Annotated in this window: 391 protein-coding genes, 3 tRNA genes, 6 pseudogenes and 1 riboswitch; of the genes and pseudogenes, 235 read left to right on the top strand and 165 right to left on the bottom strand. The window is 73.4% G+C overall.

The genetic code is table 11. The features are described 5' to 3' along the window. Window positions 1-2: 2 nt before the first annotated feature. Window positions 3-812, bottom strand: coding sequence for a phytanoyl-CoA dioxygenase family protein (locus Q2K16_RS16225; RefSeq protein ID WP_302738388.1), 810 nt, complete (start codon window positions 810-812; stop codon window positions 3-5). 154 nt (window positions 813-966) lie between these two features. Between Q2K16_RS16225 and Q2K16_RS16220 the strand changes: the two genes are divergently transcribed. Next, the gene (locus tag Q2K16_RS16220; RefSeq protein ID WP_302738387.1) at window positions 967-1,461 is read left to right on the top strand and encodes a GyrI-like domain-containing protein; all 495 of its coding nucleotides are present in this window, start codon (window positions 967-969) and stop codon (window positions 1,459-1,461) included. Between the two features lie 85 nt (window positions 1,462-1,546). On the opposite strand, the gene Q2K16_RS16215 is transcribed toward Q2K16_RS16220, so the two are convergent. Further along, window positions 1,547-2,650 (bottom strand): hypothetical protein, encoded by a 1,104-nt coding sequence (locus Q2K16_RS16215; RefSeq protein WP_302738386.1) that lies wholly within the window; start codon window positions 2,648-2,650, stop codon window positions 1,547-1,549. 144 nt (window positions 2,651-2,794) lie between these two features. Here Q2K16_RS16215 and Q2K16_RS16210 point away from each other — a divergent pair, with 144 nt between their 5' ends. From Q2K16_RS16210 to Q2K16_RS16200, 3 genes are all read left to right on the top strand, one after another. Further along, window positions 2,795-3,400, top strand: coding sequence for a class I SAM-dependent methyltransferase (locus tag Q2K16_RS16210; protein ID WP_302738384.1), 606 nt, complete (start codon window positions 2,795-2,797; stop codon window positions 3,398-3,400). A 41-nt stretch (window positions 3,401-3,441) separates the two neighbouring features. After that, window positions 3,442-5,121 (top strand): ABC-F family ATP-binding cassette domain-containing protein, encoded by a 1,680-nt coding sequence (locus Q2K16_RS16205; protein WP_302738382.1) that lies wholly within the window; start codon window positions 3,442-3,444, stop codon window positions 5,119-5,121. Between the two features lie 85 nt (window positions 5,122-5,206). After that, window positions 5,207-6,169, top strand: a complete 963-nt coding sequence (locus Q2K16_RS16200; protein WP_302738380.1) for an aldo/keto reductase — start codon at window positions 5,207-5,209, stop codon at window positions 6,167-6,169. A gap of 70 nt (window positions 6,170-6,239) precedes the next feature. Here Q2K16_RS16200 and Q2K16_RS16195 read toward each other — a convergent pair whose 3' ends face one another. Next, entirely contained in the window at window positions 6,240-6,785 is a 546-nt protein-coding gene (locus Q2K16_RS16195; protein ID WP_302738379.1) for a hypothetical protein, read from the bottom strand. 75 nt (window positions 6,786-6,860) lie between these two features. Next, entirely contained in the window at window positions 6,861-12,683 is a 5,823-nt protein-coding gene (locus Q2K16_RS16190; RefSeq protein ID WP_302738378.1) for a ThuA domain-containing protein, read from the bottom strand. Window positions 12,684-13,020: 337 nt separating this feature from the next. Further along, window positions 13,021-13,130: riboswitch (TPP riboswitch) on the top strand. Between the two features lie 18 nt (window positions 13,131-13,148). Between Q2K16_RS16190 and thiE the strand changes: the two genes are divergently transcribed. From thiE to thiC, 7 genes are read left to right on the top strand one after another with little or no spacing between them, the layout of a single operon-like run. Beyond that, on the top strand, window positions 13,149-13,751 hold the full coding sequence (thiE, locus tag Q2K16_RS16185; protein WP_489671921.1) for a thiamine phosphate synthase: 603 nt from the start codon (window positions 13,149-13,151) through the stop codon (window positions 13,749-13,751). After that, entirely contained in the window at window positions 13,745-14,815 is a 1,071-nt protein-coding gene (gene thiO, locus Q2K16_RS16180) for a glycine oxidase ThiO (RefSeq protein WP_302738376.1), read from the top strand. The genes thiE and thiO overlap by 7 nt, the downstream gene beginning before the upstream one ends. Before the next feature lie 10 nt (window positions 14,816-14,825). Next, window positions 14,826-15,026, top strand: coding sequence for a sulfur carrier protein ThiS (thiS, locus tag Q2K16_RS16175; protein WP_302738375.1), 201 nt, complete (start codon window positions 14,826-14,828; stop codon window positions 15,024-15,026). A gap of 5 nt (window positions 15,027-15,031) precedes the next feature. Then, window positions 15,032-15,802, top strand: a complete 771-nt coding sequence (locus Q2K16_RS16170; RefSeq protein WP_302738374.1) for a thiazole synthase — start codon at window positions 15,032-15,034, stop codon at window positions 15,800-15,802. Further along, window positions 15,799-16,446 (top strand): thiamine phosphate synthase, encoded by a 648-nt coding sequence (locus Q2K16_RS16165; RefSeq protein WP_302738372.1) that lies wholly within the window; start codon window positions 15,799-15,801, stop codon window positions 16,444-16,446. Before Q2K16_RS16170 ends, Q2K16_RS16165 begins: the two co-directional genes overlap by 4 nt. Continuing rightward, a complete protein-coding gene (gene thiD / locus Q2K16_RS16160; RefSeq protein WP_302738370.1) occupies window positions 16,443-17,231 on the top strand; it encodes a bifunctional hydroxymethylpyrimidine kinase/phosphomethylpyrimidine kinase in 789 nt (262 codons plus the stop codon). The genes Q2K16_RS16165 and thiD overlap by 4 nt, the downstream gene beginning before the upstream one ends. A gap of 17 nt (window positions 17,232-17,248) precedes the next feature. Next, window positions 17,249-18,841, top strand: a complete 1,593-nt coding sequence (gene thiC / locus Q2K16_RS16155; protein WP_302738368.1) for a phosphomethylpyrimidine synthase ThiC — start codon at window positions 17,249-17,251, stop codon at window positions 18,839-18,841. A 112-nt stretch (window positions 18,842-18,953) separates the two neighbouring features. Here the strand turns inward: thiC and Q2K16_RS16150 are convergent, their stop codons facing one another. The 4 genes from Q2K16_RS16150 to Q2K16_RS16135 all read right to left on the bottom strand — a co-directional run bounded on the left by Q2K16_RS16150 (window position 18,954) and on the right by Q2K16_RS16135 (window position 23,102). Further along, window positions 18,954-20,972 carry a hypothetical protein gene (locus tag Q2K16_RS16150; protein ID WP_302738366.1) on the bottom strand — a complete coding sequence of 673 codons (2,019 nt, stop codon included), beginning with the start codon at window positions 20,970-20,972 and terminating at the stop codon, window positions 18,954-18,956. 86 nt (window positions 20,973-21,058) lie between these two features. Beyond that, on the bottom strand, window positions 21,059-21,367 hold the full coding sequence (locus Q2K16_RS16145; RefSeq protein WP_088647303.1) for a cupin domain-containing protein: 309 nt from the start codon (window positions 21,365-21,367) through the stop codon (window positions 21,059-21,061). Next, window positions 21,364-22,314 (bottom strand): LLM class F420-dependent oxidoreductase, encoded by a 951-nt coding sequence (locus Q2K16_RS16140; RefSeq protein WP_302746506.1) that lies wholly within the window; start codon window positions 22,312-22,314, stop codon window positions 21,364-21,366. Before Q2K16_RS16140 ends, Q2K16_RS16145 begins: the two co-directional genes overlap by 4 nt. A 2-nt stretch (window positions 22,315-22,316) precedes the next feature. Then, window positions 22,317-23,102: an ABC transporter ATP-binding protein gene (locus Q2K16_RS16135; RefSeq protein WP_302738362.1), complete on the bottom strand. Its 786-nt coding sequence runs from the start codon at window positions 23,100-23,102 to the stop codon at window positions 22,317-22,319. A 260-nt stretch (window positions 23,103-23,362) separates the two neighbouring features. Here Q2K16_RS16135 and Q2K16_RS16130 point away from each other — a divergent pair, with 260 nt between their 5' ends. Next, window positions 23,363-24,394: an ABC transporter substrate-binding protein gene (locus tag Q2K16_RS16130; RefSeq protein ID WP_302738361.1), complete on the top strand. Its 1,032-nt coding sequence runs from the start codon at window positions 23,363-23,365 to the stop codon at window positions 24,392-24,394. Window positions 24,395-24,494: 100 nt separating this feature from the next. After that, entirely contained in the window at window positions 24,495-25,370 is an 876-nt protein-coding gene (locus Q2K16_RS16125; RefSeq protein WP_489671775.1) for an ABC transporter permease, read from the top strand. A 72-nt stretch (window positions 25,371-25,442) separates the two neighbouring features. Here Q2K16_RS16125 and Q2K16_RS16120 read toward each other — a convergent pair whose 3' ends face one another. Beyond that, entirely contained in the window at window positions 25,443-26,624 is a 1,182-nt protein-coding gene (locus tag Q2K16_RS16120; protein WP_302738360.1) for an ABC transporter substrate-binding protein, read from the bottom strand. Between the two features lie 279 nt (window positions 26,625-26,903). On the opposite strand from Q2K16_RS16120, the gene Q2K16_RS16115 reads away from it, so the two are divergent. The 5 genes from Q2K16_RS16115 to Q2K16_RS16095 all read left to right on the top strand — a co-directional run bounded on the left by Q2K16_RS16115 (window position 26,904) and on the right by Q2K16_RS16095 (window position 31,805). Beyond that, window positions 26,904-27,065, top strand: a complete 162-nt coding sequence (locus tag Q2K16_RS16115; protein WP_302738359.1) for a hypothetical protein — start codon at window positions 26,904-26,906, stop codon at window positions 27,063-27,065. After that, window positions 27,062-30,343, top strand: coding sequence for a sensor histidine kinase (locus Q2K16_RS16110; RefSeq protein WP_302738357.1), 3,282 nt, complete (start codon window positions 27,062-27,064; stop codon window positions 30,341-30,343). Before Q2K16_RS16115 ends, Q2K16_RS16110 begins: the two co-directional genes overlap by 4 nt. Next, the gene (locus Q2K16_RS16105; RefSeq protein WP_030329975.1) at window positions 30,340-30,747 is read left to right on the top strand and encodes a roadblock/LC7 domain-containing protein; all 408 of its coding nucleotides are present in this window, start codon (window positions 30,340-30,342) and stop codon (window positions 30,745-30,747) included. The genes Q2K16_RS16110 and Q2K16_RS16105 overlap by 4 nt, the downstream gene beginning before the upstream one ends. Before the next feature lie 91 nt (window positions 30,748-30,838). After that, complete coding sequence (locus tag Q2K16_RS16100) at window positions 30,839-31,201, top strand: DUF742 domain-containing protein (RefSeq protein ID WP_088647420.1); 363 nt, start codon at window positions 30,839-30,841, stop codon at window positions 31,199-31,201. Next, the gene (locus Q2K16_RS16095) at window positions 31,182-31,805 is read left to right on the top strand and encodes a GTP-binding protein (protein WP_302738348.1); all 624 of its coding nucleotides are present in this window, start codon (window positions 31,182-31,184) and stop codon (window positions 31,803-31,805) included. The genes Q2K16_RS16100 and Q2K16_RS16095 overlap by 20 nt, the downstream gene beginning before the upstream one ends. 56 nt (window positions 31,806-31,861) lie before the next feature. On the opposite strand, the gene Q2K16_RS16090 is transcribed toward Q2K16_RS16095, so the two are convergent. From Q2K16_RS16090 to Q2K16_RS16070, 5 genes are read right to left on the bottom strand one after another with little or no spacing between them, the layout of a single operon-like run. Then, window positions 31,862-32,950: a uroporphyrinogen-III synthase gene (locus Q2K16_RS16090; protein ID WP_302738346.1), complete on the bottom strand. Its 1,089-nt coding sequence runs from the start codon at window positions 32,948-32,950 to the stop codon at window positions 31,862-31,864. Next, entirely contained in the window at window positions 32,950-33,297 is a 348-nt protein-coding gene (gene nirD, locus Q2K16_RS16085) for a nitrite reductase small subunit NirD (RefSeq protein WP_302738344.1), read from the bottom strand. Before nirD ends, Q2K16_RS16090 begins: the two co-directional genes overlap by 1 nt. Further along, window positions 33,294-35,861, bottom strand: coding sequence for a nitrite reductase large subunit NirB (gene nirB, locus Q2K16_RS16080; RefSeq protein ID WP_302738342.1), 2,568 nt, complete (start codon window positions 35,859-35,861; stop codon window positions 33,294-33,296). Before nirB ends, nirD begins: the two co-directional genes overlap by 4 nt. A gap of 29 nt (window positions 35,862-35,890) precedes the next feature. Beyond that, window positions 35,891-37,324 carry an FAD-dependent oxidoreductase gene (locus Q2K16_RS16075; protein WP_302738340.1) on the bottom strand — a complete coding sequence of 478 codons (1,434 nt, stop codon included), beginning with the start codon at window positions 37,322-37,324 and terminating at the stop codon, window positions 35,891-35,893. Beyond that, entirely contained in the window at window positions 37,321-39,468 is a 2,148-nt protein-coding gene (locus Q2K16_RS16070) for a molybdopterin oxidoreductase family protein (protein WP_302738339.1), read from the bottom strand. The genes Q2K16_RS16075 and Q2K16_RS16070 overlap by 4 nt, the downstream gene beginning before the upstream one ends. Before the next feature lie 150 nt (window positions 39,469-39,618). On the opposite strand from Q2K16_RS16070, the gene Q2K16_RS16065 reads away from it, so the two are divergent. From Q2K16_RS16065 to glmM, 7 genes are all read left to right on the top strand, one after another. Further along, window positions 39,619-40,317 carry a class I SAM-dependent methyltransferase gene (locus tag Q2K16_RS16065; protein WP_302738338.1) on the top strand — a complete coding sequence of 233 codons (699 nt, stop codon included), beginning with the start codon at window positions 39,619-39,621 and terminating at the stop codon, window positions 40,315-40,317. 83 nt (window positions 40,318-40,400) lie between these two features. After that, window positions 40,401-40,658 (top strand): DUF6364 family protein, encoded by a 258-nt coding sequence (locus tag Q2K16_RS16060; protein ID WP_091241872.1) that lies wholly within the window; start codon window positions 40,401-40,403, stop codon window positions 40,656-40,658. Next, window positions 40,636-40,941 (top strand): type II toxin-antitoxin system PemK/MazF family toxin, encoded by a 306-nt coding sequence (locus Q2K16_RS16055; protein WP_302738333.1) that lies wholly within the window; start codon window positions 40,636-40,638, stop codon window positions 40,939-40,941. The genes Q2K16_RS16060 and Q2K16_RS16055 overlap by 23 nt, the downstream gene beginning before the upstream one ends. 120 nt (window positions 40,942-41,061) lie before the next feature. Continuing rightward, window positions 41,062-42,504 carry an MFS transporter gene (locus Q2K16_RS16050; RefSeq protein WP_302738331.1) on the top strand — a complete coding sequence of 481 codons (1,443 nt, stop codon included), beginning with the start codon at window positions 41,062-41,064 and terminating at the stop codon, window positions 42,502-42,504. Window positions 42,505-42,715: 211 nt separating this feature from the next. Next, complete coding sequence (gene rplM, locus Q2K16_RS16045; protein ID WP_088647410.1) at window positions 42,716-43,159, top strand: 50S ribosomal protein L13; 444 nt, start codon at window positions 42,716-42,718, stop codon at window positions 43,157-43,159. 20 nt (window positions 43,160-43,179) lie between these two features. After that, window positions 43,180-43,644, top strand: coding sequence for a 30S ribosomal protein S9 (gene rpsI, locus Q2K16_RS16040; protein WP_302738327.1), 465 nt, complete (start codon window positions 43,180-43,182; stop codon window positions 43,642-43,644). A 117-nt stretch (window positions 43,645-43,761) separates the two neighbouring features. Further along, on the top strand, window positions 43,762-45,117 hold the full coding sequence (glmM, locus tag Q2K16_RS16035; protein WP_302738325.1) for a phosphoglucosamine mutase: 1,356 nt from the start codon (window positions 43,762-43,764) through the stop codon (window positions 45,115-45,117). 34 nt (window positions 45,118-45,151) lie between these two features. On the opposite strand, the gene Q2K16_RS16030 is transcribed toward glmM, so the two are convergent. Further along, window positions 45,152-46,348, bottom strand: a complete 1,197-nt coding sequence (locus Q2K16_RS16030; protein WP_302738323.1) for a pyridoxal phosphate-dependent aminotransferase — start codon at window positions 46,346-46,348, stop codon at window positions 45,152-45,154. A 150-nt stretch (window positions 46,349-46,498) separates the two neighbouring features. Further along, window positions 46,499-47,485 (bottom strand): hypothetical protein, encoded by a 987-nt coding sequence (locus Q2K16_RS16025; protein WP_302738322.1) that lies wholly within the window; start codon window positions 47,483-47,485, stop codon window positions 46,499-46,501. A 230-nt stretch (window positions 47,486-47,715) separates the two neighbouring features. Between Q2K16_RS16025 and glmS the strand changes: the two genes are divergently transcribed. Continuing rightward, window positions 47,716-49,629, top strand: coding sequence for a glutamine--fructose-6-phosphate transaminase (isomerizing) (gene glmS, locus Q2K16_RS16020; RefSeq protein ID WP_302738320.1), 1,914 nt, complete (start codon window positions 47,716-47,718; stop codon window positions 49,627-49,629). Between the two features lie 8 nt (window positions 49,630-49,637). Here glmS and Q2K16_RS16015 read toward each other — a convergent pair whose 3' ends face one another. Together Q2K16_RS16015 and Q2K16_RS16010 are read right to left on the bottom strand one after the other, a co-directional pair. Beyond that, the gene (locus Q2K16_RS16015) at window positions 49,638-51,287 is read right to left on the bottom strand and encodes an alpha/beta hydrolase (RefSeq protein WP_302738318.1); all 1,650 of its coding nucleotides are present in this window, start codon (window positions 51,285-51,287) and stop codon (window positions 49,638-49,640) included. Continuing rightward, window positions 51,284-51,580 carry a hypothetical protein gene (locus Q2K16_RS16010; protein WP_302738317.1) on the bottom strand — a complete coding sequence of 99 codons (297 nt, stop codon included), beginning with the start codon at window positions 51,578-51,580 and terminating at the stop codon, window positions 51,284-51,286. Before Q2K16_RS16010 ends, Q2K16_RS16015 begins: the two co-directional genes overlap by 4 nt. 252 nt (window positions 51,581-51,832) lie before the next feature. On the opposite strand from Q2K16_RS16010, the gene Q2K16_RS16005 reads away from it, so the two are divergent. From Q2K16_RS16005 to ung, 5 genes are read left to right on the top strand one after another with little or no spacing between them, the layout of a single operon-like run. Further along, window positions 51,833-53,302 (top strand): NAD(P)H-hydrate dehydratase, encoded by a 1,470-nt coding sequence (locus tag Q2K16_RS16005; RefSeq protein ID WP_302738316.1) that lies wholly within the window; start codon window positions 51,833-51,835, stop codon window positions 53,300-53,302. 60 nt (window positions 53,303-53,362) lie between these two features. Then, a complete protein-coding gene (gene alr, locus Q2K16_RS16000; protein ID WP_302738314.1) occupies window positions 53,363-54,481 on the top strand; it encodes an alanine racemase in 1,119 nt (372 codons plus the stop codon). Continuing rightward, window positions 54,478-55,575 (top strand): alpha/beta fold hydrolase, encoded by a 1,098-nt coding sequence (locus Q2K16_RS15995; RefSeq protein WP_302738313.1) that lies wholly within the window; start codon window positions 54,478-54,480, stop codon window positions 55,573-55,575. The genes alr and Q2K16_RS15995 overlap by 4 nt, the downstream gene beginning before the upstream one ends. After that, complete coding sequence (gene tsaE / locus Q2K16_RS15990; RefSeq protein WP_302738311.1) at window positions 55,572-56,054, top strand: tRNA (adenosine(37)-N6)-threonylcarbamoyltransferase complex ATPase subunit type 1 TsaE; 483 nt, start codon at window positions 55,572-55,574, stop codon at window positions 56,052-56,054. The genes Q2K16_RS15995 and tsaE overlap by 4 nt, the downstream gene beginning before the upstream one ends. Window positions 56,055-56,110: 56 nt before the next feature. Then, the gene (gene ung / locus Q2K16_RS15985) at window positions 56,111-56,812 is read left to right on the top strand and encodes a uracil-DNA glycosylase (RefSeq protein ID WP_302738310.1); all 702 of its coding nucleotides are present in this window, start codon (window positions 56,111-56,113) and stop codon (window positions 56,810-56,812) included. Window positions 56,813-56,953: 141 nt separating this feature from the next. Here ung and Q2K16_RS15980 read toward each other — a convergent pair whose 3' ends face one another. Continuing rightward, window positions 56,954-57,694 carry a helix-turn-helix domain-containing protein gene (locus Q2K16_RS15980; RefSeq protein WP_302738309.1) on the bottom strand — a complete coding sequence of 247 codons (741 nt, stop codon included), beginning with the start codon at window positions 57,692-57,694 and terminating at the stop codon, window positions 56,954-56,956. Window positions 57,695-58,199: 505 nt separating this feature from the next. Between Q2K16_RS15980 and tsaB the strand changes: the two genes are divergently transcribed. The 4 genes from tsaB to Q2K16_RS15960 are packed head-to-tail and all read left to right on the top strand — an operon-like array spanning window position 58,200 to window position 60,696. After that, window positions 58,200-58,916, top strand: coding sequence for a tRNA (adenosine(37)-N6)-threonylcarbamoyltransferase complex dimerization subunit type 1 TsaB (tsaB, locus tag Q2K16_RS15975; protein WP_302738308.1), 717 nt, complete (start codon window positions 58,200-58,202; stop codon window positions 58,914-58,916). Window positions 58,917-58,918: 2 nt separating this feature from the next. Then, window positions 58,919-59,389: a ribosomal protein S18-alanine N-acetyltransferase gene (rimI, locus tag Q2K16_RS15970; RefSeq protein ID WP_302746504.1), complete on the top strand. Its 471-nt coding sequence runs from the start codon at window positions 58,919-58,921 to the stop codon at window positions 59,387-59,389. Next, window positions 59,382-60,428, top strand: coding sequence for a tRNA (adenosine(37)-N6)-threonylcarbamoyltransferase complex transferase subunit TsaD (gene tsaD, locus Q2K16_RS15965; protein ID WP_302738307.1), 1,047 nt, complete (start codon window positions 59,382-59,384; stop codon window positions 60,426-60,428). The genes rimI and tsaD overlap by 8 nt, the downstream gene beginning before the upstream one ends. Window positions 60,429-60,441: 13 nt before the next feature. Further along, window positions 60,442-60,696, top strand: coding sequence for a hypothetical protein (locus tag Q2K16_RS15960; RefSeq protein ID WP_302738306.1), 255 nt, complete (start codon window positions 60,442-60,444; stop codon window positions 60,694-60,696). 93 nt (window positions 60,697-60,789) lie between these two features. Here the strand turns inward: Q2K16_RS15960 and Q2K16_RS15955 are convergent, their stop codons facing one another. The 7 genes from Q2K16_RS15955 to Q2K16_RS15925 form a co-directional block, all read right to left on the bottom strand. Further along, entirely contained in the window at window positions 60,790-61,530 is a 741-nt protein-coding gene (locus Q2K16_RS15955; RefSeq protein ID WP_302738305.1) for a DUF4142 domain-containing protein, read from the bottom strand. 132 nt (window positions 61,531-61,662) lie between these two features. After that, on the bottom strand, window positions 61,663-62,844 hold the full coding sequence (locus Q2K16_RS15950) for an ROK family protein (RefSeq protein WP_302738303.1): 1,182 nt from the start codon (window positions 62,842-62,844) through the stop codon (window positions 61,663-61,665). A gap of 40 nt (window positions 62,845-62,884) precedes the next feature. Beyond that, a complete protein-coding gene (locus Q2K16_RS15945; protein WP_302738301.1) occupies window positions 62,885-64,144 on the bottom strand; it encodes a sugar ABC transporter permease in 1,260 nt (419 codons plus the stop codon). Beyond that, window positions 64,141-64,965: an ATP-binding cassette domain-containing protein gene (locus tag Q2K16_RS15940; protein WP_302738299.1), complete on the bottom strand. Its 825-nt coding sequence runs from the start codon at window positions 64,963-64,965 to the stop codon at window positions 64,141-64,143. Before Q2K16_RS15940 ends, Q2K16_RS15945 begins: the two co-directional genes overlap by 4 nt. Before the next feature lie 118 nt (window positions 64,966-65,083). Continuing rightward, entirely contained in the window at window positions 65,084-66,184 is a 1,101-nt protein-coding gene (locus Q2K16_RS15935) for a sugar ABC transporter substrate-binding protein (RefSeq protein WP_302738297.1), read from the bottom strand. A gap of 209 nt (window positions 66,185-66,393) precedes the next feature. After that, a complete protein-coding gene (gene ybaK / locus Q2K16_RS15930; RefSeq protein WP_302738295.1) occupies window positions 66,394-66,873 on the bottom strand; it encodes a Cys-tRNA(Pro) deacylase in 480 nt (159 codons plus the stop codon). Window positions 66,874-66,883: 10 nt separating this feature from the next. Continuing rightward, window positions 66,884-68,209 carry a THUMP-like domain-containing protein gene (locus Q2K16_RS15925; protein WP_302738293.1) on the bottom strand — a complete coding sequence of 442 codons (1,326 nt, stop codon included), beginning with the start codon at window positions 68,207-68,209 and terminating at the stop codon, window positions 66,884-66,886. A gap of 343 nt (window positions 68,210-68,552) precedes the next feature. On the opposite strand from Q2K16_RS15925, the gene groES reads away from it, so the two are divergent. From groES to Q2K16_RS15905, 4 genes are all read left to right on the top strand, one after another. Then, entirely contained in the window at window positions 68,553-68,867 is a 315-nt protein-coding gene (gene groES / locus Q2K16_RS15920) for a co-chaperone GroES (protein WP_084261531.1), read from the top strand. A 72-nt stretch (window positions 68,868-68,939) separates the two neighbouring features. After that, entirely contained in the window at window positions 68,940-70,586 is a 1,647-nt protein-coding gene (groL, locus tag Q2K16_RS15915) for a chaperonin GroEL (protein WP_302738287.1), read from the top strand. 129 nt (window positions 70,587-70,715) lie between these two features. Then, entirely contained in the window at window positions 70,716-72,392 is a 1,677-nt protein-coding gene (locus Q2K16_RS15910) for a molybdopterin-dependent oxidoreductase (RefSeq protein WP_302746332.1), read from the top strand. A gap of 180 nt (window positions 72,393-72,572) precedes the next feature. Beyond that, entirely contained in the window at window positions 72,573-74,021 is a 1,449-nt protein-coding gene (locus Q2K16_RS15905) for a non-reducing end alpha-L-arabinofuranosidase family hydrolase (RefSeq protein WP_302746331.1), read from the top strand. A gap of 243 nt (window positions 74,022-74,264) precedes the next feature. Here Q2K16_RS15905 and Q2K16_RS15900 read toward each other — a convergent pair whose 3' ends face one another. Continuing rightward, window positions 74,265-74,648: a WhiB family transcriptional regulator gene (locus Q2K16_RS15900; protein WP_088645816.1), complete on the bottom strand. Its 384-nt coding sequence runs from the start codon at window positions 74,646-74,648 to the stop codon at window positions 74,265-74,267. A 257-nt stretch (window positions 74,649-74,905) separates the two neighbouring features. On the opposite strand from Q2K16_RS15900, the gene Q2K16_RS15895 reads away from it, so the two are divergent. Then, window positions 74,906-75,724, top strand: coding sequence for a helix-turn-helix transcriptional regulator (locus Q2K16_RS15895; RefSeq protein ID WP_302746330.1), 819 nt, complete (start codon window positions 74,906-74,908; stop codon window positions 75,722-75,724). 12 nt (window positions 75,725-75,736) lie between these two features. Here the strand turns inward: Q2K16_RS15895 and Q2K16_RS15890 are convergent, their stop codons facing one another. After that, window positions 75,737-76,147 (bottom strand): DUF5319 domain-containing protein, encoded by a 411-nt coding sequence (locus tag Q2K16_RS15890; protein ID WP_145921692.1) that lies wholly within the window; start codon window positions 76,145-76,147, stop codon window positions 75,737-75,739. A gap of 195 nt (window positions 76,148-76,342) precedes the next feature. Here Q2K16_RS15890 and guaB point away from each other — a divergent pair, with 195 nt between their 5' ends. From guaB to Q2K16_RS15875, 3 genes are all read left to right on the top strand, one after another. After that, on the top strand, window positions 76,343-77,905 hold the full coding sequence (gene guaB / locus Q2K16_RS15885; RefSeq protein ID WP_088645784.1) for an IMP dehydrogenase: 1,563 nt from the start codon (window positions 76,343-76,345) through the stop codon (window positions 77,903-77,905). A 30-nt stretch (window positions 77,906-77,935) separates the two neighbouring features. Next, window positions 77,936-79,054, top strand: a complete 1,119-nt coding sequence (locus tag Q2K16_RS15880; protein WP_302746329.1) for a GuaB3 family IMP dehydrogenase-related protein — start codon at window positions 77,936-77,938, stop codon at window positions 79,052-79,054. Window positions 79,055-79,202: 148 nt separating this feature from the next. Next, complete coding sequence (locus Q2K16_RS15875; protein ID WP_302746328.1) at window positions 79,203-80,654, top strand: M1 family metallopeptidase; 1,452 nt, start codon at window positions 79,203-79,205, stop codon at window positions 80,652-80,654. A gap of 16 nt (window positions 80,655-80,670) precedes the next feature. Here Q2K16_RS15875 and Q2K16_RS15870 read toward each other — a convergent pair whose 3' ends face one another. Then, window positions 80,671-81,789 carry an LCP family protein gene (locus Q2K16_RS15870; protein ID WP_302746327.1) on the bottom strand — a complete coding sequence of 373 codons (1,119 nt, stop codon included), beginning with the start codon at window positions 81,787-81,789 and terminating at the stop codon, window positions 80,671-80,673. 123 nt (window positions 81,790-81,912) lie between these two features. Between Q2K16_RS15870 and Q2K16_RS15865 the strand changes: the two genes are divergently transcribed. Then, on the top strand, window positions 81,913-83,622 hold the full coding sequence (locus Q2K16_RS15865; protein ID WP_302746326.1) for an FAD-dependent oxidoreductase: 1,710 nt from the start codon (window positions 81,913-81,915) through the stop codon (window positions 83,620-83,622). A gap of 67 nt (window positions 83,623-83,689) precedes the next feature. Next, window positions 83,690-85,246 (top strand): glutamine-hydrolyzing GMP synthase, encoded by a 1,557-nt coding sequence (gene guaA, locus Q2K16_RS15860; RefSeq protein ID WP_088645789.1) that lies wholly within the window; start codon window positions 83,690-83,692, stop codon window positions 85,244-85,246. Window positions 85,247-85,253: 7 nt separating this feature from the next. Here guaA and Q2K16_RS15855 read toward each other — a convergent pair whose 3' ends face one another. Continuing rightward, window positions 85,254-85,655: a PspC domain-containing protein gene (locus tag Q2K16_RS15855; RefSeq protein ID WP_302746325.1), complete on the bottom strand. Its 402-nt coding sequence runs from the start codon at window positions 85,653-85,655 to the stop codon at window positions 85,254-85,256. Between the two features lie 144 nt (window positions 85,656-85,799). Here Q2K16_RS15855 and Q2K16_RS15850 point away from each other — a divergent pair, with 144 nt between their 5' ends. The 3 genes from Q2K16_RS15850 (at window position 85,800) to Q2K16_RS15840 (ending at window position 89,143) form a co-directional block, all read left to right on the top strand. Continuing rightward, a complete protein-coding gene (locus Q2K16_RS15850) occupies window positions 85,800-86,750 on the top strand; it encodes an NUDIX hydrolase (protein ID WP_145921685.1) in 951 nt (316 codons plus the stop codon). A gap of 121 nt (window positions 86,751-86,871) precedes the next feature. After that, window positions 86,872-87,846, top strand: a complete 975-nt coding sequence (locus tag Q2K16_RS15845; RefSeq protein ID WP_302746324.1) for an NUDIX hydrolase — start codon at window positions 86,872-86,874, stop codon at window positions 87,844-87,846. Window positions 87,847-88,213: 367 nt separating this feature from the next. Beyond that, window positions 88,214-89,143 carry a CDP-alcohol phosphatidyltransferase family protein gene (locus Q2K16_RS15840; protein WP_302746323.1) on the top strand — a complete coding sequence of 310 codons (930 nt, stop codon included), beginning with the start codon at window positions 88,214-88,216 and terminating at the stop codon, window positions 89,141-89,143. Between the two features lie 61 nt (window positions 89,144-89,204). Here the strand turns inward: Q2K16_RS15840 and Q2K16_RS15835 are convergent, their stop codons facing one another. From Q2K16_RS15835 to Q2K16_RS15825, 3 genes and pseudogenes are all read right to left on the bottom strand, one after another. Continuing rightward, window positions 89,205-90,452, bottom strand: coding sequence for a phosphatidylserine decarboxylase (locus Q2K16_RS15835; protein WP_302746322.1), 1,248 nt, complete (start codon window positions 90,450-90,452; stop codon window positions 89,205-89,207). A 515-nt stretch (window positions 90,453-90,967) separates the two neighbouring features. Beyond that, window positions 90,968-91,154, bottom strand: a pseudogene (locus tag Q2K16_RS15830) (hypothetical protein); the annotation flags it as partial. Then, window positions 91,151-92,728: a PspC domain-containing protein gene (locus tag Q2K16_RS15825; protein WP_302746321.1), complete on the bottom strand. Its 1,578-nt coding sequence runs from the start codon at window positions 92,726-92,728 to the stop codon at window positions 91,151-91,153. The pseudogene Q2K16_RS15830 and the gene Q2K16_RS15825, both read right to left, overlap by 4 nt. A gap of 168 nt (window positions 92,729-92,896) precedes the next feature. On the opposite strand from Q2K16_RS15825, the gene Q2K16_RS15820 reads away from it, so the two are divergent. The 8 genes from Q2K16_RS15820 (at window position 92,897) to Q2K16_RS15785 (ending at window position 102,735) form a co-directional block, all read left to right on the top strand. After that, window positions 92,897-94,165, top strand: a complete 1,269-nt coding sequence (locus Q2K16_RS15820; protein ID WP_302746320.1) for an ATP-binding protein — start codon at window positions 92,897-92,899, stop codon at window positions 94,163-94,165. Window position 94,166: 1 nt separating this feature from the next. Beyond that, window positions 94,167-94,853 (top strand): response regulator, encoded by a 687-nt coding sequence (locus tag Q2K16_RS15815; protein ID WP_302746319.1) that lies wholly within the window; start codon window positions 94,167-94,169, stop codon window positions 94,851-94,853. A 168-nt stretch (window positions 94,854-95,021) separates the two neighbouring features. Beyond that, on the top strand, window positions 95,022-96,215 hold the full coding sequence (locus Q2K16_RS15810; RefSeq protein ID WP_302746318.1) for a thioester domain-containing protein: 1,194 nt from the start codon (window positions 95,022-95,024) through the stop codon (window positions 96,213-96,215). Between the two features lie 689 nt (window positions 96,216-96,904). Beyond that, on the top strand, window positions 96,905-98,545 hold the full coding sequence (locus tag Q2K16_RS15805; RefSeq protein ID WP_145921677.1) for a peptide ABC transporter substrate-binding protein: 1,641 nt from the start codon (window positions 96,905-96,907) through the stop codon (window positions 98,543-98,545). Window positions 98,546-98,700: 155 nt separating this feature from the next. After that, a complete protein-coding gene (locus Q2K16_RS15800) occupies window positions 98,701-99,627 on the top strand; it encodes an ABC transporter permease (RefSeq protein ID WP_088645799.1) in 927 nt (308 codons plus the stop codon). Between the two features lie 75 nt (window positions 99,628-99,702). Further along, on the top strand, window positions 99,703-100,674 hold the full coding sequence (locus Q2K16_RS15795; RefSeq protein WP_302746317.1) for an ABC transporter permease: 972 nt from the start codon (window positions 99,703-99,705) through the stop codon (window positions 100,672-100,674). A gap of 26 nt (window positions 100,675-100,700) precedes the next feature. Then, on the top strand, window positions 100,701-101,729 hold the full coding sequence (locus Q2K16_RS15790; protein WP_204925028.1) for an ABC transporter ATP-binding protein: 1,029 nt from the start codon (window positions 100,701-100,703) through the stop codon (window positions 101,727-101,729). Further along, window positions 101,722-102,735: an ABC transporter ATP-binding protein gene (locus Q2K16_RS15785; protein ID WP_302746316.1), complete on the top strand. Its 1,014-nt coding sequence runs from the start codon at window positions 101,722-101,724 to the stop codon at window positions 102,733-102,735. The genes Q2K16_RS15790 and Q2K16_RS15785 overlap by 8 nt, the downstream gene beginning before the upstream one ends. An 83-nt stretch (window positions 102,736-102,818) precedes the next feature. Here Q2K16_RS15785 and Q2K16_RS15780 read toward each other — a convergent pair whose 3' ends face one another. Both Q2K16_RS15780 and Q2K16_RS15775 read right to left on the bottom strand, forming a co-directional pair. Further along, a complete protein-coding gene (locus Q2K16_RS15780) occupies window positions 102,819-103,172 on the bottom strand; it encodes a chorismate mutase (protein ID WP_302746315.1) in 354 nt (117 codons plus the stop codon). 264 nt (window positions 103,173-103,436) lie between these two features. Further along, the gene (locus Q2K16_RS15775) at window positions 103,437-105,287 is read right to left on the bottom strand and encodes a bifunctional metallophosphatase/5'-nucleotidase (RefSeq protein WP_302746314.1); all 1,851 of its coding nucleotides are present in this window, start codon (window positions 105,285-105,287) and stop codon (window positions 103,437-103,439) included. Between the two features lie 213 nt (window positions 105,288-105,500). Between Q2K16_RS15775 and pcrA the strand changes: the two genes are divergently transcribed. Next, the gene (pcrA, locus tag Q2K16_RS15770) at window positions 105,501-107,939 is read left to right on the top strand and encodes a DNA helicase PcrA (RefSeq protein WP_302746313.1); all 2,439 of its coding nucleotides are present in this window, start codon (window positions 105,501-105,503) and stop codon (window positions 107,937-107,939) included. Window positions 107,940-107,996: 57 nt separating this feature from the next. Here pcrA and Q2K16_RS15765 read toward each other — a convergent pair whose 3' ends face one another. Together Q2K16_RS15765 and Q2K16_RS15760 are read right to left on the bottom strand one after the other, a co-directional pair. Then, window positions 107,997-108,761: a M23 family metallopeptidase gene (locus Q2K16_RS15765; RefSeq protein ID WP_489671920.1), complete on the bottom strand. Its 765-nt coding sequence runs from the start codon at window positions 108,759-108,761 to the stop codon at window positions 107,997-107,999. A gap of 343 nt (window positions 108,762-109,104) precedes the next feature. Further along, complete coding sequence (locus Q2K16_RS15760; RefSeq protein ID WP_302746312.1) at window positions 109,105-109,821, bottom strand: M23 family metallopeptidase; 717 nt, start codon at window positions 109,819-109,821, stop codon at window positions 109,105-109,107. 385 nt (window positions 109,822-110,206) lie between these two features. On the opposite strand from Q2K16_RS15760, the gene icmB reads away from it, so the two are divergent. The 3 genes from icmB (at window position 110,207) to sucD (ending at window position 113,193) form a co-directional block, all read left to right on the top strand. Further along, the gene (gene icmB, locus Q2K16_RS15755) at window positions 110,207-110,611 is read left to right on the top strand and encodes a coenzyme B12-dependent isobutyryl CoA mutase small subunit (RefSeq protein ID WP_302746311.1); all 405 of its coding nucleotides are present in this window, start codon (window positions 110,207-110,209) and stop codon (window positions 110,609-110,611) included. Between the two features lie 513 nt (window positions 110,612-111,124). After that, window positions 111,125-112,303: an ADP-forming succinate--CoA ligase subunit beta gene (gene sucC, locus Q2K16_RS15750; RefSeq protein ID WP_145921670.1), complete on the top strand. Its 1,179-nt coding sequence runs from the start codon at window positions 111,125-111,127 to the stop codon at window positions 112,301-112,303. A gap of 2 nt (window positions 112,304-112,305) precedes the next feature. Further along, window positions 112,306-113,193 (top strand): succinate--CoA ligase subunit alpha, encoded by an 888-nt coding sequence (sucD, locus tag Q2K16_RS15745; protein ID WP_302746310.1) that lies wholly within the window; start codon window positions 112,306-112,308, stop codon window positions 113,191-113,193. A 70-nt stretch (window positions 113,194-113,263) separates the two neighbouring features. Here sucD and Q2K16_RS15740 read toward each other — a convergent pair whose 3' ends face one another. Next, a complete protein-coding gene (locus Q2K16_RS15740; RefSeq protein ID WP_302746309.1) occupies window positions 113,264-113,521 on the bottom strand; it encodes a hypothetical protein in 258 nt (85 codons plus the stop codon). A gap of 156 nt (window positions 113,522-113,677) precedes the next feature. On the opposite strand from Q2K16_RS15740, the pseudogene Q2K16_RS15735 reads away from it, so the two are divergent. Beyond that, a pseudogene (locus Q2K16_RS15735) lies at window positions 113,678-114,952 on the top strand (cell division protein PerM); the annotation flags it as partial. 314 nt (window positions 114,953-115,266) lie between these two features. Here the strand turns inward: Q2K16_RS15735 and Q2K16_RS15730 are convergent. Both Q2K16_RS15730 and Q2K16_RS15725 read right to left on the bottom strand, forming a co-directional pair. Beyond that, window positions 115,267-115,866 carry a DUF4190 domain-containing protein gene (locus Q2K16_RS15730; protein WP_302746308.1) on the bottom strand — a complete coding sequence of 200 codons (600 nt, stop codon included), beginning with the start codon at window positions 115,864-115,866 and terminating at the stop codon, window positions 115,267-115,269. 26 nt (window positions 115,867-115,892) lie between these two features. Continuing rightward, the gene (locus Q2K16_RS15725) at window positions 115,893-116,240 is read right to left on the bottom strand and encodes a CD225/dispanin family protein (protein WP_302746307.1); all 348 of its coding nucleotides are present in this window, start codon (window positions 116,238-116,240) and stop codon (window positions 115,893-115,895) included. A 138-nt stretch (window positions 116,241-116,378) separates the two neighbouring features. Between Q2K16_RS15725 and purN the strand changes: the two genes are divergently transcribed. Both purN and purH read left to right on the top strand, forming a co-directional pair. Next, window positions 116,379-116,999: a phosphoribosylglycinamide formyltransferase gene (gene purN / locus Q2K16_RS15720; protein WP_302746306.1), complete on the top strand. Its 621-nt coding sequence runs from the start codon at window positions 116,379-116,381 to the stop codon at window positions 116,997-116,999. Next, a complete protein-coding gene (gene purH / locus Q2K16_RS15715) occupies window positions 116,996-118,567 on the top strand; it encodes a bifunctional phosphoribosylaminoimidazolecarboxamide formyltransferase/IMP cyclohydrolase (RefSeq protein WP_302746305.1) in 1,572 nt (523 codons plus the stop codon). Before purN ends, purH begins: the two co-directional genes overlap by 4 nt. A 39-nt stretch (window positions 118,568-118,606) precedes the next feature. Here the strand turns inward: purH and Q2K16_RS15710 are convergent, their stop codons facing one another. From Q2K16_RS15710 to Q2K16_RS15690, 5 genes are all read right to left on the bottom strand, one after another. Further along, window positions 118,607-119,653 carry an ABC transporter ATP-binding protein gene (locus Q2K16_RS15710; protein ID WP_302746304.1) on the bottom strand — a complete coding sequence of 349 codons (1,047 nt, stop codon included), beginning with the start codon at window positions 119,651-119,653 and terminating at the stop codon, window positions 118,607-118,609. Further along, window positions 119,637-120,674 carry an ABC transporter ATP-binding protein gene (locus Q2K16_RS15705; protein ID WP_302746303.1) on the bottom strand — a complete coding sequence of 346 codons (1,038 nt, stop codon included), beginning with the start codon at window positions 120,672-120,674 and terminating at the stop codon, window positions 119,637-119,639. Before Q2K16_RS15705 ends, Q2K16_RS15710 begins: the two co-directional genes overlap by 17 nt. Before the next feature lie 5 nt (window positions 120,675-120,679). After that, window positions 120,680-121,636: an ABC transporter permease gene (locus tag Q2K16_RS15700; RefSeq protein WP_302746302.1), complete on the bottom strand. Its 957-nt coding sequence runs from the start codon at window positions 121,634-121,636 to the stop codon at window positions 120,680-120,682. An 18-nt stretch (window positions 121,637-121,654) separates the two neighbouring features. Continuing rightward, on the bottom strand, window positions 121,655-122,593 hold the full coding sequence (locus tag Q2K16_RS15695) for an ABC transporter permease (RefSeq protein ID WP_302746301.1): 939 nt from the start codon (window positions 122,591-122,593) through the stop codon (window positions 121,655-121,657). A gap of 151 nt (window positions 122,594-122,744) precedes the next feature. Then, window positions 122,745-124,349: a peptide ABC transporter substrate-binding protein gene (locus Q2K16_RS15690; RefSeq protein WP_302746300.1), complete on the bottom strand. Its 1,605-nt coding sequence runs from the start codon at window positions 124,347-124,349 to the stop codon at window positions 122,745-122,747. A gap of 413 nt (window positions 124,350-124,762) precedes the next feature. Between Q2K16_RS15690 and Q2K16_RS15685 the strand changes: the two genes are divergently transcribed. From Q2K16_RS15685 to Q2K16_RS15675, 3 genes are all read left to right on the top strand, one after another. After that, window positions 124,763-125,623, top strand: coding sequence for a bifunctional methylenetetrahydrofolate dehydrogenase/methenyltetrahydrofolate cyclohydrolase (locus Q2K16_RS15685; RefSeq protein ID WP_302746299.1), 861 nt, complete (start codon window positions 124,763-124,765; stop codon window positions 125,621-125,623). Between the two features lie 226 nt (window positions 125,624-125,849). Continuing rightward, window positions 125,850-126,800, top strand: coding sequence for a malate dehydrogenase (locus Q2K16_RS15680; RefSeq protein ID WP_302746298.1), 951 nt, complete (start codon window positions 125,850-125,852; stop codon window positions 126,798-126,800). Between the two features lie 320 nt (window positions 126,801-127,120). Then, window positions 127,121-128,338: an NADP-dependent isocitrate dehydrogenase gene (locus Q2K16_RS15675; protein ID WP_302746297.1), complete on the top strand. Its 1,218-nt coding sequence runs from the start codon at window positions 127,121-127,123 to the stop codon at window positions 128,336-128,338. Window positions 128,339-128,640: 302 nt separating this feature from the next. Here the strand turns inward: Q2K16_RS15675 and galT are convergent, their stop codons facing one another. From galT to Q2K16_RS15655, 4 genes are all read right to left on the bottom strand, one after another. Next, the gene (gene galT / locus Q2K16_RS15670; RefSeq protein ID WP_302746296.1) at window positions 128,641-129,717 is read right to left on the bottom strand and encodes a galactose-1-phosphate uridylyltransferase; all 1,077 of its coding nucleotides are present in this window, start codon (window positions 129,715-129,717) and stop codon (window positions 128,641-128,643) included. Beyond that, window positions 129,714-130,520: a DeoR/GlpR family DNA-binding transcription regulator gene (locus Q2K16_RS15665; RefSeq protein WP_302746295.1), complete on the bottom strand. Its 807-nt coding sequence runs from the start codon at window positions 130,518-130,520 to the stop codon at window positions 129,714-129,716. Before Q2K16_RS15665 ends, galT begins: the two co-directional genes overlap by 4 nt. 105 nt (window positions 130,521-130,625) lie before the next feature. Beyond that, on the bottom strand, window positions 130,626-132,155 hold the full coding sequence (cysC, locus tag Q2K16_RS15660) for an adenylyl-sulfate kinase (RefSeq protein WP_302746294.1): 1,530 nt from the start codon (window positions 132,153-132,155) through the stop codon (window positions 130,626-130,628). A 127-nt stretch (window positions 132,156-132,282) separates the two neighbouring features. Then, entirely contained in the window at window positions 132,283-132,867 is a 585-nt protein-coding gene (locus Q2K16_RS15655) for a DM13 domain-containing protein (RefSeq protein WP_302746293.1), read from the bottom strand. Between the two features lie 174 nt (window positions 132,868-133,041). On the opposite strand from Q2K16_RS15655, the gene Q2K16_RS15650 reads away from it, so the two are divergent. From Q2K16_RS15650 to Q2K16_RS15620, 7 genes are all read left to right on the top strand, one after another. Then, window positions 133,042-133,968: a polyphosphate polymerase domain-containing protein gene (locus Q2K16_RS15650; protein WP_302746292.1), complete on the top strand. Its 927-nt coding sequence runs from the start codon at window positions 133,042-133,044 to the stop codon at window positions 133,966-133,968. A gap of 6 nt (window positions 133,969-133,974) precedes the next feature. Next, on the top strand, window positions 133,975-134,652 hold the full coding sequence (locus Q2K16_RS15645) for a DUF4956 domain-containing protein (RefSeq protein ID WP_302746291.1): 678 nt from the start codon (window positions 133,975-133,977) through the stop codon (window positions 134,650-134,652). Continuing rightward, window positions 134,652-136,433 (top strand): CotH kinase family protein, encoded by a 1,782-nt coding sequence (locus Q2K16_RS15640; RefSeq protein ID WP_302746290.1) that lies wholly within the window; start codon window positions 134,652-134,654, stop codon window positions 136,431-136,433. Before Q2K16_RS15645 ends, Q2K16_RS15640 begins: the two co-directional genes overlap by 1 nt. Before the next feature lie 168 nt (window positions 136,434-136,601). Further along, a complete protein-coding gene (locus Q2K16_RS15635; protein ID WP_422756600.1) occupies window positions 136,602-137,459 on the top strand; it encodes an ABC transporter ATP-binding protein in 858 nt (285 codons plus the stop codon). Then, on the top strand, window positions 137,452-138,333 hold the full coding sequence (locus tag Q2K16_RS15630) for an ABC transporter permease (protein ID WP_302746289.1): 882 nt from the start codon (window positions 137,452-137,454) through the stop codon (window positions 138,331-138,333). The genes Q2K16_RS15635 and Q2K16_RS15630 overlap by 8 nt, the downstream gene beginning before the upstream one ends. After that, on the top strand, window positions 138,330-139,280 hold the full coding sequence (locus tag Q2K16_RS15625) for an ABC transporter ATP-binding protein (RefSeq protein ID WP_302746288.1): 951 nt from the start codon (window positions 138,330-138,332) through the stop codon (window positions 139,278-139,280). The genes Q2K16_RS15630 and Q2K16_RS15625 overlap by 4 nt, the downstream gene beginning before the upstream one ends. Then, the gene (locus Q2K16_RS15620) at window positions 139,280-139,990 is read left to right on the top strand and encodes an ABC transporter permease (protein WP_302746287.1); all 711 of its coding nucleotides are present in this window, start codon (window positions 139,280-139,282) and stop codon (window positions 139,988-139,990) included. Before Q2K16_RS15625 ends, Q2K16_RS15620 begins: the two co-directional genes overlap by 1 nt. 120 nt (window positions 139,991-140,110) lie before the next feature. Here the strand turns inward: Q2K16_RS15620 and valS are convergent, their stop codons facing one another. From valS to Q2K16_RS15580, 8 genes are all read right to left on the bottom strand, one after another. After that, on the bottom strand, window positions 140,111-142,726 hold the full coding sequence (gene valS, locus Q2K16_RS15615) for a valine--tRNA ligase (RefSeq protein ID WP_302746286.1): 2,616 nt from the start codon (window positions 142,724-142,726) through the stop codon (window positions 140,111-140,113). Between the two features lie 119 nt (window positions 142,727-142,845). Beyond that, on the bottom strand, window positions 142,846-144,420 hold the full coding sequence (locus tag Q2K16_RS15610) for a chymotrypsin family serine protease (RefSeq protein WP_302746285.1): 1,575 nt from the start codon (window positions 144,418-144,420) through the stop codon (window positions 142,846-142,848). 140 nt (window positions 144,421-144,560) lie between these two features. Next, complete coding sequence (locus Q2K16_RS15605; RefSeq protein ID WP_302746284.1) at window positions 144,561-146,492, bottom strand: ABC transporter ATP-binding protein; 1,932 nt, start codon at window positions 146,490-146,492, stop codon at window positions 144,561-144,563. Next, entirely contained in the window at window positions 146,489-148,294 is a 1,806-nt protein-coding gene (locus Q2K16_RS15600; protein WP_302746283.1) for an ABC transporter ATP-binding protein, read from the bottom strand. The genes Q2K16_RS15605 and Q2K16_RS15600 overlap by 4 nt, the downstream gene beginning before the upstream one ends. Window positions 148,295-148,331: 37 nt before the next feature. Further along, window positions 148,332-148,844 (bottom strand): methylated-DNA--[protein]-cysteine S-methyltransferase, encoded by a 513-nt coding sequence (locus Q2K16_RS15595; RefSeq protein ID WP_302746282.1) that lies wholly within the window; start codon window positions 148,842-148,844, stop codon window positions 148,332-148,334. Continuing rightward, a complete protein-coding gene (locus Q2K16_RS33250; RefSeq protein ID WP_302746502.1) occupies window positions 148,841-150,430 on the bottom strand; it encodes a DNA-3-methyladenine glycosylase 2 family protein in 1,590 nt (529 codons plus the stop codon). The genes Q2K16_RS15595 and Q2K16_RS33250 overlap by 4 nt, the downstream gene beginning before the upstream one ends. A 113-nt stretch (window positions 150,431-150,543) precedes the next feature. After that, on the bottom strand, window positions 150,544-151,140 hold the full coding sequence (locus Q2K16_RS15585; RefSeq protein WP_302746281.1) for a hypothetical protein: 597 nt from the start codon (window positions 151,138-151,140) through the stop codon (window positions 150,544-150,546). Next, window positions 151,137-151,646 carry a SigE family RNA polymerase sigma factor gene (locus tag Q2K16_RS15580; RefSeq protein ID WP_302746280.1) on the bottom strand — a complete coding sequence of 170 codons (510 nt, stop codon included), beginning with the start codon at window positions 151,644-151,646 and terminating at the stop codon, window positions 151,137-151,139. The genes Q2K16_RS15585 and Q2K16_RS15580 overlap by 4 nt, the downstream gene beginning before the upstream one ends. Before the next feature lie 142 nt (window positions 151,647-151,788). Between Q2K16_RS15580 and Q2K16_RS15575 the strand changes: the two genes are divergently transcribed. The 3 genes from Q2K16_RS15575 (at window position 151,789) to ychF (ending at window position 154,203) form a co-directional block, all read left to right on the top strand. Beyond that, on the top strand, window positions 151,789-152,250 hold the full coding sequence (locus Q2K16_RS15575; RefSeq protein ID WP_489671890.1) for a hypothetical protein: 462 nt from the start codon (window positions 151,789-151,791) through the stop codon (window positions 152,248-152,250). Between the two features lie 74 nt (window positions 152,251-152,324). Continuing rightward, window positions 152,325-153,059: a Type 1 glutamine amidotransferase-like domain-containing protein gene (locus Q2K16_RS15570; protein ID WP_302746279.1), complete on the top strand. Its 735-nt coding sequence runs from the start codon at window positions 152,325-152,327 to the stop codon at window positions 153,057-153,059. Between the two features lie 58 nt (window positions 153,060-153,117). Beyond that, complete coding sequence (gene ychF, locus Q2K16_RS15565) at window positions 153,118-154,203, top strand: redox-regulated ATPase YchF (protein ID WP_302746278.1); 1,086 nt, start codon at window positions 153,118-153,120, stop codon at window positions 154,201-154,203. A gap of 104 nt (window positions 154,204-154,307) precedes the next feature. On the opposite strand, the gene Q2K16_RS15560 is transcribed toward ychF, so the two are convergent. Next, window positions 154,308-154,889 (bottom strand): Uma2 family endonuclease, encoded by a 582-nt coding sequence (locus tag Q2K16_RS15560; protein WP_302746277.1) that lies wholly within the window; start codon window positions 154,887-154,889, stop codon window positions 154,308-154,310. Window positions 154,890-155,081: 192 nt separating this feature from the next. Here Q2K16_RS15560 and Q2K16_RS15555 point away from each other — a divergent pair, with 192 nt between their 5' ends. Continuing rightward, the gene (locus Q2K16_RS15555; protein WP_302746276.1) at window positions 155,082-155,351 is read left to right on the top strand and encodes a hypothetical protein; all 270 of its coding nucleotides are present in this window, start codon (window positions 155,082-155,084) and stop codon (window positions 155,349-155,351) included. Here Q2K16_RS15555 and Q2K16_RS15550 read toward each other — a convergent pair. After that, window positions 155,339-155,701, bottom strand: coding sequence for a PH domain-containing protein (locus Q2K16_RS15550; RefSeq protein ID WP_302746275.1), 363 nt, complete (start codon window positions 155,699-155,701; stop codon window positions 155,339-155,341). The genes Q2K16_RS15555 and Q2K16_RS15550 overlap by 13 nt on opposite strands. Before the next feature lie 111 nt (window positions 155,702-155,812). Here Q2K16_RS15550 and Q2K16_RS15545 point away from each other — a divergent pair, with 111 nt between their 5' ends. Then, a complete protein-coding gene (locus Q2K16_RS15545; protein ID WP_302746274.1) occupies window positions 155,813-157,054 on the top strand; it encodes a DUF4190 domain-containing protein in 1,242 nt (413 codons plus the stop codon). A gap of 171 nt (window positions 157,055-157,225) precedes the next feature. Here Q2K16_RS15545 and Q2K16_RS15540 read toward each other — a convergent pair whose 3' ends face one another. Next, the gene (locus tag Q2K16_RS15540) at window positions 157,226-157,534 is read right to left on the bottom strand and encodes a 4a-hydroxytetrahydrobiopterin dehydratase (protein ID WP_088647517.1); all 309 of its coding nucleotides are present in this window, start codon (window positions 157,532-157,534) and stop codon (window positions 157,226-157,228) included. A gap of 182 nt (window positions 157,535-157,716) precedes the next feature. On the opposite strand from Q2K16_RS15540, the gene Q2K16_RS15535 reads away from it, so the two are divergent. Further along, window positions 157,717-158,157, top strand: a complete 441-nt coding sequence (locus tag Q2K16_RS15535) for a (deoxy)nucleoside triphosphate pyrophosphohydrolase (RefSeq protein WP_302746273.1) — start codon at window positions 157,717-157,719, stop codon at window positions 158,155-158,157. Between the two features lie 172 nt (window positions 158,158-158,329). Here Q2K16_RS15535 and Q2K16_RS15530 read toward each other — a convergent pair whose 3' ends face one another. From Q2K16_RS15530 to Q2K16_RS15510, 5 genes are all read right to left on the bottom strand, one after another. Then, window positions 158,330-159,397, bottom strand: coding sequence for a succinate dehydrogenase/fumarate reductase iron-sulfur subunit (locus Q2K16_RS15530; RefSeq protein ID WP_302746272.1), 1,068 nt, complete (start codon window positions 159,395-159,397; stop codon window positions 158,330-158,332). Next, a complete protein-coding gene (locus Q2K16_RS15525) occupies window positions 159,397-161,328 on the bottom strand; it encodes a fumarate reductase/succinate dehydrogenase flavoprotein subunit (protein WP_302746271.1) in 1,932 nt (643 codons plus the stop codon). The genes Q2K16_RS15530 and Q2K16_RS15525 overlap by 1 nt, the downstream gene beginning before the upstream one ends. A gap of 13 nt (window positions 161,329-161,341) precedes the next feature. Next, the gene (locus tag Q2K16_RS15520; RefSeq protein WP_302746270.1) at window positions 161,342-162,148 is read right to left on the bottom strand and encodes a hypothetical protein; all 807 of its coding nucleotides are present in this window, start codon (window positions 162,146-162,148) and stop codon (window positions 161,342-161,344) included. 284 nt (window positions 162,149-162,432) lie between these two features. Continuing rightward, window positions 162,433-163,875: a TldD/PmbA family protein gene (locus Q2K16_RS15515; RefSeq protein ID WP_302746269.1), complete on the bottom strand. Its 1,443-nt coding sequence runs from the start codon at window positions 163,873-163,875 to the stop codon at window positions 162,433-162,435. Next, window positions 163,872-165,308: a TldD/PmbA family protein gene (locus Q2K16_RS15510; protein WP_302746268.1), complete on the bottom strand. Its 1,437-nt coding sequence runs from the start codon at window positions 165,306-165,308 to the stop codon at window positions 163,872-163,874. The genes Q2K16_RS15515 and Q2K16_RS15510 overlap by 4 nt, the downstream gene beginning before the upstream one ends. Before the next feature lie 394 nt (window positions 165,309-165,702). Between Q2K16_RS15510 and Q2K16_RS15505 the strand changes: the two genes are divergently transcribed. The 7 genes from Q2K16_RS15505 (at window position 165,703) to Q2K16_RS15475 (ending at window position 172,374) form a co-directional block, all read left to right on the top strand. After that, window positions 165,703-166,716, top strand: coding sequence for an ABC transporter ATP-binding protein (locus Q2K16_RS15505; RefSeq protein WP_302746500.1), 1,014 nt, complete (start codon window positions 165,703-165,705; stop codon window positions 166,714-166,716). Next, window positions 166,713-167,831 (top strand): ABC transporter ATP-binding protein, encoded by a 1,119-nt coding sequence (locus tag Q2K16_RS15500; protein ID WP_489671889.1) that lies wholly within the window; start codon window positions 166,713-166,715, stop codon window positions 167,829-167,831. The genes Q2K16_RS15505 and Q2K16_RS15500 overlap by 4 nt, the downstream gene beginning before the upstream one ends. After that, window positions 167,828-168,838, top strand: a complete 1,011-nt coding sequence (locus Q2K16_RS15495; protein ID WP_302746266.1) for an ABC transporter permease — start codon at window positions 167,828-167,830, stop codon at window positions 168,836-168,838. Before Q2K16_RS15500 ends, Q2K16_RS15495 begins: the two co-directional genes overlap by 4 nt. A gap of 11 nt (window positions 168,839-168,849) precedes the next feature. Beyond that, a complete protein-coding gene (locus tag Q2K16_RS15490) occupies window positions 168,850-169,836 on the top strand; it encodes an ABC transporter permease (protein ID WP_302746265.1) in 987 nt (328 codons plus the stop codon). Between the two features lie 119 nt (window positions 169,837-169,955). Then, window positions 169,956-171,698, top strand: coding sequence for an ABC transporter substrate-binding protein (locus tag Q2K16_RS15485; RefSeq protein WP_302746264.1), 1,743 nt, complete (start codon window positions 169,956-169,958; stop codon window positions 171,696-171,698). Window positions 171,699-171,835: 137 nt separating this feature from the next. Beyond that, window positions 171,836-172,105, top strand: a complete 270-nt coding sequence (locus tag Q2K16_RS15480) for a type II toxin-antitoxin system prevent-host-death family antitoxin (RefSeq protein ID WP_302746263.1) — start codon at window positions 171,836-171,838, stop codon at window positions 172,103-172,105. Next, window positions 172,102-172,374, top strand: a complete 273-nt coding sequence (locus tag Q2K16_RS15475; protein ID WP_302746262.1) for a type II toxin-antitoxin system RelE family toxin — start codon at window positions 172,102-172,104, stop codon at window positions 172,372-172,374. Before Q2K16_RS15480 ends, Q2K16_RS15475 begins: the two co-directional genes overlap by 4 nt. 8 nt (window positions 172,375-172,382) lie before the next feature. Here Q2K16_RS15475 and Q2K16_RS15470 read toward each other — a convergent pair. The 3 genes and pseudogenes from Q2K16_RS15470 to Q2K16_RS15460 all read right to left on the bottom strand — a co-directional run. Then, a pseudogene (locus Q2K16_RS15470) lies at window positions 172,383-172,493 on the bottom strand (DNA-binding protein); the annotation flags it as partial. Between the two features lie 267 nt (window positions 172,494-172,760). Continuing rightward, window positions 172,761-173,201 carry a DUF5980 family protein gene (locus tag Q2K16_RS15465; protein ID WP_302746261.1) on the bottom strand — a complete coding sequence of 147 codons (441 nt, stop codon included), beginning with the start codon at window positions 173,199-173,201 and terminating at the stop codon, window positions 172,761-172,763. A 199-nt stretch (window positions 173,202-173,400) separates the two neighbouring features. Next, the gene (locus Q2K16_RS15460) at window positions 173,401-175,545 is read right to left on the bottom strand and encodes a S9 family peptidase (protein WP_302746260.1); all 2,145 of its coding nucleotides are present in this window, start codon (window positions 175,543-175,545) and stop codon (window positions 173,401-173,403) included. 86 nt (window positions 175,546-175,631) lie between these two features. Here Q2K16_RS15460 and mshB point away from each other — a divergent pair, with 86 nt between their 5' ends. The 3 genes from mshB (at window position 175,632) to Q2K16_RS15445 (ending at window position 177,628) form a co-directional block, all read left to right on the top strand. Further along, entirely contained in the window at window positions 175,632-176,621 is a 990-nt protein-coding gene (mshB, locus tag Q2K16_RS15455; protein ID WP_302746259.1) for an N-acetyl-1-D-myo-inositol-2-amino-2-deoxy-alpha-D-glucopyranoside deacetylase, read from the top strand. Between the two features lie 17 nt (window positions 176,622-176,638). Continuing rightward, window positions 176,639-177,082 carry a hypothetical protein gene (locus tag Q2K16_RS15450; protein WP_302746499.1) on the top strand — a complete coding sequence of 148 codons (444 nt, stop codon included), beginning with the start codon at window positions 176,639-176,641 and terminating at the stop codon, window positions 177,080-177,082. Between the two features lie 81 nt (window positions 177,083-177,163). Continuing rightward, a complete protein-coding gene (locus Q2K16_RS15445) occupies window positions 177,164-177,628 on the top strand; it encodes a hypothetical protein (protein WP_302746258.1) in 465 nt (154 codons plus the stop codon). 80 nt (window positions 177,629-177,708) lie between these two features. Here the strand turns inward: Q2K16_RS15445 and Q2K16_RS15440 are convergent, their stop codons facing one another. After that, window positions 177,709-178,734, bottom strand: coding sequence for a GNAT family N-acetyltransferase (locus Q2K16_RS15440; RefSeq protein ID WP_302746257.1), 1,026 nt, complete (start codon window positions 178,732-178,734; stop codon window positions 177,709-177,711). Window positions 178,735-178,813: 79 nt separating this feature from the next. Between Q2K16_RS15440 and fdxA the strand changes: the two genes are divergently transcribed. From fdxA to Q2K16_RS15415, 5 genes are all read left to right on the top strand, one after another. After that, window positions 178,814-179,140: a ferredoxin gene (gene fdxA, locus Q2K16_RS15435; RefSeq protein ID WP_007072862.1), complete on the top strand. Its 327-nt coding sequence runs from the start codon at window positions 178,814-178,816 to the stop codon at window positions 179,138-179,140. Window positions 179,141-179,226: 86 nt separating this feature from the next. Next, window positions 179,227-180,354, top strand: a complete 1,128-nt coding sequence (gene dapC, locus Q2K16_RS15430; protein WP_302746256.1) for a succinyldiaminopimelate transaminase — start codon at window positions 179,227-179,229, stop codon at window positions 180,352-180,354. 10 nt (window positions 180,355-180,364) lie between these two features. Beyond that, window positions 180,365-181,369, top strand: a complete 1,005-nt coding sequence (locus Q2K16_RS15425; RefSeq protein WP_302746255.1) for a prephenate dehydrogenase — start codon at window positions 180,365-180,367, stop codon at window positions 181,367-181,369. A gap of 47 nt (window positions 181,370-181,416) precedes the next feature. After that, window positions 181,417-182,055: an SIMPL domain-containing protein gene (locus Q2K16_RS15420; protein ID WP_302746254.1), complete on the top strand. Its 639-nt coding sequence runs from the start codon at window positions 181,417-181,419 to the stop codon at window positions 182,053-182,055. Continuing rightward, window positions 182,055-182,696, top strand: a complete 642-nt coding sequence (locus tag Q2K16_RS15415) for a nucleoside/nucleotide kinase family protein (protein ID WP_302746253.1) — start codon at window positions 182,055-182,057, stop codon at window positions 182,694-182,696. The genes Q2K16_RS15420 and Q2K16_RS15415 overlap by 1 nt, the downstream gene beginning before the upstream one ends. On the opposite strand, the gene Q2K16_RS15410 is transcribed toward Q2K16_RS15415, so the two are convergent. Beyond that, complete coding sequence (locus Q2K16_RS15410) at window positions 182,679-185,249, bottom strand: hypothetical protein (protein WP_302746252.1); 2,571 nt, start codon at window positions 185,247-185,249, stop codon at window positions 182,679-182,681. The genes Q2K16_RS15415 and Q2K16_RS15410 overlap by 18 nt on opposite strands. 91 nt (window positions 185,250-185,340) lie before the next feature. Then, on the bottom strand, window positions 185,341-185,898 hold the full coding sequence (locus Q2K16_RS15405) for a sugar O-acetyltransferase (RefSeq protein WP_302746251.1): 558 nt from the start codon (window positions 185,896-185,898) through the stop codon (window positions 185,341-185,343). Window positions 185,899-186,101: 203 nt separating this feature from the next. Here Q2K16_RS15405 and Q2K16_RS15400 point away from each other — a divergent pair, with 203 nt between their 5' ends. Further along, window positions 186,102-189,443, top strand: coding sequence for a S8 family serine peptidase (locus tag Q2K16_RS15400; protein ID WP_302746250.1), 3,342 nt, complete (start codon window positions 186,102-186,104; stop codon window positions 189,441-189,443). A 74-nt stretch (window positions 189,444-189,517) separates the two neighbouring features. Here the strand turns inward: Q2K16_RS15400 and dapD are convergent, their stop codons facing one another. Then, a complete protein-coding gene (gene dapD, locus Q2K16_RS15395; RefSeq protein ID WP_302746249.1) occupies window positions 189,518-190,474 on the bottom strand; it encodes a 2,3,4,5-tetrahydropyridine-2,6-dicarboxylate N-succinyltransferase in 957 nt (318 codons plus the stop codon). Between the two features lie 81 nt (window positions 190,475-190,555). On the opposite strand from dapD, the gene dapE reads away from it, so the two are divergent. Then, the gene (gene dapE / locus Q2K16_RS15390) at window positions 190,556-191,629 is read left to right on the top strand and encodes a succinyl-diaminopimelate desuccinylase (RefSeq protein ID WP_302746248.1); all 1,074 of its coding nucleotides are present in this window, start codon (window positions 190,556-190,558) and stop codon (window positions 191,627-191,629) included. Between the two features lie 316 nt (window positions 191,630-191,945). On the opposite strand, the gene Q2K16_RS15385 is transcribed toward dapE, so the two are convergent. Next, window positions 191,946-192,113, bottom strand: coding sequence for a hypothetical protein (locus Q2K16_RS15385; RefSeq protein ID WP_302746247.1), 168 nt, complete (start codon window positions 192,111-192,113; stop codon window positions 191,946-191,948). 155 nt (window positions 192,114-192,268) lie between these two features. On the opposite strand from Q2K16_RS15385, the pseudogene Q2K16_RS15380 reads away from it, so the two are divergent. The 7 genes and pseudogenes from Q2K16_RS15380 to Q2K16_RS15350 all read left to right on the top strand — a co-directional run. Then, window positions 192,269-193,090 (top strand): annotated as a pseudogene (locus Q2K16_RS15380) (LOG family protein); the annotation flags it as partial. Between the two features lie 130 nt (window positions 193,091-193,220). Next, a complete protein-coding gene (locus Q2K16_RS15375; RefSeq protein WP_302746246.1) occupies window positions 193,221-193,766 on the top strand; it encodes an LOG family protein in 546 nt (181 codons plus the stop codon). Window positions 193,767-193,852: 86 nt separating this feature from the next. After that, complete coding sequence (locus tag Q2K16_RS15370) at window positions 193,853-197,545, top strand: ATP-dependent helicase (protein WP_489671888.1); 3,693 nt, start codon at window positions 193,853-193,855, stop codon at window positions 197,543-197,545. Continuing rightward, window positions 197,542-201,054, top strand: a complete 3,513-nt coding sequence (locus Q2K16_RS15365) for an ATP-dependent helicase (RefSeq protein ID WP_302746244.1) — start codon at window positions 197,542-197,544, stop codon at window positions 201,052-201,054. Before Q2K16_RS15370 ends, Q2K16_RS15365 begins: the two co-directional genes overlap by 4 nt. 199 nt (window positions 201,055-201,253) lie before the next feature. Next, window positions 201,254-201,457 carry a transcription antiterminator/RNA stability regulator CspE gene (gene cspE, locus Q2K16_RS15360; RefSeq protein WP_007464836.1) on the top strand — a complete coding sequence of 68 codons (204 nt, stop codon included), beginning with the start codon at window positions 201,254-201,256 and terminating at the stop codon, window positions 201,455-201,457. A gap of 225 nt (window positions 201,458-201,682) precedes the next feature. Continuing rightward, window positions 201,683-203,053 carry a DEAD/DEAH box helicase gene (locus Q2K16_RS15355; protein WP_302746243.1) on the top strand — a complete coding sequence of 457 codons (1,371 nt, stop codon included), beginning with the start codon at window positions 201,683-201,685 and terminating at the stop codon, window positions 203,051-203,053. A 481-nt stretch (window positions 203,054-203,534) separates the two neighbouring features. Next, the gene (locus tag Q2K16_RS15350) at window positions 203,535-203,735 is read left to right on the top strand and encodes a hypothetical protein (protein WP_302746242.1); all 201 of its coding nucleotides are present in this window, start codon (window positions 203,535-203,537) and stop codon (window positions 203,733-203,735) included. A gap of 93 nt (window positions 203,736-203,828) precedes the next feature. Here Q2K16_RS15350 and Q2K16_RS15345 read toward each other — a convergent pair whose 3' ends face one another. The 4 genes from Q2K16_RS15345 to Q2K16_RS15330 are packed head-to-tail and all read right to left on the bottom strand — an operon-like array spanning window position 203,829 to window position 207,030. Further along, entirely contained in the window at window positions 203,829-204,311 is a 483-nt protein-coding gene (locus Q2K16_RS15345; RefSeq protein ID WP_302746241.1) for an RrF2 family transcriptional regulator, read from the bottom strand. 1 nt (window position 204,312) lies between these two features. Beyond that, window positions 204,313-205,197, bottom strand: coding sequence for an ABC transporter permease (locus tag Q2K16_RS15340; RefSeq protein ID WP_302746240.1), 885 nt, complete (start codon window positions 205,195-205,197; stop codon window positions 204,313-204,315). Further along, the gene (locus Q2K16_RS15335) at window positions 205,187-205,966 is read right to left on the bottom strand and encodes an ABC transporter ATP-binding protein (RefSeq protein ID WP_302746239.1); all 780 of its coding nucleotides are present in this window, start codon (window positions 205,964-205,966) and stop codon (window positions 205,187-205,189) included. The genes Q2K16_RS15340 and Q2K16_RS15335 overlap by 11 nt, the downstream gene beginning before the upstream one ends. Further along, window positions 205,963-207,030, bottom strand: coding sequence for an ABC transporter substrate-binding protein (locus Q2K16_RS15330; RefSeq protein WP_368052569.1), 1,068 nt, complete (start codon window positions 207,028-207,030; stop codon window positions 205,963-205,965). Before Q2K16_RS15330 ends, Q2K16_RS15335 begins: the two co-directional genes overlap by 4 nt. Window positions 207,031-207,218: 188 nt before the next feature. Here Q2K16_RS15330 and Q2K16_RS15325 point away from each other — a divergent pair, with 188 nt between their 5' ends. Genes Q2K16_RS15325 through nudC form a run of 4 tightly spaced genes read left to right on the top strand, consistent with a single transcriptional unit; the run spans window position 207,219 to window position 211,938 of the window. Next, window positions 207,219-208,304 carry an LLM class flavin-dependent oxidoreductase gene (locus tag Q2K16_RS15325; protein WP_302746236.1) on the top strand — a complete coding sequence of 362 codons (1,086 nt, stop codon included), beginning with the start codon at window positions 207,219-207,221 and terminating at the stop codon, window positions 208,302-208,304. 54 nt (window positions 208,305-208,358) lie between these two features. Beyond that, window positions 208,359-209,669, top strand: coding sequence for a M16 family metallopeptidase (locus Q2K16_RS15320; protein ID WP_302746234.1), 1,311 nt, complete (start codon window positions 208,359-208,361; stop codon window positions 209,667-209,669). Continuing rightward, entirely contained in the window at window positions 209,666-210,994 is a 1,329-nt protein-coding gene (locus Q2K16_RS15315; RefSeq protein WP_302746233.1) for a M16 family metallopeptidase, read from the top strand. Before Q2K16_RS15320 ends, Q2K16_RS15315 begins: the two co-directional genes overlap by 4 nt. Then, window positions 210,991-211,938, top strand: a complete 948-nt coding sequence (gene nudC, locus Q2K16_RS15310; protein WP_302746232.1) for an NAD(+) diphosphatase — start codon at window positions 210,991-210,993, stop codon at window positions 211,936-211,938. Before Q2K16_RS15315 ends, nudC begins: the two co-directional genes overlap by 4 nt. Window positions 211,939-212,157: 219 nt before the next feature. Here the strand turns inward: nudC and Q2K16_RS15305 are convergent, their stop codons facing one another. After that, on the bottom strand, window positions 212,158-212,376 hold the full coding sequence (locus tag Q2K16_RS15305) for a DUF397 domain-containing protein (RefSeq protein ID WP_302746231.1): 219 nt from the start codon (window positions 212,374-212,376) through the stop codon (window positions 212,158-212,160). A gap of 73 nt (window positions 212,377-212,449) precedes the next feature. After that, complete coding sequence (locus tag Q2K16_RS15300; RefSeq protein WP_302746498.1) at window positions 212,450-213,424, bottom strand: helix-turn-helix domain-containing protein; 975 nt, start codon at window positions 213,422-213,424, stop codon at window positions 212,450-212,452. A gap of 230 nt (window positions 213,425-213,654) precedes the next feature. On the opposite strand from Q2K16_RS15300, the gene Q2K16_RS15295 reads away from it, so the two are divergent. Then, on the top strand, window positions 213,655-214,941 hold the full coding sequence (locus Q2K16_RS15295; RefSeq protein WP_368052552.1) for an MFS transporter: 1,287 nt from the start codon (window positions 213,655-213,657) through the stop codon (window positions 214,939-214,941). Between the two features lie 64 nt (window positions 214,942-215,005). On the opposite strand, the gene Q2K16_RS15290 is transcribed toward Q2K16_RS15295, so the two are convergent. Beyond that, a complete protein-coding gene (locus Q2K16_RS15290; protein ID WP_145921586.1) occupies window positions 215,006-215,248 on the bottom strand; it encodes a mycoredoxin in 243 nt (80 codons plus the stop codon). Window positions 215,249-215,337: 89 nt separating this feature from the next. On the opposite strand from Q2K16_RS15290, the gene Q2K16_RS15285 reads away from it, so the two are divergent. The 3 genes from Q2K16_RS15285 (at window position 215,338) to Q2K16_RS15275 (ending at window position 218,397) form a co-directional block, all read left to right on the top strand. Further along, window positions 215,338-217,518: an ATP-dependent DNA helicase UvrD2 gene (locus tag Q2K16_RS15285; RefSeq protein WP_302746227.1), complete on the top strand. Its 2,181-nt coding sequence runs from the start codon at window positions 215,338-215,340 to the stop codon at window positions 217,516-217,518. A gap of 124 nt (window positions 217,519-217,642) precedes the next feature. After that, window positions 217,643-217,900, top strand: coding sequence for a hypothetical protein (locus Q2K16_RS15280; RefSeq protein ID WP_302746225.1), 258 nt, complete (start codon window positions 217,643-217,645; stop codon window positions 217,898-217,900). 131 nt (window positions 217,901-218,031) lie between these two features. Then, window positions 218,032-218,397: a WhiB family transcriptional regulator gene (locus Q2K16_RS15275; protein WP_145921584.1), complete on the top strand. Its 366-nt coding sequence runs from the start codon at window positions 218,032-218,034 to the stop codon at window positions 218,395-218,397. A gap of 310 nt (window positions 218,398-218,707) precedes the next feature. Here Q2K16_RS15275 and Q2K16_RS15270 read toward each other — a convergent pair whose 3' ends face one another. The 3 genes from Q2K16_RS15270 to Q2K16_RS15260 all read right to left on the bottom strand — a co-directional run bounded on the left by Q2K16_RS15270 (window position 218,708) and on the right by Q2K16_RS15260 (window position 221,789). Then, on the bottom strand, window positions 218,708-220,039 hold the full coding sequence (locus Q2K16_RS15270; protein ID WP_302746223.1) for an ABC1 kinase family protein: 1,332 nt from the start codon (window positions 220,037-220,039) through the stop codon (window positions 218,708-218,710). Between the two features lie 201 nt (window positions 220,040-220,240). Further along, window positions 220,241-221,353 carry a ThiF family adenylyltransferase gene (locus tag Q2K16_RS15265; protein ID WP_302746221.1) on the bottom strand — a complete coding sequence of 371 codons (1,113 nt, stop codon included), beginning with the start codon at window positions 221,351-221,353 and terminating at the stop codon, window positions 220,241-220,243. 268 nt (window positions 221,354-221,621) lie between these two features. Next, complete coding sequence (locus tag Q2K16_RS15260; RefSeq protein ID WP_007464795.1) at window positions 221,622-221,789, bottom strand: DUF5679 domain-containing protein; 168 nt, start codon at window positions 221,787-221,789, stop codon at window positions 221,622-221,624. Between the two features lie 510 nt (window positions 221,790-222,299). Between Q2K16_RS15260 and Q2K16_RS15255 the strand changes: the two genes are divergently transcribed. Further along, on the top strand, window positions 222,300-222,830 hold the full coding sequence (locus tag Q2K16_RS15255; RefSeq protein WP_088644234.1) for a M48 metallopeptidase family protein: 531 nt from the start codon (window positions 222,300-222,302) through the stop codon (window positions 222,828-222,830). Between the two features lie 136 nt (window positions 222,831-222,966). After that, window positions 222,967-223,566 (top strand): hypothetical protein, encoded by a 600-nt coding sequence (locus tag Q2K16_RS15250; protein ID WP_302746214.1) that lies wholly within the window; start codon window positions 222,967-222,969, stop codon window positions 223,564-223,566. A gap of 120 nt (window positions 223,567-223,686) precedes the next feature. Here the strand turns inward: Q2K16_RS15250 and Q2K16_RS15245 are convergent, their stop codons facing one another. Continuing rightward, window positions 223,687-224,985, bottom strand: a complete 1,299-nt coding sequence (locus tag Q2K16_RS15245; protein WP_302746213.1) for a zinc-dependent metalloprotease — start codon at window positions 224,983-224,985, stop codon at window positions 223,687-223,689. Window positions 224,986-225,098: 113 nt separating this feature from the next. Here Q2K16_RS15245 and Q2K16_RS15240 point away from each other — a divergent pair, with 113 nt between their 5' ends. The 7 genes from Q2K16_RS15240 to Q2K16_RS15210 all read left to right on the top strand — a co-directional run bounded on the left by Q2K16_RS15240 (window position 225,099) and on the right by Q2K16_RS15210 (window position 231,636). Further along, window positions 225,099-226,112, top strand: coding sequence for a YlbL family protein (locus Q2K16_RS15240; protein ID WP_302746212.1), 1,014 nt, complete (start codon window positions 225,099-225,101; stop codon window positions 226,110-226,112). A gap of 129 nt (window positions 226,113-226,241) precedes the next feature. Continuing rightward, window positions 226,242-229,235: a UPF0182 family membrane protein gene (locus Q2K16_RS15235; protein WP_302746210.1), complete on the top strand. Its 2,994-nt coding sequence runs from the start codon at window positions 226,242-226,244 to the stop codon at window positions 229,233-229,235. A 145-nt stretch (window positions 229,236-229,380) separates the two neighbouring features. Then, entirely contained in the window at window positions 229,381-229,890 is a 510-nt protein-coding gene (locus tag Q2K16_RS15230; protein WP_145921578.1) for a SigE family RNA polymerase sigma factor, read from the top strand. Beyond that, window positions 229,880-230,824 carry a hypothetical protein gene (locus Q2K16_RS15225; RefSeq protein ID WP_302746209.1) on the top strand — a complete coding sequence of 315 codons (945 nt, stop codon included), beginning with the start codon at window positions 229,880-229,882 and terminating at the stop codon, window positions 230,822-230,824. The genes Q2K16_RS15230 and Q2K16_RS15225 overlap by 11 nt, the downstream gene beginning before the upstream one ends. Window positions 230,825-230,880: 56 nt before the next feature. After that, window positions 230,881-230,954 (top strand) — tRNA-Met (locus Q2K16_RS15220). A gap of 219 nt (window positions 230,955-231,173) precedes the next feature. Next, a tRNA-Met gene (locus tag Q2K16_RS15215) sits at window positions 231,174-231,247 on the top strand. Window positions 231,248-231,366: 119 nt separating this feature from the next. Continuing rightward, window positions 231,367-231,636 carry a hypothetical protein gene (locus Q2K16_RS15210; protein WP_302746208.1) on the top strand — a complete coding sequence of 90 codons (270 nt, stop codon included), beginning with the start codon at window positions 231,367-231,369 and terminating at the stop codon, window positions 231,634-231,636. Window positions 231,637-231,664: 28 nt separating this feature from the next. Here Q2K16_RS15210 and Q2K16_RS15205 read toward each other — a convergent pair whose 3' ends face one another. Beyond that, window positions 231,665-232,996, bottom strand: a complete 1,332-nt coding sequence (locus tag Q2K16_RS15205; protein WP_302746206.1) for an ABC transporter substrate-binding protein — start codon at window positions 232,994-232,996, stop codon at window positions 231,665-231,667. 132 nt (window positions 232,997-233,128) lie between these two features. Between Q2K16_RS15205 and Q2K16_RS15200 the strand changes: the two genes are divergently transcribed. Further along, window positions 233,129-233,962 carry a phosphoribosylaminoimidazolesuccinocarboxamide synthase gene (locus Q2K16_RS15200; RefSeq protein WP_302746204.1) on the top strand — a complete coding sequence of 278 codons (834 nt, stop codon included), beginning with the start codon at window positions 233,129-233,131 and terminating at the stop codon, window positions 233,960-233,962. A 45-nt stretch (window positions 233,963-234,007) separates the two neighbouring features. Here Q2K16_RS15200 and Q2K16_RS15195 read toward each other — a convergent pair whose 3' ends face one another. Continuing rightward, the gene (locus Q2K16_RS15195) at window positions 234,008-236,020 is read right to left on the bottom strand and encodes a WXG100 family type VII secretion target (protein WP_302746202.1); all 2,013 of its coding nucleotides are present in this window, start codon (window positions 236,018-236,020) and stop codon (window positions 234,008-234,010) included. A 15-nt stretch (window positions 236,021-236,035) separates the two neighbouring features. Further along, window positions 236,036-237,082, bottom strand: a complete 1,047-nt coding sequence (locus Q2K16_RS15190; protein ID WP_302746201.1) for a WXG100 family type VII secretion target — start codon at window positions 237,080-237,082, stop codon at window positions 236,036-236,038. 248 nt (window positions 237,083-237,330) lie between these two features. Here Q2K16_RS15190 and Q2K16_RS15185 point away from each other — a divergent pair, with 248 nt between their 5' ends. The 11 genes from Q2K16_RS15185 to Q2K16_RS15135 all read left to right on the top strand — a co-directional run bounded on the left by Q2K16_RS15185 (window position 237,331) and on the right by Q2K16_RS15135 (window position 252,164). Continuing rightward, window positions 237,331-237,690, top strand: coding sequence for a WXG100 family type VII secretion target (locus Q2K16_RS15185; RefSeq protein WP_228544714.1), 360 nt, complete (start codon window positions 237,331-237,333; stop codon window positions 237,688-237,690). A gap of 80 nt (window positions 237,691-237,770) precedes the next feature. Next, the gene (locus Q2K16_RS15180) at window positions 237,771-238,061 is read left to right on the top strand and encodes a WXG100 family type VII secretion target (protein WP_302746198.1); all 291 of its coding nucleotides are present in this window, start codon (window positions 237,771-237,773) and stop codon (window positions 238,059-238,061) included. Window positions 238,062-238,171: 110 nt separating this feature from the next. Beyond that, a complete protein-coding gene (locus Q2K16_RS15175) occupies window positions 238,172-238,573 on the top strand; it encodes a YbaB/EbfC family nucleoid-associated protein (RefSeq protein WP_088644221.1) in 402 nt (133 codons plus the stop codon). Then, the gene (locus Q2K16_RS15170; protein WP_302746196.1) at window positions 238,566-238,937 is read left to right on the top strand and encodes a hypothetical protein; all 372 of its coding nucleotides are present in this window, start codon (window positions 238,566-238,568) and stop codon (window positions 238,935-238,937) included. The genes Q2K16_RS15175 and Q2K16_RS15170 overlap by 8 nt, the downstream gene beginning before the upstream one ends. A 48-nt stretch (window positions 238,938-238,985) precedes the next feature. Continuing rightward, complete coding sequence (locus Q2K16_RS15165; protein ID WP_302746195.1) at window positions 238,986-249,149, top strand: glycosyltransferase; 10,164 nt, start codon at window positions 238,986-238,988, stop codon at window positions 249,147-249,149. 59 nt (window positions 249,150-249,208) lie between these two features. Then, window positions 249,209-249,568: a hypothetical protein gene (locus Q2K16_RS15160; RefSeq protein ID WP_302746194.1), complete on the top strand. Its 360-nt coding sequence runs from the start codon at window positions 249,209-249,211 to the stop codon at window positions 249,566-249,568. A 12-nt stretch (window positions 249,569-249,580) separates the two neighbouring features. Next, window positions 249,581-249,949, top strand: a complete 369-nt coding sequence (locus tag Q2K16_RS15155) for a hypothetical protein (protein WP_302746192.1) — start codon at window positions 249,581-249,583, stop codon at window positions 249,947-249,949. 52 nt (window positions 249,950-250,001) lie between these two features. Further along, on the top strand, window positions 250,002-250,559 hold the full coding sequence (locus Q2K16_RS15150) for a hypothetical protein (protein ID WP_489671887.1): 558 nt from the start codon (window positions 250,002-250,004) through the stop codon (window positions 250,557-250,559). Between the two features lie 64 nt (window positions 250,560-250,623). Then, window positions 250,624-251,286 carry a hypothetical protein gene (locus tag Q2K16_RS15145; RefSeq protein WP_302746190.1) on the top strand — a complete coding sequence of 221 codons (663 nt, stop codon included), beginning with the start codon at window positions 250,624-250,626 and terminating at the stop codon, window positions 251,284-251,286. Window positions 251,287-251,388: 102 nt separating this feature from the next. Beyond that, window positions 251,389-251,619: a hypothetical protein gene (locus Q2K16_RS15140; protein WP_302746189.1), complete on the top strand. Its 231-nt coding sequence runs from the start codon at window positions 251,389-251,391 to the stop codon at window positions 251,617-251,619. Further along, window positions 251,616-252,164 carry a hypothetical protein gene (locus Q2K16_RS15135; protein WP_302746187.1) on the top strand — a complete coding sequence of 183 codons (549 nt, stop codon included), beginning with the start codon at window positions 251,616-251,618 and terminating at the stop codon, window positions 252,162-252,164. Before Q2K16_RS15140 ends, Q2K16_RS15135 begins: the two co-directional genes overlap by 4 nt. A gap of 20 nt (window positions 252,165-252,184) precedes the next feature. Here Q2K16_RS15135 and Q2K16_RS15130 read toward each other — a convergent pair whose 3' ends face one another. Beyond that, window positions 252,185-252,655, bottom strand: a complete 471-nt coding sequence (locus Q2K16_RS15130; protein ID WP_302746185.1) for a hypothetical protein — start codon at window positions 252,653-252,655, stop codon at window positions 252,185-252,187. Window positions 252,656-252,783: 128 nt separating this feature from the next. On the opposite strand from Q2K16_RS15130, the gene Q2K16_RS15125 reads away from it, so the two are divergent. From Q2K16_RS15125 to Q2K16_RS15115, 3 genes are all read left to right on the top strand, one after another. Next, window positions 252,784-253,743, top strand: coding sequence for an SseB family protein (locus Q2K16_RS15125; protein ID WP_302746183.1), 960 nt, complete (start codon window positions 252,784-252,786; stop codon window positions 253,741-253,743). Next, window positions 253,740-254,720 (top strand): SMI1/KNR4 family protein, encoded by a 981-nt coding sequence (locus Q2K16_RS15120; RefSeq protein WP_302746182.1) that lies wholly within the window; start codon window positions 253,740-253,742, stop codon window positions 254,718-254,720. The genes Q2K16_RS15125 and Q2K16_RS15120 overlap by 4 nt, the downstream gene beginning before the upstream one ends. A gap of 151 nt (window positions 254,721-254,871) precedes the next feature. Further along, entirely contained in the window at window positions 254,872-256,101 is a 1,230-nt protein-coding gene (locus Q2K16_RS15115; RefSeq protein WP_302746180.1) for a S8 family serine peptidase, read from the top strand. A 36-nt stretch (window positions 256,102-256,137) separates the two neighbouring features. Here Q2K16_RS15115 and eccB read toward each other — a convergent pair whose 3' ends face one another. After that, window positions 256,138-257,532 (bottom strand): type VII secretion protein EccB, encoded by a 1,395-nt coding sequence (gene eccB / locus Q2K16_RS15110; protein ID WP_302746177.1) that lies wholly within the window; start codon window positions 257,530-257,532, stop codon window positions 256,138-256,140. A gap of 7 nt (window positions 257,533-257,539) precedes the next feature. Beyond that, window positions 257,540-258,949: a type VII secretion integral membrane protein EccD gene (gene eccD / locus Q2K16_RS15105; RefSeq protein ID WP_302746175.1), complete on the bottom strand. Its 1,410-nt coding sequence runs from the start codon at window positions 258,947-258,949 to the stop codon at window positions 257,540-257,542. A 184-nt stretch (window positions 258,950-259,133) separates the two neighbouring features. Here eccD and eccCa point away from each other — a divergent pair, with 184 nt between their 5' ends. Both eccCa and Q2K16_RS15095 read left to right on the top strand, forming a co-directional pair. Then, window positions 259,134-263,084: a type VII secretion protein EccCa gene (gene eccCa / locus Q2K16_RS15100; protein ID WP_302746496.1), complete on the top strand. Its 3,951-nt coding sequence runs from the start codon at window positions 259,134-259,136 to the stop codon at window positions 263,082-263,084. Window positions 263,085-263,236: 152 nt separating this feature from the next. Next, a complete protein-coding gene (locus Q2K16_RS15095; RefSeq protein WP_302746173.1) occupies window positions 263,237-263,995 on the top strand; it encodes a hypothetical protein in 759 nt (252 codons plus the stop codon). On the opposite strand, the gene Q2K16_RS15090 is transcribed toward Q2K16_RS15095, so the two are convergent. From Q2K16_RS15090 to glpK, 8 genes are all read right to left on the bottom strand, one after another. After that, a complete protein-coding gene (locus Q2K16_RS15090; protein WP_302746172.1) occupies window positions 263,946-265,109 on the bottom strand; it encodes a hypothetical protein in 1,164 nt (387 codons plus the stop codon). The genes Q2K16_RS15095 and Q2K16_RS15090 overlap by 50 nt on opposite strands. After that, a complete protein-coding gene (locus Q2K16_RS15085; protein ID WP_302746171.1) occupies window positions 265,106-266,341 on the bottom strand; it encodes a type VII secretion protein EccE in 1,236 nt (411 codons plus the stop codon). Before Q2K16_RS15085 ends, Q2K16_RS15090 begins: the two co-directional genes overlap by 4 nt. A 109-nt stretch (window positions 266,342-266,450) precedes the next feature. After that, window positions 266,451-267,449 carry a glycoside hydrolase family 26 protein gene (locus Q2K16_RS15080; RefSeq protein WP_302746170.1) on the bottom strand — a complete coding sequence of 333 codons (999 nt, stop codon included), beginning with the start codon at window positions 267,447-267,449 and terminating at the stop codon, window positions 266,451-266,453. Further along, complete coding sequence (locus Q2K16_RS15075) at window positions 267,446-269,125, bottom strand: glycosyltransferase family 2 protein (RefSeq protein WP_302746168.1); 1,680 nt, start codon at window positions 269,123-269,125, stop codon at window positions 267,446-267,448. The genes Q2K16_RS15080 and Q2K16_RS15075 overlap by 4 nt, the downstream gene beginning before the upstream one ends. Window positions 269,126-269,496: 371 nt before the next feature. Beyond that, complete coding sequence (locus tag Q2K16_RS15070) at window positions 269,497-271,062, bottom strand: glycosyltransferase family 39 protein (protein ID WP_302746166.1); 1,566 nt, start codon at window positions 271,060-271,062, stop codon at window positions 269,497-269,499. A gap of 5 nt (window positions 271,063-271,067) precedes the next feature. Next, entirely contained in the window at window positions 271,068-272,735 is a 1,668-nt protein-coding gene (locus tag Q2K16_RS15065) for a right-handed parallel beta-helix repeat-containing protein (protein ID WP_302746164.1), read from the bottom strand. A gap of 98 nt (window positions 272,736-272,833) precedes the next feature. Next, window positions 272,834-274,576: a hypothetical protein gene (locus Q2K16_RS15060; RefSeq protein ID WP_302746163.1), complete on the bottom strand. Its 1,743-nt coding sequence runs from the start codon at window positions 274,574-274,576 to the stop codon at window positions 272,834-272,836. A 70-nt stretch (window positions 274,577-274,646) separates the two neighbouring features. Continuing rightward, window positions 274,647-276,131: a glycerol kinase GlpK gene (gene glpK, locus Q2K16_RS15055; RefSeq protein WP_302746161.1), complete on the bottom strand. Its 1,485-nt coding sequence runs from the start codon at window positions 276,129-276,131 to the stop codon at window positions 274,647-274,649. 63 nt (window positions 276,132-276,194) lie between these two features. Between glpK and Q2K16_RS15050 the strand changes: the two genes are divergently transcribed. Further along, window positions 276,195-277,133, top strand: a complete 939-nt coding sequence (locus tag Q2K16_RS15050; protein ID WP_088647675.1) for a ribose-phosphate diphosphokinase — start codon at window positions 276,195-276,197, stop codon at window positions 277,131-277,133. A gap of 40 nt (window positions 277,134-277,173) precedes the next feature. Here the strand turns inward: Q2K16_RS15050 and Q2K16_RS15045 are convergent, their stop codons facing one another. Continuing rightward, on the bottom strand, window positions 277,174-277,608 hold the full coding sequence (locus Q2K16_RS15045) for an ATP-binding protein (RefSeq protein ID WP_088647676.1): 435 nt from the start codon (window positions 277,606-277,608) through the stop codon (window positions 277,174-277,176). 121 nt (window positions 277,609-277,729) lie between these two features. On the opposite strand from Q2K16_RS15045, the gene macS reads away from it, so the two are divergent. Next, window positions 277,730-278,860 carry a MacS family sensor histidine kinase gene (gene macS / locus Q2K16_RS15040; RefSeq protein WP_302746157.1) on the top strand — a complete coding sequence of 377 codons (1,131 nt, stop codon included), beginning with the start codon at window positions 277,730-277,732 and terminating at the stop codon, window positions 278,858-278,860. Next, window positions 278,857-279,525 carry a response regulator gene (locus tag Q2K16_RS15035; protein WP_302746156.1) on the top strand — a complete coding sequence of 223 codons (669 nt, stop codon included), beginning with the start codon at window positions 278,857-278,859 and terminating at the stop codon, window positions 279,523-279,525. The genes macS and Q2K16_RS15035 overlap by 4 nt, the downstream gene beginning before the upstream one ends. Window positions 279,526-279,527: 2 nt before the next feature. Here the strand turns inward: Q2K16_RS15035 and Q2K16_RS15030 are convergent, their stop codons facing one another. From Q2K16_RS15030 to Q2K16_RS15020, 3 genes are all read right to left on the bottom strand, one after another. After that, window positions 279,528-280,100: a DUF5709 domain-containing protein gene (locus tag Q2K16_RS15030; RefSeq protein ID WP_145921547.1), complete on the bottom strand. Its 573-nt coding sequence runs from the start codon at window positions 280,098-280,100 to the stop codon at window positions 279,528-279,530. A gap of 73 nt (window positions 280,101-280,173) precedes the next feature. Continuing rightward, a complete protein-coding gene (locus tag Q2K16_RS15025) occupies window positions 280,174-280,953 on the bottom strand; it encodes an ATP-binding protein (RefSeq protein WP_302746155.1) in 780 nt (259 codons plus the stop codon). Further along, on the bottom strand, window positions 280,950-281,096 hold the full coding sequence (locus Q2K16_RS15020) for a hypothetical protein (protein ID WP_302746154.1): 147 nt from the start codon (window positions 281,094-281,096) through the stop codon (window positions 280,950-280,952). Before Q2K16_RS15020 ends, Q2K16_RS15025 begins: the two co-directional genes overlap by 4 nt. A gap of 252 nt (window positions 281,097-281,348) precedes the next feature. On the opposite strand from Q2K16_RS15020, the gene Q2K16_RS15015 reads away from it, so the two are divergent. Further along, on the top strand, window positions 281,349-282,665 hold the full coding sequence (locus Q2K16_RS15015) for a glycosyltransferase (protein ID WP_302746152.1): 1,317 nt from the start codon (window positions 281,349-281,351) through the stop codon (window positions 282,663-282,665). Between the two features lie 106 nt (window positions 282,666-282,771). Here Q2K16_RS15015 and Q2K16_RS15010 read toward each other — a convergent pair whose 3' ends face one another. From Q2K16_RS15010 to aroA, 4 genes are all read right to left on the bottom strand, one after another. After that, window positions 282,772-283,626: a hypothetical protein gene (locus Q2K16_RS15010; RefSeq protein ID WP_302746495.1), complete on the bottom strand. Its 855-nt coding sequence runs from the start codon at window positions 283,624-283,626 to the stop codon at window positions 282,772-282,774. Window positions 283,627-283,685: 59 nt separating this feature from the next. Next, complete coding sequence (gene hisN / locus Q2K16_RS15005; protein WP_302746151.1) at window positions 283,686-284,504, bottom strand: histidinol-phosphatase; 819 nt, start codon at window positions 284,502-284,504, stop codon at window positions 283,686-283,688. A gap of 117 nt (window positions 284,505-284,621) precedes the next feature. Beyond that, entirely contained in the window at window positions 284,622-285,554 is a 933-nt protein-coding gene (gene rsgA / locus Q2K16_RS15000) for a ribosome small subunit-dependent GTPase A (RefSeq protein WP_302746150.1), read from the bottom strand. 165 nt (window positions 285,555-285,719) lie between these two features. Beyond that, a complete protein-coding gene (gene aroA, locus Q2K16_RS14995; RefSeq protein WP_302746149.1) occupies window positions 285,720-287,021 on the bottom strand; it encodes a 3-phosphoshikimate 1-carboxyvinyltransferase in 1,302 nt (433 codons plus the stop codon). 102 nt (window positions 287,022-287,123) lie between these two features. Here aroA and Q2K16_RS14990 point away from each other — a divergent pair, with 102 nt between their 5' ends. The 5 genes from Q2K16_RS14990 (at window position 287,124) to rsrA (ending at window position 290,430) form a co-directional block, all read left to right on the top strand. Next, window positions 287,124-287,822: an SOS response-associated peptidase gene (locus Q2K16_RS14990; RefSeq protein WP_302746148.1), complete on the top strand. Its 699-nt coding sequence runs from the start codon at window positions 287,124-287,126 to the stop codon at window positions 287,820-287,822. A gap of 200 nt (window positions 287,823-288,022) precedes the next feature. Next, window positions 288,023-288,415, top strand: a complete 393-nt coding sequence (locus Q2K16_RS14985; RefSeq protein ID WP_145921540.1) for a WhiB family transcriptional regulator — start codon at window positions 288,023-288,025, stop codon at window positions 288,413-288,415. 32 nt (window positions 288,416-288,447) lie between these two features. After that, on the top strand, window positions 288,448-289,059 hold the full coding sequence (locus Q2K16_RS14980) for an alpha/beta hydrolase family protein (protein ID WP_302746146.1): 612 nt from the start codon (window positions 288,448-288,450) through the stop codon (window positions 289,057-289,059). A gap of 260 nt (window positions 289,060-289,319) precedes the next feature. Further along, on the top strand, window positions 289,320-290,141 hold the full coding sequence (locus tag Q2K16_RS14975) for a sigma-70 family RNA polymerase sigma factor (protein WP_302746145.1): 822 nt from the start codon (window positions 289,320-289,322) through the stop codon (window positions 290,139-290,141). A gap of 1 nt (window position 290,142) precedes the next feature. Continuing rightward, window positions 290,143-290,430: a mycothiol system anti-sigma-R factor gene (rsrA, locus tag Q2K16_RS14970; RefSeq protein ID WP_204926830.1), complete on the top strand. Its 288-nt coding sequence runs from the start codon at window positions 290,143-290,145 to the stop codon at window positions 290,428-290,430. Between the two features lie 129 nt (window positions 290,431-290,559). Here the strand turns inward: rsrA and Q2K16_RS33245 are convergent, their stop codons facing one another. Beyond that, on the bottom strand, window positions 290,560-290,634 hold the full coding sequence (locus Q2K16_RS33245) for a 50S ribosomal protein bL37 (RefSeq protein WP_369700219.1): 75 nt from the start codon (window positions 290,632-290,634) through the stop codon (window positions 290,560-290,562). A gap of 235 nt (window positions 290,635-290,869) precedes the next feature. Between Q2K16_RS33245 and Q2K16_RS14960 the strand changes: the two genes are divergently transcribed. Further along, on the top strand, window positions 290,870-291,085 hold the full coding sequence (locus tag Q2K16_RS14960; protein WP_302746139.1) for a biotin/lipoyl-binding carrier protein: 216 nt from the start codon (window positions 290,870-290,872) through the stop codon (window positions 291,083-291,085). Next, entirely contained in the window at window positions 291,085-291,630 is a 546-nt protein-coding gene (locus Q2K16_RS14955; protein ID WP_302746494.1) for a GNAT family N-acetyltransferase, read from the top strand. The genes Q2K16_RS14960 and Q2K16_RS14955 overlap by 1 nt, the downstream gene beginning before the upstream one ends. A 7-nt stretch (window positions 291,631-291,637) precedes the next feature. On the opposite strand, the gene Q2K16_RS14950 is transcribed toward Q2K16_RS14955, so the two are convergent. After that, a complete protein-coding gene (locus Q2K16_RS14950) occupies window positions 291,638-292,219 on the bottom strand; it encodes a TetR/AcrR family transcriptional regulator (RefSeq protein ID WP_302746138.1) in 582 nt (193 codons plus the stop codon). A 116-nt stretch (window positions 292,220-292,335) separates the two neighbouring features. Here Q2K16_RS14950 and Q2K16_RS14945 point away from each other — a divergent pair, with 116 nt between their 5' ends. Beyond that, window positions 292,336-293,925: an MDR family MFS transporter gene (locus Q2K16_RS14945; protein ID WP_302746136.1), complete on the top strand. Its 1,590-nt coding sequence runs from the start codon at window positions 292,336-292,338 to the stop codon at window positions 293,923-293,925. A gap of 148 nt (window positions 293,926-294,073) precedes the next feature. Here the strand turns inward: Q2K16_RS14945 and Q2K16_RS14940 are convergent, their stop codons facing one another. Next, on the bottom strand, window positions 294,074-295,912 hold the full coding sequence (locus tag Q2K16_RS14940; RefSeq protein ID WP_302746134.1) for a tetratricopeptide repeat protein: 1,839 nt from the start codon (window positions 295,910-295,912) through the stop codon (window positions 294,074-294,076). Window positions 295,913-296,100: 188 nt separating this feature from the next. Here Q2K16_RS14940 and Q2K16_RS14935 point away from each other — a divergent pair, with 188 nt between their 5' ends. The 5 genes from Q2K16_RS14935 to Q2K16_RS14915 all read left to right on the top strand — a co-directional run bounded on the left by Q2K16_RS14935 (window position 296,101) and on the right by Q2K16_RS14915 (window position 303,153). After that, on the top strand, window positions 296,101-297,132 hold the full coding sequence (locus tag Q2K16_RS14935) for an SIS domain-containing protein (protein WP_302746493.1): 1,032 nt from the start codon (window positions 296,101-296,103) through the stop codon (window positions 297,130-297,132). A 52-nt stretch (window positions 297,133-297,184) separates the two neighbouring features. Next, complete coding sequence (locus Q2K16_RS14930; protein ID WP_302746133.1) at window positions 297,185-298,708, top strand: sensor histidine kinase; 1,524 nt, start codon at window positions 297,185-297,187, stop codon at window positions 298,706-298,708. Between the two features lie 262 nt (window positions 298,709-298,970). Further along, complete coding sequence (locus tag Q2K16_RS14925; protein WP_302746132.1) at window positions 298,971-300,623, top strand: glycosyltransferase family 2 protein; 1,653 nt, start codon at window positions 298,971-298,973, stop codon at window positions 300,621-300,623. After that, window positions 300,620-301,618 (top strand): glycoside hydrolase family 26 protein, encoded by a 999-nt coding sequence (locus tag Q2K16_RS14920; RefSeq protein ID WP_302746131.1) that lies wholly within the window; start codon window positions 300,620-300,622, stop codon window positions 301,616-301,618. The genes Q2K16_RS14925 and Q2K16_RS14920 overlap by 4 nt, the downstream gene beginning before the upstream one ends. Then, on the top strand, window positions 301,615-303,153 hold the full coding sequence (locus tag Q2K16_RS14915) for a glycosyltransferase family 39 protein (protein WP_302746130.1): 1,539 nt from the start codon (window positions 301,615-301,617) through the stop codon (window positions 303,151-303,153). Before Q2K16_RS14920 ends, Q2K16_RS14915 begins: the two co-directional genes overlap by 4 nt. A gap of 14 nt (window positions 303,154-303,167) precedes the next feature. On the opposite strand, the gene Q2K16_RS14910 is transcribed toward Q2K16_RS14915, so the two are convergent. After that, window positions 303,168-304,847: a glycosyltransferase family 39 protein gene (locus Q2K16_RS14910; protein ID WP_302746129.1), complete on the bottom strand. Its 1,680-nt coding sequence runs from the start codon at window positions 304,845-304,847 to the stop codon at window positions 303,168-303,170. Between the two features lie 492 nt (window positions 304,848-305,339). On the opposite strand from Q2K16_RS14910, the gene Q2K16_RS14905 reads away from it, so the two are divergent. From Q2K16_RS14905 to Q2K16_RS14890, 4 genes are read left to right on the top strand one after another with little or no spacing between them, the layout of a single operon-like run. Beyond that, window positions 305,340-307,061: a nitrite/sulfite reductase gene (locus Q2K16_RS14905; protein ID WP_302746127.1), complete on the top strand. Its 1,722-nt coding sequence runs from the start codon at window positions 305,340-305,342 to the stop codon at window positions 307,059-307,061. Continuing rightward, on the top strand, window positions 307,058-307,216 hold the full coding sequence (locus Q2K16_RS14900) for an IS1 family transposase (RefSeq protein WP_141723017.1): 159 nt from the start codon (window positions 307,058-307,060) through the stop codon (window positions 307,214-307,216). The genes Q2K16_RS14905 and Q2K16_RS14900 overlap by 4 nt, the downstream gene beginning before the upstream one ends. After that, window positions 307,213-307,977, top strand: coding sequence for a phosphoadenylyl-sulfate reductase (locus Q2K16_RS14895; RefSeq protein ID WP_088646003.1), 765 nt, complete (start codon window positions 307,213-307,215; stop codon window positions 307,975-307,977). Before Q2K16_RS14900 ends, Q2K16_RS14895 begins: the two co-directional genes overlap by 4 nt. Beyond that, the gene (locus tag Q2K16_RS14890) at window positions 307,959-308,783 is read left to right on the top strand and encodes a sirohydrochlorin chelatase (protein WP_489671886.1); all 825 of its coding nucleotides are present in this window, start codon (window positions 307,959-307,961) and stop codon (window positions 308,781-308,783) included. Before Q2K16_RS14895 ends, Q2K16_RS14890 begins: the two co-directional genes overlap by 19 nt. 108 nt (window positions 308,784-308,891) lie before the next feature. Here the strand turns inward: Q2K16_RS14890 and Q2K16_RS14885 are convergent, their stop codons facing one another. Together Q2K16_RS14885 and Q2K16_RS14880 are read right to left on the bottom strand one after the other, a co-directional pair. Beyond that, complete coding sequence (locus tag Q2K16_RS14885; protein WP_067311984.1) at window positions 308,892-309,149, bottom strand: WhiB family transcriptional regulator; 258 nt, start codon at window positions 309,147-309,149, stop codon at window positions 308,892-308,894. 444 nt (window positions 309,150-309,593) lie between these two features. Then, a complete protein-coding gene (locus Q2K16_RS14880; protein WP_302746122.1) occupies window positions 309,594-310,544 on the bottom strand; it encodes a diacylglycerol/lipid kinase family protein in 951 nt (316 codons plus the stop codon). Window positions 310,545-310,586: 42 nt separating this feature from the next. On the opposite strand from Q2K16_RS14880, the gene Q2K16_RS14875 reads away from it, so the two are divergent. After that, window positions 310,587-310,976 (top strand): hypothetical protein, encoded by a 390-nt coding sequence (locus Q2K16_RS14875; protein ID WP_302746120.1) that lies wholly within the window; start codon window positions 310,587-310,589, stop codon window positions 310,974-310,976. A 43-nt stretch (window positions 310,977-311,019) separates the two neighbouring features. On the opposite strand, the gene Q2K16_RS14870 is transcribed toward Q2K16_RS14875, so the two are convergent. The 3 genes from Q2K16_RS14870 to sodN are packed head-to-tail and all read right to left on the bottom strand — an operon-like array spanning window position 311,020 to window position 312,385. Then, window positions 311,020-311,427, bottom strand: a complete 408-nt coding sequence (locus Q2K16_RS14870; protein WP_145921526.1) for an ATP-binding protein — start codon at window positions 311,425-311,427, stop codon at window positions 311,020-311,022. After that, a complete protein-coding gene (locus tag Q2K16_RS14865) occupies window positions 311,424-311,984 on the bottom strand; it encodes a GNAT family N-acetyltransferase (protein ID WP_302746119.1) in 561 nt (186 codons plus the stop codon). Before Q2K16_RS14865 ends, Q2K16_RS14870 begins: the two co-directional genes overlap by 4 nt. Continuing rightward, window positions 311,981-312,385, bottom strand: a complete 405-nt coding sequence (gene sodN, locus Q2K16_RS14860; protein ID WP_088645999.1) for a superoxide dismutase, Ni — start codon at window positions 312,383-312,385, stop codon at window positions 311,981-311,983. Before sodN ends, Q2K16_RS14865 begins: the two co-directional genes overlap by 4 nt. 84 nt (window positions 312,386-312,469) lie before the next feature. Between sodN and Q2K16_RS14855 the strand changes: the two genes are divergently transcribed. The 3 genes from Q2K16_RS14855 (at window position 312,470) to Q2K16_RS14845 (ending at window position 315,212) form a co-directional block, all read left to right on the top strand. Beyond that, a complete protein-coding gene (locus Q2K16_RS14855) occupies window positions 312,470-312,820 on the top strand; it encodes a S24/S26 family peptidase (protein WP_302746118.1) in 351 nt (116 codons plus the stop codon). 140 nt (window positions 312,821-312,960) lie between these two features. Beyond that, window positions 312,961-314,139: an NAD(P)-dependent malic enzyme gene (locus Q2K16_RS14850; protein ID WP_302746117.1), complete on the top strand. Its 1,179-nt coding sequence runs from the start codon at window positions 312,961-312,963 to the stop codon at window positions 314,137-314,139. 110 nt (window positions 314,140-314,249) lie between these two features. Further along, the gene (locus Q2K16_RS14845) at window positions 314,250-315,212 is read left to right on the top strand and encodes a zinc-binding dehydrogenase (protein ID WP_302746116.1); all 963 of its coding nucleotides are present in this window, start codon (window positions 314,250-314,252) and stop codon (window positions 315,210-315,212) included. A 12-nt stretch (window positions 315,213-315,224) separates the two neighbouring features. Here Q2K16_RS14845 and Q2K16_RS14840 read toward each other — a convergent pair whose 3' ends face one another. The 4 genes from Q2K16_RS14840 to pta all read right to left on the bottom strand — a co-directional run bounded on the left by Q2K16_RS14840 (window position 315,225) and on the right by pta (window position 320,422). Further along, on the bottom strand, window positions 315,225-316,202 hold the full coding sequence (locus tag Q2K16_RS14840) for an alpha/beta hydrolase family protein (protein WP_302746115.1): 978 nt from the start codon (window positions 316,200-316,202) through the stop codon (window positions 315,225-315,227). A gap of 39 nt (window positions 316,203-316,241) precedes the next feature. Then, the gene (locus tag Q2K16_RS14835; protein WP_302746114.1) at window positions 316,242-317,141 is read right to left on the bottom strand and encodes an alpha/beta hydrolase family protein; all 900 of its coding nucleotides are present in this window, start codon (window positions 317,139-317,141) and stop codon (window positions 316,242-316,244) included. A gap of 87 nt (window positions 317,142-317,228) precedes the next feature. Continuing rightward, window positions 317,229-318,350: an acetate/propionate family kinase gene (locus Q2K16_RS14830; protein WP_302746113.1), complete on the bottom strand. Its 1,122-nt coding sequence runs from the start codon at window positions 318,348-318,350 to the stop codon at window positions 317,229-317,231. After that, window positions 318,347-320,422, bottom strand: a complete 2,076-nt coding sequence (pta, locus tag Q2K16_RS14825; RefSeq protein WP_302746111.1) for a phosphate acetyltransferase — start codon at window positions 320,420-320,422, stop codon at window positions 318,347-318,349. The genes Q2K16_RS14830 and pta overlap by 4 nt, the downstream gene beginning before the upstream one ends. Window positions 320,423-320,671: 249 nt before the next feature. Between pta and Q2K16_RS14820 the strand changes: the two genes are divergently transcribed. Both Q2K16_RS14820 and Q2K16_RS14815 read left to right on the top strand, forming a co-directional pair. Beyond that, window positions 320,672-321,274 (top strand): hypothetical protein, encoded by a 603-nt coding sequence (locus Q2K16_RS14820; RefSeq protein ID WP_302746110.1) that lies wholly within the window; start codon window positions 320,672-320,674, stop codon window positions 321,272-321,274. Then, window positions 321,267-323,474, top strand: coding sequence for a bifunctional polysaccharide deacetylase/glycosyltransferase family 2 protein (locus tag Q2K16_RS14815; protein ID WP_302746108.1), 2,208 nt, complete (start codon window positions 321,267-321,269; stop codon window positions 323,472-323,474). Before Q2K16_RS14820 ends, Q2K16_RS14815 begins: the two co-directional genes overlap by 8 nt. Before the next feature lie 23 nt (window positions 323,475-323,497). Here Q2K16_RS14815 and Q2K16_RS14810 read toward each other — a convergent pair whose 3' ends face one another. From Q2K16_RS14810 to Q2K16_RS14790, 5 genes are all read right to left on the bottom strand, one after another. Continuing rightward, complete coding sequence (locus tag Q2K16_RS14810) at window positions 323,498-323,677, bottom strand: DUF6104 family protein (RefSeq protein WP_088645992.1); 180 nt, start codon at window positions 323,675-323,677, stop codon at window positions 323,498-323,500. Between the two features lie 78 nt (window positions 323,678-323,755). Next, window positions 323,756-327,565, bottom strand: coding sequence for a multifunctional oxoglutarate decarboxylase/oxoglutarate dehydrogenase thiamine pyrophosphate-binding subunit/dihydrolipoyllysine-residue succinyltransferase subunit (locus tag Q2K16_RS14805; RefSeq protein WP_302746105.1), 3,810 nt, complete (start codon window positions 327,563-327,565; stop codon window positions 323,756-323,758). A gap of 310 nt (window positions 327,566-327,875) precedes the next feature. Further along, window positions 327,876-328,700 carry a DUF2705 family protein gene (locus tag Q2K16_RS14800; RefSeq protein WP_302746104.1) on the bottom strand — a complete coding sequence of 275 codons (825 nt, stop codon included), beginning with the start codon at window positions 328,698-328,700 and terminating at the stop codon, window positions 327,876-327,878. Next, window positions 328,697-329,629, bottom strand: a complete 933-nt coding sequence (locus tag Q2K16_RS14795; RefSeq protein ID WP_302746102.1) for an ABC transporter ATP-binding protein — start codon at window positions 329,627-329,629, stop codon at window positions 328,697-328,699. Before Q2K16_RS14795 ends, Q2K16_RS14800 begins: the two co-directional genes overlap by 4 nt. 152 nt (window positions 329,630-329,781) lie before the next feature. After that, complete coding sequence (locus Q2K16_RS14790; RefSeq protein WP_302746100.1) at window positions 329,782-330,447, bottom strand: hypothetical protein; 666 nt, start codon at window positions 330,445-330,447, stop codon at window positions 329,782-329,784. A 198-nt stretch (window positions 330,448-330,645) separates the two neighbouring features. Here Q2K16_RS14790 and Q2K16_RS14785 point away from each other — a divergent pair, with 198 nt between their 5' ends. The 8 genes from Q2K16_RS14785 to Q2K16_RS14750 all read left to right on the top strand — a co-directional run bounded on the left by Q2K16_RS14785 (window position 330,646) and on the right by Q2K16_RS14750 (window position 339,352). Beyond that, a complete protein-coding gene (locus Q2K16_RS14785; protein WP_302746098.1) occupies window positions 330,646-331,425 on the top strand; it encodes a GNAT family N-acetyltransferase in 780 nt (259 codons plus the stop codon). Further along, the gene (locus Q2K16_RS14780; protein WP_302746096.1) at window positions 331,422-332,282 is read left to right on the top strand and encodes a lysophospholipid acyltransferase family protein; all 861 of its coding nucleotides are present in this window, start codon (window positions 331,422-331,424) and stop codon (window positions 332,280-332,282) included. The genes Q2K16_RS14785 and Q2K16_RS14780 overlap by 4 nt, the downstream gene beginning before the upstream one ends. 224 nt (window positions 332,283-332,506) lie before the next feature. Then, window positions 332,507-333,337, top strand: coding sequence for a DUF4097 family beta strand repeat-containing protein (locus Q2K16_RS14775; RefSeq protein ID WP_302746094.1), 831 nt, complete (start codon window positions 332,507-332,509; stop codon window positions 333,335-333,337). After that, on the top strand, window positions 333,334-333,951 hold the full coding sequence (locus tag Q2K16_RS14770) for a PadR family transcriptional regulator (protein ID WP_302746092.1): 618 nt from the start codon (window positions 333,334-333,336) through the stop codon (window positions 333,949-333,951). The genes Q2K16_RS14775 and Q2K16_RS14770 overlap by 4 nt, the downstream gene beginning before the upstream one ends. An 88-nt stretch (window positions 333,952-334,039) precedes the next feature. Beyond that, complete coding sequence (locus Q2K16_RS14765; protein ID WP_088646020.1) at window positions 334,040-334,741, top strand: response regulator transcription factor; 702 nt, start codon at window positions 334,040-334,042, stop codon at window positions 334,739-334,741. Next, window positions 334,738-336,288 carry a sensor histidine kinase gene (locus Q2K16_RS14760; protein ID WP_302746089.1) on the top strand — a complete coding sequence of 517 codons (1,551 nt, stop codon included), beginning with the start codon at window positions 334,738-334,740 and terminating at the stop codon, window positions 336,286-336,288. Before Q2K16_RS14765 ends, Q2K16_RS14760 begins: the two co-directional genes overlap by 4 nt. Before the next feature lie 85 nt (window positions 336,289-336,373). Further along, on the top strand, window positions 336,374-337,999 hold the full coding sequence (locus tag Q2K16_RS14755) for a S1C family serine protease (protein ID WP_302746087.1): 1,626 nt from the start codon (window positions 336,374-336,376) through the stop codon (window positions 337,997-337,999). Between the two features lie 243 nt (window positions 338,000-338,242). Continuing rightward, the gene (locus Q2K16_RS14750) at window positions 338,243-339,352 is read left to right on the top strand and encodes a glycosyltransferase family 4 protein (RefSeq protein ID WP_489671919.1); all 1,110 of its coding nucleotides are present in this window, start codon (window positions 338,243-338,245) and stop codon (window positions 339,350-339,352) included. Between the two features lie 15 nt (window positions 339,353-339,367). On the opposite strand, the gene Q2K16_RS14745 is transcribed toward Q2K16_RS14750, so the two are convergent. Further along, entirely contained in the window at window positions 339,368-341,086 is a 1,719-nt protein-coding gene (locus Q2K16_RS14745; RefSeq protein WP_302746086.1) for a serine/threonine-protein kinase, read from the bottom strand. A 193-nt stretch (window positions 341,087-341,279) separates the two neighbouring features. Here Q2K16_RS14745 and Q2K16_RS14740 point away from each other — a divergent pair, with 193 nt between their 5' ends. The 6 genes from Q2K16_RS14740 to Q2K16_RS14715 all read left to right on the top strand — a co-directional run bounded on the left by Q2K16_RS14740 (window position 341,280) and on the right by Q2K16_RS14715 (window position 349,785). After that, window positions 341,280-342,110 (top strand): patatin-like phospholipase family protein, encoded by an 831-nt coding sequence (locus Q2K16_RS14740; RefSeq protein ID WP_302746084.1) that lies wholly within the window; start codon window positions 341,280-341,282, stop codon window positions 342,108-342,110. After that, window positions 342,110-343,129 carry a 1-acyl-sn-glycerol-3-phosphate acyltransferase gene (locus Q2K16_RS14735; RefSeq protein WP_302746082.1) on the top strand — a complete coding sequence of 340 codons (1,020 nt, stop codon included), beginning with the start codon at window positions 342,110-342,112 and terminating at the stop codon, window positions 343,127-343,129. Before Q2K16_RS14740 ends, Q2K16_RS14735 begins: the two co-directional genes overlap by 1 nt. A 52-nt stretch (window positions 343,130-343,181) precedes the next feature. Next, window positions 343,182-343,502, top strand: coding sequence for a divalent-cation tolerance protein CutA (cutA, locus tag Q2K16_RS14730; RefSeq protein ID WP_302746080.1), 321 nt, complete (start codon window positions 343,182-343,184; stop codon window positions 343,500-343,502). A gap of 48 nt (window positions 343,503-343,550) precedes the next feature. Beyond that, window positions 343,551-347,324: an SCO7613 C-terminal domain-containing membrane protein gene (locus tag Q2K16_RS14725; protein WP_302746078.1), complete on the top strand. Its 3,774-nt coding sequence runs from the start codon at window positions 343,551-343,553 to the stop codon at window positions 347,322-347,324. A 113-nt stretch (window positions 347,325-347,437) separates the two neighbouring features. Next, window positions 347,438-348,589: an FHA domain-containing protein gene (locus Q2K16_RS14720; protein ID WP_302746077.1), complete on the top strand. Its 1,152-nt coding sequence runs from the start codon at window positions 347,438-347,440 to the stop codon at window positions 348,587-348,589. Between the two features lie 143 nt (window positions 348,590-348,732). Continuing rightward, entirely contained in the window at window positions 348,733-349,785 is a 1,053-nt protein-coding gene (locus tag Q2K16_RS14715; RefSeq protein WP_302746076.1) for a fatty acid desaturase family protein, read from the top strand. Window positions 349,786-349,850: 65 nt separating this feature from the next. Here Q2K16_RS14715 and rocD read toward each other — a convergent pair whose 3' ends face one another. From rocD to Q2K16_RS14700, 3 genes are all read right to left on the bottom strand, one after another. Further along, window positions 349,851-351,065, bottom strand: a complete 1,215-nt coding sequence (gene rocD, locus Q2K16_RS14710; protein WP_302746075.1) for an ornithine--oxo-acid transaminase — start codon at window positions 351,063-351,065, stop codon at window positions 349,851-349,853. Beyond that, complete coding sequence (ddaH, locus tag Q2K16_RS14705) at window positions 351,062-351,877, bottom strand: dimethylargininase (protein WP_302746490.1); 816 nt, start codon at window positions 351,875-351,877, stop codon at window positions 351,062-351,064. The genes rocD and ddaH overlap by 4 nt, the downstream gene beginning before the upstream one ends. A gap of 354 nt (window positions 351,878-352,231) precedes the next feature. Next, the gene (locus Q2K16_RS14700; RefSeq protein ID WP_302746074.1) at window positions 352,232-352,996 is read right to left on the bottom strand and encodes a UbiA prenyltransferase family protein; all 765 of its coding nucleotides are present in this window, start codon (window positions 352,994-352,996) and stop codon (window positions 352,232-352,234) included. Window positions 352,997-353,155: 159 nt separating this feature from the next. Between Q2K16_RS14700 and Q2K16_RS14695 the strand changes: the two genes are divergently transcribed. Next, the gene (locus Q2K16_RS14695; RefSeq protein ID WP_302746072.1) at window positions 353,156-353,962 is read left to right on the top strand and encodes an Fpg/Nei family DNA glycosylase; all 807 of its coding nucleotides are present in this window, start codon (window positions 353,156-353,158) and stop codon (window positions 353,960-353,962) included. A 16-nt stretch (window positions 353,963-353,978) separates the two neighbouring features. On the opposite strand, the gene Q2K16_RS14690 is transcribed toward Q2K16_RS14695, so the two are convergent. The 5 genes from Q2K16_RS14690 to Q2K16_RS14675 form a co-directional block, all read right to left on the bottom strand. Next, complete coding sequence (locus Q2K16_RS14690) at window positions 353,979-354,845, bottom strand: aminoglycoside phosphotransferase family protein (RefSeq protein ID WP_302746071.1); 867 nt, start codon at window positions 354,843-354,845, stop codon at window positions 353,979-353,981. 77 nt (window positions 354,846-354,922) lie between these two features. Next, entirely contained in the window at window positions 354,923-355,123 is a 201-nt protein-coding gene (locus Q2K16_RS33025; RefSeq protein WP_368052568.1) for a DUF559 domain-containing protein, read from the bottom strand. 6 nt (window positions 355,124-355,129) lie between these two features. Further along, entirely contained in the window at window positions 355,130-355,879 is a 750-nt protein-coding gene (locus Q2K16_RS14685) for a hypothetical protein (protein ID WP_368052551.1), read from the bottom strand. Window positions 355,880-356,021: 142 nt separating this feature from the next. Next, entirely contained in the window at window positions 356,022-357,392 is a 1,371-nt protein-coding gene (locus Q2K16_RS14680; protein ID WP_302746070.1) for an FAD-dependent oxidoreductase, read from the bottom strand. 102 nt (window positions 357,393-357,494) lie between these two features. After that, window positions 357,495-358,634, bottom strand: coding sequence for a carboxylate-amine ligase (locus Q2K16_RS14675; RefSeq protein ID WP_302746069.1), 1,140 nt, complete (start codon window positions 358,632-358,634; stop codon window positions 357,495-357,497). 203 nt (window positions 358,635-358,837) lie between these two features. On the opposite strand from Q2K16_RS14675, the gene lysX reads away from it, so the two are divergent. From lysX to Q2K16_RS14640, 7 genes are all read left to right on the top strand, one after another. Continuing rightward, entirely contained in the window at window positions 358,838-362,200 is a 3,363-nt protein-coding gene (gene lysX / locus Q2K16_RS14670; RefSeq protein ID WP_302746067.1) for a bifunctional lysylphosphatidylglycerol synthetase/lysine--tRNA ligase LysX, read from the top strand. Further along, a complete protein-coding gene (locus tag Q2K16_RS14665) occupies window positions 362,197-362,916 on the top strand; it encodes a DUF998 domain-containing protein (RefSeq protein WP_302746065.1) in 720 nt (239 codons plus the stop codon). Before lysX ends, Q2K16_RS14665 begins: the two co-directional genes overlap by 4 nt. Continuing rightward, window positions 362,913-363,743 carry an alpha/beta fold hydrolase gene (locus Q2K16_RS14660; RefSeq protein WP_302746064.1) on the top strand — a complete coding sequence of 277 codons (831 nt, stop codon included), beginning with the start codon at window positions 362,913-362,915 and terminating at the stop codon, window positions 363,741-363,743. Before Q2K16_RS14665 ends, Q2K16_RS14660 begins: the two co-directional genes overlap by 4 nt. Window positions 363,744-363,753: 10 nt before the next feature. Then, window positions 363,754-364,065, top strand: a complete 312-nt coding sequence (locus tag Q2K16_RS14655) for a DUF6412 domain-containing protein (protein ID WP_302746062.1) — start codon at window positions 363,754-363,756, stop codon at window positions 364,063-364,065. 125 nt (window positions 364,066-364,190) lie between these two features. Then, a complete protein-coding gene (locus tag Q2K16_RS14650; RefSeq protein WP_302746061.1) occupies window positions 364,191-364,922 on the top strand; it encodes a YidC/Oxa1 family membrane protein insertase in 732 nt (243 codons plus the stop codon). A 76-nt stretch (window positions 364,923-364,998) separates the two neighbouring features. Next, on the top strand, window positions 364,999-366,435 hold the full coding sequence (locus Q2K16_RS14645) for a carbohydrate-binding protein (protein WP_302746059.1): 1,437 nt from the start codon (window positions 364,999-365,001) through the stop codon (window positions 366,433-366,435). 222 nt (window positions 366,436-366,657) lie between these two features. Beyond that, entirely contained in the window at window positions 366,658-368,220 is a 1,563-nt protein-coding gene (locus Q2K16_RS14640; protein ID WP_302746057.1) for a cellulose binding domain-containing protein, read from the top strand. Between the two features lie 119 nt (window positions 368,221-368,339). On the opposite strand, the gene Q2K16_RS14635 is transcribed toward Q2K16_RS14640, so the two are convergent. Together Q2K16_RS14635 and Q2K16_RS14630 are read right to left on the bottom strand one after the other, a co-directional pair. After that, window positions 368,340-369,011: a DedA family protein gene (locus Q2K16_RS14635; protein WP_302746056.1), complete on the bottom strand. Its 672-nt coding sequence runs from the start codon at window positions 369,009-369,011 to the stop codon at window positions 368,340-368,342. A 171-nt stretch (window positions 369,012-369,182) separates the two neighbouring features. Beyond that, window positions 369,183-369,797, bottom strand: a complete 615-nt coding sequence (locus Q2K16_RS14630) for a DUF1349 domain-containing protein (RefSeq protein ID WP_302746055.1) — start codon at window positions 369,795-369,797, stop codon at window positions 369,183-369,185. Window positions 369,798-369,904: 107 nt separating this feature from the next. Here Q2K16_RS14630 and Q2K16_RS14625 point away from each other — a divergent pair, with 107 nt between their 5' ends. Together Q2K16_RS14625 and fabG are read left to right on the top strand one after the other, a co-directional pair. Next, window positions 369,905-371,557, top strand: a complete 1,653-nt coding sequence (locus Q2K16_RS14625) for an alpha-amylase family protein (RefSeq protein WP_302746053.1) — start codon at window positions 369,905-369,907, stop codon at window positions 371,555-371,557. Window positions 371,558-371,654: 97 nt separating this feature from the next. Next, window positions 371,655-372,413, top strand: coding sequence for a 3-oxoacyl-ACP reductase FabG (fabG, locus tag Q2K16_RS14620; protein ID WP_302746052.1), 759 nt, complete (start codon window positions 371,655-371,657; stop codon window positions 372,411-372,413). On the opposite strand, the pseudogene Q2K16_RS14615 reads toward fabG, so the two are convergent. Then, window positions 372,386-372,866, bottom strand: a pseudogene (locus Q2K16_RS14615) (hypothetical protein). The gene fabG and the pseudogene Q2K16_RS14615 overlap by 28 nt on opposite strands. Beyond that, window positions 372,859-373,254 (bottom strand): hypothetical protein, encoded by a 396-nt coding sequence (locus Q2K16_RS14610; RefSeq protein WP_489671918.1) that lies wholly within the window; start codon window positions 373,252-373,254, stop codon window positions 372,859-372,861. The pseudogene Q2K16_RS14615 and the gene Q2K16_RS14610 overlap by 8 nt, the downstream one beginning before the upstream one ends. A 212-nt stretch (window positions 373,255-373,466) precedes the next feature. Here Q2K16_RS14610 and Q2K16_RS14605 point away from each other — a divergent pair, with 212 nt between their 5' ends. Both Q2K16_RS14605 and erm read left to right on the top strand, forming a co-directional pair. Then, window positions 373,467-374,372, top strand: coding sequence for a Gfo/Idh/MocA family protein (locus Q2K16_RS14605; RefSeq protein ID WP_302746489.1), 906 nt, complete (start codon window positions 373,467-373,469; stop codon window positions 374,370-374,372). Window positions 374,373-374,953: 581 nt separating this feature from the next. Continuing rightward, window positions 374,954-375,769, top strand: coding sequence for an ErmE/ErmH/ErmO/ErmR family 23S rRNA (adenine(2058)-N(6))-methyltransferase (gene erm / locus Q2K16_RS14600; RefSeq protein ID WP_302746050.1), 816 nt, complete (start codon window positions 374,954-374,956; stop codon window positions 375,767-375,769). 29 nt (window positions 375,770-375,798) lie between these two features. Here erm and Q2K16_RS14595 read toward each other — a convergent pair whose 3' ends face one another. After that, a complete protein-coding gene (locus Q2K16_RS14595; RefSeq protein WP_302746048.1) occupies window positions 375,799-375,990 on the bottom strand; it encodes a DUF2795 domain-containing protein in 192 nt (63 codons plus the stop codon). A 90-nt stretch (window positions 375,991-376,080) separates the two neighbouring features. On the opposite strand from Q2K16_RS14595, the gene Q2K16_RS14590 reads away from it, so the two are divergent. After that, entirely contained in the window at window positions 376,081-377,337 is a 1,257-nt protein-coding gene (locus Q2K16_RS14590; RefSeq protein WP_302746046.1) for an erythromycin esterase family protein, read from the top strand. A 120-nt stretch (window positions 377,338-377,457) separates the two neighbouring features. On the opposite strand, the gene Q2K16_RS14585 is transcribed toward Q2K16_RS14590, so the two are convergent. From Q2K16_RS14585 to Q2K16_RS14575, 3 genes are all read right to left on the bottom strand, one after another. Then, window positions 377,458-379,644 carry an MMPL family transporter gene (locus tag Q2K16_RS14585; protein ID WP_302746044.1) on the bottom strand — a complete coding sequence of 729 codons (2,187 nt, stop codon included), beginning with the start codon at window positions 379,642-379,644 and terminating at the stop codon, window positions 377,458-377,460. Window positions 379,645-379,657: 13 nt separating this feature from the next. Beyond that, the gene (locus Q2K16_RS14580) at window positions 379,658-380,245 is read right to left on the bottom strand and encodes a TetR/AcrR family transcriptional regulator (protein WP_302746042.1); all 588 of its coding nucleotides are present in this window, start codon (window positions 380,243-380,245) and stop codon (window positions 379,658-379,660) included. A gap of 104 nt (window positions 380,246-380,349) precedes the next feature. Further along, window positions 380,350-380,682, bottom strand: coding sequence for a winged helix-turn-helix transcriptional regulator (locus Q2K16_RS14575; protein ID WP_302746488.1), 333 nt, complete (start codon window positions 380,680-380,682; stop codon window positions 380,350-380,352). A 424-nt stretch (window positions 380,683-381,106) separates the two neighbouring features. On the opposite strand from Q2K16_RS14575, the gene ligD reads away from it, so the two are divergent. Beyond that, on the top strand, window positions 381,107-382,066 hold the full coding sequence (gene ligD / locus Q2K16_RS14570; RefSeq protein ID WP_302746041.1) for a non-homologous end-joining DNA ligase: 960 nt from the start codon (window positions 381,107-381,109) through the stop codon (window positions 382,064-382,066). Window positions 382,067-382,308: 242 nt separating this feature from the next. On the opposite strand, the gene Q2K16_RS14565 is transcribed toward ligD, so the two are convergent. The 4 genes from Q2K16_RS14565 to Q2K16_RS14550 form a co-directional block, all read right to left on the bottom strand. Next, window positions 382,309-382,380, bottom strand: a tRNA-Arg gene (locus Q2K16_RS14565). A gap of 200 nt (window positions 382,381-382,580) precedes the next feature. Continuing rightward, a complete protein-coding gene (locus Q2K16_RS14560; RefSeq protein ID WP_302746040.1) occupies window positions 382,581-383,291 on the bottom strand; it encodes a winged helix-turn-helix domain-containing protein in 711 nt (236 codons plus the stop codon). Between the two features lie 185 nt (window positions 383,292-383,476). Next, the gene (locus Q2K16_RS14555; RefSeq protein ID WP_302746038.1) at window positions 383,477-384,142 is read right to left on the bottom strand and encodes a DUF305 domain-containing protein; all 666 of its coding nucleotides are present in this window, start codon (window positions 384,140-384,142) and stop codon (window positions 383,477-383,479) included. Window positions 384,143-384,152: 10 nt separating this feature from the next. Continuing rightward, entirely contained in the window at window positions 384,153-384,971 is an 819-nt protein-coding gene (locus Q2K16_RS14550; RefSeq protein ID WP_302746036.1) for a thioredoxin-like domain-containing protein, read from the bottom strand. 98 nt (window positions 384,972-385,069) lie between these two features. On the opposite strand from Q2K16_RS14550, the gene argS reads away from it, so the two are divergent. From argS to Q2K16_RS14515, 7 genes are all read left to right on the top strand, one after another. Then, window positions 385,070-386,734, top strand: coding sequence for an arginine--tRNA ligase (gene argS / locus Q2K16_RS14545; protein WP_302746035.1), 1,665 nt, complete (start codon window positions 385,070-385,072; stop codon window positions 386,732-386,734). 59 nt (window positions 386,735-386,793) lie between these two features. After that, window positions 386,794-388,179 carry a diaminopimelate decarboxylase gene (gene lysA / locus Q2K16_RS14540; protein WP_302746034.1) on the top strand — a complete coding sequence of 462 codons (1,386 nt, stop codon included), beginning with the start codon at window positions 386,794-386,796 and terminating at the stop codon, window positions 388,177-388,179. An 8-nt stretch (window positions 388,180-388,187) separates the two neighbouring features. Beyond that, window positions 388,188-389,501 carry a homoserine dehydrogenase gene (locus Q2K16_RS14535; protein WP_302746487.1) on the top strand — a complete coding sequence of 438 codons (1,314 nt, stop codon included), beginning with the start codon at window positions 388,188-388,190 and terminating at the stop codon, window positions 389,499-389,501. A gap of 114 nt (window positions 389,502-389,615) precedes the next feature. Next, entirely contained in the window at window positions 389,616-390,665 is a 1,050-nt protein-coding gene (thrC, locus tag Q2K16_RS14530) for a threonine synthase (protein ID WP_282267728.1), read from the top strand. Window positions 390,666-390,812: 147 nt separating this feature from the next. Beyond that, entirely contained in the window at window positions 390,813-394,085 is a 3,273-nt protein-coding gene (locus Q2K16_RS14525; protein ID WP_302746033.1) for an efflux RND transporter permease subunit, read from the top strand. A gap of 207 nt (window positions 394,086-394,292) precedes the next feature. Continuing rightward, complete coding sequence (locus Q2K16_RS14520; protein ID WP_302746486.1) at window positions 394,293-395,138, top strand: polysaccharide deacetylase family protein; 846 nt, start codon at window positions 394,293-394,295, stop codon at window positions 395,136-395,138. An 11-nt stretch (window positions 395,139-395,149) separates the two neighbouring features. After that, on the top strand, window positions 395,150-396,394 hold the full coding sequence (locus Q2K16_RS14515) for an MFS transporter (protein ID WP_302746031.1): 1,245 nt from the start codon (window positions 395,150-395,152) through the stop codon (window positions 396,392-396,394). Between the two features lie 43 nt (window positions 396,395-396,437). Here Q2K16_RS14515 and Q2K16_RS14510 read toward each other — a convergent pair whose 3' ends face one another. Next, window positions 396,438-396,956, bottom strand: a complete 519-nt coding sequence (locus tag Q2K16_RS14510; protein WP_302746029.1) for a hypothetical protein — start codon at window positions 396,954-396,956, stop codon at window positions 396,438-396,440. Window positions 396,957-397,064: 108 nt separating this feature from the next. On the opposite strand from Q2K16_RS14510, the gene thrB reads away from it, so the two are divergent. The 4 genes from thrB to prfA all read left to right on the top strand — a co-directional run bounded on the left by thrB (window position 397,065) and on the right by prfA (window position 402,280). Beyond that, the gene (gene thrB, locus Q2K16_RS14505) at window positions 397,065-398,009 is read left to right on the top strand and encodes a homoserine kinase (RefSeq protein WP_302746028.1); all 945 of its coding nucleotides are present in this window, start codon (window positions 397,065-397,067) and stop codon (window positions 398,007-398,009) included. A 294-nt stretch (window positions 398,010-398,303) separates the two neighbouring features. Beyond that, window positions 398,304-400,343: a transcription termination factor Rho gene (rho, locus tag Q2K16_RS14500; RefSeq protein ID WP_302746027.1), complete on the top strand. Its 2,040-nt coding sequence runs from the start codon at window positions 398,304-398,306 to the stop codon at window positions 400,341-400,343. 503 nt (window positions 400,344-400,846) lie between these two features. After that, a complete protein-coding gene (rpmE, locus tag Q2K16_RS14495; protein ID WP_088642795.1) occupies window positions 400,847-401,071 on the top strand; it encodes a 50S ribosomal protein L31 in 225 nt (74 codons plus the stop codon). A 120-nt stretch (window positions 401,072-401,191) separates the two neighbouring features. Beyond that, window positions 401,192-402,280: a peptide chain release factor 1 gene (prfA, locus tag Q2K16_RS14490; protein ID WP_302746024.1), complete on the top strand. Its 1,089-nt coding sequence runs from the start codon at window positions 401,192-401,194 to the stop codon at window positions 402,278-402,280. Window positions 402,281-402,381: 101 nt separating this feature from the next. Here prfA and Q2K16_RS14485 read toward each other — a convergent pair whose 3' ends face one another. Beyond that, complete coding sequence (locus Q2K16_RS14485; protein ID WP_302746022.1) at window positions 402,382-403,926, bottom strand: GGDEF domain-containing protein; 1,545 nt, start codon at window positions 403,924-403,926, stop codon at window positions 402,382-402,384. A gap of 75 nt (window positions 403,927-404,001) precedes the next feature. Between Q2K16_RS14485 and prmC the strand changes: the two genes are divergently transcribed. The 4 genes from prmC to Q2K16_RS14465 all read left to right on the top strand — a co-directional run bounded on the left by prmC (window position 404,002) and on the right by Q2K16_RS14465 (window position 408,494). Continuing rightward, window positions 404,002-404,949: a peptide chain release factor N(5)-glutamine methyltransferase gene (gene prmC, locus Q2K16_RS14480; RefSeq protein WP_302746020.1), complete on the top strand. Its 948-nt coding sequence runs from the start codon at window positions 404,002-404,004 to the stop codon at window positions 404,947-404,949. Then, on the top strand, window positions 404,949-405,596 hold the full coding sequence (locus Q2K16_RS14475) for an L-threonylcarbamoyladenylate synthase (RefSeq protein ID WP_302746485.1): 648 nt from the start codon (window positions 404,949-404,951) through the stop codon (window positions 405,594-405,596). Before prmC ends, Q2K16_RS14475 begins: the two co-directional genes overlap by 1 nt. Further along, window positions 405,597-406,208 (top strand): arsenate reductase/protein-tyrosine-phosphatase family protein, encoded by a 612-nt coding sequence (locus Q2K16_RS14470; protein ID WP_302746018.1) that lies wholly within the window; start codon window positions 405,597-405,599, stop codon window positions 406,206-406,208. A gap of 168 nt (window positions 406,209-406,376) precedes the next feature. Continuing rightward, the gene (locus Q2K16_RS14465; protein ID WP_302746011.1) at window positions 406,377-408,494 is read left to right on the top strand and encodes a transglycosylase domain-containing protein; all 2,118 of its coding nucleotides are present in this window, start codon (window positions 406,377-406,379) and stop codon (window positions 408,492-408,494) included. Window positions 408,495-408,521: 27 nt separating this feature from the next. On the opposite strand, the gene Q2K16_RS14460 is transcribed toward Q2K16_RS14465, so the two are convergent. Next, window positions 408,522-409,979, bottom strand: coding sequence for an SDR family oxidoreductase (locus Q2K16_RS14460; RefSeq protein WP_302746009.1), 1,458 nt, complete (start codon window positions 409,977-409,979; stop codon window positions 408,522-408,524). Window positions 409,980-410,102: 123 nt separating this feature from the next. Between Q2K16_RS14460 and Q2K16_RS14455 the strand changes: the two genes are divergently transcribed. The 12 genes from Q2K16_RS14455 to Q2K16_RS14400 all read left to right on the top strand — a co-directional run bounded on the left by Q2K16_RS14455 (window position 410,103) and on the right by Q2K16_RS14400 (window position 420,047). Further along, window positions 410,103-410,534: a hypothetical protein gene (locus tag Q2K16_RS14455; RefSeq protein WP_302746007.1), complete on the top strand. Its 432-nt coding sequence runs from the start codon at window positions 410,103-410,105 to the stop codon at window positions 410,532-410,534. A 173-nt stretch (window positions 410,535-410,707) separates the two neighbouring features. After that, on the top strand, window positions 410,708-410,944 hold the full coding sequence (locus tag Q2K16_RS14450) for an AtpZ/AtpI family protein (protein WP_302746006.1): 237 nt from the start codon (window positions 410,708-410,710) through the stop codon (window positions 410,942-410,944). Between the two features lie 11 nt (window positions 410,945-410,955). Beyond that, window positions 410,956-411,753: a F0F1 ATP synthase subunit A gene (gene atpB, locus Q2K16_RS14445; RefSeq protein ID WP_302746004.1), complete on the top strand. Its 798-nt coding sequence runs from the start codon at window positions 410,956-410,958 to the stop codon at window positions 411,751-411,753. A gap of 132 nt (window positions 411,754-411,885) precedes the next feature. Next, a complete protein-coding gene (locus Q2K16_RS14440; protein ID WP_067312849.1) occupies window positions 411,886-412,119 on the top strand; it encodes an ATP synthase subunit c family protein in 234 nt (77 codons plus the stop codon). 29 nt (window positions 412,120-412,148) lie between these two features. After that, window positions 412,149-412,688, top strand: a complete 540-nt coding sequence (locus Q2K16_RS14435) for a F0F1 ATP synthase subunit B (RefSeq protein ID WP_088642785.1) — start codon at window positions 412,149-412,151, stop codon at window positions 412,686-412,688. After that, window positions 412,688-413,509, top strand: coding sequence for a F0F1 ATP synthase subunit delta (locus tag Q2K16_RS14430; RefSeq protein ID WP_302746003.1), 822 nt, complete (start codon window positions 412,688-412,690; stop codon window positions 413,507-413,509). The genes Q2K16_RS14435 and Q2K16_RS14430 overlap by 1 nt, the downstream gene beginning before the upstream one ends. Before the next feature lie 87 nt (window positions 413,510-413,596). Beyond that, a complete protein-coding gene (gene atpA / locus Q2K16_RS14425; protein WP_302746002.1) occupies window positions 413,597-415,240 on the top strand; it encodes a F0F1 ATP synthase subunit alpha in 1,644 nt (547 codons plus the stop codon). A 9-nt stretch (window positions 415,241-415,249) separates the two neighbouring features. Then, a complete protein-coding gene (locus tag Q2K16_RS14420) occupies window positions 415,250-416,179 on the top strand; it encodes a F0F1 ATP synthase subunit gamma (RefSeq protein WP_088642782.1) in 930 nt (309 codons plus the stop codon). Then, complete coding sequence (atpD, locus tag Q2K16_RS14415; protein WP_302746000.1) at window positions 416,179-417,636, top strand: F0F1 ATP synthase subunit beta; 1,458 nt, start codon at window positions 416,179-416,181, stop codon at window positions 417,634-417,636. The genes Q2K16_RS14420 and atpD overlap by 1 nt, the downstream gene beginning before the upstream one ends. Window positions 417,637-417,849: 213 nt before the next feature. Beyond that, complete coding sequence (locus Q2K16_RS14410; protein WP_302745999.1) at window positions 417,850-419,163, top strand: LCP family protein; 1,314 nt, start codon at window positions 417,850-417,852, stop codon at window positions 419,161-419,163. A gap of 137 nt (window positions 419,164-419,300) precedes the next feature. Continuing rightward, window positions 419,301-419,579, top strand: coding sequence for a F0F1 ATP synthase subunit epsilon (locus Q2K16_RS14405; RefSeq protein WP_067312863.1), 279 nt, complete (start codon window positions 419,301-419,303; stop codon window positions 419,577-419,579). A gap of 12 nt (window positions 419,580-419,591) precedes the next feature. Next, entirely contained in the window at window positions 419,592-420,047 is a 456-nt protein-coding gene (locus tag Q2K16_RS14400; RefSeq protein ID WP_302745997.1) for a DUF2550 domain-containing protein, read from the top strand. A 36-nt stretch (window positions 420,048-420,083) separates the two neighbouring features. On the opposite strand, the gene Q2K16_RS14395 is transcribed toward Q2K16_RS14400, so the two are convergent. Together Q2K16_RS14395 and Q2K16_RS14390 are read right to left on the bottom strand one after the other, a co-directional pair. Further along, entirely contained in the window at window positions 420,084-420,509 is a 426-nt protein-coding gene (locus Q2K16_RS14395) for a VOC family protein (RefSeq protein ID WP_302745996.1), read from the bottom strand. Continuing rightward, window positions 420,485-421,057: a cob(I)yrinic acid a,c-diamide adenosyltransferase gene (locus tag Q2K16_RS14390; RefSeq protein WP_145921453.1), complete on the bottom strand. Its 573-nt coding sequence runs from the start codon at window positions 421,055-421,057 to the stop codon at window positions 420,485-420,487. Before Q2K16_RS14390 ends, Q2K16_RS14395 begins: the two co-directional genes overlap by 25 nt. Here Q2K16_RS14390 and murA point away from each other — a divergent pair. Beyond that, window positions 421,056-422,495 carry a UDP-N-acetylglucosamine 1-carboxyvinyltransferase gene (gene murA / locus Q2K16_RS14385; protein WP_302745994.1) on the top strand — a complete coding sequence of 480 codons (1,440 nt, stop codon included), beginning with the start codon at window positions 421,056-421,058 and terminating at the stop codon, window positions 422,493-422,495. The genes Q2K16_RS14390 and murA overlap by 2 nt on opposite strands. 108 nt (window positions 422,496-422,603) lie before the next feature. Next, window positions 422,604-423,452: a 3-hydroxyacyl-CoA dehydrogenase family protein gene (locus tag Q2K16_RS14380; protein WP_302745993.1), complete on the top strand. Its 849-nt coding sequence runs from the start codon at window positions 422,604-422,606 to the stop codon at window positions 423,450-423,452. A gap of 102 nt (window positions 423,453-423,554) precedes the next feature. Here the strand turns inward: Q2K16_RS14380 and Q2K16_RS14375 are convergent, their stop codons facing one another. From Q2K16_RS14375 to Q2K16_RS14365, 3 genes are all read right to left on the bottom strand, one after another. After that, complete coding sequence (locus Q2K16_RS14375) at window positions 423,555-424,400, bottom strand: ABC transporter permease (RefSeq protein WP_302745991.1); 846 nt, start codon at window positions 424,398-424,400, stop codon at window positions 423,555-423,557. Next, the gene (locus tag Q2K16_RS14370; protein ID WP_302745989.1) at window positions 424,400-425,302 is read right to left on the bottom strand and encodes an ABC transporter ATP-binding protein; all 903 of its coding nucleotides are present in this window, start codon (window positions 425,300-425,302) and stop codon (window positions 424,400-424,402) included. The genes Q2K16_RS14375 and Q2K16_RS14370 overlap by 1 nt, the downstream gene beginning before the upstream one ends. Before the next feature lie 174 nt (window positions 425,303-425,476). Further along, complete coding sequence (locus Q2K16_RS14365) at window positions 425,477-425,773, bottom strand: DUF1540 domain-containing protein (RefSeq protein ID WP_302745987.1); 297 nt, start codon at window positions 425,771-425,773, stop codon at window positions 425,477-425,479. A 569-nt stretch (window positions 425,774-426,342) separates the two neighbouring features. Between Q2K16_RS14365 and Q2K16_RS14360 the strand changes: the two genes are divergently transcribed. After that, complete coding sequence (locus Q2K16_RS14360) at window positions 426,343-426,939, top strand: hypothetical protein (RefSeq protein WP_302745986.1); 597 nt, start codon at window positions 426,343-426,345, stop codon at window positions 426,937-426,939. A gap of 63 nt (window positions 426,940-427,002) precedes the next feature. On the opposite strand, the gene Q2K16_RS14355 is transcribed toward Q2K16_RS14360, so the two are convergent. Continuing rightward, on the bottom strand, window positions 427,003-427,620 hold the full coding sequence (locus Q2K16_RS14355; RefSeq protein WP_302746484.1) for a DUF4126 domain-containing protein: 618 nt from the start codon (window positions 427,618-427,620) through the stop codon (window positions 427,003-427,005). A gap of 71 nt (window positions 427,621-427,691) precedes the next feature. On the opposite strand from Q2K16_RS14355, the gene nucS reads away from it, so the two are divergent. Then, a complete protein-coding gene (gene nucS / locus Q2K16_RS14350; protein WP_145921447.1) occupies window positions 427,692-428,351 on the top strand; it encodes an endonuclease NucS in 660 nt (219 codons plus the stop codon). Between the two features lie 32 nt (window positions 428,352-428,383). On the opposite strand, the gene Q2K16_RS14345 is transcribed toward nucS, so the two are convergent. Then, entirely contained in the window at window positions 428,384-429,883 is a 1,500-nt protein-coding gene (locus Q2K16_RS14345) for an aldehyde dehydrogenase family protein (protein WP_302745985.1), read from the bottom strand. A 191-nt stretch (window positions 429,884-430,074) separates the two neighbouring features. Between Q2K16_RS14345 and Q2K16_RS14340 the strand changes: the two genes are divergently transcribed. From Q2K16_RS14340 to Q2K16_RS14325, 4 genes are all read left to right on the top strand, one after another. Then, window positions 430,075-430,542: an FHA domain-containing protein gene (locus Q2K16_RS14340; protein ID WP_302745983.1), complete on the top strand. Its 468-nt coding sequence runs from the start codon at window positions 430,075-430,077 to the stop codon at window positions 430,540-430,542. Between the two features lie 97 nt (window positions 430,543-430,639). After that, on the top strand, window positions 430,640-432,415 hold the full coding sequence (locus tag Q2K16_RS14335) for a 3-hydroxyacyl-CoA dehydrogenase family protein (RefSeq protein ID WP_302745981.1): 1,776 nt from the start codon (window positions 430,640-430,642) through the stop codon (window positions 432,413-432,415). 58 nt (window positions 432,416-432,473) lie between these two features. Next, a complete protein-coding gene (locus Q2K16_RS14330) occupies window positions 432,474-432,800 on the top strand; it encodes a hypothetical protein (protein WP_302745980.1) in 327 nt (108 codons plus the stop codon). A 94-nt stretch (window positions 432,801-432,894) separates the two neighbouring features. After that, window positions 432,895-433,695, top strand: coding sequence for an alpha/beta hydrolase (locus Q2K16_RS14325; RefSeq protein ID WP_302745978.1), 801 nt, complete (start codon window positions 432,895-432,897; stop codon window positions 433,693-433,695). 18 nt (window positions 433,696-433,713) lie between these two features. Here Q2K16_RS14325 and Q2K16_RS14320 read toward each other — a convergent pair whose 3' ends face one another. From Q2K16_RS14320 to mce, 4 genes are all read right to left on the bottom strand, one after another. After that, window positions 433,714-434,814, bottom strand: a complete 1,101-nt coding sequence (locus Q2K16_RS14320; RefSeq protein WP_302746483.1) for an AI-2E family transporter — start codon at window positions 434,812-434,814, stop codon at window positions 433,714-433,716. A 370-nt stretch (window positions 434,815-435,184) separates the two neighbouring features. Further along, window positions 435,185-437,392, bottom strand: a complete 2,208-nt coding sequence (locus Q2K16_RS14315; protein ID WP_302745976.1) for a coiled-coil domain-containing protein — start codon at window positions 437,390-437,392, stop codon at window positions 435,185-435,187. Window positions 437,393-437,569: 177 nt separating this feature from the next. Then, entirely contained in the window at window positions 437,570-438,835 is a 1,266-nt protein-coding gene (locus tag Q2K16_RS14310; RefSeq protein WP_088642764.1) for a DivIVA domain-containing protein, read from the bottom strand. 324 nt (window positions 438,836-439,159) lie between these two features. Further along, on the bottom strand, window positions 439,160-439,636 hold the full coding sequence (gene mce, locus Q2K16_RS14305) for a methylmalonyl-CoA epimerase (protein WP_302745973.1): 477 nt from the start codon (window positions 439,634-439,636) through the stop codon (window positions 439,160-439,162). A 64-nt stretch (window positions 439,637-439,700) separates the two neighbouring features. On the opposite strand from mce, the gene Q2K16_RS14300 reads away from it, so the two are divergent. The 6 genes and pseudogenes from Q2K16_RS14300 to Q2K16_RS14275 all read left to right on the top strand — a co-directional run. Further along, window positions 439,701-440,894 (top strand): acetyl-CoA C-acetyltransferase, encoded by a 1,194-nt coding sequence (locus tag Q2K16_RS14300; protein WP_302745972.1) that lies wholly within the window; start codon window positions 439,701-439,703, stop codon window positions 440,892-440,894. Between the two features lie 259 nt (window positions 440,895-441,153). Next, window positions 441,154-442,089: a methylmalonyl Co-A mutase-associated GTPase MeaB gene (meaB, locus tag Q2K16_RS14295; protein ID WP_302746482.1), complete on the top strand. Its 936-nt coding sequence runs from the start codon at window positions 441,154-441,156 to the stop codon at window positions 442,087-442,089. 160 nt (window positions 442,090-442,249) lie between these two features. Next, window positions 442,250-442,507 (top strand): hypothetical protein, encoded by a 258-nt coding sequence (locus Q2K16_RS14290; protein WP_302745970.1) that lies wholly within the window; start codon window positions 442,250-442,252, stop codon window positions 442,505-442,507. 562 nt (window positions 442,508-443,069) lie between these two features. Then, complete coding sequence (gene icmA / locus Q2K16_RS14285; protein ID WP_302745968.1) at window positions 443,070-444,758, top strand: coenzyme B12-dependent isobutyryl-CoA mutase large subunit; 1,689 nt, start codon at window positions 443,070-443,072, stop codon at window positions 444,756-444,758. Window positions 444,759-444,963: 205 nt separating this feature from the next. Beyond that, complete coding sequence (locus tag Q2K16_RS14280; protein WP_302745966.1) at window positions 444,964-445,887, top strand: tetratricopeptide repeat protein; 924 nt, start codon at window positions 444,964-444,966, stop codon at window positions 445,885-445,887. A gap of 64 nt (window positions 445,888-445,951) precedes the next feature. Then, a pseudogene (locus Q2K16_RS14275) lies at window positions 445,952-446,953 on the top strand (arginase family protein); the annotation flags it as partial. Between the two features lie 106 nt (window positions 446,954-447,059). Here Q2K16_RS14275 and Q2K16_RS14270 read toward each other — a convergent pair. Continuing rightward, window positions 447,060-449,021 carry a penicillin-binding transpeptidase domain-containing protein gene (locus tag Q2K16_RS14270; protein WP_302745964.1) on the bottom strand — a complete coding sequence of 654 codons (1,962 nt, stop codon included), beginning with the start codon at window positions 449,019-449,021 and terminating at the stop codon, window positions 447,060-447,062. 296 nt (window positions 449,022-449,317) lie between these two features. Here Q2K16_RS14270 and Q2K16_RS14265 point away from each other — a divergent pair, with 296 nt between their 5' ends. Next, window positions 449,318-454,384, top strand: a complete 5,067-nt coding sequence (locus Q2K16_RS14265; RefSeq protein WP_302745962.1) for an NAD-glutamate dehydrogenase — start codon at window positions 449,318-449,320, stop codon at window positions 454,382-454,384. Window positions 454,385-454,456: 72 nt separating this feature from the next. Here Q2K16_RS14265 and Q2K16_RS14260 read toward each other — a convergent pair whose 3' ends face one another. Next, complete coding sequence (locus Q2K16_RS14260; protein WP_302745961.1) at window positions 454,457-455,194, bottom strand: class F sortase; 738 nt, start codon at window positions 455,192-455,194, stop codon at window positions 454,457-454,459. Further along, complete coding sequence (locus Q2K16_RS14255; protein ID WP_302745959.1) at window positions 455,181-456,278, bottom strand: putative sodium/potassium/calcium exchanger; 1,098 nt, start codon at window positions 456,276-456,278, stop codon at window positions 455,181-455,183. Before Q2K16_RS14255 ends, Q2K16_RS14260 begins: the two co-directional genes overlap by 14 nt. Window positions 456,279-456,824: 546 nt before the next feature. On the opposite strand from Q2K16_RS14255, the gene Q2K16_RS14250 reads away from it, so the two are divergent. Then, entirely contained in the window at window positions 456,825-458,639 is a 1,815-nt protein-coding gene (locus Q2K16_RS14250; RefSeq protein ID WP_302745957.1) for a glycoside hydrolase family 6 protein, read from the top strand. Window positions 458,640-458,768: 129 nt separating this feature from the next. Here the strand turns inward: Q2K16_RS14250 and Q2K16_RS14245 are convergent, their stop codons facing one another. The 3 genes from Q2K16_RS14245 to Q2K16_RS14235 all read right to left on the bottom strand — a co-directional run bounded on the left by Q2K16_RS14245 (window position 458,769) and on the right by Q2K16_RS14235 (window position 460,947). Then, window positions 458,769-459,143 (bottom strand): hypothetical protein, encoded by a 375-nt coding sequence (locus Q2K16_RS14245; protein ID WP_302745955.1) that lies wholly within the window; start codon window positions 459,141-459,143, stop codon window positions 458,769-458,771. Window positions 459,144-459,376: 233 nt separating this feature from the next. Then, complete coding sequence (locus Q2K16_RS33240; protein ID WP_302745953.1) at window positions 459,377-460,327, bottom strand: hypothetical protein; 951 nt, start codon at window positions 460,325-460,327, stop codon at window positions 459,377-459,379. A 29-nt stretch (window positions 460,328-460,356) separates the two neighbouring features. Continuing rightward, window positions 460,357-460,947, bottom strand: a complete 591-nt coding sequence (locus tag Q2K16_RS14235; protein WP_302745951.1) for a hypothetical protein — start codon at window positions 460,945-460,947, stop codon at window positions 460,357-460,359. Window positions 460,948-461,373 lie beyond the last annotated feature (426 nt).

The raw sequence follows: 461,373 nt of genomic DNA, 5'->3' as shown, positions 1-461,373 counted from the left end.
CCTCACCGGTGTTCCCGCCTCCCCCGTAGAGCAGGGTCGGGCGTGTCGTGCCCCAGTCCCCGGCGGATCGCGATCTCCACGGGCGAGTACGCACCGTCGGGCCGTTCCAGCTCGTACGGTGCCGCAGGCATCAGCGGCGGCTGGGCCATGAACCGCGGCCGGGTGCCGTGGTGCGGCTGCGCCGCGTGCACCAGGAACGGATGGCAGAGGAAGACGTCACCAGGGGACCCGGTGGCCAGGGCGACCGGCCGGTGGTCCGACGCCGCCACCAGCTCGGGCGCGAGGTCGAGCCCGCTCGCCCCGTCCTCCCCGTACCTGTCCAGCACCTTCGGCACGTCGAGGTGGGAGCCGACCCTGATCCGGGTCGGCGCGTCCTCGTCACCGACCTCGCTGAACAGGAACAGCATCAGCAGTGCCCGACCCCGGGAGCGGACGTTCGTGAAGTACCAGCTCGCGCCCTCCGGCAGATAGCTGCCCTCGATGTGCCAGCCCGCGTCGTCCGGCTCGTCCCGGTGTGGGAAGCGCAACGGGAAGGTACCCAGTGAGTAGCGCGGCTCCCAGCGTCCCGCGCCGACGAGCAGGTCGTACGCGTGATGGAGGAACGGGGAGTTGGGCGCGGCGGCGAACGGCCCCTGCGCCATGCCGGGCACCCAGTGCACGGGCTGCGTCCAGGTGGCCGGGTCGTCCGGGTCGCAGCCGGTCTCCCGCCACAGCAGCCGGGCGCAGTCGGCGGCCACGCGCGGCGCGACGGCGCCCGCCACCTTCACGAAGCCGTCGTGAAGGAACCGGGATACCAGTGTCGTGTCGTCCATGCGCCCATCGTGTGGTGGCGCCGGGCCCGGTCGCCCGACACTTTCCGCTCCGCTTCTGTCGGGTGTGCCGCATCGACACCGGCCACGATACGAAGGGCCGGGTCGCCCGGCAGCACGGCTCAGGTTCCGCCCCACCGCCGAAGGGAACGAACGCATGGAGACCCGCCTCGTCGGCCGTCCCGCATTCCGGCTCGTGGGGCACGCCACCCGGGTTCCCCTGATCCACCGATGCGTCAACCCGTACATCCAGCGGCACGTCGCGGCGTTGCCGGCGGAGGAGCACCTGCGTCTGAAGGCGCTCGGCGACGCCGAGCCGGGTGGCCTGCTCGCGGTCTGCGACGACCTCGACGCGGACTACGACGAGGGCAGCGAGCTGACGTACCTGCACGGGGTCGCCGTGTCCCGGAGCACGCCGGTCCCGGCCGACCTGGACGTCATCGAGGTCCCGGCGGGCCGTTGGGTGGTCATCCGGGTGGTGGGGCCGCATCCGCAGATGCTGCAGCGGACCTGGGCCACTGCCGCAACGGGGTGGTTTCCCTTCAACCCGTGGCGTCTGCGGCCGGGCCCGGAGATCGTCGCGGTGCCCGCTGCGGCGGGCGACCTCGGCGGTACGGTCCGCGAACTCTGGCTGCCCGTCGAGCCGGCGTAGCGACCGGTGCCGGCGCCGGTGCTGGGGGCCGTCGCAGCACGACGCAGGGCCCGGCCGCTCCGGCCGGGCCCTGCGTCGACGGCGGTCAGTCGCCTGGCAGTTCGTCGGTGTCCGGGTCGTCGCCGCGCGGGGAGGCGGTGGGCGTCCTGCTCGTCCCGGCGGACGGGGTGGCCCCGGTGCCGGTGGGCTTCGCGGTGGGCTGGTCCACGCTGACGCCGGCCGCGCGACGGGCCAGCACCCCCTTGTCGAGGTGCAGCTCGATCAGGTCGTAGATGATCTCGCGGACGGCGCGGTCACCGGCCGGGACGGCACCGGCGTCGTCCCGGGTGACCAGGCAGTAGGCGACGTAGTGGCCGCGTACCTGCCAGGCGACGCGGGCGGCGGCGGTGGCGACCGACTCGGTGTCGTCCCCGGCAGGCATGCCCCGGAACCGGCCGCGCCGGTCGTCGAGCAGCGGCCTGATCCGGTCCCGGACGCGTTGCGCGGTGGCCAGGTCGGTCAGGTTGAACAGGCCGGCGGTGAGCAGGTGGTCGCCGTCGGGGGAACGCAGGGTGGCCCGGACCACCTGGCTGCACCCGAGGGTGACCAGCAGGTCGGCGATCTCACCGGTGGCGGCCACGGCGCAGTTCGCGCCGGCCTGGGTCTTGAGCACCTGGTACTCGTGCCGGTCGCCGCCGACGACCAGGGTCTTGTCGGGGAAGACCTCCTTGGCGGTCAACGGCTGCCGGTCGACGTCCCGGGAGTCCAGCGGGCCGGCGGCGGCCTGTTCGGTCGGGGCGGCGCTCGCCGACGCCGTCGGCGCGGCCCCGTTCTGCGCCGGGTCGTCGGTGGCGGTGCGGTCGATGAGCAGCAGGGCCCCACCGATGCCGCCGAGGCCGAGCAGCATCAGCACCGCCGCCCCGCCGACGGCGATCTGCCAGAGCCGGCCGCCGCGAGCGTCACCGGAGCGGCGGGACCGGGACCGCTGTGGCGTGGGCGTCGGGGCGGGCATCTGGACGGCGGAGCGGATCGGGACGGGACCGGTCTCCGGCGGCACCGGCCGGGCGGTCCGGGGCAGGGAGGGGACCGGGAAGCGGGACGGGGAGGGCCCGGCCGGCGCGGCCGGTCCGGGTTGCACCAGCGGCAGGTCCGCCCCGGGGCGCGGGTTCTCCTCAAACGCGTCCTCAGCGGACTCGTACCGATATACCATGTCGCCCAGAGTAGGGTTCATTGCCCCTTTAGAGGATAAAATCCGGAAATTCCGCGCGTGGCGCGTCGGATGCCCCGGACCGTCCACCCCGGTGCACCGACCGCCGACGACGGGACCGGTACGGGCCGGTGGAAGAATGCCCCGGTGACCGGCGACCACTACTTCACCCCGGAGCCCAGCGCCCCGGCCCACCCCCGCGAGGTCGAGTTCCACGTCGCCGGGCGCGACTACACGCTCGCCTCCGCCAGCGGGGTCTTCTCCGCCGCCCGGCTCGACCCCGGCACCGCCGTACTGCTGCGCAAGGCCGAGCTGCCGACCGCCGGCACCGGCGGTCACCTGCTCGACATCGGCTCCGGGTTCGGGCCGATCAGCTGCGTGCTGGCCGACCTCGCGCCGACCGCCACCGTGTGGGCGGTCGACGTCAACGCGCGGGCCCGCGAGCTGACCGCCGCGAACGCCGCCCGGATCGACGCCGCCGACCGGGTGCACGCCGTCGCCCCGGACGAGGTGCCGGCCGAGGTCGCCTTCACCCAGGTCTGGTCCAACCCGCCGATCCACATCGGCAAACCCGAACTGCACGCCCTGCTGCGCCGCTGGCTGCCCCGGCTCGCCCCCGACGGCGTCGGCTGGCTGGTGGTGGCCCGGCACCTCGGCGGCGACTCGCTGCACCGCTGGCTGGTCGACGAGGGCTTCGCGGTGACCCGGCAGGCCAGCCAGAAGGGCTACCGGGTGCTGCGGGTCACCCGGTAATCGAGTGTCGCCCGGCCCCACGCCTCGGGCAGGATGCCGGCGTGGGATACGTGGACGTGGCAGCGGTCGGGCACCTCCTCCCGGACGGCCGGGAGCTCTTCGCCGACGTGTCGTTCCGGGTCGGCGAGGGCGCCAAGGTCGCCCTGGTCGGGCCGAACGGCGCCGGCAAGACGACGCTGCTGCGGATGGTCGCCGGTGACCTGCCGGTGCGCACCGGCGCAATCGCCCGCTCCGGTGGGCTCGGCGTGATGCGGCAGTTCATCGGCATGATCGGCGACGAGTCGACGCTTGCCGACCTGGCCCTGTCGCTGGCCCCACCGACGCTGCGCGCGGCCGGCCACCGGCTCGCCGACACCGAACGGGCCATGCGGGAGGCCGAGCTGCGCGGCAAGTACAGCACCGCTGCCGGCAAGGCCCAACTGGCGTACGCCGACGCGCTGGCCGCCTGGGGCGAGGCCGGCGGGTACGACGCCGAGGTGCTCTTCGACACCGTCACCACCACCGTGCTCGACCTGCCCTGGGACGCCTCCCGGGACCGGCCGGTACGCACCCTGTCGGGCGGGCAGCAGAAGCGCTTCGCCCTGGAGCTGCTGCTGCGCGGCCCCGACGAGGTGCTGCTGCTCGACGAGCCGGACAACTTCCTCGACGTGCCTGGCAAACGCTGGCTGGAGCAGCGGCTGCGCGAGTCGGCCAAGTCGGTGCTGTACGTCTCGCACGACCGGGAACTGCTCGCGCACACCGCCGACCGGGTGGTCGCCGTGGAAGGGGGCGGCGCCTGGGTGCACCCGGGAGGCTTCGCGAGCTGGCACGACGCCCGCACGGCCCGGCACGCCCGCCTCGACGAGCTGCGCCGCCGCTGGGACGAGGAGCACCAGAAGCTGCGTGAGCTGATGCTGATGTACAAGCAGAAGGCCGCGTACAACGACGGGCTCGCCTCCCGCTACCAGGCGGCGCAGACCCGGCTGCGCAAGTTCGAGGAGGCCGGGCCGCCGCCCGTACCGCCGAAGGACCAGGACATCCGGATGCGGCTGGCCGGCGGGCGGACCGGCAAGCGCGCGGTGATCTGCGAGCAGCTGGAGCTGGACGGCCTGACCTACCCCTTCGACCTGGAGCTGTGGTATGGCGACCGGGTGGCGGTGCTCGGGGCCAACGGCACCGGCAAGTCGCACTTCCTGCGTCTGCTGGCCCGGGGCGGCACCGACCCCGACCCGGCCAACGGCCCGGTGGACGGGGCCGCCGCGCTGGCCCCGGTGGCGCACGCCGGGGTGGTCCGGCTGGGTGCCCGGGTGCGGCCGGGGCACTTCTCGCAGACCCACGACCGGCCGGAGCTGACGGCGAAGACCCTGGTCGAGGTGCTGTGGCGCGGCGACGCGCACCGGGACGGCATGGACCGGCACGCGGCGATGGCGGCGCTGAGCCGCTACGAGCTGGCCGGCCAGGGCGACCAGCGGTTCGGCACCCTCTCCGGCGGCCAGCAGGCCCGGTTCCTGGTGCTGCTGCTGGAACTGTCCGGGGCCACCCTGCTGCTGCTCGACGAGCCGACCGACAACCTCGACCTGGCCTCGGCGGAGGCGTTGGAGGCGGGACTGGCCGCGTTCGCCGGGACGGTGGTGGCGGTCACCCACGACCGCTGGTTCACCCGCTCCTTCGACAGGTTCGTGCTGTTCCGGGGCGACGGCGACGTGGTGGAGACCCCGGAGCCGGTCTGGGACGTGGGCTGAGCCATCCGCGCGGCCGTGAGGTGCCGACCACGCCCCGTCACCGGGCGTGGTCGTCGCCGGTCGGGGCCGGTCCGGGCGGCATAGGGTGGATCTCGTGACTGAGATGACCTACCGCCGGCTGGGCGACTCCGGGCTCGTGGTGTCCGTGGTCGGCGTCGGCTGCAACAACTTCGGCCGCAAGCTCGACATCGACGGCACCCGGGCGGTGGTCGACGCCGCGCTCGACGCCGGGATCACCTTCTTCGACACCGCCGACATCTACGGCGAGCCGCCGGGCGGCTCGGAGGAACTGCTCGGGCAGGCCCTCAAGGGGCGGCGCGACGACGTGGTGCTGGCCACCAAGTTCGGCATGTCGATGGGTGGGCGCAACGGCCGAGACTTCGGGGTACGCGGGTCCCGGCGGTACGTGGTGCGGGCCGTCGAGGCGTCGCTGCGCCGGCTCGGCACCGACCACATCGACCTGTACCAGCTGCACGAGCCCGACCCGGACACCCCGGTCGACGAGACGCTCGCCGCGCTGGACGACCTGGTCCGCGCCGGCAAGGTGCGGTACCTGGGCAACTCCAACTTCTCCGGCTGGCAGATCGCCGACGCCGACTGGACGGCGAAGACCCGGGGGCTGACCCGGTTCGTCAGCGCGCAGAACCACTACAACCTGCTCCACCGGGACGCCGAGGTCGAGATCGTCCCGGCCTGCGAGCGGTTCGGCCTGGGGCTGCTGCCGTTCTTCCCGCTGGCCAACGGGCTGCTCACCGGCAAGTACCGGCGGGACAGCGCCCCGCCCGCCGGCAGCCGCCTCGCCGGTGGCGGCCGGTACGCCGAGCGGCTCGCCGCCGCCCGCTGGGACACCATCGAGGCGCTGGAGGCGTACGCGACGCAGCGGGGGCTGACGCTGCTCCAGGTGGCCATCGGCGGGCTGGCCGCCCGCCCGGCGGTGGCCTCGGTCATCGCCGGCGCGACCACCGCCGAGCAGGTCCGAGCGAACGCCGCCGCCGGCGGTTGGCAGCCCACCGACGACGACCTCGACGCGCTGGACGCCCTGCTCTGAGCACACCGGGCCGGACGCGGTCGGGCCCGGACACCGCCGTGGTGTCCGGGCCCGACCGGCGACGCGGCCGTCAGCCGCCGAGGCCGGCCGCTTCCCCGGGCCCGGGGTGGGTCCGGCGCCGCCACCACAGCAGCGTCGACCCGGCGACGACCACCACCGCGAGGCCACCTGCCAACCACCGCCACCAGCCGGCTCCGGTCTCCTGCGCCCCGGCCGCCGGGCGTTCGACGGCGACCGGCGACGGCGACTGGGCCACCCGGGCCTGCACCTGGGCGGTAGCCGTGCTCCGGTACGGCGCGGGGGCGCTGACCGTCACCCGCCAGTCGCCGGGGGACAGCAGCGGGCCGCTGCTGTAGAAGCCCTGCCCCTCCCCGGACGGCTCGATCTGCACCGGCCCGGCCGTCCGGCCACCCTCGCCCTCGGCGGTCAGGGTGAGCCGTACCGGCTGGTCCAGCCGGTGCCCGTCGGCGTACACGGCCATCACGGTGACCCCGCCGGCACCGTCACCGGCCACCGTCAGCTTGACCTTCCCGCCGTGCGCCGCCGCCGGACCCGCCGGCAGGGCCACCAGGGCCGCCACGACCAGCGCGGCGGCGAGGGCTCTGAAGGTACGCATCGACGTCTCCCTTCCGATGTGGAGGGGCCGCCCCCACCGCCGGTGTCGACGGTGGGAGCGGCCCCGTGGTGCTCCTTACAGCGAACCGCCCGCGGCGATCCGGGTGGGGTCGGCACCGAGCCGGCCGGCCCCGTCGACCGACCTGTTGTCGTTCGCCTTGACGCCGGCCTTGGTGGCCGCGCCGCCAAGCCGGACGATCATGGCGTCGGCGTCACGGACCAGCACGTCCCGCACGTCGGTGTCGGTCACCACCGCGGTGTCGGTGGCCAACGCCTTGAAGGCGGTCAACTGCTGCACCGCCCGCTTGTCGTTGCCCGCCGCCTCGGACTCCCGCACCGCGGCCAGCTTGTTGGACAGCTGACGGTGCGCCTTGGTGGTGAGTCGTCCGGTCGCCTTGAACCGGTCCAGCAGGTTCTGCATGTCCCGGAACGAGGTGGTGACGAAGAACCGGACCGTCGAGGTGGTGGAGTTACCCGCCTTGTCGGTCGCGGTCACCGTCAGCTCGTGCAGGCCGAGCGGCAGCTCGTACAGCGCCTGGAGGGTGCCGCTGGCGTACGCCCGACCGTCCAGCACGCCGGAGGTCGTCTTGATGCCGGAGGTCGGGTCGACCGCCTGCCACGAGATCCGGACGTCCTGGCTGTCACCGTAGAGCTGGCCGTCGGCGATGCCGGAGACCAGCAGCGTCGGCTTGGTGCCGTCGATCTTCACGACCGCCGACTTCAGCGCCTCGACGTTGCCGGCGGCGTCGGTGGCCCGGTACAGCAGCTCGTGCGTGCCGTCCCCGGTCACCTCGACCGGCGTGGTGTACGCCGTCCAGGCGCCACCGTCGAGCGACCACTCCAGCTTCTTCACCCCGGAACCGGCGTCGGTGGAGGTGATCACCACCGGGACGGTGCCGTCGTGCCAGCCGTCGGCGTTGGCCGGGGCGAACGACGCCGAGCTGACCGGCGCGGTGGCGTCGATCTTCACGGCGACCTTCTTCGTCGCCTCCACGTTGCCGGCCGCGTCGGTCGAGCGGAACCGCACCTCGTGGGTGCCGTCCCCGGTGACCTGCACCGGCTCGGTGTACGCCGTCCACGTGGTGGCGCCGTCGAGCTGGTACTCGGTGCTCGCCACCCCGCTACCGCCGGCCTCGTCGGCAGCCGCCAGCGTCACCGTGACCGGGCCGGTGTACCAGCCCTCGGCCGGGGTGCCGGAGACGGTGGCCGTGGTCACCGGGGCGGTCGTGTCGGCCGCCTTGGTGGAGAGCCGGAAGTAGTCGAACGAGGCCGTCTTCGAGGTGGCCGCGTTCGCGCCGAGGGTGAACAGACCGACCTTCGGGGTGGCCCCGACGGCGGTGTTCGTCAACGTCTCGAACGTCGTCCACTCCTGCCCGTCGGCCGAGTACGACGCGGTGAAGGTGTCACCGGCGCGGGCGAGCCGCAGGTACCACACCGCCGAGGTCAGGTTGGAGACCTGCGGCTGCGGGTTCTGCGTCACCCCGGCGACCTCGCCACGGAACTCGATCCGCCGCGACGGCGTCTGCCCGGCCTGGTTGTCCACGATGAAGTCGAACTTGACGTAGTTGTCGTCGTCGGCGTGGACGATCAGACCGGCCTGCTGGTACTGCTCGGCCAGCGCGCTGCCGTCGACCTTCGTCTCCAGGGTCCAGTCACCGCTCGGCGCGGTCTGGAGGATGAAGTTCGTCGGCCCGGTGTTGCTGGTGCCGTAGATGTCACCCTTCGGCACGTCGATCTTCAGTGCGCCGTCGGCCACCCGGTAGGCGGTCGGGTCCTCCCGGAGCACCGCGTTCCACCGGCACTTGTCCAGCGTGGTGCCGGTGAACTCGTCCGACGGGTCGACCGGGCCGGCCGGAGCGTCCGGCGAGACCACGAACGAGTCGAACAGCGCGTCCACCACCGGGGCGGTGGTGGCACCGTTGAGGGCGAACAGACCGATCCGCGGGTTGGTGATGCCGGCGAGCGCGGCGGACCGACCGACCGGGGTGAACGTCGTCCCGTCACCGGAGAACGCCGCGGTCAGGTTGGTGCCGTCGCTGATCAGCCGCAGCCAGACGGTGTCACCGGCCGGTGCGGCGGTGGCGTCCGCCCCCTCGTTGCGGGGCGAACCGGCGGTCTCCCGGATGAACTCCACCCGGCGGGAACCGCTGTAGAGCAGGTCGACCTTGGCGTAGTTGTCGTCGTCGCCGTAGATCAGCAGGCCGGCCTGCTGGTAGTTGGCGGTGACGGGCAGGGTGACCTTGGTGGTGGCCTGCCAGGCCCCGCTGGGTGCGGGCTGGAGCACCAGGTTGGTCGCGCCGTTGGTGGCGCCGTACAGGTCACCGGAGGCGGTGGGCAGCCGCAGCGACCCGCCGGAGACCGAGTAGAGCTGGTTCTCCCGGACCACCGTCCAGCGGTCCTTGTCGAGGGCGTTGCCGGTGAACTCGTCCGAACGCGCCCCGAGGCAGGAGTTGTTCGGCGCGTCCACCTTGACCGGGACGGTCGCGTAGGACTTCGCGCCCCGGCTGTCCGTCACCGTCAGGGTGGCGGTGAAGGTGCCCGGGGTGGTGTAGGTGTGGCTGGCGTTCAGGGTCGTCGCCGTCCCGCCGTCACCGAAGTCCCAGGCGTACGTCAGCGGGGTGTCACCCTCGGTGTCGGTGGCCGTGCCGGTGAAGGCGACGGTGACCGGCGCGGTGCCGGTCGCCGGGGTGGCGGTGGCCGTCACCTGCGGCGGCGCGTTGTCGGTCACGCCCCGACCGATGAAGTCCATCCAGTTGACGTTGAACAGCGAACCGGTGCCACCGGCCGGGTCCTTGGCGACGAAGTACAGCGCGCCCTCCGCACCGGCCGTCACCGGCGCGGTCACGTCGACGAACTGCTGCCAGCCGCCCGTGCCGGGCACGGTGGCCGTGGCCACGACCGGACCGTCGACGGCACCGGCGTGCACGTCGATCCGGCCGCCCTGGACCTCGGAGGCCACCCGGAACCGGATCTGCTCGACCCCGGTCAGGTTGGCCGGGACGAGCGACCACCAGTCGCCGTCCTCGATGAAGCCGATGTTCTGGCCGCCACCGGCGGTGTCGCTGGTGGTCTCCTTCTGCACGCCCGGGTCACCGCCGCCGGTGCTGCCCGGGGCCCGCCCGGTGGCCGTGTAGTACTCGGCCTGCTTGCGCTTGGGCTGAAGGATCTCGATCGCCCGGCCGGTCAGCGGGCCGGCGCCGCCGGTGCCGCCGTCGTCGGTGTAGGTGGCCTCGAAGACCGCGAAGACGTTGGCCTCCGCGCCGTGCCCGGACGCCAGCGAGGTCTGCACGGTGCCGGTGCAGCCGGTGTGCTGCTCCAGCGGGTGGGCGTGTTCGTCGTGGCCGAGCAGCACCTGCAGCTGCACCCGGTCACAGTCGACGGTGCCGTCCTCCGGGTCGGTCACCTTGATCGTGTACTTGACCTGGTCGCCCCAGTCGAAGAAACCGCCGCTGGGCGGGAACTCGATGGTCACCGTCGGGGCGGTGTTGCCGACCGTCACCGGCACGTTCGCCACGGCGGTACGGCCCTTGGGGTTGGTGACGGTGAGCTGGGCGGTGTAGTCGCCGGCCGCAGCGTAGGTGTGGGTGGGGTTCGCCTCGGTGGAGGTCTGCCCGTCACCGAACTTCCACGCGTAGGTCAGCGTGCCGCCGTCCGGGTCACGGGACCCGGCGCTGGAGAACGTCACGGTCAGCGGCGCGGCCCCGGAGGTGGGGTCGGCGCTGGCCTCGGCGATCGGTGCCCGGTCACCGGCGGTGTAGTCGATCCGGTAGATCCCGGAGTCGTCGTTGTTGCCGCCGAAGCCGGTGCCCCACTCGATCATGTAGAGCGCGCCGTCCGGACCGAACTCGAAGTCCATCGGGCGGATCATCGACATGCCGGTGAGCAACTGGTTGATGTCGATCAGCGTCTTGCCGTCCGCGCTGACCTGCATCGTGTACATCTTCGACTGGTTCCACTCGCCGAGCAGCGCCTTGCCGTCGTAGTACGCCGGCCACTTGCGGCTGGACGTGCTGTCGGCGTCGTACCGGTAGACCGGGCCGCCCATCGGCGCGCCGCCGCCACCGATCTCGGGGAAGCGCGGGTCGCCCGCGTAGCCGTAGTCCACGGTCGCCGGGATGGCCGGCGGCAGGTTGGTCAGGCCGGTGTTGTTGGGCGAGTCGTTGACCGGCGCGGCGCAGTCGAACTTCGCCCCGCTCGGCCCGGACGGGAAGGTGTAGTCGTTGTACGCCTTGTTGTTGCCCGTGCAGTACGGCCAGCCGTAGTTGCCGGCCGTGGCGACGATGTTCCACTCCACCAGGCCCTCGGGACCACGGTTCGGGTTCGCCGCCGAGGCGTCCGGCCCGTAGTCGGCGACGTAGAGGGTGTCGGTCTTCTGGTCGACGCCGATCCGGAACGGGTTACGGAAGCCCATGCCGAAGATCTCGGGACGGGTCTTCGCGGTGCCCGGGGCGAACAGGTTGCCCGCCGGGACGGTGTAGGTGCCGTCGTCCTCCGGGTGGATCCGGATCACCTTGCCGCGCAGGTCGTTGGTGTTGCCGGCGCTGCGCTGCGCGTCGTAGTCCTGCCGGCCGGCCCGCTCGTCGATCGGGGTGAAGGCGTTCGACTCGAACGGGTTGGTGTTGTCGCCGGTGGCGAGGTACAGGTTGCCCTTCGAGTCGAAGGTCATGCTGCCGCCGGCGTGGCAGCAGGTGTTGCGCTGGGTGTCGACCTGGAGCACGACCTTCTCGGTGGCCTTGTCGATGGTGTCACCGTTGACGGTGAACCGGGACAGGTAGTTGCGCGGGGCACCACCGGCCGGTGCGTAGTACAGGTAGATCCATTTGTTGGTGGTGAAGTCCGGGTCGAGACGCAGGCCGAGCAGGCCGTCCTCGTTGCCGGTGAACACGTCGAGCCGGGTCGCGGTGACCGTGTTGCCGGTGTCCGGCTTCACGATCTGCACCCGGCCGTCGCGCTCGGCGTAGAACACCCGGCCGTCGGGAGCGATGTCCAGCTCCATCGGGTTGTTGGTGTTGCTGTCGAGGGTGACCTTCTCGAAGTTCGAGGTCTTGGTGGCGCCGCAGTCGGCGTTCTCGACCCCGGCCGCGGTGCGGATGCCGCCGAGCAGGTGGCTGAGGAACTCCGGCTCGGTGTACGACGCCTGGGTGTGGCCGCCACCGGTGTACCAGGACCGACCGCCGTCGTAGTCCTGGCACCAGGCGGTGGGGTGGTCGGCACCCATCGCGCCGGCGCCGGGGCTGTAGGACTTCTCGTCCAGGCTGGCCAGCACGTGCACCTTGGAGCGCGGGTTGGTGCGGAAGTTGTACCACTCGTCGAACCGGGACCAGCGGTCCGGCAGGTCGGCGGTCGACGGGTGCGCGTGGTCCTCGACCTTGACGGTGGCCTGCTGGTTGGCCGGGTGGCCGGAGAAGTACGCGCCGACCAGGTTGCCGTACCAGGCCCAGTCGTACTCGGTGTCGGAGGCGGCGTGCACGCCGGCGTAGCCGCCGCCGGCCTTGATGTAGCGCTCGAACGCGGCCTGCTGGGTGCTGTCGAGGACGTCACCGGTGGTGGAGAGCCAGATCACCGCCTGGTACTTGGCCAGGTTGGTGTCGTTGAAGGCGGCCCCGTCCTCGGTGGTGTCGACGGTGAAGCCGTTCTCGGTGCCGAGCTTCTGGATCGCGGCGATGCCGGCCGGGATGGCGTCGTGCCGGAATCCGGCGGTCTTGGAGAAGACCAGGACCGAGAACGGTTCGGCGGCGGCTGCCGCCGCCGGTGCCGGTGCGGCCTGTGGCCGGGCCGCCGCGGCGGGAGCGGCCTGGGCGGCGGTGCCGCCGATCAGGCCGCTGGCGAGTAGGGAGAGGGCCAGTAGACCGGCACCCAGTGGGCCGCGACGTGCGCGGCGATGGCGGGATGGAGACACTCCATGCTCCTTTTGTCCGCGTTGGACAGTGGTGGGGGCATGGGGACGACTCGCCGCAGACCGTCCCCGGTCGGATCGGTGTGGGCCCGCCGAGGTCCGCACCGGTGGCGATCAGGTGCGGGCCACGCCGAGGCTCCGCACCGGAATAATGTCGATCGGTTGAACAAATTAGCGCCGCTGGATTGGTTTCCGGCAAGGCATGAGCATGTAACGATTCGGTATCGGCGACTCGCTTTTCCGGCTTATGCGGATACAAGCCCAAAATAGTAGCCATCGACGATACTGGATCAATCTGACACCCCTTGGCGGATCAGCGGATCTGTCGTACGGTCACAGGCACGTGACCCACGGGAGCCCGGTGCACCGGGCTGAGAGGGGGGCTGAGAGCCCCCGACCGTCGAACCTGATCCGGGTAATGCCGGCGCAGGGAGGAGAGTTGCCGTGCCGTACCTCGGCCGACTGCATATGATCACCGACACCCGCCCCGCGTGCGACCCGCTCGCCGTCCTGCGGGCCGCCCTCCCGGTGGCCCGCGACGAGTTGGTCGTCCAGGTCCGGGTGACCGACGACACCACCGACCGGCAGGCGTACGACCTGGCCCGACGGGTACGCGAGCAGTGTGCGCCGTACGGGGCGACCTGCCTGGTCAACGACCGGCTGCACGTCGCCCTCGCGGTGGACGCCCACGGCGGCCACGTCGGCGCGGACGACCTGCCCGTCGCGGCGGCCCGTCGGGTCCTCGGCCCCGACGCCGTGCTCGGCGCGACCGCCCGGGAACCGGTCGCCGCCGCACGGGCGGTCGCCGCCGGGGCCAGCTACCTGGGCGTCGGCCCCTGCCACCCGACCGCCACCAAGACCGGCCTGCCCGACCCGATCGGCCCCGCCGGGGTCCGCGCCGTCGTCGCGGCGGTCGACGTGCCGGTGATCGCCATCGGCGGGGTGACCGTCGCCACGGTGCCGGCGCTGCGGGTCGCCGGGGCGTACGGGGTGGCGGTGGTCGGGGCGCTGTCCACCGCCGCCGACCCGGGCCGGGCCACCGCCGAACTGATCGCGGCGCTGACGTGCTGACCCGGCCCGACGTCGCCATCGTGGGCGCGGGGCCGGTCGGGTTGGCGATCGCCTGGCGCTGCGCCGCCCGGGGCCTGCGGGTGGCCGTGCACGACCCGGCCCCCGGCTCCGGCGCGTCCCGGGTCGCCGCCGGGATGCTCGCCCCCGTCGCCGAGGCGTACTTCGGGGAACGGGAACTGACCGGGCTGCTCACTGAGTCCGCCGCCCGCTGGCCTGGCTTCGCCGCCGAGCTGACCGAAGCCACCGCAACGGAGTTCGGGTACCGCACCGACGGCACCCTCGTCGTCGGGCTGACCGGGGACGACCTGGCCGAGGCGCGTCGACTCTGGTCGTACCAGCAGGGGTTGGGGCTGCCGATCAGCGCGCTGCGGCCGTCGCAGCTGCGGGAGCACGAGCCGGCGCTGACCCCCCGGCTGCGCGGCGGCGCGGTCGCCCCCGGCGACCACCAGGTCGACCCGCGCCGACTGGTCGACGCGCTGCGGGTCGCCGCCGGCCGGGCCGGCGCGACCCTGCTGCCCGGCGCGGTGACCCGACTGGCCGAGCTGGACGCGCCTGTCGTCGTGGTCGCCGCCGGCTGCGGCGCCGCCGCGCTGACCGGGCTGCCGGTCCGCCCGGTCAAGGGCCAGGTGCTGCGGCTACGCGCGCCCGACCACCGCCCGCCCGGCTTCCGTCACGTCATCCGGGGGTACGCCGACGGCGAGTCGGTCTACCTGGTCCCCCGCGACGACGGCGAGGTGGTGCTCGGGGCGACCGTCGAGGAGCGCACCGACACCGAGGTGACCACCGGGGCGGTGCTGCGCCTGCTCCGCGCCGCCGTCGACCTCGTCCCCGAACTCGCCGAGTACGCGCTGACCGAGGCGAGCGCCGGACTGCGCCCCGGCACCCCGGACAACGCGCCGATCCTCGGCCCGCTGCCCGACCGGCCCGGCGTGCTCGCCGCCACCGGTCACCACCGGCACGGCATCGTGCTCACCCCGGTCACCGCCGACCTGATCACCGACCTGATCGTCACCGGTCAGCCGGACCCGCTGCTCACCCCCTTCACCGCCGACCGTTTCCACTGAGGAGGAAGACGTGCGACTTGTCGTCAACGGCGTCGGACGCGAGCTGGCCGGCGGCACGACCGTCGCGGACCTGGTCGCCACGGTCACCGGTCAACGGCGCGGCCTCGCCGTCGCGGTCAACGGCGAGGTGGTCCCCCGGGGCGGCTGGCCGGCGACCGTGCTGCGCGACGGCGACCGGGTCGAGGTGCTCAGCGCCGCCCAGGGCGGGTGACCCGGATGCCCCTCACCATCGCCGGACAGACCCTCACCTCGCGGCTCGTCCTCGGCACCGGCGGCGCGGCCAACCTGCACGTGTTGGAACAGGCGATCCGGGCCTCCGGCACCGGACTGGTCACGCTCGCCCTGCGCCGGGTCGACACCACCCCCGGCACCGCCGGTGGCCTGCTCGACCTGCTCGACCGGTGCGCGGTGCGGCTGCTGCCCAACACCGCCGGCTGCTACACGGCCGCCGAGGCGGTGAAGGTGGCCCGGCTGGCCCGGGAGGCGTTCGACACCGACTGGGTCAAGCTGGAGGTGATCGGCGACGAACGCACCCTGCTCCCGGACGGGGTGGAGCTGCTGCGGGCAGCCGAGGAACTCGTCGCCGACGGGTTCGTCGTGCTGCCGTACACCTCGGACGACCCGGTGCTGGCCCGCCGGCTGGCCGACGTCGGCTGCGCGGCGGTGATGCCGGCCGGTGCGCCGATCGGTTCCGGACTGGGGATCACCAACCCGCACCACATCCGGCTGATCCGGCAGAGCGTCGACGTGCCGGTGATCCTCGACGCGGGGATCGGCACCGCCTCCGACGCGGCGCTCGCCATGGAACTGGGCTGCGACGGGGTGCTGCTGGCCAGCGCCGTCACCCGGGCCGCCGACCCGACGGCGATGGCCACCGCCATGCGGTACGGCGTACGGGCCGGGCGGCTCGCGTACACCGCCGGGCGCATTCCCCGGCGCTTCCACGCCCTCGCCTCCACCCCCGACGACGGAAGACCCGACCTGTGACCCGCCCCGCCGTCCCGCGCGGGGTGGTGCTGCTGACCGACCGGCTGGTGGCACGCGGTGACCTCGTCGACGTCGTCGCGGGGGCGGCACGCGGTGGCGTGCGGTGGGTGGTGCTGCGGGAGAAGGACCTGCCCCGCGCCGGGCGGGCCGCGCTCGCCGTCGACCTGCGGGCCGTCCTGGCCGAGGTCGACGGCACCCTGATCGTCGCCGGCCCCGACCCGCTCGACGGGCACGCCGTACACCTGCCCGCCGCCGGGCCGTACCCGCCGCCCGCCGTCGGGTTGGTCGGCAGGTCCTGCCACGACGCGGCGGAACTGGCCCGACTCACCACCGAGGACTACGTGACGCTCTCGCCGGTCTGGCCCACCCGCAGCAAACCCGGCTACGGCCCACCCCTGTGCCCGGACGGGCTGCGCCGGCTGGTGCGGCTCAGCCCGGTCCCCGTGCTCGCGCTCGGCGGCATCGGGACGCCGGAGCAGGTGACGGCGTGTGTGGACGCGGGCGCGGCCGGGGTGGCGGTGCTCGGCGCGATCATGCGCGCCGCCGACCCGACCGAGGTCGCGGCGACCCTCACCGGCGTCTTCGCCCCCCGCCCGGCGGGCCGCCCCCCGATCAGCGACGCGTGGCCCGAGGAGGGGACGTGACACCGACGACCGTGCTCACCATCGCCGGTTCCGACTCCGGCGGCGGTGCCGGCATCCAGGCCGACCTGAAGGTCTTCGCCGCCCTCGGCGCGTACGGGACGAGTGTGTTGACCGCCGTCACCGCGCAGAACACCCGGGGGGTGGACGCCGTGCTGCCGCTGCCCCCGCGCACCGTCACCGAACAGCTCGACAGCGTGCTCGGCGACTTCGCGGTCCGGGCGGTGAAGACCGGCATGCTCGGCACCCCGGCGATCGCCGACGCCGTGGCCGAGGCGGCGGAGGCGGGCCGGCTGCCGCACCTCGTCGTCGACCCGGTGCTCGTCGCCACCAGCGGACACCGGCTCGGGGTGGTGGCGGCGGTCGAGCGGCTGCTGCCGTATGCCCGGGTGGCGACGCCGAACTGCGCGGAGGCCGCCGCCCTCACCGGTGGCCCGGTGACCACGGTCGGGGAGATGGCCGCGGCGGCGCAGGCCCTGACGGCCGGCGGCCCGGAGTTCGTGGTGGTCACCGGCGGCGACGTCGACGCGGCCGGCGAGTCGGTGGACGTGCTGGCCGGCGGCGGGACGACCACCCTGCTCCGCGCCCCCCGGGTGGACACCCGGCACAGCCACGGCACCGGCTGCTCGTTCTCGGCGGCGATCGCCGTCCGGCTGGCCGCCGGCGACCCGGTGCCGGTCGCGGTCGCCACCGCCAAGGAGTACGTCACCCGCGCGCTGACCGGCGCGCGGGACTGGGAACTGGGCGCGGGCCGCGGCCCGCTGGACCACTTCGGCTGGTCCCGATGACCAACAGGGAGGCTGTCATGCAGGCACGTCGCAAGGTCTACGTCGAGGGGTCCCGGCCGGACGTCCGGGTGCCGTTCGCCGAGGTGGAGCTGACCGGGGACAATCCACCGCTACGCCGCTACGACACCTCCGGCCCCGGCTCGGACCCGGAGGTGGGGCTGCCGCCGCTGCGCGGGCCGTGGATCGCCGAGCGGGGCGACGTCGCGCCGAGCCGGGGCGCGGGCACCCCGCTGGCCGGCGTCGACGCCAAGCGACCCACCCAGCTCCGGTACGCCCGCGCCGGGGTGGTCACCCCGGAGATGGAGTTCGTGGCGATCCGGGAGGGGCTGCCGCCGGAGCTGGTCCGCGACGAGATCGCCGCCGGTCGGGCGGTGCTGCCGCTCAACGTCAACCACCCCGAGTGCGAGCCGGCGATCATCGGCAGGGCGTTCCTGGTGAAGGTCAACGCCAACATCGGCACCTCGGCGGTGACCTCGTCGGTGGCCGAGGAGGTGGAGAAGCTGACCTGGGCCACCCGGTGGGGCGCGGACACCGTGATGGACCTGTCGACAGGCAAGCGCATCCACGAGACCCGGGAGGCGATCGTCCGCAACTCGCCGGTGCCGATCGGCACCGTGCCGATCTACCAGGCGCTGGAGAAGGTGGGCGGCGACCCGGTCAAGCTGAGCTGGGAGGTGTTCCGGGAGACCGTCATCGAGCAGGCCGAGCAGGGCGTGGACTACATGACGGTGCACGCGGGCGTGCTGCTGCCGTACGTGCCGCTGGCCGTCGACCGGGTCACCGGGATCGTCTCCCGGGGCGGTTCGATCATGGCCGCCTGGTGCCTGGCGCACCACGAGGAGAACTTCCTCTACACCAACTTCCGGGAACTGTGCGCGATCCTCGCCCGCTACGACGTGACGTTCTCCCTCGGTGACGGGCTGCGCCCCGGCTCGATCGCCGACGCCAACGACGAGGCCCAGTTCGCCGAGCTGCGCACCCTCGGCGAGTTGACGCAGGTCGCCTGGGAACACGACGTGCAGGTGATGATCGAGGGGCCCGGCCACGTGCCGATGCACAAGATCAAAGAGAACGTGGACCTCCAGCAGGAGTGGTGCCACGAAGCGCCGTTCTACACCCTCGGCCCGCTGACCACCGACATCGCCCCCGCGTACGACCACATCACCTCGGCGATCGGGGCCGCGATGATCGGCATGTACGGCACCGCGATGCTGTGTTACGTCACCCCGAAGGAACACCTCGGACTGCCCGACCGGGACGACGTGAAGGCGGGCGTGATCGCGTACAAGATCGCGGCGCACGCGGCCGACCTGGCCAAGGGGCACCCCGGCGCGCAGGCCTGGGACGACGCGCTGTCCAAGGCGCGGTTCGAGTTCCGCTGGGAAGACCAGTTCAACCTGTCGCTGGACCCGGAGACCGCGCGTTCCTACCACGACGCGACCCTCCCGGCGGAGCCGGCGAAGACCGCCCACTTCTGTTCCATGTGCGGCCCGAAGTTCTGCTCCATGAAGATCACCCAGGAATTGAAGGAGTACGCCGCCCAGGGCATGCAGACCAAGTCGGCTGAGTTCCGCTCCACCGGCAACCGCGTGTACCTCCCCCTCGCCTGAACCGGCCCGCCTCGGTGATCAAGAGGTACGCGTCAGGTTTTGCCGGGTGGGGTGACGCGAACCTCTTGATCGCCGGTGCAGACCGGGGGTGGGAGAGTGATCCGGGGAGGGGTTAGTCGCGGTGGTGGCGGCCGCTGGTGCGCAGTGAGCGGCGGCCGCTGTCCCGGTCCGGTTCGTTGTCGGCCAGGGGCTTGCCCAGGCCGGTGACCCAGTCGACGTACTCCTCGTCGTCCGGCGTCGCCGACTTCGGGTAGGCCTCGTCCGCCGGGGCGTCCTGCGGGGAACGGTTACGCCGGAACAGTCCCCGTCGGCCCTTGGCCTTCCCGGTCCGCTCCGGCGCGCTGCCGTCGCCCGGGGCGGGATCGGCCTGGTCAGGATCGGGGGACGAACCGGCCACCGGTGCGGTGCCGTGGGGCTCCTCCGGCTCCCAGCGGAGACTGACCGGCTGCGGGGCGTCCGGCTGCCCGGCGTCGCCCGGTTCGGGAAACGGCAGGGCTCCTCCACCGGTCGCGGCGGACCGGGCACGGCTGGCCCACTTCGCCCGGGGCTTGGGCGTGGCGACGGGCCCGTCCCCGGGGGCCGGACCGGTGCCTGCCTCCTGCTCCACTCCGACCTCGTTGCCGGGCTGCTCGGGCGGTGCCGCCTTCCGCTGTCCGGCACGGCTTCGCGGCGACCCGGCCCGGCCCGATCCGGCTTCGGCGGGCGACGTCGCACCCGGCTCGGCCCCGGCCGGCTTGTCCGGGTCCGCCGTCGCGTCCGGGCCGGTCGGGGGCGGTCCGGTCGGGCCCGGAACAGGATCGATCGGGGCAGAGCCGGTCGAGGTCGGACCGGTGGGGGTCGAGCCGGCCCAGGGACCAGTCAGAACCGGCTCGACCCGGGTCGAGCCGGGCTGAGCGGGCCCGGTCGGGGACGGGGTGGTGCGGGGGGCGTGCCGGTCGGCGACAGTGGCGGCGGGGTCAGGCCAGTCCCAGTGGGCCGGGTGACGACCGGTGCCCGGTACGTCGGGCGACGGCCACCCCGGACCCGTGTCGGCCTCCGCTCCGGCGGCCGTCCGGGAGAGGGCGGCGTCCGGCTGGTCGGGGTGGAGAGAGCCGGCGGCGGCGCTCAGGTCCACGGTGTCCTGCTCGTCCGCGCCGGTGCCGGCCGGGTCGGCGCAGGCCAGGGTACCCCGGTCCGGGCCGGAGCCGGCCGCGGCGGTGCGGGCCGGGTCGGGTACGGCCGGCAGCGGGGCGAGGATGTCGGTCGGCTCGATCGCCGTTCCGCCGTCGCGGCGGGCGGTGCGGGCGGGCAGCAGCGGCCAGCGCGCCAGGGTGGCGGCGACCGAGCCGAGCGCGCCGGTGACGACCGCGATCACCGCGCCGTAGTACGGGGCGAGCTGGTACCGGTCCACCTGGTCACCCGGCCCGGCGGTCAGGTAGGCGAAGGCGAGCAGCACCGGCCCGGCCACCCCGGCGGCTCCCCCGATCAGCGGGGGGTGTCCCCGTCGCCGGGCCAGCCCGCCGGTCACCGCGCCGGCCACCAGCGCGATCACGGGCAGCAGCAGCATCGCCAGCCGCTGTGCCCCGTCCGGGCCGAGCCAGGAGGGTTCCAGCACTCCCAGGCGTACGGTGCGCAGCGGTTCGCTGGACAGCACCGCCGGTGCGACCGACAGGAGCGCGACCAGCCAGACCGTCCCGCCCAGCAGGGCGACGTTCCAGCCCAGCGGGGGGCGCAGCAGGACGGCCGAGGCGGCGCCCGCGCCGACCACCGCCCCGGCGACCGCGCAGATGCCGACCGCCCAGACCGGATCGACGGCGTTCAGGTCGGCGGCCCGCGCGGGCTGCATGCAGAGCGGGGCGACGACCAGCGCGCCGAGCGCGGCGACGCCGGAGATCGCGAGCTGGACGGGGGTGCCCTCGGGCAGCCCTTCGCGCCGGGCGAGCCGGCCGGTGAGGACCGCGCCGACCACGGCGGCGGTCACCGCGAACCAGCCGACCCAGGCGAGCTGGGCCGGCCAGCGGTTGACGTCGGTGAAGTCGCCGGTGAGTCGGACGATGCCGAAGCCGTACGCGATGCCGAGTTGGCCGGCCCCGGCCAACATGCTCACCCCGAGTGCGGTGAGCAGCAGTTTGCCCCACGTCCGAAAGGCCATGTGGCGCACGTTACGGCCAGGTGCCCCCGATCGCCACTGCGGCGCGGCGCGGTCGTGACCACCTGTTACCCAAGCTCTACCAGCGACTACTTCAGCTCGACCAGGCGGGCCAGGTAGGTCGTGTCCCCGACGTTGGTGAGCATGTGGACGGCGCCCGGGTCCCGGTAGACCACCCCGCCGGCGGGTTCGTCGGCGTCGATCCGGGTACCGTCGATCGTCTGCACCACGTTCTTCGCGCCCTCGATCGCCACCACCAGGTACGGGTGGTCGTGCCGGTGCAGCGGTTGACGCTCGCCCGGGGCCAGCCGGATGTGCCAGACCCGCACCCGGTCGTTCTCGAAGACGATCTCCTGGCCGACCGGGCCGAGTTCGAGGTCGTGCGTCACGTCGGTCATCGGGTTCCGTCCAGTTGGGGGAGCACCTCGGCGGCGATGAGCTCCAGGTGGTCGAGGTCGTCGAGTTCGATCAGCCGCAGGTGGACCCGGGTCGCGCCGATCGCGGCGAACTCGCCGATCCGGTCGACCAGTTGGGCGGGGGAGCCGACCACCGGGTCCTCCGGCGGCAGGGCGCTCTTGACGTGCAGCGGCGCGGCCCGGCGGCGGGCTTCGGCGTCGGTACGCCCGACCGCCACCACGATCCCTGCGGAGAGCACCAGCGGGGCCCGACCCGACTCGGCCCGGCCGGCCCGGTCGCAGGCTTCCCGTACCCGGTCGTACGCCTCGGCGGTCTCCTCGACCGACTTGAACGGCATGTTGAACTCGTCGGCGTACCGGGCGGCGAGGTCGGGGGTGCGCTTCGGTCCCCGACCGCCGACGATCACCGGCGGGCCGGGCTGCTGGACCGGCCGGGGCAGGGCCGGGGCGTCGACGAGCCGGTAGTGCTCGCCGGCCCAGCTGTACGTCTCGCCGACCGGGGTGCGCCACAGCCCGGTGACGATCTCCAACTGCTCGGCGAGCCTGTCGAAGCGTTCGCTGACGCCGGGGAAGGGGATGCCGTACGCGGTGTGTTCCCGCTCGTACCAGCCGGCGCCGATGCCCAGCTCGACCCGTCCGCCGCTCATCTGGTCGACCTGGGCGACCATCACGGCCAGCGGGCCGGGCAGCCGGAAGGTGGCCGAGGTGACCAGGGTGCCGAGCCGGATGCGGGAGGTTTCGCGGGCGAGCGCGGCCAGGGTCAGCCAGGCGTCGGTGGGGCCGGGCAGCCCGGGTTCGTCGCCCATCGCCCGGTAGTGGTCGGCCCGGAGGAACCCGTCGAAGCCGCCGGCCTCGCAGAGCTGGGCGAACCGGAGCTGGTCGTCGTAACTGGCGCCCCGGTGCGGTTCGGTGAACACGGCCACCCGCATGGTCATCGTCCCTCCACCCCGGCCGCCGCCGGCAGGTCCCGTTCCATCAGCAGTTCGTGCAGGTCGGCGCTGACCCGGGCGACGTCGGCCAGGTGCGCGTTGCGGCCGAGGGTACGGGGCCTGGGGATGTCCACGTCGACGATCTTGCGGATGCGCCCGGGGCGGGGGCTGAGCACGACCACCCGGTCGGCCAGCAGCACCGCCTCGTCGATGGAGTGGGTGACGAAGACGACTGTCGCGCCGGTCTCCATGTGCACCCGTTGCAGTTCCCCGGAGAGTTCCTCGCGGGTGAGCGCGTCCAGGGCGGAGAAGGGTTCGTCCATCAGCATCACCCGGGGCTCGCCGATCAGCGACCGGCACAGCGACACCCGCTGCTGCATGCCGCCGGAGAGTTCGTGCGGCAGGCGCTTCTCGAAGCCGGCCAGACCGGAGAGTTCCAGCAGCTGGCGGGCGCGGTCGCGGTGCTTGGCGCGGCTCCAGCCGAAGATCTCGGCCGGCAGCAGCACGTTGTCGAGCACGCTGCGCCAGGGGAGCAGGGCCGGCTTCTGGAAGAGCATCGCGACGTCCCGGCGGGGCCTGGTGATCCGGCTCCCGGCCACGGTGATCTCACCGCCGCTGACCGGCAGCAGTCCGGCGATCATCCGGAGCAGGGTCGACTTGCCACAACCGGAGCGGCCGAGCACGGCGAGGAACTCGCCCTCGGCCACGTCGAGGTTGATCCCGCGCAACGCCTCGACCCGCCCGGAACGGCCGTCGAACGTACGCGACACATCGGACAGTCGGATCATCGCCGTCGGTCTCCCCTGATTCGGCGGTCAGGAATCCGACAAGGATATCCCCAGCGTGTCGGCCGCTCACTGTCCGGGGTGGAACGGAGTTGTTTCCGTTCCGCAACCCGATCCGCCTGGTGTGGTGACGGTAAGTGTCTCGTACTCTGTGCCAGCGAAGAGTCCCTTCACGACGGCGGCTCGGTGCCCCCTCACGCCGTGCCGCCGACCGACAACCCCCTCCGGGTACACCGCCCGGTCGGAAAGGACATGGTGCACAGATGACAAGGCTGACCCGCACGGTCGCCGCGGCCACCCTGGCCACCGCCCTCGCTCTGGTCTCCGCCTGCAGTGGCGGGTCCGACTCGGCGGACGCTGCAAAGACCGGCGACGGCTCATCGCTGGAGAAGGTGACCTATCTCACCTCGTTCGGCAATTTCGGTCGTGACTCCTACGCCTGGGTGGCGAAGGACAAGGGCTTCTTCAAGGAGGCCGGCTTCGACGTGGAGGTCAAGGCCGGTCAGGGCACCGGCGCGGTCATCCAGACCATCGTCGGCGGCCAGGCCGACTTCGGCCCGATCGACCTGACCGGTGGCCTGCTCCAGGTCGGCAACGGGCAGGCGAAGGACTTCGTGGCGGTGGCCGCGATCCAGCAGCGCACCATGGCCGCCATCGTCTCGGTCGAGGGCAAGAACATCGCCACGCCGAAGGACCTGGAGGGCAAGAAGCTCGCGGACACCCCCGGCTCCGTCGTGCGCAACCTCTTCCCGACCTACGCCCGGATGGCCGGGGTGGACTACAACAAGGTCACCTGGGTCAACGGCGACGCGCAGACCCTGATGGGCACGCTGGCCTCCGGCCAGGTGGACGGCATCGGCCAGTTCGTCGTCGGCCAGCCGACCGTCGAGGCGGTCACCAAGAAGAAGCCCGTCGTGCTGCCGTACAGCAACGTGATGCAGGACCTCTACGGCAACGCGCTGATCACCTCCAGCAAGATCGCCAAGGAGAACCCGGAGAAGGTGAAGAAGTTCACCGCCGCGCTGCTCAAGGGCCTGGAGTACGCTCTGGCCAACCCGCAGGAGGCGGCCGACATCCTGAAGAAGAACGTGAACACCACCAACCCGGCCGCCGCCGCTGCCGAGTTGCAGCTGATGGCCGGCTACGTCCGCTCCAGCAACTCAGGCACCGCCATCGGCACCCTGGACAGCGACCGGGTCGCCAAGAGCATCGCCATCCTCCAGGGCGCCGGCGCGCTCAAGTCGAACATCACCCCGGACCAGATCATCAACTTCGACCTCGTACCGAAGGCCTGACCGACACCGACGGTGCCACGGGGGTGCGACCCAGCGGGACGACCGGTGGGCGCACCCCCGTCGTGTGCCGGCCAGCGTGCCGGCAGGAGAGGAGGACCCTGTGACGGAGTCGATCCGGACCCGTCCCGTACCCGGTTCGGTCGGACCGCCGACCGCGCCGAGCGCCGTGCCGACCGTTCCCCCGACGCCCGGCCGGTCACCCTGGTCCCGGATGCGCCCCGCGACGGTCGGCCTGCCGCTGCTCGGCCTGGTGGTCACGGTGGCCGTCTGGTGGGCGGTCACCTCCGGGCTGCACCTGGTGCATCCGGCGTCCCTGCCGCCGCCGCAGGCGGTCGGGAACTCACTGACCGCGTCGGCGGACGTGCTCTTCCCGGCGCTGGGCACGACCACCCTGATGACCCTGCTCGGCTTCCTGCTGTCGGCGGTCGCCGGGGTGCTGATCGGGATGGCGCTGGCCGCCTCCCGGCGGGTCGAGCGGATGTTCGCCCCGCTGCTGGTGGCGATCAACGCGGTCCCGAAGATCGCGCTGGGGCCGCTGCTGGTGGTCTCGGTCGGCTGGGGGACCAAGCCGATCCTGACCATGGTGTTCCTGCTCTGCTTCTTCCCGATCGTGCTCTCTACCGCCACCGGTCTGACCACCACCCCGGCCGACCTGGCCGAGCTGGCCCGGTCGCTGAACGCCTCCTGGTGGCAGTCGTTCCGCAAGGTCCGGTTCCCGGCCGCGCTGCCGCAGATCTTCGTCGGGCTGAAGGTGGCGATGCCGCTGGCCGCGATCGGCGCGGTGATCGGGGAGTTCTACTCCGACAAGCCGGGGCTGGGCTACCAGATCCTCCAGTACAACGGCGCGGGCGACACGGCGACCGCGTGGGCGGCGATCGTGCTGATCGCCGCCATGAGCATCCTGCTCTACTCGGCGTTGTCCCTGGTGGAGCGGCTGGCCCTGCCCTGGGTCCGGGCCACCACCTCGGCCCGCTGACCCGTCCGGACGACCCCCGACGCCACTGACGGGCCGACCCCACCCGGGGACCGGCCCGTCAGCGCGCGGTGGTCAGCCCGCCAGCCGCCACCGGCCACCGCGCGCGACCAGCGTGGTCAACGCCTGCGGCATCAGGCCGGAGTGGTTGTCCGGGGTCATCCGGATCGGCCCGGACAGGCCGTCGAGCTGGGACGTCTCCAGCACGTCGCGCAGACCGTCCCGGTCGACCTTGCCGTCGGGGCCACCGGAACGCAGCGCCGAGTCGGCGATCAGCTGCACGGCGTCGGCGGCGAACGACGACAGTCCGTTGTAGCCGCCGAACCGGGCGGTGTAGTCCTGGAACCACTGCCGGCGGGCGGCCTTGGCCGGGGTGGTGGCGATGACGTCGTCGATCACCATGGTCTGCGTGAAGATCAGCGTGGCCCGTTCGGTGGCCCGGCCGGACCCGCCCAGGAACAGGTCACCCGCCGCGGCGGCGTCGAGGAAGAGCGATCCGCCGTAGCCGGACTGGTCGGCGGCGGTGGCGGCGAGGGTGGCCTGCTCCGGCGGGGTCCAGATGATCAGGGCGGCGGGGTCGCGGTTGGTCAGCCGGCGCACCGGCGCGGCCAGTTCGGTGTCGGTGGTGCGGACCGCCTCGGCGCGTACCCGCTTGATGGTGGTCTTGCCGAACTCGGCGTCCAGCGCGGCCAGGCCCTCGCGCCCGTAGTCGTCGTCGCTGTGCAGGACGCCGACCTCGGTGATCCCGCGCCGCCGCAGTTCGGCGGTGAGCGCGGCGGCGCTGTCGGCCGCGTTCGGCGCGAGCTTGAACACGTACCGGCGTTCGGGGACCGGGTTGGCGACCGCACCGGACGGGGCGAGCGCGATGGTCGGGATCTTCCGCTCGTTGATGGTACGCACGGCATCGACGGCGCACTGGTTGCAGCCGCCCATGATGATGGCGTTGACCGTGGCGTCGTTGCTGAAGTCGCCGATGTTGCGCAGCGACTCGGCGGCGTCGGAGCGGTTGTCCTTGACCACCAGCTTGATCTTCCGCTCGCCCAGGGCGCCGGACGAGTTCAACTGGTCGACCTTCAGTTCCAGGGCGCGCTGGTACGCCTTGCCGACCGGTGCGGCGGCACCGGAGAGTTCGAGGTCGGCGGCGATGGTGATCGGGCTGCTGTCCTTCTCTGCCGCGCCGAACGAGCAGCCGGTGAGCGTGGCGGCCAGCACGGCCGATGCGAGCGCCACGATGGTCGCGGAGCGGATGGGGCTCAACTCAGTCCTCCAGGTGCGGCGCGGGCGAGGCCCGGTCACCGCCGCTAGTCCGTCCTCAGTGGAGAAACGGGATTGTGTGCCGTACGGTGTGCGCGAAAGCCTGCAAAACCTTGCCAATGCGGGGGCGTGCGGTCAAGCGCGATGCTGACGGCGGTTTCGGGACGCGAATCTCACATTGTGGGGACATCAGATATTTACCCATGCTCACTCATCAGAGGCGAACGAACACTCTGGAGTGACATGCCCTGTTCAGGGGTGGCCTGCTCAGCAGGGAAAATGGTGACCAGCGCACTGGTCGACCGATTCCTGTCCGAACGCCGCTTCCCAAACAGGATCTTCTCTGATGAAATCGCGGCCGTGCCGCGCATGGCGCTGTCCGTCGCACCAGGCGCGGGTCGGCGGGTCAGGCGTGTGGAAGATACGACGGAGGCGATGTCGTGAGCACCGGACCGACGACCCTGCCCGAGCCAGGCGAAAACGCCGGACCCGACCGGGAGCGCCGACTGCCCCGGTTGCGGGATGCGCGGATTCGTTCCAAGCTCGCCCTCATTCTGGTCGTACCGGTCGCCGCAGTCATCGCGTTGGCAACAATCCGACTCGTCTCCACTACCGAGGGTGCTGTCGACGCGACCCAGATCCGATCGCTGACGGCGCTGTCCATCGACGTCTCCGCGCTGACGCAGGACCTGCACAAGGAACGGATGGCAGCCGCCGCCTACCTGGCGAACCCGCAGCTGCGCCCCGACGACTACAACCTGCGGGTGCGGGCCACCGGCGAGCGGATCAACGCGTACCGGGCCGAGCGGGCCGACCTCGGCGAGGTCCCGTCCTCCGTGCGGGACCGGCTCAAGGTGATCGACGACCACCTGCGGACGCTCGACGCGACCCGGCAGGAGGTGCTCGACCGCCGGCAGATGCCGGTCGCCGAGGCCACCCTGCGGTACGGCGTGATCCTCACCGACCTGGTCTCGTACGGCGACACCCTGGCCCAGTTGCCCGGCCAGCAGAGCCTCGCGGACGCCCGCCGCGCGGTGGCCGCGTTCAGCCGGGCCAAGTCGGCAGTCGCCGAGGAAGAGGCGGTCGCCTACACCGCGCTGGTCGGCGGACGCCTCGACGAGGAGCAGTTCTCCTCCTTCGTGGCGACCCTGACCAGCCAGCAGGAGGCGCTGCTCGGCTTCTCCCTGGCCGCCGACCCCACCCAGCGCGCGCTGGTCGACAGCGCGGTCTCCGGTGACGCCGTCGGCCTCGCCGACCGGGTCGCCGCCGACATCACCCGCTCGGTCGGTCAGCGCAGCCCGGTCAGCGCCGGTGACGCCAGCGCCGCGATCGGCGCGGTCAACGACCTGATGCGGTGGACCGAGATCCAGCTCCAGGACACCCTGCTCGCCCGCTCCGAGCAGGCCCGCAGCGACGTCATCCAGCAGGCCGTCATCGAAACGGTGCTGGTGCTGCTCACCCTCATCGTGGCGATCACCCTCGCGGTGGTGCTGGCCCGCTCGCTCAACCACTCGCTGCGCCGGCTGCGGGAGGGCGCGCTGTCGGTGGCGAACCACGACCTGCCGGACGCGGTCAAGCGGCTGCAGAACATGGGCAGCGTCGGTGACGGCGGTGTCGAGGAGATCGTCCGCCAGGTGCGGGACCCGATCCGGTTGACCAACCGGGACGAGGTCGGCCAGGTGGCCCTGGCGTTCAACGTCGTCCACCGGGAGGCCGTCCGGGTCGCCGCCGAGCAGGCGGCCCTGCGGACCAGCGTCTCGGCGATGTTCCTCAACCTGGCCCGGCGCAGTCAGACCCTGGTCGACCGGATGATCGGCGAACTGGACGCGATCGAGCGCGGCGAGGAGGACCCGAAGCGGCTCGCCCAGCTCTTCGAGTTGGACCACCTCGCCACCCGGATGCGCCGCAACGACGAGAACCTGCTGGTCCTGGCCGGCGCCGACTCGGCCGTGCCGCGCCGCGACGACGCGCTGCTGGTCGACGTGCTGCGCGCCGCCCAGTCCGAGGTCGAGCTCTACAACCGGATCGAGTTCGGCACCGTCGACACCGACATCTCGGTCGCCGCCCACGCGGTCAACGACGTGGTACGGCTCGTCGCCGAGCTGCTGGACAACGCCACCCGCTTCTCGCCGCCCACCACCACCGTGGTCGCCGACGGCAGGCGCATCCGCGACTACGTGCTGATCCAGATCGAGGACCGGGGGCTCGGCCTCACCGACGAGCAGCTCGACTCGCTCAACCGCCGGCTCGCCGCCCCGCCGACGGTGGACGTGGCCGCCTTCCGGCTGATGGGTCTCGCCGTGGTCAGCCGGCTCGCCAGCCGGTACGGCATCAGGGTGGAGCTGCGCCGCAACGTCGAGGGCGGCACCGTCGCCCAGGTGACGCTGCCCAACGCCACCGTGGTGCTCCCCGCCCACCGGGGCCGGGACCAGGCGATCAGCCGCCCCCGCCAGCCGCTGGCGGTCGAGCAGCCGCCCGCCCCCGCCGGTATCGGTGGCGCCCTCAACGGGTCCCGCAGCGCGGCGGCGACCCTGACCGACCAGTGGCGCAACACCCCGCCGGCCCCGGCCCCCTGGCAGCCGCCGGTGGACGCCCGGGACACCGCCCCCGCCGTGCAGTTCGGCGGGCCGGTCTCCGCCCCGCCGTTCGCGCCGGTCCCCACCCCCGCGACCGCCGACTCCGGGTTCAACGCCTTCTCGGCCGGCAGCCCCACGATGGCGAACCCGACCATCGACCCGCTGCCGCGCCGGGCCGCGCCGGGCGAGACCGCCCCGGTCCTGCCGACCGGCCCGGTCGCCGGTGCCGCACCGCACGCGACGGAGTCGTACGGCGCGGGGGCCATGCCGTTCGCCGGGGCACCGGCGGCGACCCCGTACGCCGGCGTACCGGCCGCCACCCCGTACGCGGGCGCACCGGCGGCGACCCCGTTCGCGCCGGCCGCTGCCGCGTCGTTCGCCCCGGCCGCCCCACCGGCCGCGTACGCGGCCCCCGCCGCGCAGCCGTACACCGCGCCGGCCACCTCGTACACCCCCCCGGCCCCGGCCCCGTCGACGCCGGTGGTGGCCCGCCCGGACCGGCCGGCCGACTCGCCGATCTTCCGGGAGATGGAGGCGGTGTGGTTCCGGTCCCACGGTGACGACGCCACCGCGATCTTCACCCGGCCCCGGTTCGACGAGGAGCCGCCGGCCGCGCCGGCCCGCCCGAACGGCGCGACCACGCCGGCACGCCCGCCGCTGCCCACCCGGGTGCCTACCGCACCGACCGCCGCCGGCACGCCGACCGTGACGCCCGCCGCCCCGGCGGCCCCGCCCGCCCCGGCCCCGGCCGCCCCGGCGGCGCCCGCCGCGACCGGTCCCGTACCGCCGGCCGCCACCGCGTCGCCGACGTACGGCACGCCCCCGCCGGTCGCCCCCGAGGCACCGGCGACCCCGCCGGCCACCGATCCCGACGCGTGGCGGACGGCGGCCGACGAGGGCTGGACCCGGGCCAGCCAGGCGGCCGAACCGGCCAACGCCGGCACCACCCGGTCCGGCCTGCCCAAGCGGGTGCCCCAGGCGCAGCTCGTGCCCGGCGGAATCGAGCCGAAGGGTGGCCGGGACCGCAGCCGCCGCACCCCCGACGAAGTACGCGGCCTGCTCTCGGCCTACCACCGCGGCGTCCAGCGCGGTCGCACGGCGGGCGCGGACCTCAACAGCACCTCGACCAAGGAGACGAACCGATGAACAGGCCAGCTGCCATGCAGGACATGGGTTGGCTGCTCACCAACTTCGCCGACAGCGTGGCGGGTATCGCCCACGTGGTGGCGGTGTCCGCGGACGGGCTGCTGCTCGCCTCCTCGCGGGACCTGCCCGCCGACCGGGCCGACCAGCTCGCGGCGATCACCTCCGGCGTGGTGAGTCTGACCGAGGGTGCCGCCCGGATGTTCAGCGCTGGCGGGGTGCTGCAGACAGTGATCGAGATGGACAGCGGCTACCTGTTCCTGATGTCGATCAGTGACGGCTCGTCGATGGCGGTGCTCGCCGCTCGCAGCTGTGACGTGGGTCAGGTCGGTTACGAGATGGCGCTGCTGGTCGAGCGGGTGGGCGCGGCGTTGGTGCCGCTGCCCCGGGACGCCGTGCGCTCGTAGCCACGGCGGTGGGTGGGCCGGGCGCGACCGCGTCCGGCCCGAGTGACGAAGCATCCGGGCCCGGACCCGGGCGGGAGGAGGTGATCGAGGGATGGACCCCCGGCGGGACCCACGTGGAGCGTTGGTACGTCCGTACGCGGTCACCCGGGGCCGCACCGAACCGAGCCGGGACATCGCGCTGGAGGCGGTGCTCAGCTCCAACGCGACCCAGGTGGCCGAGTCCCGCTTCGCCGGACACGACAAGTACCGAATCGCCACCGTCTGCGAGGGACGGGCGCAGTCGCTGGCGGAGATCGCCGCATACACCCGGATGCCGTTGGGCGTCGCCCGGGTGCTGATCGCCGACCTGGTCGCCGACGGTCTGCTCACGCTACACACTGCCGCTCCCGCCGAGGGGTTCGAGGAGCGAATGGAAATCCTTGGAAGGGTGCTAAGTGGACTTCGCAGGCTATGACCCCGCCGGGTCGCGCCAGAGCCGGGGAATCGTCTCCGCGAAGATCGTGGTCGCGGGTGGCTTCGGCGTGGGCAAGACGACCCTGGTCGGGGCGATCTCCGAGATCACTCCGCTGACCACCGAGGCGCTGATGACCGCCGCCGGTGTCGGCATCGACGACCCGTCGAAGGTGCCCGGCAAGGAGACCACCACGGTCGCCATGGACTTCGGCCGGATCACCATGGCGCAGGACCTGATCCTGTACCTGTTCGGCACCCCCGGCCAGACCCGGTTCTGGTTCATGTGGGACGAGATCATCAGGGGTGCGGTGGGTGCCGCCGTCCTGGTGGACACCCGCCGGATCACCGACGCCTTCGCCCCGCTGGACTACTTCGAGAACCGCAACCTGCCGTACGTGGTGGCGCTGAACCGGTTCGACGGCGCGGACATGTACGAGCCGGAGGAGGTCCGGGAGGCGTTGGCCATCTCGGCGGACGTGCCGCTGGTGATGTGCGACGCCCGGGACCGCGAGTCGGTCAAGCGGGTGCTGGTGACGGTGGTGGAGCACGCCATGATCCGGCTCCAGGCCGAGCACGGCCGGGGTTTCCCCACCCCGGTGGGCTGAGCCACCCCTGACGACCCGGCCCGCCCCGCCGCGTGACGGTGGGGCGGGCCACCGGGTCACTCCACCCGGAGCCGGTAGCCGCGCTTGACCACGGTCTGCACCACCCGGGGCGCGCGCAGTCCCACCCGCAGCCGGGCCACCGCCATCTCCACGGCGTGCTCGTCGGCCCCCCGGGGCAGCGTACGCAGCAGTTCGGTCCGGGACAGCACCCGACCGGGCCGGGTGGCCAGTGCCCGCAGCACCGCCATCGGGGCGGGGGCCAGCGGGCGCAGTTCCCCGTCGATGACTGCGGCATGCCCGCGCAGGGTCAGCAGGTGCCCGGCCGCCTTCACGGTGACGGTACGGCGGGGCAGTTCGTCCACGATGGTCCGGACCAGTGCGCCGAGCCGGGCGCGGCTGGGCGCACTGACCGGCACCCCCCGCCGGACCAGGGGTTCGGCGGTCACCGCGCCGACACAGCTGACCAGCACGTCCCCGCGCAGCGCGGCAAGCACCGTCTCGGTCCGGTCCCCGGCGGCCCGGAGCAGCGCCTCCGCCGCCGGGGCGGAGGTGAAGGTGACGGCGTCGACCAGCCGGCCGGCGACCAGGTCGATCAGCCTGTGCAGCGGGGCCGGGTCGGTCGGTGGGGCCCACCGGTAGACGGGCACCTCGATCACGGTGGCACCGGCGGCCTCCAGCGCCTCGGTGCACTCCGGCTGCCGGTCGCCGTGCAGTTGCATGGCGATCACCTGCCCGGCCACCCCGCGCCGGCACAGGTGCTCCACCACCTCCTCGCAGCTCTCCGAGGACGGTGACCACTGGTCGTGCAGGCCGGCGGCGCGGATCGCGCCCCGCGCCTTGGGGCCCCGAGCCACCACGTAGGCCCGGGACAGCACGTTCTTCAACGGCTCGGCCAACCCCCAGCCCTCGGCCGCCTCCAGCCAGCCGCGCATGCCGATGCCGGTGTTGGCCATCAGCACGTCCGGCGGCCGGTCCAGGCAGGCCCGGGTGGCGTCCCGCAGGTCGGTGTCGTCGGCCAGCGGCACGATCCGCAGGGCCGGGGCGAGTACCACCCGGGCACCGCGCCGTTCCAGCAACGCGGCCAGTTCGTCGCGTCGCCGGTCGGCGGTCACCCCGATGGTGAAGCCGGCCAGTTCGTCCCGCATCACTCCTCCTGTCGCAGCCGCACCTCGACCAGGCCGTCCCGGCAGCGGACGTCGTACCGGGGCAGGGTCACCCCGGGCAGGTCCAGGCAGAGCCCGGTTCGCAGGTCGTACACCTGCTTGTGCAGGGGGGAGGCGACGGTGGGCGCCCCGCCCCGGCTGCCGACGATGCCCCGCGACATCACGTATGCGCCGCTGAGCGGGTCGAGGTTGTCCACCGCGAACAGTTCGTCGTCGAGCCGGAAGATCGCCACCTGGACGCCGTCGACGAGGGCGGCGACGCCCCGTTCGGCCTCCAGCCGGTCCAGCGGGCAGACCGGGGTCCAGTCGACGGTGACGGTGCCGCTCATCGCCGCACCTCCGGCAGGCCCAGGGCGACCGGTTGCCGGCGTCGGACGGGTGCCTCCTCGGGTGACGTGCCGCCGTCAGGTGGCGCGGTCCCGGCGGGACGGCTGTCCCGCGTCGGCACCGGCTGGCCGCGTTCCACGGCGAAGGTGATCGACGGGTCCGGCACGTCGGGGGCGTTGACGAACGAGGTGAACCGACGCAGCCGGTCAGGGTCGTCGAGCACGTCCCGCCACTCGTCGGAGTAGGACGTGACGTGCCTGGCCATCGCCGCGTCGAGTTCGGCGCAGAGCCCGAGCGAGTCGTCGACGATCACCGAGCGCAGGTGTTCCAGGCCGCCGTCCATCGCCTCGATCCAGGCGGCGGTGCGTTGCAGCCGGTCGGCGGTGCGGACGTAGAACATCAGGAACCTGTCGATCAGCGTGATCAGTTCCTCGGTGGTCAGGTCGGTGGCGAACAGGTCGGCGTGCCGGGGCCGGAAGCCGCCGTTGCCGCCGAGGTAGAGGTTCCAGCCGGTGTCGGTGGCGATGATGCCGAAGTCCTTGCTGCGCGCCTCGGCGCACTCCCGGGCGCAGCCGGAGACGGCGGACTTGAGCTTGTGCGGGGCCCGCAGCCCCCGGTAGCGCAGTTCCAGCGCGACGGCCAGGCCGACCGAGTCCTGCACCCCGTACCGGCACCAGGTCTCGCCGACGCAGGACTTCACCGTGCGCAGCGCCTTGCCGTACGCGTGGCCGGACTCGAAGCCGGCGTCGACCAGCCGCCGCCAGATCTGCGGCAGCTGCTCGACCCGCGCGCCGAACAGGTCGATCCGCTGCCCACCGGTGATCTTGGTGTAGAGCTGGAAGTCGCGGGCCACCTCACCGATCACGATCAACTTGTCCGGGGTGATCTCGCCGCCCGGGATCCGCGGCACCACCGAGTAGCTGCCGTCGCGTTGCAGGTTGGCCAGGAAGTGGTCGTTGGTGTCCTGCAACGACGCCTGCTCGCCGTCGAGCACGTGCCCGGTGCCCAGCGAGGCGAGGATCGAGGCCACCACCGGCTTGCAGACGTCGCACCCCCGGCCCCGGCCGTGCTCGGCGACGAGCTGCGAGAACGTCCGGATGCCGCGCACCCGGACGATGTCGAACAACTCCTGCCGGCTGGCGTCGAAGTGTTCGCAGAGGGCGGTCGACTGCTGCACCCCGGCCGCGTCGAGCAGCGACTTGAGCATCGGTACGCAGGAACCGCAGCTCGTCCCGGCCCGGGTGCACGCCTTCAACGCCGGCACGTCGGTGGCCCCACCGGCGATCGCCGCGTCGATGTCGTCGCGGGTCACCGCGTTGCAGGAGCAGACCTGCGCGGCCCCGGGCAGCGCCGCCGCGCCGGCCCCCGCCCCACCGGCCGGGGCGAGCAGCGCCAGCGGGGGAGCGGGCAGCGGCCCGCCGACGCTGGCCCGCAGTGTCGGGTAGGCGGTCGCGTCCCCGACCAGCACCCCGCCGAGCAGCGTCCGCGCGTCGTCGGAGAGGACCAGCTTCGCGTACGAGCGGGTGGCCGGGTCGGTGAACGTGACGTCCAGGCAGCCCGGGGTGGTGCCGTGGGCATCACCGAACGAGGCCACGTCGACGCCGAGCAGCTTGAGCTTGGTGGCGCTGTCCGCGCCGGGGAAGGTGGCCGCGCCGCCGAGCAGCCGGTCGGCCACCACCTCGGCCATCGCGTACCCGGGGGCGATCAGGCCGTGACAGGTGCCGTCCACGGCGGCGCACTCGCCGACCGCCCAGATCCGCTCGTCGTCGCTGCGGCAGGTCACGTCGACCAGCACCCCGCCGCGGGGGCCCAGCGGCAGACCGGCGGCGCGGGCCAGCTCGTCGCGGGGCCGGATGCCGGCGGCCACCACGACCAGGTCGGCGTCGACGGTGCCGCCGTCGGAGAGGTCCAGCGCGGCGACCGTGCCGTCCGGGCCGGGCCGCAGCGCGGTGGTGCCCACCCCGAGGTGGGTGGTGACGCCCAGCTCCTCGACGTAGCGGCGCAGCATCGCCCCGCCCGCCTCGTCGACCTGCACCGGCATCAACCGGGGTGCGAACTCGACCACGTGGGTCCGCAGCCCCAGCAGCCGCAGCGCGTTGGCGGCCTCCAGCCCGAGCAGGCCACCGCCGATCACCGCACCGGTCGACCGGCCCCGGGCGTGCACCCGGATCGCCGCCAGGTCGTCGAGGGTGCGGTAGACGAAGACACCGGGCAGGTCGGTGCCGGTCACCGGCGGGACGAACGGGTACGACCCGGTGGCCAGCACCAGCGCGTCGTACGGGTGCTCCCCGGCCGCGGTGGTCACCACCCGCCGGTCCCGGTCGAGGCCGGTGACCGGCTCGCCGAGACGCAACTCCACCCCGTCGTCGGGGGTGTGCAGGTTCAGTTCCTCGGCGCTGACCCCGTCGAAGAACGCGGACAGCCGCACCCGGTCGTACGCCGGGCGGGACTCCTCGGCGAGCACCGTCACCTGCCAGCGCCGGTCGTGGTCGCGGGCACGCAGCGCCTCGACGAACCGCTGCCCGACCATGCCGTTGCCGACGACGACCAAACGTCCACCGGTCATCGGGTCACCTCCTCGTGGTGTCATCACGGTCATCGGGGCGTCCGCGCCGAGTCCGCCTCGGACAGCCAGTCGACGATGCCGCCGACAGCCTGCCGGCAGCCACCGCAGCCGGTTCCGGCCCGGGTCGCGGCGATCACCTCGTCGACCGTCCGGGCGCCGGCCTGCCAGCAGCGGACCAGGGTGCCCTTGTCGACGTCGTTGCACTGGCAGACGGTCGCCGCGTCCGGCATCAGCGCCGGGGAGGCGACCGGGGCGGCGGGAGCGCCGAGCGACCGGCCGAGCAGCAGTGCCCGCCGGTCGGTGGGGACCGGGGCGCCCCGGTCGAAGAGCTGCACCACCGTGCCGACCGACGGGTTGTCGCCGAGCAGGATCGCCCCGGTGAGCCGGTCGTGGTGGATGCGCAGCCGGGCGTACGTCCCCCGGGTCGGGTCGCTGAAGGTCAGCTCCTCGCCGGGGCCACCTGCCGGGTCGCCCATCGCGGCCAGGTCGATCCCGGCGGCCTTGAGTCGGGTCACCACCGGCCGGGGCCGGTAGCGGGCGGCGGGGTCCTCTCCGGTGAGCAGCCGGGCCACCACCCGGGCCTGCGCCCAGGCGGGTGCGACCAGCCCGGCCGGGCCCTCGCCGGGCGGGCGGGCGCAGTCGCCGATCGCCGAGATCGCCTCGTCGTCGGTGCGCAGCCGGTCGTCGACCAGCACCCCCCGGTCGACGGTCAGCCCGGCGGCGGCGGCCAGCTCGGTGTCGGGGCGGACCCCGCAGGAGAGCACCAGCAGGTCGGCGTCCAGGGCGGTGCCGTCGGCCAGGTCGAGCCGGACCCCGTCGGGGTCGGCGGCCAGCCCGGTCGCCGGGACGCCCAGCCGGGTGGCGACGCCGAGCCCGGCCAGCGTGCCGGCGAGCACCGCGCCGGCGGCCGGGTCGAGCTGCCGTTCCATCAGGTACGGGTGGGGGTGGACCACTGTCGTCGAGAGCCCCCGGGCGGCGAGGCCACGGGCCGCCTCCAGGCCGAGCAGCCCACCGCCGAGCACCAGCGCGGTGCGCGCCGACCGGGCGGTGGCGAGGATGCGGCGGCAGTCGGCCAGGGTGCGGAAGACGGCCACCCGGGGTGGCAGGGCGGCCGGGTCGAGGCCGGCCAGCGGGGGCACCACCGCCCGGCTGCCGGTGGCGAGGACCAGGTGGTCGTAGTCGAGGTCGCCGTCGGGGGTGCGCACCGTGCGGGCCGCCCGGTCGATCGCGGTGACCGTTGTGCCGGTCCGCACGTCGGTGCCCTGCCCGGCGACCTCAGCCAGCTCCACGTCGGGTTCGTCGACCTTGCCGGCGAGCAGCGTGGACAGCATGATCCGGTTGTACGCCCGGTGCGGTTCCGACCCGAGCACGGTGACCTTGCGGTCCCCGTTGCGCGCGTGCAGGTCGGTGGCGAGCCGGGCGCCTGCCATGCCGTACCCGACGATCACGATGTGGCCTGTCATGCGCGCTCCACCCGGACCGCGCAGATCTTGAACTCGGGCATCCCGGAGACCGGGTCGAGGGCGTCGTTGGTGACCGAGTTGGCGCGGGCCGCCCCGGGCCAGTGGAACGGGGCGAAGACGGTGTCCGGCCGGATGGTCGGGCTGAGCCGGGCCGGTGCCCGCAGCTCACCCCGGCGGGAGGCGACCCGTACCTCGTCGCCGTCGCCGATCCCGAGCCGGGCGGCCAGGTCGGGGTGCAGCTCGACGAAGCCGTGCGGGGCGGCCCGGCGCAGCGCGTCGACCCGCCGGGTCTGCGTGCCGGACTGGTACTGGGCGAGCACCCGTCCGGTGGTGAAGTGCAGCGGGTAGTCGGCGCAGACCGGCTCGGCCGCCGGCCGGTGCCGGACGGCGTGGAAACGGGCCCGGCCGGTCGGGGTGGGGAAGGAGTCGGCGAAGAGCCGGGGGGAGTCCGGTCCGTCCGGGTCGGGGCACGGCCAGAAGACCCCGTCGGCGGATTCGATCCGTTCCCAGCTGACCCCGGCGTAGTCGGCGACGCCACCGGCGGAGGCCCGGCGCAGCTCGGCGAAGACGACCCTCGGATCGGTGGGGAAGCGGTCCGCCGCCGGTTGCACCGGGCCGGTCGGCCCTGGTTCGTCGGGGGCGTCGAGGCGGGCCGCGAGGTCGGCGAGGACGGTCAGGTCGGTGCGGACGCCGGGAGGCGGCCGGCGCAGCGCGCGGCGGCGCAGCACCCGACCCTCCAGATTGGTCATCGTGCCGTCCTCCTCGGCCCACTGGGCCACCGGGAGCACCACGTCGGCCAGCTCGGCCGTCTCGGAGCGCAGGAAGTCGGCCACCACCAGCAGGTCCAGCCCGCGCAGCCGGGACTCGACCCGGGCGGCCCGGGGGGCGGAGACCACCGGGTTGGAGCCGAAGACCAGCAGCGCGCGGGGGCCGTCGGGGGTGCCGAGCGCGTCGAGCAGCTGGTAGGCGGGCACCCCGGGACCGGGCAGGTCGGCCGGGTCGACGCCCCAGACGCCGGCGACGTGGGCGCGGGCGGCCGGATCGTCGATCTTGCGGTAGCCGGGGAGCTGGTCGGCCTTCTGGCCGTGCTCGCGTCCACCCTGGCCGTTGCCCTGGCCGGTGAGGCAGCCGTACCCGGAGTGCGGGCGGCCGGGCAGGCCGAGGGCGAGGGCGAGGTTGACGTAGGCGCTGACCGTGTCGACGCCCTTGGCGTGCTGCTCGGCGCCCCGGGCGGTCAGGATGATCGCCGAACCTGCGGTGCCGAGCGCGCGGGCGGTCGCCTCCAGGTCGGCCACCGGCACCCCGGAGAGCCGTTCCACCTCGGCCGGCCAGTACTCGGCGACGGTACGGCGTACCGCGTCGAAGCCCTCGGTGCGGGCGGCGACGTACTCCCGGTCGATCAGTCCCTCGGTGAGCGCGACGTGCAGCAGCGCGTTGGCGACCGCGAGGTCGGTGCCGGGCAGCGGTTGCAGGTGCAGGTCGGCCTGGCGGGCGGTGGCGGTGAGCCGGGGGTCGACGACGATCAGCCGGCCGCCCCGGGCCCGCTGGTCGGTCAGGTGGCGCATCAGCGGCGGCATGGTCTCGGCCGGGTTCGCCCCGACCAGCAGCAGGGTGTCGGTCCGGCCCAGGTCGGTCAGCGGGAACGGCAGCCCCCGGTCGACGCCGAAGGCGCGCAGCCCGGCGGCCGCGGCGGAGGACATGCACCACCTGCCGTTGTAGTCGATGTGCCGGGTCCGCAGCGCCACCCGGGCGAACTTGCCGAGGGCGTACGCCTTCTCGTTGGTGAGCCCGCCGCCGCCGAAGACGGCGACCGCGTCCCGGCCGTGCGTGCGTTGGACGGTGCGCAGCCCGTCGACGATCCGCGCCAGCGCGGCCTCCCAGCTCGCCGGACGCAGCGTGCCGGACGGGTCGCGGACCAGCGGGGTGGTCAACCGGTCGGGGTGGTCGAGCAGGTCGGCGGCGGTCCAGCCCTTCTGGCACAGCCCGCCCCGGTTGGTGGGGAACTGTCGGGGCTGGACCTCGATCCGGCCGTCGTCGGCGTCCCGCAGGACCATGCCGCACTGGAGCGCGCAGTACGGGCAGTGCGTCTCCGCCTCCCGGGGCGGGGGCCCCGTTCGTGTCGCGGCGCGTGCACCGTCTGTCATGTCCGCAAAGCGTGCCGCCGGGCGGTTTCCGGCTGGGGTCCCTTCTGTTTCGGTCCTGTCAAGAGCGGTTCACACCGCACGGGGGTACCGGACCGGACGGTAGGGTCTATGATGTGGGACAAGAATCTTAATATGTGAGAGAGGTGGATCGTGGACGTGACGGCGGCCTTCGATGCGGTGGCGGGCTCCTACGATCAGGCCCGCCGCCGGCTCGTGCCCTGCTTCGACGACTTCTACGGCACCGCCGTCGAGGTGGCCGCCCCGCCGCTGCGGGCCGCGCTCGCCGCCGGCCGGACCCCCGAGGTGCTCGACCTGGGCGCCGGCACCGGGCTGCTCTCGCTGCTGCTCACCGCGGCGCTGCCCGGGGTGCGGGTGACCCTGGTCGACGGGGCCGCGCGGATGCTCGCGGTGGCCGCCGACGGGCTGACCGCCCGGGGGGTGGCGCACCGCACGGTCGTGGCCGACCTGGCCGATCCGCTGCCCGCCGGCCGGTACGACGCGGTGGTCTCCGCGCTGGCCGTGCACCACCTCGACGACGACGGCAAGCGGGCCCTCTACCGGCGGGCCGCCGACGCGCTCGTCCCCGGCGGGGTCCTGGTCAACGCCGAGCAGGTCGCCGGCCCCACCGCGACGCTGGACCGCCGGTACGACGACGTCTGGCTGGCGCAGACCGCCGCACGCGGGTCGGACGCCGACGAGATCGCCGCCGCCCGGGAGCGGATGCGGCACGACCGCCCGGCGTCGGTGGCGGACCAGTGCCGGTGGCTGGCCGACGCCGGCCTGGTCGACGTGGACTGCTTCTACAAGGCGTGGCGGTTCGCCGTCTTCGGCGGACGCCGCCCGGCCTGACCCGGCCGGCGGCCTGCCCCGTGGGCGGTCCGCCGGGGTGGGCGGGGATGACCGGCGGTCATACCGGGGGTAGGATCTGCGGCATGACTGCCAAGGTGACCCTCTCGTTCTCGGACGAGACGATCGAGGAGGCCCGCCGGTTCGCCAAGCGGGAGGGGCTGTCCCTCTCCGCCTGGATGGACCAGGCCGCCCGGGAGAAGGCCCTGCGGGAGGTGTTCACCGCGCACGCCGAGGCGGTCGGTCGGGCCGGGCTCGACCTGGAATCCGCCGCCCTCGCCGACGCCCGCGAGGTGGGGATGGTCGCCGACGTGCTGTTCGGTGGTCGCCCACGTGCTGCGTAGGGGAGAGGTCTGGCGCATCGAGGGCGCGCGGGAGCGGCTCGGCCTGGTGATCAGCTCCGACGTCTACAACTCCACCGACGTACCGATCGTGATCGTCGCCGAGGTGGTCGAGACCGCGCTGCTGCGCGACTCCCCGCTCGCCGTGCCGATGGGCGGCAACGTGGTCATGCCCGACCGGCTGTCCGCGCCGATGAAGAAGTGGTTCACCGAGTGCGTGGACGTCGCCGACACCGAGACCATGCAGCGGGTGACCCGCGCGCTGCGCATCCTCCAGGAACTCTGACCGCCTCACGGCAGGTCGCCGCGCGACGTGCGATTCCCGTTTCCGGAACGACCCAACGGGGCCACCACCGGGAAACCGGCTCTGCCTAACATCTCCTCATATCGATGAGGAGGAATCGTCGTGAGCTCGCTCGCCAGCAGCAGCAACTCCGCCGTCGACCCGCCGGCCGCCACCGACGCACCGCCGGAGACCGGCCCGTCGCCCGCCGTCGACCCGTCGCCCGCCCGGGGCGGCGGACGCCGGCACCGGCTCGACGACTGGCGTCCCGAGGACCCCACCTTCTGGCGGACGACCGGAGCGTCCGTCGCCCGCCGTAACCTCTGGGTGTCGATCTTCGCCGAGCACGTCGGCTTCTCGGTGTGGAGCCTCTGGTCGGTCACCGTGCTCTTCCTCGGCCCGGCGTACGGCATCGACCCGGCGGGCAAGTTCCTGCTCACCGCCGTACCGGCCGCGCTGGGGGCGGTGCTGCGGCTGCCGTACACCCTGGCCGTGGCCCGCTTCGGCGGGCGGAACTGGACCATCGTCAGCGCGCTGCTGCTGCTCGTGCCGGCGGTGCCGATGACGGTGCTGCTGGAGCCGGGGGTGTCCTACACCACGCTGATGGTGCTGGCCTGCCTGACCGGGGTCGGCGGGGGCAACTTCGCCTCGTCGATGGCGAACATCAACCTGTTCTTCCCCGACCGGCTCAAGGGTCGCGCGCTCGGGCTCAACGCCGGCGGCGGCAACCTCGGCGTACCGGCGGTGCAACTGGTCGGGCTGGCGGTGCTGGCCACCGCCGGGGCCGCGTACCCCCGGCTGGTGCCGGCGGTCTACCTGCCGCTGATCGTGCTGGCCGCGCTCGCCGCCGCCCGCTGGCTGGACAACATTCCCGACGCCCACAACGAGCCCGGCGCGCTGCGCGAGGCCGCCCGCGACCGGCACACCTGGGTGATGTCCCTGCTGTACGTGGGCACCTTCGGCTCGTTCATCGGCTTCGGTTTCGCCTTCGGTCAGGTGCTCCAGCTCCAGTTCGCCGAGCGTTTCCCCACCCCGGTCGACGCGGCCTGGCTGACCTTCCTCGGACCGTTGATCGGTTCGCTGATCCGCCCGGTCGGCGGGCAGCTCGCCGACCGGCTCGGCGGGGCCCGGGTGACCTTCTGGAACTTCGTCGCCATGGCCGTCGGCGCGAGCCTGGTGCTCTACGCCGCCCGGGAACGCTCGTTCCCGCTCTACCTGGCCGGGTTCCTGTCGCTGTTCGTCTTCTCCGGCATCGGCAACGGGTCCACGTACAAGATGATCCCGGCGATCTTCCGGGCCCGCGCCACGGCCGAGGCGGAGCTGACCGGCGACCCCGCCGCCGCGCAGCGCCGGGCCCGGCGGCTCTCCGGGGCCCTGATCGGCATCGCCGGGGCGGTCGGCGCCTCGGGCGGGGTGCTGGTGAACGTGGCCTTCCGGCAGTCCTTCCTCGCCTCCGGCAACGCCGACGCCGCCTATCTGGCCTTCATCGGGTGGTACGCGCTCTGCTTCGTGGTGACCTGGACGGTGTACCTGCGGCCCGGCCCGGGTAGGCTCACCGGGGTGTGACCCTGGTCATGCGACGAAATCGCAGGCCACGCCGGTCGACCCCCCGTTTTGACCAGCCGACGGGGCGGCGGGTATCGTTGCCTGCTGTTGTACGACATCCAGAGGCGTGCCGCTCAGGTACGCTTGGTCGTTCGTGCGCGCTGGTCCGGCCGGGAAGCCTCTGGTCACCTCGGCGCGCGACCCCAGACCGACGACGAGACAAGGTAGACCTGTGCGTACGTACAGCCCGAAGCCGGGTGAGATCGAGCGTCAGTGGCACGTTATCGACGCCTCTGATGTCGTGCTGGGCCGCCTGGCCACCCACGCCGCCACGCTGCTGCGCGGCAAGCACAAGCCGACTTTCGCGCCGCACGTCGACACGGGCGACTTCGTCGTCATCGTGAACGCGGGCAAGGTGGCGCTGACCGGCAACAAGCGGCAGACCAAGGTCGCCTATCGGCACTCCGGTTACCCGGGCGGCCTCAAGCAGGTCGGCTACGAGGAGCTGCTGACCAAGCGGCCCGAGCGGGCGATCGAGCTGGCCGTGAAGGGCATGCTCCCGCACAACAAGCTGGGCCGTCAGCTGATCAAGAAGCTGAAGGTCTACGCCGGTGCCGAGCACCCGCACCTGGCGCAGCAGCCGGTGCCGTTCGAGATCAAGCAGATCGCGCAGTGAGCGAGGGCGAAGGAAACAGCATGACCGACATCACCGAGACCGAGGTTGCCCCCGAGGCCACCGAGGCCCCCGCGCCCGTCGCCCGCGCGCCGCGTGGTGACCGACCGATCCAGACCGTCGGCCGCCGCAAGGAGGCCATCGTCCGGGTCCGCATCGTCCCCGGCAGCGGCAAGATCACCTGCAACGGCCGGGAGCTTGAGGCCTACTTCCCGAGCAAGGTGCACCAGCAGCTCATCAAGGACCCGCTGGTGACCGCCGAGAAGGCCGAGGCGTTCGACGTCATCGCCAACCTGCGGGGCGGCGGCACCACCGGCCAGGCCGGTGCGCTGCGGCTGGCCATCGCCCGCGCGCTGATCGTCAGCGAGCCGGACGACCGCCCGGCCCTGAAGAAGGCCGGCTTCCTCACCCGGGACGCCCGGGTCAAGGAGAGCAAGAAGTACGGTCTCAAGAAGGCCCGTAAGGCGCCTCAGTACTCGAAGCGCTGATCACCGACAGCGCGTTGTACTTCTGACGGACGGCCGGGTCCGCCTCCCCCCACCGGGGAGGTGGCCCGGCCGTTCCGCTTTCTCCACTCATCGCAGTCGCACCGGAGGTTGGCGGGTATGGGTCGGTTGTTCGGCACGGACGGCGTACGCGGGCGGGCGAACGTCGACCTCACCCCGGAACTGGCGCTCGCGGTGGCAGTTGCCGCCGCGCACACTCTTGCCGAGTCGGACCGCAGCCACCCGCCACTGGCCGTCGTCGGCCGGGACACCCGGGCCAGCGGCGAGATGCTGGAGGCCGCAGTGGTCGCCGGCCTCACCAGCGCCGGGGCCAGCGTCGTCCGGGTCGGCGTGCTGCCCACCCCCGCCGTGGCGTTCCTGACCGCCGAGGCCAAGGCCGACCTGGGCGTGATGCTCTCCGCCTCGCACAACCCGATGCCGGACAACGGGATCAAACTCTTCGCCGCGGGCGGGCACAAGCTGCCCGACGAGATCGAGCTGCGGATCGAGGCGGCCGTCGAGGCCAACGCCACCACCGCCTGGGACCGGCCGGTCGGTGCCGGCGTCGGCCGGGTGCACGACCTGCTCGACGGCGCCGACCACTACGTGCAGCACCTCGTGGGCACCGTGCCGCACCGCCTCGACGGGATCAAGGTGGTGGTCGACTGCGCCAACGGCGCCGCCGCCGAGGTCGCCCCGGTCGCGTACCGGGAGGCGGGCGCCGAGGTCATCGCGATCCACGCCGAGCCGGACGGTCTCAACATCAACGACGAGTGCGGCTCCAACCACCTCGACGGCCTGCGGGCCGCCGTGGTCGAGCACGGCGCACACCTGGGCCTCGCCCACGACGGCGACGCCGACCGCTGCGTCGCGGTCGACGCCCACGGCGAGGAGGTCGACGGCGACGAGCTGATGGCGATCCTCGCGCTGGCCCTGCGCGACGCCGGCGAGCTGACCCGGGACACCCTGGTCGCCACCGTGATGAGCAACCTCGGCCTGCGGCTGGCCATGTCCGCGCAGGGCATCCGGCTGGTCGAGACCAAGGTCGGCGACCGGTACGTGCTGGAGGAGCTGCGCGCCTCCGGCCTCGCCCTCGGCGGCGAGCAGAGCGGTCACCTCGTCATGCCCGCGCACGCCACCACCGGCGACGGGGTGCTCACCGGCCTGCACCTGATGGCCCGGATGGCCGCCACCGGCCGCTCCCTGGCCGAGCTGGCCTCGGTGGTGACCAAGCTGCCGCAGGTGCTGATCAACGTGCCGGTCGGCGACCGTACCGTCGGTGCCACCGCGCCCGCCGTCGCGGCCGAGGTCGAACGGGCCGAGGCCGAGCTGGGGGAGACCGGTCGGGTGCTGCTGCGCCCGTCGGGCACCGAACCGCTGGTCCGGGTGATGGTCGAGGCCGGCACCGAGGAGACCGCCCGGTCGGTGGCCGAACGGATCGCCGAGCAGGTCCGCACCGCCAGCCCCGCCGGCTGACCGACCCCGGTCCGCCGTCCGCCGGCCCCGCCGGTCAGCGCGCGGTGGCCAGGGCGCGTAGCCGGTCGACCGCCTCGGTCAGCACCTCGGGGCGCTTGCAGAAGGCGAACCGGACCAGCCGGCGGCCGGCCTCGGCGTCGTCGTAGAAGACCTGGGTGGGCACCGCCACCACGCCGCAGCGTTCCGGCAGGGAACGGCAGAACTCCAACCCGTCCCGCCCGCCGAGGCCGGTGATGTCGGCGGTGACGAAGTACGTCCCCTCCGGGGTGAGCACCGTGAAACCGGCGTCGGTCAGGCCACCGATCAGCAGGTCCCGCTGCCGTTGGAGGCTGTCGCGGAAGCCGGTGTAGTAGTCGTCGGGCAGGGCCAGCGCCACGGCGACCGCCGGTTGCAGCGGCGCGGCGTTGACGTAGGTGAGGAACTGCTTGACCCGCAGCACCGCTGAGACCAGCGGGGCGGGCCCGCTGACCCAGCCCACCTTCCAGCCGGTGCAGGAGAAGGTCTTGCCGGCCGACGAGATGCGCAGGGTGCGTTCCCACATGCCCGGCAGGGTGGCCAGCGGCAGGTGCGTGCCGGCGGCGTCGGTGAAGACGAGGTGCTCGTACACCTCGTCGGTGACCGCGTACACGTCGTGTTCCCGGCAGAGGTCGGCGACCAGGGTCAGCTCCGGTGCGGTGAAGACCTTCCCGGTCGGGTTGTGCGGCGAGTTCAGCAGCACCAGCCGGGTACGCGGCCCGAACGCGGCCCGCAGCTCGTCCGGATCGAAGGCGTACCGGCCGTCGTCGCCCGGGCGCAGCGTCACCGGCCGCCGTACCGCCCCGGCCAGGGCGACCGACGCCGCGTACGAGTCGTAGTACGGCTCGAAGCAGATCACCTCGTCACCCGGCTCGCAGAGCGCGAGGATGCTGGCGGCGATCGCCTCGGTCGCCCCGGCGGTGACGATCACCTCGCCGTCCGGGTCGTACGTCAGGCCGTGGAAGCGGAGCTGGTGCTCGGCGACGGCCCGGCGCAGCACGGGCACCCCCGGGCCGGGCGGGTACTGGTTGTGCCCGGAGCGCAGTGCCTCGGCGGCGGCGGCCAGCATCTCCGGTGGCCCGTCGGTGTCCGGGAAGCCCTGGCCCAGGTTGACCGCACCGGTCCGGACGGCGAGCGCGGACATCTCCGCGAAGACGGTCGTCCCGAACGGACGCATCCGGGCCACCAGCGGGTCGACATCGGTAGGCGTCGTCACGCCCGTCAGCCTACGGCCCGCGACCGCTCCTGCCACCAGGGCTCGGCACCGCCTTACCGCCCCTGATCCGGCTGGCCGCCCCTGATCCGGCTGGCTGCATCGAGCCGGCGTCTTCCACCGATCCGGCCTGCCGGCGCTGGCCCGGCATGGTCAGCGGATCGGGTTGGCGTGGCACTGCACCCGCCAGTCGTCCGGACCTGCCACGTCGGTGACCCGGGGCCGGTTGCCGACGGTGGTGGCGCACCGGAACCCGCCCGGGTTGCCGTCGGAGCGGGCGGCGCTGACCAGCACCCGGTTCGGATCGTCGGTACGTAGCTCCATCCGCCAGGGCAGCCGTACCCTCTCCTGCTGGATGAAGTAGCCGTCGCCGTCGTAGAACTGGAGGTCCACCGGGCCGGTGCCGGTCACCTCGTACGTCACCGGGTACCGGCCGGGGCCGTCGGCCGGTCGGGTGGCGGGTGCGGACGGTTGGAAGGGCTGCGGCGGGCTCCAGCTCGGCTCGGGTTCGTCGTCGTAGTAGCCCCGGCCGTAGGGGTCCTCGGTCGCCGCGTCCGGCCCGGTCCCGCCCAGCAGGATGCCCCCACCGCAGAAGCAGGCGCAGCCGACGAGGACGAGCACCACGACCACGGCGACCACGATGCCCACCACCGCACCGGCGCCGGTGGAGGTCCGTCCGCCCGGCGGCGGGTACCCGGGGTGGGCGAACGGCGGTGGATAACCCGGCGGCGGCCAGCCGTGACCGGGCGGCCCACCGGGCCAGCCGGCGGCGGGCGGCCCGTCGGGGATTCCGGGCGGTCCGCCGGGCCAGGCGGCACCGGGGGCCGGACCGGGCCGGTCGCTACCGGGCCAGCCGGGGTAGGTGGTGCCGGCGGGGTCGGTGGTCGGGTCGGGTGCCGACCCGTGGGCCCAGGGGCCGGGGGCCGCCCAGGGCTGCGGGACCGCGAGCGGGTCCGGGGGTGCCCACGCGGACGGACCCGGGGTGCCGGTGGGCCAGGGGGCCGGGCTGCCGGAGGCCGGAGGCGTCGGGTCGCCGACGGCAGGAGCGGGATCGCCGACCGCAGGGGTGGAACCGCCGGTTGCCGGAGCGGGGTCGCCGGGTGAGGGCGCGGGATCGCCGGGGGGTGGCGTGTCGGACATGACTGCTCCGGGGACGGAAGGGGAGGAAAGGGGTGTGCGGGCCGTCCCAGGGACGTTCCAGGGTCGCCGAGAGACTGTCGTACCGACGGGCCGGCCGCAACCCCGTACGGCCGCACGGGTGGGACGGTCGTCCGGTTGCCACCCGTCACCGCCCGATCGCTCAAATTCGGTGATCGTTTGCCCGGCTTCTGCGCACACGAGGTGAGCGAAACTGGGTTAGGCTGCGAACCATGTGTGGAATCGTGGGTTACGCCGGCGCGCGCCCGGCGCTCGGCATCGTGCTCGACGGATTGCGGCGGCTGGAATACCGGGGGTACGACTCGGCCGGGGTCGCGATCGTCTGCGACGACGAGCTGCTCACCGAGAAGAAGGCCGGCAAGCTGGCCAACCTGGAGAAGGTCCTCTCCGAGCGGGCCGCCACCAACCCCGACGACTGCGCCGCCAGCCCGGTCGGCATCGGCGACGGGACCACCGGCATCGGCCACACCCGGTGGGCCACCCACGGCGGCCCGACCGACCGTAACGCCCACCCGCACCTGGCCCCCGACGGCCGGGTCGCCGTGATCCACAACGGCATCATCGAGAACTTCGCCAAGCTCCGCGCCGAGCTGGAGGACGACGGCGTCCAGTTCACCAGCGACACCGACACCGAGTGCGCCGCCCACCTGCTCTCCCACGCGCTCGCCGAGCTGCGGGCGGCCGGTGGCACCGACGGCCCGCAGCTGCTCGCCGCCGCGATGCGGGTGGTGTGCCGCCGGTTGGAGGGCGCGTTCACCCTGCTCGCCGTTGACGCCGCCATCCCGGGCGCGGTGGTCGGCGCCCGGCGCAACTCGCCGCTGGTGGTGGGTCGGGGCGACGGGGAGAACTACCTGGCCAGTGACGTCGCGGCGTTCATCGAGCACACCCGCGAGGCGGTCGAGCTGGGGCAGGACCAGATCGTCCTGATCACCGCCGACAGCATCGAGATCACCGACTTCGACGGCCAGCCGGCCACCGGCAAGGACTTCCACATCGACTGGGACTCCTCGGCCGCCGAGAAGGGTGGTTACGACTGGTTCATGCTCAAGGAGATCGAGGAGCAGCCGCAGGCCATCGCGGACACCCTGCTCGGCCGGCTCACCGAGACCGGGGAGATCGCCCTCGACGAGGTCCGCCTCAGCGACCAGGATCTGCGCGACGTTGACAAGATCTTCATCGTGGCCTGCGGCACGGCGTACCACTCCGGCATGGTCGCCAAGTACGCCATCGAGCACTGGACCCGCATCCCCTGCGAGGTGGAACTGGCCAGCGAGTTCCGCTACCGCGACCCGGTGCTCGACCGGTCCACCCTGATCGTGGTGATCTCGCAGTCCGGCGAGACGATGGACACCCTGATGGCGTTGCGGCACGCCAAGGAGCAGAAGGCCCGGGTGCTGGCCATCTGCAACACCAACGGCTCCACCATTCCGCGCGAGTCCGACGCGGTGCTCTACACCCACGGCGGCCCGGAGATCGCCGTCGCCTCGACCAAGGCGTTCCTCACCCAACTGGTCGCCTGCTACCTGATCGGCCTGCACCTGGCCCAGGTACGCGGGATCAAGTTCGCCGACGAGGTCGGCGCGGTGGTGGCCCAGCTCCAGGAGATGCCGGGCAAGCTGCGGGAACTGCTGGGCCGCATCGAGCCGGTGCGGGAGCTGGCCCGGGAGCTGAAGTCGGAGCCGACGGTGCTGTTCATCGGTCGGCACGTCGGCTACCCGGTGGCCCTGGAGGGTGCCCTCAAGCTCAAGGAACTGGCGTACATGCACGCCGAGGGGTTCGCCGCCGGTGAGCTGAAGCACGGCCCGATCGCCCTCATCGACAAGGGCACCCCGGTGATCTGCGTGGTGCCGTCGCCGGTCGGCCGGGGGATGCTGCACGACAAGGTCGTCTCCAACATCCAGGAGGTCCGGGCCCGGGGCGCCCGGACCATCGTGGTCGCCGAGGAGGGCGACGAGGCGGTGGTCCGCTACGCCGACCACCTGATCTACGTGCCGCGTACGCCGACCCTGCTCGCGCCGCTGGTCACCACCGTGCCGTTGCAGGTGTTCGCGGCCGAGATCGCCGCCGCCCGGGGGCACGACGTGGACCAGCCGCGCAACCTGGCGAAGTCGGTCACCGTCGAGTAGGACGTCGTTCACCGGCCGAGCACGATCCGGGCCATCCCGTCCAGGGCTGGGTTGTCGGGCTCCCAGTAGCCGGTGTGGCCGCCCCGGCCGCTGGGGAAGGTCCGGCCGCCGAAGCCCGGATCGCTCGGGTCGTGCCCGAACCACAGCCGGTGGTCGTCCGGGCGGAGCAGCGAGGCGGCGCTGGCCAGCGGCGAGGTGGCCAGCACCGCCCGCCCGGCCAGGTCGCGGGGCGGCTCGACCAACCGGATCACGTCGTCGCCGGCGGTGCTCGACCAGACCTGCCCCGGTGGCAGGCCGAGCGCCCCGGCCCGGTCCACCCCCACCCCCGGTGACCCGACGAAGGCCAACGCGTCGGCGGCCAACCCGTGGTCGCGGGCGGCGCTGCCCACCACCAGCGAGCCGTAGCTGTGCCCCAGCACGGTCTGCCGGGCCGCCGGCCCCTCGTGGGTGGCGCGCAGCCCCTCCTGGAAGCGGTGCAGGCCGGGCCCGGCGTCCCGGGCCTGGGCCGGTGAGGACGCCTCGGCCAGGAAGTCGGGGGCGTCGTAGTCCAGCCAGAGCACCGCCGCCGTCTCCTCACCGGGGGCGAGAGCGGTGCACCGGTCCTGCACCCGGGCGGCCCGGCCCAACTCGCCTGGGACGTCGGCGAGGTCGCTCGTCATCCCCGGCACGTAGGTCAGCACCCGGTGGGCCCGGTCCGGGTTGCCCAGCGCGACGATCGCCCGGCCGTCGCCGCGCGGATCGAGCCCGAGCAGGTACGGGCGGGGTCCCGTCGTCCCGGCGAGCCGCCCGGCGAGCCCGTCCAGGGCGGCCAGCGCCCGGTCGATCCGGCGCAGTCCGGAGCGCCCGCCCGACCCGCTGGCCGACAACGCCCGGCGTTCGGCCAGGAGGGCCTCCCGGTGCCCGGCCAGCAGCAGCCGGTTCGCCTGGTCCCGGGCTGCCGCTGGCACCCCGTCACGCGGTCCGATCCGGGCCGGTTCGTGCAGCACCAGCCAGCGCCGCTGGGCCGGGGTGAGGCCGTCCCACCAGGCGCGGACCGCAGCCGGGGTGGCATCGCCGGCCGGCCGGCCCGGTGGTGGCCGCTCCACCCAGCCGGTGCGGGCCGCCCCGGTCAACTCGGCCAGCCGGCCGGCGGCCTCCCGGTCGGCCACGTCGGCCAGCGTCAGCGCCTCCCGCAGCGCCGCCGCCACCTGGGCCACCGCCGCCGGCGACCCCACCCCGCCGCCGTTCCCGGCACCGCCCGCCGGGGCGGGGCGCGCACCCGTCCCGGCCGGTAGCACACCCGACTCGGGGCCGCGCCAGGTCGGGGGGACCGCCCGCAGTCCACCGTGCCTGTCGACCGCCACGCCGGTACGGTCGGCCAGCGCCACCGCCTCGGCGAGCCGGGCCTTGGCCACCCGCAGCCGACCGGCGAACTCGGCGAGCACCTGATCGATCTCGACCAGCGCCGGCAGGATGGTGCCCAACTCCGCGCGTAGCCCGTCGAGCCGGCCACCGGCCCTGCTGGCCGCCCCGCCCGACCAGCCCGTCCGCAGCATCGCCGCCCGCTCGGCCAGCCCGGACCGCCGTCGCGCGACAGACGCGTCCAGCCCGCGCCAGGTCACCCCCGCCGCCGCCCAGTCGCCGGGGGAGGCGGCCCAGAGCTGGGCGTACCCGATCATCGGGGTCGACCGGCCAGCCGCCCGGCGGCCCGGTCGTCGGCCGCCGCGTACGCCTCGGCGGCGGCCCGCAGCGCGGTACCGGTCTCGGCGACCCGTACGCCGAGCACCCCGTGCCAGGCGTGCACCGCCGACTCCAGCCCGGCGAGCGCGGACCCGGCCCGCCAACCCGGCGCGGACAACACCAACCCGGGGTGACCTGCCAGCCCCCGGGCCAGCGCGTACGCCTCGTCGGCCAGCCCGCCGGCCGCCGCCCGCAGCACCGGCAGGTCGACCCGCACCGGCTCGTCAGTCATCGTCTCTCTCCCGCCCCTCGCCCGGCTCGCCGCCGTGACCGTGCCGCCGACGCTAGGTGGCCGGCCGGCACTCCGGCGGGCCCTGTGGACGACGGGCGGCGGTCGTACCCTCGGGTTGTCCACAGGTCTTGCCGGCTGCGCCGCCGGTGGCTAATCTGCCGTCCCCGCCGCCGGTAGGGTGATCCCGACCACGGTGGACGCGCCCGACCGGGACGGCTGGGACGGCCGGTCGGCGGCGAAGGCGGGGGTGGCATGAGATCGGTGTGGCGGGTGTCGGACGTACGCGCGGCGGAGGTCGGCCTGATGGCCACCGTGCCCCCCGGGACGCTCATGCAGCGGGCGGCGGCCGGGCTGGCCCGGCGCTGCGCCCTGCTGCTCGCCGAGCGGGGCGGGGTGTACGGCGCACGGGTGCTGCTGCTGGTCGGCACCGGCGACAACGGCGGCGACGCGCTGTACGCCGGTGAGCGGCTGGCCCGCCGGGGCGCCCAGGTCGCCGTGCTGCCTACCGCCCCCGGGCGGGCGCACGCCGACGGTCTGGCGGCGCTGCGGGCCGCCGGGGGACGGCTGGTCGACGCCCCGCCCGCCACGGTCGACCTGGTGCTCGACGGGATCGTCGGGATCGGCGGCACCGGCGGGTTGCGGGACGCCGCCGACGAACTCGTCGCCGGCCTGTCCGGGCTGCGGGGCCGCGACGGCGGCCGGGCCACCGTCGTCGCGGTGGACGTGCCCAGCGGGGTGGCGGTGGACACCGGGGACGTGCCGACGGACGGGTCGGGCCGGCCCCGCGCCGTGCGGGCCGACGTGACGGTGGCGTTCGGCGCGCTCAAGCCGGCCCTGGTGGTCGGCCCGGCGGCCCCGCTGGCCGGGCAGGTCGAACTGGTCGACATCGGGCTCGGGTCGTGGCTGCGCGGCACTCCCCTGCTGCGGGTCACCGAGTGGTCGGATGTGTGCGACTGGTGGCCCCGCACCGGCGCGTCCTCGGAGAAGTACCGCCGGGGCGTGGTCGGGGTGGCCACCGGGTCGCGGACCTACCCGGGGGCGGCGGTGCTCTCGGTGGGTGGCGCGCTGGCCGGCCCCACCGGGCTGGTCCGGTACGCCGGTGGCGCCCGCGACGAGGTGGTCCGGCAGCACCCGTCGGTGATCGCCACCGACCGGGTCGCCGGGGCGGGCCGGGTGCAGGCCTGGGTCTGCGGCTCCGGCCTGGGCACCGACGAGCAGGCTGGCGCGGAACTGCGCGCGGTGCTGGCCGCGCCGGTGCCTGTGGTGCTCGACGCGGACGCGCTGACCCTGCTGGTGGACGGCTCGCTCGCCGGTCGGCTGCGGGACCGGGACGCCCCGATCGTGGTCACCCCGCACGACCGGGAGTTCACCCGGCTGTGCGGCGAGGAACCGGGGGCCGACCGGGTCGCCGCCGCGCTGCGGCTGGCCGCCTGGATGAACGCGACGGTGCTGCTCAAGGGGGACCGTACGGTGGTCGGCACGCCGGACGGCCGGGCGTACGTCAACCCGACCGGCAGCCCCGCGCTGGCCACCGGGGGCACCGGGGACGTGCTGGCCGGGTTGCTCGGTTCGCTGCTCGCCGCCGGGCTGGCCCCGGAACGGGCGGCGGTCGTCGCGGCGTACCTGCACGGGCTGGCCGGGCGGGAGGCGGCCCGGAGCGGCCCGGTGACCGCGCCGGACGTGGTGGTCGCACTGCGTACGGTGGCGGCCCCGCTGCTCTGACCGGCGGTCCGGGTCGGCGTCCACCGACCCGGTGATCACCGACGCCAGTAGGCTGGGCGTATGTGGCAGGCCGAGGTGCGCGTCGATCTGGATGCGATCCGTCAGAACGTGGCCCGGCTCCGGTCGGGCACCAGCGCCGAGTTGATGGCCGTGGTGAAGGGCGACGGGTACGGCCACGGCATGGTCCCGTCGGCGCGGGCCGCCCTCGACGCGGGGGCGGACTGGCTGGGGGTGTGCACCCTCGACGAGGCGTTGACGCTGCGCCGGGCCGGGATCACCGTGCCGGTGCTGGCGTGGCTGCTCGACCCGGGGCTGCCCCTGCACGAGGGGGTGGCGGCCGGGGTGGACCTGGCCGCCGCGAGCCTGTCCCAGCTCGACGAGATGGTCGCGGCGGGGCGGGCCGCCGACCGGCCGGCCCGGCTGCACCTCAAGATCGACACCGGGCTGTCCCGGGGTGGCGCCACCGTCGCCGACTGGCCGGCCCTGCTGGAGGCTGCCGCGAAGGCCCAGGCCGACGGCCTGGTCGAGGTGGTCGGCGTGTGGAGCCACTTCGTGTACGCGGACTCGCCCGGCCACCCCACCACCGACCGGCAGTTGGCCGTCTTCCACGAGGGGCTGGCCATGGTCGAGCGGGCCGGGCTGCGCCCGCGCTACCGGCACCTGGCCAACTCGGCGGCCACCCTGACCCGGCCCGACACCCACTTCGACCTGGTCCGGCCCGGGATCGCCGTCTACGGGCTGTCGCCGATCGCCGGGCAGCAGTTCGGGCTGCGCCGGGCGATGACCGCGCGGGCCCGGGTGATGCTCGCCAAGCGGGTCCCCGCCGGCACCGGCGTGTCGTACGGGCACACCTACACCACGACCGAGGAGGCGAACCTGGCCGTGGTGCCGCTGGGCTACGCCGACGGGGTGCCCCGGCACGCCTCGAACGTCGGCCCGGTGCAGCTCGGCGGGAAGCGGCGGACCATCTCCGGCCGGGTCTGCATGGACCAGTTCGTGCTCGACTGCGGCGCGGACGAGGTGGCCGCCGGGGACGTGGCGACCCTGTTCGGCAGCGGCGACGACGGGATGCCCACCGCCGACGACTGGGCCGAGGCGGTCGGCACGATCAACTACGAGATCGTCACCCGGTTCGGCGGGGTCCGGGTGCCCCGGGTCTACGACGGGGCGCGCCCGTGAGCGCGGTCAGCCGGTTCCGGGTGCCCCGGCCGCGGAGTGCCGTGGGGCGGGTCGCCGGTGTGGTCGGGGCCGCGGTGGGGGTTGCCGCCGCCGGGCTGGCCGCCGGGGTGGCCACCGAACGGGCCCTGGTCCGCCGGCTCAAGGCCGACCCCGCCGACCCGTACGCCGGGGAGGATTTCGGCGAGCAGCGCCACGACGAGGCGTACCGGCTGGAGCTGCCGGACGGCACCGACATCCACGTCGAGGTGGTCGAGCCGACCCGGCCGGTGCCGGGGCGTCCGACGGTGGTGCTGGTGCACGGCTTCTGCCTGGACATGGGGACGTTCCACTTCCAGCGCAAGCTGCTCGCCGAGCGGGGCGACTACCGGATCGTCGCGTACGACCAGCCGGGGCACGGCCGGTCGGGACGGCTGGAGACCGGCGAGTACGACCTCGCCGCGCTCGGGCACACCCTGCGCGGGGTGATCGACCGCACCGCACCGGAGGGGCCGTTGGTGCTGGTCGGGCACTCGATGGGCGGGATGACCATCATGGCGTTCGCCGAGGCGTACCCGGAGTTGTTCGGTGACCGGGTGGTCGGCACGGTGCTGATGGCCACGTCGGGCGGGTTGCTGGCGGAGACGAAGCTGGTCGCGCCGGCCCTGCTCGGCCGGGTCGGCTCGCCTGTGCTGTTCATGATGAGCAACGCCACCCGGTACGGCGGGCTCGTGATCGACCGGGCCCGCAGGTCCACGTCCAACGTGGCCTGGCTGCTGACCCGCCGCTACGGCTTCGGCACGCCGAAACCGAGCCCGGCCCTGGTGTCGTACGTGGAGCGGATGAACTCCCGTACGTCTGCCGACACGGTGACCCGCTACCTGCGCACCCTGGCCACCCACTCCCGGTTTCCGGCGTTGGCCGCGCTGAGCGGCACACCGGTGCTGGTGGTGGTGGGCGACAAGGACATGATCACGCCGGTGGTCCACTCGGACGAGATCGTCCGCCGGCTGCCGCACGCCGAGTACCTCAAGATCCAGGACAGTGGGCACGTGGTGATGCTGGAACACGCCGACGAGGTCAACGCCGCGTTGGAACGCTTCCTGGAGGCGTTGTGACCGTGCGCGTCACGTTACCCACGGTCGAGGACACGCACGCCTTCGGCCGTCGGCTCGCCGGGGTGCTGCGCGCCGGTGACCTGCTGCTGCTCACCGGCCCGCTGGGGGCCGGCAAGACCGCCCTCACCCAGGGACTCGGTGCCGGCCTGGGGGTACGCGGCGACATCACCTCGCCGACCTTCGTGATCGCCCGGGTGCACCGGCCCGACCCGGTGCACGGCGGCACGGTGGCCCTGGTGCACGCCGACGCCTACCGGTTGGGTGACGCCGTCGACCCGCGTGCCGAGATCGACGACCTGGACCTGGACGCCTCGGTGGACGACTCGGTGACCGTGGTCGAGTGGGGCGAGGGGCTGGTCGAGCAGCTCGTCGACGCCCACCTGCGGGTACGCATCGACCGGCGCGACGACGACACCCGGTTGGTCGAGTTGGAGCCGGTGGGCGGGGACTGGGCGCGACGCCTGACCGCCCTGCGCTGAGGCTTGTCGTACCCGCTGCCTAGAGTGCCGGGGACTTCGTTTGTGAAAGGTTGCCGATGCCCGACGACACCCCCACCCTCGACCTGCTGGCGCTGTTGCCGGAGGCGTGGCGTGCCGTGCTCACCCCGCACCTGGACCCGGCCCGGACGGCGGCGCTGGCCGAGTTCGTCGCCCGCGAGTACGCCACCCAGACCGTCTTCCCGCCGTTGGAGGACCTCTTCTCCGCCTACCGGTTGTGCGGCCCGGAGCAGTGCCGGGTGCTGATCCTCGGACAGGACCCGTACCACAAGGCGGGGCAGGCGCACGGGCTGAGCTTCAGCGTGCGCGAGGGGGTGTCCGTGCCGCCGTCGCTGCGCAACGTCTTCAAGGAGTTGAGCGAGGACCTCGGTGTGCCCAAGCCGCGCAGCGGCAACCTGGACGGGTGGGCGGCGCAGGGTGTGCTGCTGCTCAACGCGGTGCTCACCGTCCGGCAGGCCAGCCCCGGTTCGCACGGCAACAAGGGGTGGGAGGAGTTCACCGACGCGACCATCCGCGCCCTGGACGCCCGGGACGAGCCGGTGGTCTTCCTGCTCTGGGGCGGCTACGCCCGCAAGAAGGCGGCCCTGGTCACCAACCCCCGGCACGTGGTGCTGGAGGCCGGTCACCCGAGCCCGATGAACCCGCGTGGGTTCCTCGGCAGCCGCCCGTTCAGCGCCACCAACAAGGCCCTCGCCGACGTCGGTCTGCCCCCGATCGACTGGGAGCGCTCGGCCGGCTGACCCGGCGGTCACCGTCCGCACCGCGCGCCGCCGGCTGACGTCGGCGGTGCGCGGTGGCCGCGTTCGGCGGCAGCGCGTGGTGGTGCGCCGCATCGTGGAGTGGTGGGGCGAGCACGGCGCTCGACATCGTCGGCGCGGTGCTCACGGCCCGGTCCGAGCGGCCGGGCCGACGTCCGGGGTACGGCCGTCGGCGGCGCGTTGCCGGTGCCGGCGCAGCAGCGCGGCGGCCCGCGGGTCGGTCAGCTCCACGGCGACCAGCGGGACTACCCGGTAGCTGCGCTCCCCGTGTCGCACCTCGATCGCCTCCGGGAACTCGTCGCACATCTGCGCGCGGATCTCGCCGTACCGGGTCGTCCAGTGGTGCTCGCCCGGCTCCTCCGGTTCCAGGTACAGGCCACCGAACTCACCCCACCTGGCGTTCCAGCGCTGCCCGTAGGCGGCGGTCAGCCAGGCGGTGAACCGGGCGGAGTCGCGCCACCGGACGGCGATCTCGACCGCGTCGGCCGGTACGGGCGCACCCTGGAGCAGCGCGGCGGTGCTGCCGGTCAGCAGGTGGGGCAGGTCGCCCAGCCGGTCGAGCAGCCGGTCCAGCCCCAGCTCGTCGATCCGGTCGGCGGGCGACCGTCCGACCAACACGTCCATCTCGGCGTCGAGGTGGCTGTCGAGCTGCTCGGCGGCGACGGCGAGTTGCCGACCTAGGGCGGCGAAGAGGCGCTCGACCAGGTCGAGGCTCGGCACCCGTTCACCGCGCTCGACCCGAGCCACCGCGCTCTGACTCGCGTCCGCCCGATCCGCCAGTTGCTGCTGGGTGAGCCGCTGCGCACCACGTTCCCGGCGGAGCAGCGCGGCGATCTCCGTGGCGAGTCGACTACTCTCCGACATCTCCAGATGATGATGTGCCGGCGGTGAGCGGTATGCCTGTGAGTCATAAATATGACTCACAGGCATACCGCGCTACGTCGGATACCACTCCCACCCCGGCCGGCTCCCCACCCGGCTGTCCGCCGGTGAGACCGAGGACTACGGAACGCCTGTCGAAGACCAGGAGCCGAGGCAGCACCGACAGCCGGACGAACAGGGGTGGGGGAGGGCGCAGTCGGGACCAAGGCAGGGGGCAGGGGACAGACCGAGAGTGACGCATGGACCTGGGACGGAACCGAGGGACTGTTCCGAGGCCGAAGCGTGGGGCCGGGACAGGGGGCGATTCCGAGGGCGAGGAGCGGGAAGAGCGCGGGCTCGGGTAGTGGGCGAGGGACGGGGCGAGAGCGCGGGCGGGTGTCGAGGGCGAGGGGTAGCGGGCGAGGGGCGAGAGCGCGGGCGGGGGTAGCGGGCGAGGAGCGGGCGGGGCGTGACCGGGGGGCGCGGTCGACGGCTAGGCTGGCTTACCGTGCTCGTACTGGTGGTGGACTCCTCGACCCCCGCGGTCACCGCGGCGCTGGCCGAGGTCACGGCGGACGGCGTCGCGCTGCGGGCGTACCGGTGCACGGTCGATGCCCGGGCCCACGGTGAACTGCTCGCCCCCCAGGTCGGGGCGGTGCTCGCCGACGTCGACGCCCGGCCGGCCGACCTCGGCGCGATCGTCGCCGGGCTCGGCCCCGGCCCCTTCACCGGTCTGCGGGTCGGGCTGGTCACCGCCGCCGCCATGGGCCAGGTGCTGGGCATCCCCACGTACGGCGTCTGCTCCCTCGACGGCATCGGCCTCCCCGGCCCGGCCCCGACCGGCACCGCGACCGCCGGCACCACGGCGGCGGGGGAGCAGCGGGTGCTGGTCGCCGCCGACGCCCGGCGCAAAGAGGTCTACTGGGCGGTCTACGACGGCGGCGGCCGACGGATCGTCGGGCCGGAGGTGGACGCCCCGGCGGTCGCCGCCGCCCGCGCCCGGGAACTGGCCGTCACCGAGGCGGTAGGTGACGGTGCCCACCGGTACGCCGACGTGCTCGGCCTGCCGCTGCGCGCCGAACCCCGCTACCCGGACGCCGCCACCCTGGTCACCCTGGCCGCCGCCCGGGTCCGTGCGGGTGCCCCCGGTGAGACGCTCACCCCGCTGTACCTGCGGCGACCGGACGCGGTCGCGGCGACCAGCCGTAAGTCGGTGCTGCCGTGACGGTGCGCGTCGACCGGTTCCGCTGGTGGCACGTCGCCGAGGTGCTGCCGATCGAGGCGGACCTGTTCGGTGCCGAACAGTGGTCGCCGGCGATGTTCTGGAACGAACTGGCCAGCGGCCACCACTACCGGGTCGCCCTGGACTCCGACGGGTCGCTGCTGGGCTACGCGGGCCTGGCCGTCGACCCGGGCGGCGAGTCGTGGGTGCAGAACATCGCGGTCCGCCGGGACGCCCAGCGGCGCGGGATCGGCCGGGCGCTGCTGGAGGACCTGCTCGCCGAGACCGCCCGGCGCGGGGTCGGCAGCGTCCTGCTGGAGGTGGCCGTCGACAACGCCCCCGCCCAGCGGCTCTACGCGGGGTACGGGTTCGAGCCGGTCGGCGTACGGCGGGGCTACTACCAACCGAGCAACACCGACGCGCTGGTCATGCGGCGCGACGCGGAACCGGGCGCGGACGGGACGGACCATGGCTGACGAACCGCTGATCCTCGGGATCGAGACCTCGTGCGACGAGACCGGGGTGGGCATCGTGCGCGGGCACACCCTGCTCGCCGACGCGCTGGCCTCCAGCGTGGACGAGCACGCCCGGTTCGGCGGGGTGGTGCCCGAGGTGGCCAGCCGGGCGCACCTGGAGGCCATCGTGCCGACCATGGACCGGGCGCTGCGCGCGGCGGGGGTGACCCTCGCCGACATCGACGCGATCGCGGTCACCTCCGGTCCCGGCCTGGCCGGGGCGCTGCTGGTCGGGGTGGCCGCCGCGAAGGGCTACGCGCTGGCCGCCGAGAAGCCCGTGTACGGGGTGAACCACCTGGCCGCCCACGTCGCGGTGGACACCCTGGAGCACGGTCCGCTGCCCGCTCCGGCGATCGCCATGCTGGTCTCCGGTGGACACTCCTCACTGCTGCGGGTCGACGACCTGGCCCGGGGGGTGACCCCGCTGGGCGCGACCATCGACGACGCGGCAGGTGAGGCGTTCGACAAGGTGGCCCGGCTGCTCGGCCTGCCGTTCCCGGGTGGCCCCCACATCGACCGGGAGGCGCGGGCCGGTGATCCGGCGTCGATCGCCTTCCCGCGTGGCCTGACCGCCGCCAAGGATCTCGTCGCCCACCGTTACGACTTCTCCTTCTCCGGGCTGAAGACGGCGGTGGCCCGCTGGGTGGAGGGGCGGCGGCGGGCCGGCGAGCCGGTGCCGGTGGCCGACGTGGCGGCGGCCTTCCAGGAGGCGGTCTGTGACGTGCTCACCGGGAAGGCGTTGGCCGCCTGCCGGGAACACGGGATCGACACCCTGGTCATCGGCGGGGGAGTGGCGGCGAACTCGCGGCTGCGGGCGATGGCCGAGCAGCGGGCGCAGCGGCACGGCATCCGGGTCCGGACGCCCCGCCCGGGGCTGTGCACCGACAACGGGGCGATGGTCGCCGCGCTCGGGGCGCACCTGGTGGCCGCCGGGGTACGCCCGAGCCGGCTGGACCTGCCCGCCGACTCGGCGTTGCCACTGACCACGGTCAGCGTGTGAGGGGAGGGTCGACGTGATCGTACGGATGTGGGAGGCACGGGCCGAGGCGTACGGCTTCGCCGACCTGATCACCTGGGTGTGCGAGACGGCGCTGCCGGAGTTCGAGCACGATCCGTCGCACCTGTCCAGCGAGGTCTTCTCCTCCACCGACCACCGGGTGGTGGTCGTCTCGAAGTGGCGCAGCAGCCCCCGGTCGCTGCCCGAGCCGCCGGCCACCCTGCTCGCCCGCCCCCCGCACTCCTGGGACTTCACCCAGGTCGACCGCTGACGGTCGTCGCCCGACCGCACCGGAGGGGCCGGACAGCCCGACGGCCCGCCGGCGGCGGTGCCGCCGGCGGGCCGTCGGGTCAGCTGCGCGGGGTCAACTGCGGCGCGTGATCCGCCAGGTGGCGTAGCCGCCCGCGCCGAGGGCCAGCAGGAAGACCGCCCAGACCACTGTGGTGCTGACCCCGACCGACGGGCCGGAATTGGCCCCGGCCTGGGCGGCGGCGACCAGCGAGTCGTTCTGCGCGGCCGGGATGGCGGCCGGCGGCATCTGCTGCCAGCGGACCAGCCCGGTGCTCTCCAGCATGGCCATGTGGTCGTTGACGAACTTGTTGGCCTCGTCGGCGAGCTTGCGCACCGTGTTGTCCCGGGTGCTGGCCCGGACCGCGCCGATCACCGGAAAGATCTTGCCGTGCGCCACCCGGAGCCGGGTCACGAAGATCTGGTCGAACTGGGCACCCGAGGCGTTCTGCATCTCGGTCAGCCACCCCTTCTGTTCGGGGGTGGGATCGCTCGGCAGCGTCGTGCCCAGCTTGTTGGCGGCCTGCACCACCAACTCGTCGAGGATGCCGTGCTGACGGGCGATCTCCGCGCCGACCTCCCGCACCCGCGCGGACTGCCCCTTCTCGGCGGCCATCGTGCCGGCCGGCATCTCCCACAGGCCGGCCAACCGGACGCCGTTGAGCAGCGTCATGTCAGCGGCGTTCAACTGGACGCCGGGTGCGGCGACCGCCATGCCGGGTAGCACGACCAGTCCGGCCAGGAAGGTGACGACCAGCACCGCCACCCGGTGGGTCCGGTGCCCTCGCCGACGACGTACGGAATCCAGCGGTGCCATGCTGCGGTGCCTCCTCGATCCGGGCCGACCTGTCCTGTCGGGCAGCGACCCGCCGGCTGCCCGTCCGTCCACTGGTACGGACCGTCGGGCCGATCAGTTCACCGGGCGGCGCACGAGTCGGGAGGTGTCCGTTCAGGCGGCGTCGAGCGGGTCGGCGAGGAGCCGTTCGAAGGCCAGCTCGGCCGCGCCGATCAGCGCCGCGTCGTCGCCGAGTTTCGGGGTACGCAGCCGGACGTGTTCCAGGCAGGCGGGCAGGCCGGTCTCGTTGAGCCGGCTGCGGACCTGGGCGGCGGCGGCCAGGTAGAGGTCCCGCATGGTGCCGCCGAAGATGACCATCTCCGGGTTGAAGATGTTGACCAGGTTGGCCACCCCGAAACCGAGCCAGTCCCCGGCGTGCCGGACGGCGGTCTGGGCGCGTGCGTCACCCCGGTCGGCGGCGTCGAACACGGCCAGCAGCGCGTCGCGGCCCCGGGCGTCGGACCGGCCGGCGGCCCGCAGCAGCCCGTACTCGCCGATCTGGGTCTCCCAGCAGCCCCGGGAACCGCACTCGCAGGGGGTGCCGTCGCGCACCACCACCATGTGTCCGACCTCGCCGCCGTACCCGCCGTGACCGGTCAGCCGGCGGCCACCGGCGATGATGCCGGCCCCGACGCCGACGTCCCCGTACAGGTAGATGACGTTGTCGCAGCCGGCGGCGACGCCCCGGGCGTGTTCGGCGAACGCGGCGACGTCGGCCACGTTGCCGACCGTGACCGGCAGCTCGACGCCCAGTTCGACGGCGAGGGCGGCCCCGATCGGCTCGTCCACCCAGCCGGTGGTGGGGCCGAGCCGGACCAGCCCGTCGGCCTTGCGGACCATGCCGCAGACCGCGACGCCGGCGCCGACGCAGATCGACCCCGGCGGCACCCGTTCCTGCATCTGCTTGAGGGCGCCGGCCAGCATCGGGACGGTCTCCCCGGCGTCCAGGTCCCGTGGCCGGTCCAGATCCCGGCGGTCGAGCACCTCGCCGCCGAGCCCGACCCGCGCCGCCCGCAGCCGGTCCACCTCGATCGAGTACGCGTACGCGTAGACCCGGGCCGACTCGGGCCGGACGACAAGTGACGGTCGTCCGGCCCGGCCGGTCTCCTTCGGTGTCCCCTCGCTGACCAGTCCGGCCCCGGCCAGGTCGGCGGTGAGCGCGCCGATGGTGCTGCGGTTGAGCCCGAGGGCGGTGGTGAGTTCCGCGCGGGAGGTGGCGCCGTGCACGTGGACGTGCCGGAGCAGCGCCCCGAGGTTCTGCCGCCGGATCTCGTCCTGGCTCGGTCCTACCCGCATCGTCGCTGGCACCCCATGTCCCGCCGCTGGCGTACGCGGATCAGCGCGTTCCGGAGGCGGCGGCGCGGCGGCGCGACAGCGCGTCCACGCTGGCCGCGAGGAGCAGCACCACGCCGGTGACGACGTACTTCACCCCGGCGCTGTAGCCCATCAGGCCCATGCCGTTGTCGATGACGGCGACCACCGCGCCACCGAGCACGGCGTCGAGGACCCGGCCCTTGCCGCCGAAGAGGCTGGTGCCGCCGATCACCGCCGCGCCGACGGCGTAGAGCAGCACGTTGCTGCCGCCGGTGTTCGGGTCCACCGAGTTGGCCCGGCTGGCCGCGACGATGCCGCCGACCGCCGCCATGGACGAGCAGATCACGAAGACCGAGATCCGGATCCGGTCGACGTTGATGCCGGCCCGGCGGGCGGCCTCCTTGTTGCCGCCGACGGCGTAGACGTGCCGGCCGTAGCTGGTGCGCTGGAGCACGAAGGTCCAGACGATCAGCAGCACCGCGATGACCGGCACCACGATCGGCACGCCCTTGAGCGAGTTGACCAGGACGTTGCGGCTGCGCTCCTGGTTGAGGATGTAGACCGCGATGCCGAGGATCAGGGTCAGGCCGCCGATGCGGGCGAGCACCACCGCCATCGGGTCGGTGGTCAGGCCCCGGGACAGCCGCTTGCGGTGCCGCAGCAGTTGCACGGCCGCGTACCCGCCGATGGCGAGGGCGGCCAGCGCCCAGCCGACGGCCGGGGGCAGGTTGCGGTTGGCGATCGCCACCAGCACCTCGTCGTTGACCGAGATGTTGGCGCCACCGCTGATCAGCATCAGCACGATGCCCTGGAAGGCGAGGAAGCCGGCCAGGGTGACCACGAACGACGGGATACCGATCTTGGCGACCAGGAAGCCGAGCACCGTGCCGATGACCACGCCGGTGAGGATCGCCGCGAGCACGGCCACGTACCAGGGGTAGCCGGCCTTGGTGGCGACGTTGGCCAGGATGGCCGCGCAGACCCCGCTGGCGAAGCCGGCGGAGAGGTCGATCTCGCCGAGCAGCAGGACGAAGACCAGCCCCATGGCGATCAGGGTGACCGCCGCGCCCTGGGTGAACAGGTTGGCGAAGTTGCCGGCGGTGAGGAACGACGGCCGCATGATCGAGAAGACCGTGCAGAGCACGATCAGTCCGAGTACGGCGGGCAGCGCGCCGATGTCGCCGCCGCGTACCCGGCCCCAGTAGCCGCGGAGGTGGCTGCCGACGGTCGGCGGCGGCGTGACCGCCGCCGGGCCTTCCTTGCGCACGGCGGTGGTGGTCATCGAACGCCTCCTGGAGTGGTGTCGGCGGGTCCCGCGCCGGTGCCGTTGCCGGCGGTGACCGGCTCGCCGGTGAGACCGAGGTTGCCGGAACGGCCGGCGGTGATCAACTCGACGACCTGCGAGTGGGTGATGTCGGTGGTCTTCACCTGGGCGACCATCTGGCCGAGGTAGAGCGCGGCGATCCGGTCGGAGACCGCGAAGACGTCGTTCATGTTGTGCGAGATCAGCACCACGGCCAGCCCGTTGTCGGCCAGCCGGCGGACCAGTTCGAGGACCTGGGCGGTCTGTGCCACGCCCAGCGCGGCGGTCGGCTCGTCGAGGATGACCAGCCTGCTGTTCCAGAGCACCGCCTTGGCGATGGCGACGGTCTGCCGCTGCCCGCCGGAGAGGCTGGAGACGTGCTGGCGCAGCGACTTCACCGTCCGCACGGAGAGCCCGGCGAGGGTCTCCGCCGCCATCTGTTCCATGGTCGGCTCGTCGAGCACCAGCCCGCTGTGCTTCTCCCGGCCGAGGAACATGTTCTGCACGATGTCGAGGTTGTCGCAGAGCGCGAGGTCCTGGTAGACGACCTCGATGCCGAGCGTGGCGGCGTCCCGGGGGCTGTTGATGGTCACCGGTCGGCCGTCGAAGAGGAACTCGCCGGCGTCGGCCGGGTAGATGCCGCTGATGCACTTGACCAGGGTGGACTTGCCGGCGCCGTTGTCGCCGACCAGTGCGGTCACCTCTCCGGCGTGGGCGGCGAGGGCGACGTCGCGCAGGACCTGGACGGGACCGAAGCTCTTGTCGATCCCGCGCAGTTCCAGCAGGGGGGTCGCGGACACGGGGGTCTCCTTCGGACGGAGGGAAGATCTCGGAGCCCGTCCGGCGGCGAGCGCCGCCCGGCACGAGGTTCCGTGCCGGGCGGCGTCGCGTCGACGGGGTACGACGCTCGTCGTACGGTCAGCTGATGCCGTTGGCGGTGCAGAGCGCGGCGTACGCGCCGGTGCAGAGCTTCGCCTTGTCGACGTAGCCGTCGGCCACGACGTCCTTGACGGTGGCCTTGTCGATCGCCTTCGGCTCCAGCAGCACGGACGGGACGTCCCGGCCGCTCTCCGGGTCCTTGACCGTCTGCCCGGTCTCCTTGCGCTCGCCCTTGGCCACGGCGATGGCCAGCTCGGCGGCCGCGTCGGCCTCCTTCTTGACGGCCTTGTAGACGGTCATGCACTGGTCACCGGCGAGGATGTTCTGCAGGCCGGTCACGTCGGCGTCCTGGCCGGTCACCGGGACCTTGCCGTTGAGCTTGTTCTTCTTCAGCACCGAGATGGCCGCGTTGCCGAGGCCGTCGTTGGCGGAGAGCACACCGTCGATCTTGCCGCCGGTCTGGGTGAGCATCTGCTCGAAGATCGTGGCGGCCTGCGCCGGGTCCCAGTCCGGCACCGACTGGTCCGGGCCCTTGGTGTATTCCTTCGACTCGAACTTCGGCTTGAGCACCGAGTCGTAGCCGTTCTTGAACAGGGTGGCGTTGTTGTCGGTCGGCGAGCCGTTGAGGTAGGCGACAGTCGGGTTCTTGACGCCCTTCTCGGTCAGGCACTTGGCCAGGCCCTCGCCCTGGAGCTTGCCGACGGCCTCGTTGTCGAAGCTGACGTAGTACTGCGCGGAGCCGCCCAGGGTGAGCCGGTCGTAGTCGATCGTGGCGACGCCCTGCGACTTCGCCTTGTCCAGCACGGCCTTGCCGGTGCCGGAGTCCAGGTTGACGATCATCAGGGTGGTGACCCCGCTGGTGATCATCTGGTCGGCGATGGTCTGGAAGGCGTTCTTGTCGTTCTGGGCGTTCTGGATGTCCGACTCGACACCGGCGGCGTCGAAGGCGGCCTTGAGGAACCTGCGGTCGGCGGTCTCCCAGCGGGCGGAGGACTTGCTGTCCGGCAGGATGACGCCGATCTTCGGCTTCTTGGCGGTGTCGCCGCCGGCGTCGTTGCTGCTGGAGTCGTCGCCGCAGGCGGCCATGCTGCCGGTGGCCAGCAGGCCCACGGCGGCGAAGGTGAGGAAGCCCTTGCGCATCTGCACGGGTCCTTTCGAGGGTGGGGGAGGAGTGGTCGGTGTTTTGTTGTGTCCGGCAACGTATTCCCGCCCGTGAGTCGGGCGCAAGACTGCCGAGGTCAGAAGTTTGTTGGCGGCGGTAACAATTCAGCAACGCGGTTGTCACCCCTGGGACACCCGCCCCGTAATCACGCTGCGTGTCCGGTCTGCGACGGGCTTCCGGCGTCGGGTCAGCCGGCGGCGATCCGTGCGGTGCCGGCGTCGGTGAGGGCCACCAGGTCCGCCGGGGCGAGCTGGAGCTGCAACCCCCGCCGGCCGGCCGACACGTAGACGGTGTCGTGGTCCAGCGCGGAGACGTCGACCACCGTCGGCAACCGTCGCCGCTGGCCCAACGGGCTGATCCCGCCCCGCACGTAACCGGTGCTCCGCTCGGCGGCGGCCCGGTCGGCCAGCGCGGCCCGCTTGCCACCCAGCGCCGAGGCCAGCGCCTTGAGGCTCAGCTCGCCGGTGACCGGGACGACCGCCACCGCCAGCGCCCCGTCCACCTCGGCGACGAGCGTCTTGAACACCCGCTCCGGCGGCACGCCGAGCGCCGCCGCGACCAGCGCGCCGTAGTTCGGCGCGTCCGGCGCGACGTCGTACGGGTGGGTGCGGTGGGCGATCCTCCGCTTGGTCAGCAGTGCCGTCGCCGCAGTGGCCTGTCCCGCCATGCCGGTCACGCTAGCCCGGCGGGCCCCCGTCCGCGACCGGTCGCCCGACCAGCACCGTCGGTGCCCCGGCCACCCGGGTCAGCACCAGGCTGGCCGGATTCTCCCCGGCCAGTCGCAGGTCCCGGCGCAGCTGCTCGGGCGACAGCGCCGAGCCCCGCTTGAGGATCTCCACCCGGCCGACCCGGCGCTCCCGCAGCAGCGCGCGCAGCCGCTTCAGCGAGAACGGCAGCACGTCGACGATCTCCAGGCACCGCCCGAACGGGGTGGGGCGCGGGGCGTCCGCGTAGAGGTAGGCGATGCTCGGGTCGGCAAGCGTCGCGTCGAGGGTGTCGGCCAGTTCGGCGACCAGGTGCGCCCGGACGACCGCCGGGTCCGGGTCGTACAGGTAGCGCCGTACCGGTCCGACGCCCGCCTCGACGTCACCCGTGCCGGTCAGTTGGTGGCTCTGCTCCGGTGTGTCACCGGGGACGGTCGGCCGGTGGCCGTCGGTCGCCCCGGCACCGGGACCGGTGGGCCGGTCCCCGGGGGTTGCCGGGCCGCCCGCCGGGCGCTGCCGGTGCGCGCTCGGCGGGACGCCCCTCAGGACGGTCGCCCGGCGGGGCACCCCGGCGAGCGGGCCGCCCCAGAGGGCCGCCTCGACCAGGTCACCGTCGACACTCACCCACTCCGCCTCGGCGTCGGCCGGGATCCGGGCGTGGTCGACGCCCGGGGCCACCTTCACCACCGTGTGCGGCACCCGTGCGGCCAGCCCGGTGACGAAGTCCCACGGCGGCGAGTAGGCGTCCGGGTCGAAGATCCGCCGTCCGGTGCCGGCCCGCCGTCGGGCCGGATCGCAGAACACCGCGTCGACCCGGGTCACGTCGAACGCCGTCGCGTCGCCGCACTCCACGGTGAACATCCCGGCCAGCCCGGCGGCCTCGGCGTTCGCGGCGGCCAGCGCGGCGGTGACCGGGTCGGCCTCCACCCCGTACACCCGGATGCCGGCGCGGGCGGCGGCGAGCGCGTCGGCGCCGAGACCGCAGCCCAGGTCGGCGAGGGTGCGCACCCCGGCGGCGGCGAGCCGGGCGGCCCGCCGGTCGGCGACCGGCCGGCGGGTGGCCTGCTCCAGGCCGGGGCGGGTGAGGAACATCCCGGCCGCCTCCGGGCCGAACTTGCCGACCGCCCGGCGGCGCAGCTCGGCCTGGGTCAGCGCGGCGGCGGCCAGCCCGGCCGGCACCCCGCGCGAGCGCAGCGCCGCCGCCGCGACCAGCGGGTCGCCGCCGGCCACCCCGGCCGCCGCGGCGAGCACGGCCGACCCCTCGGCGGTACGCAGCGCGGCGAACTGGTCGAGATTCACCCGCCCATTGTCCGGTCCGCCCGGGCGATCGGCTCAGGTGGGCCGATGTTGCCGTGTCCGAGCGGCGTGGTCACCGCAACATCGCCACCCCTGAGTTGACCATGGCCCGCGTCGGGCGACACGGAGGGCGGCAGATTGGCACTCTCCTTGACGGAGTGCTAGCCGAGGAATAACCTGCGATTAGCACTCTCACCCCGAGGGTGCCAGCGTCCGGGCCATCCGGTCCGGGTGCTGAACGCCAGGCGGACCGGCACCCGCGACGACGGCCCCGCCCGGTGGCATGTGGCAGATTGACGCTGGTCGGACTCTCGGCCGGCAACGAAACCAAGTACCCCAGGAGGGTATGCCCGTGACTACCGCGACCAAGGTTGCGATCAAGCCGCTCGAGGACCGGATCGTGGTCCAGGCGAACGAGGCTGAGACCACCACGGCGTCGGGCATCGTGATCCCCGACACCGCCAAGGAGAAGCCGCAGGAGGGCACCGTCCTCGCCGTCGGCCCCGGCCGGATCGACGACAAGGGCAACCGCGTGCCGCTCGACGTCAAGGTCGGCGACACCGTCCTCTACTCGAAGTACGGCGGCACCGAGATCAAGTACGCCGGCGAGGAGTACCTGGTGCTCTCCGCCCGCGACGTTCTCGCGGTCATCGAGAAGTAACCAACCGATTCCCGTGTCGTCGCCCCGGTCCGGCTCGCCGGGCCGGGGCGACGACGCTTCGAAGGGACATTCATGGCGAAGATCCTGAGCTTCTCGGACGACGCCCGGCACCTGCTGGAGCACGGTGTCAACGCCCTCGCGGACGCGGTCAAGGTCACCCTCGGCCCGCGCGGGCGCAACGTCGTCCTGGACAAGAAATTCGGTGCGCCGACGATCACCAACGATGGTGTGACCATCGCCAAGGAGATCGAGCTCACCAACCCGTACGAGAACCTCGGCGCGCAGCTGGTCAAGGAGGTGGCGACGAAGACCAACGACGTCGCCGGCGACGGGACCACCACCGCGACCGTGCTGGCCCAGGCGATGGTCCGCGAGGGTCTGCGCAACGTGGCCGCCGGGGCGAACCCGACCGGCCTCAAGCGGGGCGTCGACGCGGCGGCCACCAAGGTCTCCGAGGCGCTGCTCGGCCGGGCCGTCGAGGTGGCCGACAAGAAGTCGATCGCGCACGTCGCGACGATCTCGGCGCAGGACGCCACCATCGGTGAGCTGATCGCCGAGGCGATGGAGCGGGTCGGCCGCGACGGTGTGATCACCGTCGAGGAGGGCTCCACCCTCACCACCGAGCTGGAGGTGACCGAGGGTCTCCAGTTCGACAAGGGCTTCATCTCGCCGAACTTCGTCACCGATTCGGAGTCGCAGGAGTCGGTGCTGGAGGACCCGTACATCCTCATCACCACCCAGAAGATCTCGGCGATCGAGGAGCTGCTGCCGCTGCTGGAGAAGGTCCTCCAGAACAGCAAGCCGCTGCTGATCGTCGCCGAGGACGTCGAGGGCCAGGCGCTGTCCACCCTGGTGGTCAACGCGATCCGCAAGACCATCAAGGTCTGCGCGGTCAAGGCCCCCGGTTTCGGTGACCGCCGCAAGGCGATGCTCCAGGACATGGCGATCCTGACCGGCGCCGAGCTGGTCGCCCCGGAGCTGGGCTACCGGCTCGACCAGGTCGGCCTGGAGGCGCTCGGCACCGCCCGGCGTGTCGTGGTCGACAAGGAGAACACCACGGTCGTCGACGGCGGTGGCAAGTCCGCCGAGGTCGCCGACCGGGTCGCCCAGATCCGCAAGGAGATCGAGGCGTCCGACTCCGACTGGGACCGGGAGAAGCTGGCCGAGCGGCTGGCGAAGCTCTCCGGCGGCATCGCGGTCATCAAGGCGGGCGCGGCCACCGAGGTCGAGATGAAGGAGCGCAAGCACCGCATCGAGGACGCGATCGCCGCCACCAAGGCCGCGGTCGAGGAGGGGACGGTTCCCGGCGGCGGTGCTGCGCTGGCCCAGATCCGCTCGGTGCTCGACGACGACCTCGGCCTGACCGGTGACGAGAAGGTAGGTGTCTCGATCGTGCGCAAGGCGCTGGTCGAGCCGCTGCGCTGGATCGCCCAGAACGCCGGCCACGACGGCTACGTGGTGGTGGAGAAGGTCGCCGGCCAGGACTGGGGCCAGGGCCTCGATGCCGCCCAGGGCGAGTACGTCGACCTGGTGAAGTCCGGCATCATCGACCCGGTGAAGGTGACCCGCAACGCGGTCACCAACGCCGCGTCGATCGCCGGTCTCCTGCTGACCACCGAGAGCCTGGTGGTCGAGAAGCCGGAGCAGCCGGAGCCGGCCGCCGCCGGTGGGCACGGCCACGGTCACGGTCACGGCCACCAGCACGGCCCGGGTTTCTGACCCGGTAGTACGCCAGCTCAGGGCGCACCGTCGATCGTCGGCGGTGCGCCCTGACGCGTACGGTGACCGCTGCTTACGGAACGGTGACGTGGATGGCGGCCGGCCCGCTCGATCGACGACACTGGCCGGATGAGCACCACCCCCCGTGGCTTCGCCGCGCTGGCCGGGGTCACCGCCGCCGTGGTGGCCATCGGTGTCGCCGAGCCGGTCGCCGTCCTCACCGGTCCCCGCTCCGCCCCGCTGATCGCGGTCGGCGGGGTGGTGGTCGACACGGTCCCCGAGCCGCTCAAGCAGTTCGCCATCGACGTCTTCGGCAGGTACGACAAGATCGCCCTGCTGGTCGGTACGGCGGTGCTGTTGGCGGCGTTCGCCGCCGGGATCGGTGTGCTCGCCGCGCGCCGGCTCGCCGTCGGGCTGGTGGGCATCGCGGCGTTCACCGGCCTCGGTGTCGCCGCCGCGCTCACCCGCGCCGGCGCGGATGCCGCCGACGCGCTCCCCGCCCTGGTCGGCGGGGTGCTGGGCGGGCTGGTGCTCGGGGCCTTCGTGGCCGGTCCCTGGCAGCTCGACCCCTGGCCCTGGCAGCCGCCCACCCCGCTGTCCGCCACCCCGCCGGCCAGCGGGTCCTCTGCGGCAGGTGGTGCGCCGGCGGGCGGATCGGCGGCGGGCGGCGGGCCGGGTGTGCCGGCGGGTCCGGACGACGGGCCGCCGGCCGGGTGGGAGCCGTTGGAGTCGACCGACCCGGAGTCCCGGCGGCGGTTCCTGCGCGGTGCGGGCCTGCTCGCGGGCGCGGCGACCGTGGTGGGGCTGGGCGGGCACTGGCTCGCCGGGCGGCGGGGGGTCTCGGCGGCCCGGCAGGCGGTCGCGTTGCCCACCCCGTCGGCGGTGGCGCCGACGGTGCCGGCCGGCGCGGACCTGTCCCTGGCCCAGCTCGCCCCCTACACCACGCCGAACGGCGGCTTCTACCGGATCGACACGGCGTTGGTGGTGCCGCAGGTCGACCCGGAGACCTGGCGGTTGCGCATCCACGGTCGGGTGCGCAACCCGATCGAACTGACCTTCGCCGAGCTGCTCGCCCGCCCGATGGTCGAGCGGTACGTCACCCTGGCCTGCGTCTCGAACGAGGTGGGCGGTGACCTGATCGGCAACGCCCGCTGGCTGGGCGTGCCGATCCGGGAACTGCTCGACGAGGCGGGGCCGGAGGAGGGGGCCGACCAGGTGGTCGGCCGGTCGGTCGACGGCTGGACCTGCGGCACCCCGACGGCGGCGCTGCGCGACGGGCGGGACGCCCTGCTGGCGGTGGGGATGAACGGCGAGCCGCTACCCGTCGAGCACGGGTTCCCGGTGCGGATGGTGGTGCCGGGCCTCTACGGGTACGTGTCGGCCTGCAAGTGGGTGACCGAGCTGGAGCTGACCAGTTTCGCCGACTTCGACGCGTACTGGGTGCCGCGCGGGTGGTCGGCGCAGGGGCCGGTGAAGACGCAGTCGCGGATCGACACCCCGCGCGCGCGTAACCGGCTCACCGCGGGGGAGGTGACGGTGGCGGGGGTGGCCTGGGCGCAGCACCGGGGGATCAGCCGGGTCGAGGTACGCGTCGACGGTGGCGCGTGGCAGGAGGCGACCCTCGCCCCGACGGTGTCGGTGGACACCTGGGTGCAGTGGTCGTGGCGGTGGCCGGCGACCCCGGGTGAGCACACCCTCCAGGTGCGGGCGACCGACCGGGACGGCGAGACGCAGACCCCGTTGACGGCCCCGGTGGCCCCGGACGGGGCGACCGGCTGGCACAGCGTCACAGTCACCGTGCGCTAATTTCCGGCAACTGCAAGTCATCAAGAGTGATCAATGTCCGGATAGCCGAAAATTCCACGGTGATATCGAGGGTTGAGGCTGTGGGAGCGCTCCCGTAACATACCTGACGCGACTGTTAACGTTAACCTAACAACGGCCACCACCAATGTGCAGGTCGCCATCCCGTCAGGAGGGTGCTTTATGTCCAGATCCAGATCGGCCAATGTTGGCTTGATCTCGGCCGGTGTCGCGTTGCTGGCGTCGGCGTCGGTGGTCACCGCGCTGCCGGCCGGCGCGGCGGCGGCGGGCTGCTCGGTGAACTACACGGTGTCCTCGGAGTGGGGCGGCGGCTTCGGTGCCAACGTCGCCATCACCAACCTGGGCGATGCGCTGAGCAGTTGGACGCTGACCTGGTCCTTCGGTTCCGGGCAGTCGGTGACGCAGGCGTGGAACGCCACCGTGACGCAGAGCGGTTCGGCGGTGACCGCCAAGAATGTGAGCTACAACGGCGCGATCCCGACCAACGGCTCGGTGTCGTTCGGCTTCAACGGGGCCTGGACGTCCAGCAACCCCGTCCCGACGAGCTTCGCGCTCAACGGGGTGGCCTGCAACGGCGGCACGACGCCTACCAACCCGCCCACCACGCCGCCGACGACCGCGCCCCCCACCACCCCGCCCCCCACGACGCCTCCGCCGACGACGCCTCCGCCGACCACCCCGCCGCCGACCGGCAACTGCTCCCTGCCGACGTCCTACCGCTGGTCGTCGACCGGCCCGCTGGCGCAGCCGAAGGCCGGCTGGGCGTCACTGAAGGACTTCACCATCGCCCCTTACCAGGGCAAGCAGTTGGTGTACGCCACCACCCACAGCAGCAGCGCCACCGGCGGCTGGGGTTCGATGAACTTCGGCCTGGTCGACAACCTCAACCAGCTCGGCTCGGCCCCCCAGAACACCATGAGCCAGAGCACCGTCGCGCCGTCGCTGTTCTACTTCGCGCCGAAGAACATCTGGGTTCTCGCCCACCAGTGGGGTCCGACGTCGTTCTCGTACCGCACGTCGACCAACCCGGCCAACGCCAACGGCTGGTCGGCCCCGCAGCCCCTGTCGACTGCGTCGATCACCGGCTCCGGCACCGGCGTGATCGACCAGACGATCATCGGCGACGACCAGAACATGTACCTGTTCTTCGCCGGCGACAACGGCAAGATCTACCGCCAGATCATGCCGATCGGGAACTTCCCCGGCAGCTTCGGCTCCAGCTACACGACCATCATGAGCGACACCTCGGAGAACATCTTCGAGGCGCCGCAGGTATACAAGGTGGCGGGTCGCAACCAGTACCTGATGATCATCGAGGCCAGGACCAGCTCCTGGGAGCGCTACTTCCGCTCGTTCACGGCGACCAGCCTGGGCGGCACCTGGACGCCGAACGCGACGACCTACAACAACCCGTTCGCGGGCAAGGCCAACAGCGGTGCCACCTGGACCAACGACATCAGCCACGGCGAGCTGCTGCGCACCAGCGCGGATCAGACGAACACGATCGACCCGTGCAACCTGCAGCTGTTGTACCAGGGCCGCGCCACGAACTCGGGCGGTGACTACGGCCTCCTGCCGTACCGGCCGGGTCTGCTGACCCTGCAGCGCTGATGGCGTGACGCAGGTGCGACCCCGCTGTTCCTGACTTCCGCGACCGGCGGCGAACGCTGTACCGGGTGGGCCGCACGACGGCTCGGAGCAGGATCGGGTGGAACTGAAGGGGCGGGTCCGGCTGTGCCGGGCCCGCCCCGCTTTGCGTACGTGTCGGCCCCGCGTCGCACCATGGGCCGGGGAAACGACGAGGCCGCGCCCCGAGATTCGGAGTGCGGCCTCGTCGAAGGTGTGGTGGGTCGGTCAGGCGATCTTGCGCTGGGCCGGTACGGCGGTCTTGTGCGACGCGCCGAGCCGGGCCTCCATGCGGGCGATGTCCACCCGGGTCTGCCGGCGGTCGGCCAGGTCCTCCCAGCCGAGGGCGAGCAGCCGCAGCCGCTCGGACTCGCTGAGGCCGCCCCAGACGCCGTACGGCTCCCGCACGGACAGGGCGTGCGCCGCGCACTCGGCCCGCACCGGGCAGGCCTGGCAGACGGACTTGGCGCCGGACTCCCGGCGCAGCCGGGACGAACCGCGCTCGCCGTCCGGGTGGAAGAACTGCGCGCTGTCCCGGCCCCGACAGGCGCCGAGACGCTGCCAGTCCCACAGGTCGACGATGGGTCCGGGCAGTCTACGTACGTTCGACATCAGCACCCCTCCTCCCGCGCGGCACCGCGGAGATCCTCGTTGAACCGGCGTCCGGGCTGTGGTCCGCGCTGGCGTACCCCGTTTCCGGCGTGGAGCCTCGGTACCCGAACCCTCGCCGACTCACACGTGTTGAGATCGAAAACCCGAAGCCTCCTGCGGCATATGACCCAAATGTCGGAAAAGTTCAGAGGATTGCCCGGAACCTCCTCCCCGGTGGACCCCGTCATGGTCTGCTCGTGTCCGGAGAGGAGACCACCGTGCGTACCGTTCTCGTATGCGTTCGGACACCGATCGCCGCGCAGCAGTTGACCAATGCGGCGGCGCGACTCGGCCTGGCCGCGGTCGTCCGGACAGCCGTCTCCGACCCCGAGGTGATGCTGCGGCTCGCCGAGCGCCCGGTCGACGTGGTGCTGGCCGACACGGCGCTCACCCGGCCGGACAGCGCCGGCTTCGTCCGCCGGGTGCTGGCCCGCGCGCCGCAGGCCGCGGTGCTGCTGCTCGGCACCGAGGAGTCGGAGGCGGCGGCGGCCACCATCAGCGCCGGGGCGCGGGGCCTGATCCAGGGCGCCGACCACGACCTGACCAGCGCCGTGGCGAAGGCCCTGCTGCTGCTGTCCGCACCCGGCCGGTCGGCCCGGCACCGGGTCACCGACCCCGCCCGGGACACCGCCGCGGTCGGCGCGCCCCCGCGACCCGGTCGCCCGCCCGCGCCGGGCTGGTCGCCGCCGCCTGCCGACGGTGCGCCCGGCGCGCCGTCGGTGGTGCCCGTGCAGCGCGGCGACGACGAGGTCGACGGGGAGCCGGAGGGCACAGCGGTCGAGCCGGCCCCGGCCGCCGGGTTGCCGCGCCCGACCTCCGGCGCGCGCGCCGGCCGGACCTCGGCCGGGCTGACCGAACGCGAACTCCAGGTGCTGCTCGGCATGGCCGAGGGCAAGAGCAACGCGGAGATCGGGCGGGAGTTGTTCGTCTCGGAGGACACCGTCAAGACGCACGCTCGGCGGCTGTTCCGCAAGCTCGGCGCGCGGGACCGGGCGCACGCGGTGGCCGCCGGCTTCCGCGCCGGCCTGGTCGCCTGAGCGTTCCCGGGGTCAGTCGTCCGGGTCGGTGTCGTCGCCTGCGGACTCGGTGAGCGTGTCGTGCACCCCGTCGGCGTAGCCCCGGGCGTAGTCCCAGGTGACGTAGTGGTCCGGGTCGGGATCGTAGGCCGGCTCGTGCACCCGGGGCCGGCCCGAGCTGAGCAGGTGCCGCAGGTTGCCCCGGAGCAGGTCCCAGTCGAAGTAGTGCGGCTCGCGACAGTCCTCGCACTCGATGACCAGCCCGCGTACCCCGATCGGGGACAGCAGGGCTTGGTAGATCTCCAGGTCGGCGAGGTCTTCCAGCACGTCCTGCCGCTCGACCTCGGTCAGCGGGTCGAGCGGGGCGTCGTCGCCCGGATCGTCCAGCCCCGCAGCCGGATCGGCCGGGTCGCCGTTGAACGGGTCGATGGGCTCGTCGTGCACCCCCTCACCGTAGACCCAACCCTCGCCGCACGCGCCCCCCGGCGGTCGCTGTGGCGTCGCCGACCCCGACCGGTCGCCGGCGAGGGCCGCCCTGCTCAGTGGGTACGATGAGACGACTCGCCGTCACCCCGGCGTGCGCCGGTGCCGCGCGCGCCGCCTCGCTGAATCCCGTCCGAGCAGCTCAGGGGAGCAATCGTGGAGAATTCGCCCAGCACCGATCTTCCGGCCGGCGTCGACAGCGGCGAGTGGGGCGGCCACCTGCCGGAGCTGCCGGCCGGGTCGGCGCGGGTGGTGCCGCTCGGTCTGACCTTCGACGACGTGCTGCTCCAGCCCGGCGAGTCGGACGTGGTGCCCAGCCGGGTGAACACCCGCACCCGGCTCACCCGCAACGTCGAGCTGTCCATCCCGCTGCTGTCCAGCGCGATGGACACCGTCACCGAGGCCCGGATGGCGATCGCGATGGCCCGCCAGGGCGGCATCGGCGTGCTGCACCGCAACCTCTCCCTGGAGGACCAGGCGCTCCAGGTCGACCTGGTCAAGCGCTCCGAGTCCGGCATGATCACCAATCCGGTGACGGCCAGCCCCGAGGACACCCTGCGTGAGGTCGACGAGCTGTGCGGCCGTTACCGCATCTCCGGCGTCCCGGTGGTCGACGGCGAGGGCCAGCTCGTGGGCATCGTCACCAACCGGGACATGCGGTTCGTCTCCGACCCGGCCACCCCGGTCCACGCGATCATGACCCGGACGCCGCTGGTCACCGCCCCGGTGGGGGTGAGCAAGGACGACGCGCTCACGCTGCTGCGTCAGCACAAGGTCGAGAAGCTGCCGATCGTGGACGACTCGGGGCGGCTGCGCGGGCTGATCACCGTCAAGGACTTCACCAAGAGCGAGCAGTACCCGGACGCCACCAAGGACGACGCGGGCCGGCTGCGGGTCGCCGCCGCCATCGGGGTCGGCGAGGACGCCTACAAGCGGGCCCGGACCCTGGTCGACGCGGGTGTCGACGTGCTGATCGTGGACACCGCGCACGGTCACCAGCGGGCCGTGCTGGACATGGTCCGCCGGCTCAAGGCCGACGTCACGATCGACATCGTGGGCGGCAACGTGGCCACCTACGCCGGGGCGAAGGCCCTGGTCGACGCCGGCGCCGACGGCGTCAAGGTGGGCGTCGGCCCGGGTGCCATCTGCACCACCCGGATCGTCGCCGGGGTCGGGGTGCCGCAGGTGACCGCGATCATGGAGGCGGCCCGTGCGGCCCGTCCGGCCGGCGTCCCGGTGATCGGCGACGGCGGCATCCAGTACTCCGGCGACATCGCCAAGGCCCTGGTGGCAGGTGCCGACACGGTGATGCTCGGCAGCCTGCTGGCCGGCTGCGAGGAGAGCCCCGGCGAGTTGATCTTCGTCAACGGCAAGCAGTTCAAGGCGTACCGGGGGATGGGGTCGCTGGGCGCGATGCAGTCCCGGGGCCAGGCCAAGTCGTACAGCAAGGACCGCTACTTCCAGCAGGACGTGCTCAGCGACGACAAGCTGGTGCCGGAGGGCGTGGAGGGCCAGGTGCCCTACCGGGGGCCGCTGTCCCGGGTCGCCCACCAGCTGGTCGGCGGGCTGCGGCTGGCGATGGGGTACGCCGGCGCGGAGAACATCCCCGACCTGCACCACCGTGGCCAGCTCATCCGGATCACGGCGGCCGGGCTCAAGGAGAGCCACCCGCACGACATCCAGATGACCGTCGAGGCCCCCAACTACCACACCCGCTGACCCACCACCCCAAACCACCTGGAGTCCCTCATGCGTGACGTGGTCGAGATCGGGCTGGGCAAGACCGCGCAGCGCGGCTACCACCTGGACGACATCGCCATCGTGCCCAGCCGGCGGACCAGGGACGTCGACGACGTCTCCACCGGCTGGCAGCTCGATGCCTACCAGTTCGACATCCCCTGCGTCGGTCACCCGTCGGACGCCACCATGAGCCCCGCCTCGGCGGTCCGGCTCGGGCAGCTCGGCGGGCTGGGCGTACTCAACGTCGAGGGCCTCTGGACCCGCTACGAGAACCCGACCAAGGTGCTGGAGGAGCTGGCCGGGCTGGGCGAGGACGCCCGCGCGACCAAGCGGCTCCAGGAGGTCTACGCCGAGCCGATCCGCCCCGACCTGATCGCCGAGCGGGTCCGCGAGCTGCGGGCCGGCGGCAGCACGGTGGCCGTGCGGGTGTCCCCGCAGCACACCCTCGCGCTGGCCCCGGTGATCCTGGACGCGGGCGTCGACATCCTGGTCATCCAGGGCACCATCGTCTCGGCCGAGCACGTCTCGACCACCGACGAGCCGTTGAACCTCAAGGAGTTCATCGCCGACCTCGACCTGCCGGTGGTCGTCGGCGGCTGCACCGACTACAAGACGGCGCTGCACCTGATGCGTACCGGTGCCGCCGGGGTGATCGTCGGCATCGGCGGCGACGACTGGTCGACAAGCGAGTCGGTGCTCGGCATCCGGGTGCCGATGGCCACCGCGATCGCCGACGCCGCCGCGGCCCGCCGCGACTACCTCGACGAGACCGGTGGACGCTACGTGCACCTCATCGCCGACGGCGACATCCAGACCTCCGGCGACATCGCCAAGGCGCTCGGCTGCGGCGCGGACGCGGTGATGCTCGGCGAGCCGCTGTCGCTGTGCGAGGAGGCCCCGGCCGGCGGTGCCTGGTGGCACTCGGCGGCCAGCCACCCGTCGCTGCCGCGCGGGGCGTTCGAGGTGGCCGGCGAGCCGCTCGGGGAGATGGAGCGGCTGCTGTTCGGCCCCGCCGACGAGCCCGACGGCCAGCTCAACCTGTTCGGTGGGCTGCGTCGCGCGATGGCCAAGTGCGGCTACCGCGACCTGAAGGAGTTTCAGCGGGTCGGGCTGGTCCTCGACCGCTGACCCGGGTCCGCTGCGGCCGGCCGGCTCCACTACGGGGCCGACCGGCCGTACCGTCGCCCCGCTCGTCGTACAGCGTTACAGGCCCGCGGGGCCGGCCGGCTCGGTAGGCTGCGCGGACGGCGGCGGCGAACGGGGGACGAAGGTGGCCATGAGCCGGAACCGGCGAGGGCTCGCGCTGCTCGTCACCGTGGCGCTCGCCCTGGCCGGCTGCACCGCCGACCCGGACCCCCGGCGGGAACCCCGGTCGACCCCGACGCCCGGGGCGACCCCGGGCGTGACCCCAGGCCCGGCCGGCGTCGGCGACCCGTACTTCCCGACCGCCGGCAACAGCGGGTACGACGTCGAGCGGTACACCCTCAAGGTCCGCTACGACCCGGCCAGCGACGAGCTGCGCGGCGACGCCACCATCCGGGCCACCGCCGAGGCCGACCTGCCGCTGTTCCACCTCGACCTGGCCGGGCTGACGGTGCGCCGGGTGACCGTGGACGGCAGGCCCGCCCGGCACGCCCGCGAGGGCACGGAGCTGGTGGTCACCCCGGCCGCGCCGGTGCGCGCCGGCGCGACCTTCACCGTCCGGGTCGGGTACGACGGCCGGCCGGAGCCGCTGCGCAACGAGACGATCGGCGAGGGCGGCTGGCTGCACACCGCCGACGGCGCGGTCGCGCTCGGCCAACCCGAGTCGGCGAGCACCTGGTTCCCGGTCAACGACCACCCCTCCGACAAGGCCGCCTACGACTTCGAGATCACTGTGCCGAAGGGACTGGTCGCGGTCGCCAACGGGGTGCCGGAGGGGCAGCGCCCGGCGGCCGGCGGCTTCACCACGTGGCGCTGGTCGGAGGCCGCCCCGATGGCCAGTTACCTGAGCACGGTGGTGATCGGGAAGTACCGCACCACCACCGGCGAGCACCAGGGCCGACCGGTGTTCAGCGCGGTCGCCGACAGCCTGCCCCGGGGGGCCGCCGACGAGTCGATCGCCCGCACCGTGACGGTCGCCGACTACCTGGAGAGCGTCTTCGGGCCGTACCCGTTCGCGGCGTACGGCGGGGTGGTGGTCGACGAGCCCCGGATCAGGTACGCGTTGGAGACGCAGAGCCGGCCGGTCTACTCGGCCAACTTCTTCCGGGCCGGTGAGAACACCGGGGTGGTCGCGCACGAGCTGGCCCACCAGTGGTTCGGCGACAGCGTGTCGGTGGCCCGCTGGGCGGACATCTGGCTCAACGAGGGGCTGGCCACGTACGCCGAGTGGCTCTGGGCCGAGCACGAGGGCCGGGACACCGCACAGGCCACCTTCGACCAGCAGTACGCCGCCTCCGACGACGGGGTGTGGCGGGTGCCGCCGGCCGCGCCCGGGGTGGGGAACCTGTTCAGCGAGTCGGTCTACCAGCGGGGCGCGATGGCGGTGCACGCGCTGCGGGTGACCGTCGGCGACGACGCGTTCTTCCGCCTGCTGAAGACCTGGGCGACGGAGAAGCGCAACGGCAACGCCACCACCGCCGAGTTCGTGGCGACCGCCGAGCGGGTCTGCGGGCAGCAGCTCGACGACCTCTTCACCGCCTGGCTGTACGGCACCGAGCGTCCCGCCCCGCCCACCCGCCGCTGAGCGCGTCCCCCGGCGGTCAGTTCTTCACCCGCAGCTCGGGGTGGGCGTCCAGGTACTTCTCGGCGTCACCGGCCTTGAGCGCGGGCAGGAAGCCCTTGCCGACGCCGGTGAGTTGCTCGCCCCGGTAGCTGCTGCCCTTGCCCACCCCGTCACCGGGCAGCCCGACCAGGGTGATCCGGTCGGCGCTCAGCCCACCGAGGGCGTACGCCAGATCGACGATGCGGGGGCCGCCCGCGTAGACCAGGGTGTCGCCGAGCGCCGACACCACCTGCTCCACCCGGTCGGGCTGGCGGGCCAGGTTCTCGTTGAGGATCTTGGCGGCCAGCGCCCGGAGGAGCTGCTGCTGGTGGCGCTGCCGGGCGTAGTCGCCGCCGGCGATGTAACGCTGCCGGGCGTAGTCCAGCGCCTGCCAGCCATTGAGGTGCCGCTCGCCCTTCTCGTAGACCATCTGCGGACCGGTGTATCCGCCGCCGCCCGGGGCCGGCTCACGGTACTTGCCGTCCGGCCGCCGGTGCAGCGAGGGGACCCGCTGGTCGACGTAGAGGTCGACCCCGCCGAGGGTGTCGACCAGCCGGTCGAAGCCGTTGAAGGTGACCACCGCGCCGGCGTCGAAACGCAGCCCGGTGTATCCGCCGACCGTGCTGCGCAGCAGCTCGTACCCCTGGGCGGCGCTGGGGTTCTTGGGTTTGCCGGGCACCCGGCTGCCGTAGCTCATCGCGTGGGTGAGCTTCGTCCGGCCGCCCTGGTAGCCCGACTTCGGGAACTTCGGGATGTCGACCACCAGGTCGCGGGGGAGCGAGAAGAGGTACGCGCGGTCCAGCCCGGCCGGCACGTGCAGGATCAGCACCGCGTCGCCGTGCGGTTCCCAGCCGGGCACGCTGACCCGGGTGTCCACCCCGACCAGGAGCAGGTTGAGCGGGCCGGTGATCGAGGCCCCGGGTGGTGGGGTCGGGCTGGGGGTGGGGCTCGGCGTCGGGCCGGCGGTTGTGGCGGCCGGCCCGGCCGTACGCCGTGGCTCGTCGTCGCGCACCACCCGGGTGACCACCAGGGCGGCCACCCCCACCAGGACGACCACGGCCAGGGCGGCCAGTCCCCACACCCAGCGTGGTCGTCCCGTTCCGGTTTCCTGAGTCATCGCTCGCCACCCCCGTCTGCACAACGCTCCGACCGGCCCTGCGGGTTGCGGTCGGCGACGGTCAGCATGATCGCGCGAAATCCGGCACTGGCGCGATGGCTACCCGCCGGTAATGATGCGGTCATGCGGTACGACGTGCTCGTCATCGGGTCCGGCTTCGGCGGCAGCGTCACCGCGCTGCGGCTGGCCGAGAAGGGCTACACCGTCGGCGTGCTGGAGGCGGGCCGGCGGTTCGCCGACGACGAGTTCCCGCAGACCTCCTGGCGGCTGCGCCGGTTCCTCTGGGCCCCCCACCTGGGCTGTTACGGGCTGCAACGGATCACCCTGCTCCGCCCGGCAGCCCGTGGTGCCGCAAGCGGCGTGCTGGTGCTCTCCGGTGCCGGCGTCGGCGGCGGCTCCCTGGTCTACGCGAACACCCTCTACCAGCCACCGGACGCCTTCTACACCGATCCGCAGTGGCGCGACGTCACGGACTGGCGGGCCGAACTCGCCCCGCACTACGACCAGGCCGGACGGATGCTCGGGGTCACCCCGTACCCCCGGCGCACGGGCGCGGACCGGGCGATGCGGGCGGTGGCCGAGCGGATGGGGGTCGGGCACACCTTCGGGCCGACCCCGGTGGGGGTGCACCTCGGCCGCCCGGGGCAACGGGTGGCGGACCCGTACTTCGGCGGGGCGGGGCCGGAACGCACCGGCTGCACGCACTGCGGGTCGTGCATGACCGGCTGCCGGCACGGCGCCAAGAACACCCTGGTCAAGAACTACCTGTGGCTTGCCGAACGGCTCGGCGCGCGGGTCCACCCGCTGACCACGGTCACCGCCGTGCGGCCGGCCGACGGCGGGGGGTACCTGGTGCACGCCGTGCGTACCGGGGCGTGGCTGCGGCGGCGTCGCCAGGTCTTCCACGCCGACCAGGTGGTCTTCGCGGCCGGCGCGCTCGGCACCCAGCGACTGCTGCACGCGATGCGGCAGACCGGCGCGCTGCCCCACCTGTCGGACCGCCTCGGCACGTTGACCCGGACCAACTCGGAGGCGATCCTCGGCGCGTCGGTCGGCCGCCGGCAGGCTCGGCAGCGGGGGCTGGACTTCACCGACGGGGTGGCGATCACCAGCTCGTTCCATCCCGACCCGCAGACCCACGTCGAGCCGGTCCGCTACGGCCGGGGTGCGAACGCGATGGGGCTGCTCCAGTCGTTGCTCGTCGACGGCGGTCCGCGCCGGGTGCGGCGCTGGCTTGGCGCGATCGTGCGGCAGCCCCGGCTGGCCGCCCGGATGCTTTCGGTGCGGCACTGGTCCGAGCGGACGGTGATCGCGCTGGTGATGCAGTCGGCGGACAACTCGCTGACCACCCGCTGGCAGCGGGGACCGCTGGGCCGGCGGCGGCTGGTCTCCGGCCCCGGGCACGGTGCGCCCAATCCGACCTGGATTCCGGCCGGCAACCGGGCGATCCGGCTGCTCGCCGAGGAGATCGGCGGCACCCCGGGCGGGGCGTTGACCGAACCGTTCGACATCCCGATGACCGCGCACCTGCTCGGCGGGGCGGTGATCGGCGGCACCCCGGCCGACGGGGTGATCGACCCCTGGCACCGGGTGTACGGCCACCCGGGGCTGCACGTGGTCGACGGGGCGGCGGTCTCGGCGAACCTCGGGGTGAACCCGTCGCTGACGATCACCGCGCAGGCGGAGCGGGCGATGTCGTACTGGCCGAACCGGGGGGAGGCGGACCCCCGGCCGCCGCTCGGGTCGGCGTACACCCGGGTGGCGGCGGTGCCCCCGCGGCACCCGGCGGTCCCGGCGGACGCCCCCGGCGCGCTGCGGACCGACAGGCGCTGACCGGGCGCGGCACGCCCGAGGCGGCCGGTGCCCGGGGCGGGTGTGACTGTCGGTAGGCTTTGCCCACATGAGCACGCCTCGCCCCGTCCTCGTGGTGGACTTCGGAGCCCAGTACGCCCAGCTCATCGCGCGCCGGGTGCGCGAGGCGAAGGTCTATTCGGAGATCGTCCCGCACTCCATGCCGGTCGCCGAGATGCTGGCGAAGGACCCGGCCGCGATCATCCTGTCCGGCGGTCCGTCCAGCGTCTACGCCCCGGACGCCCCGCAGATCGACGCCGGGCTGTTCGACGCGGGCGTGCCGGTCTTCGGCATCTGCTACGGCTTCCAGGCGATGGCCCAGGCGCTCGGCGGCACGGTCGCCCGGACCGGCAACCGGGAGTACGGCGGCACCCCGCTGCGTCCCCGGCTGCTCGATCCGGGGGTGCTGCTGCGGGACCTGCCGGCGGACCTGCCGGTCTGGATGAGCCACGGCGACGCGGTGACCGAGGCCCCCGCCGGGTTCACGGTGACCGCCGAGTCGGCCGGTGCCCCGGTCGCCGCCTTCGAGGACCTGGCCGGCCGGCGGGCCGGTGTGCAGTTCCACCCCGAGGTGGGGCACACCGCGCAGGGGCAGGAGATGCTCCGCCGCTTCCTCTACGACATCGCCGGCATCGAGCCCACCTGGACGCCGCAGAACATCATCGACGAGCAGGTGGCCCGCATCCGGGCGCAGGTCGGCGACAAGGAGGTCATCTGCGGCCTGAGCGGCGGGGTCGACTCGGCGGTCGCCGCCGCACTGGTGCACCGGGCGGTCGGTGACCAGCTCACCTGCGTCTTCGTCGACCACGGCCTGCTGCGGGCCGGCGAGGCCGAGCAGGTGGAGAAGGACTACGTGGCGGCCACCGGCATCACGCTGAAGGTGGTCGACGCGGCCGACCGGTTCCTCGGCGCGCTGGCCGGGGTGACCGACCCGGAGCAGAAGCGCAAGATCATCGGCCGGGAGTTCATCCGGGTCTTCGAGGCCGCCGCCCGGGAGATCGCCGCGCACGGCGACGTCGAGTTCCTGGTGCAGGGCACCCTCTACCCGGACGTGGTGGAGTCCGGCGGCGGCACCGGCACCGCCAACATCAAGAGCCACCACAACGTCGGCGGGCTGCCCGAGGATCTGAAGTTCGCCCTGGTCGAGCCGCTGCGCACGCTGTTCAAGGACGAGGTGCGGGCGCTCGGGCTCCAGTTGGGGCTGCCCGAGGCGATGGTCTGGCGGCACCCGTTCCCGGGGCCGGGGCTGGCCATCCGGATCATCGGCGCGGTCGACCGGGAGCGGTTGGCGCTGCTGCGCCAGGCCGACCTGATCGCCCGGGAGGAGCTGACGGCCGCCGGCCTGGACCGGGGCGTCTGGCAGTTCCCGGTGGTGCTGCTGGCCGACGTGCGCAGTGTCGGCGTGCAGGGTGACGGGCGCAGCTACGGGCATCCCGTGGTGCTGCGCCCGGTCTCCAGCGAGGACGCGATGACCGCCGACTGGTCCCGGCTGCCCTACGAGGTGGTGGCCCGGATCTCCACCCGGATCACCAACGAGGTCGCCGAGGTCAACCGGGTGGTCCTGGACGTGACCAGCAAGCCGCCGGGCACCATCGAGTGGGAGTGAGCCGGGCTCAGCCGGCCGTCGGCGGGGTGGCTGGCGGCTGAGCCTGCGGCGTCGGTCCGCCGGCCTGCGGTCCGGTCGCCGGCCCGCCCGGCTGCGGCCAGGCGGCCGGGTCCGTCTGCGGCGACCAGGTCGGCTGCCCGGCCGGCCGGGGCTGTGCCATCGGGTCCGCCGGGTGCGGCCAGGCCGGCGCGCCGGACGGCTCCTCGGGCATCAGGAACCACATGACCGGGTACGCCAGGGCGGCGACACCGCCGGTGACCAGGGTCGCCACCGCGAACAGCACCCGGACGAGGGTGGGGTCGACGGCGAAGTAGCGACCGAGGCCGCTGGCGACGCCGGCCACCATCCGGTCGGTGGTCGGCCTGCGGAGTTGCTTGTACGGGGCGTGGGGGGTGCTCGTCGAGGTCATGTCTCCACGGTCCGCGCCGGCCGCCCCGTCGACCTCGGTGACCGCCCGGAGTCATACCCTGATCGATCCCTGAGGAGCCAGCCCTGAGTCAGGAATCCGACTCTTTTCCGCGTCGGTAACGCGACCCGGGGAGAATTTGGCTCCGTGACCACCTTGCTGGAGCCGCTCCGCAGGATCGCGGCATATGCAGTCTGTGCAGATTCAGTCGGCCGAGTGTTGCTGGTCCGCGCATCGGAGCGCTCCGGCACCCCCGGCGTATGGTCCCTGCCCGGTGGGGCGGTCGACCACGGCGAGGACCCGAACCACACAGTCGTCCGGGAGACGGCCGCCGAGACGGGCCTCTCGGTCGCCGTCGCCGGCCTGGCCGACGTCCTGGCCGACATGCGCGCCCTGCCCGAGCGGGGCATCACCATCCACACCGACCGCCTGATCTACCAGGTGTCGGTACGCGGCGGCACCCTCACCGACCGGGTGGACCGCTCCACCGACCTGGCCCGTTGGTACACCCTCGACGAGGCGCGGGAGCTGCCGCTGCGGGCCTTCACCGCCCGCGCGCTCGGGCTGCCGGCGTCCTCGGCCGACGTGGTCCCCGACGAGGCCCCCGAGTTCCCCTCCTTCTACGCCGTGCCCGGCCCGGACGGGCTGCACCGGGCGCAGCGGTTCGCCGCGTACGCGGTGGCCACCGACCCGGACGGCCGGGTGCTGCTGACCCGGGTCTCCGACGGCTACCCGGGTGCCGGCTGCTGGCACCTGCCCGGCGGCGGCACCGACTACGGCGAGCAGCCGGGCGCGGCGCTGATCCGGGAACTGGTCGAGGAGACCGGGCAGACCGGCCGGCTGGTCGAGCTGCTCGGGGTGGCCAGCCACCGCGACGCCGCCTCGCTCGGCCCGGAGGGCTACCCGATCGACTGGCACGGCGTGCGCGCCTTCTACCGGGTGATGGTCGACCAGCCCGCCCCGCCGACCGTCACCGACGTGGGCGGCTCCACCTGCGAGGCCCGCTGGTTCGCCCGGGACGAGCTGGGTGCCCTGCCCACCGACCGGCTCACCGAGGTCACCGCCGAGGCCGTCCAGGCCGCCCGGCTCACCGCCTGACCGGCCCGGCCCGCCGGCCCGTCGGTGCGACCACCGGCGGCCGGTACGACGGCACCCGCCCCGCCCGGACGACCGCTAGCCTCATGATCGACGGCGGATCGCGCGGGCGGGGGAGGGTGACGTGCAGGAGCGACGACGGATCGCGGCGTACGGCTGGTGTGCGGACGAGGCCGGCCGGGTGCTGCTGGTACCCGGGCGGAGCGCAGCCGGCGACACCACAGGCGACCCGGCGTCCGATCCGGCGGCGGGGTTCTGGCGGCTGCCCGGGGGCGTCGTGCGGCACGCGGAGCATCCGGCCGACACCGTGGTCCGCGAGTGCGCCGGGCGGACCGGATTGGCCGTGGCGGTCGCCGGGCTACGCGCCGCCGTCGCCGACCTGACCGCTGCGGACCCGGCGGACCCGGCGGGGCCGGTGCACACCGACCGGTTGGTGTTCGACGTCACGATCCCGGGCGGCCGGCCGGTGGCCACGGCGGCGCCACCGCCGGGGGCCTGCGGCGGGGACGGCCCCGGTGAGCTGGCCTGGTGCACCCCGCAGGAGGGGGCGACGCTGCCGCTGGTGCCGTTCACCGCCGAGCTGCTCGGCCTGCCCGTCCCGCCGCCTCCCGTCGGCCCGCCCCCAGGAGTGCCGGTCGAGCCGGCGCTGGTGGAGTCGGCCGACCGGCGGCAGCGGTTCGCCGCGTACGGGCTGGTCACCGATCCCGACGGGCGGGTGCTGCTCACGATGATCGCGCCCGGCTATCCGGGTGCCGGACTCTGGCACCTGCCGGGCGGGGGGACCGATCACGGTGAGCAACCGGTCGACGGTCTGTTACGGGAACTGGTGGAGGAATCGGGTCAGCGGGGTCGGGTGGACCGGCTGATGCTGGCCGACAATCTGCATAATCCGGGCGCAGTGGGCCCCGAGGGTCGGCCGTTGGACTGGCACGGCGTACGGGTGATCTACCGGGTGCTTGTCGACGAGCCGACCGAGCCGGTGGTGACCGAACAGGCCGGCGGATCGACCGCTGGCGCTGCCTGGTTCACGTCTTCCCAGCTTGGCGGCCTGGAAATGACGGACGTCGCGGCGTTGGCGACCGGGCGGGCGGTCGGCTGACGGACGCTCGCCGAGCCGATCTGGTGGTGCTCCGGTAAAGTCGGCCCTGCGGTTGGCGAAGAAAACGGGCGAGGAAGCCCGAAAAACGGACCCAGAAGTCCGAGATGGGAACAAGACAGCGGTTTGCGCGGTTAACGAGGATATAAGTACCGCCGGCAGCTATCGCCAACCACCACGCCGCTGTGCAATGGTGTACTCCGCTTGAACGGCTGCCGGGCCAAGAGCGGTCCGGCACGAGACAGCCGGACACCCGCCCGCACGGGCGGCCAGCCGATCCGGTGATGGAGGAAACGTGCCGAGAGCCCCATGGCGCCGGCGTCGTACGACTGACAGTCCGCGCCCCGCAGGGCGTCGCTGGGCGGGCCGGTTGCGCCGCAGCAGCACATTCGCCCGCCAGGTACTGCTGGTCCGGGTGGGTCGCCGGGACGGTGACCAGCTCAACGGCACCGATCTGGTCCTTCCCGAGCACCGCGTCGACCGCCAGCGTCGCCGGTACGGCTTCGACCGTCGCGGTATCACCCTCGACCGCGCCGAGATCGGGGCGGTCGTCCCGGTCAGCCCGGCCGTGGGCCCCACCGCCGGAGTCGACGAGTCGCCCGCGATGGCGATCCCGCTGCTCCCCGGCGCGCGTACCCCCGCCCGGCGGATGAAGTTCGCGCTGGTCAACGCCTGCACCCTGGCCAGCCTGGTGCTCGGCATCAACGCCATCTTCGTCGCCATGGACGGCCAGCCCCGGATCGCGGCCCTGCTGCTGATCGCCTGCGTCGTGTTCGACGGCCTCGACGGCGCGCTGGCCCGGAAGTTCGGCGTGGCCAGCCCGTTCGGCGCCCAGATGGACTCGCTTGCCGACATGTGCTCCTTCGGCCTGGCCGCCCCGGTGGTGGTCTACGCCTCACTGGCCGGATCGGCACCCACCGCCGCCGCGGCGGTCGCCGCAGCCCTGGTCGCGTCGTGTGCCGCGATCCGGCTCGCCCGGTTCAACGTCTCGCCCAAGGACGGCAGGTTCTTCTGCGGCGTACCCACCACGATGGCGGCGGCCGTGCTCGCGCTCGGCGTGGCGATCGGGCTACCGCTGCCGGCGACCGTACAGATCGGCGGGGTGGCGCTGCTCGCCTTCGCGATGGTCTCCAGCTTCCCGTACGCCAAGCTGGCCCGGCTGGTCAAGCTGCCGCCGTGGCTGTGGCTGGCCCCGGCCGTCGGCGCGCTTGTCGACATCCGGCTCACCTTCGCCCTCGTGGTGGTGGGCTACCTGGTCAGCGGTCCGCTGCTCTGGCTGCACCAGCGCCGTACCGCCTGAGCCGTCCGCAGCTACCCGACAGGGGCGCCGCGACCGCGGCGCCCCTGTTCGCGTCGTCGACTCAGCTCCAGCGGGCGATGACCGAGGAACCGCCGACCACCTTGTCGCCGGGCCCGACCAGCGGCGTGGCGGCGTCGGCCGGCAGGTACACGTCGGTACGGGAGCCGAAGCGGATCAGCCCGAACCGCTCCCCCCGGGCCAGCAGCGCCCCCACCGGAGCCCGCTGCACGATCCGCCGGGCGATCAACCCGGTCCGCTGCGCCACCACCACCGTGCCGTGTGCGGTGTCCAGCACCGTGTAGGCGGCGACGTTGTGCTCCGCGTCCGGCTTCATCGCGTTGACGAAGCCGCCGTCGGCGACGAAGTAGTCGACCACCTTGCCGGCCACCGGCGAACGGTTGACGTGCACGTCCAGCACCGACAGGAAGACCGCGATCCGCAACCACTCGCCGTCGCCGAACCGCTCGTCGTGCAGCCGTTGCACCGACAGCACCTGCCCGTCGGCGGCGGCGACCACCGCGGACGGGTCCTCCGGCACGTCCCGCTGCGGGTCCCGGAAGAACGCGGCCACCGGGGCGGCGGCGAGCGCCGGCACCAGCCACAGCTTCGACTTCGGCCGGACGACCCGGGCGACGGCGGCCAGGCCGAGCGCGATACCTGCCGCGGCGACCCCGTTCGAGTCGATGTGCATGCCCCGGGTCAGCGGCACGCTCGACGGCCGGTACGCCGGGGCGAGCCGGTCGGCCGACGCGGCGCTGGCCGGGGTGAACCGCAGGTGGTGCACCCGTACCGGCGGGGAGTTGCGCAGCACCAGGTCGGTACGCACGCCGTGCAGCACGCCGTGCCGGTCCAGCTCGGCGGCGGCCCCCTCGGTACGGAACACCGGCGCGGCGACGCTGAGCACCGCGCCGTCGGCCAGATACTTGGTGAGGCCGTCGATGGCGTCGCGGGTCTGCTCACCGGTGCCGGTGAACGGCTCGGCGGCGATGACCAGTTCGGCGGCGTCCGCCTCGGCCAGGGAGTCGACCACCCGTACCCGGTCGGCGACCCAGCGGCCCTGGGCCGTCACGTGGTCGCGCAGCGTGGCGGCGTCGGTCGTCGGGTCCGGCACGACGGTCAGCGTGTCGCCCGGCAGCAGCGCGTCGATCGCTGCGGCGAGGACCGCGGCGCCCGGGGCCGCACCCACCAGCAGGGCGGCCTTCGGGTCGTTACGTCGGGCGAGTTCGGCGACGAGGGTACGGGCGGCACGCTCGCCGATGCGGACCGGACCGGACGGACCGGAGGGGCGCACGGCGGGGGACTGGGTCATGTCGGACGGGCTCCTGACGGGGTAGACGGACGTCGCGGCGGGGCCGCCTCGGGTGCCCGGACGAGGCGCACCCGGGTCGGTGCCGGACCGCCCGGCGCGCGGCCACCGGCGGAGCCCGGCCGACGGAGGCGGGATCTCCCCGGCCAGCATACGAGCCGGCGGAGGCCGCCCGCACCGGCGCGGTCAGCTCGGCGGTCGTGGTGGGGTGCCGGGCGGACCGGTGACCGGGTCGTCGCTCGGCCACCGCAGCGTGTCCCCGTCGCCGATCCGGGCCGGCCCGTCCTGCCCGGGTCGGTGGTCCACCGCGCCCGGCCGTCCCGGCTCGTCCGTCGGGTCGCCGAGGTGCAGTTCGGCGGTGTCCCGCCAGCCGACCCGTTCGTCGGACCCGGCCACGGGGCCGCCCAGCGGGCTGCCCGTCGGGCCGCCCACCTGCCGACCCGGGTCGGCCGTCGTCGGGCCGGCCGGGGCCGGCATGGGGGTCGCGGCGCTGCCGGCGGCCACGGACCCGGTGTCGGTGGTCCGCGCCGACCGTACCGCGCCGACCAGGCCGAGCAGCCCGATCAGCACCAGCGCGCCGGCCAGGAACCAGCCGACCGCCGGCAGGGCCAACCCGAGGATCTGGGCCAGCAGCCACCACAGGGCGAGGCCGACGAAGAGCAGCCCGAAGACGAACGACACCAGGTCGGTGCGGTGGGCCTTCACCGGGTCACCTCCAGGTTGCCGGCGTTGACCTGGACGGTGAGCCGCAGCGTGCCGCCGCCGGCACCGTCCGGGCCCAGGTCGGTGACCTGCCGTGCCTGTCCCTCGAATCCGCCGCTACGTCGCCCGAACACGGTCGCCTCCCCGGCCTTGACGTTGGTCACCACGGTGACGTCCACGTTCGGCGGGACCACGATGGTGGCCTCCCCGAAGTTGACCACCACGGTGAGGTCGGTGTCCCGCTTGTCGAAGTCCACCGCGCGCAGGTCCAGGGTGGTGTCGCCGAAGCTGTTCTCATAGCGGTCGGCCAGCTCCCGGTAACTGGTCGGTGCCCAGGTGACCGCCCCGTCGACGCCCCGGACCCGGTCGTAGGACTCGGCGACGGTGGCGACGGCGAGCGCGGCGGCGGCGACCAGACCGAGGGCGATCAGCCAGCGGGCCCGTCCGAACCAGGTGCCCACCAGCAGGCCGAGCCCGATGGTGGCGAGCACCGCCGCGAAGTAGCCGGCCGCGCCGATCGGGAAGACGTCCAGCAGGTCCAGGATGGCCACCACGCCGAGGGCCAGGAAGATCAGTGAGAAGGTGGCGGCACCCAGCGCCGAGCGTTCCTTCGGCTTCTTCGGCGGCCTGACCCGGGGCGCGGGCGGGGGCGGCGGGCCCCCCTGGGCGTACGGGCCGTGCGGGGCGAACGGCGGCCGGTAGCCCGTACCTGGTGACGGCGGGACCACGGCCGGTGCGGCGGCCGGCCGACCGGGCACCGGTGGGCGGGGCGGCCAGCCCGGCGCCTCCGCCCGGGTCGCGGTGATCTCCATCGGCCGGGCCGCCGGCCAGGGCGGCGGCGCAGCGGTCGCCCCCTGCGCCGGCCAGCCCACCGCCCCGCTCGCCCGGGGAGCCGCCGGGGCACCGGCCGGGAACGGCACGGCGGGCGCGGGCGGGGTGGACGGGGCGGGCGCCGGGTAACCGACCGGAGGCACCGGCCCGGGCGGCCCGGCCGGTGCGGGTGCCGGACCGGCGGCGGCGAAGCCGGACCGGCTGTCCCGGTTGAGCAGCAGCGCGCCACCGATCAGGATCGCCGTGCCCAGCAGCACCGCCCGGAACGCGTCGGTGACGATGTAGCCGAAGCTGACCGCGACCAGGATGGTCAGCATGATCACGGTGATCGGGGACATGCTCGACCGGCCCCGCCCGAGCATCGACTCCAGCGGGGAGGCGCTGTCGCCCTCGCCCGGGATGATCAACCAGCCGGCGACGTAGACCAGGATGCCCACCCCGCCGAAGAACCCGAGCACGGCGAGCAGCACCCGCCACAGCACCGGGTCGGTGTTGGTGGCCCGGCCGATCGCCGCGCAGACCCCGGCGAGGTAACGGCCGTCGCGGGGCCGGACCAGGCCGTACCGGGAGGTGAAGCTGGCCCCGCCGGACGGCGGGGGGTAGCCACCGGGCGGTGGTGGCGTGTCGTCGCCCCCCGTGGGCGACGCGGACGCCGTGGGGTCCGGCCCGGCGGCGGGACCGGGCGGTGGCGTACCACCCGATGCGGCCACCGGAGGGTACGGCGGCAGGGCGGGGTCCTCGGTCATGACTCGATCCTGCGCCGTCGTCGGGCCGGGTTGCCTCCGGAACCGACCCTGACCCCACCCTGAGATCCCGGCGGGCGGATGTCGGGGGCGTCCCCGTGGTCGGCGGCGTCCCGGGCGTGTGACGATCGGAGCGGCACCGTACCGCCAGGTGCCCGTCCACCACCCACCGTGACCAGGGAGCCTCCGATCAGCGTCGTGACCCCGCCGCCACCCCGCCTCTACCGGGCGCCCGAGCACCGGTTGGCCGCCGGGGTGGCCGCCGGCATCGCCGACCACCTCGGCATCTCGGTGCTGCGGGTCCGCGTCGCGTTCATGGTGCTGCTCGGGCTCAGTGGCCTGGGCCTGCTGCTGTACGCGGCGTTCTGGGCGGTGGTGCCGCTGCGACCGGGCGACACCGCCACGCCGCCCCGGCGCGACCCCGGGCAGTTGCTGCCGTTCGTGGCGATCGGCCTCGGTGTGTTGCTGGTCCAGGTGATGCTCTTCGACTCGGTCGGCGCGGCGGGCACCGCCGGCTGGCTGGTGGCGATCATCGCGGTCGGCGCCGGGGTGATCTGGCACCAGTCCGCGCCGGAACGTCGCCGGCAGTGGAGCGGGTCGATGCCGGTGCCGTGGCTCGGCGCGGTGGTGGAGGAGACCGACCGGCGGGCCCTCGTGCTCCGCTTCGCCGGTGGCGCGGTGCTGGTGGCCGTCGGCATCATCGGCGTGGCGGCGGTCTACTCCCCGGTGCAGAACGTCGACGCGGTGGTCAACGGCGTGATCTTCGCGCTGGTCGGGTTGGTCGGCGTCGGGGTGGTCGCCGCGCCGGTGCTGTGGCGGACGTGGAACCAGCTCCGCTCGGAACGGGAGGGGCGCATCCGCGAGCAGGAGCGCGCCGAGTTGGCCGCCATGGTGCACGACCAGGTGCTGCACACCCTCGCCCTGATCCAGCGCAACGCCAGCGACGTCAAGACGGTGCAGCGCCTCGCCCGGGGCCAGGAGCGGTCGTTGCGCAACTGGCTCTACAAGCCGACCGCCTCGCCGACCGAGCGGTTCGCGGCGGCGCTGGAACAGGCCGCCGCCGAGGTGGAGGACACCTTCGCGATCACCGTCGAGGCGGTGGTGGTGGGCGACCGGGAGACCGACGAACGGGTGGGCGCGCTGGTGGCGGCGGCCCGGGAGGCGCTGGTCAACGCGGCCCGGCACGCCGGGGTGCAGACGGTGTCGCTCTATGCCGAGGTCGAGCCGGAGCAGGTCAGCGTCTTCGTCCGGGACCGGGGCAAGGGCTTCGACCCGGATACGGTGGAGGATCACCGGCACGGGGTCCGAGGGTCGATCATCGGGCGGATGAAGCGGCACGGTGGCCGGGCGGAGATCCGTTCCGAGCCCGGGGAGGGGACGGAGGTCCGGTTGATGCTGCCGATCAACGGCACCGGCTCCACGGCGGAAAGGGACAGCTGAGATGGCGGAACAGTCGATGGAACCGGGAACGGGCACGCCGGACCGGGCGCAACGGTTGAAGGTCTTCCTGGTCGACGACCACGCCATGTTCCGGGCCGGGGTCCGGGCCGAACTGGGGGCGCACGTCGAGGTGGTGGGGGAGGCGAGCACGGTGGCCGAGGCGGTCGCCCGGATCGCCGCCACCGGGCCGGACGTAGTGCTGCTCGACGTCCACATGCCCGACGGCGGTGGGCGGGCGGTGCTGGACGCGATGCGCCGCAGCCACCCGCAGGTGAAGTTCCTCGCGCTGAGCGTGTCCGACGCCGCCGAGGACGTGATCGGGCTGATCCGGGCGGGCGCCCGGGGCTACGTGACCAAGACCATCTCACCGGACGAGCTGACCGACGCGATCCGCCGGGTGGCCGACGGGGACGCCGTGTTCAGCCCCCGGCTGGCCGGGTTCGTGCTGGACGCCTTCGCGGCCCGGCCGGACGCCCCGGTCGCCGACCCCGAGCTGGACCAGCTCACCAACCGCGAGCGCGAGGTGCTGCGCCTGCTCGCCCGGGGGTACGCGTACAAGGAGATCGCCAAGGAGCTGTTCATCTCGATCAAGACGGTCGAGACGCACGTGTCGAACGTGCTGCGCAAGCTCCAGATGTCCAACCGGTACGAGTTGTCCCGCTGGGCGGCGGACCGACGACTCGTCTGACACCTCCCATTCCGGGAGCATCGCCCCAGGGCTGACAAGAGATCAATTCGTGTCGCATAATGCCCCGTCGCCTTCGCGCGTGCGGGTGGTGTCACGACCCCGCCCGGGGGCGACGCACACCGGCCCGCCGGGAGCGGGCCAACCCCTGGGGAGAGGTGCACGGAACTGATGTTCGGAGAACGAGGACGACGCTGGGCGGGTATCGCCACGGCGCTCGTCACCGGTGGCGCGCTGGTGCTCGCCGTGGCCGGTCCGGCCGCCGCCGAGCCGGCGACGAAGGGCGTGGCGCGGGCGGTGCCGGGCACCAGCGTCACGCTGAAGCTGGACGGTCGGGCGCAGAAGACCTCGGCGCTGGCCCTGGAGCTGAAGGACGGCACCGTGCCGGTCTTCTGCATCGACTTCCACACCCCGGTGGCCCGCAACGGCGAGTACGCCGAGGGCAGCTGGGACGAGTCGGAGGTGAAGAACCTCGGCCGGGTGCAGTGGGTGCTCACCCACGGCTACCCCAACGCCGACCGGGCGAAGCTGCTCGCCGCGGCCGGGGCGAGCCTGCCCGCCGGGCTGCCCGACTCCCGGCGCGACACGCTGCTCTACTTCGGCACCCAGACGGCCGTCTGGCACTTCAGCGACGGCATCACCCTGGGTGACTGGGAGCGGGGGCTGACCGCCGCCGCCGAGTACGACGTGATCCGCCGGGTGCACGACTACCTGGTGCGTAACGCCACCGACCAGCCGGAGCCGAAGGCCGAGCTGAGCCTGGACCCGGCCTCGGCCACCGCGACCACCGGCGGGCGGGCCGGGCCGTTCACCGTGCACGGGCCGGCCGGGGAGATCGCGCTGAAGGTCGAGGGCGGCAGCGCCGTCGACGCCGAGGGGGGTCCGGTCGGTACGACCACCAACGGCGGCCGGTTCTGGCTGACCGCCACCGCCGCCGGCCGGGTCACGGTGACCGTCTCCGCCCCGGACTCGGTCTCCTTCGGCCGGGTCTTCCTCTTCTCCGGCGGCAAGAACGCCAAGCAGAAGCTGATCCTGGGTGGCAGCACCGGCACCTCGGTCACCGCCGACGCGGCGGCGACCTTCGCCGCCGCCCCGGCCTCGCCGTCGCCGTCGGCCTCGCCGTCCGGGTCGCCGACGCCGTCCCCGTCGCCCTCGGCGGAGTCCCCGTCGCCGTCGACCCCGGCGGAGTCCTCGTCGCCGCCGGCCAGCCCGGCGCCGTCGACCTCGCCGGCCAGCAACGGTGGTGGGCTGCCGCTGACCGGGTCGCCGATCGCGCTGGCGGCCCTGGCCGGGATGGCCCTGCTCGCGTTCGGCGCGGTGGCCGTGCTGCTGGTCCGCCGTCGCCGGATCCGCTTCACCGTCTGAGGTAAGGACATTTCCGGCCCCGGCACCGCTACGGTGCCGGGGCCGGCCCGTCTCCGCCGGGGTGACCCGGGCCGGCGGGGCGGCCCCGGCGCCGTGGTGGTGGCGTCCGGACGACCCGGCGCGGACCTGCGCCGGTGTCGTCGGCCGGCCGGGCGGGACTTGCCTCCGCCCGGCGGAAGTCGCCATCATCCGGATGGTCGAGATCGGCCAACTCTCGGTGGACGTCGAACCGCCTCGACCGGACCGCGGGAAAGCTCACACTTGCTACCCGTCGGTCACTACCTGGCGGAGCAGACTTGCTGTCTTTCCTGCTCAGAGCGGTACGACCAGGGCATCTCATGATCTTTTCTCAAGTATCGGCAACATGGCGGGCAACTAACGGCTTGATAACGGCACCTTCACGTAATGGGCCGGTGGGTGTCACAGTGGCAGCACCTCACCCCTGACGTGAGGCACCCGTGTGTCCCGACCGACCACGTCACCGCTGCCCATGGCGCGGATCGTGGTCGTCGAGCCTGCCCGGGGGCCGAGTGCGGGAGTGCGGTGGCCCGGCGGATCGGTCCCCCTGGGGTGTCCCGATTTCTCTGCGGTAACCGGTGATCCGCAACACAGGATCGCCGTGCGGTGTCACCCCCCAACGTGCGTGAAACCCACGACGGAACCAGGTTAGAAAGAGGAGGCCCCTCGGAATGAGAGTCTCGAAGCGGGCGAGCGGCGCCATCGCGATGGGTGCGGCGTTCGCGCTCATCGCGTCCGGCTGCTCCAGCGGCAACGACGACGAAGGCGGTAGCGCCAGCAGCTCGGACGGTGCCATCGTCGTCGACGGCACCGAGCCGGAGAACCCCCTGGTTCCGGCGAACACCACCGAGACCGGTGGCGGCAAGATCATCGACTGGCTCTGGACCGGCCTGGTCGAGTACCCGAACAACGGTGGCGCGCCGCAGAACGCGCTGGCCGAGTCGATCGAGACCAGCGACTCCAAGGTCTACAAGATCAAGATCAAGCAGAACACGAAGTTCCACGACGGCACCGTCGTCAAGGCCAAGAACTTCGTGGACGCCTGGAACTGGGGCGCGTACTCGCCGAACGGCGCGCAGAACGCCAGCTTCTTCGCCGACATCGCCGGCTTCGCCGACGTCAACACCTCCGACCCGGACGGCGACGGCCCGAAGAAGGCTCCCGAGCCCAAGGCCAAGGAGATGTCCGGCCTCAAGGTCGTCGACGACTGGAACTTCGAGGTCACGCTCGCCGCGCCGACCGCCGTGTTCCCGACCAAGCTCGGCTACAGCACCTTCATGCCGCTGCCGGACGCGTTCTTCTCGCAGGGCGCCGAGGCCTTCGGCAAGAAGCCGATCGGTAACGGCCCGGTCAGCTTCGTCTCGTGGGAGAACAACGTCGCGATCAAGCTGACGCGGTTCGACGACTACAACCTGCGCGACAAGATGAAGATCAAGGACGTCACCGTCAAGATCTACCAGGACGACACGGCGGCCTACAACGACCTGGTCTCCAACAACCTGGACTTCCAGCAGCAGGTTCCGGTCTCCTCGCTGGCCGGCGACAAGTGGAAGGCCGACCTGGCCGACCGGGCGATCCCGTCGACCACGCCGTCCACCGGCATCATCGCGTTCCCGATCTACGACAAGCGCTTCCAGAACGCCAAGCTGCGCAAGGCGATCTCGCTGTCGATCAACCGGCAGGAGATCACCGACAAGATCTTCTTCGGTAACCGCAAGCCGGCCGACAGCTGGGCCAACCCGCTGACCCCGGGTGCCAAGCCGGGCAACTGCACCGCGTGCGCCTTCGACGTGGCCCAGGCCAAGACCCTGCTGACCGAGGCCGGTGGCTTCACCGGGCAGCTGAAGATGTACTACAACGCCGACGCCAGCCACAAGGACTGGATGGAGGCCGTCGCCCAGCAGATCAAGACCAACCTGGGTATCGACGCGGTCGCCGTCGGTGTGCCGACCTTCGCGGTCTTCCGGCAGAACATCAACGCCCACAAGATGGACGGCGCCTACCGCGCCGGTTGGCAGCAGGACTACCCGGACGTCGAGAACTGGGTCAACCCGCTCTACGTGACCGGTGGTTCCTCGAACGACGGTCTCTACAGCAACCCCGAGGTGGACGCCCTGGCCAAGCAGGCCAGCTCCGCCCCGAGCCTGGAGGCCTCGCACGAGCTGTTCGCCAAGGCGGTCGAGAAGATCGACCAGGACGTTCCGTCGATGCCGATCTACTTCGGTGGCCAGCAGTCCGGTCACTCCGAGAAGATCAAGAAGATGGAGCTGACCAACGTCGGCGAGCTCGACATCACCTCCGTCGAGCTCTGATCCGAACGGTCTGACCCCGGGTCGGGCTCGCCTACCGGTGAGCCCGACCCGGGGCCGTTCCGCGAGTGGGTGCACCCCACCCCTCGCCACGTTGTCGCCACCCGTGTCGGCCGCACCCCCGCCCCCGGCACACCCCTTGTCAGGAGGACCACCCCATGGGCCGTTATCTGGTGAGACGGCTGCTCCAACTCGTCCCGGTGTTCATCGGGACGACGCTGATGATCTACCTGCTGGTGTGGAAGGTCCCCGGGGACCCGTTCGCCGGCAAGTGCGGTGACCGTGGCTGCCCGGACAACTACCGGGCCATGATGACCGAGAAGTTCCAGCTGGATCAGCCCTGGTTCGTGCAGTACGCCACCTACATGAAGAACCTCCTGCAAGGCGACTTCGGGACCACCTGGTCGGGGCGCGACGTCGGCGAGATCATCTCCACCGCCTACCCGAACACCCTCAAGCTGGCCCTGGTGGCCCTGATCATCGAGGGTGTCATCGGCCTCACCGCCGGTGTGCTCACCGGCCTGCGCCGCAACGGCTTCCTGGACAACCTGGTCCTCGTCTCCACGCTCTTCCTGATCGCGCTGCCGGTCTTCGTGGTCGGCTTCGTGCTCCAGTGGTTCTTCGGGGTGAAGCTGGGCATCGTCAAGCCGACCGTCTCCAACGAGATGCGGATCTCCGAACTACTCCTACCGGGCTTCGTGCTGGGCAGCGCGTCGATGGCGTACATCGCCCGGGTGTCGCGCACCAGCATCGCGGAGAACCGGCGGGCCGACTACGTGCGTACCGCGATCGCCAAGGGGCTGCCGATGCGCCGGGTGGTCGGCATCCACCTGCTGCGCAACTCGCTGATCCCGGTGGTGACCCTGCTCGGCACCGACCTCGGCGCCCTGATGGGCGGCGCGATCATCACCGAGGGCATCTTCGGCATCAACGGCATCGGCCGCACCGTGCTGCGGGCGATCGTCACCAAGGAGAGCGCTACCGTTGTCTCCATCGTGGTCGTGCTGGTGCTCGTCTACCTGGTGATGAATCTGCTGGTGGACCTTCTCTACGCCGCGTTGGACCCGAGGATCCGCTATGAGTGAGCGCAGCAGCGAACGAACCGTCATTGCAGTGTGCGCGGGCAACCAGGCCGGCGCCGAGCGCAGCGAGGTGCAGGCATGAGCGACCCGAGTGCCGCTTCGATCGTGAGCACGCCCCGTCCCGAGCAGTTGACCGAGGCAAGCTCTCCGGCCACCGCCGGACCCGCCGGCAAGAAGGAGAAGCCGCGCAGCCTGCTCGGTGACGCCTGGCTCGACCTGCGTCGCAAGCCGCTGTTCTGGATCTCCGCCGCCTTCATCGTGCTCTTCGTGGTGATGTCGGCCTTCCCGTCGCTGTTCACCTCCGGCGACCCGGACAACGGCGTGCTGGCCCTCAGCCGGGTCGAGCCGTCGTCGGACGCCTGGTTCGGCTACGACGTGCAGGGCCGCGACGTCTACGCCCGGGTCATCTACGGCGCCAACGCCTCCATCGTGGTCTCGCTGCTCTCCACGATCGGCACCCTGCTGATCGGTGGGACGGTCGGCATCATCGCGGGCTACAAGGGCGGCTGGATCGACGGCCTGCTCTCCCGGATCACCGACATCTTCTTCGGTCTGCCGTTCGTGCTCGGCGCGATCGTCATCCTCACCACGTTCAACGGCGCCGGCTCCAACAACGGCGAGTGGGAGATCAAGTTCCTGGTGATCGGCTCGCTGGTGCTGCTGAGCTGGCCGGTGGTGATGCGGCTGATGCGTTCCTCGGTGCTCGCCACCAAGGAGGCCGACTACATCGTGGCGGCCCGCGCGATGGGTGCCAGCACCGGCCGGATCATCTTCAAGCACCTGCTGCCGAACTGCCTGGCACCGCTGCTGGTCTACGGGACGATCATGATCGGCTCCTTCATCGGCGCCGAGGCCACCCTCTCCTTCCTGGGTATCGGCCTGCAGAGCCCGGTGGTCTCCTGGGGCATCATGATCAATGAAGCGCAGAACTACCTCCGGGTCTCGCCCTTCCTGCTCTTCTTCCCCTCCGCGTTCCTCGTCACCGCCGTGCTGAGCTTCGTCATGCTCGGCGAGGCGGTCCGCGAGGCCCTCGACCCGAAGCTCCGATAGGGGAGACTGAGTTGTCCGACATTCTCGTGTCCGAGCAGTCCGCGCCCGGCGCCGACGGATCCGGCCGCCCCTCCGGTCGGCTGCTCGAGGTCGACGACCTGCGGGTGGAGTTCCGCACCCGGGACGGCGTCGCCAAGGTCATCAACGGAGTCACGTACCACGTCGACGCGGGGGAGACCCTCGCCGTGCTCGGCGAGTCCGGCTCCGGTAAGAGCGTCACCGCGCAGACCATCATGGGCATCCTGGACATGCCACCCGGCTTCGTCACCGGGGGCCAGGTCCGCTTCCACGGCAAGGACATGCTCACCATGTCCGCCGAGGAACGTCGCCGCATCCGTGGCGAGGGCATCGCGATGATCTTCCAGGACTCGCTCTCCGCCCTGAACCCGGTCTTCACCGTCGGGTTCCAGATCGCCGAGCAGTTCCGGGTCCGGCGCGGGATGAGCCGTTCCGACGCCAAGAAGCGCGCGATCGAGATGCTCGACCAGGTCAAGATCCCGAACGCCAAGGGCCGGTTCAGCAACTTCCCGCACCAGTTCTCCGGCGGCATGCGGCAGCGCGCGATGATCGCGATGTCGCTGGCGCTCGACCCCGAGGTGCTGATCGCCGACGAGCCGACCACCGCGCTGGACGTGACCGTGCAGGCCCAGATCATGGACCTGCTCGGCGAACTCCAGCGGGAACGCCGGATGGGCATGATCCTGATCACCCACGACCTCGGCGTGGTCGCCGACGTCGCGGACCGGATCGCCGTCATGTACGCCGGTCGGATCGTCGAGGAAGCCGACGTCTACGACCTGTACGCCAAGCCGGCGCACCCGTACACCCTCGGCCTGCTCAACTCGATCCCCCGGCTGGACGAGAAGGGGCAGCAGCTCCGCACCATCAAGGGCCTGCCGCCGAACCTGATGAACATCCCGCCGGGCTGCCCGTTCAACCCGCGCTGCCCCATGGCGCAGCCGGTGTGCCGGGAGACCGTCCCCCCGCTGTTGCAGATCGGCACCGGTCGGGCCAGCGCCTGCCACTTCGCCGAGGAGCTGGTGAACCGTGACTGACAACATCATCGAAGTCCGTGAACTGGTCAAGCACTACCCGGTCACCCGGGGCATCGTGTTCAAGAAGACCATCGGCCAGGTCAAGGCCGTCGACGGCGTCTCGTTCGACCTCAAGGCCGGCGAGACGCTGGGCGTGGTCGGCGAGTCGGGCTGCGGCAAGTCGACGCTGAGCCGGGTCCTGATGAACCTGGAGAAGCCGACCGCCGGCACGGTGCACTACAAGGGCCAGGACATCGCCAAGCTCTCCGGTGGCGCGCTGCGGCGGCTGCGCCGGCAGATCCAGCTGGTGATGCAGGACCCGTACACCTCGCTGAACCCACGGATGACCGTCGGCGACCTGATCGGCGAGCCGTTCGAGATCCACCCGGAGGCCGCGCCGCGCGGCAGCCGCCGGGACAAGGTCAAGGAACTGCTCGACCTGGTCGGCCTCAACCCGGAGCACATCAACAGGTACCCGCACCAGTTCTCCGGCGGCCAGCGGCAGCGCATCGGCATCGCCCGGGCGCTCGCCCTGCGTCCCGAGGTGATCGTCTGCGACGAGCCGGTCTCCGCCCTGGACGTCTCGATCCAGGCGCAGGTGATGAACCTGCTGGAGAAGCTCCAGAACGAGCTGGGCCTGTCGTACGTGTTCATCGCGCACGACCTGTCGGTGGTGCGGCACCTGTCGGACCGGGTCGCGGTGATGTACCTCGGCAAGATCGTCGAGATCGGCACCGAGGACGAGATCTACGAGCGGCCGACCCACCCGTACACCCAGGCGCTGCTGTCGGCGGTGCCGGTGCCGGACCCGACGCTGCGGGAGAACAAGGCGATCATCCGGCTCACCGGTGACGTGCCCTCGCCGATCAGCCCGCCGTCGGGCTGCCGGTTCCGTACCCGGTGCTGGAAGGCGCAGGACGTCTGCGCCGAGCAGCCGCCGCTGCTGGAGATCCGCCCCGGCTCGGACCACCCGAGCGCCTGCCACTTCGCCGAGAAGCGGGAGATCGTCGCCACGCACGAGGCGTGAGACGACCCGGGCCGCCTGCCACCGTCACCCGACGGCGGCAGGCGGTTCGTCGTCCACCACGGCCCGCGCCCGCCCGGTCGCCGCTACAGCGGCCCGCGCCCGGCCCGCAGCAGCAGCAGCGCCAGCTGGGTGCCGTCGGCCCCCAGCTCGCTGCGGAAGCGTTCCAGGATCTCCCGCTCCCGGGAGAGCACCAGCCGGGTGCCCCCGGAGGCCATCCGGGTCACCCCGACCTCCTGGGACAGCGCCGCCCGCTCCTGCCAGAGCGCGATCAGCGTACGGTCGATCTCGTCGATCCGTTCCCTGATCGCCACGATCCGCTCGGCCGCCACCGTGTCGCCGGTGCCGGTACGGGCAGCCGCGGCCCCGGTCGGGTCCGCCCCGGCCTGATCGTCGTGCCGCGCGGGGCCACCGCTGGACTCCACCACGTCAGTCATCATCGTCGTACCCCTCGGGTCTCGGGCCCGGTGTTCGGATCCCGGGACGAAAAAGCCCCGGGCTCTCCGAGCCCGGGGCTTTCGTAGGTCTGTCGATCAGGCGCGACCCACGGCTGCCGGACTCCCGGTGCCGTAGTAAAAGAAGAACCGCCGCTCGATCACGTCGTCGAGTATGCCGACCGGTGACCGGCCGCGCAAGCACCCGGACGGGCGAGGGAAGGGCCCCCGTCGGCGCGCGCACGCGCCGACGGGGGCCCTTCCCGCCGGTCAGCCCAGCCGGGTGATGCGGTCCGCCGCCGTGGGGGCGACCGGCGCGCCGGCACCCAGGTACGCCACCAGGGCGTCCACGTCGAAGCCGGGGGCGGTGGTCCGGCCGGTGCCGCCCGCCAGCTCGGTGAACCCGTCCCCGCCGTTGGCGAGGAAGTCGTTCGTGGTGACCCGGAAGCTGGCCGCCGGGTCGACCGGGGTGCCGTTCAGGGCCAGCGCGCTGACCCGCGAGCCGGCCGGCGCGGTGCTGTCGTACGAGTAGGTCAGCCCGGCCGACGGCTGGAGGATGCGCTGGGTGGTCTGCCCCTTGAAGCCGACGAACTGCTGCTCCAGCACGTTCTTGAGCTGCGCGCCGGTGAACGTCTGGGTGACCACCAGGTTGTTGAACGGCTGCACGGTGAACGCCTCGCCGTAGGTCACCTCGCCCGGCGCCTCGCCACCGGCCGACGCCCCGTACGCCAGGGAGGCCCGTACGCCGCCCGGGTTCATCAGCGCGAGCTGCGCCCCGTCGCCCTTCGTGTACGCCAGCTGCGCGTCGGCGATCACGTCACCGAGCGGGCTCTCCCCGTTGGGCCGGGCGTCCCGCACGATGTCCGCGCTGATCTTCCCGACCACCCGGTTGGCGATCGGGGCGACCGCCGTGCGGTACTTGTCGGCCAGCGCCTTCGCGCCCGCGTCGACCAGCGCCGGGTTCTTGGCGAACACCCCGCCGGTCTGCTGCCAGGTGCCGTCGGCGTTGCGGACGCCGTTCTCCACGATCACGTTCTTCGCGGTGATGCCGGTGAACCGGCCGGTACGCCGGTCCAGCGAGTAGTCGATGTCGGTGACCAGCTGGCCGTTGTTGCCGGCGCTGGTGACCACGCTCGGCTTGCCCGAGGAGTTCGGCAGCGAGCAGGAGTAGAAACGGTGGGTGTGCCCGGAGACCACCACGCCGAACTCCGGCCGCAGGCCCTTGACGATGTCGACGATCGGGCCGGAGAAGTTGGCGCAGTCGGAGACGCCCGGGGTGGCCGGCGGCGCGGACTGCGCGCCACCCTCGTGCACCAGCAGCACCATCGCCTTGACGCCGAACAGCTTGAGCAGGCCACCCCACTTGTTGGCGGTTTGCACCTCGTCGGTGAAGGTGACGTCCTTGATGCCGGCCGGGTTGACGATGCCCGGGGTGCCCTCCAGGGTGACCCCGACGAAGCCGACCGGCACGCCGCCGACGAACCTCACGTCGATCGGGGGCAGGATCGGCAGCTTGGTCTTCTTGTTGATGGTGTTGGCGGCCAGGTAGGTGAACTTCGCGCCGGCGAAGCCGTCGCCGTCCTGGCAGCCGTCGACCGGGTGGCAGCCGCCCTTGTCGATCCGGAGCAGCTCCTTGACGCCCTCGTCGAACTCGTGGTTGCCGACCGAGCTGACGTCGAGGCCGACCTGGTTCATCAGCTCGATGGTGGGCTCGTCGTGGAAGGCGGCGCTGACCAGCGGGGTGGCCCCGATCAGGTCGCCCGCGCCGACGGTGGTGGTGACCCGGCCCTCGGCCTTCGCCTCGGCCCGCAGCTTCTTCAGCCAGGTGGCGAGGTATTCCACCCCGCCGGCCGGGGTGCCGTTGACGGTGGCGCCGCTGCCGCCGGGCGGGTCGATCGCGCCGTGGAAGTCGTTGTAGCTGAGGAACTGGCCCTTGACCTCGCCACCCGTCGCGGTGGCGTACGAGACGGCGACCGGGGCGAGGCCGGCCCCGGGGGTGGCGTCGGCCGACGGCGTGGTGGCGCGGCCGGTGACGGGCAGGCTGGCCACGACGGCCAGGGCGAGGGCCGGCGCGGCGAGGTGACGCAGCACGGCCCGACCGCGCGAGCGCGGTTGACTCATGGTTGTTCTCCCAAGTCGTCTACGGGGGAGCAGGCGGGGATTTCCCGGGTCATCGTCGCGCCTCGGGGCGCAAGATGCCAGTGGGGCCACCGTGACAGGTTCGTCTCAGTCCCGGCCGGTCGGCGGCCGGACGTCCGCGCGGCGGCGGGGCGCGGTCGGTTCGGGCGTGCGCGGGCGGGAAGTGTCCGGCCGACGGCATAGACTCGCCGTGCGATGCATCCTCTCTTCGACATCCCCGCGTCCCCGCCCGCGCCCGAGTCCGCGCCGGTTCCGCCGCGCCGGCCGGGCCCGACCCACCGCCTCGACCCGCAGGCCCTGGTGGAGGGCCTGAACGGTCCCCAGCGGGACGCGGTCACCCACGCCGGCTCGCCGCTGCTGATCGTGGCCGGGGCCGGGTCCGGCAAGACCCGGGTGCTCACCCACCGGATCGCCTACCTGCTCGCCGCGCGGGACGTCCATCCCGGCGAGATCATCGCGATCACCTTCACCAACAAGGCCGCCGGTGAGATGAAGGAACGGGTGGCCCACCTGGTCGGCCCGCGCGCCCGGCTGATGTGGGTGTCGACGTTCCACTCCGCCTGCGTGCGCATCCTGCGCGCCGAGCACGAGCACGCCGGCCTGAAGTCGACCTTCTCCATCTACGACGCCGACGACTCCCGCCGGCTGATGCAGCTGGTCGCCCGGGAGCTGGATCTCGACCCGAAGCGCTACCCGGCCCGGGGGCTGGCCGCCCAGGTGTCCAACCTGAAGAACGAGCTGGTCGACCCGGAGGAGTTCGCCGGCCGGGCCAAGGGGCCCAACGAGCGGGCGCTGGCCGAGGCGTACACGCTCTACCAGCGGCGGCTGCGGGAGGCGCACGCGCTGGACTTCGACGATCTGATCATGACGACGGTGCACCTGCTCCAGTCGCACCCGCACGTCGCGGAGAGCTACCGCCGCCGGTTCCGGCACGTCCTGGTCGACGAGTACCAGGACACCAACCACGCGCAGTACACCCTGATCAAGGAGCTGGTCGCCGGCACCGAGGGGATCGCCCCGGCCGAGCTGTGCGTGGTCGGCGACGCCGACCAGTCGATCTACGCGTTCCGGGGTGCGACGATCCGTAACATCCTGGAGTTCGAACGGGACTTCACCGACGCCCGCACGATCCTGCTGGAGCAGAACTACCGCTCCACCCAGACCATCCTGAACGCCGCCAACGCGGTGATCGACCGGAACACCTCCCGCAAGCCCAAGCGGCTGTGGAGCGACGCCGGTGCGGGTGAGCAGATCGTCGGCTACGTCGCCGACACCGAGCACGCCGAGGCCGACTGGGTGGGCCGGGAGGTCGACCGGCTGGTCGACGCGGGGGAGACCCGCCCCGGCGACGTCGCCGTCTTCTACCGCACCAACGCCCAGTCCCGGGTCTTCGAGGAGGTGTTCATCCGGGTCGGCCTGCCCTACAAGGTGGTCGGCGGGGTGCGCTTCTACGAGCGCAAGGAGGTCCGCGACGCGCTGGCCTACCTACGCGCGGTGGTCAACGACGACGACACGGTCAGCCTCCGCCGGGTGCTGAACACCCCGCGCCGGGGCATCGGCGACCGGGCCGAGGCGTGCGTCGAGGCGCTGTCCAGCCGGGAGCGGATCTCCTTCGGGGCGGCGCTGCGCCGGGCCCGGGAGGCGCCGGGCATCTCCACCCGGGCCGCCAACTCCATCGCCGAGTTCGTCGCGCTGCTCGACGGCGCCCGTGAGCTGGCCGAGGAGGGCACCCCGGAGGAGGTGCTGGAGGCGCTGCTGACCCGTTCGGGTTACCTGACCGAGCTGGAGGAGAGCCTCGACCCGCAGGACGCCGGCCGGGTCGACAACCTCCAGGAACTGGTGAGCGTCGCCCGGGAGTACACCGAGCGGATCGAGGCACTGGGCGGCGACGACGAGCGGGCCACCCTGGCCGGTTTCCTGGAGCAGGTGGCGCTGGTCGCCGACGCCGACCAGATCCCTGTCCAACCGGGCTCGTCACCTGACGGCGTCGAGGCGGACGACGCCGCGCCCCATCAGGGCGTGGTCACCCTGATGACCCTGCACACCGCCAAGGGCCTGGAGTTCCCGGTGGTGTTCCTGACCGGCCTGGAGGACGGCGTCTTCCCCCACCTGCGGTCGCTTGGCGACACCCGGGAGTTGGAGGAGGAGCGGCGGCTGGCGTACGTGGGCATCACCCGGGCCCGGCAGCGGCTCTACCTGTCCCGGGCGGTCACCCGTTCGGCCTGGGGGCAGCCGTCGTACAACCCGCCGTCGCGCTTCCTGGAGGAGTTGCCGCCGGAACTGGTGCGCTGGGAACGCACCGAGGGGACGTACACCTCGTGGGCCGGTGGGGGCGGCGGCGTCGGGGGGCGCGCGGACCGCGCGCCCGGCGGGCGTGGCGGCTTCACCGGGGGTACGCCGAGGGCGGCCGAGCTGGCGAAACGGCTCGGGGTGGACGCCAGTCGGCTGGCCACCGCCAGCGAGCTGCCGCAGGGGCCGAAGGTGTCGGCCGGTGACCGGGTCAACCACCAGCGCTACGGCCTGGGGCGGGTGCTCGCGGTCGAGGGGCACGGGCCGAGCGCCCGTGCGCAGATCGACTTCGGCGACCAGACCATGTGGCTGGTGCTGCGGCACGCCCCGCTCGACAAGCTCTGAGGCGACGCCGACGGGCCCGGTCGGCGTGCTGCCGGCCGGGCCCGTCCGCGGTACGGCTCAGCAGGCCACGTCGATGCCCCGGGCGCGCAGAAACGGCGCCGGGTCGATCTGGTTCCACATCTGCCCCTGGTGCACCTCGAAGTGCAGGTGGGGGCCGGTGGAGTCGCCGGTGGAGCCCTCGTAGCCGATCACCTCGCCGACGCCGACCCGGTCCCCGACGGAGACCTTCACGCTGCTCTGGTGGGCGTAGTGGGTCAGGTAGCCGTTGCCGTGGTCGATGAAGACCGAGATGCCGTAGCCGTCGCCGACGTCGCCGGCCTTGACGACCGTGCCGGCGGCGGCGGCGCGGATCGGGGTGCCCGCCGGCAGGGCGAAGTCGATGCCGGCGTGCAGGGTGCCCCAGCGCTGCCCGTAGCACGAGGTGATCTGCGCTCCGGCCATCGGGATCACCCAGGACGGCTTCGGCTTCGGCGTGGTCGCCTTCCTGGCGGTGGCCTTCGGCTTCGCGGTGGCCTTCGGCCTGGTCGTGGCCTTCTTCGTCGCCGTTGCCGTCGGGGTGGGGCTGGCGGTGGCGGGGGTCGGCACGGCGGTGGGGCTGGCCGGGACGGCCGACTCGCGGGCGGACCGGTCGGCGCGGGCGGCGGCCTCGGCCCGCTCGCGGGCGTCGAGCGCGACGGCAGCCGGTTCGGGGGCGTCGTCCCGGTCGAGGATGACCGTGGCGACCCCGGCCAGGCCGAGGCCGACCAGCGCGGCGACGCCGACGGCCAGGGTGCGTGCGCCCCGCGGGTGACGCCGCCGGTGCCGGACCACAGCGGCCGTGATCCTGGCCCCGGGGCCGGTGCGGGTGGGGTTCCCGTCGCGGGTGGTGCCGTCGTCCGGGCGGTTGTTGTCTTCCTGCACGGTGGACCTTCAACTACTCAGGGGGTTTCGGACCCGGACCATCCTGGGTGGCGACGTGCGCCGGGGCGGGTACGGGTACCGGCCGGTAGCCGAGGTCGCCCGGCGGCCTGCCCGGCTATGTCCCGCCGGGATGGTGTCTGACCTGTTGCGCGACGTGGCCCGGACGTGCGCTCGGTCACACTGCGGAGTGTGACGCAGCAGACTTGGCCGCACGAAAAACCGCCCGGATCCGCAGATCCGGGCGGTGAACAGGCGTTACCGAGCGTCAGGAAGCGGCTGCCTCGGTGTAGTACGCCTCCACTTGCAGCTTGATGTCCACTCCGCGCTCCTGGAGCCACGGCACCGGGTCGAGGGGCTGGCCCTTGACATGGACCTCCAGGTGCAGGTGCGCTCCGTAGGAGTGGCCGGTGTTGCCGACCAGCCCGAGCTGGTCGCCCGCCTTCACCTGCTGGCCCTCGTGCACGCTCACCGCCGAGGAGTGGCCGTAGATGGCCTCGCTGCCATCGGCGTGCTGCACGATCACCGCGTAGCCGTAGCCGCCGAACCAGCCGGCCTTGGTGACCGTGCCGGAGTGGATGGCCACGTAGGGGGTGCCCTCCGGCGCGACCAGGTCGATGCCGGTGTGCAGCTTGCCCCAGCGCATGCCGTACGGGGAGTTGAAGTCGTAGCCCTGCATGGGCAGCAGCCACGGGTCCTGCTCGTTGACGCCCGGCTGGCTGTCCCGGGCGTCGCTGCGGGTGGCCCGGTCGGCGGCGTCGGCCCGGTCGGCGGCGTCCTGGCTGGTGATCGAGGCCTGCCGCAGCTCGTCGAGGACCGACGGGCTGACGCTCTTGGCGTCCGGCATCGCCCCCGCGCCGAGCGCGACGATGCCGGCGCCGACGAACGCGGTGGTCACGACCGCCGCGTAGCGGCTCCGCGGGGGGGTGGGTACGCGGCGACGGCCGCGATATCTATCGGGCTCAGACGACAGGCGCTGGCGCACGCACACCCTCCGTTGTCGGGGATCCGATGCAACCTCGGACCGATCGGTGCAGCCGCCCCGACGATCGTTGATCGCGTCATCACCCGTCCGTGGACCTGATGACAACCGTGGACACGTTAGCCCTCCGCCGCTCCGGTCACAAGCGTGGGCCCCGAACCGGCGATTCGTTCTGTCCCTTTCCGTCCATCATTGTCATAGCTGTAGACGCCGGACGGCTGTCCCCCTTCCTGCCCGTTCGTCGCGCACAGTGACCGATCGGCGGAGGCGTCCGGCTTCCCGGGGGCGGGCCGGGACGGTAGGGGTCCGGCCCGGGTTCTCCACCCCCGGTGGGCCGGGTTACCGTTCGTTCAGCTGGTAGCCGCGGAGCCGTGAAGGGTGTGCGCTGATGAGCTCTCGTATCCGGGTAGTCGTCGCGAAGCCGGGCCTCGACGGCCACGACCGGGGTGCCAAGGTGGTGGCGCGTGCCCTGCGTGACGCGGGTATGGAGGTCATCTACACCGGCCTGCACCAGACCCCGGAGCAGATCGTCGAGACCGCCATCCAGGAGGACGCCGACGCGGTCGGCCTCTCGGTGCTCTCCGGCGCGCACATGACGCTCTTCCGCCGGGTGCTGGAGCTGCTCGCCGAGCGGGACGCGCGGGACGTCGTCGTCTTCGGCGGCGGCATCATCCCCGACGCCGACATTCCCGAGCTGGTGCAGATCGGCGTCAAGAAGATCTTCACGCCGGGCGCGACCACCCAGTCGATCGTCGAGTGGGTCCGCGCCAACGTGGCCCAGCCGGTCGCCTGACGACCCCGGGCGCGCCGCGCCCGTCCGTACGCCGACGGTGGTGTGCCGGTCCCGGGACGCCGCCGTTTCGTCGTGCCGTGACCCCCGGCGCGGCCGGGGTGACGTCCGGTGAGGGAAGGCTTCCGAATCCGGGCAGGGTGAAGGGCCGGACGCACCCCTCACACGCCCGGCCCTTCTATGCACGATGCCCCGCCGCCACCCCTCGACCGACAGGGCATCGGCCGCTCCCGCCTTCGCGCTGATCAGCGCTCCGACATCAGACTCAACGACGCCCGTACGGTGGGGTTACGCGTTACGTGGGACAACCTGTGGACCGATCTGTGTCGCCGGCGAGTCGCCGAGGGCGCGCTGTGCATTACCGCACACCGCGCACCCGCTCGGTTGCCGCCGGTGCCCACCTCGCTAGGCTGCGGCCAATGGCCTGTTTCAACTGATGACAGGCGTCAACGGAGTTTCCACAACGCTGGCGGCGGCGCGACGGCGCGCCGCGGAGACGGGACGGGACGCGCAATCGTGGACCTGTACGAGTACCAGGGGCGGGACCTGTTCGAGCGGCACGGCTTGCCCGTGCTCGCCGGCGGCGTCGCCACGACCCCGGAGGAGGCCCGCGCGATCGCCGAACGCCTCGGCGGCCGGGTGGTCGTCAAGGCACAGGTGAAGGTCGGCGGCCGAGGCAAGGCCGGCGGCGTCAAGCTGGCCGAGGGCACCGACGAGACGGTGGCCAGGGCCACCGACATCCTCGGCATGGACATCAAGGGGCACACCGTCCACAAGGTCATGATCACGGTGACCGCGGACGTGGCCGAGGAGTACTACTTCTCCTACCTGCTCGACCGCGCGAACCGCACCTTCCTCTGCATCGCCAGCGTGGCCGGCGGCATGGACATCGAGCAGGTCGCCGCCGAGACCCCGGACAAGGTGGTCAAGGCCCCGATCGACGCGGTCGAGGGCGTGGACGAGGCGAAGGCCCGGGAGATCGTCGACGCGGCCGGGTTCCCGGCCGAGGTCGCCGACCAGGTCGTCGCGGTCGCGGTGGGGCTGTGGAAGGCGTTCGTCGCCGAGGACGCCACCCTGGTCGAGGTGAACCCGCTGGCCAAGACCGGCGACGGCACGCTGCTGCTGCTCGACGCCAAGGTCACCCTGGACGAGAACGCCGGCTTCCGGCACCCGGACCACGAGGCCCTGGTCGACCAGGCCGCGGTGGACCCGCTGGAGCAGGCCGCCAAGGAGAAGGACCTCAACTACGTCAAGCTCGACGGCGAGGTCGGCATCATCGGCAACGGCGCGGGCCTGGTCATGTCCACCCTCGACGTGGTGGCCTACGCGGGCGAGCGGCACGGCAACGTCAAGCCCGCCAACTTCCTCGACATCGGCGGCGGCGCGAGCGCCGCGGTGATGGCCAACGGCCTGGAGATCGTGCTCTCCGACCCGTCGGTGCGCAGCGTCTTCGTCAACGTCTTCGGCGGCATCACCGCCTGCGACGAGGTCGCCAACGGCATCATCCAGGCGTTGGCCCTGCTGGAGGAGCGCGGCGAGAAGGTCACCAAGCCGCTCGTGGTCCGGCTCGACGGCAACAACGCGGAGGCCGGTCGGGCGATCCTCGACGGCGCCGGGAACCCGCTGGTGCAGCGGGTCGACACCATGGACGGGGCGGCCGAGCGGGCCGCCGAGCTGGCTGCTGCGGGGGTCTGACGATGGCGATCTGGCTGACCAAGGAGTCCAAGGTCATCGTGCAGGGGATGACCGGCTCCGAGGGTTCCAAGCACACCAGGCGGATGCTCGCCGCAGGCACCACCGTGGTCGGCGGGGTGAACCCGCGCAAGGCCGGCACCACCGTCGACTTCGACGGCGCCGAGCTGCCGGTCTTCGCCTCCGTCGCGGACGCGATGCGGGAGACCGGGGCGGACGTCACGGTGATCTTCGTACCGCCGCAGTTCACCAAGGGCGCGGTGGTCGAGGCGATCGACGCCGGAATCCCGCTCGCCGTGGTGATCACCGAGGGCGTGCCGGTGCACGACACCGCCTCGTTCTGGGCGTACAACGTGGCCAAGGGCGAGCAGACCCGGATCATCGGGCCCAACTGCCCAGGCATCGCCTCGCCCGGCGCGTCCAACGCCGGCATCATCCCGGCCGACATCACCGGCTCCGGCCGGATCGGCCTGGTCAGCAAGAGCGGCACGCTGACCTACCAGATGATGTACGAGCTGCGGGACATCGGCTTCTCCACCTGCGTCGGCATCGGCGGTGACCCGATCATCGGGACCACCCACATCGACGCGCTCGCCGCGTTCGAGGCCGACCCGGAGACCGACGCGATCGTGATGATCGGCGAGATTGGCGGCGACGCCGAGGAGCGGGCCGCCGAGTTCATCAAGGACAACGTCACCAAGCCGGTGGTCGGCTACATCGCCGGCTTCACCGCGCCCCCCGGCAAGACCATGGGGCACGCCGGCGCGATCATCTCCGGTTCGGCGGGCACCGCCGAGGCCAAGCAGCAGGCCCTGGAGGCGGTGGGCGTCAAGGTCGGCAAGACCCCCACCGAGACCGCCAAGCTGATGCGGGAGCTGATGTCCGGCCGCTGAGCCGTGGGCCGCAGCGCCCGAGCGAGCGACGCACCGACCGAGGGGGGTCGACCGGAGACGGTCGGCCCCCTCAGTCGTTCCAGAGCGGGTACGTCCCGCTGGCCCGCCAGATCGCGGTGCCGATGATGTTGATCACGCCGAACGCGATGGCCAGGTAGCCGAGGACCGGCGACTGGCCGTACCGCTTGGCGTCGCGGATCGACAGGTAGCCGAAGATGATGCCCAGGATGCCGCAGCAGATCAGGCCGAGGACGATGCCGAGCACCCCCCAGAGCGTGGTGCGGTCCCGCCCGGCCGCGGCCGGTGGCGGTGGGTACGGAGCGTTCACGGCTTCCTCCGGGCGATCGGTGCCACGACTTCGGTCGCGTCCCTGCGCCGAGGCTAAACCGGATCGGGGCCGCACGGCGGTGGATCACGGAACTCGCCGGTCTCGGGCGGCCCCGACGGGCAGCCACCACCGGCGCGGCATGCCAGAGTAGAGCCGATGTCCTCGACCACCCCTGATCAGCCCCGCCGTCCCAGCGGTGCCCGCACCGGCGGCAGGCCGCCCGGCCGTGCCGGTGGCGCCCGGGTGCCCGCACCCCGCCGTCCGGAGCCGTCCGGGCGCTCCCGGGCGCCGCTGCCCGTCGCCGCCGGGGTGGCCGCGGCCGGCGCCGCCGTCACCTCGTACCTGCCGGTGGCGGCGGTGCTCGGGCTGGCCCAGTTCAGCGAGGACGCCGGCTCGCTGGTCGGTGCGCTGCGTGCCGGGCTCGGCGGCTGGCTGCTCGGCCACGGGGTGCCGCTGGAGACCACCGCCGGCCGGCTCGGCCTCGTCCCGCTGACGCTCTGCGCGTTCGCCTTCTGGCGGCTGAGCCGGGCCGGGGTGCACGCCAGCCGCGCGGTCGGCGCACGCGGCGGCCGGTCACCCCGACGGGCGGCCACCGTCGCCCTCGCGGTCGGCATCGGGTACGCCGGGTTCGGCGTCCTGGCCGCGATGCTCGTCGACAGCGCCGGCCTGCGGGTGTCCCCGGTCCGGTCCGGGCTGACCCTGCTGCTCTTCGGCACGCTGGCCGCCCTGGTCGGGGCGGCCCGCACCACCGCCGTCACCCGCCTGCTCGCCGACCGCGCGCCAGCCGTGCTGCGCGACGGCGTCCGCACCGGCCTGGTCGCCGCTCTGCTGCTGCTCGCCGCCGGGGCGAGCGCGGCGGGCCTGGCGGTGGCGACCGGCGGGGGAGACGCCGCCGACCTGATCGGGGCCTACCGGACCGGGGTCGCCGGGCAGGCCGGGATCACCCTGGTCAGCCTCGCCTACGCACCCAACGCCACCGTCTGGTCGACCGCCTATCTGCTCGGCCCCGGGTTCGCCGTCGGCACCGGCACGGCGGTCCGGCTCAGCGAGGTCTCCGTCGGGTCGCTACCGGCCGTACCGCTGCTCGCCGGGCTGCCCAGCGGCCCGGTCGACGGGCTCGGCGCGGCGCTGCTGGCGGTGCCCGTGCTGGCCGGCATGACGGCGGGCTGGCTGCTCGCCCGCCGGCTGCTCCGCCCGGACGCCGACGAGTGGGCCCCGCCGGCCTGGCCGGCGCTGCTCGGCCCGGCCGCGCTCGCCGGTCCGGTGGTCGGCCTGGTCGTCGGGCTCGCCGCGGCGGCCTCCGGCGGCCCGCTCGGCGGCGGCCGGCTGGCCGAGATCGGCCCGGTGCCGTGGCAGGTGGCAGCGGTGGCGACCGCGGTGGTCACGGTCGGCGCACTGCTCGGGGCGGCCGCCGCCAAGGTGCTCGACCGTCAGTCGTCGGCCCGCCCGGCCACCCGGACCCGGCCGCCCGCCGGCCGCCCCCGGAGGGCGCCGGAGCGACCCGACCCGGCCGGCGACCGGCACCGGCCGCCCCGGGAGCACCCCCGACCGGCCGAGGACCGGCCGGCCCGTCCGGTACCGGACTGACCACCCGGCCCGCCCCTGGCACGCGGCCCGGGGACCACCGCGCCCGGCCCGGGGCCGGGTGCGTCGTCCGTCCCGCCGGGTGTACGTGGCCCTGTCGGACACACGGCGAGGGGCGCCCCGGACGGTGCCGGGACGCCCCTCGCTCGTACCCGCCCGGGTCAGGGCGAGGTGGGCAGCGTGAACCTGCCGATGATGTTGAGGAGCAGCAGCAGGATGCCGAGACCGACCGCGACCGCACCGCAGATCAGGCCGGCCTTGGCCTGACCGCCGTTGCCGGCCAGGCCCTGGTTCGCCTTCTGCATGCCCAGCCAGCCGGTGATCACCGCGCCGATGCCGAGCGGGACGCCCAGGTAGAGGCAGCAGAGCAGCGGGATGGACGCGATGCCGAGGATCAGCGACACCAGGCCGAGGGTGTTCTGCTGCCCCTGTGGCGTCGGGAAGCCGGCCCCCGGGTAGGAGCCCGCCGCCGCGGCGTACGGCTGCTGCCCGTAGGGGTCCTTGTGGACGGGCTGGCCGTACGGGTCCGGCTGGAAGGGCTGACCGTACGGCTGGCCCGAGGTGGGCTGGGGGCCGTACGGGTCGTGCGGGGGCTGCCCGTACTGCGGCTGCTCGCCGTACGGTGCCGCCGGCTGCTGCCCGTACGGTGCCTGCGGCGCGGCGTACGGGTCCTGCGGCTGGCCCGAGACGGGCTGCTGCCCGTACGGATCGTGCGGGGGCTGCTGGCCGTACGGGTCGTGGCCGGGGTTTCCGGGCTGCATCTCGGCTGCTCCTCAGTCGTGGTCCGTCAGTAGCTGCTCGTGCTGCTGCTGCCGTCGATCGCACCCATCACACCACCGAAGATGCAGCAGAGCAGCACGATGACGAGCCACACACCACCGATGATGAAGGCCAGCTTCGACCACTTCTTGGACTCCCGGGCGGCGGCCTCGGCACCCGCGTAGTCGCCCTGCTGGAGGGCCGGGTTGACCTTCGAGGCGTTGATGATGGCCGGGATCGCCAACGGCCAGAAGAAGAAGATGGCCACGATCGACGCGGTCATGTTGTTGTTGATCGGCTGCTGCGGGTTGGGGTAGCCGGGCTGCATCTGCGAGCGCTCCTCGTTCACATCGGTACGGCGTCCGTACCTGATCATGGGCTATGGGGTGCGGTGGCGGGCACGGCCCGGCCACCGGGCGACCGGCAGCGTACCGTGTCCGGGCGACATACGTGATCACCCAAAACGTCGCCGCCCGCAGGATGGGCGTGCCGACCTGCCCGCTAGGGTGGCCGGGTGACCGAGCCCGCGTCCGTCGCCCGCCTCGTCGTCCTCGTCTCCGGCTCCGGCAGTAACCTCCAGGCGCTGCTGGACGCCACCGCCGACCCCGGCTACGGGGCCCGGGTGGTGGCCGTCGGCGCCGACCGGGACGGCATCGTCGGGCTGGACCGGGCCACCGCCGCCGGGGTGCCGACCTTCGTCGACCGGGTGAAGGACCACCCCACCCGCGCCGACTGGGACAAGGCCCTCACCGCGCACGTCACCGAGCACCGGCCCGACCTGGTGATCTCGGCGGGTTTCCTGAAGCTGGTCGGGCCGCAGTTCCTGGCGGCCTTCGGCGACCGCTACCTGAACACGCACAACACGCTGCTGCCGGCGTTCCCCGGCATCCACGGCCCCCGGGACGCGCTCGCCTACGGCGTCAAGGTCACCGGGGCCACCCTCTTCTTCGTCGACGCCGGGATGGACACTGGCCCGATCGTCGCGCAGGTGGCGGTGCCGGTCCTCGACGACGACGACGAGGAGACGCTCACCGAGCGCATCAAGGAAGCCGAGCGCCGCCAGCTCGTCGAGCAGGTCGGTCGCCTGGTCCGCGCAGGTTGGACGATCACCGGAAGAAAGGTCACGGTTCCGTGAGTGCCCCGCAGGACTCCCGCCGCCCGATCAGGCGGGCGCTGGTCAGCGTCTACGACAAGAGCGGTCTGGTCGAGCTGGCCCGTACGCTGCATGAGGCCGGGGTCGAGATCGTCTCGACCGGTTCCACCGCGTCGACGATCTCCGGCGCGGGGGTGCCGGTGACCCCGGTCGAGCAGGTGACCGGCTTCCCCGAGATCCTCGACGGCCGGGTCAAGACCCTGCACCCCAAGATCCACGGCGGGCTCCTGGCCGACCTGCGCAAGGAGTCGCACGCCGACCAGCTCGACGCGCACGGCATCGCCGGCATCGACGTCCTGGTCTCCAACCTCTACCCGTTCCAGGCCACCGTCGCCTCCGGCGCGTCGCCGGACGAGTGCATCGAGCAGATCGACATCGGCGGGCCGGCGATGGTCCGGGCCGCCGCCAAGAACCACGCCTCGGTCGCCGTGGTGACCGACCCGGCCGCGTACCCGGCGCTGGTCGCCGCGCTGGCCGAGGGCGGATTCACGCTGGCCCAGCGGCGGGCGCTGGCCGCCCGCGCGTTCGCCGACATCGCCGAGTACGACGTGGCGGTCGCCGACTGGTTCGCCGGCACCGCCGCCCCGGCCGAGGACGGCTGGCCGCACTTCGCCGGGCTGGCGCTGCGCCGGCAGGCGACGCTGCGCTACGGCGAGAACCCGCACCAGGGCGCCGCCGTCTACGCCGACCCGGGCAGCCCGCCGGGGCTGGCCCAGGCCGAGCAGTTGCACGGCAAGGAGATGTCCTACAACAACTACGTCGACGCGGACGCCGCCTGGCGGGCCGCGAACGACTTCCCCGACCAGCCGGCGGTCGCGGTCATCAAGCACGCCAACCCGTGCGGCATCGCCGTCGGCGCGGACGTCGCCGAGGCCCACCGCAAGGCGCACGCCTGCGACCCGGTCTCCGCGTTCGGCGGGGTGATCGCCGTCAACCGGCCGGTCTCGGTGGAGCTGGCCGGCCAGGTCGCGGAGATCTTCACCGAGGTGCTGGTGGCGCCGGACTTCGAGCCCGGCGCGGTGGAGATCCTCCAGGGCAAGAAGAACATCCGGCTGCTGCGCGCCCCGGCCTTCGCCCCGCTGCCGGCCGAGTGGCGGCAGGTGACCGGCGGTGTCCTCGTCCAGCAGCGGGACCGGATCGACGCCCCGGGCGACGACCCGGCCAACTGGAAGCTCGCCACCGGCGAGGCCGCCGACGAGGCCACCCTGCGGGACCTGGCGCTGGCCTGGCGGGCGGTCCGCGCGGTGAAGAGCAACGCGATCATGCTGGCGAAGGACGGCGCGTCGGTCGGGGTGGGGATGGGCCAGGTCAACCGGGTCGACTCGGCCCGGCTGGCGGTGAGCCGGGCCGGCGCGGAGCGGGCCCGGGGTTCCGTCGCCGCCTCCGACGCCTTCTTCCCGTTCGCCGACGGCGCGCAGATCCTGATCGACGCCGGGGTGAAGGCGATCGTGCAACCCGGCGGGTCGATCCGCGACGAGGACACCATCGCCGCCTGCCAGCAGGCAGGCGTCACCATGTACCTGACCGGCACCCGGCACTTCTTCCACTGATCCACCGCGTGCTCCCGCGCCCGGCGCGGGAGCACGCGGTCAGCCCCGGCCCGGCGGGTCGGAGCGCGCGCGCAGCGCGGCGAAGTGGCAGGCGCTGGGGTGGGGGTCGGCGGGGCGGGGGACGGTCGGCGGGTCCTCCCTGGCGCAGATGTCCTCGGCCTTCCAGCAGCGGGTGCGGAAGTGGCAGCCGGACGGCGGGTCAGCCGGGCTGGGCACGTCGCCGGTGAGCCTGATGATGCCGCCCGCGCCCCGAGCCGCCGGGTCGGGCACCGGCACCGCCGACAGCAGCGCCTGGGTGTACGGGTGGGTGGCCCGTTCGTAGATCTCGTCCTCGGTGCCGATCTCGACGATCTTGCCGAGGTACATCACCGCGACCCGGTCGCAGATGTGCCGGACCACCGACAGGTCGTGCGCGATGAACACGTACGACAGCCCGAACTCGTCCTGGAGCTGCTCCAACAGGTTGATCACCTGGGCCTGGATCGAGACGTCCAGGGCGGAGACCGGCTCGTCGCAGACGATCACCTCGGGACGCAGGGCGAGCGCCCGGGCGATGCCGATGCGCTGCCGCTGGCCGCCGGAGAACTGGTGCGGGTACCTGTTGACGTGCTCCGGGTTGAGGCCGACCACGTCCAGCAGTTCCTGCACCCGGCCGCGCTTGCTGCCCTTCGGCGTGGCGTCGGGGTGGATGTCGAACGGCTCCCCGATGATGTCGCCGACCGTCATCCGGGGGTTCAACGAGGTGTACGGGTCCTGCATCACCATCTGCATGTTGCGGCGCAGCCGGCGCAGCTCACCCCCGGTGGCGGTGAGCAGGTCCCGCCCCCGGAGGGTGGCCCGGCCGGAGGTCGGCGTCTCCAGCCGCATCAGCACCCGGGCGAGGGTCGACTTGCCGCAACCGGATTCGCCGACGATGCCGAGCGTCTCGCCCCGGCGCAGGGTGAAGCTGACCCCGTCGACGGCCCGGACCGCGCCGACCTGCCGTCGGAAGAGCACCCCCCGGGTGATCGGGAAGTGTTTGACCAGGTCGTCGACCGTGAGGATGGTCTCGCCCCGGACCTTGGCGGGGTCAGCGGTCGCGGTCATCGTGCACCTCCTGCGCGAAGTGGCACGCGCTGGTCCGGCCGTCCGCGAGGACCAGGTCGTCGGGCACCACGTCCACGCACACCTGCTGCGCGTACGGGCAGCGGGGGTGGAACGGGCAGCCGCCGGGGATGCGCATCAGGTTCGGCGGCAGACCCCGGATGGTGGACAGTTCCCGGCCGCGCACGTCCAGCCGGGGGATCGAGGCCAGCAACCCCTTGGTGTACGGGTGGGCCGGCGCCCGGTACAGCGGGCGGACGTCGGCGTGCTCGACGATCCGGCCGGCGTACATGACGGCGATCCGGTCCGCGACGCCGGCCACCACCCCCAGGTCGTGGGTGATCAGGATCATCGCCATGTCGAGGTCGCGGCGCAGGTCGGCCAGCAGGTCCATGATCTGGGCCTGCACGGTGACGTCGAGGGCGGTGGTCGGTTCGTCGGCGATCAGCACCTTCGGGTCCAGCGCCAGCGCCATGGCGATCATGACGCGTTGCCGCATCCCGCCGGAGAACTGGTGCGGGTGGTCGCCGAGCCGCCCGGCCGCCCCGGGGATGCGTACCAGGTCCATCAGCTCGACGGTCCGCCGTCGGGCGTCGGCGCGGGACATCCCGGCGCGGTGCCGCAGCGTCTCGCCGATCTGCCAGCCGACCGGGAAGACCGGGTTCAACGCCGACAGGGCGTCCTGGAAGATCATCGCGATCTCCGTGCCGCGTACCTGCCGGCGCTGCTCCTCGGGCAGGGTGAGCAGGTCGCGGCCCCGGTAGCGGATCTGACCGGAACGGATCACCGCCGGCGGGCTGTCCAGGATGCCCATGACCGCCTGGGCGGTGACCGACTTGCCGGAGCCGGACTCGCCGAGCACGGCGAGCGTCTCGCCCGGGTCCAGGTGGTAGGAGACCCCGTTGATCACCTTGGCCACCCCCTCGCCGGTGCGGAACTCGACGTGCAGGTCGCGTACTTCCAGCAGGTGCCCGCCGGGCGGGGTGGGTGAGGCCGGCGTGGGCCGGGGCCCGGGTTCGCCCATCGGATTCACCGCAGCTTCGGGTCGAAGGCGTCGCGGATCGCGTCGCCGAGCATGATGAAGGCGAGCACGGTCAGCGCGAGGAAGGCGGACGGGACGACCAGCGGTGTCGCCGACTCGCGCATGTGCACCCGGCCGGCGTCGATCTCGATGCCCCAGGAGATGGTGGGGGCCTTCAGCCCGATGCCGAGGAAGCTCAGCGTCGCCTCGGCGGCGATGAACGAGCCGAGGGCGATGGTCAGCACCACGATCGCCGGGGCGAGCGCGTTGGGCAGGATGTGCCGCCACATGATCCGGCCGTTGCCGGCGCCGAGCATCCGGGCGGCGGCCACGTAGTCCTGCTCCTTGGCGGTGATCACCGAGGAGCGGACCACCCGGGCGGCGGTGGTCCAGCCGAGCACCGCCAGCACGAAGATCACCGCGAACAGCCGGACCGTGTCGCTGCTGGTGCTGACCCGCTTGAGCAGCACGATCGCGGCCAGCAGCAGCGGGATGCCGAGCACGATGTCGATCACCCGGGAGAGCACCGCGTCGACCCAGCGGCCGAAGTAGCCGGCCAGCATCCCGACGACCAGCGCGATGGCCCCGGTGAGCAGGGCGGAGAGCGCGCCGACCAGCAGCGAGGCGCGGGCCCCGTAGACGGCCCGGGCGTACGTGTCGCAGCCCTGGAAGTCGTACCCGAAGATGGCCCCGCCGGACGCCCCGGCGTGCTGGCGGGACAGCACGCAGTCGCGCGGGTCGTTGGCGGTGAACAGCGACGGCACGGCGGCCATCGCGGCGACCAGCACGACCAGGACGAGGCTGGTCCAGAAGACCGGCTTGCGGCGCAGGTCGCGCCAGGCGTCCCCGGCCAGGCTGCGGGGTTTCTGCGGTACGCCCACCCGGTCGGGTGTCCCGGGCTCGCCGGAGACCCCGCGCCGGGCGGCCTGGTCCTCCGTCGCCGCCACCGTCTCGAAGTCGCTCATGCCGGCACCTCGCTGCGTTCACTCATAGCGGATCCTCGGGTCGAGGACGGCGTACAGGACGTCGACCACCAGGTTGGCGACGAGGTAGACCACGACGAGGACGCTGACGATGCCCACCACCAGCGGGCCGTCCTCGGTGCGGATGCCCCGGAACAGGTTGAACCCGACCCCCGGGATGTTGAACACGCCCTCGGTGATGATCGCGCCGCTCATCAGGTTGCCCAGTTCGACGCCGAGGAAGGTGATCACGGGGATGAGCGAGTTGCGCAGCACGTGCACGCCGATGATCCGTCGCCGGGCCAGCCCCTTCGCCCGGGCGGTACGCACGTAGTCGGCGCGCAGGTTCTCGGCGACCGAGGTACGGGTCAGCCGCAGCGCGGTGGCCAGCGAGAGCGAGCCGAGCACGATGCCGGGCAGCAGCAGGGCGTACAGGTCGGGGTCGGCGCCGGCGGTGGGTGGGAAGACGGGCCACCGGACGCCGAGCAGGTACTGGGCGAGCGGGGCGAGCACGATGGTGGGGATGCCCAGCACCAGCAGGGTCAGCACCAGGGTGGCGTTGTCGAACAGGCTGGCCCGGCGGATGCCGGCGAGCACCCCGGCGGTGACCCCGAACAGGATCGTCACGGCCATCGCGATCAGCGCCAGCTTGACGGTGACCGGCCAGGCGGCGGCGAGGATGTCCCCGATCGACCGGCCGGTGAGCGACTGGCCGAGGTCACCCTTCACCAGGTTCTTCAGGTAGTCGAGGTAGCGGTAGAGGAAGCCGCCGACGCCGGTGCGGTCGAGGTGGAACTTCTCCGTCAGGTACGCCCGCTGGGCCGGGGTGACCGGCCGTTCCCCGGCCAGCGCCTGGATCGGGTCGCCCTGGCCGGCGAACATCAGAGCGTACACGATCAGGGTGGTCCCGAAGAAGGCGAGGACCATCTGGAGCAGACGCCGCAGAACGAAGCGGAACATAGTGTGCAGTCTTGCCCAAAAGCGGCGGAGACGGAGGCGGGTCGGGCCACCGTCCACCGATGACCCGACCCGTCGCTCCCGCCGACGGCCCCGTTGCCGCCGACGCGCTGTCACGTGCCGGCGGCCCCGCTCGCCGCCGACACCCTCCGGGCTAGCTGACCGCCTCGATCTTCAGCAGGTCGACCCGGTCGAAGAGGTCCATCTGGACGTTCTTCACCTTGGTCGAGTGGCCGAAGTTGTTCTGCCCGTAGCGCAGCGGGATCACCGGCATGTCCTTGGCCAGCAGATCCTCGGCCGCCTGGTACCTGGCGATCGCGGCCTCCTCGTTCGGCGCCTTGGCACCCTCGGCGAGGAGCCTGTCGAACTCGGGGTTGCTGTAGCCGTAGTAGTTCGACGAGCCGTTGGTGCCGTACAGCGGGCCGAGGTAGTTCTCCATCGACGGGTAGTCCATCACCCAGCCCATCCGGAACAGGCCCACCGGCTGCTTCGCCTTGACCTTGGTCAGCAGGTCGGCGAACTTGGGCTCGGCGGTGCCGACGCACTCCACACCCAGGTTGGCCTTGAGTTGGTTGCAGGTCGCGTCGATCCAGTCCTTGTGCCCGCCGTCGCCGTTGTACGACAGTTCGATCCTCTTCGGGCCGCCGGCCGCCTCGTACGCCGCCTTCGCCTTGGCCGGGTCGAACTCGCCGGCCGCGCCGATGGTGTTCTCCCGGTAGCCCGCGACCACCGGTGAGACGAACGAGCGGGCCGGCTGCTGCGAGTCCTTGAAGATCGACCTGGTGATCTCGTCCCGGTCGATCGCCATCGAGATCGCCTTGCGCACCTCGGGCTTGCTGAACTCCTTCTGGAAGGTCGGGAAGGCCAGCACCTGCAACGACGACGCGGGGCTCTGCCGGAACCGGTCACCCAGGTCGGTGCCGGCGGTGGACAGGTTCTCGGTCGGGATCGTCTTGATCACGTCGAGGTTGTCCGAGAGCACGTCCGCGTACGCGGCGGTCGGCTGCTGGTAGATCCGGAACTCGACGCCGCCCACCTTCGGCTGCTCGCCGGGGAAGGCGTCGTAGCGCTCCACCTCGACCTTGGCGTCGTGCTGCCAGGAGCCCTTCATCCGGAACGGGCCCTGCCCGATGGGGGCCTGCTCGTAGCCGTCCTTGAGCACGCCGGGGGCGGAGAAGGCGGCCTTCGGCAGCGGGTAGAACGCGGTGTACCCGAGCATCGACCTGAACTCGCTGTACGGCTCGGTCAGCGTGACGGTGAAGGTCAGGTCGTCGACCTTCTTCAGCCCGGACAGCCGCTCGGCGGCCGGCTTGTCGCCCTGGAGGTCGGCGTACCCGGCGATCTTCTCGAAGAAGTAGCTGGAGTTCTGCCCGTTGGGGGCGTACGCGCCGTAGTTCCAGGCGTCGAGGTAGTTGTCGGCGGTGACCTTCTCGCCGTTGTGGAAGGTGTAGCCGTCCTTGAGCTTGATCGTCCAGACCCTGTTGTCCGACGAGGTAACCGACTCGGCCGCCACCTCGTGGGGCTTGTTGGCCTCGTCGTAGTCGACGAGCGGGCTGAACAGGGCGGCGAGCACCTGGGAGCCGCTGGTCTCGGTGGTGTTGGTCGGCACCAGGTGCTGCGGCTCGGCGATCTCGATCCGCACGGCCGCGTCGGGGTCGGACTGGCCGGTTCCGCTGCCGCCGCCCGAGCCGCAGGCCGCCAGGCCCAGGGTCACCGCGAGCGGGAGAGCGGTCCAGGCAGCAAGCCTACGCACACGCATGGGGTCTCCTCATCTCATCACGTAGCGCGGTCGGACCCGGCGATGGGTGACTCTGCGCAACGTTCGGCAACGGTAGGTCGGGCAGGGCCGGTCGACAACGACGGCGTTGCGAACGGATAACGGATCACGCCCGACGGCCTTGTCGGCGACGACGGTTGGTGGTAGGCGATCAGATGAAAATCCTGCGTGGGCAAGGGACGTCGGGACGGTTCCGGGGCTCCGTCGGGTCGGATCGGCAGTCGTGGCGTCGGTGTCGCCAGGTGTCCGGTCCGTTACCGACGCGGCCCACCCGTCCGGTACGGCACTCGGGTCGGCCCGCATGTTCTCACTCAGGGTGAGCAACGGCACCTCACACACAGTCACGGGTTCCCCGTCGCCGGTCCGCCGTCCGCCGGCCATGAGACGATCTGGTCGTGACGGCGATCATCCTGGACGGCAAGGCGACCGCAGCCGAGATCAAGGACGAGCTGCGGGTACGGGTCAAGGCGTTGGCCGAGCGAGGGGTCACCCCCGGCCTGGGCACGGTCCTGGTCGGCGCGGACCCCGGCTCCGAGGCGTACGTCAACGGCAAGCACCGCGACTGCGCCGAGGTGGGCATCGCCTCGATCCGCCGCGAGCTGCCCGCCGACGCCACCCAGCAGCAGCTCGACGACGTCCTCGCCGAGCTGAACGCCGACCCGGGCTGCCACGGCTACATCGTCCAGCTGCCGCTGCCGGCTCACCTGGACACCCAGCGGGCCCTGGAGATGATCGACCCGGACAAGGACGCCGACGGCCTGCACCCGGTGAACCTGGGCCGGCTGGTGCTCGGCTACGACGGCCCGCTGCCGTGCACCCCGCGCGGCATCGTCGAGCTGCTCCGCCGGTACGACGTGCCGCTGCGTGGCGCCAACGTCGCGCTCGTCGGTCGGGGCAACACCGTCGGCCGCCCGCTCGGCCTGCTGCTCAACAGGCGCAGCGAGAACGCGACAGTCACCCTCTGCCACACCGGCACCCTCGACCTCGCCGCGCACACCCGCGCCGCGGACGTCGTCATCGTCGCCGCAGGGGTGCCCGGCCTGCTCACCGCCGACATGATCACGCCGGGGGCCACCGTGGTGGACGTCGGCATCACCCGGGTGATCGGTGACGACGGCAAGGGCCGCTACACCGGCGACGTGGACCCGGAGGTGGCGCAGGTGGCCGGCCGGCTGGCCCCGATGCCCGGTGGCGTCGGGCCGATGACCCGGGCCATGCTGCTCACCAACGTCGTCGAACGCGCCGAGCGCGGCTGACCTCGCCTACTCGTCTGCCCTGCTCAGCGGCGGTGGGCCGCAGTCGACCCCCCGTTCCGGAGCCGGTGCGCCGCGGGCGGGTCACCGGCCGCAGCGCCGCCCGCCGGGAACCGGGCGGTGGTGACGTTGGCCCCATCCCGGGGACGGTCGCCGCCCCTGGCCGAAACGGTGCCGGGATGACTGTTACGGTCGGGAAAACCGACTGGTAGCAGGGAGTGGGACGACCATGGGTAAGAAGGTCACTGTCGTCGGGGCCGGCTTCTACGGCTCCACCACCGCACAGCGCCTGGCCGAGTACGACGTCTTCGACACCGTCGTCATCACCGACATCGTGGAGGGCAAGCCGGCGGGTCTCGCGCTGGACCTCAACCAGTCCCGCGCGGTCGAGGGCTTCGAGACCAAGGTCGTCGGCGTCACCACCGGCCCCAACGGCGAGGGCTACGAGGCCATCGAGGGCTCGGACGTCGTCGTGATCACCGCCGGTCTGCCCCGTAAGCCGGGCATGAGCCGGATGGACCTGCTGGAGACGAACGCCAAGATCGTGCGGCAGGTCGCCGAGAACGTCGCCAAGTACGCCCCGAACGCCGTCGTCATCGTGGTGTCCAACCCGCTCGACGAGATGACCGCGCTGGCCCAGCTCGCCACCCAGTTCCCCAAGAACCGGGTGCTCGGCCAGGCCGGCATGCTCGACACCGCCCGGTTCACCAACTTCGTCGCCGAGGCCCTCGACGTACCGGTGAAGTCGGTGAAGACGCTGACCCTCGGCTCGCACGGCGACACGATGGTCCCGGTGCCCTCGCAGAGCACCGTCGACGGCCGGCCGCTGCGCGACGCGATGCCCGCCGAGCAGATCGAGGAACTGGTCGTCAAGACCCGCAACGGTGGCGCCGAGGTCGTCGCGCTGCTCAAGACCGGTTCGGCGTACTATGCCCCGTCCGCCGCCGCCGCCCGGATGGCGCGGGCCGTGGCCGAGGACTCCGGCGCGGTCATGCCGGTCTGCGCCTGGGTCGACGGCGAGTACGGCATCTCCGGGGTCTACCTGGGCGTCGAGGCCGAGATCGGTGCCGAGGGCGTGAAGCGGGTCGTCGAGACCGACCTGGACGCCGACGAGCTGGCCAGCCTCAAGGAGGCCGCCGAGGCCGTCCGCGCCAAGCAGGCCGACGTCGCCAACATGTGATCCGCTGAACCATCCGCCGCAGGGGCGGGACGGCTTCCGCCGTCCCGCCCCTGCGGCGTCCCCGTCCCGCCCCGCTCGTTCGGCCCCGCGCCGGTGTGCGGCGGTCGTCCCGGGGAATGCCTCCGCAGGAAGAACGGTCGGTCAGGGCGGTGACGGTGACAGACCCGGCGCATCCGGTGATCCCGTCAGGGTCGGCCGCGGCCCCGAGGGCGTTTTCCGCCGGCTGGTGCCGCCGGGTGGAGGCCGGCTCGGTGCCGCCGACCGGTTTCCAGTACGCTCGTACTGCTTGAGCACGTGTCCCCCGAGAGGAGCGCCGGCCGATGGCGAAGATCAAGGTAAACAACCCGGTCGTGGAGCTCGACGGCGACGAGATGACCCGGATCATCTGGAAGCAGATCCGCGAGCAGCTGATCCTGCCCTACCTCGACGTCGACCTGCACTACTACGACCTGTCGATCCAGCACCGGGACGCCACCGACGACCAGGTGACCATCGACGCCGCGAACGCCATCAAGGAGCACGGCGTCGGCGTCAAGTGCGCCACCATCACCCCGGACGAGGCCCGGGTGGAGGAGTTCGGCCTCAAGAAGATGTGGCGGTCGCCGAACGGCACCATCCGTAACATCCTCGGCGGCGTGGTCTTCCGCGAGCCGATCATCATGTCGAACGTGCCGCGGCTCGTCCCGGGCTGGACCAAGCCGATCATCATCGGCCGGCACGCGCACGGCGACCAGTACAAGGCCACCGACTTCGTGGTCCCCGGCCCGGGCACGGTCACCATCACCTACACCCCGGCCGACGGCGGCGCCCCGATGGAGATGGAGGTCGCCAACTTCCCCGGCGGCGGCATCGCCATGGGCATGTACAACTACGACGAGTCGATCCGGGACTTCGCCCGTGCCTCGTTCCGGTACGGCCTGGACCGCAACTACCCGGTCTACATGTCGACCAAGAACACCATCCTCAAGGCGTACGACGGCCGGTTCAAGGACCTCTTCGCCGAGGTGTTCGAGAACGAGTTCAAGGACGAGTTCGCCGCCGCCGGTCTCACCTACGAGCACCGGCTCATCGACGACATGGTCGCCGCCGCGCTCAAGTGGGAGGGCGGCTACGTCTGGGCCTGCAAGAACTACGACGGTGACGTGCAGTCCGACACCGTCGCGCAGGGCTTCGGCTCGCTCGGCCTGATGACCTCCGTGCTGCTCTCCCCGGACGGTCGCACCGTCGAGGCGGAGGCCGCCCACGGCACCGTCACCCGGCACTACCGGCAGTACCAGAAGGGCGAGAAGACCTCGACCAACCCGATCGCCTCGATCTACGCCTGGACCCGGGGCCTCGCCCACCGGGGCAAGCTGGACGGCACCCCGGCGGTCACCGAGTTCGCCGACACGCTGGAGCAGGTCATCGTCGACACCGTCGAGAGCGGCCAGATGACCAAGGATCTCGCGCTGCTCATCTCGCGGGACGCCCCGTGGCAGACCACCGACGAGTTCATGAACACCCTCGACGAGAACCTGGCGCGCAAGCTCGGCGGCTGACCCCCCGCCCGTACCCACGGAACCCGCCGGCGGACCGCCGGCGGGTTCCGACGTCTCCGGCGCGACGCCCGCGCACCGGGAGGCCGCAGCCGCCACCCGTCCGGGTGACGGCCGCGTCACCGGCCTGGAAACAGGTCGTTGAGCTGGGTGGACGTGGTGCCAGTCGCGTCCAGGGAGGTTGTCGTCGATCGCCGCACGGCACCGGTGCCGACCGACCGGCCTTCCCGGCTGTCGAGCACAGCCAGCCGTCCCTTCCCCGCGGGGGGCCCTGTTCCGGGGCCCCCCGCGCCCTGCCTCCGGGGTCAGGCGGCGCGCAGCAGTTCGGCGGCCCGCTCGGGGGCGATGTCGTTGATGAAGACCCCCATCCCGGACTCGGAACCGGCCAGGTACTTCAGCTTGTCCCTCGCCCGCCGGACGCTGAACAGGTGCAGGTGCAGGTGCCCCAACTCCCGGTCGATCCGCACCGGTGTTTGGTGCCAGGCCGCGATGTACGGCATCGGCAGGTCGAACAGCCCGTCGAAACGGCGCAGCACGTCCAGGTAGAGCGGGCCGAAGGCGTCCCGTTCGGCGTCGTCGAGCGCCGGGATGTCAGGCACCGGCCGGTGCGGCGCGACGTGCACCTCGAACGGCCAGCGGGCCGCCGCCGGAACGTACGCCGTCCAGTGGTCGTTGGCCGCGACCACCCGGTCACCGGCGGCGCGCTCGGCGGCGAGCACGTCGGCGTAGAGGTTGCGCCCGCCGGTGCGTTCCGCGTGCCGGCGGGCCGCCGCCAGCATCGACCGGGTACGCGGCGTGACGAACGGGTACGCATAGATCTGGCCGTGCGGGTGGTGCAGGGTCACCCCGATCTCCACGCCCCGGTTCTCGAAGCAGAACACCTGCTCCACCCCGGGCAGCGCGCCGACGGCCGTGGTCCGGTCGGCCAGCGCGTCCAGCACCAGCCGGACCCGGGCGGGGGAGAGGCTGGCGAAGGACGCCTCGTGGTCGTCGGTGAAGCAGACCACCTCGCAGCGCCCCTGGCCGGGGCGGACGGGGGTGAACCCGGTGATCTCGGCCGGTTCGTCGGCGATCCGCTGGCTCAGCGAAGGGAACCGGTTCTCGAAGACCGCCACGTCGTAGTCGGGCGCGGGGATCTCGCTGTGCCGGTCCCCCCGCGACGGGCACAGTGGGCACTGGTCGGCCGGCGGGAGGAAGGTCCGGGTCTGCCGGTGCACCGCCACCGCCACCCACTCGTCGGTGAGCGGGTCGTAGCGCAGCTGGGAGGCGGGCGGGGGCGGCGGCAGCTCCCGCCGGTCCGGCTGGTCCCGGACGGCGTCGTCGCGCTCGTCGAAGTAGATCAGCTCGCGGCCGTCGGCCAACTCGATCGTCGTACGTTTCACCGGGTCGTCTCCCGCCCGGTCGCCCGGCCCCTGCCTGTCACGATCACCAGTTCGCCCACCTTCTCGTCGATCACCCGGCGCGCCTCGGGGGCCAACCGGTCGTCGCTGACCAGCACGTCGGCGGCACCCAGGCCGACGATGGAGGAGATGCCGACGGTGCCCCACTTGGTGTGGTCGGCGAGGACGACCAGCCGGTCGGCGGCCTCCACCAGCGCCCGGTCGGTCTCCGCCTCCATCAGGTTCGGGGTGGTGAAACCGGCCCGCTCGGTGATCCCGTGCACGCCGAGGAAGAGCAGGTCCAGGTGCAGCGAGCGGATGGCCTCCACGGCCAGCGGGCCGACCAGCGCGTCGGACGGGGTGCGTACCCCGCCGGTCAGCACCACGGTCTGGTCGGGGCGGCCCGCGGTGTGCAGGATCTCGGCCACCGGCAACGAGTTGGTCACCACGGTCAGCCCCGGCACGTCGACCAGGCGACGGGCCAGTTCGGCGGTGGTGGTGCCGGCGGAGAGGGCGACCGCCGCACCCGGGCGGACCAGCTCGGCGGCCCGGGTGGCGATCGCGGCCTTCTCGGCGGACTGCCGGACGGACTTGGCGTGGAAACCCGGTTCGTCGGTCGAGCCCGGGTCGGTGACCGTCGCCCCGCCGTGCACCTTGGCCAGCAGGCCCTGCTCGTGCAGCGCGTCCAGGTCACGCCGGATGGTCATGTCGGAGACACCGAACTCGGCGGCCAGCTCGGTGACCCGGACACCACCTGCGGTGCGGACCCGGTCGAGGATCGTCGCCTGTCGCTGCCGTGCCAGCATCCGCCGTACCTCCCGGGCCCCCGCACCTGCACGCGCTCGAACGTGTTCCAACAAGATTGGACACTAGCGCGCAGCAGACAGCGGCGGAAGTGGAGCCCCCCGAGGTCAGGCGGACGGCAGCCGGCTCTCCACCCAGCCGGTCTCGGTCAGGTGGTGCATGACGAGCTGGACGGCCTCGTCGATGCTCATCTCGGTGGTGTCGACCACCAGGTCGGCGTCGGTCGGCGTCTCGTACGGGTCGTCGATCCCGGTCATCCCGGTGAGCAGGCCGGCGCGGGCCCGCGCGTACAGGCCCTTGCGGTCCCGCTGCTCGCAGACCTCGATCGGGGTTGCCACGTGCACCAGCAGGAAGCCCGCCCCGGCGACCCGGGCCATCTCCCGGGCGGCGGCCCGCGCCTGGGCGTACGGGGCGATCGGGCAGCAGATGCCCACCCCCCGGTGCCGCGCGATCTCGGCCGCCACCCAGCCGATCCGGCGCACGTTGGCGTCCCGGTCGGCCTTGCTGAAGGTCAGCCCGGCGGACAACTCCCGGCGCACCACGTCCCCGTCGAGCAGGGTCACGGTCCGCTCGCCCTGTTCGCGGAGCAGGTCCGCCAGGCCCCGCGCGATGGTCGACTTGCCCGAACCGGAGAACCCGGTCAGAAAGACCACCAGCCCCCGGTGCCGGCGCGGTGGGCGGGCCCGGCTCAGCTCCTTGGCCACCGCCGGCGGGGTGTGCCACTCGGGCAACGGGAAACCCCTGTCGAGCAGGTCGTCGATCTCCGCCTCGCTCAGTGCCAGCTTGCGGTTGCGTGGCGGGATGTCGTCCCGCCAACGCCACTGGCCGTCCCGGCTGTCGTAGGCCAGCTCGCGGGGGACCAGCACCCGCAGCCCCGCCCCGGAGAGCATGCCGCCGGTGGACAGCAGGTGGGTCACCCCGTAGGCGGCCGAGATCCGGGCGCGCAGCAACGCGTCGCTGATCTCGTCGGCCCGGCGGGGCAACGGGACGGCGACCAGGGTCGCCGGTGGCATCCGGTCCCGGGCCGCGAAGACGCTGCGGACCAGGGCCTCGGTGGGCAGCCCACCCGCGCCGTCATCACCGACCGGGATCATCACCAGCAGATGCGCGCCGAGGGTCCGCGCCGCGTGCGCGATCTGCGCCAGCTGCGGCCGGTGCAGCGGCCGGTCGGCGATCACCCCGAGCACCCGGCCCGGCGGCAGCAGCGGACGCACCTCGTCCGGGCCCCGGCGCAGCCGCTGGAACGGGCCGTGCCCGCCGTCGCCGAGCCGGCGCACCGGGCCGCCCAGCCCGGCCACGCCCTCGCGGACCGGCCAGACGTCGGTCACCTCAAGACCGGCCACCGGGGCACCCTCGCCGTCGGTGAGCACCAGCGTCCGCCGCCCCGGGTCGGCCGGGTCCAGGCCGTCGGCGACCGAGGTGGGCACCTGGAGGGTCACCGGGACCGGCCAGGAGGTGCCGTCGGCCAGCCGGCCCCGACGCTGCAACGAAGCCAGGTCGGCGCGGGTCATGAAGCCGGCCAGCGGGGTGTACGCCCCGCTCAGCAGCAGCTCCAGATCGGCCAGCTCACCGGGGCGCGGCGCGTACGCGGGGGCGTCCCGCAGCACGTCCTCGGGCAGCACTGAACCGTTGCTCATCCGTACCCCTCACTCGCTGGCCGGCTCACAGTTTCTCAGCCGGCCGGCGATCGGTCGAGAGTGCCACTCCACTCCCGACCCCTAAGTGGATCATCGGTGGCGTGTCTCGACCGGTCGGTGGGGGGCGTCAACCGGCCGGGATCAGGGACGCGGCACCGAACGAGACGGCGAATCGCTGACACCAGATGGTGACACTGGTCAGCTCGGCGAGGTCGGTGCCGGCCGGGACGGCGTACGCCTGGTCGCCCCGGTTGCCCTTGAGCCGGCCCAGCTCCGCCCGGCGGCCGTCGTCGAAGACGTGCCAACCGGCCCGGCCGGTGCGGACCGGCTGGTCGGAGAGCCAGACCCGCAGGTCCGGGCCGTTGGAGGTGTCCAGCCCGACCAGTTCCAGCCGGTGCTCCCCGTCGGCGGTGCGGACGATCCGGGCGGTGCCCGAGGTGTCGTGTTCGTGACTGACGAACTCCCCCCGGCTCACCACCACCGGCCGGGTGCTGGTGGGACTGCCGGCGGGGGCGACCCCGGTGGGCGTGGTGCCGGGGGTGCCGGTCGGGGTGCCGGGCGGGGCGGCACCCACCTCGGAGAGCTGTTCGTCGACCTGGTTGTCGGTCACCACCTTCCAGGGTTGGAACCAGTACAGGCCGAAGGCGGCCCCGACACCGAGGACGCCGACGGCGACCCAGGTCAGCGGGGCACGGAACAGACGACGGGGCATACCACCCAGTCTTGCCGGACCACGGCGGCCGGGCACCGGCCGTCGGCGTTACGAAAGCCTTACCGCGTCGGACATCCACGATCCATAGCTCGTTCATAGGTCGTTCACATCGACTTTCCGGTCCGGTCGCCTTAGCTGCCGGCGACCCTTTCGCGACCAGAAAGCGCCCACCGCATGCGACCACGGTTCCTCCGCCGGACCTCCAGATCCGATCCGTCCACCATCGCCGAACCCTCCGTTGGCGGGCAGCGCGAGTCGCCGCCCCCTCCCGACGACAACGACCACGCCGGCCACGCCCTTCGCGCGCCGAGCAAGCTGCACGCGTTCAACCGGTACGAGATCAAGTACCTGGTCGAGACGACGAAGGTGCCGGCGCTGCGGGCCGCACTCGCCGCCCGGATGACGCCCGACGCGCACGGCGGTGACGGTGGCTACGGCGTCTGGAGCGTCTACTACGACACCACCGACCTGCGTTTCTACTGGGAGAAGATCGAAGGGCTGAAGTTCCGTCGCAAGCTGCGGATACGCCACTACGGCGACCGGTCCGGTGTGACCGACGACGCGACCGTGCACGTCGAGATCAAGCAGCGGGTCAACCGGGTCACCCAGAAGCGCCGGATCGCCGTGCCCTACCGGGTGGCCCGTCAGCTCTGCGACGAGCGCGTCACGATCGACCACGATCCCTCCCAGCGAGGCTTCGTCGAGGAGGTGCTGGAACTCGTCTCCGGCCTCGACCTGCGCCCCGTGGCGATGACCGGCTACCAGCGTGAGGCGTTCGTCGGCCAGGAGGCCGACCTGGGCCTGCGGGTCACCCTCGACCACCGGGTACGCGGCCGGGACCGGGACTTCCACCTCGGCGCGGACGCCGAGAACCGCCTGATCATTCCGGCCTCGAAGTCGATCGTCGAGGTCAAGGCGAACGAACGGGTCCCGTACTGGCTCACCGACCTGGCCGGCCGGGCCGAGCTGTCGGTGGTGCGGGTCTCCAAGTACTGCCAGAGCGTCGAGGCGTTCGGCCGGGTGCCGCGCTCGATCTTCCACGTCCAGGATGCCGATCCCGCCGCCGACCTGGTGGCCCCCACCCCGAGAAGCGAGGCCTGAACCCCGATGGACATCACGTTCCAGGACCTGTCCGGCACCTTCAGCACGGGCGACATCGCCCTCACGCTGTCGTTGTCCTTCCTGCTCAGCGCCATGATCGGCTGGGTCTACCGGGCCACCCACCGCAACGTGTCGTACAGCCAGTCGTACGTCCAGACGCTGATCATCCTGGGCATGCTGATCTCGCTGATCATGCTGGTGGTGGGCTCCAACATCGCCCGGGCCTTCGCCCTGGTCGGCGCGCTGTCGGTGGTGCGGTTCCGCAACGCCATCAAGGAGACCCGCGACGTCGGCTTCATCTTCCTGGTGATGGGCGTCGGGATGGCCTGCGGCACCCGGTTCTACAGCCTGGCCGTCGCCGCAGCCGTGGCGATCAGCCTGATCATCGTGGTGATGTACCGGTTCAACTGGTTCGCGCTCAACGTGCAGCGGCAGGTCGTCAAGGTCCAGGTCCCGGCCGGCGGCAACCACACCGCCGACATCCAGGACGTGCTGGTCCGGCACACCACCGAGTTCGAACTGGTCAGCATGGAGACGATCAGGGCCGGTGCGCTCACCGAGATGATGTACACGGTCCGGCTGAAGAAGGGCGGCGAGCCGGGTGACCTGATCTCCGCGCTCAGCGAGCGGACCTCGGGCCAGCGGGTGACCGTGCTGACCGGCTACGACCAGACGGACCTGTGATGACCCGCTCCCTGCGTACCCGGTCCGTGCTGCCGCGTCGGCTGCGCCGCCGGCTGCCGGCCCGGGTACGCCAGAACTGGAAGCTGCTCACCACCTGTACGGCGTTCCTCGCCGCGCTGACCCTGGTGCTGGGCACGGAACGGATTCGCCCCTACGTGATCAGCGGCGGGACCGCCGGGGGCGACGTGGTGACAATGGATCTCGCCGGCGCCGTCGACCTCTTCGACGCCGGCCGGCCACACGAGATCTCGCTGACCTTCCGGGACACGGACTACGAGCGGATGCTCGACACCTACTGGAAGGAGGGGGAGAAGGAGTACGTCGAGGCTGACCTGACCGTCGACGGCACCACGATCCCCAGCGTGGGCCTCCGGCTCAAGGGCAACTCGACGCTGGGCCAGCTCAGTTGGAAGGGCGAGACGCGCCCCTTCGGGGGCAGGGGTGAGGACGGCCGTGGGCCGCGACCGGGCGGCGGATTCCCCGCCGGGCCACCTGCCGGCGGACCTCCGCAGGGCGCCGGGTTCCCCGACGGCGGGCTGCCGGACGGTGCTGCCCCCGGCGCCCAGCAGCCCGGAGCGGGCGAGCAGACCGGTGGTGGCCGACAGGCCGGTGGTGGCCAGTTCCCCGGTGGTGGTCAGAACCCTGGAGGGATGACCCGGGCGGTGTTGCGGGCCGAGGAGCCGGAGACGCTGCCGTGGCTGATCAGCTTCGACGAGTTCGTCGAGGGCCGGCGCTACCAGGGGCACCGGGAGGTGGCCGTCCGGGTGGGTGGCATGGGCGGCGGCTCGACGGTCCTCAACGAGGCCCTGTCGTTGTCGCTGCTCGACGCCACGGGTGAGCCCGCACAGCGGTACGCGTACTCCTCGTTCACCGTCAACGGGCGGCCCACCGCGGCCCGGCTGCTGGTCGAGCACCCGGACGAGCACTTCGCCGACCAGATGGACGGCAACGGGGTGCTCTACAAGTCGCTGGCCAGCGGCAGCTTCACCGACCAGGGCGACGATCCGACCGAGTACGCCGACGACTTCAAGCAGATCACCATGAAGGGCAGCCAGGATCTGCAGCCGGTGATCAACCTGATCCGGTGGGTGAACTCGGCCAGCGACGAGGAGTTCGACGCGCACCTCGCCGACAGGGTGGACGTGGCGTCCTTCGCCCGGTACGTCGCGTTGCAGAACCTGCTGCTCAACTTCGACGACATGGCCGGCCCGGGGAAGAACTACTACCTCTGGTATGACCTGGGGACGAAGAAGTTCAGCGTGATCAGCTGGGACCACAACCTGACCTTCAGCGGCAACGCCGGCCAGGGCCCGCACGACAGCGGCGGGTTCGGCATGGGTCGGGGCCTGCCCGGCGCGGCCGGCGCCAACGGGGCGGTCCCGGGCCAGGCGGCACCGGGCGGGACCGGTCAGCAACCGGGGCAGCGAACGGGCCAGCAGGCCGCAGCGCCACCCGGGCAGCCGGCCGGGCCGGGCGCCCGGGGCGCGGACAACGAGGGTGGTGGCCCGCGCGGCGGGATGACGACGGGCCACAAGCTCAAGGAGCGCTTCCTTGCCAGCGACGCCTTCAAGACGACCTACGAGGACGTCTACCGGGAGCTGTACCAGCAGGTCTTCGGCAGCGGGAAGGCGGCGGAGTCACTCACCGCGATCAGCACGGTGCTGAAGAAGGTCGAGGGGGCGGACGCCGCCGCCGTCGACTCCGACGTGGTCCAGCTGCGCACCCTCATCGGCCAGCGGACCGAGAGCCTGGGCAAGCACGAGGTGATCGCCAGGAGCTGAAGCCGACGGGACGCGGGCCGGCGCCAGGCCCGCGTCCCGTCCCCGACCTCAGGGAAGTCCCCGGGCCATTCCGGATGCCCCCCAGGGTGGCAGCTCCCTAGGCTGACGGACGTGACACTGATCGCGACCGAGTCGCTCACCAAGACGTACGGAGGCCGGGTCACCGCGCTGGCCGACCTGACCGTCGCGGTCGAGCCGGGGATCATCGGTCTGGTCGGCGCGAACGGCGCCGGCAAGTCGACCCTGATCAAGATTCTGCTGGGCCTGCTCCCGCCGACCAGCGGACGGGTCTCCGTGCTCGACCTCGACCCCACCACCGACCCGGCGGCGGTCCGCGCCCGGGTCGGCTACATGCCCGAACACGAGGCGCTCCCGCCCGACCTCTCCGCCGCCGAACTCGTCACCCACCTCGGGCGGATGAGTGGCCTGCCCCGCACGGTGGCCCGCGAGCGTGCCTCCGAGACGCTGCGCCACGTCGGTCTCTACGAGGAGCGGTACCGCCCGGTGGGCGGCTACTCCACAGGTATGAAGCAGCGCGTCAAGCTCGCCCAGGCCCTGGTGCACGACCCGGACCTGCTGCTGCTCGACGAGCCCACCAACGGGCTCGACCCGGCCGGCCGGGACGCCATGCTCGCCCTGGTCCACCGGATCGGCACCGAGTTCGGCATCTCCGTCCTGGTCTGCTCGCACCTGCTCGGCGAGGTGGAGCGGATCTGCGACACCCTGGTCGCCATCGACGGGGGGCGGCTACTGCGCGCCGACCGGATCGACGCGATGACCTCGGCCACCGACCTGCTCGCCGTGGAGGTCAGCGAGGGCACCGACCAGTTGGCCGGCCGGCTCGCCGCGCTCGACCTGCCGGTGACCCGCGACGGCCGGATGCTGTTGGTCCCGCTCGCCGACGAGCGTACCTACGACCTGATCCTCGGCGCGGTCGCCGAACTGGACCTGCCGCTGCACCGGCTGGACCAGCGCCGGCACCGGGTGGCCGAACTCTTCGCCCCGAGGGAGCCCAGCAATGCCTGAGCCGACCGGCGTCATCCACGACATCGGCTACCAGCGGTACACCGGTCCGAGACTGGGCCGCCGGCACGTCTTCGGCGCGCTCTACCTGCACGGCCTGCGGACCGTCTTCGGGCTGGGCCGCAGCGCCAAGGCGAAGATCTTCCCCTGGCTGGTGGTCGGCATCGTGACGGTGGTGGCAGCCGGCCTCACCGCTGTCCGCAGCCAGATCGGCGAGGTGGTGATGACGTACGCCCAGTTCGCCGACGCGATGAGCTGGCTGGTCATCTTCTTCGTCGCGGTGGCCGCCCCCGAGCTGGTCTCCCGGGACCTGCGCAGCGGGGTGCTCCCGCTGTACTTCTCCCGGCCGCTGCCGCGCGACGACTACGCGTTGGCCAAGCTGCTCTCCCTGGCCAGCGCGCTGTGGCTGCTGCTGGGCGGGCCGCAGCTGGTGATGTTCCTGGGGGCTGCGTTCACCACCTCCGACGGCCTACGCGGGACCTGGAACGAACTGCTGGACCTGCTGCCCGGGTTGCTGTACGCCGGGCTGTGGGCGGTGGTCTTCGCCGCGATCGGGCTGCTGGTCGCCTCGCTCACCGGCAAGCGGGCCTTCGCCGCCGGTGGCATCGTGGCGGTCTTCCTGATGACCACCCCGATCGTCGGCGTGCTGTCGATCCTGCCGTCGCAGGCCGTCAACGAGCTGGCGTTCCTGGCCTCCCCGTCGACGCTGGTGCAGGGGGTCGGCTCGTGGGCGTTGCAGGACCTGCTCTACCCGGGCGCCGGCACCGGCCCGCCGATCGGCGGCTTCGGCCCGGTCTACGCGGTCGTCACCGTGCTGCTGGTCGCCGCCTGCACCGCCCTGCTGCTGCTGCGATACCGGAAGGTGGCCGCCCGATGACCACACTCGACACCGATGCCCGACCGGCGGTCACCACCAGCACCCTGGATCTCGCCGGGGTCTCCCGCTGGTACGGCAACGTGGTGGCGGTCAACGACGTCACCATGCGCCTCGGCCCCGGGGTGACCGGCCTGCTCGGCCCGAACGGCGCTGGCAAGACCACCCTGCTGCACATGATGGCCGGCTTCCTCGCCCCGTCCCGGGGCACGCTCACCCTCGACGGGGAGTCCACCTGGCGCAACCCGGCCGTCTACCGGCGGCTCGGGCTGGTCAGCGAGCGGGAGGCGGTGCACTCCTTCCTCACCGCCCGCGAGTTCGTGCTGGCCAGCGCGAAGCTGCACCGGCTGCCCGACCCGGAGGCCGCCGTCCGCCGGGCGATCGAGCTGGTCGAGATGACCGACGCGCAGGACCGCCGGATCGGCACGTACTCCAAGGGGATGCGGCAGCGGACCCGGGTGGCCGCCGCGCTGGTGCACGACCCGCAGGTGCTGCTGCTCGACGAGCCGTTCAACGGGATGGACCCGCGTCAGCGGCTGCACATGATGGGCCTGCTGCACTCCCTGGGCGACGCGGGGCGGACGATCCTGTTCAGCTCGCACATCCTGGAGGAGGTCGAGCAGGTCTCCGGCACGGTGCAGGTGATGGTGGCGGGCCGGCTGGCGGCCTCCGGCGACTTCCGCACCATCCGCAGGTTGATGACCAACCGGCCGCACGTGTTCGCGGTCCGCTCCACCGACGACCGGGCGTTGGCCGTGGCGCTGATGGCCGACCCGTCGGTCACCGGCGTCGAGCTGGACAAGACCGGCCTGACCGTACGCGCCGGCGACTACGGCGCGTTCACCCGGGCGCTGCCGAAGATCGCGCTCGCCCGGCAGATCCGGGTCCGGCAGTTGACCCCCGAGGACGAGTCCCTGGAGAGCGTCTTCTCCTACCTGGTGGAGGCCTGATGTCGACCGTTTCCTGGATCACCGCGCGCGGGCTGTTCGGCCGTCGCCGGTTCCTCATGCTGCTGCCGCTGCCGGCGGTGCTGGTGCTGCTCGCCGTCCTGTGCCGGTCGCTCGGGGTGGACCCGGGCCAGTGGGCCCCGCCGGTGCTCGTCGGTCTCGGGCTGGCAGTGGTGCTGCCGGTGGTGGCGCTCATCGTCGGCACCGGCGTGCTGGGCGCGGAGATCGACGACGGCACGGTGGTGCACATCCTGACCAAGCCGCTGCCCCGCTGGCAGATCGTGCTGCCGAAACTCGCGGTGGCCGCCGGGGTCAGCGCGGCCACCGTCGCCGTGCCGCTCTACGTCGCGGGCGTGCTCGCCGATTCGGTACGCCTCGGCCTGGGCCTGGTCGCCGCCTCGGCGCTCGGCGCGCTTGCCTACTCGGCGCTGTTCCTGGCGCTCAGCCTGGTCACCCGGCGACCGGTGCTGCTCGGCCTGGTCTACGTGCTGATCTGGGAGGGGCTGCTGGGCAACTTCGTCAGCGGCACCCGGGTGCTGTCGATCCAGCAGTGGGTGATCGCCCTGGCCGACCGGATGGCCCCCACCGACCTGCTGTCGACCACCGTCTCGGTGCCCGTGGCGGCGGTGCTGACCGCAGTGGTCAGCGTCGGCTTCACCGTGCTGGCCATCGACCGGCTCCGCTCGTTCAGCATCGCCGGCGAAACCAGCTGACCCGGTCCGGTCGGGCCGCCCCGGCCGGCCGATGATCGACACGATTGCGCCGATGTGGCGGTATCCACTCGCCTGGATACCGCCACATCGGCCATCTGGTGCCAACCCCGCCGACCCGCCTCAGAACGCGCTGGCGATGACGAGTTCGGGGGCGCGGTCGGGGAGCAGGTCGAGGGTGGTGATCCGGCCGGCGGCGCGCACGTCGTCGGCGACCAGGGTGAGCTGGTCGAGCAGGGCCGCCGGGCCCAGCGCCTCGGCCAGCGGCACCTCCGCCCGCATCGACAGCCTGCGCGCGGACTTGGCCCGTCGGACCTGGCCCAGCGCGTCCCCGGCCAGCCGCAGCAGGGCCGGGTCACCGGTGCCGGTGATCGCCCGCCCCACCTCGTAGGTGGTCGGCCAGGGGGCCCGGTGCACCGAGCCGTACCGCCACCACGACCAGACCTCCTCGGTCACGTACGGCAGCACCGGGGCGAACAGCCGCAACTGCACCGACAGGGCGGTGGCGAGCGCCGCCCGGGCCGAGTCGGCACCCGGCCCGGTGCCGTAGGCGCGTTCCTTCACCAACTCGATGTAGTCGTCGCAGAACCGCCAGAAGAACGCCTCGGTGGCCTGCAACGCGGTCGTGTGGTCGTACCCGTCGAAGGCGGCGGTGGCGGTGGCGACCACGGCGGACAGTTCGGCGAGCAGGGCGGTGTCCAGCGGGGTGGTCGCCGGGGCGCGCAGGGCGTCGGCGGCACCCAGCCCGAGCGCGAACTTCGACGCGTTGAGCAGCTTGGTGGCCAGCCGCCGGCCCACCCTGATCTGCGCCGGGTCGAAGGCCAGGTCCATGCCGGGCCGGCCGTTGGCCGCCCAGTAGCGCACCGCGTCCGAGCCGTGCTGTTCCAGCAGCGCCATCGGGGTGACCACGTTCCCCCGCGACTTGGACATCTTCTTGCGGTCCGGGTCGAGGATCCAGCCGGAGAGCACCGCGTCCCGCCAGGGCAGCACCCCGTGCTCCAGATGGGCGCGCACGACCGTGCCGAAGAGCCAGGTCCGGATGATCTCCTGCCCCTGCGGGCGCAGGTCCATCGGGAAGATCCGGTCGAACAACTCCGGGTCGGTCTCCCAGCCGCCGACGATCTGCGGGGTCAACGACGAGGTGGCCCAGGTGTCCAGCACGTCCGGGTCGCCGACGAACCCACCTGGCACGCCGCGCTGCGACTCGTCGTAGCCGGGCGGCGGCTCACCCGACGGGTCGACCGGCAGCGACGCCTCGTCCGGTGTGAGAGGGTTGGCATGGTCCGGCTCGCCAAAGGCGTCGAGCCGGTACCACACCGGCACCGGCACCCCGAAGAAGCGTTGCCGGCTGACCAGCCAGTCCCCGGTCAGCCCACCCACCCAGTGCGCGTACCGGTGCCCCATGTGCTCCGGCACCCAGCGCAGCTCGTCGCCCCGGGCCAGCAGCTCCGCCCGCAGCCCGGCGTCCCGGCCGCCGTTGCGCAGGTACCACTGCCGGGTCGAGACGATCTCCAGCGGCCGGTCGCCGCGCTCGTAGAACTTCACCGGATGGGTGACCTCGCGCGGCTCGCCCACCAGGTCACCGGCCCCGCGCAGCAGCTCCACCACGGCCCGCCGGGCGGCATTGACCGACTGCCCGGAAAGCGTGGCGTAGGGTCCGGCCGGCACGCCGGCCGGCGGTTCGGCCAGCAGCCGGCCGTCCCGGCCGATCACCACCCGGGTCGTCAGGTCGAGGTCCCGCCACCAGGTCACGTCGGTCAGGTCACCGAACGTGCAGACCATCGCGACGCCGGTGCCCTTCGCCGGGTCCGCCAGCGGGTGCGCGCGCACCGGCACCCCCACCCCGAACACGGGGGTACGCACGGTCGCGCCCACCAGGTCGGCGTACCGCTCGTCGTCGGGGTGGCAGACCACCGCCACGCAGGCCGGCAGCAGCTCCGGGCGGGTGGAGTCGATCAGCACCTCCCGCCCGTCCGGTCCGGTGAACCGCAGCCGGTGGTACGCCCCCGGGCGCTCCCGGTCCTCCAGCTCCGCCTGCGCCACGGCGGTGCCGAACCCGACGTCCCACAGCGTCGGCGCCTGCGCCTGGTACGCCTCGCCCCGGGCCAGGTTGCGCAGGAACATCCGCTGCGAGGTGGCCCGCGCCGCCCGCCCGATCGTGGTGTACGTCAGCGACCAGTCCACCGACAGCCCGAGCCGCCGCCAGAGCGCCTCGAAGACCTGCTCGTCGTCGGCGGTCAACCGTCCGCACAGCTCGACGAAGTTACGGCGGGAGATCGGCGTCGGCTCCCTGCGCCGGGCCTCGGTGACCGGGGCGTCGGGCGGCTGCCACGCCGGGTCGTACGGCAGGGACGGGTCGCAGCTCACCCCGTAGACGTTCTGCACCCGGCGTTCGGTGGGCAGGCCGTTGTCGTCCCAGCCCATCGGGTAGAACACGGTGCGCCCGCGCATCCGCTGGAACCGGGCCACCGTGTCGGTGTGCGTGTACGAGAAGACGTGCCCCATGTGCAGCTCGCCGGATACGGTCGGCGGCGGGGTGTCGATGGCGTACACGTCGTCGCCGCGACCGTGCCGACGCGGCGTCCCCGCCGTCGACCCGCGACCCGCTACGGTCGCCTTGTCCCGGTCGAACGCGTACGTGCCCTCCTCCTGCCAGCGGCGCGCCCAGCGTTCCTCGATGCCGTCCAGGGTGGGACGTTCGGGAACACCGGCGCGGGCCGCCCTCGCCGTATCAGTCATCGGTCGATGGTAGGCAGCCGTCGACCTCCCACCTACGGCTTTACCGGGCGTGCCGGCAGCACCGCACCGGGTGCCCGACCCGTCCCCGGCCCGCCGGCTACGGTCCGGAACCGCCCCGGCTACCGGTTCGAGGAGCCGGTGGGTGGGGCGAGCAGCGGCCCCTTGGTGGCGATCTGGAAGTCGAGCCCGGTGCGGTCGTTGACCCGGTCGAGGATCACCGAGACCGACGCGTAGGTGTTCTTCTCGTCGGGGTTGGTGCACGGCCCCTCGCCGGGGTCACCGTTGCTGAGGATGCCCAGCGCCCGCCCGTCGGACTCGGTGAACAGCGGACCGCCGCTGTCGCCCGGCCGGGCGCACACCCGTACGTCGATGCCGCCACCGGCCTTGCCGGTGACCTCGCCGCAGCGGGTGCCCGGCAGGTAGCCGGCGCCCGCGCCCGAGTCGACGTACTGCTCGCCGGCCTTCGGGGTGTACGCCGAGCCGGTGGCGCAGACCACCCAGCCGGCCTGCACGGCGGAGTACGCGGTGACGCCGGTGATCGGCACGTCCCGGCTGCCCCTGCCGGCGCAGGCCGGATTGTCGGCCACGCACCAGTAGTTGACCAGGCTCGGCGTGCTGCCGACACCGCGCCTCGGGTACGCCCAGCGGGTGCTGGCGCCCTCGGCGTAGGGCAGGACCGAGTAGTCGTAGGGGAACGCGTTCTCGGCCAGCACCGGGTTGGTCGACTCGACGCCCACCGGCACCTTCGGCCCGAGGAACTGGTGCCAGGTGTCGTCCACCCGCTGGTGCCGGCCGCCGACCACGCAGTGCCCGGCGGTCAGCACGTAGTACCGCCCCGACTTCGCCCGGACGTTGAAGCCGGTGGTGCAGCCGCCGACGGTGCCGTCGTCGCGGGGCACGTCCAGCCGGATGCCGCCGCGCATCGGCGCTTCGGCGCAGTAGCGCGGATCGCACGCCTTGGGGATCGCGCCGTCGTCGAGCCGGGCCCGGGTCCGCACCGGCACCCCGGCCGTGTCGAGCGCGCCGGCCAGCCGGGTGTCACCGGCCGGCACCACGTCGCCGGTCAGCACCAGCACCGCGTTGGCCCGCTCGTCGACCACCACGTCCCGCCCGGCGGTGACGCCCAGCGTCCCGGCCAGCCGGGTCGCCGCCGCGTCCAGGTCGCGCCGCGAGTGCCGGGCCGGCACGACGGTGACATGCCGGGCGTCCGGCAGCCCGGCGACCGCCCCGGTGACCCGGGCCGGGTCGGTGGCGGCGATGGTGAGCACCCCGCCGCCGGCCTGGTCCAGCCACATCCCGGCGTACGCGTCGGGGAAGCGGGCGGCCAGGGTGTCGGCCAGCGGCGCGGACAGTTCCTGGAGGGCCAGCCGGCGGGCGGCCTCGTCGGGGGCGATCCGGTAGCGGTCGCTGAGGTAGCTCACCGAGGCGGGGGCCGCCTGGGCGACCTGGGCCGCCGGGCGGCTCGCCACCGGTGCCGGGCGCGGTGCGGCAGGCGTCGCGGCCCGGCCACCGGCGTCGGTGCGGGCCGCCGCGTGGGCCTGCCCGGCGACCGGGACGGCCCCGGCCGACCAGGTGCCGCCTGCCGGTCCGCCGGCCGGACCGGTCTGCCGGTCCACGGCCAACGCCACCCCGGTCGTCCCCACCGTGCTCAGCGCCAACGCCGCCGCCAGCACCACTCGTCCACGGATCCGCACGCCGCAACCTCCCCGTATGCCGGCGACGCGACCGACCCCGCCGCGCCCGCCCGATCGGACCGGTGGAAGCGGGGCGAGGCCCATCGATGCGGGCCGAGTCTAGCCGCCCGGTGAGCCACCGGCTGTCCCCGACGACCGGGTCAGCTCAGCGACTCGCGCCACTGCCGGTGCAGCGTGGCGTACCGGCCGCCGGTGGCGGCGAGCCGGGCCGGCGGGCCGTCCTCGACGATCCGTCCGGAGTCGACGACAAGCACCCGGTCGGCGGTCTCCACCGTGGAGAGCCGGTGTGCGATCACCAGCGCGGTGCGGTCCCGCAGCACGCTGGCCAGCGCCCGCTGCACCAGCCGCTCGGTCGGCACGTCCAGCGACGACGTCGCCTCGTCCAGGATCAGCACCCGGGGGTCGGCCAGGAACGCGCGGGCGAACGCGACGAGCTGCCGCTGCCCGGCGGAGAGCCGCCCGCCGCGCCGGTGCACCTCGGTGGCGTACCCGTCGGGCAGGGCGGCGATGAAGTCGTGCGCGCCGATCGCCCGCGCCGCCGCCTGCACCGCCGCGTCCGGGGCGGCCGGCCGGCCGAACCTGATGTTCTCTGCCACCGTGCCGCCGAACAGGTGGTTCTCCTGGGTCACCAGCACCACCGCCCGGCGCAGCTCGGCGTCGGACAGGTCCCGCAGGTCGACCCCGTCCAGCTCGACCGTGCCGGCGTCCGGGTCGTGGAAGCGGGCGAGCAGCTTCGCCACCGTCGACTTGCCGGCGCCGGTCGGGCCGATCAGGGCCACCGTCTGACCGGCCGGTAGGGCCAGGTCCAGCCCGGTCAGGATCGGCGTCTGCGGCCGGTAACCGAAGCAGACCGCGCGGAACGTCACCGCGCCCCGCCCCGGCCCGGCCGGCAACGGCACCGGCGAGGCCGGCTCGGGCACCCCCGGCCGTTCGTCGAGCACCCCGGCGAGCTTCTCCAGGGCGGCGGTCGCCGACTGGAGCGAGTTGTAGAACTGGCTCAGCTCCTGCATCGGGTCGAAGAACCGGCGCAGGTACAGCAGGAACGCGGCGAGCACCCCCACCGCGGTGTCGCCGCCCAGCACCCGCCAGCCGCCGTACCCGAGCACCGCGGCCACGGTGACGTTGCCGATCACCTTGATCCCCGGCGAGTACGTGGCGATCAGCCGGAACCCGTGCAGGCTGGCCCGCCGGTACTCGTCGTTGACCGCCACGAAGATCTCCTGGTTGCGCGGCTCACGGCGGAACGCCTGCACCGCCCGGATGCCGCGCAGCGACTCGACGAAGTGGACGATCACCAGGGCCACCGCCTCCCGGCTGTGCCGGTAGGCCTGGGCCGAGGCGCGGGCGAACCAGCGGGACAGCCAGAACAGGAACGGGAACGCCAGCAGGGTCACCGCCGCCAGCGGCAGGTCCAGCCAGAGCAGGATGGCGGCGACCGACAGCACCGACAGCGCGGCGGCGACCAGGGTGTCGATCCCCCCGTCGACAAGCTCGGCGATGGAGTCGACGTCGCTGGTGAGCCGGGACACCACCCGGCCGGAGGTGTAGCGCTCGTGGAAGCCGACCGAGAGGGTCAGCAGGTGGCCGTACACCCGCTGACGCAGGTCGAGCAGGACGGCCTGGCCGATCCGGGCGGAGCGGGTGAGGTAGCCGCGCCGGGCGGTGTACTCGGTGACGGCCGCGACGGCGAACGCGCCCGCGACGGCGGCCAGCGGACCCGGATCACCGGCGCGCAGCGGCGGCACCGCCCGGTCGATGCCGAGCATGACCAGGTACGGCCCGGCCATCGCGGCGGCGTTCTGGGCCAGCAGCAGGCCCACCGCCACGCCGAGCGACCTGCGGTGCGGGCGGAGCAGGTCGCGCAGCAGGGCCCGGCTGCGCCCCCGCAGCCGGGCCACCGCCTCCGGGGAGTCGTCCTCGGCGCGGCTGCGGTCGGCGTCCGGGTCGGTGGCCCGGCCCCGCCAGTGCGTGAGCGCGGCCGACCGGCCGTCACCTCCGGCGGTGCCGTGCTGCCGGGGCGGGCGGCCGTCACCGGCGGCCGTGCGGTGCTGCCGGGCCGGTCGGCGGATCACGAGCACACCAGGCCCGATGCCGGTGCGGGCCCGGCGGCGAGCACCGCCCGGTACGCCGGCACCGTCGCCAGCAGGTCGCAGTGCCGGCCGACGGCGGTGATCCGACCCCCGTCGAGCAGTGCCACCCGGTCGGCCAGCGCGACCGTCGACGGCCGGTGCACCACCAGCAGCGCGGTGGTGTCCCGCAGCATCCGGCGCAGCGCCGCCTCGACCAGCGCCTCGGTGTGCACGTCCAGGGCGGAGAGCGGGTCGTCGAGGACCAGCAGCGCCGGCCGGCCGAGCACCGCGCGGGCCAGCGCCAGCCGTTGCCGCTGCCCACCGGAGAGCGACAGGCCCTGCTCGCCCACCCGGGTCGCCAACCCCCACGGCAGGTCGTACGCGAAGTCGGCCTGGGCCAGCGCCAGCGCGGCCCGGACCTCGTCGTCGGTGGCGTCCGGGCAGCCCAGGGTGAGGTTCTCCCAGACCGACATGGAGAACAGCGTCGGCTCCTCGAAGGCCACCCCGACCAGCCGGCGCAGCGCGTCCAGGCGTATCCCGCGCAGGTCGTGCCCGTCGAGGGTGATCCGGCCGCCGGTGACGTCGTGCAGCCGGGGCACCAGGGAGAGCAGCGTGCTCTTGCCGCAGCCGGTCGCCCCGACCAGGGCCAGCGTCTCGCCCGGCTCGACGGTCAGCTCGATCTCCCGCAGCACCGGTTCGGCGCCGCCCGGGTAGCGGAACGACACCCCCTCGAAGCGGAGCCGACCCCGCACCGCCGAGCTTTCCAGTGGCACGGCGTCCGGGGCGTCCACGATCGACGGCGGAGTGTCCAGCACCTCCTGGATGCGGTCGGCGGCGGTGGCCGCCTCCTGCCCGTTGGCGATGATCCAGCCGAGCGACTGCACCGGCCAGATCAGCATGAGCTGGAGACTGACGAAGGCGACCAGCTCGCCGATGGTCAACGCGTCCCGGGCGACGAGCGTCGCACCGCCGACGAGCGTCGCGCCCAGGGTCAGGTTGGGCACCAGGTCGAACAGGGCCGACGCGTCGGCCAGCAGCGCCCCCTTGGCCACGCCGGTGTCGTGCAGCGCGCGGGCCCGCCCGGCGAACTGGTCGGCCAGCTCCGGCCCCCGCCCGTACGCCTTCATGGTGCGCAGCCCCTGCGCGGTCTCCTCGACCAGGGTGGCCACGTCGCCCTGCTGGTCCTGCATCCGCCGCGACGAGGCGTGGTAGTGCCGGCCGAACCGGCGGCTGATCAGGAACAGCGGCACCGCGCTGGCCGCCACCAGCAGCCCCAGCGGCCCGTGCAGGCGGATCAGCAGGATCACCACGGCGACGTAGGTGACCACGTTGAGCACCAGGAACAGCAGCCCGAAGGAGAGGAACCGGCGCAGCACCGACAGGTCGCTGATCGCCCGGGAGAGCAGTTGCCCGGACTGCCAGCGGTCGTGGAAGCCGGCCGGCAGGCGTTGCAGGTGGGCGTAGAGGTCGGCGCGGATGGTCGCCTCCATGCCGACGGAGGAGAAGGACTGGCTCCACCGCCGGATGAAGATCAACACCGCCTCGACCAGGCCGAGCAGCAGGGTCAGCCCGCCGAGGCGGAGCAGCCCGGCCGGGTCGTGCCTGGCGATCGGCCCGTCCACCACCCGCTGCACCACCAGGGGTACGGCCAGACCCGCCCCGGTGGCCGCCAGCGCCGCCAGCAGCAGCAGGACGTACGTGGCGGCGTACGGGCGCAGGTAGCGGCGCAGCCGCCAGAGGTTGCGCAGCGACCGGACCCGACCGTCCGCCCTCGGGGCCGGGTCGCCGTCGCGCTGCGCAGGCACTACCCGACGGTAGCGTCGAACGGGGTCGACGCCGCTGTCAGCTTGCCGTCAGCCGCCGCTCGTGACCGAGCAACCACTTTTTCACCGGTAGCCCGTACCGGTAGCCACCGAGGGTGCCGTCGGTGCGCAGCACCCGGTGGCAGGGGACGAAGAGGGCGGCGGCGTTACGGGCGCAGGCGGCGGCCGCCGCCCGGACCGCGGCGGGCCGGCCGGCCAGCGCGGCGTACCCGGTGTAGGTGACCGGCTCGCCCGGTTTGACGTCGCGCAGCACGGTCCAGGCGTGGGTCTGGAACGCCCCGCCGCTGTGCTGCCGCACCGGCACCCCGTCGATCGCGGTCAGGTCCCCGTCGAGGTAGGCGCGGACGGCGGAGGTCACCGGGCCGAGGTCGGCGTACGGCTCCAGCGGGCCGCGCAGGCTCGGGCGCACCAGCGGCAGCAGGCTGTCCGGGTCGGCCGTGAACCCGGCGGCCCGGACCGCGCCGTCCGGGTCGACGAGCACGCTGAGCGGGCCGGTCGGGGTGTCCATGGTGGTGGTGCCGAGGGTCGTCATGCCGCTCTCCAGAGTCTGATCGCCGCGTACGACCGCCAGGGCCGCCAGCGGTCGGCGTACGTGTCCAGGGTGGTGGGGGTGGCCGGTAGGCCGAGGGCGGCGGCGCCCCGGCGTACCGCGAGGTCGGTGGGGAGCAGGACGTCGGGGTCGCCGAGGGCCCGCATGGCCAGGTAGCCGGCGGTCCACGGGCCGATCCCGGGCAGCGCGGTCAACCGTCGTACCGTCTCCGGCCGGTCGCCGCCCGGCTCCAGGTCGACCTCCCCGGCGGCGACGGCCCGGGCCAGCGCCCGGATCGTCTCCCGTCGGGCGGCCGGCATCCCGAACGCCGCATCCGGCAACCCCAGCACCTCCTCCGCCCCCGGAAACCCCCACACCCCCCACACCCCCCGCCCACCCGCCTCGCCACCCGCCCCGGTGTCCCCACCCGCCGCGCCGCGCCGGCCCGCCCCGGCGCGGTGATCAAGAGGTTTGCGTCGCCGGGAAGCGCTCTCCGTGCCGCAAACCTCTTGATCACCGAGGGCTGAGCGGGGGAGGGAGGCGGGAGTGGGGGCGGGAGCGTGGGTGAGGAGGCGGGTGAGGGTGGTGCGGGCGGCGGCGAGCGAGACCTGCTGGCCGACGATGGCCCGCAGCGCCATCTCGAAGCCGTCCACCGCCCGGGGCACGCGCACGCCGGGTTCGGCGGCGACGACCCCGGCCAGGGCCGGATCGGCGGCCAGCGTCTGGTCGACCGCCTCCGGGTCGGCGTCCAGGTCGAACAGGCGACGGCACCGGGCCACCGCCGGGGCCAGGTCCCGCAGGTCGGCCAGGCGCAGCGTCGCCACGACGTACCCGGCCGTCGGCGTCAACGCGACCTCCGCCGGGCCGTGCGGCAGCCGCAACCCCCGGCGGTACGTCCCGTCGCGCACCTCGTCCAGCCCGGGCAGCGTCCGGGCCGCCAGGAACCCCAGCAGGGCGGCGGCGTGCAGCGGCGGCCGGTACGCCAGCCGGAGCGTGATCGTGCCCGCCCCGCCAGGCGTCGGCGGGCCGCCCCGCCCGGTACGCAACTGCGACGGCACCGTCCCGTACACCTGGCGGACGGTGTCGTTGAACTGCCGTACGCTGCCGAACCCGGCCGCGAACGCCACCTCCGCCAGGCCCAGCCCGGTCGTCTCGATAAGCGTCCGGGCGGTCTGTGCGCGTTGGGCCCGCGCCAGCGCCAGCGGGCCGGCGCCCAGTTCCGCCCGGAGCATCCGGTGCAGGTGCCGTTCGGTGTAGCCCAGCCGGGCGGCCAGCCCGGGTACGCCGTCCCGGTCGACCACCCCGTCGGCGATGAGCCGCATGGCGCGGCCCACCACGTCGGCGCGGACGTCCCACTGCGGTGAGCCGGGCGCGGCGTCCGGCCGGCACCGGCGGCAGGCCCGCAGGCCGGCCCCCTGGGCGGCAGCCGCCGACGGGAAGAAGCGGACGTTACGCCGCTTCGGAGTGATCGCCGGGCAGGACGGCCGGCAGTAGATCCCGGTCGACGTGACGCCCGTGTAGAACCAGCCGTCGAACCGCTGGTCACGGCTGTCCACGGCGCGGTAACACCGTTCGAAGTCCAACTCCACGCCACCGATCATGCCCGCAGCTCACCGGCGGTGGCTCGCGGGAATCGGACCTGAGCGTGCGGGTGGCGGCGACCTCCCCGCCCCGGACCGTCCCGGGGCGGGGAGGTCGTGCGTCAGCGCCCGGGAGCCGGGACCGGGCCGGTGGCGGGGGCCCGGTCGACGGGCACTGCGCTGCGGGCGGGGGCCGGTGCGGTGACCGGGCCGGTGCGCGGCCCGTCGACGCGTGGCGCGGGCGCTGCCGGAACGGGCGCTGCCGGTACGGCGGTCGTCGCCGGAACGGGTGACGCGGAAATGGCGGGCGACGCCGGAACGGGCGAGGCGGGTACGGCGGTCGAGGCCGGCTCGCCCGGCGACGCGGGGACGGCGGTCCGGGCCGGTACGGGTGCCGCCGGCGCACCGTCGCGGCCGGTCCGGGGGCTCTGGTCGACGCGGGGTTCGGTCACCGCTGCCGGGGCGGGTGCGGCAGGCGGCCCGCTCGGCGTCGCGGCCGGTACGGCGGGCGGGGCGTCCCCGCCACCGCTGGCGGCCATCGCGAACGGGGTGGCGATCAGCATGGCGGCGAGGACACCCGCCGCGCTCGTCGTGATGGTGGCGCGGCGGCGGGACCGGGCCCGGCGTTCCGCCCGGTTCAACTGGTCGTGCACTGTCGGTGCCTCCTCGGCGAGGTCGGAGAGGGTGGCGCGGATGAGGTTCTCGATGGGCGTGGTCACCGCCGTACCTCCAGCAGTTCGATGTCCGGCAGGAGTTGCCGCAGCCGGGCCACGGCCCGGTGGGTGCGGCTGCGCACGGTGCCGACCGAGCAGCCGAGCGCGGCGGCCACCTGGGTCTCGGTCAGGTCCTCGTAGTAGCGCAGCACCACGACCGTGCGCTGGGCCGCCGGCAGCGCGCGCAGCGCGGCCCGCATCGCCAGCCGTACGTCGGTGCCGCCGAACAGGTCCGGACCGGCCCGGTCGTCGACGCCGGTGAGCAGCGTCTCCCGGTACCGGCGCAGCCGCCGCCACCAGCTGACCTGCTCCCGGTACATGACCGTGCGCAGGTACCCCTCCGGGTCGGTGTGGCGCAGGTCACGCCACCTCGGAATGGTCCTGGCCAGCGCCGACTGGAACAGGTCCTCGGCGGCGTGCCGGTCCCCGGTGAGCAGGTACGCGACCCGCATCAGGGCCGGTGCCCGGCTGGCCACGAACTCGGCCAGCCGGGCCCGATCGTCCTCGTCCACCCACCCTCCCCGTCGTTGTCTGTCACCGATACAGACGCCCCAGCTCATCCCGCCTATCCCGGTTGCCGGGGGCGGTTTCGGTTCGGAAAGTGTCGGTAGTGGTCGGTAGCGTCCCGGCACCAACTCCAGAAAGGGTGCGGCGATGGCGAGCGTGACCGGGCGGGGCGACCCTCGGTCAGGGCGGGGGCAGCTGGACGACGCCGCCGCGCAGGGCCTCTACGACCGGATGCGGGTGGTCGCGCCGGCCGCCTTCGGCGCGATCGAGCGGGACCGGGCCGACGATCCGGCACGGCCGTTCGCCGACACCGCCTGCGGCCGGCTCGCCGGCTCCCTCGACGCGGCCGGCCTGCGCGCCCTCGGCATGTGGGCGCACCACTGGTGCATGCGGTTCTACGACGACGACACCCGGGCCGGCCGGCGGCTGGTCCGGGAGATCGCCGGCCGGCGGGGACTGGGCTGGACGGTCGACGAGGTGCGCTGGATGCTCGGCGAGTCCGAACGGGCCGGCCCGAGCGCCGGGGACCGGCTCACCCTGCCGCTCGCGGCGGCCGGCGAGTTGCCCGGGGTGACCGACGGCGGGGCGGGCTGGCGACTCGCCGGGTGACCCCGACCGGCGGGCCGAGGGGTGGCGGTGGCGCAGGATGGCAGCGGAGCCAGCCAGCCGTGGAGAGGACCAGCATGCCCGCCACCGAACCGACGATCGTCGCCACCAGCATGGGTTTCACCAGTCGTGACCGGGGCCCCTGGGACGCCGACCCGGGGCCGGTCTTCGACCTGATGGCCGAGCTGGCGCAGGCCGACGAGCCGCGGATCTGCTACCTCAACCAGGCCGTCGGCGACCAGCCCACCTCGCTGACGGTCTTCCACGGCGCGTTCGCCGGCACCCGCTACCGCCCCTCGCACCTGGCGCTGTTCCCGATGCCCAACGTCGAGGACGTCCGGGCGCACCTGCTCGGCCAGGACATCATCTGGGTCGGTGGCGGCAGCGTGGCGAACCTCTGCGCGGTGTGGCGGGTGCACGGGCTGCCGGAGATCCTGCGGGAGTGCTGGGAGGCCGGGGTGGTGCTCGGCGGGGTCTCCGCCGGCTCGATCTGCTGGCACGCCGGCGGCACCACCGACAGCTTCGGCAGGCGGCTACGCGCCTACACCGACGGCCTGGGCTGGCTGCCGTACGGCAACGGGGTGCACTACGACAGCGAGGCGCAGCGCCGGCCGCTGCTGCACCGGCTGGTCGCCGACGGCACGCTGCCGGTCAGCCACTGCACCGACGACGGGGTGGGGCTGGTCTACCGGAGCACCCGGCTGGTCGAGGCGATCGCCGACCGGGCCGGGGTGGCCGCGTACGAGGTGGTGCCGGACGGTGCCGGTGGGGTAACGGAGACCCGGATCGAGCCCCGGTCGCTCACCGCCTGAGCCGTCCCGGCGGTGCCGACGGGGCTGCCTGCCGGGCGACGGCGTAAGCTGGCCCGTCGTGAGTCTCACCATCGGCATCGTCGGCCTGCCCAACGTCGGCAAGAGCACCCTGTTCAACGCGTTGACCAAAAACGACGTGCTCGCGGCGAACTACCCGTTCGCCACGATCGAGCCGAACGTCGGGGTGGTGGGGCTGCCGGACGCGCGGCTCGACAAGCTCGCCGAGATCTTCTCGTCGCAGAAGGTGCTGCCCGCGCCGGTGTCGTTCGTCGACATCGCCGGCCTGGTCCGGGGGGCGTCGAAGGGGCAGGGCCGGGGCAACGCGTTCCTGGCCAACATCCGCGACGCCTCGGCCATCTGCCAGGTGGTGCGGGCCTTCTCCGACCCGAACGTCGTGCACGTCGACGGCAGGGTCTCGCCCGCCGACGACATCGAGACGATCAACACGGAGCTGATCCTGGCCGACCTGCAGACCCTGGAGAAGGCGCTGCCCCGGCTGGAGAAGGAGGCCAAGCTCCGCAAGGACCGGGCCGCCGCCGTGACCGCCGCGAAGCAGGCCGTCGAGGTGCTCGACGGCGGCACCACCCTGTACGCCGGGGCCGCCGCCGCCAAGATCGAGCTTGAGCACCTGCGGGAGCTGCACCTGCTCACCACGAAGCCGTTCCTCTACGTGTTCAACGTCGACGAGGCCGAGCTGGGTAACGCCGCCTTCCTCGACGAGCTGCGCGCCCTGGTGGCCCCCGCCGAGGCCGTCTTCATGGACGCCAAGATCGAATCCGAGCTGGTGGACCTGCCCGAGGAGGAGGCCCGCGAGCTGCTGGAGTCGATCGGGCAGTCCGAGCCGGGGCTGGACCAGCTCGTCCGGGTCGGGTTCCGCACGCTCGGGCTCCAGACGTACCTCACGGCGGGGCCGAAGGAGGCGCGGGCCTGGACTGTGCCGGTCGGCGCGACCGCCCCGGAGGCCGCCGGGGTGATCCACAGCGACTTCCAGCGCGGCTTCATCAAGGCCGAGGTGGTCTCCTACGACGACCTGGTCGCGGCCGGATCGATGGCGGCGGCGAAGGCCGCCGGCAAGGTCCGGATCGAGGGCAAGGAGTACGTCATGCAGGACGGCGACGTGGTCGAGTTCCGCTTCAACGTCTGAGCCTCCCGGTACGGTCGGATCATGGTCACGAGGTTGACAACCGCGCTGCCGGACGGCCAGAACTGGAAGACGTCGTCGAGTCCTACCTCGGGGGATTCGGCCGTCTAGCTCTTGCGGCCGGGTACCAGCCCGTCCAGATCGATCCCGATCGCGAACGGCGTCGTGGTGCGCAGTTCGTGCCGGTAGATTCCGGCCGGCGCGTACGACCGGGTGGGCTCGTCGAGTTCGTAGCTGTGCACCACAGGTGACCCGTCGTCGTCCTCGACGCGCCAGTAGTTCGCGATGCCGGCTTCCGCGTACTTGCGCAGCTTGACGGTGCGGTCCCGGTGCGCCGACTCCGGCGAGACCACCTCCACGACCAGGAGGGTCTCTTCGGGCGTGTAGAAGGTACGGGACGGATCGTATGGTGCCGTCGTGGCCAGGAGATCGGGCTCGGGCCGGTTCCACCTGTCGAGTCGGATCGTGATTTCCCGGTCGACCTCGATGCCTGCCGGTGCCTGACCGCTCAGGGAGTTCACCAGAGCGGTGACCACCCTGGCGTGCCAGACCCGCTGGGGGGACATCATGAAGACGAGTGCTGAATCGATCAGCTCGGTGTGCCGTGGCGCTTCGGAAAGGTGGTCGAGGTCGTCGGCGTACCACCCCTCGGGGCGGGGCGGCCGCATCCACTCGGGCACCGCGGTCATGCCGTCACCGTAGCACTCGGTAACGACGGTCTGGCCTGCTGCGCGTGGTCGTCCGGCTGTCGCGCACCAACGAGGACCCGCCAGCGGACGAGCGGGACGGGGAGCGGACGCGACAGCAGCCGGCAGACCGGGTGAGCTGCGCACCACCGCCACGGGCAGCGGGCCGGGACGGTACCGGCCTACCGTGGCGGCGTGGCGTTGCGTCTGGAACCGATGACCGACGAGCAGTACCTCCGCTACCGGGAACACTCCGAGGAGGACCACGCGTGCAACATCGCCGCCTCCGGGGCGATGTTGCCGCCGGAGGCGCGGGAGAAGGCCCGGCAGGACTTCCAGGGCCTGCTGCCCGACGGGTTGGCCACCGAGGGACACCGGCTGTGGACGGGTGGTCCGCCCGCCGTCGGTGAGGTGGCCGCCGGGAGGCGGGGCGTCGGCGGGCGGGCCGGTGGTCAGGAGATGTAGTGCAGGATCACGTTGTGCACGTGGTGGCTCTTCTGCGCGCCCCGGAACTCCACCTCGTAGGTGTGGGTGCCGACGTGCACGGCGATCGAGCCGGTGGAGAAGAACTCCCCGCCCCAGGACTTGTTGCTCACCACGCTCACGCTGGTGATCTTCGAGTACGGGATGCTGGTGATCGCGAACTTCTTGCCAACGAACGAGCGGTCCTGGATGATCACCCGCCGGTCGGTCAGGCCGATGAACCCGGTGCCGGTGCCGATGGCGTCGTAGACGGCGATGATCTGTTCGCCGTCGAGCAGTCCGCTGCGGATCTGCTGGAACTGCTCCTTGCGGTCGTACGTCACATTTGCCATGGGTTCCACGGTAGGAAGTGGGCGCCAGCGTCGGCCGTTGCCCGCCCGTCAGCCAGGTCGACTAGTCTCCCCATGCCTGGCCGGACGCGGGCGACGGGGGAAGGAAGCGGTGTGACCAGCGAACGTTCCGAGACGCAGCCTGCCGACGAGTCGCGGCCGGAGCCGCCGACGACCGCAGCGGGTGCCGCCGACGCGGCCCCGGTCGACGCGGCAACCCCTGCCCCCGGCGGTGCCGACGCGACCCCTGCCCCGGCCGGTGGCGGTGACGAGGCCCCGGCCCAGGGCGCTGGCGTGCTCTCAGGCGGCACCGGGGACGCGCAGGCGGGCCGGACGTCGCGTGCCGTGCCCGACTGGGAGCCGTGGCCGCAGCGTCCTGCCGTACGGGGCCGGCTGAACCGGCTGGCCGTGGTCACCCTGGTGCTGGGTCTGCTCGGCGGGGTGCTGGCACCGGTCACCGCCGGGTTCGCGCTGCGCCGGATCAGGCGGGACGGCGAGCGGGGCCGCGGCCTGGTGATCGCCGGCCTGGTGCTGCTCGGCGGCTGGGTGCTGGCCGGTCTGGTGGCGCTGGGCGTCACGATGTCCGGGTCCGACCCCGACCCGGGCCTGCGCGGGCTGCGGGTGGGGGACTGCTTCCGGGTGCCCGCCGGTGCCACCGCCAGCCGGACCGCCCCGGAGGAGGTCACCCGGGTGGCCTGCGACACCCCGCACCATGCCGAGTACGTCGACGACTTCCCCGCCTACGAGCGCTCCGCCGACGAGCGGTACCCCGGCGCGGCGGTGCTCTCCCAGCGGGCCGAGACGCTCTGCCGGCAGCGGCAGCACAGCTACGTGGTGGACCCGCTGGGCCTGCCGGCCGAGGTGCGGCTGAGCTGGTACCTGCCGACCCGGGTCGACTGGTCGACCGATCCTACCATCACCTGCTACCTGACCTCCCCCGCGGGGCTGTCCCGGTCGTTGCGGATGGACGCCACGGTGCTCAACCCGGCGCAGCTCGGCTACCTGCTGGCCAGCCGGGACTGGACCGAGGCGCGGGCCGCCCTGGTGGCCAGCGCGCCGACCAGCACCCCGGCCGGGCTGCGGGACGCGGTGCGGCGGGCCGAGACCGTCCACACCGACATGTGGTTCCGGCTGCGCCGGGAAACGTGGCCGGAGGCGGTCCGCCCGGCGATGGAGCGGCTGCTCACCGAGATGGAGCAGGACGAGCCGGCCTGGCGCGACGCCGACGGCGAACCCGACCGGGGCCGGCTGCTCCAGGTGGTGGCCCAGGCCGGGCAGCACCCTGACCCGGCCACCGAGCTGGCGGTACGCCAGGCGTTGGGGTTGCCGACGGCGCAGGGCGAGCCGATGCGGTGAGCCGACCGAGGGTGGTGTTCCGACCACTCGGTGCGGACGGGTCGGACGTTCCGCCGAGCGGATCGGACGCCGGACGGCCCTAGGCTGGCGACGAGGGCACTGCTGGCGGCGACGACGGGGGTCGACGATGACGGGAACGGCCTGTCACGCGCGACCGCTGCGGCCGGCCGGTCAGTCCGCCATCACCGCCCGGTATGCGTCCTCGATCCGGGCGGCGAGCAGCACCTCACCCTCGGTGAGCGGTTCCCCGTCGCCGTGCCCGACCCGGATGCGGGTCTCGGTGTCCCGCCGGCTGATGTCCGGTCGCAGCCGCAGCGCGTCCGCGACGACCTTGACCCGTTCGGTCAGCGCCGCGTGCTGGGTGTCGTCCATGACCAGGGTGCGGCGGATCTGCTCACCGTCGCGGGTCCACCCGTGCAGGAGCGTGAGGGCGTCACTGAGATAGTCGTGCTTGCTTCGACTGGTGAACAGCGCGCGCATCACCGCACCTCCCAGGCGCCGTTGCCGGCTTGTGGCCAAATCGTCGCCGTCCCGTGTCCTCGTGGTGCTATCAGTCTGTCGGCCTGATGGCGGTGTGTCCACGCCCACACTTCCGTCTCTTATTGGCCTACCGGTCGGCCACGGTACCCAAACCGACTATTGATCTGGCACGCTGGACGCCCGTGCAGACCGAACGGCGTAGCGGTAACGGACCGAGCGACAGGCGTGAGCCGAGGGTGGTCGTGGGAGCGGCGATCATCTCCGCCGGGCGGGTGCTCGCCTGTGCGCGGATCGCGCCCCCCGAGGTCGCCGGCATGTTCGAGTTCCCCGGCGGCAAGGTCGAGCCGGGCGAGAGCGAGACGGCGGCGCTGGTCCGCGAGTGCGCCGAGGAGTTGGCCGTCCGGGTGGAGGTCGGCGACCGGGTCGGCCGGGACGTCCGGATGGCCCACGGCCGGTCGGTGCTGAAGGTGTACGCGGCACGTCTGCTGCACGGCGACCAGCCCCGCGCGCTGGAACACTCCGCGATGCGCTGGCTCACCGCCGACGAACTGCACACCGTCACCTGGCTTCCCGCCGACGTGCCCATCGTCGCCGCCCTCCGCCCGCTGCTGGCCGCCGGCTGACGGCGGCGGGTGCCCGGTCGACACGACGACGGGGGTCGACGGCGTACGCCGTCGACCCCCGTCGAACCTCGTCGTGCCCGCTGCGGCGCGCGTCATGCCGCAGCGGTGCCGGCTGTGCGGTCCGGTGCCGTTCGTGCCGGTCCGGTGCCCGTCGGGCCGGTTCAGTGCCGGTTCAGTGCTTCTCGTCCTGGCTCGGGTGGGCGAAGTTGAGGTGCTCCGGCGGCAGCGGGAAGGTGACGTCGTCACCGAACGGCGACGGGGCCGCCGCGCGGTCGAAGGTCAACTCCGTCAGCGGGAGCTTGCCCCGGTCGTCGACCGCCGGCATGGTCGGGTGCGGGACCTCGCGGTGCCAGTTCACGCCCTGCTGGGCCTGGGCCTCTGCGGCCGGGTCACCGGAGCCGCCGGCGTGCGAGTGGACTCCGGCCTGACGGGCGCCGCTGTGCACCACGGACCCCTTTCCCCCGCTGTTCGCGGTGCTCTGGGGCGTTTCGCCCCGACGGAAGATCTTGCTACCGAGCCATACCAGGGGATCGTACCTGCGGTCGACGACCCGTTCCTTCATGGGGATGATCCCGTTGTCGGTGATCTTGATGTGCTCGGGGCAGACCTCGGTGCAGCACTTGGTGATGTTGCAGAAGCCGAGCCCCTGCTCCTGCTGCGCGTACTGCTTGCGGTCGGTCTTCGCGTCCAGCGGGTGCATGTCCAGCTCGGCGGCCCTGATGAAGAACCGGGGGCCCGAGAACGCCTGCTTGTTCTCCTCGTGGTCGCGGATCACGTGGCACACGTTCTGGCACAGGAAGCACTCGATGCACTTGCGGAACTCCTGCGAGCGTTCCACGTCGACCTGCTGCATCCGGTACTCGCCCGGGGCCAGGTCGGCCGGCGGAGCGAAGGCCGGCGTCTCCCGGGCCTTCTCGTAGTTGAACGAGACGTCCGTGACCAGGTCCCGGATCACCGGGAAGGTGCGCAACGGGGTGACCGTGACGGTCTCGGACTCCTCGAACGTCGACATCCGGGTCATGCAGCTCAGCCGGGGCTTGCCGTTGATCTCCATCGAGCAGGAGCCGCACTTGCCGGCCTTGCAGTTCCACCGGCAGGCCAGATCGGGCGCGTCGGTGGCCTGGAGCCGGTGGATGACGTCGAGGACGACCTCGCCCTCGTTCACCTCGACCGAGTAGTCCTGGAGGTCACCGCCGGTCTCGTCGCCCCGCCAGATGCGGAACTCCCTCTTGCTTCCCATCAGTTGCTCGCCTCCTCGGTGAGGGCGTCGAAGTCGGCCAGCTCCTCGTCGGTCAGGTACTTGGCCAGCTCGGTACGGTCGAAGAGGCCGATCAGCTCGGCCCGCATCTTCGGCAGCGGCTTGCGCTCCAGCCGGACGGTGTCACCGTCGAGCGCACAGACCAGGTTGACCCGACGCCAGCGGGGGTCCATGGTCGGGAAGTCCTCCCGGGTGTGCCCGCCGCGCGACTCCTGCCGCTCCAGCGCCGCCTTCGCGGTGCACTCCGAGACGACGAGCATGTTGCGCAGGTCGAGCGCCAGGTGCCAGCCCGGGTTGTAGCGCCGGCCGCCGACCGCGCTCACCTTCGCCACCCGCTCGCGCAGCTCGGCCAGCCTGCTGAGCGCCTCCTCAAGCTCGCCGTGACGGCGGATGATTCCTACCAGATCTCCCATGACCGCCTGGAGATCCTGCTGGAGGGTGTACGGGCTCTCCCCGGTGTCCCGCTGCAACGGCGCCAGCGCCGTCTCCACGGCGGTCTCCACCGCGCTCACCGGCACCTTCGGCCGCGAGGTCAGCTGATCGGTGTACGACGCCGCGTGCCCGCCCGCCCGCTTACCGAAGACCAGCAGGTCGGACAGGGAGTTGCCGCCCAACCGGTTGGAGCCGTGCATGCCACCGGAGACCTCACCGGCGGCGAACAGCCCCTGCACGGTGCCGTACGCGGCCCCCGAGTCCGGGTCCACCTCGACGCCGCCCATCACGTAGTGGCAGGTCGGCCCGACCTCCATCGGCTCGGCCGTGATGTCGACATCGGCCAGTTCCTTGAACTGGTGGTACATCGACGGCAGCCGGCGACGGATCTCGTCGGCCGAACGCCGGGAGGCGATGTCCAGGTAGACACCGCCGGCCGGCGTACCCCGACCGGCCTTGACCTCGCTGTTGATCGCGCGGGCGACCTCGTCGCGGGGCAGCAGCTCCGGCGGACGCCTGTTGTTGTCCGGGTCGGTGTACCAGCGGTCCGCCTCCTCCTCGGTCTCCGCGTACTGCTTGCGGAAGACGTCGGGGACGTAGTCGAACATGAACCGCTTGCCGTCGGAGTTCTTCAGCACGCCGCCGTCGCCCCGGACCGACTCGGTGACCAGGATGCCCTTCACCGAGGGCGGCCAGACCATGCCGGTCGGGTGGAACTGGAGGAACTCCATGTTGATCAGCGTGGCCCCGGCGCGCAGTGCCAGCGCGTGCCCGTCCCCGGTGTACTCCCACGAGTTCGAGGTGACCTTGTAGGACCGGCCGACCCCGCCGGTGGCCAGCACCACCGCCGGCGCCTCGAACAGGATGAACTCGCCGGACTCCCGGTAGTAGCCGAACGCCCCGGCAATTCTGTGGCCGTCCGGCCCGGCACCGTCGAGCAGCAGTTCGGTGATGGTGGTCTCGGAGAACACCCGGATCCGGGCCTCGTAGTCGCCGAGGTCGCGCTTGTCCTCCTGCTGGAGGGAGACGATCTTCTGCTGGAGGGTGCGGATCAGCTCCAGGCCGGTGCGGTCACCGACGTGCGCCAGCCGGGGGTACTCGTGCCCGCCGAAGTTGCGCTGGGAGATCTTGCCGTCCTTCGTCCGGTCGAAGAGCGCCCCGTACGTCTCCAGCTCCCAGATCCGCTGCGGCGACTCCTTCGCGTGCAGCTCGGCCATCCGGAAGTTGTTGAGGAACTTGCCGCCGCGCATGGTGTCGCGGAAGTGCACCTGCCAGTTGTCCCGGCTGTTCACGTTCCCCATCGCGGCCGCCGCGCCGCCCTCGGCCATCACGGTGTGCGCCTTGCCGAAGAGCGACTTGGAGATGATCGCGGTCTTCTTGCCGGCGAGCCGGGCCTCGATCGCCGCGCGCAGGCCGGCGCCGCCGGCCCCGATCACGACGACGTCGTAGTGGTGTCGTTCGATGCGAGTGGTAGTGGTCATGTCGCCGCGCCCTCTAGTTGATGAACCGCAGGTCGGTGAACCAGCCGGCGGCGATGGCCATCACGTAGAAGTCGGTGAAGGCCAGCGTGCCGAGGGTGATCCAGGCGAGCTGCATGTGCCGGGTGTTCAGCTTGGACACGAAAGTCCAGGCCCGGTACCGCACCGGGTGCGCGGAGAAGTGCTTCAGCCGCCCGCCGATGATGTGCCGGCAGGAGTGGCAGGAGATGGTGTACGCCCACAGCATCACCACGTTGCCGAGCAGGATGATGTTGCCCAGCCCGAAGCCGAAGCCCTCCGGCGAGTGGAAGGCCAGGACCGCGTCCCAGGTGTTGATCAGCGAGATGATCGCGGCGGCGTAGAAGAAGTAGCGGTGCAGGTTCTGCCCGAGCAGCGGGAACCGGGTCTCCCCGGAGTAGGACTTGTGCCCGTCCGGCACCGCGCAGGCCGGCGGCGACAACCAGAACGACCGGTAGTACGCCTTGCGGTAGTAGTAGCAGGTCAACCGGAACAGCAGCAGGAACGGCAGGGTCAGCGCCGCGTCCGGGATGATCCACCAGCCGGGCAGGAAACTGCCGAAGTGCGAGGAGCCCTCGACGCACCGGTCGGTCACACAGGGGGAGTAGAACGGCGTCAGGTAGTGGTACTGGTCCACCCAGTACCACTTGTGCATGAACACCCGGACGGTCGCGTACGCCACCCAGGCGCTGAGCCCGACGACGGTGATCAGGGGGGCGAACCACCAGCGGTCGGTCCGCAACGTCTTCGCCGCGATGGCGGCGCGCGCCCGCGCCCCCCGCGGCTTCGTTGCCGTTGATGTCATTCGAGTCGTCTTCCTGACGGGACGGGCCCTCGCGGGCGGCGGTTCACGTTCCGTGCCGGTCAGTGGACCGGCCGGACCGTGTCCACTGCCGCGTCGTGCGCAAGCAGGCGGCCACGCCGGGACATCGGCGCAGCTAAGTGACACACGTTACGCCGATCATCACGGCCGGGCCGCGCAACGCAGTGTCCCGTGTGTCCCGCACCTTGGAAAGACCCGAGCCAAGATCAATGTATCGTCGGCGTCAGGTGGCTGCGGGGCCGGCCGCACGGGCGCTGCGGCACCGGTCAGCCCGACGCGCCGCCGGTGAAGTTCCACGAGGCCAGCCGCATTGGCGGCCCCTCCCACCAGCCGCCGTCGAGCCGGTCCGGCTGGCGGACCGGCCGCCGACCGAGGCCGAGCACCGCCCCCGGCCCCAACGCCCGGGGGTACGCCTCGGTGAACCGGAAGTTCCGCACCGCCCGCACCGGCACGCCGTCCTCGACCAGCCACACCCCGTTGCGGGTCAACCCGGTGACCACCAGGCTCTTCGGATCGAGCACCCGGGTGTACCAGAAGTCGCTGACCAGCAGCCCCTTGGTCATCGGCGCGACCAGCGCGGCGGTGTCCGCGTCCGCCACCGCCCCGGCGAGCGGGCCGCCGTCACCCTCCGGGTCCACCGGACCGTCGGCCGGCCCCCCGCCGGCCGTCGTCACGCCTGCGCCGGACATCCGGAGATTGCGGGGGATCGGGCCGAAGGTGGCGCCGCCCGGCGTCCCGTGACCTGTCGACGATGTGCCCGCACCGGCGGCGCTGCGCCGGTCGTGGGCCACCGCGCGGGTGGTGCCCGCCTCGACCAGGGTCAGCGCCGCACGCGGAGTGCCCTCCAGGTCGAACGGCATCGCCCCGCCGTACGTCGGGTCGTCGACCAGGGTCACCGTCGGATCGAACTGGACGGTGCCGGGGCGGGCGAACGACTGGCCCTCGACGTGCCGCTTGCCGTTGAAGCCGTACCAGGCGAGATTCTGTAACAGGTCGGCCACCGCGGCCGGTTCGAGGACCACCTCGTACCGGCCCGGTGGCAGCTCGACCGGATCGGCGGCGGCCCGTGCCTTCGCCGCCGCCCGAACCCCCAGGACCGCGCCGTCCACCTCGTCGAGGCGGCCGGCGCAGAGCCGGGCCACCCCGTCCGCGCCGCCCGCCCGGGCGATGCCGTCCATCGCCGCCTCGGTGGTGCGCCCCTGCGCCGCCTGGCCGGCCGAGTTGGCGAACGCCCCCGACCGGTAGGAGGTGCGGCAGTACCCGGCCGCCTCCAGCCCGCTTACCGCGTCGACGAAGGCCCGGACCCGGTCGGCGCGGGCCGCCGGCCCGGCGTAGGCGGTGGCCTCGTCGAGCAGGCCGTTGGAGCGCACCGCCGACGGTGGGGTCAGCCCCGGCCAGGCCGGGTCGGGCGGGCAGAGCCGGGCCGCGGCGAGGGTCCGCCCGACCAGGGCCCGCAGCCCGTCGCTGCCGACCAGGCTGCCGCCCCCGGCGGCCGTCCGACCGTCGACGTGCACCCGCAGCCGGACCGACACCTGCGACTCGGCGACGTTCTGGTGGATGAACGAGTTGGCGAACCGGGTCAGCGCCAGATCGTGCCGGACGACGGTGACCTCGGCCTCGGCGGCCGGACCGGCGACCTCGTGGACCAGCTCCACCACCCGGGCGGCGACGTCCAGCTCGGTCGCCCCGGTGTCCCGCAGGCCGGTCATGCCCGCACCCCCACCCGGACGCCCCGGAACCGGGCCGGCGCCGCCGGATGCCCGGTGTGCCCGATCTGGCCGGGCTGGCCCTTGCCGCAGTTCGGGGTGCCCCACGGGACGATCTCGGAGGAGAGCATGTCCATCGACCGCCAGAACAGCGGACCGATGCCGGTGTAGGTGGGGTTGCGCAGCATCCGGCCGCGTCGGCCGTTGCGCACCTCCCAGGCGATCTCGCAGCCGAACTGGAAGTTCAGCCGTCGGTCGTCGATCGACCAGGACCGGTTGACGTCCATCAGCACCCCGTCGTCGGTGGCCGCGATGATCTCGTCGAGGGTGTGCGGCCCGGGTTCCAGGCCCACGTTCGTCATCCGCACCATCGGCAGCCGGGCCCAGCCGTCGGCCCGTACGCTGCCGCCGTGGTCCAGGCCGGCGACGGCGGCCGAGTCCCGGCCGGCGAGCACCCCGACCCAGCGGCCCTCGCGTACCGCGTCGCGCCGGACCGCCGGGGAGCCCTCGTCGTCGAAGCCGAAGCTGCCCAGCGCGCCGGGGATCGTCGGGTCGATGGTGACGTTCATCAGCTCGGAGCCGTAGCGCAGCGACCCGAGCTGGGACAGGCCGAGCCAGGAGGTGCCGGCGAAGGCGGCCTCCCAGCCGAGGATGCGGTCCAGCTCGATGGCGTGCCCGACCGACTCGTGGATCTGCAACGCGAGCTGCTCGTCGCCCAGGATCAGGTCGGTCTCGCCGGCCGGGCACTCCGGGGCGGTGAGCAGCGCCCGGGACTCGTCGGCGATCCGGGCGGCGTGCGCGGTCAGGTCGAGCGACTCGACCAGTTCCCACCCGGTGGTGCCGTACTGGCCCCGGTAGCTCGGCCAGGAGCGGCGCTGGGTCTCGTGCTCGCCGATCGAGGTGGCCGAGATGCCGCCGCCGCACTCGCGGATGTGCTGGTCGATGCGGTGCCCCTCGCTGGAGACGAACCACTTGCGGGTGTCCCAGATCTGGTAGAGCCCCTCGGCCAGGTCGGCCCCCTGCCCCCGCGCCGCCCCGGTCGCCCGGACCAGCAGGTCACCCTTGTCGGACAGCGGCACGCCGAGCGGATCGACCGCGCAGTCGGAGGCCCAGCTCGCCACCACCGGCTCGGCCGGGGTCAGCGTGATCGGTGGGCCGGCCACCCGGGCGCTCGCGGCGGCCACCTCCGCGGCCCGCCGCCCGGCCGCGCGGGCCGCCGGGTCGGACAGCTCGGGTACGGCGTGGAAGCCCCACCCCGACCCGACCAGTGCGCGTACGCCCAGGCCGAGGCTCTCGTCCTGGGTCAGCTCCTCGATCGCGCCGTTGCGTGCGGACATCGACTCGTAGCGCAGGTGCATCACCCGGGCGTCGGCATACCGGGCGCCCGCGTCGAGAGCGGCCTGTACGGCTGCGGCCGCCGCGTCGAACTCGGTCATGGACCGACCCTAGGCCAGCCCACCGACATCCGTCAGGACACCAGATCCTCGGGCCGGATCGCTGTGGTCATGGTCGGTCACCGCCACCTCGTGTCGCCGGGCGTCCTCCACCTGGCACCTCGCCCATGGACGCACCCGGGTGCGACCGGACGGCGACGACACCGGGCGGCGACGACACCGGGCGGCGACTACGCTGTGGTCCGGCGACAGCTCCCGCCCCGTAGCTTATTTTCAGCCTCGGCTCTTTGTTGTAGGTTCCCTACAACCCGAGGAGGCGGTGGTGGACAGTCCGCACGTAGCGCCGTCCGGCCCGCCGGACGCCCGCCCGGACGCGCCCGGCACACCCGACGACCGCCGTCCGGCCGCGCGGGAGCCGCACGGCGACGACCCGTACCTGCGGGTGGACGACCTGCGGGTGCGGTTCGACACGGCCGACGGCGTGGTGCGCGCAGTCGACGGGGTGTCCCTCACCGTGCCGCGCGGCCGGACACTCGGCATCGTCGGCGAGTCGGGCTCCGGCAAGAGCGTCACCGCGCTTGCCGTGCTCGGCCTGCACGATCCCCGACGCAGCACCGTCACCGGCGCGATCACCGTCGGCGGGCGGCAACTCGTCGGCCTTCCCGAGGACCGGGTACGCCGGCTGCGCGGCCGGGACGTGGCGATGATCTTCCAGGACCCGCTCTCCGCGCTGCACCCGTACTACAGCGTGGGGCGGCAGATCACCGAGGCGTACCGGGTGCACCACCCCCGGGCGGGGCGCCGGGCGGCGCGGGCCCGTGCGGTGGAGATGCTCGACCGGGTGGGCATCCCGCAGCCGGCCCGCCGCTATGACCAGTACCCGCACGAGTTCTCCGGCGGCATGCGGCAGCGGGCGATGATCGCGATGGCGCTGGTCAACGACCCGGCCCTGGTCATCGCCGACGAGCCGACCACCGCGCTGGACGTGACGGTGCAGGCCCAGATCCTCGACCTGCTCGCCGACCTCCAGGCCGAGTTCCGTACCGCGATCGTGCTGATCACCCACGATCTGGGGGTGGTCGCCCAGGTCGCCGACGACGTGTTGGTCATGTACGCCGGGCGGGTGGTCGAGCAGGGGAGCGTGGCGCAGGTGCTCCGCCGGCCGCAGCACCCGTACACCTGGGGGTTGCTCTCCAGCGTGCCGTCGCTGCACGGCGACCCGGACGCGGACCTGGTGCCCATCCCCGGCAACCCGCCCTCGCTGATCGACCTGCCGGCCGGCTGCGCGTTCCACCCCCGCTGCCGGTACGCCGGCGACCGCTCCCGCAGCCAGGTGCCGCGCCTCGCCCCGGCTGGTGCGGACGGCCACCTGGTCGCCTGCCACCTCCCCGCCGACGACCGCGTCACCCTCTCCCAGCAGGCCGTCTCCCGGGCCGGGATGTCCCGATGAGCGCGGGGGACGTGCCACGGTCGCGGACGGAGGGCGGGCCGGTGAGCGCTGGTGAGCCGTTGTTGCGGGTGCGGGGGTTGACCAAGCACTTCCCGGTACGCACCGGACTGCGGTCCCGGGGGCTGGTGCGGGCCGTGGAGGGGCTGGACTTCGACGTGCGGCCCGGCGAGGCGTTGGGCCTGGTGGGGGAGTCCGGCTGCGGCAAGAGCACCACCGGCCGGATGCTGGTCCGGCTGCTGGAGCCGACCGCCGGGACGATCGAGTTCGCCGGCCGGGACATCACCCACGCCCGACGGCGTGAGCTGCGTCCGCTACGGCAGGACCTCCAGATCATCTTCCAGGACCCGTACGCCTCGCTGAACCCCCGGCACACCGTCGGGCGGATCGTGGCGATGCCGTTGCAGGTCAACGGGATCGACCCGCCCGGCGGGGTGCGGCAGCGGGTCCGGGAACTGCTGGAGCTGGTCGGGCTCAACCCGGAGCACTACAACCGCTACCCGCACGAGTTCTCCGGCGGGCAGCGGCAGCGGATCGGGATCGCCCGCGCGCTGGCCCTGCGGCCGAGGCTGATCGTTGCCGACGAGCCGGTCTCCGCGCTCGACGTCTCGATCCAGGCGCAGGTGGTGAACCTGCTGCGGGACCTGCAACGCGACCTCGGTCTGGCGTTCGTGTTCATCGCGCACGACCTGGCCGTGGTGCGGCACTTCTGCCAACGGGTCGCGGTGATGTACCTGGGCCGGATCGTGGAGATCGGCGACCGGGACGACATCTACCGGCGGCCCCGGCACCCGTACACCCGGGCGTTGCTGTCGGCGGTCCCGGACGTGACCGCGACGGGCGGGGCGGGGCGGATCAGACTGACCGGGGACGTGCCCACGCCGCTGGACCCGCCGTCGGGCTGCCGGTTCCGGACCCGGTGTGCCAGGGTGCAGGACGTCTGCGTCCGCGAGGAACCGGTGCTGGTGGTCGACGCCGGGGGGCGGCACGCCACCGCCTGCCACTTCCCGGAGACCGGACCGCCGACCCCGGCCGCTCCCGGCGGTGCCGGAGCGGGCGCGACCACTGCGGGTGGCGCGGGCCGGGTGGACGGGAACGCCGAGGAGGTGGCGACATGAGTGTGTCCCCGGTCGATCCGGCGACGCTGGCCGAGGCCGAGGCCGAGGCCGGAACGGGTGGCGACCGCCCCGGGCCCGGGTTCGTCGGGCGTTCGCCCGGCCAACTCGCCTGGGCCCGGCTGCGGCGGGACCGGACCGGCCTGGTCAGCGGCGGGATGCTGGTCTTCTTCGTGCTGGTGGCGCTCGCCGTGCCGGCGATCGAGTGGGCGTACGGGACCGGCCCCCGGGAGCAGTTCCAGTCCCGGCTGGACGGGTTCGGAATGCCGCTCGGCTATGCCGGCGGGGTGACCGGGGACCACTGGTTCGGGCTGGAGCCGGGGCTGGGCCGGGACATCTTCATCCGGATGGTGCACGGGCTGCGTACCTCGCTGTTCATCGCCTTCGCGGCGGCGGTGACCACGGCGGCGATCGGTGTCGTGCTGGGCACCCTCGCCGGCTACCTGGGCGGCTGGCTGGACGCGGTGGTCAACTGGGTCACCGACCTGACCCTGGCGATGCCGTTCCTGATCATCGCGCTGGCGTTGACGCCGACCGTCGCGCTGCGCTTCTACGGCCAGCGCGAGGAGGTGCCGGCCGCGTTCCAGATCGGGGTGCTGATCGCCATCTTCGCGCTGTTCGGCTGGACGAGCACCGCCCGGCTGGTACGCGGGCAGGTGATCGCGCTGCGCGAGCGGGAGTTCGTGGAGGCGGCACGGGCCAGCGGTGCGGGGCTGGGACACATGCTGTTCCGGCAACTGCTGCCGAACCTCTGGGCGCCGATCCTGGTGTCCTTCTCGCTGGCGGTGCCGGCGTACATCACCAGCGAGGCGGCGCTGTCGTTCATCGGTGTCGGGCTGACCGACGCCACCCCGAGCTTCGGCCGGATGATCTACCGCAGCCTGGACTACCTCCAGACCGACCCGGCGTACGTCTTCTTCCCCGGCATCACGATCTTCGCGCTCGTGTTCGCCTTCAACCTCTTCGGCGACGCGCTGCGGGACGCGCTCGACCCGAAGTCGTCCCGGTAGGAGGCCCGGCGATGGCGCGGTTCCTGGTCAAGCGGCTCTTCTCGGCGGCGTTGACGCTCTTCGCGGTCAGCGTGCTCAGCTTCCTGATGTTCTTCGCCCTGCCCCGGGACCCGGTCACCGGGATGTGCCCGAAGAACTGCAACCCGGAACGGCTGGAGCGGGTCCGTCAGGAGTTGGGCCTGCGCGATCCGCTGATCAGCCAGTACGCCGGCTACATGAAGGGCATCGTGACCGGCCGGGACCTCGGCAGCGCCCAGGGCGGCAGGTGCGACGCACCCTGCCTGGGCTGGTCGTACGTGTCCAACGAGGCGGTCTCGGACACCATCGCCCGGGTGCTGCCGGTGACGTTGAGCATCGTCGTACCGGCGGCGGTGCTGTGGCTGCTGCTCGGGGTGGGCCTGGGCATGGTCTCGGCGCTGCGCCGGGGCACCTGGCTGGACCGGGCGGCGATCGGCTTCTCGCTGGCCGGGGCGTCGTTGCAGCTCTACTTCGTGGGGGCGGTGCTGCTGCTGGTGTTCGTCTACACGCTGCGCTGGCTGCCGGTGCCGAGCTACACGCCGTTGTCCGACGACCCGCTCCGGTGGGCCGGTGGGCTGGTGCTGGCCTGGCTGGCGCTGGCGTTCCTGTTCTCCGCGATCTACGCCCGGCTGTCCCGGGCGCAGATGCTGGAGACGTTGTCGGAGGACTTCGTGCGGACCGCGCGGGCCAAGGGCCTGGCCAGACGCACGGTGTACGGGCGGCACGCGCTGCGCGCGGCGATCACGCCGGTGGTGACGATCGCCGGCCTGGACGTCGGCGGCGCGCTCGGCGGCACGGTGATCACCGAGACGACCTTCGGCCTCAACGGCATGGGGCGTACGGCGGTCGACGCGGTCCGCGCCGGTGACCTGCCCACCATCATGGCGACCGTGCTGATCGCGGCGGTCTTCGTGGTGCTGGCGAACGTGCTGGTGGACCTGCTGTACGCGGCGATCGACCCGCGGGTGCGGTTGCGCTGACCGGTCGGTCGGACGATGGAAGTTACCGAAATCTGCTAGACAGTCCGAAGTTTTTCTTCTTGACGATCCCCGGGCGTCGGCGGTCACCTCCGCCGGTGGACGGGTGGAGGAGGTAGGAGATGCGACCACGCGCAGCAGCCGCCGTGGGCGGGGCGATCGCCCTGGTGGTGGCGTTGGGAGCCTGCTCGGAGAACACGGGCGAGGGCACCACCGTGGACACCGACCGGCAGCAGACCGGGGTGATCGCCACCGACCCGAAGGACTCCCAGGGCCCCGCCGCCGAGATCGACGGGGCGACCCGGGGCGGCACCTTCACCATCATCCGGGAGACCCCCATCTCCCACCTGGACCCGCAGCGGACGTACTCGTTCGCCGGCCTGATGGCCAACCCGCTGTTCGCCCGCTACCTGACCACCTGGAAGGACGACGGCAGGGGCGGCCTGGTCCTGGTCGGTGACCTGGCGCAGAACCCGGGCAACAACGTGAACAGCGACTGCCGGGTCTGGGAGTTCACCATCAAGGACGGGGTGAAGTTCGAGGACGGCAGCCCGATCACCGCCAAGGAGATCGCGTACGGCATCGCCCGTTCCTTCGACCCCGACCTGACCGGCGGCCCCACCTACCTCCAGGAGTGGCTCGCCGACACCCCGCAGTACGACACGAAGTGGGACTTCGCGAAGAACAAGACGTCGCTGCCGCCGGGCCTGACCACCCCGGACGCGAAGACGCTGCGGTTCGAGTTCGCCAAGCCCCGCTGTGACCTGCCGTTCGCGGTCTCGCTGCCGACCACCGCGCCGCTGCGGCCGGACCAGGACACCGGCGTCGACCTGGACCAGCGGCCGTTCTCCTCCGGGCCGTACAAGATCGCCAAGAACCAGGCCGGGGTGCAGCTCACCCTGGACCGCAACCCGCACTGGGACGCCGCCACCGACCCGGTCCGCCACCAGTACCCGGACCAGTTCGTCTGGACCTTCGGGCCGACCGCCGACGCGGCCGTCAACCGGGTGATCGCCGACAACGGCGCCGACCAGAGCGCGCTGGCCTGGAACTACGTGCCCGCCTCGCTGGTGGCCCGGGTCGCCCAGGACCGGGGCCTCAAGTCGCGCAGCGTCCTGTCGCCGACGCCGAGCGCCAACCAGCTGGTCATCAACAACCAGCGGGTCACCGACCTCGCCGTCCGCCGGGCGCTCAACTACGCCATCGACCGCGACGGCCTGGTCAAGGCGCTCGGCGGGCAGACCGTCGCCCAGCCGATGACCACCCTGATGCCGCCGTCCACCATCGGCTACCAGGCGTACGACGCCTACCCGGCCGGCGCCAACGGCGACGTCGACAAGGCCAAGGAACTGCTCGCCGGCAAGACCCCGGAGCTGGTCCTCGGGGTGGCCGACAACACCACCGAGCAGCAGATGGGCACCCAGCTCAAGGCCAACCTGGAACGCGCCGGGTTCAGGATCACCCTGCGGAACATCCCGGACGACGCGAAACTCGACGAGATCAAGAAGAAGAACAACCCGTGGGACCTCTACATCGGCAACTGGGCCGCGGACTGGCCCAGCGGCGCGTCGATCCTGCCGGTGCTCTACGACGGCCGCACCATCAAGGCCGAGGGCAACGGCAACCAGGCGTACTTCAACGACCCGGCGGTCAACGCCGAGATCGACCGCATCCAGGCCATGCCCCCGGCCGACCAGGGTCCCGAGTGGGGCAAGCTCGACCGGCGGATCATGACGGAGTACGCCCCGGTGGTGCCGCTCTTCGTGGACGTGGCCTACACCGTGCACGGCTCGAAGGTGGGCGGGGTGTTCATCTCCAGCGTCTTCGGCTACCCCTCGTTCGTCAACGCCCACGTCAAGCAGTGACGTCACACTGAGCCGGAACCGGGCTCCCTCCCGACGCCGATCGGGAGGGAGCCCGTCGCCTCTCGTGGGCACGCTGCGTGGTGCTGGCTGCGCCCGTCAACGCTCGTACGACTCGTGCGAGTTGTACAATTCAGGCTATGAGCGAGCCCGCCGCCGAACTGCCGATCTCCGATGCCCGCGACAGTCTTGCGGACGTCGTCTCCCGTGCCCACTACGCCGGGCGGATCACCTACGTCACCCGACGTGGGCAGCGACTGGCCGCCATCGTCCCCGCCGAGCTGGCCGAAGCGATCGAACGCGCCGAGGATGCCGCCGACGTCGCCGCTGCCCGAGAGGCTCTGGCCCGCATCGACGAAGGCGACCCGCCCGTTCCGCTGACCGAACTGCGCCGCGAGTTGGGCCTGTGACCACACCGACCTACACCGTTCACGTCGAACGCGCCGCCGCCAAGCTGCTGCGCAAACTGGACCGCCCTGTGCAAGCGCGCCTGGTCGCCGCTATCGCCGCCCTGGCCACCGAGCCGCGCCCTGCTGAGGTCAAGGCACTCACCGGCTATCCCGGGCTGCTCCGAATCCGCGTCGGCAACCATCGCATCGTCTACACGATCCGCGATCAGGAGTTGATCGTCCTCGTGGTCCACCTCGGTCACCGTAGCGACGTCTACGACACGCTCTGACGCAGCGCCTACCCGGGCGGGGTGTTGTAGCGGTCGAGCGTCGCCCTGGACGCCGAGGCGTCCAGGAAGGTCAACTCCCAGGGCCCGGTGTTGACGTCCATGTCCTTGCCGAACCCGAGTGGGAGGCGGCCCGGCAGCGGATTCTGGCGCAGGCCGAGGCGGAGCGGATACCCGTGGAGGAAACGACCCGGGCGGTGCCGGATCGGCGGTGGCGCGGTGAGCGGTGACGCGTTGCCGATCGGTTGGCGGGTGGCGTACCTGCGGGTGCGGCTTGATCCACTCTGTGGGGCCGATGTTGCGGTGTCCGGGCAACGGGACACCGCAACATCGGCGACATCGAATCGATCAAGCCGGTCGTGTCGATCGATCGAGCTGGCCGCCTCGCTTCAGCAGGACGACTGGATGTCGAGGGTGACCGGGACGCTCTGCGTGACGGTGCCGTCCGTGGCCCGAAGCTGGGGGACGTGGTGGCCGAGGGGAGCGCTGTGCAGGCGGAACGCGGTGAGGATCTGCACGACGTTGCCGTCACCGGACCCGGGCGGCGTGCTCTGCGGGCTGTACACCTCGGTTCCGGCGGGCATCCCGGTGTAGCTGGCGGTGATCGTCGACGACCACGTCCCGTCGAGGACGACGAAGTAGTACAGGGTGCGCGGGTCGTCGGAGGTGGCGCAGATCCGCTGCGACAGGTCGACGAGCGTCCAGGCCGAGGTGGTGCCCGTGGCCGTGGTTGCCGGAGCTGCCGCGACCGGCGTGCCGCCGACGAGGGCGAGCAGCATCGCCGCCAGTGCGCCGGGGGTGATCCGTCGGGCGGTGCGGGAGAACGTCATCCTCGACTCCTTACCTTTCGGCTTGACGCGGTCACCGACCAGCCTGGCAGGGTGATTTCAGAGGGATCTGAGAAGAAGGTCGGGAAAGACCGTCCACCGCAGCTTGTCGACCTGCGCACGGCGACCGGGCCGGCGCAGACCCGGAGCCCGGTCGGGACGACGGCACAGGCCGACGTCCGGTCCGGTCGGCGGAGCCGGCTCAGCCCAGGTGGGTACGGAGGAAGTCGAGTTCCAGGCGGAGCAGGCGTTCGGACAGCCCCCCGGCCGCCATGTGGGTGGCCCCGGTCAGCGGCAGCACCGCGTGCGGCCGGCCGGTCGACAGCAGCGCCGCCGACAGCCGCAGCGTGTGCGCGGCCACCACGTTGTCGTCGACCATGCCGTGCACCAGCAGCAGCGGCCGGGCCGGCTCGCCGGGGTGCAGCGGCTCCGCCGCCAGCTCCACCAGCGAGTGGTGGCCGTACACGTCGATACCGTCGTCGGGCAGGCCGAGGTAGCGCTCGGTGTACGCGGTGTCGTACAGCGCCCAGTCGCTGACCGGGGCGCCGGCGATGCCGCACCGGAACAGCTCCGGATGGCGCAGCACCGCCAGCCCGGCCAGCCAGCCGCCGAACGACCAGCCCCGGATCGCCACCCGCTCCAGGTCCAGGTCGGGGTGCTTGCCGGCGAGCGCGGTCAACGCGTCCACCTGGTCGGTCAGGATCACGTCGGCCACCCGCCGGTGGATCGCCTTCTCGAACGACGGGGCGACGCCCGGCGTACCCCGGTTGTCGATGGTGACCACGGCGAACCCGGAGTCCGCCCACCACTGCCGCTCCAGCCAGGCCGACCGGGCGGCCACCACCTCCTGGTGGCCGGGACCGCCGTAGACGTCCAGCAGCACCGGCAACCGGGTGCCCTTGACGTGCTCGGACGGGTAGAGCACCGCCGTCGGTAACCGCCTGTCGGTCACCCGGACCAGCATCGGCCGGGGTGCCGACGACGGGGTGGCGGCCAGTGACCGCAGCCGGGCCACCTCGCCGTCGCCGCGCCACACCGACCAGGTCGTCCCCGCGTCGTCCAGCGAGGCCGTGCCGACGACCAGGGTGTCCCCGCCGACCACCGCCGTGTGCCAGCCGGGGGTGCTGCTCATCCGGCGGGCGTCCACCCCACCACCGATCACCGTACGGACCCGGTAGAGGTGCCGTTGGCTCGGTTCGCCCTCGCTCGCCTCCACCAGCAGGTCGGCCGGGCCGGGGCCGGAGGGCAGCCGGCCCACCACCCGCCGCACGTACAGCGAGGGCGGGGTGAGCAGGGTGCCGTCGGCGAACAGGCAACGGGCGTCGTACCCGTCGTGGGCCAGTTCGCCGCCGACCAGCACCCGGCCGTCGGGCAGGTGCGCCGGGGTGCCGGGGATCGGCTCCACCCAGCGCGGGTCGGCCAGCTCGGCGTGCACCTGCGTCTCCCCGGTACGCGGGTCCACCGCCAGCACCAGGCCGTGCTGCTGCGACCGGCGCAGCACGGTGATCAGGGGGTTGCCGTCGGCCCAGTCGACGGAGGTCAGGTACGGGTAGGTCTCCCGGTCCCAGTGCACGTCGACCCAGCCGTCGTCCAGGTCGAGCAGGTGCAGGCTCACCTCCGCGTTCGGCCCACCCGCCCGGGGGTACGCGACGGTGGTCGGCGGGGTCGCCGGGTCCGCCGGGTCGTGCAGGTGCCAGCGGGGCAGCCGGGACTCGTCGACCCGGGCGGCGAGCACCATCCGCCCGTCCGGGGCCCACCAGTAGCCCCGGAACCGGCCGAACTCCTCCGCCGCGACGTGCTCGGCGAGACCCCAGGTCACCCCGCCGTCCTCGCCGGCCAGCAGGGAGTCGGTGCCGTCCGGGGCGACCACCCGCAGCTCGCCCCGGCGTACCCCGTCGGCGGCGTCGGTCACGTACGCCACGCGCTGCCCGGTCGGGTCGGGGCGGGGGTCGATCACCGGCCCGACGGTGGTCACCTCGATCACGTCGCCGTGCACCAGGTCGGCCCGGAACAACCGGCCGGCCAGCGCGAACACCGCCACCCGGCCCGCGCTGTCCAGCGCGTACGAGCCGATGCCGGCGGCGCTGAGCCGGCGGCGTTCACGCAACGCCCGCTCGCCCGGGGCCAGCGCCGTCGGGTCGGCGTCCTCGCCGAGCAGCACGGCCGGGTCGGCGATCAGCCGTTCCTCGGCGGAGGCGGTCTCCAGCGCCCAGAGCGCGTCGGCCGGGTCCTGCGGGCCGCCCGAGCGGAGGAAGACCACCCGGGAACCGTCGTCGGCCACGGAAACGGCGCGCGGCGCCCCGTGGCTGAACCGACGGGTACGGGCGGCCAGCTCGGGAAAGTCCACAACCCGGATCGTAGAGCCGGGCCGGGCGTGATGTGGCCGACCTGCGTGGACGCGTACGCCCCGGTGCCGCCGGACCGCCGGTTAGAGTGACGGTCGTGACGACGCTGCCCGACCGACGCCTCCTGCTGGTCCACGCGCACCCCGACGACGAGTCCATCGGCACCGGGTCGACGATGGCGCACTACGCCGCTGCCGGGGCCCACGTCACGCTGGTGACGTGCACCCTCGGCGAGGAGGGCGAGATCCACGTGCCGGCGCTGGCGCAGCTCGCCGCCGCCGAGGCCGACCAGCTCGGCGGGTTCCGGATCGGCGAGCTGGCCGCCGCCTGCGCCGCGCTCGGCGTCACCGACCACCGGTTCCTCGGCGGTGCGGGCCGCTACCGGGACTCGGGGATGATGGGCATGCCCACCAACGAGCATCCCCGGGCGTTCTGGCGGGCCGACCTCGACGAGGCCGCCGGGCTGCTCCTGGAGGTCATCCGGGAGATCCGCCCGCAGGTCCTGGTCACCTACGACCCGAACGGCTTCTACGGTCACCCGGACCACATCCAGGCGCACCGGGTGGCGGTGCGCGCGCACGAGCTGGCCGACGCGGAGGGCATCGCCCCGGCGAAGGTCTACTGGACGGCGCTGCCGCGCAGCGTCCTGGAGGCCGGGATGAGCCACTTCACCGAATCGTCGGACAACCCCTTCGCCGCCATCGACAGCGTCGACGACCTGCCGTTCGGCACCCCCGACGACCAGATCGCCGCCCGGATCGACGCCACCGACCAGCACGCCGCCAAGGAGGCGGCGATGCGGGCGCACGCCACCCAGATCCCGGCCAACTCCTGGCTGTACGCGATCGCCGGCAACTTCGGCGCGGAGTTCATGGGCGTGGAGTACTTCACCCTTGCGGTGGGGGAGCCCGGTCCGGGAGGCGGCCCGAACGGCTGGGAGGGCGACCTCTTCGCCGGGATCGATCCGGCCCCGGCGGACCTGCCGGAAGGCCGGCCGGTGGCGGCGGCGCGACGGCCGGAGCAGGCGGCCCCGGCGGGTGACGCGTCGGCGGCCACGGCGACGGCCGGGCTCCGGTGACCCTGCCCGCCACGCCGATGCCGGTCGTCGAGGAGGAGACCACCGCCGTCCCGCCGCCGCCCGGCCGGACGGCCCGCCTGCTCGACGTCGTGCTGCGGGTGGTCGGCGGACTGGTCGCCGTGGTCGGTGGGGTGCTCGTCGCCGTGATCGGGCTGCTGTTGTCCACCGTCCGGGCCGGCGGGCAGCTGATCGGGGTTTCGGTGCTGGTCACCATCCTGGGCGCGGTGGCGGTGAGCTGGTTCGCGTACGCGGCGGTCGGCCGGAAGTGGGCGGTGGCGTTGCCGGCGCTGCCGTGGTTCGTGCTGATGGCGGTGGCGGCGGTCCGTACCGCCGAGGGTGACCTGCTGGTCGCCGGGGACAACTGGGTCGGGCTGGCGATGATCACCACCGGGGCGATGACGTTCGCGGTGATGGCGTTCCGGCAGATGCTCAGCCCGCAGCCGCGCCGGCACGACGGGTGATGACGACACACAGCCGGCGGTGGTAGATATTCCTGCCAGGAGACCCGCCGACGGGGCGGGTGGTACGGCGGGAGGCGTGTGATGACACAGCGGTGGCGGGCGGTCGGCGTACTCGCGGCGGCCCTGTTCGCGGTCAACGTGGTGGCCCGGGTGATCATCAAACTCGGCTTCGACGGGAACGACACCGCCGCCGACCGGGTCTCGCTGGGCATGTTCGTCGTGGTCGGGTTGATCCTGGCCGGGGTGGTGTTCACCTGGGGCCGGGCCGTTCCGGCGGCGCAATGGGGTGCCGACGTGTCCGCCGCGGTGGCCGTGGCGCTGCTGCTGACGGTGCTCGTCGGCCCGCTGCTGGTCGGGAACAACCCGTTCGGTGGGGGCGCCGGGCTGTTCTTCGCCCAGATCTGGCTCTACCTCCTCGCCGCCGGGGCCGGTGTGGCGATCGGTTACCTGGTGCTCGTCGCGCTCGGCCGTGACCACCGCTCGAAGCAGTTGCGGCGGTACGCCGAGCGCAACGTGGGCAAGCCCCGTCGGGTGGTGCGTCGTTGATCAACTCAACGGGGCGCAGGTAGCGGTATCCGGACCGATGGGATACCGCTACATCGGCCACAGGAGCCGATCGGGCCGGGTCAGCCGGGCGGGGCGACCCGGGTCAGGTAGGTGTGGTGGGTGGTGAAGCCGAGCTTGCGGTAGAGCGCCACCGCCCCGGTGTTGCGCTGCTCCACCTGGAGGAAGGCGTGCGTCGCTCCCTCGGTCGCGCCCCATGCGGCCAGGGCCCGGACCATCCGGGCGGCCAGCCCCTGCCGGCGCGCCGACGGGGCCACCTCGATCAGGCTGAGCCCCAGCCAGCGGCCCTGCCCGGTGACCGTGCCCCGGGCCGTCGCCAGCAGCCTGCCGTCGGCGTACACCTGGGCGAAGCGGACCCGGGCCACGGCGGTGAGGATGTGCCGGGCGGAGTCGGGCAGGCCGCCCTTGCGCCCGGCGGCGACCGCGAGCCACTCCTCGGACGGCGCGTCGTCGAGCACCACGGGCGGGCCGTCGCCGTCCCGGCCCGCGCCGCCCGTGACCCGGTCGTCATGGTCCACCCCCGGCCCCGGGGACGTTCCGGGGAGGGGCTCCGGGGTGAGCAGGCTGGTCAGGGGGACGGTCTGGACCAGGGTCAGCGGGCGGGCGGTCCAGCCCCGGGTGTCCAGTTCGGCGCCGACCGGCACGGCCAGCGGCAACGGGGTGTTGACCATGGCGGGTTGGCCGTGTCCGGCGTACCAGCGTTCGATGGCGTCGATCGCCGCCGGCAGGGGCCGGTCCGGGTCGCCGACCGGCAGGGCCGAGTTGGCGCGTCCGGTCCAGCCGTCGGCGGACCGCAGCAGCCAGTCGCCGAGCCGGCCGCGTACCGGCGCGGGCCACGCCTCGTCGGCCGCGAGTTCCAGCTCGACCACGGCGGAGGCGGTGGGCCGGCGGGTGGGCGGCACCCGCTTGGCCCGGTGCACCTCGGCCACCGGCACCCGGACCCGGCCCTGCGCGGTGGCGATGGTGAGATGGGTCTCGCTCAGCTCGACCAGTTCACCGAGGGCGTCCGAGAAGAGGGGCCGGCCCTCACGAATCCCCACAATGCGGCGAACCACGATCCGGTGTCCCACATCCTGCTGTCGGAGCACGATCGACCTCCTCCCCGGCGAGATACTAGGCTCTTAGCGTCGCGGGTGATCGCGACGAGTCTTGCGGAGGAGAAGACCGGTGACCTACATCATCGCCGAGCCGTGCGTGGATGTGCTCGACAAGGCATGCATCGAGGAATGCCCGGTCGACTGCATTTACGAGGGCAACCGGATGCTCTACATCCACCCCGACGAATGCGTCGACTGTGGTGCCTGTGAGCCGGTCTGCCCGGTGGAGGCCATCTTCTACGAGGACGACGTCCCCGAGCAGTGGAAGGACTACACCGGCGCCAACTACGAGTTCTTCGAGGACCTGGGCTCGCCGGGCGGCGCGTCGAAGATCGGCAAGGTGGAGAAGGACGCGACGTTCGTCGCCGGCCAGCCGCCGCGCGGCGAGGGCCACTGAACCGGCCCGCCGCCGTGACACCCGGGGCGCCGGCCGGGCCCGCAGCGGCACCGGCCGGGGCTACGCCGGAGCGCCCGGCCGGGCCCGTGCCGGTGTCGCCGGGTCGGCCCGTGCCGGTGTCGGCCCGGTTGCCCGAGTTCACCTGGGACACCCTGGACGCCGCGGCCACCCTGGCCGCGGCGCACCCGGACGGCCTGATCAACCTCTCCATGGGTACGCCTGTCGACCCGGTGCCGACGGTGATCCGGCAGGCCCTGGCCGACGCGTCCGACGCGCCGGGTTACCCGTTGACGGCGGGCACCCCGACGCTGCGGCAGGCCATCGCCGGCTGGGTGGCGCGCGCCTGCGCCGCCGGTGTCGACGGGCTCGGGGTGCTGCCGACGATCGGTTCCAAGGAACTGGTCGCCTGGCTGCCCACCCTGCTCGGGATCGGCCCCGGCGACGTGGTCGTGGTGCCCACGATCGCCTATCCGACATACGAGGACGGGGCCCGGCTGGCTGGTGCCACGGTGGTGCGTGCCGACGCGCTGACCGCGGTCGGCCCCACCTCGCGGGTACGCCTGGTCTGGGTCAACTCCCCGGGCAACCCGACAGGCCGGGTGCTGCCCGCCGCCCACCTGCGCAAGGTGGTCGACTGGGCGCGGGAGCGCGGTGCCGTGGTGGCCAGCGACGAGTGCTACCTGCCGCTGGGCTGGACGGCCGACGCCGCCCCGGTGTCGGTGCTCGCGCCGGAGGTCTGCGGCGGCTCGTACGACTCGGTGCTGGCGGTGCACTCGCTGTCCAAGCGCTCCAACCTCGCCGGCTACCGGGCCGGGTTCGTCGCCGGTGACCCGACGCTCGTCGCCGAGCTGCTCAAGATCCGCAAGCACGCCGGCATGATCGTCCCGGCGCCGGTGCAGGCCGCCATGGTGGCCGCGCTCGGCGACCAGGCGCACGCCGACGAGCAGCGGGAACGCTACCGGGCCCGGCGGGAGACGCTGCTCGCCGCGTTCACCGGTGCGGGCTTCCGGCTGGAGCACTCCGAGGCGGGCCTCTACCTGTGGCTCACCCGGGACGAGGACTGCTGGGACACCGTCGACTGGCTGGCCCGCCGGGGCATCCTGGTCGCCGCCGGTGCCTTCTACGGTCCGGCCGGGCAGCGGCACGTCCGGGTGGCGCTGACCGGGTCCGACGCGCACGTCGGGGCGGTCGCGCAGCGGCTCGCCCAGCCGTAGGGCGGCTGCGGTGGGTGAGGACGTCGGCCGGCTCCGGGTCGCCGTGGTGGGCACCGGCCTGATCGGCGGGTCGATCCTGCTGCGCCTGCACGAGGCGGGCGTCCGGGTGACCGGCTGGGACCCGGACCCGGCGACCCGGGCCGAGGGCCGCCGCCGGGGCATCGACTTCCCCGACGGCCTCGCCGACGCGGTCCGCGACCGGGACGTGGTGTTCCTCGGCGGCCCGCTGCCCAGCCTGCCGGAGACCCTGCTGACGGTGGCGGGGCTGACCGGTGACCGGTGCATCGTCACCGACGTGGGCAGCACCAAGGAGGCCGTCGCCGGGTTCGCCGGAGCGCACGGGTTGACCGGCCGGTTCGTCCCCGGGCATCCGATGGCCGGCACCGAACGGGCCGGGCTCACCGCCGCCCAGGCCGGTCTGTTCACCGACGCGGCCTGGGTGCTCTGCCCGAGCGCCGACGGGCTGGCGCCGTTCCGGGCGCTGGTCGGGCTGGTGGTCGACGTCTTCCGCGCGCACGTCGTACCGATGTCGCCGCAGGTGCACGACCGGGTCGTGGCGCTGTCCTCGCACGTGCCGCACCTGCTGGCCGGCGGTCTGGCCGGGGCCGCCGCCGACTCGACGGTGCGCGACGCGGTGGTCCGGCTCGCCGCCGGCAGCTTCCGCGACGGCACCCGGGTGGCGACCACCCCGGCCCGGCGTACCGCCGCCATGCTGTTGGCGAACCGGGACCAGGTGCTGCGGCAGTTGGCCGAGGTGCGGGCCGCGCTCGACGCGCTCGCCGAGGCGGTCCGGAACGACGACCTGCCCACGCTGGTGGCCCACTACGAGCGGGCCGGCGCGGTGCGGGCGGCCCGGTCGGTCCGGGAACTGCCGGTCCGCCGGGCGTTCGACCTCGACGCCGACCCCGCCGGGGAGTTGGCGTTCGTCAGGTCGGTCGGCGAGTCCGGCGGGCACCTCACCGGCTGCGCGGTGGCGCGGGGGACGGTGACGTACACCGGGCTGCGGCCGGCCTGACCGCGTGGAAACCGGCGGCACGTCGGCCGCGCCGCTAGGGTGGGTGCGTGGTGGACGGACCGGTGGTGGCGGTGCGCGGTGAGGCGTACCGGGAGGTGCCGCCCGAACTGGCCCGCTTCGAGGTGACCGCGACGGCCCGGGAACGGGACCGTCAGGTCGCCCTGACCCGGCTCGCCGAGCGGGCCGCCGCCGTCCGGGTGCTGCTCGACGAGCACGAGCCGGCGGTGGACCGCAGGGAGGCCGGTGAGCTGCGGGTCCGTCCCGAGACGAACCGTTCCGGCGAACGGGTCGTCGGCTACCTGGGCAGCGTCTCCACCACCGTCACCGTCACCGACTTCGGCTCCCTGGCCGAGCTGATGCTGCGCCTGGCCGAGCAGGACCACGTCGAGGTGGCCGGCCCCTGGTGGTCGTTGCGTCCGGACAGCCCGGCCCACCGGGAGGCCCGGCACGCGGCGATCGCCGACGCGCTGCGCCGGGCCCGGGAGTACGCCGAGGCGCTCGGCGCGCGGGTGACCGCGCTCCTGGAGCTGGCCGACACCGACGAGGGCTCCGGCATGGGCGGGGCGGTGTACGTCCACCAGACCCGCCAGGGCGGCCCGCCGGAGCTGGATCTGGACCCCCGCCCGCAGTCGGTGCACGCGGTGGTCCGGGCCCGGTTCACCATCAGCGACCCGGTCCTGACCTGATGCCCGGGGCGCGTCCGTTCTCCCTCGACGACCTGGTGGCCAGGGCCCGGTCGCTCGCCCACGCCGGCCCCCGGCAACTGCTGGGCATCGCCGGTGCGCCCGGGGCCGGCAAGTCAACCCTGGCCGAGCGGATCGTCGCGGCGGTCGGCCCGAGCGCCCGACTGGTGCCGATGGACGGCTTCCACCTCGCCCAGGCGGAGCTGGTCCGGTTGGGCCGGGCCGACCGCAAGGGCGCGGTCGACACCTTCGACGCCAACGGGTACGTGTCGTTGCTGCGCCGGTTGCGCCGGTTGGAGCCGACCGCCGTGTACGCGCCGCTGTTCCGCCGTGATCTGGAGGAGCCGGTGGCCGGGGCGGTGGAGGTGCCGCCCTCGGTCCGGCTGGTGGTGACCGAGGGCAACTACCTGCTGCTCGCCGAGTCGCCGTGGGACGAGGTGCGGTCGCTGCTGCACGAGGCGTGGTTCCTCGACCTGGACGCCGGGGCACGGCTGCGCCGGCTGGTGGCGCGGCACGTGGCGTACGGGCGGTCGCCGGAGGCGGCGCAGGCCTGGGCGTACGGCAGCGACGAGGCGAACGCCGCAGTGGTGGCGGGCACCGCCGACCGGGCCGACCTGGTGATCCGGTCAACCGACCCGGGGTGACGGGACGGTACGCCGCAGCAGCCGGGCCACCAGGGCCCGTTCCCGGTGGAACTCCGCCGCCTCCGGGTAGCCGCTGTGGTTGCGGATCGGTGGGTCGGCGACCTCGCCCCCGGTGGGGTGCAGCGCCTCCGGGTCGGTCACCGGCACGTCCCGTTCCCCGGCGTTGACCTGCCAGCCGAGCGGGTCGGTGTCCCGCCAGAAGTTGGTCCAGGCGACGTGGCCGGAGGGCCAGGTCAGCGCGTGGGCGAGCACCCGGAGCCGGGCCGGGCCGAAGTAGGCGGGGAAGACCCGCCCGTAGAGCCGGGTGAGTTGGCAGCCGTACGACAGGAACCAGATCCGTCGCCGCCACCGGGTCGGCAGTTGGAGCAGGGTCGCCGCGCAGATCACCGTGCCCTGGCTGTGCCCGGAGAGGATCACCCCGTCCATCCGGCGGGGGTCGCGCTCGGTCAGCGCCAGGATGCCGGCGATCCGGGTCTGCAACTCGGGGACGGCGCGTTCGGCGTAGCTGGGTGGGGCGAGCGGGTGCGCGGCGCGCGGCCAGAAGGTGCCGACGTCCCACAGCACCCCGACGCTGCGCCGGACGGTGTCGTTGCGGTAGACGAGCATGCCGAGACCGGCGACCACCAGCGGCAGCCAGCCCAGCAGGGTGTCCCCGAGGTCGGCGGCGGCGTGCACCAGCCCCGGCCAGCCCGACGCGTCGGCCGGCGCCGGGCGGGTCCGGTTCAGCGCCGCCACGCAGGACAGTGTCACGAGCACCGCCGCGATGGTGGCGTAGCAGCCGATCAGCCGTACCGTGTGCTCGCCGACCAGGCGGTGCAGCGCGCGGAAGGCGCTGACGTGCCGGCAGCGGCGCAGGTCGTGCGCGGAGAGGGCCTGCCCGGCGGCGGTGAGCCGGAGGTATTCGACGCGCCGCAGCCGGTGGAAGAGCACCCCGGCGCGGACCAGCGTGCCGAGCAGGGCGGCGGTGGCGACGGTGAAGGCCAGCCCGGCCCAGATCACCGGCAGGGGCGGCACGATCGGGGAGAATCCGCTGGGCGAGGCGGCCCCGTCGAGCCGGTTGGTGACCCAGTAGAGCAGGCCGGCGCAGTAGGCGATGGCCATCATCCAGCCGAAGCCGGCGATCACGGCGGCCCCGCGTCCGCCCCAGGCGACGTCGGTGTGCACGCCGAGTGGTTGCTGGCTGGCGTCGTTGCCGGTGCGGGGCAGCAGCAGTCCGGTCGCGGCGAGCGCGATGGCGGGGGCGGCGAGCATCCAGATCCGCAGTCCGTCGGGGGCGGTGGGGACGCCGGGCAGCCGGCCGTCGAGCCAGGCCATGCCGAGGGGCAGCAGCACGGCGGCGGTGCCGGGGAGGGGCAGTGCGCGGCGGCCGGAGCGGGCGACCGTGCCGATGGCGATCAGCAGCAGCACCTGGTAGGTGGCGAGCCAGGCGATCAGCCCGTCGTAGCCGGGCAGCGAGTGGTCGTCGCGGCAGCCGGCGAGGCCGGGGTCGCGGGTGCAGCCGGCCGGCGGGCGGAACTCGGCCAGCGGGGTGCCGGCGGGGCCGTCCGGCAGCAGCAGGAGGGTGAAGGTGCCGGCCAGCGCGAGGCCGGTGAGCACGGCGACGGCGAGGCTCCACCGGCCGAGCGGGGCGGCCCCGCTGCGTCGGGTCAGCCAGGGGCGGCCCACCGCCACCACCGCGATCACGACGACCGTGACCAGGGCGGCGACGGTCGGGACGGCGACCACGGCCCGGACGCCCCGGGCCGGGTCCAGCACCAGCACCGCGCCGACGGGCACCGCCGCGGCGAGCACCGCGCCGACGCACAGGTGCAGCACGGCGGCGCGGCGCAGCTGCCCCTCCCCGCCCCAGAAGGTGGGGTCCTGCAACGGGTTGGCCGGGTCGGACGCCGGCTCGGCGGGGTGCTCCCCGTCGCCGGCCGGGGGGCTGGGTTCGGCGGGCATCTCGGCCTCGTACTGGTAGGTGCGCCAGGAGACGATGCCGAGCACCAGCAGCATCGCCAACGGCACCAGCAGGCCGACGGCGAGCGCGTGGGCGTCGGCGCGCCACCAGCCCCGGCCGAGGAACTCCCACGGGCCGGGCAGTTGCCGCAGGCACTCCTGGTCGACGCACTGCCAGGCGATCAGGTCGACCCCGATGCCGGTGGTGGCGAGCACCAGGGTGCCGGTGAGGCTGAGGCAGAACAGCCGGATCAGCCAGGCGGTGATACCGGCGCGGCTGCCCCAGCGTTCGGCGTCCGGGTCGGGCGAAATGCCGGGTCGGGCGTACAGGGCGACGTTGGCCAGGGTGAACGGCAGCAGCAGCGTCCACAGGGCGCGTTCGACGTCCCGCGCGGTGCGCGCCCCCGAGGTCAACTGCCCCCAGCTGTACGCCTCGACGACGACGGGGTCGTCCGGGGCGGAGTCGCTGGCGCGGTAGAAGCCGGTGACGTCGCCGCCGGAGACGAGCCGGGGTTGCGGGCCGGTGCCGGTCGGGTCGGCGGGCAGGCCGAGGATCTGGTCGGGCGGGGTGTTGGACACGCCGTGTACCCGAAGTTCGAGTACCCGCTCGGCCATCGGTGCTCCCTGGTGACGACGTCACTACCCAGAGTGCATCGGAATTTGCCGTTCGCCCACGGTTGCGTCGAGGTTTTGGCAGCTCAAGCTGTTATTGCAGGGTGCGGATCACCCGCGCGGGGTTACCCACGGCCACCACGTTGGGAGGCAGGTCGCGGGTGACCACCGCGCCCGCGCCGACCACCGTGTTCTCTCCGACGGTCACTCCGGCGAGGACGATCACCCCGCCGCCGAGCCAGACGTTGTCCCCGATGGTGATCGGCTGGGCGGCCTCCCACTTCGCCCTTCGCGCCTGGGCCTCGACCGGGTGGGTGGCGGTGAGGAGCTGCACGTTCGGTCCGATCTGGACGTCGGCGCCGATGGTGATCCGGGCGACGTCGAGCAGGACGGCGTTGAAGTTGACGAAGCTGCGGTCCCCCAGGTGGGTCTGCCAGCCGTAGTCGCAGTACAACGGTGGGCGTACCTGGGCGTCCTCGCCGACGCTGCCGAGCAGGTCGCGCAGGGCGGCGAGCCGGCCCTGCGGGTCGTCGGCGGGGCTGCGGTTGAAGCGTTCGGCCAGCCGTGCGGCGCGGTCGAGGTCCGCGACGATCTCGGGATCGTCCGCGACGTACGGCTCGCCGGCCAGCATGCGTTCCCTCATGGACGTCACCAGGTGATCGTCGCCGATCGGGTGGGCCGGCGGGACGGAAACGGGTCGGTCGTGTCTCGGCAATGTGTCCGGACGGTCATTCCCCGGACTTCTTTTTGCATACTCGGTATGCAATTCTGGGGCGTCGATGTGACTCGCTCCTCGTGAGGTGGCCTGTCATCTCGACGGCTCCTGTCATGTAGACGTCCCAGGAGGAGGTTCCGTTGCACCGAAGCAGAAGAACCGCGGCCGGCGGGCTGGTGCTCGCCCTGGCCCTCGGTCTGCCGGCGACGGGCGCGCACGCCGCGCCCGCCGGCCCCGCCGCGCCCCGGCCGGCCACGCCGGCCGCCGGCTCCAGCACCGTCACCCTGATCACCGGGGACCAGGTCACCGTCACCCGCACCGGCGGCGCCGCCGTGCGCCCCGGTGCCGGCCGGGAACACCAGCAGTTCCTGGTCCGCCGGGAACGCGGCCACCTCTCCGTGGTGCCCCGCGACGCGGTGCCGCTGCTGCGCTCCGGGCAGGTCGACAGGCGGCTGTTCGACGTCACCGGCCTGATCGCCGCCCGCTACGACGACGCCCACCGCGACAACCTGCCGCTGCTGGTGTCGTACCGCGAGGGGCAGGCCCGGCGCGGCGCGGCCGTGCTGCCGGGCACCCGGGTGACCCGCGACCTGCCGGCGATCCAGGGCGCGGCACTGACCGCCGGCAAGTCCTCGACCGGCGCGGTCTGGTCGACGCTGACCGGCGGCGACGCCGGAGCCCGGCTCGACGCGGCAGGGGGCGTCGAGCGGATCTGGCTGGACGGTCGGCGCGCGCTCTCCCTCGACCACAGCGTGCCCCAGATCGGCGCGCCCACCGCCTGGGCGGCCGGCTGGACCGGCAAGGGGGTGACCGTCGCGCTGCTGGACACCGGCATCGACGCCACCCACCCCGACCTGGCCGGCAAGGTCGGTGAGGCCCGCAACTTCAGCGACACGCCCGACCAGCGGGACACCGTCGGGCACGGCACCCACGTCGCCTCCACCATCGCCGGCAGCGGTGCCGCCTCCGGCGGGAAGTACCGGGGCGTCGCACCTGATGCGACGCTGCTCGACGGCAAGGTCTGCGAGGAGTTCGGCTGCGCCGAGTCGGCGATCCTGGCCGGCATGCAGTGGGCCACCACCGAGAAGAAGGCCGCCGTGGTCAACATGAGCCTCGGTGGCGGCGACACCCCCGAGGTCGACCCGCTGGAGGAGGCCGTCCAGACGCTGACCGCCCAGACCGGCAGCCTGTTCGTCATCGCCGCCGGCAACGACGGCTCGGTCGGCTCGGTCGGCTCGCCGTCCACCGCCGACGCCGCGCTCGCCGTCGGCGCGGTCGACCGGGACGACGAACTCGCCTACTTCTCCAGCCGGGGCCCCCGCGTCGGCGACGACGCGCTCAAGCCCGACATCACCGCCCCCGGTGTCGACATCGTGGCCGCCCGCTCCGTCGACGGCCAGATCGGCGACCCCGTCGGCACGAAGTACGTCGCGCTCTCCGGCACGTCGATGGCCACCCCGCACGTGGCCGGCTCGGTGGCGCTGCTCGCCCAGCAGCACCCGGGCTGGAAGGCCGGGCAGCTCAAGGCGACCCTGATGGCCGCCGCCAAGCCGCACCCGACGCAGACCGCCTACGAGCAGGGCGCCGGCCGGGTGGACCTGACCCGGGCGATCACCGAGCAGGTCACCACCGACCCGGTCAGCGTCTCGTTCGGCCGGGCCCTGTGGCCGCACGGCGACGACGCCCCGATCACCCGGACCGTCGCCTGGCACAACGGCGGCGTCACGCCGCTCACCCTCGACCTGACCGTCGAGGCCAAGGGGCCGGGCGGGAACGCCGCCCCGGCCGGCATGTTCACCCTCGGCGTCAACCGGATCACCGTCCCGGCGGGCGGCCGGGCCGAGACCACCGTCACGGCGGACACCCGGCTCGGTGTCGACGGCTACTGGACCGGCCGGGTGGTGGCCCGCTCCGGCGGCACCGTCGCGGTGACCCCGCTGGCCGTGCACCGGGAGGTGGAGAGCTACACCGTCACGCTCACCCACCTCGACCGCAGCGGCAAGCCGGGCGGCGACTACTCGACCGCCCTGGTCGACCTCGCGGACGGCGACGTCCGCGACGTGTTCGAGGCTGACGGCGTCGTCGAACTCCGGGTCCCCACGGGCAGGTACGGCCTGAGCAGCGTCTTCTTCGAGCCGGGCCCGGACGGGGAGTCGGGCGGCCTGGCCATGCTCGCCCAGCCGGAACTGGTGGTCGCCGGCGACACGGCGGTCACCGTCGACCTGCGGAAGGCCAAGCCGGTACGGATGACCGTCCCGCAGGCCGACGCCAGGGTCGCCCTGGTCGACATCAGCGCCAACTACCTGCTGCCCGACGGCGGCAGCTACGGGTTCGGCATCGTCTCGTTCGACACCTTCGACGGGCTGTCCACCGGGCAACTCGGCAAGGCGGTGCCGGCCGACGAGTTCGTCGCCACCTTCAACAGCCAGTGGGCCGACCGGGAGGCCGAGGTCAGCCCCTACCTGTACGCGCTGGGCGAGGTCGTGCCGGGCAAGCTGCCCAGCGGGCTGGTGCGCGACTACCGGCGGGGCGACCTGGCCACGGTGGTGCACAAGTTCCGTGACCCGTACCCCACGATGGAAGCGGAACGGCTGGTCTTCCCGAACAGCGGCTACGACCTCGGCGGCTGGGCGGTCGTCCTTCCCACCGACGTGCCCGGCCAGCGCACCGAGCACTACAGCACCAGGGGCATGCGCTGGGAGTCCGAGCTGGACTTCGGCATCCGCGACCCGGAGCTGGGCTGGCTGGACGTCCAGGCGATCCTGCTGGGCCTGCCCACGAAGTACCAGGCCGGCCGTCGGGTCACCGAGACCTGGGGGGCCGCGCCGCTCGGGCCGTCCCTGCCCGCCCCGCGCTGGCCGGGGGACGGCGTCACCCGGATCGGGGACACCGTCCTGGTGAGCGTGGCGCTGCACGCCGACGGGGCCGGGCACCCCGGCGGGTCGTTGACCGACCGCGCCCGTACCGCGCTGTGGCGCAACGGCACGCTGGTGGAGGAGACCGACAACCCGGGGTACGGCGAGTTCACCGTGCCGAAGGCGGCAGGCGACTACCGGCTGACCGTCGAGGCGACGCGGAGCCTCATCGACCTCGGCACCGAGGTGGAGGCGAGCTGGACGTTCCGGTCCGGGCACGTGGCCGGTGACACGCCGAAGCTGCTGCCACTGTCGGAGATCCGGTTCATCCCGCAGCTGAGGGTCGACAACACCGCCCCGGCCGGGCAGGTCTTCGCCGTCCCGGTGCAGGTACGGCGGCAGCCGGGCGCCGGCACCGCCACGCTGGCGAAGCTCAGCGTCGACGTGTCGTACGACGGGGGGAGGACCTGGCGACGGGCGACCGTGGTGAAGGTGCCGGGCCAGGGCACGGTGGCGTTGGTCAAGCACCCGGCGGGGGCCGGGTACGCGTCCCTGCGGGCGACCGCCCGGGACACCGAGGGCAACACCGCGAGCACCCGGATCATCCAGGCGTACCGCCTGAAGTGATCAGACGTCCGGGCCCGCGACGGGAACCGTCGCGGGCCCGGACCACGCGTGTGCCGACGGCGTCGCCGGGCGGCTCAGTCGTTGGCGTGCAGGGCGGCGTTGAGCGTGATGCCCTGGCCGGTGCGCGGCTTCGCCTCCAACGCCCCGGTCACCGAGTTGCGCCAGAACAGCAGGCCGTCGACGCCGGACAGCTCGCGGGCCTTCATCACCCGGCCGTCCGGCAGGGTGATCTTGGAGGCGGCGGTGATGTAGCAGCCGGCCTCGACCACGCAGTCGTCCCCGAGCGAGATGCCGACCCCGGCGTTCGCGCCGATCAGGCTCCGTGCGCCGATGCGCACCCGGTCGGTGCCACCGCCGGAGAGGGTGCCCATGATCGACGCGCCGCCGCCGATGTCGGAGCCGTCACCGACCACCACGCCCTGCACGATCCGGCCCTCGACCATCGAGGTGCCCAGCGTGCCGGCGTTGAAGTTGACGAAACCCTCGTGCATCACGGTGGTGCCGGCGGCGAGGTGCGCGCCGAGCCGGACCCGGTCCGCGTCGGCGATCCGCACCCCGGCGGGCACCACGTAGTCGGTCATCCGGGGGAACTTGTCCACCCCGTACACGGCCAGGTGGCGGCCGGCGGCCCGCTCGATCACCCGCAGCTCGTCCACCCGCTCCGGCGGGCACGGGCCGGCCGAGGTCCACGCGACGTTCGCCAGTTGGGCGAAGATGCCGTCGAGGTTCAGCTCGTTGGGCCGCACCAGGCGGTGGGAGAGCAGGTGCAGCCGCAGGTACGCGTCGGCGGCGTCCTTGATCGGCTCGTCCAGCGCGCCGATCACGGTGACCACCTGCACCGTACGCAGGCCCGGCAGGGCCCGCTCGCCGATCGCGCCGCGCGGCAGGTCCAGCACGTCGGCCTGGTCCTCGCCGGGGACCAGCGGCAGCTCACCCAGACCCAGCTTGCCGGTCGGGTACCAGGTGTCGAGCACCTGCTCTGCGGCGGTCACGGTGGCCAGGCCGATACCCCAGGCGGATTGGGACGTCACTGTTCTACCCTCTCGTTCGCGGCTGCGGGGCCGGTGGGCTCACCCCTCACGCCCACCGTTCAGGACGGTACCGTGCGAATCATGGAGAACCCGCTGACCCCCGAGGTCCTGGCCGATCCGGTGGCGCTGACCCGCGCCCTCGTCGACATCGAGTCCGTCTCCCTCGACGAGAAGGCCATCGCCGACTGTGTCGAGGAGGTGCTGCGCCGGGTGCCGCACCTGAGCACCTTCCGGCACGGCAACACCGTGATGGCGCGGACGGATCTCGGCCGGTCCTCACGGGTGGTGCTCGCCGGGCACCTGGACACGGTGCCGCACAACGACAACTTCCCGTCGACCATGCGCGGGGACCTGATGTACGGCTGCGGCACCTCCGACATGAAGTCCGGGGTGGCCTTTGCGCTGCACCTGGCGGTGACCCTGCCCGACCCCCGGTACGACGTGACGTACTTCTTCTACGAGGCCGAGGAGATCGAGTCCCGGTACAACGGGCTCACCCTGGTCGCCGAGGCCCACCCGGAGTGGCTCCGGGCCGACTTCGCGGTGCTGCTGGAACCGACGTACGGCATCGTGGAGGCCGGCTGCCAGGGCACCATGCGGGCGATCGTCACGGTGCCGGGCGAACGCGCCCACGCGGCCCGCTCCTGGCGCGGGGTCAACGCCATCCACGGCGCGGGCGAGGTGCTCCGCCGCCTCGGCGACTACCGGGCCCGGCGGGTCACCATCGACGGCTGCGACTACCGCGAGGGCCTCAACGCGGTACGGATCGACGGCGGCGTGGCCGGCAACGTCGTCCCCGACCGCTGCGCAATCGAGATCAACTACCGGTACGCCCCGGACCGTGACCCGGCGGCGGCCGAGGCGCACCTGCGGGAGGTCTTCGCCGGCTACGACCTGGCGATCACCGACGCGGCTGCCGGCGCGGCCCCGGGACTCGACGCGCCGGTGGCCCAGGAGTTCCTGGCGGCCGTGGGTGCCGCCCCGATCGGCAAGCTGGGCTGGACCGACGTGGCCCGGTTCGCGGCGATGGGCATCCCCGCGCTGAACTTCGGCCCCGGCGACCCCAACCTCGCCCACCACAGGGACGAGCACGTCGAACTCACCAAGATCCGCGACGGCGCCGCCACCCTCCACCGCTGGCTGGCCCCCGCCTGACCTCCCCCGCCCCACCCCGGCCCGCCCGGGTCCGGGCGCGCTCCGGCCCGGCTCGCCCTGGTGATCAAGAGGTTTGCGTCATCGAGAGCGCTCTCCCGTGACGCAAACCTCTTGATCACCGAGTGCAACAGCGCGGGGCGGTGGGCGGCGGGGTGCGGTGGGTGTGGTGAGGCCCCCGGGTCGGGGGATCGCGGGGGCCTCGGTAGGTACGGGTGAAGGTTCGGGTGGCCGGCCAGGGGTGTGCGGCGGCGTGCCGGTCGGGTGGTGCGGGCCGGGGCGGTGCTCCGGCCGGGTGACGCGGGTCCGGCTGGTGGTGTCAGACGGTGGTGAGGCGGGGACTGTCGGGCTCGGTGGGCTCGACGGGCTTGGCGGCCGGCTCCACCGGGACCTCCAGCTGTCGGGCGCGGCGACGCTCGGCCACCACCTCGTTGATCCTTCGCTGCATCTGTCGACGGATCCGCATCCGCTCGTTGCTGCTGATCACGCTTGCTCCTCCCCCGAAGGCGCGCGCCGGGCCATACCCGGTATGTGAATAGTAAGACGTACGGGCGACAGATTTAGTTGCCCAAGATCGCGAACTTTTTCTCCGACCCGTCGGCCGGCACCGCCCTGACGTGCGTCTCCACTACGGTGGCTGTCATGAGTCAGACCAACGGGCGGCAGTCGGGCCGCGATCCGGAGCGGCACCGGGGTGCGGTCACGCTGCGCCGTGGCGCGATCCCCACCAGCACCGCCGACCAGCGGTTGCTCGACTCCCGGGGGCGCAGCGACTGGAAGACCAAGGACGCCTGGCGCGCGCTGCGCATCCTCGCCGAGTTCGTCGAGGGCTTCGACACGTTGGCCGATCTGCCGCCCGCGGTGAGCGTCTTCGGCTCCGCCCGTAGTAAACCCGACAGTCCCGAGTGCCGACTGGCCGAGGAGTTGGGCGCGGGCCTCGCCCGGGCCGGTTACGCGGTGATCACCGGCGGCGGACCCGGCGTGATGGAGGCGGCCAACCGGGGGGCCAGCGAGGCCGGCGGCCTCTCCGTCGGGCTGGGCATCGAACTCCCCTTCGAGCAGGGGCTCAACGACTGGGTCGACCTGGCCATCGACTTCCGCTACTTCTTCGCCCGCAAGACCATGTTCGTCAAGTACGCCCAGGCGTTCGTCGTGCTGCCGGGCGGGTTCGGCACCATGGACGAGCTGTTCGAGGCGTTGACCCTGGTGCAGACCGGCAAGGTGACCCGCTTCCCGGTGGTGCTCATGGGCACCGACTACTGGCGCGGGCTGCTCGACTGGCTGCGGGACAGCATGGCCGCCGAGGGCAAGATCGGCCCGGTGGACCTGGAGCTGATCTGCCTCACCGACGACGTGGACGCCGCGGTCCGGCACATCGTCGAGGCCGAGGCGGCGCTCGCCGCCGACCAGGAGGCGGTCCGCGAGGCGGCGGTGGCGCGTACCGCCGCCGACCAGCAGGCCGCCCGCCGGGCCGCCGACACCGCCACCCCCTCCCCGGGTACGACGTCCACCGGCACCGGGTCCACCGGCACGGAGCCCAACGACACCGGTGGCGCGGGCCGGGGCATCGTCGACGGCCGGGAGGGCTGAGCAGGTGGCGGCGATCTGTGTCTTCTGTGCGTCCTCCCGTACCCTCGACCAGCGCTGGCTGGATCTGGCCGCCGAGACCGGCGCGGAGCTGGCCCGGCGCGGCCACACGGTGGTCAGTGGCGGCGGCTGCGTCGGCATGATGGGCGCGCTCGTCGACGGGGCGCGGGCGGCCGGCGGGCGCACCGTCGGGGTGATCCCGCAGACGCTGGTGGACCTGGAGGTCGCCGACCTGGCCTCGGACGAACTGCTCGTCACCGACGGCATGGCCAGTCGGAAGACCGTCATGATCGAGAAGTCGGACGCGTTCCTCACCCTGCCCGGCGGCCTCGGCACCCTGGACGAGCTGTTCGAGGTCTGGACCACCGCCACGCTGGCCATGCACGCGAAGCCGATGGTGCTGGTCGACACCGACGGCTTCTACCGCCCGTTGCTCGACTGGCTGGGCACGATCACCGACCAGACCTTCCTCAAGCCGGCCGGCCTGGACCTGCTCACGGTCACCCCGACCGTCGCCACCGCGCTCGACGCCCTGGAGGCCCGGCTGCCCTGACCGGGGCGTGGCTGGGCCGGGCCACGCCGGGCCGGACCCGGGCGGGGTGGTGCGGTGGTGTCGTACCGACATGGTGGGATGTGGGGGTGCAGGGGTACCGGCTGGTGCGCCGACCTGCCGGACCGGGCCCGCACGACGGGCGGTCCGCCGCGAGCGTTCGGGGGGACGGTCGGCACGGCGGGCCGGCCGAGGGGCCGGGTCGGGCCGGTGCGGGCGTCGAGGGGGAGCCGCGGCCCGGGGGGCCGACGGGCGATGCCGTGCGCCCCGAGGAGACGCCACCGGTCCGGAGGCCGGCGGGCGATGCCGTGCGCCCCGACGGGCGGCTGCACGATCCGCTCCAGGCGCAGGTGGTGGCGCACACCGACGGGCCGATGCTGGTCCTCGGCGGGCCGGGCACCGGCAAGACCGGCACCCTGGTCGAGGCGGTCGCCGCCCGGGTCGCCGAGGGGGTCGACCCGGAACGCCTGCTGGTGCTCACCTTCAGCCGCCGGCAGGCCACCGGGCTGCGGCACCGGATCGAGGCCCGGATCGCCGCCGACGGTCACCGGGTGCTGCGGGAGCCGCTGGTACGCACCTTCCCGGCGTACGCCTTCGGGCTGCTGCGCCGGGCCGCCGCCGAGCGGGGCGAACCGTCCCCCCGGCTGCTCACCGGCCCCGAACAGGATCTGATCATCCGGGAGCTGCTCGACGTCGTCGGCGGCGAACCCGACGACGATCCGGTCGGCTGGCCGGACGACCTGCTCCCCGCCCTGCGTACCCGGGCGTTCGCCGCACAGTTGCGTGACCTGCTGATGCGGGCCGCCGAACGCGGCGTCGGGCCGGTCGAGCTGGCCCGGCTGGGGGAGAAGCTGGGCCGCGCCGACTGGCCGGCCGCCGCCCGGTTCCTCCGGGAGTACGTCGCCGTCCTCGCCCTGCGCGACGTCGGCAACCGGGGTTCCGTGGCGTACGACCCGGCCGAGCTGGTGCGGGCGGCCACCGGCATGCTCCTCGACGATCCGGAGCTGCTGGCGGCCGAACGTCGTCGGCTGGCCCACATCTACGTCGACGAACTGGCCGACACCGACCCGGCCCAACAGGATCTGCTGGCCGTCCTGGCCGGTGGCGGCCGGCCCCTGGTGGCGTTCGCCGACCCGGACTCCTCCACGTACGCCTTCCGGGGCGCCGACCCCGCCGTGGTGACCGCCTTCCCGCACCGGTTCCGCACCGCCTCCGGGGCGCCGGCGGCGCAGGTGACGCTCACCACCTCGTACCGGGCCGGTGCGGTGCTGCTCGGGGCCACCGGTCGACTCGCCCGGCGGCTGCGCGGCCCGGCCGGGCACCGGCGGCTGCGGCCCCTGCCCGACGCGCCGCCCGGCAGCGTCGAGGTGCGTACCTTCCGCTCGGCCACCAGCGAGGCCGCCTGGCTGGCCCACGCGCTGCGCTCCGCCCACCTGCTCGACGGGGTGCCCTGGTCGGCGATGGCGGTGCTGGTCCGCTCGACCCACCTGCACCTGCCGTCGCTGCGCCGGGCGCTGCACACCGCCGGGGTGCCCACCGTGGTGCACGGCGAGGACCTGCCGCTGCACCTGCAACCGGCGGTGGCCCCGCTGCTGCTCCTGCTGCGCTGCGCGCTCGAACCGGCCCGGCTCGACGAGGAGTCCGCGGTCGCGCTGCTGCACTCGCCGCTGGGCGGGGCCGACCCGCTCGCCGAGCGGCGGCTGCGCCAGGGGCTGCGGGCGCTCGCGCTGGCCCGGGGCGACCGGCGGCCCTCCGGCGAGCTGATCGTCGAGGCGCTGGCCGACCCGGCGGAGCTGGCCGGCATCGAACGGCGCTGGGTGGAACCGGCCCGTACGGTGGCGGAGCTGCTCGCCACCGCGCGGACGGCGGCGGCCGTGCCCGGGGCGACCGCCGAGGACGTGCTGTGGGCGGTGTGGGACGCCAGTGGGCTCGCCGAACGTTGGGCCGGGGCGATCAACCGGGGGCGGGCGGCCACCGGGGAGCACGAGACCGCCCAGCGCTGGCGGGCCGAGGCCGCCGACCGGGACCTCGACGCGGTGCTCGTGCTCTTCGACGCGGCGGCCCGGTTCGTCGACCGGCTGCCCGGCGCGCGGACCGAGGTCTTCCTCGACCACGTCCTCGGCCAGGACCTGCCGGCCGACACCCTGGCGGCCAGCGCCGACCGGGGCGAGGCGGTCCGCCTGCTCACCGCGCACGCGGCCAAGGGCCTGGAGTGGGACCTGGTCGCGGTGGCAGGCGTGCAGGAGGGCGTCTGGCCCGACCTGCGGCTGCGGGGCAGCCTGCTCGGCTCCGAACGGCTGGTCGACGTGCTGGTCGGCCGGGCGGACGGCACCGGCACCCGGGCCAGCCTGGTCGGGCAGACCTCCGCCCTGCTCGACGAGGAACGCCGGCTGTTCCACGTCGCGGTGACCCGGGCCCGGCGTCGGCTGCTGGTCACCGCCGTCGCCTCGGCGGCCGTCGGCGGCGACGACCACGAGGAGCAGCCGAGCCGCTTCCTGCACGAACTCGGCGTCACCGACCAGGACGGAAACGGCCCCACCGGAAACGGCCCCACCGGAAACGGCCCCACCGGAAACGGCCCCACCGGAAACGGCCCCACCGGAAACGGCCCCACCGGAAACGGCCCCACCGGAAACGGCCCCACCGGAAACGGCCCCACCCCGGTCACCCCCGACGGCGGCCCCACCCCACAGTCACCCGACGGGGAACCCGGGGAGTCGGATGAGGACGTGCCCGGGGAACCGGGTGCGGGAGCGTCCCGGGAGCTGCCCGTCGGCCGGCCGCCCCGGGCGCTCACTCTGTCCGCGCTGGTGGCGGAGCTGCGTACCGCGGTCGTCGATCCGGCGGCGTCGGTGGCCCGGCGGCGCGCGGCGGCGGCCGAACTGGCCCGGCTGGCCGCCGCCGGCATCCCCGGCGCGCACCCGGACGACTGGTGGGGCCTGCGCAGCCTCTCCGACGACCGGCCGCTGGTGGACGAGGGCGAACCGGTGCGGGTCACCCCGTCGGGGATGGAGAGCGCACTGCGGTGCAGCCTGCGGTGGCTGCTCGAACGGCACGGCGGCAGCGGTCCGGCCAGCGCCGCCCAGGGCGTCGGCAACCTGGTGCACGCCGCCGCGATGCTGGCCGAGGACGCCAGCGCCGACCGGACGGCCCTGCTGGAGTACGTCGCCGCCCGGTTCGACGCGATCGAGCTGGCCGCCCGGTGGATGGTCGGCCCGGAGCGGGAACGCGCCGAGGCCATGGTGGACAAGCTGCTGCGCTGGCTGGCCGGCAACCCGCGCCGGCTGCTCGCCATCGAGCACGAGTTCGCGGTCCGCCTCGACGACCCGACCCGCCCGGTCGAGCTGACCGGCCGGGTCGACCGGCTGGAGGTCGACGCCGACGGCCGGCTCGTGGTGATCGACCTCAAGACCGGCAAGTCGACGGCGGTCACCGAGCGGGAGATGGCCGAGCATCCGCAGCTCGGGGCGTACCAGGCGGCGGTGGAGGCGGGCGGGTTCGCCGAGTTCGGCGACGAGGCCGGGGGCGCGGCGCTGGTGCAGCTCGGCACCGGAGGGAAGGACGCCCGCGAGCAGACCCAGGCCGCCGCCGGGCAGGGCCCCGAGGCCGGCTGGGCCACCGCCCTGGTCCGGCGCACCGCCGATACGATGGCCGCCTCGACCTTCGCCGCCGTCGCCAACGCGAAGTGCCGGGTCTGCCCGGTGCGGACCAGTTGCCCGGTCTCCGGGCAGGGCCGGCAGGTCGTGGAGCCACCGGCCGCCGGCCACGAGGGGGAGCGGTGACCCAGCCGACCCTGTTCGGCGTCGCCACCCCGGCGCCGCGCGCCGCCGACGCCGGGCCGCGCTACACACCTGTGGAGCTGGCCCGGCTGCTGCGGCTGCCCGCCCCCACCGCCGAGCAGGCCGCGATCATCGCGGCGCCTGTCGCGCCGCTGCTGGTGGTGGCGGGTGCCGGTTCGGGCAAGACCGAGACGATGGCCGCCCGGGTGGTGTGGCTGGTCGCCAACTCGTACGTGCGCCCGGAGCAGATCCTCGGGCTGACCTTCACCCGTAAGGCGGCCGGTGAGCTGGCGCACCGGGTGCGTACCCGGCTCGACCAGCTGGTGCGGCGGCTCGGGCGACGGGCCCGCAACCCGCTGGACGATCCGCTGGCCGGTGAGCCCACCGTCGCCACCTACCACTCGTACGCCGGGCGGATCGTCACCGAGCACGGGTTGCGGGCCGGCTACGAGCCGACCACCCGGCTGCTCACCGAGGCGTCCCGCTGGCAGCTCGTCGACCTGCTGGTCCGCAACTACGACGGCGACATGTCCGAGGTCGACCGGATGCCCAGCACCATCACCGACGCCGTGCTCGCGCTGGCCGGCGAGCTGGACGAGCACCTGGTCGAACCGGATGCCCTGGCCGCCTGGACCGGCCGGTTCTTCGCCGAGGTGCAGGCCCATCCCGGGCGGGTCTACGCCGATGTCCGCAGGGCGCTCCAGCTGCAACGGACCCGGCTGAAGCTGCTGCCGCTGGTGCGGGCGTACGCCCGGCGCAAGGACGACTTCGAGGCGATGGACTTCGCCGACCAGCTCGCCCGCGCCGCCCGGGTGGCCCGCGACCACCCGGCGGTCGGCGCGGTCGAGCGGGACCGTTACCGGGTGGTGCTGCTCGACGAGTACCAGGACACCAGCCACGCCCAGGTGGTGCTGCTCAACCACCTCTTCGGCGGCGGTCACCCGGTCACCGCGGTCGGCGACCCCTGCCAATCGATCTACGGCTGGCGGGGGGCCAGCGCCGGCACGCTCGACAGGTTCCCCACCGACTTCGCCCACGCCGACGGCACCCCCGCCGGGGCGATGAGCCTCACCACCAGTTGGCGCAACCGGCCGGAGATCCTCGGGGTGGCCAACACGTTGTCGGTGCCGCTGCGGGCGGCCGGTGCCCGGGTGCCGGAGCTGCACGCCGCGATGAGCGTCCGCGACCCGATCCCGCACCGCAGCCCGCGCGGGCGGGCCGCCGGCACCGTGCACTGCGCGCTGCTGCCCACGTACGTCGACGAGGCGGACTGGATCGCCGACAGCGTGCTCGCCGCCTGGCGGGGGGCGGCCCGGATGCCCGGCGCGCTGCCCGAGCACATCCCGGTGCCGCAGCGCCCCCCCACCGCCGTGCTGGTCCGGGTCCGTAGCCAGATCCCGGCGATCGAGGCGGCCCTGCGGGCGCGGGGGCTGCCGGTCGAGGTGGTCGGCCTGGGCGGGCTGCTGGACACCCCGGAGGTACGGGACGTGGTCTGCACCCTGCGGGTGCTGGCCGACCCGACCGACGGCGCGGCGCTGCTGCGCCTGCTGACCGGGGCGCGCTGGCGGATCGGGCCGCGTGACCTGGTGGCCCTGCACCGCCGGGCGCGGGCCATCGCCCGGGCCCGGCGGGAGGTGACAGGCGACGACGGGCCGGAGATCGTGGTGGACGCCCTCGACGAGGCGACCCTGGTGGAGGCGCTGGCTGATCTGGGGCCGGCGCAGGCGTACTCGGCGGAGGGCTACGCGCGGCTGCGGTCGTACGGGATGGAACTGGCCCTGCTGCGCTACCGGCTGGACCAGACGCTGCCGGAGCTGATCGCGGACGTGGAACGCACCATCGGCCTGGACGTCGAGGTGGCGGTCCGGGCCGGCCGGGACGGCACCGGCGACGCCGGCCTGGCCCGGGGGCACCTGGACGCGCTCGGCGACGTGGCGGCCCGGTTCAGTGGCGAGACCCCGGCGGCGACGCTCGCCGGTTTCCTGGCCTACCTGGCCGCCGCCGAGGACGAGGAGCGGGGGCTGTCCCCGGGCGAGGTGGAGGTGGTCGACGGCGCGGTACAGGTGCTCACCGCGCACGCCGCCAAGGGCCTGGAGTGGGACGTCGTCGCGGTCGCCGGGTTGACCCGGGGCGGCTGGCCCGGTCAGGTCCGCAACTCCGACCACTGGTTGGGCGGGCTCGGCGTGCTGCCGTTCCCGCTGCGCGGCGACGCCGACGGGCTGCCCGCGCTCGACCTGACCGAGGTGACCGACCAGCGGGGGGTGGCCCGGGCGGTGGCCGACTTCACCGACGCCTGGCGGGCGCACGACGAACGCGAGGAACGCCGGCTGGCGTACGTGGCGGTGACCCGGCCCCGGCGGCTGCTGCTCTGCTCCGGGTACTGGTGGGGGGAGGGGACCAAGCGGTTCCGGGGCCCGTCGGTGCTGCTCCGCGAGGTGTACGACGCCTGCCTGGCCGGCGGCGACGGCCTGCTGATCGACGAGTGGGCGCCCGAACCGGCAGGTGACGCGGTCAATCCGACCACCGCGCTGGTGGTGCGGGCCGACTGGCCGGCCGACCCGCTGGGCCCCCGCCGGCCGGCGCTGACCGAGGCGGCGGCCCTGGTCCGCCGCTTCCTCGCCGACCCCGACGCGGCCCGCCGCGATCCCGCCCCCGGCACCCCGGCGGCGACGGGTCCACAGGCGGTGGGCCCACCGCCTGTGGACCGGGAGGCGGCGGGCCCACCGGCGACGGGTGCGCAGGCGGCTGCTGCGCAGGCGGCGGGCCCGCAGGCGGCTGCGCCGGAGCCCGATCCGGAGGTGGCGCGGTGGCGGCGGGAGGCGGACCTGCTCCTGGCCGAGCGGGCGGAGCTGCTGCGGCAGGCCGAGGCGGTCGAGGTGACGCTGCCCGGCCACCTGTCGGTGACCCAGCTGGTGGCCCTGCGCCGGGACCCGGCCCAGCTGGCCCGTACGCTGCGCCGGCCGATGCCCGCCCCACCCAGCCCGTACGCCAGGCGGGGCACCGCCTTCCACGCCTGGCTGGAGTCCCGGTTCGGGATCGACCGGCTGCTCGACGTGGACGAGTTGCCGGGTGCCGCCGACGCGGACGCCGCGCCCGACGGGGCGCTGGCCGAGCTCCAGGAGCGCTTCCTGGCCAGCGAGTGGGCCGACCGGGTGCCGGTGGAGGTGGAGGTGCCGTTCGCCACGGTGCTGGCCGGGGTGGTGGTCCGGGGCCGGATGGACGCCGTCTTCTCCCGCCCCGGCGGCCGGTACGACGTGGTCGACTGGAAGACCGGACGGCAGCCGACCGGCGCGGAGGCCGAGGTGGTCGCGGTGCAGCTCGCCGTCTACCGGCTGGCGTGGGCGGAGCTGGCCGGGGTGCCGGTGGACCGGGTGGGGGCCGCCTTCCACTACGTCCGGGAGGGGGTGACGGTGCGTCCCGCCGACCTGCTGGACGCCGACGGGCTGACCGCGATCATCGCCGGGTTGCCGGAAAATCAGGTGGGGGGTGGCACGGCGGCAGATCCGTGGTAGGTTGTTCTTGTTGCAGTTTTGGTTTCCAGAGACTCTGTGTGCGCCTGGCGGATTGTGGCCCCAGGCGCTCTTTGTTGTGTCCGGAGCTCTCCGGGCGGGGCGACCAAAACAACAGGCGATTCGCGCACCCCGCGCGGAGCGCTGCTCTTCGGGCCCGCAACAGGTGCGGGTCCGACGTTCCGTCAAGGAGACGAAACAGATGGCAATTGGCACCGTCAAGTGGTTCAACGCTGACAAGGGCTTCGGCTTCATCACCCCGGACGGCGGCGGCGCCGACGTCTTCGCCCACTTCTCGGCGATCCAGTCCTCCGGCTACCGGAGCCTGGACGAGAACCAGCGGGTCGAGTTCGAGGTGACCCAGGGCCAGAAGGGCCCGCAGGCGGAGAACATCCGCCCGCTCTGATCTTCGGATCGTCCGGTAACACCCTCCGGGTCCTCCGGACCCGGTGACGGACCGGTCCGCCGCGCCGCCCCCCGCTCCGGCGGGACGCGGCGTGCTGCGGCGGACCGGCTCCCGTACCCCATCGGTTCGTGCTTGTGAGTCCCCGACGGACTGCTCCGTCGGCGACCGCGCCGGCTCCCGGCGCCCTCCCTCGACACGTGCCGCGTCGAGGAAGGCCATTTCCGCATGACCATGACTATTCCCACCTTCGCCGCGACCGGCCTCGCGCCGGCGCTGCTCGCCGAGCTGACCGCGCAGGGCATCACCGAGCCGTTCCCGATCCAGGCGGCCACCCTGCCGGATTCGTTGGCCGGCCGGGACGTGCTCGGCCGGGGCCGCACCGGCTCGGGCAAGACCCTCGCCTTCGGGCTCCCGCTGCTGCACCGCACCGCCGGACACCGGGCCCGCCCCGGTCGTCCGCTCGCCCTGGTGCTGGTCCCCACCCGTGAACTGGCCGCCCAGGTCACCACGGCACTGACCCCGTACGCCCGGGTGCTGGGGCTGCGCTGTGTCACCGTGGTCGGCGGCCTGTCCCTGCAACGGCAGGCGGACGCGCTGCGCGCCGGGGCCGAGGTGCTGGTCGCCACCCCGGGCCGGCTGCACGACCTGATCAACCGGGGGGACGCCCGGCTCGACCAGGTCGCCATCACCGTGCTCGACGAGGCCGACCAGATGGCCGACATGGGCTTCCTGCCGCAGGTGACCAAGCTGCTGGAGCAGGTCGCCCCGAACGGCCAGCGGATGCTCTTCTCGGCGACCCTCGACGGCGGGGTGGACCGCCTCGTGCGCCGGTTCCTCAGCAACCCGGTGTCGCACTCGGTGGACCCGGGCACCGCCACGGTGACCGCGATGACCCACCACGTCCTGCACGTCGACGCGGCCGACAAGCCCGCCGCGCTGACCCAGATCGCCGCCCGTGAGGGCCGCACCATCCTGTTCATGGCGACCAAGCACCGCGCCGACCGGATGGCCCGGCAACTGCTCGCCAAGGGCGTACGCGCGGCGGCGCTGCACGGGGGGAAGTCCCAGCCGCAGCGCACCCGCATCCTGGAGCAGTTCCGCACCGGTCAGGTGACCGCCCTGGTCGCCACCGACGTGGCGGCCCGGGGCATCCACGTCGACGGCCTCGACATGGTGGTCAACGTGGACCCGCCGACCGAGGCGAAGGACTACCTGCACCGGGGTGGCCGGACCGCGCGGGCCGGTGAGGCCGGTCAGGTGGTCACCCTGGTCCTGCCGGAGCAGCGTCGGGACGTCTCCCGGCTGATGAGCATCGCCGGCATCACCCCGCAGTCGACCCAGGTACGCCTCGGCGACGGTGCGCTGGCCCGGGTGACCGGGGCCCGTGAGCCGTCCGGCGTGCCGGTGACCATCGTCGCCCCGACGCCCGCCCCGGCCGCCCGCCCGCGTGCCGCCGGTGGCGAGGGTGGCCGGTCGCGTGCCGCCGTCGGCGAGGGCGGTCGGTCGCGTGCCGCCGTCGGTGGTGGCGGCGAGGGTGGCCGCCCGCACCGGACCTCGGGCCGGTCCCGCCGCCCGCGTCGCCCCCGTACCGCCTGACCGCCTGACCGCCTGACCGCCGCGCGTTCCCGGTCCCGCCGGCTGGCGGTGGTCGGGGTCGACCGCTCGACGGGGCCGATGTTGCGGTGTCGGCGTGTTGAGGATGCCGCAACATCGCCTCACTTGAGTCGATCTCCGCCGAACGGCGGCGGTCCGGTCGGAGGGGCGCGCGGTCGGGCGTCGGGCGGCCTGTCTGGGTGATCGACTCAAGTTGGCCGATGTCGTGGTGATGGCTGGCGGGGTTGGCGCAACATCGGCCCAGGCGTGTTGATCTTGCGAACGGGTGCGGCTCGGGGCGCGCGTCGTCGCAGTTCGGGACGGTGCGGGGTCGGGTGCGGACCCTCGGTGATCATGCGCCGGGGTGGGTCGGCTTGCCGGCTCTATTGCGTCCGATCGGTGACTGTTCCATCCGGTCCGACTGGTCGAAGCTTGCTCCCGGGGGAAGAACCGGCCGGCACGGCCGGGCACGGGAGGGGTGACCATGGGGGGCGACGCTCAGTCGGGGGCGGGGCGCGAGCTACTGGTGGTGTTCGCCGTGGCGGGTGCCGGGCTCCTGCTCGCCATGGTCGCGGCGTTCGCGCCCTGGCACCCGAGGCCGGGGCGCGCCGCCCCGGCCGGGCTGGTCGAACTGCACAGCCCCGACGAGGGACGTCCGCCGGCGGTCGAGCTGACCGCCGGCTGAGCCTCCTGTCGGGGGCCGGTGGGGGCGGTAGATCCGGGCGTCCCGTCCGACCGTCGGGTCCTGGGGGACCGACGGTCGGACGGGCGACCGCAGTCAGCGCGCCGGGGTCTGTTCCTGCTCCTGCTCCTGGCGGGTGAGCAGATCGGTCAGCGTGGTCCGGTCCACCACCACGGCGATCGCACCGTCCACCGCGAGCCACACGTCGCGCAGGCCGGCGGCCACCCCGTGGTAGCCGGCGTCCTCGGCGGGCAGCCCCCGCACGGTGGTCAGCGACCCGGCGACGGCGCGCAGCACGTCCCCGACGCTGATCTCCGAGGCGGGACGGGTCAGCGCGTAGCCACCCTCGGTGCCCCGGTGACTGTGCAGCAGGCCGGCGCGGCGCAGGTCGAGCAGGATGCCCTGGAGGAAGCTCAGCGGGATGCCCTGCGCCTGCGCCAGGCTCGCCGCCTTGACCAGCTCCCCACCGCCGTCGGGTCGGCCGCCGTCGCCGCCGTCGGGGCGGGGGGTCTCGCCGCCGCCTGCGGCGACGGCGAGCATGGCCCGGAGCGCGTAGTCGCTGCGCGCGGAGATGTACACGTCACTGACCAGCCTGGTCCAGCACGCCCCAGCGGCGGCGGATCGCCCGGTCGGCCGCCCCGAAGGCGGCGTCGACCACCAGCCCGACGACCAGGATGACGATCATCGTGGAGAGCAGCCAGGGCGCGTCGGACAGTTCCCGGGAGTAGGTGAGCTGGGCACCCAGGGACGTCTGCGAGATGCCGACCACCAGCAGCTCACCTGCCATCAGGCTGCGCCAGGAGAAGGCCCAGCCCTGCTTGAGCCCGGCGACGATGGCGGGCAGCGCGGCCGGCGCGATGACGTACCGGTAGAGGTTCAGTCCCCGGGCGCCGAGGTTGCGGCCGGCCCGGACCAGCAGTGGCGGCACGTAGTCGACGCCGCTGATCACCCCGTTGGCGATGGACGGCGCGGCACCGAGCACCACCACGAAGAAGATCGCCTTCTCGCTCAGTTCGAACAGCAGGATGGCCAGCGGGAACCAGGCGATCGACGGCATCGTCTGCAACGCGGTGATCATCGAGCCGATCGCCGCCCGCAGCACCTTGGACCGGGCCACCGCCAGACCGACCAGCAGGCCGACCGCGACCGAGAAGACGTAGCCGAGCGCGGCCCGTTGCAGGGTGGTGGCGAGCCCGTCCCAGAGCTGCCGCCCGCTGGCCTGCCGGACCAGCTCCTCGGCCACGGTGACCGGGCCGGGCAGCGAGTACGGCGGCTTCCACCCGCTCCAGACCACCACCTGCCACAGCCCGATGGCGATGGCGAGCGCGGCGAGCTTGGGCCAGGTGGACGCCCAGAGACGGGCGCCCCGGGAGACCTCCTTCTCCCGGCCGGCGATCTCCAGCGCGTCGAGGCCGGAGATCTCCGCGTCGGTACGGGCCGTGTCGGTCAGGGTGTCACTTGCCATGGCGGCCCACCTCCGTACGGAGTCGGTCGGTGACCTCGGAGGCGATCGCGGCGACCTCGGGGGAGTCGATGCGCCGGGGACGGGGCACGTTCACCTCCGTGGACCAGATGATCCGTCCGGGTCGGCTGCTGAGCAGGATGATCCGGTCGGCGAGCCGGGCCGCCTCCCGGACGTTGTGCGTCACGAACAGCACGGTGAGCTGCCGCTGCGCCCAGATGCGTTCCAGTTCGTCGTGCAGGATGTCCCGGGTCATCGCGTCGAGCGCGCCGAACGGCTCGTCCATCAGCAGGACCGGGGTGTCCAGGGCGAGGGTGCGGGCCAGGGCGACCCGCTGCCGCATGCCGCCGGACAGCTCGTGCGGGCGCTTGCGGCCGAAGTCGGACAGGTGGACGGTGCTCAGCAGCTCCGCCACCCGTTCCCGACGCTCGGCGCGGGGCAGCCCGCGCAGCTTCAACGGCACCTCGACGTTGGCCTCGACGGTCAGCCAGGGGAACAGCGCCGGCTCCTGGAACATCAGGCCGGGGTGGGCGTCGTCGGCGACCGTGATCGTGCCGCCCTGCGCGCGGTCCAGCCCGGCGACGAGGTTGAGCAGCGTGCTCTTTCCGCAGCCGGACGCGCCGACGAGGCAGACGAACTCCCCGGGCCGGACGTCGAGGCTGACCCCGTCCAGGGCGAGGACGGCGTTCGTCCCGCGCCCGTACACCTTGGTCACACCGGAGAGCGCGACCGCGGTGGTCGCGCTCTGCGGCGGCGTCGTGGTCGACGTCACGGCTGGGTGACCTCGGCCTGGCCCTGCGTCTTGAGCACCTCGTTGAGGTACTTCAGGTCGTAGAGGCCGTCGAGGTTGACCGGCTGGGTCAGTTCGACCGCGACGGCGTGGTCGAGCCCGGTCTTGAGCGAGGACGCGATCGGGTCGTTGGTGAACAGCAGGGTGGGCCACGCCTGCTTGATCAGCTTCAGGTCCAGCGGCTTGCCGGTGATCTTGCCGATGTGGTCGGAGATGGCCTGCTGGGCCTCGTCCGGCTTGGCGTTGACGAAGTCGTTCGCCGCGACCTGCCCCTCGACCAGCTTCTTCACCGTCTCCGGGTGGGCCTTGAGGAACTTGGTGGAGACGATCAGGTTGGTGATGACGAACTTCTTGTCAGGCCAGAGGTCCCGCTCGTCGACGAGGACCTTGCCGCCGGCGTTGACCAGCCGGGAGACGAACGGCTCGGGCACCCACGCGCCGTCGATCGAGCCGCTGGAGAAGGTCTCCACCGTCTGGGCGTTCTCCTGCGGGACGATCTTGACGTCGCCGCCGCCCTCCTTGGTGGTCTTGAGGCCCTTCTCCTTGAGCCAGTAGCGGATGGCGACGTCCTGGGTGTTGCCGAGCTGCGGGGTGGCGATCTTCTTGCCGCGCAACTGCTCGACCGAGGTGATCCCGGGCTTGACCACCAGGGCGACCCCGCCGGAGGCGGCGCCGGAGATGACCCGGACGGCCTCCCCCTTGGACTTGGAGAACGCGTTCACCGTCGGGTTCGGGCCGATGTACGTGGCGTCGAGCGCACCGGAGAAGATCGCCTCGATGGCGGCCGGGCCGGCGTTGAACGTCTTGGTCTCCAGCTTGACGCCATCGCCCAGCTTGTCCTCGAAGATCTTCTTCTCCACCCCCACCACTGCTGGAGCGTGCGTGATGTTGGGGAAGTAGCCGAGCCGCAGGGTGACCGGGCCGGAGTCGCCGCCGCCGGCGGCGCTGTCATCGTCGCCGCACGCCGCGGTGGTTCCCATCGTGGCCACGCCGACGGCGGCGAGGGTGGCGAGGGAGAGCAGCCGACGGAAGGGGAGCCGTCTCATCATCTGTCCAATCCGCAGTATTCCTATTTAGTTGGTAGGAAGACTGGGTCAGGACTCGATCGGCGTCAAGCGCCGTCCGCATCATGGGATGTCGGGTCTCAGATATTCCTGGTTTTCCTACCTTCTTGATAGGTTTAACTGCCCCCGGCGAGGTAGACCGGGCGGGACACGGCGAGAGGGCTGCCGACATGACCTTCCACTGGTTCCTCCCCACCTCCGGCGACGGCGACCAGGTCGGTGCCGCCACCGTCACCGCCGGTGCGGCCCGACACGCACGGGCGGCCACCGTCGGATATCTGACCGAGGTGGCCCGCGCCGCCGAGGCGGGCGGGTTCAGCGCCCTGCTCACCCCGGTCGGCTCCGGCTGCCCCGACCCGTGGATCGTCTGCGCCGCGGTCGCCCAGCACACCGAGCGGATCGGCCTGCTGGTCGCCGTGCGCGCCGGCTTCGCCCTGCCCACCCTGGTCGCCCAGCAGGCCGAGGCGTTCCAGGCGGTCTCCGGCGGCCGGCTCGCGCTCAACGTCGTCACCGGCGGCGACCCCACCGAGCAGCGGGCGTACGGCGACTTCCTCGACCACGACGCCCGCTACGCCCGTACCGGTGAGTTCATCGAGGTGCTCCGCCGCTCCTGGCGCGGCGGCCCGTTCGACTTCGCCGGCGAGCACTACCGGGTCGACGGCGGCGGACTCTCCAGCCCGCTGACCGACCCGCCACCGGTCTACCTCGGCGGCGCATCCCCGGCCGCCGAGGCGGTCGCCGCCCGGCAGGCCGACGCCTACCTGATGTGGGGCGAGCCACCGGCGGCGATCGCCACCCGGGTGGCCCGGGTCCGGGCCGGCGCCGCCGAGCTGGGGCGCACCCTGCGCACCGGGCTGCGGCTGCACGTCATCGCCCGGCACACCGCCGCCGAGGCGTGGGCCGAGGCCGACCGGCTGCGGGCCGGGATGAGCCCGGAGCGGATCGCCGCCGCCCAGGCCCGGTTCGGCCGGATGGACTCCGTCGGCCAGGCCCGGATGACCGCGCTGCACGGCGGCGGCAGCGGCCGCCTCGCCGTCGCGACCAACCTGTGGGCCGGCATCGGCCTGGTCCGCGAGGGCGCGGGCACCGCCCTGGTCGGCAGCTACGCCGAGGTCGCGGCCCGGATCGACGAGTACGCCCACAGCGGCGTCGACGAGTTCATCCTCTCCGGCTGGCCGCACCGCGAGGAGGCGGAACGGGTCGGCGCGGAGGTGCTGCCCCGGGTCACCGCGCTGCCCGTCGCGGTGTCGCACTGAGACGCAGGTCGAGGACGCCCGTGTCACCGGTGGCGACACGCTAGGGTCGATCACGTGCCGACCCGGAGAGCGAGAATCCCAGCGACGAAGTACCCGGTCGAGCGGTTCACCCTCGACAACGGCCTACGGGTGGTGCTCACCCCGGACCGCAGCGCCTCGGTGATCGGTGTGGCGGTCGTCTACGACGTCGGCATCCGCTCCGAGCCGCAGGGGCGTACCGGCTTCGCCCACCTCTTCGAGCACCTGATGTTCCAGGGCTCGGAGAACCTGGAGAAGCTGGCCCACTTCCGGCACGTGCAGGGTGCCGGCGGCACCTTCAACGGCTCCACCCACCTGGACTACACCGACTACTACGAGACGCTGCCCGGCAACGCCCTGGAACGGGCGCTGTTCCTGGAGGCCGACCGGATGCGCGGTCCCCGGCTGACCGAGGAGAACCTGCGCAACCAGGTCGACGTGGTCAAGGAGGAGATCCGGGTCAACGTGCTCAACCGGCCGTACGGCGGGTTCCCCTGGCTGACCCTGCCGCCGGTGATGTTCGACACCTTCCCCAACGCGCACGACGGCTACGGCTCCTTCGACGACCTGGAGTCGGCCACCGTCGCCGACGCCGCCGACTTCTTCCGCCGCTACTACGCCAGCGGCAACGCCGTGCTCGCGGTCAGCGGGGACATCGACGTCGCGGAGGCGACCACCCTGGTCGAACGGCACTTCGGCGACGTGCCGGCCCGGCCTGCCCCGGAACGTCCCGACTTCACCGAGCCCGACCTGACCGCCGAGCGGCGCACCTCGTACACCGACCAGTTGGCGCCGCTGCCGGCGGTGGCCTCGGCGTGGCGGGTGCCCGACCCGGTCGGCGACTTCGCCGGCTACCTGCCGTACGTGGTGCTCGCCGAGGTGCTCACCGACGGGGACGCCTCCCGGCTGGTGGAGCGGATGGTGCAGCGGGACCGCAGCGTCACCGGCCTCGGCGGCTACCTCGGTTTCATGGGTGACCCGTTCGACGTCCGCGACCCCACCGCGTTGCTGCTCCAGGCGCACCTGCCGCCCGGCGGCGACGTCGACAAGGCGCTGCGCACGATCGACGAGGAACTGGACCGGCTGGCCACCGACGGGCTGACCGACGGGGAACTGGCCCGTACCCAGGCGCGGATGGCCACCCACCTGCTGCGGGACACCGACGCGGTGCTCGGCCGGGCGCTGCGGATGGCGGTGCTGGAGCAGCAGCGCGGCGAGCCGGGCCTGCTCAACGACCTGCCCCGGCTGGTCGGCGAGGTCACCGACGACCAGGTCCGCGCCGCCGCCGCCACCCTGCGCCCGAACCGCCGCGCCTCCATCGAGGTCATCCCCGGAGGTGCCAAATGACGATCGTCAACTCCCGGGCACTTCCGCCGTTGGGTCCGAACCGGCGGCTGAAGCTGCCCCGGCAGGCCGAGCGGCGGCTCGCCAACGGGCTTACCGTGATCGCGGTACGCCGCCCCGCCGTACCCCTGGTCGAGCTGCGGCTGTGGATGCCGTTCGGCCGCACCCACCTGGCCCGGGGCGCGATGCTCGCCGAGACGGTGCTGGCCGGCACCGGCACCCGTACCGCCACCGAGATCGCCGCCGAGTTGCAGAAGGTCGGCGGCGGGCTCTCGGCCGGGGCCGACCCGGACCGGCTGATGCTCTCCGGCGCGGGCCTGGTCACCGGGCTGGACCGGATGCTGGAACTCCTGGCCGACGTGCTGACCGACGCCAGCTACCCGGCCGACTGGGTGCAGACCGAGCGGGACCGGCTGGTGGACCGCATCCAGGTGGCGCTGAGCCAGCCCGCCCACCTGGCCCGGACGGCGCTGCTGCGGCGGATGTACGGCCGGCACCCGTACGCGGTGCAGACCCCGGAGCCGGACCAGGTGCGCGCGGTCCGGCCGGCGGCGCTGCGCCGGCTGCACGCCGAGCGGGTGCACCCGGCCGAGGCGGTGCTGGTGCTGGTCGGCGACGTGCAGCCGGAACGCGCGCTGGACGCGGCGGAGAAGGCGCTGGGCGGGTGGACCGGGGACACCCGGGGTGCCGAACTGCCGCCCGCGCCACCGCTGGAACCCGGCCCGCTGTTGCTGGTGGACCGGCCCGGCTCGGTGCAGTCCTCGCTGCGGATCGCGTTGCCGGCGGTGCCCCGGACCCATCCGGACCATGCCGCGCTGCAACTGGCGAACCTGATCTTCGGCGGCTACTTCTCGTCCCGCTGGACGGAGAACATCCGGGAGGACAAGGGGTACACCTACGGCCCGCACTCCTCGGTGGAGCATTCGGTGGCCGGGTCGGTGCTGGTCGCCGGTGCCGAGGTGGCGACCGAGGTGACCGGGCCGGCCCTGCTGGAGACCACGTACGAGCTGGGCCGGCTGGCCTCGTTGCCGCCCGGCGCGGACGAGCTGGAACAGGCCCGCCAGTACGCCCTGGGCACCCTCCAGCTCGGCATCTCCACCCAGGCTGGACTGGCCGCGCTGACCAGTGCGTACGCGGGCAACGGGCTGCGGCTGGACTTCCTCGCCGAGCACGCCGCCCGGCTGGCGAAGGTGACCGTCGAGGATGTCGCCGAGGTGGGCGCCCGGTACCTCGCCCCGGCACGGGCGGTGGTGGTGGTGCTCGGTGACGCCGAACGGATCGCCGGTCCGTTGGCCGCCCTCACCCCGGTCCGGACGGAGTCGGCGTGAGCGGGGAGACAGCGCCGCCGCTGGCCCGGTCCACCCTGGACCGGGCGGCGCACCGGCGTACCGACCCGCAGTGGCTGGCGCAGGCGTGGCGGCGGGCCCGGGTGCTGGTGCTGGACTCGACCCGGGACGGCCGGGCCCTGGTCCGCGCCGACGCGAACCCGCCGGCGCTGGTGTTGCGGGACGCCGCCGAGGTCGGTCCGACCCCGGAGGCGTACCAGCTCTTTCTCGGGGTGGAACCCGACGGGGTGCCGGTTTTCGCGGTGGACGCCCCGCTTCCCGAGCTGCCGGGCACCCGGGAGGCCAACCTGCGGGAGATCGGCCATCTGCTCGACGACCGGGATGCGGGGATCTTCACCACCGCGCTCGCCCTGGTGAACTGGCACCTGGGGCACGGCTGGTCACCCCGGACGGGGCACCGGACCGAGGTCGCCGAGGGCGGCTGGTCGCGGGTGGGCGCGGACGGCCACCGGATGTGGCCGCGTACCGACCCGGCGATGATCGTCCTGGTGCACGACGGGGTGGACGGCCCGGACGGGCGTTGCCTGCTCGGCAACAACGCCACCTGGCCACGGACCCCGGGGCAGCGGCGGTTCTCCTGCCTCGCCGGGTACGTCGAGCCGGGGGAGTCCGCTGAGGCGGCCGTGCTGCGCGAGGTCCGCGAGGAGGTCGGCGTCGGGGTCGAGCGGATCACGTACGCGGGCAGCCAGGCCTGGCCGTTCCCCGGCTCGTTGATGCTGGGCTACCTGGCCGAGGCGGACCCGGGGGAGCCGGTGCGGGTCGACCCGACGGAGATCGCGTACGCCCGCTGGTTCACCCGGCGGGAGATCGGTGCGGTGCTGGCCGGCCGGGCGGTGGACGCCGGGGACGGTGACCGGGTGATCCTGCCGCCGCCGTCGTCGATCGCGCTGTTCCTGATCCACCGCTGGCTCGACGGCCACTGCTGACCGTGCGGCGCGGCTGCGGTGCCGGCCCCGGGCCGTCGTTGCCGCGACGGGCCGGGACCGGGAACACGGGCCGTCGCGGCCGGGCAGGGAGTCGACCCGGGGCCGGTGGCGACCACGACGGACTGCTCAGGTGGGTCGGCCGTGCGGAGTGGACGGGTGTGGCGACGCGACGACGCGGGGCCGCCGGCAGGCTGCCGACGGCCCCGCTGCGTGACCGGATCAGTCCAGGGCGAACTGGCCGTCCTTGGTGCCCCGGAGGAAGCCGCGCCAACCGGCCTGCGGGAACAGCAGCACCGGGCCGTCCGGGTCCTTACTGTCCCGCAGCGCCACCTCGGTCGTCGCGGTGCGCAGCCGGGCGACCTCCACACAGTTGGAGGTCTGGCTACGGCTGCTCTTGTGCCAGCGCAGGTCGGCGGGCACGGTCTGGATCTCGTTCATGGCTCTGCTCCTGGTTCCTGGAACTGCTTCGACGGAACGAGCGGCGGTCGCCCGGCCCCGATGGGTCGGTGTGTCACCGCTCCGTCAGGCGCCCAGGTTGTCGGCGGCGTTGGGCCGGCGCTGCTGTCGGACCCGGGGCCGTCGAGGACGAGGCTGCCGTGTCGGTCAGCCGTCCCGTCGCCGTGAAGAGCCAGGTAAGGGTGTCCGATGCGGAGAGCGCCGCCGAGCATAGCCACTCAAACACCACTTTATAGCGATTTACCGTAGATGCCTCGGTCGACATGACGTCGATGAAGCCTCCTTCGATCGCCAACGTCTCCGGGTCCTGCGAATCGGTGAACCGGTAGAGCGAGAAGGCCGTCGGTGGCAGGTAGAACTCGCCGATCCGGGTGTCGCGCAGCAGCAGGTGCAGCGTCACGTTCGGCAGCATGGCCAGCTCGCAGAGGTGGGCGAGCTGGTCCCGCAGCACGTCCGGCGGGCAGGCCCGGCGGCCCAGCGCCGCCTCCTCCAGCACCGCCGTGTAGTGGGGACCGTCCGGCCGGTCCAGCAGGGACTGCCGACCCAACCGCGCCTTGACCTCCGTCTCCGGGTCGTCCCCGGCGGACGGGTCGGCCGACGCGGCGGCGGCGTTGGCCGAGACGATCCGCAGCCTGGCGTACCCCTCGGTCTGCAACAGCCCCGGCACCAGGACCGGGTTGTACTCGCGGATCTGGGCGCAACCCGCCTCCAGCTCCGCCCAGCCCAACTGCTGCTGGGTCATCACCGGGTACGACCTGCGCCAGGCGCGCATGTCGCCGGCCTCCTCGGTGATGACCAGCAGTTCCTCCCGCAGGGCAGGGGCGGCCTGGTAGAGGTCGAGCAGGACGGCGACGTCCTCCGGGTCGGGCCGGCTGCGGCCGTTCTCCAGCCGGGACAGCTTCGACGCCGACGCCCAGCCGATCCGTTCGATCACCTGGTCGCCGGTGAGTCCCGCCGCCTCGCGCAGGCGACGCAGGTCAGTGCCGAGCCTGCGGCGACGCAGGATCGGGCTCGGTACGGCTGGAGGCACGGTGTCCTCGATTCCGTAGACCGCCACGAGACGCGACGGTAACTGTATGAAACTCGCCCCCCACGGTCAGTATGGACGGCGCGACCGGCGTCGGAGGTCCCGGCGAGGGCGTGTCTTGCGACAGAAAGACGACTGTGGAACGTGTCAGCCGGGCCGGGACGACGCCGTCCCCACCGGCGGCAGTTCCCCGTACGCGTCCAGCCGGACGCCACCCCCGCCGGAGGGAACCCATGCGCACCGTCCTGCGCCGCCCCGACTTCCGTCTGCTCTTCGTCGCGCTGCTGGCCAGCATGGCGGCCGAGTCGATGCTGCTGCTCGCCCTGGCCATCTGGGTCAAGGACCTGACCGGCTCCGACGGGCTGGCCGGCGCGACGATCTTCGCGATCATCGCGCCGATGATCCTGGCCCCGCTGGTCGGCTGGGTGGTCGACCGCTACCGCCGGCGGCCGTTCTTCGTGGTCGCGAACCTGGGCACCGCCCTGCTGCTCAGCCCGCTCTTCGCGGTCCGCGACCGGGCCGACGTCTGGATCATCTACGTGGTGGCCGCCTGCTACGGGCTGTCCTACCTGACGCTGCACGCGACCCTGAGCGGTCTGCTGCGCCAGCTCGTGCCGAGTGAGCTGCTGGCCGACGCGAACGGGGCGTTGCAGACAGTGCGACAGGGCCTGCGCCTCGGCGGCCCCCTGGCCGGCGCGGCCCTCTACGCCACGATCGGTGGCTGGCTGCTGACCAGCCTGGCGATGACCGGGTTCCTGGTCGCCGCCGCCGTGGTGGGGCTGCTCCGGGTGACCGAGCACCCGCCGGCCACCGCCGCCCTGCGCTGGCCCGCCGAGCTGGGGGCGGGGCTGCGCCACCTGACCCGCGAGGCCGCCCTGCGCCGGGCCCTGCTCGGCTACGGTCTGGGCTCGCTCGTGATGGGCTTCACCGAATCACTGATCTTCGCGTACGTCGACCAGGGGCTGCGCCGTGACGCCGCCTTCGTCGGGGTGCTGATCGCCGTGCAGGGGATCGGCGGCCTGGCGGGCGGCCTGCTCTCGTCGACGGTGGTGCGCCGGGTCGGCGAACTGGGCGCGCTCGCCGCCGGGGTGACCCTGTTCGGCCCGGCCGCGCTGACCCTGGCCTGGCCGGACCTCCGGCTCGGCGTGCTGGCCCTGCTGCTGGCCGGACTGTCCCTGCCGCTGACCATGGTCGGGCTGACCACGCTGGTCCAGCGGCGCACCCCGCCGGGGCTGCTCGGTCGGGTCACCGCTGCCTCCGAGGCCCTGGTCAGCGGGCCGCAGGCGGTCTCCATCGGGGCCGGGGCGCTGCTCGTCGGCGTGTTCGACTACCGGCTGCTCTTCGTGCTCGTCGGGGTGGTCACCACAGCCGCCGGCCTGTGGCTCTGGCGGGGACGTCGGCTCACCCCGCCGCTCCCACCGAAGCCGCCGGTCCCGCCCACGACACCGCCCGTGGCCCGCATCCCGGCCCCCCGTCGTCCGCTGCCCGACCCGACCGCCGACCGGCTGCCCGGGCGCTGACCCCGCGACACGACGCAGCGGCCGGCCCCGGTGGGGGTCGGCCGCTGCGCGAAGCGGGGAGGGCTCAGCCCGCGATCGTGGCCAGGTGCTGCTTGACCTGGGTGATGGAGGGGTTGGTCAGGGCGCTGCCGTCGGCGAAGCGCAGCGTCGGCACGGTCTGGTTGCCGCCGTTGACGCTCATCACGAAGTCCGCGGCCTTCGGGTCCTGCTCGATGTCGACCACCTCGTACCCGATGCCTTCCCGGTCCAGCTGCGACTTCAGCCGGTGGCAGTAGCCGCACCACGGAGTGGAATACATGGTCAACATCGTCGGATCCTCCAAGGGTCGCCGCACCGGCCCGGGTCAGGCCAGGCTAACCGGTGCAACACCGGCCGGAGCTGAGATGATTCCTCGCTGTGGCGGTTCACTCAGCGGCGGAGACGGTGCTCGCCGGGCTGGACCCGGAGCAGCGGTCGGTGGTGACCGCCCCGGCCGGCCCGGTCTGCGTCCTGGCCGGCGCCGGCACCGGCAAGACCCGGGCGGTGACCTCCCGGATCGCCCACCGGGTGCTGACCGGCGGGATCTCCGGGCGGCACGTGCTCGCGGTCACCTTCACCGCGCGGGCCGCCGCCGAGATGCGGCACCGGCTGGCCCTGATCGGGGTGCCGGGCGTGCAGGCCCGGACGTTCCACGCGGCGGCGCTGCGCCAGGTGCGCTACTTCGCCCCCCGGCTGCTGTCCGGGCGGGCCATGCCGGAGTTGCTGGACAGCAAGGTCCGGGTGGTCACCCTGGCCGCCGCCAAGGTCGGCCTACGGGCCGACCGGGCCGCCGCCCGGGACCTGGCCGGCGAGATCGAGTGGGCCAAGTCGTCGCTCGTCGAACCGGGGGAGTACGTGGTCGCCGCGACCCGGGCACTGCGCGAGACGCCGTACGAGCCGGCGAGGGTGGCCGAGGTGTTCACCGCGTACGAGCGGCTGAAGCGCTCCTCCGGGGTGATCGACTTCGAGGACATGCTGCGCGCCGCGGTGTGGGGCATCGAGGAGCACCCGGACGTCGCCGAGCAGGTACGCGGCCAGTACCGGCACTTCGTGGTCGACGAGTACCAGGACGTCAACCCGCTCCAGCAGCGGCTGCTCGACGCCTGGCTGGGCGGCCGGGACGACGTGACGGTGGTCGGTGACGCCAGCCAGACGATCTACTCGTTCACCGGGGCCACCTCGGCGTACCTGATCGACTTCCCGCGCCGGCACCGGGCGGCCACGGTGGTCCGGCTGGTCCGCGACTACCGCTCCACCCCGCAGGTGGTCGGGTTGGCCAACGCGGTGATCGGGCAGGCCCGGGGCACCGAGGCGCGGCTACGGCTGGAGCTGCACGGCCAGCGCCCGCCCGGCCCCGAACCGGAGCTGCGGATCTTCACCGACGAGCCGGCCGAGGCGACCGCGGTGGCGGCCCGCTGCCGGACGCTCGTCGACGGGGGCACCCCGGCGAAGGAGATCGCCGTGCTGTTCCGCACCAACGCCCAGTCCGAGGCGTACGAGAAGGCGTTGACCGAGGTCGGCGTCCCGTACGTGGTGCAGGGGGCGGAGCGGTTCTTCGAGCGCGCCGAGGTCCGCCAGGCGATGGTGGCGCTGCGGGCCGCCACCCGCTCGATCCCCGGCGGGACGCCGCTGCCGATCGCCGTCCGGGAGGCGCTGACCGCCGTCGGCTGGACGCCCGACACCGCTCCGCCCGGTGGCGCCGCCCGGGAACGCTGGGAGGCGCTCGCCGCCCTGGTCCAGCTCGCCGAGGAGTACGCGGCCACCCCCGAGGTGCTGCCTATCGGCGAGGCCGCGACGGTGGAGCGCCAGGCCAGCCTGGCCGACTTCAACGACGAGTTGGCCCGGCGGGCCGCCCAGCAGCACGTGCCGACGGTGGACGGGGTGACCCTGGCCTCCCTGCACTCGGCCAAGGGGCTGGAGTGGGACGCGGTCTTCCTGGTCGGCCTCTCCGAGGGCACCCTGCCCACCTCGTACGCCCGGACCCCGGAGCAGGTCGAGGAGGAACGGCGGCTGCTCTACGTCGGGATCACCCGGGCCCGGCAGTGGCTCTGGCTGTCGTACGCGTCGGCCCGCTCGCCTGGTGGGCGGGCCCGCCGCCCGTCGCGGTTCCTGCCCCAGCTGGACCGCAGCGGCGGCGGCGAACGGGCCGGTACGGGCCGGGCGGGCGGCGCGGGCGGGGCGAAGCGGGCGGTCGAGCGGCGGCGGGCCCCGGTGGTCTCCTGCCGGATCTGTGGCGCGACCCTGCTCGCCGGGGCGGACCGTAAGCTGGGCCGCTGTCCCACCTGCCCGTCCGACATCGACGAGCAGCTCTACGAGCGGCTGTGCGACTGGCGGGCCCGGGTGGCCGGGGCGCAGCGGGTCCCCGCCTACGTGGTCTTCACCGACGCCACCCTGGTCGCGCTGGCCGAACGGCGGCCGGGCCGGGTCGAGGAGCTGATCGCGATCGCCGGCATCGGCCCCCGCAAACTCGGCCTGTACGGCGAGGCGGTGCTGGCGTTGGTGGCCGGCGCGACGGTCGACGAGATCGGCCCGGAAAAAACTCTCGAAATCTCGTCGTAAATTCGTTTGCCCTCGCCCCGTGGCGAGGAATAGCCTCAGGACGCACCTCGGGAGCAGCGCCATAACGGCTGCTCACGGGGGCTGAGTCCGAATCGGCACGAGGAACGTGAGGGAGGTGGCACCCGTGGAGATCATCACCTATGAGCGTCCGGCGGCGATGCCAGCTGCCCGCGCTCCGCTGTCGGCTGTGTGGGTGGCCCTTGCCGCTCCGCGACCGTCGATCCCGCAGGTGCACCAGGTCTCGGTTCAGGCCGAGCTGAACCTGACTGTTGCGCCCACTGCGGGTGTCGAGGGGACCAGTGGCTTCACGGGTCTGGGCATCGATGTCGCCACGAAGCGCATGGATGTCCGCGGCGTTCCACCTCGAGGTAGACCGGTCTGACACTCAGACCACCGGCTCACCTCGAGGCCGCGGAACCCGCTCACCGGGATCCGCGGCCTCAGTTTTTTGCCCGTCGAAGTACGTCGGAAATGCGATCCACGAGATCGAAGTGAGAGAGAGGTGACCGGGAGATGAGTCTGGCGTTGGCCCCCCTCGACGTGAGCGTCGAGCTGGAGGCGAACCTGCCCTGTCGGAAGTTCGACCCCGACCTGTGGTTCTCCGACTCGCCCACCGACCTGGAGCTGGCCAAGTCGCTCTGCGGGGACTGCCCGCTGCGCGTCGAGTGCCTGGCCGGGGCGGTCGAGCGGGCCGAGCCGTGGGGCGTCTGGGGCGGCGAGATCTTCGAGCGTGGCGCGGTCGTCCCGCGTAAGCGGCCCCGGGGCCGTCCGCGCAAGGAGGACCTCGCCCGCGACGCCGCCCTCCGGGTCGAGGCCGAGGCGCGACTGGCGGCCAGTGGTGTGGCCACCTCGCGCAGCGCGGTCCGACTGGCAGCCTGACCTACCCGATCCGTTCCACCCACCCGCCGATGATCATCGGCCGCGAGAAAGTTGACCCCGATGCTGCACCTGCCGAACGGAACCGAGATGCAACTACTCCACGAAGCGTTGTCCCGGGCTCGAATGCGCCGGCCTCAGGCCGGTCGTACCACCACGAGCACTGAGGCGCACCGTTCCGCCCGTACCGTCGCGATGAACAGCCGGAGCCAGTCGGCTCGCGACCTGGGCGTTCTCTGAAACCACCACTGACACGCGGGGGCGGTGACCGGATCACGGTCGCCGCCCCCGCGTCGTGCCAAGCCGTCGCCGGTCAGGCGACCGGAGCGAAGCCGGGCAGCCAGCGTTCCAGGATGCCCCGGTAGGGGGCCTTCGCCTCCAACTGGCAGAGCACCCCGATCGAGCCCAGCGTCACCCGGTGGATCAGCAGGTACGACGGCGGCAGGTTGAGCTGCCTGCTGAACTGGAAGGCGGGCGACTTCGGGCTGGCCAGCCGGGTCGCCTCGGCGCGCAGCCAAGCCCGGGTGAACCGGAACTCCTCCTGCGCCACCGGGTCCAGCATCGGGCGGATGTAGTCCAGCAGCGCCTCGGCGTCGATCGGCTCGGTCGGGTTGACGAAGCCCTCCTCGCGCAGCCCGGCGACGACCGCGTCGGCGTCGCCGCGCAACGACAGCCCGAGCAGCCGGCCGATCGGCTCCGGGGTGCCCTCGGGCATCCGGGCCACCGCGCCGAAGTCGATCACACCGAGCCGGCCGTCCGGCAGCAACCGGAAGTTGCCCGGGTGCGGGTCGGCGTGCAGCAGCCCGGCCCGGGGCGGGGCGGACAGGTGCAGGGTCGCCATCAGCCGGCCGGCCGTGTCGCGCTGCGCCTCGGTGCCCTCCCGGATGATGTCCGCCAGCGGCGTTCCCTCGATCCACTCGGTGACCAGCACCCGGGGCGACGACGAGAGCACCGCCGGGATGAAGATCTCCGGGTCGTCGGCGTACGCGGCGGCGAAGGCGCGCTGCGACTCGGCCTCCAACTCGTAGTCCAACTCCTCGGTGATGCGTTCCCGCAGCTCGGCCAGGAGCGGCTTGACGTCCAGGCCGGGCTGGATGGCGCGGAACATCCCGCCCAGCCGGGACAGCTGCTTGAGGTCGGCGAGCAGCGCGTCCCCCGCGCCCGGGTACTGGATCTTGACGGCGGCCGTCCGGGACACCCCGGTCTCCGGGTCCCGCCAGACCGCCCGGTGCACCTGGCCGATGCTGGCCGCCGCGGCCGGGGCGTCGTCGAACTCGACGAACCGGTCCCGCCAGTCCGGCCCGAGCTGCTCCGCGAGCACCTTGTGCACGCTCGCCACCGGCAGCGGCGGGGCGGCCTCCTGGAGCTTCGTCAACGCCTGCCGGTAGGGCGCGGCGATCTCGTCCGGCAACGCCGCCTCGAACACCGACAGCGCCTGGCCGAACTTCATCGCCCCGCCCTTGAGCTGCCCGAGGACGCTGAAGAGTTGCTCGGCGGTGCGTTGCTGGATCTCGGCGGAGATGACGTCGGAAGCGATGCCGGTGACCCGCTTGCCCATCCCGAGGACGGTCCGACCGGCGAAGCCGAGCGGCAGAGCGGCGAGCTTGGCGGTCCGGGACACGGCGCGGCGCGGGATGTCGGTCACCTGGCCATTGTTACCGACTTCGTGGCCACGCTGCTGCGCTGAAGCCGGGCTGGGTGGCCCCGTCCGCCGTTCCGCGCTCCCGCGACGCCCGTCCGTGATCCCCGCGAGCCTGGTCCGCCGCCCCCGCCGTGCCCCGGACGGACCGACCGGACGGGCCCATCCCCGACCGGCTGCGGCGGCGACCGGCCGGCGCGGACCGCGTCAGCGGCCCGAGCAGGAGCAGTCGGGGTGCGGGGCCCAGGCCCGACGGCGTAACCGGCCGCCCGGCCCGACCTCCACCGTGCAGCCGACCGTCTCCGGGGTGCCGCCGTCGAGCTGGGTCAGCGCCTCGGCGACCGCGTAACCGGCGGCGGTGAGCAGGATGGCTGTGCCGCAGGACTGGTCGGCCGGGGCGGTGGCGAGCTGGGCCGCCAGGCCGGGCCAGCCCGGGTCACGATCGGTGCGGTGCAGCTCCAGGCAGTGCAGGCAGGGCCCCACCGGTGGCCGGACCAGGGGGCCTACCACAGGCATCCCCTCCCGCAGGGTGAGCAGCAGGTGGGGCTGGCGACGCCGGGCGTATCCGGTGGCGAGCAGGTCCGGCGGGCGGTCCGTGCCGAGCTGTACCACCAGCTCGACCCGGCGGCGGCCGGCCTGGCGGGTGCGGGTGCCCGGTGCGGCGCGGTCGATGGCGGCCCGGACCGCGGCGGCCAGCGGCTGCCCGACGTCGGCGGCGGCCAGCCCGGTGCCCACCAGGTCACCCGGCTGCACCGGGCCGGTCAGCCCGATCGTCACCTGCCCGACGCCGGCCTGGGCCAGGGCCACGGCGACGGGCGCACCGAGCCGGCCAGCCCCGGCCACCACCACCCGGGCGACGCGGCGGCGACGGAGCACCTGGGCCGGGGTGCCGGGCAGGGCGGGCGCGGCCAGGGCGAGCGCCCCGGCCTCCGCGGCCAGCCGGGTCCGGTCCGGGCCGGTCAGGTCGCGGGGGAGCAGGGTGTGCGCCGGTACGACCAGCCCTGCGGCGTGCAGGGTGTCGATCAGCCCCCGGGCCTGGCCCGGGTCGACCCGGGCGCTCGCCGCGTCCGCGAGCACGTCGCGTTCGCTGCGGGTGCCGTCGAGCAGGTCGAGCAGCCGGATGACCCGTGAGTCGGCCACCTCCAGCAGGACGGCCCGGCCGGGCGTCAGCCCCAGCTGCAGGGTGTGCCGGTCCCGCCAGAGCCGGGTCAGGCCCGGCAGCAGGGCGGGACGCAGCAGCACGGTACGGGCGGGCGCGGGCTGGGAGGGTGTGCGGTGGGCGGGCGCGGGCTGGGTGGACGCGGGGTGGGGCGGGCTCATGACAACGAATCGTGACCGAGTCCCTGCGGTGCGTCGATCGTTGTCCACAGGTGCGCAGCGCCAGATCCAGCGTTGTCCACAGGATTCGGTGAGTTATCCACAGGTCACCGGGAGTCATGTCGGGCAGCTGACAGATGTGCCGCCCGGGGTGGTGGGTGGCGGGGCGCTGCCAGGGTCGGGTCGGGTTCGGGTGCTGCGGGCGGTTCGGGTGGGAGTCGCGGGAGGGGCGGCCCACCGGGCCGCCCCTCCCGCCACGTGCCCGGACGGATCAGACCTTGGCCTTGCCCAGGATGCGGTTCACTGTTGTGCCGCACACCGGACACTTGCCCTTGGCCATGTTCATCCCGGTCTTCGAAACCTCGACGTGCCCCTCGAAGTCCCGCTTCTCCTTGCACTTCACGCAGTAACCGTTGTAGGTCTGGGCCTGGTCGGCCACGGTAGCCTCCTCGTCTCGTCCGCCGGGCACGTCGGTCCGGCGGTGCTCCCGGCGGCGGGCCGTGGGGGCGCCGGCGCCGGGTCCTTCCCCGCGGCCACCCACGTGACCGCCGGTTGGCGGACCCTACCCAGGTCTGGGCGGTTCCATGTCAGCGGTGCATCGACACTGTGAGCAAGTCGACGTCGAGAGTGTGCATCCCGAAATAGGCGGGATAAGTGAGTTTGCCGGGGACACGCCGTGTGGAGCCCTCTGGGAGGTCCCCCGGACGGGGTGCGGCCACGCCGTCGGGACCGATCACCTACGGTGGAGATCGTGCCCGGCGGTGGCTTCCGGCGTCGCCACGAAGGGTGACGAGGGTCCAGCCTCATGGTCACCACCAGTTTTTTTCGGACTCCTTACTACTAACCACCATTTTCCGGGCGCGTGTCGGGGTGTTGACCCTTGCGGACCCCTGGTCAGTACGCATTAGCTTTCCATCGTGGCAGGAAACCACGGCAGCGCGGCCCACTGATGGCGGCGGCGCGGAAGCCAGTCGTCGAGGTACGGCGCAGTCAGCGCCGCCGACGCACGGTGTCCGCCTACCGGGACGGCGAGCGCGTCGTGGTGCTCATCCCGGACCAGTTCTCCCGGGCCGAGGAGAGCGAGTGGGTCGACCGGATGCTCGCCAGGCTCGCCGCCCGGGAAGGGCGGCTGGCCCGCAACGACACCGAACTGCTCGACCGGGCCCTGCGCCTGATCAACCTGTACCTGGCCGACCAGGGTGGCGACGCCCTGCCGGCCAGCGTCCGCTGGGTCACCAACCAGAACGGCCGATGGGGTTCCTGCACCCCCGCCGACCGGACCATCCGGATCTCGCACCGGCTCCAGGAGATGCCCGACTGGGTGCTCGACTACGTGCTGCTGCACGAGTTGGCGCACCTCATCGTGCCGAGCCACAACGCCCGCTTCTGGGCCCTGGTCGGCCGGTACGCCAAGACCGAACGGGCCCGGGGCTACCTGGAGGGGGTCGCCGCCGCCTCCGCCGTGCCGATCGCCGGCTGACCGCCCCACCCGTCGACCGCCCTGCCGGGGTTGATCAACTCATCTGGGCGCGGGCAGCGGTGTCCGGGCGGCGTCGACGGCGCTCCTCCGACCCACAGGAGTCGATCATCCGCACCGCGCCCACTAGGGTCGGGTAATGGTCCGACGGGTGGTGGTGGCGTTGCTCGGTCCGGTGGCCTGGACGCCGCCCGGGGTGGAACCGGCGCGCTGGCGTACCGCCATGGCCGAGGACGTGGTGGACCTGCTCGCCACCCTCGCCGAGGTGGAGTCCGCGCTCGCGGTGACCCCGGCCGACCGCTGGCTGGCCGACGCGGTGCGCTGGCCCGACACCCCCGTGTACGAGGTGCCCGAGCCGACCGTCACCGCCGTGCTGGCCGCCCTCGACGGGTACGACCAGGCCGCCGTGGTCGCCGCCGACGCCCCCGACCTGCCGGGGCTCGTCCTGGGCAAGCTGCTGCGCCCCCTGACCAGCCGACCCGTCGCCGTCGCCCCCGTCGAGGGCGGCCCGGGACTGCTCGGCGTGGCGTCCCGGCTGCCCGTACCCGGGTGGCTGCCGGCGCTGGACCTGGACGTCGCCGGGCCGGCGGACCTGCGGCGCGCGGCCCCCGCCCCGGCCGACGTGGCGGTCACCCCCGGCTGGCACCGGCTGCGCGGCCCGGCCGACCTGGCCGTCCTGGACCCGGCCGTCGAGGGCTGGGAGGCGACCCGCGCCCTGCTCTCCGGCCACCGCACCTGACCGGCCGGCCACCGCAGCCGGCTCGACTACCGCACCCGGCCCGACCATCGCAGCCGGCCGACCAACGGCGACCGGCCGGGCCGCCCGGGTCGCGGGCGGTCCGGCCGGTGGCACGGCTGGTCAGGGCCGGTCGGTGTCGCCGTCGGTGTCGTCGGGGCGGGGACGGCTGCCCGGTGCCTGCTCCTCGGGGCCGCCAGGGGCGGTGAAGTCGAAGGTGGCCAGCTCGTCGTCGAGATCCGTCGAGGTGCTCGCGAACGCCACCGGGTCGGCGAAGTCGGCGTCCGAGGGGAGCAGGTCGGGGTGGCCCCAGACCGCGTCCCGCCCGGCGATGCCCCGGTGTTCGGTAAGCGCCGCCCAGAGCGCCGACGCCTCCCGCAGCCGGCGCGGACGCAGCTCCAGGCCGACCAGCGCGGCGAAGGTCTGCTCGGCCGGCCCGCCGGCCGCCCGGCGGCGACGGAACGCCTCGCCGAGGCGGACCACGTTGGGCAGCCGGTCGGCCGCCGCGCTGTCCACCACGTGGCAGACCCAGCCCTCGACCAGCGCGAGTACCGTCTCCAGCCGGGCCAGCGACGCCTTCTGCGCGGGGGTGTCCTCCGGGGTGAAGATCCCTTCCAGGGCGATCGCCTGCATCGACTCCGGGTCGGTCGGGTCGACCCGGCCCATCGCCTCCTCGATCGCCTCCCGGTTGACCCGGATGCCTGACGCGTAGTTCTCGACCGCGGTCAGCACGTGCCCGCGCAGCCACGGGACGTGCTCGAAGAGCCGCTGGTGGGCCGCCTCGCGCAGGGCCACGTAGAGGCGTACCTCGTCTTCCGGCAGCTCCAGGCCCTCGCCGTACACCCGGATGTTGGCCGGGATCAGCGCGGCGGTGCCGGCCGGGCCGAGCGGCAGGCCGATGTCACCGGCGGAGAGCACCTCGGCGGCGAGCTGCCCGAGGGCCTGCCCGAGCTGGCCGCCGAAGAGCGCCCCGCCCAGGGTGGCGACCATCGACTGCATCGGGCCGAGCTGGGCGCGTGCCTCCGGCGGGACCAGGTCGCCCATCGCGCCCACCATCCGGCTGGCTACCGGGTCGCAGAGCTTGCGCCAGACGTCGAGCGTCTTGTAGATCCACTCGTTGCGGTTCCACGCCAGGGAGGTGCGGATGCCGGTCGGCCAGGCCGACGCCGGCTCCAGCCAGAGGTCGGCCAGGCGCAGCGCCTCCTCCACCGCGTGCCGTTCGTAGGGGGAGGCCATCGGGTCGCCCGTGGCCGCGAGCTGACTGGCGGCCACCTGGCGGGCCAGGTCCCAGTTGACCGGCCCGCTGCCCGGCGCGGAGAGCAGGTGCTGCAACTGCGACATGAACTGCTGCATCTGCGCGGGATCGTTGGGGTCTGGTGGTTGCCCACCCGGGAGCGCGAAACCGAACGGAATATCAGGCACGACGTCTACGGTACGCGCGCCGCGCCCCTGGTAGCCGGCGTCGGCGTTGCGCTGAGGGCGAAGTCCGCCGCAGCCCGCCGGACCCGCCGCCACCTGTCGGTACGCTCTGCCACATGAGACGTCGTGGCGTGACCGTCCTCCTCGGTGCTCTGCTCACCACCCTGCTGAGCATCGGCGTGCTCGGCGCGCCCATCCCGTACGTGGTGCTCGGCCCCGGGCCGACGGTGAACACCCTCGGCACCTCCGACGGGCGGGAGGTCATCCAGGTCAGCGGCCGGGAGACCTCCACCTCCGCCGGCCAGCTCCGGATGACCACGGTCGGCGTGCAGCCGACGGTGAAGCTGCGCGCCGCGATCGCCGGCTGGCTGTCCAAGGACGAGGCGGTGGTCCCCCGGGAACTGGTCTACCCGCCGGGGGAGTCACAGGAGGAGGTCGAGAAGCGCAACGCCGAGGACTTCCAGAACTCGCAGAGCAGCGCCGAGACCGCAGCCCTGGTCAAGCTCGGCTATCCGGTCGAGGTGGTGGCGAAGGAGGTCGCCGCGGACGGGCCGGCGGCCGGCGCGCTCAAGGCCGGCGACGTGGTCACCACCGTCGACGGCGTCAAGGTCACCTCGGCGACCCGGCTGGTCGAGCTGGTCCGGGGCAAGCCCGCCGGCACCGCGCTGACCATCGGGTACGTCCGTGACGGCGCAGCCGGCACCGCCACCGTGACCAGCCGGGAATCCGACGGCCGGCCGCGCATCGGCGTGGTCCCCGACCAGCGGCAGCCGCACCCGTTCACCCTGAAGATCGACCTGAAGGACATCGGTGGCCCGAGCGCCGGGCTGATGTTCGCCCTCGGCATCATCGACAAGCTCAAGCCGGAGGACCTCACCGGCGGGAAGATCATCGCCGGCACCGGCACGATCGACGACGAGGGCCGGGTCGGTCCGATCGGCGGCATCGCCCAGAAGCTGGTCGGGGCGAAGCAGGCCGGGGCCAAGGTGTTCCTGGTCCCCGCCGACAACTGCGCCGAGGCGGTCCGTAACCCGCAACCCGGTCTGCCCATGCTCAAGGTCGGCTCGTTGGACGAGGCATTGACCGCGTTGGACACGTTGCGCGCCGGTGGGGAGCCGACCCGCTGCTGAGGGTGGGGCCACCCGGGGACACCGGCGGCGACCCGGGCACGACCTGACCCGACACGTTCAGGAACACCCCGTACTCTGGGTGCCTGTCCGGAGCCGATCACATCGAGCGTGCGGAGCCAAACAGTGGCCATGCGTAGCAGCCCCCTGCCGAGGATGAGTCGGCGCGGACGCGTCACCATCGGGGTCCTGGTCGGGGTGTTCCTCCTGTTCACCCTGCTGGGCTGGGGGGTGCAGGCGTGGACCGACTGGCTGTGGTTCGACGAGGTCCGCTACACCCAGGTCTTCACCGGCGTGCTGCTCACCCGGTTGCTGCTCTTCCTCGCCGTCGGGCTCGGCCTGGCCGTGTTCGTGGGCGGGAACCTGTGGCTGGCGTACCGGTTGCGGCCGAAGCTGCGCCCGCACTCGCTGGAGCAGGCCACCCTGGAGCGGTACCGGATGCTCCTCACGCCGCGCATCGGCACCTGGATCAGCCTGACCGCCGTGGTGCTCGGCCTGTTCGCCGGGCTCTCCGCGCAGGGCCGGTGGAGCCAGTGGCTGCTGTTCCGCAACGGCGGCGACTTCGGCGTCAAGGACCCGGAGTTCGGCATCGACGTCGGCTTCTACGTCTTCCAGCTGCCGTTCTGGCGCTACCTGCTCGGGGTCGGCTTCACCGCGGTGGTGCTGGCGCTGATCGGTGCGCTGGCCGTGCACTACGTCTTCGGCGGGGTGCGCCTGCAGGGCGTCGGTGACCGGATGACCAACGCCGCGCGGGCCCACCTGAGCACGCTGGTCGCGGTCTTCGTCCTGCTCAAGGCCGTCGCGTACGTGCTGGACCGGCGGGCCATGCTGCTGGAGTACAACGAGGGCGCCAAGCTGTACGGCGCCGGCTACGCCGACGTCAACGCGCTGCTGCCGGCCAAGGAGATCCTGGCGTACATCTCGGTGGTGGTGGCCATCGCCATCATCGTGTTCTCCAACGCGGTGATGCGGAACCTGGTCTGGCCGGGCATCTCGCTGGCGCTGCTCGGGGTCTCCGCCGTCGCGATCGGTGGCATCTACCCCTGGGCGGTGCAGACCTTCGAGGTCAAGCCGAGCGCCCGGGACAAGGAGGCCCCGTACATCCAGCGCAGCATCGACGCCACCCGCAACGCCTTCGACATATCCGAGGTGCAGACCGAGGGGTACGCGGCGAGCAACCTGGTGCCGCCGGCCAGCCTGGCCACCGACACCTCGGTGGTGCCGAACGTCCGGCTGCTCGACCCACAGCTCGTCTCCGAGACGTACACCCAGCTCCAGCAGGTCCGGGGGTTCTACGACTTCGGTCCCAAGCTGGACATCGACAGGTACTCGGTGGAGAACAAGACCTCCGACTACGTGGTCGGGGTCCGGGAGATCAACTACGGCGAGCTGACCGACCAGCAGAACAACTGGATCAACCGGCACACCGTCTACACCCACGGCTACGGCCTGGTCGCGGCCCCGGCCAACCAGGTCGTCTGCGGCGGTCAGCCGTACTTCGTCTCCGGCTTCCTCGGCGAGAAGGCGCAGGAGGCGTGCTCCTCGCAGGCCGAGCAGATCCCGGCCAGCCAGCCGCGGATCTACTACGGCGAGCGGATGCAGCCCGACGACTACGCCATCGTCGGCCAGACCCGCGCGGACAAGGACGTCGAGTTCGACCGGCCCACCCCGACCACCGGCGGCGAGCAGTACTACACCTACACCGGTGAGGGTGGCGTCGAGATCGGCTCGTTCACCAGGCGGCTGCTCTACTCGATCAAGGAGCAGGAGACGAACTTCCTGCTCTCCGAGGCGGTCAACGACAACTCCAAGCTGCTGTACGTGCGCAACCCCCGGGACCGGGTGGAGAAGGTCGCGCCGTTCCTCACCCTCGACGGCGACCCGTACCCGGCGGTGGTGGGCGGCAAGATCCAGTGGATCATCGACGGCTACACCACGGCCGCGACCTACCCGTACGCCGAGCGGATCAACCTCCAGCAGGAGACCACCGACGAGCTGACCAACCGGGGCACGTTCCAACTCGCCCGCGAGAACGTCAACTACATGCGCAACTCGGTGAAGGCTACCGTCGACGCGTACGACGGCACGGTCCGGCTCTACGAGTTCGACGACGGCGACCCGGTGCTCAAGGCGTGGAACAAGGCGTTCGGCGGGGATCTGGTGCTGCCCAAGAGCGCCATCCCGGCCGACCTGGCCGCCCACTTCCGCTACCCGGCCGACATGTTCAAGGTGCAGCGCAACCTGCTCACCAAGTTCCACGTCACCAACCCCGGCGACTTCTACTCCGGCCAGGACTTCTGGCAGGTGCCGAACGTGCCGGACGCGCCGGACAGCGGGCAGAAGCAGCCGCCGTACTACCTGTTCACCCAGTTCCCCAACCAGGACGCGCCCCGGTTCCAGCTCACCTCGGCGGTCACCCCGAACGGCAGGCAGAACCTCGCCGCGCTGATCTCCGGGTCGTACGTCGACGGGCGGCCGAAGCTGGAGGTGCTGGAGCTGCCCGACCAGACCCGGATCTCCGGCCCGGTGCAGGTGCACCAACAGATGACCAACAACGCGACCATCCGGACCGAGCTGAACCTGCTCTCCTCCAACCAGGCCCAGGTGCAGTACGGCAACCTGCTGTCGCTGCCGTTCGGCAACGGGATGCTCTACGTGGAGCCGGTCTACGTCAAGAGCAACCAGCAGGACGCGTACCCGTTGTTGCAGAAGGTGCTCCTGTCGTACGGCGACGGCGGCTCGTACGTGGTGCTGGCCAACAACGTCACCGACGGCATCAAGCAGCTCGTCGAGCAGGGCAAACGGGCCGGGCAGGGGACCACCCCACCGCCGGGTGGCGAGACGCCGCCCCCGGGCGGCACCCCGCCGTCCCCCTCGCCCACGGCCTCGCCCGGGGCGAGCACCCCACCGCCCAGCGCCGACCTGGCCGCCGCCACCCAGCGGGTCCAGGCGGCCATCGCCGAGGTCAAGGCCGCGCAGGCGTCCGGCGACTTCGAGCGGTACGGCCGCGCGTTGAAGGCGCTGGACGAGGCGATCACCGCCTTCCAGCAGGCCCAGCAGGGCAACCCGGCGAGCGCGTCCAGCGGTAACCCGCCCGCCTCACCGACGCCTTCCGGTGGCGGCTGACCCGCCCGCTCCCGCGTCGGCGGGGCCCACGATCCGGACCGGGGTCGTGGGCTCCGTCGCTTTTCCGACCTGTCGTCCCGCAACCTGACGATGCCGCTGACCGTCTCCAGTGCAGGTGGCCGGGACGGGGGGACGTGGTGCGGGCATGAGGGACGAGCGGAGTTTCGACGAGTTCTACCGGAGCACCTCGGCGCGGACCCTGCGCTACGGTCACGCCGTGGCGGGCGACCACGGTGAGGCACAGGACCTCGTCCAGGAGGCGTACGCCCGCGCCTGGCGACAGTGGGGCCGGCTGGCGCAGCACCCCGCGCCGGAGGCGTGGCTGCGGCTGGTGGTCAGCCGGTTGGCCGCCGACCGGTTCCGCCGGTTACGGAGCTGGCGGACGGCGCTGAGCCGTACCGGGCCACCGGAGGACGTACGACCACCAGGTGAGGACACCGTGCTGCTGGTGGCCGCGCTGCGGCAGCTACCCGCCAACCAGCGTCAGGCGCTGGCCCTGCACTACCTGTTCGACATGCCGGTGGAGGAGATAGCCCGGGAGGCCCGGGTGCCCAGCGGCACCGTGAAGTCGTGGCTGTCCCGGGGGCGGTCCCGGCTGGCCGAGCTGCTCCCCGGCGTCTCGGCGAAGGAGCTGGAGGTCAACGATGTCGCGTGAGCTGCACCGTTTCTACCGGTCGTTGGCGCAGGACACCGACCCGGGCGGCCTGGTTCCGCCCGCCCTGGTCCGTCGGTACGCCGACCGGCGGGCCCGGCTGCGGGCGGCGGCGGGGGTGCTGGCCGTGGCCGCCCTGGTGGGCGGGACGGCGGCCGGCACCCGGTTCGTGTCCACCGCCGCGCCCAGCACGCCGGCCGGGCCGCCCTCCTCCCCGTCCACCAGCGCCGTCGCGGTGCCCGCCCCGGCGGTGTCGCCGGCGGCGACCATGACCTCCGTCCCGACCGCGTCCGCGCCCACCGGTTCCGCCAGCCGGTCGCCGGCCCGCACTGTCGGTCCGACCGTCACGTCGCCGGCCGGCCGACCGCCGACCGCGATCCCCGACGCGGCCTTCTTCACCCTCGCCGCGGCCAACGACACCGGCATGCGGCCGACGTTCACCACCGGGCCGGCGCTGCCGCAGCTGTGCGGCGCACACCCCGGCGACGCAGGTGTCGTCCAGCGCCGGGGCCGCGCCCTGGCCTTCCGGTACGCCGACACCCCCAAGGGGTACGTCCCGGACGGCAGCTACCGGCACACCATCACCCTGTACCGGGCCGGCCGCGCCGAGGACGTGCTCGATGAGCTGCGGGCTGCGGTGCGGGACTGCCCGGTCCAGCAGTCGTCCGACACCCCGGGGGTGACGTCCCGGTACCGGCTGCTCGGCGGGGGCGGCTACGGCGACGAGTCGGTGCTGTTCGAGCTGCGCCGGTCGTACTCCGAAGGGGCGGGTGACCCGGCCGGAGAGGACGAGATCCGGCTGGTCCGGGCGATCCGGCTCGGGGACGTGGTGACCGTGCTCTGGGAGCAGGGCTGGGAGGGCACGTCCAGTGACAGGTCGCAGGTGGACGCCGACAGCCGGCGGGCGGTGGACGCGCTCCGGGACTGGCTGGACTGACCACCGGGTGGCGTTTTGCGGGCCCGGGGGTCGGTAGGCTACGGTTAACCAGCCGACGCGGGGTGGAGCAGCTCGGTAGCTCGCTGGGCTCATAACCCAGAGGTCGCAGGTTCAAATCCTGTCCCCGCTACTCGTTCGACAGGCCCCGGAGGTTCACCTCCGGGGCCTGTCGCGTTTCCGCCTCGGCATCGGTGGGCCTGCCGTGGCGTCGGGAATCGGCGTACCGCAGTCGGCGAGCGGACAGGTGCGGGCGGCAGGTGACCCCGGCGGGCATCCTGAGCTGGGCGGACGGTGGATCGGGGGGCCGGCCGATCTCCGTCGGGCGGATGGGTTAGGCTTAACGGGCCGACGCGGGGTGGAGCAGCTCGGTAGCTCGCTGGGCTCATAACCCAGAGGTCGCAGGTTCAAATCCTGTCCCCGCTACTCGTTCGACAGGCCCCGGAGGTTCACCTCCGGGGCCTGTCGCCGTTTTCCGGTGTCCCGTCCGGAGCCGGTACGGGCTTCGGGGTGCCGGACTTGCCGCCCTCGGTCAGGATGAGGGCATGTCTACTGAGATCAGGTCGTCAACAGGGATCACATGGTGGGGCCGGCTGAGCGCGGTCCTCGGCGCGGTCGTGCTCTCGGTCTTCGTGCCGGCGGCCGCGTGGGCGTCGACCGGCACCGGCGAGTTGGTGGTGGAGGCGGCCCGGCGGCGGTCCCGCGGCGGCGGGTTCGGCGTCCTCGGGCTGCTCTGCTGCCTGGTGGTGGTCGGCGGCATCGTCCTGCTGGTGGTGCTGCTGACCCGCAACCGGCGCAACCGCCCGCCCCGCTGATCCACGACCGGCGTCACCGCCTGTCCCGTCACCGGGCCAGGGCCGCCTGGGCCCGGGCCATGAACTGTGTCGTCGCCGCCCGCGCCCCGGAGCGTCCCGCGCGGATGCTCCGGGCCGCCTCGGTGAGCAGGGCACGCACCTCGTTGTGCCCCCTCGGGGGTGGCGCGGGTGCCGGGCCGACCTGCTGGTGCAGCGCCTCACCGAGGGCGGCGACCCGTTCGGCCAGCGGATCGTCGAGGGTCTGGACGACCGCCTGGCGTACGGTCAGGCTGGCCGGCAGGCCCCGCTCGGTGCCGAGGAGCCGGCCCACCTCCACGCTGCCGGTGAGGAAGTCGACCACGTCGGCCACCAACCCCGGGTGCCGGGTGCCCCGGAACCCGGCCCAGTACATCGACGCCCGGTCCCACTGGGCGGCCCGGGGGCCGGGAAATCCGACGAGGGCCAACTCGTCCTCGCTGTAGCGCTGAAGCTCCGGAAACTGGTGCGACCAGGCGAACGAGGCGGCGGTGTGCCCGCTGACCACCAGCTGCCGGGCCGGCTCGCCACCGTCGGCGCGGTCCACCAGGGCGGCGGCCGGGGTGGCCCGTTGGCTGCGGGCCCGCTCCCAGAACTCGAACCAGTCCAGCAGCGCGGCCGAGCCGAAACCCAACTGGCGTCCCTGGTAGAACTTGGTGCCCAACCCGCGCAGCCAGAGCCACAGCGCCCGGTGGTCGCCCGACGGGTCCATCGAGCCGGCGACCCGGCCCCGGCTGGCCCGGGTCACCCCGGCGGCCCAGCTCAGATAGTCGGCCCAGGTCATCGAGGTGGTCGGTTCGGCGACCCCGAGCCGGCGCAGCAGGTCGCGGTTGACCACCACGGCGGCGTGGGTCTGCGCGGCCGGGACGCCGTACACCCGGTCGTCGATCTTTGCGTAGTCGACCAGGCCGGGCGGCAGGGTGTTCAGGTTGATCCGGCCGTCGTCGACGTAGCCGCCCAGGTCGAGCAGGATGCCGCGCTGGGCGTAGTCGCCGAGCATCGAGTCGTCGATCTGGAACAGGTCGGGCACGTTGCCGCCCCCGGCCTGGGTGGCGAGCCGCTCGTAGTAGCCGCCCTGCCCCTGCCAGGTCACCCGGAAGGTGACCTGCGGGTTGCGGGCCGAGTACAGCCGCAGGGCCCGTTCGGTGGCCTCGGCCCGTCTGGTGCCGCCGTACCAGAAGACCGACAGCTCCACCGGGCCGTCCGGTGCCGGCGACTCCGCCTCGCCGCCGCACCCGCTCAGCCCGCCCGTGGCCAGCACCGGGACACCGAGAAGCGCGCCGAGCAGCCGCCGCCGGGCCGGGTCGACGCCGGGCCGGATCAGCGGGGGACGCACAGCGGACACAGGGTGCTCCTGGGGACGGGCGGGCCGGTAGCCGGACCATTCACGCAGGTGGCGCGGCCGGGTGTCAACGCCCGCCCGGCCCGCCCGGGTGGGCGACCCGGCCGGCGTCGTCCGCGTGGTGTACTAGGGCACGTGGAACTTCTGCACTCGGGCAAGGTCCGGGACGTCTACGCGGACGGCGACGACCTGATCCTGGTCGCCTCCGACCGGATCTCCGTCTACGACGTGGTGCTGCCCACCCCGATCCCCGACAAGGGGCGGCTGCTCACCGCCCTGTCGCTCTGGTGGTTCGAGCAGTTGGCCGACCTGGTGCCGCACCACGTCATCTCGACCACCGACGTGCCCGCCGAGTTCGCCGGGCGGGCGATCCGCTGCCGCCGGCTGGACATGGTGCCCGTCGAGTGCGTGGCCCGGGGCTACCTGACCGGCGGTGGCCTCAAGGAGTACGAGCGCACCGGCGCAGTCTCCGGCGTGCCGCTACCGCGTGGCCTGGTCGAGGCGTCGATCCTGCCGGAGCCGATCTTCACCCCGTCGACCAAGGCACCGGCCGGGGAGCACGACGAGCCGATCACCTTCGCCGACGTGGTGGACAAGGTGGGTGCGGAGACCGCCGAGCGGCTGCGCCAGATCACCCTGGACGTCTACCGGCGGGGCGCGGAACTCGCCGCCGACCGGGGCATCCTGGTCGCCGACACCAAGATCGAACTGGGTTGGGCGGCGGACGGCACCCTGGTCCTCGGCGACGAGGTGCTCACCTCCGACTCGTCGCGCTACTGGCCGGCCGAGTCGTACCAGCCGGGCCGGGCCCAGTTCTCCTACGACAAGCAGTACGTCCGGGACTGGGCGACCGGTAGCGGCTGGGACAAGCGGTCCCCCGCGCCCGAGGTCCCGGCCGACGTGGTCGAGGCGACCCGGGCCCGTTACGTCGACGTCTACGAACGGTTGACCGGCGAACGCTGGTCCTGACCCGCCGCCTTCCGGCCGGCCCGGGACGGGCCGGCCGGAAAGCGGTCAGTTGCCGCCCAGGACGGTCTTCGGCTCGGCCCGGTAGGAGCGGTCCCCGGCCTGCTTGCCGAGCACACCACCGCCCGGCGTCTCCACACTGAACGCCTGCTCGTCGGTGACGATCCCCGGACCGTCGTGGTGCTCGTCCCGGTCGTCCCGCTTCGCGGCGGTGGTCCGCCGGGGGGCCAGCTCCGGTGGCACCGGCTGGCCGCCGCGCGCCTGCCGGGGCGTCGGCTCGGCCGACGGCCGGCCACGCAACGCGCCCGGCACCTCCTCCAGCCGGGACACCCGACCCCCGGACAGCGGCGCGGCCGGCGCGTCCAGCACCGGCGCGGTCGCCTCCGACCGGCCGTCACCCAACCACTCGCCGCCCGGCGTCGCCGGCCGTGCCGCACCGGCCCGGTCACGGCGCTTCGACCGGGGCGCAGCGGTCACCCCGGCACCCCGGGCCGGGCTGCCCAGCACGGGCGGGGCGGTGCCCGGCCGGGTCGGCGTCGAGGCGTCGCCGGCCCGACCACCGGCGGCACCGCCGGACGTACGTCGCGCCTCCGGATGCCGGTTCTGCAACACCGGCACGGTGGTCTCCCCGGCCGGCCGGCCGAACAGGTCCTCGTCGCCGGCACCCGCGCGAACGGTGCCCCGCCGGGCCGGGTCCGCCTGTTCCCCGCTGCCCGGCCGGCGGGAGGCCGGGGAGTGCGGGGAACCGCCCGCCGGGGTGCCCCGGGCACCGGCCGGCGGGGCCGCCGTCGACGGGGCGCCGGGACCACGCAGCCCGTTCGGCGGCGCGGCCCGGCCGCCTGTCGGTGGCGGGGTGGCGCTCGCGCCGGGGGACCGCAACGACGCCTGGGGCGGCTCGCTGACCGCAGGCGCTCCGGCACCACCGCGCAGCACCCCGCTGCGCAGCCCACCGCGCTCGCCGGTGAGCCCGTCGAGGCCCGGTGGTCGGGCCAGCCCGGCCCGGCCCGCGCCGGTGGCGTTGGCGTTCACGCCGTTCAGACCGGGCGCTCCGGTGGACAGGCCGGGTGGCGGCGCGACCAGGGGCGGCACCACCGGCGGCGGTGCCACGGCGGGACCCGCCCGGTTGCCGGTGTCCGGCGTCGGGGTCGGCGCACCGGCCTCCGGGGGCGGCCTGAGCGTGTCCAGCACCTGCCGGGCCAACTGGTCCGGATCACTCGGCGTGGGCCGGGGCACCGGCCGCACCGACGCCGGGGGCGGGGTCGCCCCGACCCCCGGCGGGCGGGCACCGGGCGGCCCCACCGGCGGCGGGGCGCCCACCGGCCCGCGCCACGGCGGGTGACCGACCGGGTTGAGCACCGCGTCCATCGGGAAGAACGGCGGGCCGTGCCCGCCACTGACCTTGCTCAACGTGTCGAAGTAGTCGTCAGCGGTGCGCCTGGCCAACTCCTGCGCCCGGCGGTTGTACTCCTCCTGCTTCTCCCGCACCGCCTCGGCCTCGGCCGCCTGGATGCCCTTCTCGCCGTCGTACAGGCCCAGGGTGAAGCCCTGCTTGAAGCCCTCGGAGAACTGCGTCCAGCCGTCGGAGTTCTTCGCGTCGTCGATGGCGTCCTGGTATTCCGTCCAGAGCCGGTCCATCTCCGCCCGGGAGTCCCGGGCGATGCCGACCATCGCCCGCAGCGCTGTCACGTTGTGCTGGGCCGCGTCCATCCACTCGTCGAGGTACGCCAGCGTCTTGCCCGGCCCCGCCTTGAGGAACGCGTCGCGGGCCTGCGGTGACTGCCAGTGCTCGTCGTGCAGGGTCTGACTGGCGGACAGCAACTGCTGGTGGATGCTCTGCAACAGGTTGTAGGCGTTCTGCCACTGGTCGGCCAGCGCCGAGATGTCCTCCGGGTGCTGCCCCAGCACCTGCTGGCGGACCGTCTCGATGGTGGCCCCGCCCTCGCCGCCGGGCGCCGGGGTGAACTTCAGGTCCGGGTTCTCGGGCGGCATGACGTACCGGGTGCCCTCGCCGCGCGGACCGCCGTGCGCGTACGTCGCCTGGGCGCCCCAGTAGTCGGCCATGGTGTCCTCCCGGGCTCAGATGCCGTAGTCGTGCTGCTTGATCTCGTCCAGCGCCCGCTTGGCGGGGGAGTCGGTCAGCTCGGCCGGGTCCACGCCCTCGGTGTCCTGACCGATGTGCAGCTCCTGCGTGACGGTGCCCTTACCGTCGGTCGTGGTGATCGTGTGCGTCCCGTCGGCGTGCTGCGCGTCGACCCGGGTGGCGGTCGGCTTGTCCCCGGCGTCGAGCTGCTCGCTGGTCACCGTACGACCGCCGTCGACGCCGTACGACGTGGTCTCCCGGCTGCCGCCGGTGCGCCGGCCCTCGGCGTCGGTGTTGGTGGTGGTGACCACCGTCGAGTTGCCGGTCACGACCGTGGTCGTCCGGCTGGTGCTGCTGTCGAGCACCTTGCCGGTGGCGTCGGTCGTGGTGGTGACCGTCTCGGTGCCCACGCCACCGGGCAGGGACCGCTGCACGATGGTGCGTACCACGCCGCCGGGGCCGAGCGCGGTGAAGGTGATGCTGCCGTCCGGGGCGACCCGGGGCTGGCCCTGGTCGACGAACTGCTCGGGGGTCGGCGCGGTGGTGGCCTGCCCGCCCGACACCGTTTCGAGGTACTGGTCCCACCAGGTCTTGCCGGAGACGAACGGCGGCAGCCCGGCCGGGCGAGGCGCGTCGGCCTCGCCGAAGGCGAACCGGACGGCGTCCAGCGAGGCCGCCGACCAGCCGTCGGTGTTGGCGTAGGCGTCCGCCACCGTCTGCGCGGCCATGCCGATGTTGGTCAGCGCCGCGCCCAGGTAGGTCAGGTACTGCTGGAACTCGGCATAGTTGAGGGTGAGCTGGGTGCGGACGTAGACGCCCTCGGGCAGCGCGGCACCCTCCCAGGCGCGGTGCGGCAACTGGCCGAGCTGGCTCAACCGGCCACCGTGGCCCTGCAGGTTCTCCTGGATGACGACCATGTTCTTGCCGTAGTCGACCAGCCCGTCCGGATCGACGTCGACGGGTTTCTGATCGGCCAGCCAGTCGGTCCGGGTGTTCTGGTCGGTCTCGTGCTGGTACGGGTTGCTGCCGTCGTCCTCCGCCACCGAACCTCCCCTGGTGCGGCGGGCCCCCGCCCGAGTGTCACCGGAAATCGTCCCGAGCGTAACCGCTGTCGACCACCGCCGGGACCCGGTACCGCCGTCGTCGCCTCCCGGACCAGCCACTCTGGACGAAGTGAGGTGGCCCGATTCGTTACGGGGCGCTACCGTCAGGGTCGGCCACGACGGCCACCACCATCAAGGGGACGCTTCCCTGACCGGGGGGCGCAAGCAGAGGAGCGGGTGAGTCCACCTTGACCGACACTCCGGGACTGGGTCAGGTTCACGCCACCCAGGAACAGCTGAACGCGATGGCGAAACGGTGCAACGAGACCGGCGAGGGCCTCGCACTGGGCATGGCGCGACTCGTCGAACGGGTGCAGGCGTTGGGCGGCAGTGGCATGCGCGGCTCAGCCAACAACGCGCTTCAGGACGTCTCCGTGCAGCTCAACGACGGTCTGAAGAAGATCATCTCGGCGCTCGACGAGCTGTCCGGCAAGATGACCAGCGCCGCCACGCAGTACGGCATGAACGACGAGGACGCCGCGACCGAGATCCGCAACGCCGCCGCCGAGACCGGCGACGCCAGCGTGATGAGCATCCTGCGCGGCTGACGCCGCCGGTATCCGCTGCGGCCACGTCGGCCCTCCCCGGGCGAACCGTGCCGCTGTGACCAGCGAAAGGTGACCTTCCAGTGAGCAGTCCCATCACCTACAACTTCGGCCAGATCTCCGATGTGGCCACCGCCATCGGCACCTACCAGGGCCAGATGGACGGCAGCCTCCAGGACCTCTACACCCAGTTCACCCAGCTCTTCGCGGCGGACTGGCAGGGCCCGGCGGGGCAGGCCTGCGACGAGGCCCGGCAGAAGTGGAACCAGGGCGCCACCGAGATCAAGGAGGCGCTGAACCGGGTCGGCGTGAAGCTCGGCGCGTCGGCCGAGCGGATGCAGCAGGTCGACCAGCAGATCGCCGCCGGCATGTGACCGGTCCGGCCCGACGCCCTCCGACCCGGAGGGCGTCGGGCCGGTGGGGCAGCCGGGGCCGGGCCGCCCCGGTTAGGCTGCCCGTCGGAAGGGACCTCGGGGGAGGGACGATGGAGGAACGACCGAACTTCGGCGCGTTGACCGCCATGATCGGTGACCTCAAGAAGGCCTGGTCCGGAATGGACGACGTGCAGCGCCGGATGCTCCGGGTGACCGGCACGGCCTGGTCGGACGACCGCACCGTCAAGGCGGTCGTCGGCCCCCGGGGGCACCTGCTGGAGCTGGACATCGACCCCCGGGTGTTCCGCAACCCCAACTCCAAGGCCCTCGCCGCCACCATCGTGGCGACCGTCCGGCTCGCCGTGGAGGACGCCGCCGAGCAGTCCCGCGAGATCCTCGACGGCAGCCTCGCCCCCGACCTGCGCCGGATGGCCCCCGGCGGCGCGCAGCTGGAGAAACTGCTGCACAGTCACGACGCCGACGTGCGCCTGAAGGGGGACGACGATGAGTAGCTTCGTCGAGATCAAGACGAGCGTCGCCGACATCCTCGGCATCGCCAACCGGCTCCGGATCAACGGGCAGTCGATGTCCACCGCGATGGACGGCAAGCTCGGCGCGATCACCGGACTGGAGGCCGCGCCCGGGACGCTGCCGCGCGACGAGTTCACCGAGGAGTTCCTCAAGACGTACCACAAGTCGGTCGAGGTCCCCGGCGGCGGCGGGCAGCAGATGAACGAGGCCATCAAGGCCACCGTGCCCAAGCTCGGCGAGGCGATGGACAAGCTCGGCGCGTACGTGGCCGACGCCATGTGGAGCTACACCGGCACCGACGACGACAACGCCACCGACATCGACCGGGCCGGTGGCCGGCACTGACCCGAGGCGGCCGGCCGGGGCGCTCGACGGTGCCGGGGAGGACCCCGCGTGAGCGAGAGTGACCACGCCCTCGCCGAGATCCTGGAGTGGTTCTCCGACCTCGAAGCCGCCATCCCGGGTGTCCGCTCGACCGTCGGCGAGATCCTCATCGGCAAGATCCCCGAGTCGGACATCGACGCGGTCTACGAGCTCTCCGACGCCTGGGGGGCCGCCGCCCAGGAACTCGCCGCCTGCTACGAGGAGGCGCTGCACGCCGCCGACGGCATCCTGACCAACTGGAGCGGCGACGGGGCCGCCGAGGTGTTCACCCGGGAGTGGCTGTCCTACCTGGAGTCGCTCGCCGGCACGGTCGACACCCTCGCCTCCATGGAGGAGGCGGTGCAGAGCTTCGGCCTCCAGATCGAGCTGATGAAGTTCATGGCCCTGCTCGGCCTGATCATGCTCGCCGTCTCGCTGTTCATGCTGGTCGCCGCCGCCATCCCGTCCCTCGGCCTGTCCACCGCCGGCATCCCGGGGGCGTTCGCCGCCTGCCGGGCCGCGATCGGGGCCGCCGCCACCAACGCGGTACGCGCCATCGGCAGCATCTCCGTACGCGCCGCCCTCGCCGAGGTGACCGCGCTGCTGACCCGTACGCTGCCGACCCTGGTGCGGACCCAGTTGCCGACCCTGGTCCGTACCCAGGTGCCCCGGCTGGTCACCACCCAGTTGCCGCGCTTCGCGCGGACCCAGATCCCCACCCTCGTCCGGCAGACCCTGCCGACGGTGATCCGGCAGGGCGCCGGCAACCTCGCCCGGAACACTCTGCCGCGCAACGTCATCGCCCGGTCGGTGGCCGACCGGATGGCAGGTCAGTGGCTGCGCGGCGTCACCAACCGGGAACTGCTGCGCCAACTCGGCCGGGAGGCCGGGCTGGAGTCCCGACGGCTGGCCGGGCGGAGCCTGCTCGCCGCCCGCAACCAGCTCGCCCGGGAGATCGAGGAGCAGCTGCTGCGCAGGTTCGGTGCCCGGGTCGGCACCGACCTCGCCGCCCGTGGCGGGGTACGCCTGGCCGGCACCGAGGCGTTCGAGCAGCTCAGCCGGGCCACCCTGAGCCAGTACGCGACCCGCGAGATCGCCACCACCACCTTCGGCCGGGAGCTGACCAAGTACCTCGGCCAGCGGGTGGCGTTCGGGGCGGCGTTCATGGGCGGCGGCAACCTGCTGGGCCAGATGTACCAGATCGCCGGTGGCGAACGCGCCGGCCTCGACCTCGGCCAGCTCGGCGTCTCCACCGTGCAGGGCGGGCTGTTCGGGGCGTCGATGTTCGGCGGCATCCCCGGCCACGTCATCGGCGGCGGGGTCACCGGTGCCCTGGTGACCGGCGCGACCGACGCCGCCCAGGGGAGGTTCGACCTCCAGAACATGCTGCACGGCGGCGCGGAGGGGGCCAAGGCCGGCGTCATCTTCGGCGCGCAGAACAAGCTGGAGACCGTCCGGGTCGGCGGGATGAACCTGCGGATCGGGCGCGACGTGATGGTGCTCCCCGAGGGGATGGCCGCCGTCGACCGGGCCGCCGGCCTGCGGGTCACCTACAGCGAGCGGGGCGCGGTCTGGGCCCACGTCGACGGCGACGGCCAACGGCTCGACGGCGGGGCGATCGCCGCCGACGGCACCGTGCTCGCCCGCGACGGCGTCCGGTCACCCGACCCGACGGTGGTCGACGGCGACGGGCCCACCCCCGGCGGCCCGGGTGGCCCCCACCCGCCACGGCCCGAGCTGCCCCCGGCCGACCTGCCGCAACGCACCGACCTGGCGGCGGGCGGCACCGGGGGCGGGGACGGCGGCGGCCCGCGCCAGCCCGCCCACCCCGCACCGGTGCGGACCCCGGAGGCGGGGACCCGCCTCGCCGACCCGGCCCGCCCGTCTCTCGACCCGCCCCGCCCGCCTGCCGACCCGGTACGGCCCGGGGGCGAGCGGACGCCGGGGGAGTGGTCCCGCCCGGGTGGTGACCGGGCGGTGGGGGAGTCGACCCCGCCGCCCGGCGAGCGGACGGCCGGTGACCCGGTGACCCGGCCGACGCCGGCCGACACCGCGCCGCCGCGCGGTCCGGTCGACGGTGCTCCCACCCGCCCCGACGGCCCACCGCCCGGCCGGGACGCCGACCCGGTCCGCGCCGACGCCGACCCGGGACGCCGGGACCCTGACGACGCGCCGCCCCCGTTGCCTGCCGACCGCCCCGAACCACAGGTGACCACCCGGGACGACGCGGCGGCCTCCGGTGTCGACCGGACCGGGCCGGCCACGGACCCGACCGGGGTGACCCGGGCCGACCCCCGCCCGGACCACCCCCGGCCCGAGGCCCGCCCGGCCACCGACCGGCCCCCGCACGACCGGCCCCCCGAGGACCGTGGGGCGGAGAACCGGGGGCCCGGGGACCGGGACGCGCAGAGCGGGGCCTCGATCCGTCCCCGCGACGAGCTCCGTGCGATGGAGTGGGCGGACCGGGCCTACGACCGGTTCCGGGCCGACCCGGGGGACGTCGCGGATATCGCGGCGAACCTCGCCACCGTCGCCCGCCCCGGCGGCACGACAGGTTTCACCCACGCCGAGATCGCCCGGGTGAAACAGCACCTCATGGTCGACGAGCACGTGCTGCGGGACTACCCGGACGGCTGGGTCCGCCGACGCTTCGACGCGGACGAGGACATCGCGGAGGCGTGGATCAGGCTGCGGGAGGGCCGCCCGCTCGAACCCGACCTGGTCCTGCTGGAGCACGAGCTGGCCGAGTCGGGCTACCTGCTGCTGCACCCGGACGCCACCTACCCGGATGCCCACGCGTACGCCCAGAGCCTGTTCAATTGGGAGCGGGTCGCGCCCGGCCGGACCGGAGAGGACCTGGACAACTCGTGGCCGAGGAGAACCGGTGATGGCGATTCTGGTGGACTTCGAAATGGTCCGGGAGGACAGTCGGGAGGTCGAGTACAGCTTCGGCCACCCGGAGAAGGACCGTCGGCTGGTCATCCAGAAGGCGTCCCGGGAGGGGCAGGTGCTGGACGGGCCGGAGGACATGCAGTACAGGAAGGCGTACGGCAAGATCCTGCGGATGCAGGCCGAGGCGGCGAGCTGGCCGCCGGGGGGCAGCTACGCGGCGTAGCGCAGGGACACCTCCCGGCCGAGCTGGTGCCGGCCGGGTCGCACCCGGTCGGGCCTGCGGTGCCGCTGCCCGAGGCGGTGCGGTCGACGTTCGACGGGCACGTCGGGGAGCTGCTGGCCGGCCGGGACGCCGGGCCGGTTGACCAGCCGCACCGGGCGAGCTGGGACGAGTCGTCCCGCCTGCTCACCGTCGAGTACCCGGACGGGCTGCGCGTCGGGGTGGTGCTCCAGGTCAACGCGGCGCTGCCGCCCGGGCAGCCGGTGGTGCTGCGGCCGGGGATGGCGGTCGAGCACGGGCAGTGGGTGCAGCGGGAGCCGGCCGGGGTCGTCCTGCCGGAGCACCTGCCGGCCGACCCGGCCGCGCGGGCCGCCTTCGTCGACCGGCAGCTCGGCGACGCCTGGCGCACCCTGCATCGCGAGATCCACCAGGTGCTCGACCGCCCGGTCGGGCCCGGCCGGGCCGGGGTGCCGGCGGACGGCGTACCGGAGGGGGGACGGGCCGGGGCGACGCCAGCGGACGGGCCGGCGCGCTCCGGACCGGCGCGGAGGCCGCCGGAGCCGTCACTCGCGGCGTTGGAGGCACCGGCGCGGCCGGACCCGCCGGTGCTGGACGCCGACGCGGTCGGTTTCCGGGACGCCACCGCCCCCGCACCGGCACCGCCCCGACCGCTGACCCCGGACACGGTGCGCGGCCTGCTCGCCGACGACCCGGCCACCCCCGGGCAGCTGCGGGACTGGGCCCGGGAACACCTCGCGGTACGCCTGGAGGACGGCTCCTACCTGCCGCGCAGCCAGGCCGAGATCGACGCCGTGGTGGCCCGGCTGCGCGCGGAGACGACCGCGCTGGTCGCGCAGCGGACCCCGGCCGACCCGAACGCCGCAGCACCCGCCCCCGCCCCGAGGCCCGCACCTGCGGACACCGCCGCGCCCAGGACCGTCGACCCGGATGCCGCCGCGCCCCGGGTCGTCGACGTGCCGTCGGACGGGCCGCCACGGGCGGGCGACGAGCTGCCGATCAGTCAGGAACTCGCGCCCAGCGGCAACTTCCCGGCCCACCGCACCCGGACCGGCGCGGAGCTGCCCGAGCAGGTGCACGAGCTGGTGGGCAGGGCGAAGGAGAACCTGCTCGCCCGGTACCCGGAGGCGGCGGTCGCCGGCCGGCTCGCCGACCTCGACGCGGTGGCCGGGCAGGCCGACCGGTTGCAGGCGGCTGCCGACCGGGCCCGCGACGGCGGCCCGCTCGGCGACGTCGTGCGGGAGGTACGCGCGCTGAGCCGGGCGGTCGACGGGTACGCCGACCGCTACCGCGACTGGCGGGACTTCTCCCGGGGCGGGGAACACGCCGACCCGGGCTGGCGGGACCTGGACGGGGTGGACCCGCTCAACTCCGTCGAGATGGCGCACCGGGTGGTCAGCGTGGACCCGGTCACCCACCGGTTCCACGTCATCGACCAGGCGATCGCGGTGGCGAAGATCGGCGATGTGCTCGGGCCGGCGTTCGAGCGGCACGCGGCCGACACCTTCGACCGCGTCATCCCGAAGGACCCCGACTCCGCCCGCGCCCTCGTGCCGGCCGAGGCGTACACGCCCGCCCTCGAACAGTGGATCGCGCAGGGTGCGCGTGGTGGTTTCGACTCCCGGCACGGGCTGACCTTCATCGCCGCCGGGGACGGCGGGCAGCCCCGACCGATCGGTGCCCTCGCCGCGACCGTGCTGCACGAGGGCATGCACCGTCTCCAACCGAACCCGGACCACATCGGGTCGCACCTGCTCGAAGCGGTGGCCGATGGCCGGCTTCCGCGTGGCGCGCGGGACGACGTCCTGGTCAACCTCCGCTTCGAGGGTGAGTTCCAGGCGTTCACCGTGCAGCAGCAGTTCCTGCGGGGGCTCGCCGGATTCCGTTCGGCCGACCACGCCTCGGACCCGCGCCTGCCGCGCTCCGACGGCTACCGGTCGCTGGCCGACCTCACCCCCCGGCAGCTCCAGGAGTACGTCACCAGCCGCTACGTCGCGCCCACCAGCCGGTCGGCGCTCTCCCCGGACATGCTCCGGCGGCTCGCCGAGCTGCCGCCAGAGAGCTTCGTGGAGCGGGCGCGGCAGGCGATCGAGGAGGCCACCCACCCTCTGGCGGAGCAGCGACGACAGGGGACCCTCTACGGCCCGATGAGCCGTGACGTCGCCGAACGGTTCGGTCTCGACCTGGACGCCCTGGGTGGGGAACAGGCGGCGCGGGTGGAACCGCCCCTGCGTGACCGGGGCGGCCCCGCCCCGACCGTTCACCCCGACCCCGCCACACCCCCGCCGCTCGCGGAGTGGGGTCCCGGGGGCCCGACGGACAGTGCCGGGTTCCACCCGTCCGATCCGCCCCCCGAACGGCCCCGGGGTGGGCTGCGGCGCATCGTCGACCGGGTCGCCGGTGTGTTCCGGTCGACAGAGGAATCTCCGCCGGCCCCGGAGGGGCAGGGCCGACCCCGGGGCGACGATCCGCAGAGGGCTCCGGCCGGGTGGTCGGAACCGGTCGACCGGCAGCCTCCCGGTGAGCCGCGGCCATGGGCATCCGACGATTCCCGGTCGTACCGGGAGACGACGGGGGAGGCCGGACCCGCCCGGGGCGGGCTGCGCCCGACCGGCCCGGCGGTGGATGCCGCCACCCTGCTGCGCGCCGAGGAACGGCGGTACGCGCTGGAGGAGCTGCGTGCCGCGACGGACCCGATCGACCAGGCACGGCTCCGGGCGGAGCTGGACCGGGTCGACGCCGACCTCGCCCGGCGCGGGTATCCCGTCCACCAGTTGGAACCGGTCCCCGAGGCTCCCCAGCCGCAGGACGCCCTGTACGTCGACGGACGCGACCACTCCCGTCACGACGAGCTCTGGACCGACCGTCGGTGGCGGCAGGAGGACCGCCGACCCTCGCTGGACGAACTGCTTCCCTCCTCCGACGAGGAGGTGGCGGCCTGGTCGGACGCCGTCCGGGCGGAGGTCGCCGCCCAGTTGGACGGGCGTGAGTTCGCCGGCCTGCGGCTCCGCCTCGACCTGGCCGACGAGTACAGCGTCAGTGTGCACCGGGACCAGGTGATCGTCCGGGCCGACATCGTCGATCCGGAACGCGGCAGCGTCGGGCGGGTCGTGCGGGTGTTCCAGCGCGACCACGACGGCACTCTCTTCGTGGAGCACACCTCGCTGCGGCTCGCGGAGAGCGTGCAGGGTCGGGGCTTCGCCCGGGAGTGGAACGCCTACCTGGAGGACTGGTACCGGGAGTCGGGCGTGCAGCGGATCGAGGTGCACGCCGCCTCGACCGTCGGCGGGTACGCGTGGGCGCGTGACGGCTACGACTGGGCGCCGGACACCGGGCACCGGGCGGACGCCGTGCTCGACCGGCTCCGGGCCGAACTGCGCGAGGTGGACGCCGACATCGCGCTGGCCGACCGCGCCACCGACGGCCCCGTCGACCCCGACCGGCTCCGGGCCCGCTACGGCACCACCGATCCGCAGCGGGTGCTCGCCGAGGCGTACCGGCAGCGGGAGGCGGGCCGGGAGATCCTGGACCGGGCGGCCCGGCACCCGTTCGGCAGCAGCCGGTACCCGACCCCGTTCGAGATCAGCCAGGCCGGCTGGGGGGAACACCACCAGGGGCGGGACGCCGCGTGGATCGGCAAGCGGGCGCTGCTCGGCGCGGACTGGAAGGGCGTCAAGCCGGTCAGCGACACCGGCCCGCTGCACCCCCGCTCGGCGTACCCCGTCGGGCTGCCCCGGGTGCCCGACCCGTCGGCGATCCACGGCCTGCTCAGCGGCGGCCATCCGCCGGTCACCGCCGCCCGCGTCCCCGACGCGCAGTTCCACGGGTACGGCCGGGACACCCCCGAGTCGGAGCTGGTACGGCAGCTCGGCGACGACGCCCTGCGGCAGACCCTGGGCCGGTTGCCGGCCGACAGCCCGCTGCGGGGCGTACGGCTGGAGTTGACCGTCGTGCCGGCGGACGCGCTGCCCGACGGCGCGGTGGCCCGGTCGGTGCCGGTCGACGCGGACGGCCGGGACCTGCCGCACGGCACCGTCCCGACGGACAGGGGCGGTTGGCGGATCGAGCTGTCCGACCGGGCGGCGGACGTCACCGTGGCGCGGGCCGTCGCCCACGAGGCCGCCGAGCTGACCGCGATCGGCGAGCGGGCGGCCGGCGGGCTGGACCCGTTCACCCTGGACGCGCTGACCCCCGGGGCGCTCGCCGACGGCGCCGGCCTGAGCCCGCACGACCTGGGCCGGCTGGCCGAGGCGGAGGTGCTGGCCGACCTGCTGCGCGACCCGGCTCAGGCGACGTACGCCCGCACCGAACTGCGGGCCCTGCGCGACCATCTCGGGCTGCACCCGGACGACCCGGGGCTGGCGGCCCGGCTGCGGTTGCTCGACGGGCGGCTGAGCGACGCCGGCCGGGAGGCGCTCGTCGGTGCCGACCCACCGGCCCGGACCCCGACGCTGCGGATGCTCGGCTTCGCCGAGGGGGTCACCCCCGGTGGGACGGTGCACCGGGTGGCCGAGGCCCTCGGTGGGCGCGGCGACGAGCTGAGAATCCGGGTGCCGGGGGCGCAGCCGTCGACGCCGGCCCCCGGGGTGCGGGTGTTCGGTGCCGATCCCGTCGCGGGCGTCACCGGGCCGCTGAGCCCGCTGCTGCGCCCCGACGGGCTGCCCGGCGACGTGGACGTGCTGGTCGGCCACGGGCAGACGGCGGGCATCGCGGACGTCCGGCGGGACGCCTACCCGGACGCCGCGGTCGTGCAGCTCCTCGACCGGGTGCCGACCGACCCGGAACACCTGCGGGTGTTGTCCCGGGCGGACCTGGTGGTGGCCGTCGGACCGGACGTGGCGGACGGGCTGCGGCAGGGGCTCACCGGGCTGGGCGGGCGGATGCCGGAGATCCGCGAGGTGACGCCGGGGTTCGTGCCCCGCCCGGTGCCGCCGCCCGGGGACGGCCCCGGCTCCGGCCCGAGGCTCCTGGTGTACGACGGTGACTCGGCCGCCCACCGGCAGGCCGCCCGGGTGGTCGCCGAGTTGCGGTCCCGGGGGCTGGACGGCACCCGGCTGGTGGTGACCGGCGTGGAGTCCGATCCCGGCGTGCGGCAGGTGCTCAGCCGGGAGCTGAGCACGCTCGCCGGCACGTTCGTGGAGGTCCGTCCGCTGCCGACGGAGGCGGGCGCGGTCACCGCGACGTTCCACGCGGCGGACGTCGTGCTGGTGTCGTCCCGGGGCGACGGCTACGACCCCGGATTCGTCCTCGCCGCCGAGCACGGCGTCCCCGTCCTGGTCGACGGCGCGACCGGTGCCGGCCGGCTGCTCACCGACCCCGACCGGGTCCCGACCGGCCTGGGCCGGGATTCGGTGGTCGGCGAACCCGTGTCCGCCCCCACCGTCTGGGCGGACCGTGTCCAGGGGCTGACCGAGGCGGCCGTCGCCGGCCGCGAGCGCGCGCTGGAGCTGCGGCGGCACCTGACCGGCCGGTTCGGGCCCGAGGCGACCGCGCAGGTCGTGCACGACGGCCTGGCGGCGGCCGGGGTGCGGGGCGGCCGGGTCGCCGACGGTGACTGGAACGGCGAACTCTCCCCGTACGAGGTGGTCCGCCGGAACCCGGCCCCGGCCGGGGAGACCGCCGGGCGGCTGCGGGTGATGACCACCTGCACCGAGTGGCACTCGAAGCTCGGCGGGGTGCCGACGGCGAACCGGGAGCTGACCGAGGCGTTCGCGGCGGCCGGGGCGCAGGTGCACGCGCGGGTGTCCGCAGTCGACCCGGACCGGCCGGACCTGGTCCGGGAACGTGTCGCCGACAACCTGGAGGTGACAGGCGTACGACAGGTGTGGGGGGTGCTTGACGCCAAGGGCCTGCCCGACACGCGGGCGCTGCTGATGCTCTTCGAGAACCTGCCGCCCGAGGTGGACGTCGTGGTCGGCCACTCCCGGTTCAGCGGCGGCGCGGCCCGGCTGCTGGTGGAACAGCTCTACCCCGGGGCCCGCTACGTGCACGTGCTGCACACCGCGCCTGAGGTGCTTGACGGTCTGCGCGGCAACCCGGGTGAGGGGCTGGGACACGCCGAGACGGAACGCCGCCTGATGGCCGGTGCCGACCTGGTGACCGGGGTCGGTCCGCTGCTCGGTCAGGAGGCGGCCCGGCTGGCCGGCGAGGGGGTGGCCCACCCGCCCCGGACCCACGAGATCATCTCGGACATGCCCCGCCTGCCGGGCGAGCCGGTCGCCCGGCCGGCCGACAAGGCGGGCTTCGACCTGGTCGTCCAGGGCCGCGCGACCGACCCGATCAAGGGCATCGACTTCGCCGCCAAACTGGTACGCCACCTGCGCGCCGAGGGGGTCGACGTCCGGCTCACCGTGCGCGGTGCGCCCCCCGCCGACGTCGCGGCGCAGACCGAACGGCTCGCCCACCTCGCCGGGACCGCGATCCGGGTGCTGCCGTTCGTGAAACCCGGCAGCCCGGAGCTGACGACCGACCTGTACACCGCCGACCTGGTGCTGATGCCGTCGATCCACGAGGGCTTCGGCCTGGTGGCCAGCGAGGCCGCCCGCGCCGGGGTGCCCGTGCTGGTCGGCGAGGGCACCGGCGCGGGACTGTTCTTCGGGGATCCGAGGTACGTGCCGGCCGCCCTGGGCGAGGCGGCCACGGTACGGGACGGGGTGACCGTCGCCGCGTGGCGGCGCGGACTGGCGGAGATCACCCGCCCGGACGGCACGGTGGACCCGGCGGACCAGCGGACGCTGCTGGACCGGGTGGCCGACGAGCGGGTCCCCGTCTGGGCCGAGCACGTGAAGCGGCTCCTGAGTGAGCTTGCGGTGCACCGCGACCGGGCGCTCGACCTGCGCCGTCACCTCGACGCCGGGTATCCGCCGGGCAACGCGGCCCGGAAGTTGCTGGCGGTGCTGGCGCAGCAGCCGGACGCCGCCTCCCGCCCCGACGGCGTGTCCCGTCCGGACGCCTCCTTCCGTCCCGATGCCGTCCAGGGCGGGCGGGAACACGACGGCGGCACCGGCGCGGCGACGCCCGACCGGCCGTCTCCCGACGTCGACCGTCCCGGGGCGGGCGGCTAGCGTGGGGACGGAGCCGACCGGCCGACCGTGCGGGTGCCGACGAGGAAGGGCGCAGCCTGATGACCGACGCTGATCCGGACCGGGACGCCGCCGTGCACCTGCTCAGCCAGTACGACTACGGGCAGACCGGCGACGGGCGCGGCGTACGACGGCCCGTCGGGCTGGCCGAGGCGGCCGACCTGTGGCGACGGGCCCTGGAGTCCGGCCGGGCGGCCGAGTCGACGGTGGACGGGCCCGGGGCGGGCGACGACGTGATCGCCTTCTCGACGGCGCGCGCCCACGTCGTGGCGGCCCTACTGGAGGAGTTCGCCGCCCGGGTCGAGCCCGGCCGGTCCACGCCGCCGGTGCGGGCCGACGACTCGCTGGCGGAACTGGCGACGCAGCTCGCCCGGCACCTTGAGTCGGGCACCGGTTACTGAGGGGACGTGGTGATGAGCGACGACGACCTGACCGTACCGGTCCCACCGGCCGACCCCGCCCGGGAGCTGCTGGTCTGGCCCGACTACCAGCGGGACGGCAGCGGTCGTACGACGGTGCGCCGGGTCGGGCTCGACGAGAAGGCCGCCCAGTGGCGGGCGACTGTCGACGCGGGACGCGGGACCGAGGAACGGCTCGGTCGGGCCGCCCCCGGACTGGTGTCGATGTCGAGCGCCCGTGGCCTGGTCGTCGCGTCGATGCTGCGGGAACTGGCGGCCCGGGTCCGGCCCGGATTCAGCTGTGGCCCGGTCCGCTCCGACGGCTCGCTCAGCCAGCTGGCCCGCGAGCTGGCCGACGACCTGCGCCGCCGCACCGACCGATGACCCCGGCCGGTGGAGAACCCGACCGGCCGGGAACCCGTACGACGAGGGGGGCGTGATGCTGCCGGCGCTGCGTACCCGGGACGAGGCCGACGTCTATCTCGACCTGCACCCCTGCCCGCACTGCGGCTCGATGGAAACCGCCTGGCGGGACGGGCCCGTGACGGTCCGGTCGCGGCGAGCACACCGGTACGCCGGCCGCTGCGCCGACTGCGGCGAGAACCGGGAGTTCCTGTTCGAGGTTTCCGAGGACGGCGACGGGCCGGCTCCGCCGGGGCCGCGTCCGAGGACCCGGTTCGGTGGGGCCCGCCCCTCCCTGCTGCTCGACCCCGGTGAGTGGATGCTCGTCGCCGACTGGTGTGTCGAGGCGTGGTCGTCGTCGGACGCCCGGGGGGACGACACCGGGGCGGCGGACTCACTGTGGACCGCGGTGGCCGCGATCGAGGAGGTGCGCAAGTTCCTCCCGGCCGACGGGGAGGCGGTGCCCGAGTCGGCGTTCTGGTCGGTGCGGGGCCGTACGGTCTACCACCGGGAACCCGGCCGGTTCCGGCGTCGCCGGTTGCAGATCCTGTTGGATCTCTACCTCAACCGGATGCCCTGGGTGCCGTCGTGACCGGCGTGTCCGCCGCCGGGCGCACCGGCCCGCCGATCGACCCCAGCCAGGTACGGAGGAGTGGATGGACACCCAACGGGTGATCGACATGCTCGAACGTGCCGTCTTCACCGCCGACGAACGGGTGAGGCGGACGTTCGGCGGGCCGGCCCTGCTGGGGTTGGAGACGGCCCAGATGGGCTACGAGGCGCGGCCGGCGGACTGGGCGGTGGCGCGGGAGAGCTGGGTCGACGAGGTGGTCGAGGTGGTCGGCACGAACGGTGCCGTGACCACGACCTTCGGCCTGCTGTTCCCCCGTGTCGGCGCGGGTCTGGTGTTGAACTCGCCGGCCACGATGGCGGCGCTGGGCCGGCGGGTGGGGGTGGACCTCGATCCGGTGGCGTACGCCGAACTGCTCGCCGTCCTCCACTCCGGCGCAACGCCCGACGGCCGGTTCGGCTACGCGTTCTCCGCGACCCCCGCGTTTGCGCCGGGATGGTTGGTCCGCGACCCGGACCACTTCCGCACCGTCTTCCCGGTGCCGTCGGCACCCCCGGTCGGGCCCCCGACGTTCGCCGGGCGGGCCGACGGAAGCTGGACGCTGCACTTCTGGTCGCACGACTACTACCTGCTGGAGATCCGCTCCGCGGTCGACGTGTACCGGTGGACGGTCACGGGTGGACCGGACCGGGCGGCGACCTGGGTCCGGGAGACCGTCGCCGAGCGGGTGGAGCGTCCGCTGCCGTGACCGGTCGGACCGCCGGAACCGGCCGGCCAGCAGAGACGAGCCCCGCTCCGTCGGTTCGGGTGGGCAGTCGCCCGGCGGCGGACGGCATCCGGAGGTGACCCGATGGCGATGACCGACGACCCGGAGCGGCAGCGCCGGCTGCGCGAGTTGGCCGACCTGCACGCCCGGTGGCAGGCCGCACACCAGGTGGACGACGCCGACTTCACCCCCGAGGGTGCCGACTCGGCGCAGCGTCGGCCGCCGTCGGCGCAGGCGCAGCGCGAGTACATGCGTCAGGCCCGGGAGATCATGGGCCTCGATCCGGACACCGGCCACTACCGGGACACCGAGTGACGCCGCTGGCCGCGCGGTCCACCCACGAGGCCCACCTCTACATGGACCTGCAACCGTGCGGCTGCGGGCAGGGGCGCTTCCCGCGCGCCTCCACCGTGCTCACCCTGCCCGACGGCGACCTGGCCCGCCGCTACACCGGCGCGTGCCAGGGGTGCGGCACAGCCCGCGAGTTCCTGTTCCGGCTGCCCGCCGCGCCCGTCGGGGTCGAGGAGGGCTTCCGGTACGGCGGCCCGGAGCCGTCCCGGCTGATCGACGCCGGGGAGTGGCTGTGGGTGGCCGAGAACCACGCCCGGGGGGTGCCGGCCGGGGCGCAGACCCTGCCGGAGGCGGACCGGCTGCGGTGCCGGTCCCGGCTGACCGCGGCCGTCGCCGCGCTCGACGAGGTGGTGAAGTTCGTGCCGCCCGGCGGTGCCCGGGTGCCGTTCACGGCGGTCTGGACGGCCCTGGGCCGTACGGTCTACCAGCGGGAACCGGGCCGGTTCCGGGCCGGCCGGCTGGCCGCGGTGCGGTCCGCGTACGTGGGGGCGCTGCACCGCCTGGGCTGAGCCGTCGGGGGTGGACGCGATCAGTCGGCGGCGCCGCCCGACCGCTGCGCGGGGGTGGACGTCCTACCGGCCGGTGGGCTGGCCGACAGGTTCGCCGCGCAGGTCGGGGAGATGCTTGTCTGCTCCTCGACGATCCGGTCGCCGAACAGGATCGTGCAGTGCAACGTCGGTGTCCCGCCGGCGTACGCCAACCGCTCGTCGACCCCCGGCCGGGCCTGCGGCGTCGCCGACACCCACACCCGTTCGACGTCCGGATATCGCAGGGTCACCGCGTGGGACCAGGCCCAGGTCAGGCTGGTGGCGTACTGGGTCTCCACCGTGCTGTGCCCCCAGGTGACCGCCATCCCGAACAACCCACCCCCGCCGCCGACCACCTCGACGGAGAGCGTGACGACGTACTCCACCGGGTCCGGTGCCGGGGCGGGCGACGGGTCGGCGGAACAACCGGCCACAGTGGCGGCCAGGGCGGCGACCGCGACGACACGTCGCATGGAACCTCCTGCGGAACGTGGGCGGACGGCGACCGGCCCGTAGCCTAGCGTGCGCCCGCTGCGGGTCCCGCCCGTCGTCGGGACATCGCTAGGCTCAGGTCGGTACCGGGCAGGGAGGGAGACCCGTCGTGGACGAGTCGTGGCAGCCGGCCAACGACACCGAACGGGCGTTGCTGCGCGCGGCGCGCGACGACGACCGCACCGGGTTCTTCCGCATCCTCACCCGGGCCGAGCTGTTCCTTCCGCAGCTGCGCGACGACGACCCGGCCGACGGCGGTCAGCGGTTCGTCACGATGGACCTCTTCGGACAGCCGTTCCTGCCGGTCTTCACCTCGCTTGAGGCGATGGTGCCGCAGGTCGCCGGGGTCGCCGACGCGTACACCGTGACCGGGTACGACGAGCTGTGCGAACGGTGGCCGGTGGCCGGCTGGCGGCTGGCGGTCAACCCGGGCACCCCGCTGGACGCGTACCTGCCGGTGGAGGCGGTCCGGGCGGCGGCGGACGGGGAGCTGACCGTGCCCGCCGGGGCGGAGCTGCTCACCGAGCTGGCCGAGGCGGCGGCCGACGACGAGATCGCCGCCGCGACGGCCGGCGGGGTGGACGACCCGGCCACCTGGCTCGCCCCGCCGACCCCCGCCCCGGAGCCGGCAGACGAGCCGGACACCGCAGCGCTGTTGCTCGACGCGGCCGAGCGGGGCGACTCCGCCGGCTACCTGGACGCGCTGCTCGACGCGCTGGTGGTGCTCCCCACCGCCGCCCCGGTGGCCGACCCGGCCCGGCTGGTCGACCCGGACTTCCCGTGGCGTGCGGTCGGCGCGGGGGAGACACCGGTGATCGAGGTGTTCACCGCACCGGAACGTTTCGCCCGGGCCTACCCGGACGGCACGCCGAGCCTACGGGCCACGATGGCGGCCCTGCTCACCGTCTGGCCGCCGGGGCACGCCCTGGCCGTCGACCCGGACTCCCCGACGGGCGTCACCGTCCCCGCCGACCAGGTCCCGTTCCTCCTGCTCTGGCCCACCCCCGACGGGACGGACCCCGACGGGGCCGTCGCCGGGCGGTCGACAGATGCCGGGTGGGGCCGGTGAGCGGGGCCGGGCCGATCCCCGCAGCCCGGTACGCCTTCGGGGTGGCCCACCCGGTCGCGCCGATGCTGCGGGTCCGCTACCGGCAGGGGGTGCCGGTCGACCCGTACGGCTTTCCCGACTGGACGCCGTACGCGCGGGCGGTGGTCGAGCTGCCGCCGCTGCCGCCCGGCATCGGGGTGGACGAGGCCCGGGTGCTGGACGTGCTCACCGCCAACCTGGCGGTGCCGGACCCGGCCGATCCGCAGGCGTCGGGACGTACCCCGGCGGGGTGGGTCTGGGCGCACCTGGCGCGCGGCCGGCGGATCGCGCTGGTGCCGGCGGAACTGCACGCGGCACTGCGGCACCTGGGCGGGGTGAGCACCGGCGACGCCGACCACCGACGGCGCGGCCTGCCGGTGGACACCGCCACCCCGCCGCCGCTGCGGTTCGCCGAACGGCTCACCCCGCAGGCGGTGGCCCGTGTCGAGCAGCGCCTCGGCTTCACCCTGCCGGCGGGCTACCGGGACTTCCTGGCCCGCACCAACGGCGGCTGGCCGGACTGGCCGGCCGTGCACCCCCGGTTCGGGTTCGTGGTCGACCAGCCGCTGTTCGGCGTGGTCCGGGCCGACTGGATGCAGGACCTCTGCCACGCCAACGCCTGGTTCACCGACCGGTTCACCGCAAACTTCCTGGCCGTCGGGCACGTGCAGGGCGGCCTGCTCGCCGTGCGGGTGGCCGGCGGCGACGAGGGGTCGGTCTGGTACTGGGACGACGACGACCCCCGGGCCCGCGACGACGACACCGCCGCCGACGTGGCCGACCGGCTGCTGCACCGCTGCGCCGACACCTTCGGCGTTTTCTGGCACGACCTGCGGGCGGTGCCCGGGTCGCTGCGTGACCTGGCCGTCGGCGCGGTGGCCGGGGGCCGGGTCGGTCGGGTCGACGACGAGCGGACCGGGTCGGCGCTGCCACCCGCCCGACGGCGGCCGGCGGCGTGAGACCGGGACGGAGGAACACATGACGGGGTACGCGCCGGTCCGCCGGCAAGCGGACGACCGGACCGGTACGGGCGGTCGCCCTCCTGCCGCCGGGTCGCCGACGGCCTCCGACGTGAGCCGGCGGGCTCGTCGTCGGGTGACATCTGGCCGGATGCGTCCGGTGGCTGGCGGGCTCGTCGTCGGGCTGGTCGCCGTCACCCTGGCCGGCCCGGTGCGGCCCGCCACGGCGGCACCCGACTGCGCGCCGGCCGGTGGGCAGGTCGGCACGCCGTCCTGGGCGCAGCAGGTGCTCGCCCCGGAGCAGGTGTGGCCGTTCAGCCAGGGGGCCGGGGTGACCGTCGCGGTGCTCGGCTCCGGAGTGGACGCCGACCACCCGCAGTTGCGGGGGCGGGTCGGCAGCGGCTTCGACGCGGTCCGGGGCAGCGGCCCGGCCGACACCGACTGCACCGGGCAGGGCACCCGGGTGGCCGGGCTGATCGTCGCCCGGCAGGCCGACGGGTCGCCGTTCGCGGGCCTCGCGCCGAGCGCCCGGGTGCTGCCGGTACGGGTGGTCGACGACCGGACGTTCGGGGCCGCCCCGGTCGACCCGGCGGTGCTCGCCCGGGGCATCGACTGGGCAGTCGACCGGGGTGTCCGGGTGGTCGCGGTGACCGTGGCCGCCGACCGGGACAGCGCGACCCTGCGGACCTCGGTGCGGCGGGCCGTCGACCGGGGTGTCCTGGTGGTGGCCGCCAGCGGCGACCGGGGCGGGGACGGCAACCCGGTGTCCTACCCGGCCGGCTACCCGGAGGTGCTCGCCGTCGGGGCGATCGGCCCGAACGGGCGGCGTTGGCCGAAGTCGCAGTACGGGCCGTACCTGGACCTGGTCGCGCCCGGTGTGGCGGTGACCACCACCCAGCGCGGTGAAGGACTGGTCGAGGCCGCCGACGGCACCGCACTGGCCTGCGGGTTCGTGGCCGGTGCGGGGGCGCTGACCCTCGCCAAGCGGTCCGGTACGCCGCGTAGCGAACTGGTCCGGCTGTTGACCGTGACGGCGGTCCCCGGTGCCGACCGCACCGAGTACGGCCACGGCACGGTCAACCCGTACGGGGCGGTCAACGACCAGTTGCTGCCACAGGCCCGGCCGGCCCCGCTGCCCCGGTTCCGGCCCGCCGACGACCGGCCCGACCCGGCGGTACGGGAGAGCCGGCGGATCGCCCTGGCCGGCACCGTGCTCGCCCTCGCCACCGTCCTGGTGGTGTGCGCCGTCGCGCTGACCCTGCCCCGGGTACGGCGTCGCCGCTGGCGGGCGGCCGTCGCGCCGGCACCCGCCCGGTCGACGCCGCCGACCGAGCCGGGCCCGCCGGTGCAGCTCTTCGACGATCCGACGCCCGGCCGCTGACCCACCACGGCGGACGGCCCGGTGCGCCGGGGCCGGTCAGCCGCCGGTGGTGATCGGCGCGGGCCGGACCGCCGCCAGGGGGTCCAGGGTGGGGCCGGTCGGTACCAGCATGGTCAGGCTCGGCGGCACCGTCAGCGCCCCCTCCGCCGGGTAGCCCAGCAGGCGCAACGCCTCGGCGGACGGCACCGGGTACCGGATGCCCAGGTCGGTGACGATGCTGAATGCGCCGGGGCTGCCGAGCAGTTGCAGCACGGTGACCCGGCCGGCGGGGGCGGCGATCCGGTCGGCCAGCGGGATGCCGTCGGGGGAGACGGAACCGGTAGGTGCGGCGCGGTCCGCGTCGGGCAGGGTGCCGCCCACTGTCAACTCCGGCGGGATGCCGGCGTCGGCGGTGGCGGCGCAGATCTGCTGCCCCGGCTCGGGGGCGAGCAGCTTCGGCGGGGTGGCGGGCGGCTGGCCCCGGTCCGGCGTGCGGGGGACCTGCCGGCTCTTCGGCAGCGAGGTGACGTCGGAGACGGCGACCGGGACGGGTTGCCGCCCCGACTGGCCGACCTGGATGGCCTGCTGCACCGGGGTGATCGGGGCGACCCCGTCGGCGAGCACCAGGTAGTGCTGCGGGCCGGACGCGGTCTGGGCGACCAGCACGTCGCCGTTGCGTCGCCCGGACACCTCCCGGGAGGGCTTCCCCCGGTCGGTGACGGGCAGTGCGGCGAGGTCTACCCCGGCGGGCAGGGCGTTCAACCAGGCGGTGCCGACGGGGGTCGGGGTGACCGCCCCGAACAGCGCGGGCACGACCACCCGGGAGCCCTGCACCAGGTGCCGGCGGCCGTGCCAGACCAGGTAGTTCATGCCCAGCGTGGCGTCCTTGACGAGCAGCCCGTCGTCGCCGACGCCCCGCCCGCGGGCCGGCCGGGCGGCCAGCGCCAGGGTCACCGTGTCGGTGGTGCGGCCGGTGTCGTCGGTCGTCGGGGTCGAGCAGACCGTCCACGGCAGACCGGCCCGTCGGTTCGCGGCCGGCAGCGAGGCGGGGGCGTTCGGGATGCCCATCGTCACCCCGCGCGGCACCGTGCCGAGGGTGCTGGCGGAGACGCGTACCACCGGGGCGCCGGGGCGGCCGGCGGCCAGCAGCGCGGACGCGTAGTTGAGCGTCGGGTGCAGCCGCCCGTCCAGGTAGATGTAGGTCGCGCCGCTCTCCTTCTCGACCACCACCGCGCCGGGCTGCCGCCAACTGTTCCCGCCTACCTTGGTGAGCAGCCCGTAGATGCCCACCCCGGCGGCGACCAGGACGGCGACCATCAGCCCGCCGAAGAGCGCGCCGATGCCCCGGCGCAGCGGCGACTGCTGCGGGTCGGTCTCGCGCATCACGAACGCGGACATCACCCGCTGGGTCATGAACTGGTACGACTGGAGCTGGTCCCGCCGCGTCGTCATCGTCGTCTCACCCGCCGATCGAGGCGAACATCCCCCGGATCGCCCCGAACAGGCCGATGACCGCGCAGGCCAGCGGGATCAGCGCCATGATGGCGATCACGTCGGCGATGTCGGCGGCCCGGCCCAGGTAGGGCGACGGCCGGCGTCGACTGTAGACCAGACCGGCGACCAGCGTCAGCGCCGCCGCGGCGACCACACCGAGCCAGACGAGGACCCGGCCACCGCCCGGCGCGGTGCCCAGCAGCGCGGCGACGGCCAGCGACGACAGCCCCAGCAGGCCGCTGACCAGCAGCGGCACCCGCTGCGCGGCGGTGGGGAAGAGCCGCCCGCGCAGCAGCAGCGCGCCGGCGCCGCAGAGCGCCAGCAGCGCGCCCGCCGGGGTACGGTCCCCGGTCAGCAGGAACGCGATGGCCAGCGCGCCGCAGACCGAGGCGGACAGCAGCATCCCGGTGAGCAGTTCGGTGGCCCGCGCCACGGTCACGAAGACCTTCGCCCGCTCCGGCACCGGCCGGTCCTTCAGGATCTCCTCCGGCCGGTCGGGCAGCTCCGGCACCGGCAGCTTGCCCAACCAGCCGGCGATCAGCGGGTAGCCGGGCAGCAGACCGATCACCGTGGTCAGCGTCGCCGCCGCCGCGCCGGCGGGGGAGACCCCGCCGTAGCAGAGCAGCGCGGCCAGCACACCGGTGAGCCCGGCCGCCGCCCCGGCCGTGAACAACCGCTGCACCCCGCCCACCGCCGCGTAGCCGACGATGCCGAAGACCAGCAGCGCGGCGGAGCCGAGCAGCAGGCTCGGGGCCCCGAGGTCGACCAGCCGTGCGCCGTCCGGCGCGACGAGCAGCGCCCCACCGAGCAGCGCGTAGGGCAGGCCGGCGGCGGCCACCACGGCCCCGGCGGTGGCGTCGGGCACGGCCCGCGACAGCACCGGGCCGACGACCGCCAGCAGCGCCGCGACCCCCAGCGCCAGCAGCCCCGGGGTACGCCAGGGCGCGCCGACCGCGGTCAACGCGACCAGCCCGAACCCGAGCAGGGCGGCGGTGACCGCCAGCCCGGCCCGCCGGGTGGCGTCGTCGCTCCACGATCGACCGGTGCGGCGCGCGCCGCCGGCGATCACCTCGACCACGTCGTCGTACGCCAGCTCGGGCCACTCGTCGCGGCCGGGCGTGAGGTGCAGCAGTTCGCCGTCGCGGACACCCTGCACGGCGAGGTTGCGGGTGGCTTCGAGCAGGGTGCCGGTGGCCCGTCGCAGCACCCATCCGCCCTGCTGCTCGCCGACGTCGCCGAGGCCCTCCCCGGCGTGCCGGAGCAGGTGCGGCAGGAGTTCCCCGACGAGCATGCCGTTGGGCAACGCCACGTCCATCCGCCGCTGGGGGGCGGCGATGGTCACCCTGGCCAGACTGAGACCGCCCGGGGCCGTCACGCTGGTCACCTCCCCGTGTGCCATGCGTTCGCGCGGCGTCTGCTGGGCTCGCCGCGGCGGTCAAGGTAGCACGGTCGCGCCGCCCGTCGGGTGGCCGTCCGACGGCGGACGGCGGTCCCTGCCAGGGGCGACCGGTCGATAGAGTGGGCCGCCGGAGACCTACGTGGTGGGAGGTACGGGGGAGATGTCGTCGTTGGTGGTCGTCAAGCGTCCACCCCGCCGGCCGGCGCCCCCGCTGCCGACCGGTGAGGTGCTCCTCGACCCGCCGCCCGAGGTGCCGGCGGCCGGTGGCCGGGGCTGGACCCGGATGCTGATGATCCTGCCGATGGCGGCGGGTGCCGCGGCGATGGGCCTGATGATGGGCATGCAGCGCGGTGGGGTGATGACCTATGTGGTCGGTGGCATGTACGGGATCTCCATCCTCGGCATGATCGCCGTGATGGCGGTCAACCAGTCGGGGCCTGGCAAACGCGAGATGATCGAGGCCCGCCGTCAGTACATGCGCCGCCTCGCCCAGCTGCGCGCCCAGGTCCGCGCGACGGTACGCCAGCAGCGGGAGGCCATCCACTACCGGCACCCCGACCCGGACTCGCTCTGGTCCACCGTGACCAGTGGCCGGCTCTGGGAGCGTCGGCGGGGTGACGCCGACTTCAGCGTGGTCCGTATCGGGCTCGGCCCGCAGGAGGTCGCCACCCCGCTGATCCCGCCGCAGACCCGCCCGGTGGACGAGTTGGAGCCGCTGTGCGCGGTGGCGCTGCGCCGGTTCGTCGCCACCTACTCGGTGGTGCCCGACCTGCCGGTGGCGATCGCCCTGCGCGACTTCTCCCACGTGTATCTGCGCGGTGCCGACGACGCCGTGCGGGGGCTGGTCCGCGCGGTGGTGGCCCAGCTGACCACCTTCCACGCCCCCGACGACCTGCTGGTCGCGCTCTGCGTCGGCCCGGACCGGCGGGACGGGTGGGAGTGGGCGAAGTGGCTGCCGCACGCCCAGCACCCGACGAAGCTGGACGCGGTGGGCCCGATCCGGCTGTTCGCCCCGACCGTGGTGGCGCTGGAGGCGATGCTCGTCGACGTGCTGGCCAACCGGCCCCGCTTCGACCCGACGGCGACGGCGGCGGTCACGCCGTACGTGCTGGTGGTGGTCGACGGCGGGCAGGTCGCCGGCTCCGACCACCTGATGACCGAGGGCGGCGTCGCCGGGGTGACCCTGCTCGACCTCACCGGCCGGCCGCCGCGCCTGCTCGACGAGACCTCCGTGGTGCTCGACGTCGCCGACGACGGCACCATCTCGGGCACCACGATGGACGGTGCCACCCGGGTCGGCCGGGCCGACACGCTCGACCCGGCGCGGGCCGAGGTGCTGGCCCGGGAGCTGTCGCCGCTGCGGCTCTCCGCCGCCTCGTACGCCGACCAGCCGGCCGTCGCCACCGACCTGGGCCTGGCCGACCTGCTCGGCCTCGGCGACCCCTACGAGCTGGACCTGGCCGACGCCTGGGGCAGTCGCCCCAACCGCAGCCGGCTGCGGGTGCCGATCGGGGTCAACGAGAACGGCCGGCCGATCGAGCTGGACCTCAAGGAGTCCGCCCAGGAGGGGATGGGCCCGCACGGGCTGCTCGTCGGCGCGACCGGCTCCGGCAAGAGCGAGCTGCTGCGTACGCTGGTGCTGGCGCTGACCGTCACGCACAGCCCGGAGATCCTCAACCTGGTGCTCGTCGACTTCAAGGGCGGCGCGACGTTCGCCGCGCTGGACCGGCTGCCGCACACCAGCGCCGTGATCACCAACCTGGCCGACGAGCTGTTCCTGGTCGACCGGATGCTCGGCGCGATCCAGGGCGAGATCACCCGCCGGCAGGAACTGCTGCGCCGGGCCGGCAACTACGCCTCGCAACGCGACTACGAGCGGGCCCGTGCGGCCGGGGTGCCGCTCGCCCCGCTGCCCAGCCTGCTGATCGTGGTGGACGAGTTCAGCGAGCTGCTCAGCGCCCGGCCCGACTTCATCGACATGTTCGTGCAGATCGGCCGGGTGGGCCGGTCGCTGGGCATGCACCTGCTGCTGGCCTCGCAGCGGCTGGAGGAGGGGCGGCTGCGCGGCCTGGAGACGCACCTGTCGTACCGGCTGGGGTTGCGGACGTTCTCCTCGATGGAGTCCCGCGCGGTGCTCGGGGTGGCCGACGCCTACGAGCTGCCCCGCTCACCGGGGCACGGCTACCTCAAGGCCGGCACCGAGGGGCTGATCCGGTTCAAGGCCGCGTACGTCTCGGGGGCGGTGCGGCAGCACGGCGGGGTGCCCACCGTCGGCGGCTGGCTGATCGACCCGGTCCGCGACTACACCACCGACTACGTCCCGCTCGCCACCGACGACGCGCCTGACGAGCCGACGGCGGCCCCGGTCGACGAGCACGTCGGGGAGAGCCTGCTCGACGTGTTGGTGGCCCGGATGGAGGGGCGTGGGCCGGCCGCCCACCAGGTCTGGTTGCCGCCGCTGGAGGAGCCGCCGACCCTCGACGCGCTGCTGCCACCGGTGCAGGTGTCCCCGGTGCGGGGCCTGACGTTCGCCGCCGAGGACCGGCACGGTGCGCTGCACGGCGTGGCCGGCATCGTCGACAAGCCGTTGGAGCAGCGCCGCGACCCGCTCTGGCTGGACCTGGCCGGGGCGGCCGGCAACGTGATGGTGGTGGGCGCACCGCAGACCGGCAAGAGCAACCTGCTGCGTACCCTGGTCACCAGCCTGGCGTTGGGCAACACCCCGCGCGAGGCGCAGTTCTACTGCCTCGACTTCGGCGGCGGCACCCTGGCCGCGCTGGCCGGCCTGCCGCACGTCGGCGGGGTGGCGAGCCGGCGGGAGGTGGACAAGGTCCGCCGGACCATCGCCGAGCTGCACGGGCTGATGCAGGCCCGGGACGCGTTGTTCACCGCGCACGCGGTGGAGGGCGCGGCGGCCTACCGGCGGGCCCGCCGCGAGGGCCGGTTCCGGGAGGACCCGTACGGTGACGTGTTCCTGGTGGTGGACGGCTGGGCGGCACTGCGGGCCGAGTTCGAGGATCTGGAGCCCCTGGTCACCGAGCTGGCGAACCGGGGTCTCGGCTACGGCATCCACATCCTGGCCGCCACCAACCGGTGGATGGACGTCCGTCCGGCGGTGCGGGACATGTTCGGCGCGAAGGTCGAGCTGCGCCTCGGCGAGCCCGCCGACTCGGTGATCAACCGGCGGGCCGCGGTGAACGTGCCCGAACAGCACGGCCACGGGCTGACCCCCGACGGCCTGCACTTTCTCGCCGGCCTGCCCCGCCTCGACGGCCGGCCGGTGGTCGACGACCTGCCGGACGCGCTGGCCGACCTGGTCAAGCGGGTGCAGCAGCACTGGACGTCGGCGGGCGCCCCGGCCGTCCGGCTGCTCCCCGCCGAGTTGCCCTATGAGGCGCTGCCCGCCGCGCAGGGCGGCGTCATCCCGATCGGCATCGCCGAGACCGACCTCCAGCCGGTACGCCTCGACTTCACCGCCGAACCGCACCTGCTGCTCTTCGGGGACGTCGAGTGCGGCAAGAGCACGTTCCTGCGTGGGCTGGCCCGCAGCATCGTCGAGGGCAACGACCCGGCGGCGGCCCGGATCATCCTGGTCGACTTCCGGCGCAGCCTGCTCGGTGCGGTCGAGTCCGAGCACCTGATCGGCTACGGCACCTCCCCGCAGGTCACCGCCGACCTGGTCAAGCAGGTGGCCACGGTGATGGGGGAGCGGCTGCCGGGGCGGGACGTCACCGCCGAGCAGCTACGCGACCGCAGCTGGTGGAAGGGCCCGGAACTCTACCTGCTGGTCGACGACTACGACCTGGTCGCCGGGGCGGCGCTCAACCCGCTCGCGCCGCTGCTGGAGTACCTTCCGCAGGCCCGCGACATCGGCCTGCACCTGGTGCTGACCAGGCGGATCGGCGGTGCCGGGCGGGCCATGTTCGACCCGGTGATCGGGCGGATCAGGGAACTCGCCTCCCCGGGCATCATGATGTCCGGTCCGCGTGAGGAGGGCGCGCTGTTCGGCACCGTCAAGCCGCAACGGCTGCCCGCCGGCCGGGGCTGGCTGTTCACCCGCCGGAACGGTGCCCAACTGGTCCAGCTCCCCCTGGTGCCGCCGGCCGGCTGACCAGACCTGCCGGGGCGCGTCGAATCTCATGATCGACTCAATGGGGCCGGGACAGCGGGGTCGGCCCGCCCCGATACCGCTGTCCCGCCGCAATGGCGACCAGCTCACCTGAGCGGGCGGCCCGCCCCGGTCGGGCGGGTTACGCTGCGTTGGTGAACCGCCGTGACCAGTACCGGGCCGAGTTGCGGGCGGCCGGCCCCGGGCGGTGGCCGGGATACCTGCGGGAGCGTTCGGGGCTGCCGGGGCCGCGCGCCAACCTCGACCTCGCCCAGGCCGTCGCCGACGAGGGTGACCCCGCCGCGTTCGACGCACTGATCGCCACCGACGACGAGTACCTGGTCTTCTGCGGGGTGTTGGGCCTCGGTCGGCTGCTGGCCGACGGCCCGCCGGCACGGGCCCGGACGCGCATCGGGGCGCGCCTGCACGAGCACGCGACCGACCCCCGCTGGCGGGTACGCGAGGCGGTGGCCCTGGCGTTGCAGCGGCTCGGCGACGCCGACCTGCCACGCCTGCTTGACCTCGGCACGGCCTGGGTCGGGGACCCGAACCCGCTGGTCCGGCGGGCGGCCGTCGCGGCCGTGTGCGAACCGCGTCTGCTGGCCGCTCCGGAGGCCGCCGCCCGCGCCGTCGCCCTGTGCGAACGGGCGACGACGGGCCTGGCGGCGCTGCCGGCCGACCAGCGCCGCGACGAGGGTGTCCGGGCGCTGCGGCAGGCGTTGGGCTACTGCTGGAGCGTCGCGGTGGCCGCAGATCCGGCAGGTGGCCTGCCGGCGTTCCGGGCGTTGACCGCGGTGGACGACGGCGACGTGGCCTGGATCGTCCGCGAGAACGGCCGGAAGAAGCGCCTCGCGCGGCTGCTCGTCAGCGACGCGGCGCGCCCAGCAGGTGCTGCTCGACCGGGGTCTGACTGATCCACAGGTGCCGGTCCGTGCCGCCGCCGACCAGGCTGAGCATGTCGTCGGCCATTACCTGGAGGAACCGGCTGCTGTCCGGGGGCAGCCGCAGCGCCTGCTGCGCGGTGACGGACTCGTCGGCGGAGAGCCGTTGCAGCACGCAGAGGTCGCTGTCGCGCAGGGCGGACGCGGTGCCAGCATCGAGCCGCCGCACCACGGTCAGCTCGGCCTGCCACGAACCCGGGGCCCCCGCCCCGGACGCGGTCGGGTGGGTCGCGCCGGGTGGTAGGTCGCGCACGATCAGGGTGGGCTGCCCGGCGCTGCCGGCGGTGGGTGCCGGGCGGTCGTCGGCGCGTACCTCGACCCGGTCGGCGGCCCGACCCAGCGCCGCCGGGCCGAACCCGGCCCAGGTGGTCGGGTCGGCGGTGACCACGACGACCCGGGCATTCAGGGCCAGCGCCCGGAAGGCGACGAGCTGACCCGCCCACACCCCGCCGACCAGGGCGACCCGGGTGGGTTCCGGGCGGAACAGCCGGATCGTGACCGCCGCCCGGCGGTGGTCCGCACCGAGCACCAGACCGGCCGGGAGCGGGCTCGGGCTGAGCCGGGCGAGAGCTGCCGGGGAGACCGCGTGGGTGCCGATCCGCAGCCGGGGCAGCCGACCGGACGGCCCGCCACGACCGGGCGGGTCCCCGACCTCGCGACGGTGGGCCGGGGGTGACCCGGGGGGAGCGGACGGGTGGCTCTGCGGGGCGGCCAGCGGACCGGCCAGGGCCCGGGTCAGCGGGTCGGCGGTGGCCAGCGCGGTCGCGGCGGTGGTACCGGCCGCGTCGGCGTCGACCCGGGCGCGGGGCGCGCCCAGCACCGGAGCGTCCGCGCCGACCGGCGGCGCGGTGACCGCCGGTGCGGCCACCGGCGGCGGTACGGCGGCCGAGGCGACCGCCCCACCCGGGTAGGCCCCGGCCACCGCCGGCCCCTGCGGGAACGGCCCACCCACCGGGTACGGGTCACCGGCCGGACCCTGCGGGTCCGGCCCGCCGGCCGGGTCGCGGTACGGCCCGGCCGGCTGGTCGGGGGAGGTGCCGAAGGTGGCCGGCACCGCCGTACGCCGTTCGTCGCCAGGGCCGGTCATCCCGCGCCACCTCCCGTCGGTGCCGACGCGTACACCGCCGGGCCGTGTTCGCCGTCGAGCGGGAAGAGTTCCCCGCCGGCCTGTCGTACCCCGTCGACCGCCGGGCCGCACAGCTGCGGCAGCAGCTCCGCCGGCCCGGTCACCCGGACCAGGCCCCGCAGGTCGAGATCCTCACCCGGCCCGTTCGTGGCCACCGTCAACGACACCGTCACCAGCGCCGCCGGTAGGGTCTCCAGCCAGCCGAGCATGGCCGCCGCCCGGTCGACGGGCGGCCAGCGGCGGATCCAGAACGAGCGGTGCGCGAGCGGGCCGCAGTGCCACGCCGCCCACTCCTCACGGACTCCGGCCGCACCGGCCGGGACGCCGGGGGCGAAGCCGCAGGACCTGCCGACGGCGGCGAGCAGCCCGTGCGCGTCCAGCAGCCGGTGCTCGACCCCGCTGCGGCGCAGCGACTTGCCGGTCTGGCGGGCCAGCGCGGCCACCACCGAGGGGGCGACGCCCAGGTCGACCGCGTAGTCGCCGACCGCCTCGGCCAGCGCGCGGGCGTCCAGCCGGACCGCCACCCAGGTCGACCGTCCGGCCGGGACCGGCGTGCCGCCGAGACCGGCCAGCAACTGCCGGTAGGACTCACGGGCCGGGGCGGTCGGGTCGTCGGTCGGACCGCCGGCCGGCACGGTGCTGGTCACCACCTGGAGCACGGTGCCCGGCTGGCCGGACTCGGCCAGCGCGGTGGCCAGCACGTCCAGCGGCAGGCCGGCCGGCGCGTCACCGGTCGGCCCGGAGCCGTCGACGGCGGCCACCGCGAACCAGCCGGCGTCGTCGCGGGCCACCCCGATCCGCGTGCCGTCGGCCATCGTCACGGTGCCCACCGACAGGCCGGGGGCGAGTCGTTGCAGGGCGTCCAGCCCCGGGTCGGCGGCGACCGGGACCGCTGCGGCGGCCCGTCGCCGCTGGTGCCGGGCCAGTGCCCGCTTCTCCAGCCACCAGCGGCCCCGCGAGCGCAGGAACACCACGGTCAGCAGGAGTAGGCCGCACAGCGCGGCGACGACCAGCACCGGCATCCCGAACAGTCCACTGGCGAGGACGCCGAGCAGCACCGCCTCCAGCAGCAGCAGTTGCAGCACGTGCAGTTCGCCGATCCGGCCCGGCCGACGGCGGGGTGCCAGGTGTACGCGGGCGTCGGGATCGTCCGCCGGGAGTGCGGCGCGGGCCGGCCGTGGTGCTCCGGTCATCTCCGGCTGCCCCCCAGACGCGTCGACCCGTGTGGCCCGCCCACGGTGGGCCGCCCTCATCATAGGAACCCGGCGCAGCGCCCCGGGGCCCGTGGGTGGGCGGCCGAGGTCAGTTGACCCGGAAGCCGGTCCGGGGGTCGGCCGCCGCGCCGGACCGGTACGCGGCGAGCGCCGGCTTGTCCGAGTCGATCACCCAGTCGCCGGAGCCCTTCTGGTTGAAGTAGACGAACCCCAGCAGGTCGGGCCGTTTCCGCAGGGCGGTGAAGAGTTCGTCGACCGCCCGGCGGCGTATCGTGCCCGGCTCGGACCCGGTCTCCACGATCAGCAGCGGCCGGGTGGTGAACTTCCGGACCTGGGTGATGGTGGGTCCGAACAGGTCGTCGAAGGTCTGCTCGCCGCGCCTGGTGAAGTAGCCGTCGATGCCGACCCAGTCCACGTACGCGTCGCCGGGGTAGAGCGGGGCGAGCTTCACCGACGGGACCGGGTTGATCACGTTCGGGGTCCAGGTCCAGATCACGTTCGTGGCGTCGGCACGGGCGAAGACGGCGTGGATGTGCCGCCAGGCGGCGACGAACTCCTTGGCGGTGTTGTCGTGCGCGCCCCAGGAGTACCAGTGGCCGTTCATCTCGTGCGCGATGGTGAGCGCGACCGGCAGGTTGAGCCGGCGCACCGCGACGGCGAACTCCACCAGGTACGGGTCGTGGCGTCCGGCGGCGATGTCCTTCAGCTTCGCCTTGAACGGTTCCCAGCGGACGATCGGCAGTGCGCCGTACCGGTGGACCCGGCGGACCTCGGCGGCGGCGAACTCGTCGTCGAAGCTCTCGTAGATGGTGATGATGTTGGGTTTGCTGCCGACCAGGTCGGCGAAGCGGTCGACGCGGCTCATGTCCTGCGGCGCGCCGCTCAGCGCCACCCCCAGGTAGCGGCCCTGCGGCTGGGCCAGCGGGCGGACGTCGTACGCCGGGGGCGGGCCGGTGGGGGAGGCCGACGCGCTCGGTTCGGTGGCGAACCGGGCCGGCCGGCTGGCCGGGCTGGGCGCGAGCGCGGCGTAGCCGAACACCCCGATCACGAACAGCGTGACGATGGTGAACAGTTGGCGGGAGGTCACCGGGAACGCTCCGGCCGGATGTCCCGCGCCGGCTTCACCAGCAGCGCCTGCAACGCGACGGCCAGGTAGAACGCGCCACCGAGGAAGGCCGGCGCGAAGGTCCACAGGTCGTCGGTGATCATCCGGTGGGCCGCCAGGCCGGTCCACAGTGCTCCGCTGCCCGCCGTGCAGACGGCCATTCCCCACCACAGTCGACCCGTCCTGTTCTTCCGTCCCGTGCCGCCGGTGGGCTGCCAGCCCATGCTCTGCCCGCGCAGCAGGTCCCAGATGGCGAAGGCGTGCGACCAGCCGTAGATCATCTTCACGGTCCACGCCTCCACCCGGTAGGCGCACCGGTGCCACAGCGGGAACACCACCAGGTTGTAGACCAGGCTCGGCACGATCCACAGGTAGTTCGCCGGGGCCACCGACTGCGGGAACCAGGCGAGCAGCACGATCGGCACCAGTGGCCCGACGAAGGTGAACAGCGCCGTGTGCAGGTAGTAGCAGAACCCGGAGAGGTACGACAGCCGGGTGCGCAGCCGCATCCGGGTGTTCCAGAACTTCGTGGACCCGAGCAGGCTCATCGAGCCGGCACACCAGCGGTACTGCTGGGTGAAGAACGAGTTGACGTCGGCCGGGCACAGCCCGGTCGCCAGCGGCACCGGCAGGTAGCGCAGCCGCCAGCCGCGCCGCCGCATGTCGAACCCGGTGTGCACGTCCTCCGAGTGCTCGATCAGGGTGGAACCGCCGATCGCGTCGAGCGCCTCCCGGCGGTAGAGCGCGCAGCTGCCGACGCAGATCGCCGCCTCGTGGTGCTGCCGGGACACCTGCACCATCCGGTAGAACAGCTCCTGCACCGCCCCGGCCCCGCGCTCCAGCCAGCCCTGGCCGGGGTGCACCCGGAAGTACTGCGGGGACTGCACGATCCCGAGGTCCGGCTCGGCGGCCAGGTAGGGCACCATCTCGTCGAGCATGTCGTGCCGGGGGGTGAAGTCGGCGTCCAGCACCAGGATGTGCTCGCCCAGCGTGCGTTGGTACGCGTACCGCATGTTGCCGGCCTTCTTGTACCAGCCCCGGTTGGGGCGGCGCTGGTAGACGAAGCCGAAGGCGAGCGCCATCGCCTCCCGCTCGTCGGTCGCCGAGTCGTCGAGGACGTAGACGTGCACCCGGCCCGGGTAGTGGTCGACCATCCGGCTGACGTGCTCCCAGGTGTTGCGCAGCACCTCGGTCGCCTCGCCGCAGACCGGCAGGAACACGTCCACCGACGGGTGCACGGGCGGCCGGAAGTCGCGGACCAACCGCCGGTGCCGGTCCAGGTCGAACCCGGGCGTGCCGATGTTCACCGTCGCCGAGATCAGGTAGTAGAGGACGGTGAAGCCGAACAGCGGCAGCAGCGCCAGCAGCCAGGGTGCCATCCGGACGAAGAGCAGCTGGCTGGTGAGCAGCCCGGTGAAGCTGACGAACGAGGCGATCATCAGCACCGGCAGCCGGCGGTGCCGGTAGGCGGCCTTCTCGTCGTCGTTCGGTGGCAGCGGCAGGGACGGGTCGACCGTCGCCGGTCGGCCCAGCGCCGCCGGGGCCACCGCCTCCCGCGCCGACGGCACCGCCGGGGCCGGTGCCGCAGGGGCCGGCATCGCCGACGGCACCCGCGGGGTCGGCACCGTCACCGGGCCCCGGCGCGTCGGCACCGTCACCGGGCCGCCCGGAGCGGGGGCCGGCAGTGGAGCGCGTGAGAAGGGGGCCACCGCCGGGGGACGCGCGGGAGGAGCCGCCCTCGGCCCGCGTGGCGTCGGCACGGCCGGGTCCCGGGGAACCGGCCCGGTCATCCCGCCCCGGGGCGTCGGCGGTCCCACCGGACCATCCCCTGCGGTCCGCCCCGGCCACGGCGGCGGCGCCGGAGCGCGCTGCGGGGCCGGGTCCCGCACCGGCACCGGTCCGCGCTGCGGGTGCGCGTCCCGGACCGACCCCGGGCCGGGCGGGGGCGCCGGCGGGGTGGAACGGGATGGCAGCACCGGACGGTGGAACTCCGTCGTCTCGTCGGTGCGGCCCGCACCGGCCCGGGTGCTCACTTCCCCACCTCCGGCTTACGCACCAGCAGGGCGATGCTGAAGCCCCGGACCCGCCAGGCGCGGTCGACGGCGTACGGCTTGAGCGCGGCCTCCTTCGCCGGCCCGATCCGCTGCACCGGATCGTCGAGGGCTCCCTTGCGGACGATCCACACCCGCTCCGGGCGACCCAGACACACCGGTACGTCCCGGTCGGCGCACTCCCGTGCCCCCAGGGTGCCCTGCCGGCGGGCCGGTACGGTCATCAGCACGTCCCGGGGTCGCCAGCTCTCGTCGACGTACCGGTTCACCGCGTCCCGGCTGGTGCGCTGGTCACCGGCGTCGAACGGGCCGTACACCAGCGTGTCGCCCGGACGGGCGTGCGCCCGCAACACGGCGGCGATGTCCTTGGTGCCCTGGCTGTGGCCGGTGACGCCCCGGATCTCGACCTGCACCGGGATGCCGAGCAGGCCGACCGCCAGCATCGCGGCGGTGCCCCGCAGCAGCGAACTGCGCCGCAACGCCAGCGAAGCGACCAGCGCCCAGGCCGGCACCGTGAACAGCAGGTAGCGCGGCAGCCAGAGCGGGGTGAGCTGGGCGGCGAGCAGCAGGCCGACGGCGGGCAGCACCAGCCAGGCGGTGGCCACGGCCGACCGTTCCCGCATCGACATGCCGAGGAAGGCCAGGGCGAGCACCGCACCGGCGAGCAGCGGCCCGCCGAACAGCGCCTCCGGCGTGTCGACCAGCCGGTCCAGGGTGACCGGGGGAATCCAGTTGATCTGCGTACCGGTCTGTTGCCGGCCCAGCCAGAGGACGGGCAGCACGGGCAGCGTGCCGGCCACGGCCGCGCCGAGCCAGCCGAAGAAGCCGCGCCGGCGCTGAGCCCCCCGCCAGGCGACCAGCGCGTGCGCGACGAGCAGCAGCAGGCCCACCAGGTGCATCAGCCCCAGCAACGCCACCACGGCGGAATACCCCAGGTAGCGGAGGAACCGGGGTCGTTCCAGCAGCCGGACCAGCAGCAGGGTGGCCAGCGCGGCGGCGCACACCGCGAACGCGTACGGCCGGGCCTCCTGCGCGTACCGGGAGGTGGTCGGCAGCACCGCGAACAGCAGGCCGGCGACCAGCCCGACCCGCAGCCCGCCGATCCGCAGGCCGATCGCGGCGACCAGGCCGGCCGCCGCCGCCATGGCCAGCACCGACGGCACCCGCAACGCGACGTCGGAGCTGCCGGCCAGCGCCACCCAGCCGCGCATCAGCAGGTAGTACGGGCCGATCGAGGCGTCGACGTTGCGCAGCACCGCCACGAAGTCGTCGAACCCGACGGTGACCATGCCCCAGGTGGCCAGCTCGTCCTCCCACAGGCCGGGCCGGTTCAGCCCGATCCCGCCGAGGACGGCGACGACCGCCATCGGCAGCAGCCGGGCCAGGTGGCGCAGCCAGGGCGCGTCCAGCGGTTCCGGCGGGGCCGGCTGGTCGGCCTCGGTGGGCCGCCACGGGGCGGCGGGCTCGGGTGGCGCGTCCCGGACCCGGACGATCAGGGCGGTCGGCGCGTCGCTGCGGGCACCGGTGCCCCCGGTGGGTGACATCCCGCTCACCGGGTGGCGGCGAGCAGGTCGTCCAGGACGAGGGTGCGCAGGTCGTCCCGGCTCGGCATCCGGCCCAGCGCGCGCAGCCGCCCGGACTGCGCCTTGCGCATCCCCTCCAGCAGCTTGCGGGCCTCCCGGGCGTTGCCGAAGTTCTGGTCCCGTTCGATCTGGCCGAACCACTCCAGCAGCCCGTCGGTCAGTCCCTCGGCGAGCAGGTACTCGTCGTTGCGGGCGATCCGGCCGACGATGTCGACCAACTGGACCGGGCTGTAGTTCTCGAACTCCAGCGTCTTGGCGAACCGGGACGCCAGCCCGGAGTTGGCGCCCAGGAAGGCGGCCATCTCGGTGGTGTAACCGGCGACGATCACCGCCACCTGGTCGCGGTGGTCCTCCATCAGCTTGACCAGGGTGTCGATCGCCTCCTGGCCGAAGTCGCCGCCGGCACCCCCGGCCCGGGACAGGGTGTACGCCTCGTCGATGAAGAGCACCCCGCCCAGCGCCTCGGTGAACACCGACGAGGTCTTCTCGGCGGTGTGCCCGATGTACTGGCCGACCAGGTCCCGCCGGGACACCTCCCGGAACTGGCCGTTCGGCAGCACCCCGAGGGCCTTGAGCAACTGCCCGTAGACCCGGGCCACGGTCGTCTTGCCGGTGCCCGGCGCGCCCGTGAAGATCAGGTGGTGGCTGACCGCGCCCACCGCCAGGCCGGCGTTGCGCCGCCACTCGTTGACCTGGATCTCGTCGATCAGCGAACGCACCTCGGCCTTCACCCCGGCCAGGCCGATCATCGAGTCGAGTTCGGCGAGGAGTTCCTCGACCTTCCGCTCGTCCTGACCGGCCGTCCCGCCGCCCGCGCTGACCCCGGCCATCGGCCGTCCGCCCGCCTCGGCGACCCGGTGGACGGTGGTAGCGCCCTCCGCGATCCGGACCCCGGGGGCGGCGGTCTGCTCCGTACGGCAGCCCTCGACCGAGCCGCCGCAGCCCCGGCCGACGTCGATGCCGACGCCCCGGGTGTCGTGCACCCAGCAGTCCACGATGGTGGGGCTGCTCTGCAACGCGACGACGATGCCGGCGTCGCCGGTGCCGGAGACGTCGCAGCGTTCGATGGTGGGGCGGGCCGCCTGGTAGACGTACACGCCCCGGAAGCCGGCGGTGCCGACGGTGCAGTTGCGGATGGCCGGGTCGGCACCGAGCCGCACGATGATCCCGTCGTCGGTGACGTCGCGGATCTCGCACCGTTCGACAGTGCCGCCCGCGTCCGAGACGACCAGCCCGTGCTGGCCGCCGGTGACGGTGACCTCGACGGCCTCGATCCGGGCCCCGTCGCGTACCGACACGGCCGCGGCGTACCCGGCGCTGGCCTGGCACTTCTCCATGCGCAGCCGCCCGCCGACCACCTCCACCGCCGGATAGTCGCCGGCCTGCACGACCAGCCCCTGCAACAGCACCTCGCCGCCGGTGCAGGCCACCGTCGGCCGCCCGGCGGCCCGACCGTCCACGACGACCGAGCCCGGCTCGCCGGCGGCCACCAGCCGGACCCGCCGGCCGTCGAGCCGGAGCGATTCGGGGTAGACGCCGGGGGCGATCGAGACGACCGCGTCGTCCGGCGCGATCTCCAACGCGTCCGTGATGGTCGGACAGGCCCCGGCTCGGTCAGGGGAGACAGTCAGCATGCGCACATGGCCCCGCTCGGTCGTGGAAGGACGGACCGGTTCGTCGTCGACGTCCGGTCGAAGGGTACCGGTCGACCGGGGGTGGCCTCGCCCCCGCGTCAGATGGTGAAGGTGGCCTCCCGGACCGAGGCGGCCACCTTGCGCACCTCGTCCGCGCGGTCCAGGGGCGCGGTCATCCGCAGCACCAGCTGCCTGTCGATCGCGTCCTCCGGCACGCTGCGCCAGTAGGAGAGGTAGACCAGCCCGTAGCGCGGCGCACCGTCCACCCGGGCGGTCTCCGCCCAGGTGGTGAACTCGCCACTGCGGATCCACTGCAACCCCCATGCCTCCTCCTGCCGGCGCAGCGCGGTGCGGCGCTCGTCGGTGCAGAGCCGGGGGCACTGCCGGACGACCAGGTCGCCACCGATGATCGACCCGTCGGCGGCCGGGACGCCGCACCGGTAGTGCGCCGAACCGCTCGTACGACCGGCCTCGGTGCAGCTCCAGCCGGTGGGCACCCGGAAGCTGAAGTCGACCCCGGCCAGGCCGGTGATCTCCCGGGTCGGCTCGGTGCCGGCGAAGGTGGGCGCCCCGGCGGGCCAGCCGCCGCCGACCGGCGGCTCCACCCCCGGCCGGCGCGGCGGCGTGCCCGGCAGCCCCAGGTCGACGCTCGGGGTCGCGGAGGCCGACGCGGCGACGGTGGCCGGCCCGTCTGCCGTCCGGTCGGCGACGAGGTAGCCACCGGCCGCCCCGAGCGCCGCCGCGAGCAGGGCCACCAGCACCGACCACAGTACGGCCCGACCCCGCCCGCGCGCCGGACCCGCGAGCGGCGGGAACGGTGCTGGCGGGAACGGGGCCGGCGGGTACGGCGCGAGGGCCGTCGGCGGGTACGGCGCTCCCGCGCGCTGCGGCACCACCGGCGCGGGCACCGCCTGCTGCGGGCCGACCTGCTGCCGGGCTGCCTGCTGCGGGCCGACCCGCTGCGGCCCGACCTGCGGCGGTGCCGCCTGGTGGGGGCCGGCCTGCTGCCGGGCTGCCTGGTGCGGGCCGACCTGGGGCAGAGCGGCCTGGTGCGGGCTGGCCTGGGGTAGAGCGGCCTGGTGCGGGCTGGCCTGGGGTAGAGCGGCCTGGTGCGGGGCCGCCGGGTGGGCCGGGGTGGCCGGGTGGGCCGGGCGGGGCGCGGCACCCGGCGGCACCGTGCCGCCGGTGGCCGACGCGATAGGCCCGGTCGACGCGACAGGCCGGGTCGACGCACCGGGGCTGGTCGACGCACCGGGGCTGGTCGGCGAAGCAGGCCCGATGGATGCGGTGGGTCTGGTCGACGGAGCGGGCACCCCCGGCGTGGTGTTCCCCGGCCGTGCCGGGCCCGCCGGCCCGGCGGTGCCCTGCCCGTCCGGTGCCGGTGTCCCGGCGGCCACGGCGGCCGGTGTCCCGGCGACGGGCGTCCCGCCCGGTGCCCCGGCGACCGGCGTCCCGGCCGGTGTCCCGGCGGTCGGCCGGTGCGCCGGGGCGGGCTCGCCGGACGGTCCGCCCCGGGTGCCGGCTACCGGGGGCTCTCCGGCCGGGACGAGGCGCTGGCCCAGCGCGAGGAAGACGTGCGCCGCCCCGGCACCCTGCTCGGCGGCGCAGGCCACCCAGGGCACCGGGCCGGTGTGGTTGGCCCCGGTGATCGGTAGGCCGTCGGAACGGGCCAGCGTGTTGGCCGCCGCGGCGAACGCCTCCCGCCAGCCGCCCTCGGCGGCGGCCGGCGCGAGCACGGCCACGGTGAACGGCCGCTCGGCGGCGTCCCGTGCGTCCCAGACCTCACCCAGCTCACACGAGCTGAGCTTGCGGTGCAGCGCGTACGGACCGACTGTCTGCATGTGGCATCCCCCCGACCGATCGTATCGGTCGGTACGACGAAGACCGATCGACCGACGGGTCGTCGCCGGGTCAGTCGACCCAGTCGAGCGTGCGGGCGACCGCCTTGCGCCACCGACCCAGTTCCCGCTCCCGGTGCGCCGGGTCCATTCGGGACTCCCACTGCGCGTCGGAACGCCACCGGGCGCGCAGGGTCGCCAGGTCGGGCCAGAAGCCGACGGCCAGGCCGGCCGCGTACGCCGCGCCGAGGCAGGTGGTCTCGGTGATCCGGGAACGGACCACCGGCACCGCCAGCACGTCGGCGAGGAACTGCATCAGCAGGCCGTTGGCGGTCATTCCACCGTCGACCCGCAACCGGCGCAGGGCGACGTCGGAGTCGGCGTTCATCGCGTCGACCACCTCGCGGGTCTGCCAGGCCGACGCCTCCAGTGCCGCCCGCGCCAGGTGCCCCTTGGTGATGTAGCCGGTCAGCCCGGCGATCACCCCCCGGGCGTCGCTACGCCAGTGCGGCGCGAACAGTCCCGAGAAGGCGGGTACCACATAGCAGCCCCCGTTGTCGTCCACGGTGGCGGCCAGCTCCTCGACCTCGGCGGCCGAGGAGATCAATCCGAGGTTGTCCCGCAGCCACTGCACCAGTGAACCGGTCACCGCGATCGCCCCCTCCAGGGCGTACGCGGCCGGCTGGCCGTCGATCCGGTAGGCCACCGTGGTCAGCAGGCCGTGGCTGGACGGCACCGGACTGGCCCCGGTGTTGAGCAGCAGGAAGCTCCCGGTGCCGTAGGTGCACTTCGCCTCACCCGGCTGGAAACAGGTCTGCCCGAACAGGGCGGCCTGCTGGTCGCCGAGCGCACTGGCCACCGGCACCCCGTCGAGCACCCCGTGGGCCGTCCCGTAGACCTCCGCCGAGCTGCGGATCTGCGGCAGCATCGCGGCCGGGACGCGCAGCGCGTCGAGCAGCTCCGGGTCCCAGTCGAGGGTCTCCAGGTCCATCAGCATGGTCCGGCTGGCGTTGGTGACGTCGGTGACGTGCCGTCCGGTCAGCTTCCAGACCAGCCAGCTGTCCATCGTGCCGAACAGCACCTCGCCCCGCTCGGCGCGCCCCCGCAGCCCGTCGACGTTGTCCAGCAGCCAGCGCAGCTTCGGCCCGGCGAAGTAGGTGGCCAGGGTGAGCCCGGTGCGGGCGCACAGCCGCTCCTCGCCGTACGAGTCGGCCAACTCCCGCAGCAGCGGGCCGGTACGGGTGTCCTGCCAGACGACGGCGTTGGCGACCGGCCGGCCGGTCGCCCGGTCCCAGACCACGGTGGTCTCCCGCTGGTTGGTGATGCCGACGGCGGCCAACCCGTCCGGGCCGGTGCCGGCGTCGGCCAGCGCGTCGCGGACCACCCGTTCGACGTTGGCCCAGATCTCCTCGGCGTCGTGCTCGACCCAGCCGGGCCGGGGGAAGATCTGCCGGTGCTCGCGTTGCGCGACGGCGACGATCTCACCGGCCCGGTCGAAGACGATGCACCGCGACGAGGTGGTGCCCTGGTCGATGGCGGCGACGTACTCTCCGGTCATTTCGGCACCGTACCGGCCGGGCGCGCTCCGGAGAACCACGGCGGCTCCGTACGATCTCCAGACGTGCGCGACATCGCCGTGTTCAGTGGAACCGCCCATCCCGACCTCGCCGCCGAGATCTGTTCCCACCTGGGGGTGCCGCTGCACCCGGTGCGGGTGTCCCGGTTCGCCAACGACTGCCTGGAGGTGCAGTTGCAGGCGAACTGCCGGGAGCGGGACGTCTTCCTGATCCAGCCGCTGGTGCCGCCGGTGCAGGAGAACCTGGTCGAGCTGCTGCTCATGATCGACGCCGCCCGGGGCGCGTCGGCCGGCCGGATCACCGTGGTCCTGCCGCACTACGCGTACGCCCGGTCGGACAAGAAGGACGCGCCGCGCATCTCCATCGGTGGCCGGCTGGTGGCCGACCTGCTCACCTCGGCCGGTGCCCACCGGGTGCTGGCGATGACCCTGCACTCGCCGCAGGTGCACGGCTTCTTCAGCGTCCCGGTCGACCACCTGCACGCGCTGCGGGAGTTGGCCGCCCACTTCCGAGGGCGCGACCTGGGTGACACGGTGGTGGTCTCGCCGGATCTGGGCAACGCCAAGGAGGCGGCGGCGTTCGCCCGGATGCTCGGCACCCCGGTCGCGGCCGGGGCGAAGCAGCGGTTCAGCGACGACCGGGTCACCATCAGCACGGTGATCGGCGAGGTGGCCGACCGGGACGTGATCGTGCTGGACGACGAGATCGCCAAGGGCAGTACGGTGGTCGAGTTGATCGGCCACCTGCACGAACGCAACGTCCGGTCGATCCGGCTGGCCTGCACCCACGGCCTGTTCTCCAGCGGCGCGCTGAGCCGGCTCGCCGCCGTCGAGGGGGTACGCGAGATCGTCTGCACCAACACCGTGCCGATTCCGGCGGACAAGCGGGTGCCGAAGCTGACGGTGCTGTCGGTGGCCCCGGCGCTGGCCGAGGCGATGCGCCGCATCCACAACGGCGAGTCGGTCAGCGCCCTGTTCGGCTGACCGGCACCGGCGGGCCGGGTCGACGGACCAGGGCGGCGGGTCAGCCGGCGGCGGCGCTGATCCGTACGGTGGTGCCGGCCGAGCCGCTCTCGACCTCCATCGCGTCGCTCAGCTCCCGGGCCAGCCAGAGCCCCCAGCCGCCGGCGGTGTCCGGGGCGGGCCGGCTGCGGTCGTCGAGTCGCTGCTCGCTGATGCCACTGCCGTGGTCGGAGACCTCGCAGACCAGTTCGCCGGGGCGTCGCCAGAGCCGCAGCCAGCCCCGGCCGCCGCCGTGCCGGACGGCGTTGGTGATCAGCTCGTTGACCGCCAGCACGAAGTCGTCGAGCCGCTGACCGGCCAGGCCGGCCGCGTGCGCGCAGGAGCTGACCGAGTGTCTCAGCTCGGTCACCTGTGCCTGGTCGAACGCCTCGGCGATGAGAAGGGAAGGTTCGATGGGCACCACCGTACGCGGTGTGGGAAGTTCTGCGTTCGTCATGGGCCCTGTCCCGGCAGCGATCTCGGAGTTTTTCACGCTATTTCTACCGTACGTCAGGGTTCTCCGGTCCGCACCGACCGGCCCGGCCGGCTGACCTGGGGACTGTGGCATCGTGGCGGCCATGCCGTCGTCCCCGCCGGGAGGTTTCGCCGACCCGCTGTGGCGTTCCGTCGCGGTCTTCCGCTTCGCCTCGCTGGCGTACGTCGGCCTGCTGGTCCTGCGCGACGCCGGCCGGTACGCCCACCCGGTCGCCGCGGGCGGCGTACTGCTGGTGATGCTGGCCTGGTCCGGGGTGACGGCGGTCGGGTACGCCCGGCCGGCCAACCGGCGCTGGCCGCTGCTCCTGGCCGACCTCGGCGTGGTCCTGGCGATCCTGGCGGTCACGCCGTGGGTGGTGGGACGTCCGGCGCTGGCCGCCGGGGTGCCCGCCCTGGCCGTGGCGTGGCTGGCCGGCCCGGTGCTGGCCTGGGCGGTCTCCGGCGGGCGGCGGCGCGGCACGGTGGCCGCGCTGCTGATCGGCGGCACCGACCTCGCCACCCGGGGCCGGATCGGCCCGTCCTCGCTGACCGGGGCGATCCTGCTGCTGCTCGCCGGGGCGGTGGTGGGGCACGTGGCCCGGCTGGCGGTGACCACCGAGGAACGGTTGCAGCGGGCGGTGGAACTGGAGGCGGCGACCCGGGAACGGGAACGGCTCGCCCGGGACATCCACGACTCGGTGCTCCAGGTGCTCTCCCTGGTCCAGCGGCGCGGCGCGCACCTCGACGGGGAGGCCGGTGAGCTGGCCCGGCTCGCCGGCCAGCAGGAGGTGGCGTTACGCGCGTTGATCTCCGGGGCCCCGCCGACGTCCCCCGCCGACCCGGTCGGTGAGGTCGACCTGCGGTCCCTGCTGTCCGGGTACGCCTCGGCGACGGTGCAGGTCTCCGCCCCGGCGACCCCGGTGCCGCTGCCCGCGCCGACGGCCCGGGAGGTGGCCGCCGCGACGGCGGCGGCCCTGGACAACGTGCGGCGGCACGCCGACGGGCGGGCCTGGGTGCTCGTCGAGGACGAGGGCGACACGGTGACCGTGTCGGTGCGCGACGCCGGGCCGGGCATCCCGGAGGGGCGGCTGGTCGAGGCGGCCCGGCAGGGCCGGCTGGGGGTGGCGCAGGCCATCCGGGGACGGATGACCGACCTCGGCGGCGAGGTGCGGATCATCTCGACGCCGGGGGAGGGCACCGAGATCGAACTGATGGTGCCGAGGAGGAACCGATGACCGGGGTACGGGTGATGGTGGTCGACGACCACCCGATGTGGCGGGAGGGGGTGGCCCGGGACCTCACCGAGGCCGGGCACCTGGTGGTGGCGACCAGCGGGGAGGGCCGCCAGGCGGTCCGGGTGGCCGCCGCCGCCCGACCCGACGTGGTGGTGCTCGACCTCCAACTGCCGGACATCTCCGGGGTGGAGGTGATCCAGGGACTGCGGGCCGCGTTGCCCCGGGTCCGGGTGCTGATGCTGTCGGCCAGCGGCGAGCAGCAGGGCGTGCTGGACGCGGTGAAGGCCGGGGCCACCGGCTACCTGCTGAAGTCGGCGGCCCCGGCGGAGTTCCTGGACGCGGTGCGCCGTACGGCGGCCGGTGAGCCGGTGTTCACCCCGGGCCTGGCCGGTCTGGTGCTGGGTGAGTACCGGCGGCTCGCCGCGGACCCACCGGCCGGCGGGTCCGGCGACGACGGGCCCGGCGCGACACCCCGACTCACCGACCGGGAGACCGAGGTGCTGCGGCTGGTGGCGAAGGGGCTGTCCTACAAGCAGATCGCCGGGCGGCTCGGGCTGTCGCACCGCACCGTGCAGAACCACGTGCAGAACACGCTCGGCAAGCTCCAGCTGCACAACCGGGTGGAGCTGACCCGCTACGCGATCGAGCGGGGCCTGGACGACTGAGGTCAGTGCGCCTCGGGCGGGCGAGTCTCGTGGACGGCCAGTTCCTCGGCGCTCGCGCCGCCGCCGGCCGCGCCCGCGTCGTAGGCGATGCTGTCGGTCTCCTGGTCGGTGCGGGCCCCCTCGTCCGGTTCGACCAGCCGGCCCACCTGCGCGTCGGCGACCGTGCCGAGCTGACCGTGGTCGTAGAGCGAGACCGGGGAGTTCGGGTCCGAGGTGGGACCCGGATCGAGCACGTCGGCGTCGAGCTGGGCCTGCGCGGCGGCCTCCTCGTTCTCCGCCTCGGCGGCGATGTCCGGGTCGACCGGCCCGGCCAGCGGGTCGTCGGCCCGCCGCTCGTACTGCTCGCGGTCGAGCTTGTAATCCAACGACTCGCCGTCGAGCTGCTCGTCGGCGGTGGTGCCGAAGTGGTCGACGGCCACCGGGGTGCGGTCGCCGGGTAGCTGGGCCGGGTCGGGGCCGTCGGCCTCCCGGCCGGTCAGCACGTCGTCGTCGGCGGTCGAGTCGTCGTCGGCGGTGTCGGGCAGGCCGAGCGCCTCGGGGTCGGACACGGGGGTCGGGAACTCGTCGTCGCGCATGGCTGAGCACTACCCACTGGCACGGCCCGGGTAACCGGGTCCAGCTCCCCGGATCGGGACGAAAGGGCAGCAATCAGTCGTGGTGCCAGTGCGACTCGTCCTCGGTGTGCAGCACGCACCAGATCACCTTGCCGTCCGGGAGCAGGGTGCTGCCCCAGCGCCGGGCCACCGTGTCGATCAGCAGCAACCCCCGGCCGCCGGCCGAGGTGAGCGGGGCCAGCCCCGCGTAGCGGGGCAGCCGCCGGGAGTGGTCCCGCACCGCCAGGTGCACCGTGTCGCCCTGCGCTGCCAGCCGCAGCGTCATCGGGGTCGACGCGTGCGCCACCACGTTGTTGACCAGCTCGGTGACCGCGATGCAGGCCGGTTCGGCCAGCTCCGGCACGCCCCACCGGGCACAGCCGTCGGTCACCAGTTCCCGCGCCCACCGGGCCGCCCCGACCGCCGGCGTCAGCTCCTCGGTCAGCACCGCCGCCATCGGCGTACGGGCCAGGGCCGCTGTCGCCTCGGCCGGGGTCCGGTAGACCGCCAGCTCCGTCGCGGCCCCGTCGGCGACCGTCCCGGTCGGATCGACCACCAGCAGGTCCGCGGCGGGCCAGTCGCGTACCGTCCGGCGGACCCCGGCCAGCAGCTGGCCGGCGGTCGACGCTGCGGCGCGCAGCCCGGCCAGGTCGACCACGATCGGACCGGGCCGGGCGACGAGGCGGGCGAGCAGCGCGTCGCGTACCCGGTCGACGTCGGCCGGCTCCAGCGTTCCGGCGAGCCGGACCAGCGCGGAGGAGTCGTCGGCCACCACCTGGCACCCCGCCCCGGGGTGCCGGACCGTCCCCGGCGTCGGCAGGTCGGCGCGGCTCATCGCGGTCGCGCCCGATCGGCACGGACCGGCCGGGTCGGCTTCCCGGCGACGCCGGGCCGGGCGGGGCGCGGCGTCGGGGCGGCGTCGAACCCGTCGGTGAGGCCGGCGACCACCACGGCGGCGACGGCGGAGGTACGGGTCATCGGCATCTCCGCCCGGTACCCCCGGTCGGGCCGGGTCATGCCGCCGCGCGGCCACTGATCGGCGGGACCGATCCGTGACCCGCAGCTCACCCCGGGTCGGGCCCGCACCGGGCCGGTTCGGTGTGGGGTGCCCCACAGCCGACACACGGCCCGCTGACCGCTTCCGATCTGCGAGGTTTCGGCTCGTGGGGCCCCGGTTAATGGGACGCTCTGACCGGAGACCATCCCTCGCAGATCGCATGGAGGTGCACCATGCGCGTCGGCCTCGTCTGCGCGCACGCCGGGTCGTCCCGGCACGCGGAAGGACCGCCCGTCGGCACCCACGAGCACGTCGCTCGGGTCGCCGGCGAGCTGGCCCGGCGCGGCCACGACGTGCGGGTGTACGAGCGCCGCGACGACCCGGCCCTGCCGGCGAGCGTCGAGATCGACGGCTACCTGGTGGAACGGGTGCCCGTCGGCCCGGCCCGGCCCACCGTCACCGCCGACCTGGTCCCGCACGTGCCCGAGTTCGGCCGCTGGTTGGCCGACCGGTGGGCGGGGGAGTGGACGCCGGAGGTGGTGCACGGGCACTACTGGATCGGCGGCCTGGCCGCCGCACACGCGGTCCGGGAGACGGACATCCCGGTGGTGCAGACCTTCCACTCGCTCGGCGTCGAGCAGCGCCGCCACCTCGGCCGCCGGTACGACGGCCCCGGCGAGCGCATCCCGCTGGAGCGCGCCCTCACCCGGGCGGTGGACGTCGCCGTCGCCCAGTGCACCGACGAGGTCGACGAGCTGACCCGGATGGGGCTGCAACGCTCGTCGGTGGCGATGGTGCCGACCGGGGTGGACGTCGAACGGTTCCACCCCGACGGCGAGGCCGCCCCCCGCGACCGGCGGGCCCGCATCCTCTCCGTCGGCGGGCTGTCCCCCGGACACGGCCAGGACGACCTGATCCGGGCGATGCGGCTGGTCGGCGACGCGGAGCTGGTGATCGCCGGCGGGCCGCCGGCCGACCAGCTCGCCACCCACGCGGAGGCCCGGCGGCTGCGTGAGCTGGCCGAGCGTACCGGGGTCGCCGACCAGGTCACCCTGGTCGGCGCGGTGCCGCACGACCAGCTCGCCACCTGGTACCGCTCGGCCGACGTGGTCGCCTGCACCCCGCACTACTCCTGCGCGGGGCGGGTGTCGCTGGAGGCGATGGCCTGCGGGGTGCCGGTGGTCGGCTACGCCGTGGGCGGCATCGCCGACGCGGTGGTCGACGAGGTCACCGGCCGGCTGGTGCCCCCCGGTGACGTCCGTACGCTGGGCATGACGCTGCGCCGGCTGCTCGCCGACAACGCGGGCCGGTTCGCCTACGGGCACGCCGCGGTGGACCGGGTGCGGTGCAGCTACACCTGGGAGCGGACGGCCGGCGCGCTGGAGCGGCTCTACGAGCGGGTGGTGGGTCGGCGTGCCCCGGTCGAGGTGCCCGAGACGGTGCCGGTCGACGTCGAGGCCGACCCGTCGGCCGGCCCGGACGTCACCGTGGCGGTCGAGGTCGAGGCACCGGCCACGGGGACGGCGACCACCGGCCCGGTCGGCGTCTGACCGGGGCCGTTCACCGCCGACACGACCTGCGGCCGGGGCCGGTGCCGGCTCTCGTGCGGCGCTGGTGTCTGTGGTGCCGGCTTTCGTGCGGTGCAGGCCCGTCGGGTCAGGCCCGGGGGACCGCGCCCACCATGGCGCGTTCCCGGGTGCGGGCCACCGCGTGGTGATGCTGGGGTGCGGCGTACCTGGTGAGCCCGATGACCGAGGCGAGGGTGATCAGGAAGCCGACGGCGGCCAGCCACTCCCGGCCCGGCCAGATCTTGTCGTTGAGCAGCAGCAGGCCGACGACCGCGGCGGGCACCGCCCCGGCGGCGTCCATCGCGGCGACGGCAGCCGTCGTGGAGCCCCGCTGCATCGCCAGGCCGAGCAGCAGCTGACCCACCAGCGAGTGGGCGATGAGCAGGTAGAGCAGCGGGTCACGGACGAACGCCTCGGCCGACGGGGCGGAGGCCAGCGGCCGGGCGGCCACCGCGGCGGCGGAGAACGCCAACCCGGCCAGGGAACCGAGCGCCACCGAGCCCGGTGCCCCGTGCAGGCGTACCGCGAAGAAGCCGAGCAGCCCGATCCCGCCGAGCGCCATCGCCAGGGCGACCAGGCCGGCGGTGCCGAGCCCCTTGGAGGGGGCCGGCTGGGCGGAGAGCACCAGCGCGGTGATCCCGGCGAAGAGCAGCACCAGCAGCGCCACCTCGGCGGCGGGCAGCCGCCACTTGAGCACCACCACCCCCAGCAGGGCGGTCACCCCCAGCCCCGCCGCCACGCTCGCCTGCACCAGGAACAACGGCAGGTCGCGTCGGGCCAGGAAGGCAAGCACGAAGCCGGTCACCTGGCAGAGCAGCCCGATCAGGTACGTCCGGTGCCCGGCCAGCCGCAGCAGCAGCCCCGGGTCGAAGGTGTGGTGCACGGTCGTCCGCGCGGCGGCCACCGACTGGAGCATGTTGGCGAAGCCGTACGCGATGATCATCGCCGCGAGGAAGCACCAACCGGAGGACACCACCAGGCGAGAATAGAGGGCCGGTGCGTTCAGCGCGCGGTTGGCCGACCCAGCCGGGACAGCACGTCGGTGTGCAGCGGCCCGTTGGTGGCGATCGCGCTGATCTCGCCGGATGCCGTCCCACCAGGGGCGGGAATGCCTTCCAGGGTGGTCATGGTGCCCCCGGCGGCGGTCACGATCGGCACCAGCGCGGCCACGTCCCACAGCGAGAGTTCCGGCTCCACCATCACGTCCAGTGCCCCCTCGGCCAGCAGCATGTAGCCGTAGAAGTCGCCGTACGCGCGGCTGCGCCAGGTGTCGCGCATCAACTGGAGCACCGCGTCCAGCCGGCCGGCCGCCTCCCAGCCGGTCAGCGACGAGTAGCAGAAGCTGGCGTCGGCGAGGTCGCGGACCCCGGAGACCCGGATCGGCTCGCCGGAGGCGGCGTCGCGCCCCGCGTACGCCCCCACGCCGGGGGCGCCCCACCAGCGCCGGCCCAGCGCCGGGGCGGAGACCAGCCCGACCACCGGCCGGTCCCCCTCCAGCAGGGCGATCAGGGTGGCCCACACCGGCACGCCCCGGACGAAGTTCTTGGTGCCGTCGATCGGGTCGATCACCCAGCGTCGGTCGTGCGGGCCGGTGGCCGGCTGCTCGCCGTACTCCTCGCCGAGCAACCCGTCGCCCGGCCGATGGGCAGCCAGCAACGCCCGGATCTCCCGCTCGACCGAGGTGTCCGCGTCGGACACGGGAGTCAGGTCCGGCTTCGCCGTCACCCGCAGGTCCAGTGCCCGGAACCGGCTCATCGCGATGGCGTCGGCGGCATCCGCGAGCCGATGAGCAAGTTCGATATCCCTCGCGTACCCCGTCACCCCGAAACCCTAACCCCCACCCCACCCACCCTTCCCCACTCCCCACCCACCCCTCCCCGCCAGCGGGGAGGGGTGGGTGGGGAGTGGGCACGGGGCGGGAGAGGAGGAGAGGGGCGGTCAGGAGCCGGCGAGGGGGTCGCCGGGGTTGCGTTCCGCCTCGCGGGGGTCGCCCTCGCCGGCCCGGGAGGCCAGCAGGCGACGGTACGAGGCCAGCCGCCGCTGGTCGGCCTTGCCGGTGGCCACCCAGGCGTCCAGGGCGCAGTCCGCCTCCTCCGCCGTGTGCGGGCAGTTGGGTGGGCAGTCCACCGTCCCCTCCACCAGGTCGGGGAAGCCGTGCAGCAGGCTCTCGGCCGAGACGTGGGCCAGCCCGAAGCTGCGGATGCCCGGGGTGTCCACGATCCAGCCCGGGTCGCCGTCGCCGTCGGGGGTACGCGGCAGCCGTAGCGCCACCGCGCTGGTGGAGGTGTGCCGGCCCCGGCCGATGGCGCTGACCACGCCGACCGCCCGTAGCGCGTCCGGCACCAGCCGGTTGACAAGCGTCGACTTGCCGACCCCGGAGTGGCCCACCAGCACCGACACCCGGCCGGCGAGCAGGGCGCGCAGCGCGTCGAGGTCGGAGTCGGGCCGGACCAGCACGTACGGCAGTTCCAGCTCGGTGTAGTAGCCGACCACCTGTTCCGGGCCGGCCAGGTCGGCCTTGGTCAGGCAGAGCAGCGGCTCGATGTCGGCGTCGTACGCGGCGACCAGGCAACGGTCGATGAAGCCGGTCCGGGGCGGCGGGTCGGCCAGCGCGCTGACGATCACCAACTGGTCGGCGTTGGCGACCACCACCCGTTCCAGCCGTCCCTCGGCGGTGTTCTCGTCGTCGTCGGCGGTACGCCGCAGCACCGAGCGCCGCTCGGCGATCCGGACGATCCGGGCCAGCGCCCCGTCCGCGCCGGAGACGTCGCCGACCAGGCTCACCCGGTCACCGACCACCACCGACTTGCGGCCCAGTTCGCGGGCCCGCATGGCGGTGACGGCCGCACCGTCCGGGGCGTCGGGGAGCACGCAGGTGTAGCGGCCCCGGTCGACGGCGATGACGAACCCGTCGACCGCGTCGTCGTGCCGGGGGCGGGTCCGGGTACGCGGACGTGAGGACCGGCCGGGCCGGACCCGTACGTCGTCCTCGTCGTACTCCCGTCGCTTGGTCGCCAGGACCTGCCCCCTCCGCCGTCAGCTCTTGCCGGTCACCATCGCCGACCATAGTGCCGGGAACTCCGGCATGGTCTTCGAGGTGCACGCCACGTCGTCCACCTCGATGCCTCCGACGGCGAGCCCGGCCACCGCTGCGGCGTGCGCCATCCGGTGGTCGGCGTAGGTGCGGAAGGCGCCCCCGCGCAGCGGCCGGGGCCGGATCTCCAGCCCGTCGGCGGTCTCGGTCAGGTCGGCGCCGAGCCCGGTGAACTCCCGGGCCAGCGCGGCGATCCGGTCGGTCTCGTGCCCCCGGATGTGCCCGATGCCGGTGAAGGTCGACGGCGAGTCGGCAAGCATGGCGAGCGCGGTCAGCGCCGGGGTCAGTTCGCTGACGTCGGACAGGTCGGCGGTCAGGCCGTGCACGGTGCCGGTGCCCCGCACGGTCAGCCCGGCGGTGGTCAGGGTGACCTGGCCGCCCATCCGGTCCAGCAGTGAACGGAGCTGTTCGACAGGTTGGACGCTGTTGTGCGGCCACCCCTGGAGGGTCACCTCGCCGCCGGTGACCAGGGCGGCGGCGAAGAAGGGGACCGCGCCGGAAAGGTCGGGTTCGATCTCCCAGCCCCGGCCGGCGAGCGGCCCCGGCTCGACCACCCAGACGTCGGGGACGGTGTCGTCGACGGCCGCCCCGGCGGCCCGCAGCATCTGCACCGTCATCCGCAGGTGCGGCGCGGAGGGCACCGGCGGGCCCTGGTGCCGGACCACCACGCCCCGGTCGAAGCGCGCCCCGGCGAGCAGCAGGCCGGAGACGAGCTGGCTGGAGGCGGAGGCGTCGATCACCACCTCGCCGCCGGTGACCCGGCCGACGCCCTGCACCACCAGGGGCAGGCTGCCGGTCTCCGGCGCGTCGATCCGGACGCCGAGCGAGCGCAGCGCGCCGATCAGCGGGCCGAGCGGCCGGACCCGGGCCTGCGGGTCGCCGTCGAAGGTGACCCGTCCCTCGGTGAGCCCGGCGACCGGCGGGACGAACCGCATCACGGTGCCGGCGAGCCCGACGTCGACGTGGGCCGGGCCGACCAGCCGGTGCGGCCGGACCAGCCAGCGGTCGTCGTCGGAGACCGAGACGTGGGCGCCCATCGCCCGCAGCCCGCCCGCCATGAGTTCGGTGTCGCGGGCGCGCAGCGGCCCGTGCAGTGTCGACGGGCCACCGGCCAGCGCGCTGAGCACCAGGGCCCGCGCGGTCATCGACTTGGAGCCGGGCAGGCGCAGGGCGGCGGTGACCGGGTCGGTGGCGGTCGGTGCGGCCCAGGGCTGTTGCGGACGGGTGGCGGTCAGGTTTCCCACGGTCACATTCTGCCAACCCGACGGCGTTTTCGAGACTGCCGACGGGCCGGCTCCCGGTGGGCGGGACAGCCGGTGGCGGCGCGGGGGGTTAGCGTAGGCGCCATGTGCGGCAGGTACGCGACGACCCGGAGCTCCGGGGACCTGAGCGCGGTCTTCGAGTCGTACGACGAGACCGACGGCGGGGTCCGGCCGGACTACAACGTCGCGCCGACCGACCGGGTGCCGGTGGTGCGGGTCGATGCGGAGCGGGGGCGGGCGCTCTCGGTGGGCCGCTGGGGGCTGGTGCCGCACTGGGCGAAGTCGGCCGCCGGGGCGGCCCGCATGATCAACGCGCGGGCCGAGACGGTCGCCACCAGCCGGGCGTACGCGCTGCCGTTCGCCCGCCACCGCTGCCTGGTCCCGGCCGACGGCTGGTACGAGTGGGTGCGCCGGGCCGGCGGTGGCAAGCAGCCCTACTTCATGACCCCGCGGGACGGCTCGGTGCTGGCGTTGGCCGGCATCTGGTCGCGGTGGGAGACGACGCTCACGTTCAGCGTGCTCACCACGGCGGCGGTGGGTGAGCTGGCCGAGGTGCACGACCGGATGCCGCTGCTGCTGCCGCCCGACCGGTGGGCGGACTGGCTCGCCCCGGCCGACGATCCGGCGGCGCTGCTGGTCCCGCCGTCGGTGGACTGGCTCGCCGGGCTGGAGATCCGGCCGGTGGGTACGGCGGTGGGCGACGTGCGTAACGACGGCCCGGAGCTGACCGCCCGGGTGTCGCCGGACCGGGAACGCTCCCACGGGGGCAGCGCGCTGTTCTGATCGCGATAGGCGACATTGGCGCGTACGAATTGCCAGAGTTCCGGGCGAAACGTCACTCGGAACTTCTGCCATCTTTCCGGCACACCCCTTGTCTCCGTAGCCGGCAGTGCGATACAACACAGCGCTGGCACTGGGAGCGTCCTCGCGCAGTGCGAACGACGCCCGTCGATCTTGCCGGTCCCACGGGGGAGGTGGGTGTGATGACCCGGGCACGTATGCCCCGACCGCACGAGGTGGCCGCCGCACGACGAGATCCGCGACTGCTCCGGGCGTTGCGGGATCGCCGTTCCGACGATGCCTGGCGGACCAGAGGTACCTGCCAGAGCGTGGACCCGGAGACGTTCTTTCCGGCGCCCAACGAACCGGCCGACGCGGCGGTCGCGCTCTGCCGCAGCTGTGACGTGCAGGGTTCCTGCCTGGCCTGGGCGCTGGAGGTGGGCGACACGCACGGCGTCTGGGGCGGCACCACGCCCCGCGAGCGCCGGGCCATGCTGGTCGCCTGGCGTGGCGAGGTCGGGGCCGATTCCGGCACGGCCGGTGACGCCGGCCCACCGGTCCGCGACCAGTTGCTCACCCTGGTGCCGTTGAGCTGAGCGCGCCGCCGGCCACGGCGCAGAATGGCCGGATGCCCCGCTCCACGCAGCTCGACACCCCACGCGGCCCGGCCCGGGTCGACGCCGACCGGCCGCCCGGCCCGCCGACCTCCCTGCTCGTGCTCGGCCACGGGGCCGGCGGCTCGGTGGATGCGCCGGACCTGCTCGCCGTGCGCGACGCCGCCCGCGACGCCGGGGTGCTGGTGGCCCGGGTGACCCAGCCCTACCGGGTGGCCGGCCGCCGGGCGCCGGCCCCGGCGGGGCACCTGGACGAGGCGTGGACTGCGGTGCTGTCCGTGCTGCGCCGCCGGCACCCCGACCTGCCGCTACTGGTCGGTGGCCGGTCCAGCGGCGCCCGGGTGGCCTGCCGGACGGCCGGCGCGGTGGGGGCGGTCGGGGTGGTCGCCTTGGCCTTCCCGCTGCACCCGCCCGGCCGCCCGGAGCGCTCCCGGGCCGAGGAACTGGTCACCGGGCTGCCGACGCTGGTGGTCAACGGCGACCGGGACCCGTTCGGGGTGCCCGTCGCCGCCGGGACGGTGCAGGTGGTGGTGCGCCGTGGCGAACGTCACGACCTGCGTCAGGACCCGGCCGGGGTGGCCGCCGCGGTGCTCGCCTGGCTGCGTACGCGCCGGTGGGCCCGTTGACCGCCGCGGCGACCCGCGTCGCCGGGGCCGGTTCGCCGTGCTGGCCACCCGTTTCCGCCCCGCCGGACCCCTCGTTGCATCCGGTGGTGCCGACCTTCCGGTTCGGGTGGTCGGGACCGTCCCTCCCAGGCCCTTCCTGGTCCCAGTCCTCCGGTAGCCGACCGGGCGGGCCGGGACCAGGAGCGGGGGCCGGCGGAATGTGCGGCCGGCGCTCGGGTGTTACGACTCCCGGACGAGGAATCTGGCGAGGGGGGTGACCGGTGCCGACCGAGACACGGAGCCGGGAGCGGGACGATCGGGACGCGCGGCAGCTCAGGCGGCTGCTCGACGGCCCGGACTGGCCGGCGGTGGGGACCGGCCCCCGGGTGGTGAGCACGGGCACACCCGGCAGAACGGAAGCTGCGGACCGGTCCGTCCGCGTATCCTCGGCGGGACAGCATCCGACGCGAGGGGATGTGCGGTTGACCACCGAGAAGACGGACGAGCGCAGGGCCCGTTTCGAGCGGGACGCGATGCCCTTCGTCGATCAGCTCTACGCCGCCGGGCTGCGGATGACGCGTAACCCGGCCGACGCCGAGGATCTGGTCCAGGAGACGTACCTGAAGGCGTACGCGGCCTTCCACCAGTTCGAGCAGGGCACCAACCTGAAGGCCTGGCTCTACCGGATCCTGACCAACACCTACATCAACTCCTACCGCAAGCGGCAGCGCCAGCCCATCCAGGCGCCCACCGAGGAGATCACCGACTGGCAGCTCGCCGAGGCCGAGTCGCACACCTCCAGCGGGTTGCGGTCAGCCGAGACCGAGGCACTGGACCGGCTGCCGGACACCGACGTCAAGGAGGCACTCCAGCAGTTGCCTGAGGAGTTCCGCCTGGCCGTCTACCTGACCGATGTCGAGGGCTTCTCGTACAAGGAGGTCGCCGACATCATGGGTACGCCGATCGGCACCGTGATGTCCCGGTTGCACCGCGGGCGTCGTAACCTGCGCAAGCTGCTGGAGCGGTACGCCGCGGAGCGCGGCTTCAGCGCCGCGCAGCCCGCGAAGGGTTCGACCGCCGCCACTGCCGGTCGGGAGGTGTGACGTGAGCTGTGGAGAGCCGCACGAGACGGACTGCCGGGAAGTGCTCGCGGAGGTCTACCTCTACCTCGATCTGGAGTGCGCCGAGGAGCGCCGTTCGCTGATCCGCTACCACCTGGACGAGTGCGGGCCCTGCCTGCGCGAGTACGGCATCGAGCAGGAGGTGCGGGCGCTGGTGGCCCGGTGCTGCGGCAACGAGACCGCCCCCGACGAGCTGCGTGAGCGGCTGCGGGTACGCCTCACCGAGCTGGTGGTCTTCGAGGCCAGCGAGTCCCGCGAACTCGCCGAGTGACACCCGCACGGCGGACCGCCGTGGACGGGACGGACACGTGACGGTGGCCCGGGTCGACTCGACCCGGGCCACCGGTGTGTCCGGCGCGGGGCCGGGCCTGACGTCGCGGCGGTCGCCCGCCGGAACGGTTCAGGAGTTGGGGCGCTTGCCGTGGTTCGCGCCGCTCTTCTTACGGGCCTTCTTCTTACGGGCCTTCTTCGCCATGCTGACCTCCTCGTGATGGGTCCGACCCCTGCTGCGGTCGACCCGCGACTGCGTGCACGCCACCGGCCTTCCGGCGTCGGGTCCGACCCGATGATGCTAGTGCGGCCGTCGTGCGCCGTCGTGCGCCGGGGCGGCAGCGGTACGTCGGGGTGCGCGTGACGCTCTCCCGCCCGCGCGGGGTCGGTCCGTGATTGGATACCGACGCAGACACACCCGGTGGAGAGGGAGGGCCGTGATGGCCGAGGAGATCCGCGCCGAGATGGTGGCCAACGTGTGGAAGGTCGTCGCGTCGACCGGGGACACCGTCTCCGAGGGGGACACGCTGGTGATCCTGGAGTCGATGAAGATGGAGATCCCGGTCGTCGCCGAGTCCGACGGGGTGGTCGAGCGGCTCGCGGTCAGCGAGGGCGACGTGGTGCAGGACGGTGACCTGATCGCGGTGATCGGTTGATTCCCGGCGACCGGTCGGCCGGGCTGCTGGTCCGGCGGGCCGTACCGGCCGAGTTCCCGGCGGTGGCCCGGTTGACCGTCGCCGCCTACGAGGCCGACGGTCAGCTCAAGGGCGAGAACGGCTACGGCGGGGTGCTGGCCGACGTGGCCGGTCGGGCGGAGCACGGCGAGATCCTGGTCGCCGTCGACGGGGCGACCGGCACGGTCCTCGGCTCGGTCACCTACGTGCTGCCCGGCAGCCCGTACGCGGAGCTGTCCGGGCCGGGCGAGGCGGAGTTCCGGATGCTGGCCGTGGACCCGGCCGCCCAGGGGCGGGGCGTGGGGGTGGCGCTGGTGCGGGCCTGCCTGTCCCGGGCGGTGGCGCAGAGCTGTACGGCGATGGTCATCTGCGTCCGCAGCGGGCTCGCCGACGCCGCCCACCGGCTGTACGCGGGGCTGGGTTTCGTGCGTACCCCGCAGCGGGACTGGTCGCCGCTGCCCGGTGTCGACCTGCTCGCCCTGCGGATGGCGCTGCCCGCCGGCCCGGACCGGCCCGCCGTCGACTGAGCGTCGGTCAGCGCTCGGCCGGGGCGCCCTCCTCGATGCCGGCCAGCAGTTCGTCGGCGACCTCAAGGGCGATCTTCTTGCGTTCGTCGTCGGTGATGTCCGGGGTCCGGACGGCGAACCAGCTGCTGTGTACGGCGAACAGCACCAGCGTCGCCCGGAGCTGGGCGCGGGGGGATTCGTCGCCGAGGCAGATCGCGTCGGCGAGCTGGTACATCCGTTCGCGCATCTGCTGGCCGGCGGCGAGGCTCTTGAGCACTGTCTGGTTCTGTTCGAAGAAGCGCATCACCAGGGACTGCCCGGTGGCGAACATCATGTCGGCGTACTGGCTGACCAGTTCCCGCCGGGTGGCCCGGCTGGCGGGTTGGTCGCGGGCCCAGTCGATCAGCTCGTCCATCCGGTGCAACCGGTCCTCGACGAAGCTGTTGACGATCTCGTCCTTGCTCTTGAAGTGGTAGTAGAGGGCCGCCTTGGTGACGCCGAGCCGCTCGGCGATCTCCCGGAGCGAGGTCCTCTCGTACCCCTGCTCGGTGAAGAGCTCCAGGGCGACGGCCTGGATGCGCCCACGCGTGCCGCCTGTGCTCTGAGTCACCTGTACCTACCACCCAACTCGCTTGACGGGGTCCCGCTGTCCAACTTACCGTGCGGCTAGTAAGGTGACTAGCCGGGCGGCAAGTAAGTGCGACAGATCTCCGGGGGAGCTTACCCATGACTCAGGAAACCCAGGCGAGGGCGAAACCCAACATCCGGGTGGTGCTGTTCGGCCTCATGATCGCGATGATGCTCGCGATGCTCGACAACATGATCGTCAGCACCGCGTTGCCGCGGATCGTCAGCGAGTTCGGCGGCGTCAACCACTTCACCTGGGTGGTCACCGCGTACGTGCTGGGCACCACCGTCTCCACCCCGATCTGGGGCAAGCTCGGCGACCTCTACGGCCGCAAGGCGGTCTTCCTGACCTCGGTGGTCATCTTCCTGATCGGCTCGGCGCTGTGCGGGATGTCCGGTTCGGAGATGCTGGGCGGCACCGGCAACGGGATGGTCGAGCTGATCGCCTTCCGGGCGGTGCAGGGGCTGGGCGCCGGCGGTCTGATGGTCGGCGTGATGGCGATCATCGGTGACCTGGTGCCGCCGCGTGAGCGGGGCCGCTACCAGGGCATGATCGCCGCCATCATGGCGGTCGCCATGGTCGCCGGCCCGCTGGTCGGTGGCTTCATCACCGACAACCTCTCCTGGCGCTGGGCGTTCTACGTCAACCTGCCGCTGGGTGGCCTCGCGCTGCTGATCCTGGCCACCACCATGCACCTGCCGAAGTACCGCACCGAGCACCGGATCGACTGGCTGGGCGCGGGGCTGCTCTCCGTCGGCATCACCGCGATCGTCCTGATCACCACCTGGGGCGGCAACGAGTACGACTGGGCCTCCGCGCAGATCTTCGGCCTCGCCGCGCTGGCCCTGGTCAGCCTGGTGGCCTTCGGCATCGTCGAACGGCGGGTCGTCGAGCCGATCCTGCCGCTCGGCCTCTTCGCCAACCGCAACTTCGCGCTGATCTCGGTGATCGGCTTCCTGCTCGGCTTCGCCATGTTCGGCGCGATGAACTTCCTGCCGCTCTACCAGCAGACCGTGCAGGGTGCCTCGGCCACCAACAGCGGCCTGCTCCTGCTCCCGCTGATGTTCGGCATGCTGGTGGTGTCGCTGGTGGTCGGCCGGACCATCACCAGGACCGGCCGCTACCGGATGTTCCCGATCGTCGGCGGCGTGGTGATGGCCGTCGGCATGGCGTTGCTGTCCCTGCTGAAGGTCGACACCGGCAAGGTCGAGTCCTCGCTCTACATGCTGGTCCTCGGTGCCGGCATGGGCTTCCTGATGCAGACCTCGATGCTGATCGCGCAGAACAGCGTGGAGCAGAAGGATCTCGGCGCGGCCAGCGGCGCGGCCACCTTCTTCCGCTCCATCGGAGGTTCGTTCGGCATCTCGCTGTTCGGCGCGATCTTCGCCAACCGGCTCGCCGACTCGCCGGCCGGCAGCGCGTTCGCCGGTGGCACGGGCGAGGGCCGGGGGATGGACCTGGAGAAGCTCAAGGAGCTGCCGGCGCAGGTGCGCGAGGTGGTCCTCGGCGGACTCTCCGACGCCATCTCGCACGTCTTCTTCTGGGCGACCATCATCACGATCGCCGTGCCGGTGCTCGCCTGGTTCATCCGGGAGATCCCGCTCCGCACGGCGAACGCCGTCCCGCCGCCGGACGCCAGCGGCGAGGAGCAGGCCGAGGTCGCCCTCGGCAAGGCCCCGGTCTCCTGACCCGGTCCCGTCCGACGCGGCCGGTCCGTCCCCACCAGGGGTACGGGCCGGCCGCGCCCGTCGTGCCCGCCTCCGTGATCGACTCGCCGGGGTCGATGTTGCGGCATCAACCCGCTCGGATACCGCTACCTCGGCCCCGGTGAGTCGATCAAGCCGGGTGAGGGCCGGGGCGGCGGCGGGCCAGGGCGGTGAGGCGACGCCAGGCACGGGCCAGCCGGCCGGTCCGGTGGGCCCCGGCCGGGGTGGCGAGCAGCCGGTGAGCCAGCGCGGTGGTGTCCGGGGCCACGGCCGGGGCGGCCAGCGCCAGGTGGGCCAGGGAGACGGCGATCGGCACCGGCCGGCTCTGCGCCACGGCCGCCACGTCGGCGAGCCGCTCGGCCACCAGCCCGGCCACGTCGGGGCGTACCGTCGGGTCGACCCAGGCGGCGGTGACCAGGGCGAACAGCGCCGCCTCGGTGATCCAGTCCTCGACGCCCCAGATCAGCTCCACCAGCACCCGACGACGGGTCGAGGTCGCCCACGGCTCGTCGGTGCGGTGGTGCAGCAGGCCGAGGCAGGCCCAGACCTGCACGCAACGGACCCACAGCGGCGGGTCCTGACCGCTGAGCACCCGACCCAGCGCGGTCGGTGGCGCGTCGGGCGGGTGCACCAGCAGGCCCAACAGGTCGGCCAGGTCCAGGGTGGCCAGCCCGACCGCCGCGTCGTACGCGGCCGGCGGGTGCGGCCAGGCGGGGTGGGCCAGGTGGCGTACCCGCTCGGCGGCGACCGGGGACGGGGTCGGCAGGGCCGGCGAGGCCGTGGTGCCCTCGTAACGCCAGAGCCGGTAGCCGGTGGCCCGACGCGGCTCGCGAGGGTCCGGCTCGGCCACCCCGGTCACCTCGACGTGCAGACCGGGTACGGCGGCGACCGTACGCATCGCGCTCGGCGGTTCCGGGGTCGTCAGGCGTACCGCCGCGTCGGGGAAGCCGTCGGCGGCGAGCGCGCGGCGCAGCGCGTCGACCGTCGCGCCGGTCGCCGGGGTGACCTGCCCCAGCCAGGGGCGTCCCCGGCAGGACTCGGCGAGGTCGGTGTGCTCGTGGCTGTCGTCCGGGTGGTCCCGGGTGAAGTCGGCGAGGTCGACCAGGTGCGCCACGTCGCCGTCGCGCAGGAACCGCAGCCGGTGCGCGGTGTGCACCGCGCAGTCGAAGGTCGGGTCGCGGGCCAACGCCCGGTCGGTCCAGCCGAGGGCCTCGTCGAGCCGGCCGTGGTCGGCCAGGGTGCCGGCGATGTCGGCGTAGACGGCGAGGTCGTCGGGGTCGTGCCCGACGGCCCGTTCCAGCGCGGCCAGGGCGTCGCGGGTCCGCCCGGCGCTGCGGTAGGCGTACCCGAGCCAGACCTCGCCGAGCTTGGACGGTGCCTCGCGTACCCCCCGGCTGGCCCAGGTGACCGCGAGGGTGACCGCACCGAGCCGGCGGGCCAGCGCGGACGCCGCGCCGAGCAGCAGCGCGTGCCGGGGGTGCGCGGCGACCGCGTGCCGGGCCAGGGTGAGGTACGGCGTCAGGGGCGCCCGCCCGGCGCGGGGGACCGGGTCGGGCACCGCGGCGCAGACCTGCATCAGGATCCGGGCGCAGCGGTCCGGGTCGAGCCGTTGCGCCAGCTCGGGGGCGGTGACCCAGGGCACCCCGGCCCAGTCGACGGCGGGGGCGTGGCCGGTGGCGGCGACCAGCAGGTCGAGCCCCTCGGCCGGGCGGCCGGCGGCGGCGAGCAGGTGGGCGCGGGCGACGACGGCGCCGACGTGTGCCCGCTGGCCGAGCGGGAAGAGGTCGAGGTCACCGCCCGAGGCGGCGGCGATCCGGGTGAGCGTCTCGTGCGTGTCGGGCAGGGTCGGTGCCAGCACCAACGCGGCGGCGAGGTGGTCGGCGGCGTGGGCCAGGTCGCCCTCGTCGAGCGCGAGCCGGGCGAGGGCGAGTTCCTCGGCCGCGGTCAACGCGGGTGGCTCCTCCGACACGTCGGCCTCTCGCTAGCAGGGGGTTGCCAGGGCTGGGCAAGCGTAGGGGATAGCGGCAACCGGTGCCGATCTTCTGCGCGTTAGTGCTCGGTGGATTGTCTCCATCGGCAGAATCGTGCAAGACTGAACATGAAACGCGCGGCGATCGCGCAGCGAGGGGAGTCTCCGTGACGCAGCCAGGGGCCGGGATGGCCGCCGACATCGCCGAGCAGCCGGCCGGTTACGCGCGGCTGCTCTCCACCGAGCCCGCCGCGGCGATCGCCCGGGTCGCGGCGGCCGTCGCGCGACGGCGTCCCCGACACGTGGTCTTCACCGCCCGGGGCACCTCCGACCACGCGGCCCTCTACGGGGCGTACCTGACCGAGATCCGGCTCGGGCTGCCCGCCGGGCTCGCCTCGCCCAGCGCGGTCACCGTCTACGGGGCCCGCCCCGACCTCTCCGACGCGCTCGTCGTCGGGGTCAGCCAGAGCGGCGGCTCACCCGACCTGACCGAGGTGCTGCGCACCGCCCGCGACGCGGGCGCGCTCACCCTGGCCGTCACCAACAACCCCGACTCCCCGCTGGCGCAGACCGCCGAGCTGGGCGTCGACATCGCCGCCGGGCACGAGCGGGCGGTCGCCGCCACCAAGACGTACACCGCCGAGCTGCTCGCCCTGCTGCTGCTGGTGGAGGGCATCCGGGCCGGGGACGGCGCGCTGCCGGCCGACCAGCGGGCCGACCTGGAACGCCTCCCCGAGCTGGCCGAGCGCACCCTCGCCGACCCCACCCCGACCCAGCTCGCCCCGCGCTACCGGTTCGCCGGCCAGCTCGTCACCACCGGCCGGGGGTACGCGTACCCGACCGCCCGGGAGGCGGCGCTGAAGCTGATGGAGACGTCCTACCTGCCGGCGCTGGCCTTCTCCGGCGCCGACCTGCTGCACGGTCCGCTGGCGATGACCGACCCGGACGTGCCGGTGCTGGCCGTGGTCGGCTCCGGCCCCGGCGGCCGGTCCATGGGTGAGGTGCTGCCCCGCCTGGGCGAGCGGCGGGCCGACGTGGTGGTGGTCGGCTCGGCCGAGGTCGAGGGGGCCACCCGGATGGCGGTGCCGGAGGTCGACGAGCGGTACGCCCCGCTGCTGGACATCCTGCCGTTGCAGCGCCTCGCCCTCGCCCTGGCGCTGGCCCGGGGTGAGGACCCGGACGCCCCACGCGGGCTGAAGAAGGTCACCGCGACGATGTGAGCCGCGCCGGCCAGCGGGACGGCGTCGGGGTGGGCGTGGCACGCTGTGTCTCGTGTCCACGCTGCGCGACCTCGCCGAGGAGCACACCCAGCTCCGCCCGGCCGACATCGACCACCTCCACCGGATCGCCGGCGACTGGCAGCTGCTGTCCGACCTGTCCTTCGCCGACCTGCTGCTGTGGGTGCCGGTGGACGCCGACGGCACGTTCCTCTGCGTCGCCCAGGTCCGCCCGACGACCGCCCCGACCGCCTACCTGGACGACCAGGTGGGCCGGATCGTGGGCGGGCCGGAGGTCGCCCACCTGGAGGTCGCGTACCGGCAGGGCCGGATCTGGCGGGAGGGCGACCCGGTCTGGTACGGCGACGTGCCGGCCCGGCACGAGGCGATCCCGGTGCGGCTGCGGACCGCCGACGGGGAGGCCGGCGAGGTGATCGCGGTGGTCGGCCGGGACACCAACCTGTCCACCGCCCGCACCCCCAGCCAGCTGGAGCTGAACTACCTCACCACCGCCGACGACCTGGCCCAGATGATCGCCGACGGCACCTTCCCGCCGCCCCGCCACCCGGGCGAGACCACCTCCGCTCCCCGGGTCGGCGACGGGCTGGTCCGGCTCGACGCGGGCGGCAAGGTCACCTACGCCAGTCCGAACGCGCAGTCGGCGTACCGCCGGTTGGGGTACGCCTCCCACCTGGTGGGTGAGGACCTGGCGAAGCTGCACCGCCGGCTGGCCAGCGACCCGCTCGACGGCACCGAGGCGGCCAACGGCATCCTCGCCGCGTTGCGCGGCGAGGGCCCGCCACGCCGGGAGATCGACGCCCGGGGGGCGACGATGCTCACCCGGGCGCTGCCGCTGATGCCCGCCGGGGTGCCGATCGGCGCACTGGTCCTGGTCCGCGACATCACCGAGGTACGCCGCCGCGACCGGGCGCTGATCACCAAGGACGCCACCATCCGGGAGATCCACCACCGGGTGAAGAACAACCTCCAGACCGTCGCCGCCCTGCTGCGCCTCCAGGCCCGCCGGGTCGCCATGCCGGAGGCCCGGGTCGCCCTGGAGGAGTCGGTACGCCGGGTCGCCTCCATCGCCCTGGTGCACGAGACGCTCTCCATGTCCAGCGACGAGGCGGTCGAGTTCGACGGGATCGTCGACCGGGTGGCGAGCGCGGCGACCGAGGTGGCCGCGACCGAGGTGAGCGTCGGGATGCGTCGTACCGGCAGCTTCGGGGTGCTGCCCGCCGAGATCGCCACCTCGCTGGTGATGGTGCTCAACGAGTTGCTGCTCAACGCCGTCGAGCACGGCTTCCCGCCGGCCGAGGAGGGCGACGAGGCGGTCGAGCCGGCGACCCGGCCCGAGGTGGTCGTCTCGGCGCACCGGCAGCGCAAGCAGTTGCACGTCTCGGTGACCGACAACGGGCGCGGGCTGCCGGCCGAGTTCGACGCCGACCGGGGTGGGCGGCTCGGGTTGCAGATCGTCCGGGCCCTGGTGACCGGGGAGTTGCGGGGCAGCATCGAGTTGCGTCCCGGCCCGACGGGTGGCACCGAGGCGGTGCTGGTGCTCCCGCTGGCGAAGGGCTGATGACGGTCGGCGACGCGCCGGTTTCCCACCGGTGACGTTCCGGTGAATGTGAGTAGTGCTACGCACGATCTGCGGCCCGGTGGGGCTTTCGATCGATTCGGGGGCATTGACACCTTGCGGCCGACTGAATAGTTTTCTATCTCCACCTTCAAGCAGACACGGCCAGCTCACCGTGCCCGGCTTCCTGGACGCGTCCGGCGACCCATCCCGCTCGCACTGCCGGGAGGGCCGTGCGGCCCGGCGAGCGGGGGAGACGAAAGCGATGACCTCACCGCCTGCGGTCGATCCGGCCGCGGTGCTGTCGCCGACCGCCGAGTTCCGGGTGCCGCGGCAGGTGTCGAAGTGGGCCCCGCGCAGGACCGCCGACGCGCCGCACCGGCCCGCGTACGCCCCGGTGCCGTTGCCGCCGACGGACGCCGAGATGGTCTCCTACCGCAAGCGGCGACTGGCCGCGCTGATGGTGCCGTCACTGGTCAGCTTCGGCTGCCTGATCACCAGCCAACTGCTGTTCGTCCGGCTCGCCCCGTGGCTGTGGCTGCTCGCCCCGCTGCTGTTCTTCACCGTCGCCTACTACCTGATCTCGCTCGCGGTCAACCTGTTCACCCCCGGCTTCGACCTGGCCCGGCACCAGGAACTGGTCCGCACCTGGCGGCCGGCCCGGTACCCGAGCGTCGACGTCTTCCTGCCGGTCTGCGGCGAGCCCCCGCACGTGCTGCGCAACACCTGGGAGCACGTGCGGGCGATGGGCCGCCACTACCGGGGCGAGGTCACCGTCTACGTGCTCGACGACTCGCCCAACGAGGCGATGGAACGGATGGCGCTCGCCTTCGGCTTCGTCTACCAGCGGCGACCCAACCGGGGCTGGTTCAAGAAGGCCGGCAACATGCGGTACGCCTTCGAACGCACCATGAGCGACTTCATCCTGGTCCTCGACGCCGACTTCGTCCCGCGCAGGGACATGCTCGACCAGATGCTGCCCTGGTTCGACGCCGAGCCGAAGGCGGGCATCGTGCAGTCGCCGCAGTACTTCCGGGTGCACCTGGGGCAGACCTGGGTGGAGCGCGGGGCCGGGGCGGTGCAGGAGCTGTTCTACCGGTCGGTGCAGGTGTCCCGGCAGGCCCACGACTCGGCGATCTGCGTGGGCAGCTGCGCCGTCTACCGCCGCGACGCGCTGTTCTCCATCGGCGGGTCCACCCTCATCGAGCACTCCGAGGACGTGCACACCGGCTTCGACCTGCGGATGAAGGGGTGGAACCTGCGCTACATCCCGGTCGTGCTCGCCGCCGGGCTCTGCCCGTCGGACGTGGACTCGTTCTTCACCCAGCAGTACCGCTGGTGCGCCGGCTCGATGAGCCTGCTCGGGTCGAGGAAGTTCTGGTCGACGAAGCTGCGGCTGCGGGCCCGGCTCAGCTACCTCTCCGGCTTCTGCTACTACCTGCACACCGGGCTGTTCACCTTCGTCGCGCCGGTCATCCCGGTGCTGATGCTGACCGTGTTCGCGCACCAGATCGCGATCGCCAACTACCTGCTGATCCTGCCCAGCGTGGTCTACAACCTGATCATCTTCCCGTTCTGGCACCGCAACCGGTACGGCCTGGAGAGCTGGACGGTCAAGATGATCTACGGCTGGGCGCACGCCTTCGCCATCATCGACATCGTCCGGGGCCGGCGGATGGGCTGGCAGCCCACCGGCGGCACCGCCAAGAAGAGCAAGACCAGGCGGCTGTGGACCGGCATGAAGGTCTGGACCGCCGGCAGCGGCCTGGTCTGGGCCGGCGTCGCCGGGTGGCGGATGCTCGTCGAACCCGAACCGTGGATCTTCGTACCGGCCCTGCTCAGCGCGGTCTTCTACCTGGCCATCGTCGGGCAGGCGCTGCTGGTCGACCCGGAGCGCGACGTCGAGGTCGTCAGGTGAGGACGAAGTACCTGGTCACCTTCATGCTGGTGCTCGCGCTGGCGTTCACCGAGTTCGCCGTGCTGCGCCGGGTGGACATCCGGGTCGCCGGGTCCGCCGGCGGGCCGGGCGGGGTCGCCGCCACCGAGGAACAGATCCCGGCGTACGACGTCACCGCGCTGAAGTCACCCAGGGGCAAGTACCTCGGCGTCACCGTGGCCGGCGGCGCCGAGATGGAGCGGGTCCGAACGTTCGCCGGCGAGACCGGCAAGACGCCCAACCTGGTGGCGATCTTCGAGAGCTTCGACGACAGATTCGCCGCCAGCGAGGTCCGCGAGCTGCACAACTACGGCGCGCTGGCGGTGATCCGCTGGGAGCCGTACGACGTGCCGCTGCGGGACATCGCCGCCGGCAGGCACGACGCGTACGTCAAGGAGTTCGCCGCCGCCGTCCGTACCCTCAACCTGCCGATCGCGCTCACCTTCGCCCACGAGATGAACGGGCACTGGTACTCCTGGGGGACGAAGAAGACCACCGCCGCCGAGTACGTCGCCGCCTGGCGGCACCTGCACGACATCTTCACCCAGCAGGGCGCCACCAACGTGATCTGGACGTGGACCCCGAACGTCGTCAACTACCTGCGCAAGGTCAGCATCAGAGCGCTCTACCCCGGGGACGCCTACGTCGACTGGGTCGGCATGGACGGCTACTACACCAACCGGGGCCCCAAGACGTTCCAGGACCTCTTCGTCCCCACCATCACCCAGATCCGCACCTTCACCAGGCGTCCGCTGCTGATCGTGGAGACCGGGGCCGAACCGAGCAGCCGCCGACCCGCCCAGATCACCGACCTGCTCACCAACGTGGCCCGACGCAGGGACCTCCTCGGGGTGGCGTACTTCAACATCAACGGCTCCGGGAAGTGGAACCTCGACCGGGACGACGCCGCCCTGCGCGCGTTCCGCCGGGCTGCCGCCAAGGACACCTTCGGCTTCGACATCAGGACCGTGAAGTGACCGCGCCGACGGTGCGGTGGACCGGGCAGGCCGATCCGGCGGAGGTCACCGGCACCGCCGTACCCCGGCGGGCGGCGGGCCGGGGCGGCGGCTGGTGGGCGCTGCTGCCGACAGTCGTCGCGCTCGGCCTCGGCTGGTGGCGGTTGGACGCCCGGGACCTGTGGAACGACGAACTGGTCACCTGGCACGTCACGACGCTGTCGGTGGAGCAGTTCCGGATGCTGGTCGGCAACATCGACCTGGTGCACGCCGGCTACTACCTGGTCATGTCGGCGCTGACCACGGTGACCGGGGACTCGACGACCGCCCTGCGGCTGCCGTCGGTGCTCGCGGTCGGGCTCACCGCCGGGCTGGTCACCCTGATCGGGCGGCGACTCTTCGACACCCCGGTCGGGGTGCTGGCCGGCCTGGTCCTCGCCCTGCTGCCCACCGTCTCCCGGTACGCCCAGGAGGCCCGCTCGTACGCCCTGGTCACCCTGGCGGCGGTGGCGGCCACCTGGCTCTTCCTCCGCGCTGTCGATCGGCCGACCCGGGGCCGCTGGTGGGCGTACGGCGTGCTGCTGGTGCTGGTCGGCTGGCTGCACTTCGTCGCGCTGCTGGTGGTGCTCGCGCACCTGTTCCACCTGTGGCGGTCGGTGCCCGGCGAGGAACCCCGGTGGCGGTGGGCGGCGTCCACCGGCATCGCCGGGCTGTTCGTCCTGCCGGTGCTGATCCTCGGCAGCCGGCAGTCCGGGCAGATCTCCTGGGTCGAGAACGACGGCGACGCCGTGCTCCGTTTCCTGGCGAACCTGACCGGCACGACGGCCACGTTGGCGCTGGTCGCGGCGCTCGCCGTGCTCGCGGTGGCGGTCGCCGGCCCACGCTGGCGGGCCACGGTGCCGATGCTGCTGATCTGGGCCGTGCTGCCCCCGGTCGCCGGCTACCTCACCGCCGGCATGCTGCATCTCTTCCTGGCCCGGTACTTCCTGTTCACCGTCCCGGCGTGGGCGCTGCTCGCCGCGTTCGCCGTCTGCCGCACCGCGCGGCTGGCGACCCGGGAGCGGGTGCCGGCGGCCTGGCTGGCCGGCGCGCTGGTGCTGCTGCCGGTGCTGGTCTGGCAGACCCTGCCGGCCCAGGAGCGGGTCCGCTCCAACGAGGCCGACGGCCAGCCCCGTTACCTCGACGCGGTCCGCTACCTCGGCACCCAGGTCGAGCCGGGCGACGGGGTCGCGTACAACGACGGGTTCGGTGGCTCCAGCGACGTGGCCCGCAAGGCCACCGACTACGGCCTGCGCGACCAGGGGCACCCCCGGGACGTCTTCGTGGCCGTACCGGCCCGGCAGACCGGTTGGCTGACCGCCCGCGAGTGCCCGGCCCCGCTGCCCTGCCTCGGGGACACCAGGCGGATCTGGCTGGTGGAGACCGGCCACCTCGACGACCCGCTGGCCGGGCTGCCGCCGGCCCGGGAGGCCCTGCTGCGGCAGCGCTTCCTGATCCGGCACGTCGAACGGTTCGACCGGGTCCGGGTGGTCCTGCTGGAGCGCAAACCGGCCTGACCGGGGCGGCGCGGTCAGCGGTGCCGGGTGAGCAGCGCCACCGTCACCCCCGCGCGGGGGTGGACCTGCGCGACGGTGAACCCGGCCCGCAGCGCGTCGCCCTTGTCGCCCGGCACGGCGGCGAGCGGGTCGTCGTGCCGCCCGGCGACCACCAGCCAGACCCGGTCCACGCCGGCCAGGCACCCGGCGGGCCGGTCGCACTCGCGGACCCACAGGTCGGCCCGGTCCCGCCGCCCCTCGGCCGCCAGCACGTCCCGGGGCCGTGGCCCGTCCGCAGCCCGGTCGCCGGCGATGCGGGGCAGGTGGTAGTCGATGCCGAGGTCGAGGAAGAGCCACCCGTCGCGGGGCGCGTAGACCACCGCGTCGCCGGGCCGCTGGCCGGCGGCGATCACGGTCGCCGCCCCCCGGTAGTCGACGGTCGCGCTGCGCGGCCAGCCGTGGCTGTGCCGTACCGCCGCCTGGTCGGGCAGCCCGAGCAGCGCGGCGAGCGCCACCACCGCCGACCCCGCCCCCACCGGCCGGGCCAGGGCGCGCGCCGGTCGGGTCCGCGTCCGGCCCGCCGGCGGTGCGGGGCCGGCCAGGGCGGCACCGGCGAGCAGGCAGGCGAAGGGCACCGTGAAGAACAGGTACCGCGGCACCCAGAGGGGCACGGCCAGCGCGGCGGCGAAGACCAAAAGCACCGGCAGCAGGACGCAGAGGCCGGGCAGCAGGCCCCGCCACCCCGAGCGGGTCGCCCCGAGCGCGGCGAGCCCGACGAGCACGCCACCCACCACGCCGCTCTGCGCCAGCGCGCCCGGCAGGGCCGCCAGGTCCGCCAGCCGGGCCGCGGCGACCCAGTCGAGCTGGTGGGACCGCTGCCGCTGCGCCGTGACCAGCAGCGGCACCAGCAGCACCACGGCGGCCGACACGGCCAGCAGCCACCCCCGCAGCCGCCGGTCCACCCACCTCCCACCCGTCCCGCCGGCACCGGTCGCACCGTCGTCGACGCGGGCGTCGCGGCGGCGGCTGTCCCGGCAGGGCGCGTCGTGGGAACGGGCGTCACGCAGGCGGGTGCCCTGGGGACGCGCCTGGCGCTGGACGGTCAGCACCGCCAGGGCGTGCGCGGCGAGCAGACCCAGGGCGAGCAGGTGGGCCAGGCCGAGCCCGACGACGGCCGCCGCGTAGCCGGCCCAGCGCAGCCGACCGGGACGGTCCAGGGCACCGACCAGCAGCACGGTGGCCAGCACGGCGAGCAGGGTCACCAGCGCGTAGGGCCGGGCCTCCTGCGCGTACCGGGAGGTCCCCGGCAGGACCGCGAAGAGCAGGCCGGCGAGCAGGCCGGCGGGCGCCCCGAACAACCGCCGCCCGAGTACGCAGGTGAGGCCGGCCGCCCCCGCCATCGCCAGCACCGAGGGCAGCCGCAGCGCGGCCACGGAGTCGCCGAACACTCCGGTCCAGCCGTGCACCACCAGGTAGTACGCCCCGGTCGCCGCGTCGACGGTACGGGTGAGCCGGAACAGGTCCCCGACCGGTCGGGTGGCCGCGCTCCAGGTGGCCAGTTCGTCACGCCAGGGTTGGGCCCGGCTGAGCCCCGAGCCGCCGGCGACCAGGGTGACCAGCAGCGGAACCGCCCAGACCGCCGACCCCGCCGGTGACGGTGCGCGGGAACGCGGGTGCGCAGCCGACTGCCCACCCGAATGCCCTGTTCCGGACATTTTCCCCACGAATCGAGGGTCTCACACCCGACCCGGCGACACCGCCGGAGCCCGAGGTGACCAGACTGCCCGCCCTTGATCGACTCATGTGGGTCGATGTTGCGGTGTCGCTCCGGCCGGATACCCCTTTTCGCGCCCACTGACGGCCGCCCAGCCATCGGCTCACCGGCCGCCGCGCGACCCCGTGACGGTGGGGATGCGGCCCGTGATGTGGGATGCCGCACGCGGTCATTGGCCGGTCTGAGCTGGGTGTGCGAGCATGGCTGCATGACCGCCGCTGTCGTCCGCCGCTTCGTGGCACGCCGCCACGTCGACTACGGCCGCGTGCGCAGCGCGATCTGTCCGGCCCACTGACGACGCCCGACCCATCCGTCTCGGGCGCGTACTCTGCGCCGGCCGTTCCGACACCGTTGTCCTCGGCCCTTCCAGGGCCGGCCGCCGCCGCGTCCGCGCTCCCCCCGAGGCACCGCAGAGACAACGGAGGACGCCGCGATGGCGGTCAGCAGCACCCCGGCCCGTCCCGGGACCCCGACGGCCACCGCCGTTCCCGCCACCCGTGCCCCCCGCCGTCCCCGTGGCGAGGGACAGTGGGCGCTCGGCCACCGCGAGCCGCTCAACCCCAACGAGCGGATCAAGAAGGACGACGACCCGCTGAACGTCCGGGCCCGGATCGAGAACATCTACGCCCACGGCGGGTTCGCCTCGATCGACCCGCAGGACCTGCGTGGCCGGTTCCGCTGGTGGGGCCTCTACACCCAGCGCAAGGCCGGCATCGACGGCGGGCGCACCGCCGTGCTGGAGCCGCACGAGCTGGAGGACGAGTTCTTCATGCTCCGGGTCCGAGTCGACGGCGGTCAGCTCTCCCTGGCCCAGCTCCGGGTGATCGCCGACATCTCCCGGGAGTTCGCCCGGGACACCGCCGACATCACCGACCGGCAGAACATCCAGTACCACTGGATCAGGGTCGAGGACATGCCGGAGATCTGGCGTCGGCTGGAGTCGGTCGGCCTGCAGACCACCGAGGCGTGCGGCGACTGCCCCCGGATCGTGCTGGGCAGCCCGGTCGCCGGGGTGGCCGAGGACGAGGTGCTCGACCCGACCCCCGCGCTCGACGAGATCGTCAGGCGTTACGTCGGCGACAAGGCGTACTCGAACCTGCCCCGGAAGTTCAAGACCACGATCTCGTGGCTGGTCGACACGCCGTACGAGGCCAACGACATCGCCTTCCTCGGGGTCGAGCACCCGGAGCACGGCCCCGGCTTCGACGTCTGGGTCGGCGGCGGCCTGTCCACCAACCCGATGCTGGCCAAGCGGCTCGGCGTCTGGGTGCCGCTGGCCGAGGTGCCGGACGTCTGGGCGGGCGTGGTCGGCATCTTCCGCGACTACGGCTACCGCCGGCTGCGTAACCGGGCCCGGTTGAAGTTCCTGGTGGCCGACTGGGGCGTGGAGAAGTTCCGCGAGGTGCTGGAGAAGGAGTACCTGGGGCGTACCCTGCTCGACGGCCCGGCCCCGCAGCTGCCCGACAAGCCGGTCGACCACATCGGCGTGCACCGGCAGCGTGACGGGCGCAACTACGTCGGGGCCGCCCCGGTGGTCGGGCGGGTCTCCGGCGGGCAGTTGGCCAAGCTCGCCGACGTGGTCGAGGCGCACGGCAGCGACCGGGTGCGGCTCACGCCGTACCAGAAGCTGCTCGTGCTGGACGTGCCGCCGGCGCGGACCGAGTCCCTGGTGGACGAGCTGCGCGGGATCGGCCTGGAGGCCCGGCCGTCGGCCTGGCGGCGCGGCACCATGGCCTGCACCGGCATCGAGTTCTGCAAGCTGGCCATCGTCGAGACCAAGGCGCGCGGCGAGGAACTGGTGGCTCGGCTGGAGGAGCGGCTGCGCGACTTCGACGCGGACATCTCCATCCACATCAACGGCTGCCCGAACGCCTGCGCCCGCACCCAGGTCGCCGACATCGGCCTCAAGGGTCAGCTGGTGGTCGGCCCCGACGGCCGGCAGGTGGAGGGCTTCCAGGTGCACCTGGGCGGCGGGTTGGGCATGGCCCAGGGGCAGACCGCCGGGTTCGGCCGCAAGCTGCGCGGCCTGAAGACCACCGCCGACGAGCTTCCCGAGTACGTGGAACGACTGGCCCGCCGCTACCTGGCCGGCCGGACCGAGGGCGAGACGTTCGCCAACTGGGTGATCAGGGTCGACGAGGAGGAACTCCGATGAGCGAAACCCGATCCGCGCCGCTGCACTGCCCGTACTGCGGCGAAGAGGACCTGCGGCCGAACGAGGCCGGACACGGCGCCTGGGAGTGCCACGCCTGCGCCCGGGTCTTCACCGTCAAGTTCAACGGCCTGCTGAGTCGGGCGGTGACCCGGTGACCGGGCTGCTCTCCGCCACCGGCCTGGGCCTGGTCGGCCCCGGTGGCCCGCGGACGGCCGACCCGGCCCGTCGTGACCCGGCCGAGCTGCGGGCGCTGGCCGAGCGGGCCGGCCGCGAGTTGGAGGGTGCGCCGGCGCTGGAGATCGCCAGGTGGGCGGCCGACACCTTCGGCGACCGGTTCTGCGTGACCAGCTCGATGGCCGACGCCGTGCTGGCCCACCTGGTGTCCCGGGTCGCCCCCGGGGTGGACGTGATCTTCCTGGACACCGGGCTGCACTTCCCGGAGACGCTGCGGGTCCGCGACGAGGTGGCCCGCCGGTTGCCGGTGAACGTGCGTTCGATCCGGCCCCGGCAGACCGTCGGCCAGCAGGACGGCGAGTACGGCCCCCGGCTGTTCAACCGCTCCCCGGACGACTGCTGCCAGCTGCGCAAGGTCGAGCCGTTGGAGCGGGCCCTGTCCGGGTACGACGCCTGGGCCGCCGGGCTGCGCCGGGACGAGTCGCCGACCCGGGCGAACACGCCGGTGGTGACGTTCGACCCCCGACGCGGCAAGGTGAAGGTGAACCCGATCGCCGCCTGGTCCCAGGCCGACGTGGACTCCTACATCTCCCGCTACGACATCCCGGTCAACGAGCTGCTCAGCCGGGGTTACGGCTCGGTCGGCTGCTGGCCGTGCACCCGCCGGACCAGAGCGGGGGAGGACCCCCGGGCCGGCCGCTGGGCCATGTTCGAGAAGACCGAGTGCGGCCTGCACGTCTGACCGGGCCGGAGCACGCCCCGACTCCCGGCGCTTCGACGCGGGCCGGAGCCGGGGTGCCGGTGGTGCTGGTGGCGCACGGCAGCCGGGACCCCCGGGCGGCGGCGGCGACCCGGGCGCTGGCAGGTGCCGTCGGTGCCGCCCGTCCCGGTACGCCGGTGCTGCCCAGTTGGCTCGACCACACCGACCCGGGGCCGACGGAGGTGCTGCGGGGTCTGGCCGCCGACGGTCACCGTACGGCCGTCGTGGTGCCCCTGCTGCTCACCGCCGCGTACCACCGGCGGGTGGACGTCCCGGCGGCGGTGGCGGCGGCCCGGCAGGCCGCTCCCGGGCTAACGGTACGGGTCACCGACGTGCTAGGGCCGGCCGACGGGACGGTGGACGCGGGGTTGCTGGCCGGGCTGGGCCGCCGGCTGGAGCAGGCGTGGCCGGGGGCGGTGGACGCGTTGGTGCTGGCGGCGGCGGGCACCCGGGACGCGCGGGCCCGCGGGTCGGTGGGGCGGGTCGCCGCCGCCCTCACCGCCCGGTACGCGGTGCCCTGCACGGTGGCGTACGCCTCGGCGGCACCGCCGACGGCCGACGTGGCGGTGGCCCGGCTGCGGGCGGCCGGTGCGCGACAGGTGGCGGTGGTGACGTACTTCCTCGCGCCGGGGCTGTTCCACGACGCGGTGGTGGCGGCGGCGGAGCGGGCCGGGGCGGTGGCCGTCAGCGCCCCGTTGAACGACTCCCCGGATCTGGTGGATCTGGTGCTGCGCCGGGTCGACACGTCGAGTGACCGGAGTCACTCAGACGTTCATTACCCTCAGTAATTGTCTCGCGACAACGCATTGACGAATTTGATCACGGGGAGTGCGGACAGCAGAACGCCCCGGGCGGGCGGACCCGGCCGGGGCGAACAGCGTGTGTGATCGGTTTTTTCAGGCGGAGTGAGCGCGCAGCACCCGGAGACCGCCACGGCGCTTGACCGCGCGGCGCTCCTCTTCGCTCATCCCGCCCCAGACGCCGGCGTCCTGACCGGACTCCAGTGCCCACTGGAGGCACTGGTCGGTCACGGAGCAGCGCCGGCAGACGGCCTTGGCCTGCTCGACCTGCAGGACAGCAGGGCCGGACGTCCCGATCGGGAAGAACAGCTCCGGGTCCTCGTCGCGGCAGACGGCATTGTGACGCCAGTCCATGGCGGCAACACTCCTCATTCTGGATGGATGGCAGATAACGCTGGTGCTTTTCTTATATCCGTCCGCAGTGCCGGTCGTCACGGTTCGCGTTCGACTATTCGGCAATGCGTGAGCAGACTCGTTTTTAGCGCCTGGGCCTGCTGGAACTGCTCATCCGGCCGAGCATATCCAGGCAATGTCCCGGTAACTCAAGTTCGCTTGTGAATACTTTCACGAACGAACGCGATGTCAAGGGGTGACGCTCGGAAAAACTCCGCTCGGTGAGCAAGCTCACGACCCTTTTGTCCGGTTTTCAGGCTTCCCTGCCACCCGGCGTACCACAGTCGAGGATCAATATAGTACAGTCCGCGTGACATTGCTGACATTTCCGGCACTCCTTCTCGGTGTGGCGGCCCTCGCGCCGCGCGGTGTCCCGACCGCTCGACCTAGGGCGTTACCCGAGACCTAGCAGATTACTCTCAGTGCGCCGGAAACGGAGGTGAATCTGACCTTGTGTCGCTCGCCGAGGTAGTCGCCGTCGAGTTGGAAGGCCTGCGGGCGGGCCGAGACCAGCGTGAACTCCTCCAGATCGTGCAACCGGAGCACATGCTTGCCGTGCGGATCGGGGTGTCGGGACAGGAACTGGGTCACCGTCCGTGTCGTACTGGCGACGCGGAGCTGACGGAGCGCCAGCACGTCCAGCCCGAGATCGAACGACGCCTCCGGGTTAGGGTTGATCTCCCGGTCGCCGAGGTACGTCCACGGCGCGGTGTTCTGGATGATCACCGTCGCCAGCTCGCCCTCGGCCGGCTCGCCGGGCTGCTCCAGGCTGATCGCCGGATGGCGCCGGTCGGAGCCGAGGAAGTAGTGACTCAGGGTGGAGCGGAAGTAGAGCGACGGTGAGGAGACCCGCCCCCGCCGCCGGGCCTGCTCCACCCGGTGGATCACCGCCGCGTCCAACCCGAAGCCGGCGCAGAAGGTGAAGTAGCGGTCGTCGGCCCGGCCCAGCCCGATCGTGCGGGACCGGCCCAGCCGCAGCCCTTCCAGGATCATGCTGGTGCCGTCCGCCCACTCCCGGGGCAGGCCGAGCGCGCGGGCGAAGACGTTCGTCGAGCCGCCCGGAACGGTGGCCAGCGCCGGCAACCGCTCCGCCGGAGAGCCGCCGGTGCGGATCGTCGGGGGATCGGCCGTCATCAGGCCGTTGACCACCTCGTTGACAGTGCCGTCACCACCCAGGGTGACCACCAGGTCGACGCCCTCCTGGGCGGCCTCCCGGGCCAGGTCGGTAGCGTGGCCCCGGCGTCGGGTGTACCGCACCGACAGGTCTACTTGGCTGCGCAGCGCCCGGACCAGCACGTCCCGGCTGCGTTCGCTGGTGGTGGTGGCCTTCGGATTGACCACCAGGACGGCCCGCATGGCCGGCACTTTACGTGATGGGGCAGGGGTATCGTGGCCCGCGTGACGATCGACTCCGCGCCGGTTCCCGACACCCTGCGCTGGGCGGTACGCCTGCTGCGGGGCGAGGCCGTCGCCCTGGCGCTGCTCGCCGGCTGGCTGGTCTGGGCCGACCTCACCGCCACCAAGACCGACCTGGTCTCGGCACTCTTCGTGACCGGGTTCGCCATCGCGGGCGCGGTCGCGCTCTGGGCGTTGGGCGGGGCGCTGGCCCGCCGTCGGGCCGGTGCCCGTGCCCCGGCGATGGTGCTGGAGTTGATGCTGCTGCCGGTCGGCTGGTTCATGATCTCGGGCGGGCTGGGCTGGCTCGGCGTCCCCCTGATGGCGCTCGGGGTGGGCGTCTGCGCGCTGTTGGTCAGCCCGCCCACCACCCGCGCCCTGGGCTTCGGCTGACCCACGCCGCCCGGGCGTGGCGCGGTGACGCCGGCAGGTCCGGTCAGTAGCCGGCAGAGCGGCGGGTCAGCAGCGAGATGGTGGCCCGGCCCTGGGTGGACTCGGCCGCCGCCGCCGTGGTCAGCGCGGTGAGCACCTTCCAGGCGAACGAGGACTCTCCCGGCAGGGCCGCGCCGCGCACGGTCGGCACCGTCACCTCGACGGTCAGCGCGTCCTCGGTGACGGAGAACCGGCACTCCAACTCGGCGTCGCGGGTGGCGATGGCGAGCAGCATCGCGCACGCCTCGTCGACCGCGATGCGCAGGTCCTCGATCTCGTCGAGCGCGAACTGGAGGCGGGCCGCGAGCCCCGCCGTGGCGGTGCGCAGCACGCCCAGGTAGCCGCCGTCGGCGGGCACGGTGAGGTGCACGACGTCGTCGTCGGTCGCTGGCTGGCCGGTCAGTTGAGTCACGCCTCATCCCCCCGGTCCGGGACTCTACCCGGCCGGGCGGACACCCGCGTGGCCGACGTCACCCCTTCGGCCGCGAGGTCGTGCAGGGCCGCCCCGTCGAGCCGGTAGGGCACCCACTCGGTCATCGGCTCGGCCCCGATCGAGGCGTAGAACCGGGCGGCCGGATTCCAGTCGAGCATCCACCACTCCAGCCGCCGGTAGCCGCGCTCCACGCAGATCGCGGCGAGGGTGGCGAGCAACGCGCGGCCCGCGCCGGTGCCCCGGTGCGCGGGGCGGACGTACAGATCCTCCAGGTAGATGCCGTGCACGCCGGCCCAGGTGGAGAAGTTGAGGAACCACAGCGCGAAGCCGACCGGCTGGTCGTCGTCGCCCACCGCGACGTGCCCGAACAGCGCCGGGGCCGGCCCGAACAGGGCGGTGTCGAGCTGTGCCGGGGTCAGCCCGCACCGGTCGGCGGCCTTCTCGTAGTCGGCCAGCTCGTGCACCATCGCGACGATGGCCGGCACGTCCCCAGGACGCGCCGGCCGGATCGTCGGTGCCGTGGCGGGCAGGGTCACGCCTGCTTGGTCTCCCAGAAGATCTTGGAGATCTCGTCGATCTTCTGGAGCAGCTCGTCGGCCTTGGCCGGGTCGGTCGCACCCTTGGCGCCGGCCGCGCCGGCCGCCTTGGTGGCCTCGTTGAACAGCTGGTGCAGGTGGGGGTACTTCTCGAAGTGCGGCGGCTTGAAGTAGTCGGTCCAGAGCACCCACAGGTGGTGCTTGACCAGGTCGGCGCGCTGCTCCTTGATCAGGATCGCCCGGGTGCGGAACTCGGGGTCCGTGTTCGCCTGGTACTTCTCACAGATCATTTTGACCGACTCGGCCTCGATCCGGGCCTGCGCCGGGTCGTACACGCCGCAGGGCAGGTCACAGTGTGCGCTGGCGGTCACACGGGGCGAAAGGATGCGGGGAAGTCGCATCAGGTTCCTCCATGGGATGTTTGCGATGATCCGAGCCGACATTACTCCTGAGGACGTCCCCGGCAGGGACGGAGGGGAAACCTTGTGACGGTCGGCGGCTCGGGTCCCACCCTTCGGGCGCGTGCCCCGCTCACCGCCGTCGGCGTGACCGGACCGTCCATGTCACCCACCCTGCACCACGGCGACGCCCTGCTGGTCCGCCGGGGCGGCCGACCGGTCCGCCCCGGCGACGTCGTGGTGGCCGTCTTCCGCAGCCGTCCGGACCTGTTGGTGGTCAAGCGCGCCGTACGCCCCCAGGACGGCGGGTGGTGGCTGCACGGTGACAACGCGTTGGTCACCGACGACTCCCGGGCGTACGGGGTGGCCGACGTGCTGGGCCGGGTGGTGTTCCGCTACTGGCCCCGCCCCGGCCGGCTGCCCCCCGCGCCGATATGACCCTCCTCACAACCCGACGCCTGTGGGCTGACTATGCTCGGGAGGTGCCCGGGTGACCCCCGTACCGCGTGTCGCCGCTCCGCCTCACCTCGCGCCCTCGCGCCGGCCGCTCCGTCTGCTCGACAGATCCTGGAGTCACCATGTCTGCGTCCACCGTGGATCCCGCTGATCCCGTCTTCCGACTGCACCTCGGCGGCAAGCTCGCCGTCGCCTCGACCGTCCCGCTGACCAGCCGCGAGGACCTCTCGCTCGCGTACACCCCGGGGGTGGCCCGGGTGTGCGAGGCGATCGCCGCCGACCCCGCCCTGGTCGACGACTACACCTGGGTGTCGCACACCGTCGCCGTCGTCACCGACGGCTCCGCCGTGCTCGGCCTCGGCAACATCGGCCCGCGCGCGGCGCTGCCGGTGATGGAGGGCAAGGCGGTGCTGTTCAAGCAGTTCGCCGGCGTCGACGCGGTGCCGGTCTGTCTGGACACCCAGGACGTCGACGAGATCGTGGCGACGGTCCGGGCCCTCGCCCCGTCGTTCGGCGGGATCAACCTGGAGGACATCAGCGCCCCGCGCTGCTTCGAGGTGGAACGGCGGCTCGACGAGGCGCTGCCCATCCCGGTCTTCCACGACGACCAGCACGGCACCGCGATCGTGGTGCTGGCCGCGCTGCGCAACGCGGCCAGCCTGCTGAACCGCAAGCTCGGCGACCTGCGGGTGACGGTCAGCGGGGCCGGTGCGGCCGGGGTCGCGGTCACCCACATGCTCGTCGCCGGGGGAGTGGACCCCGAACAGGTGGTGGTCTGCGACTCCCGGGGCGTCATCGGCCGGCACCGCGAAGACCTGACCGAGACCAAGGCGCACCTCGCCGAGACCACCAACGCGCAGGGACGGCGCGGAGACGTCACCGAGGCGCTGCGCGGCGCGGACGTGCTGATCGGCGTCTCCGGTGGGCGGATCCCCGAGACGGCCGTCGCCGGGATGGCCCCCGGCGGCATCGTCTTCGCGCTGGCCAACCCCACCCCCGAGGTGGACCCGGAGGTCGCCGCCCGACACGTGGCGGTGGTCGCCACCGGGCGCAGCGACTACCCCAACCAGATCAACAACGTGCTCGCCTTCCCCGGGGTGTTCCGGGGCGCGCTGGACGCCCGGGCCACCCGGATCACCGACGGGATGAAGGTGGCCGCCGCCGACGCGATCGCCGGCGTGGTCGACGGGTCACTCAGCCCGGACGCCATCGTGCCGTCCCCGCTCGACCCCCGGGTCGCCCCCGCGGTGGCGGAGGCGGTGGCCCAGGCGGCCCGCCACGACGGCGTCGCCCGCGCCTGAGCCGCCGCGTCACGCGCCGCCCGGCCGGCGCGCGACGCGGCGTCGACCGGACGGGAAGGGTCCGGGCCGGCCGGCCCGGACCCTTCTTGAACGATCGTTCCGCTGTTACGGTGCGGATCATGCGTGCCGCCTATGCCTCCCGGTTCGACGCCGACAACCCGCTCGCCGCGCTCACCGTCGGTGACCGCCCCGAGCCCGCCCACCTCGACGACGACTGGGTGACCGTGCAGGTGCGGGCCAGCTCGCTCAACCACCACGACCTGTGGTCGCTGCGCGGGGTGGGGCTCGCCGACGGTCAACTGCCGATGATCCTGGGCTGCGACGCGGTCGGCGCCGACCCGGACGGCAACGAGGTGGTGATCTACCCGGTGCTGCCCACCCCCGGCGACCCGCGGGGCGTCTCCATCCTCTCCGAGCACTACCAGGGCACCCTCGCCGAGCGGGTGGCCGTACCCCGGATGAACCTGCTGCCGCTGCCGACCGGCCTGTCGGCGACCGACGCGGCCTGCCTACCGACCGCCTGGCTCACCGCATGGCGGATGCTCACCACCCGGGGCCGGATCGCCGACGGCGAGGCGGTGCTGGTGCAGGGAGCCGGCGGCGGGGTCGCCACCGCCGCCGTCGCGCTCGGCCTGGCACTGGGCAAGCGGGTGTACGCCACCAGCCGCGACGCCGCCAAGCGGGACCGCATCGCCGCGCTGGGAGCGACGGCGCTGGAACCCGGTGCCCGGCTGCCGGAGCGGGTCGACGTGGTGATCGAGACGGTCGGCGCGGCCACCTTCGACCACTCGTTGAAGTCGGCCGCCCCGATGGCCCGGATCGTGGTCGCCGGCGCGACCTCCGGTCACCTGCCGCCGGTGAACCTGCGCCGGGTCTTCGCCATGCAGTTGGAGATCCTCGGCACCTCGATGGGCACCCCGGGCGAGCTGACCGAGCTGCTCGCCTTCTGCGCCGAGCACGAGGTGCGCCCGGTGGTCGACAGCGTGGTCCCGTTCAGCCGGGTGGCCGACGCCTTCGCCCGGCTGCACTCCGGCGAGGTCTTCGGCAAGGTCGTGGTCGACCACACCGCCTGACCTTCGGCCGGCTCAGAGGCGGTCGTCGAGGGTGGCGATGTCGCCCCGGGTGGCCGAGGCGGGCAGCCGGTCCCGGGCCGCCGCGTCGCCGTAGAGCGTCCAGCGGAGGAACTCGACGGTGGTGTCGGAGACCACCCGCAGGGCCGTGTCGTCGCCGAGCAGGGCCCGGCCGTGGTCGCCCCGGGTCAGGCTGAGCATCGCCTTGGGCCACGGCACCGCGTCGTAGACGGCCCTGCCGGCGGCGTAGTCGACCACCTCGTCGGCCCGGCCGTGCACGAACAGTTGCGGGGCGGCGGCCCCGGCGAAGGCGGTGCCCACGCCCAGCCCCGTCCCGGCGAGGACCACCCCGGCGCGTAGCCGCTCGTCGCGGCCGGTGGTGAACAGGCCGATGGTGGTCACCCCGCCGGCCGAGTGCCCGGCGGCGGCGACCCGGTCGGTGGCCAGCAGGCCGCGCAGCGGATCGCCGGCCTTCGCGTCCAGCGCCAGCACCTTGTCGAGCACGTACGACACGTCGGCGGGCTGGTTGAGCACGTCCAGGACGCTGCCGTCGGTGCCCTTGCCGGTGTGCGGGAACATCGGCGCGGCCACCACGAAACCGGCCGCCGCCCAGCGGGTGGTCAGCGCCCGGTAGTCGGTCGGCCGCCCGTCGAGGCCGTGGCTGAACGCCACCACCGGGAACCGCCCGGCGGCCACGGTGGCGTCGCGCTGCACCGCCCCGCCGGCGGTGCCCCGGGCCGGGTACCAGAGGGTCACCGGCAGCGGGCGGTCGCCGCCCCGGTTCAGCGTGAGCTGCCGTACGCCGACCGCGAACGCCTGCGTCGGCGCGGTGCCGGCGGGGATGGGCGACGCCTGCGGGGTGGCCCCCGGGGCGCTGGCCGCCGGCGTCGGTGACGGGGCGGCGGGGCGCGCGGGCGGAGACGCCGAGCAGCCGACGAGGCCGGCGGCCAGCAGCGCGGCGGTCAGCACGACCGGGGTACGGCGACGGGACATGAGAACGATTGTGCCTGCCCGTGACGGCTGCCCGGCGGGCTACGGTCCGGCGTCGGCCAGCCGGTCGTCGAGGGTGGTGACCCCGGGGCGGGTGGCGTCGGCACGCAGCCGGCGGCCGGCCTCCCGGTCGTCGTAGAGGGTCCAGCGGAGGAAGTCGGTGACGGTGGCGAGCACCTGGTCGAAGCCCGGCCGGCCCGGGGTGAGGTATTCGCCGTGGCCCTGGCCGAGCACGCTGAGGAACGCCTTCGGGCCGGTCGCCCGCTGGTAGCCGGCCCGGCCGACGGTCAGCGGCACCACCGGGTCGGCGGTGCCGTGCACGAACAGCAGCGGGGCACCCGGCCCGGCGAAGGCGCCGGCCAACCCGCCCCCGGCGATGATCACGCCCGAGCGCAGCCGGGCCGGGTGCCCGGAGGTGAACATGCCGGCCGTGGTGAAGCCGCCCGCCGAGTGCCCGGTCGCGGCGAACCGGCCCACGTCCAGGTGCCCGGCGAGCGGGTCACCGGCGCGGCTGTCGAGCCGGACCAGGTGCCGGATCACCCGCCAACCGTCGGCGGGCTGGTTGCGGACGTCGGCGCGGCTGAACCGGACCGCCCGCCTGTTGGTGTGCGGGTAGGTCGGCGCGGCCACCACGAAACCGGCGGCGGCCCACCGGGTGGCCAGCGCGGCGTGCAACTCGGGGAGGCTGCGCAGGCCGTGGCTGTGCAGCACCACCGGGAACCGGCCCGGAGCGACCCGGCCCCGCACGGTCGGGTACCAGAGCGTCACCGGCAGCGGGCGCGGCCCGGCCGGGTCGACGGTGAACGTGCGTACCGCGACCGGCAGGGCCTGCTCCGGGGCGTGCCGGGCCGGCGGCGGTGGGTCGGTGGCGGCGGTGGCCGGGCCGCAGCCGGCGAGCAGCGCGGCCAGCACCGCCACGGCGCACGGCCGCCTCACCCCCATGACTGCACCGTAGGTGGTCGACGGCCCGGTCCGGCCCGGCCGTCCGGACGATGCCGGTCACCGCCCCGGTCGGTCCGGCTCCACCACTCAGGGGGCGTCGGCCAGCACCGCGCGGGTCTGCCGGGCGATCTCCCGTTCCTCGTCGGTGCCGACCACGCAGACGCTGACCTCCGCGCCGGCCGGGGAGATCACCCGGTCGCCGGTGCCGGCGTTGCGGTCCGGGTCGACGGCGATGCCGAGCCGGTCCAGCCCGGCCAGGGCGGCGGCCCGCACCTCGGGGGAGTGCTCGCCCACCCCGGCGGTGAAGGTGATCGCGTCCGCCCCGCCCAGCAGCGCGTGGTACGCCCCGACGTAGCCGGTGATCCGCCGGCAGTAGACGTCGAAGGCGAGCATGGCGACAGGGTCTCCGGCGGCCCGGCGGGCCTGCACCTCCCGCATGTCGTTGGCCCCGGTGAGGCCGAGCAGCCCGCTGCGGTGGTTGAGCAGGTCGTCGATCTCGTCGACGCCCATCCCGCCCTCGCGGCGCAGGTGGAAGATGACCGTCGGGTCGAGGTCACCGCTGCGGGTGCCCATCACCAGCCCCTCCAGCGGCGACATCCCCATCGAGGTGGCCACGCTGCGTCCGCCGTCCACCGCGCAGGCGCTCGCCCCGTTGCCCAGGTGCAGGCTGATGGTGCGCAGCCGGTCGTACGGCCGGTCGAGCAGCTCGGCGGTGCGCCGCGACACGTACGCGTGGGAGGTGCCGTGGAAGCCGTACCGGCGGATGTCGTGGCGGCGGGCGGTGTCCAGGTCGATGGCGTACGTGGCGGCGGACTCGGGCAGGGTGTGGTGGAACGCGGTGTCGAAGACCGCCACCTGGGCGACGTCCGGCAGCAGTTCCCGGGTGACCGCGATGCCGGCCAGGTTGGCCGGGTTGTGCAGCGGGGCCAGCGGCACCAGGTCCCCGATCGCGGCGACGACGGCGTCGTCGATCCGGCCCGGTGCGCTGAACAGCCGGCCGCCGTGCACCACCCGGTGCCCCACCGCGGTCAGCCCGGCCAGGTCGAGCCGGCCGAGGATGTCCCGGACGGCGGTGGCGTGGTCGGCCGGACCGCCACCCGGCTCGCCGACCCGCTCCACGGTGCCGTGGTCGACGCTCGAATCCCCGTCGTAGAGCCGGTACTTCACCGACGACGACCCGCAGTTGAGCACCAGCACCCGGTCGGTCACGACCCCTCCTCCGACGATCCGGCCGCCTGGATGGCCGTGATCGCCACCGTGTTGACGATGTCGGCGACCTTCGCGCCCCGGGACAGGTCGTTGACCGGCCGGCGCAGGCCCTGCATGACCGGGCCGACGGCCACCGCCCCCGCCGACCGCTGCACCGCCTTGTACGTGTTGTTACCCGTGTTGAGGTCCGGGAAGATGAACACGGTGGCCCGGCCGGCGACCGTGCTGCTCGGCAGCTTCGTCGCCGCGACCTGCGGATCGATCGCCGCGTCGTACTGGATCGGCCCCTCGACCAGCAGGTCGGGCCGGCGCTCGCGGACCAGCCTGGTGGCGGTGGCGACCTTCTCCACGTCGGCCCCCGCGCCGGAGGCCCCGGTCGAGTACGACAGCATCGCCACCCGGGGTTCGATGCCGAACCGGGCTGCCGTGTCGGCCGAGGAGATGGCGATGTCGGCGAGCTGGGCGGCGTCCGGGTCGGGGTTGACCGCGCAGTCGCCGTAGACCAGCACCCGGTCGGCGAGCAGCATGAAGAACACGCTCGACGCCACCGAGACGCCCGGCACGGTACGGATGATCTCGAAGGCGGGGCGGATGGTGGCGGCCGTGGTGTGGGTGGCCCCGGAGACCATCCCGTCGGCGTGCCCGGTGGCCACCATCATGGTGCCGAAGTAGTTGGGTTGGGCCACGATGTCGTGCGCCAGCTCCACGGTGACGCCCCGGTGGGCGCGCAGCGCCGCGTACCGGGTGGCGAAGTCGTCCCGCCAGGCGCTGCCGGCCGGGTCGACCACCTCCGCGCCGGTCAGGTCGATGCCCAGCTCGCGGGTACGGCGGGCCACCTCGTCGGGGCGGCCGAGCAGGGTCAGGTCGGCCACCCCCCGGCGGAGCAGGATCTCGGTGGCCCGCAGGATGCGTTCGTCGGTGCCCTCGGGCAGCACCAGCCGACGGCGGTCGGCGCGGGCCCGGTCGATCAGGTCGTACTCGAACATCAGCGGGGTGACCCGCTCGGAGCGGCTGACCCGCAGCCGGCGGGCCAGGTCGACGGTGTCGACGTGGCCCTCGAACGCGCCGAGCGCGGCCTCCACCTTGCGCGGGTTGGCCGGGCCGGGCCGGCCCTCGATGTGGCTGGACGCCTCGACCGTGTCGTAGCTGTCGCTGGTCACCGAGAGCACGGCGAAGCCGGTGTTGAGCCGTTCGACCAGGCGCATCGCCCGGGGGTCGGGCTGCTCGCCGAGGGTGAGCACCACGCCGGCCAGCGAGACCTGCCCGGCGACGTGCGCGGTGGCCGCCGCGACCAGCAGGTCGGCCCGGTCACCCGGGGTGATCACCAGGGCCCCCTCGGTCAGGTGGTCGAGCAGGGTCGGCACGTGCGCCGCGCCGACCACGTAGTCGAGCACGTCCCGGCCGAGGGCGGCGTCGTCGCCGGCCAGCAGGGTGGCGTCGAGCGCCGCCGCCACCTCCGCCACCGTCGGCGCGGACACGCTCGGCACCTCCGGGATGGCGTACGCGGGGACCGGCAACTCGGGCAGGGTCAGGGCCCCGGTCACCCGGTTGGCGATCACCGCCAGCACCGTCGCGCCCAGGTCGGCCAGATCGTGGTACGCTCCGCGCGCCGCCGCCGTGACCGCCTCCGGCTGCTGCCCGAAGCCGTCCACCACGGGCACCACCACGCTGCCGAACTCGGTGGCCAGCCGGGCGTTGAAGGCCAGCTCCCGGGGGCCGGCGGTGTCCCCGCCGTCGGTGAAGTCGCTGCCCACCACGATCACCGCCGGGCAGCGCCGTTCCACCGCCCGGTACCGCCCGACGATCCGGGAGATCAGCTCCTCCCGCCGGCCGTCGGCGACCAGGGCCGCCGCCTCGGCGTACGTGGTGCCGGTCAGGTCGGCCTCGGGCAGGTCGATCCGGTAGCGGTCGTGCAGGAGGGCGAGGATCGGGTCGTCGCCGGTGTCGGAGACCAGCGGCCGGAACACGCCGATCCGTTCGACCTGCCGGGAGAGGAGTTCCGCGAGGCCGAGGGCGATGGTCGACTTACCCCCGCCGGACCCCACGCTGGTCAGGTAGACGCTGCGGGCCACGGCACCACCCTAGGAGATCACGTCGTGTCCCGCCCGGGACCTTCGCCCTGAACCGTCGCCGGCAGGTGTGTGCCGGTGCGACCCGAGTCTCATTCGTGGGACGAGCTGGAAGCTGAGCGATCCTCGTGCCTAAACTCGCATCCCATGACTGCCGACCGGCTGAGCAGGAAGAATGCGCCACTCGAAGGATCGAATCCCGTGGGCGCGCTGGATGGTCGGCCGACTTTCGATCCACATCGTACCGAAGACGTGACGGTAGTCGATGGGCCGACCGTGCTGCTCGACCGCACCGTCGGCCCGACCGACGGACCCACCGCGTTGATCGCCGCCGTGCCCCCGCCGGTCCCCGTCTTCGTCGACCCCAGCGGTCGCCGCCACTCCCGGCTGCGCTGGCTCGCGTACGCCCTGGGGCTGGTGGTCCTGATCTACTCCGGGCTGGTCGGGGTCAGCTTCGCCGGGGGGATAGCCCCGCACGCGGTGCTCCCCTTCGTCGACGAGGTCGCGCAGCCCGAGCGGTCGTCACCGCCAGCCCGGACGGCCACCACCACCCCGGCCGCCCCCGCCACGACCACCGGCGCCGGGGCACCGACCGTCGCCCCCCGGGCGTCCCGGGGGAGCGGTCCGGCAGTCGCCCCGGCCCCGTCCGCCACCCCCGGCGCCGCCAGCCCCTCGCCCTCGCCGAGCGCCAGCCGGTCGCCGAGCCGCGGCCCGGCCACCTCCACGGCGTCGCCCCGGCCGACCCGGTCGACGCCGCAGGCCACGACGCCGAACCCGCCGACGCCCACTGACGAGCCGCCCGCCTTGCCCGATCCGCTCCCCGGCGGTGCCGACGGCGTCCACGTCGATGGTTGAGCCGGCCGGCCCGGCCACCCGCCGTCGCGTCCCCGGGTCGACCCGGCGGCGCACACCCGGGCCGGCCCGGCGGCGGGCGGTGCCGCCGCCGAGCGGAATCCTGCTGGGCACGGTGCTCGCGCTGCTGGCCGGTGTGCTGCTGGTCGGCGCGTACGCCAACGCCTCCTTCGCCCCGGACCGCCGGGACAGCGTCGCCGGGCAGCGGGAGGTGCCCACCTCCGTGGTGACCGGCGGGCCGATCATCAGCGCCAGCAGCGAGCTGGTCCGCTCCTACCGGCTACCACCGCGCACCATCGCGTTGACCTTCGACGACGGCCCCCACCCGGTCTGGACCCGCGAGGTGCTCAAGGTCCTGGACGCCCACCAGGTCAAGGGCACGTTCTTCGTGCTGGGCTCGCAGGTCGCCAGGCACCCCGAGGTGGCCCGCGAGCTGACCGATGGCGGTCACCAGCTCGGCGTGCACACCTTCACCCACCCCGACCTCGCCGAGCTGCCGGCGTGGCGGCAACGCCTGGAGTACGCCCAGACCCAGCTCGCCGTGGCCGGCGCCACCGGGTCGCGGACCTCGCTGGTGCGCTTCCCGTACTCGTCGCATCCGGGCGCGATCGACAACCGGGACTGGCCGGTCGTCACCGCCGCCGGTGACCTGGGCTACCTGACGCTCCTCAACGACACCGACAGCCAGGACTGGTCGCTGCCCGGGGTGGACCGGATCGTGGAGAACGCCGCACCGGACGGCGACGCCGGTGCGGTCACCCTCTGGCACGACGCCGGGGGCGACCGGTCGCAGACCGTCGCCGCCCTCGACCGGTTCATCCCGATGATGAAGGAACGGGGGTACCGGTTCGTCACCGCGACCGAGGGGTTGAACCTCGCCTTCGCCGCCGCCGGGGTCGACCACCGGATGGACGCCGCCACCCCCGCCGGCACCGGGGAACGGTGGCGCGGCCGGACGCTGATCTGGGCGGTGCAGGGCGCCGACAGCGCGCTGACCGTGTTCGGCGGCCTCTTCGTCCTCGTCGGGCTGCTCACCGTGGGTCGTACCCTCGTGTTGTTCGTGCTGGCCGGGCGGCACGCCCGACGACGGCGGGCCAAGGGCTGGAGCTGGGGGCCGCCGGTCACCGCGCCGGTCTCGGTGATCGTCCCGGCCTACAACGAGAAGGAGGGGATCGCCGCGGCGGTCCGCTCCCTGGCCGGTGGCGACCATCCCGGCGGGATCGAGGTGATCGTCGTCGACGACGGCTCCACCGACGGCACCGCCGACATCGTCGACGCGCTCGGCCTGCCCAACGTCCGGGTGGTCCGCAAGCCCAACGGCGGCAAGCCCAGCGCTCTGAACACCGGCCTGGCGCTGGCCCGGCACGACCTGATCGTGATGGTCGACGGGGACACCGTCTTCGAGCCCGACGCGGTCCGCCGGCTGGTGCAGCCCTTCGCCGACCCGCAGGTCGGCGCGGTGGCCGGCAACGTCAAGGTCGGCAACCGGCGCAGCCTGATCGCCAAGTGGCAGCACATCGAGTACGTCATCGGGTTCAACCTCGACCGGCGGCTCTACGAGACGCTGCGCTGCATGTCCACGGTGCCGGGCGCGATCGGCGGGTTCCGGCGGGAGGCGCTGCGCTACGCCGGGGGGATGACCGACGACACCCTCGCCGAGGACACCGACATCACCATCGCCCTGGGCCGGGCCGGCTGGAAGGTGGTCTACGAGGAGACCGCCCGCGCCTGGACGGAGGCCCCGGCGACCATCGGGCAGCTCTGGAAACAGCGCTACCGGTGGAGCTACGGCACCATGCAGGCGATGTGGAAGCACCGGCGTTCGGTGCTCGACCGGGGCGCGTCGGGCCGCTTCACCAGGCGCTGCCTGTTCTTCCTCAGCCTCTTCGGGGTGCTGCTGCCGCTGCTCGCGCCGGTGATCGACCTGCTGGCCCTGTACGGCCTGTTCTTCCTCGACCGGCGGGCCACGGCGGTGGCCTGGCTGGTCATGCTCGGCGTGCAGACCGTCACCGCCGTGGTGGCGTTCCGGCTGGACCGGGAGAAGCTCGGGGTGCTGTGGGTGCTGCCCCTGCAACAGTTCGTCTACCGGCAGCTGATGTACCTGGTGATGGTGCAGGCGGTGGTCACCGCGCTGACCGGGGGCCGGCTGGGCTGGCAGAAGCTGCGGCGTACCGGCCTGGAACCGGCGGTGCGCAACGGCTGACCCCCCCGCTGGGATGGGGGCGGTCAGTCCTCGTCGAGGTCGTCGAGGCGGGCCAGCCAGGTGGCGAACCGCTCGACAGGCGTCTCGAACTCGGGGTTGAGGTCGACGAAGTCGCGCAGCCGCTCGCCCAGCCACTCCAGGGTGACCTGCTCGTCCCCCCGCCGCTGCACCAGCTCCTCGATCCCACGATCGGTGAAGTACACAGTGCTCCTCGTTGCTCGCTGACGGGCCCGGCCCGCGCCCTGGACAGGGGCGGGCCGGGTGGGTCGGTACGGATCGGGTCAGGGGCGGGGCAGCGCGGCGTCGATCAGCGCGGTCTGCTCCACCTCGTGCATCTTGGCCGAGCCCACCGCCGGGGCGGCGGCGGCGGGCCGGGAGATGCGGCGCAGCCGGACGTCGGCCAGGTGCTCCAGCAGGTTGAGCGCGACGAAGCTCCACGCCCCCTGGTTGGCCGGCTCCTCCTGCACCCAGGCGAAGTCCTCCGCGTTCGGGTACGCCGCCAGCGCGTCCCGGATCTCCTGCACAGGCAGCGGGTAGAGCTGCTCGATCCGGACGATCGCGGTGTCGGTGACGCCGCGTTCCTGCCGGGCCTGGAACAGGTCGTAGTAGACCTTGCCCGAGCAGAGCAGCACCCGCTTGACCTGCTCCGGGGCGGGCGCGGCGGTGTCGGCCAGCACCGGGGCGAAGGTGCCGGTGGTGAAGTCCTCCACCGGGCTGACGCAGAGCTTGTGCCGCAGCAGCGACTTCGGCGTGAACACCACCAGCGGCTTGCGCTTGGGCGAGAGGGCCTGGCGGCGCAGCAGGTGGAAGTAGTTCGCCGGGGTGGTCGGGACGGCCACCCGCATGTTGTCCTCGGCGCACATCTGGAGGAACCGCTCCGGTCGGCCGGAGGTGTGATCCGGGCCCTGTCCCTCGTGGCCGTGCGGCAGCAGCAGGGTGACCGCGGAACGCTGGCCCCACTTCACCTCGCCGGAGGAGATGAACTCGTCGATCACCGACTGGGCGCCGTTGACGAAGTCACCGAACTGGGCCTCCCAGCAGACCAGCGCGTTGACGTTCTCCACCGAGTAGCCGTACTCGAAGCCCATCGCGGCGTACTCGCTCAGCAGCGAGTCGTGCACGAAGAACCGGGACCGCTCGCCGTCGGCGGTGAGCGACTTCAGCGGCAGGTGGTCCTCGCCGGTCTTGGCGTCGACGATCGAGGCGTGTCGCTGGACGAAGGTGCCCCGGCGGGAGTCCTGCCCGGCGAGCCGGACGGTGATCCCGTCGTGCAGCAGCGAGCCGAACGCGATGATCTCGCCGTACCCCCAGTCGATGTTGCCCTCGACGGACATCCTGGCCCGCCGGTCGAGCAGCTGCTGGATGCGCTTGTGCGGGGTGAAGCCCTCGGGCAGGTTGACGTGCGCCTCGCCGATGGCCTTGACCACTGCGGCGTCGGTGGCGGTCTGCACCTGCGGCTCCGGCTCCTCCTCGCGGCTGGGCCGGCCGACCTGGCGCGGGGTGGTGGCGGCGTCCCGGGTGGCCTTGAAGACCCGCTCCAGCTGCGACTGGTAGTCGCGCAGCAGCTCCTCGGCGTCCTCGACGGTGATGTCGCCCCGACCGATCAGCTCCTCGGTGTAGAGCTTGCGGACCGACCGCTTCGAGTCGATGATCTTGTACATCTGCGGGTTGGACATCGACGGGTCGTCGCCCTCGTTGTGCCCGCGCCGGCGGTAGCAGACCATGTCGATCACGACGTCCTTGTTGAACGCCTGCCGGTACTCGAAGGCCAACCGGGCCACCCGGACCACGGTCTCCGGGTCGTCGCCGTTGACGTGGAAGATCGGCGCCTGGATCATCCGGGCCACGTCGGTGCTGTAGAGGCTGGACCGGCTGTACTCCGGGGCGGTGGTGAACCCGACCTGGTTGTTGACCACCACGTGCACGGTGCCGCCGGTGCGGTAGCCGCGCAGCTGGGACAGGTTGAGCGTCTCGGCGACGACGCCCTGCCCGGCGAACGCGGCGTCGCCGTGCACCGCCAGCGGCAGCACGGTGTAACCCTCCAGCTTGAGGTCGATCCGGTCCTGCTTGGCCCGGACGATGCCCTCCAGCACCGGGTCCACCGCCTCCAGGTGCGACGGGTTCGCCACCACCGACACCTTGACCGAGTGGTCGCCGTCCGGGGTGGTGAACTTGCCGTTCTGGCCCAGGTGGTACTTCACGTCGCCGGAGCCCTGGGTGGACCGCGGGTCGAGGTGCCCCTCGAACTCCGAGAAGATCTTCTCGTACGGCTTGCCGACGATGTTCGCCAGCACGTTGAGCCGGCCCCGGTGCGCCATGCCGATGACGACCTCGTCCAGCCCGTCCTCGGCGGACGCCTCCAGCACCTCGCCGAGCAGCGGGATCAGCGACTCGCCGCCCTCCAGCGAGAACCGCTTCTGGCCGACGTACTTGGTCTGCAGGAAGGTCTCGAACGCCTCGGCGGCGTTGAGCCGGTTGAGCACGTGCTTCTGCTCGTCGGCGGCCGGCTTCTCGTAGCGGCGCTCGATCCGCTCCTGGATCCAGCGGCGCTCCTCCGGGTCCTGGATGTGCATGTACTCGATGCCGAGCCGACGGCAGTACGAGTCACGCAGCACGCCGAGGATCTCGCGCAGCTTCATCCGCTGCTTGCCGGCGAAGCCGTTGACCGGGAAGGTGCGGTCGAGGTCCCACAGGGTCAGCCCGTGCTGGAGGACGTCCAGGTCGGGGTGCTTGCGGATGGTGAACTCCAGCGGGTCGGTGTCGGCCATCAGGTGGCCCCGGACCCGGTAGGCGTGGATCAGCTCGTGCACCCGCGCGGTCTTGTTGATCTGGCCTTCGGAGTCGACGGCCACGTCCCGCACCCAGCGCACGGGCTCGTACGGAATGCGCAGCGAGGTGAAGATCTGGTCGTAGAAGCCGTGCTCGCCGAGCATCAGCTCGTGCATCACCTTGAGGAACTCGCCGGACTGCGCGCCCTGGATGATCCGGTGGTCGTACGTGCTGGTCAGCGTGATGATCTTGCTGACCGCCAACTCGGCCAGGGTCGCCTCGCTCATCCCCTGGTAGGGCGCGGGGTACTCCATCGCACCGACCCCGATGATGGCGCTCTGCCCCTGCATCAGCCGGGGGATCGAGTGCACCGTGCCGATGCCGCCCGGATTGGTCAGCGAGATCGTCGTGCCGGAGTGGTCCTCCATGGTCAGCTCGTTGCGGCGGGCGCGCCGGACCACGTCCTCGTACGCCTGCCAGAACTGCCGGAAGTCCATCTGCTCGCAGCCCTTGATGGACGGCACCACCAGGTTGCGGGTGCCGTCGGGCTTGACCAGGTCGATGGCGATGCCCAGGTTGACGTGCTCCGGGCGGACCATCGCCGGCTTGCCGTCGACCTCGGCGTACGAGTTGTTCAGCTCCGGGTGCTCGACCACGGCCCGGACCAACGCGTACCCGATCAGGTGGGTGAAGCTGACCTTGCCGCCACGCCCCCGGGCGAGATGGTTGTTGATCACGATGCGGTTGTCGACGAGCAGCTTGGCCGGGACCGCGCGCACGCTGGTGGCGGTCGGCACGGACAGCGAGGCGTCCATGTTCTGCACGATCCGGGCGGCCACCCCGCGCAGCGGCGTGGTGCCGGCGGCGCTGGCCGACGGCGCCTTCGCCGCCGGCTTGGCCGGGGCGGCCTTCTCGGTGGCCGCCGGCTTCGCGGCGGACTTGGTGGCGGTCTTCGCGGTGGCCGGCTTGGCGGCGGTGGCCGGCTTGGCGGTGGCGGCCGGCTTGGCGGTGGCGGCCGGCTTGGCGGTGGCGGCCGGCCGGGCATCGGCCGTCGCCGCCGTCGCGGCGGGCCCGGTCGCGACGGTGGCGACCGGCTCCTGCTGCTCGGCCGGCTCCGCCGTCGCGGCCGGTGCGGCCTTGCCGTCAGCCGGGCGCGGGGTCGCGGCACCGGGGGCGGGTCGGTAGTCGGCGAAGAAGTCGTGCCAGGCCGAGTCGACGCTCGACGGGTCGGCGAGGTAGCGCTGGTACATCTCCTCGACGATCCACTCGTTCGGGCCGAAACCCGCCAGTGGGTTCTCCTGCGAAGTCTGCTGGGTCGACACGGCCGGTAATCGCCTCTTTCACGCGGGTTTGTGTGTCACGCGGTGTCCGCCGTCGTCCGTACGTGCGCGTGGACGGGAGACGGCTCCCAGGCTACGCCGTGCAAATACGATAGGCATTTCCACCTCCGGGGGGTGGGCGGTTTCACAGAAGATATCGAAAGTCAATCAGCTCTTCGTGTCCCGCCGACTCCGTACCGGAGCGGGTGCGAGGCGGAGAGTCGCCGGGCCGGGCCGCCCGGAAAGCGCCAGGAGGAACACCGGCCCGGCGCGACGGGTCGTCGCGCCGGGCCGGTGCGGAGAACGGGTCGGGTCAGGAGATGTCCCGCCGCCGCATGGTGAGCGTGCCGATCGCGCCGGCCACCACCGCGTACCCGATGAGGACCACCGCACCCGCCCAGCGCGGCGGGTTGCCCGGGATCTCGGTGCCGCTGACCATCAGCGACGACGCCAGCGACGGCACCAGCACCTGGAGGTCGTTGATCCAGTCACCCCAGCGGGCGGCCAGGATGCTGATCGCGATGGCCGCGCCGACCGCGCCACCCAGGTAGAGCAGGATGCCGGTGACCGTGGCGCCGATCTGGCTGCGGATCAGCACCCCGATCCCGACGCCGAGCACCGACCAGAGCAGGTACGCCAGGCCGTTGAGCGCGGTGGCCCGCCAGACCGCGCCGCTGCCGAGCTGCGAGCCCAGGTCGACGCTGTTCATCACCAGTGCCCCGAAGGCCAGGTTGAACACGGTGGTGACCAGCCAGAACAGCACGGCCAGCACGGCCGCGGCGGCCAGCTTGGCCAGCATCACCGCCGTCCGGTGCGGCACGGTGAGGAAGGTGGTGGTGACCGTCTGGTGGAAGAACTCGCTGGTCACCACGATGATGCCGAGCAGCATCACGATCATCAGACCGAAGAACTGCCCGTTGGTGTAGACGTTGGCGGCCAGGCTGTCCACCGACTGCGCGGCCTGGATCTGGTCGGCCTGGTCGGCCGGCACTTCGCCGAAGTCGTTGCTGGCCAGCGCGTCGGTCTGCAACCAGTTGATCAGGGCGGTGAGTGCCCACAGCGGCACCGTGATCAGCCCGAAGATCCACCAGGTGCTGGTGGTACGGATCTTCAACAGCTCGGATCGGACCAGGTTCATCGGATGCCCGCCTTCCCGGCCGTCAGCTCCAGGAACACCCGCTCCAGGTCGGGTCGTTCCGGGGTCAGTTCGTGCAGCTCGATCTTGGCGGCCAGCGCGGCCCGGCCGATCACCGGCGCGTCCACCCCGCTGACCAGCAGCAGGCCGTGCTCGTCGGTCTCCACCGTGGCGGACTGCTCACGCAGCGCCACGGTCAGCTCCTCGGCCTGCGGGGTACGCACCCGCACCCGGCCGCCCTGCGCCATCGAGCCGAGCACCTGCTCCACCGGCCCCTGCCGGATCAGCTTGCCGGCCGCGATGATCACCACGTCGTCGGCGAGGAGCTGCATCTCGGACAGCAGGTGGCTGGAGACCAACACGGTGCGTCCCTCGTGGGCCAGCCCCTTGAGGAAGCCACGCATCCAGCGGATGCCCTCCGGGTCGAGACCGTTGGCCGGCTCGTCGAGGATCAGCACCTGAGGGTTGCCGAGCATCGCGGCGGCGATGCCGAGCCGCTGCTTCATGCCCAGCGAGTAGCCCTTGAACTTGCGCTTCGCCGCCGGGGTGAGCCCGACCAGGGCCAGCGCCTCGTCGGCCCGGCTCCTGGGCAGGCCGGCCGCCGCGCAGATCACCCGCAGGTGGTTGATGCCGGTACGGCCCTTGTGTGCGCTGGACGCCTCCAGCACCGCGCCCACGTGCCGCAGCGGGTCGGTCAGGTCGGCGTACCGCCGGCCGCCGATGGTCGCCGTGCCACCGGTCGGGGTGACCAGGTTCAGCAGCATCCGCAGGGTGGTCGTCTTGCCCGCCCCGTTCGGGCCGAGGAAGCCGGTCACCCGACCGGACTCGACCGTGAAGGACAGGTTGTCGACCGCCCGGACGTTCTTGTACTGCTTGGTCAAACCGGACACGACGATCTGGCCGGTGCTGGGGCTCCACTGCCCGTCGGACATCGTTCTCCTCCCGTGCGGCGGCGCGCGGGGCACCGCGTTCTGTGACGCCGTTGCGCGGAATGCGCCGCTGCCAGCCTTGCTGGTCAGGTCAAGTTACGCCATCAGCCCTGGTCGTTAGGCCCTGCTCCGACTCAGGCAGGAGCGGGTCGTCCTCAGGGACGAGACTCGGAAGGCAGCGCGACCCAGGTGGCGCGGGCCCGGCCCAGCAGCCCGCCGGCACCGTCGTAGAGGCTGGTACGCACCACCGCCAGGCGTCCCTCGACGGTGTCCACCGCCCCGGTGACCACGTACTCCCCGCCCGGTTCGGGCAGCGCGTCCAGCGTCACGGCGAGCCGGCCCAGCACGTACGGCCGGCCCGGAGCGATCACCCCCCAGCCCCCGGGACAGTCCAGCGCCGCCCACACCGTCGGCGCGCTCACCTGAGCAGGCGTCCGCCACGGCGCGGCGGTCCGGCCGTCGGGCAGCCGCCCGGGGTAGATCCGCAGGCCGTCCGGGTGCTCCGGGCCGCAGACGTAACAGCCGGGGAAGGGGTGGTCCACCAGTCCCGGGTAGCCGGCCGAGGCGGTCCGCGCGGTCGCCGGGTCCGCCGGGGGGACCGGGGCGGGTGGAGCACCGGCCGGGCGTACCTCGGCGACCATGCGCCCGTCGGGGTCGCGCACGTGGCCGTCGGTGAGGGTGAGCGGGGTGTCCAGCGGCGGCGGGCGACGCAACGTCACCTCGACCGGCCCGTCCGCGCCGTACGCCCCGGCGAAGATCCCCGCGCTCCAGCCGCCGTTGCCCGTGCCGGGCGGCCCCTGGTACCGCGCCTCGATGATCATCGCCCCTCCACCGTGTCGTCGGCCCGGCCGGCCGGGCACCCGCAGGCAGCCTCGCACGCCCCGGCCGGGCCTCCCAACCGCCCCACCGGCCCCGTGAACCACCCTGGTCACACCCGGGACCGGTCCTGCCGACCGGCGTTCACCGGATCGACACCCGTCCCCGGGTGGCCGGCAACCCGGGGCACCTACACAGGTCCCATGGCTGTTCTGCATGCCGCTGGCGCACCCCTGACGACCAGTGGATACACCCTGCTGATCGCCGACGACCCGACCCAGGTCGCGGCCGCGCAACGCCTGCGCCACGAGGTGTTCGCCACCGAACTCGGCGCGACCCTGCGCCCGGGTGCCGCCGGGCTGGACACCGACGACCTCGACGTCCACTGCGACCACCTGATCGTCCGCGAGGAGCGGACCGGCGCGGTGGTCGGCACCTACCGGCTGCTGCCTCCCGGCCGCACCGATCACCGGTACGCCGCCGGCGAGTTCGACCTGACCCCGCTCGAACCGCTGCGTGACCTGCTGGTCGAGACCGGCCGCTCCTGCGTGCATCCGGACCACCGCTCCGGCGCGGTGCTCAACCTGATGTGGGCGGGACTGACCCGCTACCTGCACCTGCGCGGGGTGAACTGGCTGGGCGGCTGCGCCTCGGTGCCGGTCGGCGACGGCGGCCGGGCCGCAACCGAGACGTGGGCGCTGGCCGGGGCGGGGCACCTCGCGCCCCCGCTGATGCGCCTCCGCCCGCTGCGGCCCTGGTTCGCCGAGCCGGGCGCGGCGGCACCGGCGTCGGCCACCGGGGACCCCGCCGGGCGGGCGCTGATCCCCCCGCTGGTCCGCGGCTACCTGCGGCTCGGCGCGTGGGTCGCCGGGGAACCGGCGTACGACCCGGACTTCCGCTGTGCCGACTTCTACCTGCTGTTCTCGTTGGACCGGATGAACCCGCGCTACCGCCGGCACTTCCTGGGCGGGGTGATCCGGTGAGCGCCGAGTTGTGGCGGCCGACCGCCGGCTGCGGGCCGGACTGCCTGCCGGGGGCGGGGCGGGCCGGGGCGCCGCCCGCCCGGCAGGTGGCGCGGCTGGTGGGCGTACTCGGGATGCTGCTGGCCGGGGTGGGCCTGGCCGTGCTGCTGCCGGTGGTGCCGGCGGCGCGGCGGGCGGCGGTGCTGCGGGGCTGGGCCCGGCGGACCGCCGGGGCGCTCGGGGTGCGGTTGGTGGTGCGCGGGCGGCTGCCCCGGCGACGGGCGCTGCTGGTCGCCAACCACGTCTCCTGGCTGGACGTGTTCGCGGTGCTGGCGGTCGCGCCGGCTCGGCTGCTGGCCAAGCGGGAGGTGCGGAACTGGCCGGTGCTGGGGCTGCTGGCCCGCGCCGGTGGCACGGTCTTCGTCGACCGGGCCCGGCCCCGGGACCTGCCGCGCACGGTGGCCCGGCTCGCGGCCACCCTGCGCGCCGGTCACCCGGTCGCGGTCTTCCCCGAGGGTACGACCTGGTGCGGCGTCGTCCCCTCGGCCGGCTGCCGACCGCGTCGGGGCTTCCGGCCGGCGGTCTTCCAGGCGGCCGTCGACGCCGGTGCCCCCGTGGTGCCGCTGCGGATCAGCTACCGCTGTGCTGCCACCGGGGCGACGACCACCACCGCCGCCTTCCTCGGCGACGACACGCTGTGGCGTTCGGTACGCCGGGTGCTGGCCGCCCGGGATCTGGTGGTCGACATCGCGGTGACCGCCGCCCTGCACCCGGTCCCCGGCGCGGACCGCCGGGTGCTGGCCCGGGCCGCCGAGTCGGCCGTGCACCTGCTGCCGCCCCGCCCGGTCGTCGGGGCGGGCCTCGGCCTGGCCGCCTGACCCGCGGGCCGCGATCGGCCCGCGTCGTCCGCGTGATCGACTCGTGGGGGCCGATGTTGCGGTGACCTGCTCGCGGGATACCGCTGGATCGGCTCAGATAAGTGGATCTTGCCGGCTGCGGGCGGGCGGCGGCTCGCGACAGTCTTGTTCTATCGCGATGTATCGCGTTACGCTTCCTCCGTGCAGTGGCGCGGCCGTCGGCCGTGACCCCGGAGGGAGACGTCATGACCAACTGGAAGGTCGACAGACCACAACGGATCACCGTCGAGGAGCCGGTCACCAGGCTCGACGTCCGCCTGGTCACCGGGCGGCTCAACGTGGTCGGCACCGACGGGCCGGCGCGGATCGACGTCACCCGGATCAGCAGCCGTCCGGTCGTCGTCGAGCACCACGACGGCGTCCTGCGGATCGAGCACGAACGTCCACCCCGCTGGCCCGGCTTCCTCTGGTGGCTCGGTCAGCTCGGTCGCCGGTTCCGGGCCGAGGTGTCCATCGCCGTCCCGGCCGGCACCCTGGCCGACCTGCACCTGGTCGACGGCACGCTGGTCGCCTCCGGGCTGTCCCACGACACCACCGTCGACGTCACCTCCGGGCAGATCACCCTGATGGGCCTGGCCGGGCGCACCAACGCGCGGATCGTCTCCGGCCCGGTCGAGGCGCTCGGCGTCACCGGCGACCTCGTGCTGAACACGGTCTCCGGCGAGGTGACCCTCGCCGACAGCGCGGCCGGCCGGGTGCACGCCAACACCGTCTCCGGGGCGATCACCTGCGACCTGGACAACCCCCGGCGCAGCGACATCCGACTCACCACCATCTCCGGGCCGATCACCGTACGGGTCCGCGAGGACAGCGACCTCGCCGTCCACCTGCACACCACCTCGGGCCGGATCACCAGCGGCTTCCCCCAGGTCGGCGGCGGGGTCGGCGTCGGCCCGGTCAAGGACAGCCACGGGGTGCTCGGCGCGGGCGCGGGTAAGCTCTGGGCGTCCGCGACCTCCGGCAGCATCGCGCTGCTCGCCCGGCCGGTGGACGCCGACCAGGAGGAGCTGCCGTGACCGCCGTGTTCAGTCACGGGCGACTGCGGCTCTACCTGCTACGGCTGCTCGACGACGGCCCCAAGCACGGCTACGAGCTGATCCGGCTGCTGGAGGAGCGCTTCCTCGGCCTCTACGCCCCCAGCGCCGGCACCATCTATCCCCGCCTGCAACGGCTGGAGGCCGACGGGCTGGTCACCCACACCGCCGCCGGCGGACGCAAGGTCTACGAGATCACCGAGGGCGGCCGGGCCGAGCTGCGGCAGCGTGCCGACGAACTGACCGCCCTGGAATCCGACATCTCGGCCTCGGTGGAGGATCTCTCCGCGCTGGCCGGCGAGATCCAGACCGAGGTACGCGGTTCGGTGCGTGACCTCAAGCGGGAACTGCGCGAGGCCGCCCGGCAGACCCGGCAGACCCGCTGGGACCGTCCGGCCGCCTCCACCCCGCCCCGCCCGGCGACCCCCACCACGGGCGGCCCGCCCCTGCTGGCCGAGTTCAACCAGCGGCTGGCCGAGTTCACCGTCGAGGTCGGGGCCCTGGTCCGGGCCGGCCGGCTCAGCGACACCCAGCTCCGTACGGCGATCCGGGTCCTCGACGGCGCGTTGGACGGGTTGCGCCGGCTGCTGCGGTGACCGGCGCGTGGGGGGTGCGGCCGGCTTCACAGGGTTTTTGCAGGAACCGTCCAGCGCCGACGCAGCGACGTCACGGATGATGGCCAGCATGGCCGCTACCCAGACCGAGGCGCGACTGCTCGTCGTCGAGGACGACCCCAACATCCTCGAACTGCTCTCCGCCAGCCTCCGCTTCGCGGGGTTCGACGTGGCGACCGCCACCAGTGGCAGCGCGGCCCTGCACGCGGCCAAGGACCACCGTCCCGACCTGGTGGTGCTCGACGTGATGCTGCCCGACCTGGACGGCTTCGAGGTCATCCGGATGCTCCGCGAGGGCGGCACGCGTACCCCGGTGGTGTTCCTGACCGCCCGGGACGCCACCGACGACAAGATCCGTGGGCTCACCCTGGGCGGTGACGACTACGTCACCAAGCCGTTCAGCCTGGAGGAGCTGACCGCCCGCATCCGGGCGGTGCTGCGGCGTACGGCCACCGGCGAGCACGCCCCCTCCCGGCTCACCTTCGCCGACCTGGAGCTGGACGAGGAGACCCACGAGGTGCACCGGGCCGGCCAGCGGGTGCAGCTCTCGCCGACCGAGTTCAAGCTGCTGCGCTACCTGATGCTCAACGCCAACCGGGTGCTGTCCAAGGCGCAGATCCTCGACCACGTGTGGAACTACGACTTCCGGGGTGACGACAACATCGTCGAGTCGTACATCTCGTACCTGCGCCGCAAGGTCGACAACACCCAGCCCCGCCTGATCCACACCCTGCGCGGCGTGGGCTACGTCCTGCGCAAGCCGGCGGCGTGAATCCGCTCGACGAGGCGAAGGGGCGGCTCCGGAGCGTTCCGCTGCGGGTCAAGCTGGTCGCGGCGGTGCTCACCCTGGTCGCCATCGCCCTCGTGGTGATCAGCTCGCTGACCACGTACTTCCTGCGGGAGTACCTGATCGGCCAGGTCGACGACCAGTTGAGCGGTGACACCAAGGGGGTGGCGCGGGCGCTCGGCCAGGCCCAGGGCCCGCTCGTGGTGGGCATCCCCACCGACTACGTGGCCGCCCAGGCCAGCCGGGCCGGGGTGGACGGGACGTCGCGCTACTCCGGCCTGCGCCCGGAGGAACTGCCGGAGTTCCCGACCGACTTCGCCGGCTTCTCGGCCCTGGTCGGCGACCCGTTCACCGTCCAGTCCAAGGACGGCCGCACCCGGTGGCGGATGCTCTACACCGATCTCGGCGACGGCCGGATCCTCGCCTTCGGCCAGCACATGACCGACGTCGACCTGGCGGTCAAGCGACTCATCTGGATAGACATGCTGGTCGGTGGGGCGGTGCTGATCCTGCTCGCCTCGATCGGCGCGGCCATCGTCCGGACCAGCCTGAAACCGCTGGTGGAGATCGAACGGACGGCCGCCGCGATCGCCGGTGGTGACCTGACCCGCCGGGTGCCCGACCCGGAGGAGGGGCAGGAGTGCGCCACCTCCGAGCTGGGCCGGCTCTCCCGGGCGTTGAACGCGATGCTGGCCCAGATCGAGGCCGCCTTCACCGCCCGCGCCGCCTCGGAGATGGCGGCCCGTACGGCGGAGGCCGGGGCCCGGGACGCCGCGCACGCCGCGTTGGCGTCGGAGGCCCGCGCCCGGCGGTCGGAGGAGCGGATGCGGCAGTTCGTCGCGGACGCCTCGCACGAACTGCGCACCCCGCTGACCACCATCCGGGGCTTCGCCGAGCTGTACCGGCAGGGGGCGGCCCGCGCCCCCGAGCAGACCGCCGACCTGCTGCGCCGCATCGAGGACGAGGCGGCCCGGATGGGGCTGCTGGTGGAGGACCTGCTGCTGCTCGCCCGGCTGGACCGGGAGCGTCCGCTGTCGCTCGCCCCGGTGGAGCTGCCGGTGCTCGCCTCCGAGGCGGTCGAGGCGGCCCGGGTGGTCGCCCCGGAACGGCACATCGAGCTGGAGATCGCCCCGGGTTCCGGGCCGCTGGTGGTGCACGCCGACGACGCCCGGCTGCGGCAGGTGATCGGCAACCTGATGACCAACGCGTTGACGCACACCCCGCCGGAGGCGTCGGTGACCCTGCGGCTGCGTTCCGAGGCCGGGAACGTGGCCGTGGTGGAGGTGGCGGACACCGGGCCGGGGCTTGCCCCGGAGCAGGCGGAGCGGGTCTTCGAGCGGTTCTACCGCGCCGACGCGGCCCGGACCCGCCGGGCCAGCGGGATCACCAGCACCGGGCTGGGCCTGGCCATCGTCGCGGCGCTGGTCACCGCCCACCAGGGCACCGTCGAGGTGGACGAGACCCCGGGCGGGGGGGCGACGTTCCGGGTCCGGCTGCCCCTGCTGCCCGAGGCGGACGGCGACGCGGAGTGACGTCCCGCCGGTTCCCGCTGTGACTTTCAGAAAACTTCCAGGCGGGTTCCAGGTGGGTGACAGTGCGACGGGGAAAACTAGGGGCATGACCGAGTTCGAGACCGACCCGCAGCGTCGGCCGGCTGCCCCCGACGCCGAGCCGTCGCAACCCTCCGCCGAGCCGTCCCGCGCCACGCGCGGCGAGTCCGACACCGCCAACACCCCCGGTCAGGCCGCCGGCACCGCGGGGGAGCCGGCCGGCACGGCCACCCCCGGACCGGGGTACGCGCCGCCCGCGTCGCCGTACGCGCCGCCCGGCGCCACGCCGTACCCGCAGACCTCGTACCCGTCCGGTGGCGGCGACCAGGCGTACCGGCCCGGCTATCCCGCCTCCACCGGCTACCCGGGCCACTCCCCGGCGGGGCAGTACCCGTCGGCCGGCTACCAGCCCGGCCAGCAGCAGTCCGGGTGGGCCGGTGGCTACCCCGGCCAGCACCGTCCCGGCCAGCCGGGGGCGGGTACCCCGTCGGTCGGCTACCCCGGTCAGTCAGCCGTCGGCTACGGCCAGCCCGGCGTGGGCCAGCCGTCCGCCGGCTACCCGGGGCAGGGTGGCCCGGGTGGGCCGCAGCACCCCGGTCAGTCGACCCCGCCGTGGGCGCCCACCCCGGCACCGCAGGCCGGCAAGGTGGCCAAGTTCGTCGGCGCCGGGGTGGCGGTCTTCGCCCTGATGCTCGGCTCCGGTGTGGCCGGTGGCGCGCTCGCCCTGGCGGTCGACGGCGACCGGGGCGGGATCACCCGCAACTACTCGGCCGCGCCTGTGATCAACAGCGCCGACCTGCCGAAGATCGCCGCGTCGGTGCAGGACAGCGTGGTCTCGATCATCACCGACAGCGGTGAGGGGTCGGGCGTGATCCTCAGCTCCGACGGCTTCGTGCTGACCAACAACCACGTGGTCGCCTCCGCCTCCGGGGATGCCGTCCGGGTGGTCTTCGCCAACGGCAAGTCCGCCCCCGCCAAGATCGTCGGCACCGATCCGAAGACCGACCTCGCGGTGGTCCAGACCAGCGGCATCGACAACCTCAAGGCGGCGAAGTTCGGCGACAGCGACGCCATGCAGGTGGGTGACCAGGTGCTCGCCCTGGGCAGCCCGCTCGGCCTGCAGGGTTCCGTGACCGCCGGCATCCTCAGCGCGCGGGACCGCACCATCCAGGCCGGCAGCGGCAACGGCCCGCAGCAGTCCCCGCAGGGCGGCGCCAGCTCGATCTCCGGCCTGCTCCAGACCGACGCCCCGATCAACCCGGGCAACTCCGGTGGCGCGCTGGTCAACACCCGGGGCGAGGTGATCGGCATCAACACCGCCATCGCCACCGCCGGGCAGGGCAGCACCGGCAACATCGGGGTCGGCTTCGCCATCCCGAGCAACAAGGCCAAGGACGTCGCCGAGAAGCTCCAGCGGGGCGAGAAGATCAGCCACCCGTCCCTGGGGGTCAGCGTCAACGCGGCCGAGGACGGCGGTGCGCTGGTCGCCTCCGTCGCCGGGGGCAGCGCCGCCGAGAAGGCCGGCATCCAGCGCGGCGACGTGATCACCAAGTTCGGGGACAAGGTGATCAACGACTCCAACGATCTGGTCGGCGCGGTGCAGGCCGGCAAGGTCGGCGACCGGGTCCAGGTGACCTACAAGCGAAATGGTGCCGAGGCGACCGCAACCGTGACGCTCGCCGAGACGTCGTAACCACAAGACCTGCCTCCTCCGGGCGGCGGGCGGCGGAGCCAAGGGGGTTGGCTCCACCGCCCGCCGCCGCACGCGCCCCGGACGGGCCCCGCCCGGCCGGGGCGCGTCTGCGTGTCCGGCCAAGGGGGGACGTCAGGTGTGTCCGGCCAAGGGGGACGTTTGGGTGTCCGGCCAGGGGGAAAACGCCGCTGATCCCGCCGGACACACCTGCCGGACCGGGACAACGGGGGAGGATTCGTGGCAGTGACCCACCGTCCGTCGGAACGTCCGCCGTCCGGGCCGCCACTGCGGGTCGCGATGCTCGTGCCACCCTGGCTGTCGGTGCCACCACCCGGGTACGGCGGGCTGGAGCAGGTGGTGCACGGGCTGGTGGACGCGTTGGTCGGGCACGGCCACCTGGTGACCGTCTTCGGGGCGGGCCGGCAGCACGGCACCACCGCCGACTTCGTCTCCACGATCGACGAGTTGCAGTACGACCGGCTCGGCGAGGCGCTGCCGGAGCTGGCCCACCTGGCCCGGATCAACCGGCTGGTGTCCGCCGCCGACTTCGACGTGATCCACGACCACACCACGATCGGGCCGCTGGTGGCCGCCCGCCGCGCGGTGCCCACCGTGGCCACCGTGCACGGCAACCCGGTCGGCGAGTACGGGACGGTGCTCGGCGACACCGACCACGGGGTGGGCCTGGTGGCGATCTCGCACGCCCAACGGCGGGCCAACCCCGCCCTGCCCTGGGTGGGTACGGTGCACAACGCGCTCGACAGCCGGGACCTGCCGGTCAAGCGGGCACCCAGCCGGGGCCCGGTGCTCTGGCTGGCCCGGTTCAGCCCGGACAAGGGCCCCGACACGGCGATCCGGGCCTGCCGGGCGGCCGGCCTTCCGCTCACCCTGGCCGGCAAGTGCAACGAGCCCGCCGAGCGCCGGTACTTCGCCGAGGTGGTCCAGCCGATGCTGGGCCACGACGTCGACGTGGTGATGAACGCCGACCGGGAGGCGACCCTGCGGCTGCTGGCCGACGCCCGCTGCCTGATCATGCCGATCCAGTGGGAGGAGCCGTTCGGCATGGTGATGGTGGAGGCCATGGCGACCGGCACGCCGGTGGTGGCGTTGCGCCGGGGCGCGGTGCCCGAGGTGGTGGTCGACGGCGTGACCGGGCTGGTCCGCGACGACGCCCGGGAACTGCCGGCAGCCCTGCGCGAGGTGATCCGGCTCGACCCGGCGGCCTGCACCGCGCACGTGGCCGAGCACTTCTCCACCGAGCGGATGGCCCACGGCTACGAGGCGGTCTACCGGGCCGTCGCATTCGGCGCCGCCCCGCCGCTGCGCCGGCCCGTCGGGTCGCGTAGCCGCTGACGGGTACGCGGCTGGTCAGACGGTGGTCGCGGCCAGATCCCGGACGGCGGCGTCGAGCTGCCGGCCGTACGCCGGGGTGATGCCCCCCTCGTCGACGCGGCGGGTGACCTTCTCGCGGAGCGCGGTCACCTGCGCGGGCACGTCGGAGCGGCCCTCGGCGGCGGACCGGGTCAGATTGGCCAGCACGTTGCGTAGGTCCAGGCCGACGTCCTCACGGACCTCGCCGGTGCGGACCCCGTCGTCGATCAGCCGGCGCATCCGGTCGGCCGCCTCGGTCAGCCCGCCGCCGCCCTGGCCCCCGCCCGGGGTGGTGACCGGCGGGCGCGACGGCGCGGGCGCGGTGGTGGCCCGTCGGGGGGCCGGCGGCGGGGTGGGCTCCGCCGCCGGCTGGGTGCGTGACGGCGACGGTTCGGTCACCGGGGTCTCGCTGCGCCCGGCGACCGGCGGCGTGTGGGTGCCGGGTTCCAGCAGCGGGGCGAGCAGGAGCACCGCCGCCGCGGTCAGCACGACCAGTACCCCCACCGCCACCAGCGGGCGGCGCGAGGGCGGCAGCAGCTCTGGTTCGGGGCCGTCACCATCCGGGCCGCCGTGGCGGCCGTGCCGGGCACCCGAGGTGCCGGTGTCCAGCGTCGCCGTCGCCGCGGCACGGCCACCGACGGCACCGCCGACCCCGGCCCGTCCGGTCGCCGCGTCGCCGTCACCGGGGCCCGCTGTGGCACCGCCCGCCTCGCCGGCATCGGCCACCGATCCACCGCCCGCTGCCGCGCCGCCCGCTGCCGCGCCGACGACGGCCGGGCCGGTTCCGGCGGCCGGGGTAGTGGGCCGGTCGCCCGGGGCGTCGGCCCCGGGGACGGCGGGCAGGGTGACCGTCGGGGCGAGCATCGTGGCGGCCTGCGGGTCACCCGGCAGCAACTGGTCGCGCAGGGCGGTGGCGACCTGGTGCGCGGTCGGCCGTTCGTGCGGGTCCCGGGCCAGGCAGCGCAGGCAGACGTCGACCACCACCGGGGGCAGCCCCGGTACGCCGTCCAGCACCGGCGGTCGCTCGTCGGCGATCGCGGTGGCGAGCTGCTCCCAGGTCTCCGCCGGGTACGGCGGCTGGCCGGTCAGCGTCTCGTAGAGCAGCACGCCGAGGGAGTAGACGTCGGTCGACGGCTGGGCCGGCGCACCGTCCAACCGCTCGGGCGCGACGTACGCCGGGGTGCCGAAGGTGCCGCCGTCCTCGTCGTCGTCGGGGGTGCCGACCTGGGTGGCGATGCCGAAGTCGAGCACCTTCGCGCCGATCCGGGTCATCATCACGTTCGCCGGGGTGATGTCCCGGTGCACGATGCCGAGCCGGTGCGCCGCCGCCAACGCCTCGGCCACCTGGGCGCCCACCTCGACCGCCTCCGGCCAGGGCAGCGGCCCCTCGCTCAACCGGTGCTCCAGCTCCTCGCCGGTGAGCAGCTCCATCACCACGAACGAGGTGATCTCGCCGTCCGGGGCGAGTGCCTCGCCGTAGTCGTGCACCGCGGTCACGTGCGGGTGGACCAGCTGGGCGGCCGACCGCGCCTCCTCGCGCACCATGTCCCGGAAACGGGCGTCGGCGGCCAGCGACGGCGCGAGCACCTTGACCGCGACGACCCGGTCGAGCACCTCGTCGCGGGCCCGCCAGATCACCGACATCCCGCCGGCCCCGATCCTGTCGAGTAGCCGGTACCTGCGGGCCAGCAACCTACCGGCGTTCAGGGCTGCCATCAGTGTTCGCACCTGCCTGGGGTTCGGGGTGGTGTCAGGTTGCGGGAATGTGTCCCCCGTGTCAACGGTTGTCCAGCTGCCCGATGACCCTCCGCAGTGGTGGATTCGCCCACCGCCACCGCGGATCGGGGCGCGCGGCGGTGACCGGCGGCTGCGGCACGGTCACGGGCGGTGGCGTGCCAGGATGAACGGCATGAGTGGCGGTCCGGTGGCGTTCGTGCTCGGCGGCGGGGGAGTGCTCGGCGCGGTCGAGGTGGGGATGCTGCGTGCCCTGTTCCGGGCCCGGATCCGCCCCGACGTCGTGCTCGGCACCTCGATCGGCGCGGTCAACGGCGCGCTGGTCGCCGCCGACCCGTCCGAGGCGGTCACCGACCGGCTGGTCCGGCTGTGGGCCTCCCCGGAGGCGAGCGAGGTGTACGGCGACTCGGTCGCCCGGCAACTGCGCCGCTTCGCCGCCCGTACCCACCTGCACTCGCCCCGGCCGCTGCGCAAGCTGCTGGAGGGGGAGTTGGGCGCGGAGACCACCTTCGCCGACCTGAAGGTGCCGTTCCGCTGCTGCGCGGCCAACATCGAGCGGGCCGCCGAACACTGGTTCCACACCGGACCACTGGTGTCGGCGGTGCTCGCCTCCGCCTCCGTGCCGGGGCTGCTGCCGCCGGCACAGATCGACGGCCAGCACTACATAGACGGCGGGATCGTCAACTCGATCCCGATCGGCGAGGCGGTTGCCGTCGGCGCGACGCAGATCTTCGTCCTCCAGGTGGGGCGGATCGAACGGGAGCTGACGCCGCCCCGCCGGCCGTGGGAGATCGCCCAGGTCGCGTTCGAGATCGCCCGCCGGCACCGGTTCGCCCGCGAGATGGCCGCCCTGCCCGAGGGGGTACGGGTGCACGTCCTGCCGACCGGCGGGCTGGAGCCGCGCGACGACAGCCCGTGGGCGTACCGGGACATGGCGGCGGTGGGGCGGCGGATCAGCCGCGCCTACACCGCGTCCCGGCACTACCTGGCGAGCCTGGACCGCTGATGCCGCTGCCCCCTCGGTGGGTACGCCGGCTGCTGTTCGCGCCCGGGGTGATCCTGCTCGCGTTCACGGTGCTGACCACGGTGCCGGTCTGGGCGCTGCTCGCGCTGGCCGCGTCGCCGTTCGTGCCGGGCCGGTTGCGTCCGCTGCGGCTGCTCTGGATCGGTTGCGTCTACCTGGTCTGGGACGCCGCCGCGCTGGTCGCCCTCTTCGTGCTCTGGCTGGCCTGCGGGTTCGGCAGGTGGAAGCGCACGCCGGCCTTCCAGCGGGCGCACTACGTGCTCGCCGGCTGGTTCCTGCGGGTGCTGTTCTGGCAGGCCCGGTGGACGCTGCGGCTGAGCATCGACGTGGTCGGCACCGACCCGGACACCGCCCTGCCCGGCCGGCCGGAACTGGTGCTCTGCCGGCACGCCGGCCCGGGCGACTCGTTCATCCTGATCCACTCCCTGGTCAACTGGTTCCAGCGGGAGCCCCGGATCGTGCTCAAGGCGGCGCTCCAGTGGGACCCGGCGATCGACGTGCTGCTCAACCGCCTGCCCAACCGGTTCATCGCCCCCGGTGACGGAAAGGGGTCGGCGGTCCGGCAGATCGGCCACCTGGCGACCGGGCTGGACGACGACGACGCCTTCGTGATCTTCCCGGAGGGCGGTAACTTCACCCCCGGGCGGCGGCTGCGGGCCATCGCCAAGCTGCGTGCGCTCGGCCTGGAACGGATGGCGGTCCGCGCCGAGCGGATGCAGCACGTGCTCGCCCCGCAGCCCGGCGGGGTGCTCGCCGCCCTGGACGCCGCCCCGGAGGCCGGCGTGATCTTCGTGGCGCACACCGGTCTGGACCGGATGCTCACCGTCGCCGACGTGTGGCGCGAACTGCCGATGGACAAACGGATCGTCATGCGCTTCTGGTCCGTGCCGCCGGAGGACGTCCCGACCGGCCGGCAGGAGCGGATCGACTGGCTCTTCGACTGGTGGGACCGGATCGACAGGTGGATCGCCGACAACCGGGACAGCGTGACGGCGCGGTGAACGCACCGTGCCGGTCGACCGGTTCGCCGCCGTTCCCGCGTAGGGTGCGCAGGTGGACCGGATCTGCGTGGTGACGACGGTGGTGGACTCGCGCTCCGTCGCGGACCTGATGGCGGCTGCCGCGGTGGCCGGGCGACTGGCCGCCTGCGCCCAGGTCGGCGGCCAGGTCGACAGCACGTACTGGTGGCGGGCCGGGGTGGAGACCAGCACCGAGTGGTCGGTGCAGTTCAAGACCGCCCCGGACCGGGCCACGGCGCTGGTCGCCCAGATCCGGTCCAACCATCCGTACGAGGTGCCCGAGATCCTGGTCACCCATGTCGAGAGCGGCGACGCGGCGTACGCCACCTGGGTGCACGAGAACACCCGCACCTAGGTACGGGCACTCTGGCCTCCGGTTGCGGCCCACCGGCAGGATGGCCGGGTGCAGAACACCGGTTACCCCTGCCCCCGCTGCGGAGCACCCGCCGAACTGACCCGTGGGTGCGCCGGCTGCGGGCTCGGGCCGTACCCGCCCGCCGCCGAGGTGGTCCGGTTGGACCGGGAGATCGTCGCCCTCGGCCGGGAGGTCGAGCGGGCCCGGCAGACGTACCAGGGGCTCGGCACCCGACTGCTCGCGGCGCAGCGCCGACGGGCGGAGCTGGCGGCCCGCATCCGCCGGGAGATCCCCGCGCCGGTCCCGGCCGGCGCGGCGGCCCCGGGTGCGCCGGCCGCCCGCCCCGCCGCGCCGGCAGGCCCCCCGGTCGCCGCGCCGGCCGGGCCCCCGCCCGGTCCGGTCGCTCCGCCGGTGCGCCCGGGGACGCCGGTACGGCCGGGTGCGCCCGGCGGGGCCGTGCCGCCGGCCGGGCCGGTGCCTCCGCCGGCCGCGTCGGACACTCCGGGTCGCCCGGAGACGTCCACCAGGACGATCCAGTGGCTGCTGTTCGTCCTCGGTGGCCTGCTGCTCGGCACGGCGGCGGTGGTCTTCACCGCCGTCGCCTGGGCCACCGTGGGGGTGGCCGGCCGGGCGCTGATCCTGGCCGCGTTCACCGCGCTCGCCCTGGCGGTGCCGCTGGTGGCGAAGTGGCGTGGCCTGCGCGGCACCGCCGAGACGTTCGCCGCCGTCGGCCTGCTGCTGGTGGTCCTCGACGGGTACGCCGCCTGGTCGGTGAACCTGTTCGGCACCGCCGACTGGCCGGCCACCCGCTACGCCGCCCTGGTCGCCGGCGTCAGCACCGGGGTCGCCGCCGGGTACGCCCTGCTCAGCCGGCTCACCGTGCCATGGTTCGCGGCGCTGTTCGTGGTCCAGCCGGTGCTGCCGCTCGCGGTCGCGCAGTCCCGCCCGGGGGCCACCGGCTGGACGCTGACCTTCCTCGGGGTGGCGCTGCTCGACCTCGCGGTGGTGGTCGTGCTGCGCCACCGGTCCCCGGCTGCGGCCGGGCCTGGTCCCGCCGCTGTGGCTCCGGCCGCGGCGGCGTCACCCGCAGCGGCCGTGGCCGTCGCGGGTCCGGGGGGAGGGGTGGTGCCCGCCGGGGGGTCGGGCACCACCACCGCCCCGGCGGACGGGGGTCCGGCGGCCGGCGGGGGGCCGTCCGGTTCCGTGCTCGCCGGCCGGGTGCTCGGCTGGCTCGGCTTCGGCAGCGCGCTGACCGTCGCCGCGAGTTGCGCCCTGGTGCCGCTGGCGCTGGGCCGGGCCGGCGGTCAGCCGCTCCTCGCCGGCCTGCCGTTGCTCCTCGTCGGCCTGGTGCTGGCCGGTGCGGCCCGGGTCGCCGCAGCGACGGTGTTCCGGCAGATCACCGCCGGGCTGCTGGTGCCGCTGCTGGCCGTCGCGGTGTTGCGGCCGGTGGCGGAACTGCGGGCCGGGTTCCTGCTGCTCGCCGTCGGTCTGGTGGCCGCCGCGCTGGCCGGTGCCGTCCGGCTGCTGCCGCAGCGGCACCGCACCGGCCCCCGGGTCGGCGCGCTGCTGGTCGTGGGCGGTGCCGCCCAGGTCGTCGTGCTCGCCACGTGGGCGGTGGCGGCGCTTGCGGTGGACCGGTCACTGCCCGCCTGGCAGGGTGCCGCCGCCGGGCCCGACCTCGCCTGGGGCTGGCAGTTGCCGCTCGTCGTCCTGCTCACCGCCGGTGCCGGCCTCCTGCTGCTGCCGAGGGCGGCCCGCCCGGTGACCGTACTGCTGACGGTGGTGGTCACGGCTGCGGCGCTGCCGGCGGTGACGGTCACCCCGTGGCCGGCCACCCTCGCCGTCGACCTGGTCGTCGGGGCGGCGCTGCTGCCGGTCGCGGTGCTGCGCGGCCGGCGTGCCCCGAGCGTGCTGGTCGGCGCGGCGGGGGCCGCGGTACTGCTCGGGCACGGCCTGCTGGTGGCCTCGGCCGCTCCGGTCGGGATGCTGGTGGCGCTCGGGGTGGTGCTGGTCGCCGGGCTGGCGGTGGCGCTACCCGGCCGCCCGGCGAGCGTCGTCGCGGGCCGGGTCGCCGGGGTCGCGCTGACGGTCGCCCTGCTCACCGTGCCGGCCGGAGCGTCGGTCGCGTCCCGGGCCGCCGGGGCACCGGCCTGGTGGCAGCTGCGGGCCGGGTTCGTCGCCGCCGTGCTGCTGCTGGTCCCGCTGCTCGCGCTGCGTCGGCGTCGGCCCGACCTCGACGGATACGCCGGCGCGGCGCTCGCCCTGGCGCTCGCCGCCGTGGTCGCGCCGACCGCCGTACCCGGTGGGGAGCCGCTCGCGTTCTACGCCGCGCTGGCGCTCGTCGCGCTGGTGCCGGCCGACCGACGGACCGCGCCGGTGACCCCGGGCCGGGTGGCCGGTGCGGTGCTGGCCGGCCTGGCGCTGGTCGCCGCCGCGCCGGTGACCCTGGCCGCGCTCGTCGCCCCCTACGGTGCGCCGGTGCGGCCCTGGTCGGGGGTGCCGACGGGCGACGGTCCGCCCGGCGCCCCCGTGGTCGGGGTGGCGCTGCTGGTCCTGGCCGGCACGGCCGCGCTGGTCGTCCACAGGTACACCGGCGACCGGGCCGGGGCGGCCGTCGCCGCGCTGCCGTTCGGGGCGGCGGCGCTGCCCGTGCTGCTGCTCGGCGCGGACGCCCCCTGGCCGGTGGTGCCGGCGGCGGTGCTGCTCGTCGGGGTCGCCGCCCTGCTCACCGCCACGCTCACCGGCCCGGCCCGACCCGCCGCCCAGGGCGGGGCCGCTCCCCACGGGGCCGCCCCGGGTGTTCCCGGAGCCGCCGCGCCGACACCGACCCACCGGCCTGGCCGGGCGCTGCTGGTGCCGGTGACCACCCCGATCGGTCTGCTGTGGACGGCCACCGGCCTGGTCGGGCTGCTCGCCACCCGGGCCGGCACGCTGGCCGGGCTCGCCCTGCTGGTGGTCACGGCGGCGGTGGTCGGTGCGATCGGCCGGCGGGCCGAGGTACGGCTGCTCGGCTTCCTGACCGCCGTCGCGGCGGCCACCGGGTTCGCGCTCACCGCACCGCTGGCCGCCGACCTACCGCTGCGCACCGCCGGTTTCCCGGTGCTCGGGGTGGCGGTGGCGGTGCTCCTCGGCGCACCCGCGCTGGCCCGTCGCGGCTCGTTCACCGTACGGGCGCTGGAGGCTGCCGCGCAGGCGGTGGCCGTGCTCGCCCTGCTGCTCAGCGTCGGCGCGATCCGGTACACGGCGGCGATCTGCGTGCTCTGGGGTGCCGCCGCGGCGCTGCGGGTGCTGTACCCGGGCCAGTCGGCCGGCCGGCGGTGGGCCTTCGGGGCGGTGGCCGGTGGCAGTGAGCTGCTCGGGGCGTGGCTGCTGCTGATCAGTGGCGAGGTGGTGCTGCTGGAGGCGTACACCCTGCCGGCGGCCGGGTTGACGGTGGTGGCCGGCCTGCTCGCGCTGCGCGCCCGACTCGGGTTGACCAGCTGGCTCGCCCTCGGTCCCGGGCTGGCCGCCGGGTTGCTGCCCAGCCTGGTGTCGGTGCTGGTGGCCCCGGACCCGCAGCCGTGGCGGCGGCTGCTGCTGGGCGGGGCCGCGCTGGCCGTGGTGCTGGTCGGGGCGGGCCGGCGGTGGCAGGCGCCGGTGGTGCTCGGCGGCGGCACCCTCGTCCTGCTCGCGGTGCACGAACTGGTCCGGGGTTGGGACCTGCTGCCCCGCTGGATCTACCTGGCCGTCGGCGGGCTGGCGTTGATCACCCTCGCCGCCACCTACGAGCGGCGTCGGCGCGACGTGGCCCGGCTGCGCGCGGCGGTGGGCCGGATGGGCTGACCCGGGCACCGGTAGGGTCGTGCCAGGGCAGCGCCTGCTCACCCCGGCGGGCAGGTGCCGACCGGGCCGGCGGTGGCGGCCCGGCAGATCGACGACATCCTCCGGAGCGCGCGATGAGATTCGAGATCAGCAAGGTGCTGGACGCCATCGAGGGGCGGGTCTGCACCGACCCGTCCCTGGCCCGAGCGGTACTCGACCTGGCCGAGGTGATCCGCTACCAGGATCTCGACGGTGGCCGCCCGGCCAGCCTGCTGCGGCTCGGCATGGTGATCGACGCGCTCTCCCGTGAGCTGGCCGAGGACAGCGTCCCGGTCTACGCGATCGTGCACCGGGCGCTGCTCTCCGACGCCGACCTCACCTCCAACGAGCGGATGGTGGTCCGCCGGTGGGCCGACGACGGCCTGGTCGAGGTGCTCGACAACCCGGGCGACCGGATGCTGGAGGTGGCCGACCTGCTGGGTCTGCCGGTGGTCAGCCGGGTCCGCTTCGACGGCCTGCGTGGCCGGTTCCCGTGGCTGGTGGAGCAGCCGGGACGGGTCGTCGCGCCGGTGCCCGGCGCGGGCGGCCCGGCCTTCGTCGCGCACGTCGGCGGCGGGCACACGCCGGTCGAGGGCGACCGTTCCCCGGTCGGCGGGCAGTTGCTGGCCCGGAAGTGGCGCTGCCCGGAGCCGGGATGCGCGCTGTTCGGCGGTGGCGGGGGCGGTGGGGCGTTCGCCGACCTGGCCCGGGTGGACCGGGCCCCGGCCGGTCAGCCGCCGCCCGCCCTGCGCCACGGCGTGCCGACCTGCCCCCGGCACGGCGCCCGGCTCTCCGACGCCGGGCCGCGCCCGCGCAGCGAGGTGCTGGCGATCCGGATCGGTGGCCTGATCCGCCGCCGGTTCGTCCTCACCGAGGACGAGCCGGTGACGGTCGGCCGGGCCCCCGACGAGACCGGGGGCGTGATGCTCGGGCAGTGGCTCAACGACGAGGCCCGGCGCTGGATCAGCCGGGCCCACGTCCGGTTCGAGCTGCGCGTCGGCGAGGTCATCGTCACCGACGTCAGCACCAACGGCTCCGGCATCCGGCCGAACGGCTCGATGGCCGAGGCCGACCGGGTCCCGCTGACCCCGAAGCAGTCCCGGGTGCTCGGCGGCGCGGACATGGTGGAGCTGTACCCCGGGGTGCAGGTCGGCCGGGCCCGGGAACTGCCCACCGGTGCGGCGTTCACCCCGACGTCGGTGATGGCCGAGGCACCCACCATGGCGATGCGGCTGCCGCGCGACTGACCCCTACCGGCCGCGGTCGGTAGGGGTAGCTCCACCCCGGACTGGGGGCCGACAAGGATTGTCCAGTCTCGTCTGTGACGCCAGGCTTGGTGACGCAAGGTCGCACATCGGGTGCGGCCCGCGACACCGGAGGGTGACATCAGATGAGTTCTTCGACGTTGGCAGCGTCGACCGCCCGGCGGGGCAGCGACTATGCGCGCCTGTCCCGCCGGGTCGCCGAGGCGGGGCTGTTACGCCGGCGTCCCGGCCGGTACACGGCCCGCATCGTCGGAACCCTGGGCACCTTCCTGGCCGGTTGGGCGCTGGTGGCGCTGGTCGGTGACTCCTGGTGGCAGTTGCCGCTGGCGGTCGTGATGGCGGTGGCCACCACCCAGGTGGCGTTCCTCGGGCACGACGCCGGGCACCGGCAGATGTTCCGCCGACGCGGCCCCAGCGAGGCGGCCGGCCTGATCGCCGGCAATCTCGCCGTGGGGCTCAGCTACGGCTGGTGGGTGGACAAGCACAACCGGCACCACGCCAACCCGAACCACGCCGACGAGGATCCCGACGTCGGCGCGGGCGCACTGGTGTGGACGCACGAGCAGGTGATGGCGACCCGGGGTTTCGGTCGGTGGATGGCCCGCCGGCAGGCGTGGCTGTTCTTCCCGTTGCTCCTGCTGGAGGGGCTGGCGCTGCACGTGGCGAGCATCCAGGCGGTGATCGGCCGGGAGCCGGACGGCCGGTGGCGGGTCCCGATGCGGCATCGGGCCGTGGAGGCGCTGCTGCTCGTGGTGCACACCGTCGGCTACGTCGGCCTGCTGCTGGCGGTGATGTCACCGGTGAAGGCGCTGCTCTTCGCCGCCGTCCACGAGGGGCTCTGGGGCTTGTACATGGGGTGCGCGTTCGCCCCCAACCACAAGGGCATGCTGATGCCGTCCGACGAGGACAACCTCGACTACCTGCGCAAGCAGGTGCTCACCTCGCGCAACGTGTCCGGCGGTTGGTTCGTCGACCAGGCGCTGGGTGGCCTGAACTACCAGATCGAGCACCACCTGTTCCCGAACATGCCCCGGGGCAACCTGCGCCGGGCCCAGCCGCTGGTCAAGGCGTACTGCGCCGAGCAGGGCATCCCGTACACGGAGACCGGGCTGATCGACTCGTACCGGCAGGGGCTGGCGCACCTGCACGAGGTGGGGCGACCGCTGCGCGAGGGCTGAGCCCGACGCACCGGCGGACAGGGCGGCGGCACCATCGTGGTACCGGTGCCCTGTCCGGCAGAACCTCAGCCGGCCAGTACGGCGGCGAGCTGCGCCACCGCGTGGTCGACCTCGTCATCGGTGATCACCAGCGGCGGGGCCAGCCGGATGGTCGAACCGTGCGTGTCCTTGGCCAGCACGCCCCGGTCCATCAGCCGCTCGCACGCCTGCCGCCCGGTCATCAGCGCCGGGTCGATGTCGACCCCGGCCCACAGCCCGCGCACCCGCACCGCCACCAGCCCGTTGCCGAGCAGCCCCTCCAGCCCGGCGCGCAGCCGCTCGCCCAGCTCGGCGGAGCGGCGCTGGAACTCCCCGGTGGCCAGCAGCCGGACCACCTCGGTGGCGACCGCGCAGGCGAGCGGGTTGCCGCCGAACGTGGAGCCGTGCTGGCCCGGCCGGAGCACACCGAGCACGTCGGCGTCCGCGGCGACGGCGGAGACCGGCACGATGCCGCCGCCCAGCGCCTTGCCCAGCAGGTACATGTCCGGTACGACGCCCTCGTGGTCGCAGGCGAAGGTGCGTCCGGTCCGGCCCAGGCCGGACTGGATCTCGTCGGCGATGAACAGCACGTTGCGGTCGGTGCACGCCCGGCGTACGCCCGGCAGGTAACCCTCGGGCGGCAGCACCACGCCCTGCTCGCCCTGGATCGGCTCCAGCAGCACGGCGACGGTGTTCTCGTCGATCGCCGCCTCCAACGCCGTCAGGTCGCCGTAGGGCACCACGGTGAACCCGGGCGTGTACGGCCCGAAGTCGGCGCGGGCGTCGGCGTCGGTGGAGAAGCTGACGATGGTGGTCGTCCGGCCGTGGAAGTTGCCGTCGGCGACGATGATGTTCGCCTGCCCCGGGGCGACCTTCTTGACCTGGTAGCCCCACTTGCGGGCCACCTTGATGCCGGTCTCCACCGCCTCCGCGCCGGTGTTCATCGGCAGCACCAGGTCCTTGCCGCAGAGCGCGGCCAACTCCCGGCAGAAGTCGGCGAACTGGTCGTGGATGAACGCCCGGCTGGTCAGGGTGAGCCGGTCGAGCTGCTCGTGGGCGGCCCGGACCAGGGTCGGGTGCCGGTGGCCGAAGTTCAGCGCCGAGTAGCCGGCCAGGCAGTCCAGGTAGCGCCGACCGTCCACGTCGGTGAGCCAGGCCCCCTCGGCGGAGGAGATCACCACCGGCAGCGGGTGGTAGTTGTGTGCAGTGTACCGCTCCGCGTCCCGGACGGCGGACGGGGTCCGCAGCATGTCCTCGATCACTGGCTCGCCTTTCCCTGACGGAGTCGCAACGTGCAGCACTTCGGTCCGCCGCCGGCCTTGCGCAGCTCGGACAGGTCGACACCGATGGTCTGGTAGCCCCTGTCGCGTAGCTGCGCGGCCAGCCCGGTGGCCTGCGCGGGCAGCACCACGTGCCGGCCGTCGCCCACCGCGTTGAGGCCGAGCACCTCCGCGTCGGCCATGCCGGCCCGGATCGCGTCCGGGTAGAGCCGGCGCAGCACCGCCCGGCTGCCGGGGGAGAACGCCTCCGGCAGGTACGCCACGGTCCGCTCGTCGAGCACGGTCAGCGCGGTGTCCAGGTGGTAGAAGCGCGGGTCGACCAGCTGCAGGGTGACCACCGGGTAGCCGAAGACCTCCTGCAACTGGGCGTGCGAGGCGTGCGCGGTGCGGAACCCGGTGCCGGCGAGCAGGTGGTCGCCGACCAGCAGCACGTCCCCCTCGCCCTCGTTGACGTGCTTCGGGTCGTACACCTCGAAGCCGGCGGCCTCGAACCAGGCCCGGTAGGCGGGGGCCTCGTCGGCGCGCTGCGGGTCGCGGAACTGCACCGCCATCGCCCGGTCGCCGATGACCGTGCCCCCGTTGGCGGCGAAGACCATGTCCGGCAGGCCGGCGACCGGATCGATCAGCTCGACGGTGTGGCCGAGGTCGAGGTAGGTGCGGCGGAGCTGCTCCCACTGCCGGATCGCCAGGTCGGCGTCGACCGGCGCGGTCGGGTCCATCCACGGGTTGATGGCGTAGTCGACGGCGAAGTACGTCGGCCGGCACATCAGGAAGCGCTGGCTGGTGGCGTCCATCGTCATTGTCCTGCTCCCGGGCTCGGGCGCGCCCGGCCTCGGTGGCCCACGGGCTGGCGCCGTGGCTCAACGGTATGCGGCCCGGCGGTACGACAACCACCGCCGAAACGTGCGTCAGGCGGTGGTTCGTTGCGTGTGGTCCGACTGAGGTGACGATCCGTTGCGTGGTGGCGTACGGCGAAGGGGCCGTCACCCCCGGCGGGAGGTGACGGCCCCTGTGCGCTTCGGTGGCGGCGAACCGCTGCCCCCGAGGTGGGGTGCCCGGCTGGTGAACCACCAGAGCTGGTCGGGCGGTGCCGGCGAGCCGGCTGGTCCAACGTCGCCGGCGAACCGCCGGCGGGGTCAAATGTGCCCTCAGAACCGGTCGACAAACTGTGAGTCGAGCCACTCCCGGAACCGGGCCACCCAGTCGCCGTCGGTGGTCGGCCAGTCGAACTGGCCGGTGAAGGCGAGCACGCCCAGCACCACCGCGGCCAGGCCGACCAGCACGCCGACCAGCGCGTCGGTGGTGCCGGCCACGTGCCGACGCCGGGTCGCGATCAGCCCCAGCACCGAGCAGACCGCGCCGAACGCGCCGAGGGCGATGCCGTACCCGGCCAGCGTGCCGGTGAGCACGAACCCCGCGCCCACCACCGAGACGATCAGGCCGAAGGTGGCGAGCAGGCTGCTCCTCGGCTTCGGTCCGGCCACCACCGGCGGCTGCGGGCCGGTTCCGTCGGTGTCCACCCCGTCGGCGGGGCGGGTGCCGGCGGGCGGAGGCGGAACCGGCGGCCGGTCCCGGTCGACCGGCCGGTCCGGCACCGGACGCGGCGCGGGGTCGGTGACCCGCATCGGGTCGGTCGGCGTGCGCGGCTCGTCGTCGACCGTCGTCGACCGGGCGGCGGCGGCGCTCCGCGTGCCGTCCACGGCGCTGCGGGCGGTCGCCGCCCGCGCCAGCGCGCCGCGTTCCGCCGCCCGCCGCTCGTCGTCGGCGGTCCGCCCGCCGTCGGTGGCCAGCGACCCGCTGCGGTACGTCGCCCGGTCGGTCACCACCGGCTGCCCGTCGCGCGCGTCGACCACCCCGTCGCCGTTGCTGTCCTGCGTCGCCGTCCGGCGGCGCAGGAGGGAAGGAACGTTCACCACCACACCTCCTCGTCGATGCGTGCAGCCCTCGGAAGGGTCGGTGGCCGGCACGCGGGAACACCCCGGATGTACCCCGTACGTCGATCGACCACACTCCGGCCACCCGGACGGCACCGTCGGCGGCGGGGCCGGGACGGCGGGCTACCCTTGGCACCCGTGCCAGAGGGACACACCATCCACCGCCTCGCGGCCCGCCACGCCGAGCTGTTCGGCGGCGACAAGGTCACCGCCAGCAGCCCGCAGGGCCGCTTCACCGAGGGCACCGCCCTGATCTCCGGCACCGTCCTCGACGGCACCGAGGCGTACGGCAAGCACCTGCTGCACCACTACGCCGACGAGCGCACCCTGCACGTCCACCTGGGCCTGTACGGCAGGTTCACCGACGGGGACGGCGAGCCGCCCGTACCGGTGGGGCAGGTCCGGCTGCGGCTGGCCAGCGACCGGCACTGGCTGGAACTGCGCGGACCCACCGCCTGCGAACTGCTCACCCCGCCCGAGGTGGCGGCGCTGCGCGACCGGCTCGGCCCGGACCCGCTGCGCGCCGACGCCGACCCCGAGCGCGCGTACGCCCGGATCGGGCGCAGCCCCACCCCGCTCGCCGCGCTGCTGCTCGACCAGTCGGTGGTGGCCGGCACCGGGCTGATCTTCGTGACCGAGGCGCTGTTCCGGTCCGGCCTGCGGCCGACGCTACCCGGCCGGCAGCTCACCCCGGCGGGCTGGACGGCGCTCTGGGCCGACCTGGTGGCGCTGATGACCGTGGCGGTGACCCGCGGTCGGATCGACACCGTCCGCGACGCCCACCTGCCCGAGGCGATGGGCCGCCCCGCCCGGGTCGACCGGCACGGCGGCGAGGTGTACGTCTACCGCCGTGCCGGCGCGCCCTGCCACGTCTGCGGCAGCCCGGTCAGCCGGGGCGAGCTGGCCGGACGCAACCTCTACTGGTGCCCCACCTGCCAACGCTGAGCGCGGGCGGGGGCACCTACGTGCCGTCGACGAGCCAGCGGGCCACCTCGACCTGGTTGGTGAAGACCGTGTCGCCGTCCAGGCTCCAGGCCAGGCAGTGCGCGATCGTCCAGCCGACCACTCGGTCCCGGTCGAGGCCGAGTGCCCCGGTGACCCGGTCCAGCCGACGCCGTACCGCCTCGGGGGAGTGCCCCAGCTCGACCCCGCGCACGATCGGCACCACCGCGAACTCCCGCTCGCCCAGCAGCGGCTTCGGGTCGATCACCAGCCACGACTCCCGGGTGGCCCGCAGCACGTTGCCGGCGTGCAGGTCCTGATTGACCAGCACCTGTTCACCCTGGGTGTCGACCAGCCGGTCGAGCTGGTCCAGCGCCGCGTCGACCAGCCGTCGCCCGTACGGCCGGCCGGCCCGGTCCCACTGCTCGGGCAGCCGGTGTCGCCAGCCCGTCGCCTCCTCCGCGAGCGGGGTGAACGGCCCGGCCGCCCGCCGCCACAGCCGGGGCAGCAGGCCGGACACCACGTCCACCGCCTCGTCGGCGGGCAACTCGTGCAGCGGCGAGCCGGGCCGGCACCGCTCCACCAGCAGCGCCCGCCGCTGCGGGTCGTGGGCGAGCAGCCGGACCGCCGCCTCGCCGTCCCAGTGCGCCAACGCGTCGGCCTCGTGCCGGCTGTCCGGGGCCGGATACTGCAACTTCAACACCGCCGGGGTGCCGTCGGGCAGGTCGGCGGGCATCGCCAGCGAGGCGAACGCGTACGGGAAGGGCGGCCCGAGCCGCAGCGACCACTGCTGCGCGCACTCGTCCCGCCACCGGGCCAGCGTGGCCAGCCACTCCCGCCCTTCCGGCACCTGCCGCACCCACGACAACCCCGCCGGAATCTCCACCGACCCATTGTGGCGACCGAGGACAGGTATCGCTGTCCTGGCGACTGTCCTGTCCCGGCGACGACAACTCCCCACGATCAAGCGAGGTCGGGGCACCAGCCGGCGGCGGTCAGCGCCGCGCGCAGTTGGGCCGCCACCTCGTCGGGGCGGTGGCGGACGTCGAACGCGGTGAACCGCAGGATCCGGTCCCCGGAGATCCACACGCCGTTCTGCCGGCGCAGGTCGGCCGCCCACTGCCGGACGTCCATGTGGTGTGCCCCGTCGACCTCGACGTGCAGCCCCCACTACCGCCAGTAGGCGTCCAGGTAACGCGTGCGCCCGGCCGCGTCGCGCCGGCGTTCCTGCAACTCCGGCCGGGGCAGGCGATGGCGGCGACAGAGCCGGACCAGATCGATCTCGGACAGCGCCTCAGCCCCGCCGGCCAGGTCGCCGACGGTGTGCCGGATCAGAGTCGACCGGCGCAGGCGCGGCAGCCGACGGGCCACCGCGTCGAGTTCGCCGGGGGTCACCCGCCGCTGCTGGCAGCCGGCCGCAAGCACCGCCCGGGCGTCGTCGTCGCTGTGCATCCACTGAGCCGCGTCGATCAGCGAGCGGGCCATCGTGGTGCGGTCCGGCCGCCCCCGCTGCCGGTCCTCGTCGCCGAGGTGCCGGGTCCGTCGTACCCGCACCGCCGGCATCCCGAGAGGCAGCCGGCGCAGCAGGTCGGGAGCCTGCCGTTGGTACGGGACCAGCACGTCCAGCGCCTCGTGCCGCCACCGCCCGCGTAGCCCACCCGCCTGGGCCGCCGCGAGACCGGCCAGGACGGCGTCGGCGCCGGCGGCCAGCACCGCCACCCAGCGCGACTGGTCGATGGTCACCGGGCCACCGCCGGCCCGCAGGATGCCCCGGCACACCCGCTCCCAGCGGCCGGTGGCCAGTAGGTGCCGTACCCGGGCGGGGGTGAGTTCGGTGGTGGCCTGCGCCCAGCTCACCACCCCGGCCTGGGTGAAGAGCAGCCAGTCGAGGGCGGCGGCATCGTCGCCAGGCATCCGCATCGGACGAGTAGATCATGCATTGTGGAGAGTTGTTGTCGCCCTGGCGACAACAACTCTCCACAATGTGCCGCGTCGCCGCAGCGCCGCGCGGCGGAGGGACGGGCGAGGCGGGGTGGTCGGCGTGAGGCGGTAGGTGGGGGCTTCAGCGGCCGAGGGCGTCGACGGCCTTGCGGGCGGCGATCAGCACCGGGTCCCAGACCGGCGCGTACGGCGGGGCGTAGCCGAGGTCGAGGGCGGTCATCTCGTCCACCGTCATCTCGTTCCACAGCGCCACGGCCAGCGCGTCGATCCGCTTCGCCGCCTCGGAACGGCCGACGATCTGCGCGCCGAGCAGCCGACCGGTGGGCCGTTCGGCGATCAGCTTGACCGCCATCGACTGGGCCCCCGGGTAGTAGCCGGCCCGGTTCGTCGACTCGGCGATCACCGAGACGAACTCGAACCCGGCTGCCGTGGCGTCCCGCTCCCGCAGCCCGGTACGCCCCACCTCCAGGTCGCAGACCTTCGTCACGGCGGTGCCGATCACCCCGGGGAAGGTGGCGTACCCGCCGCCGATGTTGATCCCGGCGACCCGGCCCTGCTTGTTGGCGTGGGTGCCGAGGGGGATGTGCACCGACATTCCGGTGACCCGGTGCAGGGTCTCCACGCAGTCGCCGGCCGCCCAGACGCCGGGCACCCCGGGCACCCGCATCCGGCGGTCGACGCGGACGCCGCCGGTCTGGCCGAGCGGGAGGCCGGCGGCGGCGGCGAGCGCGGTGTTGGGGCGTACGCCCAGGCCGAGGAGCACGACGTCGGCCGGCACCGGGCCGGTGGAGGTGACCACCGCGGACACCCGCCCGTCACGCTGCTCGACCCCGCTGACCGTGACACCGGTACGGATCTCGACGCCCAGCCCGCGCATCGCCTCGGCGACCAGGCCGGCCATGTCCTCGTCGACGGTGGCCATCGGCTGCTCGGCCCGCTCGACCAGGGTGACGGCGAGCCCGCGTTGGATCAGCGCCTCGGCCATCTCCACCCCGATGTAGCCGCCGCCGACCACCACCGCCCGGCGGGGCGTCGGCTCGGCGTCCAGCCAGGCCCGCAGCGCCGCCGCGTCGTCCAGGGTCTGGATGCCGAAGATGCCGTCGACGTCGCCGTCGGCCCAGTCGGGCTGGTTGGGTACCGAGCCGGTGGCGTACACCAGGGTGTCGAAGCGTTCGCGGACCTCGCCACCGTCGTCGAGCCGGCGGGCGGTGACCTCGTGGCGGTCGAGGTCGATGCCGGTGACCTCGGTGCGCAGCCGTACGTCGATGGCGAAGTCGTCCCGGAAGGTGGCCGGGTCGCGGGCGATCAACGCGTCCCGCTCCTCGACCAGCCCGCTGATCCAGTAGGGGATGCCGCACGCCGAGTAGGACGTGAAGTGTCCCCGCTCGAACGCCACGATCTCCAGGTCGTCGACGCCCCGGCGGCGTCGGGCCTGGGACGCCGCCGCCATGCCGGCGGCGTCCCCACCGACCACGACCAGCCGCTCTGTCACGACGCCCAGTCTTCCACGCGCGGGTCGCCCCCGGGCCGGTCAGCGGCACGTCGGCCGGCGACCGGCCGGCCGACGTCGTGCCGCCGGCCGGTGTCGGACCGGTCAGCCACGGGTCTGCCGGGCGACCTCGGCGACCACGTCCTCCAGCCGGCCCGAGCGGTCGAACACGGCCCGCTGCCGGGCGGCCCCGGTGCCGTGCCGGCGCAGCCCGGCCAGCAGTTCGGTCACCTCGGCCAGGTCGCCGTGCGCCTCCAGTGCCGGGCGGACCCGCTCGACCAGCCGGTCGACCAGCTCCCACGCCGGGCGCAGCTCGCCGTTGGCCAGGTCGACGCCGTCGCCCTCCAACCCGTCGTGGGCGGCCCGCCAGTGCGCGGCCACCAGCAGGTGGTGGTCGGTGTTCACCGGCGGCCGGCCCGCCGCGACGTCGTCCATCGCGGTGGCGACCAGCGCCCGCACCAGCCCCGCCACCAGCACCGCGTCGTCCACCGACGGGCAGACGTCACCGATGCGGACCTCCACCGTCGGGTACTTCGCCGACAGCCGGGCGTACCAGTAGAGCATCCCCTCGTCGAGCATCACCCCGCTGGCGATCAACTGCCTGATCAGCCGCTCGTAGTGCTCGTACGACTCCAGGTACGGGGTGGGCGCGACCGACGGCCAGCGTTCCCACTCCACGGAACGCCAGCTCGCGTAGCCGGTGTCGACGCCCTCCGAGAAGGGCGAGTTGGTGGTCATCGCGTGCAGCACCGGCAGCCACGGCCGGATGTGGTTGAGCACCTGCACGCCAGTGTCCGGGTCCGGTACGCCCACGTGCACGTGCATGCCGTTGTTGCCGGGGCCGGGCACCAGCAGCCGGAACCGGGCGATCATCCGGTCGAAGCGGGGCTTGTCCACCACCGGCGGCACCGGTCCCGCCACCGGCCCGGTGCCGATCGCCAGCACCCGGACGCCGGCCCGCTCGGCGGCGTCGGCCAACGCGCCGCGCAGCACGCCCAGCGAGTGCCGGATCGAGCCCAGGTCCAACCCCGGTGGGCTGCCGATCTCGATCTGGCTGGTCTGGAACTCCCGCTCCACCTGCCCGCGCAACTCGGCCGGCACCTGCGCCATGACCAGGTCGACGGCGGGCACCGCGGCACCGGTGTGCGGATCGACCAGGAGGAACTCCTCCTCCACGCCCACCGTCAGCCGGTCGGGCCCGGTCCGCTCCGGGGCCACCGCCCCGGCCGCCACCCCACTGGTCATCGCCATCACCGTCCGTCCCGTCCCGCCGCGGCGGGTCCGCCGCGATGCTGTCCGCCCATTACCCGCAGTGTCCGGCGGAGAAAACGCGACACGGCGTGCCGTCGCGCCTGATGCTTACCATGACCCGGTCCCGCCGACCGGTGCCGTGCCGCACCCCCGCCCCGACCTGGAGCGGGCCGGGGCGGGGACGTGAGGGAGGCCAGGTGACCCCGACGACGGCGCCCCGGGTGGCGCCCCCGACCACGGCGCGGCGGCCCGGCCGTCCGGCCCGGCCACCCGGGCGGGACTGGCGGCGGCAGGTGCCCCGGATGTTCGCGGCGCTGCTGTGGTTCATCGCCGCGATCTGCGCGCTGGCGGCGGTCAGCAGCGCGGCCAACGCCGAGTTCCAGCCGATCCGGACCACGATCGACACGCTGCTGGTGCCCGCGCCGGCCAACCTGGCGTACGCGGTGTTCCTCGGCACCCTCGCCGCGGCGGTGCTGCGCCGCAAGCGGCTGGCGTACTGGGTGCTGGTCGTCTACTTCATCCTCAGCCTGGTCGTCGGCGTGCTGACCGGCCTGCTGCTGGTGACCGTCGGCGCGGACCAGCTCACCGACGACGCCGGCCGGCGGCTGTTCACCCTGGTCGAGACCGTCGGCGTCTGGGTGGGCATCGGCTTCGCCGCCGCCGCCCTGACCCTGCTGCTGGCGGCCCGGCGGGAGTTCTACGCCCGGGTCCGCAGCGGCAGCACCCGGCGCGCCCTCGGCGTGTTCCTCGGTCTCGCCGCGGCGGCCGTCGGGCTGGGCTACCTGCTGCTGACCGCCGTGCCCGGCAGCCTGCACAGCTGGCTGGACCGGTTCGGGTACGCGATCGAGAAGGTCTTCGGCGGTGCGATCACCCTGGACGTCACCCGGCAGGGCCAGGCCCCCGGCTGGGTCAACCTGCTGCTCGGCGGGATGGGCGCGGTCGCCTTCCTGGCCGGCCTGTTCACTCTGCTGCGCTCCCAGCGCGCCGCCGCCGTGCTGCACCCCGACGAGGAGCAACGCATCAGGGAACTGCTGGCCCGCTACGGCGACCGGGACTCCCTCGGCTACTTCGCCACCCGGCGGGACAAGGCGGCGATCTTCTCGGCCAGCGGGAAGGCGGCGCTGACCTACCGGGTGGTCAACGGGGTGAGCCTGGCCAGCGGCGACCCGGTCGGCGACCCGGAGGCGTGGGGCCCGGCCATCACCGCGTGGCTGGACCAGGCCCGCGAGTACGCCTGGACCCCGGCGGTGATGGGGGCCAGCGAGGCCGGCGCGCGCGCCTACCACCGGCACGGGCTGAAGGTGCTGCAACTGGGCGACGAGGCGATCCTGCTGGCCCGGGAGTTCGACCTGGGCGGGCGGGACATGCGCCCGGTCCGGCAGGCGGTGCACCGGGTCGAGCGGGCCGGCTACACCGCAGGGGTCCGCCGGCACGCCGACATCCCGCCGGCCGAACTGGCCGATCTCGCCGCCCTGGCCACCCGCTGGCGGGACACCGAGCACGAACGCGGCTTCTCGATGGCGCTGGGCCGCCTCGGCGATCCGGCCGACGGTGACTGCGTGCTGGTCGAGGCCCGCGACGGCACCGGCCGGGTACGGGCGTTGCTGTCGTTGAGCCCGTGGGGCGGCAACGGGCTGTCGCTGGACCTGATGCGTCGGGACCGCACCGCCGAGAACGGGGTCACCGAGTTCATGGTGGCCGCGCTGCTCGGTACGGCCCCCCGGCTGGGCGTCGAGCGGGTGTCGCTGAACTTCGCCGTGTTCCGGTCGGTGTTCGAGCAGGGTGCCCGGATCGGCGCCGGCCCGGTGATCCGGCTGTGGCGGCGTACGCTGCTGTTCTTCTCCCGGTGGTGGCAGTTGGAGTCGCTGTACCTGTCCAACGCCAAGTACCAGCCGCACTGGACGCCCCGCTACCTGTGCTTCGGCGAGCGGCGGGAACTGGCCCGGGTCGGGTTGGCCGCCGCCGTCGCGGAGGGCTTCGTGGCGCTGCCCGGCGGTCGGCCGTCCCCGCTGTACGGTGCGCCCCCGGCCGGTGGCGGGGTGGGGTTCGTGCCACCGGACGCGGCCACCGTGCACGCGGTCAGCCCCGAGCCGGCGCACGGGCAGCAGCCCGAGCAGGTGCGGGTCCGGCGGGCGAAGCTGGACCGGCTGCGGGCGCAGGGCGTCGACCCGTACCCGGTGGGGTGGCCGCGTACCGACGGGTGCGCGGCGGTGCGGGCCCGGCACGTCGGGCTGGCCCCGGACACCGGCACCGGGGAGACCGTCTCGGTGGCTGGGCGGGTGCTGCTGGTCCGCGACCACGGCCGGGTCTGCTTCGTCACCGTCCGCGACGGCAGCGGTGACCTGCAACTGGTGCTGGAGAAGGAGCTGGACCGGTGGCGGGCCACCGTCGACATCGGTGACCACGTGGGCGCGACAGGCGAGGTGTACGCCACCAGGCGCGGCGAGGTGTCCGTCCGGGTGGCCGACTGGCGGCTCACCGCCAAGTGCCTGCGTCCGCTGCCCGACAAGCACCACGGCCTGGCCGACCCGGAGGCGCGGGTCCGCCGCCGTTACCTGGACCTGGCGACCAGCCCGCAGGCCCGGGAGCTGCTGCGGGCCCGCAGCGCCACCCTCACCAGCCTGCGGCGGACCCTGGTGGGCCGGGACTTCCTGGAGGTGGAGACGCCGATCCTGCAACGGGTGCACGGGGGCGCCAACGCCCGCCCGTTCGTCACCCACAGCAACGCCTACGACCTGCGGCTGACCCTGCGGATCGCCCCCGAGCTGTACCTCAAGCGGCTCGCCGTGGGCGGCGTCGAGCGGGTGTACGAGTTGGGCCGGGTGTTCCGCAACGAGGGCGTCGACTTCAGCCACAACCCGGAGTTCACCGTGCTGGAGGCGTACCAGGCGTACGCCGACTACCACGACATGCGGGAGCTGGCCCGGGAGCTGATCGTCGCGGCGGCGGTGGCGGTGCACGGGGCTCCGCTGGCCCGGCGGCCGGGCACCGGTGAGCTGGTGGACATCGGCGGTCCCTGGCCGGTGCGTACGGTGCACGAGGCGGTCTCCGAGGCGCTGGGCGAGGAGGTGACCGTCGACACCGACGCCGCCGCCCTGCGCCGTCGCGCCGACGCGGCCCGGGTGCCGTACGACCCGGGCTGGCAGCGCGCCGAGCTGCTGCTGGAGCTGTACGAGCGGCTGGTCGAGGCGCGTACCGACGGGCCCACCTTCTACCTGGACTTCCCCACCGACGTCTCCCCGTTGACCCGCCAGCACCGGGCCGACCCCCGGCTGGCCGAGCGGTGGGACCTGGTGGCGTTCGGGATGGAGCTGGGTACCGCGTACTCGGAGCTGGTGGACCCGACCGAGCAGCGGCGACGGCTGACCGCCCAGTCGCTGAAGGCCGCCGGCGGCGACCCGGAGGCGATGGAGCTGGACGAGGACTTCCTCACCGCGCTGGAGTACGCGATGCCGCCGACCGGTGGCCTGGGACTGGGCGTGGACCGGCTGGTGATGCTGCTGACCGGCCGGTCCATCCGGGAGACCCTGCCGTTCCCGATGGTCCGCGAGTCGTCGTGAACCGCCCCCGCCCGCGCTGCGACCCGGACCCGGCGTCCCCGCCGGCCGGCCGTGGGGGCGACGGGCACCGGGCCGCCCGGACCGGGGCGGCGCCGGCGCTGCTGCTGGCGGCGGCCTGTTACGCCTCCTGGCTGCTCGCCCCGGTGCTCAACCCGGGGCTGCGGCCGGTGCAGAGCTACCTGAGTGAGCTGGCCGCCCGGGACCAGCCGTACCACCTGGTCTTCCAGGCCGGCGACGTGACGACCGGGCTCTGCGCGACGGTGGCCGGGCTGCTGCTGGCCCGGGTGGCCCGGGAGGTGCCCCGGCCGGCCTGGTGGGGGCTGCTGGTGTTCGGTGTAGCCACCGCCGTGGACGGCGGGTACACCTCGATGGACTGCGCCCCCTCGATCGATGCCCGCTGCGCCCGGCTGGAGGAGCTGGGCGAGCTGTCCTGGCGGCACCAGGCGCACACGGTCACCTCCTCGGTGGCGGTGGCCGGCGCGCTGTTGAGCCTGGTGGCGGTCCTCGCCGTGCTGCGTGGCCCGGCCCGCCGCCGGGCGGGGCTGGCGGTGGCGGTGGTGCTGGCGGTCGGCACGGTCGGGACGCTTGTCGCCACGCTGCACCCCGAGTGGGGGCTGGGCCTGTGGCAGCGGGTCCAGCTCACCGGGCTGTCCGGCTGGCTGCTGCTCACCGCCGCCGTCGCCCGGTGGGGCCCCGGCCCGGGGCGTCCCCGGTGACCGGCCCGCCCACCGACGACCCGGCGGCGCGGGCCGGCGGGCCGGGGGTGCTGCTCTGCCCGGGGATGGGGGAGGGGGCGGAGACCTGGGACCGGCTGGTGCCGCCGCTGACCGCCGCCGGCTACCGGGTGCGCCGGCTGGACCGGCCGGACGATGCCGGGGTGCCCACCCTCACCGCCGAGCTGGCTCGCCTCGACGCGGCGGTGACCGGGCTGGACCGGCCGGTGCTGGTGGCGCACTCGGCGGCGGCGTTGCCCGCCGAGGGATACGCCCGGCGGTGTCCGGGGCGGCTCGCCGGGCTGGTGCTGGTGGACCCGAGCCTGGTGGACCCGGCGGGGGCGGCCCGGTGGCGGTGGTGGTCGACGTGGACGGCCGGCGCGGTGTCGGCCGGGGCACCGGTGCTGACCGGGGCGCTCGACCGGTCCGGTCTGGCCCGCCGGTACGGCCCGGGGGCGTGGCGTCGGGCGGTGCGCCGGATGAGCGTCCGGCCGCCCGACCCGGCCGCCGCGGCGGCGTACGGCTGCCCGGCGGTGCTGATCGGGGCGTTGGTGCAGTGGCTGGCGCACCCGGCGGTGGCGGCGGAGTTGGTGGCGTTGCGGGAGGTGACGGCGGCACCGACGCTGCCGGTGCGGGTGCTGACCGCGCTCGGCGACGTGCCCACTCCGGCCGGCCGGGCGGCGTGGCGGGCGGGACACGCCGCGTTGGCGGCGAGCTTCCCCGCCGGCCGGCAGGAGGTGTTCCGGGACGCCCGGCACCTGCTGCACGTGGACCGGCCGGAGACGGTGGTCGACGTCGTCGCGGCGGTCCGACGTGACAGCGGGTCCTAGGCTGGCGGGCGTGTCGGGGCTGCGGGTGGTGACGGGTCTGTGGGCGTACGCGCTCGTCGGGCTGACCCTGCTCGCGGACCGGCCGGGTGACCTGCTGGCCGGTGCGGCGGTGGCGGCCGCGTTGCTGCTCGTCATCCTGCTGGCGACCCGTCCCCGGACGGCGTCCGGCCCCGGCGTCGGGCGGCGACGGGCGGTCGGGCTGCGCGACCGGGCCCGGCGTCGAGGCGTACCCCGGCAGGTCGATCCGGACGCGGCGGGCCGACCCCGCCCCCGGGCGCCCGGAGGTCTCCTCCCGGTCGGCTGGTCCCCGGTCGCGGGCTGACCCCGCGCGCCGCCGACCCCGACCGGTCCGTCGTCACTGCGTCCCACGGTGAACCGCCGACCGCCCTGACGGGCGGCCGGTGACCGTCCCGTGCGGACCTCCGGAATCGGACCGAGGGGTTCCCCATGCTCGCCTTCTCACCCGTGCACGACGCGGCTGCCGCCGCGGGTTCCGTCGTCGGCTGGCTCGCCGGGTTGCTGACGCCGCTGGCCGGCGGGGTCGCCACCGCCGCCGCGATCGTGCTGTTCACCGTCGCCGTCAGGCTGTCGATCTCGCCGCTCACCGTCGCCCAGGTCCGTGCGGAGCGGCGTCGCGCGGCGCTCGCCCCGCAGCTACGCCAGCTCCAGCAGCGGTACGCCGACGACCCGGCGACGTTGCAGGCGGAGATGTTCGCGCTCTACCGCCGGGCCGGGGCGTCGCCGGTGGCGGGGTGCCTGCCGGCGCTGCTCCAGGCCCCGTTCTTCCTGGTCATGTACCGCCTGTTCGGCACCGGGGACGGTGCCGGCGGGCTGCTCGACGCGCGGCTGGCCGGGGTGCCGCTGGGCTGGCACCTGGGCGACGGGCTGACCCCGTCGGTGCTGCTGGTGTTCGGGGTGTTGCTGGCGGCGCTGGCCGGCCTGGCCACGGTGCTGTCCCGCCGGGCGGCGGCGTCGGCCGCCGTCCCGGCCGACCAGCCGGGGGCGGCGCTGCTGGCCCGGATGCTGCCGCTGTTGCCGTACGGCACGGTGCTGCTGGCGTTGGTGGTGCCGCTGGCGGCGGTGCTCTACCTGGTCACCACCACCGCGTGGACGGTGGCCGAGCACGTGCTGCTGCGTCGGCCGCGACCGGTGCCGGCCGAAGCCATCGACGAGCGTTGACAAATGGTGGGGCGGGAGCGTAGAAAACCGCTCAGAGAGCGCTCTCTTGCTCCCGTCCCCCCAGAGAGGCATCCCGATGAACGCTGTCCCGGCGGCTCCGGTCGCCCCCACCGCCCCGCGCCGGTCCCACCGCCGGCTCGCCCTGGCGGTCACGCTCGCCGCCGCCACCGCGCTGACAGGCGTCTCGGTCGCTGCGCAGGCCGCCGTCCCCACGCCGCCGTCGGGGTGGAGCCTGGTGTGGAGCGACGACTTCACCGGTGCGGCCGGCACCCTGCCGTCCTCGGCCAACTGGATCGTGGACACCGGCACCAGCTACCCGGGCGGCCCGGCCAACTGGGGCACCGGCGAGATCCAGACGTACACCGGCAGCACCGCCAACCTGGCCCACGACGGGTCCGGCAACCTGCGGATCACCCCGTTGCGCGACTCCGGTGGCCGGTGGACCTCGGCCCGGATCGAGACCGTGCGCACCGACTTCAAGCCCCCGTCGGGCGGGGTGCTGGCGATCGAGGGACGGATCCAGATGCCCAACGTCACGGGCGCCCAGGCGGCGGGCTACTGGCCGGCGTTCTGGGCGCTCGGCGCGCCGTACCGGGGCAACTACCAGAACTGGCCGGGCATCGGCGAGATCGACGTGATGGAGAACGTCAACGGGCTCAACCAGGTCTGGGGCGCGCTGCACTGCGGGGTCGCCCCCGGCGGCCCGTGCAACGAGTTCAGCGGGCTGGGCGCGACCCGGGTCTGCCCCGGCAGCGCCTGCCAGGCCGCCTTCCACACCTACCGCACCGAGTGGGACACCTCGGTCAGCCCGCAGCAACTGCGCTGGTACGTCGACGGTCAGCTGTTCCACACCGTCACCCAGACCCAGGTCGGCGCCACCTACTGGGCCCAGATGACCGGCCACGGTGGCTACTTCCTGCTGCTCAACGTGGCGATGGGCGGCTCCTTCCCGGACGGGGTGGCCGGTGCCGTCACGCCGACCGGCTCGACCGTCTCCGGCCGGCCGATGCTCGTCGACTACGTCGCGGTCTACCGTCGGGGTGGCGGCTCCACCCCGACGCCGACCCCCACCACGCCGGCCCCGACCACGCCGCCGCCGTCGGGCACCGTGGACGCGTACTCGACGATCCAGGCCGAGGCGTTCTCCGGGCAGAACGGGGTGGCCGTCGAGACGTGCGCCGAGGGCGGGCAGAACATCGCCGCCCTGCGCAACGGTGACTGGGCCCGCTACGACAACGTGGACTTCGGCAGCAGCGGACCGCGCGACTTCCTGGCCCGGGTGGCCTCCGGCGCGGCCGGCGGGGTGAGCGGCCTGGTCGAGGTGCGGGTGGACAGCCCGACCGCCACCCCGATCGGCAGTTTCGCCGTCGCCAACACCGGTGGCTGGCAGAGCTGGCGGTCGGTGCCGGGCAACGTGTCGGCGGTGACCGGCCGGCACACCGTCTACCTCACCTTCAGCAGCGGTCAGCCGTCCGACTTCGTCAACGTCAACTGGTTCACCTTCCGCCGCTGACCGGGCCGCGAGGGGTCCGTGCCGGTGTGGCGCGGACCCCTCGTCGATGGGCTCTGGACATTAACAGTTAAGAGTCTTAATAATAGGCGCGGACGTGGACGACCGTGGATGCATTCCCGGTCGTCCCGGCGGTCCCACCCCCGGACCGCGTCCACCGGCCCGCGCACCACGGGGCCGGTCACACCCCTGACGTCCCCCGCCCCGGTCCACTGGAGGCCACCCGTGAGACTCCGCACCCCCCGCGCGGCCACCCTCGCCGTCGCGCTCGCCGCCGCCCTGGTCACCGGCACGCTCGTGGCCCCGCCGGCCGCGTCCGCCGCCACCGCCGCCTTCGTCCGCACCGCCAGCTGGGGCAACGGGTACGAGGCCAGGTTCACCGTCACCAACGACACCTCGACCGCCATCAGCTCGTGGAACGTCCAGTTCGACCTGCCCTCGGGCAGCACCGTCGGCTCGTTCTGGGACGCCCGGCTGAGCAGCTCCGGCCAGCACGTCACCGCCCTCAACCAGAGCTGGAACGGCAGCCTCGCGCCGGGCGCCAGCACCACCTTCGGCTTCGTCGTCGCCGGCACCGGCGACCCGACCAACTGCACCGTCAACGGCGGGGCCTGCACCGGCGGCGGCCCCGGCAACCCGACTGGCCCGGCCACCCCGGGCGGGCTGCGGGTCACCGGCACCACCTCGTCGTCGGCCACGCTGGCCTGGAACGCCGTCTCCGGCACGGTCACCGGCTACCGGATCTACGAGGGCAGCACGGTGAAGGCCACCGTCACCGGCACCTCGACCACCGTCTCCGGGCTGGCCGCCTGCTCCGCGCACAGCTGGACCGTCACGGCGTACAACGCGGCAGGCGAGTCGGCGAAGTCGGCAGCGGTGTCGGCCACCACCACCGGCTGCACCGGCGGCACCGGCACGATGGCCGCCGCCCCCTACCTCTACCCGGGCTGGGGTGACCCGCCCGCACCGGCGACGGTGATGGGGGCGACCGGGGTGAAGTGGTTCACCATCGCGTTCGTGCTCTCCGGCGGTGGCTGCACCCCGGCCTGGGACGGCTCCGGACCGCTCGCCGGGGGCGCGCACGCCGGCACCATCGCCGCGATCCGGGCGGCAGGCGGCGACGTCATCCCGTCGTTCGGCGGCTGGAGCGGCAACAAGCTCGGCCCGAACTGCGCGTCGGCCAGCGCCCTCGCCGGGGCGTACCAGCAGGTGATCAACGCGTACGGGTTGAAGGCGATCGACATCGACATCGAGAACAGCGACGAGTTCGAGAACGAGGCGGTGCAGGACCGCATCCTCGGCGCGCTGAAGATCGTCAAGCAGAACAACCCGGGGATCAAGACGATCGTGACCTTCGGCACCTCGACCACCGGGCCGTCGTACTACGGAACCCGGCTGGTCAAGCAGGCCGCCGCGCTCGGTGCCAACATCGACACCTTCACCATCATGCCGTTCGACTTCGGCGGCGGGGCGGACATGTACCAGAGCACCGTCAGTGCCGCCGAGGGGCTGAAGACCACCCTGAAGTCGGCGTTCGGCTGGTCCGACGCCACCGCGTACGCGCACATGGGCATCAGCGGCATGAACGGCCTGTCCGACCAGCGGGAGCTGACCTCGCCTGCCACCTGGACGCAGATCCGGGACTGGGCCAAGGCCCGGGGGCTGTCCCGGTTCACCTTCTGGTCGGTCAACCGGGACCGCGCCTGCCCGGACGGGGGAGTGGTCGCCAACTGCTCCGGCATCAGCCAGGGCACCTGGGAGTTCACCTCGATCACCGCGAAGTTCTGAGCGCCAGCCCGGTGGGGCCGGCCGCTCCGGCGGTCCGGTTCCACCGGGCGGGGCGGTCTTCCGGCCTCGGGCCCCTCGGGCGGGGTGACCCGTACCGGCCGGGCGGCGCGGTGGGCCGGTCAGTGGTCGGTGGTCACCGACTGCCTGTCGTTCCGGTCGCGCCGGGAGCGGATCTTCCTGCCGGCCCAGCTCACGATCATGACGGCGAAGACCGCGAAGATGGCGTAGTTGAACCAGTCGCTGTACTTCTCCACGTCCTGCCAGCGCGAGCCCAGCGTGTAGCCGAGACCGACGACCAGCGCGTTCCACACCCCGCTGCCCAGCGTGGTGAGCAGCACGAACTCGCCCATCGGCATCCGGTTCGCGCCGGCCGGGACGGAGACCAGGCTGCGCACCACCGGCACCAGCCGGCCGATCAGCACCGCCCACCGGCCGTGCCGCTCGAACCAGCGGTCGGCCTTCTCCAGGTCGTCCCGGTCGACCAGCGGGATGTGGTCCAGCCAGCGCTTGAGCCGTTCCTCGCCGAGCGCCGCGCCGAGCCAGTAGAGCACCAGCGCGCCGACCAGCGAACCGACAGTCGCGGCGAGGACGATCACCACCAGGCTGAACCGGCCCTCGGCGGCGAGGTAGCCGGCCATCGCCAGCACGATCTCGCTCGGGATCGGCGGGATGATGCTCTCCAGCGCCACCAGGAAGGCGACCCCGACCGCGCCGAGGGAGTCGATGACACCCGCCACCCATCCGGTCAGCCCGGTGAACCTGTTCGGGTCGACGTTCTCGGCGAGGGCCATCGGCGTCCTTCCAGCGGGCCGGCGGGATCGGACAGTGGTACCCAGCCGGCCACCACTTACACCCCGTGGTGAGTGGTCCCACCCCGTCCGCCGCCGCCCACCGGGCCCGGCCGTGCGTTGCGACCTGCGTCGACGCAGCGGCCGATCGGCCGCAGCCGGCTGAGCCGGGGATCAGTCCGACGCGTGCAGTTCCCGGTCCGCCGGCCCCTGTCGCCAGCCGGTGAACCGGATGGTCAGCCCGCCCCGGGTGGGCGCGCAGCAGAACGGCCCGGCCAGCGCCACCGCGTCCGGGTCGAGCGGGGCGAGCCGGACCAGCCGCCACGGCTCGTCGGCGACCCGCGCCCGCACCGTCAACGCGTCGCCGCTACGGCTGGCCCGCACGGTCACCTGCCGACCGCTCCAGTGCGGCACCGGCGCCACCGACCAGTCGGAGAACTCCCGGGTCACCACCGCGCCGACCTGCGGCAGGCCGTCGCTGACCTCCACCCCGGCCTTGATCCAGTTCCGTTCGTCCACCCGGACCAGCACCCCGGCCTGGTCGAACTGCGCCGCGTAGTCGAGCAGGAAGTCCACCTCGACCGCACCGTCGGCCGGCAGCGGGGCGAGCAGCGCCGGCCCGTCGTCGTGGACGAAACCGTAGCTGGTGTGCCGCCACAGGTCGCTGTTGGCGGCCGGCTCCACCAGCAGCGCGCCGTCGCCGGCCCGGTCCACCCGTACCGGCTGGTGCAGCCACCGGCCCTCGTCCCAGTCGAGGGTGCGGGAGCCGTCCGTCGGATGTGCAGCCATGCCCGGACCGTACCCCGGCCCGTCCCGGGTCGGCGCGGCGGTCGCCGACGGACTGTGGAACGGGGCTCGCGTTTGCGGCGTCGGCGCACCGGAGACATTAGGCCGGCATGGGTGACAGGTGGTATTCCGAGGCCGTCGTCTACTGCCTCGACGTCGACACGTATGCGGACTCCGACGGTGACGGGGTCGGTGACTTCCGGGGCCTGATCGGCCGGCTCGACTACCTGGCGCGGCTGGGGGTGACCTGCCTCTGGCTCAACCCGATCCATCCCTCGCCCAACCAGGACGACGGATACGACGCGACCGACTTCTACAACGTCGACCCGCGCCTGGGGACCCTCGGTGACTTCGCCGAGCTGCTGCACCAGGCGCAGAACCGGGGCATCCGGGTCATCATCGACCTGGTGGTCAACCACACCTCCGACCAGCACCCGTGGTTCCAGTCAGCCAGGTCCTCGCCCGACTCGCCGTACCGCGACTGGTACGTCTGGGCCGACCACGAGCCGGCGGACCGGCACCAGGGCATGGTGTTCCCGGGCGAGCAGCACGAGACGTGGAGCTACGACCGGACCGCCAAGGCGTGGTACTACCACCGCTTCTACCGGTTCCAGCCGGACCTGAACATCGAGAACCCGAAGGTCCGTGCCGAGATCAAGAAGATCACCTCGTTCTGGCTCCAGCTCGGCGTCTCCGGGTTCCGGATGGACGCCGTGCCGTTCATCATCGAGCAGACCGAACCGGGCAACCCGGACGCACCCAAGGACTTCGACTTCCTCACCGACCTCCGTCAGCACGTGCAGTGGCGGCGCGGCGACGCGGTGCTGCTGGCCGAGGCGAACGTCGAACCCGACCAGCTTCCTGTCTACTTCGGCGACGGCAGCGGCTCGGGCAACCGCATCCACATGCTCTTCGACTTCATGCTCAACGGCCGGCTCATGCTCGCCCTCGCCCGGGAGGACCCGGAGGCGATCATCGACGCGCTGCGCGACACCCCGAAGCTGCCCACCGGCGGCCAGTGGGCGACCTTCCTGCGCAACCATGACGAGATCGACCTGTCCCGGCTCACCGCCGACCAGCGCAACGACGTGCTGGCGAAGTTCGGCCCGGACGAGAACATGCAGCTCTACGGACGCGGCATCAGGCGACGGCTCGCTCCGATGCTCGGCAACGACCGGCGGCACATCGAACTGGCGTACGCGCTCCAGTTCTCGCTGCGCGGCACGCCGGTGCTGCGCTACGGCGAGGAGATCGGGATGGGGGAGAACCTCGCGCTGGACGGGCGGGACGCGATCCGTACCCCGATGCAGTGGTCGTACAAGGAGAACGGCGGTTTCTCGACGGCGGACCCGGAGAAACTGATCCGCCCGGTGATCGACAAGGGTGACTTCGGCTACCAGAAGGTCAACGTCACCGCCCAACGGTGCGACCCGACGTCGCTGCTGGCCTGGTTCGAGCGGATGATCCGGACGCTGCGGGAGGCCCCGGAGATCGGCTCCGGCTCGACCACCCACATCGACGTGCCGATGCCGGCCGGGGTCCTCGCGCACCGCGCCGACGGCCCGACCGGCACCATGGTCTTTCTGCACAATCTCGGCACCGAGGACGTGGAGGTGGACCTGAGCAGCGTGGCCGCCGAGGCGGACCTGCCGATAGACGTGCTGACCGACCGGGGTTACGGCGACGTGGGCAAGCTGGACAGCCTGAAGCTGGGCGGGCACGGCTACCGCTGGATCCGGCTCCGCCGGTCCACCACCTACTGACCGGCCCGTCCGTCGACGTCCCTGCCCGGCAGGGACGTCGACGGACGTCGGGGCGGGTAGGCTCCTCGGTCGAGCCAGAAGTTACCGGGAGGTAGTCATGTCGGAGCAGTCCCGCGTCGCCATCGTCACCGGAGCCGCACGCGGTATCGGCGCGGCCACCGCCCGGCGGCTGGCCGCCGACGGGATGGCCGTCGCCGTGGTCGACATCGACGAGGCGGCGACCGGGCCGACCGTGGAGGCGATCGCCGCCGCCGGTGGCCGGGCCGTCGGCGTCGGCGCTGACGTGGCCGACCGGGACCAGGTCGAGGCCGCCGTCGAGCGGGTCGCCACCGAGTTGGGCGGGCCGACCGTGCTGGTCAACAACGCCGGGGTGCTGCGGGACAACCTGCTGTTCAAGATGACCGACGCCGACTGGGACACCGTGCTGGGGGTGCACCTGCGCGGCGCGTTCCTGTTCAGCCAGGCCGCCCAGCGGCACATGGTCGAGCAGAGGTACGGGCGGATCGTCAACCTGTCCAGCACCTCCGCGCTGGGCAACCGGGGCCAGGCCAACTACGCGGCGGCCAAGGCCGGCCTCCAGGGCTTCACCAAGACCCTCGCGATCGAGCTGGGGCCGTTCGGCGTGACGGTGAACGCGGTCGCCCCCGGCTTCATCGTCACCGACATGACCGCCGCCACCGCCGCCCGGATGAAGGTCGACTTCGACGACCTCCAGAAGCACGCCGCCGCGGAGATCCCGGTCCGTCGTCCGGGCCGCCCGGAGGACGTGGCGCACACCATCTCGTTCCTGGTCAGCGAGGGCGCGTCCTTCGTCTCCGGCCAGGTCATCTACGTCGCGGGCGGCCCGAAGGACTGACCGGGGCCGGGGTGCCCGCGCCGGGAGCCGGCGTCAGACGTCGGCCGCGTCGCGGGTACGCCACAGCCAGAGCAGCCCCAGCACCGGCAGCACCAGCGGGATGTAGCCGTACCCGCTGCCGAAACCGGACCAGACCGTCTCGTCGGGGAAGAGTTCGGCGTCGACCAGGCTGAGCACCCCGACGCCGACCACCCCGACCAACTCCACCGAGCAGCAGGCCAGCGCGACCCGCCGGCCGGCGTGCCCGGCGCGGGCCAGCCCGACCGCCGCCACGATGTAGACAAGCGCGGCCACCGCCGAGAGCAGGTACGCCACCGGCGCCTCGTCGAACTTCGTGGCGATCTGGAGCCCGGCCCGGGAGGTGGCGGCGATGGCGAACAGGATGTAGACGGCGATCAGCAGCCGCCCCGGCCCCGCGTTGGTGGCGCGCCGCGCCGTCCGGGTGTCAGCCACCGACGACCTCCCACGTCTGTTGCAGCCGGACCACGACCACCGGCAGGACCAGGCAGACCGCGCAGACGATCGCCGACCCCCAGCGGGTCGGTTCCATCCGGGCCAGCACCCAGGCCAGCGGGGGCAGGCAGACGAGCGTCACCAGGTAGCCGAAGAACGCGCCGGGCTCGCCCGGCCGCTCACCCCCGACGACGGCGACCAGGGCCAGCACGGTCAGCGCGAGCAGCGCCACCTCCAGCAGGCCCAGCCCGACGGACTGCGCCAGGTCCGGCGGCCGGTGCCGGACCGCCGCCACCAGCGCCCACAGCGCGAGTACGAGCGACAGCCCGATCGTCACGGTGGCGAGCACCCCGTCCACCGGCGAACCGGCCGACCCCGCGCCGGTCATCGCCGCCATCCGATAGGTGTCTCGGTCACCGGCACAGCCTACTAACCGGCGTAGTAATCAGCGTCGTCCCGGTCCCGGGTCGGCGGCCCCGGTTCCCGGGCGGCGGCCCGGTGGTGCGGGTCGGCGGCCGTCGGCTGCGGAAACAGGGGTGGGAGACTAGCGTGGATCACGGCCGCGACGGGCGTGGCCGACGACGAGACCGGGGGTACCTCGTGCTGCGGTTCGGCCTGTTCGGCACCGGCCACTGGGCGGCGCGCACCCACGGTGCCGGACTGGACGCCCATCCCCGCGCCGCGCTGGTGGGGGTCTGGGGGCGCGACCCCGACCGGGCCGCCGCGCTGGCCACCCGGCACGGCGTACCGGCGTACGACGACGTCGACGCGTTGCTCGACGCCTGCGACGCGGTGGCCGTGGCGCTGCCCCCGGACGTGCAGGCCGGGATCGCCGTCCGGGCCGCCACCGCCGGCCGGCACCTGCTGCTGGACAAGCCCCTCGCACTGAGCCTCGACGAGGCCGACCGGGTGGTCGCCGCCGCGCAGTCCGCCGGCGTGGCCTCGGTGGTCTTCTTCACCCAACGCTTCCACCCCAACGTCGACGGCTTCCTCACCGCCACCGCCGCGGCCGGCGGCTGGCAACACGCCCGGGTCACCCAGTTCGCCTCGATCTACGCCACCGGCAGCCCGTACGGCGGCTCCCGGTGGCGGCGGGAGCAGGGGGCGCTGTGGGACATCGGCCCGCACGCGCTGTCGATCGTGCTGCCGGTGCTCGGCCGGGTCACCCGGGTCGCCGCGACGGACGGCCCCGGCGGGCTGGTGCACCTGCTGCTCGCCCACGACGGGGGTGCCACCAGCGCGCTGTCGCTGACCCTGGACGCCCCGGCGGCGGCGGTCACCCGGGACGTCGTCTTCTTCGGCGAGAACGGCACCGCAGCCGTCCCGCCCGGCGACGGCGACGCGCTGACCGCGTTCGGCACCGCAGTCGACCAACTGCTCGCGGAGATCGACTCGGGGGGCCGGGACCACCGGTGCGACGTCCGTTTCGGCCGGGAGGTGGTGGCCGTCCTGGCGGCGGCGGAGACCGCCCGCGCCGAGGCCCGCACCGTCGACCTCCGTCCCTGACCGCCCCGACCCGGCCGGCGTGCGTGCGGTGCTGCCCCGTCCGTGGTCGCCCACGGTGGTCAGAGTGGACGCTCGTCCGTCGGGTCCGAGGTCGTGGCAGACGGGAGCGGAAAAGCCGTTGCGCGAGGCGCGGGGTGCACTACCGTGGCCTCCATGTTCACGCACGCCCTGATCACCGTGGCCGTCGCGTCGGCCGCGCGGGGCCCCCTCCTGGTGGCCCGCCCGCGAGTCCGGCGTCCGGCCCTGGCCGGCCGGGACGCCCACCGCGCCTGACCCGAGCACCACCCCGGCCTGACCGCCATCGTCGTCTGACGGCCATCGTGGTCTGACCGCCACTGTGGTCTCACGGCCATCGTGGCCGGTCACGGTCTGCGTCGCCCGCCCGACCGACCCGGTCGAGCGGCGACGCCAGCCCCGACCGTGCCCGGTGACCGTCGGGCCCGGTCACCGGCTGCGCTCTCCGTGCGTCACGTCCCCGCCGATCTCCAGGGTCGTCCGAGTCCCGATCCACTCGGACAGGCCCGGCATCGTGCTGCGCCTGTCCGTACCGTCGCCGAGCGGCGACAGACAGGACGAGCCCCGTGGCGCCCCGCAGAACCGCACGCGACAGGTCACGTCGCGTACTGTCCCAGAACTTTCTCACCGACCCGGCCACCGTGACCCGGATGGTCCGGGCGGCCCGTACCGGCCCGGACGACCTGCTGCTGGAGGTGGGCGCCGGCCGTGGCCAGCTGACCCGGCCGCTGGCGCAACGGTGCGGCCGGCTGATCGCCTACGAGGTCGACCCGACCGTCGCCCCCGCCCTGGCGGCGGTGTGCGCGACGCTGCCGCACGTGCAGCACCGGCAGGCCGACTTCCTGACCGCCGCGCCACCCGACGAGCCGTTCGCCGTCGTCGGCAACATCCCCTGGTCGCTGACGGCGGCGGTGGTCCGCTGGTGCCTCGCCGCACCCCGGCTGCGCGCGGCCACCCTGCTCACCCAGTGGGAGTACGCCCGCAAGCGGACCGGTGACCTCGGCCGGTGGACCCGGCTGACCGTGCTGACCTGGCCGGAGTACCACTGGGGGCTGTCCGGCCGGGTGGCCCGCACGGCGTTCCGTCCGGTGCCCGCCGTCGACGGGGGCATCCTGCGGATCGAACGTCGGCCGGCGACGCTGCTGGACCCGGCCGGGCTGCCCGCGTACCGCAGGATGGTGGAGCTGGGGTTCGGCGGGGCGGGCGGGTCGCTCGCGGCCTCGCTGCGCACGGCCCATCCGGGCCGGCGGGTCGACGGCGCGCTGCGGGCGGCGCGGCTCGACCCCGCGACCCCGGTCGGGCTGGTCTGGCCGGAGCAGTGGCTGGTGCTGTTCCGGTTGCTGCACGCTCCCACGGGTCGCGCCGGTGGCCGGCGGTGGTGACCGGTCGGGGCGGCTCAGGTGGGGGCGGCTCAGGCGAGGGTGCCGAGGGCCTCGTGCAACTCGGCCGGGTCGTCGAACTGCCCGGCGGGCAGCGCCCGCAGCATCTGCAGCAGTTCGGTGCTGGCACCGTTCTCCTGACCCCAGCGGACCAGGTCCTCGCGGGAGACCGGGTAGTCGAGCCCGGCCAGATACTCCTGCAACTGCATCCCGGTGACGGTCATGCCGCCGGCTACCCGTTCCGCCCGCCGACACACCGCCCACACCGTGCCGACCGGCGGTTTGTCCGCCGACCCTGCCGGGTAGCCCCGCCCATGCTGGTACAGCGGCTCGGTACGCCGAGCGACTTCGACCCGCTGCTGGAGCGCGCCCGGGAGGCCCGGGTGGTGATGATCGGCGAGGCGACGCACGGCAGCTACGACTACTACCGGTTGCGTGAGCAGCTCACCCGGCGGCTCATCGCCGAGCAGGGGTTCGACTTCGTGGCGGTGGAGGGGGACTGGCCGGACTGCGACCGGGTGCACCGGTCGGTGGTGGGCGCGCCCGGCGGCGCGCAGGACCCGCGCACCGCGCTGGGACTGTTCACCCGCTGGCCCACCTGGATGTGGGCCAACGCCGAGGTGGACCGGTTCTGCCGCTGGCTGCGGGCGTGGAACCTGGAGCGCCCGGAGCGGGAACGGGCCGGTTTCCACGGGCTCGACGTCTACAGCCTGTGGGAGTCCATGCAGGCCATCTTCGACTACCTCGGCGAGGAGGACCCGAAGTCGATGGAGGCGGCGCAGGACGCGTACCGGTGCTTCGAGCCGTACGGGCGGCGGGTCGAGGAGTACGGCGCGGCCAGCCGGTTCGTCTCGGCGCGCTGCGAGGAGGAGGTGATCCGGCTGCTGGCGCGTACCCGGGCACACGTCGCCTCGGACGGCCCGGACGCCTTCGCGGCCTGGCAGAACGCGGAGGTGGTGGCCGGCGCGGAGCGGTACTACCGGGCGATGGTGCACGGCGGGCCGGACTCCTGGAACGTGCGTGACATCCACATGGCCGACACCCTGGACCGGCTGCTGACCCGGTACGGCCCGGGGTCACGCGGGATCGTCTGGGCGCACAACACCCACATCGGGGACGCCCGGGCCACCGACATGGCTGGCGACGGGATGGTCAACATCGGCCAGCTCGCCCGGGAACGCCTCGGCCGGGACGCGGTGACGCTGATCGGCTTCGGCGGCTACCGGGGCACCGTGGTCGCCGCCCCGCACTGGGGTTCACCGGCCGAGGTGATGACGGTGCCGCCGGCCCGGGAGGGCTCGGTGGAGTGGCGGCTGCACGAGTTGCTGCCGGAGCGGGCGGTGCTCGTGTTCGGCGGCCCCGACCAGCCCGCCTGGGTCACCGGCACCGCCGAGCACCGGGCGATCGGGGTGGTCTACGACCCGACCTTCGAACGCTGGGGCAACTACGTGCCGAGCCGGCTGGCCGACCGCTACGACGCCTTCGTCTGGTGCGACGAGTCGACCGCCCTGCACCCGTTGCCCACCCCGTCGACCACCAACGAACTGGAAACCTACCCCGCCGGCCTCTGACCCACCCTCCCCGCGCGGCCGTGCGGCGGTGGATCATGGAGTTGTGGTGCCCGTTTGGTGGGTTCATGCCACCTTCGTCCGGCACCACAACTCCATGATCGACAGGATCGGGCGGTCGGGTCAGACGGTGACCGGCTGCTTGTCGAGGTGGGCGCGGAGGCCCTCGCCCTCGATGTCGACGTTGGGCAGGGCCCGGTCGAGCCAGCGGGGCAGCCACCACGCCCTGGCGTTCAGCAGGGACATCACGGCGGGGACGATGGTCATCCGGACCACGAAGGCGTCGATGGCGACACCGATGGCGAGCGCGAAGCCCATCGACTTGATCACCGGGTCGTCGAGGAAGACGAAGCCGCCGAAGACCGAGATCATGATCAGCGCGGCGGCGGTGACCACCCGTGCCCCGTGCCCCATCCCGTTGATGGTGGCCTGCCGGGCCGTGTCGCCGTGCACGAAGTCCTCCCGCATCCGGGAGACCAGGAAGACCTCGTAGTCCATGGCCAGGCCGAACAGGATGCCGATCAGCAGGATCGGCAGGAAGCTGATCAGCGGGGCCGGGCTGTCCAGGCCGACCAGGCTGGCCAGGTGGCCCTGCTGGAACACCGCGACGGTGATGCCGAAGGTGGCGGCCACCGTGAGCAGGAAGCCCAGCGCGGCCTTCACCGGCACCAGGATCGACCGGAAGACCAGCATCAACAGCAGGATCGACAGCCCCACCACGAGCAGCAGGTAGACCGGCATCGCGTCGGACAGCTTCTCGGACACGTCGATGCCGATCGCCGTGACGCCGGTCAGCAGCACCTCGGCGTTACCGATCGAACCCACCCGGTCCCGGATGTCGTGCACCACCGTCTCGGTGGCCGCGTCGGTCGGCCCGCTCTTCGGGATCACCCCGATCAGCGCCGTCCGCCCGGACGGGTCGAGCTGCGGCGGGGCCACCGCCAACACCCCTTCCGTACGCTGGACCAGCGCGGCGACCTGCGGCACGGCCGCGGCGGTGTCCTGCGGGGAGTCCGAGGTGACCACCACGGCGAGCCGGCCGGTGAAGCCCGGACCGAAGCCCTCCCGGATCAGGTCGGCGCTGGTGCGGGCCGGGCTGCCGACCGCGGCGGTGCTGGCGTCCGGCAGGGCGAGCCGCATGTCCTGGGCCGGCAGGGCCAGCAGCCCGAGACCGAGCAGACCGACCAGGATCACCGGGATGCGCAGCCGGGTCACCCACCGCGCCCAGCGGAACCCGAAGCCGGAGCGGTCCTCGGCGGCCGGCACGGCGTCGGCGGCCTCGGCCGCCGGGGTGACGTTGCGCAGCTTGCGGGGCAGCACCCGGCGGCCGGCGAAGCCGAGCAGCGCCGGGGCGAGGGTGATCGCCACCAGCACCGCCACGCTGACCGTGCCGGCGGCGGCCAGACCCATCACGGTGAGGAACGGGATGCCGACCACGGCGAGGCCGGCGAGCGCGATGACCACGGTGGCACCGGCGAAGAGCACCGCGGAACCGGCGGTGCCGACGGCCCGGCCGACGGCCTCCTCCGGGGTGAGCCCTTCGAGCAGGTGCTGCCGGTGCCGCGAGGTGATGAACAGCGAGTAGTCGATGCCGACCGCCAGGCCGAGCATCAGGGCCAGGATGGGCGCGGTGCTGGTCAGCTCGACCACGCTGCTGAGCGCGAACAGGCCGGCCATGCCGACCCCGACGCCGATCAGCGCGTTCAGCATGGTCATCCCGGCCGCGACCAGCGAGCCGAACGTGATGATCAGGACGATCGCGGCGACGAGCACGCCCAGCGCCTCGGTCGAGCCGACCTCCGGCTCCGCGTTGAGCACCTCACCGCCGGGGGCGATCTGCCACCCCTGGGCCTCGGCCTGCGCGCCGACCTTCTCGTACGCCGCGCGCTGGTCGTCGGTGACGTCGTCCGCGCCGGTGGCGAACTGCACCTGGATCAGCGCGTAGCGGCCGTTGGGGGTGATCGCCTGGGACTGGTACGGGTCGACCGCGCCGATGACGCCGGGCAGGGTCGCCGCCTCCTGGACGACTCCCTTCACCACGGCCTGCCCGTCGGGGGTGGTCAACTGACCGTCGGCGGGCGCCTTCACCGCGATGGTGCCGGTGGCGCCGCTGGCTGCCGGGAACCGCTCGGCGAGCAGGTCCAACGCCTGCTGCGATTCGGTTCCGGGCATGGTGAAGTTGCCGGCCGTCGGGCCCTTCAGGGTGGCGGCGGCGATGCCGAGGCCGACGAGTACGACGAGCCAGACGGCGACGACGAGTCGCCGGCGGCGCAACGATGCCCGGCCTAGCCGGTACAGCAGGGTCGCCATCAGATCCTTGTCCTCAATCCTGGTGTTGGTGGTCGAGAGGTGGCCGTGGTGGCGGCGGTGTGGGGGTGACGAGCACCCGCTGGACGACGGCCAGCAGGGCGGGACGCAGTTCCTCGTCGGGGATGTCGGCGAACGCGCCGCACCCCTCGGCGATGCCGGCGAGCAGCACCAGCGCGGCGACCCGCCCGTCCTGCCCGCCGTCGGGGCCGGTCATCGCCTCGATCAGCCGTTCGGAGATGCGCTGGATGTGGGCGAAGGCCGGTTGGGCGAGCAGTTCCGGGAACTCCCCGCGCAGCAGCGCGATCTCGCCCCGGAACCGCACCGCGAGGTCGACGAAACCCTCCGCCGCCACGCGTTGCGCCGCCGCGCCGGTCAGCGCCGAGATCCGCTCGTCCAGCTCGCAGAGGACCGCGATCGGTCCTGCCATCAGCTCGGCGAGCAGGGACTCCTTGCCGGCGAAGTGGTAGAGCACCGCCGCCTTGGAGCAGCCCACCTCGCGGGCGATGTCCTGCAACGAGGTGCCCTTGTAGCCGGTCACCGCGAACCGCCGGGCCGCCGCGGCGAGGATCTCGCCGTGCGTGTGGGGGGTGCGTCGGATCATGCGTTCCAGCATGCCTGACCGATCGGTCAGACCCTGACCGATCGGTCAGAGAAAGACGGTGGCGTTCACCACAGCGCAGCGCCCCGGGCTCCCGTGACGCACCGTCACACCCGACCGTGCCTGCGGTCGTACGCGGCCCGCGCCTCGCCAATCGCCGTGCGGTGCCGCTGCGCCCAGGCGGTCAGCGCCAGCAACGGCTCGTACAGCTCCAACGCCATCGGGGTGGCCCGGTACTCGACCCTCGGCGGCACGGTCGGGTGTACCCGGCGGTGCAACAGGCCGTCCCGTTCCAGGTTGCGCAGGGTCAACGTGAGCATCCGGCGGCTGATCCCCTCCACCTGCCGGGTCAGCTCCGAGAAGCGGACCGGGCCGGGGGAGGCGGCCAGCAGGATGCCGATCGCCCACTTGCCGCCCACCCGGTCCAGCGCCTCCCGCAGGGTGCAGTCGTCGCCCCGCCCCCCGCCGGCACACCCGTCGTCGTCCCGCTCCCCGTCGTGCTGTTCCGTGCCGTGCCGCTCCCCGTCGTGCCGCTCCGTGCCGTGCTCGTCCCTGCCGTCCTGCCCAATGCTGCGATGATCCGTGCCATCCTGGTCCGTGCCGGCTTGCTCCGTGCCGTCCTGATCTGTGCCGTGGCGGTTCCCGGCGGTTGGGGTGCTCCGGTTCCCGTTGCCGCGCTGGTCCGGGCCGGCGTGGCTGTCGTCGTCCTGCTGCCCGCCGGTGCGGCCGTCGCTGTGTTCACGGGACACGAGGGTGCCTCCTTCCGCCGGTGCCATGGTCACAGACGGACACCTCGACGACGGGACCGGCGGCCCGAACCGTGTCGGGGTTGCGCCGGGCCGGTACGGCCGGGAGGGTGGGCGGATGGGTGGGGCGGAGGAGACGCGGGACGGGGTCGGCCTGACCAACCTGGGCCAGCCGCTGCTCGCCGGCAGCGACCTGACCAAGCGGGACCTGGTCGACTACCTCGACGCCGTACACGAGCGCATCCTGCCCGGCCTGCGCGACCGGCCGCTGTCGGTGGTCCGGTTGCTGCGTGGGCAGGAGCCGTTCATGCAGAAGAACCTGCCCAAATACACCCCCGACTGGGTACGCCGCACCCCGATCTGGGCCGAGACCTCGCACCGCCAGGTGTCGTACGCGCTCTGCGACGACCGGCGCACCCTGCTCTGGTTCGCCAACCAGCGGGCCATCGAGTACCACCCGGCCCTGGTCACCGCGACCCGCCCGGAGCAGCCCACCCACCTCGTGCTCGATCTCGACCCGCCCGAGGGGGACGCCTTCCCGACGGTGGCCCGGGTCGCCGGTGCGGTACGCCGGGCGCTGACCGACGTCGGGCTGGCCGGCGCGGTGAAGACCAGCGGCGCCAAGGGGCTGCACGTCTTCGTGCCGGTGCACCCGGACACCACCGCCGAGGAGGTGGCCGCCGCGACCCGGGCGCTCGCCGTGCACACCGAGCGTCTCGACCCGCAGACGGCGACCACCGCCTTCATCCGGGAGGACCGGGGCGGCCGGGTCTTCGTCGACCCCACCCGGGCCGGCGGGGCGACTGTGGTCGCCGCGTACAGCCCCCGGATGCGCCCCGGGCTGCCGGTCTCGTTCCCGGTGGACTGGGACGACCTCGACCGGGTCACCCCCGGCGACTTCACCGTGCGGACCGTCCCGGCGGCGCTCGGCGACCGGGACCCGTGGGCCGGGTCGATGCCTGCGCCGCAGCGCCTCCCCGCCGACCTGGTGGCCGAGGGGCGTACCATCCCGGTGCCCCGGGTGCAGGCCATGCACGAGGGAAAACGCCGCGCCAGAGCCCGCCGCGAAACCCCCTGACCCGCCGTCGCCCGCCCAACCCGCCGTCGCCAGCCCGGCCGGGTGGTGATCGACTCCTGTGGGCCGATAGAGCGGCATCGCCGAGCCGGGACAGCGCCACGGGGGCGATATTGCGTGGATCGTCGCGGTGACCCGGACGTCCGCCCCGGGTCGTTGACGGCCGGGCATACGACGAAGGCCGCTGATCGGGTTTCCCCTGGTCAGCGGCCTTCTCGTGCTGGTCGCGGCTTCCTTGGCAAGTGTGCCCCCGGCAGGATTCGAACCTGCGCCCCCGCCTCCGGAGGGCGGTGCTCTATCCCCTGAGCTACGGGGGCTCAGCGACCTGAGAAGAGTAGCAAACCCCCTCCGGGATCACCGAATCGCCACCCGGCCCCCACCGGCGCATCCCGCTGACCTGCGTGATCATGATGGCGGGCCGGTGTCGACCGCGACGGCCGTCGGCGGTGGAGCGTCACCGACGGCCGGGCCGGATCGGCCACCGCCACCAGCCGGGCGGATCGAGGCCGATGGCCGGTCAGGCGGTCAGGCGGTCAGACGGCGCCAGGGTGCGCCCGCAGCTCGGCAGCGGGTGCAGGACGATGCGTCGGGGCAGCCGGCGGGGCCACTCGTTGCGGGGCCAGGAGCCGTCCACGATCAGGTGCACCGGGTGCTGGTCGGCACCGCTGAGCCGGAGCACGAAGTCGCGGGGCAGCGGTGGGTCCACGCTCGGTGTGGTGACCATGAACCGGACCCGGCCCCGGGACGACACCGCCGAGATCACCTCGGCGGCGGGCATGGTGCCGCGCAGGCGTACCCGGCCGATCCAGTAGACCTCCGCGTCGTGTTCCTGGGCGGCCCGGGTGATGGCCGGGTACTCGCCGCGTACCCAGCGTTCGACCGCGCCGACGCAGAGCCCGCAGGCCCGCTCGTGCGGTTCCCGGGGCCCCAGCCCCCAGGCCCGCAGGTACGCCCCGACGGTGCCGGCCTCCATGGTGAGGTCGAAGCGGCGCTGGATCAGCGCGGCGAGGCTCTGGCGCGTCCAGAGTTCCTCGTCCAGCCCGAACTTGTCGGGGTAGACGCCGCGCAGTACGTCGATCAGTTCGAGTTCCTGTTGCCGGCTGAGCGCTCCCGACTCGCCCTGCCGGTGTCCGCGACGGGCGGCTGCCACCGCTCCGTCACCGCCGATGGTGTGGCGTCGGCACCAGCTGGTGACCGAGCGCCGCGCGTCTCTGAGTGCAACCCCCACGTCCTACGCAACGAGCACTAATCGCAACTGGTCACGATATGTAGGCAGAAACCTCTCGTAGAGCCTCAAAGGTGCGCAGCACGCTAAAGATGCAAATCGCCCATAACCTGTCGCCGGGGTCGGTGGATGCGCGGAGGCCCGCGTCCGCCGGGGCGGTACGCGGGCCTCCCAGGAGGTCGGGCGGGTCAGCCGCCCAGGCGCTTCAGCGCGTTCTGCAGGTTGGTCAGGTCGGTCTGCTGGGTGTTCTTCATGATCTGGGCCACCGCGAGCACGTCGTCGTCGCTGCCGGCGTCGAGGATGCCCTGGATCATGTGGATGCCGCCGAGGTGATGCTTGATCATCATCTGGAGGAAGAGGACGTCCAGCTCGCGCCCCTGGGCGACGCGCAGCCTGGCCATCTCCTCCGGCGTCGCCATGCCCGGCATCAGGCCGTTCTCGACCCTGGCCCCGTCGGGCATCCAGGCCATCCGGGGCGCGCTGCCTGTCGGGTCGAGCCCCCACGACCGCAGCCAGGTCTGCATGGTGCCGATCTCGCCCTGCTGGCCGGTGGCGATGTCGCCGCCGATCTGCCGCACCTCGGGGTCGGTGCCCCGATCGAAGACGATCAGCCCCATCTCGACCGCCTGGGCGTGGTGGGTGCTCATGTCCCGGGCGAAGCCGGCCTCCGGCGAGCTGTCGCCCGGCCGGGTCAACGTGGGGGTGAGCAGGCCGCCGGCGTACCCGAGGAGGAGGCCGACCACGACGGCGGCGGCCAGCGCGAGCACGCCGTAACGGGCGGCGGGCCGCCGGTCACCTGCGGGGGTGACCGGGGGCTCGACGGGCGGCGTGTCGGTCGTCGCGGGAGCGGTCATCGCCACGTCCTCACTGGGTGGGCTGCTGCTGTTGCTGCGGGAGGTTGTCGCGCGGGGCGGTGCCGGTGGCCGTGATGCCCTGGCCGCAGTTGGCGTTCGGGCCCTCGACCGAGGCGTTCACCCGCAGCGTCTTGATGAACTCGTCGATCCGGCTGTCGTCGGCGTTGTCGACCTTGAGCTGGTAGCCCCACGCCTGGAGCGAGATCGGCTTGTCCAGCCCCTCGAACGGGCTGAGCATGGCCTTCTCGACGCCCTGCACCTTGCTGCGGAGCTTGCTGACCTGGTCGGCCGGCAGGTCGGGACGGTAGGTGATCCACACCGTGCCGTGCTCCAGGCTGTGCACCGCGTGCTCGTTGGCGATCGGGGCGTCGTAGACGTCGCCCATGCAGTTCTGCCAGGCCGGGTTGTGCGGGCCGGCCACCGGCGGGAGCACGTCGTACTTGATCGCGCCCTGCTGGTGCTGGCCGCCCTGGACGAGCTTGGGGTCCTTCTCCCGGAAGTCGACGATGCCGTCGATCTCCGAGGCCCGCTGCTCCCACGACTTGGAACCCTGGAAGGCCGCGTACGCGCCGTAACCGACGATCGAGACGGCGAGCACGCCCACGGCCACGAACAGGGCGATCGGGCCCCAGGACCGGCCCTGGCTCACCTTCACCGGGGCGATCGGCTTGCGCGGGCCCTTGCCGCCCGAGGTCTGCCGGGGGGTGCCCGTGGACTTGGCGGCCCCGGGCTTGCTGGCGCCGGCGGCGGGCCGGCCCGCCGCCGGCTTCTTGCCGGTGCTGACCACGGTCGGACGGCGCTGCGGGCCGCCCGGGGTGCTGATGCTCATCGTGCCTCGTCAGGTCGGTCGGTCAGGGGATCTGGCGGGCCGGGTGACGCTCAGGGTCGCCGCCGAGTGCCCGAGTCTACCCCCGATAACATGGTTCGGTGACTCCCGCAGAACTCGCCGAGGTCGTCCTCTCCGCAGCCCACGCCGTCTTCCGCGAGCGTGGGCTCGACCCCGCCGCGCTCCCGGCGCACACGGCGGTGGAGCGACCGCGCAACCCCGACCACGGCGACTACGCCTCGACGCTGGCCCTCCAGCTCAGCAAGAAGGTCGGCGTCCCGCCCCGGGAGCTGGCCGCCGCGCTGGCCGACCAGCTCGGTCGGGCGGCCGGGATCAAGTCGGTGGAGATCGCCGGCCCCGGGTTCCTCAACATCCGGCTCGACGCCGCCGCCGCCGGCCAGCTCGCCCGGACGATCGTCGAGGCCGGCGAGGACTACGGCCGCAGCGACCGGCTCGCCGGCCAGCGGATCAACCTGGAGTTCGTCTCGGCGAACCCGACCGGCCCGGTGCACATCGGCGGGGTGCGCTGGGCGGCCGTCGGCGACGCGCTCAGCCGGCTGCTGCGGGCCACCGGCGCCGACGTCGGCACCGAGTACTACTTCAACGACGCCGGGTCGCAGATCGACCGGTTCGCCCGGTCGCTGCTCTGCGCCGCGAAGGGTGAGCCGGCCCCCGAGGACGGCTACGGCGGGGCGTACATCGCCGAGATCGCCGAGCAGGTCCGGGCGGTCCGGCCGGACGTGCTCGACCTGCCCGACGCGCAGGCCCAGGAGGTGTTCCGGGTCGAGGGCGTCACGCTGATGTTCGCCGAGATCAGGTCCTCGCTGCGCGGCTTCGGGGTGGAGTTCGACACCTACTTCAACGAGAAGGACCTGCACGACCGGGGCGAGCTGGACCTCGCCCTGGACCGGCTGCGCGCGCAGGGCCACCTGTACGAGGCCGACGGGGCGACCTGGCTGCGGACCACCGACTTCGGTGACGACAAGGACCGGGTGCTGCGCAAGTCCAACGGCGAGTGGACGTACTTCGCCGCCGACTGCGCCTACTACCTGGACAAGCGGGAGCGCGGCTTCGAGCGGGTCGTGATCATGCTGGGCGCGGACCACCACGGCTACATCGGGCGGATGAAGGCGATGTCCGCCTGCTTCGGCGACGACCCTGCGGTCAACCTGGAGATCCTCATCGGTCAGCTGGTCAACCTGGTCCGCGACGGCGTGCCGCTGCGGATGAGCAAGCGCGCCGGCACCGTGGTCACCCTGGAGGACCTGGTCGACGCGATCGGGGTGGACGCCTCCCGCTACGCGCTGGCCCGCTACTCCAGCGACTCGCCCATCGACATCGACGTCGAGCTGTGGACCCGGGCCACCCGCGACAACCCGGTCTACTACGTGCAGTACGTCGCCGCCCGGACGGCGAGCGTCGGCCGTAACGCCGTCGAGGTCGGCCTGAGCCGGGGCGACGGGACCGGGTTCCACCCCGAGCTGCTCGACCACGACAAGGAGAACGAGCTGCTCAAGGCGCTCGCCGAGTTCCCCGCCGTGGTCGCCGCCGCCGCCGAGCTCCGCGAGCCGCACCGGGTCGCCCGCTACCTGGAGGACCTGGCCGGGGCGTACCACCGGTTCTACGACAACTGCCGGGTCCTGCCGCGCGGCGACGAGGAGGTCACCGACCTGCACCGGGCCCGGCTCTGGCTCAACGACGCCACCCGCACGGTGATCGCCAACGGGCTGCGCCTGCTCGGCGTCTCCGCCCCGGAGCGGATGTAGCCGTGCGTACCCGGGAATCGGGCGGGCGGACCCGCCGGTCACGAAGCGGAGACGAGTAGATGCGTGCCCACGAAGCCGGTGCCCTGCACGGCGACATCGGCCACCGGGGGCCGGCCTGGCTGAGTCCGCCGGCCGACGTCAACGCCCTGGTGCCGCAGCTCTGGCCGCGCCAGGTCGAGCGCGGCGCGGGCGGCGCGCTGACCGTCGCCGGTCTCGACGTCCGCGAGCTGGCGGCCGAGTACGGCACCCCCGCGTACGTCCTCGACGAGGACGACCTGCGCTCGCGTGCCAGGGACTTCCGGGACGCCTTCCCCGACGTGGACGTCTACTACGCCGGCAAGGCGTTCCTCTGCCGGGCGGTGGTCCGGATGATCGCCGAGGAGGGCCTGCACCTGGACGTCTGCTCCGGCGGTGAGCTGGCCACCGCGCTGTCGGCCGGGATGCCGGCGGAGCGGATCGGCTTCCACGGCAACAACAAGTCCGTCGCCGAGCTGACCCGGGCGCTGGACGCCGGGGTGGGGCGGATCATCCTCGACTCGTTCACCGAGATCGACAGGCTCACCGCGCTGGCCCGGGAGCGCGGGGTCCGCCCCGGCGTGCTGGTCCGGGTCACCGTCGGGGTGGAGGCGCACACCCACGAGTTCATCGCCACCGCCCACGAGGACCAGAAGTTCGGTTTCTCGCTGGCCGGTGGGGCCGCCGCCGCAGCGGCCTTCCGGGTCATCGACGAGGGTGTGCTGGACCTGCGCGGGTTGCACTCGCACATCGGTTCGCAGATCTTCGACACCAGCGGTTTCGAGGTTTCCGCCCGCCGGGTGCTCGCCCTGCAGGCGCAGATCCGCGACGCCCGGGGGGTGGAACTGCCCGAGCTGGACCTGGGCGGCGGCTTCGGTATCGCGTACACCACCCAGGACGACCCGGCGACCCCGGCGGAGCTGGCCAAGCGGCTCCGCAGGATCGTCGACTCGGAGTGCGCGACGGAGAACCTGGCCGTCCCGCACCTGTCGATCGAGCCGGGCCGGGCCGTCGTCGGCCCCGCCGTGTTCACCCTCTACACGGTCGGCACCGTCAAGGACGTCGACGGGCTGCGCACGTACGTCAGCGTGGACGGCGGGATGAGCGACAACATCCGGACCGCCCTCTACGACGCGTCGTACTCGGCGACGCTCGCCGGCCGGGCCTCGACCGCCGAGCCGCTGCTGGCCCGCGTGGTGGGAAAGCATTGTGAGTCCGGGGACATCGTGGTGAAGGATGAATTCCTGCCCGCCGACGTGCAGCCCGGAGATCTTGTCGCGGTCCCCGGCACGGGGGCGTACTGCCGGAGCATGGCCAGCAACTACAACCATGTGCCCCGCCCCCCGGTGGTAGCGGTGCGTGACGGCCGAGCCCGGCTGATCGTACGGCGGGAGACCGAAGAAGACCTGCTCGCTTTGGATGTGGGATGACGTCACCTGTGCGCTTGGCCCTGCTCGGCTGCGGAACGGTCGGTAGCGAGGTGGTCCGGCTGCTGCACGAGCAGGCCGCCGACCTGGCCGCCCGGATCGGTGCTCCGCTGGAGATCGCCGGTATCGCCGTGCGCCGCCTCGGCCGGGACCGGGGTGACCTCCCCGTCGACCCGGCCCTGTTCACCACCGACGCGCTCGGCCTGATCAAACGCGACGACGTCGACGTCGTCGTCGAGGTGGTCGGCGGCATCGAGCCGGCGCGGAGCTGGCTGGTGGAGGCGCTGCGCGCCGGCAAGAGCGTGGTCACCGCCAACAAGGCGCTGCTCGCCGAGGACGGCGCGGCCCTGCACGACGCGGCGGCCGAGGGCGGGGCCGACCTCTACTACGAGGCGTCCGTCGCCGGGGCGATCCCGCTGCTGCGCCCGCTGCGTGAGTCGCTGCACGGCGACCGGATCAACCGGGTCACCGGCATCGTCAACGGCACCACCAACTTCATCCTCTCCGCGATGGACGCCACCGGCGCCGGCTTCGCCGAGGCGCTGGACGAGGCGACCGAGCTGGGATATGCCGAGGCCGACCCGACCGCCGACGTGGAGGGCTTCGACGCCGCCGCGAAGGCCGCCATCCTGGCCTCGCTCGCCTTCCACACCCGGGTCACCGCCGCCGACGTGCACCGCGAGGGCATCACCGAGGTCACCGTCGCCGACATGGCCAGCGCCAAGGCGATGGGCTGCACCATCAAGCTGCTCTGCATCGCCGCCCGGGGCACCGACGCCGCCGGCCGGGAGACGGTCAGCGTCCGGGTGCACCCCGCGATGATTCCGCTGACCCACCCGCTGGCCAGCGTCGGCGACGCGTTCAACGCGGTCTTCGTCGAGGCCGAGGCGGCCGGGCAGCTGATGTTCTACGGCCGGGGGGCCGGTGGCGCGCCGACGGCCAGCGCGGTCCTCGGCGACGTGGTCGCGGTGTCCCGCAACCGGCTCGCCGGCGCCCACGCGGCAAGCGAGTCCGCCTACGCCGACCTGGCGGTCCGGCCGATGGGCGAGGCGCTGACCCGCTACCACATCAGTCTCGACGTGGTCGACCGTCCGGGTGTGCTCCAGGCGGTGGCCGGGGTGTTCGCCAGGCACGACGTGTCCATCGCCACCGTCCGGCAGGGGCCGGCCGGCGGCGGTCCGGCCGGCCGTGGCGAGGACGCCGACCTGGTCATCGTCACCCACGTCGCCCCGGACGCCGCGCTCGCCGCGACGGTACGGGAGCTGCGCGGGCTGGACATCGTCCGGTCGGTGGCGAGCGTGCTGCGGGTCGAGGGCGGGGCGTGACCGGGCGTCTCGCCTGATGGTTATCGGCGGGTGTGCCGGAGGCCGGTCGACGAGGCTGGTCCAGGCTGGCAGGGGCCCCGGCACGACCGGGGCGGCAGAGGCGAGGAGAGCGACATGTGGCGGGGCCTGATCGAGACGTACCGGGACCGGCTGCCGGTCACCGACGCCACGCCCGTGGTCACCCTGCACGAGGGGAACACCCCGCTGCTGCCCGCGCCGGCGCTCTCCGCCCGGCTCGGCGCGGACGTCTACCTGAAGGTCGAGGGTGCCAATCCGACCGGCTCGTTCAAGGACCGGGGCATGACCGTCGCCGTCTCCAAGGCCGTCGAGGCCGGCGACAAGGCGATCATCTGCGCCTCCACCGGCAACACCAGCGCCTCCGCCGCCGCGTACGCGGCCCGGGCCGGGATCACCTGCGCGGTGCTGGTGCCGCAGGGCAAGATCGCGCTGGGCAAGCTGGCCCAGGCGCTGGTGCACGGGGCCAAGCTGCTCCAGGTGCAGGGCAACTTCGACGACTGCCTGGCGCTGGCCTCGAAGCTCGCCCAGGACTTCCCGGTGGCCCTGGTCAACTCGGTCAACCCGGACCGGCTGCACGGCCAGAAGACGGCGGCCTTCGAGATCGTCGAGGCGCTCGGTGACGCCCCCGACATCCACTGCCTGCCGGTCGGCAACGCCGGCAACATCTCCGCCTACTGGATGGGCTACTCGGAGGACCTGAGGGACGGCAACGCCACCCGCGCCCCGAGGATGTACGGCTTCCAGGCCGCCGGGGCGGCCCCGATCGTCAGCGGCCAGGTGGTGCCGGAGCCGTCGACGATCGCCACCGCCATCCGGATCGGCAACCCGGCGAGCTGGACCAAGGCGCTCGACGCCCGGGACGCCTCGCAGGGGCTGATCGCCGCGGTGACCGACCGGGAGATCCTTGCGGCGTACCGGCTGCTCGCCCGCGAGGTGGGGGTCTTCGTCGAGTTGGGCAGCGCGGCCAGCGTGGCGGGTCTGCTCCAGCAGGGGGCCGAGGGTCGGGTGCCGGCGGGGGCGACCGTGGTGTGCACGGTCACCGGCCACGGCCTGAAGGACCCGGAGTGGGCGATCTCCACCGCCCCCGCCCCGATCACCATCGCCAACGACGCCCTGACCGCCGCCCGCTCCCTCGACCTGGCCTGATCACCACCCCGCCCCGGGCGACGGCGTCGGCCCCGTGCCGTCCCCGTCGACCCGGCCGGCGGGCGGCCACCCCGTTACGGGTGGGGGAGACCGGGTCGGGCAGACTTTCCCCACGCCTGTCCCCTCTCCCAGGAGTGAGCCACGCCGATGTCGCTGCTCGCCAGATCCAGCCTCGCCAACCGGGGGCTCGTCGCCCTGATCGCGGTGGTGACCGCGGCGTTCGGGGCGTTCGCCGTCCCCTCGCTCAAGCAGCAGTTGCTGCCCTCGCTGGAGTTCCCCGGCGCGTTCGTCGTCGCGGTCTACCCGGGCGCCTCGCCGGAGATCGTCGAGGCGCAGGTCGCCGAGCCGATCGAGAACAGCCTCCAGAGCATCCCCGGGCTGGAGAAGGTCACCTCCACCTCGCGGGAGGGGTCGGCGACGATCGCGGTGGAGTTCGCCTTCGGCACCGACATCGACGACGTGGCCAACAAGATGCAGACCGCGCTGAGCCGGGTCGACGCGCAGTTGCCCGACGAGGTCGACCCGCAGGTCGTCACCGGCAGCACCGACGACCTGCCGGCCGTGGTGCTGGCCGCCACCGGCGGCGGTGACGAGCAGGCCCTCGCCGCCAGGCTGCGCGACACGGTGGTCCCCGAGCTGGAGGGGATCGACGGGGTCCGGACGGTCGCCGTCACCGGCACCCGCGAGCAGGTCGTGACGATCGTGCCGGACCCGGCGAAGTTCGCCGCCGCCAAGCTGACCCCGACCGCGATCGCCACCGCGCTGAAGTCCAACGGGGTGGCCGTCCCGGCCGGCGCGGTCGTCGACGGCAGCACCGCGTTGCCGGTGCAGGTGGGCGCCCCCGTCACCACCCTCGACCAGTTGCGTGGCATCGCGCTCACCCCGACCGCGCCGAAGGCCGCCCCGGTCCGGCTCGGTGACGTGGCGACCGTCGAGCAGCAGCTCGCCCCGGCCACCGCGATCACCCGCACCAACGGCAAGGAGAGCATCGGGGTCCAGATCACTGCCGCGCAGGACGGCAACGCCGTACGGATCTCGCACGACATCCGGGACCGGCTGGACGACCTGCGGTCCGCCTCGGGCGCCGAGCTGACCATCGTGTTCGACCAGGCCCCGTTCGTGGAGAAGTCGATCGAGAGCCTGACCACCGAGGGGCTGCTCGGCCTGCTGATGGCGGTCGTGGTGATCCTGGTCTTCCTGCTGTCGGTCCGGTCCACCCTGGTCACCGCGGTCTCCATTCCGCTGTCGGTGGTGGTGGCGCTGCTCGCCCTCTGGATCGGCGACTACTCGCTCAATCTGCTCACCCTGGGCGCGCTCACCATCGCGGTCGGGCGGGTGGTCGACGACTCGATCGTGGTGTTGGAGAACATCAAACGCCACCTGGAGTACGGCGAGCCCAAGCGGGACGCGATCGTCGCCGCGGTCCGCGAGGTGGCCGGGGCGGTGACCGCGTCGACGCTCACCACGGTCGCGGTGTTCGCGCCGATCGCGCTGGTGGGTGGTTTCGTCGGGCAGCTCTTCGCCCCGTTCGCGATCACCGTCACGGTGGCCCTGCTCGCCTCGCTGCTGGTGTCGCTGACGGTGATCCCGGTGCTCGCGTACTGGTTCCTCAAGCCGCCGCGCGACGGGGCGGACGAGGCGGTGCGCCGGGCCGCCGAGGTCAAGGAGCTGCGCAGCCCGTTGCAGCGGGCGTACCTGCCGGCGATCGGGTTCGCCACCCGGACCCGCCGGACCCGGTGGATCACCGTGGCGGTGGGCATCCTGCTGCTGTTCGGCACCTTCGGGCTGGCCCAGAAGCTGGAGACCAACTTCCTCGACGACTCCGGCCAGGACACCCTGAGCATCAGCCAGCAGCTGCCGGCGGGGTCCGGGCTGGCCGCCACCGACGAGGCAGCCCGCCTGGTCGAGGGGGTGCTGGCGCGCACCGACGGGGTCGAGACGTACCAGGTGAGCGCGGGCGGCAGTGACCAGCCGTGGCTGGGCGGCGGCGGCAACAACACCGCCCGCTGGTCGGTGGCGCTCGGTGGGGACACCGACGCCAGGGAGATGAAGGAGGTCCTGCGCCGGGAGTTCGACCGGCTCGGGTCCGGCGCGGGTGAGCTGAGCTTCGACAACGGGCAGGGCGGCACCTCGGGCAGCCAGTTGGAGGTGGTCGTCCAGGCCGCCGACACCGACACCCTGAACCGGGCCGCCGACCAGGTCCGGGCGGCGATGGCGGGCACCCCCGGCGTCGAGGACGTGGCCACCAGCCTGGCCGACCGGGTGCCCCGGGTCGACGTGACGGTCGACCGGCTGGCGGCGGCCCGGGTGGGGCTCAGCGAGGCGGCGGTCGGGCAGTTGGTGTCGCAGGCGTACCGGGGCAGCCCGCTGGGTCGGGTGACCCTCGACGGCGGGCAGCAGGACGTGGTGCTGCGGACGACGGCGGCCCCGCCGCTGACCGAGGAGCAGTTGCGGGCGCTGCCGGTGGGCCCGGTGAAGCTGGACGACATCGCCGACGTCACCCGGGGCGAGGGGCCGCAGCAGATCACCCGGATCGACGGTGAGCGCAGCGTCTCGGTGACCGGCACGGCCACCGGCTCCAACCTCGGTGCGACCACGACCGAGCTGAAGAAGCGGCTGGACGACGTGGACGTGCCGGGGGCGACGATCGCCGTGGGTGGTGCGAGCGCCCAGCAGGAGGACGCCTTCGGCGATCTGGGCCTGGCCGTGCTGGCCGCGATCGCGATCGTCTTCCTGATCATGGTGGCGACGTTCCGGAGCATCACCCAGGCGCTGATCCTGCTGATCTCCATCCCGTTCGCGGCGACCGGCGCGATCGCCCTGCTGCTGGTCACCGGGACCCCGCTGGGCGTGCCGGCGCTGATCGGCGTGCTCATGCTGGTCGGCATCGTGGTGACCAACGCGATCGTGCTGCTGGATCTGATCAACCAGTACCGGGCGCAGGGGATGGGTATCACCGAGGCGGTGGTCGAGGGCGGCAGGCGTCGGCTGCGGCCGATCCTGATGACGGCGGTGGCGACGATCTTCGCGCTGTTGCCGATGGCCCTCGGGCTGACCGGCGAGGGCGGCTTCATCTCCCAGCCGCTCGCGGTGGTGGTGATCGGTGGCCTGCTCAGCTCGACCCTGCTCACCCTGGTCCTGGTGCCGACCCTCTACACGATGGTGGAACGCACCAAGGAGTCGCTGCGCGAGCGGCGGACCGGCCGGCCGGGGCGGACCTCCGACGAGAGCGGCCCGTCCGGTGCGCCCGCCGAGCCGGACGCCGAGGTGCCGACGCCGGTGGGCGTCCCGGCGGCCGAGGCGTCGGGCGAACCGCCGGCCCGACCGGCCCCGTCGGCCGCGCTGGTGGACGGCACCGACCAGTTCGAGGTGCTGCGGCTGCCGAAGAGCCGGCGGTCGCCGCTGCCACCTACCGAGTAGCACTCCCGGCCGCGTCGCAACGGCCACCCCGACCCGACCCGACGCGACCGGGTCGGGGGCACGGTCGCCGTCGCGCCACGACACGCCCCCGGTGCGGGGTCACCGGCCCGGGGGCGCGTCGCGTCGCGCCCGGGACAGCCGGCCGGTCACCGGGTACGGTCACCCTGTGGTCCTCTACCGTCGGTCATCGACGATCCACCCTGGGTGATGGGCGTCGACGGGGCGCAGCCGGCCGGCCCGGCCGGCGGGCGGTGGGGCCGGCGACGGGTGCTGGGCGGTGGGGCGCTGCTGGCCGGGGGCGTCGCGCTGGGGGCCGCCGGCATGTCCCAGGGCGCCTGGCTGGCCGACCGGCACCTGCCGTTGTCCGGCGGTCCGGCCAGCGCCACCGTCGGCAACCGGCGGCAGGACGTCGGCTCGGGCGGGCTCCAGGTGGTGTGGCACGCCCCGACCACGCAACGGCTGGTCGCGCTGACCTTCGACGACGGTCCGCTGCCGCGGTGGACGCCGACCGTGCTGGACACTCTGGACACCCACGCGGTGCCGGCGACCTTCTTCCTGGTCGGAGAGCGGGTGCGCCGGCACGCCGGGCTGATCCGGGGGCGGCTGTCCCGGCACGAGGTGGGCAACCACAGTTGGCGGCACCGGGACCTGGCGAGGCTGGCCGCCGCCGCCGTGCACGACGACCTGCGCCGGTCGCACGAGGCCATCGCCGAGGTCACCGGCACGCCACCCCGGCTGCTCCGGCCCCCGTACGGGCACCTGGGTGGCGGGGTGCTGCACGCCGCCGTACGCCTGGACTACCGGGTCGTGCTCTGGTCGTTGCAGATGGTGGAGGGGGAGTACCCGGACGACCCGGCGGGGCACGCCCGGCGGATCGTGTCCGACGTCGTGCCGGGCACCATCCTGCTCGCCCACGACGCGGGCCCGGAGAACCGTCAGGTGGCGGTGCGGGGCCTGGCCGCGATGATCACCGGTCTGCGGGCCCGGGGCTACACCTTCGTCACGGTCTCCCAGCTGCTGGGCCACCCGACCGGCTCCCGAACCGGGGGGTAGGGTCCGGGCACGTGTCCTCTCCGCTCTCCGTTCTCGTCCGCAACCGGGACTTCCGCAATCTCTTCCTCGCCGAGCTGGTGGTCTTCGGTGCCGACTGGTTCGTCATGGTGCCGCTGCTGGTGCTGCTGCCGGAGTTGACCGGCAGCGGGGTGTGGGGCGCCCTGGTGCTGGCGCTGGACACCGGGGTGTTGGCGCTGCTGCTGCCGTACACCGGGACCATCGCCGACCGGTTCGACCGCCGGAAGATCATGATGGCCGCGAACGGCGTGACGCTGCTCGGTGTGCTGCTGCTGCTCGGCGTCCGCGACGCGGGCACGGCCTGGCTGGCCATGGTGGCGATCACGGCGGTGGCGGTCGGCAAGGCGTTCTACTCGCCGGCCGCGCAAGCCGCCCTGCCCAACGTGCTCGATCCGGCCGACCTGGCCGTCGGCAACGCCGTCGCCGGCTCCGCCTGGGGGACGATGACCGTGGTCGGGGCGTCCCTCGGTGGCGTGCTGACCGCGGCCGTCGGCCCGTACGCCTGCTTCTGGGTGGGGGTGGTCGGCCTGGTGGCGGCGGCGGGCCTGGCGGCGCTGATCCGCCGGCCGTTGCAGGCCGCCCGGGAGGCCGACCGGTCGACGCCGCGCACCTGGACGGCGATCCGGGAGGCGCTGGGGCACATCCGGCACCGGCCCAGGGTGCTGGCGCTGGTGACGGTGAAGTCGGCGGTGGGGCTGGGCAACGGCGTGCTGACCGTCTTCCCCCTGCTGGCCGCCGTGTACGGGGCCGGGCCGGTCGGCACCGGCCTGCTGTTCGCGGCGCGCGGGGCGGGGGCACTGGTGGGGCCGATCCTGATGAGCCGGGTGCTGACCAACCGGGCCTGGCTGCTGCCCGGCCTGGCCCTGTCGATGTCGCTGTACGGGCTGGCCTACCTGGGCGCGGCGGTGGCGAGCTGGTTCCCGCTGGTGCTGCTGCTGGTCTTCGTGGCCCACTTCGGTGGCGGCAGCAACTGGGTGCTGTCCAACTTCGCCCTCCAGGGCGAGGTGCCGGACCGGCTGCGCGGCCGGGTGTTCGCCACCGACATGATGCTGGCGACCCTGGCGATCTCGGTCAGCCAGCTGGTGGTGGCCGGCGTGGTCGACCTGGTCGACGAGCGGGTGGTGCTGGCCGGCTGCGGCCTGGTCACCGTCGTGTACGCGGTGGGCTGGCGGATCGCCACCCGCCGGCTCTCGCTCACCGATCCGGCCACCGGGGGCGACCCGCCGACCGCCCGCTGACGGCGGGGCCGACCTGCGGCGCGGTCGACCCCGGCGGGGCGGCTCAGTCGGCGTGGTCGACCTGTGGCGGGGCAGCCGGCGGGTGATCACTCCCGCCCCACGCGCCCCGACCCGGGTGCTCCGCGGCCTGACCGGCGGCGTGGCCGGGCGGCGGGCCACCGGGGTCCCCGGTCGGGGGGCCACCGGCCGGCGGCGTCCAGGTGCCCCACGGCTGACCGGGCACGGGGGACGGGGGCGCGGCGCGGCGGCCGACAAAGACGGCGGCGGCGACGAGGCCCAGGCCGATCGGGTAGCCGATCCAGCCGACCGCGCTGACGGCGAGGCTCCACATCTGGTACTGGCGTATCCCGCCGGAGCGGATCAGGTCCGGCAGGGCCGCGACCCAGGCGGTGGTGAGCAGTTCCAGCAGCAGCAGGACGACGGCCCCGGCGAGCAGGAACGACCGGGACCGGGCGGGCAGCCGGCGGCCGGCGGTGGCACCGAGCACCAGGACGGTGAGCAGGGTCAGCAGGATGGGCAGGTGCCCCAGCACCTGGGTGAGCCGGTAACCGAGCATTGCCACGTCGCCTCCCGACCGGTCGGTGGATCGGCGTCAGGCTAACCGAGCTGATCCAGTTCCACCGTGCGGGCGAGGCGGTGCGCCGTCGGTCCCGGGCCCTAGCATGATCCTGTGCCTACGACTTTCACCTCCGGCCCGGTCCGGGTGCGGGTGCCCGCCACCAGCGCCAACCTGGGCCCCGGGTTCGACGCCCTCGGGCTCGCCCTCGCCCTGCACGACGACGTGGCCGCCGAGGTGGCCCCGGACGGCGTCCGGGTGGCGGTGACCGGCGAGGGCGCCGGCGATCTGCCGCCGGACGACCGGCACCTGGTGGTCGTGGCCATGCGGGCCGCCTTCGACCTGCTCGGCGCGCAGCCGGCGGGGCTGGCCCTGGAGTGCGTGAACCGGATTCCGCAGGCCCGGGGCCTGGGTTCCTCCTCGGCGGCGATCGTGGCGGGGGTGCTCCTGGCCCGGGGGCTGGTCACCGACGGCGCGCAGGTGCTTGACGACGAGGCGGTGCTGCGGCTGGCCGCCGAGATCGAGGGACATCCGGACAACGTCGCGCCGTGCCTGCTCGGCGGGTTCACCGTCGCCTGGACGGAGCCGACCGGCGGCCGGGCGGTCTCGCTGCCGGTCGCGGCCGGGGTCCGGCCCACCGTCTTCGTGCCGGCCGAGCGGGGGCTGACGGCCACCGCACGGGCGGCGTTGCCGGCGACGGTGCCGCACGGGGACGCGGCGTCGAACGCGGGCCGGTCGGCGTTGCTGGTGCACGCGTTGACCGCCGCGCCGGAGCTGCTGCTGCCGGCCACCGTCGACCGACTGCACCAGGACTACCGCGCGGCGGGAATGCCACAGACCGCTGCCCTGGTCAGCGAGTTGCGTGCGGCAGGTGTGCCGGCTGTGGTCAGTGGGGCGGGCCCGACGGTGCTGGCGTTCACCGCGCCACCCGACGGGTTCGACCCGGGAACAGAATGGGAAGTCTGGCGGTTGCCGGTAGAGGTGCGCGGAGCGACGCTCGCACGGGGTAGACTGGGACACGCCGAGCGGGACCCTGTTGCCGCAGGTCGGAAGAGTTGATTACGCTCTAGACTCAGCACAGCCGCGAAGCACGCGATCTCTCTGCGGGTCGGCGCACCCCGAAGCTCTCGGCGGTCAGCCCGTCACCCCTGCCAAGGCCCACGCCGCACCGCAGTTTCCGCAGGTCGCCGCAGACGGCGAGACCTGCTCACCGACGTTGGTGAGTTGGGAAACGGCCCGGCTGCTGTGCCACAGACTCCCGCGACGCGTCATGCGAGGCGGGTGCACCGAGGCCGCCCGGCCACCTTGCTTGTCGATCCCGGGCAGTCCCGGCCTATCGAGGGAAGGAATCCATTGAGCGACACCACCGACGTGACGTCGGATGTTTCCAACGTCGCTGGCGATGCCACCACCGCCGCCCCCACCCGCCGTCGGCGCAGCGGTACCGGTCTGTCGGCGATGCTGCTGCCGGAGCTGCAGAGCCTGGCCGCGTCGCTCGGCATCTCCGGGACCGCTCGCATGCGCAAGGGCGAGCTGATCAGCGCGATCTCCGAGCGGCAGCAGGGCGGCGCAGCGACCGGCACCCCTCGACCGCGGGCCGAGGTGGCGGCTGCGGCTGCCCCCGTCCGGGAGGAGGTGCACGCCGAGGTGACCCCGGAGCGTGCCGCCGAGCCGGCGTCGGCCACCCCTGCCGCCACCACCGAGCCCGAGGGGCGGACCCGGACCCGGCGCAGCCGGGCCAGCACCGCCGAGTCGCGGCCGGCCGCCGAGCCCCGTACCGAGGAGCCGCCGGTCGAGGCCGGTGAGCGTCCGGAGCGGGCCGAGGGTCGTACCGGCCGGGACCGGGGCGAGCGGACCGGGACCGAGCGGACCGGCGGTGACCGGGCCGAGCGGGCCGGTAACGATCGGGCCGAGCGGACGGACAACGACCGGGCCGGCCGTAACGACCGGGCCGAGCGCGCGGGCAACGACCGGGGCGAGCGGGCCGAGCGGGTTGGTAACGACCGGGCTGAGCGGACCGAGCGCAACGACCGGGGCGACCGCAACGACCGGGGCGAGCGGGCCGACCGCAACGACCGGGGTGGCGACCGTGGTCAGCGCGACAACCGCGACAACCGGGACGACTCCGACGACGACGAGGGCGGCGGCCGGCGGGGCCGGCGCAGCCGGTTCCGGGACCGTCGCCGGGGCCGGGGTGACCGGGCCGAGGGCGGCAACGACACCGGCGGCCGTGAGCCGCAGGTCGGCGAGGACGAGGTGCTGGTCCCGGTGGCCGGCATCATCGACGTGCTCGACAACTACGCCTTCGTGCGGACCACCGGCTACCTGGCCGGCCCGAACGACGTCTACGTCTCCATGTCGCAGATCAAGAAGTACGGCCTGCGCCGGGGCGACGCGATCACCGGCGCGGTCCGGGCCGCCCGGGACAGCGGCGGCGGCGACCAGCGGCGGGACAAGTACAACCCGCTGGTGCGGCTGGACACCATCAACGGCATGGAGCCGGACGAGGCCCGCCGTCGTCCCGAGTTCTACAAGCTCACCCCGCTGTACCCGCAGGAGCGGTTGCGGCTGGAGACCGAGCCGCACATCCTGACCACCCGGGTGATCGACCTGGTGATGCCGTTGGGCAAGGGGCAGCGGGCGCTGATCGTGTCGCCGCCCAAGGCCGGCAAGACCATGGTGCTCCAGGCGATCGCGAACGCGATCACGCACAACAACCCGGAGTGCCACCTGATGGTGGTGCTGGTCGACGAGCGGCCCGAAGAGGTCACCGACATGCAGCGGTCGGTGAAGGGCGAGGTCATCGCGGCCACGTTCGACCGTCCGCCGCAGGACCACACCACCGTCGCCGAGCTGGCGATCGAGCGGGCCAAGCGCCTGGTCGAGCTGGGGCACGACGTGGTCGTGCTGCTCGACTCGGTGACCCGGCTCGGCCGGTCGTACAACCTGGCGGCACCGGCCTCCGGCCGGATCATGTCCGGCGGTATCGACTCGACGGCGCTCTACCCGCCGAAGCGGTTCCTGGGTGCGGCCCGCAACATCGAGAACGGCGGCTCGCTGACCATCCTCGCCACCGCGCTGGTGGAGACCGGGTCGATGGCGGACACGGTCATCTTCGAGGAGTTCAAGGGCACCGGCAACGCGGAGCTGAAGCTCGACCGGAAGATCGCCGACAAGCGCACCTTCCCGGCCGTGGACGTCAGCGCCTCGGGTACGCGCAAGGAGGAGATCCTGCTCGCGCCGGAGGAACTGGCCATCATCCACAAGCTCCGCAAGGTGCTGCACTCGCTGGACTCGCAGGCGGCGCTGGACCTGCTGCTCGACCGGCTCAAGCAGTCCCGCACCAACATCGAGTTCCTGATGCAGATCGCCAAGTCGACACCGGGGGAGTGACCCGCTCCGGGTGAGACCGCCACGAAGGGCACGGCCGCTGCGGCCGTGTCCTTCGTCGTACCCGGGAATTGCGTTTGTGGACTTTTCTTTCGATGGGCCTGGCAGCTCTTGAAAATTCTGTGCGTGGCCGGGTTGACTGGGGGCGGGCCGCTCCCGGCCGAGCGGGCCGGGGTCGGCCACCGACGGGCGGCGGGGGAACCTGGGGAGGCGTCCGCCGCCCGGCGGCCCGGCCGGGTGGGCTTCTGAACCTGGGGGAGGAGCCCACCCGGTCCGGTCCGCCCGCCGGGCGAGGAATGCGGGGCCGCAGCGGCGGGAATGCGGCTGGTGGGGCGGGCGTTACCACTGCCGGACCGATCGTGCGGCCCGCCCGTCGGGTCGGCTCACGCCCATGGCACACTGGTCAATCGGCCACCGGTTCCGGTTCACGCCCGAGTCCGTCGCGCACCAGGCGGCGGGGGATCAGCGGCGACCCGGCGACCACCTGACGAAAGGACCGAGGCGACATGAAGCCCAACATCCACCCGGAGTACACGACGACCGAGGTCAAGTGCTCCTGCGGCAACTCCTTCACGACCCGCAGTACCGCCAAGGGCGGCTCGATCAGCGTCGAGACCTGCAGCGCCTGCCACCCGTTCTACACCGGCAAGCAGCGCGTCCTCGACACCGCGGGCCGGGTCGCCAAGTTCCAGCAGAAGTACGCCAAGGTCCAGGCGAAGAAGGCCAAGTAGCTCCACCGACGACGCCCGTGTCCGGCCCCGTGCCGGACGCGGGCGTCGTCCGTTGCGCCCACCTCTGACCTCCGTGTCCCGTTCCACCGCCGCCGGACCCGTCGAAGGAGCATCCCCCGCATGAGCAGCGAGCGCCTGGCCGCCCTCCTCGACGAGTACGCCGAGCTGGAGAAGCGGCTGGCCGACCCGGCCATCCACGCCGACCAGCACACCGCCCGCCGGGTCGGTCGCCGCTACGCGGAGCTGGTCCCGCTGCACAGGGCCGCCGGTGAGCTGGAGCAGGCCCGCGCCGACCTGGTCGCGGCCCGGGAGTTGGCCGCCGAGGACCCGGCGTTCGGCGAGGAGGCGGACTCGATCGCGGCGACCCTGCCGGCGCTGGAGGAGCGGCTGGCCGAGCTGCTGATCCCCCGCGACCCGCACGACGCCAAGGACGTGATCATCGAGATCAAGGCCGGCGAGGGCGGCGAGGAGTCCGCGCTGTTCGCCGGGGACCTGCTGCGGATGTACACCAGGTACGCCGAGCGGCACGGCTGGCTGACCGAGGTGATCGACGCCCAGGACTCCGACCTCGGCGGGGTCAAGGACGTCTCGCTGGCCATCAAGACCAAGGGTGTCCCGGACGGCGGCAACGGCGTCTGGTCCCGGTTGAAGTGGGAGGGCGGGGTGCACCGGGTGCAGCGGGTCCCGGTCACCGAGTCGCAGGGCCGCATCCACACCAGCGCGGCAGGTGTCCTGGTGCTGCCCGAGGCCGAGGACGTCGACGTCACCATCGACCCGAACGAGCTGCGGATCGACGTGTTCCGCTCGTCGGGGCCGGGCGGCCAGTCGGTGAACACCACCGACTCGGCGGTCCGCATCACCCACCTGCCTACCGGCGTGGTGGTCTCCTGCCAGAACGAGAAGTCCCAGTTGCAGAACCGGGAACAGGCGATGCGCATCCTGCGGGCCCGGCTGCTGGCGGTGGCCCAGGAGCAGGCCGACGCCGCCGCCTCGGACGCCCGCAAGGCGCAGGTGCGCACCGTGGACCGTTCGGAGCGCATCCGCACCTACAACTTCCCGCAGAACCGGATCACCGACCACCGGATCGGCTACACCGCGTACAACCTCGACCTGGCGCTCGCCGGGGAGCTGGACGGCGTCCTGGACGCCCTCGCCGAGGCGGACCGGGCCGCCCGGCTCGCCGGCGACACCGAACTGACCCGCCGCTGACCCGGTCCGGGTCGGCCCGGCGCACAGCGGCCCGTCGCGGCCCGGCACAGCGCGCCTGACGGCGTCGTGGCGGGCGGGCGGTGAATCCCCGGGGGTACGGGTCAGGAGGCGCGGGAGCGGGCCTTGGCGCGCAGCATCTCCCGGTCGGCGATCTCGAACGCGAGCCCGAGCGCGTCGCGCAGCGCGGTGCCGGTACCGGCGACCTCGGCGAAACCGATGCTCACCCCGACCGGGGTGCCGGGCACCAGCGACTCCCAGTCCTCGGTGCGCACCGCCGCGTCGATCCGGCGGGCCACCTCGGCCGCCTCGGCCATGCCGGCGCCGGAGAGCACCACCACGAACTCGTCGCCGCCGTAGCGGGCCACGAAGTCGCCCCGCCGCATCACCCGGTTGATCACCCCGGCGATGCGTTGCAGCACCAGGTCGCCGGAGTGGTGGCCGTGGTGGGTGTTGACCGCCTTGAAACCGTCGAGGTCGCAGACGCCGATCACCACCCGCTCGCCCCGGGACACCACCGAACCGATGTAGCGCTCCAGCCGCCGCCTGTTGGGCAGCCCGGTCAACGGGTCGGTGAGCGCCTCACCCTCGTAGCGGGCGGCTTCCCGGCGCATCTCCTCGTGGTCGATGCGGGCCGCGATGCCGTCGATGTAGACGTCGCGTAGCCGGTCGTTGCGCTGGGCGGCCAGCCGGAACGCCATCCGGTCGGCGCGGTGCGCGGCGGCGTGGTCGCCGGCCCGGGAGAAGGCGATGCTGCGCAGCCGGGACGGCTCCGCCGCGCCGAGCGTCTCGGCCGACACCCGGGCCGAGTCCAGCCGGGTGATCGCCTCGATCGGGCGGCCGTCGGCGACCGCCAGGCAGACGTGGCCGAGCTGGCGCATGTCCCGGGCACGGGCGCTGTCCCCGCCGTGGTCGAGCAGCCGGGCCGGCTCCGGGCCGACCGGCGTCGCGTCACCGAGCGCCGCCCGGCGGACCGCCGCGTAGCCGTACGCGGCGAGGCTGCTCGGCCGCAGCCGGTCGGCCCGCCCGTCGTCGACGAACCGGGCCAGGTCGGCCGCGATGTCGCGGAGCACCCGCAGGCAGCCGTCGCTGTCGCCGTTGTGGTCCAGCGCGACGGCGTTGCGCAGCCGGATGCCGGGGGCGGCGAAGGTCTCCTCGGGGATGCCGGCGGCGGCGCCGTGCTGGCGGGCCCGCTCGATCGCACCCAGCGCGTAGCCGTGGAAGCTCAGGTAGGAGTAGGCCATCGCCAGGTCGTGCCAGCCCCAGGCGGTGTCCCGGTCCCGGTCCTCCGCCGCGCCCAGCGCCCGCGCCGCCCGCACCAGGTGGGTGACGCAGCGGTCCAGCGCGCCCTGGTGGTGTGCGGCGAGCGCGGCCAGCGCGTTGAGGTGCCCGTGCAGGTAGGGCTCGGGGAGGTCGCGCACCGCCCCGGAGGCATCCTCGATGGCCCTGGTGAACTCGGCCGTCCGACCCAGGTTGATCAACGCGCAGAGCCGCTGCACCAGCGCGTCCGCCCGGGTGTACGGGTCGGCGGTGGTGCGCAGCACCCGGTCGAGGACGCCCACCGCCTCGGCCGAGCGGCTCGCCTCCTGGAGGCTGCGGGCATGCGTCAGGGCGTCAACCTGGTCATCGACCCGGTCGAGCCACCCCACCTGGCGAACCTCCCGTCGGTGTGCGCCCGGCCGCACCCACTCGTGGCGGGACCGACGACGCCCCATGATTATGGCGTGACCTCACTCCCACGCCACCCGTCCGAAGGGACAGAACGCGAGCGGACCTCGCCCGTGGTGGCCCGCGCCGCCCGTACCCTCGCCGTCGCCGGGGTGGCGTCGGCCCGTTCCGAGGCGGAGCAGCTCGCCGCGTACGTGCTGGAGGTACCCCGGGGTCGGCTCGCCCTGACCGACGGCTTCACCCCCGCCGAGCGGGCCCGGTACGACGCGCTGGTGGCGAGGCGGGCCGACCGCGAGCCGTTGCAGCACCTGACCGGTCGGGCCGGGTTCCGGCACCTGGAACTGGCGGTCGGGCCGGGGGTCTTCGTGCCCCGCCCGGAGACGGAGCTGCTGGCCGGCTGGGGCATCGACCGGGCGCTGACCCGGCCGGACCCGGTGGTGGTCGACCTGTGCAGCGGTTCCGGGGCGATCGCGCTGGCGGTGGCGCAGGAGGTGCCGGCGGCCCGGGTGGTGGCGGTGGAACGGTCCCCGGCCGCGCTGGACTGGCTGCGGCGCAACGCCGCCGAGCGGGCCGCCGCCGGGGACCGGCCGGTCGAGGTGGTGGCCGCCGACGTCACCGACCCGGGGCTGCTGGCCGACCTGGTGGGCGTGGTGGACGTGCTGCTGTGCAACCCGCCGTACGTGCCACGGGCGGTGCCGGTCCCGCCGGAGGTGGCCGGGCACGACCCCGACGAGGCGGTGTTCGGCGGGGCGGACGGGCTGGTAGTGCTGCGGCCGGTGCTGTGCCGGGCGGCCGAGCTGCTGCGACCCGACGGCGAGCTGGGCGTCGAGCACGACGACACGCACGGCGCGGCGGTGCCGGCGCTGCTGACCGCCGACGGCCGGTACACGGCGGTACGGGCGCACCGGGACCTGGCCGGCCGACCCCGGTTCGCCACCGCGTCCCGCCGGTCGGACGGCCCGCACGCCGTCCGAGCGTCGGCGTGGCAGACTGGCTCCTCGTGATGCTCTACGACTGTCGGTCACCCGCCGACCGGGACCGCGGCATCGCCGCGGCGATCGAGGCGGTCAAGAACGGCGAGCTGGTCGTTCTCCCCACCGACACGGTCTACGGGATAGGCGCGGACGCGTTCACCCCGTACGCGGTCAAGGCCCTCTCCGACGCCCGGGGCGGCAGCCAGGCGGCGCCGCCGGTGCTGATCGGCTCCCGGCACACCCTCGACGGCCTGGTCTTCTCGCTGCCCCGGGCGGCCCGTGACCTGGTCGAGGCGTTCTGGCCCGGTGCGTTGACCATCGTGGTGGAGCACTCGCCGAGCCTCGCCTGGGACCTGGGCGGCGAGGCCGACGGGACGGTGGCGGTCCGGATGCCGCTGCACCCGGTGGCGCTGGAGGTGCTGCGGGAGACCGGCCCGATGGCGGTGGCCTCGGCCAACAAGGTGGGCCAGTCGCCGGCGTTGACCGCGGAGGAGGCCCGCGACCAGCTCAGCTACTCGGTGCGGGTCTACCTGGAGGCCGGGGCCTGCCCCGACCCGGTGCCGAGCACGATCGTCGACCTGACCGGGGAGACGCCCCGGCTGCTGCGGGCCGGCGCGATCACCCTCGACCAGCTCCGCGACGTCGCGCCGGACATCCTCGACGAGCGGGGAGCCTGAGTGCCGCCGTTCACCGTCCTGCACGTCTGCATGGGCAACATCTGCCGGTCCCCGATGGCCGAACGGCTGCTGGTGCTCGCCGTCCGCGAGCGGCTGGAGCGGCTCGGTGTCGATCCCACCGGGGCGGACGCGCTGCTGCACAGCCACAGCGCCGGCACCGGCGGGTGGCACGCGGGGGAGGAGATGAACCCGCCGGCCGCCCGGCAGGTGCTGGGCCGCGGGGGTGACGTCGAGGGTTTCGCCGCCCGCAAGCTGCGTTCCGACCTGATCGACGCCGCCGACCTGGTCCTCACCGCCACCGCCGACCAGCAGGAGTACGTGGTGGCGCTGCGCCCGGACGCCGCGTCGCGCACCTTCGTGCTGGGTGAGTTCGGCCGGCTGCTCGGCGCGCTGGACACCACCGCCCTGCCGCTGGCCGGGGCCACCCCGGACGCCGTGTACGCCCGGGGGGTGGCCCTGGTGGCGGCGGTCGACGCGGCCCGGCAGGGGGCGACCGCGCTGCACTCCGACGACCTGGACGATCCGTGGGGCCGGGGCGACCAGTGCTTCAGCCGGGTGGCCGACGAGATCGAGGAGACGGTGCACCCGCTCACCTCCGCCCTGCTGCCGTGACCGCCGCCGGACCAGGGCCGGCCCCGTCCGGGTGACCGGCGCGGCGTGTCCCGTCCCGCACGCCGTGTCCGTCCCGCGAACTTCCTCCGGTTTCGGGGAAAGATGAGAGTTCGGGCGGTTTTGCGGGTCATGCTGGACGGGTCCTGACGGCTCCTGCGGGGAGTACTGATGATCCGGGCCCTCCACAAGGCGTTCACCGTGCTGCTCGCCGGCGTCCTCGCCGGCCTGGTGCTGGCTGCGGCGGCCCTGCCGCTCGCCCTGGTGTTCGGCCTCGGTTTCGGCGGCATCGCCTCGTCCTACGCCGAACTGCCCAACACCCTGCGCACCCCACCCACCGCCCAGCGGTCCACCCTGTACGCCGCCGACGGCGTCACCCTGGTCACGTCCTTCTACACCGAGGACCGGGTGGACGTGCCGCTGGCCAAGGTGGCCCCGGTGATGCGCCAGGCCATCGTGGCCGCCGAGGACGCCCGGTTCTACCAGCACCGGGGCGTCGACCTGCGGGGCGTGGTCCGGGCGTTCACCGTCAACCAGCGCGACGGCCGGGCCCGGCAGGGCGCCTCCACGCTGACCATGCAGTACGTCCGCAACGTGCTCAGCAACGACCCCCGGTTGACCAAGGAGCAGCGGAAGAAGGCCACCGAGATCAGCACCGCCCGCAAGCTCCAGGAGATGCGGTACGCCCTGGCGTTGGAGCGCGAGCTGAGCAAGGACGAGATCCTCACCCGCTACCTGAACATCGCCTACTACGGCGCCGGGGCGTACGGGATCGCCGCCGCCGCCAAGCGCTACTTCTCCACCACCCCGGCCCGGCTGACCCTGGCCCAGGCGGCGCTGTTGGCCGGGCTGGTCCGCTCCCCGGACACCGACGACCCGATCAACGGCGACGCCGACGCGGCGCTGACCCGGCGGTCGTACGTGCTGGACCGGATGCTGGCGCTGGCCCAGGTCGGGCCGGTCGACGCGGCGCAGGCCCGCGAGGAGCCGCTCGCGCTGCGACCCAGCCGGACGCCTAACGACTGCACCGCCGTGCCCGAGCAGCGCAACGACTGGGGCTTCTTCTGCGACTGGTTCACCCAGTGGTGGAGCGACCAGCCCGCCTTCGGCGCGACCGCCGCCGAACGGCAGGACACCCTGCGCCGGGGCGGCTTCCGGATCGTCTCCTCGCTCGACCCGGCGGTGCAGCGGGCCGCCGTACGCCAGGTGACCGGCATCTACGACGTGGACGACCCCCGGGCGGCGCCGGCGGCGGTGGTCCAGCCCGGCACCGGGCGGGTGCTGGCCCTGGCGGTGAACCGCCACTACAGCGTCGCCCCCAACCCGACCGGGCAGCAGAACTACCCGAACACGGTCAACCAGCTCGTCGCCGGTGGCAACGGCATCGAGGGCTACCAGGCCGGCTCGACGTTCAAGCTGTTCACCCTGCTGGCCGCCCTGGAGTCCGGGCTGCCGCTGGAGACCGCCTTCGTCGCGCCGAGCCGGATCGTGACCCGGTTCCCGACCGACGACCCCCTGTCCAGCTGCGGCGGCCGGTGGTGCCCGGTCAACGCCACCCCCGAGTGGATGGACGGCTACCGCACCATGTGGACCGCCTTCGGCCGGTCGGTGAACACCTACTTCGCCTGGCTGACCGAGAAGGTCGGTGCGGACCGGGTGGTCGAGATGGCCGAGCGGCTGGGCATCCGGTTCCGCGCCCCCGACGACGCCGAGCTGGCCCGGTCCGGGGCACGCAACTGGGGGGCGTTCACCCTCGGCGTCTCCTCCACCACCCCGCTCGACCTGGCCAACGCGTACGCCACGGTGGCCGCCGAGGGGACCTGGTGCGCACCGTTGCCGGTCGTGTCGATCACCGACAGCGCCGGGAAGGAGGTGGCCGCCGGCCGGCCCGACTGCCGGCAGGTGATCGACACCGAGGTGGCCCGGGCCGCCGCCGACGCGGCCCGCTGCCCGGTCGGCGACCAGTCGATGTACCGCCGCTGCGACGGCGGCACGGCCGAGCAGCTCCGGGCGGGGCTGGGTCGCCCGGTGGCCGGCAAGACCGGCAGTTCGGAACGGAACGAGACCGAGTCGGTGGTGGCGTTCACCCCACAGCTCGCGGTGGCCCAGATCGCCGCCAACCCCGACGACCCGCGGGACGCCGTCGGGGCCGCCGTCCAGTCCCGGATGGTCGACGCGGTGGGCCGCATCCTCGCCGCCGCCCTGGCCGACAGCCCGGTCCGCGACTTCGTCCCGCCCGGTGAGTCGGTCACCTACCGGCTCGCCCCCGCTCCCCGCGACGGCAACTGAGCCGGCCCGGGGAGCGCGGACACGGGCTCAGCGGGTCGGGGTGTGCCGGGCGATGTTGCGGGCCATGCCGCCGAAGACGACCGTGTGGAAGGGCGCCACCGAAAGCCAGTAGAGGTGGCCGGGCAGGCCCCGGGGGAGGAAGACGGCGCGTTGCACGTACCGGCTCCGGCCGTCGCCGGTCGGCTCGGCGCGCAGCTCCAGCCAGGCCCGGCCGGGCAGCCGCATCTCGGCGCGCAGCCGCAGCAGCTTGCCGGGGACGATCTCCTCCACCCGCCAGAAGTCCAGCGCCTCGCCGACCTGGAGGCGGTGCGGATCGCGCCGGCCCCGGCGCAGCCCCACCCCGCCGACCAGCCGGTCCAGCCAGCCGCGTACCGACCAGGCGAGCGGGAACGAGTACCAGCCGTGCTCGCCGCCGACGCCCTCGATGACCCGCCAGAGCGCGGCCGGCGGGGCGGCCACCTCCTGCTCCCGGACGTCGGTGTAGGCGGTCCCGCCGGACCAGTCCGGGTCCGACGGCAGGGGTTCGGCCGGGGCGTCCGGGCCGCTCGCGTTCGACCACCGGGTCTCCACCTGGGCGTCACGCACCCTGGTCAGGGCCAGCGCGACGGCGTCGTCGAAGCCGGTCAGCCCGCCCGGCGGGTCGGGCAGCCACCGGGCGATGTCGTGCTCGTGCGCGACCGCCTCGTGGATCAGGCTCTCCACCAGCGGGCGGGCGATGGCGTTCGGCACCGGGGTGATCAGCCCCACCCAGTGCGAGGACAGCGCCGGGGTCAACGGCCGGACCGGCACGATGATGCGTCGGCGCAGCCCGGCGACCCGCGCGTACCGCTGCATCATCTCCCGGAAGGTGAGCACGTCAGGTCCGGCGATGTCGAACGCCCGGTCCACCTCCGGCGGCAGGCCGGCGCAGCCGGCCAGGTAGCGAAGCACGTCCCGGACGGCGATCGGCTGGATGCGGTTGCGGACCCAGCGGGGGGTGACCATGGCCGGCAGCCGCTCGGTGAGGTAGCGCAGCATCTCGAACGAGGCCGACCCGGAACCGATGATCACGGCGGCCCGCAGCACCACCGTGGGCACCTCGCCGGCCAGCAGGATCCGGGCCACCTCGGCCCGGGACCGCAGGTGCGGCGAGGCCGAGCCGCCGGCCGCCGGCTCCGGCCCGCCCAGGTAGACGATCCGGCGTACGCCGGCCGCGGCGGCGGCCTCGGCGAAGTGGGTGGCCGCCTCCCGGTCGGCCGCCTCGAAGTCGGCCTGCCCGAGCGAGTGCACCAGGTAGTACGCGACGTCGACGTCGGCGAAGGCGGCCGGGAGCGTCTCCGGCCGGCGCAGGTCCCCCTCGGTGATCTCGGCCCGCGCCGCCCAGGGCACGTCGCGCAGCCGACCGGCCGTGCGGGCCAGGCACCGCACCTGGTGGCCCTCGGCCAGCAGGCGGGGCGCGAGCCGCCCACCGATGTATCCGGTCGCGCCGGTGACGAGGCATCTCACGGACACCAGTGTGCGGCTCCGTACACTCTTTCGCTGTGGAGAACGTGAAGCGCACCTGGTGGGGGCCGGACCAGGGGCGGCCCGTCGTGGCCGCGCCGCACGGCGACGGCCCGGCGTACCCGCGTGGCTGAGCCCGGGGCGCGCGGGCCGGCGGTGGCCGACGACCAGGGGTGGCGGCTGCGCCACCTGCCGGTGCTGCTGGCCGCCTCGGCGCTGCTGGGGGTGGTGGCCGGGCTGGTCGGTGCGGTCACCGGGGGCGGCGTGGCGGCCCTCGGCGCGGCTGCCGGGGTGGCGGTGACGGTGGTCAGCTACAGCCTGACCACGGTGGTGCTGGCCCGGGCCGACGCGGTAAACCCGCAGCTGGTGCTACCGCTCGGGCTGGGCCTCTACGTCGCCAAGTTCACCCTGCTGGGGGTGGTCATGGTGGCGGTGGCATCGACCGGCTGGGGCGGCCTGGTTCCACTCTGTGTCGGCATCGCCGCCGGTGTGGTGGTCTGGACCGGGGTGCACATCTGGTGGCTGACCAGGGTGTATTCCCGTCGACAGGTATCCTGACCGTCCCACATGGTGGGCGGGCGGGCGACTGTCCGCGTGCGGTCGTTCTCTCGCTGGCGGAAGGGGAGTAGCGTGCCTCCAGACGATGGAGCCCGCCAGATGCCCACACAACGACGGTTGTGCGGGGGGTGAGGCACAGCCTCGTCTTCCCGGCTGATATCGTTCGCCCCGTCATGGCTGGTGACCAAACCCCCCGACCCACCGGTGGCCCGGACGACGTTCCGACCGGCGCCGGTCAGGGTTGGACCGCGCTCTCGTACCTCATCGGGGGCATGCTCGTCTGGGGTTTCATCGGCTGGCTGGTCGACCAGTGGCTCGACTCCGGCGGCATCGCCACCGGGATCGGTGTCGTGCTCGGCATGGCCGGGGGGATCATCCTGGTCGTCCGCCGGCTCGGCACGCCTACTTAGGAAGGGACGCGGTGTTCGGACAGGCGAACGTCCTGGCAGCGGGCCAGGCGGCATTCCCACCCAGCGTGGAGGACTTCTACCTGCCCAGCATCCTGCCCTGGGGTGCGCACGACTCGTACTGGTTCACCAAGATCACGGCGATGGTCTGGGTCGCCGTCGGCATCCTGATCATCTTCTTCCTGGCGACCTACCGGAAGCCGCAGCTGGTCCCGACCAAGAAGCAGTGGCTCGCCGAGTCGATCTACGGCTTCGTGCGGAACAACATCGCGGTCGACATGATCGGGCACCGGGGGGTGCGGTTCGCGCCGTACTTCACCACGCTGTTCTGCTTCGTGCTGCTGACCAACTTCTTCGCGATCGTGCCGTTCTTCCAGATCTCGCCGAACTCGCACATCGCCTTCCCGGCGATCCTCGCCGTGATCAGCTACCTGATGTTCAACTACGTCGGCATCCGGCACCACGGCTTCGTGAAGTACTTCAAGAACTCCCTGATCCCGCCGGCACCCTGGTACATCCTGCCGCTGCTGATCCCGATCGAGTTCTTCTCCACCTTCCTCGTGCGGCCGTTCTCGCTGGCCGTGCGTCTCTTCGCCAACATGTTCGCCGGGCACATGCTGCTGCTGGTCTTCACCCTCGGCGGCTTCGCGATGCTCAGCGCCAACACCTGGCTCGCGCCGGTCTCGGTGCTGTCCTGGGTGATGACCATCGCGCTCACCTTCCTCGAATTCCTGGTCATCTGCCTACAGGCCTACGTCTTCACCGTCCTCACCGCAAGCTACGTGCAGGGCGCGCTCGCCGACGAGCACTGATCCACCGGGCGGGGGCTCGAAAGCGAGCACTGGTCCACGGGCGGGGGCTCGCTCGCGAGCACTGGTCCACCGCATCAACCCGTTGTCGTCCCGCGTGAGAGTCACGCGAGATACCCAGGAGGAACCACACCCATGGACGCTAGCGTTCTCGCCGAGGTCACCGGCAGCACCGCCGCCATCGGCTACGGCCTCGCCGCCATCGGCCCGGGCATCGGCGTCGGCCTGGTCTTCGCCGCCTACATCCAGTCGACGGCCCGCCAGCCGGAGTCGTCCCGGATGACCCTGCCGTACGTCTGGATCGGCTTCGCCGTCATCGAGGCGCTCGCGCTGCTGGGCATCGCCTTCGGCTTCATCTGGGCCGGCTGACCCGGCCCCTGCAGACCGGGAGGTCATCCATGTACTTCCTCGCCGCTGAGGGTGGTGAGTCGACCCACAACCCGATCATCCCGCTCTGGCAGGAGATCGTGGTCGGCAGCGTCGCCTTCGCCGTGCTCTGCTTCGTGCTGATGAAGTTCGTCTTCCCCCGCATGGAACAGACGTTCCAGGCCCGGGTCGACGCGATCGAGGGCGGGATCAAGCGCGCCGAGGCCGCCCAGGCCGAGGCCAACCAGCTCCTCGAGCAGTACCGCGCGCAGCTCGCCGAGGCGCGTACCGACGCCGCCAAGATCCGGGACGACGCCCGGGCCGACGCGGAGGGCATCCGGCAGGACATCCTCGGCAAGGCGCGGGAGGAGTCCGACCGGATCATCGCGGCCGGCAAGGAGCAGCTCGCCGCCGAGCGGGCCACCATCGTGCGTGAGCTGCGGGCCGAGGTCGGCACCATCGCGGTGGACCTGGCCAGCAAGATCGTCGGCGAGTCGCTGGCCGACGAGGCACGCCGCAAGGGCACCGTCGACCGGTTCCTGAGCAACCTCGAGAGCACGGGGGCCCGCTGATGCAGGCCGCCAGCCGGGAGTCGTACGCGGTCGCGGCCGAGCGCCTCGACGCGTACGTCCGCGGGGCGGAGCCGTCGGCGGTGGCGACCACCGCCGACGACATCCTCTCCGTCGCCGCCCTGTTGCGGGGCGAACCGCGGCTGCGCCGGGCGCTGTCCGACCCGGCCCGCAGCGGTGCCGACCGTGCGGCGCTGCTCGACGGCATCCTGGCCGGCAAGATCGGCGCGGACGCGCTCGACCTGCTGTCCGGCCTGGTCGCCGGCCGCTGGTCGACGCCGTCGGAGCTGCTCGACGGCACCGAGCGGCTCGGGGTGGAGGCGCTGCTGGCCAGTGCCGACGCCGCGGGCGACCTCGGTGAGGTCGAGGACGAGCTGTTCCGGTTCGGCCAGGTGGTCGCCGGTCAGTCCGCGCTCTCCGCGGCGCTGGCCGACCCGATCGCCCCGGCCGGGCAGCGGGCCGGACTGGCCCGGGAACTGCTCGCCGGCAAGGCCCGGCCGGTCACCGTCCGCCTCGTCGAGGTGGCCCTCGGCGGGTTCGGGGGACGCTCCTTCACCGGGGCGCTCACCCGGCTGGTCGAGCTGGCCGCCGACCGGCGGGACCGTCAGGTCGCGTACGTGACCGTGGCGGCTCCGTTGAGTGAGTCCGACGAGCGACGGCTCGGTGCCCGCCTCTCCGCGATGTACGGTCGAGAGGTTTCCGTCAAGCAGACGGTCGACCCGGAGGTGCTCGGTGGGGTGAGCGTGCGGGTCGGCTCCGACCTGTACGACGGCACCGTCCTGCGCCGCCTCAACGAGACCCGCAACGCGCTCGTGCAGCGCTGACCAGCGGCCTCGCCGCCCTTTGATCGACGCCATTCGGACCGGTCGGTACTAGGTATCCCGGGCCCCTGATACTTAAGGAAGCAGAGGATGGCCGAGCTGACCATCTCGACGGAGGAGATCCGCGGCGCCCTGGAGCGCTACGTCTCCTCCTACTCGACCGACGTCTCCCGCGAGGAGGTCGGCACCGTCGCCGACACCGGTGACGGCATCGCCCACGTCGAGGGCCTGCCCTCGACCATGACCAACGAACTCCTGGAGTTCGAGGACGGCACGCTCGGCGTGGCGTTGAACCTCGACGTGCGGGAGATCGGTGTCGTCGTTCTCGGTGACTCCGCCAAGCTGGAGGAGGGGCAGCGCGTCAAGCGCACCGGCCGGGTGCTCTCCGTGCCGGTCGGCGACGCCTTCCTCGGCCGCGTGGTCAACGCGCTCGGCCAGCCGATCGACGGCCTCGGCGACATCGCCGACGAGGGCTACCGCGAGCTGGAGCTCCAGGCCCCCAACGTGATGTCCCGGCAGTCGGTCGACGAGCCGCTGCAGACCGGCATCAAGGCGATCGACGCGATGACCCCGATCGGTCGGGGCCAGCGGCAGCTGATCATCGGCGACCGGAAGACCGGCAAGACCACCGTCGCGCTGGACACCATCCTCAACCAGCGGGACAACTGGCGCTCCGGCGACCCGAAGAAGCAGGTCCGCTGCATCTACGTCGCCATCGGCCAGAAGGCCTCCACGATCGCCTCGATCAAGGGCATCCTGGAGGACGCGGGCGCGCTGGAGTACACCACCATCGTGGCCTCCCCGGCGTCCGACCCGGCGGGCTTCAAGTACCTCGCCCCCTACACCGGCTCGTCCATCGGGCAGCACTGGATGTACGGCGGCAAGCACGTCCTGATCGTCTTCGACGACCTGAGCAAGCAGGCCGAGGCGTACCGGGCCGTGTCGCTGCTGCTGCGCCGCCCGCCGGGCCGTGAGGCGTACCCGGGTGACGTCTTCTACCTGCACTCCCGCCTGCTGGAGCGCTGCGCGAAGCTCTCCGACGAGCTGGGTGGCGGCTCGATGACCGGTCTGCCGATCATCGAGACGAAGGCCAACGACATCTCGGCCTTCATCCCGACCAACGTCATCTCCATCACCGACGGCCAGATCTTCCTGGAGTCCGACCTGTTCAACCAGGGCGTCCGGCCGGCCATCAACGTCGGCACCTCGGTCTCCCGGGTCGGTGGCGCCGCGCAGATGAAGCCGATGAAGAAGGTCTCCGGCTCGCTGCGGCTCAACCTGGCCCAGTTCCGTGAGCTGGAGGCGTTCGCCGCCTTCGCCTCCGACCTGGACAAGGCCTCCCAGGCCCAGCTGAACCGGGGTTCCCGGCTGGTCGAGCTGCTCAAGCAGCCGAACTACTCGCCGTACCCGGTGCAGGAGCAGGTCGTCTCGGTCTGGGCGGGCGTCGAGGGCAAGCTGGACGACGTCCCGGTCGGCGAGATCCGTCGCTTCGAGTCGGAGTTCCTCCAGTACCTGCGGCACAAGCACGAGGGTGTGCTGGCCTCGATCGCGGACGGCAAGTGGGGCGACGACATCGCCGCCTCGCTCGACTCGGCCGTCGGCGAGTTCAAGCAGGTCTTCCTCGGCAAGGCCGACGAGCGCCGGGTCAACGACGCGCCGGCCAAGCCGCTGGAGGGCGAGTCCGACCGGGAGACGGTCACCCGCTACGCCGGCGGCGACGCCGAGAAGCAGTAGGGCTGACTCATGGCGGCCCAGGTACGCGTTCTTCGCCAGCGAATCCGTTCGGCGAAGGGGATGAAGAAGATCACCAAGGCGATGGAGCTCGTGGCGACGAGCCGCATCGCCAAGGCCCAGGCCCGGGTGACGGCGTCCCTGCCGTACGCCCAGGCGATCACCGGCGTGCTCACCGCGCTGGCCTCGAACGCCCGGATCGACCACCCGCTGCTCACTCCGCGCGAGCGGGTGCGGCGGGCGGGCGTCCTGCTGGTCACCTCCGACCGGGGCCTGGCCGGCGGGTACAGCTCCAACGCGATCAGGACCGCCGAGTCGCTGATCGCACGGCTCACCGCCGACGGCAAGGAGCCGGTGCTCTACGTCATCGGACGCAAGGGCCTGACGTTCTACCGGTTCCGCAACCGGCAGATCGCGGCGAACTGGACCGGGTTCTCGGAGCAGCCCACCTTCGCCGACGCCCGTGAGGTCGGCGAGACGCTGATCGCGGCGTTCACCGCCGGTGCCGACGACACCGACGGCGACGCCGGGCCGGACGGCGTGCTCGGCATCGACGAGTTGCACATCGTCTACACCGAGTTCCACAGCCTGATGACCCAGAACCCGGTCACGAAGATCATCGGCCCGATGCAGGTAGAGGACCGGCCACGGTCCGAGGGGCTGCTGCCGGCGTACGAGTTCGAGCCGGAGGCGGAGTCGCTGCTCGACGCGCTGTTGCCGAAGTACATCAACACGCGGATCTACGCGGCGTTGCTGGAGTCGGCGGCGAGCGAGTCGGCGGCCCGGCGGCGGGCGATGAAGAGCGCCACCGACAACGCCGAAGAGATGATCGAGAAGTACACGCGTGAGATGAACTCGGCCCGCCAGGCCGGGATCACCCAGGAGATCAGTGAGATCGTCGGCGGCGCGAACGCGCTGGCCGCGTCGGGAAGTGAAGTGTGATGACTGTATCCGCAGTTGCCGGGGGACCGGCAGAGACCAGTACGGCCACCGGTCGCGTGGTTCGGGTCATCGGCCCGGTCGTCGACGCCGAGTTCCCGCGCGACGCCATGCCGACCCTGTTCAACGCCCTGCACGTGGAGGTGAACCTCTCCGGCGGCGCGAAGACGCTCACCCTGGAGGTCGCCCAGCACCTGGGTGACAACCTGGTCCGGGCCATCTCGATGCAGCCGACCGACGGTCTGGTCCGGGGCGCCGAGGTGACCGACTCCGGCTCGCCGATCACCGTCCCGGTGGGCGACGCGGTCAAGGGCCACGTCTTCAACGCCATCGGCGAGTGCCTCAACCTCACCGAGGGCGAGACGCTCGACGCGGACGACAGGTGGGGCATCCACCGCAAGGCCCCGGCCTTCGCGGACCTGGAGCCGAAGACCGAGATGCTGGAGACCGGCATCAAGGTCATCGACCTGCTCGCCCCGTACGTCAAGGGCGGCAAGATCGGCCTGTTCGGCGGCGCGGGCGTGGGCAAGACGGTGCTCATCCAGGAGATGATCACCCGGGTGGCCCGGAACTTCGGTGGTACGTCGGTCTTCGCCGGCGTGGGTGAGCGTACCCGTGAGGGCAACGACCTCATCGCCGAGATGACCGAGTCCGGCGTCATCGACAAGACCGCGCTGGTCTACGGCCAGATGGACGAACCGCCGGGCACCCGGCTGCGGGTGGCGCTGTCGGCGCTGACCATGGCCGAGTACTTCCGGGACGTCAAGAAGCAGGAGGTGCTGCTCTTCATCGACAACATCTTCCGCTTCACCCAGGCCGGTTCCGAGGTCTCCACCCTGCTCGGCCGGATGCCGAGCGCGGTGGGTTACCAGCCGACCCTGGCCGACGAGATGGGCGAGCTCCAGGAGCGGATCACCTCCGTCCGGGGCCAGGCCATCACCTCGCTCCAGGCGATCTACGTGCCCGCCGACGACTACACCGACCCGGCGCCGGCGACCACCTTCGCCCACCTGGACGCGACCACCAACCTGGAGCGGTCGATCTCCGACAAGGGCATCTACCCGGCCGTGGACCCGCTGGCGTCCTCGTCCCGGATCCTCGCCCCGGAGTTCGTCGGCGAGGCGCACTTCGCGGTGGCCACCGAGGTCAAGCGCATCCTCCAGCGCTACAAGGACCTCCAGGACATCATCGCCATCCTCGGTATCGAGGAGCTCTCGGAGGAGGACAAGCTCACCGTCGGCCGGGCCCGCCGGATCGAGCGCTTCCTCTCCCAGAACACCTACGCCGCCGAGCAGTTCACCGGCGTGCCGGGCTCGACGGTCCCGATCGAGGAGACCATCGACGCGTTCAAGAAGATCAGCGAGGGCGAGTACGACCACTTCCCCGAGCAGGCCTTCTTCATGTGCGGCGGTCTGGAGGACCTGGAGCGCAAGGCGAAGGAGCTGATGTCGGAGGGCTGAGCCTCCCGACAGTCGTTCTGCGAGGGCCACCCCGGTCGACCGGGGTGGCCCTCGGCCTTTCCTGCCTGGCGGGGGCCGCTGTCCGGTTGCCGGGCGAGCGGTCGCTCCGGGGGCGCGGTACCGTTTCGAGAACGACTCTCGGGTTCGGGGGTCGGTGGTGCAACTTTTCGACCGGGTACGCCCGTCTCCTCTTCGTGGGCGTGACGAATCCTCGTGACGAGTCCCCGTGCGCGACGAATGGAGCTGCTGGTGGGCAAGGCCGGCAAGGGCGGCAGGGACGGTAGGGCCGGCAAGGGCGGCAGGGACGGTAGGGCCGGCAAGGGCGGCAGGGACGGTAGGGCCGGCAAGGGCGGCAGGGACGGTAGGGCCGGCACGGTGGGCAAGGCCGTCGAGGTCGACAAGGCCGGCAGGAGCGGCAGGCGGTCGATCTGGTCCGGGGTGCCCCGCTGGGCCCGCGTGTGCACCATCTTCGGGGTCGTGCTGCTGATGCTCAGCGGCGCGGTCCTGGTGGGCTACGAGACGCTGCTGTCGCGCTACGAGGGTTCGGTGGGCAAGGCCGACCTCTTCGGCGACAAGGCGGCCGGGGCGCAGGAACGCAAGAGCAACGTCAGGGGCCCGTTGAACATCCTGCTGGTGGGTATCGACCCGCGGGACGCGAAGACCCCGCCGCTGGCCGACTCGATCATGGTGCTGCACGTGCCCGAGTCGCTGGACCGGGCGTACCTCTTCTCCGTGCCGCGTGACCTCTACGTCGACATCCCCAGGTTCGACAAGGCCGGCTACCGGGGCGGCTCCGGCAAGATCAACGGAGCGATGTCGCACGGCAGCATCGTCGAGGGCAAGAACCCCAGTGCGGCCCAGGGCTTCGAACTGCTCGCCAGGACCGTGCAGAAGGCGACCGGGATCAGCCGGTTCGACGCCGGGGCGATCATCAACTTCACCGGCTTCCAGAAGATCGTCGACGCGATGGGCGGCGTCGACATGTACATCGAGCGGGAGGTCAAGTCCGAGCACCGCGAGCCGAACGGCAAGCACCGCAAGGGCAACCCGTACGGCGAGGGGTACATCGGGCCGCAGGCGGTCTACAAGAAGGGCGACCAGCACCTCAGCGGCTGGCAGGCGCTGGACTACGTCCGGCAGCGCTACCCCAGGAACGGCGTCCCGGACGCCGACTACGGCCGGCAGCGGCACCAGCAGCAGTTCATCAAGGCGATGGTCAGCCAGGCGTTCAGCGCCGACGTGGTGACCAACCCGATCAAGCTGGACCGGGTGATCCGGGCCGCCGGCCAGTCGCTGACCTTCAACGGCCGGGGCAACAGCGTGGTCGACTTCGCCATCGCGCTCAAGGGCATCCGCTCGGAGAACGTCGAGCTGATCAAGCTGCCCGGGGAGGGGATCGGCACCGGCAACGGCTACCGGGGGGAGCGGTTGCTGCCCGCCGCCGACGACTTCTTCGCCGCCCTCAAGAACGAGCAGTTGGACGCCTTCCTGCTGGAGCACCCGGAGTTCCGTAACAAGGTCAAGTGACCCCTGCGGGGGTGCCGACACCGCCGTCCGGTCAGCCGACACGCCGGAGGGTGGTGCAGGTCTCGGCACCCGCGTTGGGGCGGCGACGGCGGTCCGACTAGACTTTCGACAATCCGTCGCCGCAGCAAGGAGACAGCGTGGCACAGCAGCTTCACGTCGACCTCGTAGCCGTCGAGGAGAAGGTCTGGTCCGGCGAGGCCGAAATGGTCGTCGCCCGCACGACCGAAGGCGAGCTGGGTGTGCTGCCGGGGCACGCGCCGCTGCTCGGCCAGCTCGCCGAGCCCAGCCAGGTCCGGATCAAGCAGGCCGGCGGCCAGCAGGTCGCCTACGACATCACCGGCGGGTTCCTGTCGGTCGGCGCGGAGAGCGTCACCGTGCTCGCCGAAAGCGCCACCCCGGCCACTCCGGCCCGCTGAGTTCACCCGCCGATGGAGATCGTCGAAGGGATCGGAGTCGGCATCGCGGTGATCCTCGCCGCGCTCCTGATCCTCTTCGTCCGGCGGGCCCTGGTCACCCGTAGCGGCGGCATCATCCGGCTGAGCGTCCGGGTCACCACCGTCCTGGACGGCCGGGGCTGGTCACCGGGCTTCGCGCGGTTCGTCGGCGACCAGCTCCGCTGGTACCGGATGTTCAGCTTCGCCCTGCGGCCCAAGCGGGTGCTCTCCCGCAAGGAGCTGGTGGTGGAGCGGCGGCGGCTGCCCGAGGGGCAGGAACGGCTCTCCATGCCGTCCGACTGGGTGATCCTCCGCTGTACCAGTCAACACGCTCCGGTCGAGATCGCCATGGCCCGCTCCACGGTGACCGGTTTCTCCTCCTGGCTCGAGGCCGCCCCGCCCGGGGCGGCCTCGCCACGTATGGCCTCCCAGGACTGGCCCGCCGCCTGACCCGGCACCGCCGCCGGTTCGCCCGGCCGGGCGCGGTCACCGTTCGGCGACGGCGGCCACCAGCTCGACCTCGTAGCCCTGCCGGTCGGTGAGGTAGGCGGCGTAGCTGTCCAGGCCACCCGCGTGCGGGTGGCGGTCGGCGAACAGCAGCGTCCAACCGTGGTCCGCGGCGGCGGCCACCAGCCGGTCCACCGCGTGCGGCGGACCGGCGTGGAAGGCCAGATGGTTGACGCCCGGGGCGAGCCGGTCGTGGACCCGCCCGGTCAGTGCCGGGGACTCCTCGACGACCAGGTACGTCGGGCCGTGCCGCCAGGAGCAGCCGGCCGGCCAGTCCTGGTACGGCGTCCAACCCAGTTCACCGAGCAGCCAGCCCCAGCTGCGCTTCGCGGCGGCCAGGTCGGGTACCCAGACCTCGACGTGGTGCAGCCCGCCCGTGCTCAGCGCTTGCCGCCGGGGACCCATAGCACATCGCCGCCCGGATTGGCCGTTCTTGACAGGATGAACAGCAGGTCGGAGAGGCGGTTGAGATACTTTGCCGGAAGGGAGCTGGTGCGATCCGGATCGTGGGCGACCAGGGCCCAGGCCGCCCGTTCGGCGCGCCGGGCGATCGTCCGTGCCACGTGCAGCAGCGCCGCGCCAGCGGTGCCGCCGGGGAGGATGAAGGAGTCGAGCTTGCCCAGTCGCCCGTTGTACTCGTCGCACCAGCCTTCGAGGCGTTCGACGTACTCCTCGGTCACCCGCAGCGGTGGGTACGCCGGGTCCGGCTCGACGGGGGTGGCCAGGTCGGCGCCGACGTCGAACATGTCGTTCTGGATCGACTCCAGCACGGCCCGCAGCTCGTCGTCGAGCTGCCCCAGCGCGAGTGCCACGCCGAGCGCGGCGTTGCACTCGTCGACGTCCGCGTACGCGGCGATCCGTGGATCGGTCTTCGGCACCTGCTCGTTGTTGCTCAGCCTGGTCATGCCGGCGTCGCCGGCCTTGGTGTAGATGCGCGTGAGGTGGACGGCCATGACGCACAGCCTACGGATACCGGACCTGACGATCCCGGCACGGCCCGCTGCGGCCGGTTGGCCGGTGGAGGTGGGACCGGGTGACGCCGGTGACCCGGCGGTCGACGCGGTCGACGTCATCCGGGTCGGCGGCGACGCCCGGCTGGCCGGCACCGTGCACGTCGTCGGGGCGAAGAACTCGGCGTTGAAACTGATGGCGGCGGCGCTGCTGGCCCCCGGGCGTACGGTGATCACGAACGTGCCCCGGATCACCGACATCGCCATCATGGGCGAGGTGCTGCGCCGGCTCGGCTGCGCGGTGCACTTCGCGGCGGACGACCCGGTGGACCCGATGGTCGGGCACGGCGGGCAGGCCCGGTCCCGGTCGGTCGTCATCGACGTGCCCGAGCAGCCCGGCGCGGACGCCGACTACGACCTGGTGCGTCGGCTGCGGGCGTCGATCTGCGTGCTCGGCCCGCTGCTGGCCCGCCGGGGGTACGTGCGGGTGGCCCACCCGGGCGGGGACGCGATCGGCTCCCGTGGCCTGGACATGCACATCGCCGGGCTGGCCCGGATGGGCGCGGAGGTCTCCGGCGAGCACGGCTTCGTCATCGCCGCCGCCCCGGACGGGCTGCGGGGGGCCGAGATCGTGCTGGACTTCCCCAGTGTGGGCGCCACCGAGAACCTGGTGATGGCGGCGGTGCTGGCCCGGGGCGTGACGACGATCGACAACGCGGCCCGGGAACCGGAGATCGTCGACCTCTGCACGATGCTCAACCGGATGGGCGCCCGGATCTCCGGCTGCGGCAGCTCGACGCTGCGTATCGCCGGGGTGCCCGTGCTGCGGCCGGTGCGGCACGCCACGGTGGGGGACCGGATCGTCGCCGGGACGTGGGCGTTCGGCGCGGCGATGACCCGGGGGGACGTGACGGTCACCGGCATCGACCCGGCCTACCTGGAGGTCGCGCTGGACAAGCTGGTGTCGGCCGGCGCGCTGGTGGAGACCCGGGGCGACGCCTTCCGGGTACGCGCCGACGACCGGCCGACCGCCGTCGACGTGGTGACCCTGCCGTACCCGGGGTTCGCCACCGATCTGCTGCCGATGGCGATCGGCCTGGCGGCGGTCAGCGACGGGGCCTCGCTGATCACCGAGAACATCTTCGACGGCCGGTTCATGTTCGCCAACGAGATGGTGCGTCTCGGTGCCGACATCAAGACCGACGGCCACCACGCCGTGGTCCGGGGCCGCGACCGGCTCTCCGGGGCGCCGGTCCGGGCCACCGACATCCGGGCCGGCGCCGGGCTGATCATCGCGGGACTCTGCGCGGACGGGGTCACCGAGGTATCGCACGTGCACCACGTGGACCGGGGCTACCCGGACTTCGTGGCCGACCTGCGGGCGCTCGGTGTGGAGGTGGAACGGGGCACCGTCCCGGAGACCCCCGAGCTGACCATCTGACCCGCCCCTCGCTCCCTCCGCCGGTCCGACCGTCCGGGGCTTAGCGGTCGTTCAGGCTCGCCGACTAGGGTGCTGGCAGACACTCAATCGCAGGCGAGGGAGAAGCAGATGGCGGGTCGACTCGCGGTCGTCGGGGCCGGGCTGATGGGTTCCGGCATCGCCCAGGTGGCGGCGCAGGCGGGCTGGCAGGTGACGCTGCGCGACATCGACGACGCGGCCACGACGCGCGGTGTGGACGGCATCCGGAAGTCGCTGACGAAGTTCGCCGAGAAGGGCAGGATCGAGGCGTCCGACGTCGAGGCCACGCTGGGCCGGATCACCCCGACCACCGAGTTGGAGGCCGCCGCCGACGCGGACATCGTGGTCGAGGCGGTCTTCGAGAAGATCGAGATCAAGCACGAGGTGTTCCGCGCGCTGGACAAGATCTGCAGGGCGGACGCGGTGCTCGCCACCAACACGTCGGCCATCCCGGTGACCCAGATCGCCACCGCCACGCAGCGGCCGGAGTCGGTCGTCGGCACCCACTTCTTCTCCCCGGTGCCGATGATGAAGCTGTGCGAGCTGGTGCGCGGCTACAAGACCAGCGACGCGACGCTGACCACCGCCAGGGCGTTCGCCGAGGAGATCGGCAAGACGGTGGTGGTGGTCAACCGGGACATCGCCGGTTTCGTCACCACCCGGCTGATCTGCGCGCTGGCCATGGAGGCGGTCAAGCTGGTCGAGTCCGGGGTGATGTCGGCCGAGGATCTGGACACCGCCTGCAAGCTGGGCTTCGGTCACGCGATGGGTCCGTTGGCCACTGTCGACCTGACCGGCGTGGACGTCCTGCTGAACGCCACGAGGAACATCTACACCGACACGGCCGACGAGAAGTTCTTCCCGCCGGAGCTGCTCCAGCGGATGGCCACCGCCGGTGACCTGGGCCGCAAGACCGGCCAGGGGTTCTACTCGTACTGAGCCCGGTGCGCTGGTGCGCCGATGTTGCGGTATCCCCACCGGTGGATACCGCAACATCGGCACCACTGCGTTGATCACGGCGGGCCCGGCACGCCCGACGGGTCAGCCGTCCCGCTTGGTGGTCCAGCGGAAGGTGGTCAGGCAGAGCGCCAGGCCGATCAGGCACCACAGCCCGAGGACCAGGGCGACCCGGCCCAGCTCGAAGGAGCCGGCGGGTTCCTGCGCGCCGAAGCTCTCCGGCAGGAACACCGCGCGCAGGCCCTGACACATCCACTTGAGCGGGAAGAACGCCGCCACCTGCTGCATCCAGGTGGGCAGGTCGGTGAAGACGAAGAACACCCCGGAGATGAACTGGAGCACCAGGGAGACCGGGGTGACCACGGCGGAGCCGCTGCGCGCCGTGCGGGCCAGCGACGAGATGGCGATCCCGCACAGGGTGCAGGCGGTCACCCCGAGCACGGCGACCCAGCCGAAGGTGAACCACTTCCCGGCGGTGGCCGGCAGGTCGAGGTCGAACAGGGCCACGGCGACCGCCAGCAGCAGCGCGGTCTCGGCGATGCCGACCACCACCACCATGATCACCTTGCCGGCGAACCAGACCCACTTCGGCATCGGGGTGCCCCGGTAGCGCTTGAGCACGCCCCGGTCCCGCTCGATCGGGATCCAGATGCCGAGGTTCTGGAAGCTCACCGTCATCAGTCCGGTCGCGATCATGCCGGTGATGAAGTACTGGGTGAACTTCACCCCGCCGCCGATCGTCCCGTCGAAGATCGACGCGAAGATCAGGATCATGATGATCGGGAAGCCCATCGTGAACACGACGGACTCCCGGCTGCGTAGGAACTGGGTGATCTCCAGCCGGCCCTGGCGCAGGGCGAGCGCGCCCGGCCCGACCCGCCGTCGGCCGGTGGTGCCGGGCGGGGTCGCCGGCTTCGTGGTGGTGGTCATCAGTGTCCGATCATGCTCAGGTAGACGTCTTCCAGGGTCGGCCGGGTCACCGTGAGACCGGGCACCTCGCCACCGAAGCGCGCGGCCAGCTCCGCCACCAGCGCCGTCGGCGTCGCGCTCTGCGCCGTCTCCGGCGTCCCGTCCGGGGTACGCCAGGAGACCGTCGCCAGGGCGTTCTGGCGGTTGCCGAGCAGGTTCGGCGGGGCCACCTCGATCACCCGGCCGGCGGCGATCACCCCGACCCGGTCGGCGAGCGACTCGGCCTCGTCCAGGTAGTGGGTGGTGAGCACGATGGTGGTGCCGGCGGCGGCGAGGTCCCGGATCAGCTCCCAGAACTCGCGCCGCGCCTCCGGGTCGAAGCCGGTGGTGGGCTCGTCGAGGAAGAGCAGCTCGGGGCGGCCGATGATGCCCAGCGCCACGTCGAGCCGGCGCTTCTGCCCGCCGGAGAGGGTGTGCGTACGGGCGTTGGCCTTGGCACCCAGCCCGACCCGTTCGACGACCTTGTCCGGGTCGTCCGCCTCGGGATAGAACCGGGAGAAGTGCCGGACGACCTCGGCGACGGTCAGCTCGTCGAACTCGCCGGTGCCCTGGAGCACGATGCCGACCCGGGAGCGCCAGTCGGCCGCCTGACCCCGGTGGCTGCCCGGTGCGCCCGCCCGTGGGCCGCGCGGGCGGGACCCGAGGACGAGACCGGGGTCGGTGCCGAGCACGCTGACCTGGCCTGCGTCGCGCTGCCGGTAGCCCTCCAGGATCTCCACCGTGGTCGTCTTGCCCGCGCCGTTCGGTCCGAGCAGGGCGAACACCTCGCCCCGGCGGACGTCGAGGTCCACCCCCGCCACCGCGACGTTGTCGCCGTACGCCTTGCGCAGTCCCCGTACGGAGATCGCGAGCTCGTCATCCATGCCGTCCAGTGTGCGACCAGGCCGTGAGGCGCGGCTGTCCGGGGTGGGCCGGTGTCGGCCGGGTCGCGTCGAGGCGGCCCACTCGTCCCCGACGGGGCCCTGTGAGGTGCTGCACACTGGGGGACGGCCGGTGGGCCGGAGCGTGTGCCCCCGGCCCCGTGGGTGGTCGGTCGGTCAGCGGCTCTGGTAGGTCATGCAGTCGGCCAGGTCGTTGTCGGGGCCGACGGTGATCGCCGGGGCGCGGCACTCCAGTTCGGCGTTGTGCCGACAGTCGGCCCGGCTGCATGCGCCGACCTGGGCGATGAGCCGGTCGAGGCCACCGCGCACCGGCAGCTCCACGAAGGTGTGGCAGTGTGCGTGGTCGGCGCTGCCGATGGTGATGGCGAACGCGTGGCAGTCGTTGGTGTGGTTGTAGGCGCAGGACGAGGCCGCGCACTCCTGGACCCGGGGCATTTCCATCGCTGCGGTCATGACAACCTCACTTTCGGTAGATATGCCACAAATGATAGGTGCCGGCCCGGTGGCCGCAGGCCGTTCCACCGCTGATCACCCCGTAGGACACCCGCCACCGCGGCGACCCCGCCCGGACGACCCCGCTCCCGGGGCGGGCCGGTGCCCGGCCGGGTGTCGGTGCGGCGACCCCCGCCTGGTCGGTGCGGGCATCACGTGTGCGCTGGATGTCCGGTTCGGCGCGGTCGGGACGTCACCGGTGTCCGGGGTGGGGTCGACCGGGCCGGGCGTCCCGTGACCGGCGGCACCCTGACGGCGGAATCCCGGCCGGCCCGCAGTCGTTACACCCTCTGTACGACCGCAGCAGCACCCCGCCCGGCCAGCCCGGAGGCGGGCAGCGCCCCGGAATGACGCGGGGCCCCGGTCGTTACATCTGGTTCCGGCGCGAGCGGCAGGGCCCGCCGGAGACCTGGGAACTTCCCCTCATGAGCGCCTCGTCGTGGTGCTTACGCCCCCACCGCCGGCTCGCGCCGGTGGCCCGGTCCCCCGACCGGTCGGGTGGCGTCGACCCCCTCGAAGGAGCATCCCCCATGAAGACCACCATTCTGCGTAAGAGTGTTCTCGGTATCGCCGGTCTGGCCGTCGCCGGTGGTCTGGCCGCCGGCCCGCTGAACCACGGCGCCGCCGAGTCGACCGCCGTCGACCACACCGTGGCCGTGGTGCAGGCCGACAAGCCGGCCGTGGACAAGGACAGGCTGATCCCGCACGGTGTGCAGGGTGAGCAGTCCCGGATCGAGCTGAACGACGAGCAGACCAGCAACGTCAAGGCGATCATCGCGGCGACGAAGAAGGCCGGCATGGACGAACGGGCCGCCGTGGTGTCCATCGCCACGAGCCTCCAGGAGTCGAAGCTGGAGAACCTGGGTCACCTGGGTGACCGCAACGACCACGACTCGCAGGGCCTGTTCCAGCAGCGTCCGTCCTCCGGTTGGGGCACGGTGGAACAGATCACCGACCCCGAGTACGCGACCCTGGCGTTCCTCAAGGGCCTCAAGCAGGTCGACGGCTGGCAGGACATGCCCCTGACCAAGGCCGCCCAGACGGTGCAGGTGTCGGCCTACCCCGACCACTACGCCCAGTGGGAACAGCAGGCCGCCGACCTCGTCGCCCACCACTGGAACAGCTGACCCGTACGACACGATGGCCGGCACCCCACCCGGGGCGCCGGCCATCGACGCGTGCGGCGTGGGTCAGACCCGGTAGCCGGCGGCGCGGGCCGCCTCGCGGTCCCGGCGGCGCTCCCGGCGTCGGCGCAGGAACCAGACCACGAACGCCACCATGCCCAGCAGGAACGCCAGCACCAGCACCGGCAGGATGATCGCCACCAGGGACATCAGCACGCTCGTCGCGTCCTCGGCGGTGCTGGCCACCGGTGCGCCGAAGCCCGCCGTGGTCGCGTTGACCACCGGTCGGGCCGCCGCCTTGAACAGGTGCACTCCGAGCGCGATGACGACACCGGCGGCCACCGGCACCCACTGGTGGGACGAGAAGAACCCGCCCGGGTCGCTCACCGTCACCGTCTCCGAGCCCGACCCCGCGCCGAACGCGAGCCCGCCGGCGGTGGGGCGGACCACTGTCTGCACGACGTCGTTGACGTGGTCGACGACGGGCACCTTGTCGGCGACGACCTCGACCGCGAGCAGCGCCGCGAGGATCGCCAGCACCCAGCCGTTGCCCAGCCACTGCCAGCCGCCGGGCAGGTCGATCAGGCTCGTATAGCGGGCGAGCAGACCCATGGTGAGCAGGGGAATGTAGGCGTTCAGGCCCGCCGAGGCGGCGAGCCCGGTGCCGGTGAGGACTTCGAACACCATCTCAGCATCGCACCGGCACGCCAGTGCCGCTCGACGGTGACCGGCCGGTCCTCCGCTACCCTCGTCGGGTGCGTCTGGTGATTGCGAAGTGCTCGGTGGACTACGTCGGACGGCTCTCGGCGCACCTGCCGCTGGCCACCCGCCTGCTCATGGTGAAGGCGGACGGGTCGGTGTCGATCCACGCCGACGACCGCGCGTACAAGCCGTTGAACTGGATGAGCCCGCCCTGTCGGCTGGAGGAGGCCCCCGGCGTGTGGCGGGTGGTCAACAAGGCCGGTGAGGAACTGCGGATCACCCTGGAGGAGGTCTTCCAGGACACCTCGTACGAGTTGGGCGTCGACCCGGGGCTGCGCAAGGACGGCGTCGAGGCGCACCTGCAGGAGCTGCTGGCCGCCAACCCGGAGACGCTGGGGGAGGGCTTCACCCTGGTCCGGCGGGAGTACATGACCGCGATCGGCCCGGTCGACCTGCTCTGCCGGGACGCCAACGCCGGCGCGGTCGCCGTCGAGGTGAAGCGGCGCGGCGAGATCGACGGCGTCGAGCAGCTCACCCGTTACCTCGAACTGATGAACCGGGACCCGCTGCTCGCCCCGGTGACAGGCGTCTTCGCCGCCCAGGAGATCAAGCCGCAGGCCCGGGTCCTCGCCACCGACCGGGGCATCCGCTGCGTGGTGGTCGACTACGACCGGCTGCGCGGCATCGTGCGCGACGAGCTGACCCTGTTCTGACCACCGGTCCGCGGGCCGCCCACCGGTCGGGGTCAACGGCGGCCGTACAGCGCCTTGGTGACCTTGACGATCCGGGCCACGTCGGTCGGGGTCCGCTCGAAGGTCATCGCGGGCAGCAGCGACCGGGCCCGCCGCCTGGTGACCGACTTGGCCCGGCCGAACTCCCGCAGCCCGTCCTCGCCGTGGATGCGGCCGAAGCCCGAGTCGCCCACCCCGCCGAACGGCAGCGTGGACATCCCGGCGAAGGTGAGCGCCGAGTTGACCGACGCCATCCCCGAGCGCAGCCGGCGGGCGATCGCCACCGCGTCGCGCCGACCGAACACCGAACCCCCCAGGCCGTACGGCAGGGCGTTGGCCCGGCGTACGGCCTCGTCGGCGTCGGCGACCCGGGTGATGGTCACGGTCGGGCCGAAGGTCTCCTCGCGGATCGCCGACGCGGACTCGGGAACGTCCACCAGCACGGTCGGGTGCACGTACGGTGGCTGCACGGCGGCGGGACCACCCAGCACGGCCCGCCCTCCGGCGGCGATGGCCTCGTCGATGTGCCGGCGGATCACGTCGAGCTGGCTCGGCATGGTGATCGGGCCGAGGTCGGCGGAGTCCGCGCCGACGGTCAGCCGTTCGGCGCGGGCGACCACCTTGCCGACGAAGGCGTCGTGCACGGCCGCGACCGCGTAGACCCGTTCGATGCCGATGCAGGTCTGCCCGGCGTTGGTCAGCGCGCCCCAGACGCACGCCTCGGCGGCGGCGTCCAGGTCGGCGTCGGCGTCCACGATCATCGCGTCCTTGCCGCCGGCCTCCAGCAGCACCGGGGTCAGCGACTCGGCGCAGGCGGCCATCACCCGGCGGGCGGTCGCCGTGGAACCGGTGAAGGCCACCTTGTCGACGCCCGAGCGGCACAGCGCCGCGCCGACGTCGCCGAGGCCGTGCACCGCCGTGAACACCGGCTGCTCCGGCACCACCTCGGCGAACGCGTCGACCAGCCACTGCCCGACGACCGGGGTGTACTCGCTGGGCTTGAGGACCACCGCGTTGCCGGCGGCCAGCGCGTAGGCGGCGGAACCGACAGGGGTGAAGACCGGGTAGTTCCACGGGCCGATCACCCCGACCACGCCGTGCGGCTGGTATTCGAGGTGACCGGAGAACTCGGCGAGGATCAGCCGGGAGCGGACCCGACGGGGCCCCAGCACCCGGCGGGCGTTGCGGGCCGCCCAGTCGATGTGTTCGATGGCGGTGAGCACCTCGACGACGGCGTCCCCGACCGGCTTGCCGCCCTCGACGTGGATCAGCTCGGCCAGCTCCTCGACCCGCCGGGCGAGCAGGGCCCGCCAGCGCAGCAGCCGGGTGCGGCGGCCGGTGAAGCCGAGCCCGGCCCACCACTGCCCGGCCGTGCGGGCGCGGGCGACCGCGCGGTGCACCTCCTCGGCGGTGGCGGCCGGCACGCTGCCGGCCTCGTCGCCGGTGGCCGGGCTCGTCGAGACCAGCCGACCGTCGGAGATGACCGGGGTACCCGGGACCTGCACAGCCGTCATGGCGGAAGTCTAGACCCGGAAGCTACCCGCTGGTAGTTGTGAATACCGCTCAGCTATCGCCCGTCGCCGCCTGTTCGGTGGACACCTGATGTCCGCCAGGGGTCGCGGAGATGGCCGGGCGGGTGGTGAGCTGGTCATGCGGAGCTGGCAGGCTGACCGCGGGGCGACGGTGGGTGGGGAGCTGACTGTCCATGCAGGATCATCCGGAACTGATGCCACTGCTGACGGTGGCCGCTGGCCCGATGCGCGGGGCGAGCTTCCGCGTCCGGCCCCGGCCGCAGGTGATCGGCCGGGCGCCGACCGCCGACATCGCGGTCGCCGACGCGCACCTGAGCCGGCGGCACGCCGAGCTGCGGCTGACCGACGACGGGGTGGTCCTGGTCGACCTGGGATCGACAAACGGCACCTGGCTCAACGACCGGCGGATCACCGACGCCGAACCCCTCACCGACGGCGACGTGATCCGGCTCGGCCGTACCGAACTGCGCTACTTCGACCCCGGGCTGGCCACCACCGACCCGGTCGGCCTGCGCTTCGCCGGGGGGTCCGTCGGCCGCCGGGACCACCGCCCCACGCTGCCGCTGCCGTCGCGCGCCCCCGGCCCCACCGACGCCCTGCCGGCCACCCCGGTCCCCGCCCCCAGCGCCGTCGACGCCTGAGGCGGACGGGGACCGACCTCCCCCGCGCCGGTCCCGGCGGATAGCCTTAGCGTTCGTTCATGTCGGCAACGGCGGAATCAACCAGGGGAGGCCGGTCGTGGCGCGGGAGTTCACCAGGGTGGGCGTGGTGGGTCTGGGCACCATGGGTGCCGGCATCGTCGAGGTGTTCGCCCGCAACGGTGTCGACGTCGTCGCGGTGGAGATCTCCCCGGACGCCCTGGCCCGCGGCCGGGCCACCCTCACCCGGTCGACCGACCGGGCGGTGGCGCGGGGCAAGCTGGCCGAGGCCGACCGGGACGCCCTGCACGCCCGGGTCGACTTCCAGGTCGGGCTGGATGCGCTGCACGCGGTGGACCTGGTGGTCGAGGCGGTCCCCGAGCGCCTCGACCTCAAGCGGCGGATCTTCGCCGAGCTGGACCGGATCTGCCGGCCCGACACCATCCTCGCCACCAACACCTCCTCGCTGGGCGTCACCGACATCGCCGTCGCCACCGACCGGCCCCAGCAGGTCGTCGGCCTGCACTTCTTCAACCCGGCACCGGTGATGAAACTGGTCGAGGTCGTCCGCACCGTGGTCACCGCCACCGACGTGGTCGATGACGTCGAGGCACTCTGCGCCCGGCTCGGCAAGGTCGGCGTGACGATCGGCGACCGGGCCGGATTCATCGCCAACGCCCTGCTGTTCGGCTACCTCAACCAGGCGGTGGGCCTGTTCGAGGCCCGCTACGTCACCCGTGAGGACCTGGACGCGGCGATGACGCTGGGCTGCGGCCTGCCGATGGGCCCGCTCGCCCTGCTGGACCTGATCGGTCTCGACACCGCGTACGAGATCCTGAACACCATGTACCGGCACGGCGGGCGCAACCGCCGGCACGCCCCGACGCCGCTGATCCGGCAGATGGTCACGGCGGGGCTGCTCGGCCGCAAGACCGGGCGTGGCTTCTACACCTACGACAAGCCGGGCTCCGCGAAGGTCGTACCCGACGGGTCGACCCCGACCGCCGACGACGTGTCGGGCACCACGGCCGTGACCACGGTCGGTGTCGTCGGCTCGGGGACGACGGCGGCCGATCTCGCCGCGGTGTTCGCCGCCGCCGGCCACCAGGTGGTCGCCGTCGGCGCGGACGGACCCGCCGGGACCACCGGGGCGGTCCGGGCCGCGCTCGACGAGGACGTCACCCGGGACCGCCGGGACGCGGCCGGCCGGGACGCCGCGCTGGCCCGGATCACCTGGGCGGACGCGCTGGAGCAACTCGCCGACGTCGACCTGGTGGTCGAGGCGACGGCGGGGGAGCTGCACGCCACGCGGGCGCTGTTCGCCCGCCTCGACGAGGTCTGCAAGCCGGGCGTGCTGCTCGCCACCACCACCTCCGCGCTGCCGGTGATCGACCTGGCGATGGCCACCAGCCGTCCCGCCGACGTGCTCGGCCTGCACTTCTGCGTCCCGGTGCGGGCACGCCCGCTGGTCGAGGTGGTGACCACCGTCCGGACCTCGACGGAGGCCGCCGCCACCGCCCGCGCGGTCTGCGCCGCCCTCGGCCGGACCACGCTGGTCTGCGGCGACCGGGCCGGCCTCGTGGTCGACGCGCTGCTCTTCCCGTACCTCAACGACGCGGTGCAGATGCTGGAGGCCGGCTACGCAGGCGTCGACGACATCGACCACGCGATGACGCTCGGCTGCGGCTACCCGACGGGCCCGTTCGCGCTGCTCGACGCGGTCGGCCTCGACGTGGCGCTGGCCGTGCAGCGGGCGCTGTACCGCCAGTCGCGCGAACCGGGCCTGGCCCCCGCGCCGCTGCTGCACCACATGGTCACCGCCGGTCACCTGGGCCGTGCCGCCGGCCGGGGGTTCCGCGAGCACGCCGGGCGCTGAACCGGGGCGACCGACCTCACCCCGCCGTCGACGCGGACCTGACCGTAACCTTGGCACGGTGAGCCCCCGTCGCAACCGTCCCCGCCGCGAGGACAGCACCCAACTGGACGCCGAGCGGGCCCGGCACGGCGTCGAATCGGTGCAGCAGTGGCGCGACGGCGAGTGGCAGGTACGCGGGATCAGCGGCGGGGCGTCGGTCAAGACGTACCGCTGCCCCGGGTGTGACCAGGAGATCCGACCCGGGGTGGCGCACCTGGTGGCCTGGCCGGCCGACGGCGCGGGTGACCTCACCGACCGGCGGCACTGGCACAACGGCTGCTGGCGGGCCCGGGACCGGCGGGGACCGAACCTGCTGCGCGGCCGGGGCGCTCCCCGCTACGGCTGACCGGTCCGGCCCACCCACCCGGCGCGAGCGATCTGGATCACCCCGGTTCCGCCCCGGGCGAGCGAGGGCGGCGCGTTCGGGTCAGACTGGGGCGGTGAGCACACCGATCCGCGCATCGTCGATCCTGCCCGGCCTCCGGGAGGACATCGAGCTGCACACCGCCGACGGCCTGCGGCTCGTCGGCGAGTTGGCCCGCCCGGTCGACCGGACCCCGGCGGGCACCCTGGTCTGCCTGCACCCGCTGCCCACCCACGGCGGGATGATGGACAGCCACGTCTTCCGCAAGGCGGCCTGGCGGCTGCCCGCCCTGGCCGACCTGGCGGTGCTCCGGTTCAACACCCGGGGCACCAGCAGCGTGCGGGGCACCAGCGAGGGCACCTTCGACAACGCGGTGGGCGAGCGGTTCGACGTCGCCGCCGCGATCGAGTACGCCGAGTTCCACGAGCTGCCGAACATCTGGCTGGTGGGCTGGTCGTTCGGCACCGACCTGACCCTGAAGTACGGCTGCGACCCGGCGGTGGCCGGGGCGATCCTGCTCTCCCCGCCGTTGCGTTTCTCGCAACCAGGGGACCTGGCCGTCTGGGCGGAGTCGGGTCGACCGCTGACCGCGCTGGTGCCCGAGTTCGACGACTACCTGCGCCCCGACGAGGCCCGGCAGCGCTTCGCGGCGGTGCCGCAGGCCGAGGTCGTCGGCGTGCCCGGGGCCAAGCACCTGTGGGTGGGCGACGCCGAGCGGGTGCTCGACGAGATCGTCAGGCGGGTGAACCCGGCGGTGCCGCTGCCGCTGCCGACGAGCTGGGACGGCCCGATGGAGACCGGCGACGTCAGCGCGTACGCCGACCGGACGGTGGCCGCCTTCGCCGACACCCCCGTACCCGGCCCCGCCGCCGGCTGAGACCCTCCGGGCCGCGCCTCAGCGGCGGTCCTGGCGGGGGAGCACCACCTCGCGCAGGATCAGCTGGAGGGCGGCGACCACCGGGATGGCGATCAGCGCGCCGACCACCCCCATGAGCGCCACCCCGAGCAGGGCGGCGAGCAACGCGGCCACCTCGTTGACCTCCACCGACCGCCGCATGATCTTCGGGTAGATGAGGTAGTTCTCCACCTGCTGGTAGAGCACGAAGAAGACCACGCAGGCGATGCCGACCGGCAGCGCGGTGGCGAAGCCGACCAGGCTGACGATCACCGCGCCGAGGGTGGCCCCGATCTGCGGGATCAGGTCGGTCACCGCCACCACCACGGCCAGCGCGAACGGGTAGGGCAGCTCGACGACCAGGGCGAAGACGAAGCTGGTAGCGCCGGCCAGCACCGCGATGCTCAACGCCCCCACCATGTACGCGCCGACCTTGGTGAGGATCTCGTCCCCGATCAGGCTGACCCGCTGCCGGCGCGACCTCGGCACCAACGCGTACCCGAGGTCGCGCAGCCTGTCGAAGTAGGCCAGAAAGTAGATCGTCAGCACCAGCACGGTGAGCACCCGGAAGATGGTTCCGAAGATCAACTGGGCGCCGCCGAGGACCCCGCCGAGCGCCCGGCCCACGGTGTCCGCGTTCGCCAGCGCCTGCACGCGCTGCATCACGTCGTAGCGGACCACCAGGTCGTTGACGGTACGGTTGCCGCGCAGCTCCTCGACGTAACTGGGCAGCTGGTCGATGAACTGCCCGGTCTGGGTCACCACCGGCGGCACCAGCGCCACCAGCCCGGCGACGATCAACAGCACCAGGGTCAGCGCCACCACCGTCACCGCCAGCCCGTGCGGCAACCCCCAGCGGCGTAGCCGGACCACCGCCGGGTTGAGCCCCACCGCCAGGAAGAGCGCGATCACCACCAGGACCAGGATGCCGCCGGCATTGCGGATCCCCAGGAACACGGTGTACGCCAGCAGCACGCCGAGCGCCCCGGTGAAACCGATCAGGAAACTGCTGCGGCGCAGTGGCCGCCCGGGTCGACCGAACCGCCCGGACCCGCTGGCGGCCGCGCCGGCGGCGTCGCGTCCCGGTGCGTTCCGCCCCAGGGCGTCCTGCGCCGGTGCGTCCTGGGCCCTGGCGTCGGCGGTGGCGGGGGTGTCGGTGTCCCGGCCGGTCGGTGCGGCACGCTCCCCGCCGGTGGTGTGCTCCCCGGCGGTGGTGGGCGGCGGCTCGGAGCGGGCCGTCACCGGTTCCGCCCCGGCCCGGGCCGTCGGTACGCCCGCAGGGGCGCTGTCCCGGGTCGCGTCGTCGCGTGCCGGGCCGTGCTGTGCCACCTGACCTCCCCAGTTCCGCCCCGGCGCGGCACCCCGGATGGATCGGCCGACCCACCCGGTGACCACCTACCGTACGGGCTCCTGCCCGCAGGGTAGTGGTGCGGGCTCCCGCCGGCCACCCCGGGGTCGCCCCCCGTCGCGGTCACTCCGACTCGACGGTCACCGTACTCGGCCTGGCGCTGCGCTCGTCGGTGGTCGGCTTGCTGGGCCGCTTGCCGTTCTCCCCGGTACTGGTGATCTTCGTCGGGGTGGCACCCCGGCCGGCGGTGCCGGGAACCGCGGCGACGGTCGGTTCACCGTCCACCCCGGCGCTTGCCGTCCCGCCGTCCACAGTGGTCACCGGCTCGGCCTTCGGCTTCGCGGCACCGTCCGTACCGCCTGTCGGTTTCGTGCCGTTGGCGGCCGGATCGCCGGCCGGCCTGGTGACGGCCACGACCGAGTCTGCGCCGGCCACGACCGGTTCCCTACCGGCGTCGCTGCCGGCGGGGGCCTTCCCGCCGCCGGCCGGGCCGGAGCCCACCGGCTGCGCTGCCGGGGCGTCGGCGGTGCGCGTCGGCTTCGGCTTCCTGCCGTTGCCGAGCGGGCCCGTCCCCGGCCGGTCGCCGTCCGGGGACGGCACCACCGCGTCGGCGCCCACCGGCGTCGCGGCGCGCGCCCGCAGGGCGGTGACGTCCCGCTGGAGCTCGTCGTGCTCCTGCCGCGCCTGCCAGGTTTCCTGACGCAGGTCGGCGAGCTGCTGCTGGGCCTGGGCGATCTCCAGCATCACCCGGGCGAGCTGCTGCCGGCCGGCCGCCGCCTCCTGCTGGGTGGCGGCGAGGTGCTGCTGGGTGGTGGCCAGGTGCTGCTGGGTGGTGGCCGCGTACTCGTCGAACTGCCGACGGGAGGCGGCGACGTGCTCGTCGGCCTGGCGACGCTTCTCGGTGGCCTCCCGCTCGACCCGGTCGAGCAGTTCGGTCGTCTCCTGCTCCACCCGCCGCCGTAGCTCGGCGGTCTCCTGCTCGGCCGTGCGGCGCAGCGTCGCCGCGTCCGCCTCGGCGGCCCGGCGGATCTCGGCCGCGCCCTGCTCGATCTCGTCCCGCCGGGCGGCCCACTCCCGCTCCAGCTCGGCCTGCCGCGTGCCGTGCTGCTGTTCCAGCTCGTCGTGCCGGGCCCGGTGCTTGCGGTCCAACTCGTCGCGGCGCTTGGCGAACTCCTGCTCGGCGACGGCCCGACGCTGGGCCAGCTCCCGGTCGGCGGCCTCCCGCCGACCGTTGACCTCCTGCTCCACCCCTGCGCGCCAGGCACCTAGCTCCTGCTGCGTCTGGGCGCGGGACTGCTGCACGTACGCCTCGGTCTCGGCGCGCATCCGCTGCACGTGCGCCTCGGCCTCGGCCCGGCTGCGCTGGGCCGCCTCGGTCGCCTCGGTGGTCAGCCGCTGCGCCTCCTGCCGGGCCCGTTCCCGGGTCGCCCTGGCCGCGCCGTCGGCGTCGTCGGTGACCTGCTTGGCCTGCTGGAGCGCCTTGGCGTGGGTGGCGCGGCTGGTCTCCGTCGCCGAATCGGTGAGCCGCCGGGCCTCCTGCTGCGCCTTGAGGTGCACCTCCTTGGCGGCCTCGCGCAGGTCGGTGGCCTCCTTCTGGGCCTTGGCCAGCGCCGCCTTCGCCATCTCGCGGAGCTTGGTGGCCTCCTGCTGGGCCCGGGTGTGGATCTCCTTGGCGGTGTCGCGGAGCTGGGTGGCCTCCTGCTGCGCCCGGTTCAGGGCGTCCTGGGCGGCGGCCCGCAACCGGTTGGACTCGTCCTCGGCGGTGGCGCGCAGCAGGGTCGCCTCGTCCTTGGCGGTGCTGCGCAGCCGGGCGGCCTCCTCCTTGGCGGTACGCACGGCGGCGTCCGCCTCGGCCCTGCGGGCAGTGGTGTGCCGTTCCTCCTCGGCACGCCGGGCGGCGAGCGCGATCTCGAAGTCCTTGAGCGCCCGGGCGGCCTGCTCGCGGGCCTCGTCGATGATGTGCTCGGCGGCGGCCCGACGGGCCTCGATCTCCTCGTTGGCGGCGACCAGGATGGCGTCCGCCTGCTCCTCGGCGAGGGCGAGGATCTGCTCGACCCGGGGGCCGAGGTGCTTGAAGGAGGCCCGGTCCACCACCCCGACCTGCTTGCGCACCTGGGCGAGATCCCGCTGCAGGTGCTCGACCTGACCGGCCAGCTTGTGGATCTGGGTGTACGCCTGTTCCCGCTCACCCGTCAGCGTGGTGATCTCGTGCTCCGCACGAGCGACGTACCGGTCGACCTGCCGTTTGTCGTATCCCCGCAGAGCGGACTCGAAGCTGGGCTCCGTGGTCACATCCCCGCCGAGAGCGAACAGTTCCTCGCCGTGCGACATGCCCCCATCCTCACACGCATCCGGCCCTCCGGGGGCGATACGGACGCCGCTGTGGGGAGCTGTTTCAGTGCTGTCCCGCGACAGGGTGTCACAGGGCGGGAACGGGCGCGGCGCGGGGGTGCACCGGTCATCCGGTGTCCCTCCGCGCCGCGACTCATGCCCCGTCGATGCGTTCGGTCAGCTGGCGGTCTCCGCGGTCGCCCGGGACTCGGCGTCGGCCTTCGCCGGCTCCGCCTTGGCCGGCGCGGCGGCCTGCTGCTGGGCCGGCACGCCCGGCACGATCCCGGCCAGGCCGGAGAGCATCTGGCCGAGCTGCGAGGTGACCGCGTCCTTCTGCCGGGTGAGGTCCTCCACCTCGCGGCGGGCCGCCTGGGTGGTCAGGTCCGCCTCGGTACGCGCCTCGGTGAGCAGCCGCTTCGCCTCGGCCTTCGCCTCGTTGAGGGTCTTCTCGGCCAACGCCTTGGCCTTGTCGACGGTGTCGTTGGCGGTGCGCTCGGACTCGACCCGGCGGGCCTCGGCGCGCTGCTCGATCTCCTTGGCCCGCTCCTGGGCGGCCCGCGCCCGCTGCTCGGCCTCGCCGACCAGCTTCTGCGTCTGCGCCACCTGGGCGGCGTGCCGCTCCGACTCCTCGCGCTCGGCCTTCTCCCGCCGCTCGGCGAGCTGGAGCTCCAGCGCCTGGAGGTCCTTGTCCCGCTTGTCGCGGGCGTCGGTGAGCAGCTTGGTCGCCTCGGCGCGCTTCTCCTCGGCCTCCCGCGCGGCCTTCGCCCGCTGCTGGGTGATCTCCCGCTCGGCGGTGGCGCGCAGGGTGGCGACCTCCCGCTCGACGGTGGACTTCAGTTCGGCCACCTCGTGCGCGGTGACCGTCCGCAGCTGCTTGGTCTCCCGGTCGGCGTCGGCGCGCAGCGTGTCGGCCTCCCGACGGGCCTGTACCCGGGCCTCGGCGGCCTCCCGCTCGGCGGCGGTGCGGACGGTGCCGGCCTCCCGCTCGGCGGTGGCCTTCATCGCGGCGGCCTCGGCGCGCGCCTTGTCGGTGATCTCCCGCGCCTCCAGCCGGGCAGCGGAGAGAATCCCTTCCGACTCGCGCTTGGCCTCGTTGCGGTGGTCGTTGGCCTGCTCCTCGGCCAGCCGGAGGATCTGCTCGACCCGGGTGCCGAGACCGGAGAGGGTCGGCCGGCTGTTCTCCTCGAGCTGCTTGTTGGTGTCGGTGAGCTTCTGCTCGAGCGCGGCCTGCCGCTGCTCGGCCTGGCGGAGCCGACGCTGGGCGTCGTTCATCCGCTGCTCGGCCTCGGCGCGGGCCTGCTCCGACTGGGTCAACGCGGCTGTCATCCGGCCGAGGAAGTCGTCGACCTGGTGGGTGTTGTATCCGCGCAGGCCGACCGTGAAGTCGGGCTGCGAGTTCGCGTTATCGAAGAACGCGAGAGGGGAGGACTGCTGCTGGGGCATTGGGACATACTTGCAGACCCCCCGGGGTCGTTCGCAAGAGCGGTGCCGAGCTTTCGTGTCCTCTTTACATGGTCCACCGGGTCGTACCGGCGGCCGGCACCAAACGGCGATCTTGGCAGGTCCGGGCGGCCCCGCCGCCGCCACCGCCCGCTATCCCGGCAGTCCCCCACCCCTTTCCCCCCACCCCCGGAATATCACCCCCGCACAATGCCCGCCCCGGTCCGCCCCCGCCCCGTCGATCAAGAGGTTCGCGTCAGATCTGGAGATCGAGATGACGCAAACCTCTTGATCGACACGGCGGGATTGGGCGGGGGGAGGGGAGGGTCAGTGGGGGGTGTCGGCGGGTTGGACGAGTTCGATGAGGACTCCGCCGGCGGCCTTGGGGTGGACGAAGTTGACCCGGGAGTTGGCGGTGCCGCGCTTCGGGGTGTCGTAGAGCAGCCGCACGCCGCGTTCGCGCAGGGTCGCGCAGGCCGCGTCGATGTCGGCGACCGTGTACGCCACCTGCTGCACGCCCGGGCCGTTGCGGTCGAGGAACCTGGCGATGGTCGACTCCGGGGACAGCGGGGCGAGCAGCTGCACGCAGCCCCCCTCGGCGGTCGGGCCGACGGCCATCATCGCCTCGCGTACCCCCTGCTCGGTGTTGGTCTCCTCGTGTATGCAGCGCATCCCGAAGGTGCGCTGATAGAAGTCGATCGCGGCGTCGAGGTCGGCGACCGCGACCCCGACGTGGTCGATACGGCGCAGTCCGATGTCTGTGACGTAGTCGGCAGCGGGCTCGACGGGGGAGTTCTCAGCCATGACGCTAGTCTGGCCGAACAGCCGTTAAGGCGTACAGCTTGGTACCCCCCCTCGGAGGCAGACAGTGGCATCGGTCATCGTCAGCGGCGCGCGGACCCCGATGGGCCGGCTGCTGGGCAACCTGAAGGACCTGCCGGCGACGAAGCTCGGCGGCATCGCGATCAAGGCGGCGCTGGAGCGCGCCGGGGTCGCCCCGGACCAGGTGCAGTACGTGATCATGGGCCAGGTGCTCCAGGCCGGCGCCGGGCAGATCCCGGCCCGGCAGGCGGCGGTGGAGGCGGGCATCCCGATGTCGGTGCCGGCGCTGAACGTCAACAAGGTGTGCCTCTCCGGCCTGGACGCGATCGCCCTGGCCGACCAGCTCATCCGGGCCGGCGAGTTCGACATCGTGGTCGCCGGTGGCATGGAGTCGATGACCAACGCCCCGCACCTGCTGCTCGGCCAGCGCGTTGGATACCGGTACGGCGACGTGACGATCAAGGACCACATGGCCCTCGACGGGCTCAGCGACGCCTGGGACTGCTGCTCGATGGGCGAGTCCACCGAGCGGCTCGGCGTACGGCACGGCATCACCCGCGAGGAGCAGGACGCGTTCGCGGCGGCCAGCCACCAGCGGGCCGCCGCCGCCCAGAAGAACGGCCACTTCGCCGACGAGATCACCCCGGTGGTCATCCCGCAGCGCAAGGGTGACCCGCTGGTGATCAGCGAGGACGAGGGCATCCGGCCGGACACCACCGCCGAGTCGCTGGCCAAGCTGCGTCCCGCGTTCACCAGGGACGGCACGATCACCGCCGGCTCCTCGTCGCCGATCTCGGACGGCGCGGCAGCCGTGGTCGTGATGAGCAAGGCCAAGGCGAACGAGCTGGGCCTGGCCTGGCTGGCCGAGGTCGGCGCGCACGGCAACGTGGCGGGCCCGGACAACTCCCTGCACTCGCAGCCGTCCAACGCCATCCAGCACGCCCTGAAGAAGGGTGGCCTGAGCATCGACGACCTCGACCTCATCGAGATCAACGAGGCGTTCGCCCAGGTCGGCATCCAGTCCGCGCGGGACCTCGGGGTCAGCGCCGACAAGATCAACGTCAACGGTGGGGCCATCGCACTGGGGCACCCGATCGGCATGTCCGGTGCCCGCCTGGTGCTCACCCTCGCGCTGGAACTGAAGCGGCGCGGTGGCGGCACCGGCGCGGCGGCGCTCTGCGGCGGTGGCGGCCAGGGCGACGCCCTGATCATCCACGTGCCGGCCGACGCCCAGGACTGACCCGCGCCCGGGTCGGCGAGCGTGGGGAGTGACTGGGGTTGGCGAGCCCGGCAGTCGTGAGCGAAGGTGGCCCGTGGCGAGCGCGAGGAGTGAGCGGGGTTGGCGAGCCCCGCAGTCGTGAGCGAAGGTGGCCCGTGGCGAGCGCGAGGAGTGAGCGGGGTTGGCGAGCCCCGCAGTCGTGAGCGAAGGTGACCCTGTGACTGTCGAGAACGCCCCCGCCCTGGCCGCTGTCCCGGTTCGTCGCAGTCGGGACGTACCGATGCTGGTGCGCCTGGCGCGCGAGGGTGACCCCCGGGCGGTGGCCCGGCTGATCACCCTGGTCGAGTCCGGCGACGAGGTGCTGCCGCAGGTGGCGGCGGCGCTCGCGCCGTACGCCGGGCAGGCCCAGGTGGTCGGGTTGACCGGCTCCCCGGGGGTGGGCAAGTCGACCACCACCAACGAGCTGGTGCGGGCGTTGCGGGCGGGCGGGCACCGGGTCGGCGTGCTGGCCATCGACCCGTCCAGCCCGTTCACGGGCGGGGCGATCCTCGGTGACCGGGTGCGGATGCAGGACCATGCCACCGACCCTGGCGTCTACATCCGGTCGATGTCCAGCCGGGGCCACCTCGGCGGGCTCTCCGCGGCGACCCCGCAGGCGGTCCGGGTGCTGGAGGGTGCCGGCTGCGACGTGGTGCTGGTGGAGACGGTCGGGGTCGGCCAGGCCGAGGTGGAGGTGGCCTCGCTGGCCGACACCACGCTGGTGCTGCTCGCCCCGGGGATGGGCGACGCGATCCAGGCGGTCAAGGCCGGCATCCTGGAGATCGCCGACGTCTTCGTGGTCAACAAGGCGGACCGGGACGGTGCCGACAACACCGTCCGCGACATCCAGGGCATGATCGCGCTGGGCGAGCGCGGGCCGGGGCAGTGGCGACCGCAGGTGGTCCGGTCGGTCGCCGCGCGCGGCGAGGGGATCGACGACATCGCCGCCGCGGTCGACAAGCACCGGGCCTGGCTGGAGCAGCACGACGAGCTGCGCCGCCGCCGGGAGAAGCGGGCCGCCGCCGAGATCGAGGCGATCGCGCTCGGCACCCTCCGCGCCCGGATCGGTTCCCTGAGCGACGGTACGGATCTGCCGACGCTCGCCGCGAAGGTCGCCGAGGGGGCCCTGGACCCGTACGCGGCGGCGGACGATTTGTTGGCGCAGATCAGCTCCTGACCGGACGACGGCACGGAATTCCCGCCCGTCCGATTACATATTGTCGCTCTTGAATGTCGTAATGTTCGCGTGTATACGGGAACGGCGAAACTGATCTCGGGCCCGGGTGCCTTCTGTCGCGCGGGGCGCGGTCTCCGAACCGAGGAAGGGAAGGAATACCGTGACCAGGATCGGAACAGTGGCCACCCGGCTCGGCGTTTCCGGGGCGCTCGTCGTCGGGGCCGTGTCGCTGACGTTGGCGACGACGGCGGCAGCCGCGAGCGCCGGCTCGGTGAGCGGCGACTGGTTCACCTCCAGCACCGCCTGCTACCAGGCCGGCAGCAATGCGGTCGACCGGCCGGATTCGCGGTACACCGACTATGCCTGCAATTATTCCGCCAGCCACACGCCGCACTGGCACCTGGTCCTCTACACCTGATCCGCGTCCCACCGTTCCGAACAGGGGCAAGCGGATGCCCGCCCGGCGGGGGCGTCTGGGAACGGCTGCGGCACCACGGTCAGCCGGTCGGTTGCCGCAGGTGCGGCTCCAGCAGCCCGCGCGCGAGCGAACGCGCCCCGGTCTCCCCGACACCGCTCTCGACCAGGTGGGAGGACCGCGGCCAGGCTCGGCGCTTCCGATCCGCCTTCGGCGAGGATCGACCTCGCGGCGTCCAGTATCGCCGCGCGTTGCCGGGCGCGGCGCTCGGCGACGGTGGCCGCCTGGATCTTCGGCGCCGGCGGATCCTTCGGTCAGGCTGGCGTGAGCCCAAGAACCCCACCCGCAGCCCACCCCCGACCTCCTTCCTTACCCCCGGTGATCAAGAGGTTTGCGTCAATCTGCCGCGGATCGTGACGCAAACCTCTTGATCACCGGGCGGAGCGGGGCGGGGCAGGGTGGGGTGGGGTGAGGGGGGTCGGGCGGGGCGAGTTCCCTTAGCGATCGTTCAGGTTGTCGTTCTACACTCGGGGTCCAGTCGAGGACTCGAGGAGGAGCCCCGCGGATGAACGCCGACGAGATCGCCGCCGGACGGGCGCGCTGGCAGGCCCGGTACGACGCCGCGCGCAAGCGGGACGCGGACTTCACCACCCTGTCCGGCGCCACCGTGCAACCGGTGTACGGGCCCCCCGAGGGCACCGCCTACCCCGGGTTCGAGCGGATCGGCTGGCCGGGCGAGTTTCCGTACACCCGGGGGTTGCATCCGACCGGCTACCGGGGTCGGGCCTGGACGATCCGGCAGTTCGCCGGATTCGGCAACGCCCGGCAGACCAACGAGCGGTACAAGATGATCCTCGGCGCGGGCGGCGGCGGGCTCTCCGTCGCCTTCGACATGCCGACCCTGATGGGGCGCGACTCCGACGACCCGCAGGCGCTGGGCGAGGTCGGGCACTGCGGGGTCGCGGTGGACTCCGCCGCCGACATGGAGGTGCTCTTCGACGGCATCGACCTGGCCGGCGTCACCACCTCGATGACCATCTCCGGCCCGGCGGTGCCGGTGTTCTGCATGTACCTGGTCGCCGCCGAGCGGCAGGGCGTCGACCTGTCCCGGCTCGACGGCACGTTGCAGACCGACATCTTCAAGGAGTACATCGCGCAGAAGGAGTGGCTGTTCGACCCCGAGCCGCACCTGCGCCTGATCGGCGACCTGATGGAATACTGCGCCGCCGAGATCCCGCGCTACAAGCCGCTGTCGGTCTCCGGCTACCACATCCGCGAGGCCGGCTCCACCGCCGCGCAGGAGTTGGCGTACACCCTGGCCGACGGGTTCGGCTACGTCGAGCTGGGGCTCTCGCGCGGCCTGGACGTCAACGTCTTCGCCCCCGGACTGAGCTTCTTCTTCGACGCGCACCTGGACTTCTTCGAGGAGATCGCCAAGTTCCGCGCCGCCCGCCGGATCTGGGCCCGCTGGCTGCGCGACGTCTACGGCGCGACCAGCGAGAAGGCCCTCTGGCTACGGTTCCACACCCAGACCGCCGGGGTGTCGCTGACCGCGCAACAGCCGGTCAACAACGTGGTACGCACCGCCGTGGAGGCCCTCGCCGCCGTGCTCGGCGGCACCAACTCGTTGCACACCAACGCCCTGGACGAGACCCTCGCCCTGCCCACCGACGAGTCCGCCGAGATCGCCCTGCGCACCCAGCAGGTGCTGATGGAGGAGATCGGGGTGACCAACGTGGCCGACCCGCTCGGCGGCTCCTGGTACGTCGAGGCGCTCACCGACGCCATCGAGGCCGAGGCGGAGGAGATCTTCGCCCGGATCCGGCAGCTCGGCGGCGACGGCCCCCACCGGATCGGCCCGATGACCTCCGGCATCCTGCGCGGCATCGAGGACGGCTGGTTCACCGGCCACATCGCCGAGTCGGCCTTCGTCTACCAGCAGGCCCTGGAGAAGGGCGACAAGAAGATCGTCGGGGTCAACTGCCACACCGGCACGGTCGCCAAGGAGCTGGAGATCCTGCGCATCTCGCACGAGGTGGAGCTGGAGCAGCGCCGGGTGCTCGCCGAGCGCAAGGCCGCCCGGGACGACGCGGCGGCGACGGCGGCGGTGACCCGCATGATCGAGGTCAGCCGCACCGGCGGCAACATGATCCCGCCGATGCTCGACGCCGTCCGCGCCGAGGCCACCCTAGGCGAGATCTGCGACGCCCTACGCACCGAATGGGGCACCTACCGCGAACCCGCCCGCTTCTGACCCACCCCCACCCCCCCCCACCCACCCCCCCCGGTCGATCATGGAGTTGTGGTGGTGGCAGAGCCTCATAAAAGGGGCGCTACGCCCACCACAACTCCATGATCGACGGGGTGGGGGGTTGGGGGGAGAATGGGAGGTGAGAGTGGCAACTGTGGGCGTTGCGGCTGAGCCGACAACGGTGGGGATCGTGCGAGACTAGGTAACCATGAGCGACCCACGGATCACCTCGTCGATCTTCACCCGCGGCGCGGTCGACCTCAGCGCGCTGCGCGGCACCGCCCCGGCCAGTTCCCGTCCCGCCACACCGAGCCAGACCGGTGCACCCACCGGCGCACCGGGCGGTCCCGCCACAGGTGGCACCGCCGCCGTGCTCGACGTGACCGAGGCGAACATCCAGTCCGGGGTGCTCGAACAGTCGATGACCACACCAGTGGTGGTCTTCTTCGGGGCGGCAGGCTACCCGGACAGCGACCAGTTCGCCCCGGTGCTGGAGCGGTTGGCGGCCGAGGGCGCCGGCCAGTGGGTCCTGGCCCGGGTCGACGTCCAGGAGAATCCGCGGATCGCGCAGATGTTCCAGATCCAGGCGATCCCCACCGTCTACGCGGTGGTCGGCGGGCGGCCGATCGACGCCTTCCCCGGGGTGATCCCCGAGCCGCAGTTGCGCCAGTGGCTCGCCGCTGTGCTCAAGGCCGGTGGCGTCACCGTCGCCGAACCGGAGGACCCGCGCCTCGACCAGGCCGACGACGCGTTGATGAGCGGCGACCTCGACGCCGCCGAGCAGGCGTACCGCAAGATCCTCGCCGAGTCCCCGGCGGACGCCGCCGCCGAGGCCGGCCTGGCCCAGGTCGGGGTGGCCCGGCGGGTCGCCGGCGCCGACCCGCAGGCCGCCCTCGCCGCCGCGCAGGCCAACCCCGACGACGTCGAGGCCCAGCTCCTCGCCGCCGACATCGAGGTGCTCAGCGGCATGGCCGAGCAGGCGTACGAACGACTGGTCGGGCTGGTCCGGCGGACCGCCGGCGACGACCGGGACCGCGCCCGTCAACACCTGGTCTCGCTGTTCAGCATCGCCGGCCCGGACGACCCCGCCGTGGCCTCCGCCCGTCGCGCCCTGGCCAGCGCCCTGTTCTGATCCCCTGACACCCCGCGCGGGCCGGCCACCCGGCCGGCCCGCCGATCATCGAGGACGGGAGCCCGTGATGCGCCGAATCGCCGTCCTCGACGCGCCGACCAACCTGGGTCTGCGCCCACCCACCTCCACCTCCGTCCCCGGCTGCGGCAAGGCCCCCGGGGCGTTACGGGACCACGGCCTGCTGGCCCGGCTGGGGGCCCGTGACGCCGGCTGCCTCACCGCCCCCCGGTACGACCCGGGCGACTGGCGGCCCGGCGACGGGGTCTGCCACGCCCGGGAGATCTCCGGCTACTCGACGGCGCTGGCCGACCGGATCGGCGCGATCATCGACCGGGGCGAGTTCCCGCTGGTCCTCGGCGGGGACTGCTCGGTGCTGCTCGGCTCGGCGCTGGCCATGCACCGGCTCGGCGAGGCGGTCGGCGGGCGGATCGGGCTGGTCTTCGTCGACGGCCACTCCGACTTCCGGCACCCCGGCAACGCCTCCTACGTCGGTGCGGCGGCGGGGGAGGACCTCGCCCTGGTGACCGGGCGCGGGCAGGCCGACCTGGCCGCCATCGAGGGGCGTCGACCGTACTTCCGGGACATCGACGTGGTGGTGCTCGGCATCCGGGCGCAGGACGAGTACCGGCTCGACCTCCAGGCCGCCGGGATCATCACCCGGCCGGTGCCGGCCCTGCGCGCCGAGGGGGCCGCCCGCAGCGCCCAGTGGGCGCACGAGCAGCTCGCCGACTGCGCCGGCTACTGGGTGCACATCGACGTGGACGTGCTCGACCCGGCGGTGATGCCGGCCGTGGACGCCCCCGACCCCGGCGGGATCGCCTTCGCCGAGCTGGAGATCCTGCTCGCCGGTCTGGTGGACACCCCGCACTGCCTCGGCGTCGAGCTGACCGTCTTCGACCCCGACTACGACCCGGACGGTGCGTACGCCGCCGAGATCGTCAACACGGTCGTCGCCGGGCTGGCCCCGGTCGTCGCCCCGGACGCCGTCGCGCCCCGACTGCTGCCACCCCAGCCGCATCCCGCCGACCCCGACCCGGCCGACGTACCGGGCCGCGCCGAGGAGCCGGTCGCCTGACCCGGCACGCGTGACTCCGCAACGGGGCCGATGTGGTGTGCTGCGTCCCCGTCGAGCGCGAGACCTGGCGGGCCGGCGGCTGGGCGGGGGAGAGGCGTCAGCGGAGGGCGCGGAGGAAACGTCCGGCGATCGGGACGGCGCTGGCCGTACTTGATCCGCCCTGCTCGACGAAGACGGCGAACGCGACGTCGCCCCGCCACCCGACGAACCAGGCGTGGGTGTGCGTGGGGTCGTCGTCGTACTCGGCGGTGCCGGTCTTGCCGTACACCGGGCCACCCGGCACGTCGGCCAGCGCCCTGGCGGTGCCGGCGGTGACCACCTCGCGCATCATCGTCTTCAGCGCCGCCACCGACTCGGCCTTGAGCGGCGGGCCGGCCGCGGCGGGCGCGGCGGGAGCCGGGTCGAGCACCAGTTTCGGCTGCTCGAAGCGGCCCCGGGCGACGGCGGCGGTCACCCCCGCCATGGCCAGCGGGCTGACCACGGTGGTGCCCTGACCGATCGCGGCGGCGGCCCGCTCGGTCGGCCCGCCGCCGGTGGAGACCCTGCCGGTGAAGACGTCCGCGCCGAGGTCCCACGAGCCCTCCAACCCGAGGGTACGACCGGTGGCGGCCAGCCCGTCCGGGCCGAGTCGCGGGGCCAGCGCGACGAACGCGGTGTTGCAGGACTTCGCGAAGTCGGTACGGAACGGCACCTTGCCCAGCACGAAGTCGTCGGAGTTCTTGAACGGGCGGCCGTCCACCACGCTGGTCTTGGGACAGTCGACGATTGTCTGCGGGGTCACCGCCCCCCTGTCCAGCAGGGCCAGGGCGCTGACCGTCTTGAACGTGGAGCCCGGTGGCACCTGCGCGGTGAAGGCCAGGTTCTCCCCGGCCGCCCCGGGGCCGTTGGCGGCGGCGAGCACCGCGCCGTCGCTGACCCGCACCGCCACGAGGGCCGAGCGTCGCTTCTCGCCCCGTACCGCGCCGTCGGCGGCGTTCTGGGTGGTCACGTCGAGGCTGGTGCGGACCGGCCGGCCGGGGCCCGGTTCCTGCCGGAACGCCTCGGTGACGACGGTGCTGCCGCCCTCGGGGGTGGGCCGGCGGATCTCCACGGTGGTGCCGGGAGCGCCGCGCAGCCGCTCGTCGTAGCGGCCCTGGAGGCCGCCGTGACCGACCAGGTCGCCCTTGGCGTACCGGTCGGGGTGGGCGGCGAGGTCGTCGGCCTGCGCCGGGTCGACCGTGCCGAGCAGGGCGCGGGCGAACTCCCGGGTCGGTGCCAGGTCGAGCTTCTCGGCCCGGAACTTCGTCCCCGGCAGGTCGTAGATTCGGGAACGGATCTGCCGGTACGCCTCGTCCCGCAACGTCACCACCTCGACGAAGGCATCCGGATCGGCGTCGCGGAGCCGTTGCGGCAGGTCGGCCAGGTCGACCGGGGGGTCGATCGGCGGCCGGACCGCCCGGAACGCCGCGTCGAGCCGTCCCACCAGCGCCGGGACGTCCGGGATCTCGCCGGGTTGCAGTCCGATCCGGACCACCGGCCGGGGTGTCACGATCGGCTGTCCCGCGCCGTCGAGCAGCCCGGCCCGGGGCGCGGCGGTCCGCCGCAGTGTCAACCGGTCGCCCCTGTCCAGTTGCTCGTGCAGCACCTGCGGTTCCCAGATCACCTGCCACCTGTCGTCGCCGGAGTTCTGCCGCAACCGGACCGGCCGTTGGTAGGCCCAGTCCACTCCGCCCGGCAGCGTCCACCGGATGTCGACCGTGGTGGTGGCGAGGTTCCTGGTGACCGTGGCGTCCCCGACGCGCCGCAGGGCGGGCGGGGTGGTGGCGAGGTCGCCGGAGAGGGCCCTGATCTCCTCGACGACCGTGCCGGCCGGCACCCTCGCCCCGGTCGGGTCGACGAAGCCCACCCTGTCCAGGTTGCCGGAGCGCCAGCCGGCAAGGAACGCGTCCACGCTGCCCGTCAGCCCGTCGTCGGCGGAGCAGCCGACGAGGGCGCCGGCCGCCAGCACGGTGGCGGTCAGGGCCGCGAGCCCCCGCCGCAGGGGCGTGCCGGGGCGGCGGTAGGGGTACGACAGGGGCATGGAGCTGCACCTTCCGGACGGCGGGCTGCCCTGCACGCTAGTACGCCGTCGCCGCCCGTACCGACCCGCGCGGCCGGGGCGGGCCGACCGAAGTGGTGGGCGCGAAGGTGTGATGAACATCCCGAGGCGGGGTACTCGGCACCCGGCCGATCGTGCATCTGTCACGGATGCCAGGCCAGAGTCCCGAACCGGACGTCCCACCGGTGGTCCACCGACCAAGGCACGAAGCGGCAGGGCCTATGGTGGGGCGGCAGAGTGACCCACAACGCGGTGGGTCGTCGAGGGGAGTGGCACCGATGGACCGGCGTCCGGCGATCAAACCGGTACCCGACCTCCGGCAGAGCGACACCGGCCGGGACGACAGCGTCGATTCGGCGACCGACGGGGACAGCCCGCCGATCGACGGGGACGGCTACGGCCGACTCGACACAGGGGTGACCGGGGTGACCGGTTCGAGCATCGACACCCTCTACGACCTGGGCCTTCCGGTGGAGGCGCTCGGCGAGGACGTGGAGGACGCCGAACTCGACGAGCCGGTGCCCAACGCGGAGCGCCTGGTGGCGCAGGCGGTGGCGCTGGCCGGGGACGACCACGACGCGGCGACCCTGGTGGGCCGGTTCTGGCGGTTCGCGCCGGACGAGGAGCTGATCGGGTTCACCGCCGAGGAGATGCTCGACGCCGCGCGGGCGCACCGGGACCTGGCCCAGCAGCGGGTGCCGGGTGAGTTGAAGCTGCGCATCCTGCCCCCCGACGCCGACCAGCACCACACCGTCGTCGAGATCGTCACCGACGACATGCCGTTCCTGGTCGACTCGGTGACCGCCCTGCTCAACGCCCACCACCTCGACGTACACCTGCTGGTCCACCCGCTGGTGGTGGTCCGCCGGGAGCCGCTGGGCCGGCTGACCGAGGTCTCCGCCGACGTGGAGCCGGACGACGCGATCGCCGGTGACCTGGTGGAGAGCTGGATGCGGATCGAGATCGATCCGGTCCGCGACGCCGACCAGCGGGACCAGTTGCGCCGCGAGTTGCAGCGGGTGCTCACCGACGTGCGGGAGGCCGTCGAGGACTGGCCGAAGATGCGCCAGCGGGCGCTGGCCCTCGCCGACGAGCTGGCCTCGGCCCGGACGGCGGACGACCGCCCGCCGGTGCCGGAGAAGGACATCACCGACTCGGTGGAGCTGCTGCGCTGGCTGGCCCACGACCACTTCACCTTCCTCGGCTACCGGGAGTACCGGCTGGTCGACTCCGGTGGTCAGGGCGGCCCGGCGCTGGAGGCGGTGCTCGGCACCGGGCTGGGCATCCTGCGTTCGGATTCGCCGGAGGCGCGGGCGCTGTCGTCGATGACGCCCGAGGCGCACGAGAAGGTGATGGAGAAGCGGCTGCTGATCATCACCAAGGCGAACTCGCGGGCCACCGTGCACCGCTCGGCCTACCTGGACTACATCGGCTTCAAGATCTTCGACTCGGCCGGTGCGGTGGTCGGTGAACGGCGGTTCCTGGGCCTGTTCTCCACCGCGGCGTACCGGACCAGCGTGCGGGAGCTGCCGGTGGTCCGCCGCAAGGTCGCCGAGGTGCTGGACCGCTCCGGGTTGAGCCAGCGCAGCCACTCCGGCAAGGACCTGCTCCAGATCCTGGAGACCTACCCGCGCGACGAGCTGTTCCAGATCAAGACCGACGACCTGTACCACGCGGTGACCGGTGTGCTGCGGATGGCCGGCCGCCGGCAGCTTCGGGTGTTCCTGCGCCGCGACGCGTACGGGCGCTTCATCTCGTGCCTGATCTACCTGCCCCGGGACCGGTTCACCACCCAGAACCGGCTACGCATGCAGGACATCCTGCTGCGCGAGCTGAACGGCATCGGGGTCGACTACACCACCCGGGTCACCGAGTCGATGCTCGCCCGGGTGCACTTCATCGTCCGGACCGACCCGAACAACCCGCCCGGCGACATCGACGCCGACCTGCTCGCCGAGGAGCTGGCCGACGCCACCCGGCTCTGGGACGACGACTACCGGCTGGTGCTCGAACGCAAGCTCGGCGACGAGCAGTCCAAGCACCTGTTCACCAGGTACGCCGACGCGTTCCCGGAGGGCTACAAGGACACCCACACGCCGTACGAGGCGATGAAGGACCTGGCCAAGCTGGAACTGCTGGAGGAACCCGGCCAGCTGGAGATGCACCTGTTCCGCAGGCAGTGGGCGCCCCGGACCGGGCAGCGGGCCGACGAGGCGATGGACGTCCGGTTCAAGGTCTACCGGTACGGCGAGCCGATGATGCTCTCCGCCGTGCTGCCGGTGCTGCACTCGCTGGGCGTCCGGGTGGTCGACGAGCACCCGTACGAGGTGGACCGGATCGACGGGCGGGTCTTCCTGTACGACTTCGGGCTGCGCCTGCCCGAGGGGCACCGGGAACTGGCCGAGGTACGCCCGCACGTGGAGAACGCCTTCGCCGCCGCCTGGCGGGGCGAGGCCGAGGTGGACGGCTTCAACGAGCTGGTCCTGCGCGGCGGCCTCACCTGGCGGCAGGTGGTGGTGCTGCGGGCGTACGCGAAGTACCTGCGGCAGACCGGGGCGGTCTTCTCCCAGGAGTACATGGAGCAGACCTTCATCGCGTACCCGCAGATCGCGGCGCTGCTGGTGGAACTGTTCGAGGTGCGGTTCGCCCCGGACGGGCGCGACGCCGGGCAGCGCCGGGAACGCAGCGGCGAACTGGTCGACGCGATCGGCGTCGCGCTGGACGACGTGGCCAGCCTCGACCAGGACCGCATCCTGCGCGCCTACCTGACGCTGATCCAGGCCACCCTGCGGACCAGCTTCTACCAGAAGCGCGCCGACGGGCGGCCCAAGTCGTACGTGGCGTTCAAGCTGGACCCGCAGGCCATCCCGGACCTGCCGGCGCCCCGGCCCAAGTTCGAGATCTTCGTGTACTCGCCCCGCTTCGAGGGCGTGCACCTGCGCTACGGGCCGGTGGCCCGGGGCGGGCTGCGCTGGTCCGACCGGCGGGAGGACTTCCGGACCGAGGTGCTCGGCCTGGTCAAGGCGCAGATGGTGAAGAACGCGGTGATCGTGCCGGTCGGCGCCAAGGGCGGCTTCGTGCTCAAGCAGAAGCCGGGGGACCGGGACGAGGCCGTCGCCTGCTACCAGGAGTTCGTCGGCGCGATGCTCGACGTCACCGACAACATCGTCTCCGGTGACATCGTGCCGCCGGTGGACGTGGTGCGGCACGACCCCGACGACCCGTACCTGGTGGTGGCGGCGGACAAGGGCACCGCCACGTTCTCCGACATCGCCAACCAGATCTCGGCGGCGCACGGCTTCTGGCTGGGCGACGCGTTCGCCTCCGGCGGTTCCGCCGGCTACGACCACAAGAAGATGGGCATCACCGCCCGCGGCGCCTGGGAGTCGGTCAAGCGGCACTTCCGCGAGCTGGGCCACGACACCCAGACCCAGGACTTCACAGTGGTCGGCGTCGGTGACATGTCCGGCGACGTGTTCGGCAACGGGATGCTGCTCTCCGAGCACATCCGGCTGGTGGCCGCGTTCGACCACCGGCACATCTTCCTCGACCCGGACCCGGACGCCGCCACCTCGTTCCGGGAACGTCAGCGGCTGTTCGAGCTGCCCCGGTCGTCGTGGGAGGACTACGACCCGAAGCTGATCTCCGAAGGTGGCGGGATCTTCCCGCGCGGGGCCAAGTCGATCCCGATCACCCCGCAGGTGCGCTCGGCCATCGGCCTGGCCGACGACGTCACCCAGCTCAGCCCGGCGGAGCTGATGAAGGCGATCCTCACCGCGCCGGTGGACCTGTTCTGGAACGGCGGCATCGGCACCTACGTGAAGGCGTCCAGCCAGACCAACGCCGAGGTGGGCGACAAGTCCAACGACGCGATCCGGGTGGACGGCAAGAGCCTGCGCTGCCGGGTCGTCGGCGAGGGCGGCAACCTGGGCTGCACCCAGCTCGGCCGGATCGAGTACGCACTGACCGGCGGCCGGATCTACACCGACTTCATCGACAACGCGGCCGGGGTGGACTGCTCCGACCACGAGGTGAACATCAAGATCCTGCTCAACACGGCGGTCGCCGACGGCGCGCTGGACGTGCCCGCCCGCGACGAACTGCTCGCCCAGATGACCGACGAGGTCGCCGAACTGGTGCTGCGGGACAACTACGACCAGGCACGGGCGATCAACAACTCGCAGGCCCAGGCCGTCTCGCTGCTGCCGGTGCACCGCCGGATGATCAGCGAGCTGGAACGGGCCGGCCAGCTCGACCGGGCGCTGGAGGCGCTGCCCCCGGACGAGGAACTGGCGGTACGCACCGAGTCCGGGCTCACCGCGCCGGAGTTCGCGGTGCTGCTCGCGTACGTCAAAATCGTGCTGGAGCGGGAGATCCTGACCGAGGGGCTCGCGGACGAGGAGTGGACGACCGACGTCCTGGTCAACTACTTCCCGACGCCGATGCGCGAGCGGTTCGCCGACCGGATGGCCCAGCACCGGCTGCGTCGGGACATCGTCACCACGGTCCTGGTCAACGAGGCGATCAACCGGGGTGGCATCTCGTTCGTCTTCCGGGTCGTCGAGGAGACGGCCGCGTCGGCGGCCGACGTGATCCGGGCGTACGTGGTGGTCCGGGAGGTCTTCGGGCTGCGCGAGCTGTGGGACGCGGTCGAGGCGCTGGACAACCAGGTCCCGCCGGAGTTGCAGACCAGCGTCTACCTGGACACCCGGCGGCTGCTCGACCGGGCCGTCCGGTGGCTGGTGAGCAACCGGCGGTCGCCGATCGACGTGCCCGCCGAGATCGAGCGGCTCCGCGACGGCGTGGCCCGGCTCCTGCCGGACCTCCAGGACCGGTTCCACGGCAGCGAGCGGGAGTCGTTGCAGGCGCACATCGACGCGATGACCGCTCGGGGGCTGCCGGCCGACCTGGCCGGGCGGGCGACCCGGCTGATGTACAGCTTCGGTCTGCTGGACGTGGTGGAGACGGCACGGACCAGTGGCCGCGACGTCGGCGAGGTGGCCTCGGTCTACTTCGTGCTCTCCGACCGGTTCCGGGTCGACTCGCTGCTGTCGAAGATCTCCCTGCTGCCCCGCGAGGACCGCTGGCAGACGCTGGCCCGGATGGCGCTGCGCTACGACCTGTACGCCGCGCTGGCCGCGCTGACCGGGGAGGTGCTCGACTCCACACCGGGTGACCTGCCGCCGCAGGAGCGGGTGCTCCAGTGGGAGCAGTCGAACGCCACCTCGATCCACCGGGCGCACCGGGCGATGGGCGAGTTCGACGAGTCGCGGGCGGATCTCGCCTCGCTCTCGGTGCTGCTGCGGCAGATCCGTACCCTGGTGCGGACGTCCGCCGCCGCCTGACCGTACGCCGACCGCGCCCGTGGCGGGACGAGGGTCCCGCCACGGGCGCGGTCGTGTGGTGACCGGGCCGGCTCAGGACGTCAGCGTGGCGAAGACGATCACGTTGTCCTGGTAGCTGCCGGCAGCCTGGTCGAACTGGCCGCCGCAGGTCACCACCCGCAGCCCGGGACGGTCGTTCGGGCCGTACACCAGGTCGGTGGGGAACTGCGTCTTCGGGTAGGACCGCACCTCGTCGACGGTGAAGGTGGCGGTGCTGCCGTCGGCCCGCGTCACCGCGACGGTGTCGCCGGGCAGGAGCGAGCCGAGCTGGAAGAAGACCGCCGGCCCGAGCTGCGCCGAGTCGACGTGCCCGACGATCACCGCGTTGCCGGTCTCGCCGGGGCTGACGCCCGGCTCGTACCAGCCGGCCCGCTGGGCCTGGTCCAGCGGGGGCACCTGGACCGTGCCGTCCGGGTTGGTGCCCAGCGGCATGATCCCCGCGTTGACCCCGATCCTGGGGATCACGATCGTGGTGGGGGCGGAACGGGGCAGCGGGTCGGGGCCCGGTGGCACGCTCGCGTCGGCGGGGACCTGCGCGTCCGGGTCGTCGACCGGCCCGGTGTCCCCGGCCGGGGCGTCCGTCGGGGCGGTCTGCGGCGCGGCCTGGGCCGCCGGCTGCGGCGGACGGGGCGGGGGCGTGGTCCGGATCGACGCGCCGATCATGCCGGAGCCGGCCATGGCGAGGAGGACGACGACGGCCGCGCCGGCGGCGCGCCACGGTCTCCCGTGACGGCCGCCGGCCCGTGTCGCCGTCGGGTCAGCCGAGCTCATCGGCCCGACGCCGGCGCATCAGCACGATGCCGCCGAGGGCGGCCGCACCGATCATGCCGGCCCCGCCGGCGACCATGCCCCGGTCGGCGCTGGTGGCGGTCATCCCACCGTCACCGCCGTCGACGTGGCCCTTCGGCAGGACGACCAGTTCGCCCTCGCCGCACGAGCCGTTCAGCTCGTACCGGCCCGGGCGGGCGTCCTCGGAGACCTTGGCCTCGCCGTAGTAGACGAAGTCCTTCTTGTGCTCCCAGCCGCCCTCGTCCTTGCCGTAGCCGTACTCCTCGTCCTCGCCGTAGCCGTACTCGTCGTCCTGGCCGTAGCCCTCGTGGCCCTGCCAGTCGCCCTCGTCGGACTCCTCGTCCCAGCCGGGCTTGCCGTGCTCGCCGGACTCCTCGCCGGCCCCCGGCTTGCCGTGTTCCTCGCCCTTGCCTTCTTCGGGCTTGCCGTGCTCGTCGCCCTTGCCTTCTTCGGGCTTGCCGTGCTCGTCGCCCTTGCCCTCGTCGGGCTTGCCGTGCTCGTCGCCCTTGCCCTCGTCGGGCTTGCCGTGTTCCTTGCCCTTGCCCTCGTCGGGCTTGCCGCCGTGGTCCGGGCCCTGGTCGGCGGCCATGAAGCCACCGCCCTGGCCGTCCGCCGGGGGCTGACCGCCGTCCGCGGGGGGCTGTCCGCCGTCCGCCGGAGGCTGTCCGCCGTCCGCCGGGGGCTGACCACCCTCGGCCGGGGGCTGCGGCTTGGGGCCGTTGTCGTCGGGGGCCTGGCCGTCGGGACCCTTGCCGTGGTCCTCGCCCTTGCCCTCGTCGCCCTCCCAGCCGCCGTGTTCCTCGCCGCGGCCCTCGGCGGGCTTGAGTTTGACCTTGCCGGTGACCTTGGACCAGACGAAGGCGTGTTCCTGCGCCTCCGGGCAGATCTCGATGAGCTTGACCTCGTCGCCGGGCTTGACGACGTGCGGCTTGGCGATGACCTTGCCGTCCCGGCTCTCGCCGTCGTGGTGACCGTCCGCGAACGCGATCCCCGGCGTGAACACCAGAAGGGACGCGCCACCGAGAGCGGCACCCGCGACAACCTTCCCGAGCATCTTGTTAGCCATGACCTGCGTCACTCCATCCCCTGTTGTCCTGAGCCCGACGACAGTCGAGCTATGACCGACGTTAGACGGTTTCATGACTTATTCGGGGAAAGATTCGTGTTTTCGGCTTTACCGATGATCAGACCTTTAAGCACTTTGGGTCGCTTGTGTTGGTGTTGCTACCCGCCTGCGTGGTGGGAGCCCTCACGGCCGAGCTGGGCGGAGATAGGCTCGTAGCGGCCTGGGTGCCGGCCCGGGCGTTGCGGCCAGGTTGCCGCGAAGTATCGAGCCATTGCCATGGAAGCGCTCCCATGCAAGAATCGCTGCACGCGGTTCGGGGAGCCACACCGCGCACGGCAGAGGTCGAGGGCAACCGGTGCACCGGACGACATCGCCGCCGACCGGTCCGTGCGGGCCGGTGAAGCTCACCACCACCACGCCCGTCCTCCGGGTCGGGCACCCCCCGAGATGTCCCGTTGGCGCCGGGGTCGTCCGTACCCCAGGACGCTCACGCGCCACTTGCCGGTCCCCTCGTGGTGCCGGTCTCGCCCAAGGAGTGCAAAAGGCATGAATCTGTGGAGAAGTCTGTCCGCCCGACGCCGGGCGTTCGCCCTCACCGGGGCGAGCGTGCTGGTCGCGGGCGGGCTGGTGACCCTCCCGGTCACCGCGGCGCAGGCCGCCACCCAGTGCAGCATCGACTACACCACCAACGACTGGTCCGGTGGCTTCACCGCGAACGTCACCATCCGCAACGTGGGTGACCCGATCAGCAACTGGACCCTCGGCTTCACCTTCCCCAACAGCAGCCAGCGGGTGACCCAGGGCTGGTCGGCCAAGTGGTCGCAGAGCGGCCAGAACGTGACCGCCACCAACGAGTCCTACAACGGCTCGCTGGGTCGCGGCGGCAGCACCACCCTCGGCTTCAACGGCTCGTGGAGCGGCAGCAACCCCAAGCCGACCTCGTTCACCCTCAACGGGGTCGTCTGCGGCGGCACCACGCCCACCACCCCGCCGCCCACCACGCCTCCGCCCACCACCCCGCCGCCGACCACGCCCCCGCCGACCACGCCTCCGCCCACCACCCCGCCGCCCACGACGCCTCCGCCCACCACGCCCCCGCCGGGGCAGAAGGTGGACAACCCGTACGCCGGCGTCAAGGGCTACGTGAACCCGGAGTGGAAGGCCAAGGCGGACGCCGAGGCCGGTGGCAGCCGGGTCTCCAACAACCCGACCGCCGTGTGGCTGGACCGGATCGCCGCGATCAACGGCACCCCGGACAGCAGCTCCAACGGCGCGATGGGCGTCAAGGACCACCTGGACGCCGCCCTCGCCCAGGGTGCCGGCTACATCCAGTTCGTGATCTACAACCTGCCCGGCCGGGACTGCTCGGCGCTCGCCTCCAACGGTGAGCTGGCCGCCGACGAACTGCCGCGCTACAAGGCGGAGTACATCGACCCGATCGCCGCGATCCAGAGCCAGGCCAAGTACGCCAGCCTGCGGATCATCAACATCATCGAGATCGACTCGCTGCCGAACCTGGTCACCAACACCTCCGGCAACGCCGGTGGCACGGTGCAGTGTGACGTGGTCAAGGCCAACGGCGCGTACGTCAACGGTGTCGGCTACGCCCTGTCGAAGCTGGGCCCGATCGGCAACGTCTACAACTACATCGACGCCGGCCACCACGGCTGGCTGGGCTGGGACACCAACTTCGGCCCGACCGCCGACATCCTGAAGACCGCCGCCGTCGCCTCCGGCAGCAACGTGAACTACGTGCACGGCTTCATCACCAACACGGCGAACTACTCCGCCCTGAAGGAGCCGTACGTCAAGATCACCGACACGGTGAACGGCCAGACCGTCCGCCAGTCCAAGTGGATCGACTGGAACTACTACGTCGACGAGCTGTCGTTCGCCCAGGCGTTCCGCACCAAGCTGATCTCGGTCGGCTTCAACAGCAACATCGGCATGCTGATCGACACCTCCCGTAACGGCTGGGGCGGCACCGCCCGGCCCACCGGCCCGGGCGCGACGACCAGCGTCGACACCTACGTCAACGGTGGCCGCGTCGACCGTCGCCTCCACGCCGGCAACTGGTGCAACCAGGCCGGTGCGGGTCTCGGCGAGCGGCCGAAGGCCGACCCGGAGCCGGGCATCGACGCCTACGTCTGGGTGAAGCCCCCGGGTGAGTCCGACGGCTCCAGCTCCCTCATCCCGAACAACGAGGGCAAGGGCTTCGACCGGATGTGCGACCCGACCTACACCGGTAACGCCCGCAACGGCAACAGCATGAGCGGCGCGCTGCCCAACGCTCCGATCTCCGGCGCCTGGTTCTCCGCGCAGTTCCAGGAGCTCATGAAGAACGCCTACCCGGCGCTCTGACGAACCAGCCCGCTGCGGCTGGAGTGAGGCACTGACGCGGCGGGCGCACCCGGGCCCCCGGTCCGACCGAGAGGTCGGGCCGGGGGCCCACCCGTGTCCGCCGGTCGGGCCGGGTCCGCCCGGCCGGGCTCAGGGGACCGTACGTTCCACCGCGGCCCGGCCCATCTCGGCCAGGTCGCGCCGGGCCCGCTCCAGGTTCTCCGGGGTCAGGTCCTGCCCGCGCGCCATGACCAGGTCCTCCGGCTCCCAGGGCTGCTCCGCCCCGGTACGGATGTTGTCCCCACCGGCCCCGGTGCCGGTACCGGTGGCCCCGGTGCCGGCGGCGTACGGGTCACCGATCAGCTCCTCGGTCGCCCCACCCGGCTGGTCACCAGGCGCGACGAACGACGGATCGGCCGGACCGGCGCCGCCTTGGGAGAACTTCGGCACGGTGGAGTCGTCGTCCACCGCGGCGGCCACCTCCGGGCGCTCCTCCAACGGTCGGTTCGGGTCACGGTCGGTCATGGTGCCGCCCTCCTGTCCCAGACGCTTCCCGCGTCCCGGGTACCCCGTTCGGGCGACCCCATGCCGGGCGTCAGGTCGAATCGGTGGGCGAGCCTCGATGCCCCGGCCGGGAGTGGCCCGGCCGGGGCATCGACGGAGGGGACGCGCCGGCGGTGGGTCGTCCGGCGCGCGGTGCCGGCGGGCCGTCCGCGCGGCCCTGCGGTCGACGGGCCGGCGCGGGGGTGGCCGGCGGTTCAGCGGCCCAGCACGCGGTCCAGGAAGTCGCGGTACCGCCGCACGGCCACCCGGAGTTGCTCGGTGTCCGCCTCGTCGGCGCCCTGCCAGCCGCCCAGCTTCTCCTTCTGCGCGGCGAGCGCCTCGGAGAGGGCCGCGATCGCCTCCTCGACGAGCGACTGCGCCTCGCCGGCCGCGCCCCGGGGGTCGTCGACGAAGCGGAGCTGCACGTCGCGCCACCGGTCCCGGAAGCCCTGCGCGGCGTCCGCCTCGAACAGCGTCGCCGCGTCGCTGGGCACGTTCGCGCCCGTCGACCGGTCGGCGGTCGCCCCGACGGCACCGGCAGCGCCGGCCGCCCCGACGACGGCCGCCGTTGACCCGTCGTCGGTGGCCGTCGCGTCCGGGTCGACCATCGCCGGGGTGGCGCTGCCGTAGCCGGCGGCGTCGGTCACCGGGGCCGGCCGGTCGGCGTCCCGGTCCGGGTCGGCGTGGCCGGTGGCGTCGACGTTCCCGGTGGCGACGTCGCCGGTGGTGCGGTGGTCGGCGGTGCGGTGGCCGGCGGTGCGGTCGTCAGCGGTGCGGTCGGCCGACCAACGGTCCCGGTCGTGGATCCGGTCCGCCGCGGTCGGGTCGGCGCGCTCGTCGTCGAACGGTTCGGTCCGGCCCGGCGCCCCGTCACCGGGCACGGCGGTGTCCTCGTCCCGGGCGTCCCGCTCGTCCTGCGGTCGTCCGCCGGCCAGCGCCGACGCGGCCACCGCGTCGCCCACGCTGGCCGCCCCGAAGGCGGTGGGCAGCGGCGCGGGCTCGTGGAACTCCGGCCGCTGGTCGTCGTCGCGGTCCCGGCCGTCGCGGGCCGTGGCGTGCCGGCCGACGGGGTCGGCGTCCACCGCGTCCGGCGGCGGCACCGCCACCGGGGCGGACCGGACGACCTCGGGGTGGTCGGTGGGCAACTGCTGCTCGTCCTGGCGCATGGCGGTGTTCTCCTCAGCGGGTGGTGGCGTCAGCGGGTGGTGGCGTCCTGCGGGCTGTCCGGGTGCTGCTCCGGGAGGCGGTGCCCGACCGGTTCCTCGCCGAGCAGGTCGGCGACGAGCGCGCGGTAGTGGACGACGGCCTGACGGAGATCCTCGGTGCCGGCCTCACCACGCTCGTTGCGCAGCCGGATCTCGTGCGCCTCCCGGTAGTGGGTCAGGGTGCGGGCGTGCTCCACCGACAGGTGTGCGGCCTGCTCGGCGAACTCCCCGGTCGGGTAGCCCCGGTCCGCGATCAGACGGCTGACCAACTCGTCGGCGTCACCGACGGCCTCGGCCGGCGAGTCGACGAAGCGGACCTGGAGTTCCTCCCAGGCGGCGGCGTACCGGGCCCGGTCCTGCGGGCTGAGCGGGGTGAGCGTCAACTCCGCGTGGCGGCGCTCCCGCTCGCGCAGCTCCCGCTCGGCGGCACCGCGGCTGTCCTGCTCCGCGACCACCCGGTCGTACTCGGGGCCGAACCGGGACCGCAGGGCGCGTCGGCGGTTGGCCACCACGGCCACGGCGACCAGCGCCGCCACCACCAGTACGGCGAGAACCAGTAGGACTATCTGCGTGGGCGACATGGCTCCTCCTTCGCCCTGCGGTATTCCCTCCCCGCACTGATCACCAATCCCGATCCGGCGAATTTCCTCCGTCCACGCCGATCCCGACCGGGACGAAGCGGCCATGACGTACGTCCGGGGCCGCGCGGGCGGAAATCCGGTCACGTTTTCCCATCGGTCCGCGCCGGCCGGCACGGGGGCGGCGCAGGCGCCGCCGGCCGGCGCGGATGCCTGATCAACCCGGCTGTGGCCCGGTCGGGGCGTCGGTCGGCCGGGGCGGCCCGCCGGGTGGCGGGGCGGCGACGCAGCGGTGACGTCGGGAGACGCACGGTAGTGCTGAGCGTCAGGATTACGTATCCTGCCCAAGGTGCCGCGCCGGTGCCCGGCATCGATGCCGGAACCGCCCGGTCGGTGCCGGCGCCACCGCCGACACTCCCGCCCGGGCGA

It is taken from the genome of Micromonospora cynarisoli (assembly GCF_030518815.1).
In the GTDB taxonomy this organism is placed as follows: domain Bacteria; phylum Actinomycetota; class Actinomycetes; order Mycobacteriales; family Micromonosporaceae; genus Micromonospora; species Micromonospora wenchangensis.
Note: the sequence above shows the minus strand (reverse complement) of the source record. Positions and strands in the feature narration are given on the sequence as shown.

Coding starts and splice junctions, on each gene's coding strand:
- thiC (WP_302738368.1), top strand. CDS start 17,249: ATGCAGGCACGTCGCAAGGTCTACGTCGAGGGGTCCCGGCCGGACGTC.
- pcrA (WP_302746313.1), top strand. CDS start 105,501: ATGCATCCTCTCTTCGACATCCCCGCGTCCCCGCCCGCGCCCGAGTCC.
- Q2K16_RS14450 (WP_302746006.1), top strand. CDS start 410,708: ATGGCTGGTGACCAAACCCCCCGACCCACCGGTGGCCCGGACGACGTT.
- Q2K16_RS15780 (WP_302746315.1), bottom strand. CDS start 103,172: ATGATGACTGACGTGGTGGAGTCCAGCGGTGGCCCCGCGCGGCACGAC.
- ung (WP_302738310.1), top strand. CDS start 56,111: ATGCCCGACGACACCCCCACCCTCGACCTGCTGGCGCTGTTGCCGGAG.
- Q2K16_RS15170 (WP_302746196.1), top strand. CDS start 238,566: ATGAGTAGCTTCGTCGAGATCAAGACGAGCGTCGCCGACATCCTCGGC.
- Q2K16_RS14315 (WP_302745976.1), bottom strand. CDS start 437,392: ATGTCGCACGGCGAGGAACTGTTCGCTCTCGGCGGGGATGTGACCACG.
- Q2K16_RS15900 (WP_088645816.1), bottom strand. CDS start 74,648: ATGTCGAACGTACGTAGACTGCCCGGACCCATCGTCGACCTGTGGGAC.
- Q2K16_RS15825 (WP_302746321.1), bottom strand. CDS start 92,728: ATGACCGAGGACCCCGCCCTGCCGCCGTACCCTCCGGTGGCCGCATCG.
- Q2K16_RS15640 (WP_302746290.1), top strand. CDS start 134,652: ATGACCCGCTCCCTGCGTACCCGGTCCGTGCTGCCGCGTCGGCTGCGC.
- Q2K16_RS15525 (WP_302746271.1), bottom strand. CDS start 161,328: ATGACCACTACCACTCGCATCGAACGACACCACTACGACGTCGTCGTG.
- Q2K16_RS15210 (WP_302746208.1), top strand. CDS start 231,367: ATGTCTACTGAGATCAGGTCGTCAACAGGGATCACATGGTGGGGCCGG.
- Q2K16_RS15035 (WP_302746156.1), top strand. CDS start 278,857: ATGACCGGGGTACGGGTGATGGTGGTCGACGACCACCCGATGTGGCGG.
- Q2K16_RS14420 (WP_088642782.1), top strand. CDS start 415,250: ATGGCGGCCCAGGTACGCGTTCTTCGCCAGCGAATCCGTTCGGCGAAG.
- Q2K16_RS15695 (WP_302746301.1), bottom strand. CDS start 122,593: ATGTTCCGCTTCGTTCTGCGGCGTCTGCTCCAGATGGTCCTCGCCTTC.
- guaA (WP_088645789.1), top strand. CDS start 83,690: ATGAGCACGCCTCGCCCCGTCCTCGTGGTGGACTTCGGAGCCCAGTAC.
- Q2K16_RS16215 (WP_302738386.1), bottom strand. CDS start 2,650: ATGGTATATCGGTACGAGTCCGCTGAGGACGCGTTTGAGGAGAACCCG.
- Q2K16_RS16140 (WP_302746506.1), bottom strand. CDS start 22,314: ATGCGGGTGGCCGTGTTCACCGAACCGCACCGGGGCGCCAGTTACGAC.
- Q2K16_RS14625 (WP_302746053.1), top strand. CDS start 369,905: ATGGGTGACAGGTGGTATTCCGAGGCCGTCGTCTACTGCCTCGACGTC.
- nirD (WP_302738344.1), bottom strand. CDS start 33,297: ATGAGCGGCACCGTCACCGTCGACTGGACCCCGGTCTGCCCGCTGGAC.
- Q2K16_RS15450 (WP_302746499.1), top strand. CDS start 176,639: ATGCCGGTCGTCGAGGAGGAGACCACCGCCGTCCCGCCGCCGCCCGGC.
- ybaK (WP_302738295.1), bottom strand. CDS start 66,873: ATGGCGGGACAGGCCACTGCGGCGACGGCACTGCTGACCAAGCGGAGG.
- Q2K16_RS14990 (WP_302746148.1), top strand. CDS start 287,124: ATGTGCGGCAGGTACGCGACGACCCGGAGCTCCGGGGACCTGAGCGCG.
- Q2K16_RS14595 (WP_302746048.1), bottom strand. CDS start 375,990: ATGACCGTCACCGGGATGCAGTTGCAGGAGTATCTGGCCGGGCTCGAC.
- Q2K16_RS14550 (WP_302746036.1), bottom strand. CDS start 384,971: ATGAGCATCAGCACCCCGGGCGGCCCGCAGCGCCGTCCGACCGTGGTC.
- Q2K16_RS14345 (WP_302745985.1), bottom strand. CDS start 429,883: ATGACGGCTGTGCAGGTCCCGGGTACCCCGGTCATCTCCGACGGTCGG.
- rpsI (WP_302738327.1), top strand. CDS start 43,180: ATGACCGACATCACCGAGACCGAGGTTGCCCCCGAGGCCACCGAGGCC.
- Q2K16_RS14525 (WP_302746033.1), top strand. CDS start 390,813: ATGTCGCTGCTCGCCAGATCCAGCCTCGCCAACCGGGGGCTCGTCGCC.
- Q2K16_RS14765 (WP_088646020.1), top strand. CDS start 334,040: ATGGCCGCTACCCAGACCGAGGCGCGACTGCTCGTCGTCGAGGACGAC.
- Q2K16_RS14650 (WP_302746061.1), top strand. CDS start 364,191: ATGCTCGCCTTCTCACCCGTGCACGACGCGGCTGCCGCCGCGGGTTCC.
- Q2K16_RS15630 (WP_302746289.1), top strand. CDS start 137,452: ATGCCTGAGCCGACCGGCGTCATCCACGACATCGGCTACCAGCGGTAC.
- Q2K16_RS14365 (WP_302745987.1), bottom strand. CDS start 425,773: ATGACCGCAGCGATGGAAATGCCCCGGGTCCAGGAGTGCGCGGCCTCG.
- Q2K16_RS16130 (WP_302738361.1), top strand. CDS start 23,363: ATGACAAGGCTGACCCGCACGGTCGCCGCGGCCACCCTGGCCACCGCC.
- mce (WP_302745973.1), bottom strand. CDS start 439,636: ATGGCTGAGAACTCCCCCGTCGAGCCCGCTGCCGACTACGTCACAGAC.
- Q2K16_RS15910 (WP_302746332.1), top strand. CDS start 70,716: ATGAGCACCACCCCCCGTGGCTTCGCCGCGCTGGCCGGGGTCACCGCC.
- Q2K16_RS15980 (WP_302738309.1), bottom strand. CDS start 57,694: ATGTCGGAGAGTAGTCGACTCGCCACGGAGATCGCCGCGCTGCTCCGC.
- Q2K16_RS15175 (WP_088644221.1), top strand. CDS start 238,172: ATGGAGGAACGACCGAACTTCGGCGCGTTGACCGCCATGATCGGTGAC.
- Q2K16_RS15325 (WP_302746236.1), top strand. CDS start 207,219: ATGACCTTCCACTGGTTCCTCCCCACCTCCGGCGACGGCGACCAGGTC.
- Q2K16_RS15950 (WP_302738303.1), bottom strand. CDS start 62,844: ATGCGGGTAGGACCGAGCCAGGACGAGATCCGGCGGCAGAACCTCGGG.
- sucD (WP_302746310.1), top strand. CDS start 112,306: ATGGCGATCTGGCTGACCAAGGAGTCCAAGGTCATCGTGCAGGGGATG.
- Q2K16_RS14430 (WP_302746003.1), top strand. CDS start 412,688: ATGCAGGCCGCCAGCCGGGAGTCGTACGCGGTCGCGGCCGAGCGCCTC.
- Q2K16_RS15115 (WP_302746180.1), top strand. CDS start 254,872: ATGCGTCCGGTGGCTGGCGGGCTCGTCGTCGGGCTGGTCGCCGTCACC.
- Q2K16_RS14555 (WP_302746038.1), bottom strand. CDS start 384,142: ATGACCGCTCCCGCGACGACCGACACGCCGCCCGTCGAGCCCCCGGTC.
- glmS (WP_302738320.1), top strand. CDS start 47,716: ATGTGTGGAATCGTGGGTTACGCCGGCGCGCGCCCGGCGCTCGGCATC.
- Q2K16_RS14735 (WP_302746082.1), top strand. CDS start 342,110: ATGCCGCTGCCCCCTCGGTGGGTACGCCGGCTGCTGTTCGCGCCCGGG.
- Q2K16_RS15560 (WP_302746277.1), bottom strand. CDS start 154,889: ATGACCGCGGTGCCCGAGTGGATGCGGCCGCCCCGCCCCGAGGGGTGG.
- Q2K16_RS16090 (WP_302738346.1), bottom strand. CDS start 32,950: ATGCGGGACGAACTGGCCGGCTTCACCATCGGGGTGACCGCCGACCGG.
- ligD (WP_302746041.1), top strand. CDS start 381,107: ATGGGTGGGGCGGAGGAGACGCGGGACGGGGTCGGCCTGACCAACCTG.
- Q2K16_RS14745 (WP_302746086.1), bottom strand. CDS start 341,086: ATGGCAGCCCTGAACGCCGGTAGGTTGCTGGCCCGCAGGTACCGGCTA.
- Q2K16_RS15620 (WP_302746287.1), top strand. CDS start 139,280: ATGTCGACCGTTTCCTGGATCACCGCGCGCGGGCTGTTCGGCCGTCGC.
- atpD (WP_302746000.1), top strand. CDS start 416,179: ATGACTGTATCCGCAGTTGCCGGGGGACCGGCAGAGACCAGTACGGCC.
- Q2K16_RS14685 (WP_368052551.1), bottom strand. CDS start 355,879: ATGCGGATGCCTGGCGACGATGCCGCCGCCCTCGACTGGCTGCTCTTC.
- Q2K16_RS15130 (WP_302746185.1), bottom strand. CDS start 252,655: ATGCGACGTGTCGTCGCGGTCGCCGCCCTGGCCGCCACTGTGGCCGGT.
- Q2K16_RS15045 (WP_088647676.1), bottom strand. CDS start 277,608: ATGACGAACGCAGAACTTCCCACACCGCGTACGGTGGTGCCCATCGAA.
- Q2K16_RS14905 (WP_302746127.1), top strand. CDS start 305,340: ATGGCGGTCAGCAGCACCCCGGCCCGTCCCGGGACCCCGACGGCCACC.
- Q2K16_RS15490 (WP_302746265.1), top strand. CDS start 168,850: ATGGCGCGGTTCCTGGTCAAGCGGCTCTTCTCGGCGGCGTTGACGCTC.
- glpK (WP_302746161.1), bottom strand. CDS start 276,131: ATGACCGGAGAGTACGTCGCCGCCATCGACCAGGGCACCACCTCGTCG.
- Q2K16_RS15795 (WP_302746317.1), top strand. CDS start 99,703: ATGAGCGACCCGAGTGCCGCTTCGATCGTGAGCACGCCCCGTCCCGAG.
- groL (WP_302738287.1), top strand. CDS start 68,940: ATGGCGAAGATCCTGAGCTTCTCGGACGACGCCCGGCACCTGCTGGAG.
- Q2K16_RS14945 (WP_302746136.1), top strand. CDS start 292,336: ATGACTCAGGAAACCCAGGCGAGGGCGAAACCCAACATCCGGGTGGTG.
- Q2K16_RS15625 (WP_302746288.1), top strand. CDS start 138,330: ATGACCACACTCGACACCGATGCCCGACCGGCGGTCACCACCAGCACC.
- Q2K16_RS15160 (WP_302746194.1), top strand. CDS start 249,209: ATGACCGACGCTGATCCGGACCGGGACGCCGCCGTGCACCTGCTCAGC.
- Q2K16_RS15010 (WP_302746495.1), bottom strand. CDS start 283,626: ATGATCATCGCGTACGGCTTCGCCAACATGCTCCAGTCGGTGGCCGCC.
- Q2K16_RS14800 (WP_302746104.1), bottom strand. CDS start 328,700: ATGAACCTGGTCCGATCCGAGCTGTTGAAGATCCGTACCACCAGCACC.
- Q2K16_RS14675 (WP_302746069.1), bottom strand. CDS start 358,634: ATGACCAGTGGGGTGGCGGCCGGGGCGGTGGCCCCGGAGCGGACCGGG.
- Q2K16_RS16105 (WP_030329975.1), top strand. CDS start 30,340: ATGAACAGGCCAGCTGCCATGCAGGACATGGGTTGGCTGCTCACCAAC.
- Q2K16_RS16025 (WP_302738322.1), bottom strand. CDS start 47,485: ATGTCCGACACGCCACCCCCCGGCGATCCCGCGCCCTCACCCGGCGAC.
- Q2K16_RS14985 (WP_145921540.1), top strand. CDS start 288,023: ATGACCCGGGCACGTATGCCCCGACCGCACGAGGTGGCCGCCGCACGA.
- Q2K16_RS14925 (WP_302746132.1), top strand. CDS start 298,971: ATGACCTCACCGCCTGCGGTCGATCCGGCCGCGGTGCTGTCGCCGACC.
- meaB (WP_302746482.1), top strand. CDS start 441,154: ATGCTGGTGCGCCTGGCGCGCGAGGGTGACCCCCGGGCGGTGGCCCGG.
- icmA (WP_302745968.1), top strand. CDS start 443,070: ATGAACGCCGACGAGATCGCCGCCGGACGGGCGCGCTGGCAGGCCCGG.
- Q2K16_RS14260 (WP_302745961.1), bottom strand. CDS start 455,194: ATGAGCTCGGCTGACCCGACGGCGACACGGGCCGGCGGCCGTCACGGG.
- groES (WP_084261531.1), top strand. CDS start 68,553: ATGCCCGTGACTACCGCGACCAAGGTTGCGATCAAGCCGCTCGAGGAC.
- Q2K16_RS14395 (WP_302745996.1), bottom strand. CDS start 420,509: ATGGGTCCCCGGCGGCAAGCGCTGAGCACGGGCGGGCTGCACCACGTC.
- thrC (WP_282267728.1), top strand. CDS start 389,616: ATGTGGCGGGGCCTGATCGAGACGTACCGGGACCGGCTGCCGGTCACC.
- Q2K16_RS14390 (WP_145921453.1), bottom strand. CDS start 421,057: ATGGCCGTCCACCTCACGCGCATCTACACCAAGGCCGGCGACGCCGGC.
- Q2K16_RS14360 (WP_302745986.1), top strand. CDS start 426,343: ATGAAGACCACCATTCTGCGTAAGAGTGTTCTCGGTATCGCCGGTCTG.
- Q2K16_RS15905 (WP_302746331.1), top strand. CDS start 72,573: ATGTCCAGATCCAGATCGGCCAATGTTGGCTTGATCTCGGCCGGTGTC.
- Q2K16_RS15810 (WP_302746318.1), top strand. CDS start 95,022: ATGTTCGGAGAACGAGGACGACGCTGGGCGGGTATCGCCACGGCGCTC.
- Q2K16_RS16005 (WP_302738316.1), top strand. CDS start 51,833: ATGAGATCGGTGTGGCGGGTGTCGGACGTACGCGCGGCGGAGGTCGGC.
- Q2K16_RS15865 (WP_302746326.1), top strand. CDS start 81,913: ATGCGGTACGACGTGCTCGTCATCGGGTCCGGCTTCGGCGGCAGCGTC.
- Q2K16_RS15575 (WP_489671890.1), top strand. CDS start 151,789: ATGGCGAGCGTGACCGGGCGGGGCGACCCTCGGTCAGGGCGGGGGCAG.
- Q2K16_RS14645 (WP_302746059.1), top strand. CDS start 364,999: ATGAACGCTGTCCCGGCGGCTCCGGTCGCCCCCACCGCCCCGCGCCGG.
- Q2K16_RS15445 (WP_302746258.1), top strand. CDS start 177,164: ATGACACAGCGGTGGCGGGCGGTCGGCGTACTCGCGGCGGCCCTGTTC.
- Q2K16_RS15235 (WP_302746210.1), top strand. CDS start 226,242: ATGCGTAGCAGCCCCCTGCCGAGGATGAGTCGGCGCGGACGCGTCACC.
- dapE (WP_302746248.1), top strand. CDS start 190,556: ATGGAGAACCCGCTGACCCCCGAGGTCCTGGCCGATCCGGTGGCGCTG.
- Q2K16_RS15550 (WP_302746275.1), bottom strand. CDS start 155,701: ATGGCAAATGTGACGTACGACCGCAAGGAGCAGTTCCAGCAGATCCGC.
- thiE (WP_489671921.1), top strand. CDS start 13,149: ATGATCACCGACACCCGCCCCGCGTGCGACCCGCTCGCCGTCCTGCGG.
- Q2K16_RS16150 (WP_302738366.1), bottom strand. CDS start 20,972: ATGGCCTTTCGGACGTGGGGCAAACTGCTGCTCACCGCACTCGGGGTG.
- Q2K16_RS14245 (WP_302745955.1), bottom strand. CDS start 459,143: ATGACCGACCGTGACCCGAACCGACCGTTGGAGGAGCGCCCGGAGGTG.
- Q2K16_RS15655 (WP_302746293.1), bottom strand. CDS start 132,867: ATGCCCCGTCGTCTGTTCCGTGCCCCGCTGACCTGGGTCGCCGTCGGC.
- Q2K16_RS16225 (WP_302738388.1), bottom strand. CDS start 812: ATGGACGACACGACACTGGTATCCCGGTTCCTTCACGACGGCTTCGTG.
- Q2K16_RS15955 (WP_302738305.1), bottom strand. CDS start 61,530: ATGGCACCGCTGGATTCCGTACGTCGTCGGCGAGGGCACCGGACCCAC.
- Q2K16_RS14310 (WP_088642764.1), bottom strand. CDS start 438,835: ATGCCCCAGCAGCAGTCCTCCCCTCTCGCGTTCTTCGATAACGCGAAC.
- Q2K16_RS14265 (WP_302745962.1), top strand. CDS start 449,318: ATGGACCGGCGTCCGGCGATCAAACCGGTACCCGACCTCCGGCAGAGC.
- Q2K16_RS16170 (WP_302738374.1), top strand. CDS start 15,032: ATGCCCCTCACCATCGCCGGACAGACCCTCACCTCGCGGCTCGTCCTC.
- eccCa (WP_302746496.1), top strand. CDS start 259,134: ATGTCGTCGTTGGTGGTCGTCAAGCGTCCACCCCGCCGGCCGGCGCCC.
- Q2K16_RS14630 (WP_302746055.1), bottom strand. CDS start 369,797: ATGGCTGCACATCCGACGGACGGCTCCCGCACCCTCGACTGGGACGAG.
- glmM (WP_302738325.1), top strand. CDS start 43,762: ATGGGTCGGTTGTTCGGCACGGACGGCGTACGCGGGCGGGCGAACGTC.
- Q2K16_RS15690 (WP_302746300.1), bottom strand. CDS start 124,349: ATGCGTGTGCGTAGGCTTGCTGCCTGGACCGCTCTCCCGCTCGCGGTG.
- Q2K16_RS14840 (WP_302746115.1), bottom strand. CDS start 316,202: ATGTCCCGTCGCCGTACCCCGGTCGTGCTGACCGCCGCGCTGCTGGCC.
- Q2K16_RS16010 (WP_302738317.1), bottom strand. CDS start 51,580: ATGACTGACGAGCCGGTGCGGGTCGACCTGCCGGTGCTGCGGGCGGCG.
- Q2K16_RS14465 (WP_302746011.1), top strand. CDS start 406,377: ATGATCCGGGCCCTCCACAAGGCGTTCACCGTGCTGCTCGCCGGCGTC.
- Q2K16_RS14775 (WP_302746094.1), top strand. CDS start 332,507: ATGACCAACTGGAAGGTCGACAGACCACAACGGATCACCGTCGAGGAG.
- Q2K16_RS15195 (WP_302746202.1), bottom strand. CDS start 236,020: ATGGCCGACTACTGGGGCGCCCAGGCGACGTACGCGCACGGCGGTCCG.
- Q2K16_RS14850 (WP_302746117.1), top strand. CDS start 312,961: ATGTCTGCGTCCACCGTGGATCCCGCTGATCCCGTCTTCCGACTGCAC.
- Q2K16_RS15225 (WP_302746209.1), top strand. CDS start 229,880: ATGTCGCGTGAGCTGCACCGTTTCTACCGGTCGTTGGCGCAGGACACC.
- Q2K16_RS14720 (WP_302746077.1), top strand. CDS start 347,438: ATGAGATTCGAGATCAGCAAGGTGCTGGACGCCATCGAGGGGCGGGTC.
- Q2K16_RS14235 (WP_302745951.1), bottom strand. CDS start 460,947: ATGTCGCCCACGCAGATAGTCCTACTGGTTCTCGCCGTACTGGTGGTG.
- Q2K16_RS15530 (WP_302746272.1), bottom strand. CDS start 159,397: ATGGGAAGCAAGAGGGAGTTCCGCATCTGGCGGGGCGACGAGACCGGC.
- Q2K16_RS15290 (WP_145921586.1), bottom strand. CDS start 215,248: ATGTTGACCATGTATTCCACTCCGTGGTGCGGCTACTGCCACCGGCTG.
- murA (WP_302745994.1), top strand. CDS start 421,056: ATGACGCACAGCCTACGGATACCGGACCTGACGATCCCGGCACGGCCC.
- Q2K16_RS14815 (WP_302746108.1), top strand. CDS start 321,267: ATGGTTGAGCCGGCCGGCCCGGCCACCCGCCGTCGCGTCCCCGGGTCG.
- prfA (WP_302746024.1), top strand. CDS start 401,192: ATGAGCAGCGAGCGCCTGGCCGCCCTCCTCGACGAGTACGCCGAGCTG.
- Q2K16_RS14380 (WP_302745993.1), top strand. CDS start 422,604: ATGGCGGGTCGACTCGCGGTCGTCGGGGCCGGGCTGATGGGTTCCGGC.
- macS (WP_302746157.1), top strand. CDS start 277,730: ATGCCGTCGTCCCCGCCGGGAGGTTTCGCCGACCCGCTGTGGCGTTCC.
- Q2K16_RS16100 (WP_088647420.1), top strand. CDS start 30,839: ATGGACCCCCGGCGGGACCCACGTGGAGCGTTGGTACGTCCGTACGCG.
- Q2K16_RS14400 (WP_302745997.1), top strand. CDS start 419,592: ATGGAGATCGTCGAAGGGATCGGAGTCGGCATCGCGGTGATCCTCGCC.
- Q2K16_RS15240 (WP_302746212.1), top strand. CDS start 225,099: ATGAGACGTCGTGGCGTGACCGTCCTCCTCGGTGCTCTGCTCACCACC.
- Q2K16_RS15680 (WP_302746298.1), top strand. CDS start 125,850: ATGGGTAAGAAGGTCACTGTCGTCGGGGCCGGCTTCTACGGCTCCACC.
- Q2K16_RS14885 (WP_067311984.1), bottom strand. CDS start 309,149: ATGGACTGGCGTCACAATGCCGTCTGCCGCGACGAGGACCCGGAGCTG.
- Q2K16_RS15480 (WP_302746263.1), top strand. CDS start 171,836: ATGAGCGAGCCCGCCGCCGAACTGCCGATCTCCGATGCCCGCGACAGT.
- Q2K16_RS15815 (WP_302746319.1), top strand. CDS start 94,167: ATGGCGGAACAGTCGATGGAACCGGGAACGGGCACGCCGGACCGGGCG.
- Q2K16_RS15540 (WP_088647517.1), bottom strand. CDS start 157,534: ATGCGCGCGCTGTTCACCAGTCGAAGCAAGCACGACTATCTCAGTGAC.
- icmB (WP_302746311.1), top strand. CDS start 110,207: ATGAGCTCTCGTATCCGGGTAGTCGTCGCGAAGCCGGGCCTCGACGGC.
- Q2K16_RS15775 (WP_302746314.1), bottom strand. CDS start 105,287: ATGAGTCAACCGCGCTCGCGCGGTCGGGCCGTGCTGCGTCACCTCGCC.
- Q2K16_RS15855 (WP_302746325.1), bottom strand. CDS start 85,655: ATGACCTCGACGAGCACCCCCCACGCCCCGTACAAGCAACTCCGCAGG.
- Q2K16_RS15465 (WP_302746261.1), bottom strand. CDS start 173,201: ATGACGTTCTCCCGCACCGCCCGACGGATCACCCCCGGCGCACTGGCG.
- Q2K16_RS14790 (WP_302746100.1), bottom strand. CDS start 330,447: ATGATCATCGAGGCGCGGTACCAGGGGCCGCCCGGCACGGGCAACGGC.
- Q2K16_RS14900 (WP_141723017.1), top strand. CDS start 307,058: ATGAGCGAAACCCGATCCGCGCCGCTGCACTGCCCGTACTGCGGCGAA.
- Q2K16_RS15495 (WP_302746266.1), top strand. CDS start 167,828: ATGAGTGTGTCCCCGGTCGATCCGGCGACGCTGGCCGAGGCCGAGGCC.
- Q2K16_RS16145 (WP_088647303.1), bottom strand. CDS start 21,367: ATGACCGACGTGACGCACGACCTCGAACTCGGCCCGGTCGGCCAGGAG.
- Q2K16_RS15880 (WP_302746329.1), top strand. CDS start 77,936: ATGCGTGACGTGGTCGAGATCGGGCTGGGCAAGACCGCGCAGCGCGGC.
- Q2K16_RS15065 (WP_302746164.1), bottom strand. CDS start 272,735: ATGCTGACTGTCTCCCCTGACCGAGCCGGGGCCTGTCCGACCATCACG.
- rpmE (WP_088642795.1), top strand. CDS start 400,847: ATGAAGCCCAACATCCACCCGGAGTACACGACGACCGAGGTCAAGTGC.
- Q2K16_RS16015 (WP_302738318.1), bottom strand. CDS start 51,287: ATGATCGGGTACGCCCAGCTCTGGGCCGCCTCCCCCGGCGACTGGGCG.
- Q2K16_RS15520 (WP_302746270.1), bottom strand. CDS start 162,148: ATGACATCAACGGCAACGAAGCCGCGGGGGGCGCGGGCGCGCGCCGCC.
- Q2K16_RS14795 (WP_302746102.1), bottom strand. CDS start 329,629: ATGTCCGACGGGCAGTGGAGCCCCAGCACCGGCCAGATCGTCGTGTCC.
- Q2K16_RS15705 (WP_302746303.1), bottom strand. CDS start 120,674: ATGGGCGAACCCGGGCCCCGGCCCACGCCGGCCTCACCCACCCCGCCC.
- Q2K16_RS15595 (WP_302746282.1), bottom strand. CDS start 148,844: ATGACGACCCTCGGCACCACCACCATGGACACCCCGACCGGCCCGCTC.
- Q2K16_RS15570 (WP_302746279.1), top strand. CDS start 152,325: ATGCCCGCCACCGAACCGACGATCGTCGCCACCAGCATGGGTTTCACC.
- Q2K16_RS16075 (WP_302738340.1), bottom strand. CDS start 37,324: ATGACAGGCCACATCGTGATCGTCGGGTACGGCATGGCAGGCGCCCGG.
- Q2K16_RS14440 (WP_067312849.1), top strand. CDS start 411,886: ATGGACGCTAGCGTTCTCGCCGAGGTCACCGGCAGCACCGCCGCCATC.
- Q2K16_RS16220 (WP_302738387.1), top strand. CDS start 967: ATGGAGACCCGCCTCGTCGGCCGTCCCGCATTCCGGCTCGTGGGGCAC.
- Q2K16_RS14960 (WP_302746139.1), top strand. CDS start 290,870: ATGGCCGAGGAGATCCGCGCCGAGATGGTGGCCAACGTGTGGAAGGTC.
- Q2K16_RS14580 (WP_302746042.1), bottom strand. CDS start 380,245: ATGATCCGACGCACCCCCCACACGCACGGCGAGATCCTCGCCGCGGCG.
- Q2K16_RS14435 (WP_088642785.1), top strand. CDS start 412,149: ATGTACTTCCTCGCCGCTGAGGGTGGTGAGTCGACCCACAACCCGATC.
- Q2K16_RS15025 (WP_302746155.1), bottom strand. CDS start 280,953: ATGAGCCGCGCCGACCTGCCGACGCCGGGGACGGTCCGGCACCCCGGG.
- Q2K16_RS15255 (WP_088644234.1), top strand. CDS start 222,300: ATGGCGGCGGCGCGGAAGCCAGTCGTCGAGGTACGGCGCAGTCAGCGC.
- Q2K16_RS14835 (WP_302746114.1), bottom strand. CDS start 317,141: ATGGGGGTGAGGCGGCCGTGCGCCGTGGCGGTGCTGGCCGCGCTGCTC.
- Q2K16_RS15355 (WP_302746243.1), top strand. CDS start 201,683: ATGACCATGACTATTCCCACCTTCGCCGCGACCGGCCTCGCGCCGGCG.
- Q2K16_RS15315 (WP_302746233.1), top strand. CDS start 209,666: ATGACGATCGTCAACTCCCGGGCACTTCCGCCGTTGGGTCCGAACCGG.
- tsaD (WP_302738307.1), top strand. CDS start 59,382: ATGGCTGACGAACCGCTGATCCTCGGGATCGAGACCTCGTGCGACGAG.
- Q2K16_RS15030 (WP_145921547.1), bottom strand. CDS start 280,100: ATGCGCGACGACGAGTTCCCGACCCCCGTGTCCGACCCCGAGGCGCTC.
- Q2K16_RS15070 (WP_302746166.1), bottom strand. CDS start 271,062: ATGTCACCCACCGGGGGCACCGGTGCCCGCAGCGACGCGCCGACCGCC.
- Q2K16_RS15305 (WP_302746231.1), bottom strand. CDS start 212,376: ATGAACGAGATCCAGACCGTGCCCGCCGACCTGCGCTGGCACAAGAGC.
- Q2K16_RS14370 (WP_302745989.1), bottom strand. CDS start 425,302: ATGGATGACGAGCTCGCGATCTCCGTACGGGGACTGCGCAAGGCGTAC.
- Q2K16_RS15415 (WP_302746253.1), top strand. CDS start 182,055: ATGCCCGGGGCGCGTCCGTTCTCCCTCGACGACCTGGTGGCCAGGGCC.
- Q2K16_RS16060 (WP_091241872.1), top strand. CDS start 40,401: ATGACTGCCAAGGTGACCCTCTCGTTCTCGGACGAGACGATCGAGGAG.
- Q2K16_RS14585 (WP_302746044.1), bottom strand. CDS start 379,644: ATGGCGACCCTGCTGTACCGGCTAGGCCGGGCATCGTTGCGCCGCCGG.
- Q2K16_RS15340 (WP_302746240.1), bottom strand. CDS start 205,197: ATGGCAAGTGACACCCTGACCGACACGGCCCGTACCGACGCGGAGATC.
- Q2K16_RS16135 (WP_302738362.1), bottom strand. CDS start 23,102: ATGATCCGACTGTCCGATGTGTCGCGTACGTTCGACGGCCGTTCCGGG.
- Q2K16_RS15085 (WP_302746171.1), bottom strand. CDS start 266,341: ATGACCGGAGCACCACGGCCGGCCCGCGCCGCACTCCCGGCGGACGAT.
- Q2K16_RS15700 (WP_302746302.1), bottom strand. CDS start 121,636: ATGAGCGACTTCGAGACGGTGGCGGCGACGGAGGACCAGGCCGCCCGG.
- cspE (WP_007464836.1), top strand. CDS start 201,254: ATGGCAATTGGCACCGTCAAGTGGTTCAACGCTGACAAGGGCTTCGGC.
- sodN (WP_088645999.1), bottom strand. CDS start 312,385: ATGCGACTTCCCCGCATCCTTTCGCCCCGTGTGACCGCCAGCGCACAC.
- Q2K16_RS15410 (WP_302746252.1), bottom strand. CDS start 185,249: ATGGCCGAGCGGGTACTCGAACTTCGGGTACACGGCGTGTCCAACACC.
- eccB (WP_302746177.1), bottom strand. CDS start 257,532: ATGACGACGCGGCGGGACCAGCTCCAGTCGTACCAGTTCATGACCCAG.
- Q2K16_RS14635 (WP_302746056.1), bottom strand. CDS start 369,011: ATGGCCCTCGCCGAGAACGTCGACCCGAACAGGTTCACCGGGCTGACC.
- Q2K16_RS14375 (WP_302745991.1), bottom strand. CDS start 424,400: ATGACCACCACCACGAAGCCGGCGACCCCGCCCGGCACCACCGGCCGA.
- Q2K16_RS15645 (WP_302746291.1), top strand. CDS start 133,975: ATGGACATCACGTTCCAGGACCTGTCCGGCACCTTCAGCACGGGCGAC.
- Q2K16_RS15275 (WP_145921584.1), top strand. CDS start 218,032: ATGAGTCTGGCGTTGGCCCCCCTCGACGTGAGCGTCGAGCTGGAGGCG.
- Q2K16_RS15155 (WP_302746192.1), top strand. CDS start 249,581: ATGAGCGACGACGACCTGACCGTACCGGTCCCACCGGCCGACCCCGCC.
- Q2K16_RS14980 (WP_302746146.1), top strand. CDS start 288,448: ATGCCCCGCTCCACGCAGCTCGACACCCCACGCGGCCCGGCCCGGGTC.
- Q2K16_RS15835 (WP_302746322.1), bottom strand. CDS start 90,452: ATGACCCAGTCCCCCGCCGTGCGCCCCTCCGGTCCGTCCGGTCCGGTC.
- Q2K16_RS15730 (WP_302746308.1), bottom strand. CDS start 115,866: ATGCAGCCCGGAAACCCCGGCCACGACCCGTACGGCCAGCAGCCCCCG.
- cysC (WP_302746294.1), bottom strand. CDS start 132,155: ATGAGCAACGGTTCAGTGCTGCCCGAGGACGTGCTGCGGGACGCCCCC.
- Q2K16_RS15805 (WP_145921677.1), top strand. CDS start 96,905: ATGAGAGTCTCGAAGCGGGCGAGCGGCGCCATCGCGATGGGTGCGGCG.
- Q2K16_RS14880 (WP_302746122.1), bottom strand. CDS start 310,544: ATGCGGGCCGTCCTGGTGGTCAATCCGAAGGCCACCACCACCAGCGAA.
- Q2K16_RS15710 (WP_302746304.1), bottom strand. CDS start 119,653: ATGACCGCGACCGCTGACCCCGCCAAGGTCCGGGGCGAGACCATCCTC.
- Q2K16_RS15295 (WP_368052552.1), top strand. CDS start 213,655: ATGCGCACCGTCCTGCGCCGCCCCGACTTCCGTCTGCTCTTCGTCGCG.
- Q2K16_RS15725 (WP_302746307.1), bottom strand. CDS start 116,240: ATGATCAGGTACGGACGCCGTACCGATGTGAACGAGGAGCGCTCGCAG.
- Q2K16_RS14250 (WP_302745957.1), top strand. CDS start 456,825: ATGAATCTGTGGAGAAGTCTGTCCGCCCGACGCCGGGCGTTCGCCCTC.
- Q2K16_RS15145 (WP_302746190.1), top strand. CDS start 250,624: ATGGACACCCAACGGGTGATCGACATGCTCGAACGTGCCGTCTTCACC.
- Q2K16_RS14935 (WP_302746493.1), top strand. CDS start 296,101: ATGGCCGCCGACATCGCCGAGCAGCCGGCCGGTTACGCGCGGCTGCTC.
- Q2K16_RS16070 (WP_302738339.1), bottom strand. CDS start 39,468: ATGACAGACGGTGCACGCGCCGCGACACGAACGGGGCCCCCGCCCCGG.
- Q2K16_RS15870 (WP_302746327.1), bottom strand. CDS start 81,789: ATGACTCAGGAAACCGGAACGGGACGACCACGCTGGGTGTGGGGACTG.
- Q2K16_RS14520 (WP_302746486.1), top strand. CDS start 394,293: ATGGGCGTCGACGGGGCGCAGCCGGCCGGCCCGGCCGGCGGGCGGTGG.
- fabG (WP_302746052.1), top strand. CDS start 371,655: ATGTCGGAGCAGTCCCGCGTCGCCATCGTCACCGGAGCCGCACGCGGT.
- Q2K16_RS14715 (WP_302746076.1), top strand. CDS start 348,733: ATGAGTTCTTCGACGTTGGCAGCGTCGACCGCCCGGCGGGGCAGCGAC.
- lysA (WP_302746034.1), top strand. CDS start 386,794: ATGCGTGCCCACGAAGCCGGTGCCCTGCACGGCGACATCGGCCACCGG.
- Q2K16_RS15875 (WP_302746328.1), top strand. CDS start 79,203: ATGAGCCGGAACCGGCGAGGGCTCGCGCTGCTCGTCACCGTGGCGCTC.
- Q2K16_RS14280 (WP_302745966.1), top strand. CDS start 444,964: ATGAGCGACCCACGGATCACCTCGTCGATCTTCACCCGCGGCGCGGTC.
- Q2K16_RS15935 (WP_302738297.1), bottom strand. CDS start 66,184: ATGCGCAAGGGCTTCCTCACCTTCGCCGCCGTGGGCCTGCTGGCCACC.
- Q2K16_RS15020 (WP_302746154.1), bottom strand. CDS start 281,096: ATGACCCGTACCTCCGCCGTCGCCGCCGTGGTGGTCGCCGGCCTCACC.
- Q2K16_RS15015 (WP_302746152.1), top strand. CDS start 281,349: ATGCGCGTCGGCCTCGTCTGCGCGCACGCCGGGTCGTCCCGGCACGCG.
- Q2K16_RS14270 (WP_302745964.1), bottom strand. CDS start 449,021: ATGCCCCTGTCGTACCCCTACCGCCGCCCCGGCACGCCCCTGCGGCGG.
- Q2K16_RS15230 (WP_145921578.1), top strand. CDS start 229,381: ATGAGGGACGAGCGGAGTTTCGACGAGTTCTACCGGAGCACCTCGGCG.
- Q2K16_RS15350 (WP_302746242.1), top strand. CDS start 203,535: ATGGGGGGCGACGCTCAGTCGGGGGCGGGGCGCGAGCTACTGGTGGTG.
- Q2K16_RS14610 (WP_489671918.1), bottom strand. CDS start 373,254: ATGACCGGCGCGGGGTCGGCCGGTTCGCCGGTGGACGGGGTGCTCGCC.
- Q2K16_RS14755 (WP_302746087.1), top strand. CDS start 336,374: ATGACCGAGTTCGAGACCGACCCGCAGCGTCGGCCGGCTGCCCCCGAC.
- atpA (WP_302746002.1), top strand. CDS start 413,597: ATGGCCGAGCTGACCATCTCGACGGAGGAGATCCGCGGCGCCCTGGAG.
- Q2K16_RS14910 (WP_302746129.1), bottom strand. CDS start 304,847: ATGTCCGGAACAGGGCATTCGGGTGGGCAGTCGGCTGCGCACCCGCGT.
- Q2K16_RS15485 (WP_302746264.1), top strand. CDS start 169,956: ATGCGACCACGCGCAGCAGCCGCCGTGGGCGGGGCGATCGCCCTGGTG.
- alr (WP_302738314.1), top strand. CDS start 53,363: ATGTGGCAGGCCGAGGTGCGCGTCGATCTGGATGCGATCCGTCAGAAC.
- Q2K16_RS15140 (WP_302746189.1), top strand. CDS start 251,389: ATGGCGATGACCGACGACCCGGAGCGGCAGCGCCGGCTGCGCGAGTTG.
- Q2K16_RS15515 (WP_302746269.1), bottom strand. CDS start 163,875: ATGACCGGCCTGCGGGACACCGGGGCGACCGAGCTGGACGTCGCCGCC.
- Q2K16_RS14475 (WP_302746485.1), top strand. CDS start 404,949: ATGCTCTACGACTGTCGGTCACCCGCCGACCGGGACCGCGGCATCGCC.
- Q2K16_RS14740 (WP_302746084.1), top strand. CDS start 341,280: ATGAGTGGCGGTCCGGTGGCGTTCGTGCTCGGCGGCGGGGGAGTGCTC.
- Q2K16_RS15265 (WP_302746221.1), bottom strand. CDS start 221,353: ATGAGCCCGCCCCACCCCGCGTCCACCCAGCCCGCGCCCGCCCACCGC.
- Q2K16_RS15945 (WP_302738301.1), bottom strand. CDS start 64,144: ATGACCACCACCGCCGTGCGCAAGGAAGGCCCGGCGGCGGTCACGCCG.
- Q2K16_RS15650 (WP_302746292.1), top strand. CDS start 133,042: ATGCGACCACGGTTCCTCCGCCGGACCTCCAGATCCGATCCGTCCACC.
- Q2K16_RS14340 (WP_302745983.1), top strand. CDS start 430,075: ATGCAGGATCATCCGGAACTGATGCCACTGCTGACGGTGGCCGCTGGC.
- Q2K16_RS16195 (WP_302738379.1), bottom strand. CDS start 6,785: ATGCGTACCTTCAGAGCCCTCGCCGCCGCGCTGGTCGTGGCGGCCCTG.
- Q2K16_RS15500 (WP_489671889.1), top strand. CDS start 166,713: ATGAGCGCGGGGGACGTGCCACGGTCGCGGACGGAGGGCGGGCCGGTG.
- ddaH (WP_302746490.1), bottom strand. CDS start 351,877: ATGGACGCCACCAGCCAGCGCTTCCTGATGTGCCGGCCGACGTACTTC.
- Q2K16_RS15060 (WP_302746163.1), bottom strand. CDS start 274,576: ATGCAGACAGTCGGTCCGTACGCGCTGCACCGCAAGCTCAGCTCGTGT.
- Q2K16_RS14590 (WP_302746046.1), top strand. CDS start 376,081: ATGCTGGTACAGCGGCTCGGTACGCCGAGCGACTTCGACCCGCTGCTG.
- Q2K16_RS14255 (WP_302745959.1), bottom strand. CDS start 456,278: ATGGCTAACAAGATGCTCGGGAAGGTTGTCGCGGGTGCCGCTCTCGGT.
- Q2K16_RS15665 (WP_302746295.1), bottom strand. CDS start 130,520: ATGCTGGCACGGCAGCGACAGGCGACGATCCTCGACCGGGTCCGCACC.
- valS (WP_302746286.1), bottom strand. CDS start 142,726: ATGACTGATACGGCGAGGGCGGCCCGCGCCGGTGTTCCCGAACGTCCC.
- nirB (WP_302738342.1), bottom strand. CDS start 35,861: ATGACCGGTGGACGTTTGGTCGTCGTCGGCAACGGCATGGTCGGGCAG.
- Q2K16_RS15090 (WP_302746172.1), bottom strand. CDS start 265,109: ATGACCGGCCCTGGCGACGAACGGCGTACGGCGGTGCCGGCCACCTTC.
- Q2K16_RS15510 (WP_302746268.1), bottom strand. CDS start 165,308: ATGACCGAGTTCGACGCGGCGGCCGCAGCCGTACAGGCCGCTCTCGAC.
- Q2K16_RS15330 (WP_368052569.1), bottom strand. CDS start 207,030: ATGAGACGGCTCCCCTTCCGTCGGCTGCTCTCCCTCGCCACCCTCGCC.
- Q2K16_RS14785 (WP_302746098.1), top strand. CDS start 330,646: ATGGCTGTTCTGCATGCCGCTGGCGCACCCCTGACGACCAGTGGATAC.
- Q2K16_RS15800 (WP_088645799.1), top strand. CDS start 98,701: ATGGGCCGTTATCTGGTGAGACGGCTGCTCCAACTCGTCCCGGTGTTC.
- Q2K16_RS33240 (WP_302745953.1), bottom strand. CDS start 460,327: ATGCGCCAGGACGAGCAGCAGTTGCCCACCGACCACCCCGAGGTCGTC.
- Q2K16_RS15250 (WP_302746214.1), top strand. CDS start 222,967: ATGGTCCGACGGGTGGTGGTGGCGTTGCTCGGTCCGGTGGCCTGGACG.
- Q2K16_RS15675 (WP_302746297.1), top strand. CDS start 127,121: ATGGCGAAGATCAAGGTAAACAACCCGGTCGTGGAGCTCGACGGCGAC.